Annotated in this window: 400 protein-coding genes, 3 tRNA genes, 5 pseudogenes and 1 riboswitch (2 of these 409 only partly in view); of the genes and pseudogenes, 183 read left to right on the forward strand and 225 right to left on the reverse strand. The window is 56.9% G+C overall.

The genetic code is table 11. The annotated features are described in order from the left end of the window. The 4 genes from RGU70_RS00485 to RGU70_RS00500 all read left to right on the forward strand — a co-directional run. Window positions 1-231, forward strand: partial view of a YheT family hydrolase gene (locus RGU70_RS00485; RefSeq protein WP_322207476.1) — the final stretch only. The gene continues 732 nt to the left of window position 1, outside the view; 231 of the gene's 963 nt are visible here — the last part of the coding sequence; its start codon lies beyond the left edge, outside the window; its stop codon occupies window positions 229-231. 2 nt (window positions 232-233) lie between these two features. Next, the gene (locus tag RGU70_RS00490; protein WP_322207477.1) at window positions 234-830 is read left to right on the forward strand and encodes a DUF2946 family protein; all 597 of its coding nucleotides are present in this window, start codon (window positions 234-236) and stop codon (window positions 828-830) included. Window positions 831-972: 142 nt separating this feature from the next. Further along, window positions 973-1,497 (forward strand): cyclic pyranopterin monophosphate synthase MoaC, encoded by a 525-nt coding sequence (gene moaC, locus RGU70_RS00495; protein ID WP_322207478.1) that lies wholly within the window; start codon window positions 973-975, stop codon window positions 1,495-1,497. Window positions 1,498-1,720: 223 nt separating this feature from the next. Then, on the forward strand, window positions 1,721-2,263 hold the full coding sequence (locus RGU70_RS00500; RefSeq protein ID WP_323505501.1) for an ABC transporter ATP-binding protein: 543 nt from the start codon (window positions 1,721-1,723) through the stop codon (window positions 2,261-2,263). Window positions 2,264-2,368: 105 nt separating this feature from the next. Here the strand turns inward: RGU70_RS00500 and RGU70_RS00505 are convergent, their stop codons facing one another. The 8 genes from RGU70_RS00505 to RGU70_RS00540 all read right to left on the reverse strand — a co-directional run bounded on the left by RGU70_RS00505 (window position 2,369) and on the right by RGU70_RS00540 (window position 10,415). Next, window positions 2,369-2,902, reverse strand: coding sequence for a pilin (locus RGU70_RS00505; protein WP_322207479.1), 534 nt, complete (start codon window positions 2,900-2,902; stop codon window positions 2,369-2,371). A gap of 334 nt (window positions 2,903-3,236) precedes the next feature. After that, complete coding sequence (sucD, locus tag RGU70_RS00510) at window positions 3,237-4,118, reverse strand: succinate--CoA ligase subunit alpha (RefSeq protein WP_322207480.1); 882 nt, start codon at window positions 4,116-4,118, stop codon at window positions 3,237-3,239. 17 nt (window positions 4,119-4,135) lie between these two features. Then, a complete protein-coding gene (gene sucC / locus RGU70_RS00515; protein WP_322207481.1) occupies window positions 4,136-5,302 on the reverse strand; it encodes an ADP-forming succinate--CoA ligase subunit beta in 1,167 nt (388 codons plus the stop codon). Between the two features lie 409 nt (window positions 5,303-5,711). Further along, the gene (recX, locus tag RGU70_RS00520) at window positions 5,712-6,173 is read right to left on the reverse strand and encodes a recombination regulator RecX (RefSeq protein WP_322210653.1); all 462 of its coding nucleotides are present in this window, start codon (window positions 6,171-6,173) and stop codon (window positions 5,712-5,714) included. Window positions 6,174-6,349: 176 nt separating this feature from the next. Next, a complete protein-coding gene (recA, locus tag RGU70_RS00525) occupies window positions 6,350-7,498 on the reverse strand; it encodes a recombinase RecA (RefSeq protein WP_322207482.1) in 1,149 nt (382 codons plus the stop codon). Between the two features lie 191 nt (window positions 7,499-7,689). After that, window positions 7,690-8,694 (reverse strand): aldo/keto reductase, encoded by a 1,005-nt coding sequence (locus RGU70_RS00530; protein ID WP_322207483.1) that lies wholly within the window; start codon window positions 8,692-8,694, stop codon window positions 7,690-7,692. Between the two features lie 276 nt (window positions 8,695-8,970). Continuing rightward, window positions 8,971-9,888 (reverse strand): Tim44-like domain-containing protein, encoded by a 918-nt coding sequence (locus tag RGU70_RS00535; protein ID WP_322207484.1) that lies wholly within the window; start codon window positions 9,886-9,888, stop codon window positions 8,971-8,973. A gap of 161 nt (window positions 9,889-10,049) precedes the next feature. Next, window positions 10,050-10,415: a hypothetical protein gene (locus RGU70_RS00540; RefSeq protein ID WP_322207485.1), complete on the reverse strand. Its 366-nt coding sequence runs from the start codon at window positions 10,413-10,415 to the stop codon at window positions 10,050-10,052. 532 nt (window positions 10,416-10,947) lie between these two features. On the opposite strand from RGU70_RS00540, the gene RGU70_RS00545 reads away from it, so the two are divergent. The 4 genes from RGU70_RS00545 to RGU70_RS00560 are packed head-to-tail and all read left to right on the forward strand — an operon-like array spanning window position 10,948 to window position 15,536. Further along, window positions 10,948-11,646 carry a response regulator transcription factor gene (locus RGU70_RS00545; protein ID WP_322207486.1) on the forward strand — a complete coding sequence of 233 codons (699 nt, stop codon included), beginning with the start codon at window positions 10,948-10,950 and terminating at the stop codon, window positions 11,644-11,646. Window positions 11,647-11,666: 20 nt separating this feature from the next. Next, complete coding sequence (locus tag RGU70_RS00550; protein ID WP_322207487.1) at window positions 11,667-13,151, forward strand: sensor histidine kinase; 1,485 nt, start codon at window positions 11,667-11,669, stop codon at window positions 13,149-13,151. 14 nt (window positions 13,152-13,165) lie between these two features. Then, complete coding sequence (locus tag RGU70_RS00555) at window positions 13,166-13,483, forward strand: DUF4212 domain-containing protein (protein ID WP_322207488.1); 318 nt, start codon at window positions 13,166-13,168, stop codon at window positions 13,481-13,483. Further along, window positions 13,473-15,536 (forward strand): sodium:solute symporter family protein, encoded by a 2,064-nt coding sequence (locus RGU70_RS00560; RefSeq protein ID WP_322207489.1) that lies wholly within the window; start codon window positions 13,473-13,475, stop codon window positions 15,534-15,536. Before RGU70_RS00555 ends, RGU70_RS00560 begins: the two co-directional genes overlap by 11 nt. Before the next feature lie 171 nt (window positions 15,537-15,707). Here the strand turns inward: RGU70_RS00560 and RGU70_RS00565 are convergent, their stop codons facing one another. The 6 genes from RGU70_RS00565 to RGU70_RS00590 all read right to left on the reverse strand — a co-directional run bounded on the left by RGU70_RS00565 (window position 15,708) and on the right by RGU70_RS00590 (window position 23,717). Beyond that, window positions 15,708-16,691: a T6SS immunity protein Tli4 family protein gene (locus tag RGU70_RS00565; RefSeq protein WP_322207490.1), complete on the reverse strand. Its 984-nt coding sequence runs from the start codon at window positions 16,689-16,691 to the stop codon at window positions 15,708-15,710. Beyond that, window positions 16,688-18,403 (reverse strand): hypothetical protein, encoded by a 1,716-nt coding sequence (locus RGU70_RS00570; RefSeq protein ID WP_322207491.1) that lies wholly within the window; start codon window positions 18,401-18,403, stop codon window positions 16,688-16,690. The genes RGU70_RS00565 and RGU70_RS00570 overlap by 4 nt, the downstream gene beginning before the upstream one ends. 362 nt (window positions 18,404-18,765) lie before the next feature. Next, window positions 18,766-19,446: a glutathione S-transferase family protein gene (locus tag RGU70_RS00575; RefSeq protein WP_322207492.1), complete on the reverse strand. Its 681-nt coding sequence runs from the start codon at window positions 19,444-19,446 to the stop codon at window positions 18,766-18,768. Beyond that, window positions 19,443-21,461, reverse strand: a complete 2,019-nt coding sequence (locus RGU70_RS00580) for an acetyl/propionyl/methylcrotonyl-CoA carboxylase subunit alpha (protein WP_322207493.1) — start codon at window positions 21,459-21,461, stop codon at window positions 19,443-19,445. Before RGU70_RS00580 ends, RGU70_RS00575 begins: the two co-directional genes overlap by 4 nt. Window positions 21,462-21,541: 80 nt before the next feature. Next, window positions 21,542-22,336 carry an enoyl-CoA hydratase/isomerase family protein gene (locus RGU70_RS00585; protein WP_322207494.1) on the reverse strand — a complete coding sequence of 265 codons (795 nt, stop codon included), beginning with the start codon at window positions 22,334-22,336 and terminating at the stop codon, window positions 21,542-21,544. Window positions 22,337-22,502: 166 nt separating this feature from the next. After that, a complete protein-coding gene (locus RGU70_RS00590; RefSeq protein ID WP_322207495.1) occupies window positions 22,503-23,717 on the reverse strand; it encodes an ABC transporter substrate-binding protein in 1,215 nt (404 codons plus the stop codon). Window positions 23,718-24,053: 336 nt separating this feature from the next. Here RGU70_RS00590 and RGU70_RS00595 point away from each other — a divergent pair, with 336 nt between their 5' ends. The 6 genes from RGU70_RS00595 to RGU70_RS00620 all read left to right on the forward strand — a co-directional run bounded on the left by RGU70_RS00595 (window position 24,054) and on the right by RGU70_RS00620 (window position 29,113). After that, complete coding sequence (locus tag RGU70_RS00595) at window positions 24,054-24,806, forward strand: TetR/AcrR family transcriptional regulator (protein ID WP_322207496.1); 753 nt, start codon at window positions 24,054-24,056, stop codon at window positions 24,804-24,806. Window positions 24,807-25,167: 361 nt separating this feature from the next. Continuing rightward, window positions 25,168-25,752, forward strand: coding sequence for a PAAR domain-containing protein (locus RGU70_RS00600; protein ID WP_322207497.1), 585 nt, complete (start codon window positions 25,168-25,170; stop codon window positions 25,750-25,752). 1 nt (window position 25,753) lies between these two features. Then, on the forward strand, window positions 25,754-26,467 hold the full coding sequence (locus RGU70_RS00605; protein ID WP_322207498.1) for a peptidoglycan recognition family protein: 714 nt from the start codon (window positions 25,754-25,756) through the stop codon (window positions 26,465-26,467). Beyond that, window positions 26,464-26,814, forward strand: coding sequence for a hypothetical protein (locus RGU70_RS00610; RefSeq protein WP_322207499.1), 351 nt, complete (start codon window positions 26,464-26,466; stop codon window positions 26,812-26,814). The genes RGU70_RS00605 and RGU70_RS00610 overlap by 4 nt, the downstream gene beginning before the upstream one ends. 3 nt (window positions 26,815-26,817) lie before the next feature. Next, on the forward strand, window positions 26,818-27,390 hold the full coding sequence (locus tag RGU70_RS00615; protein WP_322207500.1) for a YdcF family protein: 573 nt from the start codon (window positions 26,818-26,820) through the stop codon (window positions 27,388-27,390). A gap of 91 nt (window positions 27,391-27,481) precedes the next feature. Next, a complete protein-coding gene (locus tag RGU70_RS00620) occupies window positions 27,482-29,113 on the forward strand; it encodes an acyl-CoA synthetase (protein WP_322207501.1) in 1,632 nt (543 codons plus the stop codon). 126 nt (window positions 29,114-29,239) lie between these two features. Here RGU70_RS00620 and RGU70_RS00625 read toward each other — a convergent pair whose 3' ends face one another. From RGU70_RS00625 to RGU70_RS00640, 4 genes are all read right to left on the reverse strand, one after another. After that, window positions 29,240-30,205, reverse strand: coding sequence for a transglutaminase family protein (locus tag RGU70_RS00625; protein WP_322207502.1), 966 nt, complete (start codon window positions 30,203-30,205; stop codon window positions 29,240-29,242). A 10-nt stretch (window positions 30,206-30,215) separates the two neighbouring features. Further along, window positions 30,216-32,804 carry a circularly permuted type 2 ATP-grasp protein gene (locus RGU70_RS00630; protein WP_322207503.1) on the reverse strand — a complete coding sequence of 863 codons (2,589 nt, stop codon included), beginning with the start codon at window positions 32,802-32,804 and terminating at the stop codon, window positions 30,216-30,218. 40 nt (window positions 32,805-32,844) lie between these two features. After that, window positions 32,845-36,129 (reverse strand): transglutaminase family protein, encoded by a 3,285-nt coding sequence (locus tag RGU70_RS00635; RefSeq protein WP_322207504.1) that lies wholly within the window; start codon window positions 36,127-36,129, stop codon window positions 32,845-32,847. Window positions 36,130-36,293: 164 nt separating this feature from the next. After that, window positions 36,294-37,529, reverse strand: a complete 1,236-nt coding sequence (locus tag RGU70_RS00640; RefSeq protein ID WP_322207505.1) for a polyhydroxyalkanoate depolymerase — start codon at window positions 37,527-37,529, stop codon at window positions 36,294-36,296. A gap of 289 nt (window positions 37,530-37,818) precedes the next feature. Here RGU70_RS00640 and RGU70_RS00645 point away from each other — a divergent pair, with 289 nt between their 5' ends. From RGU70_RS00645 to RGU70_RS00665, 5 genes are all read left to right on the forward strand, one after another. Then, the gene (locus tag RGU70_RS00645) at window positions 37,819-38,472 is read left to right on the forward strand and encodes a glutathione S-transferase family protein (RefSeq protein WP_322207506.1); all 654 of its coding nucleotides are present in this window, start codon (window positions 37,819-37,821) and stop codon (window positions 38,470-38,472) included. 86 nt (window positions 38,473-38,558) lie between these two features. Further along, window positions 38,559-38,993, forward strand: a complete 435-nt coding sequence (locus RGU70_RS00650; RefSeq protein ID WP_322207507.1) for a cupin domain-containing protein — start codon at window positions 38,559-38,561, stop codon at window positions 38,991-38,993. A 185-nt stretch (window positions 38,994-39,178) separates the two neighbouring features. Beyond that, on the forward strand, window positions 39,179-40,594 hold the full coding sequence (locus RGU70_RS00655) for a circularly permuted type 2 ATP-grasp protein (RefSeq protein ID WP_322207508.1): 1,416 nt from the start codon (window positions 39,179-39,181) through the stop codon (window positions 40,592-40,594). A gap of 1 nt (window position 40,595) precedes the next feature. Next, window positions 40,596-41,564: an alpha-E domain-containing protein gene (locus tag RGU70_RS00660; protein ID WP_322207509.1), complete on the forward strand. Its 969-nt coding sequence runs from the start codon at window positions 40,596-40,598 to the stop codon at window positions 41,562-41,564. A gap of 175 nt (window positions 41,565-41,739) precedes the next feature. Continuing rightward, window positions 41,740-42,612 carry a proteasome-type protease gene (locus RGU70_RS00665; protein ID WP_322207510.1) on the forward strand — a complete coding sequence of 291 codons (873 nt, stop codon included), beginning with the start codon at window positions 41,740-41,742 and terminating at the stop codon, window positions 42,610-42,612. 151 nt (window positions 42,613-42,763) lie between these two features. Here RGU70_RS00665 and purM read toward each other — a convergent pair whose 3' ends face one another. After that, complete coding sequence (gene purM, locus RGU70_RS00670) at window positions 42,764-43,807, reverse strand: phosphoribosylformylglycinamidine cyclo-ligase (RefSeq protein ID WP_322207511.1); 1,044 nt, start codon at window positions 43,805-43,807, stop codon at window positions 42,764-42,766. A gap of 101 nt (window positions 43,808-43,908) precedes the next feature. On the opposite strand from purM, the gene RGU70_RS00675 reads away from it, so the two are divergent. From RGU70_RS00675 to panB, 6 genes are all read left to right on the forward strand, one after another. Continuing rightward, entirely contained in the window at window positions 43,909-44,991 is a 1,083-nt protein-coding gene (locus RGU70_RS00675; protein ID WP_322207512.1) for an AI-2E family transporter, read from the forward strand. 84 nt (window positions 44,992-45,075) lie between these two features. After that, window positions 45,076-45,762: a DnaA regulatory inactivator Hda gene (gene hda, locus RGU70_RS00680; protein WP_322210654.1), complete on the forward strand. Its 687-nt coding sequence runs from the start codon at window positions 45,076-45,078 to the stop codon at window positions 45,760-45,762. Window positions 45,763-45,775: 13 nt separating this feature from the next. Next, window positions 45,776-46,456 (forward strand): HAD family hydrolase, encoded by a 681-nt coding sequence (locus RGU70_RS00685; RefSeq protein ID WP_322207513.1) that lies wholly within the window; start codon window positions 45,776-45,778, stop codon window positions 46,454-46,456. After that, entirely contained in the window at window positions 46,453-47,847 is a 1,395-nt protein-coding gene (gene pcnB / locus RGU70_RS00690) for a polynucleotide adenylyltransferase PcnB (protein ID WP_322207514.1), read from the forward strand. The genes RGU70_RS00685 and pcnB overlap by 4 nt, the downstream gene beginning before the upstream one ends. A 1-nt stretch (window position 47,848) precedes the next feature. Continuing rightward, window positions 47,849-48,343, forward strand: a complete 495-nt coding sequence (folK, locus tag RGU70_RS00695) for a 2-amino-4-hydroxy-6-hydroxymethyldihydropteridine diphosphokinase (RefSeq protein ID WP_322207515.1) — start codon at window positions 47,849-47,851, stop codon at window positions 48,341-48,343. A 151-nt stretch (window positions 48,344-48,494) separates the two neighbouring features. Then, window positions 48,495-49,325: a 3-methyl-2-oxobutanoate hydroxymethyltransferase gene (panB, locus tag RGU70_RS00700; RefSeq protein WP_322207516.1), complete on the forward strand. Its 831-nt coding sequence runs from the start codon at window positions 48,495-48,497 to the stop codon at window positions 49,323-49,325. A 144-nt stretch (window positions 49,326-49,469) separates the two neighbouring features. Here the strand turns inward: panB and dnaJ are convergent, their stop codons facing one another. The 6 genes from dnaJ to RGU70_RS00730 all read right to left on the reverse strand — a co-directional run bounded on the left by dnaJ (window position 49,470) and on the right by RGU70_RS00730 (window position 57,521). Beyond that, window positions 49,470-50,606, reverse strand: a complete 1,137-nt coding sequence (dnaJ, locus tag RGU70_RS00705) for a molecular chaperone DnaJ (protein WP_322207517.1) — start codon at window positions 50,604-50,606, stop codon at window positions 49,470-49,472. A 227-nt stretch (window positions 50,607-50,833) separates the two neighbouring features. Beyond that, window positions 50,834-52,774 carry a molecular chaperone DnaK gene (gene dnaK / locus RGU70_RS00710; RefSeq protein ID WP_322207518.1) on the reverse strand — a complete coding sequence of 647 codons (1,941 nt, stop codon included), beginning with the start codon at window positions 52,772-52,774 and terminating at the stop codon, window positions 50,834-50,836. 178 nt (window positions 52,775-52,952) lie between these two features. Then, window positions 52,953-53,507: a nucleotide exchange factor GrpE gene (grpE, locus tag RGU70_RS00715; protein ID WP_322207519.1), complete on the reverse strand. Its 555-nt coding sequence runs from the start codon at window positions 53,505-53,507 to the stop codon at window positions 52,953-52,955. Between the two features lie 164 nt (window positions 53,508-53,671). Continuing rightward, a complete protein-coding gene (gene hemH, locus RGU70_RS00720; RefSeq protein WP_322207520.1) occupies window positions 53,672-54,778 on the reverse strand; it encodes a ferrochelatase in 1,107 nt (368 codons plus the stop codon). Between the two features lie 68 nt (window positions 54,779-54,846). Further along, the gene (gene recN, locus RGU70_RS00725) at window positions 54,847-56,493 is read right to left on the reverse strand and encodes a DNA repair protein RecN (protein ID WP_322207521.1); all 1,647 of its coding nucleotides are present in this window, start codon (window positions 56,491-56,493) and stop codon (window positions 54,847-54,849) included. Between the two features lie 110 nt (window positions 56,494-56,603). Next, entirely contained in the window at window positions 56,604-57,521 is a 918-nt protein-coding gene (locus RGU70_RS00730) for an NAD kinase (protein WP_322207522.1), read from the reverse strand. 282 nt (window positions 57,522-57,803) lie between these two features. On the opposite strand from RGU70_RS00730, the gene hrcA reads away from it, so the two are divergent. After that, window positions 57,804-58,826 (forward strand): heat-inducible transcriptional repressor HrcA, encoded by a 1,023-nt coding sequence (gene hrcA / locus RGU70_RS00735; protein WP_322207523.1) that lies wholly within the window; start codon window positions 57,804-57,806, stop codon window positions 58,824-58,826. 92 nt (window positions 58,827-58,918) lie between these two features. Here the strand turns inward: hrcA and fur are convergent, their stop codons facing one another. After that, the gene (gene fur / locus RGU70_RS00740) at window positions 58,919-59,344 is read right to left on the reverse strand and encodes a ferric iron uptake transcriptional regulator (RefSeq protein WP_322207524.1); all 426 of its coding nucleotides are present in this window, start codon (window positions 59,342-59,344) and stop codon (window positions 58,919-58,921) included. A gap of 72 nt (window positions 59,345-59,416) precedes the next feature. On the opposite strand from fur, the gene RGU70_RS00745 reads away from it, so the two are divergent. The 9 genes from RGU70_RS00745 to RGU70_RS00785 all read left to right on the forward strand — a co-directional run bounded on the left by RGU70_RS00745 (window position 59,417) and on the right by RGU70_RS00785 (window position 69,349). Continuing rightward, window positions 59,417-60,001, forward strand: coding sequence for an outer membrane protein assembly factor BamE (locus RGU70_RS00745; RefSeq protein ID WP_322207525.1), 585 nt, complete (start codon window positions 59,417-59,419; stop codon window positions 59,999-60,001). Window positions 60,002-60,005: 4 nt separating this feature from the next. Then, window positions 60,006-60,812 carry a 4-hydroxy-tetrahydrodipicolinate reductase gene (gene dapB / locus RGU70_RS00750; RefSeq protein WP_322207526.1) on the forward strand — a complete coding sequence of 269 codons (807 nt, stop codon included), beginning with the start codon at window positions 60,006-60,008 and terminating at the stop codon, window positions 60,810-60,812. A gap of 129 nt (window positions 60,813-60,941) precedes the next feature. Next, window positions 60,942-63,587: a leucine--tRNA ligase gene (leuS, locus tag RGU70_RS00755; RefSeq protein ID WP_322210655.1), complete on the forward strand. Its 2,646-nt coding sequence runs from the start codon at window positions 60,942-60,944 to the stop codon at window positions 63,585-63,587. Between the two features lie 20 nt (window positions 63,588-63,607). Continuing rightward, complete coding sequence (lptE, locus tag RGU70_RS00760; RefSeq protein WP_322207527.1) at window positions 63,608-64,159, forward strand: LPS assembly lipoprotein LptE; 552 nt, start codon at window positions 63,608-63,610, stop codon at window positions 64,157-64,159. Window position 64,160: 1 nt separating this feature from the next. Next, window positions 64,161-65,180: a DNA polymerase III subunit delta gene (gene holA / locus RGU70_RS00765; RefSeq protein WP_322207528.1), complete on the forward strand. Its 1,020-nt coding sequence runs from the start codon at window positions 64,161-64,163 to the stop codon at window positions 65,178-65,180. A 141-nt stretch (window positions 65,181-65,321) separates the two neighbouring features. Further along, complete coding sequence (locus RGU70_RS00770) at window positions 65,322-66,587, forward strand: glutamate-5-semialdehyde dehydrogenase (protein WP_322207529.1); 1,266 nt, start codon at window positions 65,322-65,324, stop codon at window positions 66,585-66,587. A gap of 72 nt (window positions 66,588-66,659) precedes the next feature. After that, the gene (locus RGU70_RS00775; protein WP_322207530.1) at window positions 66,660-67,082 is read left to right on the forward strand and encodes a CopD family protein; all 423 of its coding nucleotides are present in this window, start codon (window positions 66,660-66,662) and stop codon (window positions 67,080-67,082) included. Window positions 67,083-67,221: 139 nt separating this feature from the next. Further along, window positions 67,222-67,836 carry a 2-hydroxychromene-2-carboxylate isomerase gene (locus RGU70_RS00780; protein ID WP_322207531.1) on the forward strand — a complete coding sequence of 205 codons (615 nt, stop codon included), beginning with the start codon at window positions 67,222-67,224 and terminating at the stop codon, window positions 67,834-67,836. Between the two features lie 259 nt (window positions 67,837-68,095). After that, window positions 68,096-69,349 carry a class I SAM-dependent RNA methyltransferase gene (locus RGU70_RS00785; protein WP_322207532.1) on the forward strand — a complete coding sequence of 418 codons (1,254 nt, stop codon included), beginning with the start codon at window positions 68,096-68,098 and terminating at the stop codon, window positions 69,347-69,349. Between the two features lie 1,176 nt (window positions 69,350-70,525). Here RGU70_RS00785 and RGU70_RS00790 read toward each other — a convergent pair. Genes RGU70_RS00790 through RGU70_RS00810 form a run of 5 tightly spaced genes read right to left on the reverse strand, consistent with a single transcriptional unit; the run spans window position 70,526 to window position 75,156 of the window. Next, a complete protein-coding gene (locus RGU70_RS00790; RefSeq protein WP_322207533.1) occupies window positions 70,526-72,058 on the reverse strand; it encodes a sulfite reductase flavoprotein subunit alpha in 1,533 nt (510 codons plus the stop codon). Further along, on the reverse strand, window positions 72,055-73,104 hold the full coding sequence (locus RGU70_RS00795; RefSeq protein ID WP_322207534.1) for an FAD:protein FMN transferase: 1,050 nt from the start codon (window positions 73,102-73,104) through the stop codon (window positions 72,055-72,057). Before RGU70_RS00795 ends, RGU70_RS00790 begins: the two co-directional genes overlap by 4 nt. Before the next feature lie 12 nt (window positions 73,105-73,116). Then, entirely contained in the window at window positions 73,117-73,926 is an 810-nt protein-coding gene (locus tag RGU70_RS00800) for a DUF4198 domain-containing protein (protein ID WP_322207535.1), read from the reverse strand. A gap of 38 nt (window positions 73,927-73,964) precedes the next feature. Next, window positions 73,965-74,486: a DUF2271 domain-containing protein gene (locus RGU70_RS00805; protein WP_322207536.1), complete on the reverse strand. Its 522-nt coding sequence runs from the start codon at window positions 74,484-74,486 to the stop codon at window positions 73,965-73,967. A 25-nt stretch (window positions 74,487-74,511) separates the two neighbouring features. Beyond that, window positions 74,512-75,156 (reverse strand): PepSY-associated TM helix domain-containing protein, encoded by a 645-nt coding sequence (locus tag RGU70_RS00810; protein WP_322207537.1) that lies wholly within the window; start codon window positions 75,154-75,156, stop codon window positions 74,512-74,514. Window positions 75,157-75,489: 333 nt separating this feature from the next. On the opposite strand from RGU70_RS00810, the gene RGU70_RS00815 reads away from it, so the two are divergent. The 10 genes and pseudogenes from RGU70_RS00815 (at window position 75,490) to RGU70_RS00860 (ending at window position 87,065) form a co-directional block, all read left to right on the forward strand. Continuing rightward, window positions 75,490-77,697: a TonB-dependent siderophore receptor gene (locus tag RGU70_RS00815; protein ID WP_322207538.1), complete on the forward strand. Its 2,208-nt coding sequence runs from the start codon at window positions 75,490-75,492 to the stop codon at window positions 77,695-77,697. A 21-nt stretch (window positions 77,698-77,718) separates the two neighbouring features. Then, on the forward strand, window positions 77,719-78,405 hold the full coding sequence (locus tag RGU70_RS00820) for a Fe2+-dependent dioxygenase (RefSeq protein ID WP_322207539.1): 687 nt from the start codon (window positions 77,719-77,721) through the stop codon (window positions 78,403-78,405). Between the two features lie 158 nt (window positions 78,406-78,563). Continuing rightward, a complete protein-coding gene (gene pilM, locus RGU70_RS00825) occupies window positions 78,564-79,643 on the forward strand; it encodes a type IV pilus assembly protein PilM (RefSeq protein WP_322207540.1) in 1,080 nt (359 codons plus the stop codon). After that, entirely contained in the window at window positions 79,643-80,320 is a 678-nt protein-coding gene (locus RGU70_RS00830; RefSeq protein WP_322207541.1) for a PilN domain-containing protein, read from the forward strand. Before pilM ends, RGU70_RS00830 begins: the two co-directional genes overlap by 1 nt. Next, entirely contained in the window at window positions 80,317-80,961 is a 645-nt protein-coding gene (locus tag RGU70_RS00835; RefSeq protein WP_322207542.1) for a type 4a pilus biogenesis protein PilO, read from the forward strand. The genes RGU70_RS00830 and RGU70_RS00835 overlap by 4 nt, the downstream gene beginning before the upstream one ends. Further along, window positions 80,958-81,524 carry a pilus assembly protein PilP gene (locus tag RGU70_RS00840; protein ID WP_322207543.1) on the forward strand — a complete coding sequence of 189 codons (567 nt, stop codon included), beginning with the start codon at window positions 80,958-80,960 and terminating at the stop codon, window positions 81,522-81,524. The genes RGU70_RS00835 and RGU70_RS00840 overlap by 4 nt, the downstream gene beginning before the upstream one ends. A gap of 152 nt (window positions 81,525-81,676) precedes the next feature. After that, window positions 81,677-83,071, forward strand: a pseudogene (locus tag RGU70_RS00845) (type IV pilus secretin PilQ); the annotation flags it as partial. A 175-nt stretch (window positions 83,072-83,246) separates the two neighbouring features. Beyond that, the gene (gene aroKB / locus RGU70_RS00850; RefSeq protein ID WP_322207544.1) at window positions 83,247-84,905 is read left to right on the forward strand and encodes a bifunctional shikimate kinase/3-dehydroquinate synthase AroKB; all 1,659 of its coding nucleotides are present in this window, start codon (window positions 83,247-83,249) and stop codon (window positions 84,903-84,905) included. Next, window positions 84,902-86,074: a deoxyguanosinetriphosphate triphosphohydrolase gene (locus RGU70_RS00855; protein ID WP_322207545.1), complete on the forward strand. Its 1,173-nt coding sequence runs from the start codon at window positions 84,902-84,904 to the stop codon at window positions 86,072-86,074. The genes aroKB and RGU70_RS00855 overlap by 4 nt, the downstream gene beginning before the upstream one ends. A 199-nt stretch (window positions 86,075-86,273) precedes the next feature. After that, the gene (locus RGU70_RS00860) at window positions 86,274-87,065 is read left to right on the forward strand and encodes a DUF5610 domain-containing protein (protein ID WP_322207546.1); all 792 of its coding nucleotides are present in this window, start codon (window positions 86,274-86,276) and stop codon (window positions 87,063-87,065) included. Between the two features lie 40 nt (window positions 87,066-87,105). On the opposite strand, the gene RGU70_RS00865 is transcribed toward RGU70_RS00860, so the two are convergent. Further along, entirely contained in the window at window positions 87,106-89,460 is a 2,355-nt protein-coding gene (locus tag RGU70_RS00865) for a Tex family protein (RefSeq protein ID WP_322207547.1), read from the reverse strand. Between the two features lie 682 nt (window positions 89,461-90,142). Between RGU70_RS00865 and pth the strand changes: the two genes are divergently transcribed. Then, a complete protein-coding gene (gene pth / locus RGU70_RS00870) occupies window positions 90,143-90,721 on the forward strand; it encodes an aminoacyl-tRNA hydrolase (protein ID WP_322207548.1) in 579 nt (192 codons plus the stop codon). A gap of 87 nt (window positions 90,722-90,808) precedes the next feature. On the opposite strand, the gene RGU70_RS00875 is transcribed toward pth, so the two are convergent. Continuing rightward, window positions 90,809-91,525, reverse strand: coding sequence for a DsbC family protein (locus RGU70_RS00875; protein ID WP_322207549.1), 717 nt, complete (start codon window positions 91,523-91,525; stop codon window positions 90,809-90,811). A gap of 29 nt (window positions 91,526-91,554) precedes the next feature. After that, entirely contained in the window at window positions 91,555-92,796 is a 1,242-nt protein-coding gene (locus RGU70_RS00880) for an FAD-dependent monooxygenase (RefSeq protein WP_322207550.1), read from the reverse strand. 80 nt (window positions 92,797-92,876) lie between these two features. Between RGU70_RS00880 and RGU70_RS00885 the strand changes: the two genes are divergently transcribed. Beyond that, window positions 92,877-92,952, forward strand: a tRNA-Phe gene (locus RGU70_RS00885). Between the two features lie 174 nt (window positions 92,953-93,126). Here the strand turns inward: RGU70_RS00885 and RGU70_RS00890 are convergent. Together RGU70_RS00890 and RGU70_RS00895 are read right to left on the reverse strand one after the other, a co-directional pair. Next, window positions 93,127-93,996, reverse strand: a complete 870-nt coding sequence (locus RGU70_RS00890) for an HNH endonuclease (protein ID WP_322207551.1) — start codon at window positions 93,994-93,996, stop codon at window positions 93,127-93,129. A gap of 349 nt (window positions 93,997-94,345) precedes the next feature. Beyond that, window positions 94,346-94,669 carry a hypothetical protein gene (locus RGU70_RS00895; protein WP_322207552.1) on the reverse strand — a complete coding sequence of 108 codons (324 nt, stop codon included), beginning with the start codon at window positions 94,667-94,669 and terminating at the stop codon, window positions 94,346-94,348. A 219-nt stretch (window positions 94,670-94,888) separates the two neighbouring features. On the opposite strand from RGU70_RS00895, the gene RGU70_RS00900 reads away from it, so the two are divergent. Next, entirely contained in the window at window positions 94,889-96,271 is a 1,383-nt protein-coding gene (locus RGU70_RS00900) for a PLP-dependent aminotransferase family protein (RefSeq protein WP_322210656.1), read from the forward strand. A gap of 322 nt (window positions 96,272-96,593) precedes the next feature. Here RGU70_RS00900 and RGU70_RS00905 read toward each other — a convergent pair whose 3' ends face one another. Continuing rightward, window positions 96,594-96,971 carry a DUF779 domain-containing protein gene (locus RGU70_RS00905; protein WP_322207553.1) on the reverse strand — a complete coding sequence of 126 codons (378 nt, stop codon included), beginning with the start codon at window positions 96,969-96,971 and terminating at the stop codon, window positions 96,594-96,596. Window positions 96,972-97,098: 127 nt separating this feature from the next. After that, the gene (gene adh / locus RGU70_RS00910) at window positions 97,099-98,619 is read right to left on the reverse strand and encodes an aldehyde dehydrogenase (RefSeq protein ID WP_322207554.1); all 1,521 of its coding nucleotides are present in this window, start codon (window positions 98,617-98,619) and stop codon (window positions 97,099-97,101) included. Window positions 98,620-99,028: 409 nt separating this feature from the next. Between adh and RGU70_RS00915 the strand changes: the two genes are divergently transcribed. After that, window positions 99,029-100,930 carry a sigma-54-dependent Fis family transcriptional regulator gene (locus tag RGU70_RS00915; protein WP_322207555.1) on the forward strand — a complete coding sequence of 634 codons (1,902 nt, stop codon included), beginning with the start codon at window positions 99,029-99,031 and terminating at the stop codon, window positions 100,928-100,930. Between the two features lie 97 nt (window positions 100,931-101,027). Here the strand turns inward: RGU70_RS00915 and RGU70_RS00920 are convergent, their stop codons facing one another. Beyond that, entirely contained in the window at window positions 101,028-101,411 is a 384-nt protein-coding gene (locus RGU70_RS00920; RefSeq protein ID WP_322207556.1) for a hypothetical protein, read from the reverse strand. 122 nt (window positions 101,412-101,533) lie between these two features. Here RGU70_RS00920 and RGU70_RS00925 point away from each other — a divergent pair, with 122 nt between their 5' ends. The 4 genes from RGU70_RS00925 (at window position 101,534) to RGU70_RS00940 (ending at window position 104,408) form a co-directional block, all read left to right on the forward strand. Next, window positions 101,534-101,776, forward strand: a complete 243-nt coding sequence (locus RGU70_RS00925; RefSeq protein ID WP_322207557.1) for a hypothetical protein — start codon at window positions 101,534-101,536, stop codon at window positions 101,774-101,776. Window positions 101,777-101,786: 10 nt separating this feature from the next. Further along, complete coding sequence (locus RGU70_RS00930; protein WP_322207558.1) at window positions 101,787-102,128, forward strand: hypothetical protein; 342 nt, start codon at window positions 101,787-101,789, stop codon at window positions 102,126-102,128. 250 nt (window positions 102,129-102,378) lie between these two features. Further along, window positions 102,379-103,317: a 5'-nucleotidase gene (locus RGU70_RS00935; RefSeq protein WP_322207559.1), complete on the forward strand. Its 939-nt coding sequence runs from the start codon at window positions 102,379-102,381 to the stop codon at window positions 103,315-103,317. A 44-nt stretch (window positions 103,318-103,361) separates the two neighbouring features. Then, complete coding sequence (locus RGU70_RS00940) at window positions 103,362-104,408, forward strand: adenosine deaminase (protein WP_322207560.1); 1,047 nt, start codon at window positions 103,362-103,364, stop codon at window positions 104,406-104,408. A 95-nt stretch (window positions 104,409-104,503) separates the two neighbouring features. Here the strand turns inward: RGU70_RS00940 and RGU70_RS00945 are convergent, their stop codons facing one another. Then, window positions 104,504-105,754 carry an Hsp70 family protein gene (locus RGU70_RS00945; RefSeq protein WP_322207561.1) on the reverse strand — a complete coding sequence of 417 codons (1,251 nt, stop codon included), beginning with the start codon at window positions 105,752-105,754 and terminating at the stop codon, window positions 104,504-104,506. A 73-nt stretch (window positions 105,755-105,827) separates the two neighbouring features. Here RGU70_RS00945 and RGU70_RS00950 point away from each other — a divergent pair, with 73 nt between their 5' ends. Beyond that, window positions 105,828-106,601 (forward strand): hypothetical protein, encoded by a 774-nt coding sequence (locus RGU70_RS00950; RefSeq protein WP_322207562.1) that lies wholly within the window; start codon window positions 105,828-105,830, stop codon window positions 106,599-106,601. A gap of 257 nt (window positions 106,602-106,858) precedes the next feature. Here the strand turns inward: RGU70_RS00950 and RGU70_RS00955 are convergent, their stop codons facing one another. Then, a complete protein-coding gene (locus RGU70_RS00955; protein WP_322210657.1) occupies window positions 106,859-108,061 on the reverse strand; it encodes a urate hydroxylase PuuD in 1,203 nt (400 codons plus the stop codon). Window positions 108,062-108,267: 206 nt separating this feature from the next. On the opposite strand from RGU70_RS00955, the gene RGU70_RS00960 reads away from it, so the two are divergent. The 3 genes from RGU70_RS00960 to RGU70_RS00970 all read left to right on the forward strand — a co-directional run bounded on the left by RGU70_RS00960 (window position 108,268) and on the right by RGU70_RS00970 (window position 111,237). Then, complete coding sequence (locus RGU70_RS00960; RefSeq protein ID WP_322207563.1) at window positions 108,268-108,978, forward strand: GntR family transcriptional regulator; 711 nt, start codon at window positions 108,268-108,270, stop codon at window positions 108,976-108,978. Next, window positions 108,975-109,961, forward strand: coding sequence for an allantoinase PuuE (puuE, locus tag RGU70_RS00965; RefSeq protein WP_322207564.1), 987 nt, complete (start codon window positions 108,975-108,977; stop codon window positions 109,959-109,961). The genes RGU70_RS00960 and puuE overlap by 4 nt, the downstream gene beginning before the upstream one ends. 196 nt (window positions 109,962-110,157) lie before the next feature. Continuing rightward, complete coding sequence (locus tag RGU70_RS00970) at window positions 110,158-111,237, forward strand: isopenicillin N synthase family dioxygenase (protein WP_322207565.1); 1,080 nt, start codon at window positions 110,158-110,160, stop codon at window positions 111,235-111,237. Window positions 111,238-111,837: 600 nt separating this feature from the next. Here RGU70_RS00970 and RGU70_RS00975 read toward each other — a convergent pair. The 3 genes from RGU70_RS00975 to RGU70_RS00985 are packed head-to-tail and all read right to left on the reverse strand — an operon-like array spanning window position 111,838 to window position 115,455. Further along, window positions 111,838-112,758 (reverse strand): ABC transporter permease, encoded by a 921-nt coding sequence (locus RGU70_RS00975; RefSeq protein ID WP_322207566.1) that lies wholly within the window; start codon window positions 112,756-112,758, stop codon window positions 111,838-111,840. Beyond that, a complete protein-coding gene (locus tag RGU70_RS00980; RefSeq protein WP_322210658.1) occupies window positions 112,755-113,840 on the reverse strand; it encodes an ABC transporter permease in 1,086 nt (361 codons plus the stop codon). The genes RGU70_RS00975 and RGU70_RS00980 overlap by 4 nt, the downstream gene beginning before the upstream one ends. A gap of 31 nt (window positions 113,841-113,871) precedes the next feature. Then, on the reverse strand, window positions 113,872-115,455 hold the full coding sequence (locus RGU70_RS00985) for an ABC transporter ATP-binding protein (protein ID WP_322207567.1): 1,584 nt from the start codon (window positions 115,453-115,455) through the stop codon (window positions 113,872-113,874). A gap of 640 nt (window positions 115,456-116,095) precedes the next feature. Here RGU70_RS00985 and RGU70_RS00990 point away from each other — a divergent pair. The 11 genes from RGU70_RS00990 to RGU70_RS01040 all read left to right on the forward strand — a co-directional run bounded on the left by RGU70_RS00990 (window position 116,096) and on the right by RGU70_RS01040 (window position 127,803). Continuing rightward, window positions 116,096-116,947: an outer envelope protein gene (locus tag RGU70_RS00990; RefSeq protein ID WP_322207568.1), complete on the forward strand. Its 852-nt coding sequence runs from the start codon at window positions 116,096-116,098 to the stop codon at window positions 116,945-116,947. A 172-nt stretch (window positions 116,948-117,119) separates the two neighbouring features. Then, window positions 117,120-118,205: a BMP family ABC transporter substrate-binding protein gene (locus tag RGU70_RS00995; protein WP_416186461.1), complete on the forward strand. Its 1,086-nt coding sequence runs from the start codon at window positions 117,120-117,122 to the stop codon at window positions 118,203-118,205. 300 nt (window positions 118,206-118,505) lie between these two features. Continuing rightward, complete coding sequence (gene minC, locus RGU70_RS01000; protein ID WP_322207569.1) at window positions 118,506-119,231, forward strand: septum site-determining protein MinC; 726 nt, start codon at window positions 118,506-118,508, stop codon at window positions 119,229-119,231. 56 nt (window positions 119,232-119,287) lie between these two features. Continuing rightward, window positions 119,288-120,103 carry a septum site-determining protein MinD gene (minD, locus tag RGU70_RS01005; protein WP_322207570.1) on the forward strand — a complete coding sequence of 272 codons (816 nt, stop codon included), beginning with the start codon at window positions 119,288-119,290 and terminating at the stop codon, window positions 120,101-120,103. Between the two features lie 2 nt (window positions 120,104-120,105). Continuing rightward, window positions 120,106-120,366: a cell division topological specificity factor MinE gene (minE, locus tag RGU70_RS01010; RefSeq protein WP_322207571.1), complete on the forward strand. Its 261-nt coding sequence runs from the start codon at window positions 120,106-120,108 to the stop codon at window positions 120,364-120,366. Between the two features lie 139 nt (window positions 120,367-120,505). Beyond that, complete coding sequence (locus RGU70_RS01015; protein ID WP_322207572.1) at window positions 120,506-121,276, forward strand: response regulator transcription factor; 771 nt, start codon at window positions 120,506-120,508, stop codon at window positions 121,274-121,276. Between the two features lie 32 nt (window positions 121,277-121,308). After that, entirely contained in the window at window positions 121,309-122,589 is a 1,281-nt protein-coding gene (gene hemA, locus RGU70_RS01020; RefSeq protein ID WP_322210660.1) for a glutamyl-tRNA reductase, read from the forward strand. A gap of 109 nt (window positions 122,590-122,698) precedes the next feature. Beyond that, window positions 122,699-123,781, forward strand: coding sequence for a peptide chain release factor 1 (prfA, locus tag RGU70_RS01025; protein ID WP_322207573.1), 1,083 nt, complete (start codon window positions 122,699-122,701; stop codon window positions 123,779-123,781). Between the two features lie 992 nt (window positions 123,782-124,773). After that, on the forward strand, window positions 124,774-125,256 hold the full coding sequence (locus RGU70_RS01030) for a disulfide bond formation protein B (protein ID WP_322207574.1): 483 nt from the start codon (window positions 124,774-124,776) through the stop codon (window positions 125,254-125,256). A gap of 12 nt (window positions 125,257-125,268) precedes the next feature. Continuing rightward, on the forward strand, window positions 125,269-126,156 hold the full coding sequence (gene prmC, locus RGU70_RS01035) for a peptide chain release factor N(5)-glutamine methyltransferase (protein ID WP_322207575.1): 888 nt from the start codon (window positions 125,269-125,271) through the stop codon (window positions 126,154-126,156). Window positions 126,157-126,198: 42 nt separating this feature from the next. After that, the gene (locus RGU70_RS01040; protein ID WP_322207576.1) at window positions 126,199-127,803 is read left to right on the forward strand and encodes a tetratricopeptide repeat protein; all 1,605 of its coding nucleotides are present in this window, start codon (window positions 126,199-126,201) and stop codon (window positions 127,801-127,803) included. A gap of 84 nt (window positions 127,804-127,887) precedes the next feature. Here RGU70_RS01040 and RGU70_RS01045 read toward each other — a convergent pair whose 3' ends face one another. The 6 genes from RGU70_RS01045 to RGU70_RS01070 all read right to left on the reverse strand — a co-directional run bounded on the left by RGU70_RS01045 (window position 127,888) and on the right by RGU70_RS01070 (window position 137,568). Continuing rightward, window positions 127,888-131,487, reverse strand: coding sequence for an indolepyruvate ferredoxin oxidoreductase family protein (locus RGU70_RS01045; protein WP_322207577.1), 3,600 nt, complete (start codon window positions 131,485-131,487; stop codon window positions 127,888-127,890). Between the two features lie 465 nt (window positions 131,488-131,952). After that, the gene (phhA, locus tag RGU70_RS01050) at window positions 131,953-132,873 is read right to left on the reverse strand and encodes a phenylalanine 4-monooxygenase (RefSeq protein ID WP_322207578.1); all 921 of its coding nucleotides are present in this window, start codon (window positions 132,871-132,873) and stop codon (window positions 131,953-131,955) included. Between the two features lie 64 nt (window positions 132,874-132,937). Beyond that, window positions 132,938-133,612, reverse strand: a complete 675-nt coding sequence (locus RGU70_RS01055) for a GNAT family N-acetyltransferase (RefSeq protein ID WP_322210661.1) — start codon at window positions 133,610-133,612, stop codon at window positions 132,938-132,940. A 23-nt stretch (window positions 133,613-133,635) separates the two neighbouring features. Continuing rightward, entirely contained in the window at window positions 133,636-134,823 is a 1,188-nt protein-coding gene (locus RGU70_RS01060) for a multifunctional CCA addition/repair protein (RefSeq protein WP_322207579.1), read from the reverse strand. A 66-nt stretch (window positions 134,824-134,889) separates the two neighbouring features. Then, entirely contained in the window at window positions 134,890-135,588 is a 699-nt protein-coding gene (locus RGU70_RS01065) for a glutathione S-transferase family protein (RefSeq protein ID WP_322207580.1), read from the reverse strand. Window positions 135,589-135,606: 18 nt separating this feature from the next. After that, on the reverse strand, window positions 135,607-137,568 hold the full coding sequence (locus tag RGU70_RS01070; RefSeq protein WP_322207581.1) for a lytic transglycosylase domain-containing protein: 1,962 nt from the start codon (window positions 137,566-137,568) through the stop codon (window positions 135,607-135,609). Window positions 137,569-137,588: 20 nt separating this feature from the next. Between RGU70_RS01070 and RGU70_RS01075 the strand changes: the two genes are divergently transcribed. Next, window positions 137,589-138,194: a 5-formyltetrahydrofolate cyclo-ligase gene (locus RGU70_RS01075; RefSeq protein ID WP_322207582.1), complete on the forward strand. Its 606-nt coding sequence runs from the start codon at window positions 137,589-137,591 to the stop codon at window positions 138,192-138,194. Between the two features lie 13 nt (window positions 138,195-138,207). Here RGU70_RS01075 and metF read toward each other — a convergent pair whose 3' ends face one another. From metF to metK, 4 genes are all read right to left on the reverse strand, one after another. Beyond that, the gene (gene metF / locus RGU70_RS01080; protein ID WP_322207583.1) at window positions 138,208-139,053 is read right to left on the reverse strand and encodes a methylenetetrahydrofolate reductase [NAD(P)H]; all 846 of its coding nucleotides are present in this window, start codon (window positions 139,051-139,053) and stop codon (window positions 138,208-138,210) included. Next, window positions 139,050-139,394, reverse strand: a complete 345-nt coding sequence (locus RGU70_RS01085; protein WP_322207584.1) for a phage holin family protein — start codon at window positions 139,392-139,394, stop codon at window positions 139,050-139,052. The genes metF and RGU70_RS01085 overlap by 4 nt, the downstream gene beginning before the upstream one ends. 179 nt (window positions 139,395-139,573) lie before the next feature. Next, window positions 139,574-140,989 carry an adenosylhomocysteinase gene (gene ahcY / locus RGU70_RS01090; RefSeq protein WP_416186462.1) on the reverse strand — a complete coding sequence of 472 codons (1,416 nt, stop codon included), beginning with the start codon at window positions 140,987-140,989 and terminating at the stop codon, window positions 139,574-139,576. Between the two features lie 44 nt (window positions 140,990-141,033). Then, window positions 141,034-141,111, reverse strand: a riboswitch (S-adenosyl-L-homocysteine riboswitch). A 106-nt stretch (window positions 141,112-141,217) separates the two neighbouring features. Then, complete coding sequence (gene metK / locus RGU70_RS01095) at window positions 141,218-142,375, reverse strand: methionine adenosyltransferase (protein WP_322207585.1); 1,158 nt, start codon at window positions 142,373-142,375, stop codon at window positions 141,218-141,220. Between the two features lie 249 nt (window positions 142,376-142,624). Here metK and RGU70_RS01100 point away from each other — a divergent pair, with 249 nt between their 5' ends. Both RGU70_RS01100 and dapF read left to right on the forward strand, forming a co-directional pair. After that, complete coding sequence (locus RGU70_RS01100; RefSeq protein ID WP_322207586.1) at window positions 142,625-143,536, forward strand: lipid A biosynthesis acyltransferase; 912 nt, start codon at window positions 142,625-142,627, stop codon at window positions 143,534-143,536. Between the two features lie 8 nt (window positions 143,537-143,544). Beyond that, the gene (gene dapF / locus RGU70_RS01105; protein WP_322207587.1) at window positions 143,545-144,399 is read left to right on the forward strand and encodes a diaminopimelate epimerase; all 855 of its coding nucleotides are present in this window, start codon (window positions 143,545-143,547) and stop codon (window positions 144,397-144,399) included. A gap of 28 nt (window positions 144,400-144,427) precedes the next feature. Here the strand turns inward: dapF and RGU70_RS01110 are convergent, their stop codons facing one another. Beyond that, on the reverse strand, window positions 144,428-146,062 hold the full coding sequence (locus RGU70_RS01110; RefSeq protein ID WP_322207588.1) for a tetratricopeptide repeat protein: 1,635 nt from the start codon (window positions 146,060-146,062) through the stop codon (window positions 144,428-144,430). A gap of 156 nt (window positions 146,063-146,218) precedes the next feature. Here RGU70_RS01110 and RGU70_RS01115 point away from each other — a divergent pair, with 156 nt between their 5' ends. The 5 genes from RGU70_RS01115 (at window position 146,219) to RGU70_RS01135 (ending at window position 150,352) form a co-directional block, all read left to right on the forward strand. After that, window positions 146,219-146,353 carry a hypothetical protein gene (locus RGU70_RS01115; protein ID WP_322207589.1) on the forward strand — a complete coding sequence of 45 codons (135 nt, stop codon included), beginning with the start codon at window positions 146,219-146,221 and terminating at the stop codon, window positions 146,351-146,353. Window positions 146,354-146,569: 216 nt separating this feature from the next. After that, window positions 146,570-147,826 carry a porin gene (locus tag RGU70_RS01120; RefSeq protein ID WP_322207590.1) on the forward strand — a complete coding sequence of 419 codons (1,257 nt, stop codon included), beginning with the start codon at window positions 146,570-146,572 and terminating at the stop codon, window positions 147,824-147,826. Between the two features lie 241 nt (window positions 147,827-148,067). After that, the gene (locus tag RGU70_RS01125) at window positions 148,068-148,736 is read left to right on the forward strand and encodes a DUF484 family protein (protein WP_322207591.1); all 669 of its coding nucleotides are present in this window, start codon (window positions 148,068-148,070) and stop codon (window positions 148,734-148,736) included. A 25-nt stretch (window positions 148,737-148,761) separates the two neighbouring features. Continuing rightward, on the forward strand, window positions 148,762-149,736 hold the full coding sequence (xerC, locus tag RGU70_RS01130; protein WP_322207592.1) for a tyrosine recombinase XerC: 975 nt from the start codon (window positions 148,762-148,764) through the stop codon (window positions 149,734-149,736). A gap of 64 nt (window positions 149,737-149,800) precedes the next feature. Further along, a complete protein-coding gene (locus RGU70_RS01135; protein WP_322207593.1) occupies window positions 149,801-150,352 on the forward strand; it encodes a transcriptional repressor in 552 nt (183 codons plus the stop codon). A gap of 10 nt (window positions 150,353-150,362) precedes the next feature. Here the strand turns inward: RGU70_RS01135 and RGU70_RS01140 are convergent, their stop codons facing one another. Beyond that, window positions 150,363-151,064 (reverse strand): HAD-IA family hydrolase, encoded by a 702-nt coding sequence (locus RGU70_RS01140; protein ID WP_322207594.1) that lies wholly within the window; start codon window positions 151,062-151,064, stop codon window positions 150,363-150,365. Window positions 151,065-151,157: 93 nt separating this feature from the next. On the opposite strand from RGU70_RS01140, the gene RGU70_RS01145 reads away from it, so the two are divergent. Beyond that, the gene (locus tag RGU70_RS01145) at window positions 151,158-152,039 is read left to right on the forward strand and encodes a TraB/GumN family protein (protein ID WP_322207595.1); all 882 of its coding nucleotides are present in this window, start codon (window positions 151,158-151,160) and stop codon (window positions 152,037-152,039) included. A gap of 30 nt (window positions 152,040-152,069) precedes the next feature. Here the strand turns inward: RGU70_RS01145 and RGU70_RS01150 are convergent, their stop codons facing one another. The 9 genes from RGU70_RS01150 to RGU70_RS01190 form a co-directional block, all read right to left on the reverse strand. Further along, window positions 152,070-158,129, reverse strand: coding sequence for a filamentous hemagglutinin N-terminal domain-containing protein (locus RGU70_RS01150; protein ID WP_322207596.1), 6,060 nt, complete (start codon window positions 158,127-158,129; stop codon window positions 152,070-152,072). Window positions 158,130-158,301: 172 nt separating this feature from the next. Continuing rightward, window positions 158,302-159,930, reverse strand: a complete 1,629-nt coding sequence (locus RGU70_RS01155) for a ShlB/FhaC/HecB family hemolysin secretion/activation protein (protein ID WP_322207597.1) — start codon at window positions 159,928-159,930, stop codon at window positions 158,302-158,304. A 401-nt stretch (window positions 159,931-160,331) separates the two neighbouring features. Next, window positions 160,332-161,477: an IS30 family transposase gene (locus tag RGU70_RS01160; RefSeq protein WP_322207422.1), complete on the reverse strand. Its 1,146-nt coding sequence runs from the start codon at window positions 161,475-161,477 to the stop codon at window positions 160,332-160,334. Window positions 161,478-161,639: 162 nt separating this feature from the next. Continuing rightward, entirely contained in the window at window positions 161,640-163,403 is a 1,764-nt protein-coding gene (locus RGU70_RS01165) for a methyltransferase domain-containing protein (RefSeq protein WP_322207599.1), read from the reverse strand. Window positions 163,404-163,497: 94 nt separating this feature from the next. Next, entirely contained in the window at window positions 163,498-165,342 is a 1,845-nt protein-coding gene (locus tag RGU70_RS01170; RefSeq protein WP_322207600.1) for a peptide transporter, read from the reverse strand. 427 nt (window positions 165,343-165,769) lie between these two features. Then, window positions 165,770-166,660: an acetylglutamate kinase gene (argB, locus tag RGU70_RS01175; RefSeq protein ID WP_322207601.1), complete on the reverse strand. Its 891-nt coding sequence runs from the start codon at window positions 166,658-166,660 to the stop codon at window positions 165,770-165,772. A gap of 120 nt (window positions 166,661-166,780) precedes the next feature. Further along, window positions 166,781-167,677, reverse strand: a complete 897-nt coding sequence (locus RGU70_RS01180) for a hypothetical protein (RefSeq protein ID WP_322207602.1) — start codon at window positions 167,675-167,677, stop codon at window positions 166,781-166,783. Between the two features lie 88 nt (window positions 167,678-167,765). Next, window positions 167,766-168,545: a type III pantothenate kinase gene (locus tag RGU70_RS01185; RefSeq protein WP_322207603.1), complete on the reverse strand. Its 780-nt coding sequence runs from the start codon at window positions 168,543-168,545 to the stop codon at window positions 167,766-167,768. Between the two features lies 1 nt (window position 168,546). Then, entirely contained in the window at window positions 168,547-169,413 is an 867-nt protein-coding gene (locus tag RGU70_RS01190) for a biotin--[acetyl-CoA-carboxylase] ligase (protein ID WP_322207604.1), read from the reverse strand. Here RGU70_RS01190 and RGU70_RS01195 point away from each other — a divergent pair. The 5 genes from RGU70_RS01195 to RGU70_RS01215 all read left to right on the forward strand — a co-directional run bounded on the left by RGU70_RS01195 (window position 169,412) and on the right by RGU70_RS01215 (window position 173,198). Then, window positions 169,412-169,546, forward strand: coding sequence for a hypothetical protein (locus tag RGU70_RS01195; RefSeq protein WP_322207605.1), 135 nt, complete (start codon window positions 169,412-169,414; stop codon window positions 169,544-169,546). The two genes, RGU70_RS01190 and RGU70_RS01195, sit on opposite strands and share 2 nt — an antisense overlap. A 9-nt stretch (window positions 169,547-169,555) precedes the next feature. Next, window positions 169,556-170,719: a VanZ family protein gene (locus RGU70_RS01200; RefSeq protein ID WP_322207606.1), complete on the forward strand. Its 1,164-nt coding sequence runs from the start codon at window positions 169,556-169,558 to the stop codon at window positions 170,717-170,719. A 100-nt stretch (window positions 170,720-170,819) separates the two neighbouring features. Continuing rightward, window positions 170,820-171,140 carry a (2Fe-2S) ferredoxin domain-containing protein gene (locus RGU70_RS01205; RefSeq protein ID WP_322210663.1) on the forward strand — a complete coding sequence of 107 codons (321 nt, stop codon included), beginning with the start codon at window positions 170,820-170,822 and terminating at the stop codon, window positions 171,138-171,140. A gap of 28 nt (window positions 171,141-171,168) precedes the next feature. Beyond that, window positions 171,169-171,804, forward strand: a complete 636-nt coding sequence (locus RGU70_RS01210; protein ID WP_322207607.1) for an alpha/beta hydrolase — start codon at window positions 171,169-171,171, stop codon at window positions 171,802-171,804. A gap of 245 nt (window positions 171,805-172,049) precedes the next feature. Continuing rightward, window positions 172,050-173,198, forward strand: a complete 1,149-nt coding sequence (locus tag RGU70_RS01215) for a D-alanyl-D-alanine carboxypeptidase family protein (RefSeq protein ID WP_322207608.1) — start codon at window positions 172,050-172,052, stop codon at window positions 173,196-173,198. Window positions 173,199-173,329: 131 nt separating this feature from the next. Here the strand turns inward: RGU70_RS01215 and RGU70_RS01220 are convergent, their stop codons facing one another. Next, a complete protein-coding gene (locus RGU70_RS01220) occupies window positions 173,330-175,198 on the reverse strand; it encodes a phosphoenolpyruvate carboxykinase (GTP) (protein WP_322207609.1) in 1,869 nt (622 codons plus the stop codon). Between the two features lie 441 nt (window positions 175,199-175,639). On the opposite strand from RGU70_RS01220, the gene RGU70_RS01225 reads away from it, so the two are divergent. Further along, on the forward strand, window positions 175,640-176,626 hold the full coding sequence (locus tag RGU70_RS01225) for a D-2-hydroxyacid dehydrogenase family protein (RefSeq protein WP_322207610.1): 987 nt from the start codon (window positions 175,640-175,642) through the stop codon (window positions 176,624-176,626). A 167-nt stretch (window positions 176,627-176,793) separates the two neighbouring features. Here the strand turns inward: RGU70_RS01225 and RGU70_RS01230 are convergent, their stop codons facing one another. Beyond that, window positions 176,794-177,564, reverse strand: a complete 771-nt coding sequence (locus RGU70_RS01230; protein ID WP_322207611.1) for an L-asparaginase — start codon at window positions 177,562-177,564, stop codon at window positions 176,794-176,796. Between the two features lie 183 nt (window positions 177,565-177,747). Between RGU70_RS01230 and RGU70_RS01235 the strand changes: the two genes are divergently transcribed. Further along, window positions 177,748-180,339 (forward strand): chemotaxis protein CheW, encoded by a 2,592-nt coding sequence (locus RGU70_RS01235; RefSeq protein ID WP_322207612.1) that lies wholly within the window; start codon window positions 177,748-177,750, stop codon window positions 180,337-180,339. A gap of 72 nt (window positions 180,340-180,411) precedes the next feature. After that, window positions 180,412-180,909 (forward strand): asparaginase domain-containing protein, encoded by a 498-nt coding sequence (locus RGU70_RS01240; RefSeq protein WP_322210664.1) that lies wholly within the window; start codon window positions 180,412-180,414, stop codon window positions 180,907-180,909. Window positions 180,910-180,950: 41 nt separating this feature from the next. Here RGU70_RS01240 and RGU70_RS01245 read toward each other — a convergent pair whose 3' ends face one another. Continuing rightward, window positions 180,951-181,439: an SRPBCC family protein gene (locus tag RGU70_RS01245; RefSeq protein ID WP_322210665.1), complete on the reverse strand. Its 489-nt coding sequence runs from the start codon at window positions 181,437-181,439 to the stop codon at window positions 180,951-180,953. Between the two features lie 167 nt (window positions 181,440-181,606). Between RGU70_RS01245 and RGU70_RS01250 the strand changes: the two genes are divergently transcribed. The 7 genes from RGU70_RS01250 to RGU70_RS01280 all read left to right on the forward strand — a co-directional run bounded on the left by RGU70_RS01250 (window position 181,607) and on the right by RGU70_RS01280 (window position 189,367). Further along, complete coding sequence (locus RGU70_RS01250) at window positions 181,607-183,670, forward strand: UvrD-helicase domain-containing protein (protein WP_322207613.1); 2,064 nt, start codon at window positions 181,607-181,609, stop codon at window positions 183,668-183,670. Between the two features lie 333 nt (window positions 183,671-184,003). Beyond that, window positions 184,004-185,269 (forward strand): TIGR03862 family flavoprotein, encoded by a 1,266-nt coding sequence (locus RGU70_RS01255; RefSeq protein WP_322207614.1) that lies wholly within the window; start codon window positions 184,004-184,006, stop codon window positions 185,267-185,269. After that, the gene (locus RGU70_RS01260; RefSeq protein WP_322207615.1) at window positions 185,266-185,499 is read left to right on the forward strand and encodes a SlyX family protein; all 234 of its coding nucleotides are present in this window, start codon (window positions 185,266-185,268) and stop codon (window positions 185,497-185,499) included. The genes RGU70_RS01255 and RGU70_RS01260 overlap by 4 nt, the downstream gene beginning before the upstream one ends. Window positions 185,500-185,513: 14 nt before the next feature. After that, the gene (dinB, locus tag RGU70_RS01265; RefSeq protein ID WP_322207616.1) at window positions 185,514-186,716 is read left to right on the forward strand and encodes a DNA polymerase IV; all 1,203 of its coding nucleotides are present in this window, start codon (window positions 185,514-185,516) and stop codon (window positions 186,714-186,716) included. Between the two features lie 69 nt (window positions 186,717-186,785). Next, window positions 186,786-187,985, forward strand: coding sequence for a GTP-binding protein (locus RGU70_RS01270; protein WP_322207617.1), 1,200 nt, complete (start codon window positions 186,786-186,788; stop codon window positions 187,983-187,985). Window positions 187,986-188,030: 45 nt separating this feature from the next. After that, a complete protein-coding gene (locus RGU70_RS01275) occupies window positions 188,031-188,954 on the forward strand; it encodes a recombination-associated protein RdgC (RefSeq protein WP_322207618.1) in 924 nt (307 codons plus the stop codon). A gap of 128 nt (window positions 188,955-189,082) precedes the next feature. Beyond that, on the forward strand, window positions 189,083-189,367 hold the full coding sequence (locus RGU70_RS01280; RefSeq protein WP_322207619.1) for a toxin-antitoxin system HicB family antitoxin: 285 nt from the start codon (window positions 189,083-189,085) through the stop codon (window positions 189,365-189,367). 245 nt (window positions 189,368-189,612) lie between these two features. Here RGU70_RS01280 and RGU70_RS01285 read toward each other — a convergent pair. The 7 genes from RGU70_RS01285 to rpmH form a co-directional block, all read right to left on the reverse strand. Further along, window positions 189,613-189,689, reverse strand: a tRNA-Asp gene (locus RGU70_RS01285). Window positions 189,690-189,810: 121 nt separating this feature from the next. Further along, a complete protein-coding gene (locus tag RGU70_RS01290; RefSeq protein WP_322207620.1) occupies window positions 189,811-190,407 on the reverse strand; it encodes a nitroreductase family protein in 597 nt (198 codons plus the stop codon). A gap of 131 nt (window positions 190,408-190,538) precedes the next feature. Beyond that, window positions 190,539-191,957, reverse strand: a complete 1,419-nt coding sequence (gene mnmE, locus RGU70_RS01295) for a tRNA uridine-5-carboxymethylaminomethyl(34) synthesis GTPase MnmE (RefSeq protein ID WP_322210666.1) — start codon at window positions 191,955-191,957, stop codon at window positions 190,539-190,541. Window positions 191,958-192,131: 174 nt separating this feature from the next. Then, on the reverse strand, window positions 192,132-193,817 hold the full coding sequence (yidC, locus tag RGU70_RS01300) for a membrane protein insertase YidC (RefSeq protein ID WP_322207621.1): 1,686 nt from the start codon (window positions 193,815-193,817) through the stop codon (window positions 192,132-192,134). An 11-nt stretch (window positions 193,818-193,828) separates the two neighbouring features. Continuing rightward, a complete protein-coding gene (gene yidD, locus RGU70_RS01305) occupies window positions 193,829-194,122 on the reverse strand; it encodes a membrane protein insertion efficiency factor YidD (RefSeq protein WP_322207622.1) in 294 nt (97 codons plus the stop codon). 3 nt (window positions 194,123-194,125) lie between these two features. Then, a complete protein-coding gene (locus RGU70_RS01310) occupies window positions 194,126-194,557 on the reverse strand; it encodes a ribonuclease P protein component (protein ID WP_322207623.1) in 432 nt (143 codons plus the stop codon). A gap of 22 nt (window positions 194,558-194,579) precedes the next feature. Further along, window positions 194,580-194,714, reverse strand: coding sequence for a 50S ribosomal protein L34 (gene rpmH / locus RGU70_RS01315; RefSeq protein ID WP_061535510.1), 135 nt, complete (start codon window positions 194,712-194,714; stop codon window positions 194,580-194,582). Between the two features lie 664 nt (window positions 194,715-195,378). Between rpmH and RGU70_RS01320 the strand changes: the two genes are divergently transcribed. The 3 genes from RGU70_RS01320 to RGU70_RS01330 all read left to right on the forward strand — a co-directional run bounded on the left by RGU70_RS01320 (window position 195,379) and on the right by RGU70_RS01330 (window position 200,253). Further along, window positions 195,379-197,301 (forward strand): PrkA family serine protein kinase, encoded by a 1,923-nt coding sequence (locus RGU70_RS01320; RefSeq protein WP_322207624.1) that lies wholly within the window; start codon window positions 195,379-195,381, stop codon window positions 197,299-197,301. Window positions 197,302-197,458: 157 nt separating this feature from the next. Then, window positions 197,459-198,727, forward strand: a complete 1,269-nt coding sequence (locus RGU70_RS01325) for a YeaH/YhbH family protein (protein WP_322207625.1) — start codon at window positions 197,459-197,461, stop codon at window positions 198,725-198,727. Beyond that, on the forward strand, window positions 198,724-200,253 hold the full coding sequence (locus RGU70_RS01330) for a SpoVR family protein (RefSeq protein WP_322207626.1): 1,530 nt from the start codon (window positions 198,724-198,726) through the stop codon (window positions 200,251-200,253). Before RGU70_RS01325 ends, RGU70_RS01330 begins: the two co-directional genes overlap by 4 nt. 48 nt (window positions 200,254-200,301) lie before the next feature. On the opposite strand, the gene RGU70_RS01335 is transcribed toward RGU70_RS01330, so the two are convergent. The 21 genes and pseudogenes from RGU70_RS01335 to RGU70_RS01435 form a co-directional block, all read right to left on the reverse strand. Beyond that, complete coding sequence (locus RGU70_RS01335) at window positions 200,302-200,976, reverse strand: MarC family protein (RefSeq protein ID WP_322207627.1); 675 nt, start codon at window positions 200,974-200,976, stop codon at window positions 200,302-200,304. A gap of 22 nt (window positions 200,977-200,998) precedes the next feature. Beyond that, on the reverse strand, window positions 200,999-204,742 hold the full coding sequence (metH, locus tag RGU70_RS01340) for a methionine synthase (RefSeq protein WP_322207628.1): 3,744 nt from the start codon (window positions 204,740-204,742) through the stop codon (window positions 200,999-201,001). Between the two features lie 61 nt (window positions 204,743-204,803). After that, entirely contained in the window at window positions 204,804-205,766 is a 963-nt protein-coding gene (fmt, locus tag RGU70_RS01345) for a methionyl-tRNA formyltransferase (RefSeq protein ID WP_322207629.1), read from the reverse strand. Further along, window positions 205,763-206,587, reverse strand: coding sequence for an SDR family oxidoreductase (locus RGU70_RS01350; RefSeq protein WP_322210667.1), 825 nt, complete (start codon window positions 206,585-206,587; stop codon window positions 205,763-205,765). The genes fmt and RGU70_RS01350 overlap by 4 nt, the downstream gene beginning before the upstream one ends. A gap of 129 nt (window positions 206,588-206,716) precedes the next feature. Further along, entirely contained in the window at window positions 206,717-207,436 is a 720-nt protein-coding gene (locus tag RGU70_RS01355; RefSeq protein ID WP_322207630.1) for a thiol:disulfide interchange protein DsbA/DsbL, read from the reverse strand. Window positions 207,437-207,484: 48 nt separating this feature from the next. Beyond that, window positions 207,485-208,117, reverse strand: a complete 633-nt coding sequence (locus RGU70_RS01360) for an SPOR domain-containing protein (RefSeq protein ID WP_322207631.1) — start codon at window positions 208,115-208,117, stop codon at window positions 207,485-207,487. 5 nt (window positions 208,118-208,122) lie between these two features. Further along, window positions 208,123-209,871 (reverse strand): arginine--tRNA ligase, encoded by a 1,749-nt coding sequence (gene argS / locus RGU70_RS01365; protein WP_322207632.1) that lies wholly within the window; start codon window positions 209,869-209,871, stop codon window positions 208,123-208,125. An 86-nt stretch (window positions 209,872-209,957) separates the two neighbouring features. Continuing rightward, window positions 209,958-211,988, reverse strand: coding sequence for a primosomal protein N' (locus RGU70_RS01370; protein ID WP_322207633.1), 2,031 nt, complete (start codon window positions 211,986-211,988; stop codon window positions 209,958-209,960). A 697-nt stretch (window positions 211,989-212,685) separates the two neighbouring features. After that, window positions 212,686-213,764, reverse strand: a pseudogene (gene hemE, locus RGU70_RS01375) (uroporphyrinogen decarboxylase). A gap of 180 nt (window positions 213,765-213,944) precedes the next feature. Further along, window positions 213,945-214,382: a CoA-binding protein gene (locus RGU70_RS01380; protein ID WP_322207634.1), complete on the reverse strand. Its 438-nt coding sequence runs from the start codon at window positions 214,380-214,382 to the stop codon at window positions 213,945-213,947. Between the two features lie 119 nt (window positions 214,383-214,501). Then, window positions 214,502-214,924, reverse strand: a complete 423-nt coding sequence (locus RGU70_RS01385; RefSeq protein ID WP_322207635.1) for a F0F1 ATP synthase subunit epsilon — start codon at window positions 214,922-214,924, stop codon at window positions 214,502-214,504. 177 nt (window positions 214,925-215,101) lie between these two features. Then, the gene (gene atpD / locus RGU70_RS01390; protein WP_322207636.1) at window positions 215,102-216,502 is read right to left on the reverse strand and encodes a F0F1 ATP synthase subunit beta; all 1,401 of its coding nucleotides are present in this window, start codon (window positions 216,500-216,502) and stop codon (window positions 215,102-215,104) included. An 80-nt stretch (window positions 216,503-216,582) separates the two neighbouring features. Further along, window positions 216,583-217,455 carry a F0F1 ATP synthase subunit gamma gene (gene atpG / locus RGU70_RS01395; protein WP_322207637.1) on the reverse strand — a complete coding sequence of 291 codons (873 nt, stop codon included), beginning with the start codon at window positions 217,453-217,455 and terminating at the stop codon, window positions 216,583-216,585. A gap of 30 nt (window positions 217,456-217,485) precedes the next feature. After that, entirely contained in the window at window positions 217,486-219,027 is a 1,542-nt protein-coding gene (gene atpA / locus RGU70_RS01400; RefSeq protein WP_322207638.1) for a F0F1 ATP synthase subunit alpha, read from the reverse strand. Between the two features lie 70 nt (window positions 219,028-219,097). Further along, the gene (locus tag RGU70_RS01405) at window positions 219,098-219,631 is read right to left on the reverse strand and encodes a F0F1 ATP synthase subunit delta (protein ID WP_322207639.1); all 534 of its coding nucleotides are present in this window, start codon (window positions 219,629-219,631) and stop codon (window positions 219,098-219,100) included. Window position 219,632: 1 nt separating this feature from the next. Continuing rightward, window positions 219,633-220,103, reverse strand: a complete 471-nt coding sequence (locus tag RGU70_RS01410; RefSeq protein WP_322207640.1) for a F0F1 ATP synthase subunit B — start codon at window positions 220,101-220,103, stop codon at window positions 219,633-219,635. Between the two features lie 72 nt (window positions 220,104-220,175). Next, window positions 220,176-220,421, reverse strand: a complete 246-nt coding sequence (atpE, locus tag RGU70_RS01415) for a F0F1 ATP synthase subunit C (RefSeq protein WP_322207641.1) — start codon at window positions 220,419-220,421, stop codon at window positions 220,176-220,178. 82 nt (window positions 220,422-220,503) lie between these two features. Further along, a complete protein-coding gene (gene atpB / locus RGU70_RS01420) occupies window positions 220,504-221,319 on the reverse strand; it encodes a F0F1 ATP synthase subunit A (protein WP_322207642.1) in 816 nt (271 codons plus the stop codon). Further along, on the reverse strand, window positions 221,316-221,660 hold the full coding sequence (locus RGU70_RS01425) for an ATP synthase subunit I (protein ID WP_322207643.1): 345 nt from the start codon (window positions 221,658-221,660) through the stop codon (window positions 221,316-221,318). The genes atpB and RGU70_RS01425 overlap by 4 nt, the downstream gene beginning before the upstream one ends. A 254-nt stretch (window positions 221,661-221,914) precedes the next feature. Next, complete coding sequence (locus RGU70_RS01430; RefSeq protein WP_322207644.1) at window positions 221,915-222,844, reverse strand: electron transfer flavoprotein subunit alpha/FixB family protein; 930 nt, start codon at window positions 222,842-222,844, stop codon at window positions 221,915-221,917. Window positions 222,845-222,963: 119 nt separating this feature from the next. Then, window positions 222,964-223,719 carry an electron transfer flavoprotein subunit beta/FixA family protein gene (locus RGU70_RS01435; protein ID WP_322207645.1) on the reverse strand — a complete coding sequence of 252 codons (756 nt, stop codon included), beginning with the start codon at window positions 223,717-223,719 and terminating at the stop codon, window positions 222,964-222,966. 281 nt (window positions 223,720-224,000) lie between these two features. Here RGU70_RS01435 and RGU70_RS01440 point away from each other — a divergent pair, with 281 nt between their 5' ends. Beyond that, a complete protein-coding gene (locus RGU70_RS01440) occupies window positions 224,001-224,909 on the forward strand; it encodes a LysR family transcriptional regulator (protein ID WP_322207646.1) in 909 nt (302 codons plus the stop codon). Between the two features lie 23 nt (window positions 224,910-224,932). Here the strand turns inward: RGU70_RS01440 and RGU70_RS01445 are convergent, their stop codons facing one another. After that, a complete protein-coding gene (locus RGU70_RS01445; protein ID WP_416186463.1) occupies window positions 224,933-225,559 on the reverse strand; it encodes a hypothetical protein in 627 nt (208 codons plus the stop codon). Between the two features lie 273 nt (window positions 225,560-225,832). Here RGU70_RS01445 and RGU70_RS01450 point away from each other — a divergent pair, with 273 nt between their 5' ends. The 5 genes from RGU70_RS01450 (at window position 225,833) to RGU70_RS01470 (ending at window position 231,314) form a co-directional block, all read left to right on the forward strand. Continuing rightward, window positions 225,833-226,681, forward strand: coding sequence for an FAS1-like dehydratase domain-containing protein (locus RGU70_RS01450; RefSeq protein ID WP_322207647.1), 849 nt, complete (start codon window positions 225,833-225,835; stop codon window positions 226,679-226,681). A gap of 73 nt (window positions 226,682-226,754) precedes the next feature. Further along, window positions 226,755-227,915, forward strand: coding sequence for an acyl-CoA dehydrogenase family protein (locus RGU70_RS01455; RefSeq protein WP_322207648.1), 1,161 nt, complete (start codon window positions 226,755-226,757; stop codon window positions 227,913-227,915). Window positions 227,916-227,927: 12 nt separating this feature from the next. Further along, entirely contained in the window at window positions 227,928-229,106 is a 1,179-nt protein-coding gene (locus RGU70_RS01460; protein ID WP_322207649.1) for a CaiB/BaiF CoA-transferase family protein, read from the forward strand. A 37-nt stretch (window positions 229,107-229,143) separates the two neighbouring features. Next, the gene (locus tag RGU70_RS01465; RefSeq protein WP_322207650.1) at window positions 229,144-230,502 is read left to right on the forward strand and encodes an MmgE/PrpD family protein; all 1,359 of its coding nucleotides are present in this window, start codon (window positions 229,144-229,146) and stop codon (window positions 230,500-230,502) included. After that, a complete protein-coding gene (locus RGU70_RS01470) occupies window positions 230,499-231,314 on the forward strand; it encodes a CoA ester lyase (protein ID WP_322207651.1) in 816 nt (271 codons plus the stop codon). Before RGU70_RS01465 ends, RGU70_RS01470 begins: the two co-directional genes overlap by 4 nt. A 79-nt stretch (window positions 231,315-231,393) precedes the next feature. On the opposite strand, the gene RGU70_RS01475 is transcribed toward RGU70_RS01470, so the two are convergent. The 6 genes from RGU70_RS01475 to RGU70_RS01500 all read right to left on the reverse strand — a co-directional run bounded on the left by RGU70_RS01475 (window position 231,394) and on the right by RGU70_RS01500 (window position 236,050). Next, window positions 231,394-232,053, reverse strand: coding sequence for a thiopurine S-methyltransferase (locus RGU70_RS01475; RefSeq protein ID WP_322210669.1), 660 nt, complete (start codon window positions 232,051-232,053; stop codon window positions 231,394-231,396). Window positions 232,054-232,141: 88 nt separating this feature from the next. Beyond that, a complete protein-coding gene (locus RGU70_RS01480; RefSeq protein WP_322207652.1) occupies window positions 232,142-232,471 on the reverse strand; it encodes a DHCW motif cupin fold protein in 330 nt (109 codons plus the stop codon). A gap of 76 nt (window positions 232,472-232,547) precedes the next feature. Then, window positions 232,548-232,976 (reverse strand): STY0301 family protein, encoded by a 429-nt coding sequence (locus RGU70_RS01485; protein WP_322207653.1) that lies wholly within the window; start codon window positions 232,974-232,976, stop codon window positions 232,548-232,550. Between the two features lie 98 nt (window positions 232,977-233,074). Continuing rightward, window positions 233,075-233,902: an ABC transporter permease gene (locus tag RGU70_RS01490; RefSeq protein ID WP_322210670.1), complete on the reverse strand. Its 828-nt coding sequence runs from the start codon at window positions 233,900-233,902 to the stop codon at window positions 233,075-233,077. Between the two features lie 220 nt (window positions 233,903-234,122). Next, the gene (locus tag RGU70_RS01495) at window positions 234,123-234,926 is read right to left on the reverse strand and encodes an ABC transporter ATP-binding protein (protein ID WP_322207654.1); all 804 of its coding nucleotides are present in this window, start codon (window positions 234,924-234,926) and stop codon (window positions 234,123-234,125) included. A gap of 101 nt (window positions 234,927-235,027) precedes the next feature. Then, entirely contained in the window at window positions 235,028-236,050 is a 1,023-nt protein-coding gene (locus tag RGU70_RS01500) for an ABC transporter substrate-binding protein (protein WP_416186464.1), read from the reverse strand. Between the two features lie 308 nt (window positions 236,051-236,358). Between RGU70_RS01500 and RGU70_RS01505 the strand changes: the two genes are divergently transcribed. From RGU70_RS01505 to aroQ, 4 genes and pseudogenes are all read left to right on the forward strand, one after another. Continuing rightward, a complete protein-coding gene (locus RGU70_RS01505; RefSeq protein ID WP_322207655.1) occupies window positions 236,359-237,036 on the forward strand; it encodes a response regulator in 678 nt (225 codons plus the stop codon). Window positions 237,037-237,042: 6 nt separating this feature from the next. Beyond that, complete coding sequence (locus RGU70_RS01510; RefSeq protein ID WP_322207656.1) at window positions 237,043-238,503, forward strand: sensor histidine kinase; 1,461 nt, start codon at window positions 237,043-237,045, stop codon at window positions 238,501-238,503. Window positions 238,504-238,684: 181 nt separating this feature from the next. Continuing rightward, window positions 238,685-239,458 (forward strand): annotated as a pseudogene (locus tag RGU70_RS01515) (transporter substrate-binding domain-containing protein); the annotation flags it as partial. Next, window positions 239,432-239,944 (forward strand): gamma subclass chorismate mutase AroQ, encoded by a 513-nt coding sequence (gene aroQ, locus RGU70_RS01520; protein WP_416186541.1) that lies wholly within the window; start codon window positions 239,432-239,434, stop codon window positions 239,942-239,944. The pseudogene RGU70_RS01515 and the gene aroQ, both read left to right, overlap by 27 nt. Window positions 239,945-239,981: 37 nt before the next feature. On the opposite strand, the gene RGU70_RS01525 is transcribed toward aroQ, so the two are convergent. Continuing rightward, window positions 239,982-240,887 (reverse strand): DMT family transporter, encoded by a 906-nt coding sequence (locus tag RGU70_RS01525; RefSeq protein ID WP_322207657.1) that lies wholly within the window; start codon window positions 240,885-240,887, stop codon window positions 239,982-239,984. Between the two features lie 310 nt (window positions 240,888-241,197). On the opposite strand from RGU70_RS01525, the gene RGU70_RS01530 reads away from it, so the two are divergent. The 3 genes from RGU70_RS01530 to RGU70_RS01540 all read left to right on the forward strand — a co-directional run bounded on the left by RGU70_RS01530 (window position 241,198) and on the right by RGU70_RS01540 (window position 243,796). Continuing rightward, window positions 241,198-241,821 (forward strand): chalcone isomerase family protein, encoded by a 624-nt coding sequence (locus tag RGU70_RS01530; RefSeq protein WP_322207658.1) that lies wholly within the window; start codon window positions 241,198-241,200, stop codon window positions 241,819-241,821. After that, window positions 241,818-243,074, forward strand: a complete 1,257-nt coding sequence (locus RGU70_RS01535) for an MFS transporter (RefSeq protein WP_322207659.1) — start codon at window positions 241,818-241,820, stop codon at window positions 243,072-243,074. The genes RGU70_RS01530 and RGU70_RS01535 overlap by 4 nt, the downstream gene beginning before the upstream one ends. Window positions 243,075-243,232: 158 nt before the next feature. Next, on the forward strand, window positions 243,233-243,796 hold the full coding sequence (locus RGU70_RS01540) for a DUF3833 domain-containing protein (RefSeq protein ID WP_322207660.1): 564 nt from the start codon (window positions 243,233-243,235) through the stop codon (window positions 243,794-243,796). A 127-nt stretch (window positions 243,797-243,923) separates the two neighbouring features. Here the strand turns inward: RGU70_RS01540 and putP are convergent, their stop codons facing one another. From putP to RGU70_RS01555, 3 genes are all read right to left on the reverse strand, one after another. Further along, window positions 243,924-245,408, reverse strand: a complete 1,485-nt coding sequence (putP, locus tag RGU70_RS01545) for a sodium/proline symporter PutP (RefSeq protein WP_322207661.1) — start codon at window positions 245,406-245,408, stop codon at window positions 243,924-243,926. A gap of 189 nt (window positions 245,409-245,597) precedes the next feature. Further along, entirely contained in the window at window positions 245,598-249,671 is a 4,074-nt protein-coding gene (gene putA, locus RGU70_RS01550) for a trifunctional transcriptional regulator/proline dehydrogenase/L-glutamate gamma-semialdehyde dehydrogenase (protein WP_322207662.1), read from the reverse strand. A gap of 428 nt (window positions 249,672-250,099) precedes the next feature. Then, window positions 250,100-250,175, reverse strand: a tRNA-Arg gene (locus RGU70_RS01555). Window positions 250,176-250,445: 270 nt separating this feature from the next. Here RGU70_RS01555 and RGU70_RS01560 point away from each other — a divergent pair. Further along, entirely contained in the window at window positions 250,446-250,988 is a 543-nt protein-coding gene (locus RGU70_RS01560; RefSeq protein ID WP_322207663.1) for a c-type cytochrome, read from the forward strand. A gap of 121 nt (window positions 250,989-251,109) precedes the next feature. Here the strand turns inward: RGU70_RS01560 and RGU70_RS01565 are convergent, their stop codons facing one another. The 7 genes from RGU70_RS01565 to RGU70_RS01595 all read right to left on the reverse strand — a co-directional run bounded on the left by RGU70_RS01565 (window position 251,110) and on the right by RGU70_RS01595 (window position 255,816). Beyond that, window positions 251,110-251,763, reverse strand: a complete 654-nt coding sequence (locus RGU70_RS01565; RefSeq protein WP_322207664.1) for an OmpA family protein — start codon at window positions 251,761-251,763, stop codon at window positions 251,110-251,112. Between the two features lie 143 nt (window positions 251,764-251,906). Beyond that, on the reverse strand, window positions 251,907-252,350 hold the full coding sequence (locus tag RGU70_RS01570) for a hypothetical protein (RefSeq protein ID WP_322207665.1): 444 nt from the start codon (window positions 252,348-252,350) through the stop codon (window positions 251,907-251,909). A 15-nt stretch (window positions 252,351-252,365) separates the two neighbouring features. Continuing rightward, window positions 252,366-252,752: a phage holin family protein gene (locus RGU70_RS01575; protein ID WP_322207666.1), complete on the reverse strand. Its 387-nt coding sequence runs from the start codon at window positions 252,750-252,752 to the stop codon at window positions 252,366-252,368. 17 nt (window positions 252,753-252,769) lie between these two features. Further along, on the reverse strand, window positions 252,770-253,075 hold the full coding sequence (locus tag RGU70_RS01580; protein ID WP_322207667.1) for a DUF883 family protein: 306 nt from the start codon (window positions 253,073-253,075) through the stop codon (window positions 252,770-252,772). A 178-nt stretch (window positions 253,076-253,253) separates the two neighbouring features. After that, the gene (locus RGU70_RS01585) at window positions 253,254-254,243 is read right to left on the reverse strand and encodes a type 1 glutamine amidotransferase (RefSeq protein ID WP_322207668.1); all 990 of its coding nucleotides are present in this window, start codon (window positions 254,241-254,243) and stop codon (window positions 253,254-253,256) included. A gap of 195 nt (window positions 254,244-254,438) precedes the next feature. Beyond that, entirely contained in the window at window positions 254,439-254,636 is a 198-nt protein-coding gene (locus tag RGU70_RS01590; protein ID WP_322210673.1) for a DUF2905 domain-containing protein, read from the reverse strand. A 31-nt stretch (window positions 254,637-254,667) separates the two neighbouring features. Beyond that, complete coding sequence (locus tag RGU70_RS01595) at window positions 254,668-255,816, reverse strand: class I SAM-dependent methyltransferase (protein WP_322207669.1); 1,149 nt, start codon at window positions 255,814-255,816, stop codon at window positions 254,668-254,670. A 21-nt stretch (window positions 255,817-255,837) separates the two neighbouring features. Here RGU70_RS01595 and RGU70_RS01600 point away from each other — a divergent pair, with 21 nt between their 5' ends. The 19 genes from RGU70_RS01600 (at window position 255,838) to RGU70_RS01690 (ending at window position 275,166) form a co-directional block, all read left to right on the forward strand. Next, the gene (locus RGU70_RS01600) at window positions 255,838-256,602 is read left to right on the forward strand and encodes an SDR family oxidoreductase (protein ID WP_322207670.1); all 765 of its coding nucleotides are present in this window, start codon (window positions 255,838-255,840) and stop codon (window positions 256,600-256,602) included. 91 nt (window positions 256,603-256,693) lie between these two features. Continuing rightward, window positions 256,694-257,092, forward strand: coding sequence for a dihydroneopterin aldolase (locus RGU70_RS01605; RefSeq protein ID WP_416186465.1), 399 nt, complete (start codon window positions 256,694-256,696; stop codon window positions 257,090-257,092). After that, a complete protein-coding gene (gene ttcA / locus RGU70_RS01610) occupies window positions 257,092-258,066 on the forward strand; it encodes a tRNA 2-thiocytidine(32) synthetase TtcA (RefSeq protein WP_322207671.1) in 975 nt (324 codons plus the stop codon). Before RGU70_RS01605 ends, ttcA begins: the two co-directional genes overlap by 1 nt. Window positions 258,067-258,500: 434 nt before the next feature. Continuing rightward, a complete protein-coding gene (locus tag RGU70_RS01615) occupies window positions 258,501-259,079 on the forward strand; it encodes an SIS domain-containing protein (RefSeq protein WP_322207672.1) in 579 nt (192 codons plus the stop codon). A gap of 20 nt (window positions 259,080-259,099) precedes the next feature. Continuing rightward, on the forward strand, window positions 259,100-260,131 hold the full coding sequence (locus RGU70_RS01620; protein ID WP_322207673.1) for a GDP-mannose 4,6-dehydratase: 1,032 nt from the start codon (window positions 259,100-259,102) through the stop codon (window positions 260,129-260,131). Window positions 260,132-260,139: 8 nt separating this feature from the next. Further along, a complete protein-coding gene (locus RGU70_RS01625) occupies window positions 260,140-261,084 on the forward strand; it encodes an SDR family oxidoreductase (protein WP_322207674.1) in 945 nt (314 codons plus the stop codon). Window positions 261,085-261,126: 42 nt separating this feature from the next. Further along, window positions 261,127-261,786 carry a class I SAM-dependent methyltransferase gene (locus RGU70_RS01630; RefSeq protein ID WP_322207675.1) on the forward strand — a complete coding sequence of 220 codons (660 nt, stop codon included), beginning with the start codon at window positions 261,127-261,129 and terminating at the stop codon, window positions 261,784-261,786. Continuing rightward, window positions 261,783-262,748 carry a thiamine pyrophosphate-dependent dehydrogenase E1 component subunit alpha gene (locus tag RGU70_RS01635; RefSeq protein WP_322207676.1) on the forward strand — a complete coding sequence of 322 codons (966 nt, stop codon included), beginning with the start codon at window positions 261,783-261,785 and terminating at the stop codon, window positions 262,746-262,748. Before RGU70_RS01630 ends, RGU70_RS01635 begins: the two co-directional genes overlap by 4 nt. Continuing rightward, complete coding sequence (locus tag RGU70_RS01640; RefSeq protein WP_322207677.1) at window positions 262,741-263,820, forward strand: alpha-ketoacid dehydrogenase subunit beta; 1,080 nt, start codon at window positions 262,741-262,743, stop codon at window positions 263,818-263,820. The genes RGU70_RS01635 and RGU70_RS01640 overlap by 8 nt, the downstream gene beginning before the upstream one ends. Window positions 263,821-263,975: 155 nt before the next feature. After that, window positions 263,976-264,833 carry an FkbM family methyltransferase gene (locus RGU70_RS01645; RefSeq protein WP_322207678.1) on the forward strand — a complete coding sequence of 286 codons (858 nt, stop codon included), beginning with the start codon at window positions 263,976-263,978 and terminating at the stop codon, window positions 264,831-264,833. Then, entirely contained in the window at window positions 264,830-265,918 is a 1,089-nt protein-coding gene (locus tag RGU70_RS01650) for a zinc-binding dehydrogenase (RefSeq protein ID WP_322207679.1), read from the forward strand. Before RGU70_RS01645 ends, RGU70_RS01650 begins: the two co-directional genes overlap by 4 nt. An 8-nt stretch (window positions 265,919-265,926) precedes the next feature. Next, complete coding sequence (locus RGU70_RS01655; protein WP_322207680.1) at window positions 265,927-267,390, forward strand: PfkB family carbohydrate kinase; 1,464 nt, start codon at window positions 265,927-265,929, stop codon at window positions 267,388-267,390. Then, window positions 267,387-268,097 carry a nucleotidyltransferase family protein gene (locus RGU70_RS01660; RefSeq protein WP_322207681.1) on the forward strand — a complete coding sequence of 237 codons (711 nt, stop codon included), beginning with the start codon at window positions 267,387-267,389 and terminating at the stop codon, window positions 268,095-268,097. The genes RGU70_RS01655 and RGU70_RS01660 overlap by 4 nt, the downstream gene beginning before the upstream one ends. Before the next feature lie 204 nt (window positions 268,098-268,301). After that, a complete protein-coding gene (locus RGU70_RS01665) occupies window positions 268,302-269,354 on the forward strand; it encodes a class I SAM-dependent methyltransferase (RefSeq protein ID WP_323505571.1) in 1,053 nt (350 codons plus the stop codon). Continuing rightward, a complete protein-coding gene (locus tag RGU70_RS01670; RefSeq protein ID WP_322207683.1) occupies window positions 269,354-270,181 on the forward strand; it encodes an SDR family NAD(P)-dependent oxidoreductase in 828 nt (275 codons plus the stop codon). The genes RGU70_RS01665 and RGU70_RS01670 overlap by 1 nt, the downstream gene beginning before the upstream one ends. Further along, complete coding sequence (locus RGU70_RS01675) at window positions 270,178-270,984, forward strand: transketolase (RefSeq protein ID WP_322207684.1); 807 nt, start codon at window positions 270,178-270,180, stop codon at window positions 270,982-270,984. Before RGU70_RS01670 ends, RGU70_RS01675 begins: the two co-directional genes overlap by 4 nt. Then, complete coding sequence (locus RGU70_RS01680) at window positions 270,981-271,901, forward strand: transketolase family protein (RefSeq protein ID WP_322207685.1); 921 nt, start codon at window positions 270,981-270,983, stop codon at window positions 271,899-271,901. Before RGU70_RS01675 ends, RGU70_RS01680 begins: the two co-directional genes overlap by 4 nt. Before the next feature lie 109 nt (window positions 271,902-272,010). Continuing rightward, the gene (locus RGU70_RS01685; protein WP_322207686.1) at window positions 272,011-273,063 is read left to right on the forward strand and encodes a hypothetical protein; all 1,053 of its coding nucleotides are present in this window, start codon (window positions 272,011-272,013) and stop codon (window positions 273,061-273,063) included. Between the two features lie 876 nt (window positions 273,064-273,939). After that, a complete protein-coding gene (locus RGU70_RS01690) occupies window positions 273,940-275,166 on the forward strand; it encodes a methyltransferase domain-containing protein (RefSeq protein WP_322207687.1) in 1,227 nt (408 codons plus the stop codon). A 183-nt stretch (window positions 275,167-275,349) separates the two neighbouring features. On the opposite strand, the gene RGU70_RS01695 is transcribed toward RGU70_RS01690, so the two are convergent. Next, on the reverse strand, window positions 275,350-276,453 hold the full coding sequence (locus tag RGU70_RS01695) for a hypothetical protein (protein ID WP_322207688.1): 1,104 nt from the start codon (window positions 276,451-276,453) through the stop codon (window positions 275,350-275,352). Between the two features lie 490 nt (window positions 276,454-276,943). Here RGU70_RS01695 and rfbG point away from each other — a divergent pair, with 490 nt between their 5' ends. The 10 genes from rfbG to glmU all read left to right on the forward strand — a co-directional run bounded on the left by rfbG (window position 276,944) and on the right by glmU (window position 287,173). Then, on the forward strand, window positions 276,944-278,023 hold the full coding sequence (rfbG, locus tag RGU70_RS01700) for a CDP-glucose 4,6-dehydratase (RefSeq protein WP_322207689.1): 1,080 nt from the start codon (window positions 276,944-276,946) through the stop codon (window positions 278,021-278,023). 146 nt (window positions 278,024-278,169) lie between these two features. Beyond that, the gene (locus tag RGU70_RS01705; RefSeq protein WP_322207690.1) at window positions 278,170-278,400 is read left to right on the forward strand and encodes an acyl carrier protein; all 231 of its coding nucleotides are present in this window, start codon (window positions 278,170-278,172) and stop codon (window positions 278,398-278,400) included. Window positions 278,401-278,494: 94 nt separating this feature from the next. After that, on the forward strand, window positions 278,495-279,526 hold the full coding sequence (locus RGU70_RS01710) for an aromatic ring-hydroxylating oxygenase subunit alpha (RefSeq protein WP_322207691.1): 1,032 nt from the start codon (window positions 278,495-278,497) through the stop codon (window positions 279,524-279,526). Continuing rightward, the gene (locus RGU70_RS01715) at window positions 279,523-280,260 is read left to right on the forward strand and encodes an SDR family oxidoreductase (protein ID WP_322207692.1); all 738 of its coding nucleotides are present in this window, start codon (window positions 279,523-279,525) and stop codon (window positions 280,258-280,260) included. Before RGU70_RS01710 ends, RGU70_RS01715 begins: the two co-directional genes overlap by 4 nt. Before the next feature lie 24 nt (window positions 280,261-280,284). Beyond that, complete coding sequence (locus RGU70_RS01720; protein ID WP_322207693.1) at window positions 280,285-281,352, forward strand: ketoacyl-ACP synthase III; 1,068 nt, start codon at window positions 280,285-280,287, stop codon at window positions 281,350-281,352. A 47-nt stretch (window positions 281,353-281,399) separates the two neighbouring features. Next, on the forward strand, window positions 281,400-282,032 hold the full coding sequence (locus RGU70_RS01725; protein WP_322207694.1) for a NeuD/PglB/VioB family sugar acetyltransferase: 633 nt from the start codon (window positions 281,400-281,402) through the stop codon (window positions 282,030-282,032). After that, complete coding sequence (locus tag RGU70_RS01730) at window positions 282,029-282,997, forward strand: ketoacyl-ACP synthase III (protein ID WP_322207695.1); 969 nt, start codon at window positions 282,029-282,031, stop codon at window positions 282,995-282,997. Before RGU70_RS01725 ends, RGU70_RS01730 begins: the two co-directional genes overlap by 4 nt. 9 nt (window positions 282,998-283,006) lie before the next feature. Beyond that, window positions 283,007-284,119, forward strand: coding sequence for a DegT/DnrJ/EryC1/StrS family aminotransferase (locus RGU70_RS01735; RefSeq protein ID WP_322207696.1), 1,113 nt, complete (start codon window positions 283,007-283,009; stop codon window positions 284,117-284,119). A 101-nt stretch (window positions 284,120-284,220) separates the two neighbouring features. Continuing rightward, complete coding sequence (locus tag RGU70_RS01740; protein WP_322207697.1) at window positions 284,221-285,624, forward strand: hypothetical protein; 1,404 nt, start codon at window positions 284,221-284,223, stop codon at window positions 285,622-285,624. Between the two features lie 184 nt (window positions 285,625-285,808). After that, the gene (gene glmU, locus RGU70_RS01745) at window positions 285,809-287,173 is read left to right on the forward strand and encodes a bifunctional UDP-N-acetylglucosamine diphosphorylase/glucosamine-1-phosphate N-acetyltransferase GlmU (RefSeq protein WP_322207698.1); all 1,365 of its coding nucleotides are present in this window, start codon (window positions 285,809-285,811) and stop codon (window positions 287,171-287,173) included. Window positions 287,174-287,314: 141 nt separating this feature from the next. Here glmU and RGU70_RS01750 read toward each other — a convergent pair whose 3' ends face one another. Further along, window positions 287,315-287,779, reverse strand: a complete 465-nt coding sequence (locus RGU70_RS01750; RefSeq protein ID WP_322207699.1) for an Lrp/AsnC family transcriptional regulator — start codon at window positions 287,777-287,779, stop codon at window positions 287,315-287,317. 157 nt (window positions 287,780-287,936) lie between these two features. On the opposite strand from RGU70_RS01750, the gene glmS reads away from it, so the two are divergent. Beyond that, window positions 287,937-289,754, forward strand: coding sequence for a glutamine--fructose-6-phosphate transaminase (isomerizing) (gene glmS / locus RGU70_RS01755; protein ID WP_322207700.1), 1,818 nt, complete (start codon window positions 287,937-287,939; stop codon window positions 289,752-289,754). A 50-nt stretch (window positions 289,755-289,804) separates the two neighbouring features. Then, a complete protein-coding gene (locus RGU70_RS01760) occupies window positions 289,805-290,053 on the forward strand; it encodes a hypothetical protein (protein ID WP_322210675.1) in 249 nt (82 codons plus the stop codon). A 156-nt stretch (window positions 290,054-290,209) separates the two neighbouring features. Here RGU70_RS01760 and RGU70_RS01765 read toward each other — a convergent pair whose 3' ends face one another. The 26 genes from RGU70_RS01765 to RGU70_RS01890 all read right to left on the reverse strand — a co-directional run bounded on the left by RGU70_RS01765 (window position 290,210) and on the right by RGU70_RS01890 (window position 318,516). Next, window positions 290,210-291,583, reverse strand: a complete 1,374-nt coding sequence (locus RGU70_RS01765) for an ATP-binding protein (RefSeq protein WP_322207701.1) — start codon at window positions 291,581-291,583, stop codon at window positions 290,210-290,212. Between the two features lie 99 nt (window positions 291,584-291,682). Beyond that, entirely contained in the window at window positions 291,683-293,143 is a 1,461-nt protein-coding gene (locus RGU70_RS01770; protein WP_322207702.1) for a nickel-dependent hydrogenase large subunit, read from the reverse strand. Between the two features lie 7 nt (window positions 293,144-293,150). After that, window positions 293,151-294,182 carry a HupU protein gene (locus tag RGU70_RS01775; protein WP_322207703.1) on the reverse strand — a complete coding sequence of 344 codons (1,032 nt, stop codon included), beginning with the start codon at window positions 294,180-294,182 and terminating at the stop codon, window positions 293,151-293,153. Beyond that, a complete protein-coding gene (locus tag RGU70_RS01780; RefSeq protein ID WP_322207704.1) occupies window positions 294,182-295,657 on the reverse strand; it encodes a sigma-54 dependent transcriptional regulator in 1,476 nt (491 codons plus the stop codon). Before RGU70_RS01780 ends, RGU70_RS01775 begins: the two co-directional genes overlap by 1 nt. Window positions 295,658-295,826: 169 nt before the next feature. Next, window positions 295,827-296,879: a hydrogenase expression/formation protein HypE gene (hypE, locus tag RGU70_RS01785; protein ID WP_322207705.1), complete on the reverse strand. Its 1,053-nt coding sequence runs from the start codon at window positions 296,877-296,879 to the stop codon at window positions 295,827-295,829. Beyond that, complete coding sequence (hypD, locus tag RGU70_RS01790; RefSeq protein ID WP_322207706.1) at window positions 296,876-298,015, reverse strand: hydrogenase formation protein HypD; 1,140 nt, start codon at window positions 298,013-298,015, stop codon at window positions 296,876-296,878. The genes hypE and hypD overlap by 4 nt, the downstream gene beginning before the upstream one ends. Next, entirely contained in the window at window positions 298,015-298,260 is a 246-nt protein-coding gene (locus RGU70_RS01795; protein WP_322207707.1) for a HypC/HybG/HupF family hydrogenase formation chaperone, read from the reverse strand. Before RGU70_RS01795 ends, hypD begins: the two co-directional genes overlap by 1 nt. A gap of 78 nt (window positions 298,261-298,338) precedes the next feature. Further along, entirely contained in the window at window positions 298,339-299,532 is a 1,194-nt protein-coding gene (locus tag RGU70_RS01800) for a carbamoyltransferase HypF (protein WP_322207708.1), read from the reverse strand. After that, the gene (hypB, locus tag RGU70_RS01805) at window positions 299,529-300,608 is read right to left on the reverse strand and encodes a hydrogenase nickel incorporation protein HypB (RefSeq protein ID WP_416186466.1); all 1,080 of its coding nucleotides are present in this window, start codon (window positions 300,606-300,608) and stop codon (window positions 299,529-299,531) included. The genes RGU70_RS01800 and hypB overlap by 4 nt, the downstream gene beginning before the upstream one ends. Window positions 300,609-300,684: 76 nt before the next feature. Further along, window positions 300,685-301,029 carry a hydrogenase maturation nickel metallochaperone HypA gene (locus RGU70_RS01810; RefSeq protein WP_322207710.1) on the reverse strand — a complete coding sequence of 115 codons (345 nt, stop codon included), beginning with the start codon at window positions 301,027-301,029 and terminating at the stop codon, window positions 300,685-300,687. Window positions 301,030-301,067: 38 nt separating this feature from the next. Further along, entirely contained in the window at window positions 301,068-301,568 is a 501-nt protein-coding gene (locus RGU70_RS01815; protein WP_322207711.1) for a cyclic nucleotide-binding domain-containing protein, read from the reverse strand. A 37-nt stretch (window positions 301,569-301,605) separates the two neighbouring features. Next, on the reverse strand, window positions 301,606-302,133 hold the full coding sequence (locus tag RGU70_RS01820) for a hydrogenase maturation protease (RefSeq protein ID WP_322207712.1): 528 nt from the start codon (window positions 302,131-302,133) through the stop codon (window positions 301,606-301,608). Then, on the reverse strand, window positions 302,117-303,583 hold the full coding sequence (locus RGU70_RS01825) for a Ni/Fe hydrogenase subunit alpha (RefSeq protein WP_322207713.1): 1,467 nt from the start codon (window positions 303,581-303,583) through the stop codon (window positions 302,117-302,119). Before RGU70_RS01825 ends, RGU70_RS01820 begins: the two co-directional genes overlap by 17 nt. Window positions 303,584-303,594: 11 nt before the next feature. Further along, window positions 303,595-304,245, reverse strand: coding sequence for an NADP oxidoreductase (locus tag RGU70_RS01830; protein ID WP_322207714.1), 651 nt, complete (start codon window positions 304,243-304,245; stop codon window positions 303,595-303,597). Beyond that, entirely contained in the window at window positions 304,242-304,943 is a 702-nt protein-coding gene (locus tag RGU70_RS01835) for a 2Fe-2S iron-sulfur cluster-binding protein (protein ID WP_322207715.1), read from the reverse strand. Before RGU70_RS01835 ends, RGU70_RS01830 begins: the two co-directional genes overlap by 4 nt. Continuing rightward, entirely contained in the window at window positions 304,940-306,748 is a 1,809-nt protein-coding gene (locus RGU70_RS01840; RefSeq protein ID WP_322207716.1) for an NAD(P)H-dependent oxidoreductase subunit E, read from the reverse strand. The genes RGU70_RS01835 and RGU70_RS01840 overlap by 4 nt, the downstream gene beginning before the upstream one ends. A gap of 772 nt (window positions 306,749-307,520) precedes the next feature. Next, entirely contained in the window at window positions 307,521-308,357 is an 837-nt protein-coding gene (locus RGU70_RS01845) for a nickel transporter (protein ID WP_322207717.1), read from the reverse strand. A 452-nt stretch (window positions 308,358-308,809) separates the two neighbouring features. Continuing rightward, on the reverse strand, window positions 308,810-309,874 hold the full coding sequence (fba, locus tag RGU70_RS01850; RefSeq protein WP_322207718.1) for a class II fructose-bisphosphate aldolase: 1,065 nt from the start codon (window positions 309,872-309,874) through the stop codon (window positions 308,810-308,812). 127 nt (window positions 309,875-310,001) lie between these two features. Next, a complete protein-coding gene (gene tkt, locus RGU70_RS01855; RefSeq protein ID WP_322207719.1) occupies window positions 310,002-312,017 on the reverse strand; it encodes a transketolase in 2,016 nt (671 codons plus the stop codon). A gap of 12 nt (window positions 312,018-312,029) precedes the next feature. Continuing rightward, window positions 312,030-312,914, reverse strand: a complete 885-nt coding sequence (locus RGU70_RS01860; protein WP_322207720.1) for a phosphoribulokinase — start codon at window positions 312,912-312,914, stop codon at window positions 312,030-312,032. A gap of 24 nt (window positions 312,915-312,938) precedes the next feature. Then, window positions 312,939-314,018 (reverse strand): class 1 fructose-bisphosphatase, encoded by a 1,080-nt coding sequence (locus RGU70_RS01865; RefSeq protein ID WP_322207721.1) that lies wholly within the window; start codon window positions 314,016-314,018, stop codon window positions 312,939-312,941. Between the two features lie 83 nt (window positions 314,019-314,101). Beyond that, window positions 314,102-314,797: a ribulose-phosphate 3-epimerase gene (rpe, locus tag RGU70_RS01870; RefSeq protein WP_322207722.1), complete on the reverse strand. Its 696-nt coding sequence runs from the start codon at window positions 314,795-314,797 to the stop codon at window positions 314,102-314,104. A gap of 1 nt (window position 314,798) precedes the next feature. After that, window positions 314,799-315,563: an HAD family hydrolase gene (locus RGU70_RS01875; RefSeq protein ID WP_322210676.1), complete on the reverse strand. Its 765-nt coding sequence runs from the start codon at window positions 315,561-315,563 to the stop codon at window positions 314,799-314,801. 5 nt (window positions 315,564-315,568) lie between these two features. Beyond that, window positions 315,569-316,492: a CbbX protein gene (gene cbbX / locus RGU70_RS01880; protein ID WP_322207723.1), complete on the reverse strand. Its 924-nt coding sequence runs from the start codon at window positions 316,490-316,492 to the stop codon at window positions 315,569-315,571. 48 nt (window positions 316,493-316,540) lie between these two features. After that, entirely contained in the window at window positions 316,541-316,960 is a 420-nt protein-coding gene (locus tag RGU70_RS01885) for a ribulose bisphosphate carboxylase small subunit (protein WP_322207724.1), read from the reverse strand. Window positions 316,961-317,052: 92 nt separating this feature from the next. Next, window positions 317,053-318,516 carry a form I ribulose bisphosphate carboxylase large subunit gene (locus RGU70_RS01890; protein ID WP_322207725.1) on the reverse strand — a complete coding sequence of 488 codons (1,464 nt, stop codon included), beginning with the start codon at window positions 318,514-318,516 and terminating at the stop codon, window positions 317,053-317,055. Between the two features lie 126 nt (window positions 318,517-318,642). On the opposite strand from RGU70_RS01890, the gene RGU70_RS01895 reads away from it, so the two are divergent. Continuing rightward, a complete protein-coding gene (locus RGU70_RS01895) occupies window positions 318,643-319,554 on the forward strand; it encodes a LysR family transcriptional regulator (RefSeq protein ID WP_322207726.1) in 912 nt (303 codons plus the stop codon). Window positions 319,555-319,648: 94 nt separating this feature from the next. Here RGU70_RS01895 and RGU70_RS01900 read toward each other — a convergent pair whose 3' ends face one another. The 3 genes from RGU70_RS01900 to RGU70_RS01910 all read right to left on the reverse strand — a co-directional run bounded on the left by RGU70_RS01900 (window position 319,649) and on the right by RGU70_RS01910 (window position 325,358). Continuing rightward, the gene (locus RGU70_RS01900) at window positions 319,649-320,596 is read right to left on the reverse strand and encodes a cation diffusion facilitator family transporter (RefSeq protein ID WP_322210677.1); all 948 of its coding nucleotides are present in this window, start codon (window positions 320,594-320,596) and stop codon (window positions 319,649-319,651) included. A gap of 216 nt (window positions 320,597-320,812) precedes the next feature. Continuing rightward, window positions 320,813-323,170 carry an NADP-dependent isocitrate dehydrogenase gene (locus RGU70_RS01905; protein ID WP_416186467.1) on the reverse strand — a complete coding sequence of 786 codons (2,358 nt, stop codon included), beginning with the start codon at window positions 323,168-323,170 and terminating at the stop codon, window positions 320,813-320,815. 310 nt (window positions 323,171-323,480) lie between these two features. Then, on the reverse strand, window positions 323,481-325,358 hold the full coding sequence (locus RGU70_RS01910) for a methyl-accepting chemotaxis protein (RefSeq protein WP_322207727.1): 1,878 nt from the start codon (window positions 325,356-325,358) through the stop codon (window positions 323,481-323,483). A gap of 570 nt (window positions 325,359-325,928) precedes the next feature. Between RGU70_RS01910 and RGU70_RS01915 the strand changes: the two genes are divergently transcribed. After that, complete coding sequence (locus RGU70_RS01915) at window positions 325,929-327,578, forward strand: FMN-binding glutamate synthase family protein (protein WP_322207728.1); 1,650 nt, start codon at window positions 325,929-325,931, stop codon at window positions 327,576-327,578. A 66-nt stretch (window positions 327,579-327,644) separates the two neighbouring features. Here RGU70_RS01915 and RGU70_RS01920 read toward each other — a convergent pair whose 3' ends face one another. The 8 genes from RGU70_RS01920 to RGU70_RS01955 all read right to left on the reverse strand — a co-directional run bounded on the left by RGU70_RS01920 (window position 327,645) and on the right by RGU70_RS01955 (window position 335,216). Next, the gene (locus tag RGU70_RS01920) at window positions 327,645-328,070 is read right to left on the reverse strand and encodes a PaaI family thioesterase (RefSeq protein WP_322207729.1); all 426 of its coding nucleotides are present in this window, start codon (window positions 328,068-328,070) and stop codon (window positions 327,645-327,647) included. Beyond that, a complete protein-coding gene (locus tag RGU70_RS01925) occupies window positions 328,048-328,749 on the reverse strand; it encodes an ABC transporter ATP-binding protein (protein ID WP_322207730.1) in 702 nt (233 codons plus the stop codon). Before RGU70_RS01925 ends, RGU70_RS01920 begins: the two co-directional genes overlap by 23 nt. Beyond that, on the reverse strand, window positions 328,742-329,455 hold the full coding sequence (locus tag RGU70_RS01930) for an ABC transporter ATP-binding protein (RefSeq protein ID WP_322207731.1): 714 nt from the start codon (window positions 329,453-329,455) through the stop codon (window positions 328,742-328,744). Before RGU70_RS01930 ends, RGU70_RS01925 begins: the two co-directional genes overlap by 8 nt. Continuing rightward, a complete protein-coding gene (locus RGU70_RS01935; protein ID WP_322207732.1) occupies window positions 329,442-330,401 on the reverse strand; it encodes a branched-chain amino acid ABC transporter permease in 960 nt (319 codons plus the stop codon). The genes RGU70_RS01930 and RGU70_RS01935 overlap by 14 nt, the downstream gene beginning before the upstream one ends. Next, complete coding sequence (locus RGU70_RS01940; protein ID WP_322207733.1) at window positions 330,398-331,270, reverse strand: branched-chain amino acid ABC transporter permease; 873 nt, start codon at window positions 331,268-331,270, stop codon at window positions 330,398-330,400. Before RGU70_RS01940 ends, RGU70_RS01935 begins: the two co-directional genes overlap by 4 nt. Window positions 331,271-331,386: 116 nt before the next feature. After that, window positions 331,387-332,577 carry an ABC transporter substrate-binding protein gene (locus RGU70_RS01945; protein WP_322207734.1) on the reverse strand — a complete coding sequence of 397 codons (1,191 nt, stop codon included), beginning with the start codon at window positions 332,575-332,577 and terminating at the stop codon, window positions 331,387-331,389. Between the two features lie 127 nt (window positions 332,578-332,704). Then, complete coding sequence (locus tag RGU70_RS01950; RefSeq protein ID WP_322207735.1) at window positions 332,705-334,258, reverse strand: class I adenylate-forming enzyme family protein; 1,554 nt, start codon at window positions 334,256-334,258, stop codon at window positions 332,705-332,707. A 154-nt stretch (window positions 334,259-334,412) separates the two neighbouring features. Next, complete coding sequence (locus RGU70_RS01955) at window positions 334,413-335,216, reverse strand: IclR family transcriptional regulator (RefSeq protein WP_322207736.1); 804 nt, start codon at window positions 335,214-335,216, stop codon at window positions 334,413-334,415. Window positions 335,217-335,660: 444 nt separating this feature from the next. Here RGU70_RS01955 and RGU70_RS01960 point away from each other — a divergent pair, with 444 nt between their 5' ends. The 8 genes and pseudogenes from RGU70_RS01960 to RGU70_RS01995 form a co-directional block, all read left to right on the forward strand. Then, entirely contained in the window at window positions 335,661-337,781 is a 2,121-nt protein-coding gene (locus tag RGU70_RS01960) for a 3-hydroxyacyl-CoA dehydrogenase NAD-binding domain-containing protein (RefSeq protein WP_322207737.1), read from the forward strand. A 140-nt stretch (window positions 337,782-337,921) separates the two neighbouring features. Further along, window positions 337,922-339,109, forward strand: a complete 1,188-nt coding sequence (locus RGU70_RS01965; protein WP_322207738.1) for an acetyl-CoA C-acyltransferase — start codon at window positions 337,922-337,924, stop codon at window positions 339,107-339,109. A gap of 76 nt (window positions 339,110-339,185) precedes the next feature. Next, window positions 339,186-340,382, forward strand: coding sequence for an acyl-CoA dehydrogenase family protein (locus RGU70_RS01970; protein ID WP_322207739.1), 1,197 nt, complete (start codon window positions 339,186-339,188; stop codon window positions 340,380-340,382). Between the two features lie 10 nt (window positions 340,383-340,392). Then, the gene (locus tag RGU70_RS01975) at window positions 340,393-341,547 is read left to right on the forward strand and encodes an acyl-CoA dehydrogenase (RefSeq protein WP_322207740.1); all 1,155 of its coding nucleotides are present in this window, start codon (window positions 340,393-340,395) and stop codon (window positions 341,545-341,547) included. Continuing rightward, window positions 341,544-342,350 carry an oxepin-CoA hydrolase, alternative type gene (locus RGU70_RS01980; RefSeq protein WP_322207741.1) on the forward strand — a complete coding sequence of 269 codons (807 nt, stop codon included), beginning with the start codon at window positions 341,544-341,546 and terminating at the stop codon, window positions 342,348-342,350. The genes RGU70_RS01975 and RGU70_RS01980 overlap by 4 nt, the downstream gene beginning before the upstream one ends. An 80-nt stretch (window positions 342,351-342,430) precedes the next feature. Next, window positions 342,431-343,639: a CoA transferase gene (locus RGU70_RS01985; RefSeq protein ID WP_322207742.1), complete on the forward strand. Its 1,209-nt coding sequence runs from the start codon at window positions 342,431-342,433 to the stop codon at window positions 343,637-343,639. Between the two features lie 142 nt (window positions 343,640-343,781). Then, window positions 343,782-343,958: pseudogene (locus RGU70_RS01990) on the forward strand (CoA transferase); the annotation flags it as partial. Between the two features lie 142 nt (window positions 343,959-344,100). After that, window positions 344,101-344,277: pseudogene (locus RGU70_RS01995) on the forward strand (CoA transferase); the annotation flags it as partial. Window positions 344,278-344,692: 415 nt separating this feature from the next. Here RGU70_RS01995 and RGU70_RS02000 read toward each other — a convergent pair. Next, window positions 344,693-345,871: an acyl-CoA dehydrogenase gene (locus tag RGU70_RS02000; RefSeq protein ID WP_322207743.1), complete on the reverse strand. Its 1,179-nt coding sequence runs from the start codon at window positions 345,869-345,871 to the stop codon at window positions 344,693-344,695. Between the two features lie 204 nt (window positions 345,872-346,075). Between RGU70_RS02000 and RGU70_RS02005 the strand changes: the two genes are divergently transcribed. Continuing rightward, window positions 346,076-346,990 carry a LysR family transcriptional regulator gene (locus RGU70_RS02005; protein WP_322207744.1) on the forward strand — a complete coding sequence of 305 codons (915 nt, stop codon included), beginning with the start codon at window positions 346,076-346,078 and terminating at the stop codon, window positions 346,988-346,990. A 17-nt stretch (window positions 346,991-347,007) separates the two neighbouring features. Beyond that, window positions 347,008-347,172 (forward strand): DUF6726 family protein, encoded by a 165-nt coding sequence (locus RGU70_RS02010; protein ID WP_416186542.1) that lies wholly within the window; start codon window positions 347,008-347,010, stop codon window positions 347,170-347,172. 48 nt (window positions 347,173-347,220) lie between these two features. On the opposite strand, the gene RGU70_RS02015 is transcribed toward RGU70_RS02010, so the two are convergent. The 8 genes from RGU70_RS02015 to RGU70_RS02050 form a co-directional block, all read right to left on the reverse strand. Then, window positions 347,221-348,537 carry a DUF3422 domain-containing protein gene (locus RGU70_RS02015; protein ID WP_322207746.1) on the reverse strand — a complete coding sequence of 439 codons (1,317 nt, stop codon included), beginning with the start codon at window positions 348,535-348,537 and terminating at the stop codon, window positions 347,221-347,223. Continuing rightward, on the reverse strand, window positions 348,534-349,490 hold the full coding sequence (locus tag RGU70_RS02020) for a D-hexose-6-phosphate mutarotase (protein WP_322207747.1): 957 nt from the start codon (window positions 349,488-349,490) through the stop codon (window positions 348,534-348,536). Before RGU70_RS02020 ends, RGU70_RS02015 begins: the two co-directional genes overlap by 4 nt. An 82-nt stretch (window positions 349,491-349,572) precedes the next feature. Next, on the reverse strand, window positions 349,573-350,925 hold the full coding sequence (locus tag RGU70_RS02025) for a TRAP transporter large permease (RefSeq protein WP_322207748.1): 1,353 nt from the start codon (window positions 350,923-350,925) through the stop codon (window positions 349,573-349,575). Then, a complete protein-coding gene (locus RGU70_RS02030) occupies window positions 350,916-351,410 on the reverse strand; it encodes a TRAP transporter small permease (RefSeq protein ID WP_322207749.1) in 495 nt (164 codons plus the stop codon). The genes RGU70_RS02025 and RGU70_RS02030 overlap by 10 nt, the downstream gene beginning before the upstream one ends. 148 nt (window positions 351,411-351,558) lie before the next feature. Next, the gene (locus tag RGU70_RS02035) at window positions 351,559-352,545 is read right to left on the reverse strand and encodes a TRAP transporter substrate-binding protein (protein ID WP_416186468.1); all 987 of its coding nucleotides are present in this window, start codon (window positions 352,543-352,545) and stop codon (window positions 351,559-351,561) included. 8 nt (window positions 352,546-352,553) lie between these two features. Further along, window positions 352,554-353,432, reverse strand: coding sequence for an SMP-30/gluconolactonase/LRE family protein (locus tag RGU70_RS02040; RefSeq protein ID WP_322207750.1), 879 nt, complete (start codon window positions 353,430-353,432; stop codon window positions 352,554-352,556). Between the two features lie 18 nt (window positions 353,433-353,450). Further along, a complete protein-coding gene (locus RGU70_RS02045; RefSeq protein WP_322207751.1) occupies window positions 353,451-354,251 on the reverse strand; it encodes an NAD(P)-dependent oxidoreductase in 801 nt (266 codons plus the stop codon). A gap of 429 nt (window positions 354,252-354,680) precedes the next feature. Further along, entirely contained in the window at window positions 354,681-355,769 is a 1,089-nt protein-coding gene (locus RGU70_RS02050; protein WP_322207752.1) for a tartrate dehydrogenase, read from the reverse strand. 165 nt (window positions 355,770-355,934) lie between these two features. Between RGU70_RS02050 and RGU70_RS02055 the strand changes: the two genes are divergently transcribed. Then, window positions 355,935-356,873 (forward strand): LysR family transcriptional regulator, encoded by a 939-nt coding sequence (locus tag RGU70_RS02055; protein ID WP_322207753.1) that lies wholly within the window; start codon window positions 355,935-355,937, stop codon window positions 356,871-356,873. Window positions 356,874-356,884: 11 nt separating this feature from the next. On the opposite strand, the gene RGU70_RS02060 is transcribed toward RGU70_RS02055, so the two are convergent. Then, a complete protein-coding gene (locus tag RGU70_RS02060) occupies window positions 356,885-357,661 on the reverse strand; it encodes an ABC transporter ATP-binding protein (protein ID WP_322207754.1) in 777 nt (258 codons plus the stop codon). Between the two features lie 635 nt (window positions 357,662-358,296). Between RGU70_RS02060 and RGU70_RS02065 the strand changes: the two genes are divergently transcribed. Continuing rightward, the gene (locus RGU70_RS02065; protein WP_322207755.1) at window positions 358,297-359,010 is read left to right on the forward strand and encodes a response regulator transcription factor; all 714 of its coding nucleotides are present in this window, start codon (window positions 358,297-358,299) and stop codon (window positions 359,008-359,010) included. 136 nt (window positions 359,011-359,146) lie between these two features. Then, entirely contained in the window at window positions 359,147-362,608 is a 3,462-nt protein-coding gene (locus RGU70_RS02070) for a hybrid sensor histidine kinase/response regulator (RefSeq protein ID WP_322207756.1), read from the forward strand. A gap of 68 nt (window positions 362,609-362,676) precedes the next feature. Here the strand turns inward: RGU70_RS02070 and RGU70_RS02075 are convergent, their stop codons facing one another. The 15 genes from RGU70_RS02075 to RGU70_RS02145 all read right to left on the reverse strand — a co-directional run bounded on the left by RGU70_RS02075 (window position 362,677) and on the right by RGU70_RS02145 (window position 381,134). After that, window positions 362,677-364,293, reverse strand: coding sequence for an EAL domain-containing protein (locus RGU70_RS02075; RefSeq protein WP_322207757.1), 1,617 nt, complete (start codon window positions 364,291-364,293; stop codon window positions 362,677-362,679). Window positions 364,294-364,734: 441 nt separating this feature from the next. Then, window positions 364,735-366,105 carry a four-carbon acid sugar kinase family protein gene (locus RGU70_RS02080; protein WP_322207758.1) on the reverse strand — a complete coding sequence of 457 codons (1,371 nt, stop codon included), beginning with the start codon at window positions 366,103-366,105 and terminating at the stop codon, window positions 364,735-364,737. Between the two features lie 121 nt (window positions 366,106-366,226). Then, window positions 366,227-366,991, reverse strand: a complete 765-nt coding sequence (locus RGU70_RS02085) for an enoyl-CoA hydratase (protein WP_322207759.1) — start codon at window positions 366,989-366,991, stop codon at window positions 366,227-366,229. Window positions 366,992-367,093: 102 nt separating this feature from the next. Next, on the reverse strand, window positions 367,094-368,290 hold the full coding sequence (locus RGU70_RS02090; RefSeq protein WP_322207760.1) for an acetyl-CoA C-acyltransferase: 1,197 nt from the start codon (window positions 368,288-368,290) through the stop codon (window positions 367,094-367,096). 135 nt (window positions 368,291-368,425) lie between these two features. Continuing rightward, window positions 368,426-370,813: a 3-hydroxyacyl-CoA dehydrogenase/enoyl-CoA hydratase family protein gene (locus RGU70_RS02095; protein ID WP_322207761.1), complete on the reverse strand. Its 2,388-nt coding sequence runs from the start codon at window positions 370,811-370,813 to the stop codon at window positions 368,426-368,428. Window positions 370,814-371,208: 395 nt separating this feature from the next. After that, entirely contained in the window at window positions 371,209-372,999 is a 1,791-nt protein-coding gene (locus RGU70_RS02100) for an acyl-CoA dehydrogenase C-terminal domain-containing protein (RefSeq protein WP_322207762.1), read from the reverse strand. Window positions 373,000-373,025: 26 nt separating this feature from the next. Continuing rightward, window positions 373,026-373,721: a TetR/AcrR family transcriptional regulator gene (locus tag RGU70_RS02105; RefSeq protein ID WP_416186469.1), complete on the reverse strand. Its 696-nt coding sequence runs from the start codon at window positions 373,719-373,721 to the stop codon at window positions 373,026-373,028. 143 nt (window positions 373,722-373,864) lie between these two features. Continuing rightward, window positions 373,865-374,248, reverse strand: coding sequence for an RNA-binding S4 domain-containing protein (locus RGU70_RS02110; protein WP_322207763.1), 384 nt, complete (start codon window positions 374,246-374,248; stop codon window positions 373,865-373,867). 27 nt (window positions 374,249-374,275) lie between these two features. Then, entirely contained in the window at window positions 374,276-375,454 is a 1,179-nt protein-coding gene (locus tag RGU70_RS02115; protein WP_322207764.1) for an acetyl-CoA C-acetyltransferase, read from the reverse strand. Window positions 375,455-375,535: 81 nt separating this feature from the next. Then, window positions 375,536-376,702 (reverse strand): cardiolipin synthase ClsB, encoded by a 1,167-nt coding sequence (gene clsB / locus RGU70_RS02120; protein ID WP_322207765.1) that lies wholly within the window; start codon window positions 376,700-376,702, stop codon window positions 375,536-375,538. Window positions 376,703-376,803: 101 nt separating this feature from the next. Beyond that, on the reverse strand, window positions 376,804-377,598 hold the full coding sequence (locus RGU70_RS02125; protein WP_322207766.1) for an endonuclease/exonuclease/phosphatase family protein: 795 nt from the start codon (window positions 377,596-377,598) through the stop codon (window positions 376,804-376,806). 64 nt (window positions 377,599-377,662) lie between these two features. Next, window positions 377,663-378,136 carry a dihydroneopterin triphosphate diphosphatase gene (gene nudB / locus RGU70_RS02130; RefSeq protein ID WP_322207767.1) on the reverse strand — a complete coding sequence of 158 codons (474 nt, stop codon included), beginning with the start codon at window positions 378,134-378,136 and terminating at the stop codon, window positions 377,663-377,665. A 72-nt stretch (window positions 378,137-378,208) separates the two neighbouring features. Next, window positions 378,209-380,014: an aspartate--tRNA ligase gene (gene aspS / locus RGU70_RS02135; protein ID WP_322207768.1), complete on the reverse strand. Its 1,806-nt coding sequence runs from the start codon at window positions 380,012-380,014 to the stop codon at window positions 378,209-378,211. A gap of 77 nt (window positions 380,015-380,091) precedes the next feature. After that, window positions 380,092-380,733, reverse strand: a complete 642-nt coding sequence (locus RGU70_RS02140) for a DUF502 domain-containing protein (RefSeq protein WP_322210681.1) — start codon at window positions 380,731-380,733, stop codon at window positions 380,092-380,094. Window positions 380,734-380,759: 26 nt separating this feature from the next. Further along, entirely contained in the window at window positions 380,760-381,134 is a 375-nt protein-coding gene (locus RGU70_RS02145; protein ID WP_322207769.1) for an FmdB family zinc ribbon protein, read from the reverse strand. 607 nt (window positions 381,135-381,741) lie between these two features. Here RGU70_RS02145 and RGU70_RS02150 point away from each other — a divergent pair. Beyond that, on the forward strand, window positions 381,742-382,416 hold the full coding sequence (locus RGU70_RS02150; protein WP_322207770.1) for a hypothetical protein: 675 nt from the start codon (window positions 381,742-381,744) through the stop codon (window positions 382,414-382,416). Between the two features lie 48 nt (window positions 382,417-382,464). Here the strand turns inward: RGU70_RS02150 and RGU70_RS02155 are convergent, their stop codons facing one another. From RGU70_RS02155 to lptM, 3 genes are all read right to left on the reverse strand, one after another. Further along, window positions 382,465-383,895 carry a sodium:solute symporter family protein gene (locus RGU70_RS02155; RefSeq protein WP_322207771.1) on the reverse strand — a complete coding sequence of 477 codons (1,431 nt, stop codon included), beginning with the start codon at window positions 383,893-383,895 and terminating at the stop codon, window positions 382,465-382,467. A 435-nt stretch (window positions 383,896-384,330) separates the two neighbouring features. After that, window positions 384,331-385,614 (reverse strand): diaminopimelate decarboxylase, encoded by a 1,284-nt coding sequence (lysA, locus tag RGU70_RS02160; protein WP_322207772.1) that lies wholly within the window; start codon window positions 385,612-385,614, stop codon window positions 384,331-384,333. 4 nt (window positions 385,615-385,618) lie between these two features. After that, a complete protein-coding gene (gene lptM, locus RGU70_RS02165) occupies window positions 385,619-385,996 on the reverse strand; it encodes an LPS translocon maturation chaperone LptM (RefSeq protein WP_322207773.1) in 378 nt (125 codons plus the stop codon). Between lptM and cyaY the strand changes: the two genes are divergently transcribed. Both cyaY and gspG read left to right on the forward strand, forming a co-directional pair. Then, a complete protein-coding gene (cyaY, locus tag RGU70_RS02170) occupies window positions 385,995-386,336 on the forward strand; it encodes an iron donor protein CyaY (RefSeq protein ID WP_322207774.1) in 342 nt (113 codons plus the stop codon). The two genes, lptM and cyaY, sit on opposite strands and share 2 nt — an antisense overlap. A 236-nt stretch (window positions 386,337-386,572) precedes the next feature. Then, complete coding sequence (gene gspG, locus RGU70_RS02175; protein WP_322207775.1) at window positions 386,573-387,025, forward strand: type II secretion system major pseudopilin GspG; 453 nt, start codon at window positions 386,573-386,575, stop codon at window positions 387,023-387,025. Window positions 387,026-387,056: 31 nt separating this feature from the next. Here the strand turns inward: gspG and hslU are convergent, their stop codons facing one another. From hslU to RGU70_RS02195, 4 genes are all read right to left on the reverse strand, one after another. Beyond that, window positions 387,057-388,403 carry an ATP-dependent protease ATPase subunit HslU gene (gene hslU, locus RGU70_RS02180; protein ID WP_322210682.1) on the reverse strand — a complete coding sequence of 449 codons (1,347 nt, stop codon included), beginning with the start codon at window positions 388,401-388,403 and terminating at the stop codon, window positions 387,057-387,059. A gap of 11 nt (window positions 388,404-388,414) precedes the next feature. After that, window positions 388,415-388,951 carry an ATP-dependent protease subunit HslV gene (hslV, locus tag RGU70_RS02185; RefSeq protein WP_322207776.1) on the reverse strand — a complete coding sequence of 179 codons (537 nt, stop codon included), beginning with the start codon at window positions 388,949-388,951 and terminating at the stop codon, window positions 388,415-388,417. 199 nt (window positions 388,952-389,150) lie between these two features. Next, window positions 389,151-392,864, reverse strand: coding sequence for a bifunctional proline dehydrogenase/L-glutamate gamma-semialdehyde dehydrogenase PutA (gene putA / locus RGU70_RS02190; RefSeq protein ID WP_322207777.1), 3,714 nt, complete (start codon window positions 392,862-392,864; stop codon window positions 389,151-389,153). A 254-nt stretch (window positions 392,865-393,118) separates the two neighbouring features. Then, window positions 393,119-394,243 carry a branched-chain amino acid ABC transporter substrate-binding protein gene (locus tag RGU70_RS02195; protein ID WP_322207778.1) on the reverse strand — a complete coding sequence of 375 codons (1,125 nt, stop codon included), beginning with the start codon at window positions 394,241-394,243 and terminating at the stop codon, window positions 393,119-393,121. Window positions 394,244-394,433: 190 nt separating this feature from the next. On the opposite strand from RGU70_RS02195, the gene RGU70_RS02200 reads away from it, so the two are divergent. Then, on the forward strand, window positions 394,434-394,895 hold the full coding sequence (locus tag RGU70_RS02200; RefSeq protein WP_322207779.1) for an Lrp/AsnC ligand binding domain-containing protein: 462 nt from the start codon (window positions 394,434-394,436) through the stop codon (window positions 394,893-394,895). A 64-nt stretch (window positions 394,896-394,959) separates the two neighbouring features. Here the strand turns inward: RGU70_RS02200 and RGU70_RS02205 are convergent, their stop codons facing one another. Further along, window positions 394,960-396,006, reverse strand: coding sequence for a HoxN/HupN/NixA family nickel/cobalt transporter (locus RGU70_RS02205; protein WP_322207780.1), 1,047 nt, complete (start codon window positions 396,004-396,006; stop codon window positions 394,960-394,962). 256 nt (window positions 396,007-396,262) lie between these two features. On the opposite strand from RGU70_RS02205, the gene RGU70_RS02210 reads away from it, so the two are divergent. The 9 genes from RGU70_RS02210 (at window position 396,263) to RGU70_RS02255 (ending at window position 407,212) form a co-directional block, all read left to right on the forward strand. Then, a complete protein-coding gene (locus tag RGU70_RS02210) occupies window positions 396,263-397,519 on the forward strand; it encodes a voltage-gated chloride channel family protein (protein WP_322207781.1) in 1,257 nt (418 codons plus the stop codon). Window positions 397,520-397,646: 127 nt separating this feature from the next. After that, the gene (locus tag RGU70_RS02215) at window positions 397,647-397,811 is read left to right on the forward strand and encodes a hypothetical protein (protein WP_322207782.1); all 165 of its coding nucleotides are present in this window, start codon (window positions 397,647-397,649) and stop codon (window positions 397,809-397,811) included. 440 nt (window positions 397,812-398,251) lie between these two features. After that, entirely contained in the window at window positions 398,252-398,341 is a 90-nt protein-coding gene (gene kdpF, locus RGU70_RS02225) for a K(+)-transporting ATPase subunit F (protein WP_322207784.1), read from the forward strand. 1 nt (window position 398,342) lies between these two features. Then, window positions 398,343-400,148, forward strand: a complete 1,806-nt coding sequence (gene kdpA / locus RGU70_RS02230) for a potassium-transporting ATPase subunit KdpA (RefSeq protein WP_322207785.1) — start codon at window positions 398,343-398,345, stop codon at window positions 400,146-400,148. A gap of 13 nt (window positions 400,149-400,161) precedes the next feature. Further along, window positions 400,162-402,267: a potassium-transporting ATPase subunit KdpB gene (gene kdpB, locus RGU70_RS02235; protein ID WP_322207786.1), complete on the forward strand. Its 2,106-nt coding sequence runs from the start codon at window positions 400,162-400,164 to the stop codon at window positions 402,265-402,267. A 9-nt stretch (window positions 402,268-402,276) separates the two neighbouring features. Beyond that, entirely contained in the window at window positions 402,277-402,849 is a 573-nt protein-coding gene (gene kdpC, locus RGU70_RS02240; protein ID WP_322207787.1) for a potassium-transporting ATPase subunit KdpC, read from the forward strand. A 123-nt stretch (window positions 402,850-402,972) separates the two neighbouring features. Next, a complete protein-coding gene (locus RGU70_RS02245) occupies window positions 402,973-405,717 on the forward strand; it encodes a DUF4118 domain-containing protein (RefSeq protein ID WP_322207788.1) in 2,745 nt (914 codons plus the stop codon). Window positions 405,718-405,756: 39 nt separating this feature from the next. After that, window positions 405,757-406,458, forward strand: coding sequence for a two-component system response regulator KdpE (gene kdpE, locus RGU70_RS02250; RefSeq protein WP_322207789.1), 702 nt, complete (start codon window positions 405,757-405,759; stop codon window positions 406,456-406,458). A 64-nt stretch (window positions 406,459-406,522) separates the two neighbouring features. Continuing rightward, complete coding sequence (locus tag RGU70_RS02255) at window positions 406,523-407,212, forward strand: UPF0149 family protein (RefSeq protein ID WP_322207790.1); 690 nt, start codon at window positions 406,523-406,525, stop codon at window positions 407,210-407,212. Between the two features lie 23 nt (window positions 407,213-407,235). On the opposite strand, the gene RGU70_RS02260 is transcribed toward RGU70_RS02255, so the two are convergent. The 3 genes from RGU70_RS02260 to RGU70_RS02270 are packed head-to-tail and all read right to left on the reverse strand — an operon-like array spanning window position 407,236 to window position 409,933. Then, window positions 407,236-408,042 carry an ABC transporter ATP-binding protein gene (locus RGU70_RS02260; RefSeq protein WP_322207791.1) on the reverse strand — a complete coding sequence of 269 codons (807 nt, stop codon included), beginning with the start codon at window positions 408,040-408,042 and terminating at the stop codon, window positions 407,236-407,238. Continuing rightward, entirely contained in the window at window positions 408,039-408,911 is an 873-nt protein-coding gene (locus RGU70_RS02265) for an ABC transporter permease (protein WP_322207792.1), read from the reverse strand. Before RGU70_RS02265 ends, RGU70_RS02260 begins: the two co-directional genes overlap by 4 nt. After that, on the reverse strand, window positions 408,911-409,933 hold the full coding sequence (locus RGU70_RS02270; RefSeq protein WP_322207793.1) for a glycine betaine ABC transporter substrate-binding protein: 1,023 nt from the start codon (window positions 409,931-409,933) through the stop codon (window positions 408,911-408,913). Before RGU70_RS02270 ends, RGU70_RS02265 begins: the two co-directional genes overlap by 1 nt. Window positions 409,934-410,180: 247 nt before the next feature. On the opposite strand from RGU70_RS02270, the gene RGU70_RS02275 reads away from it, so the two are divergent. Then, a complete protein-coding gene (locus RGU70_RS02275) occupies window positions 410,181-410,879 on the forward strand; it encodes a type VI secretion system amidase effector protein Tae4 (RefSeq protein WP_322207794.1) in 699 nt (232 codons plus the stop codon). After that, window positions 410,876-411,304, forward strand: a complete 429-nt coding sequence (locus RGU70_RS02280; RefSeq protein WP_322207795.1) for a type VI secretion system amidase immunity protein Tai4 — start codon at window positions 410,876-410,878, stop codon at window positions 411,302-411,304. The genes RGU70_RS02275 and RGU70_RS02280 overlap by 4 nt, the downstream gene beginning before the upstream one ends. Window positions 411,305-411,377: 73 nt before the next feature. Here RGU70_RS02280 and nadC read toward each other — a convergent pair whose 3' ends face one another. The 13 genes from nadC to RGU70_RS02345 all read right to left on the reverse strand — a co-directional run bounded on the left by nadC (window position 411,378) and on the right by RGU70_RS02345 (window position 421,752). Next, on the reverse strand, window positions 411,378-412,214 hold the full coding sequence (nadC, locus tag RGU70_RS02285; protein WP_322207796.1) for a carboxylating nicotinate-nucleotide diphosphorylase: 837 nt from the start codon (window positions 412,212-412,214) through the stop codon (window positions 411,378-411,380). 120 nt (window positions 412,215-412,334) lie between these two features. Next, the gene (gene sctR / locus RGU70_RS02290; protein WP_322207797.1) at window positions 412,335-412,994 is read right to left on the reverse strand and encodes a type III secretion system export apparatus subunit SctR; all 660 of its coding nucleotides are present in this window, start codon (window positions 412,992-412,994) and stop codon (window positions 412,335-412,337) included. Next, a complete protein-coding gene (gene sctQ / locus RGU70_RS02295; RefSeq protein WP_322207798.1) occupies window positions 412,987-413,994 on the reverse strand; it encodes a type III secretion system cytoplasmic ring protein SctQ in 1,008 nt (335 codons plus the stop codon). Before sctQ ends, sctR begins: the two co-directional genes overlap by 8 nt. After that, window positions 413,991-415,031: an EscU/YscU/HrcU family type III secretion system export apparatus switch protein gene (locus RGU70_RS02300; protein ID WP_322207799.1), complete on the reverse strand. Its 1,041-nt coding sequence runs from the start codon at window positions 415,029-415,031 to the stop codon at window positions 413,991-413,993. The genes sctQ and RGU70_RS02300 overlap by 4 nt, the downstream gene beginning before the upstream one ends. Continuing rightward, window positions 415,024-415,848 (reverse strand): type III secretion system export apparatus subunit SctT, encoded by an 825-nt coding sequence (gene sctT, locus RGU70_RS02305; protein ID WP_322207800.1) that lies wholly within the window; start codon window positions 415,846-415,848, stop codon window positions 415,024-415,026. The genes RGU70_RS02300 and sctT overlap by 8 nt, the downstream gene beginning before the upstream one ends. Before the next feature lie 6 nt (window positions 415,849-415,854). After that, window positions 415,855-416,412 (reverse strand): hypothetical protein, encoded by a 558-nt coding sequence (locus RGU70_RS02310; RefSeq protein WP_322207801.1) that lies wholly within the window; start codon window positions 416,410-416,412, stop codon window positions 415,855-415,857. Then, window positions 416,409-417,800, reverse strand: coding sequence for a FliI/YscN family ATPase (locus tag RGU70_RS02315; RefSeq protein ID WP_322207802.1), 1,392 nt, complete (start codon window positions 417,798-417,800; stop codon window positions 416,409-416,411). Before RGU70_RS02315 ends, RGU70_RS02310 begins: the two co-directional genes overlap by 4 nt. Continuing rightward, window positions 417,791-418,441: a type III secretion system stator protein SctL gene (sctL, locus tag RGU70_RS02320; protein ID WP_322207803.1), complete on the reverse strand. Its 651-nt coding sequence runs from the start codon at window positions 418,439-418,441 to the stop codon at window positions 417,791-417,793. The genes RGU70_RS02315 and sctL overlap by 10 nt, the downstream gene beginning before the upstream one ends. After that, entirely contained in the window at window positions 418,420-419,076 is a 657-nt protein-coding gene (locus RGU70_RS02325; protein WP_322207804.1) for a SctK family type III secretion system sorting platform protein, read from the reverse strand. The genes sctL and RGU70_RS02325 overlap by 22 nt, the downstream gene beginning before the upstream one ends. After that, on the reverse strand, window positions 419,073-419,855 hold the full coding sequence (sctJ, locus tag RGU70_RS02330; RefSeq protein WP_322207805.1) for a type III secretion system inner membrane ring lipoprotein SctJ: 783 nt from the start codon (window positions 419,853-419,855) through the stop codon (window positions 419,073-419,075). Before sctJ ends, RGU70_RS02325 begins: the two co-directional genes overlap by 4 nt. A 4-nt stretch (window positions 419,856-419,859) precedes the next feature. Further along, window positions 419,860-420,288, reverse strand: coding sequence for a hypothetical protein (locus RGU70_RS02335; protein WP_322207806.1), 429 nt, complete (start codon window positions 420,286-420,288; stop codon window positions 419,860-419,862). Between the two features lie 117 nt (window positions 420,289-420,405). Beyond that, window positions 420,406-420,603 (reverse strand): hypothetical protein, encoded by a 198-nt coding sequence (locus RGU70_RS02340; protein ID WP_322207807.1) that lies wholly within the window; start codon window positions 420,601-420,603, stop codon window positions 420,406-420,408. A gap of 69 nt (window positions 420,604-420,672) precedes the next feature. Further along, complete coding sequence (locus RGU70_RS02345) at window positions 420,673-421,752, reverse strand: hypothetical protein (protein WP_322207808.1); 1,080 nt, start codon at window positions 421,750-421,752, stop codon at window positions 420,673-420,675. Window positions 421,753-422,212: 460 nt separating this feature from the next. On the opposite strand from RGU70_RS02345, the gene RGU70_RS02350 reads away from it, so the two are divergent. The 3 genes from RGU70_RS02350 to RGU70_RS02360 all read left to right on the forward strand — a co-directional run bounded on the left by RGU70_RS02350 (window position 422,213) and on the right by RGU70_RS02360 (window position 426,991). Further along, the gene (locus RGU70_RS02350; protein ID WP_322207809.1) at window positions 422,213-423,154 is read left to right on the forward strand and encodes a LysR family transcriptional regulator; all 942 of its coding nucleotides are present in this window, start codon (window positions 422,213-422,215) and stop codon (window positions 423,152-423,154) included. A gap of 66 nt (window positions 423,155-423,220) precedes the next feature. Further along, window positions 423,221-425,038 (forward strand): type III secretion system outer membrane ring subunit SctC, encoded by a 1,818-nt coding sequence (gene sctC / locus RGU70_RS02355; protein ID WP_322207810.1) that lies wholly within the window; start codon window positions 423,221-423,223, stop codon window positions 425,036-425,038. Between the two features lie 18 nt (window positions 425,039-425,056). After that, the gene (locus RGU70_RS02360) at window positions 425,057-426,991 is read left to right on the forward strand and encodes a flagellar biosynthesis protein FlhA (RefSeq protein WP_322207811.1); all 1,935 of its coding nucleotides are present in this window, start codon (window positions 425,057-425,059) and stop codon (window positions 426,989-426,991) included. Between the two features lie 71 nt (window positions 426,992-427,062). On the opposite strand, the gene RGU70_RS02365 is transcribed toward RGU70_RS02360, so the two are convergent. The 11 genes from RGU70_RS02365 to RGU70_RS02415 all read right to left on the reverse strand — a co-directional run bounded on the left by RGU70_RS02365 (window position 427,063) and on the right by RGU70_RS02415 (window position 437,278). After that, the gene (locus RGU70_RS02365; RefSeq protein ID WP_322207812.1) at window positions 427,063-427,335 is read right to left on the reverse strand and encodes a flagellar biosynthetic protein FliQ; all 273 of its coding nucleotides are present in this window, start codon (window positions 427,333-427,335) and stop codon (window positions 427,063-427,065) included. After that, window positions 427,332-427,853, reverse strand: coding sequence for a lytic transglycosylase domain-containing protein (locus RGU70_RS02370; RefSeq protein WP_322210683.1), 522 nt, complete (start codon window positions 427,851-427,853; stop codon window positions 427,332-427,334). Before RGU70_RS02370 ends, RGU70_RS02365 begins: the two co-directional genes overlap by 4 nt. Window positions 427,854-428,099: 246 nt before the next feature. Beyond that, a complete protein-coding gene (locus RGU70_RS02375) occupies window positions 428,100-429,230 on the reverse strand; it encodes a zinc-dependent alcohol dehydrogenase family protein (RefSeq protein ID WP_322207813.1) in 1,131 nt (376 codons plus the stop codon). 45 nt (window positions 429,231-429,275) lie between these two features. Then, window positions 429,276-430,196 (reverse strand): methylglyoxal synthase, encoded by a 921-nt coding sequence (locus RGU70_RS02380; RefSeq protein WP_322207814.1) that lies wholly within the window; start codon window positions 430,194-430,196, stop codon window positions 429,276-429,278. A gap of 167 nt (window positions 430,197-430,363) precedes the next feature. Then, window positions 430,364-430,945 (reverse strand): DJ-1/PfpI family protein, encoded by a 582-nt coding sequence (locus tag RGU70_RS02385; RefSeq protein ID WP_322207815.1) that lies wholly within the window; start codon window positions 430,943-430,945, stop codon window positions 430,364-430,366. A 77-nt stretch (window positions 430,946-431,022) separates the two neighbouring features. Beyond that, window positions 431,023-431,997: a D-erythronate dehydrogenase gene (gene denD, locus RGU70_RS02390; protein WP_322207816.1), complete on the reverse strand. Its 975-nt coding sequence runs from the start codon at window positions 431,995-431,997 to the stop codon at window positions 431,023-431,025. A 2-nt stretch (window positions 431,998-431,999) separates the two neighbouring features. After that, window positions 432,000-432,815: a 2-oxo-tetronate isomerase gene (gene otnI / locus RGU70_RS02395; protein WP_322207817.1), complete on the reverse strand. Its 816-nt coding sequence runs from the start codon at window positions 432,813-432,815 to the stop codon at window positions 432,000-432,002. A gap of 44 nt (window positions 432,816-432,859) precedes the next feature. Beyond that, window positions 432,860-433,522: a 3-oxo-tetronate 4-phosphate decarboxylase gene (gene otnC / locus RGU70_RS02400; RefSeq protein ID WP_322207818.1), complete on the reverse strand. Its 663-nt coding sequence runs from the start codon at window positions 433,520-433,522 to the stop codon at window positions 432,860-432,862. Beyond that, window positions 433,519-434,793: a 3-oxo-tetronate kinase gene (gene otnK / locus RGU70_RS02405; protein WP_322207819.1), complete on the reverse strand. Its 1,275-nt coding sequence runs from the start codon at window positions 434,791-434,793 to the stop codon at window positions 433,519-433,521. Before otnK ends, otnC begins: the two co-directional genes overlap by 4 nt. 10 nt (window positions 434,794-434,803) lie before the next feature. Further along, a complete protein-coding gene (gene ltnD, locus RGU70_RS02410; protein ID WP_322207820.1) occupies window positions 434,804-435,709 on the reverse strand; it encodes an L-threonate dehydrogenase in 906 nt (301 codons plus the stop codon). Window positions 435,710-435,946: 237 nt separating this feature from the next. After that, window positions 435,947-437,278 carry an MFS transporter gene (locus RGU70_RS02415; RefSeq protein WP_322207821.1) on the reverse strand — a complete coding sequence of 444 codons (1,332 nt, stop codon included), beginning with the start codon at window positions 437,276-437,278 and terminating at the stop codon, window positions 435,947-435,949. Between the two features lie 174 nt (window positions 437,279-437,452). On the opposite strand from RGU70_RS02415, the gene RGU70_RS02420 reads away from it, so the two are divergent. Further along, on the forward strand, window positions 437,453-438,301 hold the full coding sequence (locus RGU70_RS02420; protein WP_322207822.1) for a FadR/GntR family transcriptional regulator: 849 nt from the start codon (window positions 437,453-437,455) through the stop codon (window positions 438,299-438,301). Window positions 438,302-438,529: 228 nt separating this feature from the next. Next, window positions 438,530-440,098 carry a methyl-accepting chemotaxis protein gene (locus RGU70_RS02425; RefSeq protein WP_322207823.1) on the forward strand — a complete coding sequence of 523 codons (1,569 nt, stop codon included), beginning with the start codon at window positions 438,530-438,532 and terminating at the stop codon, window positions 440,096-440,098. 12 nt (window positions 440,099-440,110) lie between these two features. Here the strand turns inward: RGU70_RS02425 and RGU70_RS02430 are convergent, their stop codons facing one another. From RGU70_RS02430 to andAc, 9 genes are all read right to left on the reverse strand, one after another. Then, a complete protein-coding gene (locus RGU70_RS02430; RefSeq protein WP_322207824.1) occupies window positions 440,111-440,965 on the reverse strand; it encodes an alpha/beta hydrolase in 855 nt (284 codons plus the stop codon). A gap of 43 nt (window positions 440,966-441,008) precedes the next feature. Continuing rightward, window positions 441,009-441,719 (reverse strand): ABC transporter ATP-binding protein, encoded by a 711-nt coding sequence (locus RGU70_RS02435; protein WP_322207825.1) that lies wholly within the window; start codon window positions 441,717-441,719, stop codon window positions 441,009-441,011. Beyond that, window positions 441,716-442,471 carry an ABC transporter ATP-binding protein gene (locus tag RGU70_RS02440; protein WP_322207826.1) on the reverse strand — a complete coding sequence of 252 codons (756 nt, stop codon included), beginning with the start codon at window positions 442,469-442,471 and terminating at the stop codon, window positions 441,716-441,718. Before RGU70_RS02440 ends, RGU70_RS02435 begins: the two co-directional genes overlap by 4 nt. Next, a complete protein-coding gene (locus RGU70_RS02445; RefSeq protein ID WP_322207827.1) occupies window positions 442,461-443,441 on the reverse strand; it encodes a branched-chain amino acid ABC transporter permease in 981 nt (326 codons plus the stop codon). Before RGU70_RS02445 ends, RGU70_RS02440 begins: the two co-directional genes overlap by 11 nt. Window positions 443,442-443,449: 8 nt before the next feature. Continuing rightward, the gene (locus tag RGU70_RS02450; RefSeq protein WP_322207828.1) at window positions 443,450-444,364 is read right to left on the reverse strand and encodes a branched-chain amino acid ABC transporter permease; all 915 of its coding nucleotides are present in this window, start codon (window positions 444,362-444,364) and stop codon (window positions 443,450-443,452) included. 152 nt (window positions 444,365-444,516) lie between these two features. Next, a complete protein-coding gene (locus RGU70_RS02455; RefSeq protein WP_322207829.1) occupies window positions 444,517-445,701 on the reverse strand; it encodes an ABC transporter substrate-binding protein in 1,185 nt (394 codons plus the stop codon). Window positions 445,702-445,756: 55 nt separating this feature from the next. Continuing rightward, complete coding sequence (gene andAb / locus RGU70_RS02460) at window positions 445,757-446,845, reverse strand: anthranilate 1,2-dioxygenase ferredoxin subunit AndAb (protein ID WP_322207830.1); 1,089 nt, start codon at window positions 446,843-446,845, stop codon at window positions 445,757-445,759. 5 nt (window positions 446,846-446,850) lie between these two features. After that, window positions 446,851-447,324 carry an anthranilate 1,2-dioxygenase small subunit AndAd gene (gene andAd / locus RGU70_RS02465; RefSeq protein ID WP_322207831.1) on the reverse strand — a complete coding sequence of 158 codons (474 nt, stop codon included), beginning with the start codon at window positions 447,322-447,324 and terminating at the stop codon, window positions 446,851-446,853. 3 nt (window positions 447,325-447,327) lie between these two features. Continuing rightward, entirely contained in the window at window positions 447,328-448,605 is a 1,278-nt protein-coding gene (andAc, locus tag RGU70_RS02470) for an anthranilate 1,2-dioxygenase large subunit AndAc (protein WP_322207832.1), read from the reverse strand. 380 nt (window positions 448,606-448,985) lie between these two features. On the opposite strand from andAc, the gene RGU70_RS02475 reads away from it, so the two are divergent. The 4 genes from RGU70_RS02475 (at window position 448,986) to pcaD (ending at window position 452,312) form a co-directional block, all read left to right on the forward strand. After that, window positions 448,986-450,167, forward strand: a complete 1,182-nt coding sequence (locus RGU70_RS02475; protein ID WP_322207833.1) for a muconate/chloromuconate family cycloisomerase — start codon at window positions 448,986-448,988, stop codon at window positions 450,165-450,167. 28 nt (window positions 450,168-450,195) lie between these two features. After that, window positions 450,196-450,486 carry a muconolactone Delta-isomerase gene (catC, locus tag RGU70_RS02480; protein ID WP_322207834.1) on the forward strand — a complete coding sequence of 97 codons (291 nt, stop codon included), beginning with the start codon at window positions 450,196-450,198 and terminating at the stop codon, window positions 450,484-450,486. Between the two features lie 85 nt (window positions 450,487-450,571). After that, a complete protein-coding gene (gene catA / locus RGU70_RS02485; protein WP_322207835.1) occupies window positions 450,572-451,483 on the forward strand; it encodes a catechol 1,2-dioxygenase in 912 nt (303 codons plus the stop codon). 55 nt (window positions 451,484-451,538) lie between these two features. Next, complete coding sequence (gene pcaD, locus RGU70_RS02490; RefSeq protein ID WP_322207836.1) at window positions 451,539-452,312, forward strand: 3-oxoadipate enol-lactonase; 774 nt, start codon at window positions 451,539-451,541, stop codon at window positions 452,310-452,312. Between the two features lie 91 nt (window positions 452,313-452,403). On the opposite strand, the gene RGU70_RS02495 is transcribed toward pcaD, so the two are convergent. Continuing rightward, window positions 452,404-453,324, reverse strand: coding sequence for a LysR family transcriptional regulator (locus tag RGU70_RS02495; protein ID WP_322207837.1), 921 nt, complete (start codon window positions 453,322-453,324; stop codon window positions 452,404-452,406). A gap of 431 nt (window positions 453,325-453,755) precedes the next feature. Between RGU70_RS02495 and RGU70_RS02500 the strand changes: the two genes are divergently transcribed. Continuing rightward, window positions 453,756-454,766 (forward strand): AraC family transcriptional regulator, encoded by a 1,011-nt coding sequence (locus RGU70_RS02500; RefSeq protein WP_322207838.1) that lies wholly within the window; start codon window positions 453,756-453,758, stop codon window positions 454,764-454,766. Window positions 454,767-454,788: 22 nt separating this feature from the next. Here RGU70_RS02500 and RGU70_RS02505 read toward each other — a convergent pair whose 3' ends face one another. Together RGU70_RS02505 and RGU70_RS02510 are read right to left on the reverse strand one after the other, a co-directional pair. Continuing rightward, a complete protein-coding gene (locus tag RGU70_RS02505) occupies window positions 454,789-456,051 on the reverse strand; it encodes a Zn-dependent hydrolase (RefSeq protein ID WP_322207839.1) in 1,263 nt (420 codons plus the stop codon). 59 nt (window positions 456,052-456,110) lie between these two features. Continuing rightward, a complete protein-coding gene (locus RGU70_RS02510) occupies window positions 456,111-457,439 on the reverse strand; it encodes an aspartate aminotransferase family protein (RefSeq protein ID WP_322207840.1) in 1,329 nt (442 codons plus the stop codon). Between the two features lie 188 nt (window positions 457,440-457,627). Between RGU70_RS02510 and RGU70_RS02515 the strand changes: the two genes are divergently transcribed. The 3 genes from RGU70_RS02515 to RGU70_RS02525 form a co-directional block, all read left to right on the forward strand. Beyond that, window positions 457,628-459,046 (forward strand): PLP-dependent aminotransferase family protein, encoded by a 1,419-nt coding sequence (locus RGU70_RS02515; RefSeq protein ID WP_322207841.1) that lies wholly within the window; start codon window positions 457,628-457,630, stop codon window positions 459,044-459,046. 311 nt (window positions 459,047-459,357) lie between these two features. After that, a complete protein-coding gene (locus RGU70_RS02520) occupies window positions 459,358-460,059 on the forward strand; it encodes a FadR/GntR family transcriptional regulator (protein WP_322207842.1) in 702 nt (233 codons plus the stop codon). Between the two features lie 129 nt (window positions 460,060-460,188). After that, on the forward strand, window positions 460,189-461,373 hold the 5' portion of the coding sequence (locus RGU70_RS02525) for an ABC transporter substrate-binding protein (protein ID WP_416186543.1). 459 nt of this gene lie beyond the right edge of the window; 1,185 of the gene's 1,644 nt are visible here — the first part of the coding sequence; it begins with the start codon at window positions 460,189-460,191; its stop codon lies off the right edge, out of view.

A 461,373-nucleotide genomic window follows, 5' to 3' on the forward strand; every position in this document is an offset into this window, starting at 1 on the left:
GATCGCGCCAGCGCCTGTCATGTTCTCGGCGACATCACCGTCCCGACGCTGGTTCTGAATGCGCAGAACGATCCTTTCCTCCCGGCGCGCTATTTGCCGGCCACTGCCGCACCGGCTGTCACGCTGGAGTACCCAATGCAAGGCGGACATGTAGGCTTCCCGGTCGGTACCGCGCCGGGGCGCATCGACTGGCTTCCGCAGCGGCTATTGCAATTTCTGGAGACACACTGAGCATGGATGAACAAGTCAAACTGGCCATGCAAAAATGGCCCAACGTGCCGCACTGCTTTGGCTGGCTGGCGCTCGATGCACGCGGCGCTTTTCGCATGCGCGACGAACGGACGCAAGCGCTGAACCTGACCGGCGACCGTATCCAGCATGAAGCCTTGCTGGCGTTCATCCATCGCAATTACAACCACGACGCGCAAGGTCGCTGGTATTTTCAAAACGGTCCGCAGCGGGTTTTTGTGGATTTGCAACTGACGCCCTGGATTGCCCATACCGATGCCAGCGCCGGTTTTCTGCTGCACGATGGCAATAGCGTTGACGCGATTGCTGAAGTCTTGCTGAGCGATGCCGGGCAATTTTTCCTCACCGGCGATTTCGGTGTTGCCGCCATCGACGACCGTGACAGCGCCGAATGCCTTGCCCTGCTGCGCATGGATCAGTCCGAGCCATCGGAAGCGGCTTTGCTGGCGTGGCTGGAGGGCACTAGCGCCGCCGCGCTCTGCCTCCAATGGCGCGGGCAGTCTCTGCCAGTCCGTCGTATCGACACGGATGCATTATCACTGCCGCTTCAGTTCGGCTTCATTGCCAAACCTCGCGAGTGATTTTTTGGCGCGGCCTCTGCGCCATCGTCCCGAATGGCCGATGCTATGATGCAGACGGTTTTTCTTCTCGCAGGTAACGACGGCTATTGCGCGTCGTAATGCCTTCGGCCAACGCTTTTCTTTTGATTGTCGGTTCCCGCGCATGACTAAGCCATCCACGTCCTCCCCTTCTCCTGTATCTGCCACGCTGACGCATTTCGACAGCACCGGCTCCGCCCACATGGTCGACATTGGCGCGAAAGAGGATACGGCGCGGATTGCCCTTGCCGCTGGATCGATCCGCATGCAGCCCGCCACACTGGCGATCGTGCAGTCCGGCAGCGCAAAGAAAGGGGACGTGCTGGGCATTGCCCGTATCGCGGCCATCATGGCGACCAAGCGCACCTCCGATCTGATTCCCTTGTGTCATCCTCTGGCACTAACCCATGTCGCCGTCGCGTTTGATATCGACGCGGCGACATCGACTATCCATTGCACCGTGCGCGCGCAAACCACTGGCAAGACCGGGGTTGAAATGGAGGCGCTGACGGCCGTTCAGATTGGACTGCTGACGATCTACGATATGTGCAAGGCCGTAGATCGGGGGATGGTGATGGGCGATATCCGGGTGCTGGAAAAGCATGGCGGAAAATCGGGTGACTGGGTTGCACCCAACACTACTCCTTAAGCAGAATTAGGATGCTCTCGAGTGTGTCCGCAAGCAACTCAATTCCACTTCACTGATGATCGCAGAGGGACACTTATTTCTCTTGTTCAGTGTGCATTCTTAATACGACCCCACAGGCGGATCTATCGAAGCTCTCTCCACTCGCAAGCCCCTCGTTCTGCAAGCCAGCCAGCTTTGCTTCGCTTATCCCGATCATCCGCTGTTCGCAGACTGGTCTGCCGACATTCCCCCGGGGATTACCCTGGTTCTTGGCGGGGATGGCAGAGGAAAAACGACGCTGCTGCGTTTGCTGGCGGGGGAGTTGGCGGCACAATCCGGTCGTTTGCAACTGAATGATGCCTGCCTGAGCGACAATCCGGCTGCATACCGGCAGCAAGTGTTTGCCACCAATCCGCGTTCCGATGCGTTTGATCCGATGACGGCAATCGCTTATTTCAAATTGCAGCAAGGCCTGCACCCCGAATTTAACGAGCCGCTGTTGGCCACCTTGATTGACGGTTTGTCTCTGCAGCCGCATCTTGAAAAAGAGCTGTTCAGGTTATCGACCGGCTCAAAACGTAAAGTCTGGCTCGCTGCGGCCTTTGCTTCCGGCGCTGTCCTGACCTTGATTGATGAGCCCTTCGCCGCACTCGACCAGGCATCGATTGATTTTGTGCTGACGCATTTGAGGTCAGTAGCAGATCACCCTGCGCGCGCATGGGTGATCTCTCACTACGAACTGCCAGTGGACTTGCCTCTGGCGGCACGGATCGACCTGGGGGACTAGAGTCTGCAAATAACCGAACTGTTTTTGATCAGGCAGACAGTGTCAGATCAAATCTGGCTCGGTTCTCAGTCCCCGGTTCCGGTAAGTACGATTAATCCCTGAGGATCACGCTCCGCGGCAGTTTGCCGGTGCGAATTGCTTGGGCAAGGTACCTGCGGCGAAGAGGGTATTTGTTGTGCTGCCTGCCGGCGTTTCCTGCGCCACCCCTGCTGCGACACATTGCCAACTGATCGCGCCGGCACCAAATGTCGGTACCAGGGTCAGCGTAGGCGACGTGACATTGACATCGCCGATGCCGGCTTTATAGGTGATCGTCACAACACCACCCTCGCCAACAGCGATACTCTCGACATTCGGCGTCGACTCCGGCGAGGTGTACGCGACTTGCGCCGCCGTCAATGCCTTGCCCATCACCTGCGCCTGGGCAGCCTCGGCTACCGCCAGCTTGGCACCGGAGGCCAGATTGAGGCCTTCGACCACACGGGTCCGCACCATGTAATTACGGTATTGCGGTATCGCAAATGAGGCCAGCAAACCGATAATCCCCAGCACCACCATCAATTCGATCAACGTAAATCCCTTGATCCGACGTCCGGTTGGTGCTTCTTCTTTTTTATCTGCGCCATTAGTGCTGTCCATGCGATTCCGATCGAAAATGAAATAGGTATTGAGCGATCCTGTGCGTTTCCTTGCAGCAGGTTCCGTGAAACTTTTTTGCTACGACTTGACGGAATCAGATCTCGCCATGAAATCAATGAAATCCGAAACAAGTCTCAAATTTTTACTTTCTAAACGACGCTTGTCAAATGACGCTTGCAGATTGCCTAAGGATTTCGTTCGGGACTGGAGGATAAGAGACCCCATCCACGCCGTGGCGGACACACCATGAGCGCACTTCATCCGCACCACGCATAAGGGGAGCCGCAGCTCCCCTTATCGTTTTCAGCAAGCCGGTCTGATTAAACAGTCCGAATTACAGCATTGCCTTCAACAAACGCGCCATTTCGGACGGGTTGCGTGTGACCGTAATGCCGCAAGCTTCCATGATGGCCAGCTTGGCTTCTGCTGTGTCTGCACCACCAGAAATCAAGGCACCGGCATGACCCATGCGCTTGCCTGCTGGCGCAGTGACGCCAGCAATAAAGCCGACCACTGGTTTTTTCATGTTGTCTTTGATCCAGTAAGAAGCATTCGCTTCGTCAGGACCGCCGATTTCACCAATCATGATGACGGCGTCAGTATCAGGATCATCATTGAACATTCTCATGATGTCGATGTGCTTGAGACCGTTGATTGGGTCGCCGCCGATACCGACTGCCGACGATTGGCCAAGGCCAAGCGCGGTCAGTTGACCGACTGCTTCATACGTCAGCGTGCCGGAGCGCGAGACGACGCCGATGCGGCCCTTTTTGTGGATATGGCCTGGCATGATACCGATCTTGATTTCATCGGGCGTAATCAGACCTGGGCAGTTAGGGCCCAGCAGCAAAGTCTTGCTGCCTGACTTCGCCATGCGGTCTTTCAGTGCCAGCATGTCACGGACTGGAATACCTTCAGTGATACAGATGGCCAGATCGAGGTCGGCTTCGACCGCTTCCCAGATCGCCGCAGCAGCGCCGGCTGGCGGCACGTAAATGACGGAAACGTTGGCGCCGGTTTGTGCCTTCGCGTCAGCGACGGTAGCAAAAATCGGGATGCCTTCGAAATCTTCGCCGGCTTTTTTCGGGTTCACACCAGCAACGAATGCAGCCTTGCCGTTCGCATAATCGCGGCAGCCGCGGGTATGGTACTGGCCGGTCTTGCCGGTGATGCCTTGGGTGATAACTTTAGTATCTTTGTTGATCAGGATCGACATGTCTGTTCCTTGTCCTATTATTTACCGTTAGCTGCTGCGACTACCTTTTGCGCAGCTTCTTCCATACTGTCTGCCGCAATGATGGGCAAACCGGAGTCGGCCAGCAGTTTCTTGCCGATTTCCTCATTGGTTCCCTTCATGCGCACGACCAGTGGCACCTTCAGCGATACTGCTTTAGAAGCAGCGATCACGCCTTCAGCGATCACATCGCAGCGCATGATGCCGCCGAAAATGTTGACCAGAATGGCTTTCAGCTCAGGATTCTTGAGCATGATCTTGAAGGCTTCTGTGACTTTCTCTGTCGTTGCTCCGCCGCCCACGTCCAGGAAGTTGGCAGGTTCGCCGCCGAACAGCTTGATGGTGTCCATGGTGGCCATTGCCAGACCAGCGCCGTTGACCAGGCAGCCGATGTTACCGTCGAGCGAAATATAGGCCAGATCGAACTTGGATGCTTCGACTTCTGCCGGATCTTCTTCGTCCAGATCGCGGTAAGCGACGATTTCTGGATGACGGAACAGCGCGTTAGCGTCGAAATTGAACTTGGCGTCCAGCGCGATCACTTTGCCGTCGCCGGTCAGGATCAGCGGGTTGATTTCCGCCAGCGAGCAGTCGGTTTCCCAATAGGCCTTGTACAAACCCTGGAGTTGCTTGCGTGCATCGGCGATCGATGCAGGAGGCACGCCGATTTTGGCGGAGATGCTGTCTGCATCGGCATCGGTCAGGCCGGTAGCCGGATCGATGATGACGCGATGAAGCAATTCAGGATGGCTTTCTGCCACTTCTTCGATATCCATGCCGCCTTCGCTGGACGCCATCAGCACCACGCGCTGGCTGACACGGTCGGTGACCATGCTGACGTACAGTTCTTTCTTGATGTCCGCGCCTTCTTCAATCAGCAGGCGACGCACTTTTTGACCTTCCGGGCCGGTTTGATGCGTGATCAGCTGCATACCCAGAATTTGGGTCGCATATTCCTTGACCTGTTCCAGCGTTTTAGCAACTTTCACGCCGCCGCCTTTACCGCGGCCGCCTGCGTGAATCTGGGCTTTGACAACCCAGACTGGTCCGCCCAGCTTTTCCGCTGCCTTGACAGCTTCTTCCACTGTATTGCATGGAATACCGCGTGGCACTGTCACGCCGAATTGGCTGAGAATTTCTTTACCCTGATACTCGTGGATTTTCATGGGAGTTTCCCTTTAAACGCTAATTGAATAAAATTTACTGAACTGAAATCCTGCAACTACGCCGACCGCTACCAAGCCGACGGCAACTGAGCCGATAGTCCGTTCCGTAACGACGATAGCTTCACGGCAATACACACCACACCCATGCAACCAACGACCGAGGCAGTCTCGTGTGGACATTTTTTTTGGAATCGGTAGGAAATTCGACAAGAATGGGGACATGAAGGGTGATGCTATATCGTGCAATGGGAGACCAGGCTCAAATTCGCAGCAGCGACTTACGTCGGCTCAAAACCGGTGGCCGACCCGATTTCGCACAGAAAACGATACTTTCCTGCGGCGCAACAAAACCGAGCGAGTGTAGCACAGCTTGCACGCCCCCTACGCTCTTAGCCGCGCGCAGACAGGATCAATCCTCGCTGTAGGTATCGTCCTCGCCATCCTCGCGCTTCACCCGGATCGCGGCTTGTATCGCCGAGGAAGAAAACCCCCGTTGTTGCAAAAACCGCATTTGTTTTGCGCGTTGTTCGGCGTCGGCAGGAGGGGAGTCAAATTTTTTGCGCAGCACCTGACAGGCACGCTCAATCTCATCGCCGGCCAGTCGCACTTTGACATTGGCAGTAAGTTCATCACCAAGTGCATGGCCTTGAAGCTCGTACATAATGCGTAAATTGCCAAATCGGGCAGCGCGACGATTGACGAGCGACTCGGAAAAGCGCTCTTGAGAGAGAAAATTGGATTGCTGTAACCAGTCAAGAACGGCATCGATATCATCCGATTCTTCGGCGTAACGAGCGAGCTTGCGCTGCAACTCCAGCCGGCTATGCTCTCGCTGGGAGAGATATCGCAAGGCTCTGGTTTTGAGGCTGATTTTTGAGCTGCTTTTTGGGCTGCTTTTTGGGCTGCTTTTTGGGCCGTTTTTCTGGCTGATAGACGGTCTTGTCATAAGTAGTCAGTACCGTCCGTCAATACAGTGATTCCAACACCGGGGCAGGCAAACCGTGATTGATACCCGCCCCGGCACGACCCATACGGGCCGTCCGGCAATTATGCCGCGTCTTTATCCTTGTCTTTGTCTTTGTCCTTGGCAGTCGCGGCTTTCGGCGCAGCGGTCTTGACCTGGCCACCAGCCAATTCAGGAACACCCAGTGCAACGCGCACTTTGTTTTCAATTTCCCGCGCCAGTTCAGGACGTTCTTTCAGGTAATTGCGTGCATTGTCCTTACCCTGACCGATACGTTCGCCGTTATAGCTATACCAAGCCCCGGACTTTTCAACGATCTTGGCATCGGAACCCAGATCGAGGATTTCACCTTCGCGTGAGGTGCCTTCTCCGTACAAGATATCGAAGTGCGCTTCGCGGAACGGCGGCGCCACTTTGTTTTTGACGACTTTGACCTTGGTTTCGCTGCCAATCACTTCATCGCCGGACTTGATCGAACCGGTACGGCGGATATCCAGTCGCACGGAAGCGTAGAACTTCAAGGCATTACCGCCGGTCGTTGTTTCGGGATTACCGAACATGACGCCGATTTTCATCCGTATCTGATTGATGAAAATCACTGCGGTATTGGTGCGGTTGATACTGCCGGTCAGCTTGCGCAAGGCTTGCGACATCAAACGCGCTTGCAGGCCAGGGAGAGAATCGCCCATGTCGCCTTCGATTTCAGCACGCGGCGTCAAAGCGGCGACCGAGTCGACCACAATCAGATCGACCGCGCCGGAGCGGATCAGCGCATCGGCAATTTCCAGCGCCTGTTCGCCGGTGTCCGGCTGCGAAATCAGCAACTCCGACAGGTTGACGCCCAGCTTCTGTGCATAGGTGACATCCAGTGCATGTTCTGCATCAATGAAGGCGCAAGTGCCGCCCAGTTTTTGCATTTCAGCGATGGCTTGCAAAGTCAGCGTGGTCTTGCCCGATGATTCCGGGCCGTAGATTTCCACCACGCGTCCGCGTGGCAGGCCGCCAACGCCAAGAGCGATGTCGAGACCGAGCGAGCCGGTTGAAAATACCTGGATTTCTTCCATGACCGCGCCGTCTTCCATGCGCATCACCGAGCCCTTGCCGAATTGCTTTTCTATCTGCGCCAGCGCAGCGGCAAGCGCCTTACTTTTTTCAGAAGCGCCTTTGTCAGCCGCTTTATCGGCAGCTTTGTCGGCGGCTTTGTCAGAGCCAGCGTTCTTTTTGTCGTCCATATGAATCTTCTTTCAGCAAGAGGGGGCGTAAAAACCGGGTAATCAGGGGTATTGCGTCTGGCATTTTAACTGCACGGATAGTACTGTATAAAAAAACAGTGTATTACGCAAGTTCTTTTTACTATTTCCCTGGTGGAATGATAAATCTTGTATCCGGCCGGGTATCTGGCATCCGTCTGCAAGATGCCGCATCACATACTGCGACGGCCAAAAAACGGGTAGCTCGGATCGTTATAGCCGGGCGTTGAGGCATGCCCCGGTGCGACCAGTCCATCCACCAGCAGCTCTTCTTCAGGACTAACGATTAGGTCGAGCGCGGCGTAATAGTCTTCCATCTGCGCCAATGTGCGAGGGCCGACGATAACGCTGCTGATATGCGGGTTCGCCAGCACCCAGGCTGTTGCAAAGTTACCCAGCTTGACGCCACGTTCTTCGCAATAATTTTTCAGCGTTTGTGCGATTTCCAGCGATTCTTCGCGGAATTCAGTTTGCATCATGCGCTTATCGCCCCGTCCGGCGCGCGTATCTTCAGCCGGTTTGACGCCGGGAGCATATTTACCGGTCAATACGCCGCGTGCGATCGGGCTGTAGGGCACCACACCCAAACCGTAGTGGGCGCAGGCTGGCAAAATTTCCACTTCCGGTCCGCGGTTGAGCAGGTTGTAATAGGGCTGGCACACCACCGGTGCCGGCACGCCATTTTTTTCACACAGGCGAATGATTTCCGCAATGCGCCAGCCACGGAAATTGGAAACGCCAAAAGAACGGATTTTGCCCGTCCGGATCAGGTCTCCCAGCGCCTGTACTGCCTCTTCCAGATTCTGCTCTGGTTCGTCGCGATGCAAATAAAGGATGTCCAGATAATCCGTCGCCAGCCGTTGCAGGCTGTTTTCCGTTTCGCGGAGAATCCACTGGCGCGAGTAACCGGATTCGTTCGGCGCATCGCTCATGGGGTTGCCGAGTTTGCTGGCTAATATCCAGTGGTGCCGCTGACCCTGCAGCAAACGGCCCACCATTTCTTCCGACTTGCCTTTGGTGTACACATCGGCGGTATCAATGAAATTGACCCCATGCTCGCGGGCAGAGGCCAATATACGTCCGGCCTCTTCGTCCTCCGTCTGATCACCGAACATCATCGAACCGAGACATAACGCGGATACTTTTAGGTTGCTCTTGCCCAAACGCCGATATTGCATGATGGTCCTGACGCGGTAGTGATAAGTAGGAAAAATCGCTTGGCCTGCAACGAGGCCAGTGCTGATTATTGCACGCCTGTTTTTCCGGCGTACTTCATGACTCACGACGATTGACAAGGGCATACCCTTGCACCGTGACGCTTGACCTTGCTGACAGAGGCCAACTAACCGCGCGGCTTGCCTCCTCAGAAGTACCCCCATGCTGGGCGCACATAAAAAAACCGCCGACGAAGCCGCCGGCGGTTTTAAGCGATCGAAGCGAAACAATCCGCCTGATTAGCCCAGTTGTTGTATCCCGGCAAGAACCCAGCCGCCGTTGCCGCTTACCGGCTTCGACAAGTTCCAGATTTCCGCGAATGGCTCTGCCGACACGTTCAGATCTTCCTTGATCATGCCGGAAAATTTGACGCTGGCCAGATACTCGCCACCTATGGTTTCGATCCCCTGCAACTGCGCATCCAGCGTCATGACGTCGGTATGGTTGGACGTTGCACCGCGTTCCTGGATTTGCAATCTCAGCTCAGCAAACATTTCAGGCGAAGAAAACTCCCGGATGTCCTCGATGTCCGCCTTATCCCACGCCGCTTGCAGGCGGATGAAATAGGTTTTTGCATGACGCAGGAAACCCGTCGTATCGAAATCAGCAGGAGCGCCCAAGGTAGAAGCTCCGCCGATACCGGATGCGGCATCGGCACCTGCAATGCCTGAACCGATTTCAGGCGCTGCCTGACGAGCCATCGGCGTATTAGGGAAAGGTTCTGTATTGGCCAGAAAATCGCCCGGTGCGCGCGTGGCATAGGCCGGCTGCGCTTGCTCGCCTTCAGTTTTACGACGAAACATGCGATAGATGAACATCGCGGCGAAACCTAACAGCGCCACCATCAACAGGGTGCTGATCATGCTACCCAGTGCGCCGCCCATGCCGAAGTGCGACAGCATTGCGCCCAGACCAAGGCCCAGCAATGCGCCACCCAATATGCCCTTCCATGGGCTGGCTGGTTTTGGCGGCATGCCTTGCGGCGTTGCCGCCGGAGCAGCAGGCTTGGCGGCAGGAGCCGATGCAGGAGCAGAGCGCTGCATGCTCGACTGCTTACCGAAGGAACCTCCGCCACCGAGGCGTCTGGCCTCAGCGGAACCGATACCCGCAGTCAGCGTGAGCGCCGCGATAACGAATGCGACAAATACTTTTTTCATGACTATCTCCAATGGAAAATGAAAACTGGCTTTAATACAAATGAGCGCGCAAATGAGAGCAAATACGATTGAATAAAATCAATGTGTCAGGAGCCTGACCTGCGCGAAGGCGACTGCGAAACATCGCAGCAGGCCGGGGAATCCAGAGAACCCGGCCCCGATCAGGCGCGGGGCGGGCGAGCCGCAGGCGGCAAAAACGGCGGCTGCCGCGCCATATCGTCGAAAGAAGACGAAACCATCGTGACGACATGAGGGACGCCAAATACCATCGACGGCAACAAGGCGAATTCGTCCAGACCGGCGTGAGAGGCAGACATATCCGCCGACAAATCTTCGCCAGTGTCGTCCGGCATACCCCCCGGCGCATCCTGCTGATCACTCAAGGCCTGATCGGAGGGAGCCATGTCGGACATCTGCCTTGCAGATGCGGCGAGACTATTTTGCTGCTGCGCCTCGACTACGCGCGCAGCGCCGTTGGACGCACTACTGGCTACCACGGCAAATGCTTGCAGTGGTAACAGGGCCATCAACAGTAAAAAAAAGAATTGGCGCATTGAACAGAAAAGAGTGATGCGGCAATGAGACTACGACAGTAAGGTGTCAAATAAAGAGCAAACGGTACCGAGCCTGAACTTCCCGCAGTGGTCAGTTGCCCCTCCATTGCGCCTCAATTACCCCTCCTCAATTACCCCTCACTACACACAGCGTCGCAAATTATAACAAAGCCCGCATGGACAGCCTGGTGAGTTAGCTATATGGCGGCTGAGCGAATTTTTTCAATGGTAGAGAAACAATAGCCCTGAGGTAAGGGCGATTGAGTAGAATAGCAAGCAATTGTGCATAATAATTTAGAAAATAACTGACTTTCCACTGCATCAGCGCATTGCGCCAGCGCCATCCGGCAGGGTTCTTGTCCTAATGAGAAACACTGCCAGGCATCGCTGATGAGATCACTGCCTCACGATGTTGCCCCACCTTGTTGTCCCGCATTGCTGATCCACATTGTGGATGGATGATTAATTCAGCAAATGTCTTCACCACCTTCCAACCGGGGTCACCATGCGCATTTTACTGGCTGAAGACGATAGTGTGCTGGCCGATGGACTGACGCGTTCGCTGCGTCACTCCGGCTACGCAACCGACTGCGTCAAGACCGGCCTCGAAGCCGACTCGGCGCTGTCCACACAAGATTTCGATTTACTGATCCTCGATCTCGGCTTGCCCAAACTATCCGGCCTGGAAGTACTGCGCCGCTTGCGGGCGCGTAACTCACGCCTGCCCGTCCTCATCCTCACTGCGGCCGATTCAGTCGAACAGCGCGTGCAAGGCCTCGACCTCGGTGCCGACGACTACATGGCCAAACCATTCGCCCTATCGGAACTGGAAGCGCGGGTGCGGGCGCTGACGCGGCGCGGCGCCGGTGGCGGCCCGACGGTGATCCGGCACGGCCCGCTGAGCTACGACCAGGTCGGCCGCAGCGCCTATATCGGCGAACAAATGCTGGATCTGTCGGCGCGCGAACTGGGCTTGCTCGAAGTCCTGCTGCAACGTACCGGCCGGCTGGTTTCCAAAGAGCAACTGGTCGATCACCTGTGCGAATGGGGCGAAGAAGTCAGCAACAACGCCATTGAAGTCTACGTGCATCGTCTGCGCAAAAAAATTGAAACCGGCGGCATCCGCATCGCCACCGTTCGCGGCCTTGGCTACTGCCTGGAAAAATTACCGGAAATCCAACCCGCTACCAGTGCGGGCATCTAGGGCTTGCCCACTCCGCAAACATGATCGACACGCAGCCGCAAGAACGCATCCAGCGCTCACTATTCGGAGAAATTCTCGACTGGATGCTCGCGCCGCTGCTGCTGCTATGGCCAGTGAGCATTGCCATCACCTATCTGATCGCGCAATCGATCGCTAACCAGCCGTTCGACCGCGCGCTGGAAGACAGCGTCACCGTTCTGGCGCAACAGGTCAGCGAAGTCAGGGGCAAAATCAGCACGCATTTGCCTGCGTCGGCACGCGATCTGTTGCGCGCCGACGATATCGACAATATCTATTTCCAGGTCAGCGGCCCCAGCGGTGACATCGTGGAAGGCGACCACGACCTGACACTCCCTCCGCCAGACGAGGAAAAACTAACGCCGGGCGTCGTGCTATTTCGCAATGATATTTTTCATGGCACCGATATTCGTATCGCCTATACCCAGGTCGATCTGCGCAGCATTGTCGAACAACAGAATACCGCCAGCAAACCTCGCCTGGCGACCGTGCAAGTGGCCGAAACGCTGGACAAACGCGCCCAGTTGGCCAATGAAATCATCAAGGGCGTGATCCTGCCGCAGTTTGTGATTTTGCCGGTGGCGCTGGCACTGGTCTGGCTGGCCTTATCACGCGGTCTGTCGCCGCTGTCGGAATTGCAGAAACGCATACGCGCCCGCCGCCCCGACGACCTCAGCCCCATCGATTCACGTCAGGTCCCGGAAGAAATTTCACCGCTGGTACGCTCCCTCAACGACATGCTGGCGCGGCTTTCGCAAACCATAGAAACCCAGAAACGCTTCATCGCCGATGCCGCCCACCAGATGAAAACGCCACTGGCAGGCATGCGCATGCAATCCGAACTGGCACTGCGCCAGACCGATCAGGCCGACATCCACCGCTCGCTGGAACAACTGGCAAAAAGTTCAGAATCCGCCACCCGCCTGATCAACCAATTACTCTCCCTCGCCCGCGCCGAAAACCAGACGTCGGCAACCACCCCGTTCATCGCGCTCGAACTAGCCGACCTCGCCCGCAGCGTCGTGCAGGACTGGGTCCCGATGTCCTTTACGCAGCACATCGATCTCGGCTTTGAACAAGCAGAGCAAGTCATCACCGTGGCAGCTAACCCGATCATGCTGCGCGAACTGTTAAGTAATCTGCTCGACAACGCCTTGCGCTACACGCCCGCCAACGGCAGCGTCACGGTAAGGGTCAGCAGCAATCCCGAGGCGGGATTAGCGCTGCTGGAAGTCGAAGATACCGGCCCCGGCATTCCGGCCGCCGAACGCGGCCATGTGTTTGAACGCTTTTACCGCATCCTCGGCACGCAAACCGCCGGCAGCGGACTGGGTCTGGCCATCGTGCGCGAAATTGCCCAGCAGCACGGCGCTACGGTCAGCATCGCCACGAATCCGCGCACCCACGATCCGAAACTCCCCGGCTGTCTGTTGCGTGTGTCCCTTCCGCTCATGCCTGACCTGCCCGCTACCGACGAACCCGACTGACGGATGACCAAGCAATGACCGACACGCAGAAACCTCCTCACGATCAGCACGCACCTGCCCCGCTCAACCGGCAGGCTTGCTGGCAGGCGACGCGCAACCTCACACTGAGCCTGCTCGCCATCTGGTTCGCTGTTACTTTTTTAGTGATTTATTTTGCAAGCGAACTCAACACCATCGTGCTGTTCGGCTGGCCGCTCTCGTTTTACATGGCAGCGCAGGGCGTCGCGCTGATGTATCTGGCATTAGTCGCTTTTTATACCGTCGCCATGAAACGGCTCGACCAGCGCTACGCCTTGCAACAGACCGGGACGGATCGCGACAATGAACAATAAACTGTTTACCCGCCGGCTCAGCCGCTACTATGGCTGGTACACACTGGGTTTCATTGCCTTTCTGATGGTGCTGGCGATACTGGAACACGAAGGCATGCCGCGCGTCTGGATCGGCTATCTGTTCATGTTCGTGACTATTGCGCTGTACGCCGGCATCGGCGTTGTCTGCCGCACCTCCGATGTGCCCGAATACTATGTCGCCGGACGCCGCGTTCCCGCCCTGTTCAACGGCATGGCCACCGCCGCCGACTGGATCTCCGCGGCCACCTTCATCAGTCTTGCCGGCGGACTATATCTGCAAGGCTTCGACGGCCTCGCCTACATCATCGGCTGGACTGGCGGCTATTGTCTGGTCGCAGTACTGATCGCCCCTTATCTGCGCAAATTCGGCCAGTACACGATTGCCGACTTTCTGGCCGAACGCTATAGCGGCCGCTACGGTGGCACCCCCGTGCGGCTACTGGCGGTCATCGCCACCATCATCATTTCCTTCACCTATGTTGTCGCGCAAATTTACGGCGTCGGTCTGATTACTTCGCGGTTCACCGGCATCGATTTTTCAATCGGCATTTTCCTTGGTCTGGCCAGCATTCTGGTCTGCTCTTTCCTCGGTGGCATGCGGGCAATTACCTGGACCCAGGTTGCGCAATACATCATCATTTTGCTGGCCTACCTGATCCCCGTTATCTGGCTGTCCGCCAAACACACCAGCGTACCGGTGCCGCAAGTCGCCTACGGGGCCGTCCTGCCGACCTTGCATGAAATCGAAACCCGGCTCAAGGACGATCCTCGCGAAAAAGAAGTGCGCGCCATCTTCCAGCAACGCGCCGACGACTTCCAGCACAAGCTCGATGGCTTGCCTCAATCGTGGGAAAACGGCCGCCAGGCAGCGCAGCAGCACATCAACATCGTGCGCCACAACAGCAACGCCACACTGATAGAAATCAAGGCGGCCAACCGTGAGTTATCGAGCTATCCGAAAAGCGTGCAGGAGGCCGAGCGCAAATGGAGTGAAGCACGAACAGCCAACCTCGCACGCGCCGCCCCGCCGCTATCGCAGACGGAACCGTTTCCTGGAAAAGACAAGGAAATTGCCGACATCAAACGCAATAATTTTCTGGCACTGGTGTTTTGTCTGATGATGGGCACCGCCGCATTACCGCATGTGTTGATGCGCTATTACACGACGCCATCGGTGCAGCAGACCCGCAAATCAGTATTCTGGACGCTGTTTTTTATCCTGCTGATTTACATCACCGTACCGGCACTGGCGGTACTGGTGAAATACGATATTTACACCACGCTGGTCGGCAGCAGTTATGCGCACTTGCCGGACTGGGTGTATTACTGGGCCAATATCGACAAGGTCAATCCGCTGGTCAGCATCGCCGATCTGAACCACGACCATATCGTCCAGCTCAGCGAAATTTCGCTCGATGGCGATATCATCGTGCTGGCCACACCGGAAATTGCCGGTCTGCCGTATTTCATTTCCGGGCTGGTGGCTGCCGGCGGACTGGCTGCGGCGCTCTCGACTGCCGATGGTTTACTGCTGACCATTTCCAATGCTCTGTCGCACGATGTTTACTACAAGATCGTCGACCCCAGCGCCTCCACGCAGAAGCGCGTGACCATCTCGAAACTGCTGTTGCTGGTAGTGGCTTTGCTGGCGGCCTATGCCGCATCGCTCAAGCCTAGCGATATTCTGTCGATGGTCGGCGCCGCCTTTTCGCTGGCGGCCTCCACCCTGTTTCCGGTGCTGGTGCTGGGCGTCTTCTGGCGACGCGCCAATCAGGCGGGTGCCATTGCCGGGATGGTGATTGGCTTCATCGTCTGCGTCGGCTACATGATCCGCACCCATCCGGCCTTCGGCGGCATTCCCGACAATCAGTGGTTTCACATCACGGCGATTTCAGCCGGCGTCTTCGGCGTTCCGGCCGGTACGCTGGCCATCATTGTCGCCAGCCTGCTGACGCCGCCGCCGGATGCGCGCACGCAAGCGCTGATCGACCATATCCGCTCGCCGGATGGGAAGCTCGATTCCGCCCTCTAAAGATTTACAAATGAAGCCTGACGAATATCGCCGCCCTTTAGATTGTGACGTACAGTCTCCGAATCGTCATTTCTATAGGATTTTCTCCGCATCCTAGCTTCGTCAAACGTCACATTTGGCGAGGTGATTACGTCGCTTAGCTATATAAAAAGTTTCTCTTTTTTTGAAAAATTAAACCGCTCCGGTCCGCAAACGGATCGATCCCAATACCGCATCCCATAACCCCAGCAGTTCTTCGTCTGGGAGGAGTGCCGCAGCGACTTCGTGACCAATATTAAGGCGGGCATACATGCGGGGTGCCATGATTGAATTCGGTTTGCCTCTGAAGTCCCACTTGAATGCATGGGAAATAAGTCCGCTTCCTGGTTCGTTTTTAAATGCTAATTCCTCGCCATTTAATCGCGCTACTTCGCGTGCAGACTGGCGTAGTAGCGTGACTTCAGGGAACCTGTCGACAATGGTGCTGCGTTCCAGCAAGGTCGGGCCGGTGTCTACTGCGTCGATAACCTGTGTGGAAAAACTTAAATTAATGTCATTAAAGCTAACCATGACAGCGGCATTTTCGAAATTAGCAGGATCGACTCCGCTAACAAAGGCATGGTCGAAACAGGCACCACGGTCAGTGATATACGGATCAAATGAACGCGGTTGAATCAGGTTTAATATTTTATTTACAGATGCGCGGACACCGCCGACCCGTGCTCTATCAACAGCACTAGTCATGAAGAGATACCCGTTGAATTCCTCAGAATAACGGTATGCCTCAAATTGCAAAAAACCATCCCGATTGGTATCTTCTTCAAATAGAAGAATCCGACTTTGCGGTACGGTGCCTTCCTCAGCATTGAGCAACAACCGAGTAGCAGCATCCGATCCTTCTAATTCCTGTTCCCTCGCCGACAGCAAACCTAGATATTGCTCTTTTGTGGCAGGACGCCACGTGAAATCCGTTCCCTTGATGCGCTGCCCCCACGAGACCTCTGTGGCGGCTTCAGGAAGATCGACCAAGTAACGGCCGACGGCATAGGGTTTCAATGGATATTTCTGCATAGTTTTTTCTTTCGTGAGGCCTTTGACATGGGGATGACAGGCAGCCAGAGGCCATAAAGCGCCGATAGCGATGGCTGCTAGTAGTTGGCGACGTCGCGACCTCATGGATGGTCCTTCGTCATTTTGCAGATGCTGTAGGCAATGAAGCGCATCACCACGGCGTGACCCGTGTGGTAAGCGTTCTGATGGTCGATGCCGTTCACCGCCAACTGGGCGCGGACACAGGAAGGCGCGAAATACTGCGGCGCTGAACCAGAAAACGCCGGCACCGTGCCGTCGCCGGCTTCAACAGGTGGCGTCAGATATAAATACAATCGGTCGAGATTGCGTTTCGCACAAATTTCCCCTTTGGCATCGTCGCGCGTCTCATCGGCAATTCCGCGTTCCATGAGGTCGACGTTGATGCCGCGTCTGTTGGCGTCGAGGTGCGACACATATCCATTTGGGTCCCTCGCTGTATAGATGACTTTCCGCCATGTCACCGTGCCATAGGTCGGGTAGCGTTCAGCATCCTTGCCATAAAAGCTGTAGGTGTTTGGATGGTAGTGGTGTCCTAATTTGTCATGGAAGTTTTCTGCTTTCGTCAGCGCGGTATTAAAAGAACTCCATGCATTCTTGTTGTCATCCCCTCCAAATTTTTTCGCCGGGTCGAGCCACTCAGGATGAATCAAGCGCCACCATTTCTCTTTCTCACGATAAATGCTGGCATACGGATTGTCACCGATGGGTATGTGATGGTCCATTTCCTCTACCCGGGCCAGGGTCACCTTCAGCCATCTGGCCGGTTGGTAGACTTTGTTGGGCAGGAGCTGCAAGCCGCCGGGGGAATGCCCAAGTACGGCCGTGACTTCGCGACCATTGCTGCCGGCCACCTTCTGGGCTCCCACTGTGTTCTTGATGCTGCCCAGACTAAACCAGTCGATCTGCCCCATCTCGAAGCCGGTGCGCATGCGCTTGTATGCCGCTGCTGCGCCTAGGGCCGGCATGACGCCATGCAGTACCCCCAATACGTCGTCGGCAGCGCCTCCCATCGCCGGATGCACGGCGGCACGCGCCACCAGCCCACCCATGGAGTGCGTGACCAGAATTACTTTTTTGCAGCCTCCCGAGCCGCCTAGTTTTTTTTGATACAGGGCTTTGATGCGGCGGATTTCACTGGCCAGATATTTGCCGGAGTCTTCATTCGACTGCAACCAGTTGTAGCCGACGGCGTGCACCGGAAACCAGTATTCGCCCATGTGCTCGATGTCGGCGCGATCCAGTTTCAGCGTGTCATGGTAAGGCAGCGGTATGCCGGCATCCATCAACTCCTGGAACAGCGCGCCGATGAGGACCTTGTCGGCGTAGGGGTCATAAAAGCAGGGCTGGTTCAGGACCGAATTGAGATACGTGATTACTTTCCCATAGCTACCCCAATAGACACTGCCCCAGCCACGAAACTCGGCGGCCTTTGCGGGGAAATTGGCGGGAAGAAATGAGTCCTTCTTTTTGTCCACGATGAATCGCTTGTCAACTCGGGTATTTCCCGGATTCAGAAGTAGCTGTCGCGAGGCGGCATCTAATGCCGCCTCGTCATAGGCAGCAAAATCGGGACGCCAGGCAAAGTCCCCCGATTTTTTATCCAGAAGATCAATGCCGTTAAGTAACTTCAGATTCGACCCCATGACCCCCGGCACAAAAATCACCGGAATCGCCTGACTCGACGGCGCTAATACCAGCGCCTTTTTTTTGATTTCTGTGGGGGTTAACGGGGTGCTCCAGAAGGGAAAGCCTTCGTCGTCATAGGAGGTGGGAACTACATGAAAGGCGTCGTTCATCGCTGCTCCTCAGGGGGATATGAGGGAGCGAATTTTTACATGAGCGATGTGACTCTGGGCGAGATCAGGGAAGATAAAAGGAGTATCTCGGACGAGTCAACGCAGCAGACGCTAAAGAGGTGTTTTGTGATGCCTGAAAATGAATATGAGAGGGAGAAATAAGGTAACCGCTGCTGGTGCCGCATACCAAGAAAATTTTCGCAATCTTTTCCCAACCCGCTAGACACGACGCGCACGGCTCATTTCTGTTTAAGTAATATCTGGCCCATCTGGCGTGAGGTAAAAGATCAGGGTAAGCGGCGCAGTCCTCCTTGACTACGGTGAGAATCACAGTCCCGTGATATCCCTGCGCAGAAACTTAATCAGAGCTTCGCCGGAGGCAATGCATCAGGGGCATGCACGGCAGATACGTCCTGCTCCACCGCCGCTTTTTTCTGCGCCGACATCGCGCGGATAAATCCTTCGCGTAGCCGCATCCGTTGCCAGTACGCCGCCACAGCAGGAGTAAAGCGCGCATCAAGGCCAAGATGCTGCGCCAGCAACAAGGCATAAGACACCGACACATCGGCCGCAGTAAACCGGTCGGCGCACAAAAATTCCTGTGCTTCGAGCAAAGGTTCCAGCGAACGCAGGCGCGACAAAAACCATTTCGAATAATCTTCCGCCACTTGCGGAGAGCGCCGCGCTTCCGGCTCAAACCGGCCGTAACGCAAGACCAGCGTTTGCGGAAAAGTCAGCGTCGCTTCCCCGAAATGCAGAAAATTCAGATACGCGCCAAATGCGGGTTCATCCACCGCAACATCAAGACTGGTGCTCCCTGCCTTGGCTGCCAGATACTGGCACATGGCAGCCGACTCCGTCATGCGCGTGTCGCCATCCACCAGCAGCGGCACCGTGCCCAAGGGATTGAGCGCTAAATAATCGCGCTCCATGATGCGCGGTGGAAAAGGCAGCATCTTCAATGCATACGGCGTACTCAATTCTTCCAGCATCCACAAGGGACGAAATGAGCGCGCACTGAGGCAATGGTAAAGCGTGATCATGCGGCGGCTGCCGTTACTTCTGTTTCGAATTCCACCAGCTCAATACCATCAGTGACCTGCTCACCGGCCGCGCAACAAAAGGCCTTCACCACACCACGCGCAGGTGCCGTAATCGTGTGCTCCATTTTCATCGCTTCCATCACCAGCAAAGGTGTGCCTTCTTCCACCACACTACCGACGGCCACAAGCAAGGCGACAATCTTGCCCGGCATCGGTGAACGCAATCCACCGGCATGTTCGACTGCTCTACCACCTGTATCGAGCAAAGGCAGACACTGCAAGGCATACGAATGTCCCGCCAGAAAAACATGCCGCCGCTGTCCAGTGGCAACGACGCAAGCCTTCATGCTGCGATCGCCCAACTGCACTGCCAATTGCCCGTCGGCTTGCAAGCGAGCACTTGCCAACACTTGCTGTTCGCCTATCGCTAATTTCCAGCCGCCTGTGACCACCGTCGCGCCCACACGGTGTTGCGTTTCACCGTAAGCAAAATTAAAAAATCGCTGACTACTACCGTTGAGTCGCCAGCCGTCCAGCACCCGCCAAGGCGAGCCGCGTTCTGCGTTAACCAGTGTCGAAGCAAGTGCAAGGGCATTGGATTCACGCAACAATTCAGCTAATGCCGCCACCAGCGCCACCGTTTCCGGTAAGGCAGCAGCGGACAGAAACAAACTAGCGTGTTCGCGCTCGATCAGTCCCGTATCCAGATCAGCACCGGCGAACGAATCGCAACTCACAAGGCGGCCAAGAAATTCAATATTGTTTGCCACGCCGACGATGCGATATTCCGACAAAGCCTGACGCATGCGCGCCAACGCGCTGTCGCGGTCATGGTCCCAGACAATCAGCTTGGCGATCATCGGGTCGTAAAACGGAGTGATATCGTCACCCTGCTCCACACCGGTATCGATGCGCACATGCTCGGATGCCTGCGGTGGCGACAGATGATGCAAATGGCCAATCGACGGCAAAAATCCTTTGTCGGGATCTTCGGCATAAATGCGCGCCTCGATGGCGTGTCCGCTAATGCGTAATTGCTCTTGCGCCAGCGGCAGCGGCTCGCCGGAAGCGACGCGCAATTGCCACTCGACCAGATCCAGTCCCGTGATCATTTCCGTCACCGGATGCTCCACCTGCAAACGGGTATTCATTTCCATGAAATAAAAACTGCCGTCCTGATTGGCGATAAATTCCACCGTACCGGCACCGACATAGCCAACCGCACGCGCCGCATCAACCGCGGCTTTGCCCATCGCAGCGCGACGTTCCGGCTGCATGCCCGGCGCAGGCGCTTCTTCCACTACTTTCTGATGCCGACGCTGCACCGAACAGTCGCGCTCGAACAGGTAAACATAATTGCCCAGCGTATCGCCGAACACCTGGATTTCGATGTGGCGCGGCTTGAGTACATATTTTTCAACCAGCACATGATCGTTGCCGAAAGCATTGATCGCTTCGCGCTGGCAAGAGATCAGCGCCGCTTCAAAATCAGCGGCCGCATCAACCCGACGCATACCTTTACCGCCGCCACCTGCGCTGGCCTTGATCAATACCGGATAGCCAATGCGCCCTGCCTGTTCGGCGAGAAAAGCCGGCTCCTGCCGATCGCCGTGATAACCGGGCGTCAGCGGCACACCGGTTTTTTCCATCAAAGCCTTAGCAGCAGATTTGGAACCCATAGCGCGAATTGCCTCTGCTGGCGGCCCGATAAACACCACACCCGCTTGTGCGCAGGCATCGGCAAATGCTGCGTTCTCCGACAAAAAACCATAGCCCGGATGCACTGCTTGCGCACCAGTGGCAATGGCCGCTTGCAAAATCCGTTCGGCCACCAGATAGGATTCCCGCGCTTCCGCACCGCCGATCAGCACCGCTTCATCGGCCAGTCGGACATGACGCGCATTGGCGTCCGCTGCGGAATACACGGCAACAGTCGCAATACCCATGCGGCGTGCGGTTTTGATGATGCGGCAGGCGATTTCTCCGCGATTGGCGATCAGTATTTTTTGAAACATGGTGGCCTTTCAATTTTCTGTTGGTACTTAGTTGGTACTTAGTTGGTACTTAGTTGGTATTTGTATAGTCCGTGCAAATTTTATGAGGCATTCCAGCGCGGCTTGCGTTTATCGAGAAAAGCCGACAAGCCTTCCGCCGCTTCCGGCAAGGAACGCAGACGAGCGATTCTTTGCGCGGTATCGTCGATCAGTTCAGCGCTAACCGGCGCATTGGCCACGCGACGAATAAGCGCAGTAGAAGCCGCCTGCGCCTTCGGGCCACCGCTGAGCAAGGCATCGATAATCACCTCGACCTGTGCGTCGAGCTGCTCTGGCTCTGCCACTTCATGCGCCAGTCCGATCTCACGCGCACGCGCTGCGGAAATCCGTTCGGCCGTTTGGAAATAGCGGTACGACTGGCGTTCGCCGATGGCGCGCACCACATACGGGCTAATGACGGCCGGAATCAAGCCCAGTCTGACTTCCGAAGTGGCAAACGATGCCTGCGTCGAGGCGATGCAAATATCGCAAGCCGAGGCCAATCCCATGCCGCCGCCGATTGCAGCACCGTGAACTCTGGCCACCGTCGGCGTGGCGCATTCCGACAGCACTCTGAACAGTTCCGCCAATCGACGCGCATCGGCCACATTGTCTTCTTCGGCAGCCGCACCCTGACGTTTCATGGCGTTCAGATCGGCACCCGCCGAAAAGCTTTTTCCGCGCCCGGCCAATACGATCACGCGCACTGATGCATCTGCGTCGAGCGATCTCAGAGCCTGCGTCAGTTCAGCGATCAGCGTTTCGTCAAAAGCATTGTGCAGCGCCGGGCGGTCCATCCATACCCAGGCGGCGGCGCCGTCTTGCCGGGGTTCAATTTCAAGAGTGGTGTAATTCATGGCAAAAAAAGAAAAGTGGAAAAAGTCTTACTGTGAAAAATTGAGTAGTGATGATCGGGATCCGCAAATACCTACTCCCGGAGAAGCCGCTTGCGCGCCCTCCCTGAACAGATTAATGCTGCGCCTCCGGCAAAACAAACGCCCTGCCGGAGGGCATTTAAGCAATTTATTTCCACATCGTGCAGGCCGATTCGGCCTTGGTTGTGAACGCCTGATCCGCCGGAATTTTGGCCACGATTTTCACGTAATCCCAGGGATACTTGGATTCCGCCGGCGTCTTTACCTGCATCAGATACATGTCATACATGACACGGCCATCATCACGGATGTAGCCGTTTTTCAGGTACATGTCGTTGATTTTGGTTTTCTTCATTTGCGGGATGACACGATCAGCATCATCACTGCCGACTGCCTTGACTGCATTGAGATACTGCATGGTGGCGGAATAACCCGCCGCCTGATTGCCGGTAGGCATTTTTTTCATCACATCAAAATAGCGACGCGACCATGCGCGCGACGCCGCATCCTGATCCCAATACCAGTTGTCGCTGAGATACATGCCTTGCGTCAGATTCAATCCCAGCGAGTGGATGTCGGTAACAAACATCACCAGTCCCGCCAGTTTCATGGTCTTAGTCAGGCCAAATTCATTGGCCGCCTTGATCGCGTTGATGGTGTCCGCAGTTGCATTGGCAAGACCGAGAATTTGCGCTTTGGAAGCCTGTGCCTGCGTGACGAAGGAAGAGAAATCCGATGCGCCCAGCGGGTGTTTTACCGATCCCAGAACAGTGCCGCCAGCTGCCTTGATGACCTTGCTGGTGTCTTGTTCCAGCGACTGTCCGAAAGCATAGTCGGCCGTCAGAAAATACCAGGATTTTCCGCCTTGCTTGACCACTGCCGAGCCGGTCGATTTGGCCATCGCTACCGTGTCGTAACCGTAATGCATCGTATAAGGATTGCAGTCCTCATTAGTCAGACGCGCACTGCCGGTCGCGATGACGATGAACAGTTTTTTCTTTTCCTGCGCGACTTTGGCAATTGCGAGATCGGCGGCAGAACTGGCACCCGACATCAGAATATCGACCCCTTCGCGGTCTACCCACTCACGTGCTTTACTGGCAGCAACATCGGCCTTGTTGAAATGATCGCCAAAAACCAGTTCGATTTTTTTCCCGTTGAGCGTGCCGCCGAAATCAGCAATCGCCATCTTGATGGCTTCTACATGGCCTTTGCCGGAAATGTCGGAAAACACGCCGGACATGTCGGTAATCAAACCAATCTTGACCACACCGTCTGAAATCTGGGCGGAGGCCGGTGCGGCGAATGCCAAAACACCTAGGGTGATGAGTGCGCCGGTCAATTTTTTCAAGTGCAATGTCATTGTTGTCGTCTCCGTTATAGAGCTCCTGACGAAGTGTGCGGAACGACGCAAGCCCAGAACAAGAAACGCATTCGCACATGCATGCGGTGAGCCTGTCGGTCTGACATTGCAACGCGCAGTAACTTCGTCGAAGGCTCCTTATTATTGAATAATTCAAAAGCAGGCTGCTGCATTCTGACAATTCCCACTTCTTCATGTGAGCGCATGAAACTGATCGTTGAAACGACGTCTCATTTATTTAAGCAAGGCTCAACTTATAAGGAAGTTATTTTTATTATGCTTCAAATAGGTGCTAGGATTCGACTATATTTTTAAGTAACACTCAAATTTGCAAAAATGGCAAAACTTATCTCCTTTCAGGAACGCCGTGGCACACTCACACCGCGCTCGCAAAAACGTGTGGAAGCAGTACTGAGTACCGCCAGAACGGTGTTCTCCGAAAACGGTTACGAAAAAAGCACCACACTCGATATCGCCCAGCGCCTCGGCATTTCCGAAGCGACCGTGTTCACTTATTTCGGCAGCAAGCGCGAGCTATGCATGCAAGTCATCAGCGACTGGTACGCCGAACTCAGCGAAGAACTGGAACGCGAAGTGCCGCTGATACAGGGCACCCGACCGCAACTCGGCTATCTGATCAACAAACATCTGAATCTGCTGATACGCGACGGCAAGGGCATGTGCGCGCTGGTACTCAGCGAAGGCCGCAGCCCCGACACCGGTTTTGCCGAACTGATTGCCGATCTGAAACGACGCTACACCGCACCGCTGATGAACGTACTGGCACTGGCGCAAGAAGCAAAAGAAATCCGCCCGGACATGTCGCTGCGTTTGCTGCGCGACATGGTGTATGGCTCGATGGAACATATCCTGTGGGATTGCATCGTGACCGGCAACGACCCCGATCTCGACCATACTGCAAAACAGGTCACCGACCTGATCTGGTGCGCATTCGCACCGCCTGACGTAGAAATCAATACGCTGCGCCGCTTCCATGATGAAGTGACGGAGGCGGTGCGGCGTGCGGAGGTGGTGACGTTACCGCTTATGGCGATGGCATCGAAAAAACGTATAAAAACGTGCCCCTAATATTTCCCCTGGTACAGCATGAGGATGTGAATCGATTTAATCAACGACATCTGACAGCGTTAGACGTGAATAAATTTAAAACTATCGATTAGGACTGGACCTGCTACCGAGGTAGTTTTCTATACTGGATGTGCCATATTTTTTTACCACTAAAAAATCCTCGGCATAGATCTGGAAAGTATCGGCAACTTAACTAACACTCGGTTATCTGAAAATTTAGTGTTTGAAATTAAGGACCCAACTGATTTCCTTTTTTTACATTACTAAGAGCAAATCCCTTTTTTGATCAATCGTAAGCGCGAATTAGTGATGTTCTCGGCTTACGTAAAATACAACTCACCATTTGATGGAGCGAAAAAATATGTTTTGGCGTGCATTGATTCGTGATGGCGACACCACAACCGCTGGGGGAAAGGTGCAGGCAATACCGCAACAATGGCCTGTAATCTACGACGGAAAAAACGGATGCTTTGAGGGCGATCCCGTTTTTTGCCCCGCCTGCCAAAGTATGGGTATTACAAAATGCGTCAAGCCATATCGCCCACTCACCGCTCACGATGGCAGACAGGCAAATTTAGATGGCGATCTATGCATTTGCAAATGCACCAAGCCAAGTCGTTTAAAAGCATTATTTGACAATAGACGAATGGACTTTGGCGCTAATGAAATTGCAAATATGCCGGACTGTGATGATTGGCTTATTTATGCAGGATTTTCTCCGCAAAAAAATCCTACGGTGAAATATGGAAAAATATTTGAGTTTAAAGATAGTGAAACGGGAAAAGTGCTTGCTCATCGCCCGTTCGTCGTTTTTGATAACGGAAATATTCGACAAGCAAAAACTGATGCTTACGGACTGGCAATCATAGAATCCCCCGAAGGCCACTCCATAAAAATCCATTTGGTTTTTGAATCGCCGCAAGGCGCACTGAATTACGAGGCATGATATGGCGCGACCCTCTTATTCCATTGAACATTGGACTACCGCTTTAGCTGAACCAAACTATCAATCTCAACCATCACAAACCGTTACGGTCAATGATCGTGCTGCCACGAGGCAAGCCATTATTACTGCAGTACGGCGTGAAAACATGAACTTTATTGAGCGTTCCGATTGGGCTGCACATAAAAATAAATCTCAAAATATGGTGAATGACTGGAACTACACCAAGGTAGCCATTCACCATGCAGGTCGTAGTTTTAGCTGTGGGCCTGCGGCATTGCAAATGCAAGAAATTCAGAATATGCAGATGAATGCAAAGAAAGAACCCAAAGATGATTTTTCTTATCACTACGGAATCGACTGCTTCGGAAGTATCTACGAAGGAAGGGATATTCGATTTAAAGGTGAGCACCTGAATCGGTACAACACGGGAGCAATAGGAATTGTCATGTTAGAAAATTTGACAGATCCCGGCGAAGGAAGTGGGCTTGTTTCGTACCTAACAAAAGTACTATCCGACAAGCCTATTGTGACGAAGACTCAAGCGAAATCAGTAGAAAATCTTATTTTTATCCTGAAGATTTTTTTCAAAATAACGACTCTTGGAGGCCATCGTGAATTTCCATTTCAGCAAAGCGAAGGGAAAATTTGTCCAGGCAACGTAGGAATATCCCTTGTACGGAAACTTCGCGAGGCAACAGGTCTTTCCGCACCATGAAAAGCACGACTTACGTAATGATGTTGATTTTTTTTTCGTGGCTTTACATAGGTGTCGCTCAAGATGCTTTTTATGAAGAAAGCCATAATGTTTTTTTTATAAAAAAATACCCAACACTAAAAATTAATTTTTTAAATCCAACGCTTACCGAATCAGATGTTCCACCTATACAAGATTGGAATGAAAAAAATAAAAAATGGGATTTAAATACAAAAAAAGAATTGATAGATTATTGCAAATATAGATTCGGCATTGTTGATATAAGTCCGCAAAGTTTAGGGTCGTGCTCACAACGTCCCTATTTATCAGATTATGTTTTCTTGAACTGGCCAGCCAATTTCTTTTAGAAAATGCGTATCCCTAAAACGTCTGTCCTGATCCTGCTATTTTTCATTACCTTATTTGCACTCGCTTTCGCTATTAACATTGATGGACTGACAGACAACCCACAGCCAAGCGATGTAGCTATCGTGCCAGGATCACGCGTATTGCCAGATGGCACGCCATCAAGACGGCTGAAAGCAAGGCTGGATAAAGCCATCGAGCTTTACCGAAATGGAATGTACAAACATATTATTGTGAGCGGTGGCAAAGGGAAAGAAGGCTTTAGCGAAGGTATTGTCATGGCCAATTACATGCTCAATCAGGGTGCGGTACCGAGCCAGGTAATTATCATTGATGAGCGCGGCGACACAACGCAAAAAACGGCTCTTAATAGTGCGGCTATTATGAAGGCGCATGGATTTACAAGTGCTATCGTTGTAACGCAATACTTCCACATTTCACGCTGCAAATATGCCCTGCATCAGGCGGGTATAAAAACCGTTTATGCCGCGCATCCCCACTATATTGAATGGCGGGATATATTTTCAATCACACGCGAAGTGGTCGCCTTGCCATTTTATTATTTAAGGAGTCTCTGAGTAAGCGTAGCGCTATAGTTTCATCAGAATTTTCTAAGCACGTCAACAATCCGAAATAAAAACTGACCCGCAATTCGCGAGGAGACACAGCATGCTCAAGCAAGAAAATTCATACGCCGAACAACATGCCAATTTCGACTGGCAGATTCCAGCGCATTTCAACATTGCCGTGGCCTGCTGCGAAAGATGGGCTGACGGCACCGGTCGCCGCGCTATCATCAGCGAAGACAAATCCGGCGGCATCACCACTACCACCTTCGACGAACTGAAGGCCTTGTCCAATCAGGCCGCCAACATGATGCTGGCCGCAGGTGTAAAGCGCGGCGACCGGGTCGCCATCTTTTTGCCGCAATGTGTGGAAGTCGTCATTACCCATATGGCAGCCTATAAGATCGGTGCCATTACCGTTCCCTTGTTTTCACTGTTCGGCCCGGACGCGCTGCAATTCCGGCTTGGCGACAGCGGCGTCCGCTTGCTGGTAACGGATATGGAAGGAGAGCAAAAAATACGCGCACTGCGCGCCGGACTGCCCGCTCTGGAATCGGTGTATTGCATCGAAAAACGGGACGGTGTCTGCCCCGCTAACTGTCACGCATTCTGGGACAGCATCGCTCCGCACGCTGCCAGCTTTACGCCGGCCGATACACTGGCCGATGATCCGGCCGTCATCATTTACACCTCCGGCACGACCGGCAAACCCAAAGGTGCGTTGCACGCGCATCGCGTCTTACTCGGACATTTACCCGGCGTCGAGATGTCGCACGATTTTTTCCCGCAAGCAGATGATCTGATGTGGACTCCGGCCGACTGGGCGTGGATTGGCGGCCTGCTCGATGTGTTGATGCCTGCGCTGTATCACGGCGTGCCTGTGCTGGCGCGGCGTTTCGAGAAATTCGAACCGGCGGCGGTGTTTGATCTGATGGCCAGACATCAGGTCAGAAATGTTTTCTTTCCTCCGACCGCTCTCAAAATTTTGCGCGCCATCCCTGAACCGAAACAGCAATGGCCGTTCCGACTACGCTCGGTTGCCAGCGGCGGCGAAAGTCTGGGCGATGAACTGATTAATTGGGGTCGGCAAGCACTGGGCGTGACCATCAATGAGTTCTACGGTCAGACCGAATGCAATATGGTGGTCTCCAGTTGCGCCGTTCAATTCGAACGCAAAGCCGGCACCATGGGACGCGCCGCACCCGGTCATGATGTGAAGGTAGTCGATGAACAAGGCGTACCGGTCGCTTTCGGCGTCACCGGCAACATCGCCATCCACTCACCCGACCCGGTGATGTTCCTTGGTTACTGGAACAACCCCTCTGCCACCGCCGATAAATTTGCCGGCGGCTATCTGCTGACAGGCGATCTGGGGCAGCTTGATGAACAAGGCTACATCCGTTATATCGGTCGCGACGATGATGTCATCACCAGCGCCGGCTACCGCATCGGTCCCGGCCCGATCGAGGAATGCCTGCTCAAGCATCGTGCCGTCAGAATGGCGGCCGTGATCGGGAAAAAAGATGCGCAACGCACGGAAATCGTGAAGGCCTTCATCGTGCTCAACGATGGCTACGCCGCTTCGTCGGAACTGGTGGCCGAGATTCAGGACTATGTGCGCACACAACTGGCAGCGCATGAATATCCGCGTGAAATCAGTTTTCTCGACGCCCTGCCGGCAACGCCGACGGGGAAAATCATGCGCAAAGTTTTGCGGGATGGAGAGAATGGCTGAGCGGGCAGTGCTTTATAAATGCCGATTTGCTAGGACTTGAGCAGTAACGCTATCCCGCTGAGCCGTACCATGCAAAACGTAGAGCGCCAACAGCAAAGTCTTTCGTGAGGACGCAAATACGTGCAACTAAGTCGGCGTCACCGTCACGGCAACTTTCATGGTTTGCTGACCACCGCCGATGAGTACGCCGCGCAGCGGCGACACATCCAGAAAATCGCGCCCCCAGCCAAGAATGATGTGGCTGGTGCCGGCAAAGATGCCGTTGGTCGGATCGGCCTCGATCCAGAAACCGGGTTGGCCGTCGATGCCGGGACAGTACACCGCAACCCAGGCATGGGACGCATCGGCACCGACCAGACGCGGCTCTCCCGGCGGCGGTTCGGTCAGCAGATAGCCGCTGACGTAGCGTGCCGGCAATCCCATCGAGCGCAAACAGGACAGCATGAAATGCGCGAAATCCTGACATACGCCGCGCTTGTTGGCGAAAACTTCCGTGACCGGCGTCGAGACGGTAGTGGCATCCGGGTCGAAGGAAAATTCCGTGTAAATGCGCAGCATCAGCGCCTCCACCCCCTCCAGCAGCGAGCGGCCCGGCGTAAAACATTCCTGCGCATAGCGGGAAAATTCGCGCTTGTTTCTGACGTGCGTCGATTCAAACAGATAACGCGCCGCTTCCAGCTCCGCTTCCGACAAAGCGTATCCGGCGTGATACACGAAACGCTCGCCAACCGCTTCCCACTGCGGGGTTTCACCCATCTGTGGACGCGCCGAAAGCTCGACGCGGGACTCGGCAAACACATTGAGGCTGATGTGATCGCTATCGAGAGAAAACGCCTGCACCGAATTGCCGAAGCTATCCTCGAACAAGCGCACATGATGCGGTTCGGGCGCGATATGCATGTGATGCGCGGCGCAGATTTGCCACGGCAAGGAACGCGGCGTCAGTCGCAGGATCTGGTGCGACAGGCGCACCGGTGCCGAATAGGTGTAACTGGTTTCATGCAGGATGTGATACGAACACGCACCGTTCGTCTTCTCCTGCAATAGCAAGGATTGTGATTGCGACTGAGATTGCTGACCTGGCTGATTCATCGCGGCGGCCTCATCCTATTCCCTGCGTTACCGGGGCCGACAGCGGCGTGAAGAAGTGCCGCGTCAGGTCTTCCGACAAGGTGGCGGCAACCAGCATGGCGTCCTCCATCAATTGCAGCAGGCGTTCTCTGGCATCGTCGGCCGATGCCGATTCGCGGGCGAACTGCGCCAGATCGAAGGCTTCCAGCAACAGGGTCAGCTGACGCGGCATACCGATACTGAGCACATCCATGCGGGCGTCGATGTGTTCCAGATAACGCACCAGCATGTGGAACTGGAACGCCAGACCATGCGGGTTGCTGGCATCAAATACCAACAGATGCAGCACCGGCAGCCATTCAGGCAAGCGACGATAGCGAACCCGGTAAGTCACCACACTGCTGGTCGCGTCCAGTAACCAGCCCAGCGCGTCATCCTGTGCCGCCGACGGCAAGGCCAGAAAGCCGTGCATCAGTTTGGCCAGTTGCCCCATGCGTTCGATATGACGACCCAACATGAGGAAATGCCAGCCTTCGTCGCGCGTCATGTCGTCCAGCGCATGGCCGGCCAGCGCGGCGCAGGCATGCAATACCTTTTGCAATGCGCCGAGGGCGGCGTCGGGGGCGCTGGCATCCATTGGTGCAGGTGCCGGCGGCGGGCCCAGCATCGGCGGCATGGAGTGAATCAGCAGCCAGTTATCGAGCGACAGATGCTCCCTGACCTGATACGCGCAGCGGTGCAATTGCCGGATGTGACCAGCCACGCTGATTTCCGCCTTGGGGTCATGAATGGCCGCAATCAGACATTCGACGATGGCCGTCCGACTGTCGGCCTCCTCCAGATCAATGCCTAGCGTTTCGCACAACAGCGCGATGCTATCGAAAGGACTGGCCTCTTCTGCGTGCGTTTTTCCCACAACCTCGGCAAGCTCGGCATCGTCGGCGCTGCGGTAAAGCGTGGCGCGCAGTACGCGGGCCAGATTATCGCAACGCTCGGCATAACGGCCCATCCAGAACAGGCTTTCCCCGGCATGAGAGGACACATCGACCGTGCTGCGCAGCGCCTGCACCGCGAATTGCCGATGCTCCGCCGCCACACCGAATTCATCGGCATCAACGGCTGCCAGCCACGGGTCTGTGGCAGGAATCGCGTCGGCCGTTGCCAGCGGTTTGAGTACCCAGACATCCTTGCTGACGCCGCCTTGCTGCATCGACACCACGTCGCGCAGATACGGTGCGACACGCGCCAGTCCACCGGCCATCACTTCGTAACTGCCATCGGGCCGCGCCACGGCGAACATGCGCAAGCTGAGCGGACGACTAATGAGTCGGGCGGAATCGCCACGCGCCAGCACCGGTCCCTGCGACAAGCGCACCCATTCCTGCGCGACCCACGCATGCGGCTGCGCCTGCAAACTGTCGATCAATGCGGCGCGTTCGCTGGCGTTGAGCGTGTGGGCGTACACCGGTTGCCGGCGCATGGAGGGGAAGGTTGGCAGAATCACCAGTTCATCCAGATGCGCCAGCGTGTACTCAAGCGCCGGACGCTCGCCGCACCACCAGGAGGCCACGCTAGGCAGCGCCAGCGGTCGTCCCTGCAAGCGCTGGCTGATGGCGGGCAGGAAGCCGTGCATTGCGGTCGATTCCAGAATGCCGCTGCCGAGCGCATTGGCAATCAGCACATTGCCCAGCCGCGCCGCCTGCACCAGCCCGGGAACGCCGAGCGCCGATTCGGAGCGCAGTTCGAGCGGATCGCAGTAATCGTCATCGAGACGGCGCAGGATGGCATGCACCCGTCGCAAACCACTCAGGGTTTTGAGGAACACCATGTCGTCGCGCACCATCAGATCGGCGCCTTCGACCAGCTGAAAGCCCAGCGTATGGGCCAGGAATGCGTGTTCGGAGTAAGTCTCGTTGTAAGGCCCCGGCGTGAGCAGCACGATCAGCGGAGCGTCGCTGCCTTGCGGTGAAAACCGGATCAGACTTTCGCGCAGCGTCTGGAAATGCTGACGCAGCGATTGCACGCGCATTTCGCGCAGGGCGTCCGGCATGGCACGCGTCATGATTTGCCGGTTTTGCAAGGCATAGCCCGCGCCGGAAGGCACTTGCGTGCGGTCTGCCACCACCCACCAGCGACCGTCCGGCGAACGCGCCAGATCGACCGCGTAGACATGCAGATGCACCCCGCCGGGCGGAACGATGTGGTGGCAGGGCCAGACGTAATCGTGCTGCCCGAATACCAGCGCCGGTGGCAGCAGACCTTCGGACAGTAAATGCTGCGGCCCGTACAGATCGGCCAGCGTGGCGTTGAGCAGACTGGCGCGTTGCGCTACGCCCGTCGCCAGCGTCTGCCATTCGTCGGCGGCGATTAACTGCGGCAACAAATCCAGTTCCCAGGCGCGTGCTGCGCCTTGCGGATCGGCATAGACGTTGTAGGTGACGCCTTCGGCGGCGATGGCGTCGCGCACTTGTTGCGCGCGGCGCGTCAGAACGTCCGGCGGCAGCCCTTCCATTTGCTCGATCAGCGGCCGCCAGTGCGGGCGCAGCACTCCGTCTGCGCCCAGCATTTCATCGTAGCGGTTGGCTTCAGCCGAGTAGGTTTTGTGTAAACGCCGGTACATAGAGGTTCAAGCCGCAGGTTCAAGCCCCGTCAGACGCCAGTTAAAAGTGGCGTAAGTCTAACGTAAATGGAAACTCAAGCGACGGCGTGGCGGAATCCACCTTCATCGGCCCCGGCGTGTGGTTGAGCCGGAAATAGCGCGCCATGCGCCGACTTTCGGCCTCGAAAGCATTGACCGGGAAACTGTCGTAGCTGCGACCGCCCGGATGCACCACGTGATACTGACAGCCGCCCAGACTATGTTGATTCCAGGTATCAACCAGATCGAAGGTCAGAGGTGAATCGATGCCGATAGTCGGATGCAGCGCCGAAGGCGGTTGCCATGCGCGGTAGCGCACACCGCTGACGAATTCCCCGACGCGCCCGGTCGGTTGCAGTGGCACCGGTACTCCGTTGCAAGTGAGCACGTAACGATCCGGCGCCATGCCGCTGACCTTGACCTGCACCCGCTCCAGCGATGAATCGACATAACGGGCAGTGCCGCTGGAACTGCTTTCCTCTCCCAGCACATGCCAGGGTTCCAGCGCCGTGCGCAATTCCAGCGCGATGCCCTTGATCTCAAGATCGCCGATTTTGGGAAAGCGGAATTCAAAATGCGGCTTGAACCACTCGGCGCGCATCGGATAACCCGCGGCCTGCATGTCTTCCATCACTTCGCTGAAATCCTGCCAGATGAAATGCGGCAACATGAAGCGGTCATGCAGTTCAGTGCCCCAGCGCACCAGCCGCGGCGGCGCATACGGCGTTTTCCAGAATCGCGCCACCAGACTGCGCAACAGTAACTGCTGCGTCAGACTCATGCGTTCATGCGGCGGCATTTCAAAAGCGCGCATTTCGAGCAGACCGAGGCGGCCGGTGGTGCTGTCCGGGGAAAACATCTTGTCGATGCAAAACTCGGAACGGTGGGTGTTGCCGGTGACATCGGTGAGCAGATTGCGCAACAGTCGGTCGAGCAGCCACGGCGCGCATTCGCCTTCACTATCGAGCTTGCGCTGCATTTCAGTAAAGGCAAGTTCGATTTCTGCCACGGTGTCATTACGGGCTTCATCCAGACGCGGCGCCTGAGAAGTGGGGCCGATGAACATACCTGAAAACAGATAGGACAGCGAAGGATGGTTGTGCCAGTAACTGATTAAACTGCGCAGCAAATCAGGGCGACGCAGGAAAGGCGAATCGGTCGTCGTTGCCCCGCCCATCACGATATGGTTGCCGCCGCCGGTGCCGGAATGACGGCCATCGAGCATGAATTTCTCGGTGCTGAGACGGCCAATGCGTGCATCGGCGTACAGGTCGGTGGTAATGGCGACCATTTCGCGCCAGCTGCGGGCGGGATGGATATTGACTTCGATCACGCCGGGATCGGGCGTGACGCTGAACTTGCGCAGGCGAGGGTCGGCCGGCGGCTCGTAGCCTTCCAGCATGACCGGCTGTTTGAGTTCTTCGGCGGTCGCTTCGATGATGGCCGTCAGCGTCAGATACTCTTCCAGACGCGCCAGGGGCGGCATGAATAAATACAGGACGCCATTGCGCACTTCGGCGCACAGCGCGGTGCGGCTGATCCAGCCGGCCGATTCGCCGGAGACCGGTACGGCCTCTGCTGCTGTTTTTGCCTTCGCTGCGGGAACGCTGTCGGCCGTGGCCGTGGGCGGCAACGGAGGAAAGGTCTGCGTCGGGTCGGCGGGATGAATCACCGGCGTGTCGGTCTCGCTTGCCCACGGCTGCGAATCGAGCGGCAACCGGTAGCCCATGGCGGAATCGCCGGGAAACAGGTAGCAGCGTTCGCTGCGCAGAAACCAGCTGCCGGTTTTCCAGGCGGTATCGGCGTGTACCAGCGGCATCAGATGGCCGACGACAGTGCCAAGTCCGTCAGAGAATACTTGCGCCAGACGCGCACGCTCTTGCGCATCGTCCAGTTTGGTGTCGAGCGGATCGACGTTGACCGGCAAACGGCGCTCGCGCCAGAGGTAATAAAACACATCTTCGTAAGCGGGAATGATGAACTCGGTCGCCAGTGAAAGCCGCTGCGCCACGCGCTTGAGAAAAGCCGCGCCGACTTCCTGGCCGAACTTGCCCGGCTTGGTTTCGTCGGCAATCAGGGCGGGATTATTCCAGACCGGTTTGCCATCGGCGCGCCAGAAACAATTGAGCGCCCAGCGCGGCAGCTGTTCGCCGGGATACCACTTGCCTTGGCCGAAATGGGTCAGACCTTTCACGGCGTAACGCTCGCGCATGCGACGGTACAGAGCGGCGGCCAGCGGCTTCTTGGTCGCGCCCAGTGCGGCGGTGTTCCATTCGGCGTCTTCGGGATGATCGAGGGCGACAAAAGTCGGTTCGCCGCCCATGGTCAGGCGCACATCCTGTTTGGCCAGATCGAGGTCGATGGCGTCGCCCAATGCGTCGATGGCGGTCCATTGATCTTCGCTGTAGGGTTTGGTGACACGCGGCGATTCCCAGAAACGGCTGACGCTCATTTCATGTTCGAATTCCACTTCGCAGGGATCGACCAGCCCGCTGACCGGCGCTGCCGAGGACGGCTCCGGCGTACAGGACAGGGGGATGTGCCCTTCGCCGGCAAACAAGCCGGAGGTCGGGTCCAGTCCTACCCAGCCCGCGCCCGGCAAATACACTTCGCACCAGGCGTGCAGATCGGTGAAATCTTCGGTCGGGCCGGAGGGGCCATCGAGCGATTTTTGATCGGCGGTCAGTTGAATCAGATAGCCGGAGACGAAGCGCGCTGCCAGTCCCAGATGACGCATGATTTGCACCAGCAGCCAGGAAGAATCGCGGCACGATCCGGAACCGATTTTGAGTGTGTGCTCCGGCTCCTGCACGCCCGGTTCCATGCGCACGGTGTAGCCGATCAGATGAGAGAGCCGTTGATTGATGCCGACCAGAAAATCTTCGGTGCGCATTTTCCCGGACGGTACTTTGCTCAGAAATTCTTTCAGCAGCGGGGTCAGCTCTTGTTTGATGCGGTAAGGGGCAAGTTCGTTATGCAGCTCTTCGGCATAGGCGAACGGCATTTGTTCGGCATATGGCTCGAGGAAGAAATCGAAAGGATTGATGACCGCCATTTCGGCCACCAGATCGACTTCGATCGTAAATTCCGTCGTCTTCTCCGGGAACACCAGCCGCGCCAGGTAATTGGCTTCGGGGTCCTGCTGCCAGTTAATGAAATGCGGCTGCGGTGAAATGCGCAGCGAATAGCTCAGGATGCGCGTGCGGCAATGCGGCGCGGGTCGCAGGCGAATTATCTGGGGGCCGACCGTAATCGGCCGGTCGTAGTGATAGGAAGTGCGGTGATGGAGAGCGACGTGAATGGTCATGCATATCCTTTTCGATGCGGTGTGGAAATGCCCTGCATAAGGACGCGGGACAGGCAGCGCAAAAGTGGACGATACCCCGATACGGCAAAGATAGCTAACTCCTCTTTGCCGGACGGATTGCTATTGATGCTCAGAATACGTGTTGCGCCTGCGCCGGTATCGCTTCAATGCTGGTGCATCGTAATGAAATCGCGCAGGCGCGGGTAAATTTCCTTGTTCCAGCGGCTGCCGTTAAAGACGCCGTAATGCCCGACCGCAGTCTGTACGTGATGCAAGCGGCGCGAGGGGCGAATGCCGCTGCACAGTTCTTGTGCGGCGAGAGTCTGGCCGACGGCGCAGATGTCATCTTTTTCCCCTTCCACAGTGAATAAGGCGGTGTGGCGTATGGCGCTCAGGTCGATGGGCGCACCGCGATAGTGCAACTTGCCGAGCGGCAAGGCGTGTTCCTGAAAAACCAGACGCACCGTTTCCAGATAAAAATCGGCCGCCAGATCGGTCATGGCGAAATATTCTTTGTAGAACACCTTGACCGCCTCCGCTCTGGCGGTTTCTTCCTCGATCAGATCGTTGTACAAATTGCGAAAAGCGCCGACGTGCCGCTCCATGTTCATGCTCATGAAGGCCGCCAGTTGCAGAAAGCCGGGGTACACGCGCCGCCCGGCTCCGGCATAGCGCTCGGGGACGGTACAGACCAGATTTTTTTCAAACCAGTCTATGGGTTTGCTCTTGGCCAGGTCATTGACGCCGGTCGGGTTGATGCGGGTGTCGATCGGCCCGGCCATCAGCGTCATGCTGTCCGGCTGGCAGGCATCGCCGGCTTCGGCCATGACGGCAACGGCCGACAACGCCGCGACGGTAGGCTGACAAACGGCCAGCAGATGCGCGCCGGGGCCGATTTTTTGCAGGAAACGGATGACATGCCCGACGTAATCATCCATGTCGAAATTGCCTTCTTCCGGCGCAATATCGCGCACGTTATGCCAGTCGGTGAGATAGACGTCGTGATCGCGCATCAGCGTCTTGACGGTGCCGCGCAGCAGGGTGGCGAAATGGCCCGACATCGGGGCCACCACCAATACCCGTGGTTGCGGCGCAGTGCCGGCAGGCAATTCTTTGCGAAAGCGCAGCAAACTGCAAAACGGGGTGTGATCGGCGATCTCTTCGCGCACCACAACGGTGCGGCCGTTATCCAAAATCTGATCGAGTCCAAACGGCGGACGAACATGCGTTACCCGTGTATGGGCAAAGGTATCGAGCCCTGCTACGAATTGCTTCATCGCCAGCGGCTGCGGCATGCCCGGCCAGTTCCATTGGGATAGGGGCAAAACGGCGCTCGCCATGTCGCGCAGAGGGTCCGTCGCGTCTGCGTATGCTTGGTAGCGCTGATACATGTCGGCCATACGACTCCCTGTTCTTGTTGTGCCCGACGACCGTCGCCGTCTTATTGCGCGACTTCCGATGCAATATGTATGCCCGTGTCACATCGGGTTCGCATCGAGTTCACATCTGGCACGAGCCTTGCAAGGTGAGTACGGTCGGGAGACTGCGGCGAACAGTGAGAATCAAGCGCTGTTGCCGTCATGACAAAGTTGCAATATGAGAAGGTTTGCCCTAAGCACCACAGTCCCGGGATTGCGATGCGCAGCAGCTTGAAACGGGAGCTGCCAAGACTTCACTAATAGGATGAACATGCCAAAGACACTGTTGCGCATTACCAGTAAAAACTACTCCTCATGGTCGCTGCGCGGCTGGCTGATCGCCAAATTTTCAGGTTTGACGTTCAAGGAGGAAATCGTCTCGCCGGATGACCCGGCGGCACGCGCTGAAATACTACTGTTGTCTTCGTCGTTTCTGGTACCTTGCCTGACGCACGGCGAGATCGTCGTCTGGGACACACTGGCGATCAGCGAATACCTCAATGAAATCCGCCCCTCCGCCAAGCTGCTGCCGGCCGATCAGGCGGCGCGCGCGCATTGCCGGGCGGTGTGCGGCGAAATGCACTCCGGTTTCAGCGCCATGCGTTCGGCCTTGCCGATGAATCTGAAGGGGCATTTTCCGGGCTTCGCCATCTGGTCCCGGGCACAGGCCGATATCGACCGTATTACCGCCATCTGGAAGCAGTGTCTGGCCATGTACGGCGGCCCCTTCCTGTTTGGCGAACGTACCATTGCCGATGCCATGTATGCGCCGGTCGTGACGCGATTTCTGACGTATGACGTCACGCTTGATCCGGTCTGCGCGGCGTATTGCCAGCGCATCATGGCGCTACCGCCCATGCGGGAATGGGTGGCGGCGGCAAAAGAAGAGCCAGACGATATCGACGAACTCGATGTCGAGTTTTGAACAGCGAGCTTCAAAGACTGACGTAAGCGAGTAGCGCGACCACCGATTTTCATGCAATGCGAATTTCCACAGAAAGGACGGGCCCCATGAAACAGGCAAGTGTGGCAAATGTGCAAAATGTGTTTTCTCATGTCAGCGAAGGCGATACTGAATTCCTGCCCGGCGGGCTGCGTGATTTTTTCCTGTATCGCGATCTGGGGATTGCTGCCGCTACCGGCGGTCAGGTAATCGCGCAGCTGGTGAAAGCCAATATGGCACCGCAAACCGGCACCGGGTGGCATCGACATGAGGCGAAGTTCCATATCGTCATCATGCTCAAGGGATGGGCGCGCTTCATGTACGAAGATCAACCCACGCTGGTGAAGGCGGGCGACTGCGTGCATCAGCGACCGGGTATCGTCCATTTTCTATTTGATTACTCGGAAGATATGGAATATCTGGAGATTGTCAGTCCTGCCGATTTCAATACGATCAGTATGCCCGGCCCGGCAGAAGTGCCACCGCCGACGCCCTGGATCTGACTCTCATCGCCAACTGGCCCGGCAACCGACAAATACCTCTGCCAAAACGAGGGATTTGCGTGCTAACCTTTGAAGGACGGGGACAATGGACAGCCCGCCGGAGGTGTCCAGCGCTGATAAAACGTATTGGCGTACTTCTCCGCGCACTTCATCGATAAAAAGAACGAAAGAATAAAGAATAATTTATGGCTAATTTTTTCGACGAAATGTATTCCGACGGGTCGAACACCGTTCGCCCGCACTACGCTGAATTTGCCCGTTGGCTGCAAGCGCAATCCGCTGAAACCCTCGATCACAAGCGCGCCGAAGCGGATATGATCTTCCGCCGCGTCGGCATCACGTTTGCGGTGTATGGCAACGATGCCGGCACCGAACGCCTGATTCCTTTCGACCTGATCCCGCGCATCATCCATGCGGCGGAATGGGCCAAGCTGGAAGCGGGACTGAAACAGCGCGTGAAGGCGCTCAACATGTTTCTGCACGACATTTATCACGACCAGAATATCGTGCGTGCCGGGGTGATCCCGGCGGAACAGATTTTCGACAACGCCCAGTACCGGCCTGAAATGCAGGGCGTCAAGGTGGCTTCGGACATCTACGCCCACATCGCCGGCGTCGATATCGTGCGCGCCGGCGTGGGTGAGTTTTACGTACTGGAAGACAATCTGCGGGTACCGTCAGGCGTCTCGTACATGCTGGAAAACCGCAAGATGATGATGCGGCTGTTCCCCGAATTATTCCGCCAGCACAAGATCGCCCCGGTTGCGCATTATCCCGACATGCTGCTCGATAATCTGCGCTCGGTCGCGCCGGTTGGCGTGGTCGATCCGACCGTGGTGGTGATGACGCCCGGCATGTATAACTCGGCCTATTTCGAACATGCCTTCCTGGCGCAGCAAATGGGCGTGGAGCTGGTGGAAGGGCAGGATCTGTTCGTCGATGACGATGCGGTGTTCATGCGCACCACCCGCGGCCCGCAGCGGGTCGATGTGATCTATCGCCGCATTGACGACGATTATCTCGATCCGCGCGCCTTCCGCGCCGACTCCACGATCGGCGTTCCCGGTCTGCTCTCGGCCTACCGCGCCGGCAATGTGACGCTGGCCAACGCCATCGGCACCGGCGTGGCCGACGACAAGTCGATTTATCCCTTCGTGCCGGACATGATCAAGTTTTATCTGAGCGAAGAACCCATCCTCAACAACGTGCCGACTTACCAGTGCCGCCGCAAGGCCGATCTGGCCTACACGCTGGAGCATATGAAGGATCTGGTAGTCAAGGAAGTGCATGGGGCGGGCGGTTACGGCATGCTGGTCGGCCCGGCCTCGACACAGAAGGAAATCGAAGATTTCCGCCGCCGCGTGCTGGCCAATCCGGCGGGGTATATTTCCCAACCGACGCTGGCGCTATCGGCCTGCCCGACCTTCGTCGAAGCCGGCATCGCACCACGCCATATCGATTTGCGGCCTTTCGTGTTGTCCGGCAAGGATATCTCGATGGTCAAGGGTGGCCTGACACGGGTCGCGTTGCAAGATGGTTCGCTGGTGGTCAATTCGTCGCAAGGCGGCGGTACCAAAGACACCTGGATTCTGGAGAAATAATATGCTCAGCCGCACCGCCGACCACTTGTTCTGGATGTCCCGCTACACCGAACGCGCCGAAAATACTGCCCGCATGCTGGACGTGCATGTGCAGACTGCTTTACTCCCGCATACCGACAGCAGCGCCGAAGATGGCTGGCGCGCTCTGCTCGGCATTTCCGAATTGCAGGAAGCGTATGACGAGAAATACACGGCCATCACACAGCGCGACGTGCTCGATTTCATGGTCTGCGATCCGAACAATCCTTCGTCCATTTTTTGCTGTCTGAAGCAGGCCCGCGAAAACGCCCGCGCCGTACGCGGATCGCTAACCACCGAAGCCTGGGAAATTCAGAATGCAACCTGGCTGAAGCTGGAAGACCATCTCAAGAAGACCGACTTCCAGAACAGCCCGACCGATCTGTTCGACTGGGTCAAGCATCGCTCACACCTTTCGCGCGGCGTGACCATCGGCACCATGCTCAAAGACGAAGCCTTCCATTTCATCCGTCTCGGCACCTTCCTCGAACGGGCCGACAATACGGCGCGCATCATCGACGTCAAATTCCATCAGGCGCAGCAGCACCAGTCGCAGGAAAGGCTGAGCCAGCCAACTGCCGAGGCGCAGGTCGATTTCTATTACTGGGCGGCGATTTTGCGCTCGGTATCGGGGTTTGAAATCTACCGCAAGGTCTACCGCGACGTCATCACCCCGGCGCGGGTGGCGGAATTGCTGATCTTGCGTGGAGATATGCCGCGCTCGCTGATGGCGTGCATGGAGCAGGTGGTCAACAATCTCAAGCAGGTGAGCAATAGCGGTTCGGCCGATACCGAACGGTTTGCTGGCAAGTTGCACGCCGACCTGCAATTCCAGCGCATCGAAGAAGTGCTGGAAGCGGGTCTGCATGACTATCTGACGCGCTATCTGGAACGTATTTTTGAGCTGGGCAATCGCATCAGTCGCGATTTTCTGGTGCCGCTGGCGGCGTAATAGCGGGCGGGGTGGGCGGGACGATGCCCAGACCCCGTTTTTTGTCGCACTTTCACAACAGCAACAAAGCGCCATGCTGCCCCTGAGCGCTTGTCTAAGCCCCTTCACCCGTTCCGTTTTCTGCCCGTCTCCCGGCCTCCTGTAAAATTCAGGTTTTGCTTGTGACTTTGAAACTATGACTTATTGCGTTGCCATCCGCCTCGACGAAGGCTTGGTGTTCCTGTCCGATTCCCGCACCAATGCGGGGGTCGACCATATCAGCACCTTCCGCAAGATGAGCGTCTTTGAAATCCCCGGCGAACGGGTAATGGTCCTGATGACGGCCGGCAACTTGTCGATTTCGCAATCGGTGCGGCAGTTGCTATCCGACCGCACCAACGCGGCAGGACACACGATCTGGACCGCACCTTCGATGTATGAAGCTGCGCAGATACTGGGCGACGCCATTCGGGTGGTGCACGACCGCGAAGCCGAGGAGCTGAGCAAGTTCGGTATCGACTTCAACGTCAGCATCCTGTTCGGCGGCCAGATCAAGGGTGAGCATTGCCGCCTGTTCCAGATGTATTCCGCCGGCAACTTCATTGAATCGCGCGATGAAAACGCCTGCTTCCAGATCGGTGAATCGAAATACGGCAAACCTATCCTGGATCGCGTCGTGACACCGGCCACCACGCTGGACGAAGCGGCCAAATGCGCGCTGATTTCGATGGACTCGACGCTGCGTTCGAATATTTCAGTCGGACTGCCGCTGGATCTGATGCTGTATGAGAAGGACTCGCTGACGGTCAACCGCTTTGTGACCATCGATGAAAACAACCAGTATTTTCAAATGATCCGTTCAAGCTGGGGCGCGCAGCTCAAACGCGGCTTCGAGGAAATCGCTGATCCGGTCTGGAATGCCGCCGCCGGTGCGACCAGCAATGTCCTCTCGACACACGACACCTACAATCAGCCGGTGCGGGTTGCTCCGCCCGGTGCAACGCTGAATGACTCGCTGCCTCCGCGGCAGTCGCTGGCGCAGCAGGATGGTGGCAAGCAACCGTCTTAAAGAGCACTGACGGCAGGCCAGCGCCTGTCGACGATGGGATATAGCAGATAATAAAAAAACGGCGGGTGGATAATTTCTCCACCCGCCGTTTTTTTATTCTCGTTTTCCCATGAAGCACAGCCTGCGCCGCGCTGTTCCCTTCAAATAAAAATCAGATAACGATGGTTTGCGCTTCACCTTCGGCGCGGGCGCGGATTTGACCGATACGCCACACCGTTTCGCCAGCGGCTTGCAGTTGCGCCATGGCGGCGTCTGCGTTTTCCTTGCTGATAATCACCGTCATGCCGATACCGCAATTGAAAACCCGGTGCATTTCATCGTCGGCCACGCCGCCGTGGGTTTGCAGCCAGGAAAACAGCGGCGGCATAGTCCAGGCGCTGCTCTGCAATTCGGCGGTCAGATGGTCTTGCAAGACGCGCGGCACGTTTTCCAGCAAACCGCCGCCGGTGATATGCACCAGTCCCTTGACTTCCATCGAGGCCATCAGCGCCAGCAGGGGTTTGACGTAGATGCGGGTCGGCGTCATCAGGACGTCAGCCAGCGGACGGCCGTGGAAATCGGCGTTCAGATCAGGTTTGGCGACGTCGAGTATCTTGCGCACCAGCGAATAACCGTTAGAATGCGCGCCGGACGAGGCCAGACCGAGGACGACATCGCCGGGAGCGATTTTGGTGCCGTCGATCAGTTTCGATTTTTCCACTGCACCGACGGCAAAACCGGCGAGATCGTATTCGCCGTCCGGGTACATGCCGGGCATTTCAGCGGTTTCGCCGCCGATCAGAGCGCAACCGGCCTGTTCGCAGCCGGCGGCAATGCCCTTGATGACATCGGTGGCGCTAGGCACATCCAGCTTGCCGCAGGCGAAATAATCGAGGAAGAACAGCGGCTCGGCGCCCTGCACCAGGATGTCGTTGACGCTCATGGCGACCAGATCGATGCCGACCGTATCGTGACGTTGCAGGTGAAACGCCAGTTTGAGCTTGGTGCCGACGCCGTCGGTACCGGAGACCAGTACCGGCTCCTTGAATTTTTTGCTGATTTCAAAAAGAGCGCCGAAACCACCGATGCCGCCCAGTACGCCCTCCCGGGTGGTGCGCTTGGCAAAAGGCTTGATTGCCTCAACCAGAGCGTCGCCGGCGTCCATATCGACGCCCGCATCGCGGTAAGAGAGAGAAACTTTGGTAGATGAAGTCATGTGAGTGGCGGCAGAGGCGGTAAAATAGCAGGTTGGAGCGCTACCGTAACCGGCGGCGCAAAGCGTGATTTTATCAAACCGGGTTGCACTTATCTTATTTCATGGGTTTTTCTTTGTCAGATGATCAAAAACATACGCTGCCGTGGCTGATTGCCGCGCTGCTGCTGATCGGGCTTTTAGTACTGCTCGGCCCTATGCTCACGCCCTTTTTTACGGCCGGCATTCTGGCCTATGCGCTCAATCCCGGCGTGGATCGTCTGGCACGGCAGCGCATCGGCGGCTGGAAGCTGCCTCGCGTGGTGGCCGTAGCGATCGTCATGCTGGTGTTCATCCTGGCACTGCTAGCCATCGTCCTGGTGGTCGTACCTATCATCGGCCGCGAATTGCCGCTGCTCAGGGACCTGATTCCCAAATTATTAGACCGGCTCAATACGGTGCTGGCCCCGCGCCTGGAAGACTTCGGTATCCAGGTGCGACTCGATGGCAGCGGCGTAATGAAAATGCTGACCAGACAAATGGCGACCAGCAGCGAGGAAATCTGGTCCTCGGTATTCGCCTCGGTACGCACCGGCGGCACCGCCATCCTTGGCTGGCTAAGCACGCTGCTGTTCATCCCGATGGCGCTGTTTTATCTGCTGCTTGACTGGCATGTATTTTTGCAACGCATAGAGCGCCTGATTCCGCGCCGCTGGACCGCCAAGGTCAGGACGCTGGCCGTTGAAGTCGATCAGTTGCTGGCGCAGTATCTGCGCGGTCAATTGCTGGTGATGCTGATACTGGCGATTTATTATTCTGCCGCGCTGGCCGTTGCCGGTTTTGATATCGCGCTGCCAGTCGGTATCGTGACCGGCTTGCTGGTGTTCATTCCCTTCGTCGGCTACGGCCTCGGCCTGACGCTGGCGCTGGTCGCTGCGGTATTGCAATTCAGCGGCTGGTACGGCCTGATTGCGGTCGCGGTGATCTACGGCGTCGGTCAGGTGCTGGAAAGCTTCATCCTCACGCCGATGCTCGTCGGCGAACGTATCGGCCTGCACCCATTGGTGGTGATTTTTGCTTTGCTGGCGTTCGGACAACTGTTCGGCTTCACCGGCGTGCTGCTGGCGCTGCCGGCCTCGGCGGCCATGTCGGTCATGGTCAAGCATGTCAAGGCCAGTTATCTGAGCAGCCCCTTTTACAATGCCTAGGATCATGATCTCGCCCGGAATGCGCGCCCGGCTCACTGCCTGCAGAGCTCATCCATGAGCGTTCCACCCGTGAAAATTCAACCTATGCGGCAGCTCATCCTGGAACTACCGCAAGCGCAGCCATTTTCGCTGGAGGGATTCATCGCCGGCAGCAGCAATGCAGAACTGATGCAACGCCTGCAACTGTGGGCGGGTAGCGCCGAAACCACGGGCGACCGTTCCCTCTACCTCTGGGGCGAAGCCGGTTCCGGCAAAAGCCACTTGCTGCAAGCGCTGACCGCTGCGACTAACGGCCGCTATCTGTCTGCCGATTCGACGCCGGAATCATTCGATTACTCCCCCGACATCCGCTGCTATGTGCTGGACGATTGCGAACGCTTGTCGCCTGCGTCGCAAATCGCCGCATTCAATCTATTCAACCAGGTGCGCGAGCGCGGCGGGGTGCTGGCGGCAGCGGGGGCAGCTGCTCCGGCGCAGCTCGCTGTGCGTGAAGATTTGCGCACGCGTTTGGGCTGGGGTCTGATTTATCAGTTACACAGCCTGAGCGACGCAGAAAAAATTGCCGCGCTGGAAACCGCCGCCGCCGCACGCGGCGTGGGGATTGCCTCTGGCGTGCTACCCTATCTCATTACGCATTTTCAGCGCGATATGCGTTCGCTGTCGGCCATGCTGGATGCGCTGGACCGTTATTCGCTGGAAACCAAGCGTCCCATTACTCTGCCGCTGCTGCGCAGCCTGCTCCAGCTGGAATCGGAAGAAACCAGCTCATGACCACCCCTCCCCTATGAACCTCGCTCTCTTCGATCTCGACCATACCTTGTTGCCGCTGGACTCCGACCACGAGTGGGGCCAGTTTTTGTCTCGCACCGGCGCAGTCGATCCCGACGAGTTCCGCAAGCATAATAACGAGTGGTACGCCCAATACGAAGCCGGCACGCTCGATCCGGTCAAGTATCTGGAATTTGCCTTTTCTACGCTGGCGCGTTTTCCTCGTGCGCAACTCGACACATGGCATGCGCAATTCTTGCGCGAAGTCGTGCAACCGGTAGTGCTTCCCGTCGCCCTGGCGCTGGTCAAAAAACATCAGGAGGCGGGCGATCTGGTCGCCATCGTCACCGCCACCAACAGCTTTGTCACCGCGCCGATTGCGCGGCTGTTCGACGTCGAACATCTGGTCGCTGCCCATCCGGTTCTCAATGCCGACGGCAGCCTTACCGGCCAACTGGCCAATGGCCATTCCTACGGTGCCGGCAAGATCGTGCAAACCGAAGCCTGGCTGGCTGGCATGCAAAAAACGCTGGGCGACTTCGAACGCAGTTATTTTTATAGCGATTCGCAAAACGATATTCCGCTGATGTCGCTGGTCACCGATCCGGTGGCCACCAACCCCAATGCCAAGCTGAAAGCGCATGCACTCGCCCACGCCTGGCCGATCCTGAACCTTTTCGAAGCGCATCTGCAATGATAAAAAGACTGATCCGCTCCCTGCTGGGAAAAAGTAAAAAAGCCTTAAAACCGGGCCAGGCGCAGGTACTCGACCGCAAACAACACGGCATCGACCCGCAGCTGGTTTCGTCTAACGCCGTGCGCGTGACCAAAACCCTGCAAGACGCCGGCTTCAAGGCCTTTATCGTCGGCGGCGCGGTGCGCGATCTGCTATTGCACGTCAAGCCCAAGGATTTCGACATTGCGACCAACGCCACGCCGGAGCAGGTTAAAAAACTGTTCCGCCGCGCCTTCATCATCGGTCGCCGCTTTCAGATTGTGCATGTGATGTTCGGCCAGGATCTGCTCGAAGTGACGACCTTCCGTGGCTCCTCTGCCGACAGCGCACCGAAAGACGAACATGGTCGCGTGCTGCGCGACAATACCTTCGGCGAGCAGCATGAAGATGCGCAGCGTCGCGACTTCACCATCAACGCCATGTATTACGACCCGGCCACCGAGACCGTGCTCGATTACTACGGCGGCATTGCCGATATCCGCGCCAAAACGCTGCGCATCATCGGCCTGGCGGAAGTGCGTTTCCGCGAAGACCCGGTTCGGATGCTGCGCGCAGTGCGGTTTGCCGCCAGACTCAATTTCACGATTGATCCCGCCACCAGCGCACCAATCGCCTTGATGGCCTCATTGATCGACAACGTCCCGGCGGCGCGCGTCTTTGATGAAATGCTCAAGCTGCTCATGAGCGGTCAGGCGCTGGCCTGTCTGCAACAGCTGCGCAAAGAGGGCTTGCATCACGGCCTGCTGCCGCTGCTGGACGTGGTGCTGGAACAACCGCTGGGCGAGAAATTCGTTACGCTGGCGCTGGGCAATACGGATGAGCGGATTCGTCAGGGCAAGCCGGTTTCGCCCGGCTTCCTGTTCGCCTCGCTGCTGTGGCATCAGGTGCTGGAAAAGTGGCAGGCATATCAGGCGGCGGGCGAATACCCGATTCCGGCGCTGCATCTGGCGGCCGACGATGTGCTCGACGCCCAGACCGACAAGCTGGCGCTGCAACGCAAGATTGCCTCCGACATGCGCGATATCTGGGCCATGCAACCGCGCTTTGAACGACGCACCGGCAAGTCGCCCTACAAACTGCTGGAACACCCGCGTCTGCGCGCTGGTTACGACTTCCTGCTGCTGCGCTGTGCATCGGGTGAAATCCAGAGCGGCATCGGCGAATGGTGGACGGCGTTCATGGAAGCCGACGGTTCCGGCCGCGAAATTTTGCTGACGCAAAAGATCAATACCGCCGGTAGCGCATCAAACACCGGTCCTGCCCCTGCCAAAAAACGCAAACGCCGCAGTCCGGCCAGTCGCGCACGCAGCGATAGCGCGGCTCCCGCAACTGCACCAGTGTTACCCGATTAAGATGCCAGACGTTCGTCCCGGCGAATATCTCGCCTATCTCGGCATCGGCGCTAATCTGGGCGACGCGACAGTGACGGTGCGCGCGGCTGTCGAGGCGATTGCTGCGCTCGATGGCACCCGGCTACTGCGCGTCTCCAGCCTGTTTGGCAGCGCCCCGGTAGATGCCGACGGCGACGACTACATCAACGCCGTCGCCGCCATTGCCACCGTGCAGGAACCGCTGGCCTTGCTGACCCAACTGCAAGGCCTCGAACAGGATTTCGGACGCCAGCGCTCCTACCGCAATGCCCCCCGCACGCTGGATATTGACTTGTTGCTGTACGCGGATTGGCGCATAGACTCCACGCGACTGACCGTGCCGCACCCGCGTATGAGCGAACGCGCCTTCGTTCTGCTGCCCTTGCTGGAAATTGCGCCCGACATCGACATTCCCGGCCTCGGCGCGGCCAGTCAATTCATTGATACTGTCTCCGATCAGCGCATACAGCGCATGTAGCGACTCCAGGGCGTGTTGACCGTTCATTTGTAAGATGCGCTTTCGCACAAGAAAAAACGCGGGGCAGATCGATAAGATTACAGATCAGGCCGCAACCGCTCTCACCCTCGCGCCGCCGTCAGCGGCTCCACCTTTTTTATCAGGAAATGTCATGGCAAGTTATTTGCAAGACTCCCCCGCCACACCCGAGCGCAAACCCATCACGGCACCGGCCTTGCTGGCGATGCGTCAGCGCAATGAAAAAATAGCCATGCTGACCTGCTACGACGCCAGCTTTGCGACCCTGTTCGATCGTGCCGGTGTTGAGGTGCTGCTGATCGGCGATTCGCTCGGCATGGTCTGCCAGGGGCATTCCTCGACGCTGCCGGTATCGCTGCAAGAGATCGCCTACCACACCGCCTGCGTGGCGCGTGGCAACCGCAGCGCGCTGATTGTGGCTGACATGCCCTTCGGTACGTATCCGACACCCACCGCCAGTTATGACAATGCTGTCCGGCTGATGCAAAACGGGGCGCACATGATCAAGGTCGAAGGCGGAGCCTGGCTGGCCGAGACCGTCCGCTTTCTGACCGAGCGCGGTATTCCTGTATGCGCGCATCTTGGCCTGACGCCGCAATCGGTGCATCAGTTGGGCGGCTACAAGGTGCAAGGAAAAACGCTGGAGGGCGCCGAATTATTGCTGGCCGATGCGCTGGCACTGCAAGCGGCGGGTGTGTCGCTGCTGGTACTGGAAGCCATTCCCGCGACGCTCGGCAAGTCGGTCACTGAAAGTCTGTCGATTCCGACTATCGGTATCGGCGCTGGTCCGGATTGCTCCGGTCAGGTGCTGGTGATGCACGACATGCTCGGCGTATTTCCAGGCCATCAGGCGAAATTTGTGAAGAATTTCATGCAGGATGCCGGCAGTATCGATGCGGCAGTGCGCGCGTATGTCGCGGCCGTCCGGGATCAGAGTTTTCCTGATGCCAAGCATTGTTTTTAAGATAGCGAGGGGCTGAAACACCTACGCCAAAGAAAAAGAGGGCGCGGATCACATCGATTCGCGCCCTCTTTTTGTTTCAGTCAACAGACATAGGTCATCAGGACTGAGACACCATTAACTGTGCCGCCATTAACTGTGCCGCCATTAATCAAAAAACTCCTTGACCTTGTCTTTCCAGGTTTTGGTTTGCGGGCTGTGCTTGGCACCGCCTTCGTTAGTCAGATTTTCAAATTCGCGCAGCAGGTCTTTTTGCTTGTCGGTCAGCTTGATCGGCGTTTCGACAATGACATGACAGAACAAGTCACCGGCATAACCGGAACGGACACCCTTGATCCCCTTGCCGCGCAAACGGAAGGTTTTTTCGGACTGCGTGCCTTCAGGAATGACGAATGAGGCCTTGCCATTGAGCGTTGGCGCTTCGATTTCGCCACCCAACGCTGCCTTGGCAAAGGAGATCGGCATTTCGCAATGGAGATCGTCGCCCTCGCGCTTGAACACTTCATGCGGCTTGATGTGGATTTCCACGTACAGGTCGCCGGGAGGTCCGCCATTCATGCCCGGTTCGCCGTTGCCGGTCGAACGGATGCGCATGCTGTCGTCTATCCCTTCGGGGATCTTGACTTCCAGTGTCTTGTTGCGTTTCAGACGGCCTGCGCCGGCGCAGGTCGGGCATGGCTCAGGGACGATCTTGCCGCTGCCGTGACACTTGGGGCAGGTCTGCTGGATGCTGAAAAAACCTTGCTGCATGCGCACCTGCCCGTGTCCGGCGCAAGTGGTGCAAGTGACCGGCGCAGTGCCCGGCTTGGCACCGGAACCGTGGCAGGAGTTGCACTCGTCCCATGAAGGGACGCGAATCGTCGTGTCGTAACCGTGAGCGGCTTGTTCGAGAGTAATTTCGAGGTTGTAGCGTAAATCCGCACCGCGGTAGACTTGCGGTCCGGCACTGCGGCCGCGTCCTCCGCCGCCGCCTCCACCACCGCCGAAAATGTCGCCAAAAATGTCACCGAAAGCATCGGCGAAACCACCGGCTCCACCGCCGCCAGCACCCATATTGGGGTCCACGCCGGCGTGACCGTAACGGTCGTAGGCCTCGCGCTTCTGCGGATCGGACAGCATTTCGTAGGCTTCCTTGGCTTCCTTGAATTTTTCTTCGGCGCCCTTGCTGTCGGGATTGCGGTCGGGATGATGTTTCATCGCCATCTTGCGGTAGGATTTTTTGATTTCCTCATCGCTGGCGTTTTTTGCTACGCCCAGTATTTCGTAAAAATCGCGTTTTGCCATGGTTGTTGTACGTCGTGTTGTACGCCGTGTTGGAGTTCGTTAAGCGCGCTGTTGCAAGCGCACTATTGGTTTATCGAAATTATCATGCTGTCGCTGCACTTCGTTTGCCGTGATGCAATGCTTCGGCATCTCCACTCAAGCGACAAGGTAAAACGCCGAGGGCCAGCTTTTCGGCTGGCCACTCGGCGCGTCAAGCGACTGACGCCGCTGACGGAACTTGCTTTATCTTACTTGACTTCCTTGAAGTCGGCGTCGACTACATCGTCTTGCTTAGGATGGGCTTCGCCGCCAGCTGCTGCGGCATCGGCTCCGGCAGCACCAGGCGCACCGGCTGCTTGCTTGGCTTGCATGTCGGCATACATTTTTTCACCGAGCTTTTGTGCCGCAACCGACAACGACGCTGTTTTTGCATCGATGGAAGCCTTATCTTTGCCCTTCAAGGCTTCTTCCAGTTCCTTGATGGAGGCTTCAATCGCGTCTTTTTCACCTGCATCGAGCTTATCGCCGTATTCAGTCAGCGCCTTGCGAGTCGAATGGACCAGCGCGTCGCCCTGATTGTGCGTTTCAGCCATTTCACGCAAGCGCTTGTCTTCTTCGGCATTGGCTTCGGCATCACGCACCATTTTTTCAATTTCGGCTTCGTTCAAACCGGAATTGGCCTTGATCGTGACCTTGTTTTCCTTGCCGGTGGCCTTGTCCTTAGCGCCCACATGCAAGATACCGTTGGCATCAATGTCGAAAGTCACTTCGATTTGCGGTGTGCCGCGTGTCGATGGCGGGATGCCTTCCAGATTGAATTCGCCCAGGCCCTTGTTACCGGCAGCCATTTCGCGCTCACCCTGGAACACCTTGATGGTCACGGCAGGCTGATTGTCTTCTGCTGTCGAAAACACCTGGCTGAACTTGGTCGGGATGGTCGTATTCTTCTTGATCATCTTGGTCATGACGCCGCCCATGGTTTCGATACCCAGCGACAGTGGCGTCACGTCCAGCAGCAACAGATCCTTGCGGTCGCCCGACAAGACGGAACCCTGGATGGCCGCACCGACAGCGACTGCTTCATCGGGATTGACATCCTTGCGTGGATCTTTGCCGAAGAATTCCTTCACCTTTTCCTGCACCTTAGGCATGCGGGTCATGCCGCCGACCAGGATGATGTCGTCGATGTCGGAAACCTTGACGCCGGCGTCCTTGATCGCCATGCGGCATGGCTCGATGGTCTTGGCAATCAGTTCCTCGACCAGCGATTCCAGCTTGGCGCGGGTGATTTTCAAATTCAAATGGACCGGTGCGCCGTTGGCCATCGCGATGTACGGCTCATTGATTTCAGTTTGCTGCGACGACGACAGTTCGATCTTGGCGCGTTCGGCCGAAGCCTTGATGCGTTGCAGGGCAATGGCGTCCTTGCTCAGATCGAGGCCGTTGATCTTGTTGAACTCTTCGATGATGTAATCGATGATGCGTTGATCGAAATCCTCACCGCCGAGGAAGGTATCGCCGTTAGTGGACAACACTTCAAATTGCTTTTCGCCATCGACATCGGCAATTTCAATGATCGAGACGTCGAAGGTGCCGCCGCCCAGGTCATACACCGCAATCTTGCGATCGCCCTTGTCGGTCTTGTCCAGACCGAATGCCAGTGCGGCGGCAGTCGGTTCGTTGATGATGCGCTTGACGTCGAGTCCGGCGATACGGCCGGCATCCTTGGTCGCCTGACGCTGCGCGTCATTGAAGTAAGCCGGCACGGTGATGACCGCTTCAGTGACTTCTTCACCGAGGTAGTCTTCAGCGGTCTTTTTCATTTTGCGCAGCACTTCTGCCGCAATTTGTGGCGGCGCCAGTTTTTTGTCGCGCACGGCAATCCATGCATCGCCGTTGTCGGCCTTAGCGATCTGGTAAGGCATCAGCGAGATGTCTTTCTGGACTTCTTTTTCGTCGAACTTGCGACCGATCAGGCGCTTGGAAGCGTAAATCGTATTTTTTGGGTTGGTCACTGCCTGACGCTTGGCGGGTGCGCCGACCAGAACTTCGCCATCTTCCTGATAAGCGATGATCGAAGGGGTCGTACGTGCGCCTTCTGAATTTTCAATTACCTTAGGTTGTCCACCCTCCATGACTGCAACGCAAGAGTTGGTAGTACCCAGATCGATCCCGATGATTTTGCCCATGATTTTTTCCTTGAATGACTGTTAACGAGTTTTTGATGTTTTTAATATGTGTGGAAAACGGCCGTTTTCAAGCGATTCCTGCGTAAAATCTGGCAAAAATTACTATCTGCTCGATACCGCGGAACGCCCCAAACGTTCATGCGCTTTAGTCTTTACCCAGACCAAAGCGCTGATTGCTTTATTTGGCTTGCGCCACAGTAACCAGGGCCGGGCGCAACAGACGCTCGGAAATGGTGTAACCCTTTTGCAAGACGGCCACCACGGTATTGGCTTCCTGCTCGGCAGGAACTGCGGAAACGGCCTGATGCTTCATCGGATCGAGCTTGTCGCCGGGCTGCGGGCTGACTTCCAGCAATTTGTTCTTCTCGAACGCTGACACCAGCTGCTTGAGCGTCATTTCGACACCTTCCTTGAGCGATTCCACCGAAGGCGTTTCGACCTTCAGCGCCATTTCAAGGCTGTCCATGACCGACAGCAAGCTCTCGGCAAAACCTTCGACCGCAAATTTGTGGGCGCGGCTGATGTCTTCCTGAGCGCGTCGGCGGATATTTTCAGCTTCGGCCTTGGCGCGCAAATAGGCATCCTGCAATTCGGCGGCTTTCAGTTCAGCGGCACTCAACTGCTCCTGCAAGCCCGCCACGGAATGAGCGTCAGCAGCAACACCAGCATCCGCATCGGTGGCATTTTTTTGATTTTCCAATTCCTGCTCCATCTGTTTTCCTGGCTCTTGCATGCTGATTGATCTCCGAACTGTCAGTATTCATGGACATAAATGTCCGCTCAAGGCATCAACGTGAGGCTATCCCTTACGTTTTCAAGGGACATTCCCTTGAATATTCGCTGTTTCCCGCATTTCCGGCGGGAAATCCGGCTATTTTAGCAGCGCAGGTTGCGCCCCTACTCCGTTGCGCCATAGTGCCGCGCCTGTTGCAAGGAGATATCTGCCTGCTGTTGCCGCTGGTCGCTGGCAGCGGCGCTGTCGGCCAGCGGCCAGCCCTGCATGTGTTCCCCGGCAATCGTCAGCAGTCCGTCTATCCATTCCGGCGCATCGTTGAGGCAGGGGATAAAGTGAAATTCCTTGCCGCCCGCTTCCAGGAAGTCATGGCGGGCCTCGATAGAGATCTCTTCCAGCGTTTCCAGACAATCGCTGGTGAAACCGGGACACATCACATCAACACGGCCGATGCCCTCGCGCGCCAGTTTCATCAAACTGGGTGCGGTATAGGGTTGCAGCCATTCGGCTTTGCCGAAACGGGACTGGAAAGTCACCATATATTCTTGCGGCGTCAGTTCCAGCGCCTGGGCCAGCAGTCGCGCCGTCTTGTAGCATTCACAGTGATAAGGGTCTCCCAGCAAAAGCGTGCGCTTGGGCACGCCGTGGAAGCTCATGACCAGCTTGTCCGGCCGACCATGCTGCTCCCAGTGGGCCAGCACCGAATGGCGCAGCGCCTGAATATAGGCATCGCTATCGTGATAATGCTTGACCAGCCGCAGCTCCGGCATATTGCGCACGCTGGCGAAATGGGCGAATACGGCGTCGAAAATCGAGGCCGTCGTCGCAGCAGCGTATTGCGGATAGGCGGGCAGCACCAGAATGCGTTCGCAACCTTCTTCCTTGAGCTGCTGCAACACCGCTGGCACACCCGGATTGCCGTAACGCATCGCATAGGCCACCCGAACCCGGTACCCGCGCTCTTCGCACAAGCGTTGCAGCGCACTCGCCTGACGTTCGGTATGCACTTTCAGCGGCGAACCTTCGTTAGTCCAGATCGATGCGTACTTGGCAGCCGAGCGGGAAGAGCGGAACGGCAGGATGATGCCGTTCAGAATCAGCCACCAGAGCGCCCGGGGGATTTCCACCACCCGCGGATCGGACAGGAATTGTTTGAGATAACGCCGCACGTCACCGGTCGTCGGCGCGTCCGGCGTACCCAGATTCACCAGCAGGATGGCGGTTTGATCGATACGACCATGCACATGGGGGGGTTCTGCGCGAAAAGACATAATGTTCCTGGATTTGTGCGGGGATTGAATGAGTGCGACGCGCCTGCGTAGGGCGTTGTCAGGTGCGCTTAGGAGGCCAGCAATTCACGGGCGTGCTTGCGGGTGGTGGCGGTAATTTCCAGTCCGCCCAGCATGCGGGCAATTTCTTCCACCCGCGCTTTGGAATCGAGCGCATCGATATGCGATACCGTGCGTTCGCCCTCGCTGCGCTTGCTGACCTGAAAGTGGCGATTGGCCTGACTGGCGACTTGCGGCAAATGGGTCACGCACAAGACTTGCCGCTCCTGCCCCAGCCGTTTCAACAGCCGACCGACCACTTCCGCTACCGCTCCCCCGATGCCGCTATCGACTTCATCGAAAATCAGGGTCGGCGTGGCAGTAGCGCTGGAAGCGATGACGGAAATGGCCAAGGCAATCCGCGCCAGCTCACCGCCGGAGGCGACCTTGGCCAGCGGACGCGGGGCAACCCCGGCGTGACCGGCCACCAGAAATTCCACCTGATCGATGCCGTGGGCGCCCGGTTCGCCCGGCTCCAGCGAGATCGCGAATTTCCCGCCGACCATGCTCAGCTCCTGCATGGCCGCTGTCACGGCTGTGCCAAAAACCACTGCCGCCTTGGTACGCGCGACAGACAGCGTCTTCGCCAGCGCCAGATAGTTTTTCTTCAGTTGCGCTTCCTGCGCGCGCAGGGCTTCCAGATCGCTGGCGTCGGCCAGCGCCAGCCATTGCGCTTTCAATAGTTCGAATTGCTGCGCCAGTTGCTCGGGCTCGATACGCAAGCGACGCGCCGTAGCGTGCAGTACTTGCATCCGTCCTTCGACTGCCTGCAAGCGCTGCGGATCGAGTTCCACGCGGCCGAGGTAATCGTTGAGTGCATATACGGCTTCCTGCAATTGAATCCGCGCCGGTTCCAGTACTTCCAGCACCGGCTTGAGTCCGTCGTCGAGTTCGCTCAGCCGGCTCAGCTTCTGACTCAGCGCGGCGACGCGCGACAACAGCGGCGCTTCAGTCTCGGAAATTTCGTCCAGCGCCTGCTGCGCGCCCTCGATCAGACTAGCGGCGTGCGACAGGCGACTATGCTCGTTGCTGACCTCGACCCACTCGCCCGGTTGAGCGGCCAGCGTGCGCAATTCGCTCACTTGCCATTCCAGCCGTTCGCGCTCCAGCAGCATGCTTTTGGCGTCATTTTCGAATTCTTCGCGCTGCCGCGTCACGGTGCGCCAGGCTTTGTAGGAGGCCGCCAGGGTCCGGGTCTGTTCCAGCAAGCCCGCTTGACTATCGAGCAGCAAGCGTTGCGCATCCGTCTTGAGCAGCGACTGATGTGCGTGCTGACCGTGGATATCGACCAACAGCTCACCCAGTTCGCGCAATTGGGTTGCCGTAGCCGCCACGCCGTTAATGAAGGCACGGGAACGGCCGGCATTGTCGATCACTCGCCGCAGCAACACGCCGCCATCCTCATCGGCAAAATCATGGGCCTGCAACCAGTCGGCAGCGGCACCGGCAGCGCCGAAATCGGCAGTGATATCAGCGCGGGTCGCGCCTTCGCGCACCACGCTGGCGTCGCCGCGACCGCCCAGCGCCAGCGCCAAGGCATCGATCAGGATCGATTTACCGGCGCCGGTTTCGCCGGTCAGTACAGAAAAACCGGCGCTGAATTCCAGCTCAAGGGCATCGACGATGACGAAGTCACGAATGGCTAAGGTACGCAGCATGGGATCTACCATCACAAACAAAAATGAAAAAGGGGAGGCGGCGCAGGGGGCGTCGCCGATGACAGCGGCATAGTGTACGTCAGCGCTGCGTGCGCGTCAGGGACCGCCGCTTAGCGCAGATTCCCTTCGATGGAAGGGTATTCGTTCCAGTGTAGCTTCTGACGCAGGGTGTCGTAATAGCTCCAGCCTTGCGGATGCAGGAAAGTCACCGTGTGCGCCGAACGACGCACGGCAATCCGGTCGCCGAGTTGCAGGCTGGCAAACGATTGCATGTCGAAATTGACGCTGATGTCGCGGCCACCGGCAATTTCGATCACGATTTCGCTGCTGTCAGGCACGATGATCGGCCGGTTCGACAGTGAATGCGGCGCAATCGGCACCAGCGCGATGCCTTGCAGGCGCGGATGCAAAATCGGCCCGCCGCCCGATAAAGCATAGGCCGTGGAGCCGGTGGGCGTGGCCACAATCAAGCCATCGGAACGCTGGTTGTACATGAAGCGGCCATCGACGCTGACGGTCAGTTCGGCCATACCGGCTCCGCTGCCGCGCGACACGACAACATCGTTAAGCGCCAGCGCCTGGAAAATGCTGACACCGTCACGCAATACCGAGGCTTCCAGCAGCGTGCGGGATTCGGACTCGACCTTGCCTTCCAACATTTCGGCCAGCACCGGGATCATGCCTTCAAGGGGAATATCGGTCACGAAACCCAGCCGACCCAGGTTAATCCCGATCAGCGGTACCGAGTAAGGCGCAAGTTGGCGGGCAATACCGAGCATCGTACCGTCGCCGCCGACGACAATGGCAACATCCGCCAGATGGCCGATTTGCGCCGGAGTGGCGGCTTGAAGACCCGCACGCTGAACATGTTGCGCGGTATCGGTTTCAAATAAAACGGTATGGCCGCCTGCTTCCAGGAAATCGGCAATCTCGGTCAGCGATTGCCCGATACCAGCGGCAAGATATTTAGCAACGATGGCAACGGTTTGCGGCAACAGTGTCTCGGCGGGCAATTTAAGCGGCCACATGCGGACTCCATGAAAGAAGGTAGATGAAAGCGGTAGGTGAAATCAGATTGGAGGCAAGTACAACGGTGCGGCGATTAGACCATAGTTTGCGCGCTATCCCAACAGCGATATGCCGCCGCCTGCGATATGACCAGCCCGCCACGCAAAACTATTGCCGCCAGATAAAAATCTGGCATTGAAATGCCGCCGCCTGCGCGACGAATCGCGATTTATCCGCATTTGCTAACAGGCAATGCCATATTCCAGCTAGCACGGAACGCCCCTGATCGTTAGAATATGGCCATGCAACTTGATACCCGCGCACAAACCCTGCTCAAAGCTCTGATCGAGCGCTATATTGCCGATGGCCAACCCGTTGGATCGCGCGCGCTCTCCAAAATTTCGGGGCTGGAATTATCTCCGGCGACCATTCGCAACGTCATGGCCGATCTGGAGGACATGGGATTCGTCGCCAGCCCGCACACTTCGGCTGGGCGGGTACCCACACCGCGCGGCTACCGGATTTTTGTCGACACTTTGCTGACGGTGGGGGTCATCGATGAAAGCGCCCTCGAATCAAAGATGCAAACGCGCCCGGGCGACAACTCCCCGCAAAAGATCATTACCCATGCGGCTCAGGTGCTGTCGTCGCTGTCGCAATTCGCCGGCGTAGTGCTGACGCCGCGTCGCGAATCGGTATTTCGCCAGATCGAATTTCTGCGCCTCTCCGAAAAACGTATTTTGCTGGTCATCGTCAGTCCCAACGGCGATGTGCAAAACCGCCTGCTGCTGACCGACGCCGATTACACGCCCTCGCAGCTGGTACAGGCCGCCAATTACATCAATCAGCATTACGGCGGACTCAGCTTCGATGATGTCCGCGCTCGCCTGCAACATGAATTACGCCTGTTGCGCGACGATATGACGCGCCTGATGCAGGCAGCGGTCGAGGCCGGCAGCGATGCCATGATCGACGATGCCGACGACATGATCATTTCCGGCGAACGCAACCTGTTGAGCGTGGCCGACCTGTCGTCGAACATGACTTCGCTGCGCAAACTGTTTGATATGTTCGAACAGAAAACCGGTCTGATGCAGTTGCTTGACACTTCCAGCAAGGCCACCGGCGTGCAGATTTTCATCGGCGGCGATTCGCAACTGGTGCCGATGGACGACATGAGCATCGTCACCGCCGCCTATGAAGTCAACGGCAAGATCGTCGGAACGCTGGGAGTGATCGGGCCGACGCGCATGGCGTATGAGCGTGTGATTCCGATTGTGGAGATCACCGCCAAACTGCTATCGAATGCCTTGAGTCATCATTGAGTCATCACTGAGTCATCACTGAGGCGACTGCCTCTCTGTGCGGACTGCCGGTGCGCCTGTGCAAATCAAGGGGAGGGGGCGGGAGGGGATAACTACTTTTTCCGGCTCTTGCAATCGAGGCAATGCCCGTACAGCGCCAGCGCATGATCGACGATATCGAAGCCATGGTCCTGCGCAATCTGGATCTGGCGTTTTTCAATTTCTTCGTCATAAAATTCTTCGACCTTGCCGCATTCCAGGCACACCAGATGATCGTGGTGGCTGCCTTCGTTCAGTTCGAACACGGCCTTGCCGGTTTCGAAATGATTGCGCTGCAGGAGGCCTGCCTGCTCGAACTGCGTCAGTACCCGGTAGACAGTCGCCAGACCGACGTCAAGATTATCCCCCAGCAGAATTTTGTAGACGTCTTCGGCGCTCAGATGACGCACTTCGGTGTTTTGGAAAATTTCCAGGATTTTCAAGCGCGGCAGCGTCGCTTTGAGTCCGCTGGCCTTGAGTTCTGAGGGATTGTTAGGCATGTTTTGGTCGCGCTCCGGTTATCTGCTTTATGATATGTCTTTTACCCAAATTGCTCAATCACTGAGATTCTCATGCGCCTGCTGCCCTTCCCTCACGCCACCCGTACCGAAACCGTCCGCCGCACCTTGCGCCGCGCCGTCGCGCTGAGCGCGCTCTGCGCAGGCTTCGCCCTGCTCGCCGGCTGCGCATCGAAATCTGCCTCCGTGGCTGACGCCAGCAATGGCAACGGCGACGCCACCTCCAGCTTGCAAATCGTCAGAAACGGTAGCCTGTTCGGATTTCTGAAGCCGTATCGAGTCGATATTCAGCAAGGCAATTTCGTATCCCAAGAGATGGTCGCGCAGCTACGCCCTGGCATGTCGCGTGATCAGGTGCGCTTTGTAATGGGTACGCCCTTGCAGGTCGACCTGTTCCATGCCAACCGCTGGGATTACGATTTCCGGCTGGCCAAAGGCAATGGCGAACTGATCCAGAGCCGCATTACCGTTTTCTTTAAAGATGAATTGCTGGAACACTACGACGGCGGCACCAACCTGCCGACCGAAGCCGAATATCTGGCGCTGATCGCCGGCTCTCAGGCGGGTGCCGTACCAAGATCGCCTGAGCAACGGCCTGGATCCGGGCCCTCTTCCACGCCCGCACCGGTCGGGAAATAAAAGCATGAGTCAACTGAAAATCGCCGTGGCCGGCGCTTCCGGCCGCATGGGTCGCATGCTCATCGAAGCCATCCAGGAAGCCAGCGATACCGTGCTGACCGGCGCGCTGGACGTTCCCGGCTCATCAAGTCTGGGCAGCGATGCGGCCGCCTTTCTGGGCAGCCCGGCAGGCGTTCTCATCGAATCCGATCTGGCGCGTGGACTGCAAGGCGCGCAAATCCTGATCGACTTCACCCGTCCCGAAGGCACGCTGGAACACCTGCGCTACTGCGCCGAGCACGGCATCAAGATGGTCATCGGCACCACCGGTTTCGATCAGGCTGGCAAGGATGCCATCGCCGCTGCCGCACAAAAAACGGCCATCATGCTCTCGCCTAACATGAGCGTCGGCGTCAACGTCACGCTCAAGTTGCTGGAAATGGCCGCCAAAAGTTTCGCTGAAGGCTATGACATTGAAATCATCGAAGCCCATCATCGCCACAAGATTGATGCGCCCTCCGGCACAGCGCTGAAAATGGGCGAAGTAATTGCCGATGCGCTCGGCCGCAATCTTGACGACGTCGCCGTCTACGCCCGCGAAGGGATCACCGGCGCACGCGACCCCTCCTCCATCGGTTTCGCGGCCATCCGCGGCGGCGACATCGTGGGCGACCACACCGTGCTGTTTGCCGGCATCGGTGAACGCATAGAAATCTCGCACAAATCCTCCAGTCGGGTCACTTACGCACACGGCAGCCTGCGCGCCGCGCGTTTCCTGGCAGACAAATCCAGCGGCCTGTATGACATGCAGGACGTACTGAATCTGAAATAAGCGTCTAAATAACCGCCTGTCGCAGCACGGACAGCTCCTGACCGCCCGCGGCTTGCCCGGGCGTCGCCGTTTCATGGGCGACGAGCCAGTATAATGGCCGGTTTCCACACCACTTTCGCCTCATCCTCCATGCAAGATAAATATCTCCCCGCCGAAGTCGAACACCTCGCGCAGCAACACTGGACCGCCATCGACGCCTACAAGGCCGTCGAACACGCGCAAGACAAGAACGGCCAGCCGAAAAAGAAATTCTTCGCCTGCTCGATGCTGCCGTATCCGTCCGGCAAGCTGCACATGGGGCATGTGCGCAACTACACCATCAACGATGTGATGTATCGCTACATGCGCATGCGGGGTTATAACGTCCTCATGCCGATGGGCTGGGATGCCTTCGGCATGCCGGCGGAAAACGCCGCCATGGCCAACAACGTGCCACCCGCGCAATGGACCTACGCCAACATCGCGGCGATGAAAAAGCAAATGGAGTCCATGGGACTGGCCATCGACTGGTCGCGAGAAATGACCGCCTGCACGCCGGAATACTACCAATGGAACCAGTGGATGTTCCTGAAGATGCTCGAGCGCGGCATCATTTACAAAAAGACCGGCACCGTCAACTGGGATCCGATCGACAAGACCGTCCTGGCTAACGAACAAGTTATTGACGGTCGCGGCTGGCGCTCCGGCGCGCTGATCGAAAAGCGCGAAATCCCGATGTACTACGCCAAGATCACCGACTACGCCGAAGAATTGCTGGCGCACGTCGACAGCAAACTGCCCGGCTGGCCGGAGCGGGTACGTCTGATGCAAGCCAACTGGATCGGCAAATCGACCGGCGTGCGCTTCGCCTTCCCGCATGACATCCAAGAGGACGGCCAGGCCGTCGGCGACGGCAAATTGTGGGTATTCACCACCCGCGCCGATACCGTCATGGGCGTCACTTTTTGCGCCGTCGCACCAGAACATGCGCTGGCCACACTGGCCGCGCGCACCAATCCCGCACTGGCCGCCTTCATCGCCGAATGCAAAACCGGCAGCGTCATCGAAGCCGACATGGCGACGATGGAAAAGAAGGGTATGCCAACCGGTCTGTCCGTCACGCATCCACTGACCGGCCAGCAGGTCGCCGTCTGGGTCGGCAATTACGTCCTCATTACCTATGGCGACGGCGCAGTCATGGGCGTACCGGCGCACGACGAACGCGATTTCCTCTTCGCCAAGAAATACGACTTGCCGATCCGTCAGGTGGTCGATGTCCCCGGCAAAACCTATTCCACCGACGCCTGGCAGGAATGGTATGGCGACAAGGAAAACGGCCGCATCACCGCCTCCGGCAAATACGACGGCATGGATTATCCGACCGCCGTCGCTGCCATCGCCGCCGATCTGGCCGCGCTCAATCTCGGTGAAAAGAAGATTACCTACCGCCTGCGCGACTGGGGCATCTCGCGCCAGCGCTATTGGGGCACGCCTATCCCCATCATCCATTGCCAGGACTGCGGCGACGTCCCGGTGCCGGAAAAAGACCTGCCCGTGATTCTGCCGGAAGACTGCGTGCCTGATGGCAGCGGCAACCCGCTCAACAAGCATGAGCAATTCCTGCACGTCGACTGCCCACGCTGCGGCAAACCGGCGCGACGCGAAACCGACACCATGGACACCTTCGTCGATTCGTCCTGGTATTACATGCGCTACACCTCGCCCGGCAGCTCGCAGTCCATGGTCGATGCCCGCAACGATTACTGGATGCCGATGGATCAGTACATCGGCGGTATCGAACACGCCGTGCTGCATCTGCTGTACGCCCGCTTCTGGACCAAGGTCATGCGCGACTTCGGTCTGGTCAGTTTCGACGAGCCATTCACCAACCTGCTCACGCAAGGCATGGTGCTCAACGAAACCTATTACCGCGAAGAAAGCAACGGCAAAAAAATCTGGTTTAACCCGGCCGACATCGAACTGAGTTTCGACGACAAGGGCCGTCCGCTGACCGCGCTGCTGAAATCCGACGGCCAGCCAGTGCATATTGGCGGCACGGAGAAAATGTCGAAGTCGAAAAACAACGGCATCGACCCGCAAGCGCAAATCGACCAGTACGGTGCCGATACTGCCCGCCTGTTCACCATGTTTGCCTCGCCGCCGGAACAAACGCTGGAATGGTCGGGGGCCGGCGTCGAAGGCGCGCACCGCTTCCTGCGCCGGGTATGGGCGTTTTCCCACGCGCATGCCGCCCGCATCGCTGGCGCTGACGCGCTCGATCGCAGCAAACTGAACGACGCGCAAAAATCGCTGCGTCGCGACGTGCACCGCATCCTGCAACAAGCCGACCACGATTTGCAGCGCATCCAGTACAACACCGTGGTCTCCGCCACGATGAAAATGCTCAACACGCTGGAAGCCGCCAAACTGGACGACACCCCGGTATCGAACGCGTTGCTGGCGGAATCGCTGTCGATTTTCTTGCGCCTGCTCAATCCGATTGCGCCGCACATCACCCATGTGCTGTGGCAGGAACTCGGTTTCGGCCTGCGCTCCGGCGACCTGCTGGACGCCGACTGGCCGCAAGTTGACCCCTCCGCGCTGGAACAAAGCGAAATCGACATGATGATTCAGGTCAACGGTAAACTGCGCGGCAGCATCACCGTCGCCAGCAGCGCCGACAAAGCGGCCATTGAAGCAGCGGCGCTGGCCAGCGACTGCGTACTGAAATTTCTTAGCGGCCCGCCGAAGAAAGTCATCGTCGTCCCCGGCAAGCTGGTCAACATCGTCGTCTGAATCAGGAAAAGGCTGAACCCATGAAACACTGCTCATCACTCTTCGTAGCGCGGCGCTGGTGCCTGCTGCTGGTCGCTGCGCTCATGCTGAGCGCCTGTGGCTTCCACGTCCGCGGCAAAGCCAACCTGCCGTTCAAGTCGATCTACATGGGTTCGCCATTAACCTCCCCGCTGCTGGTGGAGCTCAAGCGCAACCTCGTTGCCAACGGCGTCGAAGTTGTTACTGAGCAAGCCGACGCCGAAGCCCGTCTGAGCGTCCTCTCCACCACCACCGAACAAAAAGTCCTGACGCTCAACTCGGATGGCCGTGTGCGCGAGTACGAACTGTTCCAGCGCTTCACCTTTACCGTCACGGAAAAATCAGGCGAGACCCTGCTCAAGCCGACGACCATCGTGCTCCGACGCACCATCACCTACGACCCGAATCAGGAACTGGCCAAACAGGCGGAAATCGTCCTGCTGTACCGCGACATGCAGTCCGACACCGTGCAACAGGTGCTGCGACGTCTGGCGAGCATCAAACCACCGGTCGAGGACGACACCCCGGCCGACAGCAGCATTCCGCACAACTGACATGCTACTGAAGCTGGACGCCCTGACCCCGCATCTGGCGAAAACGCTGGCGCCGCTGTACGTCATCGCCAGTGATGAGCATGTGCTGGCGATGGAAGCGGCCGACAAAATCCGTCAGCGCGCACGCGAAAGCGGATTTACCGAGCGCGAAGTGCTCACCGTGGACCGCAGCTTCAAATGGGGCGAACTGCTGGAAGCAAATCGCTCGCAATCCTTGTTCGGCGACAAGAAACTGATAGAACTGCGCATCCCCGGCGGCAAACCCGGCAAGGAAGGCGGCGCGGCTTTGCAGGACTATGCCGCCCATCTGAGCCCCGACAATCTGACCATCATTACCCTGCCCAAGCTCGACTGGGCCACGCAAAAAGCGGTCTGGGTCGCCAGCCTGCAACAGGCCAGCGTATTTCTCGACATCCCCATGGTCGAACGCGCCCAGTTACCGGCCTGGATAGGGGCGCGTATGGCGGCGCAGCAGCAAAGCGCCGAGCGCCAGTCACTCGACTTCATCGCAGACCGGGTCGAAGGCAATTTGCTGGCCGCGCATCAGGAAATCCAGAAACTGGGCTTGCTGCACGGGGCAGGAAAACTGAATTTCGAGCAAGTCCACGATGCCGTCCTCAACGTCGCCCGCTACGATGTCTTCAAGCTCAACGAAGCGATGCTGACCGGCGACATCCCCCGTCTGACCCGGATGATGGCCGGCCTCCAAGGCGAAGGCGAAGCACTGCCCCTGATCTTATGGGCGGTTGCTGAAGAAATCCGCACGCTGCTGAAGTTAAAATCCGGCATGGCGCAAGGCAAAGCCGTCGGCATCCTGCTCAAGGAATACCGGATCTGGGGCCCGCGAGAACGACTGATGGAACCGGCCTTGCGAAGGCTGACGCTGCCGGTCTTGCAACACGCCATGCAACAAGCGGCCCAGATAGACAAGATGATCAAGGGGCTGCGCGCCCCCGACTTTGCCGGTGACGCCTGGGATGCCCTGACCCAGTTAAGCCTGACCGTTGCCCGAGGAAAATAAGCGCGCCCGTCAAGCCCCTGCGCCGGATGGTACGATGCACCCTGTCCTTGCAGCGCGACCATACAGTACGACCATGCAGCACGACGATGCAGCACGACCTTAGGCAGCCCACCGCCAACCCTCGATAATGAAGAAACCCTGATGGACATCGAACACACCATGCTGGACATTGGCCGCCGCGCCCGCCTGGCCTCACGCGCCATGGCCAGGGCCGAGACCGCCACCAAGAACCATGCGCTGACGCTGCTCGCCGCCGCCATCCGGCTCAACGCCGATGCCCTGCGCGCCGCCAACCTGCAGGACATGAACGCCGCCCGCGCCGCCGGTCTGGCACCGGCGCTGCTCGACCGTCTGGCCCTGTCGGACGCCGCAATCGCCACCATGGCGCAAGGACTGGAACAAATCGTAGCCCTGCCCGATCCTATCGGCGAAATCTCGAACATGAAATACCGCCCGACCGGCATCCAGGTCGGCCAGATGCGGGTACCGCTGGGCGTCATCGGCATCATTTACGAAGCGCGTCCCAACGTCACGGTCGACGCCGCCGGCCTGTGCATCAAAAGCGGTAACGCCGCCATTCTGCGCGGCGGATCGGAAGCGCTGCATTGCAATCAGGCGCTGGCAAAACTGGTCAAGCAAGCGCTGGCCGACGCCGGCCTGCCGCAAGATGCGGTGCAAGTGATCGACACCACCGACCGCGCCGCCGTCGGTGCGCTCATCACCATGCCGCAGTACGTCGACATCATCGTGCCGCGCGGCGGCAAGGGCCTGATCGAACGCCTGATCCGGGAAGCCACGGTACCGATGATCAAGCATCTGGACGGTATCTGCCACGTCTACATCGACGACAAGGCCAACGCCGACCAGGCACTCGATATCGCCTTCAACGCCAAATGCCACCGCTACGGCACCTGCAACACCATGGAAACGCTGCTGATAGCGCGGGATATCGCTGCACGCATCCTGCCGCCGCTGGCAGCGCTGTACCAGACCAAGGAAGTCGAACTGCGCGGCGACGCCGAAGCCTGCGCCCTGCTGGCCGGCTACCCTTATCTGACAGCCGCCACCGACGCCGACTGGAGCACCGAATACCTGGCACCGATTCTGGCAATCAAGATCGTGGCCGATGTCAGCGAAGCGATTGAGCATATCAATACCTGGTCGTCACAGCATACCGATACCATCGTCACCGAAGATTATTCACGCGCCATGCGTTTCTTGCGCGAAGTGGACTCGGCATCGGTCATGGTCAACGCCTCGACCCGCTTCGCCGATGGCTTCGAATACGGACTGGGTGCCGAAGTCGGCATTTCGACCGACAAACTGCATGCGCGCGGACCGGTCGGACTGGAAGGACTGACTTCGCTCAAATACATCGTGCTTGGCCAGGGCCAAATTCGTCAGTAATTCGCCAGTAATTCACATCGCAACATGCTGCATCGGCACGGCAACCGCCGGCCGCACCTAGAAAGGAATCCCATGCTCTGGATTAAAGCGCTGCATATCGTATTCATCGTTTCCTGGTTCGCCGGTCTGTTTTACCTGCCGCGCATCTTCGTCAATCTGGCGCAGGAAAGCGAAGCCGTCGCCGCTGCCCGCCTGCTCGGCATGGCGCGCCGCTTATATCGATTCACCAGCATCCTGGCGGTGCCGGCCGTGCTGCTGGGTGTATGGCTGATGGTCGGCTACGGTATTGGCGTCGGCCCCGGTAACGGCTGGATGCACGCCAAGCTGGGACTGGTTGTGCTGACCATCGGTTATCACCACGCCTGCGGTTCGCTGCTGAAGAAATTTGAAATGGGCAAGAACCGTCGCAGTCATACCTGGTACCGCTGGTTCAATGAAGTCCCGGTCCTGCTGCTGCTCGCCATCGTGATTCTGGTCATCGTCAAACCTTTCTAAATTAATCAACATTCATAGGACTTCCGCAAAAAGTCGCTGGCTAGTCGCATTGCCGTAGACAGTGCAAAGGCACGGCAACAACGCCAGCGGCCTTTTGCGTCAGTCCTCGTTCAAATAAACTTGTTGTCCGGAGAGCACCATGAGCAAAATCTGTGAATATTATTTCGCGCCACACTCGCCTTTTGCCTATCTGGGCCATGCGCGTCTGGTCGAGATTGCCCGCGAAACCAACGCCAAAATCCAGCTCAAACCCTTCGATCTGAGCAAGGCTTTCGCCATCTCCGGCGGCCTGCCGCTAGCCAAGCGCGCTCCACAGCGGCAAGCCTACCGGCTCAAGGAACTGGCGCGCTGGAGTGCGTATCTGGGCCTGCCGCTGAATCTGCAACCGGCGTTTTTCCCGGTGCAAAGCGATCTGGCGGCGAAGCTGATTATCGCCACCCAACTCGCCCACGGCACCGACACCGCGCTGGCACTGACCGGCGCGATCATGGCCGGCATCTGGGCCGAAGAAAAGAATATTGCCGATCCCGATACCCTGGCCAGCTTCGCCAGCCGCTTCGATCTGGACGGCAAGAATCTGCTCAAGTCGGCCGAGACCGCCAGCGTGCAAACTGAATTTGATAGGTTCACCGATGAGGCGAATGCGGAAAATGTCTTCGGCGCGCCGTGGTATGTGGTCGATGGCGAAGGCTACTGGGGTCAGGACAGGCTCGATTTTGTTGCCCGCGCACTAGGTGCGACCGACAGCAAATAAGTAGAAACACAGCAGCGAATCAAGTAACAAGGGAATCTCTGGTTAAGCGCCGCGACATAGCTTAACCAGCGTTTCCTCAACAAGCAGGAACAAGCGCACCAAGTAAGTCAGGACTTACGCAACAGGCCCTTGGCTAGGCGCATTGCCGAAGTGGTACGGCAAGGCGATGCAACAATGCCAGCAGGCTTTTTCGTCAGTCCTATCAACAAACAAACCGCGCCATGAGGCGCGGCATCACTCACGGATAAAAGGTCCCCCGATGTCAGTCACTACACTCCCCTCTTCCACTACCAATTTTTCGTATTTCTGTCCCTGCCCGCGCGGACTGGAAATCGCCCTCGCCGAAGAAATCGCCGAGATCGCGCAACTGACCGCGCCGGCCGTCACCATCAAGGTGCATAACCAGGTACCGGGCGGCGTGCATTGCTCCGGCTTGCTCAGCGATAGCTATCGGATCAACCTTCACTCGCGCATCGCCAGCCGCGTCTTGCTGCGCATGGGCCACCGCGCCTACAAGAATGAAAACGACATCTACGATCTGGCGCTGGAACAGGAATGGGAAAACTGGTTCTCGGTCGAACATACCCTGCGGGTCGATGTCACGGCAGTCAAATCGCCGCTGCGCAGTCTGGAATTCACCACGCTGAAAATCAAGGATGCGATCTGCGACCGTTTCCGCGATCTGTTCCAGGTGCGGCCATCGGTCGATACCAAAAATCCCGACATGCGCGTCGTCGGTTTTCTCGACGCCCGCAACTTCACGCTCTACCTCGACACCTCAGGCGAAGCGCTGTTCAAACGTGGCTGGCGCGAAGAAACGGGCGAAGCGCCCTTGCGCGAGAATCTGGCCGCCGGTCTGCTGCGCACTTCCGGCTGGAAGCCCGGCATGGTGCTGTTCGACCCCATGTGCGGTTCCGGCACCATCCTGGCCGAAGCAGCGCAAATTCTGGCCGGCGTTCCACCCGGTGCGCGCCGCCATTTTGCGTTTGAGAAATTCCAGCAATTCCAGAGCGACGCCTGGGCCGCCATCAAGGGCAGCATCAAACCGCTGCCGATGTCGGACATCCCCACCATTTTCGGCAGCGATATTTCCGGCGACATGGTAGCCATGACGCGCCACAATCTGCGCTGCGCCGGCATCCTGTTCGACGTCCCGCTCAAGCAAATCGAAGCACAGGAAGTCAAGCCACCCAGCGATGTGCCGGGCATCATCCTGACCAACCCGCCTTACGGCGAGCGGATAGGCGTGCGCGGCGACGCAGCGCTGCCCAACGAAGAAGTATTCAATGCTTTTTTCAGCGCTTTCGGCGACACGCTCAAGCAACGTTTTTCAGGCTGGAACGTATTCCTGTTTTCCGGCGATCTGACGCTGCCCAAACTGCTGCGCCTGAAAGAAACCCGCAAAACCCCGTTTTTCAACGGCGCGCTGGAATGCCGTCTATTCCGCTTTGAAATGGTCGCCGGCTATAACCGTCGCGAAGCCGCAAAACCGAAAGAGTCTGCCGCTGAATAAGGGCGGATATAGAGTTTTTTAATGCAGTGGTAGAGAACGTCTCATCACTGCATCAAAGAATCTCAGAGCAAGCACAGCCCTGAGATTACTCAACACAGTGGTTTCCCCCTCCCCCAACGCACCGCACCGAAACCGCTGAGTAAGCGTAGCGAGCGGCGCAAGGTCAGGGTAAGAAGCGCAGCCGTACTTGGGTACGGTGAGCATCGCAGCCCTGAGATTCCACCGCGCAGTAGTTTCCCCTCCCCCAAACCTACCGCACCGAAACCGCTGAGTAAGCGTAGCGAGCGGCGCAAGGTCAGGGTAAGAAGCGCAGCCGTACTTGTTGAGTACGGTGAGCATCGCAGCCCTGAGATTGCGCCGCGCAGTAGTTTCCCCTCCCCCAAACCTACCTCACCGAAACCGCTGAGTAAGCGTAGCGAGCGGCGCAAGGTCAGGGTAAGAAGCGCAGCCGTACTTGAGTACGGTGAGCATCGCAGCCCTGAGATTGCGCCGCGCAGTAGTTTCCCTTCCCCCAACACACCGCACCGAAACCGCTGAGTAAGCGTAGCGAGCGACGCAAGGTCAGGGTAAGAAGCGCAGCCGTACTTGAGTACGGTGAGCATCGCAGCCCTGAGATTGCGCCGCGCAGTAGTTTCCTCTCCCCCAAACCTACCGCACCGAAACCGCTGAGTAAGCGTAGCGAGCGACGCAAGGTCAGGGCAAGAAGCGCAGCCGTACTTGAGTACGGTGAGCATCGCAGCCCTGAGATTGCGCCACGCAGTAGTTTCCCCTCCCCCAAACCTACCGCACCGAAACCGCTGAGTAAGCGTAGCGAGCGACGCAAGGTCAGGGCAAGAAGCGCAGCCGTACTTGTTGAGTACGGTGAGCATCGCAGCACTGAAATTCCACCGCGGAGCAGTTTTCTTCTTTCCCCACACACCGCACCGAAACCGCTGAGTAAGCGTAGCGAGCGACGCAAGGTCAGGGCAAGAAGCGCAGCCGTACTTGAGTACGGTGAGCATCGCAGCCCTGAGATTGCGCCGCGCAGTAGTTTCCCCTCCCCCAAACCTACCGCACCGAAACCGCTGAGTAAGCGTAGCGAGCGGCGCAAGGTCAGGGTAAGAAGCGCAGCCGTACTTGAGTACGGTGAGCATCGCAGCCCTGAGATTGCGCCGCGCAGTAGCTTAATCAGCGGTTTCAGTAGACGTCGCGACGGTAGCGCCCTACCTCGGTAAGGCGTTGCACTGTCTCCGCGCCCAGCACCTCGTCCATGACGTCGGCCACGCCGCTGGCCATGCCGGTGAGACTGCCGCAAATATAAATCGCTGCGCCCTCTGCCACCCAATGATGCAGTGTGGTCGCCGCCTGCCGCAGCTTGTCCTGGACATAGGCGGGATCTTCCGTGTGGCGCGAATACGCCAGATCCACGCGCTGCAACACGCCTTCGGCCTGCCAGCGTTCCAGCTCTTCGCGATAAAGTCCGTCATGCGCCTCGCTACGTTCACCGAATAGCAACCAGTTGCGATGATGACCGCGCCGCGCCCGCAATTTCAAATGGGCGCGCAAGCCTGCTATCCCTGTGCCGTTACCGATCAGGATCAAGGGTCTATCGTCCTCTGGCGGATGGAAGCTGCGATTGCGCCGGATGCTCAGGTCAATCGCTGCCCCGGGTGCATTCAAGGCTGTGAGCCAGCCGGAACCGACCGCATGTTTGCCATCGGCATTGCGCACCTGCCGTACAAGCAGCTCCAGCCGCCCGTCGGATGGCAACGAGGCAATTGAATAATCACGCGGTGCCAGCATCGGCAAGCGTTCTAGAAAATCCTGTGGGGTGATGCCGTTTAAGTCGCTGCGCTTGTTCTGTATTTGGTCTTGAATTTCACGCAGGCAGCGCGTTTCCAGCGCCTGCTGCAAACTGACTGGCTGCCCTTTGTCAGTCACTATGCTGTCGCCGTCCAGACCCAAACTATCCGCCACAGCGCGGCAAACTGCGGGATCATTGCGCACGGCAATTTGGGCAATATCGCCGGCCTCCCAGTCGGGAGCATTGACGGGGAGTTGCAGCCTCAGGTGGAATGCCGGTGCGCCGGGACTGCCGGGATTGAGATGATGCTGCTCCATCAGCCGCCACTGCGCGTATCGTGGCGCGCCCCAGCCGGCTGCTTCAACGCGTCCGCCAAGCACGGCCAGTTGCTGCTGCCAGTGCTGCAATGCGTGGGTATCGTAATTGTCGACTTCGATGCGTTCGAACAAAGCCTGCGCGCCCTGCTCCTTGAGCCATTGTTCCAGCGCATGACCGAAGGCGCAAAACTGCGGGTAGCTGCGGTCGCCCAGCGCCAGCACGGCATAGCGCAGATGCGACAGATCCGTTTGTTGGCGCAGCACGCCGCGCACAAATGCGGCTGCGCTATCGGGCGCATCGCCGTCGCCGGTGGTGCTGACGACAAACAGCATGCGCTGCGCGGCGCGCAGTTGCGACAGGTCGAGTGTCCCCAACGATACGACGCTGACGTCCAGATTCGCGCCGATCAGCGTTTCAGCCGATTGCCAGGCGAGCTGTTCGGCATAACCGGTTTGACTGGCAAAGACGATGACGGTCGCATCGGTCTTGCCTGCCGGTTTTTGTCTGTCGGGAAAATGATGCTGCGCACGTCGATGGCGTCGCCAGACCGTCAGGCAAAACAGGGCGTAGACCAGAACCACCGTTGATGCCGCCCATGTGTGACTCATTCCAGCATCGCCTGCATGGCCGGCGACAAACGCTCGGCAAACCCACTCTGCGCGCCCGGTTCTGTGAACACTGCTGCCAGTTGCAGACGTTGAGCCAGAACCATCCCGGCCTCAGTACCCAGCACCATCAAAGCGGTCGCCAGCGCGTCGGCCATCATGCATTCAGAATGCAGCACCGTCACCGCCGCCAGCCCGTGCGCAATCGGGTAACCGCTACGCGGATCAATGGTGTGTGAATAGCGTTTTCCATCAACTTCGAAATAGCGGAGGTAATCGCCCGAAGTCGCTATCGACAAACCATACAAAGCCGCGATGGCTGCGCCGGTCACCGAAGTATCGCTAGCCTGTATGTTTGCGGTATCCGGCGATGGTGGCTGCTCCAGCGCCACCCACCATGGCTGGCCGTCGGCTTTGAGACCTTGCCCGCGCAGCTCACCGCCGACCTCAACCAGATAACTCGCTATCTGCATGGACTGCAAATAACGGGCAACCTGATCGACGCCGTAACCCTTGGCAATGGACGATAAATCCAGCGCTATGCCGCCCGGCTGAAAAATGCGGCTTTGTGCGCGGTCGAGCTGGATGCGCTGCCATCCGGCGCGGCTGCGCAAGGCGGCAATTTCGTCGGCGTCCGGGACCTTGCTGCGGCTCGGCTCGGCCTGGCCGGGTGTGGATGGGCCAAACCCCCACCGATTGACCAAGGCGCCGATCGTGGGGTCGTATGCGCCGCCTGAGGCCTGCGCCACGCGCAGCGCGCAATCGACTACGGCGAACATGCCGGGCGGCGTTTGATGCCATTGCCCTGCCGTAGTCCGATTGAAGCAGCTCAGGTCGGAGTCCGGGTCCCAGTGACTCATTTGCGCGACGACTTCGTCGAGCTGTTGCTGTATGCCGGCATGGATGGTCTGTATGGCCAGCGCAGGGGGGAGCAGTAATTTGACCGACCAGCTCGTTCCCATCGTCAGGCCATGCAAATGCTGCAACACGCCGTGATCGGGCGCACGCGGTGGCGATGTCATTGCAGCAGGGATATACACTCGGTTCATCGTTATGGTCGCTTATTGCGGGAGTACTTCCAGTGTGACTGTATACGAAGCCCGACGCTCACTCGCGGGTTTGAAGGACGTTTTCTCATCCTTGACCGCCGCTTCCAGCGCATACATGCCGGCTTGCGGCCAGAGGAGACTGAATACGCCGTCCTGGCCGGTCACGGCACTGACGCTGATCGTCTTGTCACGATAGCGCTCTCCACCCAAGGTGGCAGTCACTGGTACCCCAGCGGCCGGTTTGCCGTCGAGCAGCAGGCGGAAGCTGGCTTTGTCGCCCGCCATCAGATCGTCAGGATGCGTGATGGCCGCCATTTCTAGTCCGGCGCCGGTCGTGGCGAGTACTTGTCGGCTGGGCTTGCCGGCGGTCACGAAAGTTTCCACCCGTCCCTGTAATTCAGTCACGACCAGCCCTTCGGCGTTGGCGGGAATCTCTTTGGCGAACGTGGCGGCATTGCCGCGCCAGTTTTTGGGCTGACCGTTGAGCTGGTAGCGTGCCCGCAGATCGTTGCTTGCCACTGCGATTTTATAGGTCCCCGGTTGCGCCAGCCGCACATCGAAACTGTTGCGATATTTGCTGCTGCTCCGGTTGTCCGGCTGGATGGCGGTACCGTCCGGTCCTTGTACCGTCAAGCCGTCAAGCCGCAAGGGGAAATGGTCAAAATCAAATAACTGGGTTGAGACTGCGGCATCGACGACAACCGACATATCCGCTCCGGAAAATACAGTTCCCGATGGCAGTAGCCAGCTGCGGTGCGCCTGCGCGGAAAACGGCAGACAGACGCTCAACATCAGCGCGGCACATTGCGCGATTAATTTCATGGTGTTTCCTTTTTTCAGATTGGATGGGCGCTGCACGCTCAGGGCTTGAGTTCCAGTGTGACCGCGCCCAATTCCAGGACGCCGCGTGCAGTCGTGCTTTGTGCGTTTTTCGGCGGCCATTGGAACGGCAATTTGACGATTTCATGCGTGCCGTTTTCGCGGGCGGATTCCACCAGTAACTGGTAATTCCCCGCAGGCAGTTTTTCCAGCGGCCCCTTGACTGAATTAAAGCTGAGCTGCTGCTCGCCTACCGTCCGCGTTGCGCCGCTGACGCCGTCAACCGGCATATGCACATCGCGCCCCGCCCGTCGCCACCATTGGCGCAGATCTTTCAGCCATTTTTCGCCGCCATTGTCTTTGTGTTTCACGTCATACCAGACCGCCAGCGTGGCAGGGACGGTCTGATCCGCCGCTTCGATCCAGACGGCGGTATAAGGACGGTGATATTCCGCCACATTGATTTTGGGTATGTCTATTTTTAAATTCAGTTCGCTGGCGGCAGCGCCGGTGACCATGCCGGTCAGCGCCAATGGCAGTAAACAATGGATGGAAATGCGCATGTTCTGTCCTCGCAATACAGATGGGTTAATGAATGAAGAGAATAACTAACAGCAGGGGTAGAACCAGTCCGAATGCCACCATGGGCCATGTTGCCGGCCGGTTGCCGCCGTGCAGTTGCAACAGGAATAATCCGGTTAGACAAAACACCAGACAAGCGCCGGCAAACAGGTCGATGAACCAGCTCCAGACGGAGCCGGTATTGCGCCCCTTGTGCAAGTCGTTGAAATAGGAAATCCAGCCGCGGTCGGTTGTTTCATATTCGACTTCACCGCTGGCTCTGTCTATGCGCAGCCAGGCGTCGCCGCCGGGACGCGGCAGTGCCAGATAAATTTCTTCAGGACTCCATTCGACGTTTTGACTATTCACGCGAATAGCGAAATCTTGCTCCAGCCAGACGCGCAAGTTGGCCGGCAGCGGGTCTTTATCAGCATGACCAGAGCGGGCGATTTCCTCGCGCAGTGGTGCAGGCAATTGCTCCTTGCGGTTTTCCACGCGCGCCTTTGATTCAATTTGCGTCGCATGATTCAGCGTGAAACCGGTGACTGCAAATAACAGCATCGCCAGCAGACACAGCGCGGAACTGATCCAGTGCCATTGATGCAAATGTCGAAGCCAAAAAGCGCGTCTTTGTTGTCCGCGAAGGTCGGGGGAAGTGGCGTGTGGCGTCATAAGAAATGGAATGGAATATCGCCAATATGCGACGGATGGGTGAAGACTATTCCACACTTGCCTCGCAAATGCAAATTATTCTCATTAAGATTTGTACCGTAGTTTATCTCACTGTATTCACCATATTTACCAAAATAGAGGCCGGAAATGTGGCAAATAGGAGACGCAACGGACAGACTCAATCAATTTCTATTTGATAATGATAATAGTTCTCATTATAATTAGTACAAATTCTATATCTATTTTTCAGTAGCCAGCATCACGGCAGATTCCGCCGTTCCAGCCAGCCAAATTTTCTGCCCGCTTCGGGCGGACTCACTTTTGGCGACTACCATGACCCGACTCACCCCTATTGCTGCTGCCCTCGTTACCCTGTTTGCCGCACCACTCCCGCTCTACGCACAAGTAGCTCCCCCCGCAACATCCGCCAACGGCAAACCCGTCGTGCTCGATGAAGTCGTGGTGCAGGGAAACCGCACTGACTTCAACAGCAACTCCGCCACCATCACCAAATTGCCAGCCGATCTGCATGACGTACCGCAATCGGTGGTCGTGATCAACAAAGCGCTGCTGCAATCGCAAGGAGCCACCTCGCTGGCCGATGCCCTGCGCAATGTTTCAGGCATCACGCTCGGTGGCGCAGAAGGCGGGCAAATCGGTAACAACATCAATCTGAACGGCTTCTCCGCCCGCACCGATATCTATATGGATGGTTTCCGCGATCGCGGCCAGTACTACCGCGACACCTTTGCCATCGACCAGGTGGAAGTATTGATGGGACCGTCATCGATGCTGTTCGGACGGGGATCAACCGGCGGCGTCATCAATCAGGTAACGAAAAAAGCCAACCTCAAGGAATCGGCAGAAGTCTCCACCTCAGCCACTACCAACAGCCTGTACCGCACCACGGCCGACTACAACCATGTGCTGTCCGACACCTCGGCAGTGCGGGTATCGGGCATGCTGCAAAGTGGCAATGCCAGCACCCGCGACCAGACCAAGGTGCAGGATGGCGGAATAGCGGCCTCCTACGCCTTCGGCATCGGCACCCCGACCGAAATCAACCTGTCCGCGCTGCTGCAACATAACCACGACATGCCCGACTACGGCCAGCCGCCGCTCAACGGCCATCCGGCCAATGTCGGCCGCGATACCGCCTACGGCCTCAACAGCGACCATACCGACCAGGACGTCGCCTCATTCAACGCCACCATCAAACACAAGATCACGCCCGATCTGATCGTGCGCAGCCAGACGCAGTTGAATTACGTCAAAACCAGCGCCGTCGAAACCGCGCCGCAAGGCATAGGCACGGTCTCCTCCAAAGGCTATACCGCCCTGGCCACTCCGGTCAGCAGCCTGCCGCTAAGCAGCCTCTCGGTACAAGCCCAGAGCCATGACCGCGACATCACCGATTACTCGATCTTCAACCAGACCGAGCTGGCCGCCAAATTCAACACCGGCAGCATCAAACATGATGTCATCCTCGGCGTAGAAGTTGGCCACGATGGCTACGACAATCAAAGTTATTACCGTAACGGCAGTTGTAACGGCGTACCTCTGAACGCCGCCGGCGCCACCACCGGCTATGTCGCTTGTACCTCGCTGTCGAATCCACAGTACAGCGCCGCCGACGCCAACGTGGCCAGCACCGCAGGCAACCGCGCCGGCGGTTCCGCCAACACATTGGCCGTCTATGCCAACGACACCGTGGCCCTGAACGATCAGTTTAAACTGGTCGGCGGTTTGCGCTATGACAAATACATCGCCAGCATCACCAACTCCATTGCCAGCAGCAGATCGCTCGGTTACGCCAATCAGACCGTCAACTTCACCAGCGTGCGGCTGGGCAGCATCTGGCAACCGACCGAAGCGCAGTCGTACTACCTTTCGTATGGCACCTCGTTCAATCCCTCCCTGGAACAACTGGTCGGCACCGTCGGCCAGCAGAATCTGGCGCCGGAAAAAAACCGTTCGTATGAATTAGGCGGGAAGTGGGATGTCGCGGAAAACCTGTCCCTGAACTCGGCAATATTCCAGATCCAGAAAGAAAACGCCCGCAGCCAGGTGGCCACCGGCGTATATGAAGTCAGCGGCGCGGTCAAGGTCAACGGCCTGCGTGGCGGCGCCACCGGACGCCTCACCAAGAACTGGCAAATTGCCTCCAGCTACACCTACCTCGATGCGCAGGTCACGGCTGCTTCCGCCACCGATGGCACGCTCGGCAAAGTCCCGGTCAACACGCCGAAACATACCCTGACCACCTGGAGTACCTACGACCTCACGCCAAACTGGCAAATTGGTGGCGGCCCCACTTATATGTCCGAACGGTTCGCTAACGCGACCAACACGGTACAGGTCGGCGGCTATACGCGCTGGGATGCCACCATCGCCTACCTGCAACCGAAATACGATATCCGCTTCAACCTGTTCAACCTGAGCAACAAAATGTATTACGACTCGCTGATCCAATCCGATGGCGGACGTTCAGTACCGGGCAGCGGACGCACGGCGATGCTCTCCCTCACCTACCGCATGTAAACCCGTACGAAAGAAACCGGCATGCTCGTTACCATCCCCAAAGTACTCGACACCCAGCAACTGCGCGCAATCCGGCAGTTGCTGGAGCATGCCGGCGAGGCCTGGATAGACGGCCGCATCACGGCCGGCTATCAAGGCGCGCCTGTCAAATGCAATCAACAGATTGATGAGTTTTCTGACCTGGCACTGCAATGCCAGCAGATCATCCTGACCGCGCTGGAACGCCACCCGCTATTCATCAGCGCCGCCCTGCCCAATATGGTCTATCCGCCGATGTTCAACCGCTACGGCGAACACATGTACTTCGGCGAACATGTCGACGGCAGCGTCCGCATCCACCCGCACGACGGCCGCAAACTCCGCACCGACATCTCCGCCACCCTCTTTCTGTCCGACCGCGACGCCTACGACGGCGGCGAGTTGGAAATCATCGACACCTACGGCACCCATTCCATCAAACTGGAAGCCGGCGATATGGTGGTCTACCCCGCCACCAGCCTGCATCAGGTAAGGCCCATCACACGCGGCGTGCGCACCGGTTGTTTTTTCTGGGTGCAAAGTCTGGTGCGCGACGATGCGCAACGCAGCATCTTGCACGAGATGGATACCGCAATCCAGACACTCAACCAGACGCAAGCCGACAGCCAGGCGCGCCGCAGTCTGATCGGCTGCTATCACAATCTGATGCGTCAATGGAGCGAAACCTGAAGTCCATCGAGACATCCATAGAAGCCTTTCTGACTAATCACAAATCGCCGATTTAAAAATCGGGGCGCATGACAAAACCCCACAAAAGTTGCCATTGGTAAATTATTATCATGCCAACTTTTTCTGTGTGGAACCCTCACGGGTCGCCTTCTTCCCTCATGTTTTACGTCCCACGATTTTTCCATTCGCAGCACGAGTCGCTTGCCGGACTGGACATTGAAGCGTCTGAAATCAGGATGGTGGAACTGTCGCGCAGCCATAACGGCATCGTGCATCTGGAATGCGCCGCCGCCGAACCGTTGCCACAGGGCGCCATCGTCGATCAGCGCATAAGCAATCCCGAACAAGTCGTCCTTGCACTCAAGCGGCTTTGGAAAACCAGCCGTACCCGCACCACTCGGGTCGCCATGGGACTACCGGCAAATGCCATCATCTCCCGCAAAATCCGATTGCCGGCAGGCCTCACAGAAGAGCATATGGAACTTCAGGTGGAAAACGAAGCGCATCGTTTTCTACCGTTCGGACCAGAAGAAATATGTCTGGACTTTGAGGTTTCCGCCGCGGCACCCGATGCGAACGGCGAATGCGAAATCAAACTGGCCGCAGCGCGCCGCGAACAGGTGGCCGAACGCACCGCACTCGCCCGGGCCGCCAACCTCGATGCCGTCATTGTCGATTGCGACTCCTACGCAGCACTCAACGCACTGATGCGTTTACCCGCCGCCATGCGGCAGCCCAAAGCAGAACGTCACCCAACAGTCCTACTGCAACTGGGATCACACAGCGCCCAGATACTGCTGCTGCAAGGGGAAAGCATCCTGCACGAACGCGAACTGGAAATCAGCAGCGCGCACTTAACCCGGCAGCTGATGGAACGCTACGGCTACCTGCACCACGAAGCCCGGCTGGGACAAACAACCAACGTACTGCCGGACGACTACGAAAATGCGCTGCTGCAACCCTTCATCGCACTGGCCGCACGCGAAGTCAGGCAAGCGCTGCAACTCTGCGAAAACGCCACCGGTAGCCAATCCATCCAGCGCATTTTTCTCGCCGGAGAAACAGCTACTCTGCCCGGGATGGCCACCGCCATGAGCGACAGCTGCGGCATCCCCGCCGCCCTCGTCGATCCCTTTGAAGGAATGCTCACCCGCTCTTCCACCGTCATCCCCGCAGCCCATGAGCAAGCCAGCGCTTATCTGGTAGCGTGCGGCCTGGCACTGCGTCGCTTCGACTGATGCGCCAGCTCAATCTCCTCCCGCATCGCGCCTGGCAGAGACAGCGGCGTACACGCGATTTTTATCGCCTGCTTATCGCCACACTGAGCATCGCACTATCGCTGGTATTGCTTGCGTACTTCCTGCATGCACAGCAGCAAGAAAAAATGAACGCACGCGCACAACTGCTGGGCCATCACACGCAAGCGCTGAAACAAAAAATTAAGGCCCTCACCGCACAGCAGACCGAACTCGAACGCATGGAGCTGCGCCTGACCGCGCTGGAACGCCTGCAACAGCAGCGCCAGCAGACAACAAGGCTGCTGCACGACATCGCCGCCCTGATCCCTCCGCGCATCGTGCTGCAATCGATACGGCAACAAGCGCAGCGTGTCACGCTGAACGGTTATGCCGACTCCAGCGAACCGGTTGCACGCCTGATGCAGCAATTGCGCGATGCGCCCAATCTGGGCCGCCCCGCATTGCAGGAATTACTCCACAACCCGGCACCGGGTGGTACAGCCTCAGGCAATACACCATCAAGCAGCACAGCATCAGACAGTACGACAGCCGAACAGACCGGCGTCGATTTCAGAATCGAACTCGAACTCACGCCCTTGTCAGAAACGTCGGCAGCGCCCCCTGCCGATCACTCCGTACGGACAACAAGGCATCTTCATCCGGCAAGAGGGACATGAATAAACTGATCAGCAGCCTTCCGGCCTTGAAAGAGCATTTCCTGGAATATGGCAGCACGCTCCGGCATCCTCCTGGACAGTGGCCACTGCGGTGGCGCGCTGCATGTCTGAGCGTGCTGTTCATCTTGTTGTTGGCTGGCGGCTGGGTACTGCTCATCCTGCCGCAAGGCGAAGCACTGCAAGCAGCCAGCATGCGTGAACTCGCCATGAAAGAAGACTACCGCAGCAAGTTGCAGCAAGCCGTCAATCTGAACGCCGCCACGACGCAACGCAAACTCAGCATCGGCACTCGCATGCAAACGCTGGACGCCCAGTTGCCGCAAGAGACCACAAGCGACACGCTGCTCTCCGAACTGACCCGGCTGGGAGCCACACATGGCTTGCGCTTCGAGAAATTCAAACCGGGCGCAACCGCCCTCCGTGAACACTATGCCGAATTGCCTCTCGCCATCGTCGCGTCCGGCAGCTATAAGGGCATCAGCGACTTCCTCGCCGATGTCGCCGCCATGTCTCACCTCGTCACGCTGTCCGAGCTGCATGTGCAGGCGCGACCACAAAACGGCGACCTTCTGCTAGAGGCAAACGCCACCGCCTATCGCCGCCTCGACTCCGAGATTACGCAAGCAAAAGGAAAGCAATGAAGCAAAGCAGGCTGCATTCAGGGGGGCAATACGGCGCATGGAGCGCGCTGTTACTAGTCGTACTGGGAGGTTGCCACAGCGGCACCGTAGAACCAGACACCATCGCGGATGTGCAGCAATGGATCAATACGGTACAAACATCGGTCAAGGCCGCACCAGTCGCCGTGCCAGCAAGGTCCTCGCCGGCATCACAAATTGCCTCCCTAGCCGGATCAACCGCAATGGGCATCGGCAATCCCGATCCCTTTAATCCCACCAACGTGTCACCCGCCTTCCGGCGCGGGGAAAGTACCGCACACGAACCTGCCCCCTCATCCGGCAACAATATCGCCGCCACGCCGACACAACGGATACGTATGGTCGGCACACTGGAACAAACCGGCGTTCGCTACGCATTACTGCAAATCGGCCCGCTGCTCCAGCGCGTGGCGGTGGGTGAAACCATCGCTGACGGGCGCTACCGGGTGCAACGCATCAGCGCGATAGCCGTTGAACTGGAAGAACCCGGCGAGACCGGACGACGCACTCGTCTGGAGCTGGCGGGTATGGGGACAACGCCATGAAAATGACTGCCCACTTCCGACGCGCCGCCCGCAAAACCAGCCGCAAGCTCCTTGCGCCGTCGCTCCTATTGACGATCTTGTTCAGCCCCTTGCCCGGCCAGACGACACCCACGCTGGCTCCCGACACCTCCTCCTCCCGGCAAGACAAGCGGCTATCCCTGAATTTCCAACATATCGAGGTGCGCGCCGTCCTGCAATTGCTCGCCGATTTCACCGGACTCAATATCGTCGCCAGCGACAGCGTCACCGGCAACCTGACACTCACTCTGCGCAACGTCACCTGGGAACAGGTGCTGGACGTGGTGCTGCAGGCCAAGGGACTCGACATGCGCCGCAGCGGAGAAGTCATCTGGGTGGCGTCAAAAGAAGAATTGCTGCGCAAGGAAAGACAACTACTGGAACAAGCGGTGCAGGCGGGCGATCTGGAACCGCTGCAATCCGAAGTATTTCAACTGAACTATCAAAAAGCAGAAACTTTCCGCAAGGTCTTCGCCACGTATGACGACAGCGGTGCCACTGCTCCGGGCGCAACTGGAACAACTGGCACAGCGAGCGCGACGAGTACCGCCTCTCCGGTGCGCGGTTTGCTGTCGCGGCGCGGCAGTGCGGTCGTCGACACCCGCACCAACCAGTTTTTCGTCACCGACACCGCCGCCGTACTGGCCCGCATCCGCAAGCTGCTGGCGCGGGTGGACGTCGCCTCGCGGCAAGTATTGATCGAAGCGCGGATCGTCGAAGCCGACGACACCTTCAGCCGCAACCTGGGAGTCAGAATCGGCTTTACCACCACCCATCCCGATGCACTGGCCGCCACACTCTCCGCCAGCGGAAATCCGGGAACAGGACACAAGGCCGCCGGTGCATCCCCGCAGTCGCCCTCCCCGTCACCAGCGATCGATTTTCCGGCAGCCGCCCTCGGCGGTTCCCGTCCAGCCCATTTTGCGGTCACCCTATTCAACGCCGCCGCCAACCGCTTCATCAACCTGGAACTATCGGCGCTGGAAGCCGACGGCAAGGGACGCATACTCTCCAGCCCGCGCGTGGTCACCGCCGACCAGCAAAGCGCGCTCATCGAACAAGGGGAAGAAATCCCTTACCAACAGGCAACCACCAGCGGCGCAACATCGGTGGCATTCAAACGCGCCAACCTGAAACTCGAAGTCACGCCGCAAATCACGCCGGACGGCAACGTCATCCTCAGCGTCGACGTCAACAAAGACAGCCGCGGTGCGATGACGCCGGGCGGTCTGGCGATCAATACCAAGCATGTCAAAACACTGGTGCAGGTAGAAAACGGCGGCACGCTGGTCATCGGCGGCATCTATACGCAAACCGAATCGGCACAGACCAATAAAGTCCCTTTACTGGGCGATATCCCCTTGCTGGGCGCGCTGTTCCGCAATAGCGCACGGGTCAATGACAAGACCGAGTTACTGATTTTCCTGACGCCCAGCATCGTGCCGGATCGCGCCGGCTTGCAACATAGCCAGGCAGCGCAGGAGCAGGCAGAACCTCCAACGCAAACCGGGCCAGAATCCAACCCCTAAGCGCGCCAGAGGAAAAAACCGGATATTTCTGCGATAGCCCCGCAACAAACGGTAAAATCGATCCTTCGGCTGGCATCGATTTACATTGCCCGTCATACCGGCTCCGCGCCGGACGGGAGAATGTCCTCTTTGCCGCACCCCTTTGACGCTTTGACGCTGCACACATTCTTCTCATATGAACGGAAACATTTTCCTGGTCGGTCTGATGGGCACCGGCAAGACCACTATTGGCCGCGCCCTGGCTCGCAAGCTGAACAAGCGCTTCATCGATACCGACCACGAAATCGAAGCGCGTACCGGTGCGTCGATTCCTGTCATTTTCGAAATCGAAGGCGAAGCCAGTTTTCGTCGGCGCGAAGCGGAAATCATCCGCGAACTCAGCGCTGAACACGACATCGTGCTGGCCACCGGCGGCGGCGCCATTTTGCTGCCGGAAAATCGCGCCTATCTGAAATCGCGTGGCACGGTGATTTACTTGCGCGCCAGCATCAATCAGATCCTGCAACGCACCTCACGCGATCAGAGCCGGCCGCTGCTGCAAACGGCCGATCCGCGCAAGAAACTGGAAGAACTGTCGCGTGAACGCGAACCCTATTACCGCGAAGTGGCAGACGTCGTCATCGAAACAGGACGCCCCAACCTGCACTTCCTGTTGCACTCCATCATCAACCAACTGCCTCCGGGCAGCGCGGCGCTCGCCGCCACAACCTATACTCCTTTCACCGCCATGGCCGACACCCCCTCTTTCATCACGCTACCGGTCAGTCTGGGCGAACGCAGCTATCCCATCTCCATCGGCCACGGACTGCTGGACGACCGCGAACTGTTCGCTGCCAGCATCGCCGGCACGCGCACCGTCATCGTCACCAACGACCTGGTCGCGCCGCTTTACCTGGAACGCCTGACTGCCACGCTGACCGCTGCCGGAAAGCAAGTCAGCGCCATCGTCCTGCCCGACGGTGAGGAATACAAGAACTGGTCCAGCCTGATGATCATTTTCGACCGTCTGCTGGCCGACAAATGCGACCGCAAGACCACCCTCATCGCCCTTGGCGGCGGCGTCATCGGCGACCTCACCGGCTATGCCGCCGCCTCCTATATGCGCGGCGTACCGTTCGTGCAAGTGCCAACCACGCTGCTGGCGCAAGTCGATTCCTCGGTGGGCGGCAAAACCGGCATCAACCATCCGCTGGGCAAAAACATGATTGGCGCGTTCTACCAGCCGCAAGCCGTCATCGCCGACACCGCCACCCTGCAAACACTGCCGGCGCGCGAACTGGCCGCCGGACTGGCCGAAGTTATCAAACACGGCGCGATCATCGACGCCCCCTTCTTCGACTGGATCGAAGCCCATATTGACCAACTCAATGCCAAAGACCCGGCAGCACTGGCGCAAGCCATCCGTCGCTCGTGCGAGATCAAGGCGGAAGTCGTGCGTCAGGACGAGCGCGAAGGCGGCTTGCGTGCCGTCCTCAACTTCGGCCACACCTTCGGCCACGCCATCGAATCGGGCCTCGGCTACGGCGTCTGGCTGCATGGCGAAGCGGTCGGTTGCGGCATGGTGATGGCAGCAGACATGTCACACCGGCTAGGCTATCTCTCCGAAGCGAGCAGCCTCCGCGTGCGCACACTGGTCGCAGCAGCCGGATTGCCAGTGACAGCACCCGACCTCGGCGCGACCACATGGCTGGAATGGATGCGGGTCGACAAGAAAAACGAGGATGGCAAAATCAAATTCATCCTGATCAAACCACTAGGCACGCCCCTGATCACGGACGTGCCGCAAGAAGTGCTGCTGGCGACCCTGGCGCACTGCACCGGGAAAACCCCATGAAAAACGAAGAAGCGCCGTCACCGCTGGCCCTCTACGCCGCACGCGCCGCGCATTCGCCGGGTCGCCGTTTCAGCGAAGCGCCACCCTCAACACGCAGCGAATTTCAGCGCGACCGCGACCGCATCATCCACTCGGCCGCCTTCCGTCGGCTCGAATACAAGACCCAGGTTTTCGTCAACCATGAAGGCGACCTGTTCCGCACCCGTCTTACGCACAGCATCGAAGTCGCGCAGATCGCCCGCTCCGCCGCGCGCAATCTGCATCTCAACGAAGATCTGGTGGAAGCCATTTCGCTGGCGCACGACCTCGGTCACACACCCTTCGGCCACGCCGGGCAAGACGCGCTCAATGACCGTATGCAGCCCTATGGCGGCTTCGAGCACAATCTGCAAAGCCTGCGTCTGGTCGATACGCTGGAACAGCACTACGGCGCTTTCGACGGTCTCAATCTGATGTTCGAAACCCGCGAAGGCATACTCAAGCATTGCTCGGCGGCCAACGCCCGCCAGCTCGGCGACATTGGCCAGCGCTTTCTCGACCGCCTGCAACCGTCGCTGGAAGCGCAGCTAGCCAATCTGTCCGATGAAATCGCCTATAACAACCACGATGTGGACGACGGTTTGCGCTCCGGCCTGCTGAGTACCGAGCAATTGATGGAGGTCGATTTCTACGCCCGTCATGCGCATCAGGTGGCCGCCGTCTATCCCGGCATCGGCGGCCGCCGCGCCATCAATGAAACCGTGCGCCGCATGATCAATGCGCTGGTGACCGACCTGATCGACACCTCGCAAGCACGTATCACCGACGCCGCGCCGCAATCGCTGGACGATGTGCGCCATGCGCCACCGCTGATCGCTTTTTCCGACGAGATGGCCACGCAGGCCGCGCTGCTCAAGCGTTTTCTGCACGAAAACCTGTACCGCCATTACCAGGTCAACCGCATGACCAGCAAGGCGCGGCGCATCGTGACCGACCTGTTCGATGCCTTCATGGCAGAACCACAACTGCTGCCGCCGGATTACCAGCTTGCCGCAGCAATCAGTGGCAGCAGCGACACAACCGCAAACAACTCACGGCAGGCACGCCATATCGCCGACTACATCGCCGGCATGACCGACCGCTACGCCATTCGCGAGCATCGTCGTCTGTTCCAGATCGACGAACTGTAAACAGGGGCGCGGCAAAGCTGCCGCCGGGCAATGTCGCGGACGGAACGGGAATCCGCTAAGCTAAGGCAATGTGAGCAGCATCCGCTTAGGGCGTGTTGACGACTAAAGCTTTGCCCACAGCAGCCGATAACAAGAAACGTAAAGAAAATGTAAAGAACTGCAGCCAACGTCCCCTCCCCCACTCCAGAAGGAGCACATCATGAGCATCGGCGCCATCACCACGCCCTCCACCACCGTCCCCGCCAATGCGGCCACGGCAACGACGGCATCAACGGACACGACTTCCGGCACAGCAACTACGACGGATGCTTCCGCCGCAGCAAATGGCACGAGCACCGCAACGGACGCCAGCACTGCCGGAACCGCCGCACCGCAGCCACTCACAGTCGCCTCGTCCAACGCCCAGCTGAACGCCTCCATCATTGTTGCCACACTGGATGTCAAACTCACCGCACAAAGCGAACCGCTGAATCTGCTCTACAAGACCGCCGTGGAAAATCTGAATGCGGTACTGAAGCCAACCCAAGGCGATCAGGCGATCCAGAAAGCATCGACCGATGACAACTCCCCTGCGGCCACCGCCGGTCGCATCGTCAGCTTCGTCACCAATGCCTTCGCGCAGTACAGCCAGATGCATCCGGATCAGACGTCAGCGGACTCGGCCCAAAAATTCATGGCCCTTATCCAGCCCGGTATCGAGGCAGGGTTCAAGGAAGGTCGGGATATTCTGAAGGGATTGAATGTGCTCAATGGCGACATCGCCAGCAATGTCGACAAGACTTACTCTCTGGTACAACAGGGCCTTGCCGCCTTTGTCGCCGCACAAAATGTGGCGGGTAGCGGAACGGCAACTGCTGGCAGCAGTACCGCAGATACCTCAGGAGCATCCGCAGCGTCGGCAGCGTCCGAGACGACGGTGACGACCAGCACCACGTCCATCTCACTGAGTACCAGTACGACCAGCACGACCAGCATCAACACCACCGCCTGAAGCCGTAAGCCCCAGGCGGCAGCACAGCATCAGCACAAAGTCAGGACTTGAGCTTGGCGAACGCCGCCGCCATCGCACTATTGCCATCCGACTGCGACTGGCGCGGCTGCTGCTGTTGATGCTGCGCCATGCGGCGTGAATCGTTGCGATCAGCGCGCTGCTCGGGCTTGGCCCCCGGCACCGGCGCGGAGTCGCTCAGACGCATGGTCAGCGCAATGCGCTTGCGCTTCTCATCGATTTCCAGCACTTTCACTTTGACCACCTGTCCGGCCTTGACCACGGAATGCGGGTCTTTGACGAAGGTATTCGACAAGGCCGAGATATGCACCAGTCCATCCTGATGCACGCCGATGTCAACAAACGCGCCGAAAGCGGCGACGTTAGTCACCACCCCTTCCAGAATCATGTCGGGACGCAGATCACGGATTTCCTCGACGCCTTCCTTGAACGTGGCAGTGCTGAATTCAGGACGCGGATCGCGCCCCGGTTTTTCCAGTTCTTTCAGAATGTCGGTGATGGTCGGCACACCGAAACGCTCATCCGCATATTTCGCTGGATTCAGCGCCTTGAGCAAACCGGCGTCGCCGATCACGCTTTTCACATCCTTCTTGATATCATCGAGAATCTTTTGCACCAGCGGATACGATTCGGGATGCACGGCGGAAGCGTCGAGCGGATTGTCGCCATTCATCACGCGCAAAAATCCGGCGGCTTGCTCAAAGGTTTTATCGCCCAGACGCGGCACGGCGCGCAACGCGGCGCGTGAGGCAAACATTCCCTGCATGTCGCGATACGTCACGATGCTTTGCGCCACACCCGCGCTCAAACCAGAAACCCGCGCCAGCAAAGGCGCAGAAGCCGTATTCACATCAACGCCGACAGCATTAACGCAATCCTCCACCACAGCGTCGAGCGAACGCGCCAGTTGCGACTGACCGACATCATGCTGATACTGGCCGACGCCAATCGACTTAGGGTCGATCTTCACCAGCTCCGCCAGCGGGTCTTGCAAACGACGTGCAATCGACACCGCACCGCGAATCGACACGTCCATGTCCGGCAATTCACGCGAAGCGAATTCGGAAGCCGAATACACCGAAGCACCGGCTTCAGACACAACGATCTTAATCAGCTTCAACTCAGGACGCATCTTGATCAAATCCAGCGCCAGCTTGTCGGTTTCACGCGAAGCCGTGCCATTGCCAATCGAAATCAGCGAGACCGCATGTTTCTGCGCCAGTTGCGCCAAGGTATGCAGTGAGCCATCCCAATCGTTACGCGGCTGATGCGGATAGATAGTGGCGGTATCGACCACCTTGCCGGTGGCATCCACAATCGCCACCTTGACGCCGGTGCGCAGTCCGGGATCGAGCCCCATGGTCGCGCGCGGACCGGCTGGCGCAGCCAGCAGCAGCGCTTTCAGATTCAAGGCAAACACATTGATTGCCTCGGCTTCGGAACGTTCGCGCAACGCGGTGGTGAGTTCGGTTTCCAGATGCATGAAAATTTTCACGCGCCACGACCAGCGCACTGTGTCGCTCAGCCACTTGTCAGCCGGACGACCCTGATTGACCACCTTGAAGCGCGATGCAATGCGCGCTTCGCAAGGATTGTGCGGCGCATCCCACTTCGGCTTTTCTTCTTCGGTGTCCAGACGCAAGACCACATTCAGCATTTCTTCACGGCGACCGCGAAACAGCGCCAGCGCACGGTGCGAAGGGATGGTGCCTATGGTTTCGGAGTAATCGAAATAATCGGCGAATTTCTCACCCGCATCTTCCTTGCCCGCTACCACTTTAGATTCGACCACCGCATGTTCCGTCAGGTAAGTACGCAGACTTTGCAGCAGCGCGGCGTCTTCAGCGAAACGCTCCATCAGAATCTGGCGTGCGCCATCGAGTGCGGCCTTGGTATCGGCCACGCCGGGATTATCGCCGCTGTCGGTGGTGAACGCTGGCTTCAAGTACAGCGCAGCTTCTTCTTCGGGATTTTTTTGCGGATCGTTGAGCAGCGCATCGGCCAGCTCGGTCAGCCCGGCTTCGGCGGCGATCTGGGCTTTGGTACGGCGCTTGAGTTTGTACGGCAGATACAAATCTTCAAGCCGGGTTTTGTCTTCGGCATGCACGATGGCATCGAGCAATACGGGGGTCATCTTGCCCTGTTCTTCGATGGCGGCGATGATCGCGCCACGTCGGTCTTCCAGTTCGCGCAGGTAGCGCAAACGCTCTTCCAGCAGGCGCAGCTGAATATCATCGAGACCGCCGGTGGCCTCTTTACGGTAACGGGCAATAAAAGGAACCGTTGCGCCCTCATCCAGCAAGGCAATGGCAGCAGCCACTTGCGCCGGTTTGGCGACCAGTTCCAGGGCGAGGCGTTGTTCTATCGAAGGCAGCATGGGAGAGTCTCATCCATTCAAAATCAAGCGTTGGATGATACGCAATTCAGCGGCCTAGCGCCAATCTTGAGGCGCAGGAAACGAAAATACCTGTTAATCCTCACTAAAAATGACTATCAGACCGGCGTGCCGCCGGATCCTTCGATACGCCCTGCGGGCGACTCAGGACGAACGGTTGGAGATCATTTGCACAGAGGGCAATTTATTCCGACCTGAAAAAATGTGCGTACCTACGGCCCAATACAAGCGGCGCATACCTCACTTGACCAACGGTTGGAGATCATTTGCACAGAGGACAATTTATTCCAACCCGAGAAAATGTGCGTACCTACGACTCAATACAAGCGGCGCATACCTCACTTGACCAACGGTTGGAGATCATTTGCACAGAGGACAATTTATTCCAACCTGAGAAAATGTGCGTACCTACGGCCCAATACAAGCGGCGCATACCTCACTTGTTACAACCGGCGAATGCACATACGTCAATTTATTACGATCAGAGAAATTACCCCACCACACCACACACCGTTCGTCCTGAGTAGGGGTGCAGCCCCGTATCGAAGGATCCGGCGGCACGCCGGTCCGCACTCACAAACCACTCCCATCCACAGCCAATCCCCTGCCAGCGGCAATATCCACGATAATCTTGCTTCCTTCTTTTTTCCTTCATGGTGTCCTGATGTCCATCCGCTTAATCGTCGGCCTCGGCAATCCCGGCCCCGACTACGAACAAACCCGCCACAACGCGGGTTTCTGGCTGGTCGATCAATTAACGCGCCAGGCTCTGGCGCGCGAAACCCGTTTCAATGGACTGGCGGGCAAGGTGCGCATTGCGGGAGAGGAAGTGTGGCTGCTACAGCCGCAGACCTTCATGAATCGTTCCGGACAATCCGTCGGCGCGCTGGCGCGGTTTTACAAGATCGCACCGGAAGAAGTGCTGGTCGTGCATGACGAACTGGATCTGGCTCCCGGCGTGGCGCGCCTCAAGCAAGGCGGTTCTTCGGGGGGACATAATGGCTTGAAAGACATCACCGCCGCGCTAGGCACGCAGGATTACTGGCGCTTGCGGATAGGCATCGGTCATCCGCGTGTGCTGGGATTGCAGCAGGATGTGGCCGATTTTGTGCTACACCGGCCGCGCAAAGAAGAACAGATAGCGATCGATGAAGCCATCGCCTGCGGCGTAGAGATCGTGCCGATGTTGTGCGAAGGGAAATTTGACGCCGCCGTGATGCGCCTGCATACAGCGGCAAAATAAAACCTGCGCGATTCGGCAGGTTTTATTTCCACAACTTATTTCAACCGCTGATTCTGACAACTCATTTCAGAAACTTAGTTCAGCAACTTATTTCACTGTAGACAATTTTTGCTCTAATCCCTTGGCATCAATCGCGCCGGGAATGCGTGTGCCGTCGGCAAAGAAGATCGTCGGCGTGCCGGTGATTTTCAGCTTCTGACCCAGCGCCAGCACTTTTTCGTGAGGCGCAACGCAGCCTGCTGCGGCAGCCGGCGGTGCCTTGCCGTCCGACATCACTTCCGACCATGCCTTGGCAGGATTGGACGAACACCAGACATTGCGCGATTTCTCAATCGAATCCGGCGACAGAATGTTGTACTGGAAACTATAGATCGTGATGTTATCGACGTCCTCCAGCGACTTGTGGAAGCGCTTGCAATACATGCAATTCGGATCTTCAAAAACCGCAATCACGCGCTTGCCGTTGCCCTTGACGATCTTGATCGCCTGATCCAGCGGCAGGTCGGAGAACTTGACCTTGGTAATAGCTTCCACCCGCTCCTTGGTGAAATCGCGGTAGCTCTGTGCATCGACCACGCGGCCGATAAACAGGTAGCGGGCGTTGACGTCGGTATAAATCACGTCGCCATCAATCTGCACTTCATACAGCCCGGAATACGGCGTTTTCAACACGGATTGCACCTGAGCGCCTTTGCCCAGGCGCGGTTCGATCAGTTTCTTGATATTGGCTTCTGTCGTCTGTGCCGCCGCCAACGTCGTTGCAAAAAAGCAAGCCAACCCGAACAGGGTGGAAATAATTTTCATGGAAAGTCCCTCAAAAGAATGCCGCTATTTTACCTGCCCAGCGCATGCGCCATCAGGCGCTGCTTTAAACCGGGCAAACGGTCGACCAGATGCATGCCGGCGTTGCGCAATAAGCGCAGAGGTTCGATATCGTTCTCGAACAAACGCGCCAGACCGTCGGTGGTCAGCTGCATCAGCAGAATTTCTTCCTTGCGTGCGCGAGCGTAGCGGCGCAGCAAACGGGCATCACCGCAATCGCGTGCGCCTTCACGCGCACCAAGAATGGCGATCAACGCCGCCGCATCGCCAAACCCCAGGTTCATGCCGTGGCCTGCCATCGGATGCACCACATGCGCGGCATCGCCGATCAGCGCCACGCGCGGCGCGACGATGGCGTGCGGCTTGATCAGCGTCAGCGGAAACGCCCGCGCTGTTTCTGGCGGCAGCGGTGTCAGCCGACCCAGTCTTTCACCCGCGAACGGAGCCAGCTGCTCCGCCAGTTCTTGCACCGTACCGGCCATCAGCGTCTCTGCCAGTGCCAGCGGCGCAGACCAGACCAGCGACACGCGCCGACCCGCCAGCGGCAACAAGGCCACAATCCCTTGCTCTGCCGTAAACCATTGCTGCGCCACGCCCTGATGCGCGTGTTCGCAGTCGAAATTGCAGACCACCGCACGCTGTCCGTACGAACGGTAATCGAGTCCGATATCGCACTGCCCGCGCACCCAGGACTGCCCGCCATCGGCACCGACGACCAGTTCCGCGGACAGCGTCACGCCACTATCGAGCTGCAATTGCGCGCCCGCATCGGTGACCGTCAGTTGCACGGCATTGCCGGCGATACGTTCTATATTAGGTGCGAACTGCAAGGCGGCATCGAGTGCGCGGTGCAGATTAGCATCCTCGACAATCCAGGCCAGCGCGCCGACCCGTGCCGTGTAGGCATCGAAAGACAGACGCGCGGCGGCAGGAGTGGTATCACCCTTGACCACCATTTCTTCGACGGCTGCCACGCGGCTGGCATCGAGCGCATCCCACACCTTGATGGAAGACAGCAAATCGCGCGCACCCTGATTGAGCGCATAGACCCGCGCATCCCACTCTTCAAGCTGCGCGGCGGGGCGATTGCGCTTGGGCGTGAGTAGTACCACCGGCACGCCAGCCTGCGCCAGCCCCAGCGCAGCCGTCTTACCGATCACACCGTCGCCGACGATCACGACTTGCTTGCGTTGTTGAGAAAGCGCCGATGCGGCGGAAAGAGACGAGGGGGAGGTAGAAATGGGCTGATTCATGGACTCATTATAGCGATTCATGAAAACAAATTAACGGAAGGCTTTGCCTATTGAAAATGTTTTGCTATAATTCGGCGCTTGGCCTGGTAGCTCAGTCGGTAGAGCAGAGGATTGAAAATCCTTGTGTCGGTGGTTCGATTCCGCCCCGGGCCACCAAGAATGCATGTAAGTTAAAAAAACGCCAGCCTCTTCAGGTTGGCGTTTTTTATTTTGTCAGTGCCTGTCAGTGCCAAATGAGCGCTATCAGACCACTACCAAGGGCACATCTGACTAGCTCTCAAAACGCGATCCTGGGGCTGCTTCCTGTGAGTTACATGGTCTTTCAGTTTTTTACAGCATCGCTTCTAATTTAAGAACGTGCTTTTGAAGCACTAAATTTTTAGCAGCACCATCCATCCCATAATGAATTTCCCGATGACATGCTGGACAAATAGCGCCTACATAGCGCGGGTGATCCGGTCCGCCATCCGAAATCCGGGTTGTGTGATGCGGTTCCAAATAAGGAGTCCCATTTGAACGTATGAATGGGGCCGGCTTCATACATGCTTCACAAATTCCTGCGGCTCGCATCAGTACATAATCTTTTACCGCTTTGCTTCGCTTGTAAAGCGTACGTAACGCTGATTGCGGCGTTGCTCCTTCTGACGCTGATGCCGCGTCAATCGCTAGATTTCTTGCTTCAGTGAGGTCCTTCGGAATTGGCGATTCAGCGACGCCATCTATAGATTCAGCTATTTCAATAAGTGCTGCATTTTCTACTGGAATTAGTTGAAATATTATTAACTGACGCTGCGCTCCGCTTTTATCATGGCCTTGCTCAAAGCGATGGCTGGCGTACACGAATTCACCCGCATATTTTTGCCCCTTACTTTTCCCCATTGATCGGAAAAGATGTAGCGCTCGCCCGCGCTGACTATGCTCAAGAATCGCGCGATTGCCCCGAGTAAAAACCATGTCACCGTCTTGCCCCTCTCCAGTATAAGAAAAGACGTTTCCTAAATACTCATCAAATTCATCGCCATCGTTATAGCCATATTTTTCACCGCTATCCCCGGAAAATAAAAAAATGGCATCAACTACATTAGACGGTGCTATCCCACTTTGTGAACTTCCGCCAAACTGATGATGGATATCTTTTTTTCGATCGTATCGCTTTCCAATTTGGAAACGCGCAATAACTTTTTCATTTGAAATTTGCACTGGGCCATTTTTTATTTGAGTATTATTCTGACCATGACTTTAATCATGATTTATTTTTTTATTGATAACTACAGATCAATTTATAACACGCGACCCACCCACTTTATCGCACTTTGACAAAACGTCTCTAATAACGGCAATGTATTGTCAGGAGCCGTTTGGACTTTGAGGCGAACGCCTATTCCCAGTACGTAGCGGTTATCTCAATTTGACGGCATATTAAACGGCAAGCGAGTGTCTAGCAGATTCGTGGCGAGTCACTCTGACCCGCCTGCCAACGCTGCCCAATAGCCGCATCGGTGAATTACTGCCGCATCACTGGATATCGGCCGACTTTTCTTTGCCATCATCAGTAGCTCAATTCCAAACCGAGCTTCTTGGCAAGGAGGAAGGTGACGAACAACAGGCCCAGGAGCAATAGCACGAAGACCGCGACCGCCTTGCCGCCCGCGAGTAGCAACGCACGCGGCCGCAGCTTCGCCCCCGTCTCCATCTTCTCTTTATCGTAATGCCACTTGATGGCAAAGAACATGCCCGTGCCGAACACGATAAGCTTGAACATAAGTAAAACTATAGGGATCCAATCGATCATTTTGCGTATTTCCAGGTTATTACTTTTGACACTATCTATCGTGAGGATCACGACCTCAAAACGCTGCTTCACCAGCTTCATTTTTTGTTAACACCATCCCCTCAGGCATCCTGCTTGAATCTTTCATTGCATCTGCCTATGAAATAACAATAGCATCCAGCGGGGTAATTTGCCGAATGCAGATGAGCGAGGAGCAAACGTCAGCGACTGCCATGCAAGGATGTTGTTGCTGCACGCCCTAAGGCATACTACTTAAAAGCAATTCCCATACATTAGGACAAAATGTCCCAGCCGAAAACCATGCAAGATGAAAATTTGCCAATCTGGTTGCCGCGATTGGCCGCGCACGGCGAGCCACGTTTTTTGCAGATTGCGGATGCATTGCAGAAGGCGGTCGTAGAAGGATCGCTGAAACCGGGTGACCGTCTACCACCGCAGCGCCAGTTGGCAGCACAGCTGGACGTCGACCTGACGACGATCACGCGCGCCTACGACGAAGCCAGACGCCGCAATTTGCTGGAGGGCCGTGGCGCTCGAGGCACTTATGTCGCGGCGCCGAAAGTCGAATTGACCTCGATCCTCGACCTGAGCATGAATACCCCGCCACCGCCGGATGGCGTGGACTTCGACGACATGTTGCAACAAGGTTTATCTCAAGTACTGATGAGGGCAGACAATGAATTGCTGATGACTTACCACTTGGCCGGGGGAAGCGACTCCGACCGCAAGGCTGGCGCCAAATGGCTAGAACCGATGTTTGGGTATGTGGATTTTCGCCAGCTTGTTGTCTGTCCCGGTGCGCAAGCGGCGATCGCCGCATTGATCCTTGCGCTGACGGAGCCTGGCGATGTCATTCTGGCAGAACCGATGAGTTATCCCGGCTTGCGTACCGCAGCGACCCAATTCGGCCGGCACATCATTGCGGTAGAAGCAGACGAGCACGGAATGGTGCCTGAGTTGCTTGAAGAAGCGTGCCGCCAGCACAAGCCTGTGCTGGTCTACCTCAATCCGACATTACAGAACCCGACCGCCATCACCATTCCAGAACACCGACGCAAGAAGCTCGCCAGCATCGCGAAGCGCTGCAATGTACGCATCGTCGAGGACGATCCCTACTGGCTCCTTGCCGATGCCCCGCCACCACCTATTGCCGCGTCTGCTCCAGAACAGGTGTACTACATCTCAACCCTGTCGAAATGCCTGACCCCCGGCCTGCGTATCGCCTTCGTGCTCATACGCGACCCGCGCGAACGCGAACGCTTCCTGGTCGCGCTAAGATCATTTGCGCTGATGGTCGCCCCTCTGACGGCCGCACTGGCCACTCAATGGATCCTCGATGGTTCAGCTGACAGATTGATGAAAGGCGTACGCAAGGAGGCGCGCCTGCGTCACTGGATGGCCAGGGATATTCTGGCAGGCCGCTACAGCGGCAGCGGAGACGGCCTGCATGTGTGGCTCGAGTTGCCGGCGTATTGGAACTCCGCACAGCTTGCGCGTGCAGCCGACAGCGAGGGCATCGCAGTCACGCCGGCGGCGGCATTCGCCACTGGCAGCGGATCAGTGAATGCAATTCGGATCTCTTTGGGTAGCATCAAGGACCGTGGACGCTTACATGCGGGTCTTCAACGGCTGTCTGATCTGCTTGCGCAGCGGCCCGAGTCGTTCAGCGCGGCTGTAGTTTAACCGTCAAGGAAACACGGTGCCTCATCCGGGCGTTATCTCAATGCGGTCGCACATTGGTTTGCTGCCTCGGTGTTGATTCTCAGTGTTTGTTTATCATGAGATCGCGTGCGAAAGTGAACCGACTGAAAGAAAGCTACCTTAGCGTCCACCCTTCGGACAGCAATGGCAGCGACACGCGAATTAAAGAAGCGACAATGCGCGAACTGCCGCTTCGTTAACAATCATCCTGCAGCACTTGAAAAATCCATTGTCGGATTGAGCCTTATGGGTTCTGACCACAGCTTGGTCGTCAGCCATGATGGCATTGCGAAAATCGAGATCGTTAGCTCCGAACCGCTTCCCCCTCCCGCAAAACCTCCACCATCTCCGCCTCCGTAAACACCCGCGAACGCGTATGGAAGGCCTTGCCTTCCGGCCCTTCCAGCGAGAAAGTACCACCGCTTCCTTCAATCACGTCGATGATCAGTTGCGTGTGCTTCCAGTATTCATACTGAGCGCGGCCGATGTAGAACGGGCAGCCGCCGATGTCGCCCAGATAGACGTCACCGGCGCCCATCGTGATCTCACCGGGCAAATAACAATTGGCGGCGCTGTTGTCGCAGCATCCGCCCGATTGATGGAACATCATGTCGCCGTGTTTTTGTTTCAGGAAGGCCACCAGTTCCAGCGCGGCCGGCGTGGCAATGACTTTATCGACCATGTTCATCTCCCTGTAATTATTAGGTCATTCTGCAAGCAGGCATTCAAGCAAGAAAGGGGACGGTTGCCCGTCCCCTCCCGGAGTTTGCTGCTACTTATTCTGCACTTGTTTCATAAAAACTGTCGACTTAGAAAAAGCCCAGTTTTTTCTCGCTGTAGCTGACCAGCAGATTTTTAGTTTGCTGATAATGATCGAGCATGACCTTGTGCGTTTCGCGGCCGATGCCGGATTCCTTGTAGCCGCCGAACGCTGCATGCGCCGGATAGGCGTGGTAGCAGTTAGTCCACACGCGCCCTGCCTTGATGGCGCGACCCATGCGATAAGCGACATTGCCGTTGCGGCTCCAGACGCCTGCGCCCAGTCCGTACAGCGTGTCGTTGGCGATGGCCAGCGCTTCTGCTTCATCCTTGAAGGTGGTGACGGCCAGCACGGGTCCAAAAATCTCTTCCTGGAAAATGCGCATCTTGTTGTGGCCCTTGAACAGGGTCGGTTGAACGTAATAGCCGCCTGCCAGCTCGCCTTCCAGATGCGCTTGTGCGCCGCCGATCAGCAGTTCTGCGCCTTCCTGCTTGCCCAGATCGAGGTAAGACAGAATCTTGGTCAGCTGTTCTTTGGAGGCCTGCGCGCCCATCATGGTGTCGGTATCCAGCGGGTTGCCTTGCTTGATGGCGGCAACGCGCTTGAGCACACGCTCCATGAACTTGTCGTAGATCGACTCCTGGATCAGCGCACGCGTCGGGCTGGTGCACACTTCGCCCTGATTGAAAGCAAACAACACCAGTCCTTCGATGGCTTTGTCGAGGAAGCTGTCGTCCTTGTCCATGATGTCGGCGAAGAACACGTTCGGCGATTTACCACCCAGTTCCAGCGTGGCCGGAATCAGGTTGTTGGCGGCAGCTTGTGCGATTACGCGGCCAGTGGTGGTCGATCCGGTGAAAGCAATCTTGGCGATACGCTTGCTGGTCGCCAGCGGCAAACCGGCTTCGCGACCGTAACCGTTGACGATGTTGATCAAGCCCGGCGGCAGCAGATCGGCAATCAGTTCCATCATGATCAGAATGCTGATCGGTGTCGATTCCGCTGGTTTGAGCACCACGCAATTACCCGCACCGATTGCGGGTGCCAGTTTCCAGGTCGCCATCAGGATAGGGAAATTCCAGGGAATGATCTGTCCGACCACGCCCAGCGGTTCATGAAAATGATAGGCCACGGTATCGCCGTCGATATCGCTGAGCGCACCTTCTTGCGCGCGCACGCAGCCGGCAAAGTAACGGAAGTGATCGATGGCCAGCGGGATATCGGCATTCAGTGTTTCGCGGATAGGCTTGCCGTTGTCCACGGTTTCGACATAAGCCAGTAATTCCAGATTGGCTTCGAGGCGATCTGCGATCTTGAGCAGCACGTTGGCGCGGTCGGCAGGAGAGGTGCGGCCCCATGCATCGGCAGCGGCATGAGCAGCGTCCAGCGCCAGCTCTACATCTTCCGCAGTCGAACGTGCGGCCTTGGTGAACACTTTGCCGCTGGTGGGCGTGATGACATCAAAGTATTGTCCCTTCACCGGAGCAACCCATGCGCCGCCGATGAAATTATTGTATTGCGCTTTAAAAACGATTTTGGCGCCAGCGGTGCCGGGGGATGCGTAGAGCATGTGTGTCTCCTTGGGTGCGGATTATTGGAATAGTTAGCTTGCGGACATAACTGCTATCAAATCTCATGCCAAACAGAGTGATTGTCGTCATGTCGTTGATTCCATGCATTATTTCCCGACACCAAGGCGTTGATGCGCGTCCATGCGGGAATGGTGGAACGATCCGGATTGCAACAACTGTCCCAAAAAGTGACAGTTGAACCGGTCTCGATGGCAAAGGCATTGCGCTGGCGCGCTAAGTCTTTCTATACTGGCCAGACACATGCAGGAAGCGCTGAGCCAAGGTCACGCACCGCCACCCTCAGGATTAAAGCAGAACAAAGCCCGCCCTGAAATTGCACCGCATCATCCCCTTGTCAGCGGCTCCTGTATAACAAATGGTAAAACCATGACCCGCCGAGGAGACACCGTGCGACATTCCAATTCTGCGCTGAGCTTACGCCATGCGCGGCAACATCTGATCGATCATGGCAACACACCCGCAGGAGCGATCAGCGACCGTCTGGCCCGTTCCTGGGAGCGCAGCGTAGCAGCAGGCGTGTTGCCGGTCGGACGCTTGCCTGCGGCCGAACATTCCAGCGACGGCGAACTGCGGCAGGTGCTGGCGCGTAATCACGAATTGCTAGCCCACTCACGGCCGGTAATGGAATATCTGTTCGAGCAAGTCCGGCATAGCGTGGTCGTACTGGCCGACAACCGCGGCACCCTCATGCATACGATGGGGGATGCTCACTTCCTGAATAAATCGGAACGCATCGCATTGACGACCGGCGCATCGTGGCACGAAGAGCGACGCGGCACCAATGCCATCGGCACCGCACTGGCCGAAGAATCTGCCATTGAAATCCACGGTTCCGAACACTTCCTGGAACGCAACGGCTTCCTGACCTGCGCCGCCGCACCCATCATGTCCTCCTGCGGCAAGCTGATCGGCATTCTGGATATTTCGGGCGAGCAGCACAGCGGGCATCCGCACACGCTGGGACTGGTCAATACCGCCGCGCGCATGATCGAAAACCGCTTGCTGATCGCCACTTGCCGCCGCCACATACGATTGCATTTGCACGCACACGCTGAAGGCATAGGCACCGTGGCCGAAGGCATCGTGGCGCTGTCGGACGATGGCTGGATCATCGGCGCTAACCGCATTGGCCTGTCGCTACTGCACCTGACTACACCGCAAATCGGCGCCGCGCAATTGACCAACATCATGGACCTGCGTCTGGACGACCTGCTGGCGCGACACCAACGCAGACCGAATCAGCCCATGCCGGTTCATCTGCATGACGGCACGCTGCTGTTCATCCAGGTTCAAACCGACAACACGGTGTCGGCACTGGCGGGTGCCAGATCAACACTGACCGAACCCTCGACCGATGCGCTGGCCGCGCTCGACAGCGGCGACCTGCGCTGGCGCGGTGCCACCGACAAAGCGCGGCGCATTCTGGATAAGGCTATCCCGTTGCTGATTCAGGGCGAATCCGGCGTTGGCAAAGAGTATTTTGCGCGCGCTTCACACGACAGCAGCCAACGACGCAATGGCCCGTTCGTGGCGATCAATTGCGCCGCCATTCCTGAAAATCTGATTGAAGCTGAACTGTTCGGCTATGCACCGGGTGCTTTCACCGGTGCAAAAAAAGAAGGCAGTCCCGGCCGCTTGCGGGAAGCGCATGGCGGCACGCTGTTTCTCGATGAAATCGGCGACATGCCGCTGCACATGCAAACGCGGCTATTGCGCGTATTACAGGAACGCAGCGTGACGCCGCTGGGCGGCAGTGGCAGTGTGCCGGTGGATTTTGCGCTGGTCTGCGCGACCCACTGCAAACTCAGGGAAGAAGCCGACAAAGGCACTTTCCGCAGCGATTTGTATTACCGCATCAATGGTCTGACGGTACACCTTCCAGCCTTGCGCGAGCGCAGCGATTTCCGTGAACTGACAGCAAAACTGCTCGCCAGCCTGCACCCTGATCGTGAGTTGCAACTTGCTCCTGCAGTTTTGGAAAAAATGCGCGCACATCCCTGGCCGGGCAACCTGCGCCAGTTATCCAGCGTGTTGCGCACCGCCTGCGCCATGCTCGACCCCGACGAAGATTGTATCGATTGGCGACATCTGCCGGATGACATTGCGGAAGAATTGACGGCCGTGCCAAGAGCCGCATCGGCAGCTACGCAAGATGCTCCGCAAAATCTGAAGGAGCTCTCGTACATCGCCATCCAGCAAGTATTGGAGAGCAGCCGTGGCAACATCTCACTGGCGGCGCGCACGCTGGGCATCAGCCGGCAAACGCTGTACCGAAAAATGCAGGCTTAAACAAAGGCGCTACTGATGTGCTACTGATGCACTACTGATGCACTACTGATGCACTACTGATGCGCGTCGCACAGACTGCCAGCGACGCGCATCAGCATCAGACTTGGCGCTCGACGTAAATCCCTTTTCGCTTTTGCAGCGCAATCAGCTCATGGACATTGAACTTCGGCGGACTCGATACGTGTCGTTCATAGATTGGCGGTATGGATTTTTTTACTGCTGCATAGATGCCACCGGACTGGTCGGAAAAACGCAATACGCGCGGCTCCGGCTCGACAAAAACTCCTCTCGATTTTTGCGCCGATTTCAATTCATCCAACAACGGCAGAGAAATGCTGCTGCCCTGCGCCGGATGCGCAACTTCCCACGCGCGCACCGCGACGACGGCCACAGTCAGCGGCAGGCACTTGGACGCACTGAAATCGACAGGCAACTCCAATGCGCTTTCTTGCGACTCTGCACGCTCACTCCGTTTTTTCAACACGGCCTCAAGCTCGGTCAGGTGATCGGACGCCAGCTTGCGTTCGGCTAATTTGGGACGGAGTCGCGTAGCCGTATCTGCGTGACATGCCGCCAGCGAAGGCTGACGTGACGCAGTCAGAGATGAAACAGGAATGGCAACAAAAGCCAGAACGGGGACTGGCAGAACAACCAGCGCAGGAAGCGGGCGCAAGGGAAGAAACCGGCGAGGCGGGGATGTTTTTTGTGCTGCCGGCGGAGGAGGAGGTGGTGGTGGCGGAGGTAATGGCGGTGAAGGTCGCCGTGGCTCCATCGATTTTGGTCGCAAGGGCGTTCGACTTTTCCCTGGCTGAACTGACGCACGCACGCCCGTCGCGCCGAGATTGACAGTGACACGATGGGCCGCAAGCGATCGCCTTGGCGCAATCCGCGCATCGTTGGCCACAGCGGTGAGAAGATCCAATGTCGTGCGCGAAGCGTGCGACGACGGCGAAGCGACATCACCATTGCGCGCTTCGTGGAATCGGGCGCGAAAACAACTGCCAGGCAAAACGCATTTCAATGTGCGTTGAATAAAATTTTTAAACGTAACGGAAGAACTTCCCGGATTACTGGTCGGGTGAAGTGGATTCATGATTTTGTCTCCTATTGCATGGGAATTGTGCTGATTGCTATTGAGTTATCACGCGTGTATCGATGCACCATTGATGGGTTCCGGCTGGTTGGGACGGATGACTGAGGCCAACAAATGACGCCAACGGATGAAGCCGGTAAATGATACCCGCTGACCACAACAAAGCAATCAGCATGTGACGCATTCGTCTATCATGCAGAACGGGCATGTGGCTCTTCACAACAGGACTTACGCAAAAAGCCGCTGGCTAGGCCGTGTTGCCGCAGGCAGTGCAATTAGCACGATCAGGCAATGCAACAACGCCAGCGGCCTTTTGCGTAAGTCCCATATAAAATTCTTAATGGAAGGACATGGCATGGCTTACGATTTGTCCGGCATGCTGGTGATCGGCATTTCCTCGCGCGCATTGTTCGATCTGGAACATGAGAATGCCATCTTCGACAACGAAGGCGTGGCGGCCTATGCGGCCTACCAGCGTGAACATGAAAACGTCGCCCTGAAACCGGGCACGGCCTTTCCGCTGGTCAAGGCGCTGCTCAAACTGAACACGCTGATCCCCGGCAGGCAACTAGTGGAAGTCGTGATTATTTCGCGCAATTCGCCCGACACCGGCTTGCGCGCCTTCAATTCCATCGAATCGTACAAGCTTGGCATCAGCCGCGCCGCGTTTACCGGCGGCGAAGCAATCGCCCGCTATTTGCAGGCGTTTAAAGTAGATCTGTTTCTGTCGCGTGATGAAAGCGACGTGCAGGACGCGGTCAATGGCGGCGTTGCTGCTGCACGACTTTACACCGCACCCACCAATTACATTGCGCCGGAAGACCAGATCCGCATTGCCTTCGATGGCGACGCGGTGCTGTTCTCAAAAGAGTCGGAAAATATCTACGTAGAAAAAGGACTGGATGCTTTTGAACGCCACGAAAATCGCCACCGCAACAAGGCAATGAAACAAGGTCCCTTTGCCAAACTGCTGCTGTCGTTATCAGCCATCCAAAAACAATTCACGCCGGAAAACTGCCCGGTGCGCATCGCCATCGTCACCGCCCGCAATAGCCCCTCCCATGCCCGCGTGATCAAAACCTTACGTACCTGGAACGTCACCGTCGATGAAGCATTTTTCCTCGGCGGCCTGACCAAATCGGATGTGCTGCATGCTTTCGGCGCGCACATGTTTTTCGACGATCAGGACGGCCATGTGCAACTGGCCTCGGCCTTAGTCCCCTCCGGTCGGGTACCGTACGAAGGCGGCGATCTGGCCGCTAAACCGGCACGCCGTAACGCGACCACAAAATAAAATTTATTCCCACTTCTATTACCTCAACGCCCGCAAGGAAACGCATGTCCACCACGCTCTCCCCCTCCCTGCAACGCTTCATCGAAGGCATGCCGAAAATCGAATTGCATCTGCATATCGAAGGCACGCTGGAGCCGGAATTGATGTTCGCGCTGGCTCAACGCAATCAAGTCGCCCTGCCTTACGCTTCGGTAGAAGCACTGCGCGCCGCCTACGCTTTCGACAGCCTGCAATCCTTCCTCGACCTGTATTACGCGGGTGCGGCCGTGCTGCTGACCGAACAGGATTTTTACGATATGACCGCTGCCTACATCGCCCGCGCCCGCGCCGACAAGGTGTGCCGCAGCGAAATTTTTTTCGATCCGCAAACCCATACCGAGCGCGGCGTTCCGATAGCAACGGTGTTTGCCGGCATCGCCCGCGCGCTGCGCGAAGCGCGTGAGCAACATGGTTTCGGCAGCGCGATGATCATGTCTTTCCTGCGCCATCTGCCCGAGGAAGACGCCTTCGCCACGCTGGAAGCGGCCTTGCCGCTGCGCGAGCAATACCGCGATCTGTGGACAGGCATAGGACTGGACTCGGCCGAACGCGGCAATCCCCCTGAGAAATTCGCCCGCGTGTTTGCGCGCTGCAAGGAGCTCGATTTCCGGCTGGTGGCGCACGCGGGTGAAGAGGGTCCGGCGCAATACGTCCGTGATGCGCTTGATCTGTTGCAGGTGGAACGTATCGACCACGGCGTGCGCAGCGAAGAAGATCCGGCACTGATGGCACGGCTGGCGCAGCATGCCATTCCGCTGACGGTCTGTCCTTTATCGAATCTGAAATTGTGCGTGGTGGCCGATATGCGCCAGCACAATCTGGCGCGCTTACTGGAAGCGGGTCTGGCAGTGACGGTCAACTCCGACGACCCGGCGTATTTTGGCGGCTACATGAATGCCAATTTTCTGGCAGTGGCCGAGGCACTGACGCTCAAGCGCGAACAGATCGTGACGCTGGCGCGCAATGCCATTGCGGCCAGTTTTGTTGATGCAGAAGAACGAGGGAAATTGTCGGCAGAACTGGATGCCTACTGCCTTGCGCAGACGGCGTAATTCATTTGCTTAAGTAGGAGGCGCAGTAGGAGGAGCGGTAGGTGGTGCGGCTGGGAGAGACCAGCACCACCATACTGCCCTTTATAACGGCAGCATCAGCTAAAACGCCGCACCGCATCCAGCGCCAGTCCGGCGCCGATGCTGCCAAACAGATCGCCTTCCACCTGCCGCGCCTGCGGCACCACGGCGGCAATGCGCTGCCGCAGCAAAGACACACCACTGGAACCACCAGTAAAAAACACAGAATCAATCTGATCGGCTGCTACACCGGCGTCGCTCAGCAAGCGCACGACGGTGTTTTCCACATTCGAAATCAGTGGCGCGATGCTGGTGTGAAACTGCTCTCGGCTCAGATGAATCATTTCCGGCGGCGTCAGGCGATCCAGCGATAGCTGAGCGGTCGGGGAATCGGAAAGCACAATCTTCCCGGCCTCCACCTGCAAGGCCAGCCAGTGACCGGCACGTTGTTCGACCAGATCAATCAGACGCGCAAACTTGTCGCGCTCGCGCACTTCGCGGTAGACGTCTTTTAACTGCTCCGCCGCTTTGCGGGTGTAGGCCAGATTGATCGTGTGCCAGGTGGCGAGATTAAAGTACGGCGCGGACGGTACTTCCGTGCCGTTGAGCAGCAAGCCGCCCAGTCCCAGTCCCGGCATGACAGCGGCCAGACTCAGGTATTTATCGAAATCAGTACCGCCGATATGCACCCCGCCGGTAGCCAGAATATCGCTGCGCCGATCGGCCTTGCGCGCGCGCGCGGGCGACAAACGCACCAGCGAAAAGTCGGAGGTGCCACCGCCGATATCGACGATCAGCGCCAGTTCTTCACGGTCAATGGTGGATTCGTAATCGAAGGCGGCGGCAATCGGTTCGTATTGGAAAGCAATGTCGGTGAAACCGGCCGACAGCGCGATTTCGGCCAGCGTGTCCTGCGCCTGTTTATCGGCAGCGGCGTTATCGTCGATAAAAAATACCGGGCGTCCGAACACGGCTTGCGTGAATTCGCGACCAGCAGCCTGTTCGGCACGGCGCTTGAGTTCGCCGATGAATTTTCCTAGCAAGTCGCGGAACGGCAGGGCTTGTCCGCCGACTTCGGTCTGGCCGTCGATGAGCCCCGAACCGAGCAGACTTTTCAGAGACCGCATGAGACGGCCTTCGTAGCCGGCGAGGTATTCGGTCAGCGCGGCGCGGCCGTAACTGAACTGCTCTTCGTCGGCGTTGTAAAACACCACGGAGGGAATCGTGGATTTGCCGTCTTCCAGCGGCAGCAGGGCGTGTTGCCCCGGCCGTTGCCAGCCGACGGTGGAATTGGAAGTGCCAAAATCGACGCCGCAAGCATGAGCCATTGCTATCTTTCAGACTGGACAACGCGCAATGATAACGGAACATCGTAGCGCACGGGTTTTCACCTGAAAACCGGTGTTGCAGCTTATACAAGTACCTTGCTGTGCCATCCTGAACACCACAGCGATTGTCGCGTGTCGCGGCAATAGTGTGTTTGCGCCAGACCGGCTTACAGCCGGATCCTTCGATACGGAGCGATGCTCCTACTCAGGACGAACGGTAGAAAATATGGTCGGGTGGCGGGTGGCGGGTGGCGGATGTCGGGTGTCGGGTGTCGGGTGGCGGGTGGCGGGTGGCGGGTGGCGGGTGGCGGGTGACGGGTGTCAGGTGTCAGGTGTCGGGTGGCGGGTGGCGGGTGGCGGGTATCGGGTATCGGGTATCGGGTATCGGGTATCGGGTATCGGGTATCGGGTATCGGGTATCGGGTATCGGGTATCGGGCATCGGGCATCGGGCATCGGGCATCGGGCATCGGGCATCGGGCATCGGGCATCGGGCATCGGGCATCGGGCATCGGGCATCGGGCATCGGGCATCGGGCATCGGGCATCGGGCATCGGGCATCGGGCATCGGGCATCGGGCATCGGGCATCGGGCATCGGGCATCGGGCATCGGGCATCGGGCATCGGGCATCGGGCATCGGGCATCGGGCATCGGGCATCGGGCATCGGGCATCGGGTGGCGGGTGGCGGGTGGCGGGTGTCGGGTGTCGGGTGTCGGGTGTCGGGTGTCGGGTGTCGGGTGTCGGGTGGCGGGTGGCGGGTGGCGGGTGGCGGGTGGCGGGTGGCGGGTGGCGGGTGGCGGGTGGCGGGTGGCGGGTGGCGGGTGGCGGGTGGCGGGTGTCGGGTGACGGGTGACGGGTGACGGGTGACGGGTGACGGGTGACGGGTGACGGGTGACGGGTGGCGGGTGGCGGGTGGCGGGTGGCGGGTGACGGGTGGTAGGTTGAGGCGGTAGATGGCAGCACTCATTTCCCGTTCGTCCTGAGTAGGGACGTAGTCCCGTATCGAAGGATCCGGCTGCAAGCCGGTCGGACAACACCCCCACCTGCCGGCCCGGGTTTAAAGCGACGCCCACAAGTATCACCTCCCCCGAAAAAAGCGCCCCTTACTCTCCTTTTGCCCCTGCCTCATACCACTCGCCCAGCACGCGTCGGTCTTCATCGCTAAGATGGGTCAGGTTGCCCAGCGGCATGCTTTTTTGCACCACCACCTGCTGATAAATCATTTGCGCATGCTGCAATATCGCCGCCTTGTCTTCCAGCACCACACCCTTGCCCGGCACCGGCATCATGCTCGGTTTGGCGGCATGGCATTGCAGGCAGTGACCGGCAATGATGGCTTGCACCGTGGCGAAGCTGACTTCCCCCTGCGCCGGAGCCGCCGTCGCAGCAGGTGGTTGCGGGGCAATCCAGACCGCTACCGCGACCAGCACCACCACGGCCGCAATCGGATACCCCGGTTTGAAGATGCCCTTATGGCGCAACACAAAAAACTGCCGCACCAGCACACCCGCCAGCATGATCGCCAGCAGCACCACCCAGTTATGCGGCGCGGCGTAAGTCATGCTGTAGTGGTTCGACAGCATCGCAAACAGCACCGGCAGGGTGAAATACGTGTTGTGCACACTGCGCTGCTTGCCGCGCTTGCCGTGGATAGGGTCGGGCGCATTGCCGGCACGCATGGAAGCCACCATTTTGCGTTGCCCGGGAATGATCCAGAAAAACACATTGCCGCTCATGATGGTGGCCAGCGTCGCGCCCATCAACAGGAATGCAGCGCGACCGGCGAACAGATGGCATGCCAGCCAGGCACCGGCCGCCACCAGCACTACCAGCAACACGCCGACGATCCTATCGCCGTGCCTGCGGTCGCCGAACACGCGGCATACGGCGTCATACAGCAGCCATCCGGCCGCCAGAAACCCCAGCGCAGCAGCAACTGCGGTCGAGGCCGCCATCGGCATGACGCCGGGATCGACCAGAAAGGTCTTGGCATTGAACAAATACAGCACGGAAAACAAGGCAAAGCCCGATAACCAGGTGCTATAGGCTTCCCAGAAAAACCAGTGCAGATGCGCCGGCAGCTTCTTCGGTGCCAGCAGATATTTCTGCGGATTGTAAAAACCGCCGCCATGCACCGCCCACAATTCACCGCCCACGCCCTTGGCTTTCAAGGCAGGGTCTTCCGGCGGCAGCAAACTATTGTCGAGCCAGACGAAGTAAAACGATGAGCCGATCCAGGCGATTGCCGTGATCACATGCAACCAGCGCAACAGCAAATTCAACCAATCGAAAATATAGGCTTCCAGCATTTCTTTCTCTCCCCAGCGTGGCGGCGCGTGCCGCTCAACAATTTTTGGTCAAAACCACAACAATAGTTAAGAACCTCTGACTAAATTACTGCGCAATGCAATCCCAGACATCCTTTAATAACAAATTTCCAGCATTATTGTCGACAATATTTTATTTTTAATTCACAATTTGCCATCCAATTCTTCTCACTCCTCTTATCTCTATGTCCCGCATCCCTGTCCCCGAAGAAAAATCACCTAAGTCCAGCGTCACGGAAGAGCACATGTATCAGGACGTCTACGACGCCATCATGGAACACCGTTTGCCGCCCGGGACCAAACTGACAGAGCAGGTCTTGTGCCAGATCTACAGTACCGCGCGCCACACGGTGCGCAAAGTGCTCACGCGCCTTTCCACCGAAGGTCTGGTCGACCTGGAAGCCAATCGCGGCGCGTTCATTGCCAGCCCTTCCAGCCAGGAAGCGAAAGACATGTTTGAGATGCGCAACATTCTGGAACATGCGGCGCTGGCCAAAGTCGCCAGCCATGCCGGCACCCGACAACTGGCGGCGCTGCGCAAGCTGGTCAACGAAGAACGCGCAGCGCATCAGCGCGGCGACCGCCCGACGTGGATACGACTGTCGGCGCGCTTCCATCTGGAACTGGCGATGCTGACCGACAACGCGCTGCTGGTCGACGCCCTGCATCGGCTGGTATCGCGCACCACCCTGCTGATCGCCAACATCGACGCGCCCGGACAAAACGCCTGCTCCTTCGACGAACACGACGACGTTCTCAGCGCGCTGGAAAAAGGCGACCTCGCACAAGCCCAGCATCACATGGCACACCATTTGCAGCATTGTGAAGAACGCGTACAGCCGGAAGCCAGCGAAGGCTTCGACCTGCGCAATGTCCTGGGGAAATCCATATCGTGAATGCCAAACTGCCTGAGCCTTATCCGCGTGAGCCTTATCCGCGTGACCCTTATCCGCGTGACCTGATCGGCTACGGTCGCCGTCCACCGCATGCGCGCTGGCCGCGCAGCGCCCGCATCGCGGTGCAGTTCGTCCTCAATTACGAAGAAGGCGGCGAAAGCAATGTGCTGCACGGCGACGCCGGTTCCGAACAGTTTTTGTCGGACATCATCGGCGCGGCCTCCTACCCGGCGCGGCACATGTCGCTGGAATCGCTGTACGAATACGGATCGCGGGCGGGCGTCTGGCGCATCCTGCGCGAATTTGAAAAACGCAACCTGCCGCTAACCGTCTTCGGCGTTGCCATGGCCTTGCAGCGTCATCCCGATTTAGCGCAAGCCTGCGGCGAACTCGGCCATGAAATCGCCTGCCACGGCTGGCGTTGGCTGCATTATCAGGAAGTCGATATCGACACCGAGCGCGAACACATGCGCATCGGCGTGGAAACTCTGCGCCAACTGACCGGCACCGCGCCGCTCGGCTGGTACACCGGACGCGATTCGCCGCACACCCGGCAGCTACTGGTCGAACACGGCGGCTTCATTTACGACTCCGATTATTACGGCGACGACCTGCCGCTCTGGACCGAAGTGCAGCTCAGTGATGGTAGCCGCCATCCGCATCTGATCGTGCCCTATGCGCTCGACAGCAACGACATGCGCTTCGCTTCACCGCAGGGCTTCAATACCGCCGACCATTTTTATGCGTATCTGAAAGACAGCTTTGATGTGCTGTACGAGGAAGGCGATCCGCAAGGTCTGAACGCGCCGAAGATGTTGTCGGTCGGCATGCATTGCCGCTTGCTGGGCCGGCCGGGACGCTTCCGTGCCTTGCAGCGCTTTCTGGATTATCTGGAAACCAAGGAGCATGTCTGGATTTGCCGCCGCATCGATATCGCCCGCCACTGGCATGCCTACCATCCCTATCGGCCGGACGGCATTTAGCGAGTTCTGATTCCATTACCGCTCGCCGCAAAACGGTGCAACTGCCCGATTGCGGTGAAGGCGCTCACCAACTTGTTGCGCATTGGCTGCCGCATTGTTGACGATCTGAGTATTTCTTCGCGCACAACGTAAGGCATGCCAAGTGGCATAGTGCTTGCGTCTATCCGACTTTCCCTCTCCGCCAAAAGGCAAGCAGATGAACGCCCCTATTGCTGACCAGCAAACGCCCGCCTTTACCGTTCCCCTGATCGATATCACCCCGTTCCAGCATGGCGACGCGGCACAAAAGCAAGCCGTCGCCGCGCAGATCGACTGCGCCGCACGCGAAGTCGGCTTCATGCAGATTACCGGCCACGGCATTCCAGATAGCGCAATCGTCGGCTTGCAGAGCGCCATTGATGGATTTTTCAGTTTGCCGGCGCAGCAAAAACTGGCCTGGCAACCGCCCTCGGTGGATATTAATCGCGGCTACAACGGCCCGCTCAGCGAACGTCTCAGCTACAGTCTGGGCGTCACCTCGCCGGCCGATCTGTTTGAAGCCTTCAACGTCGGCACTCAGGCATCCGCCTTTCCCGCATTGAAGCTGTCGGCGCGTGACTATCCCGCCAATATCTGGCCTGATCAGCCCCCCGCCTTCCAACAACAGGTACAGAACTGGTTCGACCATGCCGGCGCACTGGCGCACCGGCTCACACGGATTTTCGCGGTCGCGCTGGATTTGCCCGAAACCTACTTCATCGACTACACCGACCATTCCGTCGACATGCTGCGCATCAATCATTACCAGATGCCGGCGGCCGATCAGCGGCTGGAAGCGGGACAAATGGGCATGGGTGCGCATACCGATTACGGCATCGTGACCATCCTGTGGGCCGACAGGGTCACGCCCGGATTGCAGATTCTCGATAGCGGCGGCACATGGCACGACGTCACCCCCGCGCCCGGTGCATTGCTGATTAATCTGGGAGACATGCTGGCGCGCTGGACCAACGACCGCTGGCGCTCGACCATGCACCGCGTGCTGGCGCCGGTGGATGCCGCAGGCCGCATGGTGCGCCGCCGTTCAGCCGCCTACTTCCATGACGGCAACGCCGATGCGCTGATCTCCTGCCTGCCCGGTTGTACCGACGACACGCATCCGCCGCTGTATGCGCCGGTGACGGTGGCCGAACATCTGACGGCCAAGCTGGAAGGTTCGCGCGGACTGGCGCTTAACCCCGATGCGGTGCGTGAAGCCGCGCGGCTGAAGACTAGTCAGTCCGAACCTGAAGACTGAAAACCGCACCCTCGATTCGCCCATTTTCCGACCGGCTTGCAGCCGGATCCTTCGATACGCCCTGCGGGCTACTCAGGACGAACGGGAGGAGAGTCATAGCGAGCAGGAAAAGAATCATGGGCAGGTATTAATATCCCGCAAACAAGATTCCAACCTGCGTAGAAATACACAGACCCCTCGCCTTCTACTCGCGCACGGCACCACAACCCGCTCATCCTCTACTAGCGCACTACTACCCCACCCCAGACCGTTCATCCTCTACTAGCGCACTTACTACCCCACCCCAGACCGTTCGTCCCCTACTAGCGCACTACTACCCCGCCCCAAACCGTTCGTCCTCTACTAGCGCACTACTACCCCGCCCCAGACCGTTCATCCTCTACTTGCGCACTTCCTACGCCACCCCAGACCGTTCGTCCTCTACTAGCGCACTACTACCCCGCCCCAAACCGTTCATCCTCTACTAGCGCACTACTACCCCGCCCCAGACCGTTCGTCCCCTACTAGCGCACTACTACCCCGCCCCAGACCGTTCGTCCTGAGTAGCCCGCAGGGCGTATCGAAGGATCCGGCGATAGCCGGTCGAACCGCCCTCCTCACTCACGCATCAGGATGGAAACTCTTCCCTAACGACGCCGGTTGATTGAGCATGATGGTTTTCGGATCGCGGCAAATAATCACCAGCACCACAATCGTCGCCACATACGGCAGCATCGACAGCAATTCGGTCGGCACCGCCAACCCGAAACCCTGGGCATAAAGTTGCAGCACCGTCACGCCGCCGAACAGGTATGCCCCCATGACCACGCGCAAGGGTTTCCAGGTGCCGAACACCACCAGCGCCAGCGCGATCCAGCCTTTGCCGGCGGTCATGCCTTCGACCCACATCGGGGTTTGCACAATCGATAAATAAGCGCCGGCAACACCGGCCATGGCACCGCCGAACATCACGGCCAGATAACGAATCACAATAGGCGGATGACCAATCGCATGCGCCACTGCCGGCGACTCACCGACCGCGCGCAGCTTCAAACCGGCATGGCTTCTGTTAAGAAAATAGTGAATGCCGACAAACGCTGCCAGCGATAAATACACCATGATGTCGTAGCGAAACAGCAGCGGCCCCAGCACCGGAATATCAGACAACACCGGCAGATGAATGCCCTTCAGTCCCGACAAGGGCGTACCCGCCAGATCGTGTCCGACGAAGGCCGACAGGCCGATGCCGAACAGCGTCAGCGCCAGTCCGCTGGCGACCTGATTGGCTTGCAGCGTCAGCACCAGCACGCCGAAAATCAGCGACATCGCCATCCCGGCGAAAGCGGCCGCCACAAAACCGACGGCGGCATTGTCACTGGCCAGCGCAGCGGCGAATCCGGCCACGGCACCGATGAGCATCATGCCCTCAATGCCCAGATTGAGGACGCCGGCTTTTTCCACCACCGTTTCACCGAGCGCAGCGTAAATCAAGGGGGTGGCAGCCACGACGGTGCTGGCAATGACGGGCAGGAGGGCGCTCATACGCTTTCTTTCATGGCGGTGACTGGAGCAGCAAGCGGGGCATCCGGCGCAGTGGAACGCGTGGGCGGCGTGCTGCGCTTGAGACGGAAATGAATGAACAGGTCCGCTGCCAGCAAATAAAACAGCAGCAAGCCCTGAAACAAACCAGTGATCGCGGAAGGCAGCGCCAGCTGCATTTGCGCTGACTCGCCGCCCAGATACAACAAGGACATCAGCAAGCCGCCGAGGACAATGCCGACCGGATGCAGACGTCCCATCCAGGCCACGATAATCGCGGCGAAACCATAGCCGGGCGAAATCTGCGCCTGCAACTGCCCGATAGGCCCGGCCACTTCACAGATCCCGGCCAGACCGGCAGTCGCGCCGCTGATGAGCAGGGCGATCCAGATATTGCGCTTCTCGGAAAAACCGGCATAGGCCGCAGCGGCAGGAGCCAGTCCCGCCACCTGCATACGAAAACCGGCAAAGGTTTTACCCGAAAAAAACCAGGATGCCGCCGCCAACAGCAAGGCCAGCACAAAGCCCCAGGTGGTGCGGGTGCCTTCGATCAGAATCGGTATCAGCTGCGCATCACCGAAGGCCTTCGATTGCGGAAAATTAAAGCCCTGCGGATCGCGCCACGGCCCATGCACCAGCAGCGACAGCACCAGCTGCGCCACATAGACCAGCATCAGCGTCACCAGAATTTCACTGGTGTTGAAACGCGTGCGCAAGAACGCCGGAATCGCCGCCCACAACATGCCGCCCAGCACCGCCGCTAACAACATCAGTGGCAAGCCCCATGCGGCCGTCGAATCGCCCAGCCACAAAGCCACGCCGCCACCGGCCAAGGCACCCATCGTGAGCTGACCTTCCGCGCCGATATTCCAGACGTTGGCGCGAAAACCCAGCGCCAGCCCGAGCGCGCACAGAATCAGCGGCGTTGCCTTGAGCAGCAATTCGCCCATGCCGTACATGGTGGCAATGGGTTTGACGAAGAACACATAAAACGCCTGCGACGGGTCTTTGCCGAGGATAAGGAAAATGATAATGCCGGTGGCAAACATCGCTGCTGCGGCGATCAGCGGCGAGGTAATGCGCATGATGGCGGAGGGGACCGGGCGTCGTTCGAGCTTAGACAATTGGCTGCTCCTGATTCGTGGGGAGGGAGGCTGTGGGAGCGGTAGTTGCGTTTGGAGCGGCGTCGTCGAACTTGCCGCTCATCCAGATGCCGATCTGACTGATGCTGGTGTCGGCCAGTCGCACCGGCGGCGAGAGTCTGCCTTCGGCCAGCACGCAAATGCGGTCGCTGAGGATGAACAATTCATCCAGCTCTTCCGAAATCACCAGCAAGGCCACGCCCTGATCGCGCAAATCGATCAGGGCTTGCCGGATTAACTGCGCGGCACCAACATCGACCCCCCATGTTGGCTGGGCGACGATCATGACCTTGGGGTGCAGCATGGTTTCGCGGCCGACAATAAATTTTTGCAGATTACCGCCGGACAGGCTGGAGGCCAGCGCATCTTCGCCGCCGCACTTGACCTTGAAGCGACGAATCGCTTCGGCGGCAAAACTGCGCTTGACCGCACCGCGCACCAAACCATGCCGCACCATGCCTTCGTGCGAGCCGGTCAGCAGGGCATTGTCGGACAGGCTCATGGCCGGCACTGCGCCGCGTCCGAGCCGCTCTTCCGGCACAAAACTCAGGCCCAGCTTGCGGCGTTGTGCGGCCCCCAGCTTACCCGCTTGCTGCCCCATCAATTCCACCATCGCCAGCGACGGCGACAGCGTTTCGCCCGATAGCGCGGCGAGCAATTCTTTTTGTCCGTTGCCGGACACACCGGCGATGCCGACGATTTCGCCGCTGCGCACCGACAGGTGGATATCTTTGAGCGTCGTGCCGAAGGGGTCCGGCGTGACCAGCGATAAACCCTGCAAGGCCAGTCTGACTTCGGCCGGTTCGCGTGGCGTTAAATGACAGGCGCTCAGTTCGCCGCCGATCATCATTTCGGCCAGGCTGGCGTTGGTTTCGTTTTTCGGGATGGCGCTGCCGCTGACACGACCGCCGCGCAAGACTGTGGCGTTATCGCACAGGGCGCGGATTTCATCGAGCTTGTGACTGATATACAAAATGCTGCAACCTTCGCTGGCGAGCTGGCGCAGCGTCTCGAACAGTTGCAAGACTGCCGGCGGCGTCAGCACCGAGGTGGGTTCATCCATGATGAGCAGCTTGGGTTCCTGCAGCAGACAGCGCACGATTTCGACGCGCTGCCGTTCGCCCACCGACATGCTATGCACCAGCCGGGCGGGGTCGATCGGCAGGCCGTATTTTTCTGATACGGCGCGGATGCGTGCTGCCAGCGTGGCAGGCGGCATTTGCACGTCCAGCGCCAGCGCAATGTTTTCCGCCACGGTCAGCGTTTCGAACAGAGAGAAGTGCTGGAACACCATGCCTATGCCGAGTCGCCGCGCCTGCGCCGGGGTGCTGATGTTCTGGTAGCGCCCCTCCCACAGCACGCTGCCGGCATCGGGCCGGGTCACGCCGTAGATGATTTTCATCAGCGTGCTTTTGCCGGCGCCGTTTTCACCGAGCACGGCGTGGATTTCTCCGGCCCGCACTGTCAGGTCGATATGGTCGTTGGCAACGACCGTCGGGTAAGTCTTGGTAATGCCGGTCAGCGTGAGTCGCGCTGGGGCAAGGATAGTTTCAGTCATGCACGCACCTGTCTGGTTTGATTGTTCTGAAAACGCAATTGTTATGCCAGCAATCCGGTCGCACGCAAAACGAGTCTGCGCCGGCCAGTTGCTTATAGTACCTGCTGACTGTGTTTATTCACCCAGGAAAAAAGATGCTTCCAGCCCCTGATGGGACTCCCCCTGCCTCTTACTGCGGGAATGCCGCCAACATTTTGCGGCAATCACCAACAACATACGCAACAAAAAATACACGCATTTACAACAATAGTTAAATTAAATTGAAAACAATCTATCCAATCAGAATCATTTTTCCGCTCGGCAACACAAGATAATGCACCGATAAGGCGCAAATCCGGCTAACAGCATCCGTTTCAGCGCTTGACGCACCGCAAGCGACCATTTATTGTCGCTTCACCCACCCCGGCTACCCTGCCGCCAGTTGGCACAGCAATTGCTAACAATCCTTTTGCGGAATTGGAGGCAATTTTTCAGGACCCAGGTTCTGCCAAAGAAATCTCCAGGAAGCTTTTGGCAAGTGCAGCAAACGGGGCAGTGCAAGGTCAGCACTGACCGGAAGATGAATAAATTAATAAAAAATAGCCACAGGGAGCGGCGCTGTTGATGCCGTAAGTTGTACTTACTTAGATCGGGGAAAGTCATGAAGAAGAAGTTTTCGGCAAGTGCATTCAAATTCGGCGTGAGCCTGTTCGCCGCCGGTGTCATACTGGCTGCCGCCACACCTGCCAGCGCAGAGGAATGGAGCGACACCTCCATCGGCTATCGTTACGGCACCAAATTTGCAGAGCCGTTCAACGGGAACGACATCAGCAAGAACATCATCAATTTCACCCATGTCGGCGGCTATAAATACGGTACCAACTTCATCAACCTCGATCTGTTGCAGTCAGACAATAAAGACCCGGCTGCCAGCAGCGGCGGCGCGCAGGAAGCCTATCTGGTTTATCGCAACACGGTCGACTTTGGCAAAGTCTTTGGCACCGATCTGAAATACGGCTATATCCGCAGCTACGGCGCGACCGTCGGTTTCGACTGGAATACCAAAAACGATACCGGTTACTCATCTAAAAAACGGATGCTGGTTTTTGGCCCGACGCTGATGCTGGACGTCCCCGGCTTTCTCAATACCAGCCTGCTGATGCTCAGCGAAAGTAACCAGCCGGTCGGCGTCTCCAGCCGCTATACCTACCGTTTGCATCCTATGCTGGACGTGGCCTGGGGCATTCCTCTGGGTGACACCAAGTTTGCCTTTGAAGGTTATTTCGATTACATCGGCGCCAAAGGCCAGAATGAATTCGGCGGCGGCACAGCTCCTGAAACGCATTTCGACGGCAAGCTCATGTATGACCTGAGTTCGCTGGTCAACGCTGGCAAGAATACCTTCCGCCTTGGTGTTGAGTATGAATACTGGCGCAACAAGTTCGGCAATCTGGCCAGCGTCAAAGGCTCACTGGCAAAAACACCGATGGTTCGCGCCGAATACCACTTCTAAGCGCTATCATCGTCGTCTTCGCCCGGCACACCTGCGGGCATTGTTCCTCAAGTAATGCAAAGAACTGGTGAGCAAGTACGACGAGCGGCGCAATCTTCCCCACCCGGATTGCGCCGCCCGGCAACTTAATCAGTGCTTCCTTCTTCAATGTTTGGCATTTATCGGAGTCCCTATGTTGCGTCTACGTCCCACACTGGCAGCCCTGGCAGCAGGAGCCGGACTGATGTTCGCCGTCCTGCCTGTCGCGCAGGCCGCCGATCCTTTAAAAGTTGCGTTTGTCTATCTCGGCCCCATCGGCGATGGCGGCTGGACCTTCCAGCATGACCAGGGTCGTCTGGCCATCGAAAAAGAATTCGGCAGCAAGATCAAAGTGACCTATGTCGAAAACGTGCCTGAAACCGCCGATGCAGAACGCGTCATTCGTCAGCTCGCGGTCGATGGCAATCAACTGATTTTCACTACCTCGTTCGGCTACATGGATGCCACGGCCAAAGTCGCCAAGGCGTTCCCGAAGGTGCATTTTGAACACGCCACTGGTTACAAGACCGGTCCCAACATGGCGACTTATCAAACCCGTTTCTACGAAGGCGCTTATCTGCTGGGCGTCGTCGCCGGGAAGATGACCAAGAGCAACACACTGGGCTTCGTCGGTTCCTTCCCGATACCGGAAGTGGTGCGCAATCTGAATGCCTATACCTTGGGCGCGCAAAGCGTCAATCCCAAGATCAAGACCAAGGTCATCTGGGTTAACACCTGGTACGACCCGGGCAAGGAACGTCAGGCCGCTGAAACGCTGGTCGCGCAAGGTGCCGACATGCTGGCGCAAAATACCGACTCGCCCGCCGTCGTTCAGGTTGCTCAGGAAAAAGGCGTGTACGCCTTCGGCTGGGATACCGACATGGCGAAATACGGCCCTAAAGCGCATTTGACGGCCAATACCGAAAACTGGGGTGTGTATTACAGCCAGGAAGTCAAACGCGAACTGGCCGGCACCTGGAAATCCGGCGCAACGCTGTGGGGCATCAAGGAAAATCTGGTGACCTTGTCGGCGCTGAACCCGTCTGTTCCGGCCGATGTCGCCAAATTGTTCGCCGAGAAAAAGAAAGCCATCGTTGACGGTACGCTGATGCCTTTCGGTGGCCCGCTGAAAGACAATGCGGGCATCACCAAAGTCGTCGCCGGCAGTGTCTTGCCGATCGGCGAGATGATGAGTTTCAACTGGCTGGTGCAGGGCGTGGAAGGTAGCCTGCCGAAGTAAATCTGAAGCAAAGCGGCAGTGATTTCGTAGTAAATTCGCAGTCAGTTTTCGATCAGGGCCCGGCATGTTGTCGGGCCTTTTTTTGTCCGCGCGAAGCGGAGGCAAACAGGACGAAGCTCGCGAGCGGCGCAGATTAAGCGCCACTTGCGTACGCGTCAGACCTCACACTGCCGCCAACTCTCCTTCTTGCCCCTCGCCTGACGGTATAATGCAGCTTCAACAGCTGGCGCATTGTCTTCCGCGCCACTTCCCGAACTCTTGTAATGTCTGCCGGTCCATTCCGGCTTTTTTTCTGTGCCCATGCAAAAACACCGTTCCCCTATCGAAATTAAAATTGCAACTGTCGTTGCCGTTGCCGCGCTGCTGCACGCCACTGACCCGGCCGAGCTGAAACTGGCGCTCGACAAGCTGACCGGCGGCAGCGCCGATTTTTTCGAAGATGAATTTGCGATATTCGATATTGGCGCACTGGAATCCGACGCCGCTATTGACTGGGCGGAACTGACGGCCCTGTTCAAACGCTATCGTTTGCATGCCGTCGCCGTGCGCAACGCTGCGCCGCAACGGCATGCGGCCATCGTGGCCGCCGGACTGAGCATTGATACGGTTTCCACTCCAGCACCTGCCGCGCCTAAGGCCGCTGCCCCGGTAGCGGCACCCGTTGCTCCCGCAGCGGCTGCGCCCAGCGGCGCCGCCATGATCATCGACACCCCGGTGCGCGCCGGTACGCGCATCTACGCGCGCGGCGTCGACCTGATCGTTATGGCGGCCGTCAACAATGGCGCGGAAATCATTGCCGATGGCAACATTCACGTCTACGCGCCACTGCGCGGACGGGCATTAGCCGGTGCCAGCGGCAATACCGAAGCCCGCATTTTCTGTTCCCGCATGGAAGCCGAGCTGGTGTCCATCGCCGGCGTGTACCGCACCTTCGATAACGGCGTCCCGGCCGAACTGGCGGGGCAACGGGTGCAGGTGCGACTGGTTGGCGAACGCATAGACGTCTTACCGTTACCCGCAGCCTGACCGCAGCAACAATCTGACATAGCAACAATCTGAATTGATTTCTTAAGGAGTTTTTTGTGGCAAAAATTATTGTTGTGACATCAGGCAAAGGCGGCGTAGGCAAGACCACGTCCAGCGCCAGCTTTGCCAGCGGTCTGGCCATGCGCGGCCATAAAACCGTGGTTATCGACTTCGATGTCGGCCTGCGCAATCTGGATCTGATCATGGGCTGCGAACGCCGCGTCGTGTATGACCTGATCAATGTGGTCAACAAGGAAGCCACGCTGAATCAGGCGCTGATCAAAGACAAACACTGCGACAACCTGTTCATCCTGCCCGCCTCGCAAACACGCGACAAGGACGCTCTGTCCGAAGAAGGCGTCGAACGGGTGCTCGACGATCTGCGCGCCATGGACTTCGAATACATCATTTGCGATTCTCCCGCCGGCATCGAACACGGTGCAGTGATGGCACTGACCTTCGCCGACGAAGCCATCGTCGTGACCAATCCCGAAGTATCGTCGGTGCGCGATTCCGACCGCATCCTCGGCATCATTCAAGCCAAATCGCGACGCGCGCTCAACGGCGGCGAACCGGTCAAGGAACATTTGCTGATCACGCGCTACTCGCCAAAACGGGTCGAGGCCGGTGAAATGCTGTCTTATACCGACGTGCAGGAAATTCTGCGCATCCCGCTGATCGGCATCATCCCTGAATCGGAATCGGTGCTGCATGCCTCGAACCAAGGCAATCCGGCGATCCACATGAAGGACACCGATGTCTCGCTGGCCTATCAGGATCTGGTGTCGCGCTTTCTCGGTGAAGAAGTCGAACTGCGCTTTACCTCCTACGAAAAGCCGGGCTTGCTCCAACGCTTTTTTGGAGGGAAATAAGCATGGCCCTGCTCTCCTTCCTGTTCCCCCCAAAAACCAAAACTGCCAGCGCCGCCAAAGAGCGCCTGCAGATCATCATTGCCCGCGAACGCGGCGGTCGTCAGGGTCAGGGATATGATTTCCTGCCGGCACTGCACAAGGAACTGATCGAGGTGATTTCCAAATACACCAAGGTCAGCGCCGACGACATCAAGATTTCGCTGGACCGACAGGGCAACCTGGAAGTGCTCGACGTCAACGTGGTGCTGCCCGACGTCGATTGAATGTTCAATGGCGACTGCCGCTATACGCGGCAAGTGCCATCCATCTGCGACATGACTCTGCACGCATCATCGCGGCAAGCACCCGGGGCCATCTCTCCACGTCACGAATGCTGCCACAAACGCCGCTATGAACGTCGCCATGAATTCCCTCAGTAATTCTGTCAGTAATTCCGTCAGTAGTTTCGTCAGCAGTTTCGTCATTAATCTCGCGCTCCTTGATGACGACCCGCAACGCAGCGACCAGCTCCTGCACATGCTGGAAGGTCGCCGCTGTCGCCACTACACCAGCGGTGCGGGCTTGCTGCAACAACTGCAACAAGATGCGCCTTCGCTGCTGATCGTCGCCCTGCCCGCACTCACGGCACGACGCGACGCTCTGCTGCGCTGGAGTCGTGCGGCCTCGATTCCCGTCTTATTGATCGCCGAACGCGGGCATAGCGAAGCGTTGCTAGCGGCGCTGGAAGCCGGTGCCGACGATTTCGTGATCGCACCGTTGCGCCGCCATGCGCTGCTGCTGCGAATTGATATCCTGCTGCGCCGCGCCTATCCGCAGCAAAGCCTGCCGCAGCAGGAAAGTTTCGGCATCTTCCGTTTTATGTGGCCGGGCGCAAGCCTGACCCGTAACGGCGTGCCGGTAGTCGTGACGCAAAAAGAGTTCGATCTGGCGCTGCTGCTGTTTCGCCATCTGGACCGTCCTCTGTCACGCGCCTTCATTCTGGAAAACCTGTGGCCGGGTGAGGGTGAGGATCAACCCTCCTCACGCACGCTGGACACCCATATGTCGCGCGTGCGCACCAAACTGGAATTGCAGCCGCACCACGGTTTCCGCCTGATGCCGGTGTATGGCTACGGCTACCGCCTGGAGAGAATAGACCCCACAGAAACTGGGACAAGTACGTCGGCAGTATAATGAAGTCTGACTTTGCGCTGGATTTCCCTCACATGCACCTGCTTGCCGTTGGCCTCAACCACACTACCGCGCCTGTTTCTCTGCGCGAAAAAGTGGCGTTTCCGCTCGACTCTCTCGGTCAGGCGGTCGCGGCAGCGCGCTCCTGGTTCGGAGAAACCGAAGGCGCGCCCAGCGAAGCGGCCATCTTGTCCACCTGCAACCGTACCGAACTGTATGCCGCCGGTGCTTTGTCAGGAGTAGACGAAGCGATCGACAAGACCGCGCATTTCCTCGCCGATTACCACCGCCTTCCCTACGCCGAACTGCGTCCCTTCCTGTACGCCTTGCCGCAAGACAATGCCGTGCGTCATGCCTTCCGCGTCGCCTCCGGCCTCGATTCCATGGTGCTGGGCGAACCGCAAATACTGGGGCAGATGAAAGATGCCGTGCGCCATGCGGAAGCTGTCGGCGGACTCGGGACCTACCTGCATCAAATGTTCCAGCGCACGTTTGCCGTCGCCAAGGAAGTGCGCACCACGACCGACATCGGCGCGCACAGCGTATCGATGGCCGCCGCCGCCGTACGCTTGTCACAACGCATCTTCGATACCCTGACCGGACAGCATGTGCTGTTCATCGGCGCAGGGGAAATGATAGAACTGTGCGCCACCCATTTCGCCGCGCAAAACCCCAAATCACTGACCGTCGCCAACCGCACGCTGGCACGCGGCGAAACGCTGGCGCACCGTTTTAGCGGCACCGCCATCTGTCTGGCCGACCTGCCATCGCAACTGGCAAAATTCGATATCGTCATCTCCTGCACCGCTTCCTCACTGCCCATCATCGGTCTGGGACTGGTCGAACGGGCCGTGAAAGAACGCCGCCGCAAACCGATTTTCATGGTCGATCTGGCCGTACCGCGCGATATCGAAGAAGAAGTCGGTCGCCTTGACGACGTGTTTCTGTACACCGTCGACGATCTGGGCGCCGTGGTGCAAACCGGCATGGAAAACCGGCAGGCGGCCGTATCACAGGCAGAAACCATCATCGAAACCCGGGTGCAGTCCTTCATGCATTGGATCGACAATCGCGCTGTCGTGCCGGTGATTCAGGAACTGCATGAAACCGGCGAACATCTGCGTACTGCCGAGCTGGAACGCGCCCGAAAAATGCTGGCGCGCGGCGACGACGTGGATGCCGTGCTGGAAGCCCTGTCCAAGGGACTGACGGCCAAATTTCTGCATGGCTCGCAGCAAGCGCTGCACCATGCGCAAGGCGACGAACGCGCACGTCTGGCGACGCTGTTGCCGCAACTATTCCGCACCCGGCGTTAGCTCCCTGCTTCCCGCTCCTTACCCCGCCCGCTACTGACCGGGGCGGCGCTGCCGCAGTCCCTTCCGATTTCCCCGATTCCCCCGACTCCCCTTTTTCCAGAGATACCCCATGAAGCCTTCCATGCTTTCCAAACTCGACCAGCTCGCCCAGCGCCAGCAAGAGCTAGGCCAGTTACTGATGCAGGAAAACGCGACCGCCAACATGGACACCTACCGCAAGCAGACACGCGAACATGCCGAGCTGGAGCCGCTCGTCGTGCTATACGACAGCTACACTCAGGCCAGTGACGACGTTGACACCGCCCAGCAATTGCTGAGCGATCCCGAGATGAAAGAATTCGCGCTCGAAGAAATCGCCGAAGCCAAAGCACGCATGGAAGCGCTGGAAGGCGAACTGCAAACCATGCTGCTGCCGAAAGACCCCAACGACGAGCGCAATATTTTTCTGGAAATCCGTGCCGGCACCGGCGGCGACGAATCGGCACTGTTCGCCGGCGACCTGCTGCGCATGTACACCCGCTTCGCCGAACGCAATCGCTGGCAGGTCGAGATGGTCTCGGCCTCCGATTCCGATGTCGGCGGTTACAAGGAAGTGATCGTGCGCATTGCCGGTTTCGGCGCATATTCCCGACTCAAATTCGAATCCGGCGGACATCGCGTGCAGCGCGTCCCGGCCACCGAAACGCAGGGCCGCATTCACACCTCCGCTTGCACGGTAGCGGTCATGCCGGAAGCCGATGAAGTCGAAGACGTCAGCATCAATCCGGCCGATATCCGCATCGACACTTACCGTGCTTCAGGCGCGGGCGGGCAACATATCAACAAGACCGATTCCGCCGTGCGCATCACCCATCTGCCGACCGGCATCGTGGTGGAGTGCCAAGATGATCGCAGTCAGCACAAGAACAAGGCTTCCGCATTGAAGGTGCTGGCGGCGCGTATCAAAGATGTCCAGTTGCGCGAGCAACAATCGAAAGAAGCCGCCACCCGCAAGTCGCTGATCGGCTCGGGCGACCGCAGCGAACGCATCCGTACCTACAATTTCCCGCAGGGCCGGATGACCGACCATCGCATCAATCTGACGCTGTACAAGCTCGACTTCATCATGGATGGCGACCTGGCCGATCTGACCAATGCGCTCATCACCGAGCACCAGGCGGAACTGCTGGCTGCGTTGGGTGATGAGGGCTAATTCGGTTTTTTAGCGGGAGCAGCGAGTACTCACCACCAGACCGGCTTGCAGCCGGATCCTTCGATACGGAGCGATGCTCCTACTCAGGACGAACGGGAGTGAGGCAGTTAGGGAAAAGATGCAGACGCCATTTTGTCAGGTTGGAATACCCATATCCTGGCGTTCAGGTTGGAATATCCAGATACCGTTCGCTTCGATACGGAGCGATGCTCCTGCTCAGGACAAACGGGGAGTGGGACAGTTAGGGGGAAGATGCGGACGCCATTTTGTCGAGTTGGAATACCCATATCCTGGCGTTCAGGCTGGAATATCCAGATACCGTTCGCTTCGATACGGAGCGATGCCCCTGCTCAGGACGAACGGGGAGTGGGACAGTTAGGGGGACGATGCAGGCGCCATTTTGTCGGGTTGGAATACCCATATCCTGGCGTTCAGGTTGGAATATCCAGATACCGTTCGCTTCGATACGGAGCGATGCCCCTGCTCAGGACGAATGGGGAGTGGGACAGTTAGGGGGAAGATGCAGACGCCATTTTGTCGGGTTGGAATACCCATATCCTGGCGTTCAGGTTGGAATATCCAGATACCGTTCGCTTCGATACGGAGCGATGCCCTTGCTCAGGACGAATGGGGAGTGGGACAGTTAGGGGGAAGATGCAGACGCCATTTTGTCGGGTTGGAATACCCAGATCCTGGCGTTCAGGCTGGAATATCCAGATACCGTTCGCTTCGATACGGAGCGATGCCCCTGCTCAGGACGAATGGGGAGTGGGACAGTTAGGGGGAAGATGCAGACGCCATTTTGTCGGGTTGGAATACCCATATCCTGGCGTTCAGGTTGGAATATCCAGATACCGTTCGTCCTGAGTAGGGATGAAATCCCGTATCGAAGGATCCGGCTGCAAGCCGGTCAAACTGCGCAGCCTGCACCGCCTGACATACAATACGAGCCAGTCAATATTCCGTCGCATCACCATTGTCCAGGAGCATGCATGAAACCGAGAACAACCATGAAACCTGCCCTGCTACTGACCGCCCTGCTGTGCATCCTGTGCCTGTGCGCTGCGCTGTATTTGCAAATCGTTGAAGAAATGGCTCCCTGCCCGCTGTGCATTATCCAGCGCTATATTTACGCCCTGATCGCCATCCTCTGCCTGCTCGGCGCTTTTCTGCCGACGGGCGTTGCGCGCGTCGCTGGCAATCTGGCCGGGCTGCTGGCACTGGGCGGTGTCGGCGCGGCAGGCTGGCATATCTGGGTCAAGGCGCATCCGGGCACTACCTGCGGCGTCGATCCATTGGAAACACCGCTCAATCAATTGCCCACTGCCAAATTATTCCCGGCTCTGTTTCAGGTCGATGGCTTGTGCACGACCGACTATGGAACGACCCTGGGCTTGTCGGTGCCGCAATGGTCGCTGCTCGGTTTCGTTCTGGTCTCCATCGTCTTGCTGGTTGCGCTGGCGCGTCAGCGCTAAGTCGGCCGGGCCATGGCTGACGAATCCCTGCCGGATAATTTGAACAATGCGCGGGCAAACACGCCGATCAACAGCGGCGAACAAAGTCTCACCGCACTGCTGCAAGCTGTGCCACTCATACCGTTGGAAAAACGCATCCTGGCCAGCCATGTGCTGGGCTGGACGCGTATCCAACTCATCACCCGCTCGGAAGAGCTGATCGCCGCTGCCGATGCAGAACAGCTTTCTGCCCTCTTCCAGCGTCGCCTCGCAGGTGAACCCATCGCCTATCTGGTTGGTCAGCGTGAATTTTACGGACTCGATTTTGAAGTCACGCCAGCGGTGCTGATTCCGCGCCCCGATACCGAATTGCTGGTGGAACTGGCACTGACGCATCTGCCCCCTGCCGGCAAGTTGCTCGACATGGGTACCGGCTCCGGCGCGATTGCGGTGGCCATTGCGCATACCCGTCCCGATGCGCAAATCAGCGCGCTCGATGCCAGCGCAACGGCGCTGGAAGTGGCCGCCCGCAACGCCGCACGCCATTTAACTGCGCCCGCCAAGGGCATCGATTTCCTGCTCAGCAACTGGTACGACGCCTTAGGCGAGCGCTGCTTCGACATCATCGTTTCCAACCCGCCGTATATCGCCGCCGACGACCATCACCTGCAACAGGGCGATTTGCGATTCGAGCCGCTCACCGCGCTGACCGATCACGGCGACGGCTTGTCTGCCTTGCGCATCCTCATCGACGGCGCGCCAGCACATCTGGCCGCTCATGGCTGGCTGCTGCTGGAACATGGCTACGACCAGTCGGCTGCTGTGCGCGCCTTGCTCAGCGACGCCGCCTGGACCGAAGTGCAAAGCTGGTGCGATCTGGCCGGTATCGAACGCGTCACTGGTGGCCGACGGCCGACGTAAACATTTCTTCTTTTGACTCTCATCATGACGACGATTGCCAACATGCAACACCTCCTCGAATTCATGATGCAAAGCATCGTGCTGGAACAGCAAAGCGACATCGACGCTGCGCTGGCCTGCATGGACCGGGCGCTGATTCTCGACCCCGTATTTCTGCCGGCGCTCATGCGCCGCGGCACGCTGCTGCAAAACGCGCAGCGCCACGAAGAAGCCATCGATTGCTTTGATCTGGCCATGCGCTACAGCCCGCAACTGGAGCAAGCCCGGCAGCTGCGCGACGCCGCCCTCGATCTCGCGCTGGCGCACGCCGAACAACAACTTGCCGATACCCCCGACAGCATGGATGCCCGCGCCCATCGCGCCGCCATCCTGACAAGAATGGAACGCCACGCCGCTGCGCTGGCCGATTACGACGCCGTGCTGGCCGCGCTGCCGGAGAACGCCGAAGCACGCAACCGGCGCGCCAATCTGCTGCTGGCAATGGATCAACCTGAACGCGCCCTGGCCGAATACGACGCCGTTCTCGCCGCGCTGCCGGATCAGGTGGCAGTCATGTTCAACCGCGCCAATACCCTGCAAAAAATGCAAAGGCTGGACGAAGCAGTGGCCGCTTATCAGCAAGTGCTGGCCTTGCGTCCGCATTTTGCCGAAGCCAAACTGGAACAGGCACAGTGCCTGCTGCTCGCCGGCGATTACGCGCGTGGCTGGCAGCAGCACGAAGCCCGCTGGCAGACGGCACAACTGGAAGCGCACCACTTGCCGAGCAAAGCGCCGCAGTGGCTGGGCGACTACCCGCTCGCCGGCCAGCGTCTGCTGCTGTGGGCAGAACAAGGTCTCGGCGATACCCTGCAGTTCGTACGCTATGTCGCTCTGGCGGCGCAATTGGCGCAGCAAGCCAATCCGCCCGGGCAGGTGCTGCTGCGCGTGCCTGCGCCGCTGCTGACCTTGCTGCAACCGTTGCAGGCTGAATACGGGATCGTGGTCAGCGCCAATGCGGCCGTGCTGCCGGAACACGATCTGCATTGCTCGCTGATGAGCCTGCCCTTGGCGCTGGCCGACACGCAAAATACCATCCCTGCATCCTCCGCTTACCTGCACGCCGATACGATGCTGAGCGCCGCGTGGCGCGAGCGTTTGCCAATAGAAAATAGCAATAGTTTGCGCATCGGCCTGGCATGGGCCGGGAGGCAATACGGCCCGGTTAACCGCAGCCGCGATCTGCCGCTGGAGCGCTGGAACGCCATCGTGCCAGCGGCAATGCAAGCAATGACTGGCTCGGGGAATTCTTCGCTTCCGATTTTTTACAGCCTGCAAAAAGACATTCCGGCCAGCGAATTGGCATTAGCCGAAACCATGCCCGACTTTGCCTTACTGGGATCAGATTTACAGGATTTTGCAGATACCGCCGCACTGATCGACAACCTCGATCTGGTCATCAGCGTCGATACTGCCGTGGCGCATCTGGCGGCCGCGCTTGGCAAACCCGTATGGCTGCTGCTGCGTCATTCCAGCGAATGGCGCTGGCTGCTGGAACGCAATGATTCGCCGTGGTATCCGTCGATGCGCATTTTCCGGCAAGCGACGCCGGGCGACTGGGATAGTGTGTTGCGGGAAGTGGCGCGGGAGCTCTACACACTGCGCCGATAACGGCATCTCGCCACTGGACATTTTGACAAAAAAAACCGCGGCCCTTTTTTGAGGACAGCGGTTTTTTACATGACAGCAATTACTTTATGCCGCGTGCGAGATGCCATCGTCCGGCTGTGCCGCTGCCGGATTATCAAACCCCGCCAGCAAACGGGCCTGCTTTTCCAGAGCGGCTTCCAGATGGCGTTCCTTGACATGGCCGTAACCACGAATACCTTCCGGGATGCTGGCAATCTCCACTGCCTGCACCAGATTGAAGGCCGTCAGGCGCGGCAATAGTGCCGAGATTGTTTCACGGTACGCGTCGATCAGCGCCCGCTCCTGCTTGCGTTCCCGCGTATGGCCAAACGGATCGAACACACTGCCGCGTAAAAAGCGCAAGCGTGCCAACACGCGAAATGCCTGCATGGCCCAGGAACCGAATTCCTTCTTGATCAGATGGCCGTTGGCGTCATGCCGGGAAAACAGCGGTGGCGCGAGGTGGAAACGCAGTTTGTAATTGCCTTCAAACATGGCGGCTATCTTGCGCGTGAAAGCACCGTCGGTATAAAGACGCGCCACTTCATATTCATCTTTATAAGCCATCAGTTTGAAGAGGTAGGTGGCAACCGCCGTACTCAGCCTTGGCGGACGAATACCCGGCAAGACCGCTTCCGCTGCTTCTACGCTGGCAACAAAGCTGCGATATTGTTCGGCGTAAGCGGCGTTCTGATAAGCGCTGAGGAAGGCAACGCGGGTAGCGATTTGCTGCGCCAGCGGCGGCGTCCGTTTGAAGGCAATCACTTGTGCGCGGGCGCCATTGCGTTGCGCCAGTTGCGCCACGGAAGCGGGATCGTGCGCGGCGCTGCGGCCCCAGGCGAATGCCAACTGATTGAATTCGACCGACAAGGCATTCAATTCAATCGCTTTCAGAATGGCGCCTTCGGACAAGGGCACCCAGCCCTTTTGAAAGGCATAACCCAGCATGAACATATTGGTGGCAATGGCATCCCCCAATAGCGCACCGGCGATATGACCGGCGTCGATCAGCTCGACCCGTTCCGCACCGCAGGCAGCGCGGATGTCGCGTTCGGCGGCCTGACCGGGGAATTGCCAGTCGGGATTGCGCACGAAGGCGGCCGTCGGCGTGGCGGTGCTGTTGATGACGGCATGTGTGCGGCCTTCGCCCATGCGCGAGAGTGCGTCGCGGGCCGCGGTGACAATCACGTCGCAACCGATCACCAGATCGGCCGCACCAGTACCGACACGGGTGGAATGCAAGGCTTCCGCTTGTTCCGCTATTCGTACGTGGGACAAGACCGGACCGCCTTTTTGCGCCAGACCACTCATATCCAGCACGGAGCAGGCTTTGCCTTCCAGATGCGCGGCCATCGCCAGTATCTGCCCGATGGTGACGACGCCGGTGCCGCCGATGCCGGTCACAATAATGCCGTAAGGCGTATCAAGCGGAGGCAGTAGCGGCTGCGGCAATGCGCCGGGGCCTTCCGCTGTTGCTGCTGCGGCATTAGGCAAGGCAACGCGGGCGGGCTTTTTCAGCTTGCCGCCTTCGACCGTAACGAAGCTCGGGCAAAAACCGGTGACGCAGGAATAGTCCTTGTTGCAGGAGGATTGATTGATCTGGCGCTTGCGGCCGAATTCGGTTTCCAGCGGCTCCACCGACAAGCAGTTGGACTGCACGCTGCAATCGCCGCAGCCTTCGCACACGGCTTCATTGATCACGGCGCGCTTGGCCAGATCGGGATAGGTGCCACGTTTGCGGCGGCGACGTTTTTCCGAAGCGCAAGTCTGGTCGTAAATCATGGCGGAGGCACCGGTGAGGATGCGCAGTTCGCGCTGTACGGCGTCGAGTTCGCTGCGGTGCCGGATGGTCACGCCGGGTGCCCACGGCGTATCGGCAGCATATTTGTCCGGCTCATCGGTGACGACGATGATGGGCGTGACGCCCTCTGCCGCGAGTTGCCGCGAAATCATCGCCGGATCGAGCGGGCCGTCGACCGTCTGGCCGCCGGTCATGGCGACAGCATCGTTGTACAGAATTTTGTAGGTAATGTTGACCTTCGCCGCGACGGAGGCGCGAATCGCCAGCAAGCCGGAATGGAAGTAAGTGCCGTCGCCGAGATTGGCAAAGACATGCGCTTCGCTGGTGAACGGCGACTGGCCAACCCAAGTGACGCCTTCGCCGCCCATGTGGGTGAAGGTGGACGATTCACGGTCCATCCAGGTCACCATATAGTGACAGCCGATACCGGCCAGTCCGCGGCTGCCTTCCGGCAGTTTGGTCGAGGTATTGTGCGGACAGCCGGAACAGAAATGCGGAATCCTGTCCTTGGCGGGATCGGCCTTGGTGACGATGTTGAGCGTGGCTTCCTTCGCTTCCAGATAGGCAATACGGGCCTTGACGCGTTGCTCGATAGGATGACCGGCGAAGTAGCGCGAAATGCGCGCAGCGATAGCGCGAGCGATCTGCGCCGGATTCAGTTCGTAGGTGGCGGGCAGCAGCCAGTGACCGTGGCCTTCGCGGTGCGAACCGCTCCACTCGCCGGTGTCGTCGAACTTGCCGACCACACGCGGACGGGCTCCATCAGGCAGGTTGTAGAGTTCTTCCTTGATCTGGTATTCGAGAATCTGGCGCTTTTCTTCCACCACCAGAATTTCTTCCAGCCCTTCTGCAAAGCGATGCACGCCTTCGGCTTCCAGCGGCCAGGTCATGCCGATTTTGTAGAGCCGGATACCGATGTCGGCGGCGACGGTTTCATCAATACCGAGGTCTTCCAGCGCTTGCCGGGTGTCGAGATAGGACTTGCCGGCGGTCACGATGCCGATGCGCGCACGCGGACTGTCCCAGATTATCTGATTGAGGCCGTTGACGCGGGCGTAGGCGAGGGCGGCGTACCACTTGTACTGATTCATCCGTACTTCTTGTTCCAGCACGCTGTCGGGCAGGCGGATGTTGAGGCCGCTGGCGGGCAGTTCGAAATCGTCAGGCAGCACGATCTTGACGCGGTCGCGGTCGATGTCCACCGACATGCCCGATTCGACGATATCGGTCACGCATTTCATCGCCACCCACAAACCGGTATAGCGACTCATGGCCCAGCCATGCAGGCCGTAGTCGAGGTATTCCTGCACCGAAGAGGGATAAAGCACGGGAATGCCGCAGGCCTTGAGGATGTGTTCGCTCTGATGCGCCGTGGTCGAGGACTTGGCGGCATGGTCGTCGCCGGCCACCACCAGCACGCCGCCATGCTGCGAAGTGCCGACCATGTTGGCGTGTTTGAACACATCGCCGCAGCGATCAACGCCGGGGCCCTTGCCGTACCACAAGGAAAAAACGCCGTCGTATTGCGCACCGGGAAACAGATTGACTTGCTGCGTACCCCAGACGCTGGTGGCAGCAAGATCTTCATTGATGCCGGGGGTGAATTTGACGTGGTGGGCGTCGAGATATTTGCTGGCTTTTTCAGCCGTCATATCGACCGTGCCTAGCGGGGAACCGCGATAGCCAGTGATAAAGCCAGCGGTATTGAGGCCGGCGTGCTGGTCGCGCTTACGCTGCAACATGGTCAGGCGAATCAGTGCCTGAGTGCCGGTCATGAACACCCGGCCAGTTTGGCGTCGGTATTTATCGTCGAGGGTAATATCGTCCAGCAACTGTCGTTGACTGGAAGTCAGGGGTGCGTTCATGCGGTCTCCGTGCCAAAAAGGATGTTTTTGGTAATGCACTGTCGGGAGAGCCTGCGGAAATAGAAACCTGAACAGACTCCCAGTGCGTCGAAACGCTAGCGCCTCGTGAGCGCCGCGTTATCTACAATTTATGCGCCAGACACTATCACAAGCACCGTCTGCTTACTATGCGCGGCGCAATACATGACAGGATGGACAAAGCGGCAAGAGAGGGCCGAAAACACATTGTGTAAGCGCTGTAACAACGCGTAACTGCTTTAGGAAGGTAAGGGAAAAAGGCGCTTAATAGGCACATGCAGGCAGTTGTCACGGACACCACGTCCCCTGTGCGAGAGAACGCGCACAACGGCAATGGCCTCCACCTCTCTCCTCCCCTCTAGTGTTGAATTACATCACTAGCTTTGCGAATCCTGCGCTGCAGGGTTCGCTTTTTTTTGCGCGGAAATAAGGAATTGATAATGCAATCTATGCCGACTGAGCATCGTCAGATGATTGCCGAAGCGGCAGGTTGATTTCCTCTACCAGCAAGCTCGATGCCGCCAGCGGCGGCTGACTCTGCAAGGCCGCGTAGAGCGGAGTGAAATCGGACGCAGTGTCGTTAAATAACTGCTGGAAATCGCGAATCACGAAATAGGTTTCCTGATAGGCATCAATGCGATACAGGGTGCGCATGACGCGCTCGACATCGAAGGCAATGCGGCGCGGTTGCGGACTGTTCAGGCAATGGATAATTTCCCCGCCGGAAGACAGGATGCCGGCACCATAGGCGCGCAATCCCTGAGGACTGTCGATCAGGCCGAATTCGATGGTGTACCAATACAAGCGGGCCAGCATGCCGAGACCATCCAACTTCATCGCCTTCAGACCACCCTTGCCGTATTCCTGCAAATGGTCAGCAAAAATCGGATCGAACAATAAGGGGACATGCCCGAAAAAATCATGGAACACATCCGGCTCGACGATGTAATCGAATTCTTCCGGCTCGCGCAGCCAGACAGTGACCGGAAAACGGCGATGCGCAAGATGCTCAAAAAAAGTCTGATCCGGCACCAACCCCGGCACCGCGACCAGCCGCCAGCCGGTGGTTTTGAACAGCGTGTCGCTAATGCCTTCGAACTGCGGAATGCCCTGACTGACATCCAGACGGCCTAAGCTTTCCAGAAACACATCGCAGGCGCGTCCCGGAATCAGTTTGGCCTGACGTTCGTAAAGACGCCGCCACAGCGCGTGCTGTTCGGGCGTGTAAGCAGCCCAGTCCTGCGCGACTACGTAATCTTTGTCGGCCAGTCGATAATCTCCGCGCAGGCTGCCGCTGTCGGATTTGGCGGCGACACTGTCGAAAAAATCTTCAGTTGAAACGGAGTTATTTGAAACAGAATTAGTCATGAGAACCTATGAGCGCCTGAAAAAAAATAACGGGAATGCTTGCAGGTGCTTAACTTGCCGCTCGCTATTTGCGTCGGCCGGTACCAGTCAGCCGGGCAACGGCGCGCAACAACAACCTCAGGTTACTCTTGAACGTGTAATCGAGCATGGCGGCCTGCTCTGCCAGCGCTTCCTGCATGACGCTGCTGGCATCGGCCGGGAGAATTTTGAGATAGGCGTCGGACTCGCCGTAGTCGCGATGTATTTCCATCCCGGCTTTGCGGGCGATGTGCAGCATCACTTTGTTCGACGACAGGCAATGCATGTACAGCGTGTCGATATCGGCGTTACGGCAACGCATAGAGGCGCGCTGAAACAGGCGGCTGCCGACGCCGAGTCCGCGCGCAGAGGCGTCGACCGACACGCCGAATTCTGCCACCCGCGCCTTGAGCGTGGCCCCGGCAATCGCTGATTTTTCACTCGGCGCGAAGGTCAGATGGCCTACTCCCATCAGCCGCAAGCGGCTGTTATACACACCGAATACCGTATCGCGTTCGAAATTAATTCCTTCAACGTAACGCGTAATCGATTCATCCGACAAATGGCTGCCGAAGCGCAGCAAGCGGTCGCTCGGTTCCAGCGCGAGAAAATGCTTGAGCAGCCGACTGCGCGCGCCAGGAGACAATTCTTTGACCCAGATGCGTGGTTGACGCAACTCACGGATCAGCGCGACCGTGGTTTTTCGGATGCGTTGCGCCAGTGCGCGGACTCGACGAGGCAGTTTCACGCGGCGCCCCCGTTAGCAGAGTTAAGCAGCCATGCATCGACCGCATTAATGCGCGCCGCCTGTACAGCTTGGGCAATCTGCTGTGGCCGATCTTGCAAGGCGGCCGCTACCACACCGCTATCGACCTGCCGCGCCACCTGTAAAGCCTGCTCCAGATACCCTGCCGGTGGGAATGGCGCATCGTTGAGACAAGCTGCGGCGCGCAGCATGTCCAGAAATCGCTGCGACTTGCGAAAGGCGTCGCAGCGCATCAGCAGCGCGACGATGCCGGTTGCCGGCAAGTTCAGCGCCTGCGCAACCTGCTCCTGTTCTCGCATGAGCATGAGCGCCAGATCGCGGCTATCGTTAGGCACCTTGATGCGAGCGCATACGGCTTCCACTTGCTTTGTGCCGCTGACCAACTGTGGCCCATGCCGTCCTAGTCCACGCATCAGCGCAGCGAAACGGATCGACAAATCGCAGGCTTGCTGCGCCGTCCGATCGACGATTTGCATAGTGTGCTGACCAGCATTGATACAGTCAGCATGGGAGGCATTTTGTGTTGCGTGCCACAAAGTATCAAGCTCCGGCAAAATGCGCGCCAGCGCGCCGCAGGCGCGCAGCACCTCGAACATGCGCGATGGCTGCTGCTCCATTAATCCGCGCGCGAGTTCCTGCCAGACGCGCTCCGGCACCAGCGCATCGACTTCACCCGCTGCGACCATCTCTTGCATAAGCACATTGGTAGCGGGAAAGACCTTGAATGCGGGAAAGCGCGCGGCGAAACGGGCAACGCGCAAAATGCGCACCGGATCTTCTGCAAAAGAGGGAGAGACGTGACGAAACAGCTTGTCTTGCAAATCGCGCAGGCCGCCGTAAGGGTCGATCAGACTGCCGTCCGTAGCGCGGGCGATAGCATTGACGGTCAAATCGCGTCGGGCCAGATCCTGTTCCAGCGTGACGTCGGCGGCGGCATGGAAGGCGAAGCCTTTGTAACCGGGTGCCGTCTTGCGTTCGGTGCGCGCCAGCGCGTATTCCTCATGCGTGCGCGGGTGCAGAAACACAGGGAAGTCCTTGCCGACAGGTCGAAATCCCTGCGCCAGCATGACTTCCGGCGTGGCACCGACGACCACGTAATCGCGATCCTTGACCGGCAAGCCCAGCAATTCATCGCGCACCGCGCCGCCTACCGTGTAGATCTCCATGGCTTCCATTACGCTGCGCTGCTCAGATGCGCGGTTGATGTGGCATGGCGGTCTGCATGCAGACCGTCAGGCAGCATTGAGGGTTTCGGTCTCTGCCTGCGCATCGGCAATCCAGTGCGCCACTGCCGGATGGGCGGCAACGCGATCGGCATAGGCTTGCAGCGCCGGTGCCAGCGATACGCCGTAGGTGCGGAAGCGCATCACGACCGGCGCATAAAACGCATCGGCAATCGAAAAATCGCCAAACAAAAATTGATGATGGCCAAACTCGGCCAGGCAGTCTTCCCATATTTCGCAGATGCGGCCGATATCGCCCTGTGCTTCAGGTGTGCGGCCTTGTCCCGGATAACTGGCGCGGATATCCATCGGCATTGCGCTGCGCAGCCCGGTAAAACCGGAATGCATTTCGGCGCAGACGCTGCGTGCTACTGCCCGCGCTGTGCTGTCACGCGGCCACAGTCCCAGATCGGGAAACTGTTCGGCCAGATATTCGCAAATCGCCAGCGAATCGCCGATCGGTGCTTCCGCTGTCAGCAGGATGGGGACGCGACCGGCAGCCGAATAGCGGGCGATGTGTTCCGCCGTATCAGGCTGGCGCAACAGGATGCGGATTTCCTGAAAGGGGATGGCAAACGCATTGAGCAAGACCCAGGGCCGCATCGACCACGATGAGTAATTCTTGTTGCCGATGACCAGTTTAAAACCGGTTTTTTTGGCCTTGGCCCAGGTTTGCGATACCAGGGAATCGAGTTCAGTAGTTTGCATGGCAGGCCTGACGTAGGGTTATGGCAGATCGCTTTCAGCGAAATTTTTCGGCGTGATTTTACCGAGTCGGGCTTTGAGCGATTGGGGGCCATTGTCGAACAGCACCGAATAATAAATGGTGTTGGACATGACATTTTTCACATAGCCGCGGGTTTCGCTGAAAGGGATGGTCTCGGCGAAAATCGCGCCCTCGACCGGCCGCGTCAGGGAAGCGCGCCAGGTGCGCGAACGTCCGGGGCCAGCGTTGTAAGCGGCGGTGGCCAGCACTTCGGAACCGTCCAGATCGTTCTGCACCATGCTCAGGTAGCTGGTGCCGAGCAGCAGGTTGGTGTTGATGTCGTTGATCTGGCCTTGTCCGAACTCGGTCAGGCCGATCTTGCGGGCGACGAACTTGGCGGTAGCCGGCATGATTTGCATCAGACCCGAAGCACCTACCTGCGAGCGGGCGTTCTTAATAAACCGGGACTCCTGCCGGATCAGGCCATAGACCCAGGCGGTGTCGAGCGACAGCGGCCGCGTGTTGGCGTTCATCATTTCCAGATGCGGCGCAGGGAAGCGCTGGGTGAAATCGATTTCCTGTCGGGTGCGGTCGGAAGTGCTGACCATGCGGTCGAGCACATCGCTTTGACGCGCAAACTCTGCCGCTGCCAGCAACTGCCGGTCGTTCATTTTGCGCAATTCCCAGTTCCACTCGCGGATGCCTTCGTAGCGCAAATTGAGATCGTAGAATTTCAGCGCGCGCTTGAAGCCGGCGTTTTGCGCCATCAGTGCGATATCGCCCGGAGTCGATGGGGTCGGCCCTGCGGGCAAGGTGATTTTTTGCCCCAGTTCTTCGAGCGCCAGTTGGCCGTAAAAACCGTACCCGGAAGCGATCGACTGGAATTGCTGCTGCGCGGCTTCCTTCTTGCCTTCGTGGCGATAGGCGCGGCCCAGCCAGTATGTCCAGGCGCTATCGCTGCGCAAGGCCTGCGGCATGGCTTCGATGGTGGATCTGACCAGCGCCCAGTCACCGGCGCGCAAACTGCTGCGCACTTTCCATTGATACGCTTCGTAGGACAGGGGCGCGCTGTCAGTCTTGCGCCAGTAATCGATGACTTCCGGAGCCAGTTTGAATGCCGCCGGCATCGCTATCTGCGCCCAGCCTTGCGCCATTTCAGCAGGCGTCAGGCGAGCGCTGGCGCCGGTCAGAAAAGTGGCTGCCAGCGGCGCGCTGCTTTTGGCAGCCTGACCTAAAGCGATCAAAAATAATTCATGGCTGGCGCGATCCGCACCCGGGCCGCGTGCCAGCGTCAGCGCTGGCTTGTCGATGACTTGCTGAAATGCGGCCGCGCTTGTCTCGGTAGAAACCAACATGCGTTTGGCCACGGCGGCATTGCCGCTTTCGACGGCCTGTCGGATTTGCACCCACAAGTCGTTGTCGGTGAACTGGCGGTTTTGCATCAGCGCCGCAATCAGGCTGGTGCAACCCTGTCCGTAATCTTTGGGAGCAGTCAATAAGGCACGCGCTTCGTCGGCGACATTGGCGCCTTTCATGGCGCGCGAAGTCAGGGCAAAGCATTTGAGCTGGGTGTCGTCATTAAGTACGAACAAGGGATACTGCTCGTCAAATGTACTCCACATGCCGGCCTTGCCCAGCTCGATCAGCCAGTCGTTGCGCAGCCGGTCGGCGATGGCGCTGCCATCGTAGCGGGTCAGGTACTCGCGGATTTCGCTTTCGGGGGCGACCAGATTGCGGATGCGGGGCTTGATTTTGTAGTAAGCGACATAGGAAGGGATGACATAATCACCCAGACGCGCCGCCAGATTGGCCGCGCCGAGTTGGTCGTCGGAACGCGCTGCGGTGCGCAAGGCGAGAAACTGATCGTCCTGCGCGCTATTGGCTGGCAAGCTTTCCGCCTGTGCCAGTCCGGAAGCGAGCCATGCAGTGGCACCAAAACACGCCACACTGAGCAGACCCCTGATATATTTTTTGACACGCATTATTCGACAACCTTAGACATATGACGACACCAAGGATAGCACGCGAGGGCAGTGATCCGGCTACGGTCGGAACGTCCGATGTCGTGCAGCAAAAGTCGCTTGTGCGCGCTGCTTTGCTGGCGCATCGGCGTGCGCTTGGCGCGGAGGAAAAAGCCGAGGCGGCAGAGAGCATCGGCACGCAACTGCTGGAATGGCTGGAGACCCATCCAACCGCGCTGTTGGGCGTGTACTGGCCCATCCGGGGCGAGCCCGATCTGCGTCACACCTACGAGTTATTCGCCAGCCGCGGCATCGCGCTGGCGCTGCCGGTGGTCATCGCTAACGATCTACCGCTGGAGTTTCGCCGCTGGCAACCGGGGGATGCCTTGCTGAAAGATAGCTTCGGCGTGCCGGTACCCGCCCACACTGCGTTAGTGATGCCGACAACGCTGCTGATTCCCTGCGTCGGATTCAATGCGGCGCGCATCCGTATGGGCTATGGCGGCGGCTTTTACGACCGCACATTGGCGCAACCGCAAGCGCCGGAGAGCATAGGCGTTGCCTACGTCGATACGCTGGCCGATTTTCAGGGCGAAGCGCACGATGTCGCGCTGGATCGGATACTGACTGAAACCGGCTGGTACTAAGCCTGTTTCCTCTTTACGCCGAAACCAGCCGGTTCCAGATGGCCTGCGTGGCCGTGGGTTGGTTGAGCGTATAGAAATGCAGACCGGGTGCGCCGCCCTTTAAAAGACGCTCGCATAAGCCGGTCACCACATCGAGACCGAAAGCGCGAATCGAATCGGCGTCGTCTCCGTAGCTGGCCAGCTTCAGGCGGATCCAGCGTGGAATTTCCGTGCCGCACATGTCGGAAAAGCGCGTCAGCTGCGAGTAATTGGTGATCGGCATGATGCCGGCGATGATCGGCACATCCACACCCAGTTTGCGGGCATTGTCGACGAAGGCAAAATAGGCGTCGGCATTGTAGAAGTACTGGGTGATCGCGCCAGTCGCGCCGGCTTTGACCTTGCGCGCGAATTGCTGCACGTCGTCTTGCGGCGATTTGGCTTGCGGGTGCATTTCCGGATAGGCGCCGACTTCGATATGGAACCAGTCGCCGGTTTCGGCGCGGATGAATTCGACCAGTTCGTTGGCGTAATGGAATTCGCCGGAAGCCGGGTCCATCGCGCCGTAGCCGCTGGGCAAATCGCCGCGCAAAGCCACCAGACGCTTGATGCCGTGGTTTTTGTATTCTTGCAAAATGGTGCGCAGGGCTTCTCGCGACGAACCCAGACAAGACAGATGCGGCGCGGCGACATGACCTTCGCTCATGATATCGAGCACGGTGTCGAGCGTACCTTGCTGCGTCGAGCCGCCGGCACCGAACGTGACGGAAAAATACTTGGGCTGCAATTGCGCCAGTCGCGCCCGCGTTGCGCGCAGCTTCTCTGTACCTTCCGCCGTTTTGGGCGGGAAGAATTCGATACTGAAATTAGGGGAGGTCATTTGATTTTTAATAGCAAAGTGGAGAGCGCCCAGGAAATGATGCTGTACAGAATCGCACCGCCGAAAGCCGACCAGAATCCGGCAACGTGAAAGCCGCTGACCATTTGCGATGCCAGCCAGAATAACAAGCCATTGATGACCAGGATGAACAGCCCCAACGACAGCAGCGTCACGGGCAAGGTCAGCAGCACCAGCACCGGTCGCAGCAAGGTATTGATCAAACCGAGGATCAGGGCGGCAATCAGCGCCGTGCCAAAACTATCGATTCGCACCGATTGCATGAGGTAAGGAACCGCCAGCAAAGCCAGGGCATTAATGAGCCAGGTAACCAGTAACATCATGGGGGTTTCTCTTTGTAAAACGCGCCGCCGGACAGATGTTCGGCGGCGCGAGGGGAACGGCAGATAAGACTAGCAGATACAACGGCTATTGAGTAATGTCCGAGTAAGCCTCCTGGCAGGCGCACCCTCAGGGCCAGAACCCTGAGAGGCGGTACACAGCAACTTACATCAGATACTGCTTAATAGCGGTACTGTTCAGGCTTGTAAGGGCCGGACTTTGATACGCTGATGTAGTCAGCTTGTTCCTGGGTCAGTTCGGTCAGTTTTGCATTGAGTGTCTTCAATTGCAGACGGGCGACCTTCTCATCCAGATGCTTAGGCAAGGTGTACACGCCGATCGGGTAGTTCTTGGTGTTGGCGTACAGCTCGATTTGCGCAATTGTCTGATTGGCGAAGGAAGAACTCATCACATACGATGGGTGACCGGTACCGCAACCGAGGTTGACCAAACGGCCTTCCGCCAGCAGGATGATGCGCTTGCCGTCCGGGAAGATGATGTGATCGACTTGCGGCTTGATGTTTTCCCATGTGTACTGCTTGAGCGCGGCGACTTCGATTTCATTGTCGAAGTGGCCGATGTTGCACACAATGGCTTCGTTTTTCATCTGCTTCATGTGCTTTTCGGTGATCACATGATAGTTGCCGGTAGCGGTGACGAAGATGTCGCCATGTTCAGCGGCGTAATCCATCGTGACGACGCGGAAGCCTTCCATTGCTGCCTGCAACGCGCAGATAGGGTCGATTTCCGTGACCCAGACTTGTGCCGACAATGCGCGCATGGCTTGAGCCGAACCCTTGCCCACATCGCCATAACCGGCGATCACGGCAACTTTACCGGCGATCATCACATCGGTCGCGCGCTTGATGCCATCGACCAGCGATTCACGGCAACCGTACAGATTGTCGAACTTGGACTTGGTGACGGAATCGTTGACGTTGATGGCGGGAAACGCCAGCTTGCCTTCTTTGTGCATCTGATACAGGCGGTGAACGCCGGTAGTCGTTTCTTCGGTTACGCCCTTGATCTGCGCCAGACGTGAGGAATACCAGTTAGTGTGCGATGCCAGACGCTTCTTGATCGAGTTGTACAGGCAGATTTCTTCTTCCGATGTCGGATTGTTCAGCACCGATGCATCTTTTTCTGCGCGTGTGCCCAGATGCAGCAGCAGCGTGGCATCTCCGCCATCATCGAGAATCATGTTGGCTTGCTCTTCACCGGGCCATTCGAAAATGCGGTGCGTGAATTCCCAGTACTCATCCAGCGATTCGCCCTTGTAGGCAAACACTGGCGTACCGGCATCCGCGATAGCGGCGGCGGCGTGATCCTGGGTCGAGTAGATGTTGCAGGAAGCCCAACGGACTTTGGCGCCCAGCGCTTCCAGTGTGTGGATCAGGACAGCGGTCTGGATCGTCATGTGGATAGAACCAGTAATGCGTGCGCCCTTGAGTGGCTGGGAAGCGGAGAACTCTTCCTGAATGGCCATCAAGCCGGGCATTTCTGTTTCGGCGATACGGATTTCTTTATGGCCCCATGCTGCAAGGCTCATGTCGGCGACGACGTAGTCGGTGAAATCGGAGTTTTTAGTAGTAGTCATGGCTTGGGCGTGAATCACGCCTCCTTTCGAATAATCAGAAAAAAGAAACGTGAGCGCAGTTGCATGTGGACTGTACCAAGCCTGGCAGACACGAGTGGCCTGTCGCAACGCTCCTTGGTACGAACGGCATTGTAAAGCTAATTGCAAAACAGCGTGCGCAATGCCACGCACGCTGTCTTTTTTCTGCTATTTGCTACGAATTACACTTTAATTGCACTGAAATAATACTTAAGCGGAGGCTTTCAGGGCGGCAGCCTTGTCGGTGCGTTCCCAGGTAAATTCAGGTTCTTCACGGCCGAAATGCCCGTATGCTGCGGTTTTTTGATAAATAGGGCGCAGCAGGTCAAGCATTTGCACGATGCCTTTTGGACGCAGGTCGAAGTGTTCCAGCACCAGTTGCGCCAGTTTTTCATCGCTGATCTTGCCCGTGCCGAACGTGGTCACCATGACCGAGGTTGGCTTGGCAATCCCGATAGCGTAGGAAACCTGAATTTGGCAACGTGTCGCCAGACCGGCTGCCACGATGTTTTTGGCGACATAGCGGCCAGCGTAAGCGGCGGAACGGTCGACCTTGGAAGGATCCTTGCCGGAGAAAGCACCGCCGCCATGGGGCGCTGCTCCGCCGTAGGTGTCGACAATGATCTTGCGTCCGGTCAGGCCGCAATCGCCTTGCGGACCGCCGATAACAAAACGACCGGTCGGGTTGATCAGGTAGCGGACACCCTTGAGCCACGCTTCCGGCAAGACCGGACGGATGATTTCTTCGATCGCGGCTTCTTCGATGGCCTTGTGTTCCATTTCAGGCGCATGCTGGGTCGACAGGACGATGGTATCGATACCAACAGGGCGGCCATCGACATATTTCAACGTGACCTGGGATTTGGCGTCGGGACGCAGCCACGGCAGACGACCGTCTTTGCGCAATTGCGACTGGCGCTCGACAATCCGGTGCGCGTAATAGATAGCGGCGGGCATCAGTTCCGGCGTTTCATCGCAGGCATAACCGAACATCAGGCCCTGGTCGCCGGCGCCCTGGTCGAGATCCAGACCCTTGCCTTCATCGACGCCCTGGGCGATATCAGGCGACTGCTTGTCATACGCGACCAGCACGGCGCAGCTTTTGTAGTCAATACCGAAATCGGCATTGTCGTAACCGATGCGCTTGATGGTTTCGCGTGCGACTTCAATATAATCGACGTTAGCACGTGTAGTGATTTCACCGGCCAGCACGACCAGACCCGTGTTGCACAGCGTTTCAGCGGCGACACGGGATTGCGGATCTTGTGTGAGGATGGCGTCGAGAATCGCATCGGAAATCTGGTCGGCGACTTTGTCGGGATGACCTTCGGAAACGGATTCGGACGTGAAGAGATATTCGTTGGACATTGCAGGCCCTTGTAGGAAAAAGGATAAACCCGGATTAATTAAATAAATCGCGGCCGATCTCCCGAGCCTGCGACGCTTTAGCGAAATTTATATCCCGTCTCGCAAGTTGTCTTGTTAACTCGACGGCTCAAGCTGTGCTATTTTACCCCTCTCTTGAAAAACCGGCAACGTGTTGCCATTTGCCAACATCCCTATGCCTGACTTTCTGCCTAGTCCACCCTCCCGACTACCCCATTTCGGTCTCTGCCAATGAAAGCGCTGATCGCACTAATGTGGCTGCTGCACTGGCTACCGCTTCCCATACTGGGACGGCTGGGTGAGGCGCTGGGTTCGCTGCTCTATATTGTGATGAAGCCGCGTCGCCGCATTACCCTGATCAATTTGAAGCTGTGCTTCCCGGAGTGGAACGATCAGCAGAGAGAGACCGTCGCAAAACAGCACTTTCAAGCCTATGCCCGCAGCGCGCTGGAACGTGGCGTACTGTGGTGGGCCTCGGAAGCGCGACTCCGGCGTCTGATCCATGTCGAACCGAGAGTCCCTTTGGAAATACTGGAAGCGGGACCCACCATCCTGCTTTGCCCGCATTTTGTCTGCCTGGAAATTCCCGGCATCGCCGTCGTCCTCAATTCGGCCTTGTCGGTGTGTACTTTGTATTCGCGGCAAAACAACCAGACCGTTGACGCCGCGCTGCTCAAAGGACGTTCGCGCTTCCGTCCGGTAACGCTACTGAGCCGGGAGCGCGGCGTCAAACCCATCCTGCGCGCCATGCGCGAAGGTCTGCCCTTCATCATGCTGCCAGACATGGACTTCGGCACCCGCGATGCCGAATTCGTCCCGTTTTTCGGCATCCCAGCGGCAACGCTGACTGCCCCGGCGCGGATTGCCGCGGCAACCAAAGCCAACGTGGTGCCGGTCATCGCCACTTACCTGCCCGGCTATCGCGGCTGGAAAGTGACGTTCTACCCGCACTGGAGCAATTTCCCCGGCGACGACATTCTGCAAGCCACACGCGACATGAATACCTTCATCGAAGCACGGGTGCGCGAAACCCCGTCCGAATATTTCTGGGCCCACAAACGCTTCAAAAACCGTCCTGCCGGCATGCCAGATTTGTACGCTGACGCACCAGCCCCGGCTCCCGCCAACAACGACTCCTTATAATTAGAGCGATGAAAATCAAATTCACCAAGATGCACGGCGCGGGCAACGACTTTATCGTCATCGATGCCATCCATCAAAATATCGACCTCACGCCAGCCCAATGGGCGCACATGGCCGACCGCCGCTTCGGCATCGGCGCCGACCAAATCCTGCTGGTAGAAGCGGCACGCACCAGCGACGTCGATTTCCGCTACCGGATTTTCAATGCCGATGGCGGCGAAGTCGAGCAATGCGGCAATGGCGCACGCGCCTTCGCCCGCTTTGTCAGTGAAAAGGGATTGACCGACAAACGCACCATCCGCGTGGAAACCCTGTCCGGCATCATCGCTCCCAGACTGGAAGACGATGGCCGTATCACGGTCGACATGGGCGCACCCAAGCTGGTACCACAGCAAGTACCGTTCGACGCCACCGGCTTGCAAGGCAAGCCCGAACAGGACGATGTGCTCTGGCCGCTCGAGATTGACGCCGCCCTTCGCTGGATTTCAGTGGTGTCCATGGGCAATCCGCACGCCGTGCAAGTGGTAGTCGATGTCGAGGCAGCACCGGTACTAATAGAAGGGCCTCAAATCGAACACCATCCGCGCTTTCCCAAGCGCGTCAATGCCGGCTTCATGCAAATCATCGACCGCCAGAGGATCAAGCTGCGGGTGTATGAGCGTGGCACGGGCGAAACTTTAGCCTGCGGCACCGGTGCCTGCGCAGCGGTGGTGGCCGGCATCCGGCGCGGTTTGTTGACGTCACCCGTGGCGGTGCATACCCATGGCGGAGAATTATCGATTGCGTGGGACGGCGCAGATCAGCCGGTGCTATTGACCGGCCCTGCGGTAAGCGTATTCGAAGGCGAGTTCGAGCTGGCCTGAAGCAGCAAGACCCTCAGCGCTGTATATATTAGACGCGCTCATCCGCCAGGTCGGCGCTGCCGTCAATCTCGGCGCTGTCCGCCACATCAAGTTGCGGCAAGGCGATTTTCAAACGATACAAGCGTTGCCGGTAATTACCTTCCGGCCCTTCTGTCCCGCAATCGACATCCTCGAACAGCCGCCCGATACGATTCAATGCCTGCCGCTCATCACCGGTATCGATCAAAATCAGGCGGCGCTTGCTGCGGGCGTAGTCGGCACGGATATCGACCCTCAGGCAATGCCCGCAATCGGCTTTTTTCAAATCGATCCATAAGGCCTCCGCACGCGTCAGACCGAACAGCTCGGCCAGCTCAATACGGGCCGACAGAAACGGATGCGCATTACTCAGCTCACGCGTCCAATGGCGACGCGCATGCAGCGCCCAGGGAGCAGGACTGGCCGGCACCGCAATCTTGCTCAATAGCTGCGCCGCTTCGCCGTTCATGCGCTGCGGATCCAGCGCAATCGCTTTTTGCAACCAGTACACGGCGCGCACATCGTTATCGGCGGCATCGCGCCGGTTGCGCCAGGCGCTGACACCGCATTCAAGCTGCGCCGCCAGATGTCCCATTTCTCCGGCCCGTTCCAGATAATTCTGGGCATCGGCCAGATTGCGCTGGGAGAACTCCGGCTTCAGATAGATCCGCGACAAGGCGTACCAGGCACCAGCCACACCACGCTCACCAGCGAGCAGCAGCCAGCGAATGGCCTTCTTATAGTTAGCAGAGCCTATGCCTTTGGTCGCCCGATTGCCGTCTGCGCTCATACGAGCAAATAACAATCCCAACGCGAACTGCGCCTGCCGGTCATTGGCGTAAGCGGCCAGCTCAAGCCAATGTTGCACCTGCTCTATATTTGTATGTTCGTCGGCCAGCAATACTTCGGCGCTACGGCGGAGCAAGCGCACGTTATCACTACCCAAATCGCGCTCGAGCGCATCGGAAGGGGCTGAAAATTGTTCCGCGACTGCGCCGAAGCGCACTTGCAAGTCCGTCACCAGAGGCAAGGCCCGCCGCAAAAATCCCGCCCGGTCGCCCTGCTCCCATGCAGCATCCGCCAGCGACAGGCGCGCCTGAGCGACGCCAGAATCGGCGGCGCGCTCCGCCCACGCCAGCGCGGCCTTCTGCTCCACGCCCGTGCGCTCAGCAACAGGCGAATCAGGTGAAGTCATATTTGACTCTGCCGCCGCATCGCCGAAATTTTGTTGCGCCAGCAGCCACTGCGCGTCGGCGACACCGTCATTGGCCGCGCCTTCCAGAGCGCGCAAAGCTTTGGCGCGAATTTCAGGAGTGCATGCTAACGGCTCCCGCAGCAGCACCAGCTTGGCAAATACCAGACCGGCCTGCTTGTCACCCGCCTCAAAGGCGCGCTCATACCAGAGGCAGGTATGCGCAAAATCCGCGCTTTGCAGCGCCACCTCATAAGGAATGTGAGTTGCAATCTCCATCCAGGCCTGCGGCACATCCTGACGCGCGGCCCGATCCAGCCAGTGCAAGGCCGTCGTCAGGCTCTGCGGCAAACCCTGGCCGCCTGCAAGATAACGCAAACCCAACGTCACTTGCGCCGTGGCCTGACCGTTGCGCGCAGCGCGAATAATCGCCAGGTCTTCCCGATTTGCCATGAACCAAACTCCCTTAAAGCAAAAATTATCACCAAGATCGGCATAATTTTTTATAAATTAGATTTCTCATTGCGCGATGACGCTTTAATGCAACTTTTCCGCGCATGCACGGATGATAACGCAGCCGTTAACCATTGAACTAAATAAGGAGGGGGAATGAAAAACCGGCGTGCAAACAAAAAAGAAGAAGCAGACTTATGCAAAAAGCCGCTGGCCAGGCGCATTACTGCAGACAGTGCCGGTAGTGAGCCCGTGCAGGCGGTGCAACAACGCCAGTGGGCTTTGGCGTAAGTCCAAATAAAAATTGCGCAAAGCCATGACAGAAGCCGCCCGAAACAGGCAAAGTGTGTGAGAAACGCAACACTCTGCCCGCCGTTTTCCAATTTCAACCAAAATTCTCTCGATCAAACCACTAATCCCTCGGTCTTGCCGGGCAGAACCCGTATTGTCTGACCATCCGAACAGAAGTGCGGATCCTCTAGACTACATTTATTCCAAGGATTTCAAATGAAAAAATCTATGCTTGCACTGGCCGTACTCGGCGCGTTTGCAGGTGCTGCCCAAGCACAAAGCTCCGTTACTATCTACGGTATCGTCGATACCGGTGTTACATACACAAACCGTGCTGTTGACTCCACTGGCACCAACACTGGTAGCAAGTTCGGCGTGAACTCCGGCATCCTGTCCGGTTCGCGTATCGGTTTCAAGGGTAACGAAGATCTGGGCGGCGGTTTGAAGGCCGTGTTCCAATTGGAATCTGGTTTCAGCAACGACAACGGTCAATTGCAAGGTAACGATGCAGCAACTGCATCGAACCTGTTCCGCCGTAAATCAGTCGTCGGTCTGGCCGGCGACTTCGGTACTGTCTTGGTTGGTCGTCAAGCAGACTACGCATTTGAACAAGGCGCTATCACATCGGTCGGCGATTTCGGTGGTATCACCAGCAACGTCGGTACTGGTCTGTCCCGTCTGCAAGGTACACGTACCAACAATTCGGTTCGTTACGACACCAACGTGTACTCCGGTTTCATGGGTAGCGCAATCTACGGTTTCGGCGAACAAGCTGGTTCGAACGCAGCTGGTCAAGCTTTCGGTGCAGCACTGGCCTACGCTAACGGTCCTCTGAACCTGTCGGCTTCTTACTACCAATCGAAGAATGCTGCTGGTTCGACATCGAACTCTTCCGCATCTGACACAAGCCTGATTCAACAAGTGTCCGGCACTGGCGCATTGACATCGAACTCGGCTTACATCAACAGCAACGTCGGTACAGCTCTGCGTACCTTCACTCTGGCTGCTAAGTACAACCTCGGCAATGCTAACGTCTACGGTAACTGGTCCCGCGTCAAGCAACCAGGTGCAGTTGCTCAAGGTACTGCAGCGAACTTCTCCGCAACGACAGCATTCTCGTCGTCAACGACTGGCGCTACTGGTTTCGTTATCGGCGGCGGCAACAACAGCCAAGCTGACCTGTATGAAATCGGCGGTAACTACGCTCTGAGCCCATCCCTGAAACTGATGGCTGCTATCGAATACAGCAAGCTGACATTCGTTGGTGCTAACACTCAAGGTAAGCTGACTCAGTACAACATCGGCGCAGACTACATGCTGTCGAAGCGTACAGACGTCTACACAGCATTGTCGTTCCTGAATGCTAGCAACACATACAACCCAGGCATTGGCGCTGGCTCGATCGGCGCTTCGGCAGCCGGTCGTGACAATGGTCAAGCTGCTCTGTCGGTTGGCGTTCGTCACACATTCTAATCAACGTCTTGCGATTTCAGACGGTCAGCATCACCGCCTGAATAACAAAACCTGATTCGATGATTCGGGCTTACATGAGAAATCATGTAAGCCCGTTTTTATTGCCCGTCGCAAAATACCGGATACCTGTCATCGGCAACAAACAGCAGAAACGGTTGTCCCCTTCCGCCGAATCGCCGATACTGCCATGCTGCGCCAAGGCACACACCCGGCCACACACAATGAATTCTGAACCCCACAAATGATTGCTGAACTGAACTCCCAAATTGTCGCCACCTTCCTGAGCGAAAATCCGCAGTTTTTTGCGGAGCACGTCGAATTGCTGGCATCGGTCAAACTGACCAGCCCGGTCCTGGGACGCGCCATTTCGCTGCAAGAACGGCAGATGGAAATTCTGCGACAAAAACTCAGAGATCAGGACCTGCACCTCGCCGACCTGCTGCGCATCGCAGAGGAAAACGACAGCATCACCGATAAATTCCAGAACTGGACCCGCGCCCTGCTGCTGGCACGCAACGACGCCGACCTGCCGCGCCTGCTGCTGGATCAACTGGCGGAAATTTTCAATGTCCCACAAGTCGCCCTGCGCCTATGGAATGTCAGTGCCGGACACGCGGAAGAGTGGTTTTCCACCACCGTATCGGAAGATGCACGCATCTTCACCAATGGCTTGACTACCGCATTTTGCGGCCCGAATCAGGATTTCGAAGCCGTCACATGGCTGGCCGAACCGGCGCAAGTGCAATCGGTCGCGATGCTGCCCCTGCGCGGCGACACCGCGTCAGAAACTTTCGGCTTGCTAGTGCTTGGCTCATCCGACCCGGAACGCTTCAGCGCCGCCATGGCCACCGACTTCCTGGTCAAGATTGCCGCCACCGCCAGCGCCGCGCTGGCTTGCCTGCGCGCATAGCGCTTAAGTTCGCCACCCACCCGTCATGCCGAATCTCGCCAGCGACGCAGAGCAAATCCGACACTACCTCGGCTACCTGCGAGATCAGCGGCAACTGGCCTTGCACACCGTCAACAATTACGCCCGCGACCTGGCAGAATTAATGGCGCTGATCGCCGCCGACAACACGCCCCGCCTGGCCGAACTCACGCAGCACGATATCCGCAAATGCGCCGCCCGGCTGCACGCCAAAGGCCAGAATGCGCGCTCCATTGCACGCAAACTCTCGGCCTGGCGCGGCTTCTTCAACTGGCTGTCGGAGCAGACGAAACTCAAATCCAACCCGGTCGATGCAGTCAAAGCCCCTAAAAAAAGCAAACCGCTGCCCAAAGCCCTTGCGCAAGACGAAGCGATCCGACTGGTCTCGCAAGCCAGTCCGGCCAAAGATGCCGCCTCCACACTGCAAATGAGCAACCGCGCCATGTTCGAATTGCTGTACTCCAGCGGCCTGCGGGTCTCCGAGCTGTGCGGACTCGACATCCATTACGTCAAGCAAGCCGACCACATCTCCGCCGGCTGGATGGACATGGAAGGCAGCGACGTCACCGTCACCGGCAAAGGCGGCAAGATGCGCAGCGTGCCGGTCGGCAAACCCGCACTGGAAGCCATCCGCGCCTGGCTGGCGATACGCGACACCCTGAGCCGCGAAAGCCCCGCCAGCGACCACTTCGCCCTGTTCCTGAACGAACGCGGCAGCCGCATCAGCCCGCGTGTGGCGCATTTGCGACTCAAGGCGCATGCGCTGGCATTAGGCGTCACCAGCAATGTGCATCCCCATGTACTGCGCCACTCGTTTGCCTCGCACGTCCTGCAAGGCTCGGGGGATTTGCGCGCCGTACAGGAAATGCTGGGCCACGCCTCCATCGCCGCCACCCAGATTTACACCTCGCTCGACTTCCAGCGACTGGCGCAGGTCTACGATGCTGCCCATCCCCGCGCCAAGAAAATCGATACCAAATAAAGCCGCGTAAAATGGCTGCATCCCTCTCATCTCCCGATGAGTCGCAGACCCGAACCTGTTATCCATGAATAAAATTTCCCGTCCCGCCCCCTCACCCGAAGATGCGCAAACACTGGCGCAGGCGCAACTACGCGAAGCCGGCGTACGCGCCACGCCCGCCCGCATCAACGTCATGGCGAGTCTGCTTGGCGCACGCAGCGCGGTATCGCATCAGGATTTACAGGATTGTTTTGTCGGCATGGACCGGGTCACGCTCTATCGCGCGCTCGATTGCCTGACCGAAGCCGGTCTGGCGCATAAAATCGCCAGCGACGACCGGATCTTCCGCTACAGCGCCGGCGCCGAACACGGCGAAACGCCCCATCCGCAACATGCCGGCGAAGCGCTGCATCAGCATCAGCACGGCCACTTCAAATGCACCCGTTGCAGCCGCGTATTTTGTCTCGATGAAACCGGCGAAGCCGGATTTCTGGAAAGCGTCTTGCCCGCCTCCGGCCCGCATCAATCAGCCGCGCAGCACTTGCAGACCGCGCTGGAAAACACCCTGGGGCAGGGCTTTCGCAGCATGGAAGTCGAACTGACCATCAAAGGCTGGTGCGCCGACTGCGCCCGCTAATTCAGGAAATTCAGGGTAGCTGGCGCGCATACCGCAACAAATGCCGCACTGACCTGACCTTCACATCGACACAAGCCGGTCGTCCGGTGCGACGCCCTTCCTGAGCCGCACTCAGATATTGCGTCACCCAGGCAGTCCGCACACCCAGTTGCCGCGCCCCGCGCAAATTGGCCAGCGTATCCTCGACCAGAATGCAGCGCTGCGGCAAGGCCCGCTCCCGCGCCAGCAAACGGCGCAGCATCAGTGATGACGGCTTGGGACGCAACTGACGATGCACATGCATGCCCTCAATCGACACATGCCGCGCAAAATGCCGATGCAAGCCCAGATGCCGCAACACATCGCGCGAATAGCGCCACGGCGCATTGGTCAGTAAAATTTTCTTTCCCGGCAAACACTTGAGCAGATGAATCAAGCCGCGCTCGGCGCGCACCATTGCTGGCAAATCATCAAAGCGATGCGTGTCGCGCAAAAAATCCGTTGCGCTTACCTGATGATGACGCATCATCCCCAACAAAGTCGCCCCATATTGCCGCCAGTAACGCTGCCGCATCGTATTGACGGCCTCGGCATCGCACAGCGCACCGGAGCGCTCCAGCACGCCCTCAATGAAAGTATTCATGTTGGCATTGATCGCCGGAAAGATCGCGTGCGAGGCATCGTGCAGCGTGTTGTCGAGATCAAACAACCAGAGCGGTGTAGTATTTCGCAATCGGAAAACACCTAAAAGAAAAAAGTGCAAAAAAGACGAACAGCCGCATCGTGGGGACGCACCCTGTTAATCACGCTCAGCTGCCTCCTGGGAATGTCGCCGGCCCTCACGGCGCAAGCCGATCCCGCCACTGGCGCACCAGACCCGGCTATCCATCCACGCGGCGTCCTGTACAAAGTCAGCAGCGGCAGCCACGTACTTTACCTGTTCGGCACTATCCACGTCGGCAATAGCGACTTTTATCCACTGGAACCGCGCCTCATGGCGGTGCTGGATAAGGCCACGACGCTGGCGCTGGAACTCGATCCCTTCAACGCCGGCGCGATGCAAAGCGCACTACAGCGCTACGGCATGTATCCCGCCGGTCAAAGTTACGCCAACGATCTCGACCCGCGTACCCGCCAGCAATTGCAAAGCTTGCTCAAGCACTACGGCATTCCCGCCTCCAGCGTTGCCACCATGCGACCCTGGATGCTGGCAACCGTCGTCACGCTGGGTGAATCCGCCGCACAAGGCTATACCTCCGACTTCGCCGTCGATAGCTATCTGGCAAGCTGGAGCAAACAGCGCGGGAAAAAAATCATCGAACTGGAAAGCGCCGACCGCCAACTGGCACTGCTAGGCAATCTCAGCCCGGCGCAGCAACTGCGCTTTTTGCGCGACACGATGGATGAACTCAACAGTGCCGACGGACGCAGGCAAATCCGGGAGATAGTGCAAGCCTGGAACCTGTCGGACCGGCCCATGATGGAAAGACTGTTGCAGGAAATGACGCTCGACCCCGGCTACGCCAGCCAGTTCACGCGCAAAGTTTTGCTGGATCAGCGCAACCCCGGCCTGGCCGAAGGCATCGCCGCGCTGCTACGCAAGGAAAGCAACAGCGTCGCCGCCATCGGCGTCCTGCATTTGATTGGCGACGGCAACGTGGCGCTACGGCTGCAACAGCAGGGTTATGCGGTGGAACAAATTTACTGACAGGACTTGCGCAAAAGGCCTCTGACGGCATCACGGCAAGTTCAACCCGTTACCGACAACAGTAACCTCATCCTGCACAGAGAAATTGAGATTTCCGCCCGGACCAATCACTTGCGCTGCCGATCTTTTCACCAGTGAGGGGGACACTAAACCGTCGCTCATTTTCATGACCGACAAATCAAGCTCGCCAAACATTTTTGTCGGCAGCACCTCGGTATTGCCCCCCGTATTTTCGCCGACATTCCGCTGAACAACCTCCCCGATAATGTCTCCGATCACGCTGCGGGCAACCGCAGTGGCAGTATTGAACGCAGATGCAGGCGCAGGAGTAGGCATAAGCGAAGCACTCCGGATAACAGGGACGCCATTAACCACAAGATTATTTGCCCCATTCACAATCGCCGTACCGTTGGCGCTGACCGTGACCGACGTCAGCCCCGTCAGGTTGTTATTCACCCCCGGCAAATTAACCCCGCCTTGTGCCGCGCTAATGTTGCTGGTGCCGGGAACAATCAAACTACCGCTGGCCGGCCCTGCAATATTGCCGGCCATACTATTGAGCTGCAAATGCCCGGCGTTGAGGTTGCCATTGAGCGCAATGCTGCCGTTGGCAGTCAGGGTCGCATTGCCTGCCACCTGCGCATTACCGGCCACATTCACGCCGTTGCTCGACACGATGATGAGATCGTGGGTATTGACGTTGCCAATCGTCAGATTGCTACTCGCATTGAGCGTGGCCGAACCGCTGCTGCCGGTACCCAGATTGACTGCGCCATTAAGTACGTTGCTACCGAGCAGACTGATGCTGCCATTCGGTGCCGCCGCACCCAGCACACCAGCGACATTCAAGGAAGCATTCGCCAGCTGCGTGACATTCGCAAAAGTACTGAGCAGCGACATATTGCCCGCGCTGAGATTGCCCCCAAGGCTCAAATTACCGCCCGCAGTCAGACTGGTGTTGCCACTGGTCGTCAGATTCCCCGTCGCGATCAGCGTACCGTTGGAAGACACCGTCAGATTACCCACACTGAGATTGCCTATCGTCAGACTGGCATTGCTCGCCAGATTCAAATTATTCGACGCGCTGAAATTACCGCTTAAATTCAGCGATCCGTTACTCGAACTCAGGCTTAAATTCGGCGCAGTCACATTCCCTCCTGCCGTCAGATCCCCTGCCGCGAGAAGAACCGCGCTGCCGCTGGCCGTGACGTTACCGGACGTATTCAGGCTGCCATTGCTGGTTACCGACAGATTGCCGGTACTGATATTAGCGATCGTCAGACTGCCGTTACTCGCCAGATTCAAATTATTCGACGCGCTGAAATTACCGCTTAAATTCAACGATCCGTTACTCGAACTCAGGCTTAAATTCGGCGCAGTAACATTCCCTCCCACCGTAAGATTCCCTGCCGCGAGAAGAACCGCGCTGCCGCTGGCCGTGACGTTACCGGACGTATTCAGGCTGCCATTGCTTGTCACCGACAGATTGCCGGTACTGATATTCGCGATCGTCAGACTGCCATTACTAGCTAACGTCAAGCTAACCGGCGCGCTGAAATTCGTGCCCAGAATCAATGACCCGTTACCCGAACTGATGCTCAGATTCGGTGCGCTGACATTGCTCCCCAGCGTCACATTTCCGCTGGCAACCAGACTGGCGTTGCTACTGGCAGTGACATTCCCCGCCGTGCTCAGCGTGCCATTGCTGGCGATGCTCAGATTGCCGGCACTGATATTGCCGAGTGTCAGATTGCTGGCGCTAAGGAGGGTAACGCTACCGCTCGCGCTGGCATTCAGATTCACCGTGCCATTGAGCGTGTTATTGCCGAGTAAATTAACGCTGCCGTTGCTGGCCGTCGCATTGAGCGTACCGCCGACGTTCAACACTCCGCTCGCCAGCTGAGTCACATTAGCCGTGGTACTGGCCAGACTCAGATTCCCGGCAGCGAGTGTGCCGTTGAGCGTCAGATTGCCATTCGCGCTCAGGGCGGCACTGCCCGTCGCTGCGATGTTGCCATTGGTCGCCAAGGTGCCATTACTGGTGACGTTCAGATTGGCGGTGCTGATATTGCCGAGTGTCAGATTGCTGGCGCTAAGGAGGGTAACGCTGCCACTCGCACTGGTATTGAGATTGACCGTGCCGTTGAGCGTGTTGTTGCCGAGCAGATTGACGCTGCCATTGCTGGCCGTCGCATTGAGCGTACCGCCGATGTTCAGCACACCGGTTGCCAATTGCGTCACATTGGCCGTGGTACTGGCCAGACTCAGATTCCCGGCAGCGAGTGTGCCGTTGAGCGTCAGATTGCCATTCGCGCTCAGGGCGGCACTGCCCGTCGCTGCGATGTTGCCGTTGGCAGTCAGCGTGCCATTACTGGTGACATTCAGATTGCTCGCACTGACCGTACCCAAGCTCAGATTGCTGGCGTTGTTAAGCGCCACCAAGCCGCTACCGCTGGCGGCAATACTCACCGCGCCGTTGAGCGTATTGTTGCCGTTCAGTGTGATGTCGCCGTTACCTTCCACGATATTACTGGCGCCAGCGACATTGATTTTTCCGCTGCCGATCTCCCTGATGCCGAACAGACCACTGGTCAGACTCAGACTCCCGAGGCTCAGATTGCCCGAGACGTTGATGTAACCATTGCTGTTGGCGGTCAAGCTACCGGAGCCACCACTGAGACTGCCCCCCAAAGTAAGATTGCCGGTGTTGGTGATAGTGAGAGCCCCTGTCAGCGCCAGCACATTGTTGGTGTCCATGACCATGTTGCCTGTTGCCGATATGGTCGTCGTACCGGCCAGGGAAGACAGGTTACTGCTTGCCAGCATAATCGCGGGAGCGCTGATGCTGCCATTGGTATTCTGGCCCGTGAGGAACAAGGTGGTCGTCGCATCCTGCGTAATGCTCGCCGCCCCACTCAGTTGCAGCCCAATGCCGGCGGTGCTTGTCCCCGTCAGATCCATCTGGCTCGTAGTGCTTTGCGTGAGCGGTGCCGTGACGTTTAGACCTGTGCCATTCGTGCTGGTCCCGGCAAGATTTAACGTAGCGCCGCTGCTTACCGTGATGGGCGCGCCGATCACGGCACCGTCACCATTGGTACTGGTGCCGGCAATCTGGAAGAGACTGCCGGCCCCGCTGTTCGTCGTATTGGCCGTAATGGCCACGCCGCTTCCGTTGGTGCTGGTACCCGTGACGGATAAAGAGGCATCACTGCTTTGCGTCCATGCGCCCTCGATCCGCGCGCCTGTGCCGTTCGTGCTGGTGCCGGTAAGAATGGCAACCGCGTTAAAACCAAGCAGTGACGAGGTTCCTGCGAGATCAATCCCGGTACTGTTGGTGCTGGTTCCGCCAATGGTTGCGGTAGTGTTATTGAGCGTGAGGTTGGTGCCGCCGCCCATGACAAAGCCGGGGCCAGTCGATCCGTTGCCGTTGACATTGAGCGTGCCGGTGTTGTTCAGTGTGAGGTTGCTACTGCCTGCAAAATTGACGCCGCTCGGTCCTGCGCCGTTGATGGTCAGGGTGCCGGGATTGGTCTGCGTAAGACTGGTGTTGGAGAAGTACACCCCGGCCAGCGCCGAGGCATTCGAGGCCGTACCACTCAGCGTCAAGGAACCGGTGCTCGACTGAAGCAGGCTGGTACCGCTATCGAAATAGAGACCCGCCGTGCTGCTCGCATTGCTGCCGCTGGCGGTGCCCGTCAATCCCATGCTGCCAGTGCTGCTCTGGAGGATTTGACCTTGCACATACACGCCCTGATCAATACCGGTTCCAGTGAGCGTGAGCGCACCTGCGCCCGATTGGTTAACTACCCCGGAAAGGTTGATCCCCATGCCAGTGGTGGAGGTGCCGCTTACCGACATGCTGCCGGTACTCGCTTGCGTCAGATTACCGGCGAGATTCATTGCTGTGGAAACGCCGTTGGCAACAATATGAATGACGCCATTGTTGACTTGCTGCACATTGGTTCCGGCGGCAATCGTTACGCCATAAGCACCGCTCGCTGTGGCGCAACCGTTGAGATTGAGCGTGGATGCATTGTCTTGCACGATATTGCCGGAACCCAACAGAAGCGCATCATTAGTGCCGTTGCTGATGCCGGTGATATTCAATGTACCGATACCGGTCTCGGTAAAGGCCGTGCTGGCATTGCCACTAAAGGTAACGCCATTTCCCGCAGCGCTGCTGCCATTGATAAAGCCAACCACATTGCTAAAGGTATTGTTGCTGAAAAAATTCACTCCGTTACCACCACTGCTACCGTTGGCCGTCACCTGCAAATTACCGCCAGCGAGTTCGACCAGGGCATTGTTGAACGAGATGGTATTCCCCGCATTCATCGTCAGGTTCATCAGATTGAAGTCGGCCCGAATTTTTGCATTATCGAAGAGGATGTTACGGCCTGCGGTCAAGGTCAGGCTGGTATTCGCGCCGGATGATTTAATAATGTCGGCAACGATGGCAATGTCGCCGAAGGCTACAGCGCTGGAATTGGCGGTGCTGATGGTGACGCTGGTGCCTGCGCTAAGAACCGAATTGATCGTGGCATTACTGACCGTGGCGCTGCTATCAACGCCTGCCGTGAAGCCGGTATGGACGCCGCCGGTGTAATTGGAGTTGCTCGCCGAGCTGATGGTAATGTCGACCGGGTCCAGCAACCAGCTACCGGCATGGCCCGCTGTCGTACTCGCATCCACACTGCCGAAGGCTTGCAGGTTGTTGTGGCTAGAGGTTTCGACCGCACCGCCGTCACCGCCCTGCGCGCCGCCGCGCGCTGCAATGTTGCCGTAAAAGCCCGTGTAATTATCCGACCACAACACCACTCTGCCACCATTACCGGTACCGGTGACAGAAGCGTCGATGCTGGCGTTTTCCGACATCACGGTCGCCTGTGCATGCGCAACCGTGCCAGCGTTACTGCCCTGATAATCACCGCCGACCAGCACCGTGCCGCCGCCGGTGCTGCCGCTGGCATCGATGAAGGTCTGGCCGAACAGGCCTACCTGTTGCCCGGTCAGCGTGACGTTGCCGCCGATACCGTTGGGGTTGGCGACACTGATCGTGGCACCCGACAGGTTCACCGTCCCCGCCGCACCACCATTGACGATCACGCTGCCCTGACTGCCGGAGACATTAATCACGCCGGTCAGATTGATGACGTCGTTCAGTAGGGCATTGGCCGATTGCGCGCTAATTAATACCTGACCATTGGCGGCATTGATCGCGCCGCTTTGCTCTACCAGCGCGTTGGCAGTGACGTTGCTCAGCACGAAGTTGACCAGTTGCCCGTTCGACAAACTGATGGTGGCCTGATCACCCGCTGCCAACACCACGCGGCCAGCAGCGGCATTGATGACGCCGCTGTTTCTGACCTGATCGCCCATGAGGACAACGTAACCGCCCAAGGCAGTGAGACTACCGCTGTTCTGGATCAGGCCATTACTGGTGCCGGCACCGCCGAAAATCAGATCCTGATTGCCGCTCATGAATGCGGCATTGCCAATGTCCTTGGTAGACGCCATCAGCCCTGCGACATTGACCATCGCGCCATTGCCAAAGACGATGCCTTGCGGATTGACCAGGAATACCTGACCGTTGGCGGTGAGCGTGCCCATAATCTGGCTGCTGCCGGTCAGTCCGGTGACGCGATTGAGTACCGCTGCGCTGCTGCCCGGTTGCTGGAATTGCACGCTGTTGCCTGCGCCGATATTGAAACTGTTCCAGTTAAGGACGGCGCGGTTGCTGCTCTGATTGATGAGGAGGGAATTGGCATTGGTTTGCGCGATGCTGGCGGCACCGGCGGCTACCACGCCGCCTTGCGGCAAGGTCTGCGCCAATGCTTTTGGCGGCTCCGACAACAACAGCGCTGAACCGCTCAGTAGCGCGCTGGCAAGGGCAATGCTGCGCATGGGAACAAAGACGATGTCGCTTATCTTGCCGCGATGAGCGCAACTATGAGCACCACCATGAGCGCTGCCGGCACTGCCGGTGCCGCCATTGCCGCTCCCTTTATCGTGACTGGTGGCGGTTTCTGCCACCACCATCAGCATGCCGCGTTTTTTATTGAAAATAAGCCGATAAAGAAGCTGGTTCATGAGCGTCCTCAGATCTGAAAGTAGCTCGCCTGCTTTTTTAAAATCAACCAGGCGTAGTCCGACAAAATCAGTGGGGCTGGAGACTTACTCCGCCTGCTTAGTCCATTCCAGTCCGGTTCTTGATAAAAATAAAATCCGTTGCATTGATTCAGGAATTTCTGCTGGGTGCCGCTTAAAACCCATAGCCCAGGACCAGCCAGATACGCGACGTCGCACTGCCGGGATAGTTGATGGAGTCGGCGCTGCCAGGCATGCGTTTAGCCCAGACCAGCGTACCGCTGAGCCGAGTCGGGCTGAGCCAGTCCAGCGCCATGCCGAAGGCAGACAAGCTGCGATGATTGGAAATACTGCTACTGGAATAACCGCTCTGGATTTGCCAGTTGCTATAAGTCTGATGGTTGATGTTGCCGTTGGCATAATCGATAAATATTCCCGGCGCAAACATGTCACCGGAAGACAGTATCGTGCGGTGGCGCAATTCCATCGTCACAATCATGCCGTCATCCAAAGAGCCCTCATCATTGCGAAAGGCGCGGACCCCGGACAGGCCTCCCAGTGATATTTTTTCCGAAGGGTCCAGATTGCGGCTGGCAAGCTGACCGCGCAGACTGAGCAATCCATACGCATTGCCGCTGTTGTCGAAATTTTGTCGCCGCAGCAGATTAAAGCCGAGTTTTTGATAACTGCCCAACTGGTTCGCCGGATTGCCCGTCGCTGTGTGGTCGGCGACGCTACCGAGCGACAGCGCCATATTGCCGGACCAGAAGCTTTGACCCAGTTGCAGCGCACGATCCCCCGAATTGAAATCCAGCGACCCGCGTAGCGAATAGAGCTGTTTGTCGGACACCTTCACCCCCAGAGTATTGACCAGGGAATGCGTGGCAACGCCGTCGAGCGCCAGCATGGAGTTACGCTCCAGTCCGCGTAAAAGCGGGTAGGCCAGGCCCAGCGTTGCCGTATCGGCGCGTCCATCGGAGTTGACCGCTGAGACCGAAAACAAACTGCGCGAGAGGCTGCTGGTGCCACGCCAGCCGTCACTGCCCAGCGGCACTTTGAAACCGATCAGTCCGCTATTTTGCTGCCGGCTGGTGGTATTGAAACCGAGATTGAGCACATCCCCTTGCCCCAGCACATTGTTCATCGCACCGACGACGCCGAGCCGGTTTTTACCGGTGGAGCCAACGCCGTTGTTATCTGCGCTGACCGAGCCGGAATACCTCTCGATATTTTTTGCCACCGTGATTTCTACCCGCGTCTGTCCTACCGCCACGCCTTTTGGGGAGAGTTGCGGACGTTCCAGTTTGACGCCGGTAATGTCTTGCAAAAGCTGCGTGGCGCGTTCCATTTTTTGCGCAGTGAGGATGCAGTCGTTGCCAATTCCTTCAGGACACAAGGCTTTCTCAGAGACCTGTTGCAGTCGCGTGGTATCCACCAAGGAAGTATTGATGAGATCGATGGCGCCGATTTTTCCTTCAAATACGTTGAGATACAGCTCACCCGTGGAGAAAAAAGCGGTGCGGCTGGCGGGTGTCATGATGACTTGCGCAATCATTAAACCGCCATTACGCAACTCCATGGTGAGATCGGCCAGAATCTGTTCCAACTGGGCGCGGTCGAGCGTCTTGTGCAGTAAATTTTCTTTCAAGGCCGCCAGCCTCGCATTGGCCACCCTGGTGGAACTTCCCTCCCAGCTGACAGTGCGTACTTTGACGTGATCTGCGGCTTGAGCAGACTTCACTGGAGCCATTTCATCGGCAAAGGTGACGTGCATAAAGGCCAGAAGCAGGATGCCTGCTAGCAAGCCTGATAATGCGCCTGAAAGAAGGCCTGCGCGGAGGGCTTCCCGAGTCCGGGAATGGGCTTCCCAGGTGACGCACCGTATGTCATTTTTTGTTTTCATTTCGCGCATACACAGACTCCGTTTCTGATCGGCGGCTATCCTGGCACCTTTCATTCCGCTCTGAAGAGCAGACCAATGCAACACTTTCCTGAGATCGGATTGCCGGGCGCTACGGCGTGGCAATGGATCAATTACCCACCAGATTAATTTGAAAATAAATTAATTTTGGAAATTGTATTGAACGAAAATATTTAATATTAAAAACCATGCATTTAATTTTTTATTTATATCCGCTTATTTACACAATATCTTAAATAAATAAATTATTGAAATGTATTTTCAATACAGGCGGATTCAAGCGGTCACTGCAACGCGTTATTAAAAATTTCCGCCGGCGTTCTAAACCCGAGAGTTTTTCGTGGTCGGGCATTGAGCTCTGCTGCTATGTCATCTAATTCGTGTTGGGAATATTTGGCCAGTCCGCTTCCTTTTGGGAAATATTGCCTCAACAGACCATTGGTATTTTCATTAGTGCCACGTTGCCATGGACTACGAGGATCGCAAAAATAAACTTCCATATCTGTTGCGATAGTAAATTGTTTATGTGCTGAAAGCTCTTGTCCGCGATCCCAAGTTAAACTTTTGCAGATCTGATAGGGAAGTTTTTTCATCTGCTCCGTCAGTGAGTGCACCACACTTGGTGCTGTGCGGCCTTCACACTTACACAAGACGGTAAATCTAGACTGACGCTCAACTACGGTGGCTATGGCGCTGTTATTGGCACCGATAATCAGATCGCCCTCCCAGTGCCCAGGGATTGCTCGGTCTTCGATTTCAACGGGACGATCTCTGATCGAGATAGCATCCAAAATTTGCCCTCTACTACCGGCCTTATGATTTTTGGCATGGCGAAACATCCGTTTCGTTCTTAAATGTTTTTTCAGCTCTTCCCGAAATAAGGCCCGTGTCTGAATAAACAAAGATTTGTATATCGTTTCATGGGACACATACATCTCCTTGCTCGTGTCGGTCTGCCTGGTCTTTAGCCATCCAGCGATTTGCTCTGGAGACCAGTTTGAGGCGAGCCTTTCCTCTACAAGACATCTTAGGGCGGGACGTTCTGCCAGTAAGAATGATTTTGGTCGCTTCGCTCGTTTAAGAAAAGCTTGTTCAGCAATACTGGCACGATATTTAACGACGCCACCGTTCCGGGATATTTCCCTGGAAATTGTCGATGGTGAGCGATTAAGTTCTCTGGCAATACTGCGAATACTGCACTCTTTGGCTAGTGCCCTAGAAATGTCTTCGCGCTCTTCAAGAGTAAGGTAAGTCGCTCGACGCTGCCTCTTTCGTGGCGTGATGCCACCGTGATAGAGCAGGTAGGAGTATATGGTTGCCGCTGGCTTCTCAATGTCCCTGGCTATTTCGCTCATCGGATATCCTTGTTGCCACATTCGCCAGATGATGGCTTTGCGATCATCGGTCATTGCTCCGTAAATACTTGGCATCGCACACCTCATCGATTTTAATTTATGATGAAAATCAGGTGTTGCAGTGACCGCTTGAATCCGCCCATCTCACAATAATAATTATTAATGGAAATATTTCTTAATAATAATATTAATTTAATAATTGCAGTATCACCCTCTGATACTCCCGACCGGCACTATTTAACTGCGACGCAGAAACTCTTTCGCCAAAGTTCCTAACTCCTGCCGCACCAGTTCAATCACCGACGCCCATTCGCTCACGCGTTTTTGCCGGAATATTTTGACGGTGGGATACCAGGGACTGCTCTCTTTCCCCACTCCCCAGCGCCAGTCGGTATAGGCCGGCACCAACAGCCATGTGCGCTTTCCCATCGCCCCGGCCAAATGGACGACAGCGGTATCGACGGTAATCACCAGATCGAGCTGATCGATGACGGCGGCGGTATCTGAAAACGTGTCGAATTGATTGCCGACAGCGCGCAGGGAAAGTTTGCTTCGGTGCGCGAATTCCTGGCACTGATCCTCACCTGCTCCCTTCTGCAGGCTGATGAAATGAATTCCAGGTATATCGAACAGAGGCTCCAGCCAGACCAGACCGGGTAATGAGCGGAAGGCATCATTTTCATGCAGAGGACTTCCCTTCCAGACCAGACCGACCCGCAAACGAGCGTCTTTCTCAGGCAATTTCCCCTTCCATTTTTTGATCTGCTGCGGAGAGGCGCGAAGGTAGGGAAGCTTATCCGGCACGCCATGCGTTTGCAGCGAGTAATGCACCGGTATCGAATGCGGATAGACCCAATAATCATGCGGGGGCAAGTCCTCGACCGATTTCGCATCAACCACCCGATCCGCACCATTCAGTGATTGCATGATGTCCAGGATGGCCGTCTGGCAGACCACCGTGACCCGTAAGGCCCCCATGGCTTTGAAGGTGGCGGCAAAGCGGGCAAACATGAGTTCATCGCCAAATCCGAATTCGGTCCAGAAGACAATCGACTTACCCTCCAGCGATTGCCCTTCCCAGCGCGGATAGGCGGTCGGTGGCAACACCGCGCTGCGTCTTTCGTCGGAGATCAGGACATCCCGTCGTTTGAAACCTTCGTCGAATTGTCCCTGCGAGATCAGCGCCAGCGCCCGATACAGCTTGGGCAAATGTTGTTCCGGAAGCGCTTGTTCGCAGCGCTGCCACAGCGGATCAATGGCCTCGTATTGGCCGGCCTGAGTCAGCAGATGGGCAAGCTGGTTGTAGGCATCGAAGAGCCGCGGGTCTTCCTCTATTGCTGCCTGATAACAGAACATGGCGTCACGATCCTGAAACGATCGGTAATGCTGCATCCCTTGTTGCAAACAGGCGATGCCACGATTGGTTTTTTTGCGCCAGACAAACTCAATCGCGCATTCGGCCATGCCCTGGGTCTGGTCAGTCTCGGCGGCGTTTTCATTGTAAAAATCGCGTATCTGCCACAGGCGTTCGCACTCGACATCGGGGCCGAACTCGCGCACGAGGTCGATCAGATTGATCGAGCTGCCCATGGTCGGCCGCTGTTTGTAGAGCGTGAAGCTGGCTTTGTGGTCGGCATTGAAGTGGGACGGCCAGTATCCGTGTTCGTACAGGTCTTCGTCCGGCACCGTGACGATCAGGTAACCGCCTGGCTTCAGTATGCGCAACCAGTTCTTTAATGCCTGCCTCACATCCACCATGTGTTCGAGACAGTGACTGGAGTAAACGAAGTCCAGACTTTCGTCGGCAATGCCTTGCATGCCCTGCGCATCGCCGTCGGGCAAGTCCCAGGTTCTGACCTCGCCCATACGCGGAAATAAGCCGGCATGCTGCGCCAGCGGATCGGGCGCACCGCCGATGTCGATGCCCCTTCCCACAAAATAGCGCGACTGGAAGGCACCATCCATATAACGACGCCGGTTGGCTTTACTGGTCTCGAACATCCTTGTTTCCCCGGCAAGGCGGCGGCTCTGCCGGCCGCTCGTTTTTAGGAATAGCTGCGTCTTTTTTATACTGGCGTGAATTTCCTGAAGCGGATTAAGCGAGCTGCAAGAATCGGCTCGTTAATGCGTTGAGCAACATGCGCCCCATGATTTCGGGGCGACCATGGAAGAGTTTTTGTACTGCGGCAGGATTGGCGAGTTCCTTGCGCAAGGCCGTACGCTCAGCGTGCTGCGAGGCCATGCGCAGGGTCGCGGCGATGTATTCCTCGCGGGTATGCGCGACGGTCCAGGAAGGAAAACCGAGGCGGCCAAATAATCCTTCGTCGATGTGTTCATGCACTTCGCGTCCGGTCTTGCAGATGCCCACCAGACCGGCGGTCACGGTATCGATGATGCCGTTGGTGTTGCCGAAGGGGAAAGGATTGACGAACATGTCGCAGTCCGCCATGACCTTCAGATAATCCTTGTAGGACTGATGCGGATACACCGTGGCGCGGTCGCCAAGAAACTGACTGATGACGCGTTTGATCTGCGGCAGCATCAATCCCTGCGCTTGCCCGATCAGCAGGTGGTAGTGGATTTTTACCGGTGAGGCATGAAGGATCTCGGCCAGCGTGCTTAAAAACAGAGGGTTCAGTTTCATGGTCGTGGCGGCGATCACGATGCGCACCAGATCCGGCTTTTCCCGATAGACGGTGTCGACGACGAAGGCGGCTGCTTCGCTTGACGGTCGATAGGGCATGCCGTCGACGGGTAGTTGCAGCAAGGTTTCGCTGAAGCAGGCGGGGTCGCCGACGTAGTCTTCTTCCACCACTACATAGTCCATTTCGGGGGAGTGGGTGGTAGCCGGGTGCCCCAGCGCCATGGCTTGCAGAGGGGCAAGTCGCATATTGCTCAGATAGAGCGTGATGGGAAACATGCCGACACTGGGCATGTACATCACTTCTGCTTTTTTCTCTTTTGCCGTCGCCTGAATCTGCTGGAGCTGCGCCAGCATGTCGCCTTTTTCAATCGGGATGAATTCGTCGAAGATGGCCCGTCCTGCCTCATCCACGCTGTGCTCATAGCCCATCCCGATGACGTGGAATAAGTCCCTGGCCGATTCGATGGTGCGGGAGTGTGTCCGGTAGATGGAGTGGGTGGCAGTGAACCATTCCACGATGACCAGCATGACCGGTTTCGATCCGGCGGGCATGCCGTCCGTCGGCGGCAGCGCGAACAAGCCGGCTTCGTGCAGTTTGCGCCGGATCAGAATATTGATGGCGCGTTTGATATCGTGCTTTTCAGGCTGATCGGCGTAGCTGCAATGCATGTAGACGTCGTGCAGGATGCCGGCGGGCAAAACGGACAGATCATCGATTTCCGGTAACTTGCGTGACAGCCACGGCAATATTTTCTCGCGCTTGTCATGCGCCACCGGCGAACCGAGAAATCGTGGCGACATGAGTACCAGACATAAACCGGCGGTCAGCACTTTGTTGTGCTCCCACATGGCATCTAAATCCAGCGGGATTTCCGACTCAGGCGAAAACAGCATGCAAAACTTGATCAGGTCCTTGTCGGCAATTTCGACATTGCCCAGGTCCTCTTCGCCGCGCAAATTCAGGGCGCGGATAACGTGATCGGCGTTACGCAACTGGCTGGCGGAAAACAAGGACGATAGCCAGCGGTGCCAGTTCAGAATTTGCCCGTGACCTACCGGTGAAAACTGAAAAGAAGCATCTGAAAATAAACAGGATACCGCCGAGGAAATCCGCGCCAATACGTGTTCGCCTACTTCCTGCGGATGGACACTGGCGACGGGCTTGGCGATGAAGTCTTCTCCCATCAAGCCGTAATTGGCATCCAGCGCAGACAGCAGCACCATTAATTCCCGAGCAGCAATTTCGTGTTGACGGGTATACGCGAGATATTCAAATCGTTCTAGAGAAAATCCCATGGAGTATCCCTTTGAATAGAGAAAGAATGTAATGATTGAATCAGCGAAACACTAAAACATTCAAAGAATAAATACAATTATTTATTGAATATATAATTTCCAAATTGAAATGTTGATTAATTGAAATTAAGTTGAATTTCAAATTACAATAAAATAAAATAAATGAAATCGAACTAGATTGATATTATTTAATTAATAACTATTGAATTAATAACTATTGAATTAATAACTATTGAATTAATAACTATTGAATTAATAACTATTTAATTAATAACTATTGAATTAATATTTATTATCCAATGTTAATTAATTTTGATTGATTGATTAATTACTTCAACCATTTCTTCTGCAACACTATTCATTCGGAAATAAAAAAACCGCTCAGCTCCTTAGAACTGAACGGCTTTTTACTTCCCGGGGAAAAACCTCAGTGCGAGCGGATCATCGTCCCGAAGGCCTGCTCGGTCAGCACTTCCAGCAGCAGCGAATGTTCGATGCGGCCGTCGATGATATGCACCGTATTGACGCCCGACTTGGCCGCATCCAGCGCCGAAGCAATCTTCGGCAGCATGCCGCCGGAGATGGTGCCATCGGCGAACATTTCATCGATTTCGCGCGCCGACAAGTCGGTCAGCAGATTGCCCTGCTTGTCCTGCACGCCGGCAATATTGGTCATCAGGATCAGTTTTTCCGCATGCAGGATTTCTGCGATCTTGCCTGCCACCACATCGGCATTGATGTTGTAGGCCTGACCGTCGGCACCGAAACCGATAGGCGAGATGATGGGAATGAAAGCGTCGTCCTGCAAGGCCTTGACCACCGCCGGGTTGATCGCTTCAATTTCACCGACGAAGCCGATATCGAGGAATTCACCCGGATGCTCACGATCCGGCATTTTCATCTTGCGGGCGCGAATGAGGCCGCCGTCTTTGCCGGTCAGCCCGACTGCCTGACCGCCATAGTGATTAATCAGCATCACGATATCCTGCTGGACTTCGCCGCCAAGCACCCATTCCACCACTTCCATGGTTTCTTCGTCAGTAATCCGCATGCCTTGCACGAACTGGCCTTGCTTGCCGATTTTTTTCAAGGCGTTGTCAATTTGCGGACCACCGCCATGGACCACCACCGGATTCATGCCGACCAGCTTGAGCAAAATGACGTCGCGCGCAAAGCCGTGCTTTAAGCGCTCCTCGGTCATGGCGTTGCCGCCGTATTTGACCACAATGGTCTTGCCGTGAAACTGACGGATGTAGGGCAAGGCCTCAGCCAGAATTTCAGCTTTGATCTGAGGAGCGACTTCGGGTAGTACGGTCATGGCAACAATCCTGTGTGGGCAGTCGGGATACCGGATTCTACATGGAAAGTCCGGCGGCTTCGGAGACGTTTTATCCAGATCGGTTCAAGCGGGAGACGTCAACCGCCTGCATGAGTCCGCTCAGGCGGGGCTGACGGCCGGACGCGCAGGACAATCCCGCACTTCCTGCGTCGGAAAATACTTCTTCAGGCTGTCAACGCCGGCCCTGCTGCCGGGCTCGAAGTGCGGTAGTTGCAGTACCAATTTGCTGGTACTGGCGGTGCGGGCCATGATATTGGCACTGCGCACGCCTATTTGAATCAAGGACGCTATCCGCGACTTGGCGGCTTGCTCGGTCTTGAATACCCCTAATGAAATGGACCAGCGCAAAGCGGGCGGCTCGGTCAGGATTTGAAAATCATCGAGATGCAAACGGCGCAGCTCGCCAGCCTTGTGCTCAGCCGCCTCCTGGCTCCCCTGCGGAGGGATGTACAACATGTAGTTACTGATTTCCTGCACCATGCGGCGCGTCGGCACCAGCGGCGGTTTCAGCGTCAGCAGACGTGCGGCGAATTTATCGGCCTCGACCGGACTGAAATCGCCGATTTCTATGCAGGCCGTACTCAAAACCGGAGCGGGAGCGGACGCTTGCGGAGCGACAACGGAAGGAGGAGTTTTCGCGGCAGGCGGCAGAGGCACCGGAACCGCAGCAGGAGGGGCGACAGGCGGGGTGACAGCCGGGGTCACAGCTGGAATAACAGCCGGAACAACAGGCGAAGCAACAACTGCCGCAGGCGTGGGAGGCAATGCCACAGGAACCGGAGTGACTGCGGATACGGCCGGAAGAGGAGCGGGCGTCACCGGCAAAACAGGAGCCGGGTTCTCAACCGGCAGCGGACGTATCTGCTCAGGATGCAGTTGCAGCGCCAGCCGCAAGGGTTCGCGTTGCGGAACCGGCTGCACGCCGAACACGCCTTGCTGCAGCGCCAGCAGTACGCCATTGATGATCAACAACAACCAGAAGCTTAGTTTCAACATGCATTCAGCCTTTTTCCATTCTTTTTTTATGCCAATGTATTTTGTGTCGGTAGGGCTTATTGTGCTGCGGTAAAACAGGTCCTGGCGATCAGGAACACAAGGCCACCTCATGCAAACCGATCAGCACCAGCTGCTCGACGAACTCGGCATCAATGCGCAGATTCGGCAGCAGAGAAGCGGCGCTGCCGCCTGAAACCAGACAACGCACCTTGTCGCCACCAGTTGCAGCGTGCGTGGCCACGGCGGCCTCAATCGCTCCGGTCTGCGCCTGCAGGCAACCCGCGAGAATGGCCTGTCGGGTATTGTCGGCAAATATCGTGAGCGGACCAGTAGCGCCCGCATCCGACGCCACCTGCGGCAATTGCGCCGTGCCCTTCGCCAGCGAAGCGGTCATCAAATCCAGTCCGGGCAAAATCATCCCGCCCAGAAACCGCCCATCCGCCGTCAGTGCGTCGATGGTGGTAGCGGTACCGGCATTGACTACGATCATCGCTTCGCCGGGATACAAGGCATGCGCGCCGATCGCGCTGGCGAAACGGTCGCAGCCGAGCTGCAAGGGATCCCGATACCCATTACGCACGCCCGCCAGCGCCGCACTGGAGGCAAACCATTGCACCTCGACGACGCGACCGACCACCGCAGGCGTCAACAGCGCATCCAAAGCAGCGCGTACGGCATGACCGGCTACATTGGAAATCAGTACCCGCCGGATAGGATGCTGCTGCAACAAGGCTGGCATCTGCTCCATTGCGTGATGGGCCAGTGCGCCGCTGTGCAGCCAGCGCCGGCCATCGTCGCCGGTGGGTGAGGCCGATGGCGCAATCGCCCATTTCAGACGCGTATTGCCGATATCAATCAAGAGCAGCATGTCAGCTCGCCTCCTGCAAGCGCAAAGAGACATCGCCGGCAATAACCGCAATCTGTCCTTGCGCGGTGTTGAGCAACAAGCGCCCTGCACTATCGACGCCCTGCGCCAGTCCGCTGTACAGCGTCTTGCCGTTATCGATGATATCGACCGCCTGACCGGCATAGGCATGCAAATGATTCCAGCGTGCGGCGAAGCCGGCAAAACCTTCTGCCTCGAATTGCCGCAGATTCAGCACCAGACTATGGAGAATGGCCGCCATCAGCGCCTCCCGTTCCATGGACTGCAACGAAGCGGCTCCGGTGGCGGCGCGGCCGATGCGTAGCGTCTGCGCGTCGCTCAAGGTCAGGTTCAGTCCCACGCCGATCACTGCCCAGATCTGCCCGACAGCCGACTTGACCGACGCTGTTTCAATCAGCACACCGCCCAGTTTGGCACCGTCCAGCAAGATGTCGTTCGGCCATTTCAGACGCGCATGCACGCCTTGCAGCGCCAGCGTATCGGCCAACGCATCGACCAATGCCACGCCCACTGCCAGCGGCAAACCAGCCAGCGCCGACAACGGCAAAGCCAAGCGCCACGCCAAAGAAAACGTGAGCGCCGCACCAGACTCGGCGTGCCAGACGCGTCCGGCCCGACCGCGTCCGGCGGTCTGCGAATGCGCGAGCAGCAGGGTCGGCTGAAGCAAACCCGGAAGCGCGGTCATCAGGTCGACATTGGTGGAGCCTGTTTCCGCTACCGTCCGTATGTCTATGTCAATGTCAGGCAGCAGTCCGGCCTGCCGGGCAGACTGCGCCAGCAACGCATAATGCGCGGCAATGCGCGCAGCGGAATCGGTGGGAGTGACGGTGGGGGGGAGCGTGTCTGCCATGGCCGACATTGTAACGGCGATTGCAGCGCGATTGCCGTCCGTCGGCACAGCCAGTCTCGCACCCGGCAATTTCCCTCATGCGCGACGTCATGCACAACGACAACATGCTGCGCGGCGCAATGAAATCGGTTAACCTGAGCCGATGCCCGCACCTCATCGCTCCGTCCCTTCCCCCGCCCCTGATACGTCCGAGAACCTCGACGATGCGCCCTCATTCGCGCGCATCAGTCTGGTGGTCTATGCGCTATTGATTGTGTATGCGAGCTGGTTCCCCTTTTCCGGCTGGCGCGACATGGGTCTGTCGCCCTTTGCCTATCTGTTCGCCCGCTTTCCTTATTACTGGACCTTGTTCGATGTTCTGACCAACGTCGCCGGCTATGCGCCGCTCGGGTTGTTCGCCATTTACTCCCTCTATCCGCGTGTGCGTGGCATCCCGGCCTTGTTGCTGGTGGTGCTGGGCGGATTCGCCCTGTCCGCGATCATGGAGGCGGTGCAAACTTATCTGCCGACGCGCGTGTCGTCCAATCTGGACTTGCTCACCAATACCGCCGGCTGTCTGGTCGGCGCGCTCATTGGCGTGTGGTCTTGCCGTGCGGTGCGGGAAAGTCGCTTGCTGGCATTGCGACAGCGCTGGTTTCATCGGGATGCAAGTCCCGGACTGCTGATCATTGCGCTCTGGCCGCTGGCGCAGATTTATCCGCAAAGTCAGGTGTTTGGTCTGGGACAGATTGTGGGCGCATTGTCGGGTTTATTGTCATCGCTGCTCGATCAGCCCTTCGATCTGTCTTCGCTGTGGCTCAACGGCGTCCACCCGAGCGCGGAACAATACTGGCTGGCCGATCTCGTCGTGACCGCCTGCGGGATGATAGGCGGCGCGCTGATGTTTATGTTGCTGTTGCGTAAAAATGCGCCGCGCGCCGTCATGGCGATCGTATTGACGGTGAGTATGGTGGCCATGAAGTCGCTCGCCAATGCGCTCATTTTCACGCCGGAACAGGCTTTTTCCTGGCTCACTCCGGGGGCTGTCGGCGGCATATTGATCGCCTCACTGATGCTGCTCGCACTTGCGCTGGCACGCCACACGGCGCAGCGGCGAGTTGCGGTTCTGGCACTGATGATCAGCCTGATCGTCGCTAATCTGATGCCGGATAATCCTTACTTTGCCTCGACCCTGCAAACCTGGGTGCAAGGGAAATTTCTCAATTTCAATGGCGCAGCCCAATTTCTTTCCGTGTTGTGGCCCTTCCTGGCGTTCTGGTTTCTGCTGCGTTCGCCACGTCAGAAGCCGCACCCCGACACGGCCTGAAACATGCGCCATCGCAGTGTATGATGGCAACTCCTCGCCCGGATGCCCTTTGATCGACACTGGCGTCCTGGCATCGCTGGCATCACCGACTGGAGCCATGATGGCTGACACCCCTTTTTATCAGCACCACGTCTTTTTTTGCATTAACGAACGCCCTCCCGGCGAACGCACCTGCTGCGCGCATAAAGGTGCCGAACAGGCTTTGAGCCACGCCAAGAAACGCATCAAACAGCTGGAGCTGAACGGCGAAGGCAAAGTCCGCATTAACCGCGCCGGATGTCTGGAGCGCTGCGAAGAAGGCCCGGCCATCGTGATTTACCCGCAAGGCACCTGGTACACCTACGTCGATAACCAGGACATCGACGACATCATCGACACCCATATCGTCGGCGGCCAGATAGTCGAACGGCTCAAAATTTAAAGACCTCTCCGGGCAGTTGCCCGCACTCATGAATATTCACACACAAAACTTTACGCTCGCCGGCAACGCCGGTCTGATGCAATGCGCGCTGGACTTGCCCGATGCCGAACAGTTTCCGGCACCGGTAGGACTGGCCCTGATTGCGCATCCGCATCCGCTGTTCGGCGGCACGATGGACAACAAGGTAGTGCAGACGCTCACGCGCGCCTTCCAGGCACTGGGCTACGCTGCGGTGCGCATGAATTTTCGCGGCGTCGGTCAATCCGAGGGCGTGCATGACAACGGCGTCGGTGAAACCGCCGATATGGCCTTGCTGCTGCAACACATGCGTACGCACTATCCCGATGTGCCGCTGGCACTGGCCGGCTTTTCCTTTGGCACCTTCGTCCAGGCCTGCCTGAATCAGCAATTGCTGGCTGCGCAGACGCCTGTCGAACGGCTGGTTTTGGTCGGCAGCGCCGCCGGAAAATGGGCCATGCCGCCGGTACCGGCGAATACTATTCTGATCCACGGCGAGCAGGACGACACCATCCCGCTCACTGCCGTCTTCGATTGGGCGCGGCCGCTCGATATTCCGGTCATCGTCATTCCCGGCTCCGACCATTTTTTCCATCGCAAGCTGCAACACATCAAAAACCTGGTGGTCGAGATGTGGCTGCGCTGATCCGGCGCATTCGGTCAGGAAGCGTCTGATTTACCTTGATGAGCGTGTCCGGTCAACGCCATAAATACCGCCGCATTTGCCCCTTCGGCGCCGTGGCTAAATCAGCCGCTTCTTTACTATTGTTTATAATCATCCTTTCCGGTGGCCTGTTTTGTCTGCGTGCCAGCCGGGCATGAGCGCCTCGCCCTGTTATGTTTTCGTTTCCGAGCCTTCCGCCTCCATTTTTACTTTCTTTACAAGTCCCCATGAAAAAATTTCTCGCAGCTTTCGCTGCCATGGCACTGGCTTTTTCCGCCGCCAGCGCCCAAACCCTTTCGCCGCCGAGCATTGCTGCTAAAAGCTGGCTGCTGCTCGATGCCACCAGCAATCAGGTGGTTGCCTCCCAGGATGCGGATTTGCGCGTGGAACCTGCTTCGCTGACCAAGATCATGACCGCCTATCTGGCCTTTGCCGCCGTGCGCGATAAAAAGCTGAGTCTGACCCAGACCGTCAATGTGTCAGTGGACGCCTGGAAAGTCGATCCCAGCAGCTCCAAGATGTTCATTGAGCCCAACAAACCGGTCAGCATCGACAATCTGCTGTTCGGCCTGATTACCGTTTCCGGCAACGATGCAGCGGTCGCGGTCGCGGAAGCCGTCGCCGGTTCGGTCGATGCTTTTGTCAATCAGATGAATCAGGAAGGGCAACGTATGGGATTGCGCAACACCCATTACACCAATCCGCACGGCCTGCCTGACCCGGCCAATTACACCACTGCGCGCGATTTGTCGGTGCTGGCGAATCGTCTGATCAATGATTTCCCGCAGTTTTACAAAACGTATTACTCGGCCAAAAAATTCACCTACAACAACATCACTCAACCTAACCGCAACCGTTTGTTGTGGCTGGACCCGACCGTTGATGGCATGAAGACCGGCCACACCGAAAGCGCGGGTTATTCGATGATTACCTCGGCCCGACGCCAGGAAGGCAATGGCGAACGCCGTCTGATTTCCGTCATTGTCGGCACCACTTCGGATCAGGTGCGCACGCAGGAAAGCCAGAAGCTGCTGAACTGGGGCTTCCAGAATTTCGATGCGGTCAAGCTGTATGCCAAGGATCAGGCCATCGATACGCCCAAGGTGTGGAAAGGCGCGCAAAGTCAGGTCAAAATCGGTTTCCGGCACGATGTGTACGTGACCGTACCCAAAGGTTCTGCCACCAAGGTGAAACCTACCCTGACCCGCAACGATCCGCTGATGGCACCGCTGGCGGAAAATGCCAAGGTCGGCACCATGAAAGTCAGCCTCGACGGCAACGTCATCCTGGAAGTGCCGGTCGTAGCGCTGGAACAAGTTTCGCAAGCGAGCATTTTTGGCCGCGCCTGGGATTCGCTGCGGCTCTTGTTTAAGTAAAGCGCCGCCCCTCGCACGAGGGAGGAGCGGTGCGGTGCAGTTTTTTAACCGCTCCCGTTACTGCTCCCCCATGAAAAAAGCCACCGGATCAATCGGTGGCTTTTTTCATGCACAGGCGCTCTAGAGCAGAATTAGCTCATCAGACGTTTTTCCAGTTTCGCCCGCACTTCCAGCAACTCACGCGGCAAGCGCTGCTGCAATTTATCGAACAGCTCGTCATGCAGCTTCAGTTCGGCAATCCAGGCGTCGCGATCGATCGAAGTGATGGTCGTGAACTGCTCACGGCTGAACTCGATACCATCCCAGTTCACGTCTTCGTAGCGCGGCGTAATGCCGAACAGGTGATCGACGCCACCGACGCGTACGCCGGAAGGATCTTCGATCCGCTCCAGCATCCACTTCAGGACCCGCATGTTGTCGCCAAAACCGGGCCAGACGAACTTGCCCGCCGCATCGGTACGGAACCAGTTGACGCAGAATATCTTCGGCAACTCCGCGGGTGAAGCGGCAATCTTGCGTCCCATGTTGAGCCAGTGCTGGAAATAGTCGCTCATGTTGTAGCCGGCAAACGGCAGCATCGCAAACGGATCGCGTCGCACTACGCCCTGCTGGCCGACGGCGGCAGCGGTGGTTTCCGATCCCATGGTCGCGGCCATGTAGACGCCTTCGACCCAGTTACGCGCTTCGGTTACCAGCGGCACAGTGGTGGAGCGGCGTCCGCCGAAAATGAAGGCGGAAATCGGTACGCCGGCCGGATCATCCCAGGCCGAGTCGATCACCGGATTTTGCGTGGCCGCGACCGTGAAACGGGCGTTCGGATGCGCTGCCTTGCGGCCGCTTTCACGCGCGATGTCCGGCGTCCAGTCCTTGCCCTGCCAGTCGATCAGATGCGCCGGCGCTTCCTTGGTCATGCCTTCCCACCAGACATCGCCGTCGTCGGTCAGCGCGACGTTGGTGAAGATGGTGTCGGAGCGCATGGAGGCCATGCAGTTGAAGTTGGTTTTTTCGTTGGTGCCGGGGGCAACGCCGAAATAACCGGCTTCGGGATTGATCGCATACAGACGGCCATCGGCACCGGGTTTGATCCAGGCGATATCGTCACCGATGGTGGTGACTTTCCAGCCGTCAAAGCCTTGCGGCGGAATCAGCATGGCGAAATTGGTTTTGCCGCAGGCGGATGGGAATGCCGCCGCCACATAGTGTTTTTTACCGGCAGGCGATTCCACTCCCAGAATCAGCATGTGCTCTGCCAGCCAGCCTTCGTCGCGTCCCATGTTGGAGGCAATGCGCAGCGCGAAGCATTTTTTGCCGAGCAGCGCGTTGCCGCCGTAACCGGAACCGAAGGACCAGATTTCCCGCGTCTCGGGGTAATGCACGATGTACTTGGTCGGATTGCAAGGCCACGCCACGTCCTTCTGCCCCGCCTGTAACGGTGCGCCCACGCTGTGCACGCAAGGGACGAATTCGCCGTCACTGCCCAGTGCATCCAGTACCGGCTGGCCCATGCGCGTCATGATGCGCATATTGGCCGCCACATACGGCGAATCCGACAGTTCGACGCCGATGTGCGCAATCGGCGAACCCAGCGGCCCCATCGAAAACGGCACCACGTACAAAGTGCGGCCGCGCATGCAGCCATCGAACAGCCCGTGCAGGGTCGTGCGCATTTCGGTCGGATCGGTCCAGTTGTTGGTCGGGCCGGCCTGATCTTTGGCCGCCGAGCACATGAAGGTGCGGTCTTCCACCCGCGCCACATCGGAGGGATCGGAACAGGCCAGATAACTGTTGGGACGCTTCTCGGCATTGAGGCGTGTCATGGTGCCGGAGGCCACCATCTGCTGACACAAGCGGTCGTATTCTTCCTGCGACCCGTCACACCAGTAGATGCTTTGCGGCTTGGTCAGGGTAGCGATCTCAGCGACCCAATTGATTAATTTTTGATGTTTGACGCTGGCGGGCGCATTGACTGCGGCCACACCACCCATGACGGGTTGATTCATACCTTACCTCCGAAACAAATTAATCTCTGGCAATTTCACCACCGGCACCGGCTGATCCGGCAGAACCGGCACAACAACGCGACTGCGGCAAAACTGTCTCTCCTGAACGACTGACCGTCGCCTACCAGACCGGTGGCGCAAGCGCTCCGGCTATTTCCCAACGGCACCACAGCGGCGATTTTTTAATACCTTTTTATAGGGTGTGCTGACGTTTCATTTGCAAGTGCGAACGCCAACATGCCCTAGCCGGGGCGAAAATGGGGGATTGATTGTAACCCGCGCTTGTAAGTTTGTAGCGAAAAGTAGTTGAGCGATGTAGTAGGAGAAAAAGCTGCTTTGCCTAAGCCGTTGCTTTGCTACGCAAACGCCATCACGGCTGCTACCGCCCCGCGCCCGACAGGAGGGTTCCCTATATAATTTGCGCTTCCCACAGGAGACAACATGAAAATCGCCATACTCGATGACTATCAGGACTGCGTCCGCCAGCTCGATTGTTTCCGCCTGCTGCAAGGTCACGACGTCAAGGTATTCCACAACACCGTGCGCGGCACCGGTCAGCTGGCAGCGCGACTGGCGTCGTTTGATGCGCTGGTCCTGATCCGCGAACGTACCGTTCTGACGCGGGCTTTGCTGGAAAAACTGCCCGCGCTCAAACTAATTTCGCAAACCGGCAAAGTGAGCGGACACATCGATGTCGCCGCCGCAACCGAACAGGGGATTGCGATTGTCGAGGGCGTCGGCGATCCGACTGCCCCGGCGGAACTGACCTGGGCGCTGATCATGGCTGCCGCCCGTCATCTGCCGCAGTACACCGCCCACCTGAAAGCCGGCCGCTGGCAAACCGTTTCCGAAACGCCCCAATACAACCGCATCGGCACCGTCCTCAAAGGACGTACTCTCGGTATCTGGAGCTACGGCAAAATCGGCCGTCTGGTCGCTGGTTACGGCAAGGCCTTCGGCATGCGCGTTCTGGTGTGGGGTCGCGATGCCAGTTGCGCTGCGGCAGCGAACGATGGCGTCGAAGTGGCCGCGTCAAAACAAGCCTTCTTTGAGCAAGCCGATATTGTGTCGCTGCATTTGCGCCTGCTCGACGCCACGCGCGCAATCGTCACGGCGGAAGATCTGGCGCACATGAAGCCGACAGCGATGCTGGTCAACACCAGCCGCGCAGAACTGATCGGCGCAGGCGTATTGGAAGCCGCACTGAAACAGGGCCGGCCCGGAAGTGCCGCACTGGACGTCTTTGAGACCGAACCACTCACGCCCGACGCACCATTATTGGGCATGGATAACGTCGTCGCCACGCCCCATCTTGGTTATGTCGAAAAAGACGGGTATGAGTTGTATCTGACCGCTGCGTTTCAGAATATCGTCGATTTTGCCAATGGCACACCGCACAATGTGCTGAACCCGGAGGTATTGGTGTGAGGTAATGACGTTAAACCCACGCTATTAAAGGGCAAGAAGCAAAGGGGCGAGAAGCGAAGGGGCGATAAGCAAAGGAAGCGCAAGGCAAGTGGTCGAACGGCCTCTGACTTTGCGTTTTCTTTTGCGTTTTCTTTTGCGTTTTCTTTTGCGTTTTCTTTTGCGTTTTTTTATTCGTCGTCTGCACTGTCGCTTGCCAGCATGGGCAAAGACAAACGAACGGCATGGGTGAATTCGACCCGCTCCTGCCGTCCCGCGCTCCAGATCCGGGTAAACCCGGGCGGCCAGGGAAGCGGCGGTCCGGCGTAATCGGGAACGCCACGGCGCACCGCAATCACCGGCAAGTGTTCCGGCATCGGCCCCGACTGATCCCAGCCCAGACTGAACGCATAATCAGGTAGCAAGGCCGCGCAGACATCGGCAAACCAGGCCGTGTGATCCTCATCCCGCTCCAGCGCCCGGGCCAGTCCGTGCGGATCGAAACGCGCCAGCGTACTGGCCAGTTCCGCCGCCGACTCCCCCGGCGTATCGCCCCATCCCATCACCGGATTGAAATTGTAATCGGCGCCCGAACCGTACCAGCCCTCACGCCGGGGACGCTCCATCCAGTCGCGCGAACCGGTGAACAATTGCCAGCGCCAGTGCAGACCGGAGGGCTTGGGCCAGCTATACAAATACAAGCGCTGATAACCGGCCAGATGCAAATCGCGCACCATGGCCATCAGCCTGGCGTGCGGCATACGATCCGGGGGAGTGCCGCGAAACAGGATGGCTGTACCGTCCGCATAATGCACATCATCAGACAGCAGACTCAGATCCAGCGTGCGCATTTCGCTGCCAAAGCGCGCAGAAATCCACCCGGTCAGCAAATTGATGCCCGTCAGCACGCCATAACCACGATGGCGATGAAAAATAACAGTCCCGGGGGCGAGGATTTTCATACGAAGCACGAAAAGGAAAGCAGACAGTGTACTCAATACATCAACCGCAAGTCATGAGCTTAATTACCTGGCCCGCAACTTGCGTAACAGAAAGTGCCGGTCCCCGCTAGAATAGCGCGTTAAAAAATCGATAACGCAGTTGCTTCGCAGTTGCTTTTTAAGCAATACAAACAGGATCTGAAAATGAAAACAACGGAACAAGCATCCTCCCGCGACAGGCGACAAACAGAGACCTTCCTGCCCTACATGCGCGACGTCAGTCGCTGTGAGCAATCACTGCAGGAACTGAACATGATGTGGCGCGTCATCGAAGCCTCGGCCAAGATGAATTGCCCCACGGAAGCCCGAACCATCCTGCCTACCATGGCCGCGACCCGCACCGGATTCAGCCGACTGGAAAGCGAACTGGTGGCCAGTCTGGTGCAGGAAAAAGTCAGCACCGTCATACGGGCCATCGGTACCAAGGCGCAATACGTCATCGACATCGTGGTGCGCAATCTGTTTGAACGCACCGCCGATGTCGGCTTCCTCGCCACCGACCATGAACTGTGCGCCTTCGTCGCCGGCCTGAACGGCGATCAGAGCGCGGCCCATCATCGCTTGCGCGAGTACCGCAGCAAATATACGGTCTACGACGAAATCATCCTGCTCGACCTGGACGGCAACGTCCTGGCGCAAATCGATCCCGATACCCCGCTGGAACATAGCAAAGACCCCTTGCTGGCAGAAACCCTCGCCAGCGATACCTACGTCGAAACCTTTCGCGCCAGCGAGTTGCGCCCGCACAAAGATCGCGCCCTGATTTATTCGCGCCGCATGCACCACCCAGAGACCAACGCCGTCATCGGCGTGCTCTGTCTGTGCTTCAATTTTGAGCAGGAAATGGCCGGCATTTTCCATTCGCACCGGGATACGGAAAACCGCTCAGTCATGCTCCTGCTGGGCAGCGATAATCGCGTCATTGCCAGCGGCGATCCGCTATGGATCAACACCGGCACGCTGGTTCCTGTGAAGAAAAATACCGATGCAGAACTGATGCTGTTTTGCGGCCGCGAATATCTGGTGCGCACCTTCTCCTCGGACGGCTACCAAAATTATCCGGGGCCGACAGGATGGCAGGGGCAGGTCATGATCCCGGTTGAAATTGCGTTCAGCGGCATCGTCAACACCATGCTCAGCGAACTCGATCCCGGTGTCGCGGAAGGTTTGCTCTCGCACGCCAACACCTTCTGCACGCCGCTGTTCGACATCATGAATGCCGCCAAAACCATTCAACGCGTAGTGTGGAACGGCCAGGTCATGACGGCCGGCCAGAACGGCGAACTGGACAAACTGAAAACCATCCTCGACCAGATCAGCGAAACCGGCAACCGCACCAACGAACTGTTTGCGCAATCGATACGCGATCTGTATCAGACCGTCCTCTCGTCAGGCATGCGCGAAGCCGAATTCACTTCGCATTTACTGGTCGATCTGCTCGACCGCAATCTCTACGAACGCTCCGACGATTGCCGCTGGTGGGCGCTGACGCCGGAACTGCGCACCGCGCTGGCGTTGCCGGAGCAAGATGCGGCGTTGGCCGAAAAGCTCACCGGCATCCTGACTTACATCAACGATCTCTACACGGTCTACACCCGGATTTTTGTCTACGACCGGCACGGCGTCATCATCGCCAGCACCGGCCCGCAAGACGGCCCTATCGTCACCGGCGAGCGCATCGATCCCGACACCCTGAGCCGCGTACTGAAACTCGACACCACGCAGGACTATCACGTCAGCCCGTTTGCCGCGACCACGCTCTACGACAACGCCGACACCTACATCTATCACGCCGCAATCCGCGACATGGACAATGCCAGCCTCATCGTCGGTGGCATCGGCATCGTCTTCGATTCGACGCCGGAATTCGTCAACATGCTCAACAGCGGTCTGGGCGACAAAAAGAACATGGCCGCCTTCTTCATCGATCGCAACGGCAGGATTTTATCCAGCACCGACCCGACGCACGCAGTCGGCTCGCAACTGACCATCGATGCCGACCTGCTGCAAATCGCCAAAGGCGAAAGCGCTTCCAGGATCACTGTCCACAATGACCAATACGCCACCGTTGCCTGCACCGCCTCCAACGGTTACCGGGAATTCAAGGTCAGCGACGGCTATCAGGAAGACGTTATCGCCGTGGTATTCGAATCCTTCGGTGCCGTGCGCAACAGCGGAATGCAGTCTGCCGGCAGCGCCGGCTATGTACTGGAAGCCGATGTGCCACACACCGATGCCAGCGAATACGCGACCTTCTTCTCCGATCAACATCTGATGGCCATCGACGCCGCTCATATCCTGGAAGCCGTTCCCTTTTCAGAAGTACAGCCGACCTCAATGAGCGAACGGCCGGCGCAGATCGGGGTACTGAGTCTCAAGCACGACGACAACATCAAGGAATTCATCTGGGTCTTCGATCTGGGCCACCTGGTGCGCGGCACCCTGTCCACTATCAGCGCCAACAGTCAGGTGATGATTACGCGGCACGGCAAACACACCATCGGACTGATGGTCGACGAACTGCATGCGGTCACGCAATTCAGCCCCTTGCAAATCATCCCCACCCCCTTTGCCACGCCGGGCGTGCCAATGCTGGCGACCAAAGTCATCAAGGCCAACAAAGGCACTCTGTTGATTCAATCGATTGATGTGGAGCGGCTATTTACGCTGGTGCTGGACGGACAACTCCCGCCAGAACCGGAAGAGGAAATAACGCCCTTGCTGGCGGCGGCCTGAACCAGACAGCGCAGCACCGACCGGCAACGGCGCTGCGCTATGATGGAACCAACTCCCTTTCCCGGCTCCAACATGACACTGCACATCCTCGCCAGCGGCGGCACTTTCGACAAGCATTACGATCCGCTCAGCGGAAAACTCGGTTTTGGCGAAAGCCACTTGCCAGCGGCCTTGGCGCGCGCCCGCCTGACCGTTGAAACCACACTGGAACTCTTGCCGCCGCTCGATTCGCTGGACATGCAGCCCGCCGACCGTCAGCGCATCCTCGACGCCTGCCGCCGCTCGACGCACAGCGCCGTCGTCATCCTCCACGGCACCGACACCATGCCGGAAACCGCCGCCGTACTCGGCGCAGCCCATCTGCCGCGCACCATCGTGCTGACCGGCGCCATGATCCCGTATGAGATTGACGGCTCAGATGCCTTGTTTAATTTGGGATTTGCCTGCGGCGTCGCGCAAACCTTGCCGGCCGGCGTCTATATCGCCATGAATGGCCGGATTTTCGACTGGGACAAGGTGGTGAAAAATCGTGGTGAAGGGATCTTTGAAAGCGCTGCGGCGGCAAAGTAGAACGACAGCAAGCCGTCTATTTCGCCCCTATTTAAGCCTATTCACCCCAACTCCCCCGCCTCTGCCAGTTCCCGAATCACCCGCACCGTATCGATATCAGCCGCTTCCCAGGCCGAACGGCGATAGTTGTTGTAAAACGCCGCTTCGGTGCCGGGTTCGTCCGGCTGCGCGTCGCTATACTCAAAACGCACGAACAGCATGTCCGGTTCCGGCTCTTCAATCGTCATCCGCAAACTGGATGCGACGATCTCGCCCTGCGCCGGCACATCGTAATGCACATGCGTCAAGGGGATGAAATCGACCACATCCGTCACGGTCAGCTCACCGTAACGCAAGGTGCGCCGTATTTGCGTCGGAATAGCGGCGTCGATTTCCTCGCCCGCCAGCAACTGGCAGGCATCCAGATGCGGCACGAACATCCTCGGTGTTTCGGCACGCGCAATCAGGCCGCGCCACAACTGGGCGCGCGTCAGCGGCTCTGCCAAGGGCAGCAAGGGGTCGTTAATTTGAATCAGATGATTGAATTTCATGGCAGCAACAAAAAAGAAACGAAAAGAAACTGAAAAACCGACCTGCGCAGCCCACAAACGCCGTATCGCCCTCAGAATGCCAACTGTCGATTGTCCCATATTCAGCAATTCGCCACGCCCTGTACAATGACAGCCTTCCCCAGCCGCCGCCAAAGCCTATCCGCCGCATGTCCTCCGCCCCAGCCAATATGATGAACGCGCCGCAGCGCGAAGCGGTCAATTACATGGACGGCCCCTGCCTGGTGCTGGCCGGTGCAGGATCGGGTAAAACCCGCGTCATTACCCAGAAAATCGCCCGCCTGATCGAACATTGCGGCTACGAGCCGCGCCATATCGCCGCGCTGACCTTCACCAACAAGGCCGCGCTGGAAATGCAGGAGCGTATCGCCAAGCTGCTGAAAGAACCGAAGCAAGCCAAGCATCTGACGGTCTCCACCTTTCACTCGCTCGGCGTCAAAATTCTGCGTCAGGAAGCGCGCCATCTGGGGTTGAAAGACCGCTTTTCCATCATGGACAGCGACGACTGTTTTTCGCTGGTGCAGGATTTATCGGCCACTACCGACAAGCAAGTGATCCGCCGCATCCAGGGTGCCATGTCGCTCTGGAAAAACGGCCTGATCGACGCCGATACCGCGCTCAAGAACGCCGTCGATGAAGAAGAAGCGCAGGCTGCCCGCGTCTATCGCAGCTACGTCGCGACGCTGTCGGCGTATCAGGCGGTCGATTTCGACGATCTGATCCGCTTGCCGGTGGAATTATTCCGCAGCAACGAAGAAGCGCGCGACAAATGGCAGCGCCGCCTGCGCTATCTGCTGGTCGATGAATATCAGGACACCAATACCTGCCAGTACGAACTGGTCAAGCTGATGGTCACCGGCCTCGGCAAGAAGCCGATGTTTACCGCCGTCGGCGACGACGATCAGGCCATTTACGCCTGGCGTGGCGCGACGATTGAAAATCTGAAGACGCTGCAAGTCGATTTCCCCGACCTCAAAGTCATCAAGCTGGAACAGAACTACCGCTCCACCACGCGCATCCTGCACGCGGCCAACACCGTCATCGCCAACAACCCCAAGCTGTTCGACAAAGTGCTGTGGTCGGAACATGGTCAGGGCGATCCCATCACCGTCATGGCGATGGAAGACGACGAACAGGAAGCCGATCAGGTCGCCATCATGTTGTCGGCGCACCGCTTCGACCGCCGCGCCAAGTTCTCCGATTACGCCATCCTGTATCGCGGCAACCATCAGGCGCGCGTGATTGAAAAATCGCTGCGGCGCGAACGCATCCCCTACACCATCTCGGGCGGCCAGAGTTATTTCGACCGCGCCGAAATCAAGGACATCATCAGCTACCTGCGCCTGATCGCCAATCAGGACGATGACCCGGCCTTCATCCGCGCCGTCACCACCCCCAAACGCGGCGTCGGACAAGCCACGCTGGAAGCCTTAGGCACCGTCGCCGGTCAGTGGCAATGCTCGCTGTTTGAAGCGGTCTACAAAGGCGGCATCGAAGCCAAACTGGCCGACCGCCAGCTCCTGCCGCTGCGCCAGTTCTGCGATTTCATCAACCAGCTCGAATCACGCGCCAGTCGTCCCGGCCCCTCCGGCAGCGGCGACAATGCCGCCACCGTCCTCGACGACATGATGAAAGACATCAACTACGAAGCCTATCTCTACGACAGCTTCGACGATAGGCAGGCGCAGGGAAAATGGCAAAACGTGCTCGACTTCACGCAGTGGCTGAAAGAAAAAGGCCGCGGCGGAAAAGAGCGCGATGCGGAAGAAAAAAATCTGCTGGAACTGACGCAGATGGTGGCCCTGATGACCATGCTCGAAGGCAAAGACGAAGACCCCGATGCGGTGCGCATGTCGACCCTGCACGCCTCCAAGGGACTGGAGTTTCCGCATGTGTTTCTGGTCGGCGTGGAAGAAGGCATCCTGCCGCACAAGGGCGATCCCGACGCCCCCGCCGACACGCTGGGCGCCCGTATCGAAGAAGAGCGTCGCCTGATGTATGTCGGCATTACCCGCGCCCAGCGCAGCTTGCAAATCAGCTGGTGCAAAAAACGCAAACGGGCGCGGGAGCATGTGCATTGCGATATGTCGCGCTTCATCAAGGAAATGAAACTCAACGAAGGCGACGCCCTGCCCACCGAAGCCGAAACCATCACGCCGCAAGACCGGCTGGCCAATTTGAAAGCCTTGCTGCAAAAACCCAGGGCGAATTGAGTCCGACCGGCGTGCCGCCGGATCCTTCGATACGGCGCGATGCGCCTACTCAGGACGAACGGCATGTGATGTTGAAGCAGCAAATGCCGGATCCTTCGTTACGGTGCGATGCGCCTACTCAGGACGAACGGCATGTGATGTGAAAGCAGCAACCTCTGCCTGACAATGCGGGGGATTTTTCAGTTTCAACACCCACTCACCGTTCGTCCTGAGTAGGGATGAAATCCCTTATCGAAGGATCCGGCGGCACGCCGGTCTGAAGTCTACGTAGCTAAGCAGTCAAAGCAACACCTTTCCAGTCCTTGTTTTACCTTTTACGTAAAGTCCGAATCCATGTCTGAACTCTCCCCCATCCCCTCCGTTGCCATCATCGGCGGCGGCCCTGCCGGACTAATGGCGGCAGAACGTCTCGCCGCTGGTGGTGTGCAGGTCGATCTGTACGACGCCATGCCTTCGGTCGGTCGCAAATTTTTGCTGGCCGGAAAAGGGGGCCTCAACATCACCCACGCCGAAGCCTATCCGCAGTTCCTGCAACGCTATGCCGACCGCCAGACGCAACTGACGCCGCTGCTCGATGCCTTTAATCCCGACACGCTGCGCGCCTGGGTGCAGGAACTGGGCATTGATAGTTTCGTCGGCTCCTCGGGCCGGGTCTTCCCGACCGACATGAAAGCCGCGCCGCTGCTACGCGCCTGGTTGCATCGGCTGCGCGCCGCTGGCGTGCGTTTCCACATGCGCCATCGCTGGCTGGGATGGGACGCAGAAGGCGCGTTGCGCTTTGCCACGCCGGACGGAGAGATCAGCATCCCCGCCGCCGCGACCGTGCTGGCACTGGGCGGTGCGAGCTGGCCGCGTCTCGGCTCGGATGGTGCCTGGTGCGCGCTACTGCAACAACGCGAGGTCAGCGTCGCCCCCTTGCAAGCGGCCAATTGCGGTTTCGATGTGCATTGGAGCGAACACTTGCGCAGCCGCTTTGCCGGTCAGCCGCTCAAGTCAGTCGCCGCCTGGACCGCCGCTGACGGCAGCGACCGCAAGGCCGGTGAATTCATGCTGAGCGAACAGGGCGTCGAAGGCAGTCTGGTGTACAGCCTGTCCGCCTCCTTGCGCACTCAATTGCACGCGCAGGGCCGCGCCGATTTGCACCTTGATTTGCTGCCTGACCGCAGCCTCGAATTCGTTACCGATGAACTGCTGCGTCCCCGAGGCGCGCGCTCGCTTTCCAGCCACCTGCAAAGCCGGCTCGGATTGAAAGGCGTCAAAGCCAGCCTGCTGCGCGAACTGGCCAGCGCCGAAGATTTCGCCGACCCGGTGCAACTGGCGCAACGCATCAAGTCGCTCGCCATTCCCCTGATCTCGGCACGGCCTATCGCCGAAGCGATCAGCAGCGCCGGCGGCGTCAGTTTCGATGCGCTGGATGCGCAGCTCATGCTCAAGGCCATCCCCGGCCTGTTTTGCGCCGGCGAAATGCTGGACTGGGAAGCCCCCACCGGCGGCTATCTGCTGACCGCCTGCCTCGCCAGTGGCCGCGCTGCCGGCGATGGCGCGCTGACGTGGCTGACCGCGCAATCTGCCGACCAGCGTCAAGGAGAACCGGCATGACATCGCCCCTCCCCGCAGCCATTTCCGAAGAACGTCTGATCGACATCGAAATCAAGCTGGCGCGCCAGGAAGACCTGCTCGATTCACTGAGCCAGACCATCTACCAGCAGCAAAAGAAAATCACCGAGCTGGAATTGCTGTTGCAAGGAATGGCGCGGCGACTGCGACAAGGCGGCGACAGCGATAACGAACGCGCTGCTATCGAACATGAAAAACCGCCGCATTACTAAACAGGCGACCGGTCATGGCGATCGATGAATCCTCTGTCGGGAGCGCTGCCGGGAGTGCTGCGGCAAGCCCGCCAGTAAGGCGCATCGCCCACCTCGACATGGATGCCTTCTACGCTTCGGTCGAACTGCTTCGCTATCCCGAATTAGTTGGCCAGCCAGTCGTCATCGGCGGTCGTAGCGTCGATGCGCCTGCCGTGCTGGAAGACGGTACTCGCCAGTTCGCCCGCCTGCGCGATTATGTCGGGCGCGGCGTGGTCACTACCTCCACCTATGCAGCGCGGGCGCTGGGCGTCTTTTCCGCGATGGGAATCATGAAAGCGGCCAAGCTGGCACCGGACGCCATTTTGCTGCCGGTTAACTTCGACGCCTATCGCCACTATTCGCGGCTGTTCAAAGCGGCAGTGGCGAGTATCGCGCCGCAAATAGAAGACCGTGGCATCGACGAAATTTATATCGATCTGGACGGCCTGGAAGACGATACGCTGGCGCTGGCGCAAAGGATCAAACAAGCGGTGCGCGATGCCACAGGATTGTCGTGTTCGATCGGCGTGACACCCAATAAACTGCTCTCGAAAATCTGCTCCGATCTGGAAAAACCGGACGGCCTGACCCTGCTTGGCATGGCCGACATCCCCACCCGCATCTGGCCGCTGGCGGTGCGCAAAGTCAATGGCATCGGCCCCAAGGCCACGCTTAAACTGGCCGCACTCGGCATAGAAACCATCGGTCAGTTGGCGCAAGCTGAGCCTAGTCTGCTGCAAACCCACTTCGGATTGAGCACCGCCAGTTGGCTCATGCAAGTGGCGCAAGGAATCGATGAACGGCCCCTCTCCTTTGGCGGCGAACCGAAATCCATCAGCCGCGAAACCACCTTTGCCCGCGACCTGCACGCCCGTCAGGATCGCGAGGAATTGTCCGGCATCCTGATCGCCCTCTGCGAGCGGCTGGCCGACGATTTGCAACGCAAGGGCTATCTCAGCCGTACGATAGGCATCACTCTGCGCTACGACGATTTTCGCCGCGTGACGCGTGACCTGACTCTGCCCGTCGCTACTGCCGACAGCGCGGCGATTTTGCAGGCAGCGCGTGAATGCCTCAAACGCGCCCCGCTGCAACAACGTCTGCGACTGCTGGGCATACGCGCCGGTGCGCTGGTACATCGCGATGCCGCCGAAGCCAGCCAGCCACGGCCTATGCAACAGCAATTGCTGCTTTAGGGCCTGCCGGCGGGGGCTTGACGTCACGTATATACTGATCCATTGCCTTCTACCGCATCGAGCCTCCCCATGGACAACGCCCCGCTGATTCCTCTTTCCCTGCTGACCGGTTTTCTGGGCAGCGGCAAAACCACCCTGCTCAATCACCTGCTCGGCCAGTCCGCGCTCAGCGACACACTGGTCATCATCAACGAGTTCGGCGAAATCGCGCTCGACCATCTGCTGGTAGCGCACAGCGAAGAAAATACCGTGGTCGAAATGAGCAGCGGCTGCGTCTGCTGCACCATTCGCGGCGATCTGGTGCAGACCCTGCGTGACATTACCTGGCGCTTCGCCCGCGAAGGGCGTCGACAATTCAACCGCGTCATCATTGAAACCACCGGACTGGCCAATCCGGTGCCTATTCTGCATACGCTGATGACGGACAAGTACATCGTCGAACATTACCGGCTGGACGGCATCATCGTCACCGTCGATGCCGTCAACGGTATGGAGACGCTGGACATGCAGCAAGAAGCGGTGCGACAAGCCGCTGTTGCCGACCGCCTGCTGCTGACCAAGAGCGATCTGGCTGACCCGGCTCAACTGACGGCCTTGCAGGAACGGCTGACAGCCATCAATCCCGCCGCCCGGCAGATACTGGCGGTCAATGGCGAAGTGGAAGTGGCTGGCTTGATTGACCTCGGTTTTTTCAATACCGAGATGAAGATTCCCGATGTTGAGCGCTGGCTCAATGAAGCGGCGTTCGAAGCCTCACAACCGGCCTATCTGCCGGTTGCTGCGCCCGCTGCCGGCGCTTCCTTGATGAATGCCGGCAAGACGCGCAAATCGGTATCGCCCGCCGCGCAGGAACTGAATCGTCACGACGACCGGATTCACGCTTTCTGCTTCAGTTTCGATCAGCCGATTGACCCGCAGCAGTTTGAAGACTGGCTCAGTCTGGTGATCAGCCTGACAGGCAGCAATATTCTGCGCATCAAGGGCATTCTCAATCTGGCCGGTCAGCCAGGGCCGACCGTGATCCACGGCGTGCAGCATATTTTTCATCCCACCGTGATACTGCCGGAGTGGCCGTCGGAGGATCATCGCAGCCGTCTGGTGTTCATCACCCGCGATGTCACGCGTGACTATATCGAACGGTTTTTCATGGCTTTTCTGGGGCCGCGTACGCCCGTGTCCGGCAGTGCCAGCGGGATGGAGCAAGGCAGCGCAGATTCTCATGCCGATCCCCATCTGGCGGCGACGCAAACCCGTGGCGCGCTCCACTGAGCCGAGCAGCGGACGTGTAGAATACGGCCTTTTGTCGGGACCGCCATGTGGTTTAAGAATCTCCAGATTTATCGACTGCCCGCACCGTGGGCAGTCAACGCCGACCAACTCGAAACCTGGCTGGCGCCGCAAGCCTTCGCCGCCTGTTCCAGTCTCGACATGCAAAGCCAGGGCTGGCTGTCGCCGCGCGGCAATGAGCGCCTCACGCATGTGGTCAATCAACAAATCCTGCTGCAACTGAGCACCGAGAAAAAGCTGTTGCCGGCGACCGTCATCAATCAGGTTTCCAAAGCACGCGCCGTCGAAATGGAAGAGCAGCAAGGCTTCGCTCCCGGTCGCAAGCAGATGAAGGAACTGAAAGAGCAGGTCACGGATGAGTTGCTGCCGCGCGCTTTCAGTATTCAGCGCAGCACCTGGGCCTGGATCGATCCGGTCAATGGCTGGCTGGTAGTCGACGCCGGCAGTGCCTCGAAGGCCGAGGAAGTATTGAAGCTGCTGATTAAAGGCATTCCCAAATTTCCGCTGGAGACGTTGCGTACCGTCCGCTCGCCCCTGAGCGCCATGACCGAGTGGCTGGTGGCCGATGAAGCGCCGGGCGGCTTTGGCATCGATCAGGACACCGAATTACGCGCCAGCGGCGAAGGCAAAGCCACCGTGCGCTATACGCGCCACGCGCTGGAGGCGGAAGACGTGCGCCGCCACATCGAAGCGGGCAAGCAATGCACCCGACTGGCCATGACCTGGGACAGCCGGATTTCCTTCGTGCTGACCGAAACGATGACGCTCAAACGCATCGCGCCGCTGGACGTGCTCAAGGAAGATTCCGACAACATGACCAAGAACGATGACGAACGCTTCGATTCCGATTTCATGCTGATGACCGGGGAGCTGAACAAGCTGCTCAAGGATTTGGTCGAGGCGCTGGGCGGGCAGCTGACGGAGAATGACGGGAGTGGCAAGGCAGGGTAAATCGCGATAAGGAATGGCTGTTTTAATTGAAAAGCGCAGGGTGTCGGATTGACCGACAGTCTGCGTTTTTTTATGCCCCGGTTGCTCAAGCAAACAACCGACTCTTGGGGAATCTGGAGTGTTTAGAGGTGGGCGAACAAACCGCAAATTCGTCCTTGCCTCCAAGCCTGTCAAATTTATTGGATTATTGCAGTCGATACCCCATTGTCTTTGCGCATCACTGGATTGGTCGCCTGAATGCGATTCCGTCGCCAAACAGCGCTGGTATTGCGTCTGGAAAATTCGTCGCTCGCGTCCCCAAAACAATTCATGCTCAGCTCGCTACTCGGGCCAAAGCGGAAGGCGTTTCTCTGAATACCTTGGTGCTGGCATTTATTGCCGAAGGATTGGGGCGGCGCGATCATCTCGCTTGAGTCGACTACGCATTCTGCATCTACAAATAAAAACGCCCGCTTGCGCGGGCATTTGTATTCTGGCGGAGTGGACGGGACTCGCCTACACCTTGCAGGCCGCCAAGGCGCATGCATGCGCCTTCCTTCGATTCCCGCCGTGAGCCGCGCAGGCGGCTCACTCCCCTCCACAGAAGGCGAAGCCCGCACGCGGGCTTCGATACTGAATCTATAAATAAAAACGCCCGCTTGCGCGGGCATTTGTATTCTGGCGGAGTGGACGGGACTCGAACCCGCGACCCCCGGCGTGACAGGCCGGTATTCTAACCAACTGAACTACCACTCCTGGTAAGGCACAACTGCAATCCGGCGTTGTCGCTACCGCATTGCTGAAGGTTGGCTATTCTATAGAAGCTTGTATCGAAACTCCAGCCTTTTCGATAACAATCTACTATTTAATCCGAATATCAGGCCTTGAAGATACCTTCAAAAGCAAATGACGACACCGGCAGGCGCGGACTAGGCGATTCACGTCCCTGCAAACCCTCTGGCAGTGTCGTTTTGTCGCCCTCTTTGCCCACCACTACCGCCGCTTCCACTGTATAGCCATCAGGAATGCCCAGCACCGTGCGCGCCTTGTCCTTGTCGAAGCCAATCATGGCATGCGCCTGCCAGCCCGATAAGCTCGCTTGCAAGGCCAGATAAGACCAGGCCGAGCCTGCGTCGAAGGTATGCGCAACGGCAGGGACTTCATCTTTGCCACCGGGCGGTACAAAGTTGTCTTTCGAAATCACGACAAACAGAACCGATCCGCTCTTGGCCCAGCTTTGATTGAATTCATTAAGCAAACCCAACAGGCTGTCCCAATGCGCCGTGCCTTTGCGTGCGTAGACAAAACGCCATGGCTGCGAATTGTAGGAAGAAGGCGCCCAGCGCGCGGCTTCCAGGAAGGTGTTGACGGTTGCTTCGGAAATGTCTTCGCCGGTGAAGGCGCGTGGCGACCAGCGATTCAGAAATTGCGGGTCGACGGGGTAATCGGCAACACGGGGATTTGCTTGTGGCATGAGAGGGTCCATGTGAGTTATGAAAGTAGCAATACTAGCAGTTGCCGCCAGAATTTGCCGACGACTGCCAAGTGGCTTTCCGTGCCGGCATAGCCACTTCAACTACGAAAGAGTTATGCAATCCGCCCAGCCTATTTCCCTATGCAAAACCGCGAAAAAATCACCCCCAGTAAATCATCGGGCGTGAAACGTCCGGTAATACTGCTCAGACTTTCCTGCGCCAGCCGCAATTCTTCGGCAAATAAATCGAGGGCGCGGTCGCTGCTGCCTTGTTCGTCATCAGAGGAAAGTGTGGCGGCGTTTTGCAGGCTGTCGCGGGCGGCACGCAATGCCACCAGGTGCCGTTCTCGCGCCAGATAGGGCGATTCGCCGGTCTGCTGCCAGCCGGCTACGCGTAACAGCTCGCTGCGCAGCAGGTCGATACCGGCGTGATCGAGCGCGGAGAGGTAGATGTGGGTGGCGTCTTCCACCCTATCCAGCGCGGGCTGGTGGCCGGAGCGGTCGATCTTGTTCCATACGCGGATGACCGGGATGCCGGAAGGCAGACGTCCGGCAATGTCTTCATCGGCCTGCGTCGGGCCGCGGTCTGCGTCCAGCAGGTGCAGGATGACATCGGCTTTGGCGACTTCGAGCCAGGTGCGCGCAATGCCGATTCGTTCGACTTCGTCGGGGCCGCTGTCGTCGTCGCCGTTATCACCATTGTCGCGGATGCCGGCGGTGTCGATGATGTTGAGCGGGATGCCTTCGATCTGTATTGTTTCGCTGACCTTGTCGCGGGTGGTGCCGGCGATGGCTGTCACGATGGCGACCTCCGCACCAGCGAGCGCGTTAAGCAGCGAGGATTTACCGACATTCGGCTGACCCGCCAACACCACGTTGAGTCCGTTGCGCAGCAGTGCGCCTTGCGCGGCCTGGGTGAATACCTGCTCCAGCGTGGCGCGTATCGAGGCCAGTTGACCACGGGCGTCGGACTGCTCCAGGAAATCAATCTCCTCTTCGGGAAAATCGAGCGTGGCTTCGACCAGCATGCGCAGGCTGGTGACTTGTTCGACCAGCGCATGTACGACCTTGGAGAACGCACCCGAGAGCGAAGCAGAAGCTGAACGGGCGGCGGCGGCAGTCGAGGCGTCGATCAGATCGGCGACGGCTTCGGCTTGCGCCAGATCGAGCTTGTCGTTGAGGAAAGCGCGCTGGGTGAACTCGCCCGGCGCGGCCAGACGCAGTCCTATGCCGGCTCCGGCCTCCAGACAGCGCTCCAGCAGCATTTGCAGGACGACGGGGCCGCCATGCCCCTGCAATTCCAGCACGTCCTCTCCTGTGTACGAATGCGGGCCTTTGAAGAACAGCGCCAGCCCCTGATCGATCTCGCTGCCATCGGCGCGCAGGAACGGCAGGTAGCTGGCGTGGCGCGGTATGAGCTTGTCTTGCTGACGCCCGCATACAGCTTCGATAACCGGCCACAGCGCCGGACCTGACAGACGGACGACGCCGATGCCGCCGCGTCCGGGGGCAGTGGCGATGGCGATGATCGGGGTGGTGTCAGCTTGCATGGTCATTCCTGTTCATTCTTGAATCGTGAGAAGTGCTGGTGGGCTCTATTGTGCTGCGGTTCCACGCATTATTACGGCGCTCTGGCAGACGAAAAAAAACCCGTGCAATCGACACGGGTTTTTTTCGCATGGCAATGCAGGATCACATTGCCGGTGGCGCTTCTGTCGCTGCAATTACGCCTTGCTATTGCCTGCTTCCATTTTCTTCGTAATCACCCATTGCTGTGTGATCGACAGGACGTTGTTGACGACCCAGTACAGCACCAGACCCGAAGGGAAGAAGAAGAACATGACCGAGAAAATAATCGGCATGAACATCATCACCTTGGCTTGCATTGGATCTGGTGGTTTTGGATTGAGCTTGGTCTGGATGAACATCGAGACGGCCATCAATACCGGCAGAATGTAGAACGGATCGGGTGCGGCCAGATCGTGAATCCAGCCTATCCATGGGGCGTTGCGCATTTCAACACTGGCCAGCAGTACCCAGTACAGGGAAATGAACACCGGAATCTGCACCACGATAGGCAGACAACCGCCCAGTGGGTTGATCTTTTCGGTTTTGTACAGCGCCATCATTTCCTGATTCATCTTGGCTGGCTCACCCTTATTGCGCTCGCGGATCGCGGTCATCTTGGGTGTGACGGCCTTCATCTTGGCCATGCTGCGATAGCTGGCGGCCGACAGGGGAAAAAAGATCAGCTTGATGAGCATGGTCAGCAGGATGATGGTCCAGCCCCAGTTGCCGACGATGGCATGGATATGCACCATGAGCCAGAAAATCGGCTTGGCGATGATGGTCAGCCAGCCATAGTCCTTGACCAGTTCCAGGCCAGGGGACGTTTTTTCCAGAATGGTGGATTCCTGCGGGCCGGAATATAAACGGGCGTCCATCGTCACCGATGCACCCGGAGCGATAGCGCCCAGCGGGATGACGCTGGCAACTGCGTACAGATTAGGACCAACTTTTTCGGTGCGGATGTCGCGCTCGACCTTGTCGGCAGGGATGAAGGCGGAAACAAAGTAATGCTGTACCAGCGCCACCCACCCGTTGTCGGCTTTGTTGGCGTGCTCGGCTTTACCTTCTTCGATTTTTTCAAACGTCATCTTCTGGAATTTTTGCGCGTCGGTATAGACGGCAGGTCCGGTGAAGGTGCTGTAGAAATGCGATTCGCCGCCCGGCTTGTTACCGTCGCGCACCAGTTGCAGGTACAGCGAAGGAGTAATCGCAGCAGCACTGGCGTTGGTCACCGTGTGCTTGACGTCGATGGTGTAGTCGTCACGTTTGAAGGTGAAGGTCTTGGTCAGCTTGACGCCGTTTTGCTCGGCTTGCAGCACCAGTTGCACCTGGTTGCCGCCATCAAGTGTGCGTGTGCCGGGCAGAGCGACAAAGCCGGTTTTATGATTCGGATACGGACCGCCGATCAGGCCGGTCTCTGCCAGATAGGTATGGCCGGCGCTGGAATCGAACAACACGAGATTTTTAGTCGGGTCTACGGTATCGCGATGCTTGAGCAGTTCCAGCCGCTTCAGTTCGCCACCGACGGTGCTGATCTCGGCTTTCACCACATCGGTGGTGATGGTGATGGTTTCACTTTTGAAGGGTGCGTTGGCAGCAGCGACGCCAGCCAATGCAGTGCTGGCAGCGCCGGCGGGAGAGACTGAAGGCACGGCAGTTTGACCTGGCGCGGCCGGTGCGGCTGGCGCGGCCGGTGCGGCTGGCGCAGCGACTGGCTGGGTTTGCTCGGCTGCGCCGGGAAAGAACATCGAAGGCTTGCCGTTGTGACGCATCCAGCCATCCCACAACAGGAGCAACGAGAACGAAAACACAACCCACAGGACGGTACGTTTAATATCCATTTGTGTATTTTTCAATAGTCAGGAGTAGTTGCTACCGTCGATGATTTAACCTCGATGGGGGCAGAGTGAACAGGGGTTGTTGCAGCGGCACGCGGCGATGGTACAGTATCCACACCGCCTGCGTGCCAGGGATGGCATTTGCACAGCCGTTTGGCGGCAAGTACGCTGCCGTAGATCGCGCCGTGCAGCGTGATCGCTTCGGCGGCATAATCCGAGCAACTGGGATAAAAACGACAGTTCTGACCGAGGAAAGGACTGAGCCCCAGCTTGTAGCCACGCAACAATAACAGCAAGGGCGTTTTCATCGTTTATTTTCCGGCGGGCGTTACTGCGACAGAATCCGCAGCATGAACGATCGGAGTTGCCTTGAGATGTGCAAACAATTGCGTCAGTTCGGCTTGCAGTACTTTCTTCAGGCCGACCGTCGTTGCAGGTCCGGTTTTGCTGTTGACCGGGCGCGACAAGCGCACGATGCAGTCCATAGGGGGGAGTACCGTCTGCCGAAACAACTCACGCGTCATGCGTTTGACCGTATTGCGCGTCACAGCGCGAGGTGCCAGCCTTTTGGCGGCAACTACGCCGAGACGCGCGCAAGGACAAGCATTGGCGCTGGTGTACAACACGAAGTGTGCAGTTCGATAGACAGGGCGCAAACGAAAAACGGATGAAAACTCATCCGTCTTAACGATGCGCTGATCGCGCGTAAAGGAGCACGAGGAGTACGAAAGAACGTCGGACACGCAAACAGTCGCGTTATCCGGCTTAAGCAGCCAGACGCTTACGACCCTTGGCGCGACGCGCGTTGAGTACGGCGCGGCCGCCACGGGTTGCCATACGTGCGCGGAAACCGTGGGTGCGCTTGCGACGAACTACGGAAGGTTGGTAAGTACGTTTCATGATGGACTCGCTTAATCAGCAAAAAATTACAAAGATAAATCGGTGGAATGGCACGCTGCGCGTCTGGTTACGTGTATTAGTTGCGTATTGCTATCCGCCGTTAAGGATACTGGCCTCCTGAGCGTCTTTTAAGAACAGGTCTTAAAAGCTTGCCCGAAAGATTTTCCTTGGAGACTTGGCTGGATAACGTCCGCTTCCGATGACCCGTAACCCTGCTTTCGGATCAACCTGGGCTATGCGGAACCTGCGCCTGCGCACATCAACAGATGGTGAACCCTGAATTAGACCGCATTTTTTACTTGCTTGTCAATGACTTACGCACGAACACCTACTTATTCAAAACCCGAAAAGCGGCGTCATTCAGTCACTGTTGCCCCGAAGCAGGGTATCTTCGATGCTACAAAAATCGATATCAATCCAATGGTAATGCGTTGTGATTTGGAGATATATCGAATGCCCAGTAACAAAAAGATATAAAATAAAATCATCAATTTATCCTTCGGAAACTTTTTAAAAACAGGCTTATTTCCCTCGCACATCAGGCTTCGCCTATCCGAAGTTGCAACATGTAAAACCATTCACTCAATCAATCACTGGCGCGCATTTCAGCGATTGATCCAAAGTAAGTACGATCTGTTAACAACCATGTTGATACGGAGGGTATATGGATATCTACAGCAGCTTCGCGAGTCGTTTCGACAAGACAAGGGAAGAGGAACTTTCCCTTGAGGAATATCTGGCCCGTTGCAAGAGTGACCCGGCCGTCTACGCGAGCGCTTCCGAACGCATGCTGATGGCCATCGGCGAACCGGAAAAAATTGACACGCGCCAGGATCAGGTGCTGTCGCGCATATTCGCCAACAAAGTCATCAAGGTTTATCCGGCGTTCAAAGAGTTCTACGGCGCAGAAGAAGCGATCGAACAGGTGGTCTCGTATTTCCGCCACGCCGCGCAAGGACTGGAAGAAAAAAAACAAATCCTCTATTTGCTCGGCCCGGTCGGCGGCGGAAAATCTTCCATCGCAGAACGTCTCAAGCAACTGATGGAAACCGTACCCTTCTATTCGATCAAGGGCTCGCCGGTCAACGAATCGCCGCTCGGTCTGTTTGATCACGACGAAGACGGACCGATTCTGGAAGAGCAATTCGGCATCCCCCGCCGTTATCTGAAATCGATTCTCAGCCCCTGGGCAGTCAAGCGCCTGCACGAATTCAACGGCGACATCCGCCAGTTCCGCGTAGTCAAACGCTATCCGTCCATCCTGCGCCAAATCGCCATTTCCAAAACCGAACCGGGCGACGAAAACAATCAGGATATTTCCACACTGGTCGGCAAAGTCGACATCCGCAAGCTGGAACAATTTTCGCAGGACGACGCCGACGCCTACAGTTATTCAGGCGGTCTGTGCCTGTCAAATCAGGGCTTGCTGGAATTTGTCGAAATGTTCAAAGCGCCGATCAAGGTATTGCATCCCTTACTCACCGCCACACAGGAAGGCAACTTCAAGGGTACTGAGGGATTCGGCGCGATTCCTTTCGACGGCGTGATTCTGGCCCACTCCAACGAATCAGAATGGAAAACTTTCCGCAACAACAAGAACAATGAAGCGCTGCTGGATCGCATTTACATCGTCAAAGTGCCCTACTGCCTGCGGGTCACCGAAGAAATCAAGATTTACGAAAAACTGCTGCGCACCTCCTCACTCGCGCACGCCACCTGCGCGCCCGGCACATTAAAAATGATGGCGCAATTTGCCGTGCTGAGTCGTTTGGGCGAACCGGAAAATTCCAGCCTGTTTTCCAAGATGCAAATCTATGACGGCGAAAACCTGAAAGACAGCGACCCGCGCGCCAAGTCCTATCAGGAGTACCGCGACTATGCCGGCGTCGATGAAGGAATGACTGGCGTATCAACCCGGTTTGCCTTCAAGATTTTGTCACGCGTATTCAACTTCGATTCCACTGAAATCGCCGCCAATCCGGTGCATCTGATGCACATCCTGGAACAGCAAATCGAACGCGAACAATTCCCGCCCGAAACCGAGCAAAAATACCTCGCCTTCGTCAAAGACACGCTGGCCTCGCGCTACGCCGAATTCATCGGCAAGGAAATCCAGACCGCCTATCTGGAGTCGTATTCCGAGTACGGACAAAATGTATTCGATCGCTACGTCACCTATGCCGATTTCTGGATTCAGGACCAGGAATTCCGCGATCACGATACCGGCGAAAGTTTTGACCGTGCCGCGCTCAATGCGGAACTGGAAAAAATAGAGAAGCCCGCTGGCATCAGCAACCCCAAAGATTTCCGTAACGAAATCGTCAACTTTGTGTTGCGTGCGCGGGTCGCCAACGGTGGCAAAAATCCGCTCTGGACCAGCTATGAAAAACTGCGCGTGGTGATCGAAAAGAAAATGTTCTCCAACACCGAAGACCTGCTGCCGGTCATTTCCTTCAACGCCAAAGGCTCCACCGACGAACTGCGCAAGCATGAAGACTTCGTCAACCGCATGGTAAGCAAAGGCTACACACCCAAACAGGTACGACTGTTGTGCGAATGGTATTTGCGGGTACGCAAATCCTCTTGAGGCACAGACGTCCCTCGTATTGCACGCATCACTATATGCAAAATCACTGCATGCAATATCTCCGCATGCAATACGAGGAACGGGCAGGAAAGCGGGCGACGCCGGGAAGATAAAACGGCGACGGCAACATCCCCTCAATCCAGCGGGAGAACAGATAGTGTTGCATCAAATCATCGACCGCAGACTAGCGGGCAAGAACAAAAGCATTGCCAATCGCGAGCGTTTTTTACGCCGCTACCGTAACGATATCCGCCGTTCAGTAACAGAAGCCATCCGCGACCGCAGCATCACGGATATAGAAAACGGCAAGAGCATCAGCATCCCCAAAAAAGGCATCGCCGAACCCGCCTTCCGCCATGGTCCCGGCGGCAAACGGGAAATGGTCCATCCCGGCAATCAGGAATATCTGCAAGGCGATCGCATAGAACGCCCATCCAGCGGCAGTAGCGGTGGCGGCGGCAGCGCCGCCAGCAATCAGGGCGAAGGCCAGGACGATTTCGTCTTCCAGCTCACGCGCGAAGAATTCATGCAATATTTTTTCGAAGACCTGGAATTGCCGCGCCTGATACAAACCAGTCTGATGAGTACGCCCAGCTGGAAAAACACCCGCGCCGGTTACGCCACCGAAGGCTCGCCCAACAACATCGACATCGTGCGCTCGCTACGCAGTTCTCTAGGACGCCGCATCGCACTGGGTGCCCCGCTAAGAGCCAGATTGCGTGAACTGGAAGCCCTGCGTGAAACCCTGCTGGCCGGCACTCATAGAAACAAAAAAGAATTGCAACAGCTCGATGAAGAAATTCAGCTACTGAAAGGACGCCTTCTACGCATCCCCTTCATCGACCCCTTCGACCTGCGCTATGTCAACCGGGTCAGACAACCGCAACCCTCCACGCAGGCCGTCATGTTTTGCATCATGGACGTCTCTGGCTCGATGGATGAAGCGCGCAAAGATTTAGCGAAACGATTTTTCATCCTGCTCTACCTGTTCCTGAGCCGCAATTACGAACACATCGAAGTCGTCTTCATCCGCCACCACACCCGCGCCGATGAGGTCGATGAAGAAACTTTTTTCCGTTCACAAGAAAGCGGCGGCACCGTAGTCTCCAGCGCGCTGGAACTGATGCAAAATATCATCGAAACCCGCTACTCGCCCACAGAATGGAATATCTACGCCGCGCAAGCTTCAGATGGCGACAACTGGAATGACGACTCACCTAAATGCCGGCAAATTCTTGAGCAAAGCATCCTGCCATTAGTGCGCTATTTCTCCTACATCCAGGTAGTGGAAGCCGAGCAAAATTTGTGGACTGAATATGCGCAACTCGCCGCTTCAGAGCCGCACTTCGCAATGAAAAAAGTACGCTCCGCCAGCGACATCTACCCCGTCTTCCGCGAGCTTTTTGAAAAACAGGTGGTCGCATGAACCAGCCACAAGAACGTATCCCGCTGCCCTGCCCGTCCGACTGGTCGTTCGAGCTGATCGAACAATACAATGAAGAAATCGCGCGTGTAGCGGAACGCTACAAACTCGACATTTACCCCATCCAGCTCGAAATCATATCTGCCGAACAAATGATGGATGCCTACGCCTCCTCCGGTATGCCAGTCAATTACCGGCACTGGTCCTTCGGTAAACATTTCCTGATTACGGAGCGCGACTACAAACGCGGCCAGATGGGGCTGGCCTACGAGATCGTCATCAATTCCAATCCTTGCATCGCCTATCTGATGGAAGAAAACACGATGACCATGCAGGCGCTCGTGGTCGCGCATGCGGCCTATGGGCACAACTCGTTTTTCAAGGGCAACTACCTGTTCCAGTTATGGACCGACGCCAACGCCATCATCGACTACCTGGTCTACGCCAAGGCCTACATCGCCGAATGCGAACAGCAGCACGGCTTCGAGCGCGTCGAAGAAATCCTCGACTCCTGCCACGCACTGATGAACTACGGTGTCGACCGTTACAAACGTCCGCAACGCCTGTCACTGGCTAAAGAACAGCTGCGCCAGCAAGAAAGAGAGGAATACGCGCAATCACAAGTCAATGAATTGTGGCGCACGCTTCCGCAGAAAAAAGAAGCGGCATCAACCCAAACAGACGAGCGATTCCCTCCCGAGCCACAAGAAAATTTATTGTATTTCGCTGAAAAAAACGCCCCCCTGTTAGCGTCGTGGGAACGTGAAGTCATCCGCATTGTGCGCAAGGTCGCGCAGTATTTTTATCCGCAGCGACAAACGCAGGTAATGAATGAGGGATGGGCCACTTTCTGGCACTACACCCTGCTCAACACCCTGTACGACGAAGGAAAACTGAGCGACGGCTTCATGATCGAGTTCCTCCACTCGCACAGCAATGTGGTGTTTCAGCCTCCGGTCACGGCATCGTATTACAGCGGCATCAACCCCTATGCGCTGGGCTTTTCCATGATGAGCGACATCCGCCGCATCTGCGAATTTCCAACCGAAGAAGACTACCGCTGGTTTCCTGACATCGCCGGCACACCCTGGCTGGAAACACTCGATTACGCCATGCGCAATTTCAAGGATGAGAGTTTCATTGCGCAATACCTCTCCCCCAAACTCATCCGCGACATGCGGCTGTTCTCCGTACTCGACGACCCCACCCGCCGCGAGCTGGAAGTCTCCGCCATCCATAACGACGCGGGCTATCAGTCCGTGCGAGAGACGCTCTCGCGGCAATACGACATCAACCACCGCGAACCGAATATCCAGGTCTGGTCCGTCAACACCCGCGCCGACCGCAGCCTGACACTACGTCACTTCCGCAGCGATAGCCGGCCACTGGGCGACGATACCGAAGAAGTATTGCGGCACATGGCGCGACTATGGCAATTCGATGTCTATCTGGAAAGCGTCGATGAGAGCGACTATGTCGTGCAGCGTTACGAATGCAAGGGGAAGCATCCGAACGGATTTGTGCTCTGAGATAACGACGACGGAGGAGTCCCGCGCCTGAAAAAAGAGAGGGGCAATTTATACTGCGCGGCCCAGCTCAATGAGCAAACCGCTGAGTCCGGACCAGAAAATTTGTATACCGATGCACAATAAAATAAACGCTGACAAGCGCAGCACCACCATCGTGCCAAGACGCCCCATCAAGGTAATCAAATGCCGGGAATAGCGGTAGCACAGGTACACAATCGCTACCGTCAATCCCGCTCCCAGTGCGGCACTACCAATCGAGATGACACGATCTACCAGCCGCGCAGGTGCGTCGGCACCCAGGGTGATCGATGCCGCCAGCACCCCGGGACCGACGGTCAGCGGGAAACTGATCGGATAAAAACTGCGCAACTTTAACTCGTCGTTCGACATGTCGTCATACGCATCAGCGACCTGCGCAGCGACCGCATCGTAACCATTATCGTGGAGCAAACGCCAAGCTGAGATCGCCACCAGAATGCCACCACCCACCTGCACGATGGGCAGCGATACACCAAAAAATGCCAGTACATGTGAACCGATAAAGATCGCACCGACCAGCATGAACCAGCAATTAATCGCCACCTGCGCCGCGATTCGCCGCGTCACTTTGGGGCTGACACGTCCCAACAAATTGACAAAAATCGGCGCCACACCCAGCGGGTTAAGGATGGGCAACAGCGTTATCGGAATCAGCAATACCTGCTTCAAAAATATAATCAGCATCTTTATGTCCAAAAATAACTGCCTACAAATTCGGCGACATCCAGCGCTCGATCTCGGCCTTCGGCACGCCACGTCGTTGCGCCATGTCGTTCACCTGATCGTCGCCGATTTTTCCGACGACGAAATATTTTGACTCCGGGTGCGCAAAGTAAAATCCCGATACCGATGCGCCCGGGAACATTGCATACGATTCGGTTAGTGTCATGCCGATATCGTCGCATTGCAAGACACGGAACATGTCCTTCTTGACTGTATGTTCCGGGCAAGCAGGATAGCCCGGCGCAGGCCGGATGCCCTGGTAAGTTTCTTTGAGCAAAGCATCATTGTCGAGATTTTCCTCAGCGGCATAGCCCCACAAATCCTTGCGCACACGTTCATGCAGATATTCGGCAAAGGCTTCTGCCAGACGATCGGCCAGCGACTTGAGCATGATCGATGAATAATCATCGAGCGCATCTTCAAACCGCTTTTCGTATTTCTCGATACCCAGACCGGCGGTCACTGCGAACATGCCGATGTAGTCGGCAATGCCTGAATCTTTGGGCGCAATGAAATCCGACAGACACTGATTGGGGCGCGCCACGCCGTCAATGACCGGCTTTTCAGTTTGCTGACGCGCACCGTAATAAGTCAGTGCCACCTCAGTGCGGCTTTCATCGGTATAAATGACGATATCGTCATCATTGATGCTATTGGCCGGCAACAGTGCGATCACGCCATTGGCGCTGAGCCAGCGGCCATCGATCAGTTTCTTCAGCAAGGCCTGACCTTCAGCGAATAACTTGGTCGCTTCCACACCCACTACTTCATCGGTCAGGATCGCCGGATAGGGACCTGCCAGATCCCATGTCTGGAAGAACGGGCCCCAGTCGATGTAACGCGCAATCGTCGCCAGATCGATATTTTTGAACACGCGACGGCCAATGAATTTCGGTTTAACCGGCGCAAATTTCAGCGCCATCTTGTTGGCACGAGCCGCCGCCAGTTTCAACAGCGGCACCGCTTTTTTGTTGGCGTGCTGTTCGCGGATACGGACATAATCCGCCGCGATTTCCGCCACATAGTTGTCTTTCTGCTCCGGCGTCAGCAGCGATTGCGCCACCGCCACGGCACGCGATGCGTCCGGCACATACACCACCGGCCCGTCATAGTTGGGCGAAATTTTCACTGCCGTATGCGCCCGCGAGGTCGTCGCCCCACCGATCAGCAGCGGCATTTTGAGATCTCTGAAATACGGATCGCGCTGCATTTCCTTGGCGACGTAAGCCATTTCTTCCAACGATGGCGTAATCAATCCTGACAGACCGATCATGTCCGCGTTTTCTTCCTTTGCCTTGGCCAGAATTTGCGAACATGGCACCATCACGCCCATGTTGACGACTTCGAAGTTATTACATTGCAAGACCACCGACACAATGTTCTTGCCGATGTCGTGCACATCGCCCTTGACCGTTGCAATCACGATCTTGCCCTTGGGCTTGCTGATGACACCGGTCTGCTCTTGCAGCAGGCGCTTTTCTTCTTCGATGAAAGGAATCAGATGCGCTACCGCCTGCTTCATCACACGCGCCGATTTGACGACCTGCGGTAAAAACATTTTGCCCTGACCAAACAAGTCACCGACGATGTTCATGCCATCCATCAACGCGCCTTCGATCACATGAATAGGTCGGCCACCGCTCACCAGCAGTTGCTGACGCGCTTCTTCCGTGTCTTCGACAATCCATTGGGTAATGCCATGCACCAGCGCATGCGCCAGACGTTTTTGCACAGTGTCGCTGCGCCATTCCAGCGTGGCTTCTTCCTTCTTGTCACCCGCCTTGAGCGTAGCGGCAATTTCAATCATTCTTTCGGTCGCATCGGGACGTCGATTAAGCACCACGTCTTCCACCCGCTCGCGCAGCTCGGCTGACATATCGTCGTACACGCCCAGCATGCCGGCATTGACGATACCCATCGTCATGCCCGCTTTGATCGCGTGATACAGGAAGACCGTATGAATCGCTTCACGCGCCGGATCGTTGCCACGGAAACTGAAGCTGACGTTGGAAACGCCGCCGCTGATCTTGGCGTAAGGCAGGTTGTCGTGTATCCACTGCGTCGCCTCGATGAAATCGACCGCATAATTATTGTGCTCGTCGATACCGGTAGCGATCGCAAATACATTGGGATCGAAGATGATGTCTTCCGGTGGAAATCCGACTTCCTCGATCAGCAATTTGTAAGCACGCGCGCAGATTTCCGTTTTGCGGGCAAAGGTGTCGGCCTGACCAAGTTCATCGAAGGCCATCACGATCACGGCTGCGCCATAACGACGGCATAAGCGGGCTTCGTGCAGGAATTTTTCTTCGCCCTCTTTCATCGAAATCGAGTTAACGATGGACTTGCCCTGCACGCATTTCAGTCCGGCTTCGATGACCGACCATTTGGAAGAGTCGATCATGACCGGCACGCGGGCGATATCCGGTTCGGAGGCAATCAGATTGAGGAAACGCGTCATGGCGGCAACCGAATCGAGCATCGCTTCATCCATATTGATGTCGATGATCTGCGCCCCGTTTTCGACTTGCTGGCGCGCCACGGCCAGCGCTTCGTCGTACTGTTCGTTCAGAATCAGGCGCGCGAAGGCCTTGGAACCGGTGACGTTGGTACGTTCGCCCACGTTCACATACAAGGACTGTTCGTTGATGATGAACGGCTCCAGTCCCGACAGCCGCATCTCGTGCGTCGATTCAGGCACCTGGCGCGGGGCAATGGTCGACAGCGCTTTGGCAATCTCCGCAATATGCGGCGGCGTAGTGCCGCAGCAACCGCCGGCCACGTTGACGAAACCGCTTTCGGCGAAATCTTTCAGCAGCGACGAAGTGACATCCGGTGTTTCATCGAACCCGGTGTCGCTCATGGGATTGGGCAAACCAGCATTCGGGTAAATGCAGACGAAGGTGTCGGCAAGTTTCGACAGCTCTTCAGCATACGGCCGCATCAATGCCGCACCCAGTGCACAGTTCAGTCCGACGGTCAGCGGCTGCGCATGTCGGATCGAATTCCAGAAAGCCGGCACAGTCTGGCCGGACAAAATACGGCCGGAAGCATCGGTCACGGTGCCGGAAATCATCAACGGCAAACGCTGTCCCGATTCCTCGAAATAGGTATCGATGGCAAACAAGGCTGCTTTGCAATTGAGCGTGTCGAAAATGGTCTCGACCATCAAAACGTCAGCGCCACCTTCGACCAGCGCGCGGGTCTGCGACAGATACGTCGCTACCAGCTGATCGAAACTGACATTGCGGGCGGCAGGATCGTTGACGTCGGGAGAAATCGAAGCGGTCTTGGGCGTAGGCCCGAGCGCGCCGACGACGAAGCGCGGCTTGTCCGGCGTGGAATACTTGTCGCAGGCGCGACGCGCTAGTCGGGCCGACTCCACGTTCATCTCATACGCCAGATGCGCCATGTGGTAATCGTCCTGCGCTACTGTGGTGGCACCGAAAGTATTGGTTTCGATCAGGTCGGCGCCGGCAGCCAGATACTGCTCGTGGATTTCCTGAATGATGTGCGGCTGCGTCAGCGATAGCAATTCGTTATTACCCTTGACGAATAATTCCTTGCCCGGCACGCTGAAATCGGCGAAGCGCGTACCGCGATAATCTTCTTCCGTCAGCTTGTATTGCTGAATCATGGTTCCCATCGCGCCATCCAGAATCAGGATGCGCTTCTTCAGCAAGTCGCGTAATTGCACTTCAACGGCAGACATTTGATTTTTTTTCATGGATTTATTTTTCATCTGTTTCTAAGGAACCCGGGCAGCTCAAATTATACGGCAGCCGGGATTAATCAAATTGCCCACCCTCAAGCGGAAAACCCTGCAAAAATTCGGCCGCAGGCAAGCGTTTTCCTCCGGGTTTTTGCAGTGTGTTCAGACGCAATACGCCCTCACCACAAGCGACCAGCACGCCATCGTGCGCGTTAGCGCTGAGGATTTTTCCTGGCACGATTGCTTGTGGCGATGACGCGCCCGGTAGCGCCTCCGCTTGCCAGAGCTTGATGAGGACGCCACCAAACTGTGCCGTCGTTCCAGGGGCAGGATTGAACGCCTGTATTTTGCGCGCCAGTTGTACAGCCGATTGCTTAAAATCCAGCGCGGCTTCTTCCTTGCTGATCTTGGCGGCGTAGGTCATGCCCTCTGACGGTTGCGCCGTTGCGTTCAGCAGTCCCTGTTCCAGCGCAGAGAGCGCTTCGACAATCATGCTTCCTCCCAGTGTTGCCAGCTTGTCGTGCAGGCTGGCAGTGGTGTCGTCGGCTGCTATCGGCAAACGCTGACTCAGCAGCATGGCACCGGTATCCAATCCTTCATCCATCTGCATGATGGTAATGCCGGTCTCGGCATCGCCCGCTTCAATAGCGCGATGAATCGGTGCGGCACCGCGCCAGCGTGGCAGCAGCGAAGCGTGAATATTGAGACAACCGTATCGCGGCAGCGCCAGCACTTCGGACGGCAGTATCAAACCGTATGCGGCAACGACCATCACATCGTGCGGCGTGGCCGCCAGCAACTGATGCGCCTGCAAGGCCACTTCGGGATACTTGCCATTCAATCTGAGCGAGACGGGCTGCGCCACCGGCGTGCCATGTTTCAGCGCGCACTGCTTGACTGCCGAGGGCTGCAATTGCAAACCGCGACCGGCTGGCCGGTCTGGCTGCGTCAGCACCAATGTCACGGTGTGGCCAGCGTCATACAGCGCCTGCAAGGCAAGGGCGGCGAATTCGGGAGTTCCTGCAAAAATGATGTTCATTGCTTGTCCGTAGTGTCCGTGATGTCAGCGCTGGCAGTACCGGCGCGGGTCTTGTACGGCGCTTTGGAAAATGCGAAATCGTATAGCCAGTTCGGTAACAGTCGCAGTAATTTGGCAACCACACCCATCTGCCACGGCAATACGCGGTAACTCTCGCCGGCGGCAATGGCCGCTGCGGCCTTCTGCGCGAAACGATCGGCGGGCATCAGGAACGGCATGCGGTAATCGTTGATCTGCGTCATCGGGGTATCGATATAACCCGGCGCAATCGTCACCACACGAATGCCACTCGCGCGCAATTCGACGCGCAAGGATTCGCAATAACTGATGACGGCCGCTTTCGAGGCGCTATAAGCTTCCGCGCCGGGTAAGCCGCGTATCCCTGCAACGCTGGCAATACCGACCAATCGGCATTGATGCCGATCTGGCCGCGACAGCATGGCGTCGATGAAAGGCGCAAAGGTAGCGACTGTCGCCAATAAATTGGTGGCGATGATGCGTTCGAATACCGGCAGATCTTCGGCATGCTGGGTGAGTGTTCCGCTTGAAATACCGGCGCAGGCGATGACGATATCAATACCTCCATGCACGGAGATAAAGTCGACGGCAGCCGCTGCCAGCGCGGCATGGTCAGTCACATCGAGGGCATACAGGGAATGTTGCGCCGATGCGGGCTGTTGCACAGGCAGTTGCGCAGCCAATTGTTCCAGTAGAGGCTGCCGTCGCGCCACCAGCCCCATCACTGCACCTTGTGCTGCGTAATGCCTGGCCAAGGCCGCGCCAAGGCCACTGGAAGCGCCGGTAATAAAGATGCGTTGCATGGACATGGCTTGCTGCCTTAATAAAAACGGTCCGCGACTCATTCGAGGGCGGACCGTCGATTCGGGCTGGACATTGCGCCCGGGTCACTCAGGAACCCTGCACAACTCAGGCCACCGTATTTACTGCTGTTATTTTTTCTTCGCCTTCACGGGCGGTGTCGCTGCACTCGCCACGGGTGCGGCGTTACGCTCTGCTATCGATTTTGTCACCAGGAAATCCATCACTTGCAGCGTTGCGGCCTGTTGCATCGATTCCGGCTGATTGCTCAATGCTGCGCCAGCAATGGAGGGCGCAGTCATGAAGCGGCCTGCGATTGCTACCAGCGGCACACCGTCAACTTTGTAGGCTTCCTGCAATTGCGAGGCGCGTTTGGCCTTGGTCAAGGTGCCAAACGAGTTGTAAATGTCGAGGAATTTTTTCTCATCAATACCTTGCTTGACGATAAATTCAAGGATCGTTTTATCGGTGTCCACACGCTGGCGATCAACATGAATGGCGGTAAAAATCTTCTTGTCCAATTCTTCAGCCTTGCCCATTGCTTCCAGCGTGTAATACAGCTTTTGCTGCGGCAGGAAGGATTCGCGGAAGGCAATCGGGACTTTCTTGAAAATGATCTTGTCGCCCTGTTTCTTGACCCAGGCAGTCAGCGATGGATCGAAGAGTGCGCAATGCGGGCAGCTGTACCAAAAAAATTCTATCACTTCAATTTTGGCGCCAGGCTCGGTGGCTTGCGCTTGCGGCAGCGTCTGATAATCGACGCCATTCTGCGGATTGGAGGGTGAAGCATGAACCGCGAGCGCCAACAGCGCAAAGCTGAGGCCGGCAAGGGTACGTTGGTAAAAACGCATACTATTTCCTTTCAGGAATAACAATGTGGGTTGCGGTGGTTGGCCGCATTATTTGGCGAGTCGCACTACCGCTGCATCGACACCGTTATCGGATAATTTTCCACGATAGCGATTGGCAATTTCCTGTTGCGCATAGGGTCCCATCCGAACCCGGTACAGCAAGCCGGTATCGGATTTTTTCTCTGTGATTTTGGCTTCGAAACCAAGCAGGGCGAGTCTGGCCCGGGCGCTCTCTGCATCGGCCTGATCGCGGAAAGCACCGGCCTGCAGGAAGTACAGCCATTTCTCATCCTCAGCATCGCCCTTGACCACGGGTGCTGCCGGTTTGACATCCGGCACTGCTTTTTCGCCGGTCATCGGTTTGGGGTCGGGCTTGGGAATTGTCGTATCGGCTTTCTTCACTTCTTGCGGAGGCAATGGTGCGACCACTCCAGCGGAAGTAGCGGCACTTTCAGCTTCCCGGGATGCTCGGTTGCCGTACAGCGGGCGATTAGGATCGGCGACCTGATCCGGTGCCAACTCCGTCGATTTATCTTTGGCGGGACGATTGGTAAATGGCAGCGGCGATTTGGTAATCATCAGCGCCACCACGACGGCAATACCCAGTCCGACCACTAAACCGATAATCAGACCCAGCAGTGTGCCGCCAGCCTGTTTTGTACGTCGTTGCGATGTATTCATTGCTTTCACATTTTCTCCGGTGCGGATACGCCAATCAATGACAGCCCGTTGCGCAACACCTGACGCGTGGCCAGCATCAGAGCCAGTCGCGCCATTTTTGTAGCTGCATCGTCTACCAGAACCCGCTCCGCATTGTAGTAGCTATGCAATTCGCCAGCCAGATCGCGCAGATAAAAGGCAACCTGATGCGGACCCAGTTCTTCCAGCGCATGCGTCAGCATGTCCGGGTATTCCGCCAGCTTGGCCAGTAATGTTGCTTCGCGCGGCGCGATCAGCGGCGACAGGTCAGACACTTGCGGCAGCGTGCTGACGTCGCCACCCCATTGCGCCAACACGGAACAAATGCGGGCATGCGCATACTGCACGTAGTACACCGGATTTTCGTCTGATCGTGCCAGCGCCACATCGACATCGAAAACAAATTCGGTATCGGCCTTGCGGGAAATCAGGAAGAATCGTACGGCATCGCGGCCGCGCGTCAGGTCTGGCACTACGCCTGCGCTGGCATTTTCGGCAATGACGGTACCGTTCGACCAGTCGATCAGGTCGCGCAGCGTGACGTAAGAACCGGCGCGCTTGGAGATTTTGACTTCTTCGCCGTCCTTCATCACGGTGACCATCTTGTGCAAGATGTAATCGGGATAACCGGTAGGAATGCCGATAGCGAGCGCCTGCAGCCCGGCGCGCACACGAGCGATGGTGCCGTGATGGTCGCTGCCCTGGACGTTGATGACCTTGCGGAAACCGCGTTCCCACTTGACGACGTGATACGCAACATCGGGGACGAAGTAGGTGTAAGTCCCGTCGCCTTTTTTCATGACGCGGTCTTTGTCGTCGCCGTAGTCGGTGGTGCGCAACCAGAGCGCGCCGTCTTGCTCGTAGGTTTTGCCGGCCTTGGTCAGCGCCGCTACGGTTGATTCGACCCGGCCATCTTTGTACAGCGAGGATTCGAGATAGTAATTATCGAAACGCACGCCGAAAGCCTGCAAGTCCAGATCCTGTTCACGCCGCAAATAGGCAACGCCGAACTGACGAATCGATTCGATATCGTCGACGTCGCCGCTTGCGGTAACCGGTGCGCCATCACTGGCGGCTACCGTTTTACCTGCCATAAAGTCAGCAGCGATATCGGCAATGTAATCGCCGTTATAGGCGCTCTCCGGCCAGCCGGCTGTGCCGGGCTTGCTGCCTTTGGCGCGCGCTTGCACTGAGTTCGCCAGCGTGGCGATCTGGACTCCGGCGTCGTTGTAGTAAAACTCGCGGGTAACGGCGTAACCCTGAATTTCATGCAGCGCGGAAATGGCATCGCCCAGTGCGCCCTGCCGACCGTGGCCGACATGCAAGGGGCCGGTCGGATTGGCGGACACAAATTCGACCAGCACTTGCTGCCCGGTGCCGATACTGCCGCGTCCGTAGTTGCTGGTTTCGGACAAGATGGCTTTCACGACGGCCTGCTTGGCGGAAGCCGCCAATCGCAAGTTGATGAAGCCGGGCCCGGCGATTTCAGCCGCAGCAATCAGATCGCTGCCTTTAGCGTCTTCCAGCACGGCAGCGACCAGTGCCTGAGCCAGTTCACGCGGATTTTTCTTGAGTGCCTTGGCCAGTTGCATCGCAATGTTGCAGGCGATATCGCCATGCGACGGATCGCGCGGGCGTTCAAGCGTAATGACGGGGTTAAGGTCGGTGCCGGCAATCAGTGGCACCAGCGCATCATGGAAGAGCGCGGTAATGCGTTGTTTATGTTGTGCAAGCATGGAAATTTCGAGGAAAACTGCGGTGGGACGAATAGTCAGCGATTATACCGCTCCCGACATGCTGACGTCGTTTGCGGGCAGCGATCTTATATATCGACCGGATCGACCTCTACCGACCACTTGACGCGGCTTTTCATTTGCCGCAAGGCCGGTAGCCATTGCTTCAGAAAAGCCTGCAAGGCAGGGCGGGAGACGCATTCAATCAATAATTGCGCACGTTCCTGGTTGGCAACACGCACCATGGTCATTGGAATCGGGTCATGAATCGTGATGTCCGGTGCATTCAGGCACTCTGCGGCTTGTTGCAGGAATTGCAGTGCGGTCTCCAGCTCCTTTGCCTCGGCACGCAACAGGGCCTGATAAATAAACGGTGGCATGGCAGCCTGTTGGCGCTCCTCCAGCAAGGCATTGGCAAAGCCGTCGTAGTCGTAAGCGCCCAGCGCCGCAAACAGCGGGTGCTGGGGATAGCGCGTTTGTATCAGGACTTGCCCGGGGTTACCATCCGTCTTTTGTGCAGCACGACCGGCGCGACCAGCGACCTGCATCAGCTGCGCAAACAGGCGTTCGCTGGCGCGGTAGTCGTGCGAAAACAAGGCGGTGTCGGGATTGAGGATGCCGACCAGCGTCAGGTTTTTAAAATCATGTCCTTTCGACACCATCTGGGTACCGATCAGGATGTCGACGTCGCCACCATGCACGCTATCGAAAGCGGCTTGAGCGCTGCCTTTGCGCCGCGTTGAGTCGGCATCGATGCGCAAAATGCGGGCTTCCGGGAATTGCGCTTGCACATGCTCTTCGATGCGCTGCGTGCCACGTCCAAGCGGCTGCAAATCGACATTGCCACAGGTGGGACAGGATCTCGGGATGCGCAGCTCCAGGCTGCAATGGTGGCAACGCAAGCGGTGTTCGGGTTTGTGCAGCACCATCATGGCGGTACAACGCGTGCAATTGCTGATCCAGCCGCAGGCGTCGCACGACAGTACTGGCGCATATCCGCGCCGGTTCAGAAACAACAGCGATTGTTCTCCGCGCTCCAGTCGCAGTCGTAGTGCCGCTGCGAGAGTCGAGGTCAGGCCGCCACCGCCTTTATCGCGCTCCATGTCGATCAAGCCGACTTTGGGCAATACGGCGTCTGCCACCGCCCTCTGACGCAACACTAGTTTGCGATAGCGTCCCGATTGCGCATGCTGCCAGGTTTCCAGCGAAGGTGTGGCCGATCCCAGCACTACCGGTATGCCTAGCTGATGGGCGCGCCATACAGCAAGATCGCGTGCTGAATAGCGCAAGCCTTCCTGCTGCTTGTAGGAGGGGTCATGTTCTTCGTCGATGACGATCATTTTGAGGTGCGGCAGGGAGGACAGTACCGCCAGTCGCGTGCCTAGAACGATGCGCGCCTGACCGGTATGTGCCGCCAGCCAGTTGCGCATTCGTTCGCCCTCCGCCAACCCGCTATGCAGACTCACTACGGCCACGCCAGGAAAGCGCTGCCTGACGCTAGCTTCAAGCTGCGGTGTCAGGTTGATTTCCGGTATCAGGATTAACACTTGTGCTGCCGCGCCATCATCCCGCGCCAGGATGTGAGCGGCGGTTTGCAGATACACCTCGGTCTTGCCGCTTCCGGTGACACCATGCAGCAAGATCGGGGCAAACCCGCTTGCGCCGGCAATCGTATCCACGGCAATCTGCTGCTCACTATTTAACAGCGGCATGGCAACCGGCACTGGATCGTGTAGCGGGGCGATTTTGGCTTGTTTTTTCAGTGCGCTGTTTAAGGCGACGCTGGTCAGTGCCCGCAGATTCTTGGGCAGCGAAGGAAGTGCCACCTCGCCCAGCGGACGCTGATAGTAGTCGGCGGCAAAACGGCACAAGTCCAGCCATTCGGCTCCCAAGGGTGGCACTTGCTGCCGGATCGCAATGACATCTTTCAATTTATCATCAGGCAAATCACTCTGGGCCTGAATGGCGACAATCACCCCGGCGACAGTGCGCCGCCCAAACGGAACCAGCACAATCTGGCCGACCATGGGCAATGCCGCGCCCGGTTCGTTCCGCCACCGGTAATCGAACAGCATGTCAAGCGGTGTATCGAGGGCAATTTGGAGGATGCGAGGTTCCACGAACTTAATGTGCTTCCTCAAAAGTTAAGCTAACTATCGGTTTCATAAGCCCTTTTGGGTCTATCCACAGTTATTGTGGATAACTTTGTGGATAACTGGGGCTTGACAGCGCTTATGTCAGTAACGGCGCGGGTTTCGACAAAATGCCCAATTCAAATGCAAAAAAATTATTATTTAAAATCAATGACTTACAAAATCGATTCATCTAACGAAAATAATTTTTCAATATTTTATTTTTGCTGCGATGCAGATGGAATTTGTGCATAAGTCGGTGGGGGAAGCCAAAATGTGTCAAGCATTTTCCTTAAATTTCTGCTTTTATGCCGCTCTCTTGGGACAAGCAATTCTTGTAGTCCCTGGTAATCACTTAAGGTAATACATTAGAAAATTAGCTAAGTCCCGGTTTCATAAGGCATTTTTAAACTATCCACAAAACCTGTTGATAACTTTGTGAATAAGTCCCTTCCAATCTCCTGCAAAGCTAGCATCCACGCCATTTTTGATGTTTTTCTTCAAACCAGACAAAAAATTAATCCCATTAAAATCAGTAACTTATAAATAATTGCGCCAGACGAATCTTATTTATTCAAAAATAGTGATATCCCTATTTCAGCACCAACACATTGTGCATAAGTAAACATGACTAATTATCGAGTTCAGCCCGGCGCACGGGATTTATTACGATGCGCTGGGCCGCTTACTTACGCAATTCACGACTGATTTCATGCACTGCCGTTGTCATGATGCTAACGGCCTCTGGCGGCGTGAACTGGGAAATGCCATGCCCCAGATTGAAGATATGTCCTGCTCCGTCTGCCGGTGTGCCGAACGCTTCTAGCACCTTACGTACTTCTTTGCGGATTTGCTCAGGCCCGGCAAACAGGACGCTAGGATCGAGATTCCCTTGCAAGGCAACCCGGTCACCCACTTTACGGCGCGCATCGGACAAGTTGACCGTCCAGTCCAGACCTACTGCGTCGGCGCCGATTGACGCAATCTGCTCCAACCACAGACCCCCCCCTTGGTGAACACGATAGAAGGAATACGCTGGCCGTCTTTTTCCTTCTTTAATTGGCTGACTACCTGTTCCATGTAGCGCAGGGAAAACTCCTGGTACACACCGTCAGCCAAAGCGCCACCCCAGGTATCAAAAATCATCACGGCCTGAGCGCCGGCATCAATTTGCGCATTCAAATAAGCGGCTACCGCATCTGCATTGACCTTCAGGATGTGATGCATCAGGTCGGGTCGGCTGTACAACATGCTTTTGACCGTACGGAAATCATCCGAGCCACCACCTTCGACCATGTAACAAGCCAAGGTCCAGGGACTGCCGGAGAATCCGATTAATGGCACTCGCCCGTCCAGCGTCATCCTGATCTGCGTTACTGCATCGAAAACGTAGCGTAACTGCTCCAGGTCGGGTGCGCGCAAAGCGCGTACGGCGTCCTCGTCACGTAAGGGCTTTGCAAATTTAGGCCCTTCTCCGTCGACGAAATAGAGCTCCAATCCCATTGCGTCGGGCACAGTCAGAATATCGGAAAATAAAATAGCCGCATCGAGTGGATATCGATCGAGCGGCTGGAGAGTCACCTCTGTCGCGTAATCAGAGTTTTTCGCCAGGCCGAGGAATGATCCGGCTCGCGTACGAGTCGCTCGATATTCAGGCAGGTAACGCCCAGCCTGGCGCATCAGCCATAGTGGGGTGTAGTCTGTAGGCTGACGCAGGAGCGCGCGCAGAAATGTATCGTTCTTCAGTGGGGCGAATTGCGGCATAGGAATAATAGGGCTAAGGCAAAACGCTATTATCTCATTCAAAGACAGCGGGGCCTTTGGTACTTCAACCTGGACACCACTCTTTAGCCATTCCGAACTGATTTCGGTTACGTACGATTGATGACGGTGGCGTCAACATAGGGTATTTACTGCCAACTCAATGTTGCTGAATTAAGCATGTTAGAGAACCCCGTGCAAATGGCCGGCTGCGTGCTCGATCTTGATGCACTTATCCATCACGACAATAAGACCAGCTGCGCGAGCCCGCTCAGCAGCTTGTGCGTGCTCAATTCCCAATTGCATCCAGACACAGCTTGCACCAATGTTGATCGCGTCCTCAACTACAGGAGGGATATCCGCCGCTTTACGAAAACAATCGACAATGGAAATACACTCCCCGCTCACTAACAATGCCGCCGAGGCAGAGGCCAGCGAGTCATAACACTGTTCGCCCAAAATCAGCTTACCAGCGCACATGGGGTTGACGGGAACGATACGATAACCCTGCGCTTGCATATATCTACCCACATCGTAGCTGGGACGGTCAGCACGATCCGACATGCCAACAATGGCGATGATTGGCAATGCGCGCGCTGCAGGTGAACTCGAAATGGACATTACATTCCTCTCAATAAAAAAAGGCAGCCTAAGCTGCCTTGATTTTGCTACGTGGTGCTATTTTTCTGAATTCACACTGTGTTCAACGTAACGAATAACGAACATCCGTCATGCAAGAATCAGTGCTTTTGACGAAGACGGTGGATCGCGGCCAACTGCGCCACAGCAATCACCAGTTCAGCCTGAGCCGCTGCGTAGTCGATTTTAGATTCTTGGTTAGCCAGCACTTCTTCTGCCAGTTTTTTCGCTTCGATTGCTTTGGCTTCGTCGAGATCGGCACCGCGGATAGCCGTATCGGCAAGCACGGTTACTTTGTCGGGCTGCACTTCCAGCAAGCCGCCAGCCACGAATACCAGCTCATCGTTTGCCTGACCCGGGATGCGAATACGTACGGTACCGGGTTTGATGCGAGTGATCAGCGGAGTATGGCGAGGATAAATCCCCAGCTCGCCGGATTCACCCGGCAAAACGACAAATTCCGCTTCGCCTGAAAAAATTTGCTCTTCGGCGGAAACGACGTCCACGTGGATGGTATGTGCCATGTCAGATCCTTTTTTACTGTCCATCAATTGTCGAAAACCACAAGCCCGGGCTTACTACCGAGAACTCAGAATAAATTTAACAGGTGGGCGCACATAAATAAGCGTACCCAGCTGCATCTATCACCATCGCCAGGTGATTTACCTGGCGATGTATAAGCCCGTCAGCTCAGACTTCAATTAATTGATTTTTTTAGCTTTTTCGATTGCTTCTTCGATCGTGCCCACCATGTAGAACGCTTGCTCTGGCAGGTGATCAAGTTCGCCGCTAGCGATCATTTTAAAGCCCTTGATCGTGTCTTTCAGCGAGACATATTTACCTGGCGAACCGGTAAATACTTCAGCGACGTGAAACGGCTGCGACAAGAAGCGCTGCATCTTACGAGCACGCGACACGAGCAACTTATCTTCAGGTGCCAATTCGTCCATACCCAAAATAGCGATGATGTCGCGCAATTCTTTGTAGCGCTGCAAAATACCCTGAACGGCACGCGCTGTTTCATAGTGCTCTTGACCAACGACTTGCGGGTCAAGCTGACGCGAAGTCGAGTCCAGTGGATCGACGGCAGGGTAAATACCGAGCGAAGCAATGTCACGCGACAGCACGACAGTGGAGTCCAAATGGGCGAAAGTGGTGGCAGGCGATGGATCGGTCAAGTCATCCGCAGGAACATAGACGGCCTGAATCGACGTGATGGAACCAGTCTTGGTCGAAGTGATCCGCTCTTGCAAACGGCCCATTTCTTCTGCCAGCGTAGGTTGATAACCTACAGCCGACGGCATACGACCCAGCAGTGCAGAAACTTCCGTACCGGCCAATGTGTAGCGATAGATATTATCAACGAAGAACAGCACATCCTTGCCTTCATCGCGGAAACCTTCAGCGATCGTCAAACCGGTCAGCGCAACGCGCAAACGGTTTCCAGGAGGCTCATTCATTTGACCGTAGACCATCGCGACCTTGGACTTTTCTGGCTCTTCCAGATTCACCACTTTGGCGTCAGCCATTTCGTGATAAAAGTCATTACCCTCGCGGGTACGCTCACCGACACCGGCAAACACGGACAGACCGCTATGTGCCTTGGCGATGTTGTTGATCAGTTCCATCATGTTCACTGTCTTGCCAACACCCGCGCCGCCGAACAGACCGACTTTACCGCCCTTGGCGAACGGACAAACCAGATCGATGACCTTGATGCCGGTTTCCAACAATTCTTGCGATGGCGATAATTCATCGTAGGCAGGAGCCTTGCGGTGAATCTGAGCAGTATGTTCGTGGCTCACCGGACCGCATTCGTCGATCGGGTTGCCCAGAACGTCCATGATGCGACCAAGAGTAGCTTTACCGACTGGCACAGTAATACCCTTGCCGGTGTTGGTGATCATCATGCCGCGACGCAGACCGTCAGACGTTCCCAACGCAATAGTACGCACCACGCCGTCGCCCAATTGCTGCTGAACTTCCAGCGTCAGATCGGAACCTGCCATCTTCAACGCATCGTAAATCTTAGGCATTGCGTCACGGGGAAATTCAACGTCCACCACAGCGCCGATACACTGAACGATTTTGCCATCAGCCATTTTCGTTCCTTCAATATATAAAATTAAATTCTGCTTTAAATGTCGCAATGCACTGCTGCATCACATCTTTAGACTGCGCGTTAAACTGCTGCGGCACCCGCAACGATTTCAGACAATTCCTTGGTGATGGCTGCCTGACGGGTCTTGTTATAGACCAGCTTCAGTTCCCCGATCACACTGCCGGCGTTATCGCTGGCAGCCTTCATTGCCACCATACGCGCCGACTGCTCTGACGCCATATTCTCCGCCACAGCCTGATAAATCAGCGCCTCGACGTAACGCACCAGCAACTCATCAACCACGCTTTGCACATCTGGCTCGTAGATGTAATCCCAAGAATGCGCACTATCCTTGTCCGCTTCCAACCTGTCGCTGGTCAACGGCAACAACTGCTGTAGCATCGGCTCCTGCTTCATCGTGTTGATGAATCGGGTATAAACCAGATAAACCGCATCCAGCTTGCCTTCCTGGTAAGCATCGAGCAACAATTTGACCGGACCGATCATGCGTTCCAGATGTGGCGTATCTCCCAGATGGGTCGCATGCGCCACAACGCTGGCACCCATACGATTAAGAAACCCCAGTCCCTTGTTACCAATCGCCACTGTATCAATCTTGTTTCCAAGCGATTCCAGCTCACGCATTTTAGCCAATGCCAGTCGCAGCGAATTGGTGTTCATGCCGCCGCACAGACCTTTATCGGTCGTGACGATAATGATCCCTACCCGCTTGGCAGTATCCTGCTTCACCATGAACGGATGCGTGTACTCAGGATTAGCCCGCGACAGATTCGACGCAATATTGCGAATCTTGTCGCTGTACGGACGTGCCGCATGCATCCGGTCCTGCGCTCTGCGCATTTTGGATGCAGCGACCATCTCCATCGCCTTGGTGATCTTCTTCGTATTTTCTACGCTCTTGATCTTGCCGCGTATCTCTTTGCCTGTAGCCATGAGTGTGTGTCCTTATAGCTTCAGAGAGGATTAATACGCACCGGATTTTTTGAAATCGGCGACCGCAGCAGTCAAGGCAGCTTCAGCATCCTTGTCGAGTTGCTTGGTGTCTTCGATTTTTTTCAACAAATCGGCATGACTTGCCTTCATGAAGCCATGCAGACCCGCTTCAAATGCCAGCACTTTTTTGACTTCCACGTCGTCCAGGAAACCCTTGTTGACGGAGAACAAAGTCACCGCCATCAGGGAAACCGACAATGGCGCGTATTGTGCCTGCTTCAGCAATTCAGTCACGCGAGCACCGCGGTCCAGTTGCTTGCGGGTCGCTTCATCAAGGTCAGAAGCAAACTGAGCAAATGCGGCCAGTTCGCGATACTGTGCCAAGTCGGTACGGATACCGCCGGACAAGCTCTTGATAACCTTGGTCTGCGCAGCACCACCAACGCGGGATACCGAAATACCGGCATTGATCGCAGGACGGACACCAGCATTGAACAGGGAAGTTTCCAAAAAGATCTGACCGTCTGTGATTGAAATCACGTTGGTTGGAACGAATGCAGAAACGTCGCCGGCTTGGGTCTCGATGATAGGCAGTGCAGTCAAAGAACCTGTCTTGCCCTTGACTTCACCTTTGGTGAAATCTTCAACGTACTTAGGATTGACGCGTGCTGCGCGCTCCAGCAGTCGGCTGTGGAGATAGAACACATCGCCGGGATACGCTTCGCGTCCCGGTGGACGGCGCAGCAACAGGGACACCTGACGGTAGGCAACAGCTTGCTTGGACAAATCATCGTACACAATCAGTGCGTCCTGACCGCGATCACGGAAGTATTCACCCATTGCACAGCCGGAGTAGGCCGACACGTACTGCATCGCAGCCGATTCAGAAGCCGCAGCAGCGACAATGATCGTATATTCCAGTGCGCCATGCTGTTCCAGCGCACGCACGATGTTTTTGATCGACGAAGCTTTTTGACCGATCGCAACATAGATACAGGTAACGCCCTGACCCTTTTGATTGATGATGGCATCGATCGCAACCGCTGTTTTACCGGTCTGACGATCGCCAATGATCAATTCGCGTTGGCCGCGACCAATTGGCACCATGGCGTCAATCGACTTCAAACCGGTTTGCAGTGGCTCGGAAACCGATTGCCGTGCAATCACGCCTGGAGCGATTTTTTCGATTGGCGCTGTCAATTTCGCGTTGATCGGACCCTTGCCATCGATAGGCTGACCCAGCGCATTAACGACGCGGCCGCACAGCTCGGGGCCAATGGGCACTTCCAGAATACGACCGGTACACTTGACGATATCGCCTTCGGAAATATGTTCGTATTCGCCCAGAATCACGGCGCCCACAGAGTCACGTTCCAGATTCAGCGCCAGGCCGAAAGTATTGCCGGGAAATTCCAGCATCTCGCCTTGCATCGCGTCGGACAGACCATGAACGCGACAAATACCATCGGATACGGAAATAACCGTACCTTGATTGCGAATCTCAGCGGTATCGCCAAGGCCCTGGATCCGGCTCTTGATCAGCTCGCTGATTTCAGATGCGTTGAGTTGCATACAAACTCCTAAAAATTTTTCTCTGTCGCTTACGCTGAAGGCTCAAGCCGCTCAGCCTGGAACCTGGTCTTTATGCAGCCAAGGCAACATGTAACTGTTGCAGCTTTGCACGCACCGAGGTATCGAACACTTCGTCGCCCACTGTTACACGTACCCCACCGATCAACTCAGAATCAACCGTCACTGTCGGAGTCAGCTTGCGGCCGAATTTTTTCTCCAACAGAGCCATCAATTCCTGCAATTGCGGAGGCGTCAATTCGAACGCACTGGAAATTTCAGCATCTGCCGCACCTTCCTGCGCATTTTTCAATGTATGGAACTGGGCCGCAATCTCAGGCAACAAAGCCAGACGACCATTTGCGACCAATGCCGTGACGAAATTCTTCACTTCAGCAGTAACCGGTGATTTCAAAGCCGCCAGAAACACGTCAACCACTTTTTGATCTTCAATGACAGGGTTGTGTGCCAGCGCTATGACATCGGGATACGCAGCTAGCTGCGCCATTTCCGACACCATTTCCGACCATGCTGCGAGGTCGGCAGTTTTAGCGACGCGAAACAATGCTTCGGCGTAGGGGCGGGCAATCGTTGCAATTTCAGCCATGTTACAGCTCGGTCTTAAGTTGGTTCAGCAGATCGGCATGCGCTGCTGCATTGACTTCACGCTTCAGAATTTGCTCAGCGCCTTTAATGGCGAGTACGGCCACTTCAGCGCGCAAATGTTCGCGTGCCGAAGTTACCTGCTGTTCAGCTTCAGATTTGGCATTAGCGATGATACGAGCAGCTTCATTAGACGCGGTTTTCTTCGCCTCGTCAACGATCAGCTGGCCGCGCTTTTCAGCTTCGCCTATGCGTTTCTGGCCTTCATCACGCGCACTCGAAAGTTCGGCCTGGGCGCGCTTTTCAGCGGCAGCAAGGTCAGCCTTTCCACGATCGGCCGCAGCCAGACCATCCGCAATCTTCTTGGCGCGCTCATCGAGCGCGCTGATCAACGGTGGCCAGATGAATTTCATCGTAAAGCCAGCGAGGATGAAGAAGACCACGAACTGCGCAATCAAAGTTGCATTTAAGTTCACGGTAATTTCCTTCTCAGAATAACGGGCGCCGAATCAAGTCCGGCAGGATGAGAATCGGCTAAGCCGTTTGAATTACTTGGCAATGAACGGATTGGCGAACGCGAACAACATAGCGATACCAACACCGATCAGGAATGCAGCATCGATCAAACCAGCCAGCAAGAACATTTTAGTTTGCAGTGTGTTCATCAGTTCAGGCTGACGTGCGGATGCTTCGAGGTATTTACCACCCATGATTGCGATACCGAGGCAGGCGCCGATAGCACCCAGGCCAATGATCAAACCGCACGCCAAAGCAACGAAAGAGACATCAGTCATGATAATTCCTTAAAAGTTAAAAGTTGATACAAATTACGAAAACAGGAAACCAGCATTTACAGCGACGACAACGGCAGCCCGGTTAGTGCGACTCGTGCGCCTGACCCAGATACACCAGCGTGAGCATCATGAAAATGAATGCCTGCAGCAGGACGATCAGGATATGGAAAATTGCCCAGATAGTACCGGCAACAACGTGACCGAAGAAGCCAAACGCGGTCGCCGTCGAACCCAGCAGGGCAATCAACAGGAACAACAACTCACCGGCATACATATTGCCGAACAACCGCATGCCAAGCGATACAGTCTTGGCGGCGAATTCGATGACATTCAGCAGCAAATTGAAAGGGGCCATCCAGATGCCGAACGGCGCAGCGAACAATTCATGGATAAAACCGCCCAAACCCTTGATTTTTACGCTGTAGAACAACATCAGCGCCAGAACCCCAAGAGCAATGCCCAGCGTGCCGTTCAGGTCGGCGGTCGGCACAATGCGATGGTGCATCTCGCCCAGGCCAAAAGCGCGCAAAATTCCAGACGCCAGATCAACCGGCAGGAAATCGAGTGAATTCATCAAGGCTACCCAGACGAACACTGTCAGCGCCACAGGGGCAATGAAGCTGCGGTCGCCATGAACGATAGCCTTCGACTGGTCTTCGACCATTTCGACGATCATCTCAACGAATGCCTGGAAACGTCCCGGCACGCCAGCTGTCGCCCTGCGTGCGGCGATATACATGAAGAGGCAACCAATCACGCCGGCGAAAACCGACCAGAAAATCGTATCCATATTAATAATGGAAAAATCGACAATCTTTGTTTGATGGTGCGTGGAGAAGTGTCCTAAGTGATGGACGATGTATTCTGAGGCCGTTGGTGCTTGTGCATCTGCAGTCATGGTCGAAGTCTAAACAGTAAAATAAAATAACTTTTAAGCACCACGATGAAGCTGACGATAAAGACCAGCCAGTTAACATCACGATACAACCAAACTACCGCGCTCATGAGCGCCAGTGTCGCAGCAATCTTGATCATTTCCCCGAAGAGAAAAGTCAGCGGGTTCGCACCGCCGGGTTTCCGTGCGCTCACATATAAGCGCAAGGCGAACAATCCATTGGGGACAAAACAGCACATCCCCCCTAACAACGCGGAAACTAACGCGGGACGACCACTTAACAAACCTGCCACACAAGCGGCGATGATGGTAGCCGCGATCTGCAAAAGGACGATGCGAAACATGCTTGTCCAATACGGTGCGTGCCGCACTCAAAGTGAGTATCCGGCGCTTTCAGAAGCCCGGCGATTATAATTGCTAGACTCCGGCTTAGTCAAACGGTAACGAGACAGTTACCGTTAAATATCGACCGAATCGGTGTGGTAAGCGGCAATTGTTGTGCAATTACAAATCGCCACATCAACAGATGTCAGACATCCCTCCCCCGACGACCATCAAACCGAAAGCTGCCGCAAAATTGCGCATGACTTGCCAAGCCCTACCCCAACTGTTTAACCAGCTCCGGCACCGCCTCGAACAAATCCGCCACCAGCCCGTAATCGGCCACGCTAAAAATCGGCGCCTCTTCGTCCTTGTTGATGGCAACGATGACCTTCGAATCCTTCATCCCCGCCAAATGCTGGATCGCGCCCGAAATGCCGATAGCGACATACAGCTGCGGCGCGACGATCTTGCCGGTCTGTCCGACTTGCCAGTCGTTCGGCACATAGCCCGCATCGACTGCCGCCCTCGACGCCCCCATAGCCGCGCCCAGCTTGTCGGCCAGCGGTTCTAATATCTTGAAATTCTCCGCTGAGCCTAGTCCGCGTCCACCCGAAACGATGATCTTGGCTGCCGTCAGTTCCGGCCGGTCCGATTTGGCGACTTCGCGGCTGACGAATTGCGAGATACCGGCGTCGGCTACGGCGTCGATGTTGTCAATCGTGGCGCTGCCGCCGCTGCCGGCTGCATCGAAGCCGGTAGTGCGCACGGTAATGACCTTGATCGCGTCCCGGCTTTGCACGGTGGCGATGGCGTTACCGGCGTAGATCGGCCGCTCGAACGTGTCGGGGCTATCGACCTTGGTGATTTCCGAGATTTGCGCCATGTCCAGTGCGGCGGCGACGCGCGGCAGGATGTTTTTGCCGTAGGCGGTGGCCGGGGCGAGGATGTGGCTGTACTGAGTGGCAATAGCGAGTGCCTGAGCGGCGATGTTTTCCGCCAGTCCGTCGGCCAGTTGCGGGGCGTCTGCCAGTAGGACTTTGCTCACGCCGGCGATCTGGGCAGCCGCCGCAGCGACCGCCTGGACATGGTGGCCGGCGACCAGAATGTGGACCTCGCCACCGGCCTGGATTGCGGCGGTGACGGTGTTGAGGGTGCTGGCCTTGAGGCCGGTGCTGTCGTGTTCGGCAATGACGAGTGCGGTCATGGTGTGTCCTGTGTGTAGTCGGGTGCGGTGGCGCGGTATGAAAACCCGGCGCGGCAAACCGTTTTGATATCCGTTAGTAATATCCGTGAGCGATGCCCGCTCGTGAGCGGGTAAGGCACTTAGATGACTTTGGCTTCCGTTTTGAGCTTGGCGACCAGCGTGGCGACGTCAGGCACTTTCACGCCAGCGCTGCGCTTCGGTGGCTCACTAACCTTGAGCGTGGTCACGCGCGCTTCGACATCCACTCCCAGATCGGCCGGTTTGGCGATGTCCATCGTCTTTTTCTTGGCTTTCATGATATTGGGCAGCGTGACGTAGCGCGGTTCGTTGAGGCGCAAATCGGTGGTGATGATCGCAGGCAGCTTGAGCGAAAGCGTTTCCAGTCCGCCGTCGACCTCGCGGGTGACGCTGGCGCGGCCGTCGGCGACCACGACCTTGGAGGCGAAGGTAGCTTGTGGCCAGCCCAGCAGCGCGGCCAGCATTTGTCCGGTTTGATTGCTATCGTCGTCGATAGCTTGCTTGCCCAGGATGATCAGTTGCGGTTGTTCTTTGTCGGCAATGGCTTTGAGCAGCTTGGCTACGGCCAGCGGTTGCAGGTCGACGCCGGCGTCGACTTCGGCAAGAATCGCCCGGTCGGCACCGATGGCCAGCGCGGTGCGCAGCGTTTCCTGACATTGCGTCACGCCGCACGAGATGACGATGACTTCGGTCGCAATCCCCGCTTCGCGCAGACGCACCGCTTCTTCCACCGCGATTTCATCGAACGGGTTCATGGCCATCTTGACGTTGGCAATGTCGACACCGCTGCCGTCACTCTTGACTCTGACCTTGACGTTGTAATCCACCACGCGTTTGACAGGAACTAATATTTTCATTGCGCTATCCTCAAAATACGGTGCAAAAATCGTTCATCGATGATTCAAATGTGAAGCCGAAGTTTGCCTGATTCCTTAACATGGCACAATTCGGATATTCAGAAGCGGCAGTTTGCCAGTGGCTAACTCGCGTCGCGCAATCCGAACAAGCCCCACACAACAATAAGGCATCTCTGAATAAGCAGTACAAGTGACGCAAAGTCAGGACACGCAATGCCTCCCTGAGATTGCGCCGCGCAGTAGCTTAATCAGAGGCGCTATAAGACAAAAGAATAATCCCCATGGCTATACATTTTGATCTGGTCGATATGCGCCTCTTCGTCAATATCGCAGAAGAGAACAGTCTGACCCGCGGTGCCGAGCGCACCCACATGTCGGTGCCTTCTGCCAGCACTCGCATCAAGAATGTGGAAGAAAGCCTGGGCACCAAGCTGCTCTATCGCACCAATCAAGGCGTCACCCTGACTCCACCCGGCCAGGCCATGCTGCACCACGCCAAGGTCGTCTTGCAGCAACTGGAAAACATGCGCGGCGATTTGCAGGAATACACCCAAGGCATCAAAGGCCATGTGCGGATTTTCGCCAACACCACCTCGATCACCGAATCACTGCCGGAAGTACTGCGCATTTTTTTGAGCGAAAATCCCGACGTCAATGTTGATCTGAAAGAAAAATGGAGCCATGACAGCGTGCGCGCAGTGACCGAAGGTGCTGCCGATATCGGCATAATCGCCGGCGACGCCCGCACCGAAGGGCTGGAAGTCCTGCCTTACCGCAGCGAAGCACTGGTCCTGGCCGTCGCCGCCACCAATCCGCTGGCCGAGCGCAGCGGCATCGACTTCAACGATACGCTCGACCACAATTACATTTGCCTGCCGGAAGGCAGCGCCATCCATATCTTCCTGACCAAGGAAGCGCAAAAACTCAACAAGCAATTGAAAATCCGGATTCAGGTGGGCAGTGTGGAGGCCGTGTGTCGCATGATCGAAGCCAACATCGGCATCGGCGTGGTGCCGGAATTCGCCGCCCGTCGGCACGCCAGAAACATGGCGATTCGCATCATCCCATTGGACGATGAATGGGCCATGCGCCATTCCATGATTTGTGTGCGCAGTCTGGCGCTGCTACCCGCCTTCACCCGCAAACTGGTCGACATGCTGGTAAACGAAAAGAAAAATCTTCCGGCTTAATCCCGACAAACCAAGGAACCGGGCTACTCCGGCAAAGGAATGCGGCGCGACGCCACCGCCATCCCGACCGTCTTATAAGTACCGGCCTGCAAATCGAAACCAATGCGCTCTGTCAGCGTTTCCAGCGCGCGGCCATACATGTGCAAATGCCGGATCACCTGACCGCCCTTGATTTCCACCGCGTGGATATCGTCCGGCAACAGCGCAATGCCAGTCGTTCCATTGATGACGACAGTCTGCGTCAATTGCAAATTTGCCCGACCCGGAGCAGCATCAGCACCCGCCTCATCCGTACGCCTATATAAATAGTTATATTCCTCCCCCTCAACCGCCGCCACGCAAGCCCATGTGGTGTGGTTATGCGGCGGAATCAACTTGCCGGGCCGCAACACATTCAAATACAGCGCATATCCACGGTCTTCATCTTCACGGATCAGATAACGTACCTGGTCTTCATCAACAGTCGGATCGGGGAAATGCGTCGCCGACCACAAGTCCTTGCGCGCCGCCAGCGTCTGCAATTGCCGCAGCACCTCTGCCAGCGAAGTCCGATCCAGCCCCTGCTGCAATGCCGCCTTCATGCCATCAATCACCGTTTCAACCGTATGCGAAAAACTCCCGTTGCCAAACGAAGTGTTGACTGTACCCATCGCATTGTTCTCCTTATTTTTTCGCAGTTAAACCCAGACCACAGCGCACCGCCGCCCGCAAACAGAACAAAGTGTGCCGCAAGCGCTGCCACCTCACCATTCGGATCTGCCAAACAGCTTCTTAGCAAGACGCTAAGGGAGCCGCAGGCACGCCCGGGAACAGGCGCAAAGTTAGCAGCAGACTAAGGCCCTATTCCGAATATTCAAATGGCAAGCCCTATCGGTATCAGTCAGACTGTCGCCACTCCCCACAATAAAGATCCAGGACACTACATGGACATGTCACATTTACGCGAATGGCTAGGCCGTTCCGAACTGAACAACGACCTGATCACCGCCACGCCAGTCGCCGCGCTGGCCGCCACACTCGACCGCGACGACGCCCGCCCACAAAATGGCGATACGCTGCCACCGCTCTGGCACTGGCTGTACTTCCTGCCTATCCACAAGCAATCCGAACTAGGCCCGGACGGTCATCCGCGTCGTGGCGGCTTTCTGCCGCCCGTCCCGCTGCCACGCCGCATGTGGGCCGGCGGCCGTCTGCAATTCCATCAGCCGCTGCGCATCGGCGACACCGTGTCGCGCCTGTCGCACATCGTCGATGTCAGCCACAAGCAAGGCCGTACCGGCGCACTGGTGTTCGTGCTGGTACGCCATGAAATCAGCAATGCCGAAGGCGTCGCGCTGACCGAAGAACACGACATCGTTTACCGCGACAATCCGCAACCCGATGACGTCCCCGCCAAACCGGTCGCGGCACCAAAAGACGAGGACTTCAGCCGCACCATCACGCCCGACGACACCCTGCTGTTCCGCTATTCCGCACTGACCTTCAACGGCCACCGCATCCATTACGATCGCCGCTACGTCACCACAGTCGAAGGCTATCCCGGCCTGATCGTGCATGGTCCGCTGATTGCCACCTTGCTGATCGATCTGCTGCGTCGCAATTTACCGGACGCCCGCGTCGCTGCATTTTCCTTCAAGGCCATCCGTCCCACGTTCGACATCGCCACTTTTGAGGTCTGCGGCAAACTGCAAGACGACGGAAAAACCGTCCATTTATGGGCCAAAGACGCCGACGGCTGGCTCACCATGGATGCCACCGCCACGCTCGCCTGAGTCTGAGTCTGCACCAGCGGCACTACCGCACAAAACGATAACGTCCCACACAGTTCCAACAAGAAAGCACCCCATGCAACATGCTCCAGACCAGTTCCAAGACATCCGCGATGCCATCCGCGATTTATGCACAGGATTCCCTAACGAGTATTTCCGCAAGGTCGATGAAGAACGCGGCTATCCAGAAACCTTCGTCAATGCCCTGACCAGCGCTGGCTGGCTGGCAGCACTGATTCCGCAGGAATACGGCGGATCAGGACTGGGACTGACCGAAGCCTCGGTCATCATGGAAGAAATCAACCGCAACGGCGGCAACTCCGGCGCCTGCCACGGCCAGATGTACAACATGGGCACCATCCTGCGTCACGGCTCGGAAGCGCAAAAACAAAAATATCTGCCCAAGATTGCCAGCGGCGAATTGCGCCTGCAATCGATGGCCGTCACCGAACCGAGCACCGGCACCGACACCACCAAACTGAAAACTACCGCCGTCAAAAAAGACGGTCGCTACGTCATCAACGGTCAAAAAGTGTGGATCTCCCGCGTGCAGCATTCCGACCTGATGGTCTTGCTCGCGCGCACCACGCCGCTGGCCGACGTCAAGAAAAAATCGGAAGGCATGTCGATCTTCATGATCGATCTGAAAGAGGCCATCGGCAAGGGTCTGAGCGTGCAACCCATCCTCAACATGGTCAACCACGAGACCAATGAACTGTTTTTCGAGAACCTCGAAATTCCGGAAGAAAACCTGATCGGCGAAGAAGGCAAGGGCTTCAAATACATCCTCGACGGCCTCAATGCCGAACGCGCCCTGATCGCCGCCGAATGTATCGGCGACGGTTACTGGTTCATCGACAAGGTCACCAAATACGTCAACGAACGCGTGGTATTCGGCCGCCCTATCGGTCAGAACCAGGGAGTGCAATTTCCGATTGCGCGCGCTTACGTCAATCTGGAAGCCGCCAACCTGATGCGCTACAAGGCCTGCGAACTGTTCGACGCCAACCTGCCCTGCGGCACTCAGGCCAACATGGCCAAGCTGCTGGCCGCCGATGCCTCGTGGGAAGCCGCCAACGCCTGTCTGCAATATCACGGCGGCTTCGGCTTCGCCTGCGAATACGACGTCGAACGCAAATTCCGTGAAACCCGCTTGTATCAGGTCGCGCCGATTTCGACCAATCTGATCCTGTCGTATGTCGGCGAGCATGTGCTCGGCATGCCGCGTTCTTTCTGATTGGACTCTCTCATGCGCCCACTTGATGGCATCACCGTCGTTACCCTGGAACACGCGATTGCCGCACCGTTCTGCACCCGCCAGCTGGCCGATAACGGCGCGCGCGTCATCAAGATCGAACGCCCCGGCGTGGGCGATTTTGCCCGCGCCTACGACGAACGCGTTAACGGTCTGGCCTCGCATTTCGTCTGGACCAACCGCTCCAAAGAAAGCCTGACGCTGGACGTCAAGCACGAAGAAGCAGGTGAAGTTCTGCGCAAGCTGCTGCAAGACGCTGACGTGCTGGTACAGAATCTCGCGCCAGGTGCCGCCGCCCGCCTCGGGCTGTCGTACGAAGCGCTGAAAGAAAGTCATCCGCGCCTGATCGTCTGCGACATTTCCGGCTATGGCAACAACGGCCCCTACCGCGACAAAAAGGCCTATGACCTGCTCATTCAGAGCGAGTCCGGTTTCCTGTCCGTCACCGGCTCGCCTGACGAACCGGCCAAGGCCGGCTGCTCAATCGCCGACATCGCCTCCGGCATGTACGCCTACACCAATATCCTCAACGCGCTGATCCAGCGCGGCAAAACCGGACGCGGCTGCCACATCGACGTATCGATGCTGGAAAGCATGGTCGAATGGATGGGCTATCCGTTGTACTACGCGTTTGAAGGCGCAACACCACCGCCACGCGCCGGCGCCGCTCACGCCACGATTTACCCTTACGGCCCCTTCCTTGCAGGCGATGGAAAAATCGTCATGCTGGGCTTGCAGAACGAACGCGAATGGGCTGCCTTCTGCGAACAGGTTCTGCAACAACCGGCACTGGCAAGCGATGCCCGCTTCTCCTCCAATTCGAAACGCGCCGGCGCACGTGACGCCTTGCGCGACATCATCCTGCACACTTTTGCCACGCTGAGCGCGGAGCAAGTCATCGCCCGTCTGGATGCCGCGCAGATTGCCAACGCCCACATGAATGACATGCACGACCTGTGGCAGCATCCGCAACTCAAAGCGCGCCAGCGCTGGACCGAGGTCGCCACCTCCGCCGGCACCGTGCCGACACTGCTGCCGCCCGGCACGCCCAATACCTACGAAGCACGCATCGATGCCGTGCCCGCGCTGGGTCAGCATACCGACGTCATCCTGGCCGAACTCGGTTACGACAAGACCACGATTGCCGCGCTGCATGCGGCGCACGCCGTTTAACCAGGATCGTTGCCCTTCCATTTTTAGAAAGTCCGCCATGCCAGTCGAACACCCAAGTCAGGTCCTCGCCGAATTCGTCGCCACGCTGCAATTCGAAACCATTCCACCGGTCGTCCTGCGGCGCGCCGAAGACTTGTTCCTCGACTGGTTTGGTTCGGCGCTGGCCGGAAAAAATGCGCGTCCGGTCGAAACCATAGAACGCTTTGCACAAGCTATGGGGCCGGTCGGTGGCACGTCCGAAGTATTGATTTCCCGTCGCCAGACTTCGCCTCTGTTTGCCGCCATGGTCAATGCCGCCGCCTCGCATTTCGCCGAACAGGACGACCTGCACAATAGCTCAGTCTTCCATCCTGCCTGCGTGGTGTTTCCCGCTGCGCTGGCGGTCGCACAAGCGCTGGGCAGTTCCGGCAAGGAATTTCTGACGGCCTCGGTGGCCGGTTACGAAGCGGGTATCCGCATCGGCGAATTTCTCGGCCGTTCGCACTATAAAATTTTCCACACCACCGGCACCGTCGGCACGCTGGCGGCAGCAGTCGCCGTCGGTCGCTTGCTCAAACTGACGCCGGAACAAATGCTGCATGCGCTCGGTTCCGCCGGCACGCAAGCGGCTGGCCTGTGGGAGTTCCTGCGCGATGCCGCCGACTCCAAACAACTGCACACCGCCAAGGCTGCGGCCAACGGCTTGATGGCCGCCTATCTGGCGCAGGATGGCTTTACCGGCGCGCGCCACATACTGGAAGGCAAACAGGGCATGGCGGCGGGCATGTCGTCCGATGCCAATCCCGATTTCCTCACCGACCGTCTGGGCGAACGCTGGGCGCTGGTCGAAACCTCGTTCAAATTTCACGCCTCTTGCCGCCACACGCATCCCGCCGCCGACGCCTTGCTGCAAGTCATCAAGGACAACGACCTGCCGGTTTCGCAGATCGCCCAGATCACCGCGCATGTGCATCAGGGTGCGATAGATGTGCTGGGGCCGGTCGTCGATCCGCGCACCGTGCATCAGGCCAAATTTTCTATGGGTACCGTGCTCGGCATCGTCGCTTATTACCACTACGCTGGCGTGCAGGAATTCGAGCAGCATTTCCAGGACGCCGATATCGCCAGCCTGTGCAGCAAAGTGAGCATGGCGCTCGACCCCGAAGTGGATGCGGCTTACCCGGCGCGTTGGATCGGTAAAGTGACGGTGCGCACCACCGACGGTCGCACACTGTTCGGTCGCGCCGACGAACCCAAGGGCGACCCCGGCAACACCTTGTCGCGTCAGGAACTGGAAGAGAAAGCCATGCGCTTGTCGGTCTTCGGCCAATCCGCCAGCGAAGTGGAAATGCAGCACGCCTTCCAGCACATCTGGAATCTGACCGAGGTCGACACCATCGGCAAACTGCTGCCATGAGCGCATCCCGCCTGCCGCGTTCTTACTTGTTCGTTCCTGGCAACCGACCCGAGCGTTTCGCCAAAGCCTGCGCGACCGGTGCCGATGCCGTGATCTTCGATCTGGAAGATGCCGTTCCCACCGCAGAAAAAGAAGCGGCGCGCAGCGCAGTTGCCGACTGGCTCAACAGCGGGCCGCAAGTGGCTTGCCAATTGCTGATCCGCATCAACAGCGCCGATACCATCTGGTTCGGCAACGACCTGGCCTTGTGCGGCATCCCCGCCGTGGACGGCATCGTACTGCCCAAAGCGGAACGGGTGCAGGATCTGGAACGCCTCCGCAGCTCAGGCGCACGCGCCATCCTGCCACTGATCGAAACCGCCGTCGGCTTTCAACAAGCCGGGACGCTGGCGCAAGTCAGCGGCGTGCAGCGACTGGTGTTTGGCACCATCGATTTTCAGGTCGATCTGGGTATTGAGGGTGAGGACGATGAATTGCTCTATTTCCGTTCGCAACTGGTGCTGCTATCGCGACTGGCGGGGGTGCACGCGCCGGTCGATGGCGTCACCACCGCGTTGGACGATGATGCCGTGCTGAGTAGCGACACGCTGCGCGGAAAGCGCATCGGTTTTGGTGCCAAGCTGTGCATTCATCCGAAACAAGTGGCCGGCGTCAATCAGGGCTTTACGCCGACCAAAGAAGAAATCGAATGGGCGCAGCGGGTGCTGGCCGCCGCCGCCGCTGCGAACGGCGGCGCAGTGGCGCTGGATGGAAAAATGGTCGACAAGCCGGTGATCCTGAAAGCGCAGCGGATCGTGGCGCAAGCGGAGTAATTCTGCTCTGATGCCACTCTGGTGCCACTCTGGTGCCACTCTGCTGCCGCTCTTCTGATGCGACACAAAAGAAGAGTGCTTAACGCTTGCCTTGCAAGCGGTACACCACCGCATCTAGGCTCGTGATGCCGCGTTCGGCGAATTTGGGTTCTTTATCGAGCATGTCGCGACGGTCGATAATCGTCGCTTCGGAATGTTCCGCATAGAGCGCCTGAACCTCGTCGTCACGCACGGCAAAAGGCGGGCCCTCCATCTGCTCCTGCGCGTAATCCATCGTCATCAGTAAGCCACGGTAGTCAGCCGCCAGTTGTCCGTAGACGTGCTGCACATAGCGTTGCCGCATCTCCGGCGGCAGGGCGATCAGCGCCGCACGGTCATACACGCCGATGCATTCGGAGAGCGTTGCCGCATCGAGCTTAAAAATATCGCCGCAAATAATCTCGATATTACCGGCAACAAAATGTTGACCCTGCGCGGATTCATGCCGGATCGGATGCAATGCGTTTTCTGCAAAAAACTGCTCCACAGCCAGCGGCGACAATTCCACTCCCAGCACCCGCAAGCCTTGTTGCGCCAGCCACACCATGTCCAGCGATTTGCCGCATAAAGGCACCAGCACCCGGCCCCCCGTCGTCAGCGAAAGCGAGGGCCAGTATTTTTGCAGCAAAGGTGCTACCCGCGTTTGATGAAAATACGTGCGCCCGTCGCGCCACCGTTCCAGCCAGAAATCGGACTCCATGATGTGCCTTTGTTTGCTGATCGAAGGGCTATTGTAGCGGCTGTCCTCGCCGATCATGCGCATTCGTGGCTTTAATTAATCCACCGCCTTAATCAACAATAAACAGCTTCGCCCCCTGCACCGAAGAAGAGCGATGCGGTTCCGCATTGTCGGCCACTTGGTAACTCATCCCCGGCTGCAAGGTGAACTGCCGGCCATCTTCCAGCTCGGTGTGCAGCGTCCCTTCGAGGCAAAACAGGATGTGACCCTTGACGCACCAGTGATCGGCCAGATAACCCGCCGTGTACTCGACGCGCCGGACGCGAATGCCGCCGAAATGACATGTGCGCCAATACGCTATGCCGGTTTCGCCCTGATGTTCGGTTTGTTCCACTTGTTCCCAATCGGTAGTGCCGAAGGGGATATCGGTCATCTGCATAGTTGCCTCATTTCCGGAGTGATCGTTCTCGACGTACTTAATAACCTTAGCACTTCAGGCAGCGAGAGCGACGCGCTCATTTACACACCCACCCTGCCACGCCCAGTGTCTGCCCGGAGGGAAGCACCGCTTCGGTCACTTCGCATTGCCGGATATTTTCCGGCAATTCTCTGGCGAGCAGAGTGAGGCTGTTTGTGTACGAACAGGCAACCCAATAACGGTGCTCCGACGGCGTCAGCTTCCACAGGGATTTGCGCTGCTGTTTTTTTTGCAGGATTTTATCCGGCACGAGATTGGCCATCTCCTGCGGAGGTCCGCTATAGACCGACACCAAATTCAATCGATGTCCGCCGCGTCCGCGATCTTGCGCAACTTCCCAGGATGGTTCGGGGCTATTGACCACCTCGTTGACTTCTATGGCCGCAGGACAATTTATTTCTATGGCAGCGGCCAGCGCTTGCAGCGGGACAAGACATATAAATGGCAATACATAGCGATTGATCATGGCGCTTACTCAATGAGGAAGGAGGGGTTCGCCAAGTGTAGCCGTAACAAAGGGCCTGAATAAGGAAAAACACATCAGGCCCTTTGCTTGACGCAAGTTCAGAATGCCGCAGGTCGCCACTTCAGCAGGCGTTTTTCCAGCAGGTTCAGCAGGTAATCCGCCAGCAGCGCAACAACGGCCAGCACGATCATCGCGGCAAACACGCCGCTGGCATTGAAAGCGCCTTGCGCCGTCGAGATCAGCAAACCAATACCCTGTTTGGCACCGAGAAATTCACCGACCACCGCACCGACCAGCGCGAAGCCGAAACTCACGCGCAGACTGGCGAGAATCCAGCTCATGGCCGAAGGAATCACCACTGACATCGTGACCTGCCGCCGCGATGCGCCCAGAATCTGCGCGTTGGCGATCATGTAACGGTCGGCTTCCCGCACGCCCTGGAAGGCATTGCCGAAGACAACGAAGAACACCATCACCACCGCCAGTGCCACCTTCGACGCCATGCCCAGACCGAAGGCAATCACGAAGATCGAACCCAATACCACACGCGGAATGGAATTGGCGATCTGGATGTAAAGACTGAACACATCGGCCAGCAGCTTGTTGCGACCCAACACGATGCCGCAAAAAATACCGCCGACGGAGCCGATCAAAAATCCCAGCACGGTTTCTTCCAGCGTCACCAGAACTTGCGTGAACAGCGACCCCTGCGCCGTCCCCTCCGTCATCCAGACGAAGATTTGCTGAACGATCAGCGTCGGTTGCGAAAAGAAGAAAGGATCAATCCATTCCAGCCGCGCGCCGACTTCCCATCCGCCTAGCGTCACCACCAGCAGCGCCACGCGCAGAAAAATCACCAGCCAGTAACGTTGTTTGATCTTGCGCTGCGCCTGCCGCTCAACCTCGGCCAGACTGGCCGGACTCATGTGGTCGGAAATCGACGCCGCGTGCGCAGGCGCCCTATTGCTTGCCATCGTTGTTGCGTTTTGTTGTGTCATGTGATTACCCGTCAGGTTCGGATGTCGCTTATTGATGTCGCTTATTGATGTCGCTTATTGATATCGCTTATTGATGCCACTTAGTGATGTAGCTCAGTGATGTCGTTCAGTGTTTTTAATGAAAGGGATCGCTGAAACAAAGGCCCTCTTATTCGATATGCACTTCTTCCCGCAAATCGCTCCAGATCTTGCGCGAGGTGTCGATGAATCCCTGCTGGTATTTGACTTCTTCCATCTTGCGCGGACGCGGCAGGTCGATTTCGTAGACGCTCTTGAGCGTCGCCGGACGCGCCGTCAGGACATACACCTTGTCGGCCAGCGCAATCGCTTCTTCCAGATCATGCGTGACGAAGACCACCGAGCCCGATTGCGCCGACCACAGTTGCAGCAACTCATCCTGCATCAGGGTGCGGGTCTGCATGTCGAGCGCACTGAACGGCTCGTCCATCAGCAGAATTTCGGGTTTGTTAATGAAGGTTTGCGCCAGTGCCACACGCTTGCGCATGCCGCCCGACAATTGATGCGGATAGTGGTTACTGAATTTGCTGAGACCGACCCGGCGTATCCATTCTTCGGCCAGCGCATAGGCGGCATCTTTCGGCTTGCCGCGAAACAGTGGGCCAGCGGCGACGTTATCAATCACGGTGCGCCAGGGAAACACGGCATCGCTCTGAAACACGAATCCGATGCGCGGATCGATGCCGTCGACCGCTTCACCCATGATGAGCACTTCGCCCACCGTCGGCTTGAGCAGGCCGGTAATCAGACTCAGCGTGGTCGATTTACCGCAGCCGGTGGGGCCGACAATGGCGACGAATTCACCGCGTGCTACCGACATCGAAAAGTCGCGCAAGGCAACGGTCACCTTGCCGTCGCCGGTAATGAAGCGCAGCGAAACGTTGCGCAATTCGATGGCGGGCGAGGCGGCGGGGGAGATAAAGGGGGTAGTCATACGTATGCTTTCATCGGGAAAACTGCTCTCGGCAAACAGGTCCAAAGCACGCGGCGATCAGGCGGATAACGGGCTGTTAAGAGCGAACGCCGCGGCAGGATTTATTTGATCTGATTGACGTAGTCGTTGGTGTAGGTGCGCAGCAGGTCAATGTGCTTGCCCTTGATGTTCGGATTGAATCCGGTCATCACCTTCAGCACCGTTTCAGCACCATCGGCCGGCATTTTCCCGTCGGGCGAATACATGGGCATTGATGCTTTCAGCGCCTGCACGTAGAGCGCTTTGTTGCCGCCGTAATAATCGGCCGGCATTTTGTCGGCGATTTCTTCGGCGCTGTGGGTCTGAATGTATTTCAGGGTTTTCACGAAAGCGCGTGCCAGTTTCGCCGCCACCGGTTTATGCGTTTGCAACCAGCTGGTTTGCACATACAGGCTGGATGCCGGATACAAACCGCCTAGCGCAGCACGCGTACCGGCGAGGCTGCTCATGTCGACCAGCGGTTTGGCAAGTCCGGTACTGATCAGCAGCGAGGTGGTTGGTTCAGTGGTCCATGCCACCTCGATGCGCTTCTGTTTGAATGCGGCAATCAGCGTGGTGCCGGCACCGACTGGCAACATCGAGTACTCGCTACTCTTGAGGCCGTTGCGCGATGCCAGATATTGCGTGAGGAAACTGGAAGAAGAACCGAGGCCGGTAACGCCCACGGTGTAGCCCTTCAGGTCGCCCATTGATTTGATTTTATCGACCATATCGGTGCGTACCATTTCAGTACCGCCCGGCACCAGCAACAGTTGCACGATGGATTGCACTTCCTTGCCCTTGCTTTGCAGATCGATGGAATGATCGTAGTAGCCGACCACGGCTTGCACGGCACCGGCCAGCAATTCATTTTCCGCATCGACGCCGGCCTGCTGCGATTGCAGTTCTACATCCAGCCCCTCTTCCTTGAAATAACCCAGATTTTCCGCCAGCTTGGGCGGCAGATAAATCAGCTTGTTGATACCGCCGACCATGATGATGACCTTGGGTGCATCGGCGGCAACGGCATTGCTGCTCATGCCAAAGACGGCACTGGCAATTAACGCCGACAACAGGGTGGTGCGACATGGCGAACGGCTAAACATGGTGTCTCCTCTTTGAATTTATTACGCAAAGTCATGCTGCAAGGCTCCAATAGGAAGTCCGACAGAAGTACGTATTGCTTAAAGTCCCGCTACGGCGGGGGCTGATTATTGTTTTAATGAATAACAGCTATTCTAGGCAGTGTTATCCTTCATTGAGCTTTCAACATTGATGATTAATCATCATTTTCTGATAAAGCACCACGCGTGAACTTAACTCAGAGCAAGGCACCGACTCCTGAGCTGGCACTACTCAGTCGCTTTTACCACGCACCGCAGGGCGCTTTGAAATATGGCGCAGAGATAATTTAATGAAATTGCTGCTGATTGAAGACAACCCTGCACTGGCGCACTGGCTCACGCAAATCCTGCGTGAAAACCATTTCACCGTCGATCTGGCCAGCGATGGCGACGCTGCCGATCTGGTCTTGCGCAATGAAACATACGATGTGGTGCTGCTGGATCTGATGATTCCCAAACTCAGCGGCAAGCATGTGTTGCAGCGCTTGCGCCAGCGCCGCGACAACGTGCCGGTGATGATTCTGACGGCCAGCGGTTCGGTCGATGAAAAAGTGGAATGCCTGGGCGCGGGCGCGGATGACTATCTGGTCAAACCTTTCGAAGTGCGCGAACTGGTGGCGCGCATCAAGGTGCTGATCCGGCGCCAGATTCCCGACAAGGCCGCTGAAATCCATTGCGGCGATCTGATCTATGACAGCAACACGCGCCAGTTCGCCATCGGCGATCAGCCGCTGCCCTTACCGGCACGCGAACACGATGTGCTGGAAATTCTGATGCTGCAACAAGGCCGCACGGTCTCCAAGAATGCGCTGGTCAAAGGCATCTTCAGCCTGTCCGACGAACCCAGCGCCGACGCGATCGAAATTTATATTTCCCGCCTGCGCAAAAAACTGGAAACCTGTCAGGCCGCGATCATGACGCTGCGCGGCCTGGGCTATCTGCTCAAGCGCAAAGATGAGCAAAGATGAGAAAAGATGATTGATAGCCTGCGCCTGCGGCTGCTGTTGTGGCTGCTGATTCCGCTGACGATCTATGTCGCCATCTGCGGCGACTTCGCTTATAGCAGCGCGGAGGAAAGCGCGGATGTGGTGCAGGACCACGCACTGCTGGCATCGGCACGCATGATCTCCGGTCAGATCGACTGGCAGGACGGACTTCCGTTTGCTCATTTGCCGCCGGCGGCGCTGGAAATTTTTGCCGGTGCGGATGGCGACCAGGTCTACTACCGCGTGATTGCCGAGGATGGTCGGGTCATGGCCGGGCGACCGGATTTTCCGCTGGACCCGGTTTTTCACAGCGGCGCACCGCGCTATGTCAGCACTGTTTTCGATCATCAGCCGTTACGCACCGTGACGCTGGTGCGAACGCTGTACGACAGCGGCGCATCAAGCAAAGTAGTGGTGCAGGTCGGACAGACCATGCGCGGTCACGACCGCATGCGGGATGAGCTGTGGCAACCCGCGTTGCATCGCCAGATCATTACATTGGTGCTGGCGATCGTGCTGATGATTCTGGGTCTGACGATGGAGTTGCGTCCCGTGCTGCGTCTGACGGAAGAGCTGGCCGCGCGCGACTCCAGTTCCCTGACGCCGCTGCGACGCGGACGACTGCAACAGGAATTGCGACCGATCGTAGAAGCCATCAATCAATACATCCAGCGCCTGAACACGCAAATGCTGGTGCAGAAGCGGTTTGTCGCCGATGCCGCGCACCAGTTGCGCACGCCACTGACGGTACTCGATTCGCAAATCCAGTTCGCTCGTCAGCTGAGCGATCCGGCGCGTCAGCAGCAAGTTCTGCAAGCCTTGCAGGACAGCAGTCGCAGCATGACCGACATGATCAATCAGCTACTTCAGCTATCGCAAGCCGAAGCCTCCAGCAGCGCCGCGCTGATGCGTCAACCGGTGGAACTGACGGCATTGGCGGCAACGGTATTGGAAGAGCTGGTGGGACTGGCGCAGGGCAAGCATATCGACCTCGGTCTGGAAACCGGTACGGAATCGGGTATGGGACGCGCCTGGGTGTCCGGCAACGCAGCGCTGTTTGCCGCCATGCTGATGAATCTGGTCGACAATGCGATCCGCTACACGCCGCCATACGGCAAGGTGACGGTCGGTTTGCAGCAGACGCAGACGGCGGCCGGTGCGCAAGTTGAGCTCAGCGTTACCGACGACGGCCCCGGCATTCCTGCCGAAGTGAGGGAACGGGTGTTCGAACGGTTTTATCGCAATGCGCTGCCGGGGCAGCATGGCACGGGTCTGGGTCTGGCCATCGTGCGCGAAATTGCGCAAGCCGCGCAAGGCAGCGTCCTACTCGGCCTCCCTGCTAGCGGCAAGGGGCTGTGCGTGCGGGTGCAACTGCCCGCCTGTCCGCCACCGCCACCACCATCATCTACTTCTCAGGAAGGTTCTGGCACAGCTCCGGCACTACAGTGATGCATAAGTCCTATCAATACAAACGACAAAGGAGATTCATTTCGAATAATTGCCGCTTTCCATTACGATGGCTGAGTTTCTCATTTTTCTAATAACACTATCCAAAAAGGCAGTGCCGTACAGGCAAGCTTTTCTCAAGATATCCACATCACACCCTCCAGGGGAGACACTTTCCATGTTCATGTTCCGCACCTTTCTTCTTTTGCTGATCAGCTTTTGTCTGCAATTACCGGCCTCCGCGCAAAGCAACCGGCTTGACGACATCCTTACCCGCGGCGTGCTGCGCGTGGGAACCACCGGCGATTACAAACCCTTCACCTACCGCACCAATCCCGCCAGTCCTTTCATCGGACTCGATATCGAACTGGCAGGGCAACTGGCGAAGGCGCTGGGAGTGCGTCTGGAACTGGTACCGACCTCATGGCCTGCGCTCATGCGCGACCTGGGCGAAGATAAATTCGATATCGCCATGGGCGGCATTTCGGTCAGTCTGGAGCGGCAAAAGAAGGCGCTCTTTTCGCTGCCCTATTCAAGAGATGGCAAGACGCCCATCACACTGTGCAGCAATCAGGCGCGCTTTCAAACACTGGCGCAAATCGATCAGGCCGGCGTGCGGCTGATCGTCAATCCGGGCGGTACTAATGAGAGTTTTGCCCGCGCCCATATTCAGCACGCCAGCATCACGGTGTTCCCGGACAACATCACCATTTTCGACCAGATCATCGCGGGTAAGGCTGATCTGATGATGACTGACGCGATTGAAACGCAGCTGCAACAAAAACTCAAACCGCTCTTGTGTGCGGTCCACCCTGAAGCGCCCTTCGATTTTTCTGAAAAAGCCTATTTGCTGCCGCGTGATCTGATGTGGAAAACCTACGTGGATCAGTGGCTGCATCAAACCATAGAAAGCGGTGCTTTATCGAAGATGGTGGACAAATGGCTGGCCCATCCGTGGCCGCAAGCCGCACCGGCCAATATCAGCCTGGCCCCGCTGGAAAGGCTGATGAATGCGCGTCTGGCCTTGATGACCGACGTTGCCCGCGACAAATGGAATACCCGTGGCGCAATTGAAGATGTGCCGCGCGAACAAATTATTATCGACGGATTGAAGATGCAGGCGCAGGCGTTGGGAGTACCGGCTGCGTGGGCCGAACACTTTTTCCGCGCTCAGATCGAGACCGCCAAACTGATCCAGCGTGACTTGTTTGCGCATTGGGAGAAAACCGGTGCGGGACGTTTTGCCGATGCACCAGATCTGGCCAAGGTCATTCGTCCGCGTTTGGACGCTCTGACGCCTCAGCTTCTGAATGCATTGGCAGCCGCCTGGCCGGCCTTGGCTGATCCGACACAAGGCGCTCGCATTGCCGCCGCCATGCAGAAACTGCCGGCAATGGCGGCCTCGCCATTAATCGACGGCAGCGCAAGCAAGTTGGCGCCCTGAACATCACGGCATTGCACGCCCCGAAAATTTTTCGCGATTAGTAATTTCCGGGAGCCGCAGGTCGACGACCGAGCGGCTGTTTCAGGTACTGTGCCAGCACCACTCCCAATAGCGTGATGCCGCCACCAATCACATGGTAGCGATGCAAATGTTCACCGAGAAACAGCACCGCTACTATCACCGTAAATATCGGCAGCAGATTCATCAGTGCCGTGGCACGGCTTGGTCCCAATCGGGCCACGCCGTGCATCCAGAAAAAGGGCGCGAGGATGGAAGCGGGAATGCCGGCGTACAGCACCAGCGGCAATCCGGCGAGAGTCAGCGGCGGAGCGGCGTGCCACAGGTAATACACAAGCAGCACCGGCAACACGAGCCAGACCTGAATCAGCAGAGAATGCCAGATCGGCAACGGAATCGCCCAGCGCTTGAGCAGCACGCTGTAAGCAGCGTAAGAAAAACTGGCGATCAACATCAAGCCATCACCCAGAACAAGGCCATGCGATAGCAACAAGGCCGGTTCGCCCTGGCTAAGCAGATAAGCCAGCCCGGACAAGGACAGCACGCCACCGACTACTCCGCCGATGGTCGCCGGATTACCCAGCAAGGTCACCCCCAAACCAAGCGCAATCAAGGGCATCAGCGAAGCGATAACGCCCATGTTGGTAACACTGGTGCTTTGTGCCGCGACATACGCCAGACATTGGTACAGCACCATCCCCAGAATACCGAGGACGAACAATTTAGGAAGAAAGGGAATCGCCCGCTGACGATGCCGCCATACCGGTCTGGCAAAAAATATCGCCAATAGAAGGCCGGCCAGCAACCAACGGTAAAAAGAAATCGCGGCGGAATCGATGACATCGGCTGCCAGTTTGTTGACGCTGGTATTGATGGCCCAGATGAGCACGGCGAGGAGAGGGGAAAGAGCGTACTTGATATTCATGGCGTTGCACTATAGAGGAGTTTTGATTCGGCCGTGTAACAGCAGCGGATTGCCGGGGACGTATTGACGTTTTATTTGCGAGTGCGAACGTGCTGCAGACGAGGCATGAGAAGTACGCCATCCGAGAAGCGATCTGGCTCAAATGATCTATAAAAATAGCGCTTGGATGCAAAGCGACGTCGGGCAAACGCGCGCAGGCCTGAACTGTTATTCTGCTAGCTGCGCATGTTCATATCAGTCTATTGTGGCTGTCGATTTGCGCAAGTATTAAGGCGCTTCTGATCATGATAAAAATTTCTTTCGACATTGCATGTCGTTACGTCAGATGCTGACATTTTTGCCACTTAACAGCGCCTTGCTGCGCCGGATACTGGCCGGCTGGGTTCTGGCGCTGTGCGCTTCGGCCGCACTCACCGCCACAGCCGCACCGCTCGCCCCACCAGCCCCACCCGCCCCACCCACTTTTATCGCGCAGGAATTGCCGATGGCACGACTGGCGGGACAAGGTAATTTCACCTGGTTCACCCTCAGGATTTACCACATCCAGATGTGGGTAGGCGCGGCCGGTTACCGGCAGGACGCTCCCGACGCCGCGCCCTTCCTGCTTGACCTGCGTTACGCCCGCACTCTCGACGGACAAAAAATTGCCGAGGCCAGCGCCAGCCAGATGGAAAAAATCGGCGCAGGCAATTCAGCGCAACGTCAGGCGTGGCGACTAAAAATGATCTCTATTTTCCCGGATGTCGTCGAAGGCGATCATCTCAGCGGTCTGTTTCTTCCCGGCATCGGTGCGCGTTTTTATCTGAACGGGAAAGTGCTGGCAGAAGTGCCGGATCTGGAATTCGCCCGCGCGTTTTTCGGCATCTGGCTCGCGCCGACCAGCACCGCGCCTGACTTGCGCCATGCGCTGCTGCAAGACGCGGCGCGACCATGACAACTTCCCCGGCCTTGTCGCTGCGGGCTTTATTTAGCTATGGCTTGTTCGGCTTTCCGCTGGCGATGGTCGCACTGCCTATCTATATCTTCGTGCCGCAATTTTATGCCCAGCGCAGCGGCCTGACGCTGGCGACAATTGGTCTGGCGCTGCTGGTGACGCGTTTGTTCGCGGCGCTGACCGACCCTTTGCTAGGTTGGTGGGTGCAGCGCGGCGGCGGTGCTTACACTCCATATCTACTGCTGTCCCTGCCCTTGCTGCTGCTCGGATTCGGCGCACTGTTTCATCCGCCGGAACTAGCGAAAGGCGCGGTGTTGGCCTGGTTTATTGCGTCCTTGCTGCTGGTGTATCTGGGTTTCGGTCTGGCGATGATTACGCATCAAAGCTGGGGCGCGGCCTTGACGCAAGCGCCCTTGCAGCGCACCCGTGTGGCAGCGATACGCGAAGGCTGCGGGCTGGCGGGGGTGGTGATAACTGCGGGACTGAGCGGCTGGATGGGGTATGACGCGCTGTCGCTGGCTTTCGCCGTTTGCCTGCTGCTGTCGGCCATGTTGTTGCTGCGGCAAGCGCCGCGTCCGGCGGCGTCTGCAAACAGTGGAGCAAGCGCTGCTTTACCGCTGACGCGTGCCAGTCTGTTGACGCCGTTTGCCAGCAAGCCGTATCGCGCCCTGTTTGCAGTGCTGATCGTCAACGGCGTGGCGGCCGCCATTCCCGCCACGCTATTTTTGTTTTTTGCTGACGACAAGTTGCAGCTGGGGAAATATGCCGGCGCTTTTCTGGTGCTGTATTTCATCGCGGCGGCAGCGTCCATGCCTTTGTGGGTGGCGCTGGCGCGCTGTTGGGGTGAAGCCCGCGCCTGGGTCGCCGGGATGCTGTTGTCTGCGCTGGTGTTCGTCTGGGCGTTTGCGCTAGGTGCGGGCGCGCTGTACGGTTTCGGCGCTATCTGCCTGCTGTCCGGTATTGCGCTGGGTGCCGATCTGGCCTTGCCACCGGCGCTGCTGGCCGGGGTAATCTCACGCGCAGGTCATAGCGGTCAGCGCGAGGCGGCATATTTTGGCTGGTGGAACTGGGGCGTGCAAATGACGCTGGCACTGGCTGCCGGGATTTCTTTGCCACTGCTGGAGTGGCTCGGTTATGTGCCGGGACAGTCTGGCGGTGTGCCTGCGCTGTCGGTGGCTTACGCCTTGCTGCCTTGCGGTTTGAAACTGATCGCTGCCGCGATGTTGTGGCGTGCGCCTTTGCGTGATTGCTGAGTCGGAGAGCATCGAATCAGGCATTCCGAACAGCGCCAGACAGCTCTTGTTTTTCGGCTCGCCAAGACATGTGGCTGCATAGTAAGCCGTGAAAATTAAGTACTTTCCGGGATGAGCTTCATCCCATGTACCTCTAACTCAACCGAATGGATAGCCAGATGAAAATCAAAAATGTATGTGCGTATGTTGTAGTTGCCGCTGCGGCGACACTGCTATCGGCCTGCTCGACGCCGGCTCCTGTCGAACACTACGCGGCGGAACAGCCGACGCTGGACATGCAGCGCTATTTCAATGGCAAGCTGGAAGCTCACGGCATGTTTCAGGATCGTTCTGGCACCGTGATCAAGCGCTTTGTCGTGCAGATGATTTGCCATTGGGAGGGTGAAACCGGCACGCTCGATGAGGATTTCACTTATTCGGACGGCACTAAACAGAAGCGCGTCTGGACGCTGCGCAAGGTCGCGCCGGGACGCTTTATCGGCACAGCGCCGGACGTCGTCGGTGAAGCAATAGGCGTGGTGGCGGGCAATACGCTGCACTGGAGTTACGTGCTGGCCTTGCCGGTCGACGGCAAAATCATCAACGTCGATTTCGACGACTGGATGATTCTGATCGATCAGCGCGTAATGCTCAATCGTGCCACGATGAGCAAGTACGGATTTAATCTGGGCGCAGTGACGCTCTCGTTCGATAAGCAGGAACAAGCCGTGCTGCCGAAGTAAACAACGCGAGGGAGTGGGTGAGACAGGACGTGCGGGAGTGCTGGAGAGAGTGCTGCTGATGACAATCCGCCACAGGAACAACAATTCCTGTGGCGGGTTGCTTAAGCCGGATTACTGTTGAGCGCTGTCAGAGATGACTGACTTCCAGCTCCACTTCTGCATGTTTTGACAGCATGGTGGCCGATGGCTCACCTAGGCGACTCACGCCCACCGTAGCAAGCCAGGCAAAGAGAAAACCAGGAACGATTTCGTACAGGCCAAACCAGCCGAATTGCTTCCAGACCAGCACCGTGACAGCGCCGACAATAATGCCTGCCAGCGCGCCGTTACGCGTCATACGTGACCAGAACAGCGACAAGATAATGGCTGGCCCAAACGCCGCGCCAAATCCAGCCCAGGCGTAGCTCACCATGCCGAGGACCTTGGACTCCGGATCACCGGCAATGCCAATGGCAACTAACGCAATCGCCATCACCATGGAGCGACCCACCCAGACCAACTCTTTATGATTAGCGTTTTTGCGCACGAAGGTGTGATAAATGTCTTCGGTCAGCGCGCTGGAACATACCAGCAACTGGCACGACAAGGTACTCATGACGGCGGCCAGAATCGCTGCCAGCAGCAGACCGGCAATCCAGGGATTGAACAATTGCTTGGCTACTTCGATGAACACGGTTTCCGAGTTGGCATTGACCGCCTGAGCGCCCTCCGGGTGCATCAGAAAATAGGGAATCCCCACAAAACCAACCGCCACGGCACCAAGCAGACACAACACCATCCAGGTCATGCTGATCCGGCGCGCTGCCGGAATGGTCTTTGCCGATTGCGCGGCCATGAAGCGCACCAGAATGTGCGGTTGGCCAAAATAGCCCAAACCCCATGCCAGCAACGACAGAACGCTGACAAATGAAGCGCCCTTCATGATGTTCATTTTGGCGGGTTCCATTAAATCCGTCATCGATTGCGTCGGTTGCAGGCCATGAGTGATGGCGAAGTAAGCCACCACCGGAGCGACGATGAGCGCGGTGAAAATCAGCGATGCCTGAATGGTGTCGGTCCAGCTGACCGCCAGAAATCCCCCAATGAAAACATAGGCAATGGTGCAGGCTGCGCCGACCCACAACGCCGTCTGGTAAGGCAAGCCGAACATGTTCTCGAACAGGCGCGCCCCTGCCACCACGCCGGAGGCGCAATAGATGGTGAAGAACACCAGAATCACTAATGTTGTCAGGATGCGGAGCAGGTTTTGTTTGTCCTCAAACCGGTTGGAAAAATAGTCTGGCAGCGTGAGCGCATTGCCAGCCCGCTCGGTGTACAAGCGCAGCCGGGCCGCAACAAAGCGCCAATTGAGGTAAGCCCCCATGGCCAAGCCGACGGCAATCCAGGCCTCGCTCACACCTGAGAGATAAATAGCGCCCGGCAAGCCCATGAGCAGCCAGCCGCTCATGTCGGAGGCACCGGCTGACAGCGCAGTGACAAAGCTGCCCAGGCTGCGTCCGCCCAGGATGTAGTCGTCCAGATTATTGGTACTGCGGTAGCCCAGGATGCCGATAAACAGCATGGCGAACAGGTAAATGCTAAACATGATCACGGTGGGATCTGTAAAGTTCATGGAAGTCTCCTCAAGGTAGAACTGGTTATTTCAAAAATTGATGCGGGTGCGTGTGTCTTTGTTTGTATCTGTGCGTATGTCTTTGCGTATGTCTAAGGGATAAGCAGGGTGTGCCGGGCCTACCGGCTTGTGGGCTTAGCCGTGAATGGATGGAAATTTGACGGAGAAAGTGCGCCAGCGGCGCAGACTTCAGCCCATGGTCATGAGCTGGGCGTTACCGCCCGCAGCGGCGGTGTTGGTGCTGATACTTTGCTCGTGCATCAAGGCGCTTAGGTCGTAATGCGCCCCCTCGGCCAGTTGTACGGACGTCAGACTCTCGATACGCGCTATGGCCCCCGAGCGCTGGGCTATGCGCGGTGACAACTCCTGCAAGGCATCGCCATCGCCCTCAAACAGCACGGTACTGAGGGTGGGTTCGCTCATTAATTGTTCCTTGCTGCAGCGCTGAATCCACTGTTGCACTTCAGGCGGTAGTGCCGCCAGCACAGGCGACAAAACCTTGTCGGTATCCGACGCTTCGAGCCAGTACTTGTTACCGCTGGCCAGTGCTGCCGCAAGCTGATGAATCAGTCCGATCGGCGTACGGGGTACCGCACAGACCATGCCCCGTGGCAGTAACTGGTAGACGTTCGCCTCGCCCGTGGGGCCGGGCAAAGTAAAGAGTTGGCCCAGCACGCTGAGCGCACCGTAGTATTCGCAAGCGGCCACGGCTTGAGCAGTGTCGCGGGCTTGCCAGCCGGTGAGCGCGCTGAAAGCCGGCCCGGGCAAAGCCGTAGTCAGACTTTGCAGGGCGAGCAAGCCGGGCTGCGCGGCGGGGTCGATCTGCATGCGCGCTCCCAGCGCAGGATTAACCGGCATGGTTTGCAACGCGGCGAGTGCCTGGTTGCCTTGCGCCTTGCCCGCTTGCAGCAGGCGGTACAAATACAGCGGGCCACCTGCCTTGGGGCCGGTACCGGACAGTCCCATGCCGCCAAACGGCTGCACTCCGACCACCGCGCCGATGACGTTGCGGTTGACGTAGACATTCCCGGCCAATATTTTTTGCGTGACCTGAGCGATGGTTTCGTCAATACGGCTGTGCACGCCGAAGGTCAGGCCGTAGCCGGTGGCGTTAATCGCCTCCAGCAACTCACCCAGTTGTTCGCGGCGATAGCGCAGCACATGCAGAACCGGACCAAAAATTTCCTTTTGCAGACGATCAATGCGATCGATCTCAATCAGGGCAGGCATCACAAAATAGCCTTGGCCTGCGCTTTCGTCACGCCCCATCCGGCTGACGGGCTGACCCTGCGCCTGCATGCGCTCGATGTGCTGCTCGATCTGCACACGCGCCTCTTCATCTATCACCGGGCCGACATCGGTGTCCATGCGATCCGGATTACCCATGACCCATTCGCGCATGGCGTGTTTGATCATGTCCACCACGCGCTCGGCACCATCGTCCTGAATGCACAGCAAGCGTAGCGCCGAGCAGCGCTGACCGGCCGAGTCAAAGGCCGAGCCCAATACGTCGCCCACCAGTTGTTCGGCCAGCGCGGACGAGTCGGCCACCAGCGCGTTCTGGCCGCCGGTTTCGGCGATCAGTGGAATGCAGCGTCCCTGCCGGCTCAGCCGCGTGGACAGCGTTTGTGCAATCAGGCGCGCGACTTCAGTCGAGCCGGTGAATAACACACCCGACACCAGAGGATGCGCTACCAGCGCGGCACCGACGATCTCGCCGGTACCGGGAACCAGTTGCACGGCGTCTGTTGGTACGCCCGCTTCATGCAGAATTTTCACCATCACATCGGCGATCAGCGGGGTCTGCTCGGCAGGTTTGGCTAAGGCGCAATTGCCGCTCGCCAGAGCGGCCGCTACCTGGCCGGTAAAAATGGCGAGCGGGAAATTCCAGGGGCTGATGCACAACACGACCCCGAGTGGCCGGTTCAGATCGTTGTCGAAAGTGGCTTCTGTTTGCGCAGCGTAATAGCGTAAAAAGTCCACCGCTTCGCGCACTTCGGCAATCGCATTGGGCAGGGACTTGCCGGCTTCCCGCACGATCAGACCGAGCAGGCTTTGCATGCGCTGTTCCAGCATGTCGGCGGCGCGTTTGAGGCAGGCGGCGCGTTCCTGCGGCGGTGTGCCCTGCCAGATTTGCGCACCGCTATGGGCGCGCTGCACGGCCAGTTCTACCTCTTGCGATGTCGTCGGGAGCACCCAGCCCACGCGGTCGCGCGTGTCGGCCGGATTCAGAACAGCTTGCCAGGCGTCGTCGGCATACTCCGCTGGCATAGTGGTCACGACCGCCACGCTGGCAGTGGCGGTATGCAGACCTTGCGTGCTGCGCAGCAGACCGACGGCGAGCGATGCCAGTTGCTGCTCATGCGCCAGATTCATTCCCGACGAATTCAGCCGCGATTGGACTCCCAGGTCGGCAAACATCTGGCGCGGCAACGGGATTTTGGCATGCGGCGCACCCAGTTGGCCGGCCTCGGTTTCGATGCGATGCGCTTCCACTACCGGGTCGACGACCAGTTCGGAGACGGGCACGTTCGGGTCGCCAATGCGGTTGACGAACGAGGTGTTGGCGCCGTTCTCCAGCAGGCGACGCACCAGATAGGCCAGCAAGGTTTCATGCGAGCCGACGGGCGCGTAAATGCGGCAGGGGCGACCCAGCTTGCCGTCGGAGGCATTGCCGGTGATCTGGTTATAGAGGGGCTCGCCCATGCCGTGCAGGCACTGAAATTCATACTGGCCGCTGTAATAGTTGTGGCCTGCCATGTGGTAAATCGCGGAGACTGTTTGCGCGTTGTGGGTGGCAAACTGCGGGTAGACCGCGTCGGGCGCGGCCAGCAGCTTGCGGGCGCAGGCGAGGTAAGACACATCGGTGTGGGCCTTGCGCGTGAAGACCGGGTAGCCATCCAGTCCGTCGATCTGCGCTTTCTTGATCTCGCTGTCCCAGTACGCCCCTTTGACCAGACGCAGCATCACACGATGGCCGCTACGGCGGGCCAGATCAATGACATAGTCGATCACAAACGGGCAGCGCTTGAGATACGCCTGCACCACAAAGCCGATGCCGTTCCAGCCTTTGAGAGAAGGCTCGAAACACAGACTTTCCAGCAGATCGAGCGACAGTTCCAGCCGATCGGCTTCTTCGGCGTCGATGTTGAGTCCGATGTCGTACTGACGTGCCAACTGGGCGAGTTTCAGCAGTCGCGGCAGCAGCTCTTGCATCACGCGCTCGCGCTGCGCCCGGCTGTAACGCGGGTGCAAGGCCGACAGCTTGACGGAAATTCCAGGGCCTTCGTAGATGCCGCGTCCGTGCGAAGCCTTGCCAATAGCGTGGATGGCCTGCTCGTAAGACACCAGATAGCCTTGCGCATCGGCCTCGGTCATGGCGGCTTCGCCCAGCATGTCGTAGGAATAGCGAAAGCCTGCTTTTTCCATGGGGCGGCTATTGGCCAGCGCTTCGGAGATGGTCTGCCCGGTGACGAACTGCTCGCCCATAAGTTTCATGGCGCGGTGCACGCCTTGGCGGATCAGCGGCTCGCCCCCCTTGCCGATCAGGCGGGTCAGCGAGGTTGCCAGACTTTTTTCGCTGTTGGTGGCGGTCAGCTTACCGGTCAGCATCAAACCCCAGACGGCGGCATTGACGAACATGGAGGGGGACTTGCCCAAGTGGGCGTGCCAGTCGCCGCGACTGATTTTGTCGCGGATGAGCATGTCGCGCGTTGCGTTATCGGGGATGCGAAGCAAGGCCTCGGCCAGACACATCAAGGCGACCCCTTCCTGGCTGGAGAGCGAAAACTCCTGCACCAGCGCTTCTACGCCGCTGGCATCTTTGTTACTGCGCAGAACTTCCACCAGTTGAGCGGCCACTTTTTCGATGGAGGCACGTTGTGCGGCATCCGGCGTATAGGCCAATTGCGCCAGCATCGGCAGGCATTCCGCCTCGGGACGGTGCCAGGCGGCAGTAATGGCGGCGCGCAGATCGGTTTGCGGCTGGACATTTTGCGCCCAGTCCAGGAAAGGTTGCACCTGAGGTATAACCTCAGCGGACAAGGCTGACTCGTCGGCGTCGTCCACATCCGAGAATGCACTCACTCCAGCGGCAGCCGAAGGGGCGGCCCCTGCCGACTGACTTCGTTCAAGGCTCTCCACGTACTGCAAAACAGCCTGCTTACAAACCCAGTGCGCTGTTCGCCCTTGCAGGGCAGCCGCTTCTTTGATGCGGTTTCGCAGTGCTTCATCAACTTTGAGGCCGAGCGTGACGGTGGACATGGTTGTACCTTTAAGCGCTTAAGTTGCACTTATTATACTGAGCATCAAAAACCGACGACTTTTTCTCTATTTACGCGTCAGGGATGACGGGAAATGAGCGGTCTCAAAAAGTGAAATTGATTTCCGGCAAGATTGCGCGAAAGACGATTGTGTGGCGGATCAAAAAAAACATTTGCAGCGGCGTGTTTGGATATTGGCGTGGGAGACTTGAACAAGCAATCGAAACGTCAACAAACTCTGGCGTTCTTCGCAAGAGAGGCTCTTTTCAACCGCACTGTTTTTGCTTTTTCACCGGCAACTCATCTGGGAGGAGGAAGTGCGGTAGGGGAATGACGCTTTAGCTTGGTATGTATCCCGAGGTCAGGAGATTTTCTCCACCAACTTTTATTTTAAGGATTGCTAAGCACTTGATTGAATGATGCATTGATTGGTGCGGCTGGCTGGGATCGAACCAGCGACCCTTGGCTTCGGAGGCCAATACTCTATCCACTGAGCTACAGCCGCACGAGACTGCATAGACGGGCTGAAGGATACCGTTTTTATTCCGCGCCGTCCATGCATACCGCGATTTTCGATTCCACATGCATGGCATTACGTCTATAATCAAGGGTTGGGTGAGGTGCCATTCTCCGTAAAACGGCTTGGTGCCAGGTGTTTCCGTCTGGGGATAATGCATATATTTGCGATATCCTTGTATCTGCGCCTTGTGTCTGCGTACTGTGGAGCTGCCGGCAGCCGTCCCGCCCGGTTTATAAAATTGCACTTGAGGGAATTATGAGCGACGCACATAAAGAAGAACACCAATCCGCGATCAAAACGCCTAAACAGCTGATCTTAGCCATTGCAGCCGGCTTTTTAATTCCCATTATCTGCATCGTTTTGCTGGTCGAATATGTGACCACCGAGCAAAAAGCAGGCGCCGGTTCTGATGGACAAACTGCCACTGCCATCCTGGCTCGCATCAAGCCTGTAGCCGATGCCGGCTACACCTTCCACGATGCAGCCGCACCGAAACAATTGTTATCCGGCGAAGAAGTCTACAAATCCACCTGCATGGCCTGTCATTCTGCTGGTGTTGCCGGCGCGCCCAAGGTTGGTGACCTGGCAGCATGGAAAGCCCGTATCGGCCAGGGCTACGACACACTGGTTTCGCATGCGGTCAACGGCATACGCGCCATGCCTGCCAAAGGCGGCAATCCAGATCTGAGCGATATTGAAATCGCCCGCACCGTGGCCTACATGGCAAATCAGGCCGGTGCCAGCTTCAAGGCTCCAGAGCCAAAAGCGGAACCTGCCGCACCTGCTGAAAAGTCATAAGCATCCTGTTGCAAAGCGTTTGCTTTGCACGTAAAAACGCCCCGCACAGACGGGGCGTTTTTACATCTGAGCCACAACAACCTTACCCAGCCTAGACAGATACTCCGCAGATATCCGACGATCAGCGCTGTGGTTCTGCGACAAAAATTTCCACCCGACGATTGCGCGCGCGGTTAGCCTCGCTGTTATTGACGACCAGCGGCTCATGCGAACCGCGTCCGACAACATTGATGCGGTTTTGCGCGACGCCTCTGGTGGACAGATAATCGCGCGTGCGACCAGCGCGCTGCAACGACAGGGGATCGTTCTGCACATCGCTGCCGGTATTGTCGGTATGACCCACAATCGTGATCAGGGTAGCGGGATTTTCTGTCAATGTGGCGGCAAAGCGATCCAGCACAGGACGCAAATTCGGCTTGATATCGGCCCGGCCGGTATCGAATGAAATGTCACTTGGAATTTCAAGTTTGAGCCGGTTGTCTGCGGTCTGAGTAACTTGCACGCCCGTACCTTGAGTTGCCTGCTCCATCGTGCGCCGCTGGTTTTCCATTCTGGTCGACCAGACATTGCCGGCCACCGCACCAATGGCGCCACCTATCGCTGCACCACCCAATGCCCGGCCGCCGCCACCGTTGCCCGTTACCGCGCCGAGAAGCGCTCCCAACCCGGCACCGACGCCTGCACCCGTCGCCGTCCCCTGCTGCGTTGCCGACATGTCGGCACAGCCTGTTGCGGCCAGCGCCAAGGCCAGCGCACCGATCGTTAATTTACGCATGATGATTCCCCGCCGAAAGAGTGTATTGATTTATTGAAAGTAATTGGCCGACATGACGTTGCTGCGGCCAATAGATGAAAATCGCCCGGAAAGCGCCACGTAACGGCTTCAGGCGTCATCCGGGTCTTTTTACTTTTTAGAACTTACTGATAGTCCGAGGACATGTCCTCGTCCTCTTCAATGGGCCGTTTTTTCCGGAGCAGATAAACCACTCCGCCCACCACCGACAGCACACCAGCATACAACAAGGGCTTGCGCATCAGTTTGCTGGTCAGAGCCGCAGTCAGGAGAGTCGTCAGCACAGGGGACAAGCGCCCCGACGGCCCACCGGATGCTGCACCGCCAATCAGACTGCCGGCAGCGCCCACCAACCGGCTCAGGGCGCTTTTGGCGATTGCGCCGGGATTGAGATTTTCCCGAATCACCATGCGGGCGTCGACCATCTCCAGGCGCAACAGCGCGCCTTCGACCAGCAAGCGCCGCTTGCGTTCAGCAAACGGCATTGCCTGCCAGTCGATTTTGGCCGGCGGTTCCAGTCGGGACGAATGGAGCGGGGCAGAATATTCCCGATGTGAAGAGTCAGTCATGCGATTTCCTTCCGATCAAAGCAGTGCATCGCGGTCTTTGCGCAGCTCTGCCATCGTGGCAGGCAGGGCGAGACGACCGTTTTTCAGCATGGCGCGCGCATACACTGCGAGCGCTACCGTGCCGACCGAAAACAGAACAGCAAACAGCATCAGGATTTTCCAGCCCCACGCATCCCACGCCAACAGGACGATCATGATCGACCAAAAGGCAACCGCGAACCATAGCGCCGTGATCGCCAGCATGAACACGACCATGAACTTGAGCATATTGACACCAATGCCCGAGAGTTCCAATCCGGCCAGTTCAATGCGATTGATGATCAGACCGAGCATGTTTTTTGCCAGGCTCAGCAAGCCTGCGATCAGCCCGGGATGAGCGGTTGAGGATGTTTTGGTCTCCATGTCGGCGCTTTCCTTGGTTACTTGTTGCGGCCGATGATGAGTCCGACCAGCAAACCAACGCCAGCGGAAATCGCCACGGCGCGCCAAGGGTTGGCGTGAACGTAGTCATCGGTATCGGCGGCGACCTGCTTGCCTTTTTCCAGCGCCACTGTCTGGGCCGTCTGGGCGGTAACGATAGCGGCTTCCAGCAGTGTCAGTCCTTTGTCGCGCAGCGCTTCGGCCTTGTCGCCGGTAGCTTCTGCCGCTTCACGGAACAATTCCTGCGCATCCTTGACCAGGGCTTTCATATCATCTTTGACGTTTTTCAAATGGGAGGTGGTCATGTCTAATCCTTTCAGTGGGTGGCTATAGTAAGCCTCTAATATGGGGGACTGCCATCGCAATGACAATGGCAATTCAGAAGTAATACAGCGGCTATATCAAATATAAGCATCCGATAGGACGATGCACATCCGTTTTAGTTGCAAAGGACATGCGTTTGTGCAGCCCGGCGAGCAGCAATCAGAACCGCGTTTCGCGCGCTGCCCGCAGGAAACTATCGAGAATAGGGGTGCAATCGAGCAACTCGGGACCGCCTGCCCGATGGAACTCAGGATGCCACTGCAAACCCATCACGAAAGGTGCCTTGCGGTAACGGATTGCCTCGGTGATGTTGTCGTCGCAGGAAATCGCCTCAATCGACAAATCGCGCCCCAAATCCTTCACGGCCTGATGATGGATAGAGTTAACCACGAGCTTGCTGCCGCTTAACAACAGGCCCGACAGCGTCGATCCCGGCGGAAAATACAACTCGTGGTGATTTCTATCGTATTCGTTATTGACATGCACAATCGCCGATGGCACGTCGGACGCAATGTCCTGATATAGCGTGCCACCAAATGCCACGTTGATCAGCTGACAACCGCGGCAGATGCCCAGCACCGGCTTGCCGGCCTCGACGAATTCATGCAGCAATTCCAGCTCATACATATCGCGTACGCGGTCGCCGTTCCACTCCGGCCGCGTGGCTTCTTCCGAATAGCTTTGCGGCGAAACGTCCGCCCCGCCTTGCAGCACCAGCCCGTCCAGATGCTTGGCATAATCGCGCAAACGGATATGACTGGGATGCACCTTGCCGTTGGTATTGACCGTCGGGATCATGAACACCAGCACATCGCGCGACATCACCCACTGGGCAATCGACTCTTCCAGATATTGCAGGGTCCGGCCACGCAAACCTTGTCCGCCCGGCTCAGGATGAAAAATACGCGCCGAAATGCCGATCTTGAGCGTGCGGTGCAAGACCTTGCGCCCGGCCTTATCCGACAGAGCGCGCAAACGCCCCAACAGTAAACGCCAGTTTTGCGCCCACGGTTTTTCTACATTTTCCGTGCTGCGGATGTAAGGCATTTCTGGCGGAGTCCAGTCGACTTGCGGATTCCCGGCGGCCTTTTCGGGCGCGGGAGACGGTGCTTCGGGAGGGGGAGAATGAGGGTCTTTGGTATCGGGCATGATGGAGTAAAGAAAGAGGAACCGGAAGCCACGCTGCGTCAATGTCGAAACCCGCAGATCAGTCCGCAGGTTACGTCACCATCGCTAGAGTATAGGCCGATTGCCGGCATAAGTTCGCGGGGATCATGTCTGAGCGGCAATAAAGCAAGCGCAGTACCCCAGGAGAAGGATCAGCAATGCCGTGCTATTGACGTGCTATTTAAACAAGCGCGCCACCAGCAGCGCCGCCAGCGACAACAGAATTGTCGACGCGAAGGGCAGCGAAAAATTGCGTCCGAATAATCTGAAACGAAAATCGCCGGGCAAGCGCCCGATACCGAATTTTTCCAGCCACGGCAGAATCGACGCAAGCACGATCAGCATCAGGAAAATCACCAGAAACCAGCGTATCATCGCGCAACCTCGCCCATCAGAAGCGAGAAAATCACAAGCGATAGCTGCGGTCATGCGGCAGCAAGGCATCCGGCCAGTCGATGTTTTTCCCTAGCGCCAGCACTTTGAACAACTCTCCCATCTCGGCAGGGGAAATCAGCTTTTGCAGGGCGTTGGCCTGCGGCAAGTAGCGAGCGGCCTGCTCAGGGTCGGTACGCAGCAGCACATCCCCGGCTCCCGCAGCCAGCAAAAACGCCGCCTGACTGGTATAAGAAAGAACCTCCAGCCCGCGTTCGGCCGCGGCCAGCGCCATCGCCGTGAAATCGACATGCGCGGTCAGGTCCTGCAAACCGGGCCAGTAGAAAGGGTCGGGATGCGCATGGTGGCGGTAGTGGCACATCAGCGTGCCCTGATTGCGCTGGGCCAAATAATATTCCCGCGCGGGAAAACCGTAATCGAAGAAAATCGCGGCCGCCCGGTTATCGGGCGCGGCCAGCATATCGGCCAGCGACTGCATGAACCCGATCGCCAGCGGATGCACTTCGGTCAGATAACCGGGTGGCAAGTCATCGGCATCGGGAATTTGTGCGATCAGCGCCACGTCGGCAGGCCGGTCTTCGAAAACGAAGCCCTGTTCCGACCAGGCCACGCCGCGTTCCAGCCAACCTTCGGCAGTGCGCAGCACCAGATGCACCGGCATCGCGTCGAGTACCTCATTACCCAGCACCACCCCGGAAAAACGCGCTGGCAGACTATCAAGCCACTGCACCTGAGGGAAATCGCGCAGCGTTACCTGCTGCCGCGCGCGCAGCTGCGCCGACACCTCGACAATGAAATAAGTCACCGAGGGCGCGCCCGCCAAGCGCAGTTCGCTCAGGATATCGAAGGCCAGTTTGCCGGTCCCGGCACCGAACTCCATGATGGCCGGCGCCGTCTGCGCCAGTAGCCCGATGGAGAATTGCGCCAGGGTTGCGCCGAAAATAAGCGTAAGTTCCGGCGCGGTTGTAAAATCACCCTCTTTTCCGAGTTTCGCTGCGCCCCCGCTGTAATAGCCGAGATCCGGCGCATACAGCGCCAGCTCCATGTAACGGGCGAACGAAATCCATCCTTGCCGACGCGCAATATCGTCGGCAATCAGGGCCACCAGCGCCTGCGAGGCGTCCTGCGCGGCAGCGGAGGGTTGAGGTAATTGCAGTTGCATGGGCCGCATTGTATTGAATCTATGACACCACAGCCAGAAAAAATCGCACTCGTCACCGGCGCCGCCAAACGCATCGGTCGCGCTATTGCCCTCGAACTTGCCCGTCAGGGCTGGGATGTGGTCGTGCATTACCACCGCTCCGAGACCGACGCCAGAACACTGGTCGAAGAAATCGCCACGCTCGGCCGCCGCGCCATCCTGCTGCAATGCGACCTCAGCGACGCCGCCGCCGTCAACGGCCTGTTAGCGCACACCACGGCCTTCGGCCGCGTCAGCTGCCTGGTCAACAACGCCGCGCTGTTTGAACACGATACCGCCGACACACTCACCGCCGCCGGTCTGGACCGTCACCTGCAAGCCAATCTGACCGCGCCGCTGTTGCTGGCGCAGCAATTGCACGCCCTCACGCCGGAAGGCGAACAAGCCGTCGTCATCAATCTGCTCGATCAGAAGCTGTACAACCTCAACCCCGATTTCCTTTCCTACACGCTGTCCAAAGCCGCGCTGCACACCGCCACCACACTGCTGGCACAGGCGCTCGCCCCAAAACTGCGCGTAGTCGGCATCGCCCCCGGCATCACCATGACCTCGGGCGACCAGACCGACGCCCAGTTTGAACAGGCGCATCGCATCACCCCGCTAGGTAAATCAAGCACGCCGGAAGACATCGCTGCCGCTGTTTGCTACGTTGCAAGCGCGCGCGCCATTACCGGCACGACGCTGCTGGTCGATGGCGGCCAGCATCTGATCCCCTTGCAACGCGACGTCATGTTTCTCGCTAAATAAGCCCTACCCCAACACCACCCAAGAACACCGGAATCAAACGCCAGCACGGCCCCGGTACACCGCCTCAGTTTTTAAAGAATAGGATTTCCCCATGTTGACTTCCCTGTCCCACTCCGCCCTGCAAGATTGCCGTCGTCTGTTCCTGCGCAACTACGAAGTGCTGATCAATATCGGCGTGCATGAATTCGAAAAGAAAGGCGAGCAGCGCATCCTGATCAACGTCGACCTGTTCATTCCGCTCGCGCTATCGACCCCCAAGGGCGACCAGCTCGACGAAGTCGTCGATTACGACTTCATCCGCAGCACCATCGCCCGACGCATGGCGAAGGGACATATCCAGTTGCAGGAAACGCTGTGCGACGACGTCATCACCGCCATGCTGGAACACCCCAAGGTGCGCGCCGTACGCGTGTCGACCGAAAAACCGGATGTCTATGCTGACTGCGACGCCGTCGGCGTGGAAGTTTTCCGCATCAAGGGCGGCATGTAATGACAACGCAGATGGAAACGCTGACCATCCCTGCAGGGACGACCGCATCGGCCACCCCGGCCACCCCGGCCACCGGCCCGACTGCGCGGCAAGCGGAAAAATTCGCCTTTGAAAACAACAAGCTCAGCAAACGCTTGTGCCGTCTGGTCGGCCAGGCCATCGGCGATTTCAACATGATCGAAGACGGCGATAAAGTCATGGTTTGCCTGTCCGGCGGCAAGGACAGCTACGCCATGCTGGACATCCTGCTGATGCTGCGCGAACGCGCCCCCATCCATTTCGACATCGTCGCCGTCAATCTGGACCAGAAGCAGCCGAATTTCCCGGCGCACATCCTGCCAGAGTATCTGCGCGCGCTCGGCGTGCCGTTCCACATCGAAAATCAGGACACCTATAGCATCGTCAAACGCGTGGTGGAAGAAGGCAAAACCACCTGCGCGCTCTGCTCCCGCCTGCGACGCGGCATTCTGTACCGGGTAGCGACCGAACTGGGCGCCACCAAAATCGCACTGGGCCACCACCGCGACGACATCATGGAAACCTTCTTCCTCAACATGTTCTTCGGCGGCAAGCTCAAGAGCATGCCGGCCAAGCTGCAATCGGACGACGGCAAGCAGATCGTCATCCGCCCGCTGGCCTACGTCAAAGAAGCCGACCTGATCCGCTACGCCGAAATCAAGCAATTCCCCATCATTCCCTGCGACCTGTGCGGCAGCCAGGAAAACCTGCAACGCAAGCAAATCAAGGGCATGCTGCGCGAATGGGAAAAAACCCACGTCGGCCGGGTCGACAACATCTTCGCCTCGCTCTCCACAGTCGCCCCGTCGCACCTGATGGACCGCAAACTGTTCGACTTCACCGGACTGAAAGCCACCGGCGTTGCCGATGCCAACGGCGATATCGCCTTCGATGAAGAACCCTGCTCCGTGGGCGGCAGCGACGCCAAAGTAATTACCCTGCATCAAGACAATTAAGGAATGGGCGGACTGATCCCCGCCCCTCCTTAAAACGTCACTGCCTACGCACCCGCCCTCTCCCGAAAAATCCCACTTGCGTACCGCATCAGCCAGCCATCTTGGCAGGCTTCTAACAAGGGGAAAAATGTCCGAACAGAAACATTGGACACGTCTCCCCAAAGAACTCTGCCAGATCGAAGCACGCCCTTTCCCATCAACATGCTGAAATCCTATGCGGGATAGGAAGAATACCGGGACTTTCCCCCACCATTTGCTTGCTACGACATGCGCACGCCCGGGTTACCCTCGTAGGCTTACCAGTGGGAATTAAAGCAATCGGAATCAAAGCCGATAATACAGAGATCGCATCACCGCATAACGAGCGCCCGCCTGATGCCCGACAGATCGCGCTTTGAAACACCACGGCTGAATTTCAAGAAAGATTTCCCCGCATGCAACAGCTGATTAAAAATTATGCGGCCAAGTTATCGCATGCGCTGACGATGGATGCGATGCAGCAAGTCCCCGCGCTAGGCGCCGCCCTGCGGGAAGCCTGGGATCAAGGCCGCTCGATATTCCTGTGCGGCAATGGCGGCAGTGCCGGCAACGCCATCCATCTTGCCAACGACTTGCTCTACGGCGTCGGTGTCAACAGCACCCGCGGCGGCATGCGGATAGAAGCACTCAGCGCCAATGCGGCCGTCCTGACCTGTCTCGCCAACGACCTCGGCTACGACCGTATTTACAGCGAGCAACTACGCGTCAAGGCGCAAGCCGGTGACATACTGATCGTGCTATCGGGCAGCGGCAACTCCGCCAACGTAGTGCAAGCCATCGAAACCGGCAACAGCCTCGGCATGCAGACCTTCGCCATCGTCGCCTTCAGCGGCGGCCGCTGCAAAGAAATTGCCACACACGCCATCCACTTCCCGCTCGACGACATGCAAATTGCCGAAGACCTGCAACTGGTCATTGGGCATGTCTGCATGCAATGGCTGTGCGCCAACCCGGTCGGCGAACAAAAACAATGACAGCCCAACTACCTACCTCAATGACTGAAGCAATCAAAGACGTCGCCGCCATGCACCACGCCAGCCGGCGCTTCATGGTCATCGGCAGCAACTCCTTCTCTGGCGCGCAATTCATCAAATACCTGCTGCAAAACGGCCATCAGGTACTGGGCGTGAGTCGTTCCGCTGAATTGCACGACGTCTTTCTGCCTTACAAAGATCTCGCAGCTAGCGAGCGTTTCCGTTTCGCCCAGATCGACATCAACCATCAGCTCGACGAATTAATCGTCCTGAGCAAAGAATTTCAGCCCGAATACGTCGTCAATTTTGCGGCGCAAGGCATGGTCGCGCAAAGCTGGCAAACACCGGCAGACTGGTATCAAACCAACGTCGTCGGGCAGGTCAAACTGCACGACCAATTGCGCAAACTGCCTTTCCTCGAGCGCTACGTGCATGTATCGACACCAGAAGCCTATGGCAGCACCGACGGCTGGATCAAGGAACGCTTCGTGTTTGCCCCGAGCACGCCCTACGCCGTTTCACGCGCCGCCTGCGATTTGCATTTGATGAGTTTTTTCAAGGCCTACCAATTCCCGGTCGTCTTCACCCGCGCTGCCAATGTCTACGGCCCCGGCCAGCAGTTGTACCGCATCATCCCGCGCACACTTTTGTTTGCACGCCTGGGACGCAAACTGAAACTGGACGGCGGCGGACATTCGATACGCTCGTTCATCCACATCGACGATGTCGCGGATGCCACCTGCCGCATCGCCATCGCCGGCACAGCGGGCGACACTTACCATATCTCCACCAAAGAAACGATCTCGATACGCGGACTGGTGGAACAGATCTGCGCCGTCATGGGCATCGCCTTCGACGATCTGGCCGAAGTGGTTGGCGACCGACTCGGCAAAGATCAGGCCTATTTGCTCGACAGCGAAAAAATCCGCACCGAACTCGACTGGCAAGACCGCATCTCGCTGGAAACCGGCATACAACAAACGCTGGCGTGGGTCGACGACAACCTCGACACGCTCAAAGCTCTGCCGGCCGACTACATCCATAAACCTTGAGAATCTGAATGAAAATATTATTGACTGGCGGTTGCGGTTTTATCGGCACGGTACTCACCGGCCTGCTCCTGAAAGACGGACATGATGTCTGCGTGGTCGATAACCAATGGTTCGGCAACCACCTCGCCGCACACCCGCGCCTGACCGTCTTGCAACAAGACACGCGCGACGTTGATGCCATCCCGCTCGACGGCGTGGAAGTCGTACTGCATCTGGCCAATATCGCCAACGATCCCGGCGTCGAACTCAATCCGACCCTCTCGTGGGAAGTCAACGTCCTGGCCACGCAGCAACTGGCGGACCGCGCCGTGCGCGCCGGCGTCAAGCACTTCATGTTTGCCAGCTCCGGCAGCGTGTACGGCGTCAAGGACGAACCGCAAGTGACCGAAGACCTGTCGCTAGTACCAATCTCCGCCTATAACAAAACCAAGATGGTGGCCGAGCGCGTCGTCCTCAGCTACGCCGATCACATGCAGGTGCACTGCATCCGTCCGGCCACCGTGTGCGGTTTTTCGCCACGCATGCGACTCGATGTCAGCGTCAACATGTTCACCTGGCAAGCGCTGCAAAACGGCCGGATCACCGTGTTCGGCGGCACGCAGACGCGCCCCAACATCCACATCCAGGACATGGTCAACGTCTATCGCCACTTCATCACCCAACCGGACATTGCCTCCGGTTGCTACAACGCCGGCTTTGAAAACATTTCCATCCTCGATATCGCCGAACGCGTGCGCAGCAAAATCCCGGCCGAACTGGTGGTATCGGAATCCAACGACCCGCGCTCGTATCGCCAGAATTCAGACAAGCTGCTGGCCACCGGCTTCGTGCAAGGTCACACCGTCAACGACGCCATCGACGACATCATCGCCATGCACCGCAGCGGCGCGATCAAGGAAAGCGACCAGTGCTATACCGTGCGCTGGATGAAGCACCTGAATTTGCAAAGTTAACAACGAAAACCCGATTGGCCAAAGATTTGAATGGAGCGCACCGTGAAGCAAGAAATTGATTTATTGATCGACTACCCCAAAGCCAAGCGCAATGTCGAAGAACGCGGCGCAGGAAAAACCGAAGAAGATCGCGCCATTGCGCGTCAGTTCGGCAAAGAGTTTTTTGATGGCGACCGTCGCAACGGCTACGGCGGATTCAATTATTTCCCGCGCTTCTGGCAGCCAGTCATTCCGACGCTGCAACAGCATTTCGGGCTGACTGCCGCCAGTTCGGTCCTCGATGTCGGCTGCGCCAAAGGCTTCATGCTGCACGATCTGGCGGCGTTAATTCCTGGCATCACAGTCAAGGGTCTCGACGTCTCGGCCTACGCAATCGAACATGCCATCGATGACATGCAGCAGCATGTCCAAGTCGCCGATGCGCGTCACCTGCCCTTTGAAGACAAGTCGTTTGACGTCGTCATTTCCATCAACACCGTCCACAATCTGAATCGCGCAGACTGCGCCCAAGCGCTGCGGGAAATAGAAAGAGTAAGCAAGGGTAAGTCCTACATCACTGTCGACGCCTATCGCAGCGAAGAAGAAAAAATCCGCATGTTTGCCTGGAACCTGACGGCGCAAACGATTATGTCCGTCGATGAATGGAAAGCCTTTTTCGACGAAGTCGGTTACACCGGAGATTACTTCTGGTTTATTCCATGACACCCGCTATCGCCCAGCAACTGCTTTTTTCCATGAAGCGCATCCGCCATGTGGAAGAAGAAATCAGCCGCCGCTATGCAGAGCAGGCCATGCGCTGCCCGGTGCATCTATGCAGCGGACAAGAAGCGGTTTCGGCAGCCGCCGGACTGGCTCTGCGCAAAGATGACTTCGCCGTCAGCGGCCATCGCGCCCACGGCCATTATCTGGGCAAGGGCGGCGACCTGCGCAAAATGCTGGCGGAAATTTATGGCAAAAAAACCGGCTGTGCCGGTGGCCGTGGCGGTTCCATGCACTTGATCGATGAATCGGTCGGTTTCAAGGGCAGCACTGCAATTGTCGGCAATACGATTCCCGTCGGCGTCGGCCTGGGATATTCCATCAAGCTTTCGGGCACGGATCAGGTCAGCTGTATTTTTCTGGGCGATGGCGCAGTCGAGACCGGCGTGTTTTATGAGTCGCTCAATTTTGCTGCGGTGAAAAAACTCCCGGTCCTGTTCCTTTGTGAAAATAATTTGTATTCGGTCTATTCGCCGCTGAATGTGCGTCAGCCAGTCGGGCGGGACATATTCAAACTGGCGCAAGCCATCGGTGTTAATGCCACACAGGGCGATGGCAATGATGCGGCCGCCGTCTATCATCAGATCGCAGCCGCCGTTGCTGACATCCGCGCCGGCAACGGCCCGCAATTTATCGAGTTCAGCGTTTACCGCTGGCGCGAACACTGCGGCCCGGGATTCGACAACGACATCGGCTACCGAAGCGAGCAGGAATATTTGCATCACCGACAACTGGAGCCAGTCCAGCGACTGCAAGACAAACTGCGGCAAGAAAACATCCTCTTGCCGGCAGACATCGCCGCGTTCGACCTCGCTATCCAGGAAGAAACCGACGCCGCATTCCGCTTTGCCATCGACTCCCCCTTCCCTAGCCGTACGGATGCTTTTGCCAAAATATATGCGTGAACCAACTTCTTTAGCGGGCAGACAGCTCAGCTTTTCAAAAGCGATCAATGAAGCATTGACCGTGGCAATGGAAGCCGACCGCAACGTCATTTGCTACGGCCTCGGTACCGACGACCCCAAGGGCATCTTCGGCACCACGCTGGGCTTGCAGGAAAAATTCGGCGAAGCGCGCGTATTCGATATGCCACTCTCAGAAAATGCGATGACCGGCGTCGCCATCGGCTGCGCGCTCAACGGCGTGCTTCCCGTAATGTGTCACCAGCGGCTGGATTTTTTTCTGCTGGCAATGGATCAACTGGTTAACAATGCCGCCAAATGGTTTTATATGTTTGACGGCCAGTGCTCGGTACCGATCACCATCCGTCTGATTCTGGGACGCGGTTGGGGACAAGGGCCAACCCATTCGCAAAATCTGCAAGCCTGGTTTGCGCACATTCCAGGACTCAAGGTCGTGATGCCCTCCTCCCCGGAAGACGCCAAGGGCTTGCTGCTGGCCTCTATTTTCGACCCGAATCCAGTCCTCTTCATTGAACACCGCTGGCTGCACAACATGGTCGGCGACGTGCCAGAAGGCGACTTCCGCAGCCCTATCGGACCGCTGCGCGTGGCGCGCGAGGGAAGCGACATCACCATCGTCTCCATGTCGTATATGACGATAGAAGCGCTGCATGCAGCGACCTATTTGCAGACACGCGGCATTTCCTGCGAAGTGCTGGATTTGCGCTGCGTTAATCCAATCGACTGGCCGGCTATTTTTGCGTCCGTAGAAAAAACCGGAAAATTGCTCACGCTTGATACCGGCGCAGCAACTGGCTCCATCGCAGGTGAAGTTATCGCACGCGTCGCCATGGAACGCATGTCCAGCCTGCGCTGCGCACCGGCACGACTGGCCATGCCCGACGTACCGGAACCAACCAGCTTCGGCATGACGGAAGGTTTTTATGTCCGCGCCGGCGACATCGCAACCAAGATCCTGTGCATGATGGGCAAGGAGCAGGGTGATGTGATGGCGAGCTTGCCAGAACCAACGCCGCACGATGTGCCGGGTGCGTGGTTCACGGGGCCATTTTGATGAGGCAGTCATGAACAAGAAATGCCCTCTTTTCCTAATTAAGAAATTATCTCCATCATAAAAAAACGCGCATCGCTGGATCATCAGACGGTGTCATTACTCAGAGATGGCCTTACAGTCTTGCTGTCATTTCAACTTTAAAGAGGAACGATCCAATGTCACTTAACAGTTTCGATACGCTACTTGAATTCCTCGCAGCTTATCCCGATCAGCATGCAAGGGGAACGCCGTTTTATCGTTTTGTGGATAGTCTCGTGAAAGAGGCGTTTCATGAGGCACAACCGGCTTTTGCCGCAGGCCAGCCCGTTCCTATGGCGGAATTCGGCATGCTCACTTTACCGTATGAAAAGATGGGGGCTATCGACTCTATCGACTTGTTCGGTTTGGATGAGCTGTTGATGTTTGCGTTTTACTATCGCAACAAAGGCCGTTATGCACGTGCGGCCGATATCGGCGCTAATTTAGGCTTGCATACTATTTTGCTCTCCATGTCGGGATGCAAAGTAGAAGCATTCGAGCCAGATCCTGAGCACCATGAAAAATTGCTACGCAATCTCAAGCTCAACAACATCACTGATGCGATTGCCCATAAAGCAGCCGTCTCTGAACAAAATGGCCAAATGCAATTTGTGCGTGTGCTTGGCAATACCACTAGCAGCCACCTGGCCGGCGCTAAAGCCAACCCCTATGGTGAGTTAGATAAATTCGATGTCAATGTCATGGATATCCGCGAGATCGTTCAACGCGTCGACTTAATGAAAATTGACGCAGAAGGCCACGAAGCGGTGATTTTGCATGCTATTCCGATTGCAGACTGGAACCATGTCGATGCCTTTGTTGAAGTCGGCACTCCCGAAAATGCACTGGCGGTATTCAATACATTTGCCGGGACCCAAGTCAATATTTTTGCGCAGAAATCGGGCTGGAAGCGCGTAGAGAATCTGGCAGGAATGCCCATCAGTTACAAAGAAGGCGGCATTTTCATCAGCGCAAAGACGGAGATGCCCTGGTGACATCGCCTCTGCCACCATCCCACATGAAAGCAGCCGTGCTGAAGGCGCTGTCACAGCCACTCGACATGGTGTCTGATATTGCCATTCCCGCTCCGCAACGCGGCCAGGTATTGGTAAAACTGGCCTACAGCGGCGTGTGCCACAGCCAGCTGATGGAAGTTCGTGGCCTGCGCGGGCCGGATGCGTATCTGCCGCATCTGCTGGGCCACGAGGGTTCGGCAAAGGTCATTGCCATTGGTGAGGGTGTCACTAAAGTGATCCCTGGCGATCTGGTGATACTGGGATGGATCAAAGGCAGTGGCCTCGACGGTGGCGGAATCCGGTATGAATGCGGCCACTTGGATACGAGCATCAATGCAGGCGGTGTCACCACGTTCAACGAATATGCCCTCGTTTCTGAAAATCGCGTTGTGCCCTTACCTGCGGGCATTCCACTGGATGTGGCCGTGTTGTTCGGTTGTGCGTTACCGACCGGCGCAGGAATCGTCCTCAACGACATCCGGCCGCCGGCCGGTAGTACTGTCGCGGTATTCGGGCTTGGCGGGATCGGCATGAGCGCATTGATGGCGACGCAGCTGTTCGACTGCGCGCAGGTCATTGCGGTCGATGTGTCTGCCGACAAGCTGGAATTATCGCGCTCGTTTGGTGCCACTGCCGTTGTCGATGCAAAACAGTCTGATCCTGTCGCCGCGATTCGCGCGCTGACCAATGGCACAGGCGTCGATTACGCAATTGAAGCCTCGGGACAAGTATCCGTCATCGAGCAGGCATTCGCCTCCGTCAGACGCGGCGGCGGCACCTGTGTGTTCGCCTCGCATCCGGCGCACGGAGCGCGCATAAGCATCGATCCCTATGAGTTGATCTGCGGCAAGCAGATACGTGGAAGCTGGGGCGGCAGCAGCATGCCCGACCGCGACATTCCCTTGCTCGCTCAACTTTATCTGGACGGCAAACTGCCGCTTGAAAAATTGATAAGCCACAGGTATCGGCTCGATCAGATCAATGAGGCGCTAGATGATATGGAACAGCATCGGGTAGGTCGTCCTTTGATTGAAATAGATACGACTCTTGGCCAGGACCGCTAATTTTTAATATGGATAACAAAGCCACTTTGCATCCTCAACTTGTATTCGTATCGGGAAATTTCAACGTACTGCATCCGGGGCATGTTCGGTTGCTACGTTTTGCAAAAGAATGTGGCACGCGTTTGGTCGTTGCCGTTGAAAGCGACCGGATGGCCGGCAATGCCGCCCATGTTCCGGAACAATTACGGCTGGAGGGAATACAAAGCAATATCTGGGTGGATGAGGCGTTTTTGCTGGATGGCCCGGTAGCCGAAGCGCTGGCCCGTCTTAAACCGGATGTGGTCGTCAAAGGAAAAGAACACGAATCACTGTTTAATCCCGAGCTAGCGGCGGTGGAACAGTATGGCGGAAAACTATTGTTCAGTTCCGGTGAGACCTTGTTTTCATCGCTCGATCTTATCCGCAAAGCTTTTTACGAATCGGATCCACGGTCCATCTCAGCGCCCAAGGACTATCTCGGCCGCCATGCGATTAATTCAGCCAAGGCAGCCGACATATTGCGTCAATTTACCCGCCTCAGAGTATGCATTGTCGGCGACCTGATTATTGATGAGTACATTACCTGCCAGCCACTCGGCATGTCGCAGGAAGACCCCACCATCGTCGTGACACCGATCGACACCACTCAGTTTATCGGTGGCGCCGGAATTGTCGCCGCACATGCGGCAGGACTCGGTGCTTCTGTGCGGTTCTTGTCTGTCACCGGTGCCGATGCCGCGAGAGAATTTGCGCTGGAGCGTTTGGCTGCGGAAGGAATCGAAGCAGATCTGCTCGTTGATGAAAGCCGCCCCACTACACGCAAACAACGTTTTCGCAGCAAAGGGAAAACCTTGCTCCGCGTCAGTTACTTGCATCAGGCAGCGATCCCAATTGACCTGCAAAACCAGATACTGGAGCGACTAGAACAGTTTATGGATGAGATTGATGTTCTGGTCTTTTCCGATTTCAATTACGGCTGTTTGCCACAGTCGCTGGTCGATCAAATCATCGGCATGGCCAAGGCCCGCGGTGTTCTGCTGGCAGCCGACAGCCAGTCTTCTTCGCAGATCGGCGACATCAGCCGCTATCGTGGCATGGATTTGCTGACCCCGACCGAACACGAAGCACGTATCAGTACTCGCAATCATCAGGACGGACTGGTCATCCTTGCAGAGCAGTTACGACAACAGTCGGATGCGGCAAACATCCTTCTCAAACTAGGAGAGGAAGGTTTGCTGATTCATCCTGCTCACGATCCTGAGTGCGACTGGGTCACCGATCAACTAGGCGCGCTCAACATTGCTCCGCGCGATGTGGCCGGTGCCGGTGATAGTTTGCTAATTGCCAGCGCGCTCACGCTGGCCTGCGGCGGCACTATCTGGGAAGCGGGTTATCTGGGTTCACTCGCCGCAGCGGTCCAGGTCAGCCGCGTCGGTAATACGCCGATCCGCGCTAAAGAATTGCTGCAACTGTTGCAGGATCTCTCCGAATGAAAGCCCTTCTCCTGGCAGCCGGATTCGGCACGCGACTTCGGCCACTCACCAACACTATCCCTAAGTGCCTTGTCCCGATTCACGGCCAACCATTGCTGGATATGTGGCTAGAACGTTTGACCGCCGCTGGGATTGGCCCTTTCCTGATCAACACGCATTATTTAAGCGAACAGGTAAGTGCTTATGTTGAGGGCAGTCCTTATCGCGATCAAACGATTCTGGTGCATGAACCAGTTCTGCTCGGAACTGCCGCAACATTGATTGCTCATCTGGATTTTTTCGACGATGAAGATGGTTTGCTGATCCATGCGGACAACTATTGCCTTGCAGACTTCAAGGGCTTTCTTCAAGCACATCGCCAGCGCCCTAATGGATGCCTGATGAGCATGATGACGTTCCGTACTGACACACCCTCTTCGTGCGGCATCGTCACGCTGAACGAACAAAATGTCGTGATCGGATTTGAAGAAAAGTGTGAACATCCAAATGGAAATCTTGCCAATGGCGCAGTCTATCTTCTGTCGGGCGAACTCATAGCTTTGCTTAACAAGAGCTGCGGAAATATCACCGACTTTAGTAATCAGGTACTGCCGGGGCTACTAGGCAAAATATACGCATACGAAACTTTGGCTCCGTTGATCGATATCGGGACCCCTGAAAATTATGCAAAAGCAAACCAACTCGCGCGGGACCGTAGGCCTTATTAAGTTATGCAAGTGCTTCCTAAACGATATTTTTCACATTAAAAAATTATTCAACCCTCTATAAGTTTAATTATGCGCACATACGCCAAAGATATTGAGCATCGTCATCATTGTGTTATTTGCGAAGCGTTAATTTCTCCGATAATCAATCTTCCCAAATTACCGTTAACCGACTCGTTTAGTCGAGTCCCAGTTTCAGATCCATTAATGAGCGTCGACCAGCAGCTGCTTTTTTGTCCGGCATGCGGGCATGGGCAACTAGAGACTTTAATCGCTCCAAATGTTTTATACGGGTCTAACTATTGCTTCCGTACATCAACGAGCACAAGTGCCCGAAAAGGGACTGAGTTTTTTTTATCCGTCATCAATGAAGTTGCACCCGAGCGTCAATTTCGCTGCGTTCTGGATTTGGGCTGCAATGATCTTTTCTTGCTGGATTTACTGAAGGATAGAGCCGATTTTAGAGTTGGCATTGATCCTGTCTGGGAAAATCGCGAGAGCGATCGTGAGGATCAATCGATACAAATATTTGGCATGAATTTTGAAGACGTCGATTTACAGCAACTCCCGGCGAAACCCGACCTGATCGTTTGCCGCCACACCCTTGAACATATTATCGATCCTTGCCGTGTTGTGAAGGCATTGATGGATATTGCTGCTGATGATGCGGTATTTATTTTTGAAGTTCCTGGTTTCGACGGCCTAATTCAGCGATTCAGATTCGACCAAATTTTCCACCAGCACGCCCAGTATTTCACCTTGGCGTCCTTCCTCAAATTATTGGAAAAGACTGGCGGAAGACATTTACTGCATCGATATAACTTCCATGATTGGTGTGGGATGGCGGTGGCGTTTGTGAAGGGCCCGGCTGACATCTGCAAGGATGTGAAGCACTGGACGCAGACAGAAATCATTAGCCGTTATACGAACTTCCAAAAACAAATGTCTATCACGCGCGAGTTATTAGATTTCCACACGGGATTACCGTTATATGGATATGGTGCAGCCCAAACCCTGCCCATACTTGGTTATCACATGAATACCGATTTTGGTCAGTTAATTGCAGTAATTGATGATGATGATGAAAAAGATGGCATCGGTTATTGGAATCTCCCGGTGAAGGTTGTCCCAGCTCGTAAAGTAGGCGACCTCCATGATGCGGCGGTTCTTATTACCGCCATCGATAACGTGCAGCCAATCATGAAGAAATTACTTACGAACCGGCCACGGCATATCTTGGTGCCGCTCAATATCATCTGATGGTGCAGTCTGTATCAAGCAGGTTTGATCAATTTAATGAAAATTGGAATCTTATGGATTTGGGAATTGTGGGTCGGCGTGCACTTGTTACTGGAGCCGGACGCGGATTGGGACGCGCTATTGCGCAAGCTTTGGCGAGTGAGGGGGTAAAGGTAGCATGTGTCTCTCGCACTATCGCAGATATCGATGGTTTGATGGAGAGCATTGGCGGAGTTGCTGCGGGACATCTTGGCATTGCAATGGATTTGATGCCAGAAGGTGCGCCAGCAAACCTGCTGCTCAAGATGGCTGATTTTGGGCCGTTAGACATAGTGGTTCACAACGCAGGCGGCACGCTGGATATTTCAGATCCTTTTTGCTCGATTGAGGATTGGCGCAAAATATATCGCTTCAATTTTGAATTGGCCGTGGAGCTGAATTGCCTGATTATTCCTGGCATGCAACAACGCAAATGGGGGCGCATCTGCCACATCTCTTCCATCTCAGCGATGGAAAATCACGGTCCGGTTCCCTACTGCGCAATGAAGGCGGCATTAACGGCATACACCCGCAGTATGGGCGGCGTCGTGGCTCCGGATGGCGTGGTTCTGACTGCGGTATTACCTGGTGCCGTATTTACCGAAGGCGGGTACTGGGATCAGGCCTCGACGGAACGTCCGGAACACGTTAAGAAATATCTCGGCGAGCGACAGCGTATTGGTCGATTTGGTCGGCCCGAGGAGATAGGCAATTTTGTTACTTATTTGTGTTCTGAATTAGCATCATTCAATACGGGTAGCATCGTCCCGATCGACGGTGGTCAAGGCAGGGGGTATTTCGGACAATGAACAGTATTTCTCACTCAAATGACACAGTTCTGAATAAGGATTTGCGTCGAAAAATAATTGATATGGTCGTTGCCGGTGAAGACGGGCATATTCCAAGCGCTTTTTCTATTCTCGACATCATCACATTGCTCTATCGTGACATCTTGAAAATTGATGCAGTCAATCCTGAATGGGTGGATCGGGACTATTTCATCTTATCCAAAGGGCATGGATGCTTGGCCCAGTATGTCAATCTTCATCGTCACGGCTTTATTACGGATCATGACATTGCCATGTTTTGCAAGCGTGGAGGGATTCTTGGTGAGCACCCTGACCGCACAAAAATTCCAGGCATCGAGGCTTCCACTGGCTCCCTTGGCCACGGATTGAGCTTTACCGTCGGTATCGCATTGGGTTTGAAAATCCAGTCACTCAATAATCGTTTGTTTGTTTTGTTGGGGGATGGCGAATGTCAGGAGGGGACGGTGTGGGAGGCAGTCAATGTCGCGCGAAACCGTCAGCTAGGTAACCTGTGCGCTATTGTGGATTGGAATCAATCCGCGATGCAATTAATGCCCGTAGATGATATGCCTAAAAAATGGGCAGCCTTCGGCTGGAACGTGCAGGTTGTTGATGGGCATAGCGAAAGTGAAATTGCCGATGCGCTGCGGAATATTGAATTTAAGAAAGATGGAATTCCCTCCGTCATTATTGCAAAAACGATAAAGGGGAAAGGAGTATCTTTGCTGGAAGGCCATGGAATGTGGCACCACCGCATACCTAATCCCACTGAATATAAACAAATTATGGAAGCGCTATCGTGAGCAAATCACTCCGTCAACAATTTGCCGATACCCTGACGTCGATCGGGAAAGAAGATTCTCAGCTGGTAGTGATGGTGGGGGATATCAGCCATGGCATTCTCAAACCATTTGCCGAAGCATGCCCCGATAGGTTTTATAACATTGGAATATTAGAACCAACCATGGTGAGCATGGGGGCGGGTTTGGCTGCGGCGGGACTTTGCCCGGTCATTCATACAATTGCCCCCTTTTTGATAGAGCGGTCCTTTGAACAAATCAAGCTTGATTTTTGTTACCACAAATTACCTGGCAATATCGTCACCGTAGGCAGTGCTTTTGATTACTCAAATCTGGGATGCACGCATCATTGCTACGGAGATTTTGCGTTATTAAAAACACTGCAAAGAATTCAAATATGCTTCCCCGCAAGCGCCATTGAATTTGACCAATTATTCCGACAAGCTTATCGCAATGACTTATTGACGGTTTACCGGATGGCCGGACATCCACATCCGATTCAATTCAAAGCAGAAGACATTGTTTTTGGCAAGGCCATCAAAATCCATGATGGTTCTGATGTCACCCTCATTGCAACTGGCCCTCAGCTTAAAACCGCACTCGATGCACGTGAAAAACTTTCTGCGCGAGGCATCCTGGCAGAAGTTATCTATGTTCATACTATCCGTCCGCTTGACACAGAGATGATCCAAGCCAGTGTGGAAAAAACGAGGAAAGTGGTGGTCATTGAAGAGCACATGATGTCCGGAGGTTTGGGAGATGACGTTCTTCGCGCAACTTATCAGATTCCTGGAATGAAATTTCACTCAGTTTCTATTCCGGATGAATTTGTAACGGGTTACGGGACTTACGAGGAACTCTGCGAATCCTGTGGTTTAACGGCTGAAGCAGTGATAACGGCTATTGGCGCCTGGGAATAATTTCATCAGGAAAAACAAGTTACTTTAATTAAAATTAAATTCGTCGTTCGCTCAGGAGATCACCATTAACATTCAACGTAAAGCTCGGTATGACGCTGTTCTGAAGCGCATGCGTCATCCGGATAAACGGACTTGGATCATCATGCTTCCAACCTCGATAGGGGAAACGGCATTAGTCTGCTCATTTGCCGAGGCTTTCGTTAAAAAGCATGGTTATGGGATTACTCTTGTGGTGAAGCCTGAGCACTTTGCTTTAACACAAATGTATCCGGGCAGGTTTGAACAAGTGATCGTGATGGAGCTAGATGAGATGGCTCAGGCCATGCGGTATTTCCCCCCGCATCAATTCGAAGTCGATGTTCCATTTGCCGCATCATGCTGTCATCTTGGCGATGCGCGCATTGATTCAATCTGCTACCTGATGAAATTTCCTGGCCGCGGCGGCCTGAATTATCTTGATATGTTTCGCCATTTGCTCATGTTACCTTGGGATGCCCGCATAGAACGCCCCAAGGTTCCTGCGGACTGGCTTGTTAAAGCGCAAAATTACGCAAAAGAAATTGGATTGGTGCCAAACAAATCCATTATTTTATTTCCAGCCACCTCGTCAGATCCCCGAAAATGCCCAGATATTTTGTGGAATACACTCGTGGCGCGGTTAAAGACCAAGGGTTACAAAATTTTCTGCAACATGACTGGCGGAATACATAAACCTCAAACAATGCCGATAGAGGGAACTACCCCCATCGAAGTAAGCATGGAGATGGCGCTACCATTAGTCAGCTTGGCAGGCGGGTCTGTTTGTACCGGCCATGGAATGCAGTTTCTCATCACACTTGGCGGCCAATTTCAAAGGATGACCTCATTTTTCCCATTGACTGGAAATAGTAAAGATTATGAACAGGATGGCCATCTTTACGCATCGACGATGACTCAATCGCAATTGATGGCACCGGAAATGTACCTAAATATTCCATACATGGAATATGGCATTTCTACGGAAGCGTCCGATGAAGAAATAGAGCGTATCGCCATTGCGGCAGCAGACCAATCCGCCTTAGATCCAAATTGTTACCGTCATTTTTCCGCGCCAGGAGTTTTGTATGTGGATGCCCACGCCGATTGGCTAAGCAAATTGATCGAACCAATAAAGAGACAGTGACCAAGCAAGGCCGAAATAATTTCGGCCTTGCGTTTTTCGGCAAACATCTCGTTGATCCACCGACATCCGCCTCAAAAGAACATCCATGCCACCGTACTTACTACGTTATTCAAAGAATCAACAGAAATCATACTGGCCTAAAGACGCAGCCCCAGGGCTGCTTTACAGTTTTCAGTCCAAGCCACAAAACTGAAGACCCGGCTATACCGAAGGCATGATTTTCTGAAGTTAAACTGCCTGGAAATTTCATATGAGAAAACTCCACCCATGAGATTTATTTACATTCTTATAATATCTGATTATCTTATTAATCATCTATTGACGCATGCTGATTATTAATTATTAATCGCAAAAATTTCTTCGGCAGAAATTCCCAATCAAAAACCTTTACAAAATAATTTAATAAAAAAAACTACCTACATTCAAATTAAAAACTATTTCTTTGTGATAATATTTTACCGCCTATAGCTTATCGCTAACCAACTTAAGATATCAAAAAATGACCGTTAATAATGAAATAATACAAAATGCATTCGATGATCCACTGCAATTATTAATCAATTATTATTCCATTACTGAATCCATCTGCAGAAAAAACCTATTGACCAACAATATTACGATAGCGGATTTTATCTTTGGCCCATCCCAAGTGATTTAATTGGATCATTCGATGCTTTTTTTCTGGAGAGTCGAAAAATAGATTTTTCATCTCATGACGCATCTCCGGAATATTACAAATCACACTTTCAAAATAAGCAAGAAACAGAAGCAATCGTTAATTCACAAATTAATCACTATAAAAAGCCTATTGCAGGCGATTCTGCATACGAGTCATATAAGGCATTACTAAATTATATCTCCCCTGGAATTGAAGAATTGCTGGGCTACTCTTTTAAAGTAGTTAATGTGCGAGCGACGAAACTAAAAAAACAGTCTGGTTATGGACAGCCAGCGTGGCATAACGATGGACTGCATAATTGTATAAAAAAAATAATGATTTATCCGTCGCCCATGGATTCGGATAATGGAACATTCGAAATTATCGATCGCCAAGGAAAATACAATCTCATCGCCAATAGTCAACCGTCAATTATTTTGGCAGATGTAGCAGTCCTAGTACACAGAGGGATTCCACCGAAAGTTAGTGACTGTAGGCCAATGATTGAAATCACGATAATTCCATCATTAGTTACCACTACTGACTACGTTACTGCGGGACATAATGCAAGGGTGCCTCTTCCGTCAACGGCTCAATTTGAAGAATTTTTTGATTTGAAATACCGAAAAGTCAATGACTTCGAGTATTCAAGTAACTCTGAATTTATAAAACATGAAAATATCCGCAATATTAATTTAGGCGGAGGGTCTTGGTTTTCGGAAAATGGCTGGATAAATTATGATGAATTTAGTCGGGACATAAGAGGAAAAATAAAATTTCATTCTCATACTGAATTACCTTATCCTAGCTCATATGCAGATGTCGTTTACTCTTCTCACTGCTTAGAACATTTAAATGATTCTGTCGTAAATAAATTAATTCGGGAAGCGTATAGAGTATTAAATAATGGCGGCAAACTAGTAATTAAACTCCCTGACTTTGATGCAGTACTGGATGAGTTTAGACGGGGTGTTGACAATGAAATTTTAAGTGTCAATCCCGATCGTTGGAACATCGTTCCTTTGAAAAAAATGTGGGAAAATTCAGGCATACCATTTTCATATGAAAGACTTGCTGCAATGATTTTTTGCGGATATTGGAAAAGAAATGGATACCAGCATTTTTCTGACATCCAACAAGATAATTCCTACCATGGCCCATGCAAAATTTCAGATTCTGAAAATCGCCTTATCTTAGAAAAAGATATATCACCCCACTCCATAGCAATGACTTACGTTAATAAAGTTATTGAAATTGAAGGAGAGGAAAATATTGTTTTTAACCATCAAAATGCTTGGTCATATAAAGAATTTATAGCGCTGATTGAATCTATTGGTTTCGAATTTATCGAAACATCAACAAAAGTCACCAATAGTATTTCGCAGGTACCGTCCATACATGATGGGGAAAGCATTAGTCGATATTATGAATTTTTAAAACCTTAGCTTCTAACCTAAAAATACCGTGCTTTCAAACATCACAAACCAACATCGGCGGTGATAGCTCACTGAGATTCCGTTACAGTAACGATGTAGGGAATCTCAGTCGATTTAATTAGTCATCATTTTATAGAGCAGATCATTGAGGACTCGATCTTTAACCTCAAAAAGCGAAATACCAAGGGGGGTTTATGACTGCCTTATTGGAATCGGCGCAATGAGAGCACGAAGCCATTGAGCATTGCCACTAATGTAATCACTTCCATCGGCTGAATAGCGTTGAAAACGGTCTGGATTGCCTAATGACTGATCAGCAATGGATCTCGCCAGCCGAATCAGTTCCTTTTCGGAACCAGAAAACGGGACTCCAAATTCAGAAAATGGAATATCCACGCATACCTCTGGTGCCATAAATTGCATTTTAGAGAGATGTGCCGGATAGATCCGTTCATTGAGCAGAACATCTTCATCATTGGCGGTCATCGGAAACAAAACCGTCATCTCGTCAAACAGCCCACCCATCGCTTGCCAAAACAACATCCCATTAGCTCCCCCGATGACCTTCCCAATTAAACTGATTAATGGAAGGCCGAGCTGCATCGATACATCAATAGGAATTGTGCCCGCAATCGGCATGGTGTCGGGTTGAAATTGTCCCCCCTTCATGTTGCAAAGTACCTGGTAGCCGTTTTGATTGAGCCTTGCAGCAAGCGTTGTCCAAAAAATATCAGGGAATTGCGTTATCGCAGAATTATTTGCGGGGAAAAGGATGATCGCATGTTGAGTATCAATCCCAGCCATAGTTACAAAATTCTGCGCTTGATCCATCCACTCGACTGGCACAATAGGTCGCTCAAGGCGCGCATCCCATGGCAACTTGAAAATGTGGCGATAAGTATCAGTAAAAGTAAGGCCTCCGCGACCTGGATACTTGAACAGGTAAGAAATGGCATCTGCTCGGGCATCGCCAAGGTTGTAAAAAAACCCCGCAAGCGGGACGTCAATGTCAAATTGGTGAGGGGGGCAATGCCTCATGATTTCCAAAATGACATCACGATCCTCCACAAGAACCTGCTCAAAACGATTCGGATACATCTCCGTAATCGCCAGATGATGCGGTTGCACCACCATAGTAATGCTGTAGCCGTGCGCCTTAACGAAAGCGTCGGAGAGGGCGCACACAGTCACGGTTTCACCTATGGAGGCAGGATTTAAAATTATCCAAGTCCGTTTGTAAGGATGCCTCAGCTTTTTAAGCATTTCGTTAAACCAAGCCTGTCCTCGGACACTCATACGAATCGCACTCCTTCACTGCCAAAAAACCGTTTTTTGTACCTGAAAAAATAAATCTGCTCTTTTATCTAGCACACTGATTCTCTCACTATTAACAAGGAATTTTGATTTCATACCGGCAATCGTACCGCATGCAATCAAATGTCGATCCCTGGGGAAAAAACAGTCGCATTTATTACCCCTCCTGCAAAGGCTCCTCCCCAAGATCGCCCGCCTAGCCCTACCTTGAGTAATATTGGACGGAATGAGCATGAAACACCCCGCTGATCAGAGATTGAAGCAAGGAAGTTGCATGATTTAATCCAGATCGACAATATGCATTGTCTTTGCCTCATCTATTTGAACTATCGGACAGAATAAAAATTATGAAAGCCGTGACACTAACCGAAGCTGCGGACACCTGCACCATCGAAGAAATCGCATCACTCCCTCCGCAGAACTACCCGATAGATCGCCAGATTTTCTACCAAGTGTAGTGGAAAGCAATCCCATGATCCAAGAATTCTGGCAAGGCAAAAAAGTATTCATCACCGGCCACACCGGCTTCATGGGCAGTTGGCTTACGCTCTGGCTGAACCGGCTCGGTGCCGAAGTGCACGGTTACTCACTCCCGGCCCCCACCCAACCCAGCATGTTTCACCTGGCACGGCTGCAAAACTGCGCCACCACTACCACCGGCGACATCGGCGATCTGCAATACCTGCGCGATATCCTCGCCGCAGCCAAGCCAGACATCGTGTTCCATCTGGCAGCGCAAGCTATCGCGCTCGATTCCTATGCCGCGCCAATCGAAACATTCGCCACCAATGTGATGGGCACGGCACATTTGTTGGAAGCGGTACGACACACGCCCAGCGTGCGCTCGGTTGTCATCGTCAGCAGTGACAAATGCTATGAAAACCGCGAATGGGTCTGGGGCTATCGCGAAGAAGAAAAAATGGGGGGACATGACCCCTACAGCGGCAGTAAAGGTGCGGCAGAAATAGTCACCGCCTCCTACCGCAGCTCCTTTTTTGGCCCGAATAGCAGCTCACAGACCGCCATCGCCACTGCGCGCGCGGGCAACGTGATCGGCGGCGGCGATTTCGCCACGGATCGCTTGATCCCCGACCTCATCCGCGCGCTGGAAAAAAATCAGCCGATCATGATTCACAATCCGCACGCGATACGCCCATGGCAATTCGTGCTTGATCCCCTGGCTGGTTATATGCAACTGGCGCAGCGGCTCTACGAATCGGGCAGGAAATATGCCGAAGGATGGAACTTCGGCCCCGCCGATTCCGATTTGCAAACCGTCAGCCAACTGTGCGCCGCCTTCAACCATTCGCTGCAAAAAAACGAATGCCAAACGGCGGAAATTATCCTCGCCGCCCCCGCCGAAGCACCGCACGAAACCTCTTTTCTGCGGCTGGACATTTCCAAATCGCGACAACATCTCGACTGGATGCCCAAGCTGGAGCTGCATACCGCGCTCGAACTCACTGCTCAGTGGTATAGCGCATACCTGAACAATGAAGATCTGCGCGAACTCAGCGAACAGCAGATCGATTTTTTTCAGGGCTTTGGATAATTGCAGGTCTTTCCGGCTCAGGCTAAGCCACTCTCCGTCAGCGCTAAACTTATGGCGTAAAGTGTCGTTAACCTAATACACCTCCTCATTACTTCGTGGCGGTCGATCAGCGCGCCGCCATTCCCACATCATCGTCAGAGGTTTTTATGAGTATCGATAATTTTTCCGCCGAATTCGCCGACGCAATTGAAGTCCCACCAGAAACAGTCACTGGCAGCACCGTATTCAAAGATTTGGAAATTTGGGACTCGCTGGCGATACTGGTCGTCATCGCCATGGTCGACGCGACCTATGACGTCGCCATCACAGGCGACGATCTGAAAAACACCAGCACAGTGGCAGAGCTACATCAGATCGTCCTGAGCCGGAGCAAATAACACCGGCCGCATTGCCGGTGCAATGAGGGATACGGATGAACAGTTCCTTGCCCGATGTAGCGGAAAATATTTTCCCCGAATAAAGAATGCGCAGATGTCCATCCCGATTAACAATTACATTGATCCAGCCATATTCGACGAAGAACTGGAAAAAGTTTTTTCGAGACAGATGTTTATCGCTCATCAAAACGATATCCCGGCAGCCGACGACTATTACAGTTTCCGTGCAGGGAAACGCAGCTACACGCTGCGCAATATCGGCGCGCAAAATCGTTTGCTGGACAATGTCTGCCGACACCGATTCAATCTGATCGACCCGCCGGGATTCGGCAACCGGAAATTCCGCTGCGGCTACCACGGCTGGACTTACGATGCCGATGGTGGCGCATCGTTCATCCCTTTGCGCAACACCTTCAAGAATCTGCCCGACGATATCCGTCTCACATCTGCGCCGCACGAAGACATTCACGGCTTCCAGTTCCTCATGCAAGCCGATCCTGCTCGTCGTCAGACTGTCGCCAGACTGCTCACGCAAATGGGAACGCCCGCAGGCGGTCATTTTTTCCGTGGCGAAATCCGTCATCAATGCAACTGGAAACTGATCGTTGAAAACGTACTGGATTCCTATCATGTCTCCTTTGTGCATGCATCCACCTTCAGCAAGGCCGGTTACTCTTCCACCGGTCGCGTCGAACCAGTGCCGCTCAACAGTGAATACGACACTGCGGTAACCCACTATCCCGATGAAGCGAGCGCAAAGCAAATGCTGCGCATCGTTCGCAACATCACACCGGCATATCGGCATCTGCATATCTTTCCCAATTTATTTCTCAGCATCGGTAGCGAACTAGTGTATTACGTCGCCAACGTCATGCCGGTCAGCACAAACGAAAGTGTCCTGCATTACCGTCTTTACCCAACCGAAAAAATGCTGGCACTCACTCCCGGCCTGCGCGACTCGTTCATGCAAAGTGCCATTGATCTGACCGCACAAACACTGGAAGAAGACCGCCTGATGCTGGAATCCAATCAGATCGGCCTGCTCTCCGCGCAAGGTGCTTATACGCTTTGTGAAAACGAATTGCGCATCCGTCATTTTCACGACGCTTACCGGCGCTTTCTATGAACTGTCAAAATAAAACCGTACTGGTAACCGGTGCCACCTCCGGCATCGGCCATGCCTGCGTCGAGCGATTCATCGCTGCTGGTGCGCATGTTGTTGCCGTTGGCCGCAATCCAGAGCGTCTGGCCGAATTAAGTGCCTCCTACGGCGCGCAATGCACCGTCATTTCTTACGACCTCGGCGATCCAGACAAATTAACCGAGCTGGTGTCCCAACTGCCGGCATTGGACGGACTTGTCATGTCCGCCGGCATCACCAAAAGTAATCCCATCAAATTTTTTAACCGTAAAGTATTCGATGAAACGCTGGCGATTAATCTGATCACACCCGTCGTGTTGGCCGTGGAAATCACGAATGCGAAAAAATTAAGGAATAACGGTTCCATCGTTTTTCTTTCTTCAACGAACGGTACTGCCGGCGGCGTCAAAGGCAGTCTGGCTTACGCAACGACCAAGGCGGCGCTTGTCGGCGCATCAAAAGTATTGGCGGCAGAACTGAGCGGCAAGGGTATTCGGGTCAACTGCGTCGCACCGGCAACGATTTCGTCGGAGATGGTGCTGAATTATTTTTCCCAATTATCGGAAGAAGCCATGCAGGCCGACATGCAAAAATATCCTTTAGGTAAACGCTACGGAAAACCATCCGAAGTGGCCGACCTGATCGCCTATCTGATCTCTGACAGCAGTAGTTTCATTACCGGGCAAACGATCACCATCGATGGTGGTCGCAGCCTGTGACACGACAAACAAAGAAGGACTGATATGTACAGTATTGCGGGTGTAGCCATACGCGGCATCGCGGCAGTCGTCCCTAAAGGGATTGAGCGCACGGAGAATTACGAAATTCTGACCCCAGAGGAAAGAACGCGCTTTGCCAAAATTACCGGCATCGAAGAACGCCGCGTCGCCAATGCCGCGCAATGCGCGTCCGACTTGTGCGCCTTTGCGACTGAAGACCTGTTGAAGGGGCTTGAATGGCAAAAGCAGGATGTCGGAATGATGGTTCTGATTACGCAATCTCCCGACTATCCGGTGCCAGCCACCAGCATCGTGCTGCAAAATAAACTGGGCTTGAACCAGAGCTGCATTTGTTTCGACGTGAATCTGGGTTGCTCCGCCTATCCGTATGGATTGGCCATCGTGAGCGGCCTGATGAAGTCGCTCGGTATCAAACGCGCGCTGTTGCTCGTCGGTGATGTTTCCACCAAAAGCTGCGCGTATACCGACAAGGGGTCATGGCCGCTGTTCAGCGATGCCGGCACCGCCACTGCGCTGGAACTGAGCGACGCCGATGCGCCCATGCAATTCCACTTGATGAACGACGGTGCCGGTTATGGCGCGATCATTGTGCCGTCGGGCTATGGCGCCTCGCGTGTTCCTATCACCCAAGAACTGCTGGAGCCTGTGCCGCAAGCCGATGGCACGACACGCCATGCCATGCAACTGGTTTTGCAAGGCGCGGACATTTTTAATTTCGCCATTCGTGAAGCACCGCTGTCGATCAACACCTTGCTCACCACTGCCGGCGTGCCGATAGGGGATGTCGATTACGTCGTCCTGCATCAAGCGAACAAACTCATCAACGATACGGTCAGGATGAAGATAGGCGCACCGAAGGAACGTGCGCTATCGACACTGAAACAGTACGGCAACAGCAGCTCCGCATCGATTCCCTTGACGCTGTGCGCGCATGGCGGACAGTTGCAGGACGCGCCATTGGTCCTGTTGTCCGGCTTCGGCGTCGGCCTGTCCTGGGGTAGTGCGCTGGTAAAACTGCCGGAGAAATGTTTCTTTTCGCTGAACGAAACTGACCAGGCGTTTGGACAATGAGTCCCCTCCGATTTGATCATCCGGCCATTTGAATAGGAGCCGCTGCAATGACTAGCTCCACCTCCGCTCCACAGCTGATCATCATCGGTGCCGGCGGCTTCGGTTATGAATTACGTGGATTGATACGTCTGCACGGTATGCCATTCGAGGTCATTGGTTTTCTGGACAACGCCAAAACCGGACCAGACATTCTCGGCCCCATCGATGGCCACCAGCCACGTTCCGATGCTTTTTACATCGCAGCGATTGGCGATTCCACATTGCGCTTTTCTCTGAGCGACCCGCTAGAAAAAGCAGGCGCTCGCTTTGCCAATCTGATCTCTCCTTTAGCTGTTCTCGATTCGGCGCTATCGCCCGAAAGCGGTATCGCACTGATCGGCAACAGCGGCATTTCAAACAACGTCAGTATCGGCGCGCACACTCGAATCCACGGCATGAACGTGATTGGCCACGATACGCGCATAGGAAAATACTGCGCTATCAACGCTTTTGCTTTCGTTGGCGGCGAAGTGGAAATCGGTTCCTTTGTCACCATTCACCCGCATGCCACGATTTTGCCGCGCATCAAAATCGGCGATGGAGCGATCATCGGTGCTGGCAGCGTGGTCATCAAGGATGTCGAAGCCCACACCACCGTGTTTGGCAATCCGGCCAAGGTCATCGAACGGCGGCAAGCATGAATACGGCTTACCTCCGCGCCATCACAGTCTGTTTGCCCGCTGCAATAGAGAGCAACGACGATCTGGCACTGAAATATCCTGACTGGAATCCGCGCCGCATCGAAGCCAAAACCGGCATCTATCGTCGCCATATCGCCGCTGCGGACGAACTGACTTCGTCCCTGGCTATCGGCGCCGCACAGGCGCTGTTTGCGCAGCACGCCATTCGTCCCGAAGATATCGACCATCTGATCGTTTGCACGCAAACCCCTGATCACCTGATTCCGTCGACATCGTGCAAAGTGCAGCACGCGCTTGGATTGCCGACCAGCTGCGCAGCATTCGACATCAACATGGGCTGCTCCGGCTTTGTCTACGGTCTGCATGTCGCACGCGCACTGGTGGCCTCGCAAGTGGCGACCAATGTACTGCTGATTAATGCCGATACCTACTCCAAGCTGCTGCTGGAAGAGGATTTATCTACCCGCGCACTATTCGGTGATGGCGCGACCGCATCACTGATTTCAGCGCAACCCGGCGGCGCGGCCATCGGCGCAATCGAGTTAGGGACGGATGGTGCAGGCTATGCCGATTTCATCGCGCATAACTCGGCCATGGCACACGATGCCGACAAAGCGCGCCAGATTCATATGGACGGCCCGGCCATATTCAATTTCACAATCGAACGTATTCCGGCTGCGCTAGATGCCTTTCTGGCCGCACAGCAATTACAGAAATCGGATATTGCGTATTTTGTATTTCATCAGGCCAATGCATATATGTTGGAGCACTTGCGCAAAAAAATGGGCATCGATGCCGCGCGGTTTCCGGTTATTCTGGAAGATATCGGCAATACTGTCTCAGCTTCGATCCCAACGGTGCTGGCTGGCTTGATGCCGACGCTAAAACAGGGCGATCGTTTGTTACTTGTTGGTTTCGGTGTTGGCTTGTCGTGGGGCATTTCCCTTCTTACGTGGGATATTTAAAAAAAATTGATGATGAATACGCACCTGCCGATTTACCTTTACGAACAATTTTTCGATCAAGCAGAAACGGATGCGGTCGCTCTCTGTATGTCCAGAGAGCGGTTCAATGACAACATCGAAATCAATGAATTCCAGGCCGGCTTCTCCCAAAAAATTGGCGTGCCGCATTCCATCGCCGTTGCCAACGGCAGCTGTGCTTTGCATCTCACGATGCTCACTGCCGGCATCACCGCAGGGGATGAGGTCATTGTTCCCTCACTGACTTTTGTCGCCACCGCCAATGCCGTGAGCTATACCGGCGCGCAAGCAATTTTTGCCGACGTCAATCCTGACACCTGGCAAATGGGTGCCGCAGAAGTCGAGCCACTGATTACATCACGTACCAAAGCCATCATTGCCGTGCATTTATATGGGCATGCCTGCCCCCTGCGCGAGCTGCAGGAGTTGGCCGAACGCCACCATTTATTATTGATTGAAGATTGCGCGGAAGCACTTGGCACTACTTATGCAGGTGAGCAGGTTGGCATCCATGCCGATGCCGCCATTTTCAGTTTTTATAAAAACAAAACTATCACCACTGGCGAAGGCGGCATGGTCATCACCCGCCATGCCAATTGGCATGAACACATCGTCAAACTGAAAAGTCATGGCATGCCCTTGGATCGCCGCTTCTGGTATGAAATGGTCGGCTACAACTATCGGATGACCAATGTATCGGCCGCCATCGGTATCGCTCAGTTGGCAAAACTGGATCAATTCATTGCCCGCAAACGCAATATCCGAGATCAATATCAAAAGGAACTCCGTAATTTGCCGATTGTTTTCCAGGCCGAAGTTCCGGACAGCGCCAGCGCCTGCTGGCTGATCTCCATGACTTTATCCAGCGAATCGGTTCGTGATGCCTTGGCGCAATTTCTTCTCGACAGGCAGATCCAATCGCGGCCAGTCTTTTTGCCGGTGCAACGCTTCCCTATGTATGCGGATGCGACATGGCCTACTCCAGCCGCAGACCGCATCGCCGAGTGTGGATTGTCATTGCCCAGCTGGCCTGGCTTGAGTGATCCGCAAATCGACATCATCACCAATGCGATCCAGCTTTTTTTTGCTGAAACGCCTACCTGACGAATGCCGACCTTATTCATCATCGTTCGTCTTTGTGCCGCGGCATCTCCGCGTTCACGCACAGCACAGCTCCCTATTTTTTATTTTTACTGGATGCATCCATGAGTTCAAACGACGCGAAATCCTTGCAATACCTCGGCTTGCTTGATAAAAAACTGACCCAGACCAACTCCCGGCTCGACGCATTGGAAAATAGTCTGAAGCAGCTCGTTGAAGTCCTCAAGGAGCAAATCACCGGCGGCGATGCCAACCTGATTGACAATGCGGTTCAACGACATTTACAGCCGGTGCATACCTCGCTGTTCAAGCTCAAATCGACCACTTCCCTGATTGCCCGTGGTCTTCCGCGCCCCGGAAAAAAACTCATCCGCGTAGTGTTTTTGGTTCACAGCGTAGAAACCTGGGATGCCCTGCATGAGGTCTACACCCTGATGCTGCAACATGAGCGCTTCGACCCGATTATCATTACGCTCAATCGCGATTATTTGAATGCCGAACAATTTGCACAAGAGGAAATTAATCACCAGGGCCTGGTGCAACTCGGCATCCATCCCTACCGCTTCATGAATAGCGATGACCACGCGAATGATCTGGAAATGCTGAAACTGATGAATCCGGACATCATTTTCCGCCAGTCGCCATGGGATATCAGCATCCCTTCATCGTTCCATTTTCATGAACTCGACTTCGCCAAAATTTGCTACGTGTCATACGGCTTCGGTGTCGTTAATATGGGCGGAGTCGGCCAGTCCAACCTCTATTTCATGCGTAGTTGCTGGCGTGCTTACTGTGAAACAACCGCCCATTATGACGCCTGGAAATATTCAGTTTCAAAAGGAAATCTCGCCGTTTCCGGTTCGGCAAAACTGGATCGCATCGTCGAAGGCAAGGACAATGCCGCCTGGCCAATCGCAGAAGAAGCAGATTCGATCCGCATCATCTGGGCCCCGCATCACAGCCTGACAGATGACTGGTTGTTCTTTTCGACATTCATGAGCAACTACCTGCAGTTTCTGCAGCTTGCGCGTGAATGCCCCAACTTGCAGATCGTGCTGAAACCGCATCCTGCACTGTTTAACAAACTCGTCTCTTACGGATTACTGAAAGAACAAGAACTCCTTTCCTATCTCAAAGAATTCGTTGCGCTGCCTAATACAGCCCTCGTTACAGGCGCTAACTACATTCCAATGTTTTGGGGTTCAGACATCATGATCACCGATGGCATTGGTTTTTTTGCCGAATACATGGTGACCGAAAAACCGATTATCTGGACTGAGAATCCAGGGCATTTTCCACTGAATGAAATAGGTCTGATTTTGCAGAACGGCATGTATCGCGCCAATGTATTTGAAGATGTCGTCGCTTATCTGGAAATGCTGTGCGTCAACAAAGAAGACCCGCTCAAAGAGAAGCGGCTTGACATCATCAAGCAGATCGCCCCCCATTCGCATGGCAGCGCAAAATTCATTGTGGATGACATATTAAAAGGGATGGATGAGGAGTAATCGTTTGCGTTATTAATAGGAGGAGGCTTATGTGGCGGTACTCGCCATACAAGCCTCCTCGCTCACCAGAGCCCGCAGCGCAAGACGCGCCCACCCCGCATGCTAGACTTTCCTTTTGCAGTGGGCTCTTTTATTCCCCGCTTTAATCACGCATTCCATTGTCTCTCTACTTGCGCGCCAACTTATGAACATCGTCATCCTCGCCGCCGGCATGGGCAAACGCATGCAATCCGCGCTGCCCAAGGTTTTGCACCCTCTCGCAGGAAAGCCCCTGCTGGAGCACGTCATCGATACAGCACGCACACTTGCACCGACCTCATTGTGCGTAGTGTACGGCCATGGCGGCGACACAGTGCCGGCACGCTTCACCTCACCTGATCTGCAATTTGCGCTGCAAGAACCGCAACTAGGCACTGGCCACGCCGTTCTGCAAGCCATGCCACACGCAACCGATGATGTCCCGACGCTGATCCTGTACGGCGATGTTCCGCTCACCACCAGTGCCACATTGCAACGTCTGCTGGATTGCGCGGGCAAAGACAAGCTCGGCATCCTGACCGTCACACTCGATCAGCCCGACGGCTACGGCCGCATCGTACGGGAAGACGGCAAGATCGTCGCTATTGTGGAGCACAAGGATGCGACTGCAACGCAGCGATCCATTCACGAAGTCAACACCGGCATCATCGTTGCGCCCACCAGGCAACTCAAGCAATGGCTGGCAACGCTGTCGAACAACAATGTGCAAGGCGAATACTATTTAACTGACATCATCGCCAAAGCCGTTGCCGACGGCATGGAAATTGTTTCAGCGCAACCTGACACGGTCGCTGAAACTCTTGGCGTCAACAGCAAGGTACAACTAGCCGAGCTGGAGCGCGTGCACCAGCATCGTGTCGCTCATGCCCTGCTGGAACAAGGAGTAACGCTACTCGACCCGGCGCGACTGGATGTGCGCGGCACTTTGCGCTGCGGCAAGGATGTCAGCATTGATGTCAATTGCGTCTTTGAAGGGGAGGTCGAACTGGCGGATGGCGTTAGCATCGGCGCTCACTGCGTCATTGCCAACGCACGCATCGGACAAAACACCGTCATCAAGCCCTTCAGCCATATTCAGGATGCCAGCGTCGGCGCCTCTGCCCAGATCGGGCCGTATGCGCGCTTGCGTCCGGGTACCGTGCTGGAAGATGCTGTTCATATCGGCAACTTCGTCGAGATCAAAAATAGCCGGATCGCCGCTGGGAGCAAGGCTAATCACCTTGCCTATATCGGCGACGCGACTATCGGCGAGCGTGTCAATATCGGCGCGGGTGTCATCACCTGCAACTACGATGGCGTCAACAAATCGCGTACCGAAATCGAAGACGATGCCTTCATCGGCAGCGACACACAACTGATCGCACCGGTGCGTGTCGGCAAAGGGGCGACGATAGGCGCAGGAACGACCCTGACACGCGATGCGCCAGCCGGAACGCTGACACTTTCGCGCGCAAAACAAATGTCACTACCGAACTGGGTGCGGCCGGTGAAGATCAAGAAGCCGGAATAAAAGCGAATTGAAAAGGCCCGCCAGTATTGTTGCTCTGGCGGGCCTTCTCTTTTTTGCCGTCGCGACAGCCCTGACTCTTAGCAATTCGTCGTACGTTTTTAATGCACAGCATCCAAGACACCGCTCCCTGCCAACGCCCCTTTACACCGTAATGCGCGTTTCAAATTTGCTGCGATAAATGCTGAAATAGCTGCGCACATTGCGCACGTTTTTTTGCGTGGCAAACAATCGGTGTGCCAGCGCGTGATAAGCAGGCATGTCGGCCACCTGCACGATCACCACAAAGTCCGGTCCCGGCGATACGCGATAACACTGCAAGACCGCCGCTTCATGCGCGACCACCGCTTCAAACTCCTGCTGCCGCTCGGCACCCTGATGGTCCAGCGTAATTTCCACAATCGCGGTCAGTGCCGCACCGACCATTTCCGGCGTCACCAGCGCCACCTGCCGCGCGATGACCCCGGCATCGGTCAATCGCTTGACCCGCCGCAAACAGGTCGGTGGCGAGGCATGCACCTGCTCAGCCAGTTGCTGATTGGTCTGCCCGGCATTGTCTTGCAAGGCGTTCAGAATACGTCGATCCAAATCGTCCAGAGGGAATGTCATGTTAGAAATTATCAGCGAATTAATATAGATTGTTGAAATAATATTCCATACTGCTAGCTTTGTGAATTATTACCCCTAAAATGATACATATTAGACAGATTATTTCACCGTCGCCGCGCTAAGATTCGCCATTACCTCCATTTACACAAGGCATCTCATGTGCGGCATCGTCGGCGCAGTAGCGCAACAAAACGTCACTCCCATCCTGCTGGAAGGTCTCAAGCGGCTTGAATATCGCGGCTACGACTCTTGCGGCATTGCCCTGTATGTCGATGGAAAACTGGAACGCTCTCGCAGTACTTCGCGCGTGGCCGACCTGCAACAACAAGTAGCCAACTCCCATCTGGCTGGATTTACCGGCATCGGCCACACACGCTGGGCTACGCATGGCGCACCCGCCACCCACAACGCTCACCCGCATTTTTCACGCAACCGTATCGCTCTGGTGCATAACGGCATCATCGAAAACCACGAAGAATTGCGCGCCGAACTGCAAGCGGCTGGTTATGTGTTCGAAAGCCAGACCGATACCGAAGTCATCGCGCATCTGGTTAACCATCTCTATAACGGCGATCTGTTTGAAACCGTGCAACAAGCGCTCAAACGCCTCACCGGCGCGTATGCGATTGCCGTATTTTGTGTTGATGAACCGCACCGTGTCGTGGCGGCCCGCTTCGGCTCGCCCCTGATTGTCGGCGTCGGCGAAGGGCAGAATTTTGTCGCTTCCGATGCCATGGCACTGGCCGGCACCACCGACCGCATCATTTATCTGGAAGAAGGCGACGTCGTCGATTTGCAATTGCAGCGCTACTGGATCGTCGACATCAACGGCAAGCCGGTGGAACGCGAAGTCCGCACCGTGCAAGCCCACACTAACGCCGCCGAACTCGGCCCTTATCAGCACTACATGCAGAAAGAGATTTTCGAACAACCGCGCGCGATTGCCGATACGCTGGAAGGCGTGGCCGGCATCATGCCCGAACTATTCGGCGACCGTGCTGCCGGCGTATTCAAACAAATAGACTCGGTTCTGATCCTGGCTTGCGGCACCAGCTATTACGCCGGACTCACCGCCAAATACTGGCTGGAATCGATTGCCAAACTGCCAGTGAATGTCGAAATCGCCAGTGAATACCGCTATCGCGACAGTGTGCCCAATCCCGCGACACTGGTCGTCACCATTACGCAAAGCGGTGAAACCGCCGACACGCTCGCCGCGCTGAAACATGCACGATCGCTGGGAATGGAACACACGCTGACGGTCTGCAACGTCGCCTCCAGCGCCATGGTGCGCGAATGCGCGCTGGCTTACATCACGCGGGCGGGGGTTGAAATTGGCGTGGCCTCGACCAAAGCATTTACTACGCAACTGGTGGGCTTGTTTCTGCTCACGCTGGCATTAGCGCAAAGCAAAGGCCGTCTCAGCGATACCGAAGAAGCCGCGCATCTGAAAGCCTTGCGCCATTTACCGGCCGCACTGCAAAGCGTCCTCGCACTCGAACCACAGATCGCGGCATGGGCATCGGTCTTTGCGCGCAAGGAAAACGCACTCTTTCTAGGCCGCGGCCTGCATTACCCGATTGCATTGGAAGGCGCACTGAAGCTCAAGGAAATCACCTACATCCACGCCGAAGCCTACGCCGCAGGGGAACTGAAACACGGCCCTCTGGCGCTGGTAACGCATGAAATGCCGGTGGTAGTGATCGCCCCGAACGACGCCCTGATCGAAAAACTCAAATCGAACATGCAGGAAGTACGCGCACGCAGTGGCGAGCTGTATGTGTTTGCCGATGGCGATTCCTGCCTCGTTTCCAGCGAAGGTGTGCATGTAATCCGTTTGCCGGAACACTACGGCGTGCTGTCACCAATTCTGCATGTGGTCCCGCTGCAGTTGCTGGCGTACCATACTGCACTGGCGAGGGGAACGGATGTCGATAAGCCACGCAATCTGGCTAAATCTGTGACGGTGGAGTAATTCTTCTCCGTTTTTAATAAGTAACAACAAGGATTGAATTCATGACCGACATGACCTACGAAGTATTTCTTGATGAGGTAACCACCATCCTCACTGAACTCTATGAACTTGATGACGCTGCGGCAATCAAGCTGGTAGTGGATGCACAAGACGCGAACTTTTTTATCCGGCACGACTTGCGTCCTGAGTTACGCACTGCCGAGCAAGCGAAAAAAGACGCGATAACGCTGTTTGAAAATAAGCAGAACAGACAAAAAACGCAGGAAAAGCAGCAGCAGCGACTCCGCGAAAAAAAATGATGTGTCACAGCTCCAACTTGAGCGGCTGCAATCCGCTCATGCCGCCGTTGCGGAGAGCCGCACCTTAGTCAAACCACGACGGCAAGCAACTCCCACAGCAGCATCGCTCTAGCCTGGCGGAAAGATGAAGCGAATTGAATTGGCAGCGAGCCATTTTCAATTCGCCGTCACCAAAGGCAGTTCAATCACAAACTCTGCGCCACCCTCAGGATGATTGCGCGCATACAGTTTTCCAGCATGCTGCTCAATAATCCCGTAACTAATGGAAAGGCCCAGACCCGTGCCTTTGCCTACCGGCTTCGTCGTGAAGAACGGATCAAATATGCGCGACAGATGGTCCGGAAAAATGCCGCTGCCATTGTCATGCAGGAAGATAGAAACAAGCTGATCGTTCGTTTGCGCAGTAATCCATAACTGCGGCGCGGCGGTACGGGTATCTGATGCCGCATCGCAGGCATTCTGGATAAGATTCATCACCACTTGCAATAATTTCCCCGTATTTCCCATCACGAACAATTCTGCACCTGGCGTCCAGTGCACCGTAAAGGTAGGCGCAGCGCCCTTCCCTATCCAATGAATGGCTCGCTCAATGACTCCGTTCAGATCAAGCTTGCTTTGCTCGTCACGATCAACCGCAGAAAATCGCTTGAGACCATTAACGATATCCGTGGTGCGCTGAGCCCCTTCCAGAGTGCCTTCGATCAAGGAGGGCAGATCATTGAGGATGTGATCGATGCGCAACTTCTCACGCATCGGTGCCGCCACCGCATTGGGCGCACTCTCATGCAGTGTTGCCACGTACAAGGCCAGCCGTTCGCTATACCGCTTTAAGGCATGCACATTACCCAGCACGAAACTGATGGGATTATTCAACTCATGGGCGACGCCCGCCACCAGTCGACCGAGCGACGCCATTTTTTCTGAATGGAGTAATTGCTGCTGAGTGCGCTTGAGTTCCTCATGGGTTTCACTCAACTCTTGATAAGCACGCTTGATTTCCCCCATCGGGCGACCCACAAACACATAACCGGCATGTTTGCCCGCACCATCGAGTCGCTGCGTACAATTCACATCGACCTGCATCGGCCCGTGCAGCGGATGGATCAGATTAATCTCCACTACCTTGCTCATGCGCTGCGGCGTAGTTTGCTCAATCACCTGTCGAATGCAGTCAATGCTCGCAGAGTCCGCCAGCAACTTGTAGATCGACATCCCATGCAAAGCCGATTGGTCCAGCCCGGTCAGTTCGCGCAGGGCGGTATTGGTTTCTTCAATGTCGCCAATCCGATTACAGGCAACCAACACATCCGACATCGCCGACAGTACGCTCACAATAAATTGCTGTGAACTTTCCAGCTGCTCGTTTTTTTCCTCCAAAACGATTTCGTCATTGACCAGCTGCGAATACACCTCATCCATTTTCTGGATCACCTCCATCCACGTCGCCTCGTCGATACCTTCGACCTGTGATGGCCGAACATCGGGGCTTGGGGGGGGCGCTTCTGCAGAAATCAATTCAGTATGAGACATGCTTTTAATCCGGCAAGTAGATCAAGATTTAGTCGGCGGCGATACTTTCAGGTAGCACACTCAATTGGCTCACTCAGTTGCCACACTCAGTTGTCAAACTCAATGCACCGTGCACACCATGCACGGATCAAATGAACGCACGATATGCTGCACCGACACCGGCGTATCTTCACCCGGCAAAACCGCCGCACCGACCAATGCCGCTTCCAGTGCGCCGGGAACGCCTTGCGCATCTCGCGGTGAAAAATTCCAGGATGTCGGTGCAATGATTTGGTAATTGGAAATTTTTCCTTTACGAATCGCGATCCAGTGCCCCAGACTACCGCGCGCTGCTTCCGTCAAGCCCATACCGACCGCATCATCGGGTAGGGCATGCGCGACAAAGTAAGGCTCATCGGTACGCAGATTTTTTATCCACTCTTCCATGGCAGGCACAACCCGAGCCAACTCCAGCAAGCGTGCCAGCACTCGGGTGTACACCGTCCCGCCGCAACGCATCGCCGCATCGCGTATCAGTGGATGCGCATCCACCAGTTGCCTTGCCAAAGCCCCTGTTTCAATCACGCGACCATCCAGTCGCGGCGCCTTGTTCCAGGTATAGGCATCGGGCTTGTCGATATCCGGCACAGTCAGCCCATCAGCGGGATGACGCGCACCACCTGCATCAGAGAGCCAGGCATGCGTCGCATCTTCGCTAATACTATCGGTGTCGAGTGCCTGCACTTTATCGCTCACCTGGTCCCAGATTCCGCGTGCAAAAGTCAGGCCGCCATCCGGCGAGGGATACGAACCATTGGACATATACCGGCCCGGGCCCGGGCCCATCCGGTCTAATTCAAGTTGCCATGCCAGCGTCAGAAACAAGCGGAAATCGCCGCTGTCCGGTGCCGCCGTCGCATACCATTGTCGCAGTGCTGCTTCACTGTCGATGGCAGAGATCTGCTCCAGTGGCGCAGCAAACAGTGTCTGCTCCAGAAAGGCCCTGAATTCACGCACCCGCGCCAGCAGTCGCACCCGTTCTGCCGCTTCCACCGCGCGCGATGAACCCGTCGGCTGGATCGACTGCGTATGCGGCCATTTCCCGCCGAGTGTGCCGAGCAAGGTGAACAAACGCTGACGCGCTGCAAGCGCCAACCGTGCGTGACGTCCCTGCATCGCGGTGAATCGATCTTGCACTGCTGCATGCCACGGCTGTTGCGCGTAAACAGGGCGGGCAAAGTCAGGCATGAAAAAGAGATAGAAATGCGTCAGATGATCGGCCATGTTTTCCGTGGCCAACATCAGATTGGTCACACGCGCACCATTTGGCGGCGGCGTCACGCCCATAGCATCGGCGAGCGCGCGGGCCGATGCGACCGACTGCGATACGGAGCAAATGCCGCAAATGCGCGGCACATAAATCAGCGCATCCATCGCCGGCTTCTTCAACAAAATCTGCTCGAAGCCGCGATACATAGGCGAATTGATATGCGCGCTCTGAACCTGGCCATCGACCACTTCCAGACGCACTTCGAGATCACCCTCTACCCGATTAAACGGGCCGACAATCAATCGCGCCATAAGAACCTCATTTCAATCGGGTCTTGCGAATAGCCGGCAAAATTTTCAGATGATCCGCTGTCGCGTTTTCTCTCACGCGCTTGGGCGTTGCCGATTTTGAAAGCGAGGCCAGCGCGACAAACCAGGCCTTCGGCATATCGGTCGGCAGGCCGATGGGAATACCGGCAATTTTTGGCGTGACATGAAAAGAATGGCCCGGCTCTTCGAATCCCGGTTCGGTGCAACTGATGCAGGCGTAACCGCCACGGGTGCAGGAACCGTCTCCATTCCACAGGCGCGTGTTGCAGTCGGCATGCACTTGCGTACCCTTGCAGCCCATGTTTTCCATCATGCAGCCCAGATCGGATGGCTTTTCGGCGCTGGCCTTGAACTCATAATATTCATTACGGGTGCAGCCGTGGTGCACCAGATGATCGGCGTAAAAACGCGGTCGTCCAAGCGCGTCCATCTGGCTCGCATCGAACAGATCGGCCGCTAGCGCCATCAGCGTTTCCAGCACCCAGTTCGGATGGGTCGGACAACCCGCCACATTGATAACCGGCAAGCCGGTACCTGAGCGATAAGCTGCACCCAGCAAGCCACCGATCTGATCGCCTTCATATTGCAAACCGCAGGCATCGGTAGGATTGCCACCTGCCGCAGTAATCCCGCCATAAGCAGCACAGGTGCCGACCGCCACCGTGTAATGAGCGACAGCCGCCAGAGCCTGCACCCATTCAATCATCGGCTTGCCAGTACCTGCCAGTATATGAAACCGCCCGGTTCCATTGGGCCCGCGCAACATCGATCCTTCCACGCAAAGCGCGTGCAGGGGAATGCGTCCGTCTATGCAAGCCTGCATGATGCGCACGGCATCGGCACCGCTCTCGATCGACAGCGATGGATGCCACAGCATGTTGATGTCTGCATCACTCAACGCGCCGAAAAAATCCGGCGTGTCCGCGCACAACAAGGACATGCTGCAACCGCCACAGCCGCCAGACTGCAGCCATAGCACGTTGAAAGCGGGGGTCTTGCGGGAAAATGTTTCTGAAGCCATTATTTTTTCTCCAGTCCCAACCGTAGCATTTTATTTCTCAATCCAACCCGCGACAGGCCCAACTCCTTGGCCGAGTGTGTTTTATTCCAACGAAATCGCAGCAGGGTTTCTTTAAGAATGGCCGCCTCAACCACTTCCAGTCGCTCCTGCAAGGTGCCGGTTTGACGCATGCCGCTTATCCCTGCCGCCGCCTCTATGCCGGCTGTCATCGCAGGATGACCTTGCAGCACTTTGCTGGAAAATGCCTGCGCATCAATCTCTGCGTTTTCATTGAGCGTCAAAGTAAGCGCCCGATAAATTTCGTTGCGCAACTCACGGACATTGCCCGGCCAAGGGTAAGTGATCAGGCTCGCCATTGCATCCGGCGCAAAACGTCGCGCTGGCATTTTGAGTTCCTGTGAGGCCTGTGCCAGTAAGGCCTCAGCAATCGGTACGATATCGCCAGGACGTTCGCGCAGCGGTGGCATGGTCAGTGTCATGCCGGCCAGTCGATAATACAAATCTTGCCGGAAGCGGCCAGCATGCACTTCCTGCTCCAGATCCCTATGCGTGGCTGCAATCACGCGCACATTGATGGGAATCGTTCGCGTACCGCCAACCGGACGCACTTCCCCTTCCTGCAATACCCGTAACAACTTGACCTGAAACGCGTGAGAAGTGTCGCCGATTTCGTCCAGAAATACGGTGCCGCCATCGGCGCGCTGAAAAATGCCGATATGGTCCTCATACGCGCCGGTAAAGGAACCGCGCTTATGACCGAACAATTCGGACTCGAGCAGATTGTCCGCTATCGCACCACAGTTCTCGATGACGAACATCGCCTCCGCACGCGGACTTGCATAATGTATGGCCCGTGCCAGCAACTCTTTCCCCGTGCCCGATTCGCCCAGTACCACGACCGATAAATCATAACGGGCCACGCGCGCGGCCAATTCGCAAATGCCATCCATAGGACTGCCCGCCACACGGATAATGCGGTCGAAATCGAAAGTGGATTTTAAGAGCGTGCGTTTGCCTTCCGCACGCGCACGCAATACCGAGGTGCTGGTGCGCAGTTCCAGATCGAGGCGATGCATGTCGAGCTGCAAGATACGCGCTTCTACTGCGCCACGCACGGCGTCCAGCAGATGATCCGGCATCCAGGGTTTGAGAACGTATTGATAAATGCCCGCATCGTTGATGCCGGCAATAATGTCTTCGGTGTCGGTGTAGCCTGAGATGATGATACGCACCACATCCGGCCAGCGCTCGCGCACTTCCTTGAGAAGCTGCACGCCGGTCGTTCCCGGCATGCGCTGATCGCACAAAATCACTGCTATTTCATGCTGCGAGAGCAAGGCCCGCGCCTCCTCGGCAGAGCCCGCCATCAACACCGTGAAATCTTCTTCCAAGGTGCGCCGAATGGCGTCCTGCGAGCCTTTTTCATCGTCAACGACAAGAACCGTCGGCAGGCTGCTTCCCTCAGAATTATTCATATGTAGACGCCGGATTTCTTCAAAATAGCATTGCGATGTATCGCCAGATGGCGTGGCGTCCATGCATGCGGCGTCTTATGTACAAAATCATAACGCGCAATAGGCGCGCCGGGGTGAAATGAAAAAAATGGCGATACATTCAAAAGCATGAAAAACGCCAGACGCAGGTTTAGCAGATGCGTGGCAGCTGTTCGCCGGACAACCAGTCAACAACGCGGCGGCCGCCAAAACGCGTACGCATTTGCACGAAGCCATGCGGGTCATCGGTGACCGTGCCAATCCGAGCTGCTTGCGCGCCCAAGGGATGCGTGCGCATGGTCGCCAGCAGTAACCCGGCATCTTCAGGAGCGCAGATCGCAATCAGCTTGCCTTCATTAGCGACGTACAAGGGATCGAGTCCCAGAAATTCACAGGCCGCATCCACTTGCGCAGAAATCGGAATCGCTGCCTCGTCCAGCATCATGCCGACACCGGACTGCTTGGCGATTTCATTGAGCGTGGTAGCCAAACCGCCGCGTGTAGGATCGCGCAAAACATGTACTCCGCTCACGGCCGCCAACATATGCGCCACCAGTCCATGCAGAGCAGCGGTATCGGATTTAATTTCCGTTTCGAAATCGAGAGATTCGCGCTTGGACATGATGGCCACACCATGATCGCCCATCGTTCCTGAAACCAGAATCACATCACCGGGACGCGCTGCGGCACCGTCGATCACAATCCCCGACGGAATCACGCCCACACCGGTCGTCGTGATGAATACGCCATCACCTTTGCCGCGTTCCACTACCTTAGTATCACCGGTCACGATAGACACGCCGGCCTCCCGCGCCGCCTGTGCCATCGATTCGACAATGCGTTTCAAATCCGCCAGCGGAAAGCCTTCTTCAATAATAAAACTGGCGGCAAGATAAAGCGGCTTAGCGCCGGACATGGCGACATCATTGATGGTGCCATGCACCGAGAGACAACCAATATCGCCGCCCGGGAAAAATAAGGGCGACACTACATGCCCATCGGTTGCCATCACCATGCGGCCTACTGGCGCGGCAAAGCTGGCCTGATCGTTACCCTGACGCAGCCACTCATTGTCGAAGGCGACAAGAAACAACTCTTCGATGAGCTGGGCCGACGCACGACCACCCGCGCCATGCCCCATATCAATACAGCCTTTTTTGAAATCCAGCGATCTGACGTAGCTTTTTTTAACGATCGTGTTCATGCGGCTACCACGGCAATATCCTTGAAGCGGCCATACGAATAATGCGCCGCGCAGGCGCCTTCACTCGATACCATGCAGGAACCCATAGGATTTTCCGGCGTACACACCGTGCCGAATATTTTGCAATCGGCCGGTTCTTTCACCCCGCGCAAAATCGCACCACATTCACATGCCTTGTTGTCAGGCACAGGCTTGTAAGCCAGGTCATAACGGGTTTCGGCATCGAAACGCGCATACGTGGATCGGATGCGCAAGGCGCTGAACGGCACCTCGCCCAATCCACGCCACTCAAAAGAGGGACGCAGTTCAAACACCTCGGCCACCATTGCCTGCGCGCGAAGATTGCCATGCGACGTTACCGCGCGCGTAAATTCATTTTCCACTTCACTGCGACCTTCATTGACCTGCCTAACCAGCATCAGAATCGCCTGCATCACATCAAGCGGCTCGAAACCGGCGATCACTACCGGCTTTTTATACGCTTCTGCAAAATGCACATACGGTTCGGAACCGATCACGATGCTGACATGCGCAGGGCCGATGAAACCATCTATCGGTACGGTGCCGTAATCGCGCACTTCGGGCGATTCAAGAATATGCGTGATGGCAGACGGCGTCAGCACATGACAACAGAGAACGCTGAAATTATCGAGGCCGCGCGCGTATGCATCACGAATCACCAATGCCGTCGGCGGGGTGGTGGTTTCAAAACCGATCGCAAAAAAAACCACTTCGCGATCCGGATTTTCCATTGCGATGCGCACCGCATCCATCGCCGAATACACCATGCGAATATCGCCACCACGGGCCTTGGCCTTGGTCAGCGAGACCCCTCCGGAAGCCGGTACGCGCATGGTGTCGCCGTAAGTGCAGACGATTACATTGCGCTCCAGCGCGAGGGTAAGCGCATGATCGATGCGGCCAATCGGCAGTACGCAAACCGGACAACCGGGGCCGTGAATCATGCGCACATTCGCTGGCAATAAATCACTGATGCCGTAACGCGAAATGGCGTGAGTATGGCCACCGCAAAATTCCATGAAACTGTACTTGCGTGCCGGATCTACCTCAGCCGCAATACGGTCGGCGATTTTTTGAGCGATGTCGCCATCGCGAAATTCGTTGATATATTTCATTACAGAAAAACCTCCTCTGATCTGGCTTTGATCATTCCCAACTCACCAAATAAGGCCAGCGTACTCAGGGCTTCCTCCGCATCGAGTTTGCCAATCGCGTAGCCAACGTGCAGGATCACATAATCGCCTACTTCAACAGAATCGAGCAGTGCAATGGAAATTTCCTTGCGCACGCCATCGAGATCAATGACTGCCTGCTGATTCGGAAGTATTTCCACCACCAAAACCGGGATTGCTAAGCACATTGGATTACCTCATTTAAAAATTATGGAGAAGTCCCTGATGAAGAGTGTTGAGTACCGTCCTTCGATGGCGCCACCCAGTCACATCATCAGCGGTTCCTGGTTTGCCAGAGCGCAATCCGCCTGCAATTGCTGCCGTGCTACCCACGCCTGACCAAGCGCCGAGCCACTATCCCCGCAAGAAACTGTTTTCGGTAGCAATACCTTCAATCCGCGTCGGCTCAATCCTTTGACCAGGCGCTCAGTCAAAATGCGGTTGAAAAAACACCCTCCACCCAGTGCAATGATTTTTGCTCTGTGCAATCGAGCAGCCTGATCGGCCCACGCGATCAAGGCATCCGCCAATACCAGATGAAACAATACTGCGCCACGCGCTACGGTTTGCGGATCGCCACTATCCTCACAGGCAAACAAGTGCGCCAATAGCGGCAGCAAGTCGAGCTTGCCGTTAGCCTCCGGCACATAGCATCCGCTGTTCTCCGGCTCGCCATGCGCTACCAAATAGTCTGCGGCCATTTTTTCCAATGCCATGGCCGCTTCGGCTTCAACACTTTGCTTGACGCTAATGCCGAGCGCACCCGCTGCGGCATCGAACCAGCGGCCTGCACCGGTGGTCTGCGGACAATTGAATCCGCGTTGCAGCATGGTCTGCACCGTGCGTGCGGCCATGACTCCGACACTGGCTGAAAATCTGCTCGCAATTTCATCGCCGCGTCCCAATGCATGCAGCACTGCTGCCGCCATTCGCCACGGCTCACGCGCTGCCGCATCTCCCCCCGGCAATGCCAGCGCACCCAGATGGCCGATACGCCGCCATGAAGCTCCGTCTACCAATAACAGTTCCCCGCCCCAAGCCAGGCCATCCGTACCCAGCCCGACACCATCGAGCGCCAGACCGATTACCGGCTCCTGCAATCCATATTCGGCCATCAACACACCGATGTGCGCATGATGATGTTGAACCGCCATTGCCGGCACACCGAGCTCTCCGGCAATCCGCTGCGCCAATCGCGTGCTGAAAAAATCCGGATGCAAATCATGCGCGACTGCAACGATAGAACCATTTGCCTGCACCACCAGTTGCGCCACTGACTGCTCCAGGGCCAGTCGATTAGCGGGGTCCCCCAGATCCCCATGCACGGGAGACCAACACACGCCGTCGCTGCGCAACAGACAGGCGGTATTTTTGAGCCAGGCACCGCAGGCGAGTATCGTCCTCGAAGCTGCGATTGACGTCGTTGTAGTCGATGGCAGAGGCTGAAACAAGATGCTCAATCTCTTCCTGCTTGCGCTTTGAGTGCATGTAATTCGTTTTCAAGAGCGGCAATACGGTCCGCCAATACTGGCGAAGAGGACGCTTCCGAACCGATCAAACTGCGGTGTCCTTCCTCAATCCAGTCCAGCCATGCCGACATGCCCTGTCCGTTCGACGCGGATAACTGCAACACTTCAATTTGCGGATTAACACGCTTGGCATACTCAATGCAGCGCGCCACATCGAATTGCAGATAGGGCAATAAATCAGTCTTGTTGAGCACCATCAAACGGGCTGCGGCAAACATGTCGGGATACTTGAGCGGCTTGTCCTCGCCTTCCGTCACCGACAAAATCACGACTTTCGCCGACTCGCCCAAATCCCACATCGCCGGACAGACCAGGTTGCCCACATTTTCAATGAATAGAATGCCGCCCTGATGATTACCCTCATCAAGACCGCTTGTTTCCGCATGATCGTCGTGGTGGTGATGGTGATGATGCAAAGGCAGACGCGAGAATGCATCACTGACCATCAACGCATCCAGGTGACAACCTTTGCCGGTGTTGATCTGAATGGCCGGTGCGCCTGTTGCGCGTATGCGGTCTGCATCATGGCTAGTCTGTTGATCGCCTTCAATCACGGCAACCGGCAAATCGCCGGCGCGCAGTTTCAATGCTTCGATGGTGGCGCAGAGCAGCGTGGTTTTTCCCGATCCGGGGCTGGATACCAGATTGAGCGCAAGAATGCCGTGCCCGGAAAAATGCTCCCGGTTATGCGCTGCATGGCGATTGTTTTCACCCAGCACATCCTGCTCCAGACGAATCGCGCGCGACTGACTCATTCCCGGCACCGATACCTTCGCCAGTCCGGCACCGAAATGCAGATCGCCGCTCGCTGCATCGACCGCCACATGCTCATGTGAATGGCTGTGCTTCGCATGACGGGAAGCTTCATCATGCGCATGTCCATGTGCATGACTATGGATGTGACCATGCGCATGGTCGTGGTCATGCTCATGTACTGAGTCTTCATGCTGCATTAGTCCCGATTGGCCGGGGCCTTCTTCCTTACTGCATCCGCAAACAACACACATAATTTATCTCCTGTTTGATTGCGATGTGGCTTATGTAGCCATGCGGCTTATGCATTCCCTCATGTATCGTCCACCATCAATCGTCCACCATCATCTCGATCACCCGCAACTCAGTGCCGCCAGTTGGCCGCAGCTGATAATTGCCACACTGCCCGCAAGGGTCGCCGCGCGCCATGATATTGACGGTGGCGCTGCATTCACTACACCAGGCCTCACCGGGCGGTGTTTCGATTTCAATGAGCGCATCCTGGAGACAGGTATCGCGCGCCATCACTTCCAAAGCAAAACGCAATGCACGCTCCTCCACTCCCGCCAAGGCGCCCGCCTCGATGCGTAGCAAGCTCACGCGAGCGAACTGCTCGCGCAACGCTGCCGCTTCGACAATTTTCAAAATGCCGCTGGCAAGACTTACCTCGTGCATAAGGACACTCGCTCTTGAAATGAAGGGGAAATCAGTGTTTACAGCCGGCCTCTTCCGCCTGTCTGTATATAGCTGAACAGTTCGTTTTGCTGGCGGTTAATTGCGGTTAAGGTGCTATGGACACGCTTGATAATGGCGCGCATGAAATTGAAAATCAGCTCAGGATTGTCATTGATCAAGGGATCGATGTCCGCCTTGTTAAAGCTGATCACACAGGAACGACCTAAGGAACGAACCGTGTCCGGGTGCGCCGATCCGTCAATGAAACTAAGCTCTCCTACCAGATCGCCTTTTTCGAGGACATGCAAAATCGCAGGCGTCTGTTTATCTTTAACGTCGCTGGTAATGGCCAGCCGTCCTTTTGTCACGATATAAAAGCTGTTGGTGGAAATACCTTTTTCACACAGCACCTCATCATCGTCCAAATCGATCTTTTGTGCTGCTCGTTCGGCAAGTATCTTTGCGCCACTCTCGCCAATATATTTCCCGATAGGGGCGTTGTGGATCAATGCTGCGATTTCATCTATATTTGATTTCATTATTTTTCTCCTGGTAATGCATCAAGTACGTGAGGAATTACGCGCCGCCAATGACGTACTGCAAGCGATCGTCAGTTGTTGGTGCCGCGACGCTGGTACCGCGCTGCATATAACTGCTTGCCAGACGCAGGTTTTTTTTCGCCTCGTCCGTCAAACCAATCTGCAATTCCCATTCATAACCTTTAATAGCGAGCACATAGACTTCAGGCATCTTCGCAAAACACTGCCAGCAAGTGGCCATGATGGTCTCTATCGACATGTCGTGCGAGGTGAAACTGAAATCCATTTTTTGCTCCGCCTTATAAAAGCGAAAGCGCTCATCGCTCACCTCTTTTGACGCATCGACAAACAAGACGCGCTGTTGATGACTGATCAGATCGGCATCTTCCAGATTGAGTTGATAGAACTTGACTCTCTCGGCTTTGGTGCAGACAGAGGCCGTTTCCAACCAATCGATAAATTCCCATCCCAGTCCATCGTCCTGACGGCCAATATTGCCGATGCCATAAATCAGGGAGGCCTCATTATCGAAATAATCGAGCGTGAGTTTACTTCCGGCGTTCATCAATTTGATTTCCTTTCGCATCAAGAAGCGTGACCTCCAGTGGCATTTCTCCCAGCGCATGTGTGGCGCAACTGAGGCAGGGATCAAATGCGCGAATACCCACTTCAATGGCATTCATCATGCCTTCGGTGATTTCCGTCTCGCCTTCCAGATACTCCTCCGCCACACTACGCACGGTGCGATTCATCACCTGATTGTTTTGTGTCGTGGCAACGATCAGATTGGCGAAAGTGATATTGCCTTCCTGGTTTGCCCTGTAATGATGTAGCAGTGTGCCGCGCGGAGCCTCCACGACGCCGACGCCCTCGCCCGTCCACATCGACTCTGTTGCGGTAACGAGCAATTGATCTTTTTGCAGATCGGGGTCATTCAACAGTTCTTTAATCAGTTCGGCCGAATGCAATATTTCAATGGCTCTGGCCCAGTTGGTGTGCAGCGCCTTGTTGCTGGACTTGCCCTTGTTGTAGGCATGGAACTTCTCTAGCGCCACTTGCGCCAGTGGTGTCGAATACGACTTGGTGACGTTGACCCGCGCCAATGGCCCCACACGGACCGAACCTTTTTCGCGCCCGAGCTCCTTGAGGAAAGGGAACTTCATGTAACTCCATTCCTCCGTCGCTTCAGAGAAATGACCAAGATAATCGTGATAGTCGAGTTCTCGCACGATCTTCTTGTCGTTATCGATGATGCGCATTTTGCCGTGGTAATAATCGACGTCGCCATTGTCATCGACCAGGCACATATCCAATGCCGGCGCATCGCCAAAACCATCCACCATGGCGCGGTTTTTTTCATGGAAGTCATAGAACAACTCCAAACCATCCATCGCATATTCCAGCATTTGATCAATGCTCGGAATGCTGTTGTCGCCCTTGATAAACCGGTCTCGCGCCTCGGCCGTGAGATTGTTGTTGACCCCGCCCGGTATCGAACTGATGCCGTGCATTTTTTTACCCAATACCGCCTGAATCAGTTCCTGCCCCCACTTGCGAAGCATGACAACGCGCTTGATCAGTTCAGGATTGGCGGTTGCCAGTCCCAGCACATTGCGTTTCTCTGGCGCGGCATCCATCCCCAGCACCATTTCCGGCACGATGCAGTAAAAATAGGCGGTGGCATGCGACTGCAATTGCTGCGCGTAATGACCCAAGCGGCGCATCTTCTCCGCTGTTGGCGTAATCAGATTGTGGGTCGAGTAACCGACACCAATCATGTCATCGAGCACCTTGGCACCGCACAAATGATGGCTCACAAAACAGATGCCGCAAATGCGCTGCAACAGCATCGGCGCTTCCCAATACGGATGCCCCTGAATAAATTTTTCAAAACCGCGAAATTCAACCACCAGCAATTTTGCATCGACGACCTTATTGTCGTCATCGAGCTGGATGATGACTTTGCCGTGACCTTCGATGCGGGTGACCGGGTCAATAATCAATTTTCTGCTCATAATAATTTCTCTCAGTCGTAACGGTTCATTGAGGTAGGCAGATCCACTGGCCGGCCATTCACGAGATCGTCCAGCACCTTGTAAATTGCATCGCCATCAGGCGGGCATCCGGGAATGAAGTAGTCCATCTTGACCACTTCATGGCAGGGATACACTTTGGTCGTTACCTTAGTCAGATCAGGATGATTAGGAATGATGGGAATGACGCCGGGGACGGCGGTAATGGAATGGATATAGGCTTCATCCAGACATTCGCTCAGCGGCAGCATGTTGCGCATGGAAGGCACACCACCCCAGACGGCGCAAGCGCCGACCGAAATCAGAATGTCGCAGTTTTCGCGATAGTGTTCCAGTGTCTCGATATTTTCTTCGCTGGCAACGCCACCTTCCACAAAGCCGACCACGCAACGCTCGGGAATACGTTTGATGTCGGTCAGCGAAGAACGCAATATCGTGACCTTATCCAGCAGGGTAAATATGCGTTCATCCATGTCGAGAAACGACAGCGTGCAGCCCCAGCAACCGACAAGGGCAATCATCGACACCTTGATTTTCCCCTCCTGCGTTGCCAGAAATTCGGCATCCACCGGGGTCTTCGGCAAATCGTGACTGAACATGACGTTGTCAGCGGGATCAACATTTTTCAAAGAATGATTACTCATTTCATGGCTCCCTCTAAAGCGCGATCACGGATGGACTTGATATCGAATTTCCGTTTTCCTATCGGGTCGTTGAAACCGATTTTTTTCTCGACAATGGTGCCGACCGGACACAGATCAACCGCACGGGCAACCTGTTCTTCCGTCATCTTGTTGGCGAGTTCTTCATTGATTTCAATCCGTGAATTGGCACCTCGTCTACTGATGCTGAAGATTTTTTTACCGGTTTCCTCATCGCGCACAAATTCCACGCAGCGCTGGCAGAAAATGCAGCGGTCGCGTTCGAGCAGGATTTTTTCAGAGCCATAGTCTCTGACCCGCGGCGTAAAGCGATATTCGAAGCGCGATACCATCATCTCCACTTCATAACCCACCGCCTGCAAATCGCAACGTCCGCTTTTTTCACAACTCGGGCAGTTATGATTGCCCTCGGCAAACAGGCTTTCCACCAGCGCCTTGCGCATATCGGTGATTTCCGGCTCGTTGACCACGACTTCCATGCCGTGCGAAACAGGAACGGTGCAGGCCGCGGCGACAGTCCCGCCTACTTTCACCGAGCACACCCGGCAAGTACCCAGACATGGCTCACCTTTCATATAGCAAAGCGTAGGAATGTAGACGCCATTTGCCAGCGCAACATCGACCAGATTGTCGCCCTTGCGGGCGTTGATGTTTTTCCCATCTATGGTGATTTGAATCATGAAGTGCTCCTATCGCTGAGTGTAGAGATCGCTTCCAGATAGCCTCTGCGGCTTTCCTTCAAATCAAATGAAGGCAGTAAAGGACCTTCCTGCTTGACCAGTTTTTCCTGGTAGAGCTGCGGAAAATTTTCCAGCGTCGTCAGAATCGGTTTCGGCGAGGTTCCGCCAAGCCCGCAACGACTGGTCTTGCGCACCAGTTTTCCCCACACCACCACTTCATCGAGATCCTTTTGGCAGGCCTTGCCATCAATGACGCGATTGATTTTCTTGAACAGATCGACGTTACCGGAGCGGCAGGGAACGCAGATGCCGCATGACTCATTGACAAAGAATTGCGTGAATTGCCTGACGATCCCCAACAAGTCGCGCGAGCGGTTAAAGATCATGAAGGACCCGTTGCACGAGAGATCTTCCAGCGCGATTTTTCTGTCGCCGTCTTTCTCTACCGAGACGCATTCGCCTGAGGGGCCACTGACCTGCACTGCCCAGGCATCTTTGGCACCGGCTTTTTTCAGCACTTCATTGAGCGTGATGCCCCATTCAATTTCATAAATTCCCGGCGCATCACAATCACCGGAAATACTCAGAAGCCGGGTGCCGGCGGATTCAGCGGTACCCATCGCTTTGAACCAGGAAGCCCCTTTGTCGATGATGTGGGTCACGGCAACAAAAGTTTCTACATTGTTCGCGCTGGTCGGCTTGCCGAGATAACCCATGTTGACCGGATAAGGCGGTTTGACGCGCGGCGTACCGCGATTGCCTTCCAGCGATTCAATCAAGGCAGTTTCATCGCCGCAAATGTAAGCGCCTGCGCCCATCTGGATGCGAATCTCAAAATTGAACTCCGGCTTGCCACCAATGGCCTTGCCCAGCAGGCCTTCGGCACGAAACTCGGCCAGCTGCTTTTCCAGATAATTCTTAAGATAAAAATATTCGGAGCGCAGATAAATAATCCCTTCCTGCGCGCCAATGGCATATCCGGCGGTGATCATGCCAAAGATGACTTCCTGTGGCGACTCCATCAATAAAACGCGATCTTTGAAGGTGCCCGGCTCTCCCTCATCGGCATTACAGATAACGAAGCGGGTCTTTTCCTCATTGTCGGAACACAGACGCCATTTCAGGCCAGTTGAAAATCCAGCGCCTCCGCGCCCGCGCAATCCCGATTCGGAAACCGTTTTAGTCACCACATCCGGCGGGCTGCAAATGACTCTGTTGAGCAAGGATTTGAAATCAGTTTTCCCCTGAAAAAACAGCGGTCCTTTGCTGCGAATCCCGGATTCCACCATGGTGTGGACATACGCCAGCGTGTCAGTTGCCAGACCGTTAGGATTGACGATTTCCGCAGGTGTTTCACCATTTTTCAAACGATGAATAATCCGCGCAATTTTTTCAGGCGTTAAGCGGGTAAATACTTCTTTGCCAATCAACATGGCCGGTTCCTGGTCGCTTAGTCCGATGCAGGAAGTGGTTTCCAGGCAAAAGGGGCCGACCTCTTCATGTGCGCCAAAGACGCAGCCGGTCTCTTTTTCCAGCGCATCAAAAACAGCCTGATAGCCGTGCATCTTGGCGATGACCGTATCGCTGAGATAAATGTGATGCTTGGCTGCAGGCTTGCCGAGGAAGAAATGGTAAAAGGAATAAGTCTCCCTGATGTCCTGCTCGGTAGTGCCGAGTTTGTCCGCCATAGCAGGCAGCACTTTATCCGGGATGTAACCCCATTGATGCTGGACATCCCAGAGAATATCCATTAGACGGGTTCTGTCGGAATGGTAGCGATCGAGGATTTCATTGATCTTTTTCATATGCTTTTAATCCCATCAAAAGTTGGTCGAAAATAAACCGGCCTCAGGTGTGCCGATACTATTTTGAATGCCTAAAACAACCCACTATTTGATTGGAGCGCCTGAAAATTTCTGGCTTTGCATATCTTCATTCATGTTTTCATTCATTTCAAATCTCCTTCGGCTTTCACCGTATTTTTAAGTTATTGAATGCCGACCGAGTGAAACTGCGGATGCTGCAATCGCACAACGCTCTGGCTGGGTATTAGTTGATGAGCAGCTTTCATGCCATAACAATAAAAGACAAATAAGGGACAAATAAAGCGCGGGTAAAAAATCTGCGTTGTCGGGTTCAGGGCTGCCCATCCCTTTTCCGCATTGATAAAACGATCTGTCTAATCAGTACGTAGTGCAAAGTGGAAAGAAGTTGACCGGCTGCCGCCATGGTGCGGCGCAGGATAGAAGCGGGTAAAAAATGCAACCGAGTGACGTGATGAAATGAGGCTGAAATGAAGATTGCCTTTCACCGCAAAGAAAATACGGACTGAAAATCTGATTCCGGCATGTTCACGCCGTATATCTTGTTGGATACGGAAACAATGGGAAGTTCATCGTTAATGATGACGATGCGGCGCCATGATCGGTCGAACTCTGATGGCGTCTCTGAATAAGCGTAAGGACGATGCCAACTCAGGCCTGCTTCCAGAGGCCTTGTATCAATGGCAGGCTCAATGGCTACGTTCAATGGCTACGTTCAATGGCTGCGTTCAATGGACCCCTGCAATGGACCCCTTCAATGGCCGTCTTCAATGACCTGCACGCATTTTCTTGTGCCGACCTGATTCAGACTCCGTGCTGCAAAATACCCGATCAAGATAATCGCCAGCACCATCAAACCCACCATCAGCTCTTTGCCGTCGGCCCAGGAGTCCACCGCCTCTGAATAAAATTTCGCTGCGCCGAATCCCGCCACGATCAGCGCACTGCATGCGACCAGCAAGGAAAATAGCCGACCGGCCTGCTGCACAAAGTGCTCGCTGCGCTTGATGAGACTGGCAACAACCAATCCATTCACCGTATCCGTCGCCACCATTCCTAATACAAAACACAGGCCTAATATCAACGTCGCAGACATCCCGCCATGCAGACTTCCAGCCAAACCAAACCAGGCGGCAATCGTCATCGCATCCAGTGAAAGCGCAAATAAAGCCCCCACCATCAGACTCCCGCCCACACCATGCGGGACCGACAAACGCATAATCCAGTTTGCCATGGGCGACATCCGTGGTGCCGATGCAGCATCTTTCGGTTGCCATGCATTACGCAGATTAATCATGCCGATCGACAAAAGAAAAATAATGGAAATCCAAATGCCCAAAGAATCCAGCCAATACGGCAAGCGGCCGATGCCGTACCACGCAAACATCCACGCCGCACCCAGTACCACTACGCCATGCCCACCCGAAAACAGCAGTCCACACAGACGCGCCAGACGCGTTCGCCCATGACGCGACTGGAGTCGCGCTAGTCCATCAATACTGGCTAAATGATCGGCATCAAAGCCGTGCTTAATACCGAACAAAACGGCAAACGCCATTAAGCTGGTCAATGCCAGGGAAGATTCGGGCATGGTGGTCTCCGGTGATGGTGTAATTTTTTTACTATTGCATACAAGAATTGTGCCCATGCTGATTTGAGCGTCAATCCACTTCCTCAATGCGCAGCGCGCACCATGACTCTTCCCCTCGGCAAGGAGTAAAGCCGGGGTTTGAGGCACATTCAATACGTAATGGGAAGGGCGGTAGTGCGAGGAGTGATGAGTACTATGGGCCCGCCAAAGTGGAAGCCATCTTTGCTTTTTCTCGCCAAAAAGCAAAGAAGTCTCTCGCTTTCTAGCGGCGGAGGCATATCAAAATGATGATGCCCTTTGTGAAGTAAGTCGCATGCGCAGAGGCGTGAGTCAGAGCGATGTAGTCAGAGGAAAATTAATTCGCTATGGAGAACGTAAAACAGGCAAGACGTACCGCTTGGTCAGCCTTGCCTTGGAGTGTCACACTGCATTACGGTAGAGGATATGAATTCTCAACGGACAACGGCAAGCAGCTCACCTTTGGCATATCGTTGCGCCATTCGCTCCAATGGCGTCACCTGTATTTTCGATGCTTTCCCGGCAGAGCCAAACGCTTCAAAGCGCACCTGACAGATGTCCTTGGCTGCTGCCGTGGCATCTTTAAAAAATTTACGCGGATCGAATTCCGATGGATGCTGCGCCATCGTGCGCCGCATCGCCCCCGTCATTGCGAGCCGGATATCGGTGTCGATATTCACTTTGCGCACGCCGTATTTAATTCCTTGCAGAATTTCTTCCACCGGCACGCCATAGGTTTCCTTTATGTCGCCACCATACTGACGGATGATATCGAGCCACTCCTGTGGCACAGAAGATGAACCGTGCATCACCAGATGCGTATTGGGAATGCGCGCGTGAATTTCCTTGATGCGACTAATCGCCAGAATATCGCCGGTCGGCTTGCGGCTGAATTTGTAAGCGCCGTGACTGGTACCAATCGCAATCGCCAGCGCATCCACGCCGGTTTTTTGAACGAAGTCCGCCGCCTGCGCCGGATCGGTCAGCAATTGATCGTGGGACAAAATTCCTTCGGCCCCGGAGCCATCTTCCTCTCCCGCCTTACCCGATTCGAGCGAGCCAAGACAGCCCAGTTCGCCCTCGACCGACACACCAATGTAATGCGAAAAATCCACCACTTTGCGCGTGACGTCAACGTTGTAATCGTAGGAAGAAGGTGTTTTCATATCCTCCATCAAGGAGCCATCCATCATGACGCTGGAAAATCCTGAACGAATCGACGCCTGACAAACCGCCGGACTACCGCCATGATCCTGATGCATGCACAGTGGAATATGCGGATACGTTTCCACTGCCGCCTCTACCATTTTGCGCAAGAAAACTTCACCGGCATATTTTCTGGCCCCGGCAGAAGCCTGCAAAATGACAGGGCTATCGCAGGCATCCGCCGCCTGCATGATCGCCAGAATTTGTTCCAGATTATTCACATTGAACGCGGGCACCGCGTATTGATGATCGGCGGCATGGTCCAGCAATTGACGTAGTGATACGAGGGACATGTCATCTCCTTGATGTGTTGTTGTATGTGTTGTTGCAATCAGATATGAAAAGTGTGGCGACGCAGATGAAGCGACGATGCGCCAAGTTGGCCGATCTAGCCGCGCCCGGATCGCTTGAGATCGTTCATCACCAGGCTTTAAGTAAAGTCAGTGCGCATTCTGCCAAATGGGCAGGCGTGAGATTGAAATGTTCGTAGAGCTGCCCTGCCGGAGCCGATTCGCCAAACGTGTCGATACCGAGAGCAATGCCGTTTTCTCCGACGACCGCACGCCAGTACCACGTTACGCCGGCTTCGATGCTGACGCGTGGAATTCCGACGGGTAAAACATGATGGCGATAGTGGATATCCTGCGCATAAAACAGCTCGACGCAGGGCATCGACACGACACGTACCGCGACGCCCTCCTGCGCTAACTTCTCGGCGGCGGATGTCGCGATTTCCACTTCCGAACCGGTCGCAATCAACACTACCAGCGGCGAGGAACAATCCAGCAAGATATATCCGCCACGAGCGATAGCATCGATCTGTTCGGCAGTGCGTGAATAAGGAGTCAATGCCTGTCGCGACAACACAAGACAGGTCGGGCCATCAGTGCGTGTGATTGCGGCTTGCCACGCGATGGCCGTTTCCACCCCGTCACATGGTCGCCAGAGCCGGTTATTCGGAATCAGGCGCAGGCTGGCAGCATGCTCGATAGGTTGGTGCGTCGGCCCGTCTTCTCCCAATCCGATAGAGTCGTGCGTGAGCACATGAATCACGCGCTGCTTCATCAATGCGGCCATGCGGATTGCATTGCGTGAATAGTCGGAGAAGACCATGAAGGTGCCTCCATAAGGAATGAAACCGCCGTACAGCGCCATGCCGTTCATGATGCCCGCCATGCCGAATTCGCGTACGCCATAACTCAGGTAATTGCCGCTACCATGATGATTGACCCACACCGAGGCTTTGACATTGGTGAGATTGGAACCGCTCAAATCTGCCGATCCGCCAAAAAATTCGGGAAGCAGGGCCGTGATATGTTCGAGCACAATTTGCGAGGCTTTACGGGTGGCCACTTTTTTATGCAGCGCGCCATCGCTGTCGATGAGCTGTGAAAACGCAGCGGATAATCTGGCTGGTAAAATCCCTTCCTTGCGTCGCGTCAACTCCATTGCCAACTCAGGATAAGCCGCTTGATAAGCGGTGAATTCACTATCCCATTCCGTCTGACGCACCTTCCCGATTGCACGCGCATCCCATGCCTGCGCAAATTCGTCCGGGATATCAAATGGCGCGGCAGTCCAGCCTTTTTGCGCGCGCATGGCGGCGATTTCAACTGCGCCTAAAGGCGCACCGTGAACATCGTGACCGCCTGCCTTGTTAGGCGCGCCCTTCCCTATGACTGTTTTGCAGCAAATGAGACTTGGTCGACTGCTCTGTGATTTAGCCTGATGAATTGCGGCATCAAGCGCCTCCACATCATGTCCATCCACCGAAGCAATGACATTCCAGCCGTAGGCAGCAAAGCGCTTGGGGGTGTCATCGTTAAACCAGCCTTTGACATTGCCATCGATGGAAATGCCGTTGTCGTCATAAAAGCAAATCAACTTACCCAAACCCAGCGTGCCGGCCAGCGAACTGACTTCGTGACTGATGCCCTCCATCAGGCAGCCGTCACCGACAAATACATAGGTGTAGTGATCGATGATCTCGTGTCCCGGCCGGTTAAAACTGACGGCCAGCATTTTTTCTGCCAGCGCCATACCGACCGCATTTGCCAGACCCTGACCCAGCGGACCGGTACTTGTTTCCACTCCGGGCGTCACCCCGATTTCAGGATGCCCTGGCGTTTTTGAATGCATTTGCCGGAACTGTTTGAGTTCCTCTATCGGCAAATCGTAGCCAGTCAGATGTAATAAGCCGTAGAGCAACATGGAACCATGTCCGTTGGATAAAACGAATCTGTCGCGATTGAGCCATGTCGGATCGGAGGGGTTGTGTCGCATGTGCCGACGCCACAGCACGTCGGCAATATCGGCCATTCCCATTGGCGCACCGGGATGGCCGGATTGCGCTTTTTCGACCGCATCGGCAGCCAGGAAGCGCAAGGCATCGGCGGGAGTGGCCTGTGAAATACGGCCTATATCAGGAGCATTCATGATGAGTCTTTCTTAGAGTGAACCCAGAGCGCGTTTTTTGCGCTCCATCATCCGCCAGATAAACGGTGTGAAAATCAGTTGCATCGCCAGCTCCATTTTTCCGCCCGGCACCACAATGGTGTTGGCCCGCGACATGAATGAATCCGCCACCATGTTCAACAGATATTGGAAATCGATTCCCTTTGGATTGGCAAAGCGGATCACCACCAGACTTTCATCCGGCGCCGGAATTTCCCGCGCAATGAAGGGGTTGGAAGTGTCCACGCAAGGCACGCGCTGAAAATTGACATGCGTGTGTGAAAACTGCGGACAGATGTAATTGACGTAATCCGGCATGCGACGCAGGATGGTGTCGGTCACGGCTTCGGTCGAATAGCCGCGCTTGGACTTGTCACGCCAGAGTTTTTGAATCCACTCCAGATTGATGACCGGTACCACACCGATCAGCAGATCAGGATGCTTAGCGATATTGATCGTGTCGCTGACCACACCGCCATGCAGACCTTCGTAAAACAGCAAGTCGGTTTCTGGAGGTATGTCTTCCCACTCGGTAAAGGTACCGGGTTCTTGCTGGTAGGGCGCGGCTTCTTCACGATCGTGCAGATACTTGCGGCGCTTGGCGGTGCCTGTTTCGCCGTAAGTGCGGAACATGGTTTCGAGTTCTACGAATAAATTATTGTCTGGCCCGAAATGACTGAAGGTCATGTCGCCCGTCTTTTCAGCGGCAGCGAGCTTGAGCTTCATTTCATTGCGGTCGTAGCGGTGAAAACTATCGCCTTCCACCGTGACCGATTCTATTTTTTCGCGACGGAAAATATTTTCAAAAGTGCGAGTCACCGAGGTGGTGCCTGCGCCCGAAGAACCAGTAATTGCAATAATCGGATGACGTTCAGACATGGCTTGACCTTTCAAAAAGTGGAATCAGAGAGGTATCTGGAACAGGCTGCGTTCATTGAACAAGGGCGCGCACATTTCCACCTTCGCAGGTTCGTTGTGATAAGCCTCGATGCGGTCCACTTCATTCTTTGAACCGAACACCAAGCCAATGCGTTGATGCAGCGATGAAGGCTGCACTGTCAGCACGGGTTTGCGTCCGGTACTGGCGCGGCCACCCGCCTGCTCGATAATGAAACCGATAGGATTGGCTTCATACAACAAGCGCAAACGTCCCTGTCTGTCGGGGTCTTTGGTATCGCGCGGATAAAGAAATACGCCGCCACGCATTAGTATCCGATGCGCTTCCGCCACCATTGAGGCAATCCAGCGCATGTTGAAGTCTTTGCCCCGCGGCCCGGTACTGCCGGCCAGACATTCATCGACATAGCGTTTCACCGGAGCCTCCCAGAAGCGGCTGTTAGAGGCATTGATCGCGAATTCATTGGTGTCCGGCGGGATCTGCATGTCCGTATGCGTCAGAATGAATTCCCCCAGATTCGGGTCGAGAGTAAAGGCATTCACGCCTTTGCCCACGGTCAGTACCAGCATCGTGGTGGGCCCGTACACCGCATAGCCAGCAGCAACCTGCTCCATGCCCGGTTGAAAAAAATCCTCTTCGCTGACGGCCTTTGCGCCATGAGGCGCACGTACCACGGAAAAAATACTGCCCACCGAAACATTCACATCAATATTGGAAGAACCATCCAGCGGGTCAAACACCAGCAGGTATTTTCCCTTTGGATAACAGTCCGGGATTTGGTAAGGGTCTGCCATTTCTTCCGATGCCATACCAGCCAGATGTCCGCCCCATTCGTTGACCTGAATAAAAATATCGTTGCTCACAACATCCATTTTTTTCTGCGTTTCACCTTGCACATTGATCGCACCACCGGCATTGCCTTGCATATCGCCCAGCGCGCCGAAAGCCACCGAGTGCGCAATGCTTTTACAGGCCAGTGCCACGTTCAAAATGAGACTGTTGAAATCGCCGCTGGCTTCTGGATGATGACGCCGCTCTTCAATCAAAAACTGCGTCAGGGTAGTTCTATGTTCAATGATGGGCATGGCAAATGTCTCCGATAAAGATGGAAGCTCTGATGACGCGACTAGAAGATAGCTAGAAGACGCAATCTCAGAGAATGATTTTTTTATTTGACCGCAGCTTGTTCGCGCAGATGTTGCATGATGGTGATGTAAGCTTTATCCGCATCCGGTGCGCCAAATACCGCGCTGCCAGCGACAAAGGTATCGACGCCCGCACGTCTGATCGCCCCGATGTTGTCCGCTTTGACGCCACCGTCCACTTCCAGCCAGATGTCTTGTCCACCTTCCGCTTTATGCGCATCGATACGCGCACGCAGCATCTTGATCTTGTTGTACGTGGCCGTAATAAATTGTTGCCCGCCAAAGCCAGGATTGACGCTCATCAGCAGCACCATGTCGAGCTTGTCCATGACATGGTCCAGCAGATGGAGCGACGTGCCTGGATTGAGCGCCAGTCCGGCTTTGCAGCCGTGCTCGCGAATCAGGCTGAGTGTGCGATCAAGGTGACGGCTGGCCTCCGGATGGAAGCTGATGATATTGGCTCCTGCTTTTGCAAACAGAGGAATCAAGGCATCCACCGGCTCGGCCATCAGGTGCACATCGATAGGAATCGTCACATGCGGCCGTATCGCTTCGCACACTAAAGGCCCTATCGTGAGATTGGGAACGTAGTGGTTATCCATGACGTCGAAGTGCACCAGATCAGCGCCAGCGGCCTGAATGGCGCGCACTTCTTCGCCCAGTCGCGAAAAATCGGCAGACAGAATCGACGGTGCGATGCGGATATCTGAAATGTTCATATCATGCCGACTCAAACAGAGTGCCGTTGTGCCAGCGGCTCAGCGCAGCCAGATCGACCCAACGCTGATCGGCGCCAGGAACATGCTGATGCATGAGCTGGTCGGGATCGCCCAGATGCGGCAAGACGAGAAGGGCGTCATTGAACTGATGCCCGGCGGTATAGGCGCTCGGCGTGACCAGTGTTGGTATGCCTGCCGCACACGCAGCGCGCAAACCATTTTCCGAATCTTCAAAAGCGAGACAGTCACTTGCGGGAAAATCCAGTGCGGCGAGTGCAGCCAGATACACATCCGGTGCGGGCTTCTTATGGATGGCGACAGAGGCGTCGCACACGCCGACAAACAAGCTTCGCCAATCCCGTCCCAAGGTCGTGCGCAGCAAGGCATCAACATTGACTGGCGTGGTGGTGGTGGCAATGGCCATCGGCATCTGCGCGTCATGCGCTTCATTGATGAGACGCAACATGCCGGGTCGCAGAGCGAGTTTTCCGCCGCTGACTATCGCTTCGTAATGCCGCGTCTTGATCGCATGTACTTCGGCAATCGTTTCTCCGACCTTCATTCCATCGGCCTCTTCCGGGTCGATCATCTTCCAGTAGTAGAGAAGTCGCTCTTTGCCGCCGGCCACATCCAGCAGGCCGGCGTACAGCGATTCGCTCCAATACCAATCGAGTCCAACATCGATAAATGCAGCGTTAAAGGCATCGCGATGCGCAGTTTCGGTATCGGCCAGTGTGCCGTCCACATCAAAAATCAGGGCGCTCAGCATAGTTATATTTCCTTTGGTTCGATCTGCAGGGAAGTCGTTGCAAACACCCTGCTGGCCAACAGATCGGGGGCAGTAATTGTCGTCAATGTCGCATCGTCTGCTACCGCATTCACGTCAGTTAATAAGCGCGAGGCATGTCGCAGACGGGCGCGATCCAAGGCATTGCGCACGCTGCGAGCATTGGCGAAATGCGGCTGCTGCATGCGCCGTTCGAGATAATCGATGAAAACAATTTCCGCCTCACGGTCAAAGCGGTACTGCATCGTTTGCAGCATCAACTCGGCAATCTGTAACAGCTCAGCCCCGTTGTAATCGGGGAAGTCGATGTGATGCGCTATCCGTGAGGACATGCCGGGATTCGATTCAAAAAACTGATCCATCCGATCTTTGTATCCCGCGAGAATGACGACTAAGTCATCACGGTTGTTTTCCATTACCTGCAAAAGTATTTCAATGGCTTCCTGACCGTAATCGCGTTCGTTTTCAGGACGGTACAGGTAGTAGGCCTCATCGATGAACAGCACGCCACCCATCGCTTTTTTCAGCACTTCCTTTGTTTTAGGCGCAGTGTGGCCTATGTATTGGCCCACCAGATCGTCCCGCGTGACGGCAATCACATGCCCTTTGCGGACATAGCCAAGGCGATGCAACAGCGCTGCCATACGCATGGCAACCGTCGTTTTTCCCGTTCCGGGATTGCCATAAAAGCACATGTGCAAACTAGGCGCCACCGCCGAAAAGCCGCGTTCCGCACGCAATTTATCGACCAATAACAGCGCCGCAATATCGCGTATCCGTGCCTTGACGGGTGCCAGACCGATCAGTTCGCGGTCCAGCTCGGCGAGCAGTTCTGTGATGCCGGAACTGGCCAGCGCGGCGGCGAAGGGATTGGCTGGTTTATCGGTGGAAACTTCGCGTGTGGGCATGATGCGTCCGGTGATTGGTGCAGTTTCTGATCTGAAGAATTTTCCTGATTAATATCGCGCGCCTTCAGGATTGCTTTGCACCGCGTAACTCTCAATGCTGTAGCGCACGGTGCGTCCTTTATCCTCATGTCGCACCAGACGGAATCCCGGCTCCACTGCCGGACGATTGACGATAAAGGACATCACGATCGATTCCACCCCTTGGCTAGAGTCAAAGGCCGTCATGCGGATGTAATAGCGGGGAAATGTTGAGCGGCAGTTTGCCAATTCCTGCATGATCCCGGCGGGATCGCGCAGATCGAACATAGGCGGGCCGAACATTTCCCAGTAGGTGTTGCGCGGATGCGGGTCGTCGGTATATTCGATGGCAAGCGCCCATCCTTTGGCCAAACAATAATCAATCTGCTTCGTGATTTGCGCGTCGCTCAGTTCGGGCAAAAATGAAAATGTGCCTTGTGTAATTCGCATGATCTTCCTCTTCAATTCTGTAAGCTAATGCAGCGTGTGCATTAAGGTGGCTCTGGTGGCTGCTCTGGTGTCGGTTCTCTTGGTGCTTCTGATTAAGAGACCGATGCTGTCGGCGTGAAATCCGATGTATCGGTAGAGGCGTAGTTAAATGAAATCTCACCCCAGGTATCGAGCGCGGCTTTCAATGGCCCACACCATTTGGCTGCTTCGCGCAGAATGTCCGGTCCTTCGTTTTTGATATCCCGGCCTTCGTTGCGCGCCAGCACCATGGTTTCCAGCGCCACGCGGTTGGCAATAGCCCCCGCCTGTATGCCCTGCGGATGGCCGATGGTGCCGCCGCCAAACTGCAACACCACATCGTCACCAAACAGATCCAGCAACTGATGCATTTGTCCGGCATGAATGCCGCCCGAGGCCACTGGCATGACCTTGCGCAATGAGCCCCAGTCCTGATCGAAGAAGATACCGCGCTGCAAATCGACTTTGGTGTGCGTGTCGCGACAGATGTTGTAATAGCCCTGCACCGTCATCGGATCGCCCTCCAGTTTGCCGACGGCAGTGCCGGTGTGCAGATGATCGACACCGCACATGCGCAGCCATTTGGCAATCACGCGGAACGACACGCCATGATTTTTTTGCCGTGTGTAAGTGCCGTGTCCGGCGCGATGCATATGCAGCATCATGTCGTTCTGGCGGCACCAGTTGGACATCGATTGAATGGCCGTCCAGCCGACCACCAGATCCACCATGACCACGACTGAGCCCAGGTCTTTAGCGAACTCGGCGCGGCGATACATTTCCTCCATGTTGCCGGCAGTGATGTTCAGGTAATGACCTTTCACTTCGCCGGTGGCAGCGGAAGCGCGGTTGACGGCCTCCATCACGAACAGAAAACGGTCGCGCCAGTGCATGAAGGCTTGCGAATTGATGTTCTCGTCATCCTTCATGAAATCGAGGCCGCCTTTCAAGCCCTCATACACCACACGACCATAGTTGCGTCCTGACAGGCCCAGTTTGGGTTTGGTGGTCGCACCTAACAGAGGGCGTCCAAATTTATCCAGCCGCTCACGTTCGACGATGATGCCGGTTGGTGGCCCAGGAAAGGTCTTGATATAGGCGACAGGGAATTTCATGTCTTCCAGTCGCGCCGCTTTCAGCGGTTTGAAACTGAAGACATTGCCAATAATGGAGGCGGTCACGTTAGCGATCGAACCCTCTTCGAAAAGCGAGAGATCGTAGGCAACCCAGCAGAAATACTGACCAGGATTATTCGGCACCGGATCGACCCGATAGGCTTTGGCACGGTACATGTCGCACGCGGTCAGGCGATCAGTCCAGACGACGGTCCAGGTTGCCGTTGACGACTCACCCGCTACTGCTGCGGCAGCTTCGATGGCATCGACGCCATCTTGCGGCGTGATGCGGAAGACGGCCAGAATGTCGGTTTCCTTCGGTACGTAGTCGGCATCCCAATAACCCATCTGCGCGTATTTCAGAACGCCAGCGGCGTAGCGTTTTTTTGAATCGATGATTTGTACTGCGTCCTTACTGCCCATCGCATTCTCCTTGAAGGGCCGATGCCCGTTTGTTTAAACATGGACTTCACTATATAAAGCGACTAGCATCAGGTCTAATAAATAATTATTTACATCGAATCAGTTTTTCCTTATAGATGGGTTGCCATGCGCCGCTATACCCTTCGCCAGCTCGACACGTTTCTCGAGGTCGCCCGCCAGCTGTCGATTTCACTTGCGGCTGAAAAAATGCACGTCACGCAACCGGCGGTATCGATGCAGATGCGGCAACTGGAGGGGGCGATTGGTTTGCCGCTGTATGAGCAGAGGGGCCGCAAAATTCAGCTCACCGATGCGGGGCAGGACTTTCAGCAATATGCGATTGGCGCGGTGGCGCAGTTGAAGCAGCTGGAAGATGCGATGGCGGAACGTCGCGGTCTGAAGAAGGGGCGCGTGGAGCTGGCTATTGTCAGCACGGCCAAATATTTTGTGCCGATGCTGCTGGTACTTTTCCGCAAGAAATTTCCCGATATTGAAGTGGTGCTGCAAATACATAATCGCGAGAGCATCATGAATCTGCTCACGCGCAATGAAATCGATCTGGTCATCATGGGCCACACGCCCGACACCATCGATTGTGCGGCGACCGTCTTTGCCACCAATCCTATGGGGATTATCAGCGCGCCAGGACATCCCTTGTCACGCCGACGTCGTGCGCCCTTTTCGATTCTTCATCAACAGGATTTTGTGGTGCGGGAAATGGGCTCTGGCACGCGTCAATTAATGGAGCGCCTGTTTGCCGAACACGCGATTGATCCGCGCATCGTGATGGAAATGCCGAGCAATGAAACGATCAAACAAACCGTCATGGCCGGCATGGGATTGAGTTTTCTTTCCTTGCGCACCATCCGTCACGAACTGGCATCGGGCCATCTGGTGCTATTGGATATTGAGGGCATGCCGGTCATGCGCCACTGGCATGTGACGCATTTGAGCTCCAAGCGATTGTCGCCTGCCGCCAGCGTATTGAAAGACTTTCTGATTGAAGAAGCGGGGCCGTTGATCAACCTCTGGGCGTAAGCAGCGCGCGCTTTTGCTGCATATTTTTTGCTGCGTATTTTTTGCTGCGTATTCCTGCTGCATATTGCTGCGCTGACATGGACGATGATGCGGTTTATTTTTCGATAGACTGATGATCCAGATCGGGACGCCGCCACGGGTCTACGTGCGTCATCAAATTTAATACGCGATGCCGTTGCAGCACGCGCTGCCGGGCGACCACCGCGATGTCGTGTCCGGCTTCGACGGTGAGTGTCGCATCGACTTCAATGTGAGCATCGACCACGATCATGTCGCCCATCTTGCGCGTGCGAACATCATGAACCCCGCTCACACCGGGCGTTTCAATGAGTGTGTGCCGAATAGCCTCCACCTCTTGCTCGTTGACCGAGCGGTCCATCAGGTCATGCAGCGCATCCCAGCTAAAACCCCAGCCCATCTTGGCGACCATGAAACCGACGATCAGTGCGGCAATCGGATCGAGGAGAGGGTATCCGGCCAGATTGCCGATGATGCCTATCCCCACCACCAGCGAAGAGGCCGCGTCGGAGCGCGCATGCCAGGCGTTAGCCACCAGCATGCTGGATTTGACGCGTTTAGCGGCGGCAAGCATGTAGCGAAACAAGGTCTCTTTCGCAATGAGTGCGCCGCCTGCGGCCCAAAGGGCGATCACATGGACTTTTGGCACCGCATCGGGATTTTGCAGTTTGATAAAAGCAGACCACAACATGCCGATGCCTACCGCGAGCAACAGCAGTCCCAGCGCCAGGGACGCCGCTGTTTCAAAACGCTGATGGCCGTAGGGGTGGTCTTCGTCGGCATCTTTTTTCCCGTGATGGCTGGCGAACAGCACCACAAAGTCGCCCACCAGATCGGACAAGGAATGAATACCATCGGCAATCAGACCCTGTGATTTTGAAAAAATACCGACCAGTACTTGAGCAATGGTCAGTACCAGATTGACGCCCACGCTGACCCAGGTGCTGCGCGATGCTGCTGCCGCACGCTCGGCCTGACTGTGTGGCGTGTCTTCCGCATCATCGGCAATTTCATTGAGGTTCAGCAAAAGGGAATCCTAAAGAATTTGAAATTAAGAAACGGCAAAGCAATTCTGGTACTGGCCGCTTACTTACAACAAAGGCCGCACACATCAGCAAAAGATGTGTGCGGCCCGGGTTCCACGCAAACCTCCGGGAGAAGGTTTGGCGAGGCAATACAGCCCACTGTCCAGATCAAATGCACGGCAAACATGCGCCGTGTCAGATCAAATGGAGAACAATCAGGCAGCGCTCAATGCGGCATTGAAGGTCGCGCTTGGGCACATGACTGCTTTGAGCTTGGCCTGATCAACCAGATAGTAACCGCCGATATCAACTGAATGGCCCTGCACCGCCTTGAATTCTGCGGCAATGACTTGTTCATTCTCAGTCAGTTTTTTGGCCAGCGGTGCAAAATGCGCCTTCAGTTCTGCATCCTCGGTCTGCTCAGCCAGTGCCTGCGCCCAGTACATGGCCAGATAGAAATGGCTGCCGCGATTATCCAGCTCACCGGTGCGTGGCGATGGCGACTTGTTGTTTTCCAACAGCTTGCCGGTCGCATCATCGAGTGTTTTAGCCAGTATCGCGGCCTTGTTGTTGCCGGTCTTGATGCCGACATCTTCCAACGATACGGCCAGTGCCAGGAACTCGCCCAGCGAATCCCAGCGCAGGTGATTTTCTTCCACCAGTTGCTTGACGTGCTTAGGCGCCGAACCGCCAGCGCCGGTTTCAAACATGCCGCCACCGGCCATCAATGGAACGATGGACAGCATCTTGGCGCTGGTGCCGAGTTCCATGATCGGGAACAGGTCGGTCAGGTAATCGCGCAGAATATTGCCGGTGACCGAGATGGTGTCCTTGCCGCGGATGACGCGTTCCAGCGTGTAACGCATGGCGCGTACTTGCGACATGATCTGAATGTCGAGGCCGCTCAGATCGTATTCCTTCAGGTAGGTATGAACCTTCTTGATCAGCTCGGCTTCGTGCGGACGGTATTCGTCGAGCCAGAAGACGGTCGGCATGCCCGACAAACGCGCGCGGTTCACGGCCAGTTTGACCCAGTCGCGAATCGGTGCATCTTTGACCTGACACATGCGCCAGATATCGTCTTGCTCCACATTCTGCTCCAGCAGCACAGTGCCATTCAACTCAACAATGCGCGCTACGCCGTCGAAAGGGACTTCAAACGTCTTGTCATGCGAGCCGTACTCTTCGGCTTTTTGCGCCATCAGACCGACGTTCGGCACGGTACCCATGGTGGTCGGATCGAACGCGCCATTGGTTTTGCAGAAGTTGATGATTTCCTGATAGATGCGGGCGAAAGTGCTTTCCGGAATGACGGCCTTGGTGTCGCGTGGTTTGCCGTTGGCATCCCACATTTTTCCGCCCAGGCGGATCATGGCAGGCATCGAGGCATCGACGATCACGTCGTTCGGTGCGTGCAGATTAGAGATGCCCTTGGCCGAATCCACCATCGCCAGTTCAGGACGGTGTTCGTGGCAGGCGTGCAAGTCGCGCAGGACTTCTTCGCGCTTGGTTTCTGGCAGGGTCTGAATTTTTTCGTAGACGCTGCTCAAGCCGTTGTTGGCATTGACGCCCAGTTCTTCGAACAGTTTGCCGTGCTTGGCGAAGGCGTCCTTGTAGAAAATCTTCACTGCGTGACCGAAAACGATGGGGTGCGATACCTTCATCATCGTTGCCTTGACGTGCAAGGACAGCATCACGCCGGTTTCACGCGCATCTTCCATCTGCTCTTCGTAGAACTTGCACAGCGCCTTTTTGCTCATGAACATGCTGTCGATAATTTCACCGGCAAGCAAGGACACTTTTTCTTTGAGAACGACGACCTTGCCGTCTTTGCCCACCAGTTCCATGCGAACGTCGCAATCCTTGGTCAGGGTCAGACATTTTTCGCTGTGGTAGAAATCGCCGCTGTGCATGTGGGAAACATGGGTGCGCGAAGCAGGGCTCCACTTGGCCATCGAGTGCGGATTTTTACGGGCATAGCGTTTAACGGCGGCCGGCGCGCGGCGATCGGAATTGCCTTCGCGCAGAACAGGATTAACCGCGCTGCCGAGTGCTTTCGAATAGCGCTTCAGAATGGCTTTTTGCTCGTCTGTCTTCGGATCTTCAGGGAAATCAGGAATCTTGAACCCGGAAGTCTGCAATTCGCGAATGGCGGCGACCAGTTGCGGCACCGATGCGCTGATGTTCGGCAATTTGATGATATTGGTGTCGGGAAGCTGCGTCAGACGGCCCAGTTCGGCCAGGGTATCCGGCACCTTCTGTGCATCCGTCAGGAATTCCGAGAATTCGGCGAGGATGCGGGACGCCACGGAGATGTCGCTTTCGACGATATCGATACCGGCTTGTGCCGTAAATGCCCTGACGATAGGCAGTAAGGAACAAGTCGCCAGCAGCGGCGCTTCGTCAGTCAGTGTATAGATAATCGCTGATTTACCTGCAGTCACGATGAACTCCTTGGTGTGGTGTGTGGGAATAGTGTGCGGTTGTGTCGATGCGTTGAATACGCTGCCGCATTGATGTAGCTTGATCAGGTCGCTTTTTCTGTCGTTTGTGTTGCCCGCAAATGCCGTCATGCGCGAATTTAGCGAATTTATTGCGTCCGCAAAACAATCGCTGTTCAGAAACCAGTGTCTTACAGTGTCTTATCGCATCCCGCAGTGCGGAAGTGTATCAAATCTGGCGCAATAAATTGCAGATTGCCGTGGAAAGTCCCTGTAATAAGTCAGTTGAGGTAAGCGGAAGGTGTTGTTGGCGTGCACTTCGGTAGCGGCTCTGTTGAGATAAAGCCAGCACACGCCGGCATGACACCCGCGACATTGCGGAGTAAGCACACAGGAGACTACAAGCGCCTCAGGAGGTAATTAGAGCGTATTCACGTTTCATTTATGCGATGCGCGGCAGCGTTTTTTGGATGAATTGATGCAGAGATGAGGTACTTGCATTTTCCTGATCGTCGATAAAACGTAATCCAATCATGTAGCCATTACCCGCACTTTCGACGCAATACACTGATTCAGCAACAACGCTGACCCCGCTTTCAATCCCATTGAGGGGTACCTGGAAGCGGACCTCAATCTGCTGGCCAACCTTGATGACGGCCGATGTCACAACGCACATTCCCGAGGTCGAAACATCGACAATTCTGGACTCAACGGATGCCGACTCCGCAAAGAAAAGTTGTGCCGGAACCCGCAAGGTCACGCGTGGCGCTGCGCGCTTATTCAGTTTGAATACGTCGACCATCTGCACCAGCCCGGCGGTCTGCTCGCGCAATAAACCAGCGGCGGCAGCGGCCTGCTGCACCAGAGCGGCATTTTGTTGCGTCATTTCATCCAGATAATTAACCGACTGATTGATCTGCTCAATACCGACCGATTGCGCGCTGCTGGCAACAGTGATTTGCCCATTGATATCGGTCACTTTGCCAACACTGGCAACAATATCGTCCATGGCGATACCGGCCTGATCGACCAGCTTGGTGCCGGTTTCGACCTTTTCAACCGAATCAATAATCAGCACTTTGACTTCCCTTGCGGCTGCAGCCGAGCGCTGCGCCAGGCTGCGCACTTCGGCCGCCACCACCGCAAAACCACGGCCCTGCTCCCCGGCGCGTGCGGCCTCTACCGCCGCATTCAAGGCCAGAATATTGGTCTGAAAGGCGATACCGTCAATCACGCCGATAATATCGACGATTTTTTTGGCCGAATTGTTAATCGATCCCATGGTATCGACCACTTGCGACATCACGTGCCCCCCTTTGATTGCCACTTCCGAGGCCGATACTGCCAGCCGGTTGGCCTCTTGTGCATTGCCGGAGTTCTCTTTTACCGTCGCCGTCAGCTCTTCGATTGACGACGCCGTTTTTTCCAGAGACGCCGCCTGCTGTTCGGTACGCCTTGCCAGGTCAAGGTTGCCGATTGCAATCTCATGGGATGCGGTGGCAATGGAGCTGGAACTTGAGCGAACCTCATCAACAATTTTTACCAGGTTGATATTCATCGATTTGAGCGCACCCACAAGCTGGCTAACCTCGTCGCTTCCTTCGGGGTCAATGCGTGTAGTCAGATCCCCGCCGGCAACACTGAGCGCCATCGATATCGCCCGCTCCAGAGGCCGGGTTATGGAGCGGGCGATCCAATAAACAAGACTGATGCTGAGGAATAAAGCAAAGCCCGACAAACCAATAAAAATAATCAATCCTTTAGCGAAAGTTTCTCCTACATAAGAAGTGCTTTCGGTAATTTTTTCCACTTGCAAATCGGATAATTTCCGAATTGTGGAAAAATACGCGTCGAGTGCCGGCTCAAAGCGAGAATCGATCAGTTTTTTTAGCTCGCCATCATTACCGGTTTTTTTTGCCGTAAAAATGACCTCTCGCGCCGCGAGATAATTTTTTCGTTTATTCGCAATTTCCTCATACAAAGCTATTTCATCTGGACTTTTCGACATCTTCTCCAATTGCGCCTGTATTGCTGAAATGCGATCACTACTTTTTTTTATTTTTGATTCCGTTTCTTGCTGAGCGGAGGTGTCGGCATTATTGGCAATCGCCATGGTTCGGGTGCCATTCAAATATGATGCTCCGGCCCACTCATTGACCAGGCGCTCTTTTACAAATACCTCATTGACCATATTGTCAGTTGCTGCACCCGTCTTGCGGATAATGAAACTGCCGATCGTGCTTATCAACAAGGTCAGCAATACCAGCACCCCAAAACCAAATATAAGGCGCGTTCTGATTTTAAAATTAGCGGAATTCATAAACAGACCTTTGTGCGTGCGTGATGAATTCAAATTTTTCTAAAATAGATTTGAATCCTGACTCATACGGTTTTCAATCGTTCTGCCTTCAGCGCTTGCATTAAAAATGTTGCCCGTCATAAGCATTTTAATTTATTAATATTTGCAGGTTGCAATATTATTTAATTAACATTTATTGGCATTATGAAATATTTTCATTAATTTACTTTTATATTATTTTTAAAATATATCTTATTATTTAGTTTGTGAAATAGCGAGTTTTAAATTCCTTTTCATTTATGATTTCTTTTTAATAACAAACCTGATAATCCGATACGGCTGCACGACCTCACTGGCAAGTGCGATCAAAAACCGCCACTCACGATCAGGTGGGATATCGGAAATTACACAGCACGACATTCGGGTTCTGAACAAAACAGATATCTTCTTCAGGCAAGCGTAGTAGACTGAGCCGGCCCCTGATTAGAGCTGCCCTGGTCGCACCATGACCACAATGCCCTGCATATTTCATCAGAGATGCCCTCTTCTGCCCGGCAGTTGACCGGTGCCTCACACAAGAGGAATAGAACAATGCGCAAGCTGCGATTCCCTGTTTTTCCCCTGCGTTATTTGACGTTGGCAATAAGCTGTACCGTTTTTATTTTCGCGCTGGCTGCCGCGCTTCGGATCAATAGCAACTGGTGGTTATGGTCTCTGGCACTTGTTACCGGGGTGTTGACGGTCATCGGCATTGGCGATCTGCTACAAACCAAGCGCTCCATCCTGCGCAACTACCCCCTCCTCGCGCATTTCCGTTTCATACTCGAAGCGATACGTCCCGAGATACGCCAATATTTTCTGGAAGACGATACCGAGAGCAATCCCTTCTCGCGCAACCAGCGCTCCATCGTTTACCAACGCGCCAAGGAAGCGATCGACTTACGACCCTTCGGTACCCAGCTCGACGTGTATGCAAATGGCTACGAATGGATTAACCATTCGATCGTCCCGTCCAACATTGATCACCACGACTTCCGCATCACGATAGGCGCAGATCGCGCCCAGCCTTATTCCGCCAGCGTCTTCAATATTTCCGCGATGAGTTTCGGCGCGCTGTCGGCCAACGCCATTCGTGCGCTCAACAAGGGCGCGGAAATCGGCAAGTTCATGCACGACACCGGAGAGGGCAGCATCAGCCGCTATCACCGCCCGGAAGATCCGTCCATGCCCGGCGGCGATCTGGTGTGGGAAATCGGCTCCGGTTATTTCGGCTGTCGCAATCCGGACGGCAGTTTTTCAGCCGAACGTTTTGTTGCCAATGCCTGCGTGCCGCAAGTCAAAATGATAGAAATAAAACTTTCGCAGGGAGCAAAACCGGGTCATGGCGGCATGTTGCCCGGCTCCAAGGTCACCCCTGAAATTGCCGCTGCGCGCGGCGTCCCGATAGGATTCGATTGCATCTCGCCGGCCAGCCACTCCGCTTTTAATTCACCGATTGGTTTGCTGCAATTCGTTGAGCAATTACGCACCTTGTCCGGTGGCAAACCGACCGGCTTCAAACTGGCAGTCGGCCATCCGTGGGAATTTTTTGGAATTGTGAAAGCGATGCTGCAAACCGGCATCACGCCGGATTTCATCGTGGTCGATGGCAGTGAAGGCGGCACAGGTGCCGCACCGGTGGAATTTGCCGACCATGTCGGCGTGCCGCTGCAAGAAGCGCTACTGCTGGTACACAACACCCTGGTGGGGACCAATCTGCGCAGCAAGATCAAGATCGGCGCCTCGGGAAAAATCATTACTGCATTCGATATCGCACGTACGATTGCGCTCGGTGCTGACTGGTGCAATTCCGCACGCGGATTCATGTTTGCGCTCGGCTGCATCCAGTCCCAAACCTGCCATACCGGCACTTGTCCGACCGGCGTTGCCACGCAGGACCCCTTACGTCAGCGCGCGCTGGTAGTGCCGGACAAGGCGGAGCGCGTCGCGCATTTTCACAAGAACACGCTCAAGGCATTGGCCGACCTGATTGCCTCCGCTGGTCTGCATGGCCCGGCCGAACTCAAACCGCGCCATATCGTCAGGCGGCTCTCTCCGAACCGGGTGATGCTGATGTCGGCGCTCCTGCCTTATCTGGAAGCAGGACAGCTGCTCGACCCGGCGCAGGAACACACACTGTCAGAAGTATTTTCGATCTACTGGCCGATTTCACGCGCGGAGTCATTTCATCCTATCGCTTGAGCAACTGGATCAATGTGTGATGGGATGAGGAATGATCGCTGAGACCGGAAAGCACCGCACAGTGGCTTAATCAGCGGTTTTTCGGTAACGGTTGACGACTTCACCGATGGCGATAATTTGACCGGCATCATCACTGATTTCCACGCTGGAAAAATAGATGCTGGCTCCACCGGCGCGTTTATTGGCCACCGCCCTGATACGGCCCGATGAAGCCTGCCCGGTAAAGTTGGTAGTCAGGGACAAGGTGACGGCCCTGCGCATGTCGCTCTCGTTCGGGCTATACAGCCCGGACAGGGAACCGGCAACATCGATCAGCGAGGCCAGCACGCCACCATGCACCGTTCCCGCCAGATTCAAATGCTGCGGGCCGATGTCCAGCTCGACAACGACCTGATCCGGCCCCCACTCGGCAACACGATGGCCGAGCAAGTCCTTGAAACCGCTTTGCATCGGGTCCGCCTTCATCGCATCACCTGGCAAAATACAGCTCATGCAAATGATCGAGACTGACCGCCGCTGCGGGCTGAGACAACACCACTTTTCCGCTCTGCATCAGGTAGACATGGTCGGCCACGCCGACTGCGCGGTGCGTGTTCTGCTCCACCAGAACAATCGTCCGTCCGCCTTCTTTCAAGCGTTCCAGAATCTCGAACAACTCATTAACCACCACCGGCGCCAGACCGAGCGAAGGCTCATCGACAATCAACAATTTGGGATCGGACATCAGACCGCGCGCCATTGCCAGCATTTGCGCCTCGCCGCCGGACAAGGAACCGGCCAGCTGCTGACGACGCTCGCGCAAACGCGGAAACATCAGATAGGACTTCTCCAGATTGTCTTTGACGCTGGCACGATGCTGTTTGGCGAACGCGCCGACGATCAGATTTTCTTCCACGCTCATGTCGCGGAAGGTCATGCGCCCTTCGGGAATCATGGTCATGGATACATCGGCCATTTCCCAGGTCGGCGTGCCAGTCAGGCGGTTTCCGTTCAGCAGCACCTCGCCCTGCGAGACCGGAATCAGACCCATGATGGCGCGCAGTAAAGTCGTTTTTCCCGCGCCATTAGGACCGATGATGGTGGTCAGCTTTCCTTGCGCGACTGTCAGCGACACATCCCACAGCACATTGATCGCGCCATAGCCGGCGCGCAGATTCGATATCTCAAGCATGTTCGGTTCCCGTATAGCTTTTAATCACGGCCGGATCGCGGAACACGGCGTCCGGCGTGCCGTCTGCAATCAGTTGGCCGAAATTGAGCACCACCACGCGGCGGCACAAATTGCTGATGGTTTCAATATCGTGTTCGATGATGACAATGCCCACGGAAAATTTCTCGTGCAAATCCTTGAGCATGTTCATGAAACGTCGTTTGCCGGTGGTTTCAAGACCGGCCAGCACTTCATCGAGCAGCAATAAACGCGGATTGGTGGCGAGCGCCTTGGCCACTTCCAGCGCCTTCAATTCGGTCAGCGCCAGCTCGGTGGCGGCGTTGCGTTCGGCCTTGCCGTCGAGACTGGTGAAAGCCAGAATTTCATCGATCTTGTGCGGATCCACGCGACCGGTGCCAAAGCGCTGCGCCACGATCAGATTTTCCCGCACCGTCAATTCGTGCATAGGCTGCGGGATTTGAAAGGTGCGGCCAATGCCCATCTGCGCCCGCTTGTACATAGGCGCATTCATCATGTCTGCGCCGTCGAAAGCAATCTTGCCGCTGGTGGGGCGCACCAGCCCGGAGATAGCGTTGAACAGGGTGGTCTTGCCCGCGCCATTGGCACCGACCAGTCCCACCACATCCTCCGTGCCGACGCTCAGCGTCACGCCATCGACCGCAGTCAGACCGCCGAAACGCACCGATAAATTATCAAGTTGGAGCATGGTTTTTCCTCATGAACTTACGCAGCAGCGCGAGCAAACCATCGGGACTGAACACGATCATCGCCACCAGCAGCACGCCCAGCACCAGTTGATGGCCGGAAGGAATGATGCTCTTGAAAATCAGCTGATCCACCAGATACACCACCACCGCGCCGATGATAGGCCCGGTAATCGTGCGGTAACCGCCAAAGATCGCGGCGACAATCGGAATCGTCACCCACAGGCCGCTGAACGCGTAATCGGGTTCAAGAAAATTGATGTAATGCGCATTGAACGCGCCGACGATGCCGCACATGAAAGCCGACACCAGCAACATGAGTCCCTTGAGCAACGTGCTGTTGACGCCCACCACGCGGGTCGCATCTTCGCTTTCATGCATGGCACGCAAGGCCAGACCGTAATGACTCTGGCGGATCGCCTGATAGATCGCGGCGCAGGCCAGCACCAGGGTCAGTATCACCAGATAGCCACCGACCTTGCTGCTGAAATCGTAGCCAAAAATTTCCGGCAAGCGCGGGATATTTGAAAGGCCTCCCGAACCGCCAGTGACCGACGTCCACTCCGTCGCGAGGATGCGGAATATCTGCGCGTAGGCCAGAATCGCCAGCGCAAAATAAGGCCCTCTCAAGCGCAGCACCGGCAACATCGCCAGCGCCGCGACCACCGCACACACGCCACCGAGCAGTATCGCGCCCAATACCGGCACGCCATAGCGGATGCTCATGACCGCCGACGCATACGCGCCGACGCCAAAAAACGCCGCATGTCCGAAACTGACCATGCCGCCCAGATTCCCCAGCAAGGCCCACGATAGAGCGACACCGCCCACCACCAGCGAAGCAACGATCAGGCTCATCACATAATGGTTAGCGCCCAGTACCAGCGGCACGCCGACGTAGGCAGCCAGCAAGACCGCGATCAGTGTTTTATTGAAAAGAGGTTTCATCCGCGCCGCCCTTTCGCGCCAAACAAACCATTCGGCATGATGAACAGTACCAGCAAAAATAAGCCCATCCCTGCCAGTTCCTGTAAGGCTGAACTGGCCAGCGTCACGGTCAGCGCTTCCGCCACACCCAACAACAAGGCGGCGATCAGCACGCCGGGAATCGAACCAATCCCCGCCAGCACCGTGATGATGAAGGCCTTGACGGTCAGCACACCGCCAAATGCCGGACTGATCACGCCGTAGCTGAACAGCGCGACACCGGCAAATGCCGCCAGAATACCGGCGACGATAAACGCCACCAGCTCCGTGCGTCCGGGATCGATGCCCATCAATTTCGCTGCGTCGCGGTTGCTCGATACAGCGCGCACGGCGCGTCCGTACCAGCTACGCGTGAGCCACCACCACAAGCCGCCGATGATGACCAGACTGACGACGAAGAACAGGGCTTCGCTGCGCATGCTGTAAAAAGGGCCGAGTACAAAAGCATCCTGCATCCAGCTCGATCCGGTGGAGCGCACGTCCGCTTTCCAGATCAACAAAATCCCATTGGTGAGAATCACGCCTATCCCGTAAGTCAGAATCAGAGAATTAATTTCCCGATCTTTCTTGATGCGGCTAACCACCAGATACACCATCACCGACGCCAGACACACCACCACCAGCGCGACAGGTATCGACAACACCGGATTCCAGCCCAGCCCCGCTTCCAGCGAGTAAGCGACATAAGCCGACAGCAACACCAGCTCGCCATGCGCCAGATTAATCACCTTCATCGCGCCGAACACCAGCGCTAACCCGAGCGCAATCAGCGCGTACGAGCCGCCCTGTAGCAGCCCGGAATACAGCGCCTGCAATATCAATTCCGTCATGTCATCGTTCCAATGTGTTTGAGGGAAGCCCGGCGCAAGCAATAGCGTGGCACGCCACCTTGCCTCCGGGTTTCCTTATCCGTCATGCGCAAGCGATCAAGCTTGCTTGCCAATATTTACCAGGGAACGCCAGGGAAATTGATCTTGCCGGTCGCCGATTCTTTCGGCCAGACAATCACCACCTTGCCATTTTGATGCTGTCCCATGCGATGCGAAAAATTGAGGTTGTCGCCGTTGCTGCTGAAGCGCACCACACCAATGAGGGTCTCGCGATCGGTCTTGCGCATTTCTTCGGCCACGCCGTTTTTCTTCAGCGTGCCTTTGTCGGCAGCGCGGGCAATGGCTTCAAACAGCAGCAAGGACTGCACGTAGCCGAACTGGCCCAGATAGTCCGGCTCCTTTTTGTACAAGCGACGATAGGTATCGCTGAACAGTTTGCCGTCCGCCGTATCGAATTGCGCCGGGAATGGCAGTACGGCAGTGCCGTAGACATTCGGCATCAGATCAGGAAAATCAGCGGCCATTTTCGGCGTTGCCAGTGACCAGACTCCGACCATGGCCTTGACGTTCGGTTTGAGCACGCGTGCGGCGCGCAAGATGCCGACGTAATCGTTTTCATATCCGACCATCGCAATGGCTTCCGACTTGTCCTGCAATTTGATTTTGTTGATGATGGGCTTGAAATCGGTGATCGCCGGATCGAAGGCATGAGACACAACCACAACACCCTTGTCGCTCAGACTTTTCTGCAAGTCCTTGGCCAGTCCGGCAGTCGCTTCCTTGGTCGAATACACGATGGAGACTGACTTCACGCCCATGTCGCTCAACAGACCCATCATGGCCTTCTGATAGCCGGCCGTATTGTTGATGCGGAAGAAATTCTTGCGGCCGCTGGCGACCAGACTGTCATCGACGCCGCCTGAAGTCACATACACCAGACCGAGCTTGTTGGCCGCATCGGAAGCCGGGGCAATATTGTTGGAACCATAACCGCCGGTAATGGCGATTGCGCCATCGCTGGCCAGTTTTTCGACCGCGGCAATGGCCTTGGCCGGTGCCGATTCATCATCGACGGTAATCAGTTTGATCTTGTGCTTGCCGCTGCCCTTGTTAAAGACATCGGCGGCAACGGTGATGCCCTCCTGCATCCCGGTACCGACGCGCGCCAGTGTGCCGGTCAATGGCACTTCGACGCCCACGATCAGTTCGTCCGCCTGCGCTGCGGGCAGTGTCTGCGCGCATACTGCCAGCGCCATCATTGCCAGCAATCCGATACGCTTGCTGCCCTGTTTTTTAGTTGTCTTCATTGTCTCCGCCTCGTTCGTTTAATTTAATTTATAGAGGGAACTGCTGATTCAGTGTGGCTTGCGCCGCGCACTTGTGTCAGAGGCTCCCTGGTTGCGCCCGGTGAAAGGGCGCGCTTGCTGGTTGAATTCATTTGCCATACATTTGCTGCGCCAAATTTTTAAGTTCTCCCTTCAATATTTTGCCGGTGGCCGCTGCCGGCAATACTGGCAGGATGGTAATGATGGAGGGACATTTGTAGGGAGAAAGCAGAGTCGCCAGATACGCCTGCAATTCCGCCACCGTGACTGTGCGTGAAGGATGCACTTCAATGAAAGCCACGACTTCTTCATTGCCATCTGCCACCCGTCGCCCGACGACTGCCGATTGCGTCACAGCCGGATGCGCATTCAGCGCGGCCTCCACTTCCGCCGGATACACATTGAAACCGGAACGGATGATCAATTCCTTGGTACGGCCAACAATGAACAAAGCGCCGTCCGACTCCAGCCGCGCCACGTCGCCGGTATTGAGCCAGCCGCCTTCCCGCATCACGCCAGCAGTCAGCGCAGGTTCGCGGTAGTAGCCCTTCATCACATTCGGGCCACGCACCCAGAGTTCGCCCGGCTCTCCCGGCGACACTTCCTGGTCGTGACTATCGACCAGCCGAATCTCCACCCCCGGCGCCACCATTCCTGCCGACGCATCGGTGCGCGGCGCATCCATGCGCGTGCTGCTGATGGTGGGCGAACTTTCCGTCATGCCATATCCGTTATGCAGGGGCTTGCCAAACAACTGCTCCACCGCCGCCTTGAGCGCCGGATCGAGCGCCGATCCACCCGCATAAATAAAGCGCAAGGCGGGCGCTTTGATGCGCTCACCGGACTGGCGCGGCATCTCCAGCAAACGCGCATACATGGCGGGCACGCCCTGCAACATCGTGATACCGTCCTGTGCCAGCGCAGTCTGCAAGGCCTCGGCCGAATAGCGCGGCACCAGATACAGACAGGCACCGGCATACAGCGTGGCGAGCATGACCGAGGCCAGTCCGAACACATGAGAAATCGGCAGCACGCCGTACACCCGGTCTTGCTGCGTCAACTCGCGCAAACAGCCGGAACCGTCGGCTACAAACAGTAAATTGCGATGCGTCAGCATCACGCCTTTCGGATGGCCCGTCGTGCCAGTGGTGTAAATCAGCGCCGCGACCTGTTCAGCATTTGAGGTAGCCACCGGCTCGGCGGAACATGCCGTATTGAGTGGGCCAATGCTCAGTCCGCCAACTAATTCCACCTCCCGGCTGACTGCGGCGACGCGCGCGCCATGGGCGTGCGCTGCGGAGGCGGTCGGGCCGGTAAAAATCATGCGCCGCGCCTGACAGTGATCGCGGATCACCTCCATTTCCCGCGCAGAAAGCCGGGCGTTCACTACGACCACCCACGCATCGACCAGCGCGGCGGCAAAGATGAGCGCCACCTGGGCGGCACAATTTTCGCCAACGACCATGACGCGGTCGCCGGGACGCACGTCCAGTTCGCGCAGCAAGTCCGCGCCGGCTTCTACCGCAGCCCAAAGGCGGGCGTAACTCCAGACCACGCCGTTTTCGTGCAGCGCTGGCGCATCGGGAGTCTGTCCGTTCCAGCGGCGCGGAATATCGCTCAGTCGCGCGGGAAAATCGGCCAAAGGAGTCGCTGGCAACATCATCCCTGCATCCTGTTGTTCCGTTCGATCATGGCGCGCCTGAAATTAATTGAAGTAGTAAATTGAACTGCACAACAGAAGTGTCGGACGTGCTTGCCGTTCGCATGCAACCGACTGACATGGCGCTCATTGGCGCTCATTTGGCACTCATTGGCGCTCAATGACGGCCCATGCTCACCTCGACCTTGCGCACCAGCGCCACCAGTCGCGGCCCCAGATCGTTCATCAGCGCATCCAGCGTCAGCATAAAAGCCGGGCCGCCACAGTTGTACGCCATCATTTTTTCGCCATCCGGATCGATCAGCGGCACACCGACCGCATGGATGCTGGACTCCCATTCGCCGACCGACACGCAAAATCCGAAGTCCTGAAAATCCTTGTAACCCTGCTCAATACCGGCTTTGATTTTTGGCCATTTTTCTTCATCGCGCAAACGGATGTGATCCAGCAGAAAATCGCGCTCGGCCTGCGGCAGTCCACACAACAGAGCCTTGCCCATGGCCGTGGCCGCCAGCGGAATGCGCGAACCGACCTCGCGCCGCAAAGTGACGGCACCGCTGCCGCGACAAGCTTCGATGTACACCATGCTGAGACGGTCGCGTATGCCCAGCGCCACGTTGCATTGCGAATGCTCGGCCAGTTCCTGCATGCTCGGGCGCGACAGTTTGCGGATATCCAAATTCGACAACAATGAGTAACCCAGCGCCAGCACACCCGACCCGAGCTGGTACTTGCCCTGATCGGCGGCATAGTTCAGATAACCCAGCTTGGTCAGCGTATAGGTCAGGCGGGTGATGGTGGGCTTAGGCATTCCGGTGCGCCTGGCCAGCTCGGTGTTGGTCAGATACACCTCACCCGGCCGAAAACAACGCAAAATTTCCAAGCCTCGCGCCAGAGCATTGACGAATTGACGGTCCTTGCTGGCCGCGTCATCGCTAAACGTCAAAATTTCCTCTTGCATCTACCGCCTCCGGGTATTTCCGCCACACATAACGAACATTCAACGAACACTCAACAAACACTCAACTGACACGCTACTGACTAATAAACTGCGCTCAATCATTACCTGCATGACGCTTGTTCAGAGCCCCCGCAAGGCGCAAAAAACAGACCTCATACTTACATATCAAAAACCCAGCTGTCAATTCATTTGCGGAATAACGGTTCGTCTTGCGAAATAGAATGGGTGCAAAAGTAGTTACCAGACCAACAACCATATTCCTTTCCCCTCACCCTCAATCCATTTGCACCATCCTGATGCATCTCGTAACCCGGATGGGACTCCAGTAGAATTTCCCACCTTGCCCGACAAAATAAGGTATCGTTCCACATGGTTTTATTTTGCGAACCGCTGTTCCGCAGTGCGAACACACCCGATTCTATCTAATCCCGGAGACTGATTCCCATGACCCTGCCCCAAGCCAGCGACATTGTTACCCGCGAATTGCGCGGCGATATCCTCCTCGTCACGATCAACCAGCCGCCCGTCAATGCGCTTGGCGTCGATGTGCGTCGCGGTCTGCTCGTCGCCATCGAAGCCGCCGATGCCGACGCCGCCGTCCGCGCAGTCGTGATTGTGGGTGCAGGACGCAACTTTATCGCCGGTGCCGATATACGCGAATTCGGCAAACCACCGCAAGCGCCCTCGCTGCCGGATGTCTGCAACCGCATTGAAGCCTGTAGCAAACTGGTGATCGCCGCCATCCACGGCGCAGCGCTGGGCGGCGGACTGGAAGTCGCGCTCGCCGCGCACTACCGCCTGGCCATTGCGGGAGCCAAACTCGGACTGCCCGAAGTCCAGCTCGGCCTCTTGCCCGGCGCAGGCGGCACGCAACGCACACCGCGTCTGCTTGGTGCCAAGGCCGCGCTGGACCTGATCCTCAGCGGCCGTCACATCGGCGCGGAAGAAGCGCTGACGCTAGGACTGATCGACCGCATCGGCAATAGCACGGATATCGCCGCAGAAGGCCTGAGCTATGCGCAGGAATTGCTCACTAACCAAGCCCCGGTACGCCGCACCCGCGACGCCGCCGGACTGGCCGACAAAGACGCTGGCCGAATCGCCATCGATGCTGCGCGCAAGGAAACGGCCAAAAAATCCCGCGGTCTGTTTTCTCCATTAAAAATCGTCGATGCCGTCGAAGCCGCACAAGACCTCGTGTTTGATGCGGGCATGCAACTTGAACGCACCCTGTTCCTGCAATGCCTCGACAGCCCGCAACGCGCCGGTCTGATTCACGCCTTTTTCGCTGAACGCGAAGTGCTCAAAGCGCCCGAAACCCGCAGCGCCACACCGCGCGCCATTGCCAGTATCGGCGTGGTCGGCGGCGGCACCATGGGTGCCGGGATTACCGTCGCGGCGCTGGATGCTGGCTTGCCGGTGGTCATGATAGAACGCGACGAAGCCGCACTGACACGCGGCCGCGCCAACGTCGAGAAAGTCTACGATGGCCTGATCGCCAAAGGCCGTCTGAGTGCCGACGCCAAAGCCGCCACCCTGCTCCGCTTCAGCGGCAGCACCGACTACGCCGCACTGGCGCAAGCCGATCTGGTAGTCGAAGCGGTCTTTGAAGATATCGCCGTCAAGCAAGCACTGTTTAGCGAACTCGACCGGGTCTGCAAACCCGGCGCGGTGCTGGCCACCAATACCTCTTACCTCGATATCGACCTCATGGCCGCCGGTATTTCGCGTCCGGCAGATGTGATCGGCCTGCACTTTTTCTCGCCGGCCAACATCATGAAACTGCTGGAAATTGTGGTGCCGGCCAAGGTTTCGGCCGACGTCGTTGCCACCGCTTTCGAGTTTGCGAAAAAACTGCGCAAGGTGCCGGTGCGTGCCGGTGTCTGCGACGGCTTCATCGGCAATCGCGTGCTGGCGGTGTACCGTCAGGCGGTCGATGCCATGATGGAAGACGGTGCCTCTCCTTACCAGATCGATACGGCAATACGCAACTTCGGCTATCCGATGGGCCCGTTCCAGGTGGTCGATCTGGCCGGTGGCGATATCGGCTGGGCCGCGCGCAAGCGCCGCGCACCGACCCGCAATCCTGAAGCGCGCTACGTGCAGATTCCCGACCGCCTTTGCGAGCGCGGCTGGTTCGGTCAGAAAACCGGACGCGGCTATTACCTCTATCCAGACGGTGCGCGCACCGGTGTGGCCGATCCTGAAGTAGAAGCCATCATCGATGCCGAACGCCTGCGCGCCGGTATTGCCCCACGCAGTTTTACCGACGAAGAAATTCTTCGCCGTTACATGGCGGCCATGATTAACGAAGGCGCGAACGTAGTGCATCAGGGCATTGCCCTGCGCCCGCTCGATGTCGACATTACTTTCCTGCACGGCTACGGTTTCCCGCGCTATCGCGGCGGCCCGATGAAATATGCCGACACGGTCGGTCTGCCAACCATCCTGGCCGACATCCGCGCTTTCGCCAAGGAAGACCCCCTGTTCTGGCAAGCCTCGCCGCTGTTGATCGATCTGGTCGAGCGCGGCGCTAATTTCGACAGTCTTAATCAATCCAAATAATCAATACTACAAACCAGAACTTACGCAAAAGCCCTCTGGCTAGGCGCATTGCCGCAGACAGTGCAAGCAGCAGGGCAAGGCGATGCAACAACGCCAGCGCGCTGTTGCGTAAGTTCTAACAAACAAAGAAAGTCAACGTTATGCGTGAAGCCGTCATCGTTTCCACCGCCCGTACGCCAATGACCAAGGCGCACCGGGGCGAATTCAATATCACCTCCGGCGCGGCACTGGCCGCGTTTGCGGTACGCGCCGCCGTCGACCGTGCCGGCATCGACCCCGCGCAAATCGAAGACGCCCTTCTCGGCTGCGGCTATCCCGAAGGCACTACCGGCCGCAACATCGCTCGTCAGGCCATTATTCGCGCCGGTCTGCCGATTTCGATTGCGGGCGCCACCGTCAGCCGTTTCTGCGCTTCCGGCCTGCAAGCCATCGCCATGGCCGCCGGCCGCATCGTGGTTGATGGCGCTCCCGTCATGATCGCAGGTGGGCTGGAAAGCATCTCGCATCTGCGCACGCGGGAAACAGGCGACAGCGGCATCGATCCCTGGATCGCCACGCACAAACCGGCGCTATACATGTCGATGATCGACACCGCCGACATCGTGGCCGCACGCTATGGCATTAGCCGCGAAGCGCAAGACCGCTTCTCCGCCGAAAGCCAGCGCAAGACGGAAGCGGCGCAAATGGCCGGTCGCTATCGCGATGAAATTATTAGCTGCACCACCACCATGGCTGTCACCGACAAGGACACCGGCGTCGTGTCGCACCGCGAAGTCAGTGTCGATGCCGACACCTGCAACCGGCGCGGCACCACCTATGAAGGTCTGGCCAAACTGGCTCCGGTGATGGGCGCGGACAAATTCGTCACTGCCGGCAATGCCTCGCAACTTTCCGACGGCGCATCGGCCTGCGTGATGATGGAAGCCAAAGACGCCGAACGCGCCAACCTGCAACCGCTGGGCGTGTTTCGCGGACTGGCGCTGGCGGGCTGCGAGCCGGATGAAATGGGTATAGGCCCGGTGTATGCCGTGCCGAAACTGCTGGCGCGCCACGGCCTGACGGTCGATGACATCGACCTGTGGGAACTCAACGAAGCCTTCGCCTCGCAATCGATTTACTGCCAGCAACGACTGGGCATTCCCGATGAGCGACTCAACGTCAACGGCGGCGCGATTTCAATCGGCCATCCGTTCGGCATGACCGGTGCGCGACTGGTCGGCCATGTTTTGCTGGAAGGTCGTCGGCGTGGCGCGAAATACGCGGTCGTCACCATGTGTATCGCCGGCGGCATGGGTGCGGCAGGCTTGTTTGAAATTTATGGTGCATAAGCATAAGCATAAGCAGCATCCGAAACAGATACTGAAATAGCGGTTCCTTATTAAAGAAGAATGAAGGGAAATTGGCATGGATTTGAATTTCACCCCCGAAGAAGAAGCCTTTCGCAGCACAGTGCAAGCCTTTCTGGCCGAGCGCTTGCCTGCCCGTCTGTCCGACAAAGTGGCGCACGGCAAGCATCTGTCGAAAGCCGAGATGCAGGAATGGCACAACACACTGAACACCCAGGGCTGGCTCGCCAATCATTGGCCGGAGCAATACGGCGGTCCCGGCTGGAGCGCGACGCAGAAATTCATTTTCGAGCATGAGTGCTGCCTGGCCAATGCGCCACGCGTGGTGCCGTTCGGCGTCAATATGCTGGGGCCGGTGCTGATCAAATACGGTAACGAAGCGCAAAAAAATTACTGGCTGCCGCGCATTCTCAACGGTGACGACTGGTGGTGTCAGGGTTACTCCGAACCGGGTGCCGGTTCCGATCTGGCGGCTGTCAAGACCATGGCCGTGCGCGATGGCGACCACTATGTCGTCAACGGTCAGAAAACCTGGACTACGCTGGGCCAGCACGCCAACATGATTTTCTGTCTGGTGCGCACCGACCGCGAGGCCAAGAAGCAGGCCGGCATCAGCTTCCTGTTAATCGACATGAACACGCCCGGCGTGGATATCCGTCCCATTATCACGCTCGACGGCGAGCATGAAGTGAACGAAATCTTTTTCACCGATGTGCGGGTGCCACTGGCCAACCTGGTCGGCCAGGAAAACGATGGCTGGACCTGTGCCAAATTCTTGCTGACGTACGAACGCACCAATATTGCGGGCGTCGGTTTTTCAGTCGCGGCGCTGGCGCGGCTCAAGCGTATCGCCGCGCAGCAAAGACGCAACGGCAGGCCGCTGAGTGAAGACCCGACGTTTGCCGCGCGTATGGCGCGGGTGGAAATCGATCTGGAAAACATGAAGACCACCAATCTGCGCGTGATCGCTGCGGTCGCCGGTGGCGGCGCGCCGGGTGCGGAGAGTTCGATGCTGAAAATCTGCGGCACCGAAATCCGTCAGGAAATCAGCTCGCTCACGCGCCGTGCCATGGGCCCACATGCACGGCCGTTCATCATCGAGGCGCTGGAAAGCGATTACACCGGCCAGCACATCGGCCCCGAAGCAGCGGCCAGTGCAGCGGCGCAGTACTTCAATAATCGCAAACTCTCGATCTTCGGCGGCTCCAACGAAATCCAGAAAAATATTATTTCCAAGATGATTCTTGGCTTGTGAGGAGACGAACATGAATTTTGAACATACCGAAGAACGGCGCATGCTGGCCGATAGCCTCAATCGTTTCATTGCCGAGCAATACGACTTCGATACCCGCGACGGCATTGTCAAATCACCACAAGGTTTCAGCGCCTCGCTGTGGCAGCAGTTCGCCGAACTGGGCGTGCTGGGTGCTTTGTTCCGTGAATCCGATGGCGGCTTCGGCGGCGAAGGTTTCGATATTGCCGTGGTCTTTGAAGCATTGGGACGCGGGCTGGTGGTCGAGCCTCTGCTCGGCAGCGCGATACTGGCCGGCGAAGCGATTGCCGCTGCCGGCAATGTCGCACAGCAAGCGCTGCTGGCCGGGCTGATCGACGGCAGCCGCATCGCGGCTTTCGCGCATGACGAGCCGGAGAGTCATTACGAACTGGCGCGGATCAATACGCGTGCGCAATCAAGCACCGACGGCTGGATTCTCAACGGCGTGAAATGCGTGGTGCAGCAAGGCGAGCAGGCACAACTGTTCATCGTCTCGGCACGCACGGCGGGAGAAATCGATGACGAAGCCGGCATTTCTCTCTTCATCGTTGCCGCCGATACGCCGGGACTGACCGTGCGCGGCTGCCCCAGCATCGATGGCGGGCGCGTTGCCGAACTGACGTTCACCGATGCAAGACTGCCTGCCGATGCCTTGCTTGGTGTCGAACATCAAGGCTATGCCACACTGGAACGTGTCGTCGGCCGCGGCATTCTGGCGCTCTGCGCGGAAGCACTGGGGGCGATGGAAGCGGCCAAGGAAGCCACGCTCGACTATCTGCGCACGCGCAAACAATTCGGCATGCTGATCGGTAGTTTTCAGGCGCTGCAACACCGTATGGCCACGCTGCTGCTGGAAATCGAACAAGCGCGTTCCGCCGTCATCAATGCCGCCGCCGCGCTCAACGCAGACCGTTTCACGCGGGAACGCGCGCTGTCGGCCGCCAAGGTCAGCATCGGCCGCATCGGTACGCTGGTGGCGGAAGAAAGCATTCAGTTACACGGCGGCATCGGCATGACATGGGAATTGCCGCTGGCGCATTACGCCAAACGGCTGGTGATGATTGACCATCAACTGGGCGATGAAGACCACCATTTGCAGCGCTTCATTGCGCTTGGCCACCAACAGAAAAACCGGGACGCGGCATGAGCGATGCCGTTCTGATCGCTCAGCAAGGCGCGGTGCGCATTCTGACCAACAATAATCCGGCTGCGCGCAACGCGATTACGGCGGCGCTGTACACGGAATTGGCAGCCGCACTGAGCGCAGCGGAAAGCGATCCCGGCGTGGGAGCCATTGTATTGACTGGCGCAGGCGATTTTTTCTGTTCCGGCGGCGATCTGAAACAACTGGCGACGCGCCGCGAATTGCCGGTTCCACAACGGCGCGAAAAAATTGAGAATCTGCACAATCTGATTCGCGCTATCCGTCGCTGTAGCAAGCCGGTGGTGGCGGCGGTCGAAGGTGGTGCGGCCGGTGCGGGGCTGTCACTGGCGCTGTGCTGCGACATGCTGGTGTCGGCGCGCAATGCCCTGTTTTCAGCGGCTTATGTGAAAGTCGGATTAACGCCGGATGGCGGCGCGACAGCGTTTCTGGCCGAGTTTGTTTCACGCCAGATTCTGACCGAACTCTGTCTGACCGGCGAACGGATCAGCGGCGAGCGACTGCATGCGCTGGGCGCGGTCAATCGTCTGGCTGAACCGGGTGCGGCGCTGACCGACGCCATTGCGCTGGCGCAGCAAATTGCGACCGGGCCGCTGCGTGCGACGGCGCGTATCAAGCAGCTCTGTCAGCACGCTTACGGCGCCGATCTGGAAGCGCAGATGGAACTTGAAGCCACTTTGATGGCGGTCTCGCAAGGCGACGATGAAGCGGCGGAAGGCATCGCCTCTTTTTTTGCGAAGCGCCCGGCTGATTTCGTCACGCTGCGCGGGAAACCGAACGGGTCGTAATACCACAGGTCTTTTCCACGCCACCTCACACCTCTGTCCGTCTTTCTGGCGGCAGCTATTTTTGAATCTTTGGAGTTGGCATGTCCGATACACCTTCTTTGTTGCCCTTATCCGGCATTCGCGTGCTCGATCTTTCCCGCGTGCTGGCCGGGCCCTGGTGTGGCATGGTGCTGGGCGATTTCGGCGCCGAAGTGATCAAGGTCGAACATCCTGAGCGCGGCGACGATACCCGCGATTGGGGCTTGCGCATCGGCAACACCGAGACCGCTTATTTCAACAGCGTTAACCGTAACAAGCGCTCCATCTGCCTCGATCTGCAAACGCCGGAGGGTCAGCAGATTGCCCAGGATCTGGCGCAGCAATGCGATGTGGTGATCCACAACTTCAAGTTCGGCGGCATCGACAAACTCGGGCTTGGTTATGCGCAGTTGAGCAAAGACCATCCCGAGCTGATTTACTGCTCGATCACCGGCTACGACACCAGCGGCCCGGAAGCGGCGCGGCCGGGCTACGATCTGGTGGTGCAAGGCGAATCGGGACTGATGGCGATCAACGGCGAGGCGCACCAGCCGCCGCTGAAATTCGGCGTTGCTGCGGTCGATTTGTTTACTGGCATGTATTCGGCGCAAGCAATTCTGGCGGCGCTGTTTGAGCGTCAGCGCACCGGCAAAGGACGTCATATCGAAATGGCGCTCTACGATTGCGGGCTGATGATTACCTCGTATTACGGGCTGGAATCGCTGTTGCTGGGACAGGATGTGCCGCGCTACGGCAACGCCCACCCGTCCATCGTTCCCTACGGCGTGTTCGATGCGGAAGATGGCCCGCTGGTCATCACGGTCGGCAACAATAGCCAGTTCGCGCGCTTTTGCTGCGAAGTGATCGAACGCCCCGATCTGGCGGAGGACGAACGCTTCAAGAACAACATCGGCCGCTCTGCCAACCGCGCCATCCTGATGCCGGAACTCACTCGTGAGATTGGCTCCCGCAAACGCAAGCTCTTGCTGGAACGACTGACTGCCGCCAAGATTCCCTGCGGCGAAGTGCTGGGTCTGCATGAGGCATTGACCTCAAAGCGGACGAACGACGCTGGTTTGGTCACGACTCACGCCCATCCTGTCGCCGGCAGCGTCAAGGTGCTCGCGCCGCCTTATCGTTTCGACGGCGAGCGCCTACCGGTGCGCAGCGCGCCGCCGGAATTGGGCGAAGGGACTAAGCAGGTGCTGCAATCGATGTTGGGCTTGTCGGATGAAAAACTGGCGGCGCTGAAGGCGAATGGGGTGGTGTGACGGGGAACCCATTCATTCACCCGGCCTGCGCCCGGATCCTTCGATACGGGACTGCGTCCCTACTCAGGACGAACGGTAGGTGAGTTGGGACGCGCGGGTTTTATTCAGGATGAACGATAGGTGAGTTGGGACGCGCCAGTTTTATCCTGTCGCGGGCAGGGTCAAGGTGCTCGCGCCGCCTTATCGTTTTGACGGCGAGCGCCTACCGGTGCGCAGCGCGCCGCCGGAATTGGGCGAAGGGACTAAGCAGGTGCTGCAATCGATGTTGGGCTTGTCGGATGAAAAACTGGCGGCGCTGAAGGCGAGTGGGGTGGTGTGACGGGGAACCCATTCATTCGCCCGGCCTGCGGCCGGATCCTTCGATACGGGACTGCGTCCCTACTCAGGACGAACGGTAGGTGAATTGGGACGCGCCGGTTTTACTCAGGATGAACGGTAGGTGAGTTAGGACGCGCCGGTTTTATCCTGTCGCCGGCAGCGTCAAGGTGCTCGCGCCGCCTTATCGTTTCGACGGCGAGCGCCTACCGGTGCGCAGCGCGCCGCCGGAATTGGGCGAAGGGACTAAGCAGGTGCTGCAATCGATGTTGGGCTTGTCGGATGAAAAACTGGCGGCGCTGAAGGCGAGTGGGGTGGTGTGACGGGGAACCCATTCATTCGCCCGGCCTACGGCCGGATCCTTCGATACGGGACTGCGTCCCTACTCAGGACGAACGGTAGGTGAGTTGGGACGCGCCGGTTTTATTCAGGATGAACGATAGGTGAGTTGGGACGCGCGGGTTTTACTCAGGACGAACGATAGGCGGATTAATGGACTTTTCCCAAGCCAAACGGCAAGTGAATTAAGGGGATTTTTCAGGCCGAACGGGTGGTGGATTAGTTTATTTTTTCCAGAACTAACGGTCGAGAGGTAGTGAGCTTGTCAGGACGGCGTGCTGGAAAATTGCGGGACTGTTTGGCGCACAACAAACCGTTCGTCCTGAGTAGGCGCTACGCGCCGTATCGAAGGATCCGGCCGCAGGCCGGGCTGGCGCAAACTCATACGCCCGCCCCCACTCAGCTAAACGCCACAATCCCGGTAATGGCGCGACCGATGATCAACGCGTGCACATCATGCGTACCTTCGTAGGTATTGACCACTTCCAGATTCACCAGATGCCGGATCACGCCGTACTCGTCGCTGATGCCGTTGCCGCCCAGCATGTCACGCGCTAAGCGAGCGATGTCCAGCGCCTTGCCGCAACTGTTGCGCTTCATGATGGAGGTAATCTCCACCGCGTCCGTGCCTTCGTCCTTCATCCGTCCCAGTCGCAGACAGCCTTGCAGGCCGAGTGTGATTTCGGTCAGCATGTCGGCCAGTTTTTTCTGGATCAGTTGGTTCGCGGCCAGCGGCCGGCCGAACTGCTTGCGGTCCATCGTGTATTGCCGTGCCTTGAGGTAGCAATCTTCCGCTGCGCCTAGCGCGCCCCAGGCGATGCCGTAACGTGCGCTGTTGAGGCAGGTGAACGGGCCTTTCAATCCGCGCACTTCAGGAAAGGCGTTTTCTTCAGGACAGAACACGCCGTCCATGACGATTTCGCCAGTGATGCTGGTGCGCAAACCGACTTTGCCGTGAATCGCCGGCGTGGTCAGTCCCTTCCAGCCTTTTTCCAGCACGAAGCCGCGAATCGCACCTTCGTCGTCCTTGGCCCACACCACAAAAACATCGGCAATCGGGCTATTGGTGATCCACATTTTGGAACCGCTCAGCGAATAGCCGCCCGGCACCTTGGTGGCGCGCGTGATCATGCTGCCGGGGTCGGAGCCATGATCGGGTTCGGTCAGGCCGAAACAGCCTATCCATTCGCCGCTCGCCAGTTTCGGCAAGTATTTTTGCTTGGTGGCTTCGCTGCCGAATTCATTGATCGGCACCATGACCAGCGAGGACTGCACGCTCATCATCGAGCGGAATCCTGAATCGACGCGCTCGACTTCACGCGCTACCAGTCCGTAACAGACATAGTTCAGACCAGATCCGCCGTAGGCTTCAGGAATGGTGACGCCGAGCAAACCGAGTTCGCCCATTTCGCGGAAGATGCCCGCGTCGGTGCGCTCATGGCGGAAAGATTCCAGCACACGCGGCACCAGACGATCCTGGCAGTACGCTTGCGCGGCTTCGCGCACCGCCCGTTCTTCGCTAGTCAGTTGCTCATCGAGCAGCAGGGGGGAATTCCACTGAAATACATTCTTAGCCATCTGTTTGCCTAGTGTGTGGGCACCGACGATGGCATGGGCTGCCAGACGGACGGTGCGGGATTGTTATTGAGTCATGTTAGGTTGTCGTCGCCATTGGCGCAAACGATTTTTTTGCACGCAGACATGCGTATCATGCATATCTTTGCGTATGCTACTGATACAAATTTATCCAATCGCTTTCAATTCATTCTGATTGAGCATGTTATGTCCCGCACCATTCCGCTACTGCAATCACTGACCTGCTTTGAAGCCGCTGCGCGTCACAAGAGTTACACCCATGCGGCGCACGAACTGGCGCTGTCCCAAAGTGCGGTATCGCGGCAGATTGCTGCGCTGGAGGCTTTCCTCGGTATTGCGCTCTTCCGACGCACGCGACACGGCGTGGTGCTGACCCCGGCGGGCGCGGCCTATGCGCGGCAGGTCAGCGCCCGGCTGGAGGGTCTGGAACGCGATACGCTCGATACCATGGCGCATCAGGGCAGTGGCGGTGCGGTGCATCTGGCTGCCGTGCCGACTTTTGCCACGCGCTGGCTGTTGCCGCGCTTGCCGGAACTGGCGCGCCAGCATCCCGACATCACTATTCATATTGATGCCAGCACCCGCCCGTTCCTGTTCGCCGATAGCGAATACGATGCCGCGCTGTATGCCGGCACCAGCGAACAAGTGAGCAACTGGCCGGGAACGCAGGCGGCGCTGCTGATGCATGAGGATGTGGTGCCGGTAGCGAGTCCGCGTTTATTGGCAACGCGGAAAGTCTGGCAGCCGCAGGACATTACGCGCCTGCCCTTGTTGCAGCAAAGCACGCGTCCGAAAGCGTGGCGGCAGTGGTTCGATGAAATGGAAGTCAGTTCCGAACTGGCGCTGCACGGCCCTCGTTATGAATTGTTTTCGATGCTGGCGACGGCTGCCTCGCACGGACTGGGCGTCGCGCTGATGCCGAGTATGTTGGTGGAATCGGAGTTGGCGCGGGGAGAGTTACAAATTGTATGCAACCGGCCCTTGCGCGGAAAACGTGGGTATTATCTGGTCACGCCGGAAGCCGCACAGGAGAAAACTGCTCTGACGCAATTCCGGCAGTGGTTGCAGCAACATGCCGCCGGCGATCCTCTGAGGGAATAAGAACGATGAAGATAAAAATGATCCTGAGCTTGCTGTTGCTTGGCTGCGTGGGAGCGACCGTTTCCGGCTGCGGCGTGGTCGCCGCCCCCTGCCGTGTCGCCTCGGCGGTGATCAAAATGGTGCCGGTCGTAGGGGGCGTTGCGGCATTGCCTACCGATGGCTGCGCAGCAGTGATCGACTAAAACTGGCAAATGCACTGGCCGATCCACTGACAAATGTGCTGACAAACGCTAAGACTCCACCGCATCCTGATTTTTTAACCGATGATGCAAGCGCCGGATACCCATCCAGACCGCGCCGCACACCAGCGGCAATAACAGGCCAATGGTCTGATCGACCGGCACTGCCAGACCCCAGCCTTTGAGCGCCTTCAAGCCGTAACCGGCAAGACCCAGCCCGTAGTAAGAGATCGCCACCACCGATAGCCCCTCCACCGCTTGCTGCATTTGCAGTTGCAGTCGCGCACTGCGGCTGAGGCTGTGCAGCACGCGCTGACTTTGCCGCTCCTGCGCCAGATTGACATGGGTATGCAGCATGTCGTTGGCGCGGCTGATTTTCATCGCGATAGCTTCTTGCCGCGCTGCGACCGAGATACAGGTATCCATCGCCGGCGCCAGCCGCCGTTCCATGAATTCACCGATGGTCGGGATGCCTTCAATCCGGCGTTCGCGCAATTCACCGATGCGTGCGCCGACAATGCGGTAATACGCCTGCGCAGCGCTGAAGCGGTAGCCGGACTTGAAAGACATGCTGCGGATTTGCGCGTCGAGCCGGGAAATTTCTTGCAGCAAACTTTCGGCATCGCCATCGATCTCCAGGGTACTCATACGTACGCCAAGCGCCGTCAGGTCTTCTTCTACCCGTGCCAGCAGCGCCGTACCTTGGCGCGCATGCGGCAAAGCCAGCAGCGCCATCATCAGATAGGTTTCGATTTCGCAAATGCGCTGCACCAGCCGACCCATTTGGGATTCCTGCAAGCCGACATCGCGGATCAGGTAACGGGAAAAGCCATCCGGCCCGATCAGAAAGTCGCTCCAGATTTCGCCGTCAGACAGGACCTTGCTGCCCACCATGGGCAAGCTGGGAAAAATCGTTCTGAAGCTGTGATCATCGACACGGTCAAGACTGGTGCGGGCCGTCGCGATATGCGACGCAACGATGACGGCGGAGTCCAGTAGCGCCAGCCAGTCGGCGGGGACATGACGCATGGCTGTCAGGACGAAATCCGGTTGATCGTTTTCTGTGTTGTCTGCGACGACTGGCTCAACGAAGGTATAGGTCGAAAATTCGGCGTGCTTTTCCCACTTGATGCGGAAATGGCCAAAGTCATGAAAGAAATGCTGTGCGTCGGCATGCGGCACGGCGACGCCGAAGCGTGTGCATAGCGCATCGAGCAGCACGTGATGCGAGCGTTCGCGTTCTTCGTAATGAATGGCGAGATGGGAAATCCGGGCCGGTGCGTCAAACACCATGAAGGGGCGGGAATGGATTTCACTGGCCAGCGCCAGACGCAAGGGATGGTTCATGTGCGCGTTCAAATTGGTCATGTTTTTTCGCAAGAATGGAGAATCATCTTGCCTTGCCAGTCCTGTCCGGGAAGAAGCTGTGTCGTCCGCAGTATGTTGCCGGACTCGACACAAAGCATGGAGGCATATTCATCGTCGCCAAAATCGCTCATGGCAAGCGCTTTTTCCTGCCAGGGATTCCACACCACCACATCGTCCATGGCGGTCTTGCGAATCTGCATGGTTCGTTGCGCGACTTCGTCGTCGATGAAAATAGCATTCCCGGTGTGCGCGAAAATAGCGTCGATTTCCTGATCGAAACGGAGTGCTGCGGCATCGCTGATACGCGCCGGCAATTCTGGCTGCTGCAAGGACAGTTGGGAAGCCCCCTGCAGGCCTCTGACTTGCGCCTGCCGGATATCGGCAACAGAGAAATACGAATGCAAAGCGAGCTGAAAATCAAACGGCGCATCGCCGGTATTGAGAACAGAGAGGGTGAGCTGCAAGGAGGAGGAAGAAAGCGTGACGACCAGTGACAGCTCGAAATGACCGGGCCACAGATGCAGACTGAAATCGTTATGGCGCAGACGCAAAGTCACGCTGACATCGCCCTCACGCACTTCCGAGGCAACCCATTCCCACTCCAGCAAGCGTGCGAAGCCGTGTCGCGGCAAGGGTCCCTGCCCGCTGAACTGGGGCCAACAAATCGGGATGCCGCCCCGAATCGGCGCATGTTGCGCCCATGCGGACTGTCGGCTAAGGAACAGCAGCTCTTCGCCGGCAGCGTTACGCCATGCAGTGACGTGCCCGCCATGAAGGTAAATGTCGGCACTGGCACCGGTGCGATGCTGCAGCACGATTTTTTCCATGCCTGCATGACCGGAATGCAGTTCTGCCAATCCGAACATATTCAATCCGGATTTCAATGGCGCATTGTTCGCTGCATTGTTCGCTGCATTGTTCGCTGTATTCTTGGCTGCATCCATATCAGTCATTCCTCGGCCATTCACTCAATGTCAACTGGCCTGAGAATAACATCAGGGCCGGAGAAAACATCTCTCTACCAGCCCCGAATCATCAAAATACCGGATGGCCTGTAATTACCGATGGTAGCCAGGTTGAAAATGCCGGCACGTAGGTAACCAGATTAATGGCCGTCCATATCGCGAGGTAATAAGGCCAGGCCGTTTTGGTCGCTTCGCCGATGGAAATTTTACCGATGGCGCAACCGATGAACTGCACCGTACCGACCGGTGGATGCACCAGCCCGAGCGCGCAATTGAGCAACAACATCATGCCGAACTGCACCGGACCGACGCCCATGGCAATAGCCAGCGGCAAGAACAGCGGCGTTGTGATCAGGATGTGCGCGGCCATGTCCAGGAAGATGCCCAGGAAAATCTGAATGATGTTGATGTACAGCAGCATCAACCAAGGCGTGGTGGTGGCATGCAGCAAGGCGGCCTCGATCGCGTCGGGAATTTCCAGATACGCCAGTTGCCAGCGCAGCATGTTGGAAACACCGATCAGCAACAGGATCACGCCCGTGGTCTTGGAGGCCTTGATGAGCGCCTTGACCAGCGTCTTGCGGTTGATCGTCTTGTAGATAAAACCCGTCAGGCATAGCGAATACGCGACGGCAATTGCGGCCGCTTCGGTGGCGGTCGCCACGCCACCCATCACGCAGCCCAGAATCACGATGATCACCATCAGACCCGGCACGGCGGCCAGGAAGGAACGCAGTACCGCGTACCAGCCTGGGAAACGCTCCAGCATGGAGCTGCCATCGGCGCGCTTTGGAAAACCATTGCGCGCGGCTTGCCAGTAAGCGGCGATCAGCATGCAGACCATGATCCAGAAGACGGGGATCAATCCGGCAAACATCAGATCGCCAATCGATACGCCCTTGATCACATGCGTGCCTATCATGCCGGAAGCGGCTTGCGCGGCGAATGCGTAGATGATCATGTTGTGCGAGGTCGGCATCAGCGCGCCGGTCAGCGAGGCATGCGTGGTCACGTTGACGGCGTAGTCGGCGCTGTAACCTTCGCGCTTCATCAACGGAATCATGACCCCGCCCATGGCCGACGTGTCTGCCACCGGTGAGCCGGAAACGCCACCGAACAGGGTACTGGCCACGACATTGGCGAGCCCTAGTCCGCCCTTCCAGTGGCCGACCAGATTGCGGGCAAAGTCCATGATCTTGTCGGCGATGCCCCCGTGCAGCATCAGCTCGCCGGAAAAGATAAAGAAGGGAATGGCGAGGAAGGTAAAGACGTTCATGCCCGACACCATCATCTGGATGGCGGTAGCAATCGGCAATCCTTCAACGACGTAGGTAGCAAGGCAGCTCAGGCCAATCGCAAAAGCGACCGGCACACCCAGCACCAGCAACAGCACAAAGCTGAGGCAAAGGACGGTCAGTTCCATGAGGTTGTTCCAGATTCAGAAGTAAGTAAGCTCAGCAGATGTTCGATGGCAAACAGTGCGATAAGAACAGCGGCAACAATAGGTGGAAAGTAGCGCCAGGCTTCGGAAATTCCCAATGTCGGAATGGTCGACTCGTAGGTCGATATGGCCATTTCCAGACTGCCCCAAAACAGCATCATGGCGAACGTGAGAATCAGTATCTCGGCCAGAATCGTGCAGAACGCCTGCGCTTTCAGCGGCAATTTTTTGACGACGGAATCCAGTCCAATATGCCCGGACTCGCGCACACCCGCGGCAGCGCCGAACATGGCGACCGAGATCACCAGCAGCAAGGCCACTTGCTCGACATACGGCGGTGCATCGGAGAACGCATAGCGCAGCACCACGCCATAAATCACGATCAGTCCCAGTGCCGTCAGCGCCGTGCCGGCTACCGCCAGAATGCCTTGCGCAAGACGGATATTAATGGCCGTCAGCAAACGCATGATGGCTCCTTTCTTAGTAGCGGAAGGGCGCACTGGGTATCCCCCTGCGCCCTCCCTTATGTCCGCAGCAGCGGTATCCGTGTGCTGCGGGAGTTCTTTGTTCATGCTGACATCAGCATGATTGGGTTTTATTTGCCCTTACTTGACCTTACTTGGCATTCACGATTTCCTGCACCAGCGCTTTCAGTTCAGGGGTATTGGCAAACTTGTCCCAGACCGGTTTTTCAGCAGCAACGAAACCCTTGCGATCAATTTCAGAAGCAGGGATGACTTTGGCACCGTTCTTGACGACCGCTGCCTTGGCTTCTTTTTCTTGTGCGTCCCACAGCTTCACGTAGAAAGGAATCGAATCTTTTGCCGCTTTGCGCAAGGCTGCCTGCTCTTGAGGCGTCAGTGTCAGCCATACTTTTTTGGAGAACACCACGACTTCAGGCGACATGGCGTGCATCGTTTCCGAATACACCGGCGCCGATTCGTAATGCTTGGCTTCTTCATACGATGGATAGTTGTTTTCGGCCGCATCCAGCAGACCCGATTTGAGGCCGCTATACACTTCTGCGATTGGCATCGGTGTCGGCGAAGCGCCTGCTGCGCTGACCATGCTGACCATCAGGTCGGATGGCTGCACGCGGATTTTTACGCCCTTCATGTCGGCAACGGTGCGGATTGCTTTTTTGCCGTAGACCGAACGCGCGCCGCTTTCATACATGGCCAGGCCGATGAAACCGGCTTTATCAAACGCGGCCAGAATTTTGTCGCCTTGCGGGCCGTACATGGTGGTGCGGAAATGATCCATGTCGCGGAACAGGAATGGCAGCGAAGGGATCAGGGTATCGGGAATGATGCCGTGGAAGGCGGAGATGTTGACGCGCACCATATCGATGGCGCCGATTTTTACTTGCTCAACGGTGTCTTTTTCCGATCCCAGCGCACTGTCGCCAAAGACTTTGATATTGTCTTTTCCCTCTGTGTATTTGGAGAGTTGCTCACCCATATACTTGATCGCGAGATTGGTAGGAAATTCTTTGCCATGCACATCGGCAGAACGGAAATTGCGGGCCGATACCTGGCTGGCGGCGACGCAGAGTGCGACCGTCGCGATAACATTCATCAGATTGCGTGTAGTTGTTTTCATGTCTCTTCCTACGGATGAAATGGCGTTTCGGGAAGACCCCGTACGCCGGGTTGCATTACGAAAACCGCGCCGTCGAGCGCGGCATCCACACCTTCTGCCGGTTGCGCCGGCGTGATCGAAGTAATAAATAAATGGGCCAGTTCCGGGCCGCCGAAGGAACACATTGAGGGCTTGCTGACCGGTACCTTGATCGTCTTATCCAGCCTGCCATCCGGCATGAAGCGATGTATCTGACCAGCGTCGTTGCCGCAAATCCAATACGCCCCTTCTGCATCGACAGCCGCGCCGTCGGGACGTCCCGGGTAACTGAGCATGTCGACGAACAGACGGCGATTCGACGGCACACCATTGCTATCCAGATCCATCGCCCAGATTTTTTGCACGCTGGGATGCGAGTCGGAAAAATACATCGTGCGTCCATCGGGACTGAATGCGAGGCCGTTGCCGGTCACCAGATTGCTCACTAACGGCGCAGAAAAACCTGTCGGGCTCATCGAATACAGTGCGCCGTCGTCGGCTTTGAGGCGCATGTCCATCACCATGCTCGTCACCCAGAACCGGCCTGCGCGGTCGCATCGGCCATCGTTGAAGCGCATGCCTTGGCGGACAAATTGCACGCCATGAATTCGCTCTTGTGCGCACACACCATTCGCACCGGGTCGCAAATGGAAAATGCCGCTTTCCATTCCGGCGATCAATCCGCCATCGGCGTGCAGGGCAATGCAGGCCAGACGTTCTGCCAGATCCCACGTTTGCTCGACGCGACTAATCCAGTCGAAGCGGTGCAAGCGGCGCGCTTCGATATCGACCCAGTACAAGGCCTGTTCGGCGACCGACCACAGTGGACTTTCGCCGACTTGATTGCGTGTGGTGCTGAGTATGTGCATCGTGCTGCCTTTAGTCGCTTAGCCGAATGGTCCGGCAGCGACGAAGCCGCCGCCCTGAAATTGGGCCACCGGGTCGTTCAGATCAGGCGCGCTGGTTTTTGCATAGACGGCGTCGCGAAATACATCCGAACTGTCTTGCGGCACGTAGCCGATATGCCGCGCCAGGCGGTTGTCCCACCAGGTGACGGCGTTATCCGACATGCCGAAAATGATGCTGTGACCCACAACCGGCGTGGTCAGGCAGGCGGCAATGAGGCGGTGCAAGTCGTCGAAACTGAGCCAGGTGGCCAGCATGCGGCGGTCCTTTGGCTCAGGGAACGAGGAGCCGATACGGATGCAGGCGGTTTCTATGCCGTAGCGATCAAAGTAGAAGCGCGACAAATCTTCACCGAAGGCCTTGCTCAGTCCGTACATGCCGTCCGGCCTTGGTGCTGCGCTGGCGTCGATGGTTTCCGACTGGCGGTAAAACCCGGTGACATGGTTGGAGCTGGCGAACACCACGCGCTTGACACCGTGTTTGCGCGCTGCTTCATAGAGGTTGTAGGCGCCGAGGATGTTGGCCTGCATGATCGGCTCGAATGCGGCCTCGACCGACACCCCGCCCAGATGGACAATCGCCTGCACGCCAGCAACCATGGCATCGACTTCGGCAGCATTGGCCAGATCGCACAGCACGACTTCTTCGCCTGCCTGGGCTGGGCCGATTTCGGCGCGGTCGCTCAAACGCAGCACGTCGCAGTTTGCCTTCAGGCGATGCCTGAGTTGTTTGCCTAATGCTCCCGCTGCGCCGGTAAGCAGCAATGTCCCGTGTGATTTCATTTTTATCCGTTATTGTACGTCGTCGTACGACTTGCGCCATTTTGCCCCATTCAGTTTCCTTGTCAAGCCCCCACTAAAGGAAATTGCTGACTTTGTTCCCATTTGGGAAAAACTCTTTACCTGCGCTCTATAGAAAATCCTGTGGTTGGACAGCGAACTGACTCATTCCGACCACCCTCATTTTCCTACCGTCGATACGCGCCCGAATAATCGTGCCGCCTCGCCATGTCGTACGATGTCCCGCTGACAATCAGCTGCTCTGGATACACTCGCAATGGATTTTGTGACCTAAGAAGCGCTGCGTGAGGCTCGCGCTTTGCGCAAACACCACCACAGGCTGGATTGATTTTGCTGGCAGACGAAGCTCGAAGACAACGCGCACCGGCAGCACCTTGGGGGAGGGTCGCCGGTGAAAAAATCCGTGCGGAATCAGCCGCGTCGGTTTTGCCCGTTCGCTTCCAGATAACTGCATACAGCGCGGGTCACTTCGACCGTGGTCGCCTTCCCGCCCAGATCGCGGGTGTGCAGCGCCGGATTGGCCGTCACATGCTCCACCGCCTGCATCACGCTGTGCGCGGCAGCATGTTCTCCCAGATGCTCCAGCAACATGACCACCGACCAGAAGGTGCCCACCGGATTGGCAAGCCCCTTGCCCATAATGTCAAACGCCGAGCCGTGGATAGGCTCGAACATCGAGGGATAGCGTCGTTCGGGGTCGATATTACCGGTCGGGGCAATCCCCAGGCTACCCGCCAGCGCGGCGGCCAGATCGCTCAGAATGTCGGCGTGCAGATTCGTGGCGACAATGGTATCGAGCGTGGCGGGACGGTTGACCATGCGCGCCGTGGCGGCATCGACCAGTTCCTTGTCCCAGGTAACATCAGGAAATTCACGCGAGATTTGCAGTGCGATTTCGTCCCACATCACCATCGCATGACGCTGCGCGTTGGACTTGGTCACTACAGTAAGCAGCTTGCGCGGGCGCGATTGCGCCAACTTGAATGCGTAGCGCAAAATACGTTCGACGCCCACGCGCGTCATGATCGAAACGTCGGTCGCCGCCTCGATAGGATGGCCTTGATGCACCCGCCCGCCGACGCCGGAGTATTCGCCTTCGGAATTTTCGCGCACGATGATCCAGTTCAGATCTTCCACGGCGCAGCGCTTGAGCGGTCCGTCAATGCCGGGCAGGATGCGGGTCGGACGCACGTTGGCGTACTGGTCGAAGCCCTGACATATTTTCAGTCGCAAGCCCCAGAGCGTGATGTGGTCGGGAATATCCGGGTCGCCGGCCGAGCCGAACAGGATGGCGTCCTTGCCGCGCAACGCATCCAGACCGTCCTCGGGCATCATGACGCCGTGCTGGCGGTAGTAATCACCACCCCAGCCGAAGTTTTCAAATGCAAAAGCGAAGCTGCCGTTTGCCGCCGCCAGCGCTTCCAGTACTTCTCGTCCTGCCGGGATAACTTCCTTGCCGATGCCGTCGCCGGGGATGGTTGCGATTTGATATGTGTTCATGATGTCGTCCTTGTTGAGATGCGATGTAGAGGGATATTGATTTCAATACGCCAGCAATCCGGTGTGGAATCCAGCCACCATTCTGAACCATGAAGCGCTGCGCAATACAGGGCAAAAGTGCATCCATTGTTAACCTGAATTTAATAATCGCTTTATCATGACGGGATGACGACAGGCATTCAAGCAGCAGAACTGGGCTTTTTTACTACCCTCGCGACCTCGGGCAGCCTGAGTGCGGCCGCGCGTGAGCTGGGCGTCACGACGCCTGCCGTGAGCAAACGATTGGCGCTGATGGAGGCGCGTCTGGGTCTGCCGCTACTCAACCGCACCACGCGCCGCATGAGCCTGACGCCGGAAGGGGAAGTGTTTCTGGAGCATGCCCGACGCATACTCGGCGACATAGACGATCTGGATCAATTGCTGGCAGGCTCCGCCGGTCAACCTAAAGGTTTACTGCGCATCAATGCCACGCTGGGATTCGGCCGCCACCATGTCGCGCCGGTTATTGCGCGCTACGTCAGACAATATCCGGAGGTCGACGTCCAGTTGCAGCTCTCTGCCGATCCGCCGCCGCTGAGCGACGATGCCTTTGATATTTGCATACGCTTCGGCGAACCGCCCGACGCTCGCGTGATCGCCCGCCATCTGGCACCGAACCGCCGCTTGCTGTGCGCCTCACCTTCGTATCTGATGGAGTACGGCACGCCGCTCGCGCCGCTCGATTTGATTTACCATAATTGCATCGGCATCCGGCAGGGTGACGATGCCTATGGCGTCTGGCGCTTATCGACGGGCAAGGGTGCGCGGCAGAAAACGGAAACGGTGAAGGTGCGCGGCAATCTGACCACCAATGACGGCGAGATTGCCGTCAATTGGGCTATTGCCGGGATGGGTATTGTCATGCGCGCCGCATGGGACGTTGAGCGCCATCTGGAAAGCGGCCAGCTGGTGCAGGTTCTGGAGCCTTATCACACCCCGGGCGCAGATATTTATGCGGTCTATCCGCAACGGCACCGGCTGTCATCGCGAATCCGCTTGTTTCTGGATTTTCTGGCGCAGTCCTTTTCCAGTGCCGACGATGTGCAAGCGCGCCAACAAAGCTGAATCGCAGGCGCCTAATCTGACGGCAACCAGGTGCGTCTTATCTCATCGGCCAGACCGAACTGAACAACACTGCCATCGAATACCAGCGCGCCGCGGCCAAGGATCAGCACGCGGTCGGCACTACGCAATGCCAGCGCCTGTTTTTGTTCCATCAATAAAACGGCCAGGCCACGTCGCTTCATTTCTGCGATGACATCGACAAGCACTTCCAGCAACTGCGGCGCCAGCCCTTCACTTGGCTCATCGATCACAATCGCCAAGGGATTACCGATCAGGCTGCGGAACAAGGCCAGCAATTGCTGCTCTCCACCGGACAGCAGGCCAGCACGCACCGAACGTCTCTCGTATAAACGGGGATAGAAGTGATACATCTCCTCCATGCTCCATTGAGACACATGCAGGGCATGCGGCACATTGCGGGGTTTCTTTCCGAGCAAGAGATTTTCTTCGACCGTCAAATGGTCAAAAATCATGCGCTGTTCCGGCACATAAGCGATACCCGCAAGCGCCACCTCATGGGCAGCGCAAGCAATGAGTTCCTTTCCATCCAGCTGCACGCTGCCGCGCCGCTGTTCCAGCAAACCGGTGATCGCCTGACACAGTGTTGAGCGGCCGGAGCCATTGCGCCCCAGCATCGCGACCACTTCGCCCGCCCGCACTGAAACGCTTACGCCGCGCACCACCTGCGTCGCGCCATAGCCGGCGCACAAATTGCGAATTTCCAGGCGTACTGGCGGCAGCACGGACGCGGTGGAGAATGTCGGGGCGACCTCAGTTACGGGAATCATGCGCTTGCTCTCTTGAGATACGGACAAATGAAACGTCAACGCGCCCTAGTATACCTCCTGCATTTCACTCGGCACTGACCTGCGCCGTGGCAAGATCGCTGAAATAACTTGGCATATCGTGCAAATTAAAACGAGCTTGAATCGACCGTTTTACGATACCGTTATGGCAGGCATTCGGTCATCATGAGCGACCGTGCGACCCCCCTTAGAAAATAGGCGACCTCCCCGTTTAAATTTGACGGAACAAGTTTCTTGAATTTTTCGGGTTGCGAATACGGCAGAAAAAAGTAACAGCGCTATATTGTCGGCAAAAATGGAAAGACTGCCCTTGCTTACGGGTGTCGTCCATCCAGCAGTATCAAGCCGACCGGGAGCGGCATAAGCATCGACAGAAAAATATTAATTTAAGATTTATCCTAGTTGGTTTTACAGATTTGTCTTATGTATCGATATTGCAATTATCGTCATCATAAAATCCCTTTTGCGATTTCTATCGGCTACGACAAAGGAACCGAGATGCCTGCGACCGAACGTCTGATTATTTCTACAAGCTTTCCACAAGAAAGCCCGTTTTTTTCGAACCAAATACAGCGGCACACCCGCGCTTATCCGACAAACCACAGCGTGCGTCGCCCATGACAATGCCACCAGACAATATTCCAGCGCACCCTGTCGGCCATGCCAATCCGCCCATCCGGGTTCTGATCGCCGACGACCATCAGGTCGTGTTGCTTGGCATCAGCAAGTCGCTGGAAAAACATGGCGATATTGATGTCGTCGCCACCGTGCAAATGGTGTCCGAACTGATGGCAGCGCTGGAGGCATCCACTTATAACGTCTTGCTGTGCGACTACTCGTTTTGCGGCAGCGACCAGCCGGATGGATTGCCCATGTTGCAACGCATCCGCAAACATTATCCTGACATGAAAATCATCCTGCTGACTTCGCATGACGACATGACCGTCGTCGAGCATGTCATGAAGCTGGGCGTGACAGGATTCCTCAGCAAACGCAGCGGCGATTTTTCGGAATTGCCAAACATCGTTCGCAAGGCAATGCAAGGTGAGCGCTACATCGACCCGCAAACCTCGCAGGCAATGTCCGCCCACTTCCGCGCCTCATCGACCGAAAAAGCTGGAGATGGCGGCAACACCGGACTATCCTTGCATGAACTAGAGATCGTCCGTTTTTTCACCGGCGGCATGACGCTGAGTGAAATTGCGCAGATGACGCAACATAGTCTGAAGACCGTGATTGCCGGCAAGCAATCGGCCATGCAAAAGCTCGGCGCCAGAAGCGATATCGAATTGCTTTCAAGCTTCAAACTATTGACCCAAAACCAACACTAAGGCTTTCTGCAGGCGCACAGCGCCCAGTTCCCAGGTGTGAAAACTTACCGCTCCGAATTGCCGCCCCTCACCAGGAAACGCACACGCACGCCGAAACAATCGGCCACCAGAAAACCATCTTTCAATGTGGAAAAACATGAAGCATCACATCATCGAGATGCCCAATCGCTACGACCGCAAAGTGCTCTATGTAGGCGCACTGATACTGACACTGGCCATTCTTTTGCTGGGCTTCCTCGATGGCAGGGTGCGGATCGAATCCCAACTGGATGAGCAACGCGATATTTTCATTGCCCAACGCGAACGCGTCAAAAACGAAACCGACCGCATCATTATTGAAATGACGCAATTAGTGGAGTTTTACGAACACACCTGGGACCTGCATGAGCTGGACGATGTCCCTGTCAGCAAATATCAACAGGCCTTGCTTGCCGACCCATCAGGACTAGAAACGGAGCCCGATCTCACCGTCGTCCCTTACTCGCTGGTCAGCTCACTCACCCGCCCGGAAGACAAGCCGCGGCTCGCCACCTATCTGCGTATCCTGCGCGCCTATTCCCCCGCCCCCGCGGTACGCATGCGTGACAAGGGCACCGTCTTCGGCGGATTTTTCTACACGACCGAAGGCGATTTCCTGGCGACGATTCCGCCGCTCGGCGAGCAAGCACGCAAGATCATTCGCGCCGACAACAACATCAAGGCCTTTATTGCCGACCACATTTCGGCCATAGACGCTTACCTGTCGACTATTTCGCCGGACGTCCTGAAGGTACATCGCGTTGTTTCCATTCCGGTTTTATTTGACCCTGAAACAGGCGAAAAAGCCTCCTATCTGGCCGCGCCTATATTCCATAATAAAGTCAGGGTTGGGGCGATCGTCGTACGCACTTCAGATCACAAAATCGCGGAATTATTTTCCACAAAAAACATGCAGGAAGGTTTTTTCATCGTCCGGGCAGAGGGAGAGCACTGGACACCAGTCGATGCCGCCAATAACAACATCGAGCGATGGAGCGATGTGCTGAAAAATGCCGATGATGTTTTCAGGCAGACCGGTACCCAGCTTCAGTTCACCCATCGCGGATCGAACACGCTGATTACGCAAAGACTTCCCGATCTGAACTGGATTGCCGTTTATATTTTCAACTGGAAATCAGCGCTGCTTTCCCCTCACAGCGCCTTGCTACCCACACTGATCGGCACGCTGTTACTGCTGCTGCTGGTCTGGGCTGCGGTCCTGTTTTTCGATCGCCACACGCTCAAACCAATGACCTTGAAATCCAAACTCTTGGCCGAGAGTGAGGCTTTCAATCGTATCGTGGTGGCGTCCGCCCCGGTCGGGCTGAGCGTCGTCGACCCTATCGATTTCTCTATCGTCGTGCAAAACAGCATCGCCCGGGATTTGCTTGAATCCCAACCGGAAAATGGCAGCGCCTTCTATCGGGAACTGATATACCGCGATACCCGGGCCGGCATGATCCCGGTCGCTGACAGCGGGACGCAAGAGAATGTCATTATCGGTCCGAACGGCGAACGCATTGAAATCGAAACGGTGATGTCCTGGACCCGCTTGCGCAACCGTAATGTGATCCTGTTTTCACTCACCAACATTAGCCAGCGCAAACAAACCGAACGCTTGCTGGAAAATGCGAAAAAAACTTCCGACCAGGCCAGCCAGGCAAAATCGCTCTTCCTCGCGGCAATGAGTCATGAAATCCGCACGCCACTCCACGGCGCATTAGGCAATCTGGAACTGCTGGCGCGGGATCGTGAACTGCTTCCTGGTCAAAGGATGCGGGTGGACATCATCCGTCACTCCTTCGATGCGCTGCTCAATCTGATCAACGATATTCTCGATTTATCGAAGGTAGAAGCGCATGAGCTGAAACTAGCCGCCCGGCCGTTCCACATCGTCGAGCTACTGGAAAATTGCACGCAGACTTTTGCAGCCCTCATCAACGACAAAAACATCCGGCTCTATTGTGTGTTTCTCTCGCCATTCCCGCAGGCGCTGATTGGCGATAGCCATAGAATCACGCAAATTCTGATGAATCTGCTGAGTAACGCCGCCAAATTTACCGCTGCAGGCTCGATCACCATCAGCGCTCAGAGCATCAGCGAAAATGGCCAGAACTGGTTACGCTTGCAAATCTCGGACTCCGGCTGCGGCATGTCAGCAGAAGACATAAAACGGATTTTTCAACCGTTCACCCAGGTAGGCCAGTCGGCACACAGCAACAAGGGTACCGGCCTTGGACTGGCCTTATGCAAAAGCCTCACGGAGTTAATGCATGGCCACATCAGAGTCGAAAGTGAAACCTCCATCGGCAGCATCTTCACCATCGATCTCCCGCTGCTCATTGATCTTGAAGCCGTCGCCTCACCTCCGCTGCCAATGCGTCCCAACCTGCGCATCGTCGTGGTTTGCGAACATATTTTCTGGCGCAGGTCGCTCGTGCTCCAGCTTGGCCAGTGGGGCTTGCATGCGGTCGGCATCAACACCTTGCAACAGCTCGACAACGAGGCGCTGGAAACGCCGACTCTCCTGTTATTCGCCGCCTATACCAGCATCACCGATGTGCAAGAAGCCGCATTGGCACCCACGTTGGAACCCTCGTCGGAACTCTCGCTGGAACTCTCCTCAAGCGATCCCCGTTTGATCGGACAGATGCTCATCTCGCCGCGGGGTCCGCTGTACCCTGAAACGATAAACGGCGTGACCTATATCAGCGCCTTCGCCTCAAAAACATTCCAGGCGGCGATCTTTGCCATGATCGATGGCAAATCGATGGCACCACAATTGCCGCCTCCTGAACAGGACGATCTCGACGCCGAGCGCGCGCAGTTCTCCATCCTGGTTGCTGAAGACGATGTGGTCAATAGCAAGCTGATCCACAATCAACTCAATGCCTGCGGCTATACCAACTCGATTCTGGCAAAGGACGGCGTAATAGCAGTCGCTATCTGGGAACGGCAACCGGTTGATCTGGTCATCACGGATCTGGGCATGCCCAATATGGATGGCATCGAATTACTGTTCGCTTTGCGCGCACGGGGAGCAACGATACCCATTCTGGCGATGACGGCATCGGCCCAGCAAGATCTGGGCGCAGGATTAAGCGCCTTTACGCAGTCGATGCATAAGCCAGTGACGATTGACCAGCTTCGCGCCACACTGGACCGCTATCTGTTGAAAATAGAACCGGCGGCATCTGCCGTGAACGTGACTACCGTCAGCCATGCACCACGCATCATTCATCAGGATTTGAAAGATGCCTTTACCGAATGCTGGCAACAGGATCGCGCCGGCTTGGTACAGGCTCTGGAAGCGCAAGATGCCGACAGCTTCGACAATCGGCTGCACAAGGTCTACGGCGCGCTCTGCATTCTCAACGAAACACAAGCTGCCGATACTTGCCAGACGCTGAAAAACCGATGCGCTGAAAAAGGCATTGTGGCGTGCGAAAGTGCCTGCCACCATTTCCTTGAAATTATCGACACTATTTTCAAACGCTATCAGGCCTCTGCCGCGTCACCCGATCAGTCCGGTTCTGGCGACGCATCAGCGACACCCGATAACGCGCCTACCGTCTTTTAATTTAGGGCGCTGTGAATCATCAGCTTCGAATCTGCTGCCCGGCACACGCACACTCCGGGCGACGCCTCTTACGCTGCACTTGTGTCGCGCCCACCACTACCCGGCGACGCCTTTGATTGACCAGAACCGCTCGCTGACGGCAACCATGCCGAAAGCGCCAGCAAAGACATGGGCTCGGCAAATAAAGAACCCTGCCCGAATTTCACCCCTCTGCTACGCAGGTAGCCGGCCTGGCATTCGTTTTCCACGCCCTCTGTCACCAGTTTCAGATTCAGCTGCCGACCAAGGCTAATGATGGCGTTGAGTACGGGCATCTCGGTCGTCTCATCGGCAATCATGGATAAAAACCGCTTGTTGATTTTCAGCACATCCACGCGATACTTCTCCAGATAATCGAGTGTGCTGTGACCGGTTCCAAAATCATCGATGGCAATTTTCATCCCCATCGACTGCAAGACCCGCATATTCATCAGCAACAATTTGCTTTCCAATAAAGGCTTGCGCTCTGTCATTTCGAGACAAAAATGCAACTTCTTCGTCTCCAGTCCCGCCATGAAACTTTCCATATCCGTGATGATGACGTTGTCGCAAATATGTTCTGCCATCACATTCAAATGGAGTGTAAATCCAACCGGCAATTTCACCTCAAGCAAGTCGCGCCGTACCAGCGTGAGCATGTGCTGAATCAGCTTGACGGCTAATTGATTATTCTCCGCAACGCGCATGAACACATCCTGCGTCACCGTCTTGTAAACCGGATGATTCCAGCACATCAAGGCTTCCGCCCCGGCGCAACGGCTGGTCTCCAGATCAATCACCGGTTGGTACACCATATGGAATTGACCGAGCGCCATGCCGCGTCGGATCTCCGCAGCCATGGAAGTGCGCTGCCGGTAAAAACGGTGCGCAAGATACGCTGCCAGCAAGCTTAACAACAGCATGTAAGGCGCATAGTGCGGCAACAGCTCTTTCTGATAACGATTGGCCAGACCCCGCTGAACTCTGGTCTCAATGGCGACCGGATAGGAAGAGGATTGCGACACGTCGTATAGCTCTGAATAACTGGCGGATTCTGTCAGACTGCTGTCACTCACGATATGCGCCGGACTACCCTCTATCTTCAGCGCCGTCAGATAACTCCCACCCTGCCCGGCCGCACTCATCGCATCCAGCAGGTACTGCCCATCCACCACGACCAGCACGCCCCTGCCCTTGCTCAATCCTAGCGAAACCACGATGGCCGGCCGGTCAGGCACCAGAGGCGTTCCTTTGACCATATAAAAATTTCTGCCAACGGGCAAGTCAGTAACCCAAGGCAAAATTTCTTTCAATGGCTGATCGATGACAGCGACTGCCGACGAGCAATACACGCGATTATCTTTGACCAGCCACAGTGTGCGGTAGTAAGGCTGCAAGGTTCCTTCTGGCTGCAACCGCTGCTGTGCATAGGAGCAACTGGTGCCAACAAGCGACGCCAGGGAGTTCGACATCGTCACCGCTTTGTCGAGAATCGCATCAGACTGTCTAAGCACAAACCGGCTGGAACTGGAAACCTCGGTTGCTATATGACGGTCTGCGTCGGCGATCAATAATTGCCAGAGGATCAGCAACGGCGCAAAGGCAAACGCCAGCATCAGCAATACACGTTTTGCCTGCTCTTGATGAGTATGAATTAGCTTAAACATGGATATTTTGTTTCATTAAAAGACAAGCACCGATCATCCGCCTTGGTACCTATGCCGGGTAACTCCAGTTATTCATCGACAATTTCACCGTCGGAAATCCATATAAAACACCGCTGTTCCGGGAGTCTGCCGAAACTATTTTTAGGGTTTTACAATTTCTATTTGTATCGCAGAATGCACTCGCAATTTATAGCATGCGAGTAGCCTCTGCGCAGTAGAAAAACAGGGGGGTTCACCATTTTTTAAGTGGAATAGAGGAGATTTTTCTAGTCGAAATACGCCTCGCACACCTGTCTTGCGACAACATTTCTGAAATACCAACAGAGAATCGCACAGCGCTTTTCTTTCGCACTGGACTGAAAAACAAGGAGATACAAAACCCCGCATCAGACGTCGGCAAGCGGCTTCGCTCAGAGAACCGTTTTTATCAGCACGTTCAGATCAAGCGCCCAAAGTAAAACCGTCCCGCGCCAGACCGTACAGCGCATCGCTGCCGACCTGTCCGCCCTTGAGCAAAACTTGCACGCCATCGACCACGGCATCGTCCGCCAGAATGCGGCAGAAATGGGCGTTTTGCGCATAATGGCTGGCATGTACCGCCAGCGCGCGCGCGCCCAGATGACGCATCGTGAAACTGGAAGAGTCGCCCCCGGCAACCACCAATCGGCGCACACCGGCACGCTCTATCGCCGCACGCAACAGCCGGGCATACAGTGCCCCGAACCGGTTCGCCAATTCCGCTGCGCCTATGCCCAGTCGCTCCAGCTTGATGCGGCTTGGTTCCAGAGAAGGATCGTCCAGTCCCCGCGCCGTATACACCACCACGCTGCGGCCACGCTGCAATGCCGCGACGACCTGATTTTCGATGGCGGACAACGCACTCCCATCCGACTCCTGCCTCAGCACCACATCAACGGAAATACGCAGGCATTCGAATCCGGCTTGCTCGGCCCAGTCGATCTGTGCGGCCGATTGCGGCGAGCAACTGCCCGATACCACGAGTATTTTTTCACAAGCCGCCAAATGCTGAGGCGCACTAGCGGCCTGTTGGCCCACTTTATTTTTCAGATAATTGCCGACGCCGAAAGCAAAGCCTTGCGCGGCCACCGCCGTTACCTGCCTTTGCTGCGCCAGCTCCCAAATGCTGCCGGCAGCCGTCGTCAATTGCTGTTCCGAATAGGTATCGAACACCGCGGTGTCCGACTCTTGCGCCAGCTGACGCCCCAATCCGGCGGGATCGGACTGCCACTGATCCAGCTCCGGCAAATCGACCAGCCGCGCCACATCGAAACCTTGCGACTGAAGCAGCAAGCGGATATCCGCTTGACTCATCGGCGTAACCGGATGGCGCGACATGGTCGGATGGCGATCCAGGCGATAAATGCCGTCTTTGGCCCGTGCAAAATGATTGCCGAACAAAGTGTAGCGGCCGAATTCCGGCGCAGCGGCAAGCACAGGTACATGGCTGTCCGGCCATACCGACCGCATGAGCCGCGCCGCTTCGCCCAGACTGCCAATGGACGGCGTGGAATCGAGCGTGGAGCAGCATTTGTATTGAATTAACGGTAACTGCAGTTGCTGAAAACTGCGCAACACGGGCAGCACTTCCGCCGCCATGTCCACCACATTCATCGAACGTGCGGTACCCGCCACGCCGATGACGTCATATTCCGCAGCGGCTTGGCGCAAGGCCGCCGGTTCAGGATTGGAAAAATACAGCAACGTACGCAAGCCGTGACGATGATATTGCGCCGCATTGTCCGACGCGCCGGTAAAGTCGTCGCCGTAAAATCCTATTTTTGTTTTGATCATTCTTATTTTTGCAGCCGCCGCGTGGGCGGCGTGCGTGTCTCCTGCGAGGTGGGTGGATTCCTTGGTTTCCAAGGGAAAAATATCATACCCTATCCCCGCCCGAGAACGGCAACCCCTACTGCTAAGACAGTTGCGAGAAGTCCGGCTTGCGCTTTTCCAGGAATGCACCAAAAGCTTCCCGCGCCGCCGGTTGACTCAGCATCGCGCCGAACTGCTCTACCTCAGCCGCAATGCGCGTATCGACCGATGCCGTGTGCGCCTGCTTCATCAGTTGCTTGGTGATGCGGATCGACGCCGGTGGCAATGCCGCCAATTTGGCCGCCTGCGCCAGCGCCAGTGGCAGCAGTTCAGCGACCGGCACGATCTTGTTGACCAAGCCCATCTGCAAAGCTTCATTGGCCGAGAACGCCTCGCCCAATAATAATTTTTCAGCGGCACGCTGGTAGCCGCACAACATCGGCAACAAGAGCGACGACCCCGCTTCCGGGCACAGGCCGAGCTGCGTGAATGGCAAAGCAAAGCGGGCGTTGTCGGCGGCGTAGACCAGATCGCAATGCAATAGCATCGTGGTGCCGACCCCCACCGCATTACCGGCAACAGCCGCCACAATCGGCTTGGCGGCGTGGGTGATGCTGCGCAAAAACCGGAATACCGGCGCATCTGACTGCACCGGCGGATTTTTCAAAAACTCTTCCAGATCGTTCCCCGCAGTGAATACTGTGGCGGTGCCTGTAATCAAAATGACGCGTACCGCCGGATTGGTCTCGGCATCGTCCAGCGCATCGGCGATAGTGCTATACATGGGCGCTGTCAGCGCATTCTTTTTCTCTTCACGATTAAAGGTGATGGTGAGAATGCCATGTTCGATCTTGGTCAGAATTTCCATTGTTTTACTGTCTCCGTCGATCGCCACTGTCGGGCGAATTTTGCACAAATAAAAGGCCGCATGGCGTATCGCGATGCGGCCCAGACTGTTGCCAGCGGCAATTTACATCCGCTCGAAAATACCGGCTGCGCCCATGCCCGTACCGACGCACATGGTCACCATACCGTACTTGAGATTGTTACGGCGCAGCGCATGAATAGTGGTGGCGGCACGAATCGCACCGGTTGCGCCCAGCGGATGACCCAGCGCAATTGCGCCCCCCATAGGATTAACTTTAGACGGATCAAGACCGAGATCCTGAATCACTGCCAATGCCTGTGCGGCAAATGCCTCGTTAAGTTCGATCCAGTCCATCTGGTCTTGCGTCAGACCAGCGGCGCGCAACGCGGCCGGAATCGCTTCCTTAGGGCCGATTCCCATGATTTCCGGTGGCACGCCGCGCACGGCAAACGACACAAACCGCGCCAGCGGCTTGAGGTTGAATTGCTTGAGGATTTTTTCGCTGACTAAAATCAGCGCGCCGGCACCGTCGGAAGTCTGCGAACTATTGCCCGCCGTCACACTGCCCTTGGCCGCGAATACCGGCTTGAGCTTGGCCAACGCCGCCAGCGTGGATTCCGCACGCGGCCCCTCATCCAGATGGACGCTGCGGGTCTGGATGTCGATCTGACCGCTGGCCAGATTCGGAAAGCGTTCGATGATCTCGACCGAGGTCATTTCATCGCTGAACTGCCCCGCCAGTTGCGCGGCAATCGCTTTCTGGTGTGACGCCAACGCAAACGCGTCCTGCGCGTCCCGCGACACTTTCCATTGCTGCGCGACTTTTTCCGCCGTCAGACCCATGCCATAGGCCATGCCGATGTTTTCATCCTTGAAGCTATCCATGTTGATGGACGGATGGAAACCCATCATCGGCACCATCGACATCGACTCCGCACCGGCCGCGATCATGACATCCGACTCACCGACACGAATACGGTCGGCAGCCATGGCGATGGCCGTCAGGCCGGAAGCGCAGAAACGGTTGACAGTCACGCCGCCCACGGTATTGGGCAAACCGGCCAGCAGCACCGCGTTGCGCGCCATGTTCAGGCCCTGCGCACCCTCGGGGAAGGAACAGCCGACGATGGCGTCCTCGATCAATGCCCGATCCAGCTCCGGCACCTGTGACAGCGCCGATTGGATAGCGCGTACCAACAGATCGTCGGGACGCATATTTTTGTACATGCCGCGCGGTGCCTTGCCGATCGGTGTGCGGGTCGCTGCAACGATATAGGCTTCTTGAAGTTGTTTGCTCATGGTCAATCCTCGAATAATTGGCGTACTTGCTTAGGGTGAAGAAAACGTCCGATGAAGCGTTCGATTAAGTGTGGCGTCCAGTGTGGAATCAAGCGGCGCGAACACTGCCCGCGCCGTCACTTCATCAGCGTCTCTTTAATTACGTACCGGCTTGCCGGTTTGCATCATGCCCATGATGCGTTCCTGCGTTTTCGGATGGTTGAGCAACTCCATGAAGGCCTTGCGTTCCAGATCAAGCAGCCACTGTTCTGTGACCAGACTGCCCGCTTCGACTTGCCCGCCGCTGACAATCTCGGCAATCATCTGGCCGAGCTTGAAATCATGCGCTGAAATAAATCCGCCATCGCGCATATTGACCAGCTGCGCAGTAATGGTGGCGACGCCATGCCGACCGACCACCGGTATCTGCGGTGCCAGCGCAGGACGATAACCCGCATCGAACATGGCGCGTGCCTGCACCTTGGCAACATGTAGCAATTCGTAAGCATTGAAGACGATGACGTCATCGGCTTTCAGATAGCCCAACTGACGCGCTTCATGCGCCGACTTGGACACACTGGCGGTCGCGGCGGCCAGGAAGTAGTCCTTCAGAAATTGCAGTATGTCGTTGCCTTTCGCTTGCGTTGCTGCGCGCAGCGCCGCCTCCTTCAAGCCGCCACCCGCCGGAATCAAACCGACGCCGACCTCGACCAGACCGATATACGATTCCAGCGCCACCACCCGCTTCGACGCATGCAACAACAATTCGCAACCGCCGCCCAGCGCCAGCCCGGCCACCGCGGCGACCACCGGAATGTTGGCGTACTTGAGCGCCTGATGCGCCTGCTGCAATTGCGCCACGGCCGGTTCGATGGCCTTGACGCCGCCGGACATGAACAGCGGCAACATCGATTGCAAATCGGCACCGGCGGAAAAAGCACCGCCTTCCGCCGCATCGGTTTGCCAGATCACCAGTCCCTTGAAATTGCGTTCCGCTTCCGCCAGCGCCTTGCTCAAACCGTTGACCACTTCCTGCCCGATCACATGCATCTTGGTCTTGAACGACAGAATCAGCACATCATCGTTCTGATGCCAGATACGCACGGCTTCGTCTTCAAAGAAGGTGACGCCGGCCGTTTTGCCATCGGCAGCATTTTCTCCGATCAGCGTGGAGCGGAATATCTGCCGCTCATACACCGGCAGAGTCGAACGCGGCGCGTTGCTCTTGGTTGCCGGCGACCATGAACCTTCCACGCCATGCACCCCGGTGCGACCGTCAAAGACCCAGTCAGGCAAGGGTGCCGTCGACAAGGCCTTGCCGGCGTCGATATCTTCCTTGACCCAGGTCGCGATCTGCTGCCAGCCGGCCGCTTGCCAGGTTTCAAACGGCCCGACATTCCAGCCGAAACCCCAGCGAATGGCGAAATCGATATCGCGCGCATTGTCGGCAATCGATTCCAGATGGACGGCAATATAGTGGAAGGCATCGCGGTAAATGGCCCACAGGAACTGGCCTTGCGGATTAGTCGATTCGCGCAGCGCTTTCATGCGCTTGACCGGGTCCTTGTCTTTCAGGATGCGGGCGATGATGTCATCGGCCTTGCCGCCGCCGGCAACGTAGTCGCCCTTGGCAGCGTCAATCCGCAAAATATCCTTGCCCACTTTTTTGTAATACCCTGCGCCGCTTTTTTGACCCAACGCACCTTGCGCGACCAGCTTGGCGAGCAGCGGCGGCGTGGCGTAGCTGCTGAAAAACGGATCGTCTTGCAGCGTGTCTTGCATGGTTTTAATCACATGCCCCATGGTGTCCAGCCCGACCACATCGGCAGTGCGGAATGTGCCTGACTTGGAGCGGCCCAGCTTGGCACCCGTCAGGTCATCGACCACATCGACCGACAAGCCGTATTTATCCGCCTCAATGACGGTGGCCAGAATACTGAATACCCCGACGCGATTGGCGATGAAGTTCGGTGTGTCCTTAGCCCGCACCACGCCCTTGCCAAGCGTGGTGGTGATGAAGGCTTCGAGCTTGTCAAGAATATCGGCTTGGGTGGAGGCGGTCGGGATCAACTCGACCAGATGCATGTAGCGCGGCGGATTGAAGAAATGAATGCCGCAGAAATGCGTTTTCAGTTCCGCATTGAATCCTTCCGACAATGCCGTGATCGACAACCCGGAGGTATTGGAAGCGAAAATCGTCCCGGGGGCAATATGCGGTGCGACTTTCTTGTACAGATCGTGTTTCCAGTCCATGCGCTCGGCAATGGCTTCGATGATGAGATCGCAACCGGCCAGCAGACCCAGATCATCTTCGTAGTTGGCAATCTGTATCAGCGCGGCATCGTCCTTATCGGCCAGCGGCGCGGGGCTGAGTTTTTTAAGGTTGTCGATAGCGCGCTGAACGATCCCGTTCTTGGAACCTTCTTTAGCGGGCAAATCGAACAACACGACGGGTACTTTAGCGTTAATGCAATGCGCAGCAATTTGCGCACCCATCACACCCGCACCCAGCACGGCAACTTTTTTAACAATGAAATTGGACACAAGCATCTCCTGGAAAACGATATGAACGGATAGAGCGAATCGTGTAGTGCTGCCTGCCAGTACTGTAACGTACCGCAGGCGCGTCAGACCTTACTTTCTAAGATCGGCGCAAGGAGCTTTGAGATTGCGCCACACAGTTTCTTTGGCTCAACATCAGAACCACTGAAAAAGTAGCGGCAGCGCAAGGCCAGAGTAAGAAGCGCAGTCGTACTTAAAGTACGCTGAGCATCGCAGCCCTAATCCACGTCGCACAACAACTCCCCCACCTCAGCGTCAGAACCTCTGAGTAAGCGTAGCGAGCGGCGCAAGGTCAGGGTAAGAAGCGCAGTCGTACTTGAGTACGACGAGCATCGCAGCCCTGAGATTGCGCCGCGCAGTAGCTTAATCAGAGGTTATTAGAAGAGGTCGGCGTCGGGGGCCATAAGACTTGAGGCGCCGGAACGCGCTTGCCGGATCAGCATGGCGGTTTCCGGTTGCAGGCGGGCAAAATAGAATCGTGCGGTGGCGAGTTTGGATTGGTAAAAGCGGTCGCCGCCGTCCTGTTTTTCGAGTGCAATTTTTGCCATGCGGGCGAAGAAGTAGGAGTACACCAGATGCCCGACGACACGCAGGTAGGGCACGGCGGCAGCACCGACTTCATCTTTGTTCTGAAATGCTTTCATGCCGATTTCCATTGTCAGCTTGCTGACTTTGTCGCCCAGATCGGCGAGCGGCGTGACGAATTCGGACAGCGCTTCGTCGGCACCATTGTCTTCGACGAAAGCTTGCACCAGCGCACCAAATTTTTTCAGTTTGGCACCGTTGTCCATCAGGATTTTGCGACCGAGCAAATCCAGAGACTGAATGGTGTTGGTACCTTCGTAGATCATGTTGATGCGGGCGTCGCGCACGTATTGCTCCATGCCCCATTCGGCGATGTAGCCGTGGCCGCCATACACTTGCATGGCTTCCGAGGTGGCGATCCAGGCATTGTCGGTGACGAAGGCTTTGCACAAGGGGGTGAGCAGGGCGACCAGATCGGCGGCTTCCTTGCGGACTTCTTCGTCGGGATGATTGAGTTCAATGTCGATTTGCAGCGCGACGTAATAGGACATGGCGCGCCCACCTTCGGCAAAAGCCTTGGCAGTGAGCAACATGCGGCGCACGTCGGGATGCACGATGATGGGGTCGGCGGCTTTCTCTGGCTCCTTGACGCCGGTCAGACTGCGCATCTGCAAGCGGTCTTTGGCGTAGATCAGGGCGTTCTGGTAAGCCACTTCGGTCAGGCCCAGCGACTGGATGCCGACGCCGAGACGCGCGGCATTCATCATGACGAACATGGCGTTGAGGCCCTTGTTCGGTTCGCCCAGCAGCCAGCCGCTGGCACCGTCCAGATTCATCTGACAGGTGGAATTGCCGTGGATGCCCATTTTGTGTTCGATCGCGCCGCAGACGATAGCGTTGCGTGCGCCGAGCGTGCCGTCAGGGTTGGGGATGTTTTTAGGCACGACGAAGAGGGAAATGCCCTTGGTGCCTTGTGGCGCATCGGGCAGTCGCGCTAACACCAGATGGATGATGTTCTGGCTCATGTCGTGTTCGCCGGACGAGATGAAAATCTTGCCGCCGGTGATCTTGTAAGTGCCATCGGCTTGCGGCTCGGCTTTGGCGCGCAGCATGCCGAGGTCGGTGCCGCAGTGCGGTTCGGTCAGGCACATGGTGCCGGTCCATTCGCCGCTGACCAGTTTGGGCAGGTAGATATTTTTCAATTCCTCGCTGCCGTGTTCGTGCAGACATTCGTAGGCACCATGCGTGAGGCCGGGATACATGGTCCAGGCTTGATTGGCGGAATTGAGCATTTCATACAATGCGTTGTTGACGATCATCGGCAAGCCTTGCCCGCCGTATTCCGGATCGCAGGACAGTGCCGGCCAGCCGGCATCAACGAATTGCTTGTAGGCTTCTTTGAAGCCTTTGGGCGTGGTCACGGCGTGGGTGACTTTGTCGTGGTGACAGCCTTCCTGATCGCCCGAATGATTGAGCGGAAACAGTACTTCGGAGGTGAACTTGCCCCCTTCTTCGAGCACCTGATCGATCAGTTCGCGGTTGGTGTCCGCGTGGTCCGGCAGGGCTTTGAGGTGGTCTTCTGCTTGCAGCAATTCATGTAGTACGAATTGCATGTCACGCAAAGGGGCGATGTATTGGGGCATGTTGATCTCCTGAATTCGTTATAGGGTCAGATTGCCGCTCTGGCGGCGGTTGGTGTGACGATGACTGCAGGTTGCTTAGATGGCTTGGGCTGCGTGCGGTAACTGGCGATCAGCCGGTTGAATCCTGCCTGAGCGCGATCCACACTGCCCGGTATTTTTAAAAATCGTGCGTCGTGATGCAGCGACAGGATCAGACCGTACAACTCGTACACCAGTTGCCCGATATCGATGTCGCGGCTCACTTCGCCGGTGTCAATCGCTTGCTGGATGCAGCGGTGCAAGGCGGTGCGCCAGGCCTGCACCATGGCGACTAGCTGATCGCGTATTTCTCCCGGACGGTCGTCGTATTCCACAGCGCCGCTGATGTAGATACAGCCCAGCGCAATTTCGACGGTAACCAGTTTGACCCAGCGGGTAAACATGCTTTCCAGCCGGGGCAAACCGCGCGCTTCTGCCAGACTGGGGTAAAACACTTCTTGCTCAAAACGCTGGTGATACAGTCTGACGACTTCGATTTGCAAGTCCTCACGCGAACCGAAGTGGGCGAATACGCCGGATTTGCTCATCTTCATTTTCTCGGCCAGCACGCCGATAGTCAGGCCTTCCAAGCCGTCACGACTGGATAACTCTAGCGCGACATCGAGAATCGCCGCGCGCGTGAGCTCCCCTTTGCGCATCAATTGTTTAGGGTGGTCGAGTAAGTGGCTAGGCAAGGCAATCATCTGAACATATCAAAAAAAGTAAGCGACCCGAATTAATTCGCACGGTCGTACTATTATTCATTGCTCGATAAATGTCAAATAATAAAATCGGAATATTTCGGAAGGAAGTGCGAAATCTATTACAAGGCAAGCTGGTATTGCGACTATTCAGGCAGGCTTTTATCCAGCAAACGACGGTCGCGCTTGGTCGGACGACCTTTCAGTGCAGCGGCCGGCTCAGGAAACCAGCGTCGCTGCTCGGCCAGTTTTTCGCGCCGGGCAATGCTGGCGGCGCTTTCCGCATACAGGGTCTGGGCAATACTGGCGGCACCGCGCTGATCGGACAAGCCCAGCACCAGCACTTCGCGCAGGCCATTGCCGTCATTGTCGATCTGCAACTTATCGTCGATACGCAGCTTGTGCGCCGGTTTGATGCGTTCCTCGTGCAAACGCACCTTGCCGTCGTCGATGGCGGCCGCAGCCAGCGAACGCGTTTTGAAAAAGCGCGCTGCCCACAGCCATTTATCAATGCGTACCGAATCGCTCATGGCGTCGAACGTGCCTGCGTGTGGGTGTTAAGCGCGTTCAACGGCCAGCGCCACACCCATGCCGCCACCGATGCACAGGCTGGCCAGCCCACGTTTAGCGTCGCGGCGGGCCATTTCGTGCAGCAGTGTCACGAGAATACGGCATCCTGACGCTCCGATAGGATGGCCGATTGCAATCGCGCCGCCATTGACGTTGATCTTGGACGTATCCCAACCCATTTGCAGATTGACCGCCAGCGCTTGTGCCGCAAACGCTTCGTTGATTTCCATCAGGTCCAGGTCTTGCGCAGTCCATCCGGCTTTTTTCAGACACAACTGGGACGCTGGCACGGGACCCATGCCCATTACGCTAGGATCAACGCCTGCCGATGAATACGCGGCGATACGCGCCAGCACAGGCAAGCCCAGCTCCGCTGCCAGTCGCGCCGACATCAGCACGACGGCTGCTGCGCCATCATTGATACCGGAGGCGTTACCGGCAGTGACCGTGCCGTCCTTGGCAAAGGCCGGACGCAAGCTCGCCAGCGCATCAAGGGTCACGCCATGCTTGATGAACTCATCGCTATCGACCACGGTCGTGCCTTTTTTGCCAACGATTTCGTAGGGCAGGATTTCATCCTTGAACTTGCCGGCTTTTTGCGCCGCTTCCGCCTTGTTTTGAGAAGCGACTGAAAATTCATCCTGCTGTGCGCGCGAGATATCGTATTTCTTGGCGACGTTCTCGGCGGTAATACCCATGTGGTACTGATTGAACGAGTCCCACAGGCCGTCAACAATCATCGTATCGGTCAGTTTGGCATCGCCCATGCGGAAGCCGTCGCGGGAATTGTTGAGCACATGCGGCGAGGCGCTCATGTTTTCTTGTCCGCCGGCAATGACGATTTGGGCATCGCCGCATTTGATCGCCTGCGCTGCCAGATGGATCGCCTTGAGGCCGCTACCGCAAACCTTGCCAACGACGAACGCAGGCACCGTGTCAGGCAAACCTGCGCGCAGCGTTGCCTGACGCGCCGGATTCTGACCAAGGCCAGCAGTCAGCACCTGTCCCAGAATCACTTCGCTGATTTGTTCCGGCTTGATACCAGTCTTGGCCAGCAAACCCCGAATCACATGCGCGCCGAGATCAGCGGCAGCGATTTTCGAGAAGGCACCACCAAATTTACCAACGGCGGTGCGCTGTGCTGCGACGATAACGACTTCTTCCATGACCGGCTCCTGATCTCAAAATAGGGGGAGCGTCGATCTTATCACTTCACGCCTGTCCGCTGCGAATGCCCCTCCCGCCTTTCACCCGAGATCCTGATTGAGCGTAATGATCCGCAAGGCAAAGCGGTACATGAGGAAGGCCGCGCCATGCCACAGACGCTGGTGCCAGGGGATATTGCGGAACGCCTCGAGATTGATGGCGTTGCTGTCGGCAAGGCCCTCTTCGATTTTTTCGCGCAGGCTGCGGGCGAAATCGTCTGCCTCAACCACGATATTGGCTTCCTGATTGACGAACAGGCTGAGGCCATCGAAATTGCTGGAGCCGACCGTCGCCCAATGATCGTCGATCACCGCCACCTTCCCGTGCAACTGGGTCTGGGTATATTCGAAAATGCGCACGCCGCTGCGCATCAGCTTGGGATAAAACGACTGCGCCACCGCATCCTGCATGGCGAACTGCCCCACGCCGAGCAGCAAGGTGACTGCCACGCCGCGCCGGGCAGTCGTTTCCAGCGCCCGGCGCAATCTGCGGCCGGGCGCAAAGTAGGGCGTGACCAGAAATACCGACTCCCGCGACTGGCCCAGCGCTTGCAAATAAGCGCGCTCTATCGTGCGTCGGTGATGCAAATTGCCGCGCACCACCAGCGCCGCCTTGCTGTCCCCCTCCACCGACAAGGGCAGCGCCGAGCGAATCCTTTGATAATTCTTCCAGCGCGTGCGCCATTTCATCGGGCCCAGACTTTGCCAGTGCACCTGCATTTCTTCGTGCATGCCCATCACCAGCGGCCCGATAATCTGCACCGCGAAGTCCCAGCGAGGGGAGCTCAAACGGGTGTGATTACTATCGTCCATAAAATAATCGTCGTTGATATTGATGCCCCCCGCAAAGCCGATCGCCCTATCCACCACGCACAGTTTTCTGTGCATGCGCGTCACACCGCGCCGGAACCAGGGATTGAAGTTGCGGTGGAACACGCCGGCGCTCTGCAATTGCTGCTTGAGCAGCACACTTTGCAGCCGCCCGGTGCCGAGCCAGTCGGTCACCACATGCACTGCGACGCCGCGGCGGGCGGCTCTCTGCAAGGCGTCACGCACCTGTGTGCCGGTATCGTCCAGATCGAAGATATAGGTTTCAAGGAAAACTTCAGCCTGCGCAGCATCGATGGCCGCGATCAGTGCAGGGAAAAATTCCACCCCGCAGGTCAGCAGAGCAATATCGTTATCGGAGGTAAAGAGAAGGTGGCGCATGACGATGTGTGAGTGTCCTGTCGGTTGCGGCACAAAGGAAGACCGTACGGCATTACGGAAAGCCCGTACAAGGACGGTATGTATCCCGCCGCAGCGTGCCTTTATTCGATATGCAAGGTGGCGACGATCGGGACGTGGTCGGAGAGTGTAGACCAGACCGGCCCGCGCATGACTTCGGCGCTTTCTATACGAAACCCCCGCAGATAGATCCGATCCAGCCGCAGATAGGGCAAGGCTGCGGGGAAGGTGCGCGCCGGCGTCGGTCTGGGCACCATCCCTCCCAGTTTGCGCAGGAAGGCCATCACGCCGGTATTGACATGCTGCTCGTCAAAGACTTCGCGCAACTGCAAGCGCTGGCACAATTGGTCCCCGAGCGCATTGCCCCAGTCGTTGAAATCGCCGGCGATGATCACTGGAGCATCGGGTGGCGTAGCGTTCTGCACCGCATCGATCAGCGCCGCCACCTGGCGCCGCCGACCGCTGCCGAACAGGCCCAGATGCACCACATAGCAATGCACTTCGCGCTGGTCCAGCGTAATCACGCAATGCAGAATGCCACGCGATTCATAGGCATGGTCGGACACATCGTGGTTGAGCGACGAGGCAATCGGGAAGCGGGATAACAAGGCGTTGCCGTGGTGGCCGTGGTCGTAGACCGCATTCATGCCATAGGCCGAGAAGTGCGACTGCCCGGCCAGGAATTCATGCTGGCTCTCCTGCGGCCAGTTCAGCGCATGACGCACGGCATGAAGATCGTGACGGCCTTGCACTTCTTGCAGAAAAACCATGTCCGCATCGAGCTGCACCAGTGCCGTCCTGAGCGCGTGAATGCGCGGACGGCCACGGAAGGTGGTGACGCCTTTGTGGATGTTGTAGGTAGCAATGCGCAGCTTCATGACTTACCTTGCTCAGCGTTCATTGAACAGCAGATGACACGACGCAAACCCAACCGTGGCGGGCTCAGAGATGCATAGGCAGTTGCAGGATCGCTTCTGCATTGGACGGCGAAAAGCACAGGTCGGCAGCGTCCTTATAGGGCAGCCAGCGGTACTGCACATGCTCGCGCGGCGCGAGAATGACGGGAATGTCGCGCGGCACCAGCAAACTGAATACGTGTTCGGTATTGCGCGTAACGCCCGGCGCATAGCGGTGACGCCAGACCGGATAGATCTCGTACACATTGGCCAGCTGCCAGTCGCGCAGATGACTGGGCGGCAGGCCCGGCGCGCCCTCTTCGGCGGCCACCAGCAGGCCGGTTTCTTCCCCTACTTCGCGTAGGGCGGTAGCGCGCAGAGGCTCGTCGATAAAATCTTTCGAGCCGGTCACCGATTGCCAGAAACCGCGCTCGCCGGCGCGTTCTATCATTAACACCTCAAGGGCGGCGGTATGAATCACGACCAGCACCGATTCGGGAATTTTGAATTGCACGTCCATGGGGTGTGACCAGGCTAGAGGCCGGAACCATTGATCGGAGAAGCAGCGCCAGCGCCGCCTCCCCGGTCAGGCTCAGGCCTTGATGGAGGCTTCGGTATTGCGCAGGCGGATATGCAATTCGCGCAATTGCTTTTCGTCGACTTCAGACGGGGCCTGTGTCAGCAGACACTGGGCGCGCTGGGTCTTGGGGAAGGCGATCACGTCGCGGATCGAATCGGCGCCGGCCATCATGGTGACCAGACGATCCAGACCAAACGCGATACCACCGTGCGGCGGCGCGCCGTATTGCAGCGCGTCGAGCAGGAAGCCGAATTTCAGTTGCGCTTCTTCGTCGCCGATATTGAGGGCGCGGAAGACTTTGCTCTGCACATCGGCGCGATGGATACGGACTGAACCGCCGCCCATTTCCCAACCGTTGAGAACCAGATCGTAGGCTTTGGCAATGGCTTTTCCAGGATCGGTGGAAATGAAATCTTCGTGCCCATCTTTAGGCGAAGTGAACGGATGATGCAGCGCGACCCAGCGGCCATTGTCTTCGTCGTATTCAAACATCGGGAAGTCGACAATCCACAGTGGACGCCAGGCGTCGTCGAGCAAGTCGTTTTTCTTGCCGAAGTCGCTATGACCGATCTTTACGCGCAGCGCACCGATGGCATCGTTGACGACCTTGATCTTGTCGGCGCCGAAGAAAATCAGATCGCCGTCCTGTGCGCCGGTGCGGGCGAGGATTTCTGCCAGCGCCGCATCGTGCAAATTTTTGACGATAGGCGATTGCAGACCGTCGCGCCCCTTGGCGACTTCATTGACCTTGATGTATGCCAGACCCTTCGCGCCGTAGATGGCGACGAACTGGGTGTAGGCGTCGATCTCGGAACGCGGCATGGCCGCACCACCGGGAATACGCAAGCCGACAACGCGGCCGCCTTCCATGGTGGCGGCACCGGAAAAGACTTTGAAATCGACATCCGCCATGACATCCGTCAGTTCGGTGAATTCCAGCTTGACGCGCATGTCTGGTTTGTCGGAACCGTACAGCGCTGCCGCCGTAGCGAAGTCCATGACAGGGAATGGATCGGGCAGATCGATGTTGAGCGTGTTCTTGAATACCAGACGGATCATGCCTTCGAACAGATCGCGGATTTCCTGTTCGTTCATGAAGGAGGTTTCGCAATCGATCTGCGTGAATTCAGGCTGCCGGTCGGCGCGCAAGTCTTCGTCGCGGAAGCATTTGGTGATTTGGTAATAGCGGTCGAAGTTGGCCACCATCAGCAATTGCTTGAACAACTGCGGCGATTGCGGCAAGGCGAAAAATGCGCCGGCGTTCACGCGGGACGGCACCAGATAATCGCGCGCGCCTTCGGGCGTCGACTTGGTCAGCATCGGCGTTTCGATATCGATGAAGCCTTGGTTGTCGAGGAACTTGCGCACTTCCATCGCCACCTTGTAGCGCAGGCGCAGATTGTTTTGCATTTGCGGACGGCGCAGGTCGAGCACGCGGTGCGTCAGACGGGTGGTTTCCGACAGGTTGTCGTCGTCCAGCTGGAACGGCGGCGTCACGGAAGGATTGAGTACCTTGAGCTGTTGACACAGCACTTCGATCTTGCCGGAGCTCAGGCCGGTATTGACCGTGCCTTCGGGACGCAAGCGCACCACGCCGACGATTTGCAGACAAAACTCGTTGCGCACGGCTTCGGCCTCCTTGAATACCTCGACCTGATCCGGGTCGCAGACCACTTGCACCAGACCTTCGCGATCGCGCAGGTCGATGAAAATGACGCCGCCGTGGTCGCGCCGGCGATGCACCCAGCCGCACAGGCTGACGGTTTGACCCAGAAGTGCCTCAGTGGTGAGGCCGCAGTAATGAGAACGCATGGACATAATGATTTTCCGGTAACAGGTTATTCGATGATTCGCTAATTCGGTAATGCGGCAGGGCAGTGTCGGCAGCGCGAAGATTACGGCGCCCGACCGTCCGCACTGACGATAATTTTTTTGTCGAGGCTGATGCTGTCTTCTGGCGCGACCACGCCCATCGATACAATGTATTTCAAGGCCGCATCGACGCTCATGTTGAGTTCGATGGTGTCGGCCCGCGGCACCATCAGGAAAAATCCCGAGGTCGGATTCGGCGTCGTCGGCACGTAGACGCTGATGTAGTCGCCATGCAGATGATTCTTGACGTCGCCGCCCGGCACGCCGGTCAGAAAGGCGATGGTCCAGGAACCTTCGCGCGGGTACTGCACCAGGACCGCCTTACGGAAGGCATTGCCGGACGAGGAAAACAGCGTGTCGGAGACTTGCTTGACGCTGGAGTAAATCGATTTGACGACCGGGATGCGATTCAGTATCCCCTCCCACAACATCAGAACCTGGCGGCCAATGATGTTGCGGGCCAGCAAACCGGTCAGGAAAATGATCAGCAGCGTCAGAATGCTGCCCAGACCCGGAATGCGGAAGCCGATCAGCGCTTCCGGCCGCCAGGCTACCGGCAGCAACAGTAGCGACTGGTCCATGGTGCTGATAATCAGATTGAGTACCCAGAGGGTGATCGACAGCGGCACCAGAATCAGCAGGCCGGTAATGAAATATTTACGCATCATGAAAGGGCTTTGGGAAAAGTCGCTCAGGCAGCGCCGGATTGAGGTGGCGTGCCGGTGGCCGGGGAAGAACCGGAGGTGGCGGGAGTCGATGCCGGGGGCGTACTTGCTACCGGAGTGGCTGCCGCAGAGGCCTTGTCTGCTGCGGGCGCACTCTCGGCTTTGCCGGCGGGCGCATCGGCACCCTCTGCCGGTTTGGTTGCTGAGCCGCCGCTGTCGCCGCCACGGAAATCGGTGACATACCAGCCGCTGCCCTTGAGCTGGAAGCCGGCGGCCGTCAGCTGTTTCTTGAAACTAGGCTGGTGGCAGCTCGGGCAAACCGTCAATGGCGCGTCCGACATTTTCTGCAAGGCATCCTTGGCAAAACCGCAAGCTTCACAACGATAAGCATAGATAGGCATCAAACAGCTCCGCAAAAAAGCATACAAAACCCTGAATTATAAAGGGTTTTTATCTTTCCTCAGAGAGACGAGGAGCCCGGCCGCCCGAGTGCCATAGGAAAACACATGAGGGGGCTTTCCATTTTTACCAAATCAATGGACTAAAACCACGCAGCAATCACCAGCCCAGCCCCGAAGATGCCTGCGCTTTGCGTCTGCCGGCAATGGTCTCACATAAAATTTTTGCAGCCATTTCCGATACAAAAACGAAGCCTAAAAAAACATATCTTCTTTTAATATCCGCTAATTTTCAGCATGTTCTGGAAAACCGTTTCATGAAATTAGAAATATATCTTCGCAAATACAATGTTTTTCCTATATTTTATTCTTGGAGTTTTTGACGATGATTCTTCCTGGCGTACTCCGCTCTTCAAATAAATTCGGCCATACCTCTTCCTGCTGGCCCGCTACGGTCGTACCGAAGGCTGCGTCATCCATGCGGCCAGCCTCGCAGCTAGCCCATTCTTTGCGCGCAGTGCCGAACCGGAATATGCTGCCGCTTCACCTCTGCGCGTCCATTACCCCCGCAGCCGAAACCAGGCCAAAGCGCAGCTTTGCCGCGCGACTCATGCACAAATTCAGAAAAGCTTTTGGCCTGGATGCCGCTTCACAAGCCCAGAAAAAAAGGGATAACGAAGAATTTGAAATGAAAGTGTATTCGCTGGTTTTCCTGGGCGACCGTCCGGCAAAGAAGTCGGAAGCACGTCCGCTCCTTTACCAATCCACCTTCATCAGCCGGGCGAAAATCAAAGCGACTGCGACTGCGCCGCGCAGTGAGGCTGACTCGTTCGCATCCCGGTTCACGGCGCAACTGGCGGAGGAATTCCCGGAAAGACTGCACAGGCGTTGTGCTGCGATGGCCCCGCTGACCGGTGCCGATCTGGCAAACAAACACGCCCTGCTGGCGCAAATGAAAGGCGATGGTGCGTGGCGTAATTTAATACTCACGTTCATTGACGTGCAAAAGATAGACGCGCATCAGCTTTCCCTGCCTGGGAACCCCGCTGTCCGGGCACTCGCTGCGGCGAACGCTTTCACGCGGATGAAAGACATCGGCAATACGCCGATCGAAGGCATTCCCTTTGCCAATTGGGGCGATGCAAAAAACATCACTGGCTTACTCACTCTTCTGGAACACTGCCCGGAAGAAATTCGCAACAACGTGGCGCAAAAGCTCAATGCCCAGGTGGAAAAATGCCGCGCCCTGCATACCGATATCCTGCGACACCTTCCCGCCGCTTAACCACTCCACAACGAAAGCAACACACGCAGACTACTGCCGACGGCAGCCTTATTCCGCGGCAACCGACGGCAGTGTGCGCCATTGGGGCAACAAACTGCCGACAATCATGCCGCCCAGGCTGCATGCCAGCCCGACCAGTTGCGGCGGCCATATCCCGTCCGGCACAAGGATTTCGCAGAAAATCCAGGAAGACAAACCCAAGCCCATCGACAGCAAAGCCCCTTGCCGACTGGCCCGCTTCCAGTACAAGCCGCAGACCAGCGGCACGAACGCCGCTACCAGCGTGATCTTGTACGCGTTTTCCACCATTTGATAAATGCTGGAATGGCTATGCAAGGCCAGTGCCGTCACGATCAGGGTGAATAGCAGCACCACCACCCGCATCGCGAACAGAAATTCTTTATCCGTTTTCCAGGGGCGAATTTCCTTCAGGATGTTTTCAGTAAACGTGACCGACGGTGCCAGCAAGGTCGCACTGGCGCAGCTTTTAATCGCCGACAGCAGTGCGCCGAAAAACATCACCTGCGCAAACACCGGCACCTTGGTCATGATCAGCGTCGGCAGGATCATTTGCGGATCGGTGTCGATCAGACCAGCCACCATAGCGGGATCGATCAGCGTCGCCGAATAGGCCAGAAAAATAGGGATGAACACAAAACAGAAATAAATCACACCACCCAGCACTGCCGCACGCGCAGCAATTTTTTCAGTTTTGGACGACATCACGCGCTGAAAGACGTCTTGCTGCGGAATCGATCCCAGCATCATGGTGACCCAGGCCCCAAAAAACCAGAATATTTCTTTCGGCGTGGGCGCAGGCCAGAGGGCAAATTTTCCCGCTTTCCTGGCATGGTCGATCACTACCCCGGCACCACCGACCATGCCGGATACTTCCCAGCCGATGTACAGCATGCCGATCACGATGATGATCATTTGCAAGAAATCGGTAACGGCAATCGCCCACATGCCGCCCATCAAGGTGTACACCAGCACGCTGGCAGCGCCGATCATCATCCCGGCCGGCATGCTGATGTAGCCGCCGGACACCACATTGAACACTAGCCCCAGCGCCTTGATCTGTGCCGCCACCCAGCCCAGATAAGAAATCACGATGCAGAGAGTGACCAGCATTTCAACGGTACGACCATAGCGTTTCTTGTAGTAATCACCGATGGTCAGCAAATTCATCCGGTACAGTTTTTTGGCGAAAAACAGGCCGACCAATACCAGACAGAGCGATGCGCCGAAGGGATCGGCCACAATGCCGCTCAAGCCCTCCTTGAGGAAAGTCGAAGAAATGCCGAGTACGGCTTCGGAACCAAACCAGGTCGCGAAGACGGTCGCGGTCACCACCGACATCGGCAAAGACCGGCCGGCGACAGCGTAATCACGCGAATTTTTGACATACCTGGCGGCATACAAGCCAATGCCTACTGAAATTACCCAGTAAAGAATGACGAACCAGAGCAGTGCGTTCATGTAATTTCCTTGCGCAAAATAGGATGGCTGGGCCGATATGGGACAAATCAGAAAAACTGGGTGCGCAATTATAGCGGCCGCTATGCCGCCATAGGCAATCCTCGAAAGGCAATGTCGCCGTACCGTGCAGATTCGCGACATTGTGTTTCGGCGCGGCAAAACTGAAGCAAGCGATATGCCATGCCTCCCGGAAAAACAGCGGCGCAGGCGATCAAACGAGCGGCGTTGTCCGTGATCTGGTCAGCAAGGAAGGGGCGAACGACCTGCCTCGAATGGGCAGGTCTTGTGGATTCAACTTTTCTTATTGCGGCGTCTGTGTATTACAGCGTCCATGTATTACAGCGGTCACTTATTACAGCGGTCACTTATTACAGCGTTCACTTATTACAGCGCCCACTTATTACCGCGCCGATTGCCCGCGCAGGGCGAATACGATCAAGCGATCAGAGATTCCAGCGCAAACAGATCGGCAGGAACTTCACGACGGCGAATCAAATGCACCCGATCACCATCGACCATCACTTCGGCTGCGCGGCCGCGGGTATTGTAGTTGGAGGCCATTGTCATGCCATAGGCTCCGGCAGACATCAGTGCCAGCAAATCGCCCGGCTCAAGATTGAGCGCACGACCACGCGCCAGCCAATCGCCGGACTCGCAGACCGGCCCCACCACATCGTAGACCGCCGTCGCGCCGGGGCGCTGCTGCACGGCTTGCACGCCATGCCAGGCTTCATACATGGCAGGGCGCATCAGGTCATTCATGGCCGCATCGACGATGGCGAAATTCTTCGATTCGCCATGCTTGAGATACTGCACCTCGGTCAGTAACACGCCGGCATTGCCGACGATGGAACGACCCGGCTCAAACATCACCTTGATCGGCGCACCGGCATGCCGCTGGCTGCGCCAGGCATCCACCCGCGCAAACACCCGCGCCAGATAATCACCGACGGCAACCGGCTGCTCATCGTTATAAGTAATGCCAATGCCGCCGCCGATGTCCAGATGGCGCAGCACGATCCCTTCGTCGGCCAGACGGTCGATCAGTTCAATGACCTTGTCCAGCGCTTCCAGTAAGGGTGCGTCATCCAGCAATTGCGAGCCGATATGGCAATCGATGCCTACGACGTCGATATGCGGCAAGGTAGCCGCCGTGCGGTAACAGGCCAGCGCATCGTCGTAGGCGACGCCGAATTTATTGTCCTTGAGGCCGGTAGAAATATACGGATGGGTATTCGCATCCACATCCGGGTTGACGCGCAAGGAGATGCGGGCGCGACGTCCCAACTCTCCAGCCACTTCGTTAAGACGATGCAACTCGGGAATCGATTCGACGTTGAAGCACAGAATGTCGTGCGTCAGCGCCAGCCGCATTTCATCGCGCCCTTTGCCCACGCCGGAAAAAATCACCTTGCGCGGGTCACCGCCGGCGGCAATCACGCGCAGCAATTCACCGCCCGAGACAATATCGAAACCGGAACCGAGTTTGCCCAGCAGGTTCAGCACGGCAAGATTGGAATTCGATTTCACCGAATAGCAGACCAGCGCCTGATCGTCGCCACGCCCGGCCAGACGGCAGGCATCGGCGTAAGCGGAGAAATTATCGGCCAGCGCCGCTTGTGAATACACATACAAGGGCGTGCCGAATTGACGCGCCAGGGCGTCGAGAGGCAGGCTTTCGACGTGCAAAGCACCGTCGAGATAGGAAAAATGCGACATCGTTTTACTTTTCTGGAGTGAGGGTGATCGCGGGCGAACGCAGCGCCGGCGCATCATAGGGCAAGGCGGCTCCGGTTTCGCCGGTGGCAGCATCCGTTGTCGCACCCGACATGGTGTCGCTCTGTGGCGCTGCTTTCGTACCCGATGCGCTTCTCGCCGGTTTGGCGGAAGAACTGGCGGGAGCGGGGACACTGGCAACAGGGCGCGGCAACAAGGGGTCGGGCGGAATAATGGGCATGAACAAAGGCCCTTTCTGTCCGCAACCGGCGCTCAGAAGCATTACCGTCAGCGCAGCGCCGAGCAGGGGTGTACGCAAGGAAACAAAACGGCTAGTCAGGATCACGATAAAATCACGGTTTAGATCAACATCGGAGTGTAGCATGAGCGAAACCGAATTCCTGGCGCTGGCCGAGGCGGCCCTGACCGGAATAGAAAATGCCCTGGAGCAGGCATGCAACCGTAGCGATCTCGACGTGGAGTGCAGCCGCAGCGGCAATGTGCTTGAAATCGAATGTATAGAAAACGGTTCCAAGATCATCGTCAATAGTCAGGCGCCGATGCAGGAGTTGTGGCTGGCCGCCAAATCTGGCGGCTTCCATTACCGTTACGATGGCGCGCAATGGCGCAGCTCCCGCGATGAAGGCGAACTACTGGCGACACTGTCGGAAGTGATCAGCGCTCAGGCGGGCGAACCGGTCAACCTGCAGGATTACTGGGGGTAATCCGCGTCGATACGAGCGTGGCGCGGCGTGGGCTGGACTGGGCTGGGGCGATGAACGGCATCAGCTTGGCATAGGAAAGCGCCGACAAGGAAACAGGACCGCGCGAGATGAGGGCAAAAACGCCGTCCTGAAATCGCGCCGCCCGACAGCTTAATCAGCGCTGACATAGCTTTGTTTTTAGTACTTGCCTTATACTCGCGGATTAGATCACTTTCGCCCTTCGACGCCGGGACTTCATGTTTAGAGCACCCCCACCCCCTCCCCGCCGACGCCTCACACTGATTGCTGCCGTACTGATCATTGCCATCGCCACGGCAGTATTCGGCTATCCGAAGCTGATGGCGAAACTGGACCGTGGGCACGAACCGAAAATTATTGCCGCCAAGGCCGACATCATTCTGATCATGCAGGGTTTGTCGCGCTACAAGAGGCGGGTAGGCCGCTATCCCACGACGGGACAGGGTTTGCTGGCGATGGTCATCCGTCCCACCATCGCGCCTATCCCCAAACGCTGGGAAATGGGTGGCTATGTGGACCGACTGCCACGCGATCCGTGGGGCAACTCTTACCAATACCGCACGCCGGGCATCCATCAGGACGCGGAAGTATTCTCCTATGGACCGGATGGCCCCGTCGGTGGCGAGGACGGACCCGGCGTTATTGGCTCGTGGCAATTAAAGTGGCAATAAGGCTCTTCGCGTTCGCTTTTTACAAGACTCCTTACAAGACGTAACGCGACAGGTCTTCATTCACCGCCAGCTCTCCCAGCCGCTCATCGACATAGGCGGCGCTCACTTTCAGCACGACCGATCCGGTATCGCTGGCAGTGAAAGAAATTTCCTCCAGCAACTTTTCCATCACCGTATATAGGCGGCGAGCGCCGATATTTTCGGTTTTTTCATTTACTGAAAAAGCGATTTCAGCCAGCCGCCGGATGCCATCCGGTTCAAATTCCACCTGCACACCTTCGGTCGCCAGCAAGGCTTCGTACTGCCGCGTCAGGCAGGCATCGGTGCTGGTCAGGATGCGTTCAAAATCAGAGATCGACAAGGAATCGAGTTCCACCCGTATCGGAAAACGCCCCTGTAATTCAGGAATCAGATCGGACGGTCGGGCCAGATGAAAAGCGCCGGAGGCAATGAACAAAATATGGTCGGTCTTGATCATGCCGTACTTGGTATTGACGGTCGTACCCTCGACCAGCGGCAGCAAGTCGCGCTGCACCCCGGCGCGTGACACATCGGCACCGCCGTTTTGCGAGCGCGTGGCGATTTTGTCGATTTCATCCAGAAACACGATGCCGTTCTGCTCGACATTGGTAATGGCCGCCTGCTTAACTTCATCTTCGTTGAGTAACTTGCCGGCTTCTTCTTCGATCAGTATTTTCATAGCATCGGCCACCTTGATCTTGCGCAATTTCTTGCGACCGCCATTGACACCGGAAAACATGCCCTTGATTTGCTCGGTCATTTCTTCCATGCCGGGTGGGGCCATGATTTCCATGCGCGGCGCGGCATCGGCCAGTTCCAGCTCGATTTCGTGGTCGTTCAGCAAGCCTTCGCGCAAACGCTTGCGAAAAGTCTGCCGCGCTCCACCGGCGGATTCAGCGCCTTTATTGACGTCCTCTCCTTCCGGCTTGAAACCAAAGTCCCGCGCCGGTGGCACCAGAATATCAATCACCCTGTCTTCCGCCGCATCTTCCGCGCGCGTGCGCACCTTGCGCATTTCGGTTTCACGCGTTTGCTTGATACCGATGTCGATCAGGTCGCGGATGATGGTGTCCACATCGCGTCCGACGTAACCGACTTCCGTAAATTTGGTCGCCTCGATCTTGATGAAGGGCGCATCGGCCAGCTTGGCCAGTCGGCGCGCTATTTCGGTTTTGCCGACACCGGTAGGCCCGATCATCAAAATGTTTTTCGGTGTAATTTCATGCCGCAGCGGCTCGGCGATTTGCTGTCGCCGCCAGCGGTTGCGCAGCGCAATGGCAACAGCGCGCTTGGCGCGATCCTGGCCGACCACATGCTTATCCAGTTCGGAAACGATTTCTTGCGGGGTCATGTTCATCATATTCATAGTCAGTCCAGAGTTTCGATGATGTGCGACTGGTTGGTGTAAATGCACAGCTCGCCGGCGATCACCAGTGATTTTTTAACAATGTCGGCAGGGGACAGATCGGTATTGCCCTGCAAAGCCATCGCTGCCGATTGCGCGAAATTGCCGCCCGATCCGATGGCACCGATACCGTCGGTCGGCTCCAGCACGTCGCCGTTGCCGGTGATGATCAGGGTCGTGTCGCGATCGGCGGCCAGCAGCATGGCTTCCAGCCGGCGCAACATGCGGTCGGTACGCCAGTCCTTGGCCAGCTCGACGGAAGCGCGCATCAGATTGCCCTGGTGTTTTTCCAGCTTGGCCTCGAACAGATCGAGCAGAGTGAAGGCATCGGCGGTGCCGCCGGCAAATCCCACCAGTACCTTGCCGTGATGCAACTTGCGCACTTTGCGCGCCGTGCCTTTCATGACCACATTGCCCAGCGTCACCTGGCCGTCGCCGCCCAGCGCCACCACCGATCCGCGCCGTACCGACAGGATGGTGGTTCCGTGAAATTGCTCCATGTTGTAATCCTCAGTGAAATTGTTGCAATGTGCCGCGCAGGGAGCGCGCATGGCATCCGAATGTACAGGATGCGAATCGACCTGATCGAGTACAACACGTTGGGGTTGGCAGCGCTTATTGCAAGTCGCCGCCTGCGTTTTCAGCGCAGGCGGCGACATCGTGCGGGGGAGGAAGGGGGTCCGCGATCTGATCAGGCGATCAGACGGACAGGCTCATCAGACTGGCATTGCCACCGGCGGCGGCGGTATTGGTGCAGAGCGCCCGTTCTGCCACCAGTCGCCATAGAGGGATAGGGATCTCGGCCGCAACAGCAATCAGCGGCACCAAGGCACCGTCGCGCTGCGCCAGCTTCTTCCGCCACTCAACAGCCAGCGGCGCTTCCACCAGCGCCAGCTGCAACTCGGTATGCGCCTCAATGGACGGTACGATGTGCAAGGCTTTGTTCAGCAACGTGAGCAGATCTGTCGGCAGCAATGCTGCGCTGCGCTCGTCGAGCACAGGCAGGTTGTCGCAGGCCAGCGCTGCGGCAATCTGATTGAGCAACACACCCGGCGTGACGGCAATGCACGCGAGCTTGCCGCGTGGCGCAAACGAGAGCGTATTGGTTTCGCCGGTCGGGCCGCGCAAGGAAATCGATGCGTGGCACACACTCAGCATCTGATAATGCCGGAGCAATGCAAGCAGACTCTCCCGCCCGGCTTGACTGGCCCACTCATACAATCCGTCCCGCTCTGCTGACGGCGCGGTTTCCCGCCGCTCATAGCCAAGGCTGTCGTGGGCAAGATTGCCCAGCGCCACCGCCGACTGTCTCTGTAAGCGGGACAAATACAAAGGTCCGCCGGCTTTTGGCCCGGTGCCAGAGCGCCCCTCGCCGCCGAACGGCTGAACGCCCACCGTCGCGCCCACCATGTTGCGGTTGATATAAATATTGCCGACATGCGCAGCATCGCTGATCTCTGCGGCATTGCGGGCGATACGGGTATGAATCCCTAATGTCAGGCCATAGCCGCTGGCGTTGATCTGTCGCACCAGGTCCATTTGCTCACCGGCTCTGTACCGCAGAACGTGCAAAACCGGCCCAAACACCTCTTCTTGCAACTGCGCCAGATTGTCGATTTCGATCAGCGTCGGCGCGACGAAACACCCGTCGGCGTGATGCTCATTGAGCGCAAGCTGATAAATGTCTGCGCCACCTGCACGCATGCGTTCGATATGCGCCAATAATCCGGCGCGCGCCTCTTCATCGATCACCGGCCCGACATCGGTCGCCAGACGGTTGGGATTGCCGATGCAAAGTTGCTGCATCGCGCCTTTGAGCATGGTCAGTATGCGTTCGGCGCTTTCCTCCTGCAGACACAGCACGCGCAAGGCCGAGCAGCGCTGCCCGGCACTGTCGAAGGCCGATTGCAAGACATCCTGCACCACCTGTTCCGGCAAGGCGCTGGAATCGACAATCATGACGTTCTGACCACCGGTTTCAGCGATCAATACCGGCTCGTCCCCGCTCACAGCGCTCACTGAGCGCTCTGCCAGAGTGCGCTCAATGCTGCGCGCCACGGCACCGGAACCGGTAAAAATCACGCCCTGCACCCGGGCATCGGCGACCAGTGCCGCGCCTATGGTTTCACCGGGCCCCGGCAAAAATTGCAAGGCGCTGCGCGGCACGCCAGCCTGATGCAGCAATGCCACTGCTCGCTGGGCGATCAGCGGCGTTTGTTCTGCCGGTTTGGCCAGCACGGCATTGCCGGCGGCCAGCGCGGCGCTGACTTGCCCCACAAAAATCGCCAGCGGGAAATTCCAGGGGCTGATGCACACCACGATGCCGAGCGGCTGGGCGGGCGGCTGCACCAGAATCCGGGCTGCGTAGTAACGCAGAAAGTCCACTGCCTCGCGCACTTCGGCAATGGCGTTGGGCAAAGATTTCCCGGCTTCGCGCACGGCCAGCGCCAGCAATTCGCTGGTGTGTTGCTCGAACAAATCGGCGGCGGCATCGAGCTGCCGGGCGCGTTCCGCAACGCTCGTTTCGGGCCAGGCGGCATAGCGCAGCGCAAGCGCTACGTCTTCGTCGCTGGCGTCGATCGCGTGGCCCACCGTATCGTATTTATCGGCCGGATTGAGGATCTTGCGAATGCTGCCGCCCACGTTCACTGCCTCGGCAAGCAGCGGCTCCGCATGCCAGCGCTGCGGGCCGATGGCAAATTCGCGGGAAAGTTTTCGCAGGCTGGCTTCGCTGCTCAGATCGAGGCCCGCCGAGTTCTTGCGCGATTCGCCATACAGCGCAGACGGCAAAGGGATCTGCGAATGCGCTATGCCGTCCAGCTCTGCGGCCACCTGACGCGGATCGGCGATCAGCGTGTCGATATCGACCTTGGGATCGACGATCTGATTGACGAATGAAGAATTGGCACCGTTTTCCAGCAAGCGCCGCACCAGATACGGCAGCAGCGTCTGGTGTGACCCGACCGGTGCGTAAATACGGCAAGGCTTGTTCAGCGCATCGGCCCCCACTACCTGGTCGTACAGCGTTTCGCCCATGCCATGCAGACATTGGAATTCGTAATCGTTGACGCCCAGCTTTTTCGCATGCGTGTGGATGGCGGCGACCGTATGCGCGTTATGGGTGGCGAATTGCGGATAAACCAGCCCGCCCGAGGCCAGCAGTTTTTGTGCGCACACCAGATAGGAAACATCGGTATAGACCTTGCGCGTGTAGACCGGGTAAGCGTTCATGCCGTCCATCTGCGCACGCTTGATTTCACTGTCCCAATAAGCGCCCTTGACCAGCCGCACCATGAATTTCCGGCCGCTGCGGCGCGCCAGATCGAGCAGGTAATCGATGACGAAAGGACAGCGCTTCTGATAGGCCTGCACCACGATACCGAGTCCGTCGTAGACCGCCAGATCGGCGTCGTGCGCCAGCGCTTCGATCAGGTCGAGCGAGAGTTCCAGCCGGTCGGCTTCTTCGGCGTCGATATTGAGTCCGATGTCGTACTGCTTGGCCAGCACCAGCAAGGCCTTCAAGCGCGGCAGCAGCTCCTCCATCACACGCGCCCGTTGCGCGCGGGCATAGCGCGGATGCAAGGCCGACAATTTGACCGAAATGCCCGGCCCCTGACGAATGCCGCGCCCGGCCGAGGCCTGACCGATGGCGTGGATCGCCTGTTCGTATGAGTCGAAATAATCGTCGGCATCCTGCGCCGTCAGCGCCGCTTCGCCCAGCATGTCATAGGAGTAGCGATAACCACGCTGCTCCTGATGAAGGCTATTGGCCAGCGCCTCTTCAATGGTCTGGCCGGTGACGAATTGCCGTCCCAGCAGGCGCATGGCGAAGTCGACGCCTTTGCGAATCACGAGCGCGCCACCGCGTCCGATCAGACTGGTCGCTGCTGCCGCCAGCCGGTTGTCGCTCGGCGGCGCGACCAGCTTGCCGCTGATCAGCAAGCCCCAGGAAGCGGCATTGACAAACAAGGAGGGAGAGGCGCCCAGATGCTTGCGCCAGTCGCCCTTGCCAAGCTGGTCGGCAATCAGGCGATCGGCCGTCTTGCGGTCAGGAATGCGTAACAAGGCTTCGGCCAGACACATGAGCGCCACGCCCTCTTCGGAGGACAGAGAAAATTCCTGCATCAGCGCATCCACGCCGGAGGCCCCGACGCGCCGCGCCCGCACTGCCTGCACCAGTCGGCGGGCGAGGTCGGTGCTACTGCGCTGCTGTGCGGCGTCGCTCTCCGTTTGCGTCAGCAGCCAGCGCACCGCCTCTTGCTCGGAACACCGGTATGCGGCGCTGATCGCCGCACGCACTGGCGTCGGCGCATGTTCTATTTCTGCATGAAATTCAGAGAAAGGGGGAGAGCCACCGACAAATTCGGCAGCGGTATCAGACGGGGAAGGAGAAGAAAGAGTAGGCAGTGACATGGCGGATTTGACCGAAGTAAATGGAGAAGGATTTAAGTCCATGAGCGGACAATGGATTCTTCGATTTTATTCGGCAATACGGAATATTAATTCCGTATTTTTATTCAAAATGCCATATTTAATTCTTCCTATTGGAAATATTAAATATAAAATTCAGGCGCAAGCACTGCGCCATTCATCCTGGCTACAGCACACCCGAAAGGGAAATCCGCAACATGACCGGCAGCCAGAAAAACGGCCGCCGGCACCTTGGATCAGTAGCTGGTCAGCGGGACAGGCAAGCTGTCCTTGAAACGGAAGATCGTGACAGGCGATTGCTTGAGATCGTGTTTGTTGTCGAATTCATAATTGCCCGACACGCCCTTGTACTTGATGGCGGCCAGCGCCGGGCCGTAGGTTTTCGGCTCGACCGAATTGGCGGCTTTCATGGCTTTCGCAATCAGCATCATGCCGTCGTAAAACGAAGCGGCATAGGTTTCTGCAGGACGCTTGAATTTTGTCTGATAGTCGGCAGCAAAGCGCCGCCCGTCTGCCAGCTTGTCCAGCAAAGCGCCGCCCTGGGTGCAATACACCCGCTCACCGATGCTATCGCCGCCCAGACGGCCCATTTCCGGCGAGCAGATACCGTCACCGCCCATCAGCGGCACATCAATACCCAGCTGCACCATCTGACGCTTGATAGGACCACCCTGTGGCGCGTAGCCGCCCAGGAATACGCCGTCCGGCTTGCGGCCTTTGATGGAGGTCAGGATGGCGCTGAAATCGCTCGCTTTGTCGTTGGTGAAGTCGCGGCTGACGATATCGATGCCGTTGGCCTTGGCGACCTTGACGAACTCATCGGCCAGTCCCTGTCCGTAGGCGGTGCGATCGTCGATTACGGCGACCTTCTTGAGCTTCAGTTCCTTGGCGGCGTACAGCGCCATTCTGCCGCCCAACTGGCTGTCGCTGGCGGCAACACGGTACAGATACTGGAAGCCTTGTTGTGTAATTTTCGGATTGGAAGCGACGGTGGCGATGACGATCCCGGCTTCGTTGTACACCCGCGATGCCGGGATGGTGACGCCCGAGTTATATGGTCCGACAATCGCCTTGATGCCCTGATCCACCAGCTTTTGCGCCACGCTGACACCGGTGCGTGGATCGGCCTGATCGTCCTCAGACAACAATTCAAATTTCACTTTTTTGCCGCCGACGACGAGACCTTGCGCATTCAAGCGCTCGATCGCCAGTTGCACGCCGCCCTGGTTATCCTTGCCGGCAGATGCCTGCGGGCCGGTCAGCGGGCTGCTGAAACCAATTTTTACTGTCTGCATTTCCTGCGCCGAAGCAAGTACCGGCAACAAGGCGGACACAAGCATGAAACCTAGATGTTTCGTCATGGCATTTCCTCTAAAAATAGCGTGATTATGGGGAGTGAAACGAAGTCGTTTCGTGAGATTTTTTAATTCTGATTTTTGTCCATTCTATTTCCTATTCAAGGATATTTGGCGCGATGTTTTCCCCTGCAATCAGAATTTGCACGATAAAATTTAACTTTTACCAAATTAAATTCAGTTTCCGAGAAAAATTATGGGCCTCGACAAGATCAGCAAGAAAATCCTCTTCGAATTACAAAAGGACGGCCGCATCAGCAATGTCGATCTGTCGGCGCTGGTGAGTCTGTCACCGGCAGCCTGTCTGGAGCGCGTGCGCAAACTACAGGAAGCGGGCTACATCCTCGGCTATGCCGCGCAATTGAACCCCCAGTTGCTGGATGTCTCGCTGCTGGTGTTTATTGAAGTGGTGTTGGACCGGACGACACCCGAAGTCTTCGAGGCCTTCAAGCAAAGCGTGCAGAACATCCCTGAAATCATGGAATGCCACATGGTCGCCGGCGGCTTCGATTACCTGATTAAATCGCGCGTCAGGGATATGGACGCCTACCGGGAATTTCTGGGCAAATCGCTGCTGCAGCTCAAAGGCGTGCGCGAAACGCATACCTATGCCGTCATGGAAGAGGTCAAGTCAACGGTGTGTCTGCCGATTAAATAGACTGCTTAAATAGACTGCTTAAATAGACTACTTAAACAGGCCCGCCAAATAGGCCGCACCAGTGTCAGGCGGCGGTCTCCAGACGGTCGTAACGCTTCATCCGGTAGAACAGCACCGACAGCAACCAGCTAGCGACGAAGATGCCAATAATCGCGTAGCCCAGCATGCCGAAATGGGAATTGAGCATCGCCACCGTATCCCACGGCTGGCCGCTCAGTCCGATCCGATCTGCCAGCAGTCCGAGCGCTTCGACACCGCCGACCAGAATGGCGATCACCACCGAAATCAGCGTAATGGTCATGTTGTAGTAGAGCTTGCGAATCGGTTTGACATACGCCCAGCCATACGCGCCCAGCATCAGCGTGCTGTCGAGCGTATCGACCAGCGACATGCCCGCCGTAAACAGCACCGGAAACACCATGATCGACCAGACCGGCAGCCCCTGTGAGGCCTGGGTCGCCGAAATGCCGAGCACCGCGATTTCCGTCGCCGTGTCGAACCCCAGACCAAACAGAAAGCCCAGCGGATACATATGCCAGCTGCGCGTGACCAGTCGGAATAAAGGACGCAACATGCGCGCCAGAAAACCGCGTCCGGCCAGCAGGGTATTGAGATCGCCTTCGACGTACGCGCCGCCATTGCGCACGCGACAAAACACCCGGTACACCGAGCGCAGGATGACGATATTGAGGATGGCAATGGCGAACAGGAAAAAGACCGACACCAGCGTGCCGACGATACCGACGACTTCCCGGACCTGATCGAGCGGCCCCTGGACCGCAATCGCCGCTACCGCGATGGCGACCGACGCCAGCACCACGACCGACGAATGGCCCAGCGAAAAAAAGAAACCCACGGCTACCGGTCGCTGCCCGGCCTGCATCAGCTTGCGCGTTGCATTGTCGATGGCCGCCAGATGATCGGCATCCACCGCGTGCCGCAAACCAAAACTGTAGGCCAGAAAAGCCGTTCCCAGCAGCAGCGGATGTCCGCGAAAGGCCAGTACCGCCCAGACCCACGCCAACACATTGAATGCCAGCAGGAAGCCATAAATACCGAAGAGTTTGCGCTTCAAATGACCGGGGGCAGGGGGCAGCAGAGGATCGGACATGCGCAGACTCTTTCTCAATATGGGCCAAGTAACAAAGGCGCATGTTCTCACGAATCGCCCTACTTTCCGCCCTACGCTTTTTTCCCCGCCTGATTTGCGCTCCTCGTGCTGCGCGCCATTGACCCGTCTCAGGACCACCAACACGGCCAAGGCAGCCCAAAACCCGCTGATCGCGCCACGTTTTAAACGTGACAGCCCCCCGGCTCGATGTCATCATCGCTGCACTGTTGAATTTTCAGATTTTTTCGGGAAAACCATGCTGCATTTCACTATTTTTCCCAAGAGCCTGCCCCTGCTCCGTCATGTCGGCAAATGGTGCGCCGCCGCCTGCCTCATTGCGCTGCTGTCCGGCACCGCATCGGCGTTCTTCCTGTTCGCGCTGGAATGGGCCACCGGCTGGCGGCTCACCCATGCCTGGATCATCTGGCTCTTGCCGCTGGCCGGCTTCGTGGTCGGCTGGATTTATCTGCATTTCGGCAAGGGCAGCGAGGCCGGTAATAATCTGCTGATCGACGCCATCCACGATCCGAACAAAATCGTCCCCTTGCGCATGGCGCCGCTGGTTTTTCTCGGCACCGTGGTGTCGCATTTATTCGGCGCCTCGGTGGGACGCGAAGGAACCGCCGTACAAATGGGCGGCGCGCTGGCCGAACGTCTGGCGCAGGCATTGCGCTTCGCCCCGCAAGACAAACGCATCCTGCTGATGGCCGGCATCAGCGCCGGTTTCGCCTCGGTATTCGGTACGCCGCTGGCGGGCGCGATGTTCGGACTGGAAGTGCTGGCCATCGGTCGCCTGCGCTACGACGCGATCCTGCCCTGCTTTCTCGCTGCGATTGTTGCCGATCAGGTCGGTCTGGCCTGGGGCGTGCAGCACACTCACTATGCCGCACCAGCCATCATCCCTATCGCTATCTGGAGCCTGCTGGCGGTGTTGATCGCCGGCGCAGTATTCGGGCTGACCGGCCGACTGTTCGCCACTGCCACGCATGCGCTGGCGGCGGCGTTCAAACGGCATGTCCGCTATGCCCCGCTGCGGCCGCTGATCGGCGGACTCTGCATCGCGCTGGCAGTCTGGGCGCTGGGCAGTCAGCGTTATATTGGTCTGGGCATCCCGGTGCTGGTCGAATCGCTGCAACATCCGCTGCCGTATTGGGACGCCCTGGCGAAAATGGCCTTTACCGTGGTTTCGCTGGGCAGCGGCTTCAAGGGCGGCGAAGTCACTCCGCTGTTTTATATAGGCGCAACGCTGGGCAATGCGCTGGCACCGCTGCTGCATCTGCCGTTTTCCTTGCTGGCCGGGATAGGCTTTGTCGCCGTTTTTGCCGGCGCTGCCAATACGCCGCTGGCGTCCACACTGATGGCCATCGAATTGTTCGGCCCTGAAATCGGCCCGTTCGCGGCGCTCGCTTGCGTGGTCAGCTATCTGTTTTCCGGCCATGCCGGGATTTATCATGCCCAACGTGTCGGCAGGGGAAAACGGGGCGATATAGAAACGCCCGACAAGGAAAAATAAGCGCCTCCGTGATGAGGAAGCCGAAAGTCATTCACCATCCAGATATCTCTTATCAGAACTTGTCATTGGGAAGACAAGGCGTTCTCTTGCATACTGCGACGCAACATAACTGTATTCAGAGATCACCATGTCCACGCAAACACTTCCGTTGTCCGCACCACATTTCGACAGCAAGACTGCAGCCAATCCAGAAAAAATCGCCGACAAGGCGCCAAAGAGCCTGCTGCAAAGAGCCTTTGAAGCCTGGGTCCGTCCTTACGAAAACGTGACGGACTTTTTGCCACTGGCCTAAATCCACGTCTGTTCGAGCGGCGCACTGAGGTGTGCCGCTTACTGCTCTCTCCTCCCCCGCTACGCCTGAACTTCCCCTGTCATCGCCCACCAGCGATGCCTGTCTTTATCTACCTCTGTCAGTGCCACTGACGGTGCCACTGACAGCATCCCCGTCTGTCAATCGCCTCACGCCCTCCCTCGTATTTCACCCCGCTCGCCCACCCGTTTTCCCGGCGCGACATCCCCTCCTCGCCTGCCCTCCACCGCACTGCATTTTTACGTCCCGTTTACCTTCGCACCTCATTTCTTTACAAAATTTTTAGCCCCTGCTCGCTACACTTTCCTCATTCAAACCCTCGTCGAGGAAAACATGGACATGCTTTTTATGGGCGCTATCGGCGTCTTTCTGTTGTTGGTCTGGCTGCTCGCTGCCGGCTGCGAAAAATTGGGGAAACGACCATGAACGCTTTTTACTTGCTCGGCGCACTCGTTGCTGCCGGGCTGCTGGTGTATCTGATCGTCGCGTTACTGAACGCAGAGGAGCTCTGACATGAATTCGCAATCCATCATGCTACTGGTCGCATTCCTGGCCGTTTTGCTGGTACTGGCCTACCCGCTCGGGCTGTATCTGGCAAAGCTCGGTGAAAGCGGCGCGCTGCCCGGCTTGCGCTGGATGAACAAAATCGAAAACGGCATCTACCGCCTCTGCGGCATCGATCCGCAGGCGGCCATGTCGTGGAAAACCTACGCTATCGCTTTACTGGTCTTCAATACGCTGGGCGCACTCACCGTCTACGCCATGCAGCGGATGCAGCAATGGCTGCCGCTCAATCCGCAAGGATTTCCCAACATCAGTCCCGATTCGTCCTTCAACACCGCCGTCAGCTTCGTCAGCAACACCAACTGGCAAGGCTATAGCGGCGAAGCGGCGATGAGCTATCTGACGCAAATGCTGGCGCTGACCGGACAAAATTTCTTTTCCGCCGCCACCGGTATCGCGGTGGCTTTTGCGCTGATTCGCGGGTTTACTTCGCGCTCGGCGCGCACCATCGGTAATTTCTGGGTCGATATCACGCGCTCCACGATCTACCTGCTGCTGCCGCTGTCGGTACTGTTCGCCATCGTCCTGATGGGACAGGGCGTGATCCAGAATTTCTCGGCTTACAAGGAGGTCAGCCTGATCGACGCGGTCACTTACCAGCAGCCTAAAAACGGTCCCGACGGTCAGCCATTGCTCGACGCCAAAGGCGCGCCGGTTCTGGAAACACTGACCACGAAAACGCAAACCATCGCCATGGGCCCGGTCGCCTCGCAGGAAGCGATCAAAATGCTGGGGACCAATGGCGGCGGATTTTTCAACGCCAATTCCGCCCATCCCTTCGAAAACCCCACGCCGCTGTCGAACTTCCTGCAAATGCTGGCTATCTTCCTGATTCCGGCCGGACTCTGTTTTGCCTTCGGCAAAATGGTCGGCGACATGCGACAAGGCTGGGCCGTCATCGGCGCCATGACGGTGATCTTCGTCCTCGCCACCGCACTGGTCATGATCGCTGAACAGCAAAGCCATCCCGGCCTTGCCGCGCTGGGCGTCGATCAGTCAAACAGCCTCTTGCAAGCCGGCGGCAACATGGAAGGCAAGGAAACCCGCTTCGGCATCAGCGCCTCCGCCCTGTTTGCTGCCGTCACTACCGCGGCGTCCTGCGGCGCAGTCAACGCCATGCATGATTCCTTCATGCCGCTCGGCGGCATGGTGCCGCTAGTGTTGATGCAATTCGGCGAAGTGATTTTCGGCGGCGTCGGTTCGGGTCTGTACGGCATGCTGGTCTTCGCCATTCTCGCCGTCTTCATTGCCGGCCTGATGATCGGTCGCACGCCCGAATATCTGGGTAAAAAAATCCAGTCCTTCGACATGAAAATGGTCTCCATCGCCATCCTGGTCACGCCGGTGCTGGTACTGACCGGCACCGCCATCGCGGTGATGCTGGAGCCGGGCAAAGCCGGTATCGCCAATCCGGGTGCGCATGGTTTCTCGGAAATTCTGTACGCCTTCAGCTCGGCCGCCAACAATAACGGCAGCGCTTTCGGTGGGCTGTCGGCCAACACTCCGTTCTACAACATCGCCCTCGCCATTGCCATGTGGTTTGGCCGCTTTGCGCTGATCGTGCCTATCCTGGCCGTGGCCGGATCGCTGGCCGCCAAGCAAAGACTGGAACCCACCGCCGGCACCATGCCGACTCACGGCCCCATGTTCGTGGCGCTGCTGATCGGTACCGTAGTGCTGGTCGGCGTTCTTAACTATGTTCCCGCTCTGGCGCTTGGCCCGGTGGTCGAACATCTGCAACTCTTTACCCGCTAACAGGGAGCCCCTCATGTCTATCGAATCCCCTTCCGGCGTTCCCGGTCTCGCCGTCACGCGCAAAAACAAGTCGCTGTTCGACGCCAGCTTGTTATGGCCCGCCATCATCGATGCCTTCAAAAAACTCGACCCGCGCATTCAATGGCGCAGCCCGGTGATGTTCGTGGTGTACGTCGGCAGCATCCTCACCACGCTGCTGTTCATTCAATCCGTCGTGGGCAAAGGCGAAACCAGCTCCGGCTTCATTTTCGCCACCTCGCTCTGGCTCTGGTTCACGGTGCTGTTTGCCAACTTTGCCGAAGCCGTGGCGGAAGGCCGCAGCAAGGCGCAAGCGGCTTCCCTGCGCGGACTCAAACAAAGCTCGCAAGCGAAGAAACTGGCCTCGCCCCAAGACCGTACTCAATGGACATCCGTCCCCGCCACTGCGCTGCTCAAAGGCGATTGCTACCTGGTGCAAAGCGGTGACGTGATCCCCGCCGACGGCGACGTCATCGAAGGCGTGGCCTCGGTCGATGAAAGCGCGATTACTGGCGAATCCGCACCGGTCATCCGCGAATCGGGGGGCGATTTCAGTTCCGTCACCGGCGGTACCCGCGTGCTGTCGGACTGGCTGGTGGTACGGGTTGCCGTCAATCCGGGCGAAGCCTTTATCGACCGCATGATCGCCATGGTCGAAAGCGCCAAGCGCAAGAAAACGCCGAACGAAGTGGCGCTGACGATTCTGCTGGTGGCGCTGACCATCGTATTCCTGATCGTCACCGTCACGCTGCTGCCGTTTTCCCTGTTCAGCGTGGCAGCGGCCAAAAGCGGCTCGCCGGTCACCATTACCGTCCTGATCGCCTTATTGGTATGTCTGATTCCGACCACCATCGGCGGCCTGCTGTCAGCCATCGGCGTGGCCGGCATGAGCCGCATGATGCGCGCCAATGTGATCGCCACTTCCGGCCGCGCAGTGGAAGCCGCCGGCGATGTCGACGTGCTGCTGCTCGACAAAACCGGCACCATCACGCTCGGCAATCGTCAGGCATCGGCCTTCGTCCCGGCCTCCGGCGTGACCGAAGCGCAACTGGCTGACGTGGCGCAACTGGCCTCGCTGTCCGATGAAACACCGGAAGGTCGCAGCATCGTGGTACTGGCCAAGCAGTTATTCAATCTGCGCGAACGCGACCTGGCCGGCATGCAGGCCAGCTTCGTCCCCTTCACCGCACAGACCCGCATGAGCGGCGTTGACCTCGACGGTCGTGAAATCCGCAAAGGCTCGTCCGAAGCGATCAAGACCTACGTGCAGACGCTGGGCAAAACCTTCCCGCCCGACATCCTCAGAGCGGTGGACGATGTAGCCCGCCGCGGCAGTACACCGCTGGTGGTGGTGGACGATGGCCGCGTCATGGGTGTGGTCGAACTGAAAGATATCGTCAAGGGCGGCATCAAGGAACGCTTCGCCGAATTGCGCCGCATGGGCATCAAGACCGTGATGATCACCGGCGACAACAAGCTGACTGCCGCTGCCATTGCCGCCGAAGCCGGGGTCGACGATTTTCTGGCCGAAGCCACACCGGAGCAAAAACTCAAGCTGATCCGCGAATATCAGGCGCAAGGCCGCTTGGTCGCCATGACCGGCGACGGCACCAACGATGCGCCGGCGCTGGCGCAGGCCGATGTTGCCGTGGCGATGAACTCCGGCACGCAAGCGGCCAAAGAAGCCGGCAATATGGTCGATCTCGATTCCAACCCGACCAAGCTGCTGGAGATCGTCGAAATCGGCAAACAGATGCTGATGACACGCGGCTCGCTGACCACGTTTTCGATCGCCAACGACATCGCCAAATACTTCGCCATCATCCCGGCCGCCTTCGTCAGCACCTATCCGCAACTGAAGGCGCTCGACATCATGCACCTCACCAGTCCGGCCTCGGCCATCATGTCGGCCGTTATTTTTAACGCGCTGATTATCGTGGTGCTGATTCCGCTGGCGCTGAAAGGCGTGCCTTACCGTGCCGTTGGCGCTGCCCGCCTGCTGCGTCGCAATCTGCTGATTTACGGCCTGGGCGGCATCATCGTTCCCTTCGTCGGCATCAAGCTGATCGACATGCTGCTCGCCACCCTGAACCTGATCTAGGAGATCGCCATGAAATCCATACTGCGTCCCGCCCTTGCCCTGTTTATTCTGCTCAGTCTGATCTGCGGCGTCCTGTATCCGTATGCCGTGGCAGGCATAGGCCGTCTCGCCTTCCCGCAACAAGCCGATGGCAGCATGCTGTCGCACGACGGCAAAGTGCTGGGTTCGCGACTGATCGGCCAATCGTTTTCCTCACCCCAGTATTTCTGGGGCCGGCCATCAGCTACCAGCCCGATGCCCAATAACGCGGCCAGTTCCGGCGGGTCCAATCTGGGTCCGCTGAATCCGGCGCAGATCGATGCCGTCAAGGGTCGCATCGAAGCACTGAAAGCGGCCGATCCTGACAACACCGCCGCCATCCCGGTCGATCTGGTCACGACCTCCGCCAGCGGCCTCGATCCCGACATCAGCCTTGCTGCCGCCTACTATCAGGTGCCGCGCATCGCCCGCGAACGCAAGCTGTCGCCGCAACAAGTGCGGAGCCTGATCGACGCCACCACGCAATCCATGCAGTTCGGCTTTTTCGGCGAAACACGGGTCAATGTGCTGGCCCTCAATCTGGCGCTGGATCGCTTGCTCTGATTGCCCTGATTACTCTGCCTGCCCGCAATCCAGCGCGCAGGCAGACTGCTTCGGCGGGACGAGTGGCAGTGCTACACTCGTCTCGCCACGTCCACCCACCACCGTCCTTCTGATCGGGCATCCATGTCCACCCCCAGCGATCAACGTCCCGATCCCGATAAACTGCTTGCCGACATGCAAGCACGCGAGCGCCGCGCCGCACGCGGCAAGCTGCGCATTTATTTCGGCGCGTCGGCCGGCGTCGGCAAAACCTACGCCATGCTCAGCGCCGGACGCAAGCTGCAAGACGAAGGCACCGAGGTGCTGGTCGGCCTGATTGAAACTCACGGCCGCGTCGAAACGCAGGCATTGGTCGATGGCCTGACCGTCCTGCCGCGCAAGGAAATCGCCTATCGCGGCCAGACCCTCACCGAATTCGATATCGACACCGCCCTGCAACGGCACCCGGCGCTGATCCTGGTCGATGAACTGGCGCATTCCAACGCCCCCGGCTCGCGCCATCCCAAACGCTGGCGCGACATCGAGGAATTGCTGGAAGCCGGCATCGATGTATTCACCACGGTCAACGTGCAGCATCTGGAAAGTCTCAGCGATGTGGTCGGCGGCATTACCGGCATCCGCGTCACCGAGACCGTCCCCGACACCCTGTTCGACGCGGCCGACGAAGTCGTGCTGGTCGATCTGCCCGCCGATGAATTACTCAACCGCCTCAAGGCCGGCAAGGTTTATCAAGCACAGCAGGCACAACGCGCTTCACTGCATTTTTTCCGCAAAGGCAATCTGATTGCCCTGCGCGAACTGGCCTTGCGCCGCACCGCCGACCGCATTGCCGACGACGTGCAGGCTTACCGCGTCGAAAAATCGATTCACGGCGTCTGGAAAACCGACGCCACGCTGCTGGCCTGCATCGGCGCACGCCCCGGCGCAGAACAACTGGTGCGCAGCACAGCGCGTCTGGCCAGTCAGTTGAATGCCTCCTGGCATGCGATTTATATCGAAACGCCGCAACTGCAAAAGCTGTCTTCCGCACGACGCGAACGCATCCTCAAAACACTGAAACTGGCCAGCGACCTCGGCGCGACGACCGCCGTGCTGGCCGATAACGACATTGCGCAGGCCAGCGTGGACTATGCGCGCAGCCAGAATATTTCCCGCGTGGTGGTAGGGCGACCTGCGACCGGCTGGGACTGGCGTGCCACATTGCGCCCTTCGCTGATTAAACGTATCGCTGCCCTCGCACCCGACGTTGACCTGATCGAGCTGGGCCGGATGAGCACCACGGACAAAGAGCCGACGCCACCGGCCGAAAGTCTCATACCGCATACCGCGCATACCCTGCCTTACGCGATACCGCTCCAACGCCGAAGCTCCATGCGCTGCGCCATGGCAGTGGGCGCCAGTCTGCTGACGGCCTTACTGGCAACGCCGCTGTTGCCCTATCTGGATCTGGCCAACATCGTCATGCTGTTCCTGCTCACCGTGGTGCTGGTGGCAGTGCAACTGGGACGCGGCCCGGCCATGATCTCCACCGTCGTGAGCGTAGCCGCCTTCGATTATTTTTTCGTCCCGCCGCGCTTTTCGTTTGCCATTAGCGACCTGCAGTATCTCGTCACATTCGGCGTCATGCTGGCAGTCGGCCTGCTGACCAGCCACCTGACCTCCAACCTGCGTTATCAAGCGCGGGTAGCCTCGCACCGGGAAGCACGTTCACGCGCGCTCTACGAATTCGCCCGCGCCTTGTCGGGCGCACTGCAAACGGATCAAGTGTTCGAACTGACCTGCGCCGTCATCCAGCGCACGGTGCATGCCAAAGCCACGCTGCTACTGCCCGACGCCGACGACCGGCTGCATCCGCCCCCCACAGATGATCACATCGGCGACCTCGATCTCGGCATTGCCCAATGGGCCTTCGACCATGCGCTGCCGGCCGGCATGGGTACCGATACGCTGCCCGGCAGCCGCTTCTTCTATCTGCCGCTGGTCGCCCCGATGCGCACCCGCGGCGTACTGGCGATCGCCCCGGAAAGCCGGCGCTGGATACTGATTCCCGAACAGCGCCAGCAACTCGATACCTTCGCCACGCTGGCGGCGATTGCGCTGGAGCGCGTGCATTACATCGAAGTGGCGCAAGATGCCCTGCTGCGGATGGAGACCGAACGTCTGCGCAATTCGCTGCTGTCGGCGCTGTCGCACGATTTGCGCACGCCGCTGACCTCGCTGGTGGGACTATCGGAATCGCTGGTTCGCGCCAAACCGCCGCTGGCCCCGGCTCAGAGAGAACAGGCGCAGGCCCTGCACGACGAATCGCTGCGCATGAGCAAACTGGTCGGCAATTTACTGGAAATGGCGCGCATCGAAAGCGGCGAAGTCAAACTGAAACTGGAATGGCAACCGTTCGAAGAGGTCGTCGGCAGTGCCTTGCGTGCCAGTAGCTTGCCGCTGGCCGCGCATAAAGTGACGACTCGCTTGCCGCCCGATTTGCCGCTCACCCGTTTCGACGCGATGCTGATCGAACGCGTACTGTGCAATCTGGTCGAAAATGCGGCGAAATACACGCCGCCCGGTTCGCACATCGAGATCGCCGCTGCCGTTGCCGCCCCCGACCTGCTGGTGACGGTCAGCGACGACGGCCCCGGATTACCGAGCGGCCGCGAAGATCGCCTGTTTGAAAAATTCGTGCGCGGCGAGCGCGAATCGGCCACGCCGGGCGTCGGTCTCGGGCTGGCGATCTGCCGCGCTATCGTCGAAGCGCACGGCGGCCACATCCGCGCCGACAATACCGCCGACGGTGGCGCCCGCTTCTGCTTTACACTACCGCTTGGCACACCGCCCGCCTTGCCTGAACCGGAAGACGATACTCTCCCGTAGCAATACAAGAAAATCAAAAAAAGGATTCGCAGCAACACCATGACAGAATCCACACCGATTGCCTTGCTGGTCGAGGACGACCCCCAAATCCGCCGCTTCGTGCGCGCCTCGCTGGAGGAGGACGGCTGGCAGGTATTTGAAGCAGGTACCCTGCACCGCGCCTCCATCGACGCCGCCTCGCGCAAACCGGATCTGATCATTCTCGATCTCGGCCTGCCCGATGGCGACGGAGTGGATTTCATCGTGTCCATACGGCAATGGTCGGCCATGCCGATTATCGTGTTGTCGGCACGCATCACGGAAGAAGACAAGATTCGCGCGCTCGACGCCGGTGCCGACGATTACCTGACCAAGCCCTTCGGCGTCGGCGAATTGCTGGCCCGCGTGCGCGCAGCGCGCCGTCGCCGTTACGAACTCAACATCGCCGTTGACGGCAATATCCACTTCGGCCGCATCAGGATAGACCTGACCATGCGCCGCGTGACCAAAGACGAGGTACTGGTCCATCTCACCCCCACCGAATACCGACTGCTGGCCGTACTGGTAGGCAACGCCGGACGCGTGGTCACGACGCGCCAGCTCATGTTGCAAGTGTGGGGGCCCGGACAGGTGGATAATGCACACTATCTGCGGATTTACATGGGGCATCTGCGGCAGAAACTGGAAGACGATCCCGCGCAGCCGCGCTATCTGCTGACCGAAACTGCCGTGGGCTATCGACTCTATTTGCCCGGCGAATAAGCAATAGGTAATAAGCTGCCTGTTCCGCCATCTCATTACCCATAAAACAAAACACCCTCACTACATGAGCTATTCAAACACCCCACAAGCACTAAGCAACGACGAATTTACACAACTGGCCGAATTTCTCGACGACATCGGCCCGCCAGCGCTGAATCTGGAATCGCTGGACGGCTACTTTGCCGCCCTGATCTGCGGCCCGGAAACAGTGCCACCCAGCGAATATCTGACCGGCGTATGGGGGCCGGACTTCGCTTTTTCGAGCAATGAACAGGCGTCAACAATTCAGGACTTGCTGCTGCGCCACTGGAGCGCCATTGAAAGCGCCTTGCACAGCGCCCGGGACGGTGCCGACGTCCCTTACTCGCCGGTGCTGCTGGTCGCGGCCGACGGCGTCATCCACGGCAACGACTGGGCCAGCGGCTTCATGCGCGGCACGCGCACCCGCCCGGCCAGCTGGCGGCCCTTGTTCGAGATCGATGAATTCGGCGGGCCGCTGCTGCCGATGCTGATATTGATGCACGAACACAATCCCGATCCGGCACTGCGCCCCAATCCGATTGCACCGGACAAGCGCGACAAGCTCCTGCAAACAATGGTCACCGGCCTCGTCCGTGCCTACCGTTACTTTGCGCCGCAACGCCAGCGCGGCAATCACGTCCTGCCAAAAGTCGGCCGCAATGATGTCTGCCCTTGCGGCAGCGGGAAAAAATCCAAGCACTGCTGCGGCGCGCCGATGCAAACGCTGCATTAGGAACGGTCCAGTGGATGAGGGGATCAGGCCGGCTCAGCAACAAGAGACTTGGCCGCCTCCTCGCGCACCACGTGCAAAATATTGCTCTTGAGTCGGCCATAGGCAGGATCAGCAACCAGGTCTTCCACACTGCGTGGACGCTCAAAGGGCACCTGCAATTCTTCGCGAATGCGGCCCGGTTTCGCCGACATGATCAAGACGCGGTCGGCCAGAAACAGCGCCTCATCAATATCGTGGGTCACGAAAAGAATCGTCGTTCGTGTGGTCTGCCAGAGAGAAATCAGCAACTCCTGCATCGCCAAACGCGTCTGCGCATCCAACGCGCCGAATGGCTCATCCATCAACAGAATTTCCGGATTCGGCAACCAGGCCCGCGCCAGAGCAACACGTTGCCGCATCCCGCCCGACAACTGCCAAGGTAAATGATCGGCAAAATCTTGCAGGCCAACTAAACTCAAAAAACGGTCGGCGGCGGACTGATAGAGCGCGGCGGACTGACCCGCCATGCGCGGACCAAACGTGACGTTGTCACGGACAGAAAGCCAGGGGAAAAGCGCGGGCTGTTGAAAAACCATTCCTCGCTGAGGACCGGTTCCGCGAACCGGCACGCCATCGACCAGTACCTCCCCCTGATCCGGCTGATCGAATCCCGCCAGCAGGTTCAGAATGGTTGACTTGCCGCAGCCCGAGGAACCGAGTAAACAAACAAATTCACTTTCTCCCAACGCCAGCGATACATCACTCAACACCTGATTGCCGACGCTATCGGGATTGGGTCCGGGGAAACGCATGTGAACATGGTTCAGTGCAATGCGGGCAGAGGCGCTCATGCATCCTTCCCGGTCCAAGGCACAAATCGTTTTTGCAGCTTCACCAGAATCCAGTCAAAGAAATAGCCGGTCAAACCCAGCAGAACAATCCCCAGCAAAACAATATCGGTGCGAAGATAGCTTCCCGCATTGATCACCATCCACCCCAAGCCTGAAGTCGCCGCCACCATTTCAGCGGCGATGAGTGAAGTCCAGCCAATGCCGATCGACAAACGGACACTGGTGAACAACTCTGGCAAGGCATTGGGAAAGACGACATAGGCGAATTGCTGAAACGGCGTCGCGCCCAATGTCTGCGCCGCCCGAAGCCGGGCCTGACTGACACTCAACACCGCCGCTGCGGCACCGACAACGATGCTGAGGAAGCAGGAAATAAAAATCAGAAAAAACTTCGCGCCCTCCCCGATTCCAAACCAGACAATCACCAGCGGAATCAAGGCAATCTTAGGCAAGGGCCGAAGAAACTGGACGAAAGGATTGAGTACGGCCGCCAAGGTCGGCGACAGCCCGATACCAAGCCCCAGCGGAATGCCGCTCAGGATCGCGGCAACAAACGCGGCCAGAGCGCGCCCGGTGCTGATTAAGAGGTGCTCCCACAGCGGCGTCTGCCGGTATCCCGAAGAGATCAAGTCATTGGCCGTCGCCAGAATGTCGCTAGGCGGCGGCAATAACAAAGGGTCAACCCAGGACAGCGTCCCTGAGAGCTGCCAGATCACCCCGAACAGGGCAACAGAAAAAATACTGATGGAGGGAAACTTCCAACGCCGCCAGTAATTGCTGACGAGCGTTGGTTTTTTTATTTCTGCGGCCTTATTCCCGATCAGTGGCGCTGCAAGGTTTAATTCAGGTTGAACAGACAAAATTGGCATCACTTTCCCGATAAAGCGCGCTGCAAGAAGCCAGTATTAATCGATGCTGCATACGAATCCGGGATGTCGGATTTTCTGATATCGCCGATCTCTGCCAGGAAGTTAGCCGTGTCCTTATACGCCTTTGTGATGCGCGATCCCGATTTGGTTTTTTCATCGCCGATATACGCCACCGTCAATTGCTCCGCGATAGACGGATACTGCAGACCGGACAGTGTGCTGCGGGCTGTTTCAACCGGAATATCCAGATGCTTGGCAATCAATTGCGCCGAAGCTTCCGGGTCCTTTTTATACTGATTCACTTTTTCCTGCGCAACGCGCAAGAACTTGACGACCAGTTCCGGATATTTCTGAGCGAACTCTTTGCGCACGACATAATTGTTAAAGATCAGCACGCCGTCTTTTTGCAGATCGCGTGTGGCAAAAATTTCCTTACCGCCATCGGCCTCCAATTGCTGCGTGAATGGACCCCAGACATAGGCCGCATCAATATCATTGCGCTTCCATGCCGCGACAATCTCCGCCGGCTTCAGCGCCAGCGCCTTGATCTTGCTGCGATCCACTTTTGCCAATTTGATGGCCACTTCAAAAGCATATTGAGAGGTCGAGTTAGCAGGAAAGGCCACCGTTTTTCCTTCTAAATCCTTGAGACTAGCGATTCCTTTACGGGCAATGAGGCGTTCGCTAGTAGCAATAATTTCCGGCACGCCGATCACCTCGACCTGCAAATTACGCGCGATACCGGCAGCGGCAGGACTGGAACCGAAACGCGCAATATCGATCTCTTTTGCCGCAAACAAGGTCAATACATCGCCGCCCGAGGCAAACGGAATCCACTTCACCTTGGCACCAAATGCCTGGTCAAAAGAACCGTCAATCTTGCCGAGTATCCAGACGCGCGGACCGCCTGCGTAAGCAAAGCGAACTTCCGCAGGGACCGCCTCCGCGCGAGCAAAGGAGGACAGGCCGGAAGCAGCCATCAAGGTAACGAGCACCAGTTTTTTTGACCATTTTATAAACATGCGGGTTATCTCTTAAAGTTGAACAATGTGTCCAGCTTAAGGAGGCGCTAGTCACACATCAACGAATATAAAAGTGCTTCCTTATGCGCAGATCAACTTTGCGCATAAAGATTGGGGAGGAATTCAAATGCGGGTGTGATGCGGGTGTAATGCGGCGGGACCGGCTCGGTACGGATAGAGATGGGAGGGACTAAGTGAGAATCGAGAATCCGACCGGCTGGAGCCTGTCTGGTCATCCTCTGCATTTTTGACGCATCCGAAATTTCCGTTTTATCTTTTTCCTCCGCTACCCACGCAGCCCACCGCCCATGCAAAAATCTGCACCCCCTATTTACTTGCGAGGTGGCAAGCGTATACCGGCAGGCGTAGACCGTTCGCCGAAAATGAAGGCGCGGAAAACACCTGCTTTTCAATCGCCTGTAAGCAAGTTTTTACATTGGAGGATATCCATTTGACCAAACCAGCATTCGTGATGGCATGGGCGGCATCACAAAAGATTTACAGCCCGTCTAATCCGGGTGAAAAAGTGGCACAAATCGTCGGTGGCGAAGTTGCTGCCAATATTCAAGACAAGAAAAATCCCTGGAGAAATACTTGCGCCGTTCGCATGAGCTACATCCTGAACCAGTCCGGTGTGATTATTCCGGCCACACCGGGAAAAACCAAAAAAGGCAGCGACCATCGGCACTATTTTTACCGGGTAAGAGACGTCATCGCCTTCCTGAAATTCCGCTGGGGAGCACCGCAAGTCCTTGCCTATCCACCGGCCGGTGGCCGCTCCTTCGCGGGCAAGAAAGGCGTTATCTTATTTGAAGTGCATGGCTGGACCGATGCCAGCGGCCATGCCACCCTCTTCAACGGAACAAGCTGTTATGACCACTGCTATTTCAACGAGCCGGGCGTGACCTATCGCACAAGTCAGGCGCACTTTTGGCCGCTCAAATGAAAATCTCCCGCACATTGACGGCCTTGGTGCTGTGCTCAACGCTCACCGCCGTTGCCGCCGACACCATGACGGCCGCGCGTCGCACTAACGCAGTGAATTACAAAGACAGGGCGCTGGCCAGCTGCCTGTCTGCGGCCTACAAAGGATCGTCAGCAGGTGAGGATGCGGAGATAAGCAAGAGCGGATTCCTGGAGTGGACCTACTACGATGAGGACAAAGGCAACCCGGCGACCGACCAATTGGTGGAGAGCTATTTGCGCCGGGATTACCGCAATCCGGTAGAAGGCTACGCCCATGCCCAGTTCAATTTACTCAAGTGCCTGGACATGTACCACAGCCAGGAACTCGCTGAGCAGGTGCGCAAGTACGTCCCTCATCCGGACTGGGTAGGTGACACGCCGGTTAAGAAAAAACAGATTCCGTGACTCAAAAAAAATATCCTCCAGCTTTCACCTGAGGATATTTTCCAAACACCAACGCAGTGTGCAAAAAGCCCGCTTACACCGCCTCATCCAAACCAATATCCACGCACACCGCCGCCTGATTAATCTTGCTGGTGGAAATGTAATCCACCCCCGTTGCCGCCACCTCACCGATAGTGCGCAGATCAATCCCGCCCGAGGCTTCCAGCTTGATGCTTCCGCCAACCACAGCGACCGCTTCACGCATGGCCGTGGTCGACATATTGTCCAGCATGATCACGTCCACCTGCGCCGCCAGCGCTTCACGCACCTGCTCCAGCGTTTCGCATTCGACTTCCAGCTTGGTCAGCACCGGCATCTGCCGGCGTGCGCGCTGCACGGCCAACGCGATACTGCCGCAGACGGCAATATGGTTGTCCTTGATCATCACCCCGTTATCCAGCCCGAGCCGGTGATTCAATCCACCGCCGCAAGCGACTGCATGTTTTTCCAGCATACGCAGACCCGGCGTGGTTTTGCGGGTATCGATCAGTCGCGCCTTGGTACCGGCCACAGCCGCCACGTATTTCGCCGTTTCATTCGCGATACCCGACAAGCGCTGCACGATATTGAGCGCGGTGCGCTCCACGGTCAGAATGCTGCGCGCACTGCCACGCACGGTGAGCATGAGCGCGCCCTTTTCCAGCGTCTGCCCGTCGCTCACCAGCACCGCGACTTCCAGCAAGGGGTCGTAACGCTTGAAAATGCGTGCCGCGATATCAATGCCCGCCACAATCAGCGGCTCGCGGGCATGCATGTTGAACGCCCCGGTTTCGCCTGCTTCAATCATCAGCTGCGCGGTCAGATCGCAGTGACCGATATCCTCCGTCAACCACAAGTCGATCAGGCGGTCGGTCTGAAATACGTCGTACATGGTGCCTTACCTTTCATTCGGTGGAAAACCTTGCCTAGGCGACTGCATCAATGCGGCCCCAATAAGCGCATTTGGCAAGGTAACACATGGCTGCGCATGGCACACCAGCATCTGCCCCGATCAAACCCGGTAAGAAAGCACCAGCGCATGAATCAACCGCGACCAGCCATCCAGCGATACGAACAACAGCAACTTGAACGGCACCGATACCGTAGTCGGTGAAATCATTGACATCCCCAGCATCAACAGCACAGTGCCGACGATCAGATCGACCACCACAAACATCATATACAGCACGAAGCCGATCTGAAATGCCTTGGTGATTTCACTCACCGTAAACGCCGGTACGACGACGATGAAATCGTCCTGACTCAACTGCGCCGCCTGCGCCTTGGGCCACAGACTTTGCGCCGACTTGAGAAAAAACTGACGCTCATGTTGCGTGGTGTGATGCATCAGAAACTCATGCATGGGATTTTTTACTGCATCGGCCACAGCCAGCAAATCACGCGTCGTCAGACTGCGGTTAAGCATGCCGCTTTGCTGCAAAACCTGATTGGCCGACATGCCTATCGGTGCCATGACGTACACCGACAAAATAATGGCAATCGCATTGAGCACCATGTTAGGCGGCACCTGCGGCACGCCAAGCGCCGAACGCAGCAAACCGAACACGATCACCAGCTTGGTATAACTGGTCACCATGATGGCCGCAAACGGCGCCAGACCGAGGAGCAGAACAATCCCCAGCAGCGCAATCGGATCGGGCAAATTAGGCATCGCCGTTGCCTTTGAGGCGGGCGATACGCACGGCCAACTGGTCTCCAACCGCGACTAAATCGCCATCGCCAAGACAAGCATCGTTGACATAAATTCTGACCGTGCTGCCGCTGAGGGCCTGACCGACTTCCACGATCTGTCCCGGCGACAGACTTTTGAGCTGACCAAAATTCATCCTCATCTCGGCAATTTCGAAGCGCAGACTGATTTCAAGATCGTCAAAGCTGTCAACGCTACCCATCTCATTGAATGAAGTGCTGTCGTGTGTCATGCGGGTCTCCCTTATATCGAGAATTTCTATCTGATCGTGATGATCTGCCGCTTGCACAGCCCAATTGTTGAGTCCGGCAATTTTTCCGATCAGGATGCGACGGCCATCGATCACCGGATGCGCGTCAATGCGAATCACATCGCCCGGACGCAATGTCCGCGCTTCGCCTATGGCAAGAATCGTATGGCCCAATTCAAAGCGTACGCAAAAAGGAACCGCATCCCAATCCCCGCTGACCCGCCTGGACGGCAGCAAGGCCAGCGCCCGATCCAGGCCGGGCGTGGTATCGAACAGCACCTGCAAGGGCCACGTTTTTTCATTGCGTCGCAAGCGAAGGTGAAGAACGGCCGGATCAGCAAAGGAAGGCCCGCCGCCGGTCGGTGAATCCAGCAATGAAAACGCGGCGCCGTATTGCACCTCAAGGCGAACGACCAAGGCCTCGCAAGCATCGAGCAACAAAATCTGACGCAATGCCTCGGGCATGCACGCCGCCTCCGCTCCCAGGCAATCCGCCTCGAATGCCGGATCAATCGCCAGCCAGCCTTCCTCGCTTCCCAGTCGAAAGCGATAACACAGCGCATTGGCCGACACGTCACCGTCATCGCCCAGCGACAAGCCAAACAGATCGATTACCGCTTCCTGCGCCGACAAGCGCGCCTGACTGATTTTATTTACCGCATTGACCCGATCTGGCGCAATCATGGGCAGCACATGCAGAAGCGTTCTCATGATCGTCCCCCGGCCCAGTCGAACAAGGCCTGCACTTGCGTGAAATGCGGCTCCCCAAGCGGCTGATCAAGCATCACGGCGCGCATGATAGCGTCGGTCAGATAGGCATCTTCACGCATCGGCACCAGCCGCGCTTTGGCTTCCTCTCGGAGGCGCGCGCCAGCCTCGCCCACGCCTTTTGCAATCACCTTGGCGTGAACCCCGCCATCGAAGGCCAGCGCGATGGCGGTATTGCCGCTATGCACTACCGCCGTCGCGAATTGCATACGCTCACGCAAACCGAACAGCAGCGCCTCTCTGGATGCCGCACGGCGCTTGCCCCGGATCAGCGGATCGCCCTGATTTTCCTTCTGTTCCTTGCGCAGTTCGGCGCTGCTCATGCGCTGCTGTTTCATGAACTCGTAGCGCTCGTACAGATAATCGACAAGCGCCATCAGCAGATACACTACTGCCGCCACGGCCAGCAGCGGCGTCAGCCATTGTCCGGCGACATACAACACCGTCCACGGTGAGGCGTAGACCGACCGCACCGGAATGGCCAGTGAATGCGCAAGATAAAAATAACCCGCCGCACCCAACATCACGACCTTAATCAGCATCTTCATGGTATTGACGCCGTTTTTAGCACTGAACAGTTTTTTCATTCCGGCCGCCGGGTTGAGCCGGCTCACATCCGGCTTGATCCGTGAAAAAACCAGCAGACCTCCGACCTGGCACAAAGACCCCACCAGCGCCGCGCATAATGCAACGCCAACAAATGGCAAGACCGATAGCAGCCACACCTGCACTACCTGCTGCACAATTTTTCCCGCATGAAATTCCTGAGCCTGCATCAGCGGCGCTTGCAGTTGCGCCATCCATAAGCTGGCGATACGCGCCACCAGCAAGCCCATCGACAACACCAGCAAGGCCGTCGCACCCACAAATACGACAGCACTTGTCACTTCCGCACTGCGCACCACTTCGCCGCGCTGACGTGCGTCGCGCAAGCGTTTGGCGCTGGGTTTATGCGGTTTATCGCTGGAGGAATCAGCCATGACGAGCTCCGGCATATTGCTGCAACAAGGGCATAAAACCATCTGCACCCGGCAGCAGTGAAGCGAGCATGCCGGTCACCGCTTGCAGCACCGCCTGCAACAGCAGACTCAGCATGAATACCGCCAGCAATGCCTTGAGCGGTTGCGACAGACTGAATACATTCAACTGCTGTGCGAAGCGACCAAGCAAGCCCAGCAACAATTCGGCACCGAGCAACACCAGAATGACGGGGGCAACAAGTCGCACCGTCCAATCGAACATGTTGCCGGTGGCCCCGCCGACCAGGGTCAGCAAAGTTTCATTGCCATTCGGCAGCAAGGCATGCACCGGCCACAGCCGGTAGCTCTCGAAAATGAACCCCAGCAGCAAAGGCAGACCGCCGGCCCCCATGAATCCTGCAATCGCCAGCTGACGCAGAAAATTGCCGGTCGGTCCGCTTTCGTGACCTGACATCGGATCGTAGACTTGCGCATTCGATGCGCCGGTTTGCAGATCGATCAGGAAGCCCACGTTTTCGATCGCCCAAAATATCGTGGAACAGGCGAAGGCAATCGCAATACCGATCACGGCCTCCTTCGCCGCCAGCAACCACCAGCCGATAGTGCCGAACGCCGGCAATCCTTCTGCCATCAGACGCGGAGCGACGAACACGGCGCACATCGCAATCAGTCCGGCCCGCAAAGCACCGCCAAAGATGGCCGGCACAAAGAAAGGCAGCACCACAAACAGCGACAACAAGCGCGGCAAGGCAGAAACAAGCGCACTTAATTGCGCTTGCAATACGACCACTTCGCTGACAGGGGCGGTGGAGAGCATCTGGATTCAGCCGAAGTCCGGCTTCCGATCGGCATCACGATGCGGAAAAATATCTTGTCCCATCACCGCAGAACCATCGCGTGCCTCGACACCCGCCTGATAAGCCTCTTCTCGACCATCCTCCTCACGCGCTTCGGCCAAGGCAAAATCGCTGGCCCGGACCGAGTTCAGCAAGCGTTCTATATTTTCCACGGCGGCATTGAGCTGCGCCCACCGCGCCGCCGCCTCCGACGCAATAGCCTGCGCCTGGCGCAATACTTCCCTTGCCTTTTTTAAGCGATGCTCACCGACCCGCTCCCGTTCCGCATGGACACTGCGCGTCTGCGCAAACAATTCAGCGTCGATACCGGCCCAGCTTTCGCTGCGCTGGCGCGTAAAAAATAACTGTGCTGCGGCCTGACTGTGCGCAGCGATTTCACGGCAAGCGATTTCAGCCGTCTCCAGCGCCTGTTCGGCATACATCACTTGCAAACGACAGGCATTAGCATGCGCACGGGCAACCCGCTCCTTGGATTGGCGCACTCGCCTGAGTTCGCATAAGGTGCGATACATGGCGGTACTCATGCGGCCCCCCGATTCATGGCGGCAGTCGCACGGACAAAGGGAATCGCCGACGAGGTCGCCGCGACATCTCCCGCAGCAAGCGCCAACAACTGCTGTTGCGACCAATCAAAAGCATCCGACTCCTCACTGCGCTGCGCGGCAAACTCCATGATGCGGCTGCGTAACCGGAGCGCCTCGTCGGCCACCGGGTCGGCTCCCTGCTGGTACTCGCCGATTTGCACCAGCAGCTCTATTTCTTCATATTTGGCCAGCAGTTTCCGGACATAAGCGGCCGCATCGACATGCTCACGCGTGACGACATGCTCCATGACCCGACTCAGGCTTGCCAACAGATCGATCGCCGGATAATGCGCGCCAGCAGCCACTTTGCGCGACAAAATGATATGTCCGTCGAGCAAGGAGCGCACCTCTTCGGCCACCGGGTCCTGCTCCAGATCGGCTTCCGAAAGCACCGTATAAAAAGCCGTCATCGCGCCCTGATCGGAACACCCAGCGCGTTCCAGCAACAGCGGCAAAAGAGCAAACAGCGACGGCGGATAAGCGCGTCGGGTCGGCGGTTCACCGGCGGCTAAGCCGATCTCTCTTTGCGCACGCGCGAACCGCGTCAGCGAATCGACCAGCAACAACACACTCCGTCCCTGATCGCGGAAATATTCAGCAATCGTAGTCGCCACGAAACTACACCGCACCCGCTCCAGCGCTGGCCGATCCGAAGTAGCGACCACCAGTACCGTCTTGCGGCGCGTTTCCGGCGACAAGCCATGTTCCAGAAATTCCCGCACTTCACGGCCGCGCTCACCCACCAGCGCGACCACCACGATGTCGGCTTGCGCGCCTTGCGCCAGCATGCCCAACAGCGTGCTCTTGCCGGTTCCGGCTGGCGCAAAAATGCCGATGCGCTGACCGCGCCCGACCGTCATCAGCCCGTCGATAGCGCGCACGCCGGTCGGGAACACAGTGCGAATCATCTCGCGGCGCAGTGGATTGGGCGGCTGGCGCAAGACCGGCAACAAACGCTCGACGCGTATCGGCCCGCCGCCATCCATAGGCTGACCGAAACCATCGATAACCCGCCCCAGCAGCGCCTGTCCCACCGCACAGGTCGGCAACCGGCCGAGCGGCACTACTTCGGTCAGGCAGCACAAACCCTGCGTCGAGCCATAGGCCGACAGCATCGCGGTCTGCCGGACAAAGCCCACCGTCTCCGCCAACAACACCGGCCGACCGGGCGTATGCAGTTCGCATAGTTCGCCGATCTCGGCATGCACGCCGCTGGCATGAATCATCAGGCCGGTCACGCGACTGACCCGACCTCGCGTCTGAAACGAACGGCCTTGCCGCCGCCCTTCCAGTTCCACTTCCAGCTGCTGTGCCGTCGTCATGGGCATGGTGTCCCTCCATTGTCGGGTTGGTGGGAAGATGCATTCGGATCAAGACTGGCGCGCAAGGCAGCGAGCTGCTGGTCTATCCCTACTTCGATCAAACCGATAGAGCTGCGGATACGGCAGGTTTCTTGCGATATGTCGGGATCGGCTTCGACATGCATCCTGACGTCGCGATGCTGTCTGGCGCACCACGCGTCGGCAGCCAGCTGCGCTTCGTTCAGGCGCGTGGGAGCCACCAACAGTGATAGCAGCGGCTCTTCCGCAATCAGATGCGCTATTTTTTCCAGCGCGGTGTTCAACAACTGCACCGGATCGGCGCTGTGCAACATTTCCCTGACGGCATCCACCACAATGTTGGCCACTGTCGTGTGCAAGCCTAATAACTGCGCATGCGAATCAAGCGCGAGAGCGTTCAATCGTGCGCAGTAATCGCGCTCAGCTCGCGCCAGTCCTTCCTGATAGGCCTGCGCCACGCGACGCGCATATTCCTCGCTGGCAGCCTGCGCCAGACGACGCGCCTGCGCCTGCGCTTCGTTCAGAATATCGCCGGCGTCAAGAATCGCGCCATAGTCGCCGGGCCGCAGAACCTTGCGGTCACTGACAATTTTGCCGTGGTCGGTACTTAATAAAATAGCCAGTCCCATGCGGGAATCTCCTCGGGAATCAGACACATCAGACACAACTCGGTCGCCAGACTTTGTTCTTCCGCAGAAAAAGACACGCGCGTATCGACCGGGACACTGCGCGCATATTTCAGGCGCGTGCGCGTGACGACAGGAATGCCCTCGCCTTCGGCAAGCGTCAGCAACATGCGCCTACCCAGCGCGGCGCACAGCAAGCGCAATGAGGGCAGCGATAAAAATGGCACCTCTTCCGCTAGCGTCGCCACGGCCGCAAACGCCACGGACGGACAACGCACCGCAACCAGTGTCGTCAGGCGACGACCAAAGCCATCGTGCAAAAAAGCGAGTCGCCCGGCTCCTGCCAGATCGAGCACATACGACTGAAAAAACAATAATCCGAGCGCCGTTGCCAGCACCTCCAGCACGTCTCCCGGCAAGAGAAAAAGCCGTCGCGCAGGGGAGGAAAAATTAAACTCATAACAATGACTCAATCCGTGCTGCGCGTTCAACATCGCCGCCAGACGTTTCACACCAGCAGTGCGAAAGGCTGTCGGTTGCCGATACATGGCGGGCCAGTCATCGGCGTACCAGCTTTCATGCACATAGGTTTCCGGCCGGAAGTTGAACTGATGCACCAGTGTTTCGAGTTGGCTCATGGCGTGTCCTGCATGTGTTTTTTAGAGACGCGGGCATGCCACGCCAGTCGCAAATCGGCCAGCCCATCACGCAAGCCACCTGCGTGGCGCAAGAACAAGAGCGCCGCGCCGACCAACATGCCGAGCAGAAAGGCACCGCCGGCCCACGCCAGCCGACTTCTGGTGGCAATGCCGGTCCCGCTACTCAGTGCGACCGCGCCCTGCGGGCGCAGCGCAGGCACCAGCGTGAGCGAGACATTGTTTTCCGTGAGTCCTTCGATGCTGTGCGCGACCAGCTCCTTGATCATTGGCGACAGAGGTGCGAGATCGACTTCCGGATTGAATTTGATGAAGACGCCGGCACTCGCTGCTTTCTTGACATCGCTCAGCGGATCGTTTGCCGGCAAGGCGACATGCACGTCGGCAGCGATCACACCGTCGATGGCACGCAGGGAGCGCGCCAGTTCTTGCGAGAGACCATAGATGTAACGCATGCGCTCTTCGGCCGGTGTGGCGATCATGCCCTGCGTTTTGAACAACTCACCCAAATTGGAAAATTGTTCCCCCGGCAAACCGTTATTGCGCAATATGCCGAGCGCTTGCAAGGCCTGTCCATCATCCACGCTGACCGACCAGCTTTTGCCGTCAGTGATTTTTTCTGCATTGATGCCCTCCTGCCCGAGATGAACTACGGCGGCATTTGCATCGCGCTCACTGAGGCCGGTGTAGATATCCTCCTTGCATCCCATCAATAGCAGGGGCAAGGACAAAAGCAAAGCGGGACGGAAGAGGGATGACATAGCATCAGCCTTGATTTTTGAGCAAAGCGCCGAAGAAATTATTCGCCGCTCCCACCACGCCGTTAGCGATGCTGATCTCGGCAGAGATCTGCTGCATCTGCGCATTGACGTCCGTGATTTTCCACATGGCCATCAAAGGATCATTGAAATCGATGCTCTGTATCATGGTCTGCGCACGATCAATCGCAGCATGCAAATCCTCACTCAGTTTGACGCCCTGCTCCGCCAGATGCGCCGAAAGATCAACATGCGGCTGCGCCACCGGGAAACCTGTGTTGCCGCTTTCCTGGGCCGTCTGTTGCGGCGGTGCGCTCAAAGTTAACGTCGACGTTGATGTCAGCGTTGATGCCGACAATTCTGACGCTGCCATATCGGCCATGTCGGCCATCTCCGTCATCGCCACCTTGCCCACTGCTTGCGTAGCCTCAATCATGTGCCACCTCGCTCAAGAACAATTCATCAAAAAATATTGCCGCTGTTATTCACTTGCTTGCTGCTGTTGCCGGTCCATCTTGCGACCGACAACAGCAAGGACATTACCGACAAGGACTTAGGCCGGATTAAGGCGTCCCATTTTTTTACCGATGCTGGACGCCATTTCGCTCATCATGTCGTCGACACCTTGCTTGAGCTGATTTTTGGCTTTTGCCTCACCCCACTTTCGATTGATCTCCGTAAGTTGATCCAGGTTTTGTATGCCCTGATCCACGCTGGCAGCGGCGTCTGCTGTTGAAGAAGATATGGCCATTTGTCTCTCCTGATTAAATACACGCAACATAAAAACGGCGTCGGGACTGTCCCGGGCCGACCCTGCGCGCTACAAGCGCGAAGCTGAAACAGGGGATGCGGCGACACCCATCGGTAGTCGCAAAATTTCATCGGCACGATGAAATTCAATCTCGTTGGGCTGGATGCGCACGACCAGCGTTCCGTCTGCAAATCGCCCCCCCTCATAATATTTATCGCCCGCAGCGCTGAGCAGATACTTGTCGCCGCCGGCACCGAAATACACCGATTGCAGCGCCGGAATATCACGCCCTGCCACAATCATGCGATCGCGCGGCAAGCGTAATTCGGGCGGTGGATATGCGACCTGCACCGCCATATCGAACCCCGACGTGCTGCGATAAGTTTTGATGCGCGACTCGACCGCTCTATCCACCGCCATCCCGCTCAACACCAAGCGGCCGTGACCGGCGTACTGCACGATCACACCCGATCCGCGAAAATAATTTCTGGCGTGTTCCAGCACATCCTCCACCGAGTGCACCGCACCGATGCTCAGCTTGCGATAAGCGTGCGGCAACTCCTGGAGCTCGCGCATTTCAGCGTTGGTATGAACGAATCCTTCGATCACATGATCGTCATCGCGCTGCACTACGTGGACATCAGGAAAGCGGCTCCTGATCGCCGCTTCATCGACATCTTGCCGGCGGTCGTACCATTGATAGGCCGTCAACGACAACAGTGTCAGCAGGAAAGCGGCGACCACTACGGCCAGCATCGGCGCAGACGGCAGACCATCGATCCAGCGCCTGCTGCTACGGTTTCTGACCGGAAAATCCATGAACCGGAATTCATAGTCCCCCACCGCAATGCGGTCGGCATCGGCCAGCATGCGGCGTCCGGCACTTAATTTTTCGCCATTCAACATCACCTCAACGCCCTCGCTCGCGAGCACGGTTGCCGCCGTTTCTGCGCAGACCAGTGTGAATCCCTGCTCTGGAAATTTCTCGTCGCGAATCATCAGGCCGCACTGTTGCGCACTGCCGATTTGCGTGCTGCCCAAGCCCAGCCAGACCGAACGCACGGTCCGCTCACGCCAGCGAATCCGCAGCGCACGGCGACGGCCTACTGCGCTTGTCATGCCGGTCTCGGTTGCAGAAACAGCGTTCATGTGATTTCCGATCTGGTAGTGCGGTGGAAGCGCGGACAAGGAAATAGGCGCACACCTCAATCGCGCTTTGTTGGAATAAAGATTAGCAACAATGAATCGACTGTCGATGGAATTAAATTCCACACCACCGCGACATTTCCGGGCGACATCACGGCAGATTGGCACAAAAGAAAAACGATTCGCCGCCAATAATTCAAGTACGAGTTTTGGGATTTTTGTTCATGCGGGGTGATCAATGCGACATCACTTGTGCCTAGAATGTATTCGAGATTATTTCAATAAAAATTCTGTATTACGGCATTTGCCCGGGCGGGATTTTGCGAAATAAGCAGTCTGCTCATCACAGGCAATCCGTCCTGATTTATGCCATGCAGAAGCTCGGATGGCATGTGGCGAGCAAGGCCCGCTCAAGACAAGAAGCACCGTAGCCCAAGCAGATGTTCTCTCGATAAAAGGACGCATGATGACCTTGCAACAATTACGCGCGCTGGTGGCTATCAACGACGAAGGCTCGCTCAACCATGCAGCGGAACGTGTGTTTCTCACCCGCTCGGCAATCAGCAAGTGCGTGAAAGAGCTGGAGAGAAGCGTGGGCATCGAACTGTTCGACCGCACGCCCAAGGGGCTGCTGCCCAATTGCTATGGCAAGACGCTGCTCACGTTTGCCTACGGCATTCTGGAAAATGTGGCCGCTGCCCGTCATAGCATCGACGCACTGCGCAAGCAGCAAGTGTGGGAACTCAACGTCGGCGTTACTCCATTGACCAGCCTGCTGCCGCTACTGGCAGAAAGTTGCGGTCGTGTCTCCGAAACCAGCAACGGTTCACATCTGGTGCTGCATGAAATTTCCGCCGACGAAGCCGCGCGCAAAGTGTCGCAGGGGCTACTCGATTTCGCCCTGACCGGTGCGGTTCCGCAGGCGTTTCCCGATCTGGAAATCCATCCCATCTGCGATCTCAAGTGCGTCGTCGTGGTGCATGCGTCCCAACAGACCGTCCTCGCCGATCACTCCGCATCCCGGGCCGGATCAGGCTCGCTGTCGCGCTGGGTCATGGTCGATGAATGCGTGAGCGATCCATCGATTTACATGCGCTATGCGGGCTGCGCTACCGCTGCCCCCAATATCGTCAATTGCGCATCGATGGGATTGGCGCTGAATCTGGCGCAGACCTCGCATGCGGCGATGATCGTTCCGGAACGTCTGCTTGCCGAGCATCCGCTGCGCGAACAATTCACCGTTGCTGTCAGCGGCGCCGAAGTGCCGTCCACGCCAATCAATATGCTGGTAAAAAAACGCAGCGCGCTCAATCCTGCCGCCACCCGACTGTATGAAGACATCATGCGCAGTTTTAGCGCATGGAGCGGAATCGGACACGCTAAAACCTGCGCTGCTGCTCATTAAATAACATCCGCCAACACCAGCCAGCACGATTGAGCACAAGGAACGAATAAAAATACGGAGGCCTATATGTCTACGCAAGCGGTGTCAGAAAAATCCACGGTAAAGAAAATCACGCTCAAAAAGATACATGCGCTTGCATGGGGAATCGGATTCACCGTCTGGATTGGCATGGCCTCCTCTCAGGCAGAAACGCTGAAATGGGATGGTCGCCCTTTCGATATCGTCGCGCAGCAGGAATCGGTAGCGACGTTTCTGCGACAGCTGGCTTCGGCGCAAAATACCGTCGCCATTATCAGCAGCAAAGCGGGCGGCACGGTCAGCGGCCGTTTCCACGAATCCGCCCGTACCATCCTCGAACGCACCTGCGCAGCCAATAATCTGGTCTGGTTTTACGACGGCACCTATCTTTACATCGATGCCGCAGAAGAAGTACGCAGCGAAGTCCTCAACCTCTTCCCCGGCAGCGATGCGCAAGTACTGACTGCGCTCGGCAAGCTGGGGCTGCGCGATAACCGGTTTGCATTACGACTCGATGCGCACACCGGCAGTCTGTATGTAGCCGGACCGCCGCACTATATTGAAACCGTCAAGCAGGTAGTAACCAGCGCTTCGCGTCCCGGCTCGCCGGACGATCTGGACGTCGCCGTGATACCGCTGCGCTATGCCAATGCGGCCGACATCAAGATCAATCGCAACGGACAGGAAATCGTCTTGCCCGGCATGGCCGCCAACCTGCGAAAAATTTTCCGCGGCGGCAGCGATAGTCCACCCGGTGCCGCCTCAAGTTACGACCGACGCACCGACTTCGCACCCTTGCCGCCCTTTCCGCGTCTGGGTCATAACCGGCGGCTGCAAATGCACTCGGGCGAAACGGTGGATGTGCCCAAGATTGACATCGGTAACGGGCCGCTACCTTCCGCGCCGGAACCACGCACTGGCGACGCCGAAGTGATTGCCGACAGTCGCACCAACTCGGTGATCGTGCGCGATACCGGCCGTCGCATGCCGCTGTACCGCAGCCTCATCAAACAGCTCGACGTGCGACAGCGGCTGGTCGAACTGGAATTGTCGATCGTCGATATTTCTTCCAACGATCTCGACATGCTGGGCATAGACTGGCAAGGCGCACGCGGCGCGGTGGCGGGCGGGTTTAATAATGGCGACGCGGGAGCAACGCTGACGCAAAATGTTCTCACGGTGCAAATCGGCAGTTCGCTGCGCAATTTTTTCCTCGCCCGCATCAAGGCGCTGGAAGGTGCAGGCAAAGCCAGCTTCGTGGCCTATCCGAAAGTGCTGACCTTCGACAAATCGGAAGCCTATCTCGACAGCAGTCAGGATATGTTTGTCAAAGTGAGCGGCTTTCAGGACGCCTCTCTGTACCGCATCAATGCCGGCACCAGCGTGCGCATCACGCCGCAATTAGTGGAAGAAGCCGGGCTTAGCAGCGATGGACGCGACCGCACTGCGGTGCAGGTGGCGCTCACCATCGGCGACGACAGCGTGAGTAACGATGGCGATCCCGAACTCACGCCTTCGGTTCGCCGACGCACCATCGCCACGCAGGCGCGCATCGATGAAGGCAAGAGCTTGCTGATCGCCGGTTTCAAAACGGATGAATCGAATAACACCCGTTCCGGCGTGCCATATCTTTCCAAAATTCCGCTGCTGGGTGGGCTGTTCCGTTACAGCAACCGCTCGCATGCGGCAATGGAACGCTTCTATCTGCTTACGCCACGACTGGTCGACATGCCGCCGTCCGACCCGCGCGCCGCCGGCGGCATTCCTGGTCCGATGTCGGTGCCGTCGGCGGTCCCCTTGCCGCGAGAGATGCTCGCACCAGTCTTCAGGCCAGTGGAGATAACGCTGCCGCAAAACGCCTCTTAATCTCCGAAGGAGAACCCCATGCCATCGGTCAAACTCGGCCCATCCAGACCGCGCATGAATGCGGCCGGCTACCTGTCGCTGATGGTCAATAATTTCGACGTCGCGCTCGGTGTCTTTGTGGCCGTCGTAGTCACGCTGTTCGTGCTGCCGATGCCCACGTTCATGCTCGACGGCATGATCGTGGCGAATCTGGCGGCCAGTCTTACTCTATTGACACTCACGCTGTATGTGCCGCGAGCGCTGGATCTGGCGACGCTGCCGGCGCTGCTGCTGTTGACCACCTTGTTTCGTCTCGCGCTCAACATCGCCTCCTGCAAACTCATCTTGCTCAATGGTGAAGCAGGTCGCGTGATTCAAACTTTCGGGCATCTGGTCGTGGCCGACAACGTGGTGGTCGGCGGCGTGGTGTTTACGGTGATTGCGATTGTCCAGTTTGTGGTGATTGCCAAAGGCGCGGAACGCGTGGCTGAAGTCGGTGCGCGCTTTTCGCTGGACGCCATGCCAGGCAAACAAATGAGCATCGATGCCGACCTGCGCGCCGGCATCCTCTCCACCGACGAGGCCCGCGCAAAACGCCGCGCACTGGAAGAAGAATCGCATCTGCACGGCGCGATGGACGGCGCCATGAAATTCGTCAAAGGCGACGCCATCGCCGGCATCATCATCGCGCTCATCAATATTCTTGCCGGTGTGGCAGTGGGCGCGATCACGCGTGGCATGTCGGTCAGCGATGCCTTGCAGCACTACGCCATCCTCACCGTCGGCGATGGCATGGCGTCGCAGATACCGTCGCTGCTGGTGTCGATCGCGGCCGGCATCATCATCACGCGCAGTGCGGCACCAGCGGGAGACACCAGCAACCTGGGCCAGCAAATCGGCCGCGAACTGCTGTCGCAACCACGAGCGCTGTTGGCGGCGGGCGGTGTGGTGTTGTCGTTCGCATTGATACCGGGCTTTCCGCACTGGGCATTTGTATTGTTTGGCGGCAGCCTGCTGACTTGCGGACTGGTGTTGCTGCGACAACCGCCGCGCCAACCGGATGCCACCGTGTTGTTTGAAAGCGATCTCCTCCGGCAGTCCGAGAGCGGACTGCTCGAACCGGTGTGCCTCATCGTGGAGGCAAGCCGGAAAACAGAATTTCCCGCAGAGTCGCTCAACAGTGCCTTGCTCGTAGCGAAGCAGCAGGTCATGCAGCGTCTGGGACCGGTCTTCCCACGCATCGGTCTGTCTTATCGCGCCCTGCCGGAGGGCATCACTTACCAGTTGCGTGTGCAGGATGTGGTGCAAGCGCAGGGTCGTCTGGCAGCGGAACCATCGCCCGCGCATACCGATGCCATTGGCGCGCAGGTAGTGCAACTGATTGGCGAACACGCCGCTGCCTTCATCGGCATTCAGGAAGTGCAGGCGCTGGTGCATCGCTGCCAGCGCGACTATCCTGAACTGGCAGCGGAAGTAAGCCGGGTCGTACCCGCAACACGCATGGCCGAAGTGCTGCAACGACTATTGCGCGAAGGCATTCCGATTCGTGATCTGAAAACCATTTTCGACAGCCTGGCTGTCTGGGCGCCAGTGGAGCAGGACATCATCATGCTGACCGAGTTTGTGCGCATGGACATGAAGCGCTATATCAGCGCCGCCTGCACCGGAGCCGACCGCACACTGGCGGCGATCGTGCTTTCTCCTGCGCTCGAAGACCTGATACTGCATTCAATAGAACGCACGCCACACGGCAATATTGCGCGCCTCGATGAAGAGACCACACAGCGTATCCGCGATAGCATCGCCGGCATCCTCGCCGCACCGGACAACGCGCACGCGACGGTCATCGTACCGGCAGAAATACGACGCTACGTGCGCAAACTGCTCGAAGGATCGACGGCAGAGACGATGGTGGTGTCGTATCAGGAACTGGAGTCGGATGTCCGCCTGAGAACTGTCGGCGTAGTAGAGTAATCCCTTGTGGAAGCGGCCGTGTGCGGCCTAGTGCAGCATTAGTGCAGCATTAGTGCAGCATTAGTGCAGTATTAGTGCAGCATCAGCGCAGGCAAGGAATCCAGTATCAGCATGCCGTAATTCAAGACTTTGGTCGCCGCCCAGCCGCCCGCCACACCCAGCGCAATCATGACCGCCAGCAGCCGCGCCGACTGGCCGATAGCCTGATCCTGGATTTGCGTCACTGCCTGCGCAATCGCCACCAGCAAGCCCACCACCGTGCCGGCGATCACAAACGGCATGGCCACGCTCATCACCACCAGCAAGCCCTGCCGGGCGATATCGATCACGGAAAGGGGATTCATGGATGCTCTCCTGCTATGGCCAACGTCGGTGCAGCGGCTGGCGGCATCAAGGATTGTTGAGGGCGCATCGCATAACTCTCATAACTCTCATTACTCGCATAGCGCATGGCGAGAATATCCATGATGCGTTGCGCATAGCGATCGCGCAGCAGCGGCGTTTCGGAGTGATACGCGCCGATGGCACGCCAGGTGTTGCCGTATTTATTCATCATCCGGCGCACGCGCCATGCCGCAATGAACACATTGCTGCATGCCTGTTTGACGTTCTCCTGCGTAATGCCATAGCGCTCGAGTTCGGCAAAATGCACGGAGTTGATCTGCATGAGTCCATAGTCGGTGGTGCCGTTGGCATTGCGATGCATGGCCACAGGATTGCCGCCCGATTCCACCCGGGCAATGGCGCGTAACACCTCAGCATTGACCTGATGATAACGAGCGGCAGCATCGAAGCAATCGGCCTGCGCTGTTTGCGGCCACCAGACCCCCGCCAGCAAAGCGGTCTGAATAGCCACCGCCATGACAGGCTTGCGGATACTGAAGATCGTCATATTGCCTCGCCTTCCCTTGCCTTGCTTCACGTCCCTATGCGCTGCTTTTCACTCACGTGCTACCTTTCACGCACTTATGCAGCCATTATAAAAATACCGTCCCGCGTGCGGAGTGAATAAAATTCCCCACGCAGAACGACCAACAGCAGGTATAAAAAATGACGCAGCCCTACGGCCGCGCCATTCACAGAAATCACACCGGTAATTACACCAGACTCAATCGAATATGATGACCTGCCGTACCGCTTCGCCGGAATGCAAACGGTCGAAGCCTTCGTTGATGTCTTCGAGTCGCAGACGGTGCGACAGCAACTGATTGATCGGTAGCCAGCCATGCTGAAACAATCGCACATAGCGCGGCAGATCGCGTGAAGGAACGCAGGTGCCGATATAACTCCCTTTGACGGTCCGTTCTTCAGCCACCAGATTGACCATGGGCAGAGGGAAGGTGGCATCCGGCGGCGGCAAACCGCCGGTAATCGTGGTGCCGCCGCGCCGCGTGACGCGGTAGGCCGTATCGAAGGCGCGCACCGAACCGGCAAATTCGAAGACATGATCCAGCCCCCCTTCGGTGGCCTTGCGCACCGCCTCGACGCAAGCAGGGTCGCCGCCATCAAACGCTTGCGTCGCGCCCAGCTTCAAGGCCAGTTCACGTTTTTCGGCAGACAAGTCGATAGCCACCACTTCACGCGCACCGGCAGCGATCGCACCGATCACCGCCGCCAGCCCGACGCCACCCAGGCCGACCACCGCGACCGATTGGCCGGCCCGTACCTGCGCGGTATTGACCACTGCGCCAACACCGGTCAACACGGCGCAACCGAACAGGGCCGCATGTTCAAAAGAAACCGTCGGGTCCAGCCGGACTAAGGAGCGTCGCGAGACCACGGCATATTCGGCAAAAGCAGAACAGCCGACATGATGGTTAATCGGCTCGCCGCCAAGACTGCTGAGCAAGCGCGAACCGGACAACAGCGTTCCGTTGCCATTGGCAAGCGCGCCGGGTTCGCATAAGGCCGGCCGTCCTTCGCAACAAGGGCCACAGTGGCCGCAACTAGGCACGAACACCAGCGCCACATGATCGCCGGGCTGCAAGTCGGTCACACCGCCACCGACCTGTACGACTTCTCCCGCGGCCTCATGGCCCAGCGCCATCGGCAAAGGTCGCGGCCGATCGCCGTTGATTACCGATAAATCCGAATGGCATAAGCCCGCCGCCCGTATTCGCACCAGCACTTCATCGCGTCCCGGCGGTGCAAGTTCAATTTCCTCGATTTTCAGCGGGCGCGAATCTTTATAAGGGTAGGGCAAACCCATGTGACGCAGTACGGCGGCGCGAATTTTCATGACGGGCAGTTCCTTATCGGAAAAAGCAAAGTAAAAACCACAGAATTAGCCGAGAGCCATACCTGCTGCCCGCCGACCGCGCAAAGCCATCAAACTCAACCAGCGTTCTACCCCCTTGGCTTCGCTACTGCACGAAGCATAGTCGGTAACGGTGCGGGCGGCGCGTTCCAGCAATTGAATATCTGCTTCATGCTGGCGCGCCACATGCGGATCTTCCAAAAACAGGACGCGGCGGCATTGTCGGTCCAGAATCAGCTCGGCAATTTGCGCATCGCCGCCCAAAGGGCCGCTGAGGAAAGGTTTTACCCAGTGGCGTCCGGCGTCTTCGCCTTTGATTTTTTGCGCCAGCTTGTTGAGTAGGCCGCCGGTAGTGCCGGTCGCGTAGCGCATGGCGAACTGATCGAGCAAATCGAAATGTTTTTCTGCCAGCGCCAGCATGCTGGTTTTCATCGCGTCATGCGCAATCAGGGCAATGCTTTCATTGGCGAAATCGAAGCTAGCGTCGAGTGTGGGGTCGGGCAGGGCGCCGGCGGCGATGGCTTCCAGTTCCAACCACTCGCGCGCGCCAGCGAGAGTAGACAGAAAGGGCTTGCCATGCACCACGCATTGACGTTTAAGCGCCAGCGCTTCGGGAAAATTGGAGGAGGGGTCAACCGGGTCCATCAGGTAAATCATGGCGTCCAGCGAGCGGGCGGGGTCGGTATCGACGATGCGCGAGACCAGACGCATCAGGCCGCCTTCGCGCCCATAGGGGAAGCGTTCGATGGCGGCATAGTCTTGCAGCAAGCCGTGGTTGCGCATCGCATCCAGGGTCCTGCCAACGACAATTAATTCCGGTTGGAGCCAGGTTTCGATGGCCGCCTGACCACCGCCATGAAACAGGCGCACCAGCGCGGAATTAGTGTCATCCTGATGAGCCCGGTTGGCCGCCAGGCCGATCCGGTAACGGGGAGGATTCGAGAGCATGCGCGGTCCACTTTCGAGAGAAAAGAAGTAGGGCTGCGTGACGGGATGATCCGCGCACTTTCATGTTGCCACTGCCAGACCGACTTGCTGCCGGTCTGTTTGCGCAATCAATGACTCACGACACGCGCTGAGTAATACAAGATCCACTTACAAAATCCGCTTCCCGATTAAAGCGTAATTTTGGTCCCGAGCACGACCAGGAATTGCGCCAGCCATTTCGGATGCGCAGGCCAGGCAGGCGAAGTGACGAAGTTGCCGTCGGTGACGGAGTCGGTCACGGTGATGTCGGCGTATACCGCGCCGGCCAACTGCACCTCAGGAGCGCAAGCAGGGTAAGCGGCGATGCGTTTGCCGCGAATCACATCGGCAGCGGCCAGCAGTTGCGCGCCGTGGCAGACAGCGGCGATCGGTTTTCCTGCGGCAGCGAACTCACGCACGATTTCAATCACACGCGGGTTCAGTCGCAGATATTCCGGTGCGCGCCCGCCGGCAATCATCAGGGCATCGTAATGGGCGACGTTGATCGCGTCGAAGTCGGCATTGAGCGCAAACAGATGGCCCGGCTTTTCGGTATAAGTCTGATCGCCTTCAAAATCATGGATCGCCGTCTTGATCTTGTCGCCGCTTTTCTTGCCGGGACAGACGGCATGCACGGTGTGGCCAACCATCTGCAAGGCCTGAAACGGCACCATGGTTTCATAGTCTTCTGCAAAATCGCCCGTCAGAAATACGATCTTTTTAGCTGTCATGTTAGCTCCTGTTTTCCTGCACATTGAACTGCATCGGTGCTGCGCGTCTACATTTGTTCGCAAATAAGATCCGCCATTTAGCGCGGCAGTTCTTCTTCCACGTAAGCCCGGACAATCGCCTCGAAACTGGCGTCGGCCGACAATCCCAGCGCCTTCGCCCGCGTGACGTCCCATGCGCCGGGCCAGCTCTTGACGATCCGTTCTACCGCCGGGTCAGGCGCAAAGCGGATGCGTGCGGCGACTTCTGCACCGGCCACTTTTTCCAGCGCGGCAACCATCTCGCCCACACTGACCGAGACGCCGGGCAAATTAATAGTACGCGATGCGCCCAGCGATTGCGCTGATAAGGCATGGCCGGCAATCAGCGATTCGATGGCGCAGCGCGGCGACAAGAGCCACAAACGCAATTCCGGCGACACCGGACAGACGGCGTTTTCGCCATTGAGTGGTTCGCGGATAATGCCGCTGGCAAAGGACGAAGCGGCCTTGTTCGGTTTGCCGGGACGCACGCTGATGGTCGGCAGACGCAGCACGCGACCATCGACAAAACCGCGTCGGCTGTAATCGTTGAGCAGCAATTCGCCGATGGCTTTTTGCGCGCCGTAAGACGATTGCGGACTGAGCGCGGTATGGTCTTGCACCACGTCCGGCAAGGCACCGCCGTACACCGCGACCGAACTGGTGAACACCACTTTAGGGACATGCCCCCGCTCGCGACACACGTCCAGCAGCAAGCGCGAGGCATCCAGGTTGATGCGCATGCCAAGGTCGAAATCGGCTTCTGCCTGACCGCTGACGATGGCGGCCAAATGGAAGATCGACGTGGTTTCTGCATCGATGACTTGCCGCATTAATGCGCCATCGGCGATATCGCCGGTGACCACGCGCACGCGGGCATCGCCGAAATCATGCGCCGGGACGACATCGAGCAATATCAACTGAGAGATGGTTTCCTGCACGCCGAGAGAATTCGGCAAACTGCCGCGTGACAGTAATTGCCTGGCTAAACGCTGCCCCAGAAATCCGGCACCGCCGGTAACGAGTACTTTCATGTTCATGCTCCTGAGGTGCGGGTCGATGCTGGGATAGACGCGGTTTCAGCGGCCTTGAGCCAGCCGAGACCGTCTTCGGTACGTCCGCGTGGGCGGTATTCACAGCCGATCCAGCCCTCGTATCCCATCTCGTCGAGCAAGCGGAACAGGTAGGCGTAATTGACTTCGCCATCGTCCGGTTCATTGCGACTGGGTACGCTGGCAATCTGGACGTGGCCGATGCCATCAAAGTGTTTCTTGAAGGTCGTGGCCAGATCGCCTTCCACGATTTGCGCATGGTAAAAATCCATTTGCACCAGGACGTTGGCTTCGCCGCCTTCTTCGCGCAAGGCATGTGCCTGCGCTTGTGAATTGAGGAAATAGCCGGGCATGTCACGTCCATTGATGGGCTCCAGCAGCAGCTTTAAGCCATGCTTGCCGACTTCCTGCGCCGCATAGCGCATGTTGCGCAGATACACCTCGCGATAGACGGAGACCTCTGCACCGGCGGGAATCAGCCCGGCCATCATGTGCACGCGCGGCGTACCCATTGCCAGCGCGTAAGTAATGCCTTTAGCGACACCGGCGCGGAATTCTTCTTCGCGACCTGGCAAGGCGGCAATGCCGCGTTCGCCGGCATCCCAATCGCCGGGCGGCAAATTGAACAGCACGTTTTGCAGCTGGTTTTCCTTCAACCAGCCGGCGACTTCTTGTGGCGAATGTGCGTAGGGAAACAGAAATTCAACGGCTTTGAAACCGGCCGCAGCGGCGGCAGCAAAGCGTTGCGGAAAGGCGACCTCGTTGAACATCATGCTCAGATTGGCAGCAAATTGTGGCATGCAGTGTCTCCGTTTTTTATAAGGGGAAATGTGGAATAGGGCGGCTACAGGTCGAGGCCGAAGGTCGATTTGAGTTCATCGATCTGCGCCGCATCGAGCGGGCGGGTCGGCACATCGCGCAGCAGCAAAAATAGTTTGGCGGTTTCTTCCAGTTCTTCGGCGGCATACACGGCGGCTTCCAGCGTACTGCCCGAGACCACCGGGCCGTGATTGGCCAACAGTACCGCTGAGTGCTTACCGACCAACGCACCGATGGCGCCCGCCAGCGCCGGATCGCCCGGACGGTGGTAAGGCACCAGCGGCAGGCGTCCGATTTTCATGACGAAGTAGGGCGTCAGCGGCGGGATGCAATCCTCATGATTGAGTCCGCACATGCAGGAAACGGCAGCCGAATGGGTGGAATGCAAATGCACAATCGCTCCCGCGCCGCTACGCTGCTGATACATGGCGTGGTGCAGGAAGGCTTCTTTCGACGGCGCTTCACCGCTGAGTAAACGACCTTCCCAATCCAGTTTGGACAAACGCGCCGGATCGAGTCGGCCCAGACTGGCGTTGGTCGGCGTGAGCAACCAGCCGTCATCGAGTCGCACGCTGAGATTGCCGCTGCTACCGGCCGTCAAGCCGCGTGCGAACAGGGAACTGCCGAATTCGACGATCTGCTCGCGCTGCCGCGCTTCTTCCGGATTGGCGTGGATGGCGGCGCTCATGACAGGCGGCTCCAGGCTTTGAGGAAGAAATCCTCGCTACCGAAATTGCCTGACTTCAGCGCCAACGCCAGCGGTGATGTGCCGCCGGCCTGCAAGCCCACTGTCCAAGGCACGCCGGGATCGATTTCCGGCCCGATATGCAAACCGGTCACGCCTAGCGCCTTGACCACCGCGCCGGAAGTTTCGCCACCGGCCACAATCAATTGACCGACGCCCATGCGCACCAAGCCCTGCGCAATTGCTGCCAGTGCTTCTTCCACCAGCAAACCAGCGCGCTCGACGCCCAGTTGCGTTTGTACGGCACGCACGGTTTCCGGTGTGGACGTGGCGTAGACCAGCACCGGCCCTTGTTCAATATGCTCTCTGGCCCAGTCAAGTGCGGCGGCGACGACTTCCACACCGCGTGCCAGTTCCAGCGCATCGACATGGAAGGAGGGCGCTTGCTCGCGCATGACGGCGACTTGTCTTTGCGTGGCAACCGAACAACTGCCGGCAATCACGGCACGCAAGCCGCCGGTGGCGGGCAATCGATCTGCCGCATCGTCGCGCTTGAGCAAGCCGCGACGACGGAAGTTTTCCGGTAATCCCAAGGCAATGCCCGAGCCGCCGGTAATCAGCGGCAAGTCGGCGCAGGCTTCGCCGATGGCTTCCAGATCCTGATTCGATACCGCATCCACGATGGCGAAGCGGCAACCCTGTGCGCGCAAGGCAGCGAAGCGTTCGCTGATGGCGGCGGCGCCTTGTTCGACCACGGTGTAATCGGCCAGGCCGACCGGGCTGCTGACTTGTTGCTGCAAGACGCGCACCAGACTGGCATCGGTCATCGGCGTGAGCGGATGATTGCGCATACCGGATTCGCTGAGCAATTCATTGCCGACAAACAGATAGCCCTTGTAAATGGTGCGGCCGTTGGCAGGGAAGGCGGGACAGGCAATGGTGAAATCGGTCTCCAGCGCCTGCATCAAAGCCTCTGCCACAGGGCCGATGTTGCCGGTCGGTGTGGAGTCGAAGGTGGAGCAGTATTTGAAATAGAACTGCTTGCAACCGGCTTCTTGCAGATAGCGCAGTGCGGCCAGCGATTCGGCCACGGCGTCGGCGGCCGGATTGGTGCGCGACTTGAGGGCGATCACGACCGCGTCGATATCGTCAGGCAGCGGCTCGGTGGGGACACCGATCAATTGCACCGTGCGCATCCCGGCCTTGACCAGCATGCCGGCCAGATCGGTGCCGCCGGTGAAGTCGTCGGCAATGCATCCCAGTAATACTGTCATGCGGCTCTCCTCAATCTGCTTTAGCGGCGGGCAATGTGATGCCGGGGAATACTTTTACCACAGCCGAGTCGTCCTCGCCGCCATGTCCGGCAGCGGAAGCCTGCATGAACATCTGATGCGCGGTCGACGACAGCGGCAGGGGAAACACGCTTTTCTTGGCGTAATCGAGCACGATGCCCAGATCCTTGACGAAAATATTGACCGCCGACAAGGGGGTGTAATCGCCCTTGAGGATATGCGGCACGCGGTTCTGGAACATCCACGAACTTCCGGCGCTGTTGGAAATGACTTCATACAGCGCATCGGGATCGCAACCGGCCCGCAGACCGAGCGCCATCGCTTCTGCCGCTGCGGCGATATGCACGCCGGCCAGCAACTGATTAATCATTTTGACTTTCGAGCCTTGCCCCGGCGCATCGCCCAGACGATAGAGATTGGCGCAAATGGCGTCGAACAGTTTTTCGCACACGGCGAAGGTAGCCGGATCGCCCGAAGCCATAACCGACATCTCGCCCGAAGCGGCCTTGGCCGCGCCACCTGAAATCGGCGCATCAAGAAAACGCAGTCCCAGCGCCAGCAAACGCGCGCCCAGCGCTTCGGCAAATTCAGGTGCGACGGTGGCGCTGGCAATCACGACGGAACCCGGCTTGAGGTGCGCCGCTGCGCCGTTTTCGCCGAACAGCACTTGCTCGGTCTGAACCGCATTGACGACCACGATCAGCAAGGCATCGACTTTGGTCGCCAGATCTGCCGGCGAGGTGGCGGCGTGTCCGCCGGCATCGACCAGGGCCTGCACCGCTTCTGGTCGCACGTCGCAGACATGCACTTCCAGACCGGCGCGCACCAGCGATCGCGCCATCCCCATGCCCATTGCGCCCAGGCCAACTACGCCGATCTTATTGATTTGTTGCGTCATTTTTTACTCCTGCAGATGTTATTGAGAAAAATGTTATTGAGGAAAATGTTATTGAGACGGCAGACTGGCTCTGCCCGACATCGAAATAGGTGAATCAGCATAGGCGAATCAGCACAGCCCCTGAGCCTGTTACATAAAACCAACTCAGGGCAAAATTGAGGGCGGCGTGTTCACCGTCTATCTTTGGTGAGCATCGCCGCCCCGATCTTACGTCGCTTCTTAGCTTACTCTGTGGTTTTAGCGATTGACCAGCTTGGCCGGTACGCGCAGCACGACGATGGAACCCAGCACCAGCACCGCTGCCAGCACATACATGGCGATGTCGGTCGATTGCGTCATGTCCTTGATCGTCCCGATCAGATAAGGGCTGGCAAAACCGGCCAGGTTACCCACCGAATTAATCGCGGCGATCCCGGCAGCGGCAGCAACGCCGTTGAGGAAGGCCGTTGGCAAACTCCAGAACAGCGGTGCGGAAGCCAATACGCCTGCGGCGGCAATGGTCAGGCACAGGATGGCTACCTCGGTGTTGCTGGTGCCGGCCAGCGCGCTGCCAATCAATCCGGCTGCGCCCAACAGCATCGGCACGACCAGATGCCAGCGGCGTTCACGATGCTTGTCCGAACTGCGACCCAGCACCAACATGGCGATTACCGCAGCCGAGTAGGGGATGGCGGTGAACAGGCCGATGTTGAACAAGCCCTTGACGCCAGCCGTCTTGATCAGTGTTGGCATCCAGAACGTCAGGCCGTACTGGCCCATCACGCAGCAAAAATAGATGAAGGCCATGACCCATACGCGGCGATCGGCAAATACGGCACGCAAGGAAGGATGCGCAACCTTGGCCTTGTCGTCGCTTTCAATGCGTTCTTCCAGGAAGCGTTTTTCCGATTCCTTGAGCCATTTTGCCGAACGGATACCGTCATCCAGATACACCAGCACGATGAGGCCGAGCACAATTGCCGGCACCGCTTCGAGAATGAACATCCATTGCCAGCCAGTCCAGCCGTGTACGCCGGAAAAGGTTTCCATGATCCAGCCGGACAAGGGGCCGCCGATCACGCCCGCCAGAGGAATGGCCGTCATGAAAGTACACACCATGCGTGCGCGACGGGCGGCAGGGTACCAGTAGGTCAGATACAGAATGATGCCGGGAAAGAAACCCGCTTCGGCCAGACCCAGCAGGAATCGCATGACGTAGAAAGTGGTCGGTGTGCTGACAAACATGAAGGCACCCGACAAAACGGCCCAGGTCAGCATGATGCGGGCAATCCAGATCCGCGCGCCTACCCGGTGCAGGATGACGTTGCTTGGCACTTCAAACAGGAAATAACCGAGGAAAAACACCCCTGCGCCCAGTCCGAAGACGGTTTCGCTGAACTTCAGGTCGTTGAGCATTTGCAACTTGGCAAAGCCGACGTTGACGCGGTCCAGATAAGCGACGATGTAACACAGCATCAAAAATGGCACGATGCGCCAGCTGACTTTCTTGTAAAGCGCCGCTTCGTCCACTTTCGCGAAACTCGCTGCAGCGCGGTCCGATCCGGCGGACGGATGCTGGGAAGTCGACATGATTTGTCTCCTGATAAGTTGTTTATAATTTGTCTGGCTGTATGTTATGTGTCCGAAATAAGCCTGTCAAGATGTATATCTGTCTACTTGCTGTCGTAAGATGTATCGTATTTATAAGCAATCTGGTGACATGCACATCACAAGCACACGCCTCTGTACGATAGAATCCCCCCTATGAAACAAGCCGCGATGAAGTTTTCTCTCCCCGACCTTGATACCGCTCCCGGCAGCTTTGCCAGCGGCACGCTGGCTTCGCGCGTCGCTGACAAGCTGTTGCGCCAAATCCGCAGCGACGGACTCAAGCCGGGTACGCGGCTGCCTTCGGAACAATCGATGGCGTCGCACTTCGGCGTCAGCCGCACTGTGGTGAGAGAAGCGATTGCCTTGCTCAAGGCCGACGGCATCCTCAGCGCGCGCAAGGGCAGTGGCACATTCTTTTGTCAGACGGAAAGCAATGCTGCCGATAGGGAAAATTCAGGCGATGCGCTGACTGAACAATCGGTGCAGTCGCTGCTCAATCTGATTGAAGTGCGACGCGGGCTGGAATCCGAAACCGCCGCGCTGGCCGCAGTACGACGTACTCCCGGACAACTGGCCGAAATCGAACACGCGCTGCGCCGCATCGAAGAAGCCGTCGCTACGGGTGTGAGCGGGGTCGAAGAAGACGTGCATTTCCATCTCAGCATTGCCGAAGCGACTGGCAATCCTTACTGGGTCAAATTCCTCGGCATGTTCGGGCACGCAACCCGCTCGGCCATCAAGGTGACTCGCGCCAATGAAGCACGACGCGAAGATTTCTCGCGTCAGGTGCGGTCAGAGCATGAAAAAATCGTCAGCGCCATTGCCGCCGGCGATCCCGAACAGGCGCGTCTGGCCGCCGCTGAACACATGCTGCAAGCGGCCGCCCGCGTGCGTCAGGCCGACCACGAATTCTGGCGCGGCGACGGCGGCGAGCTGGCGCGCAAGCTGGTGCAAGATTCCCTCATCTCGTCGGCCGGAAAAGTTTCGCCAGAAAAACCCTAAAAATAATTATATAAATGGAATAATTTCTGCTTTGCAAGGCTGGTGTAAATAACCCCGTATAAGCTTCAAGCTAAGATAGAATAAAGCTGTCGCTCATGAAGTATCCCGCGTATCGTACTCATTGCACTCTTCGAATAACGCGGCCTCTCCATCTGTGATCCAGAAAAAATAATCGTGCCGTCTCACGCATGGCACCAGAGACAAGATGGGTCCTGAAAGGGAATTTTTATGCAAAAGACTGCATTCCGCACCCTGTTGTCAGGCCTTCTCGCACTCGCCATCAGCGTGGCATTGGCCGCACTGATTCACCGCCTGGCAGAACATCCCCTCGCCCCCCTCCTTGTAACTGCCCTCTCTTCCGCCACCGGCCTGCTCGTGCTGACGCTGCTGCTGCGACCACGCGGCAAAGGTTCCGAAGCCCGACTTGCCGACATCGTCAGCCGACAACTCGACAGCGTCATGATCGGCTCGGCCGAGACAGCCTATTTCGTCGATTCGGTGAAGAAAAAAATCGACAAGGATGTCGAAACCACGAATGAAATCGCGATCAGTTCCGGTCATAGCGCCACTATGACCGCGCAAATCGCCGGCAATGCCGAGCAAGCCTCCCAGGTGGCCTCCGATGTACGCGACCACAGCGTGGAAGGCCGCGCCGCAGTCGATGAGGGTCTGACGCAAATCAACGATGCGCGCCAGGAAGCCCAGACGGCACTGACAATGATGAAAACGCTGCAAGAAAAATCGCGCAGCATCCACGGCTTTACCGAAGAAATCAATCAGATTTCTTCGCAAACTAATCTGCTGGCTCTGAATGCGGCGATTGAAGCGGCACGCGCGGGTGAATCGGGACGCGGTTTTGCCGTGGTGGCGCTGGAAGTGCGGCTACTGGCACAACGTACCAAGGAATCGTCCGACAATATCGGTGCCATGGTGCGCGAAATCAACGATCAGGCCGCACGCGCCGCTGCCGGCATGAGCGCCCTGAGCGGCAAGGTGACGGACGCCGCCCAGAATGTAAAGCAGGTCCATGGGATTTTGAGTGACATCGAACGCAGCGCGACAGAATCCCAAACAGATATTCAGCAAATCGCCACCATCTCGCGCGAGCATGTGCAGACGACCCAACAAATCGCAGACGCCATTGCCCGTATCCGCGACGGCATGCTCTCCACCGCAGCCGCGTTGCCGCTGGCCGCCAGCGCAGCAATGGCGCTGACCGAACGGGCCGAAGCACTGTTCGACGCCACCGTTCAGTTCAATGCCGCCTCATCGCACGATGCCATCCATGCGGTTGCCAAAGCTGCCGCACTGGCCGTGGGCAAATTATTTACCGAGGCCGTCGCACGCGGACAAATCAGCGAACAAGACCTGTTCGACAAGACTTACACGCCGATTCCACATACCAATCCACCCAAGCACAGCACCAGGTTCGACCAATTTACCGACCGCGTACTGCCCGACGTGCAAGAACAAGTTCTCGCGGACATGCCGCAGCTTGCCTATGCCGGCGCAGTAGATTTGAGGGGGTATTTTCCGACGCACAACGATAAATTCTGTCAGCCGCTCACCGGCGACTATGCGACCGATCTGGTCAACAATCGCACCAAGCGCATCTTCGACGACCGCACCGGTTCACGCTGCGGTTCCAACACCAAACCCTTCCTGCTGCAAACCTACAAACGCGACACCGGCGAAGTCATGCATGACTTATCGGTACCGATCATGGTCTGCGGCAAGCACTGGGGTGGATTCCGTATCGGCTACCGGTCGAGCGCGCCCGCGCATGCAGGCGAGTAAGCCGCTTATCTTTTACGCTAACAGGGCGCCAATGACGGTCTGACACACCGGACTGGCCTCATCTGCCAGCGGCCACAGCACCGTGTAATGGTGAGTCGCCGGCACCACATGATGCGCAACGACTTGCGGCCAGCATTGGGCCATCACCGCAGCCTGCAAATGGAACTGCGCCGTTTCTTGTTCACCGATGATGGTGTGAACTGGCGTCGTTCCCGGCCCGTCCAGAAGCACCGGGCTCAGATTGTCGGCACGCCGCGTATCCAGCGTCAAGGCCTTGTTCAGTGAAGTCGGAATCAAGGGCGCGAGATCGAACACGCCGCTGACGGCGAATACGGCATGCACTGGATTTTCCACACGTTGCGCGGCCACGAGTGCGGCCAGATGACCGCCCGCAGAATGTCCCATCAAGGAAATCCGCGCCGGATCGATATCAAGCTCGCCGGCCATCCGCTCCACATACGCAAGAAAAGCATGCACCTCATCGACCATCTGCTCCATCGGCGCCACCGGCGCAAGTGAATAATTCATGACCGCCACATGGATGCCGGCCCTGACATACGGCGCAGCAATAAATCCGATGTCGCTCTTGTCCCCGCCCTGCCAATAGCCGCCGTGAATGAACACCAGCAAAGGTCGGCCGTGGCCTGCGGCGCGATAAAAATCAAACCGCTGAAGATCGGCGGAACCGTAGGCCACATCGGCGTCCGTCAGCATAGAACCGCGCAGCGCAGCCGACGCCTGCTGCCACTGCTGCAAAACCTGTGGAAAATCGGGGAAGGCCGCTTTCAGGTTGTAGCCGGCTTCACTTTCCTCCAGCGCACAAACCACACGGCAGGGTGAGGCGCTACGGTTCATTTCTTGTTTCATTGTCAGTCCTTGTGGTGGCGATGCGCCCCGGTTTGATATGGCGTCAGACACTCAGATAACGATCCCACAAATCCGGCTGCGCCGACAGTTGCGCCGAATCGCCGCGCCAGACCACCACGCCTTTTTCCAGGATCGTATGACGGTCCGCAAAACCAATCAGGCGCTTGATGTATTTGTCGATCACGATAATGGTCAGGCCATATTCGCGCAGCGCTTTCAGGCAAGACCAGATTTCTTCCCGCACCAGTGGCGCCAGCCCCTCGGTCGCTTCATCGAGAATCAGTAAATGCGGATTGGTCATCAGCGCCCGTCCGATGGCCAGCATCTGTTGTTCGCCGCCAGACAATTGACCGCCGCCATTACGCCGACGTTCTTGCAAGCGCGGAAATTGGCGGTAGATTTTTTCCAGCGTCCAGGGATTGTCCCGCCCGTTACGGCGCGCCGCAAAAGCGCTGAGATTCTCTTCCACCGACAGGTTCTTGAAAATCTGACGCCCCTCCGGCACGATGGCAATCCCGCGCCGGGCAATCTGATCGGCGGTCTGACCGGCCAGCGGCTGGCCGCGAAACCGCACCTCGCCGCCGGTGGTCTTGTTCAGGCCAAGGATAGTGCGCAAGGTGGTGGTTTTGCCCATCCCGTTGCGTCCCAGCAAAGTCACCACCTCACCTTCGCTGACCGTCATGTCGATGCCAAACAAGACCTGACTGGAACCATAGCCACCGGTCAGCCCGGCCACTTCCAAAAGTGCTGTCATTGCTCGTCCTCTTCGCCCAGATAAGCCAGCCTGACCTCGGCATTGGCGCGGATCTCATCGACCGTCCCGGTGGCCAGTACCGCGCCTTGCACCAGTACCGTAATCCTGTCGGCCAGGGCAAACACGGCGTCCATATCATGCTCAACCAGCACCACCGTCAACTCTTGCTTGAGCGACTGAATCAGCACAATCATCTCTTCCGACTCTTCATGCCCCATGCCGGCCATAGGTTCATCGAGCAACAGCACGCGCGGATTGCACGCTATCGCCAGACCGATATCCAAACGCCGCCGCGCACCATGCGAAAGCTGCGCCGCATTGCTCCCAGCATCGTCCCCCAAACCCACGCGTTGCGCGATAGCGTGAGCGGCAGCGCGGGCTTCCCGGTCGCGGCGACTGGGGGATAGCAACCCGTAGCCGGAATAGCGCTGACGTTGCACGGCCACCAAAAAATTTTCCATCACACTCAATTCATCGAACACGCTGGTGATCTGAAACGAGCGCCCCATACCCGCCGCTACCCGATCCTGCTCGCTGCGATGATGCAAGGCTTCGCCGAACAGAAAAATCTCTCCGGCATCCGCTGTCAGCGCGCCCGACAACAAGGACAGCAAGGTCGTCTTACCCGCCCCGTTCGGGCCGATAATCGCATGCACATGACCCGCCTGCACAGTGAGCTGCACATCCCTGGTAGCGGATAAACCGCCGTAGCTTTTCTGCAAGCCACGCACATTCAAGGCATCAGGCGCCATGCTGCTCTCCCTGCGGCAATGTTTTTCCTTTGAGCGCTTTCGCCATCGTCGCCAGCGAACCAAGCCCTTGCGGCGCGACCATGACCATCAGCAACAACACCAGCCCCACATAAATTTGCCAATATTCGAAATGGGTGGACAGCACTTCTTCCAGCGATAAAAACACCAGCGCGCCGAGTATCCCGCCGTAAAAATAACCGACCCCGCCCAGCGCCACCATCACCAGCAATATTCCCGATTGCGACCAGTGCAGCAACTTGGGACTGACAAATAAATTGTGCATGCCCATCAGCGACCCCGCCACACCGGCCAACATGGCAGCAATCACAAAGGCCACTAGCTTGTACTGCCGCACTGAATAGCCGATCGCTTGCGCCCGGCGTTCATTTTCGCGGATGGCATTGAGCGCCAGACAGAAACGTGATGTCTTTAGCCGCGCCAGCAGCACATGCACCGCAACCAGCCACGCCAGCACGACCAGATAGAAGCCCTTGTCGCTACTGATATCAAGACCCAAGCCGATGACAGGTCGCGCAGTGATCTGAAGGCCATCATCCCCGCCGTAATAACGGAACCCGACGAAGAAGTAATAGAACAGCTGCGCCAAGGCCATGGTGATCATGATGAAATACACCGCCCGCGTACGCAGGGCAATCGCGCCCATGGCCCAGCCGCACAGGCCACTCACGGCGGCGGCAAGCAGCCAGATCAGCCAGGCGTTGGTGATGCCATGAAAACTGGCGATAGCCGTGGTGTAAGCGCCCAGACCGAAAAATACAGCATGACCGAAACTGACCATGCCGCCATAGCCCAGAATAAAATTCAGACTCGATGCAACGACTCCGAAAATCATGATCCGGGTAAGCACACCGATGTAATAGTCCAGCCCTGCCGCCTGCGCCAGCAGCGGCGCGAAAGCAAACAAGGCAATGACTATCCCCACGGTAAAAACTGATAACAATCGTTGCATGAAAATCCTCAGGTACGTGCGGGAAACAAACCGCTGGGCCGCCAAAACAGCACCACGATCATGACCAGATAAATCAGCATCGACCCAACCGCCGGGCCGACTGACGCCGCCGCATCGGCATCGAGAAAAAGAGCGAACAGCTGCGGCAGCAGACCGCGCCCCAGCGTATCGACCACCCCGACAATCAGCGCGCCGATCGCCGCCCCGGCGACCGAACCGATGCCACCGATGACCACCACCACAAACGCCAGAATCAGGACATCGTCGCCCATGCCGGCCTGTACCGCTACCAACGGTCCCAGCATGATTCCCGCCAGCGCCGCCAGCACCAGCCCGGCGCTGAACACCAGCCGGAACAGCAAACGGATGTTGATCCCCATCGCGGTGACCATTTCAAGATTATGCGAACCGGCTCTGACCCACATGCCGATCCGTGTCTTGTTAATCGCCAGGTACAGCCCGACTGCCACGGCAATACCGACAACCATGATCAGCAAACGGAAACTCGAATAGGGCAAACCGAAAAGGATGACCGGTCCGGCAAACATGGCGGGCATGTTCAGCGGCAAGGGCTGCGCACCCCAAAGCATGCGCACCGCATCGTTGAAAATCAGGATGAAGGCGAAGGTCGCCAGCACATGCACCATGTGACTTTTTTTATACAGATGGCGGAATATCAGCCACTCCAGCGCGCATCCGAGCAGCGCCGTCAGCGGCAGCGCCCCTGCCAGTCCGAGCCAGAACGAGCCAGTCGCACCGGCAATCCAGGCGGCCAGATACGCGCCTATCATGAAGAAACTGCCATGCGCCAGATTGACGAAATTCATCACCCCGAAAATCAGCGTCAGACCCGAGGCAATCAGGAACAGCATGATGCCGAATTGCAGGCTGTTGAGGAGCTGCTCAAAAATTAGATTATTCAAGGTCGTCTCTTGGAGCCTGTTTCAATAAGAAATAAATAAGAAATAAATAAGAAATACTTACGAAATCAATACGAAATCAATAGAAAATCAATGGCGATGGAGGCAGCGCCAGACCCGGCTGCCTCCATTCGCACTTAACAATGCCGCTCCGCTTATGGCATTTTGCATTCGGCAACGTAGGCATCCACATGCGCCGTCATCACTGTTTGCGTCATGTTGTTGACGTACTTGCCATCGGCCCCCTTCACCACTACCCGCGCGTACTGATTCTGAATCGGATAGTGATTAGCAGCGAATTTGAAATTGCCGCGTATCGACTTGAAGTTCGCCGACTTCATGGCGGCAATCAGCGCCTCCTTGTTGTCCATTTTCCCGCCGACGGCCTTGACTGCACTGTCGATCAGCATGGCGGCGTCATACGCCTGCGCGGAAAACATGGAGGGCTGGTGGCCGTATTCCTTGACGAAGGAAGAAACAAATACGCGGTTCTGCTCATTGGGCAAATCCGACGACCATTGGCCGGTATTGGCCACGCCGGCAATCAGGTCGCCATTCGAAATCATTTGCTGGTCGGCGTCATAGGCGGGCATCACGCGCACAATCTTGGCATCCATGCCGGCCGCCGCATATTGCTTGACGAAATTGATCCCCATGCCCCCCGGTAAAAAGTAGTAAACCGCATCGACACCGGCTGCGCGCAATTGCGCAATTTCGGTGGCGAAATCGAGCTGACCGAGTTTAGGAAACAATTCCAGCGCGGGCGCATTTTTGAAGTAGCGTTTGAAACCGGCCGACGCATCCTTGCCCGCCGGATAATTCGGCGCAATCACTGCCACGCGTTTGTATCCCTTGTCCGCCATCAGTTTTCCGGCTGCTTCATGGGCGGCATCGTTCTGATAACTGGCGCTGAAAAAGTAGGGTGAGCATCCGCTGCCAGCCAGCTGCGCCGGTCCGGCATTCGCGCTGACGATCACGGTCTTGCTGGCAAACGCAGCAGGGGCCACGGCAAGCAAAATGTTCGAATAGACGAAGCCACTCAGAATATCGACCTTTTCCTTTTTAATCAGACGGTCCGCGCCCTGTTTGGCGGCGTCAGGACTGAACTGATCGTCGACGAGGATGACTTCCGCCGGAAAGCCGCCCAATTTTCCGCCCAGTTGTTTCATGGCCAGCATGAAGCCATCGCGCTCATCGACGCCTGGCGCGCTGGCAGGGCCGCTCAGCGTGGTCAGAAAGCCAACCTTCACGGGTTCCGCTGCCTGCACGCAGGTCGCCATGGCCAGCACCGCCGCACTCACCGTCGTGGCAATCGTTGCCATTGTTGCGATTCGATTCATCACTACACTCCCGTTGGATTTACAGACAAGGTGAAAACTACGACAACGGCAGCACTTACTTCCGCGCATCCGCTTTGGAAAGAAAGGCATCCGCAAAAAAACAATGCTCCGGCAAGCCGCAGCCGGCAATAAATTCACGACGTGCGGTCTCGACGACAATCGGCGCGCCGCAGGCATAGGCTTCGTACTGCGTCATGTCGGTGCAGTCCTGCATGACCGCGAGATGCACATAACCTGTGCGACCGCTCCATTGCGCGCCGACTTCAGGCTCCGACAGCACCGGCACATACTCAAACCAGGGCAGCGTCGCGGCCCACTGACGACACAAGGCATCCATATACAAGTCAGCCTGCTTGCGGCCGCCCCAGTAGAGGCGCATGGGTCGCTGATTTTTGGCGGCGATCGCCTCTTCGACCAAGGCTTTAATGGGAGCAAAACCCGTGCCACTGGCCAGCAAAATCACGGGCTTCGCGGTTTCTCTTAAATAAAAATTGCCGCCCGGGCCTTCCAGCGACAAGCTTTCGCCCGCCTGCAAGCTGCCGAAAACGCGATCCGTAAACACGCCGCCCGGCAAATGGCGCACATGCAACTCCAACAGACTGCCGCCCGGCGCGGCCATCGAATAGCTACGCCGCTGGCCATCGGCAAGCAGCACATCCACATACTGACCCGCGCGATAGGCGAAGCCGGCACTGGCGTCGGCGTCGGCATCAACATCGATGCGCAAGTGCAATACCGCCACATCGCCTGCCGCACGGGTAATCGTTTCCACCACGGCGGAAAGCTGGCGCACTGCCGCTTGCGGCTTCTCCGCAACCTCAGCGGCAGGCGCAGCAACATCCACCTCGACCCGACCCGCCACCACTCTGACCGGAAAACTGCGCACCGCATCCGTCACCGGCGCGCAACGCGGTGCGCCGCTGCGAATGTCGAACAAGCCCTGATGCAGCGGGCATTCGATACAACCATTCTCGACATAACCATCGGACAGTTTTGCGTTGCCGTGGGTACACAGATCTTTCAGCGCAAACACATCGTCGCCCAAGCGGAATACGGCCAGTGCCTGACCCCCTGCATGCGCCGGTGCGACTTCGCCGTCGGCAAAATCATCGGCACTCCCGATATCGAACCAATCCTTGTTCATGGCGATTAAATCGGCGTAGCGAGCAGAGTTGCCACGCGGGAGGTGTCGTAAATGACCCGCCGTTTGGCGTAGCGCCAGCCGGCATCGGTTTTCACCACACGGTCGATGTAGCGGCCAGCCTGATAGACAAACGATTCTCCGTTTTGCAAGGTCTGTATCACCACGTAGCTTGATTCGGTTTCAACAGTCTGCGCATCGACCGGCCGTATCATCAGGCCCGATGTCATGTGCCGATAGCTGTGCGCCTCAAAAATATTGGCGTGACGCAGCGACAGAACCCGATCGCGCAACATGCGTTTGCTATCGCAATAAATGATGCCTATCGGCAGACCGGCGTCTGCATTTTCACGCGGGATAATTTCATACAGACAGTCTTCGGTAAAAAACTCGGGCCAGTCTTCAAGCCGGTCGTTGTCCAGTGCATTGACATACGCCTCTTGCAGCTGGTGCAGTTCAAACCATAATTTCATCTTTTCCATCGCTCAGGCCCTTCCAAAATCCATCAGTTTTTGATAACCCATCCAGAACTTGCGGATCAGGCTTTCGGTAATCAGCGTGTCTTCCTGATCGGGATTGTCTTTGCCCATATCCATTACGGAACAATCGTCCGGGTCACGCGCCGTACCGCGCTGCACCAGCTCCGTCGCTTCGGTGTCTTCCATCGAGATATAACCGGCCGGACCGACCAGATTGGCTTGCTTGATGCGCAATGCACGCATTTCCGGGGTGTCGTCTTCGTAACCGAAAAAATGGAAAATCAGTTCAAAATTATCCGGCCCCTTGGCCAGCAATTGACGCGCCACCAGCGTGTTGTGAATCTGCTGCACCACCAGCTGCGGAAAAATCGGCTGGATATGGTTGGTGGTCATTTCTTCGAATTCCTTGATCTGCCCCAACACGGAAGGGTCTTCCAGCACAAAGCCATCGTCGAAGGAACGGATGGCCTGCTCTTTGTAAGCATCCGATGTTTCTTCTTCGTTTTTGGTGGCCGTGATGATGCTGTGCAAACCATGCCGCTTGTCGGCCACTGAACGCGCCTTCATGCCGACCCGGAAAATATTGAACGTGGTGTGGAACAAGTGCAGCAGGCTGGCGTGGTAAGGGTCTTTCACGTTTTCCAGATACAGCTTCCAGTTCGATTTGGAGTACTGCCGCGTGCAGCCGAGATACACGATAGGTTTATGGAAAATGCGATCCAGCCAGGGCCGCATTTCGGCACCGATGTAATCGGCCAGCGGCTCTACCGTTTCGCTGAAGGTGGCAAATACCAGGCCACGGTAGCTTTCCACGCGCAGCTGGCGCAGACCATGACATTTCGGATCGAAGTCCTTGGCCATGCCGGCGCTGCCTTTTTGGCCGCGACGGAAAGGCACGCCCAGCAAATTGCCGCGCAGGTCGAAGCTCCATTGATGATAGGCGCAGCTGTGCGACGCGGCATTGCCGCGCGGCGTGCGACAGACCATCGCGCCACGGTGCGAGCATTTGTTGACCCATGCCGCCAGGCCGCCGTCTTCGGTGCGCGTCACCACTACCGGTGTATCGCCGACAAAAGTGCTTTTGAAATCGCCGCTGGCGGGAATTTCCGCTTCCAGACCCAGAAAACTCCAGACCGGCCCGCGGAAAATCCGCTCCTGCTCCAGTTCATAGACTTCCTGCGAGCTGAATGCCTTGTACGGTGTGCGCGATCCATCCGTGCGCGGAAACTGAACCAGCGGCACGAAACCGGCTTGTTCGCCCTGAGTAGTGGTATTGCTCATCATGCATTTCCTCACATGTTCAGTCTGAAAATGACCGTAAAAAATGAACGTAATAAATGAACGTAATAAATGACCGCAATTAATGACCGCAATTAATGACCGTAATTAATGACCGTAATAAATGTCTGCCATTTCAGCAGGTACGATTCAAATAGTAGAGAAGACATGACGCCAAATCTATCCGCCGATTGCACACCGGTGCCAGCTCACTATCCGTTTTTTGCAGTAAGCCGGGACTCTGCGCGCAGCCACTCCGCAGCGATCCGCTCGCAAAGCTGCGTTATACCCAACAGGTATGCAGCCTGCCAAAAACGGTCTTGGACAGATGCTCGCTTTTGTTCCTAAGATAGGGCAAATAATCTGAGATCACGACACCCATCACGATGCCCATTTCCCCCATCAAAATTACCGCAGTAGAAGTGCTGCTGCTGGACGTGCCGACTATCCGTCCCCACCTGCTGTCGGTGGCCACCATGCGCCAGCAAACGCTGGTTCTGGTGTTCATCCGCAGTGACGACGGCATACTCGGATATGGCGAAGCGACCACCATAGGCGGGCTGGCCTACGGCGAAGAAAGCCCGGAAAGCATCAAAACCAATATCGATACCTATATGGCGCCGCTGCTCATCGGCGGCGACGCGACCAATATTGCGGCCAGGATGCAATCGCTACGCAAACCTGTGCAAGGCAACCGGTTTGCCAAGTGCGCCATCGAAACCGCGCTGTTCGACGCCCACGCCAAGCGTCTCGGCGTTCCTCTCAGCACCCTGTTCGGCGGGCGCATCGTCGACAGTCTGCCGGTGGCATGGACACTGGCCAGCGGCAATACCGAACGCGATATCGCCGAAGCTGAAACCATGCTGGACCTGAAACGCCACCGGATTTTCAAACTGAAGATAGGCTTGCGTGAGGTGCGCGAGGATGTCGCGCATGTGGCCGCCATCAAGCGCGTGATCGGCGAGCGCGGCAGCGTGCGGGTGGATGTTAATCAGGCATGGACCGAAACCGAGGCCATGCTGGGCATGCACATGCTGCATGACGCCGGGATTGATCTGGTGGAGCAACCTATCGCCGCCGGCAATCACGAAGGCTTGCGCCGACTCAGGAATCAGAACCGCATCCCGCTGATGGCGGATGAATCGCTGCACGGCCCAAGCGACGCTTACCAGCTGGCGAAGCACCACGCGGTCGATGTGTTCGCCATCAAAATCACGCAGTCCGGCGGACTCACCGGCGCGCGGGATGTGGCCTCCATTGCCGAAGCTGCGCACGTAGAACTGTATGGTGGCACCATGCTGGAAGGTGCCATCGGCACGATAGCCTCGGCGCAGTTATTTTCAACATTCCCTGCGCTGGCCTGGGGCACTGAATTGTTCGGCCCCTTGCTGCTGACCGAAGAAATTCTGCGTACGCCGCTCACGTATAAAGATTTTTCCCTGCAACTGCCAACCGGCCCGGGACTGGGAATTGAACTGGACGAAGACCGCATCCATTTCCTGCGCCGGGATAAAGCCAGTATCAAAGAGAAAAACAAAGATAAAAACGCGCTGTTTGCCACGCGATAAATTAATCACCCTTTCTGAAGGAGACACCATGTTATTCAAAGTCACGATGGACGTGAAACTCCCGGCGACCATGCCGGAAGCGACCGCAGATGCATTGAAGAAAAAGGAAAAAGAACTGGCCCACGCACTGCAAAGTTCAGGCAAGTGGCGTCATCTGTGGCGGGTGGTCGGGCAATACGCCAACGTCAGCATTTTTGACGTCGCCAGCTCAACTGAATTGCACGATCTGCTGCTGAGTCTGCCGCTGTTCCCCTACATGCAAATTGAAGTGGAGGCCCTGTGCCGGCACCCTTCATCGATACACCAAGACGATCGTTAAGCTTTCGTCCTTAGCCTTTGCTGACAGAGAAAATACGCAAGTACCCGATTCGACGCACCATAAAGAAAGATAAACGGAGACCACCATGGATAAAAATCAAATAGCCGCGCTGCTGCAAAAAATCGAAAGCACGGAAACGGCCAGCGGCAGCGCGCGCGTCAAAACAATCGTCAACCGCATCGTGAAAGATTTGTTTCACACCATTGAGGATCTGGACATCCAGCCCGATGAGTTCTGGGTAGCCATCAATTATTTGACCGAAGCCGGCCGCTCCGGGGAATACGGCCTGATTGCCGCCGGTCTGGGATTCGAGCACTTCCTCGATCTGCGTATGGATGAAGACGATGCAAAGCATGGCGTGACCGGCGGCACACCGCGCACGATCGAAGGGCCGCTGTATGTGGCAGGCGCGCCAGAAACCAAGGGGATGGCGCGACTCGATCAGGATGTCGCACCGGGCGAAGTCTTATTCATGCAAGGCCAGGTGCGCGACAGCGCCGGGAAAGTCCTGCCGAACGCGCTGGTGGAAGTCTGGCACGCCAATCATCTGGGCAATTATTCTTTTTTTGATTCCAGCCAAAGCCCGTTCAATTTGCGCGCCAGCATCCGCACCGATGCGCAAGGACGTTATCGTTTCCGCAGTCTGGTTCCAGTGGGTTATAGCGTGCCGCCCAAGGGTGCAACAGACCAGTTGCTCACGCAGCTCGGACGGCATGGAACGCGTCCGGCGCATATCCATTTCTTTGTTTCCGCGCCAGGCTTCCGCAAGCTCACCACGCAGATCAATATCGACGGCGACCCCTTCCTGTGGGACGACTTTGCCTTTGCTACTCGCGAAGGTCTGGTCCCGCCCATCGTGCGTATCACCGATGCCGCAGCGCTGCGCAGCAACGAAGTCGATGCGCCGTTTTACTCCATCGATTTCGACCTGACCCTGCATGCCGAGCAGCAAGGTTTGCCCTCCGGTGAAATTAAACGCCCCCGCATGAGCGTTTAAGGTGATCATGCGCACACGCCCTGCGCATGTCTCCCTCAATCAACCGGAATTTCTCATGTCGACACTCCTTCTGAACGGCGAAACCGTTTCCTATTCGCTGCACGGACCGGCCGGCGCGCCCGTCCTCCTGTTTGCCAATTCGCTCGGCACCGATTACTCGCTTTGGGATTACCAGGCGTCGCGCTTGCTGTCGCAATACCGGGTCTTGCGCTACGATGCGCGCGGCCACGGCGGCAGCAGCGTTTCCACCACGTTCGTCACGCTCGCGCAACTGGGCGGTGATGTGATCGGCCTGCTCGATGCGCTGGAAGTGGAGCAAGTCCATTTCTGCGGCATTTCTATGGGCGGCATGATTGGTTTGTGGCTGGCCATTCACGCCGGCGAGCGTTTGAACACGCTGGTCGTTGCCAATAGCGCCGCACGCATCGGTACGGCAGAAGGCTGGCGTACCCGCGCCGAACTGACGGCCACCGGCATGGATGCCATTGCCGACGGTGCGGCTTCGCGCTGGTTCACGGCAGATTTCATCGCCCGCTCGCCGGAGCTGGTGCAGCGGTATGTAGAAGGTTTGCGGAAGTGCTCGCCGGCCGGTTACGCCAGCGGTTGTCAGGCCCTGGCCGAAGCCGATTTGCGGGATGCCATTTCGACTATCAAGACCCCGACACTGATCATCGCCGGCAGCCACGATCCGGTCACCACGGTGGACGACGCTCTGTTCATGCAGTCCAACATACCGGATGCGGTGCTGGAACAACTGGACGCGTCGCATTTATCCAATCTGGAAGCACCGGTGGAATTCACCCATCTTTTGCAGGAGTTTTTACGCTGAAGAGGGTATGCGACTGAGGTGCGAGACTGAGGTGCGCAACTGAGGCGCGTAACTAAGACACACAACTAAGGCACTCAACTAAGGCACTCAACTAAGGCACACAACCAAGCGCTTCAGATGCAGCGGCCTGCTGCAATGCAATTTCCGATGCCAGCGCACGCAAATGCTGCAACAAGGCAGATTGATCGTTGGCCCGGAAATTCATGATGACCGGTGAAAAAACATCCTTGGTCGACAACGCCCGGTACACCACATCGCTACGGTGCAGGCCCTGCACCGACTGTGGTACCAGCACCACGCCGACACCGGCAGCGACCAGACCGATGGCGGTCTGCATTTCATTGGCTTCTTTAACGATTGTCGGTTTCAGGCCACGGCTGGCGAACAGTTCCAGTACCTGATCGGCATAACTGGGGCGCGGTCTGGCGGGGTACAAGATGAAATTTTCGTTTGCCAGCATCTCCAAGCCGATTCTGGATTTTTTCAGCAAGCGATGTCCGACCGGGAATACCGCCACCAGAGGCTCCTGAAGGATGGTTTCGCAAATGATGTCGGGATCGCTCATCGGCAGGCGGCCGAAACCGACGTCGATGCGTCCCGATTTCAAGGCCTCGACTTGCTCCATCGTCATCAGCTCCGTAAAGCCGACTTCAATGTCGGGCATGTCCGCCCGGAAGCGCTTGATCAGTTCGGGCAGCAAGCCATACAGCACGGAAGGAACGAAGCCAATGCCAAACCACTGCTGCTGGCTGCGCGCAATGCGGCGCGTGCTTTCAGCAATTTCATCGACGCGTGCAAGAACTTGCAGCGTTTGCTCATAGAAAAATTTGCCGGCCATGGTCAGCGCAATCGGGCGGGATTTCCGGTCGATCAGTTCAGCGCCGACAAGGTCTTCCAGCTGGCGGATTTGCCGGCTCAGCGGCGGCTGCGCGATATGTAGCAGTTCGGCGGCGCGGCTGAAACTCAGCGTGCTGGCAACGGCATTGAAATATTTGAGATGTCGCAGTTCCACACTACCTCCATACCTTCAGGAGCATACAAGGATGCAAGAGCAGGTATTGTACTGAGGAAGTTCGGGCGCAGTGGCGCGAACGATGCAAGGACAGGGCACGAGGCGGTGGCGGAGATTGCATCGTGCAGCCGTCACTGCATCGCAGATAATCACAGAGAACCGCAGAGGCATCCGCATCAACTGGCAATCGCTTCTCATGCTATTGTCAGCGACAGCACAAAACTAAATAGAACGACACAGAGACCGCAGCATAGAGCAGCACAGAGACCGATAAAAAATAAGTATTACTTACGCCCCCCCGGGCATGAATATTGCACCTGTTTTTCACATGGCCTGAAGCGTAGAACGCGACAGGCCGGCATCCATTCTGACTTCTACCGCCGTCACGCCAGGTACTGGCTCGCGCGGCACTACACCGTCGTGAGGTAAGCATGCACACCATCAGTCACTCGCTCAGCCTGGCGCCCCTTTACCGGCGATGCGTTTTCCAATCGAACAAGAAAGTGGACTCGCACGCCCAGATTGCCAGAGAACTCTCCGAGCATGACCTGCAATGGAAGGGCGACGATGTGAATACGGTGCTGTTCAAAGCGGCGATTCACAAAATGCAGATTTTCATGCTGAAGTACGGCGCGGAAGTCATCGTCAAACCCAGGCTGTTCGATGGCTTTGTGCTGGTGCACATGACGCTGAGCGGCCATGCCGAAATCGAATCCGATGGTCAGAAAGTGTGCATTCCGCAAGGCTCCACCGCCCTCATTGCACCAAAGAAGAATCTGCGATTGTGGTGGCAGGCAGGATCGGAGCAATTAATCTTGAAAGTACCGCTGGCCCTGTTTGACGACATCGGCGTGCCCGATGCCAGCCACCCGTTGACCATGCCTTCACTGTTCCTGCTACCGGAACACTCCGCGCCGCACTGGGATCTGCTGGTGCAGTCGCTGCTGCGGGTGCTCGCCCTGCCAAGTCTGGACGATGGCCATGATATGTGGATAGACCACTTTGAACGCAGCGCCGCGCAATTCCTCTGGTCGCAGCTTTCCGCCGCCCCTTTGATCCGTCCGACTGAAGCCGGCGTGGCCGCCGAAGAATCGGCCGACAGTCTGGTTGGCTGCGCCAAAGTGCAACGGCTGGATGCGCTTGAAAAATATATCAGGACGCGACTGTGCGCACCACTCTCGCTGGCCGATCTGGCACATGCGGCAGGGGTCAGCGTGCGTGCGGTCAATGTGCTGTGCCATCAGCATCACGGCGTAGCGCCAATGGATCTGTTGCGCAATATCCGGCTCGATGCCGCCCGTGACCGTTTGCTGTCACAACCGGACACCAACATTTCCGACACCGCATTTGAATTCGGCTTTGGCCATCTGGGCCGCTTCTCGTCCTACTACCGCGAACGCTTCGGCGAGCTACCTAACCAGACGCGCGCCTGCGCCCGCTAAGGGCAGGGCGCGCCTTTCTGACTCAGACCCGCACCGCGCTCGCCAGTATGGCGTGCAGCAATACATTAGCGCCCGCTTCCAGATGCTCGGGTTTGGCATCTTCGATTTCATTGTGGCTCACGCCATCCTTGCACGGCACGAAGATCATGCCGGCCGGCGCCAGACGCGCGGCATAGATCGCGTCATGCCCCGCGCCCGACACCACGTCCATCGTCGGATAGCCGAGCAGTTCCGCCGCAGCACGCACGTTCGAGACGCAAGCGGGATGGAAAGGGCAGGGAGGGAAATCCGATACGCGCTGCAACTCAATGCCGAGGCCGGTATCGCTGCGCATTTTTGCCAGGAAATTTTCCAGATCGCGGTTCATGCTGACCAGTAATTCAGGGCTGACGTTACGCAAGTCGATAGAGAATTTGACCTGCCCCGGAATCACATTGCGACTGTTCGGCATCACCTGCACCATGCCGACCGTGCCGCGCCCGTAAGGCGGATAGCGCAGCGCAATGGCTACCACTTCCTGCATGATGTAAGTGGCGACCTGTAAGGCATCCTTGCGGATTTCCATCGGCGTCGGACCGGCGTGCGATTCAAAACCGGTAACGGTGCAGTCGTACCAGGTCAGTCCCAGCACAGCCGGTACCACGCCGATGACAATGTCGGCGTTTTCCAGCACCGGCCCCTGTTCGATATGCGCTTCGTAATACGCGCCAATCGGATGATCGCCGCATTGTTGCTCGCCGATATAACCAATGCGCGCCAGTTCGTCCCGTACATTCAGACCCGCCGTATCGGTGGCGGCATAGGCATGTTCCAGTGAAAACGCGCCGCAAAAAACGCCCGATCCCATCATCACCGGCACGAAGCGCGAACCTTCTTCATTGGTCCAGACCGCCACTTCAATCGGCGCTTCAGTTTCGATCTGGTGCTGATTAAGCGTGCGAATCACTTCCAATCCGGCCAGCACGCCATAGTTGCCGTCGAACTTTCCACCGGTCGGCTGGGTATCGATATGCGAACCGGTAACGACCGGCGCCAGCGCATTATTGCGCCCGGAACGGCGCATGAAAACATTGCCGATCTGATCGACGGTCACGCTCATGCCCTCGCTGACGGCCCAGGCGCAGACCAGATCGCGGCCCTGCTTGTCGAGGTCGCTCAACGCCAGCCGGCACACGCCGCCCTTGGGCGTGGCACCTATTGCGCCGAGTTCCATCAGCGAATTCCAGAGCCGTTCGCCGTCAACGCGCAGTGTGATGTTCGTCGTAGGGGGAGTGCGTGCATTCATGTTGTTGTCCGTTTTCTATGCCATGGTTTCATCGTGCTTCGTGCTTCGTGCGTCCTACATCAAGCCAGCGTTTGCAAAATTTTCGTCAGCTTGCCGAACAATTCATCGATATGTTTTTTCTCGATGATCAGCGGTGGCGACAAGGCAATGATGTCGCCGGTAGTGCGGATCAGCAGACCGTCGTCGAAGGCGCGACGGAAGGCATCGAAAGCGCGCGCGCCGGCCTTACCGGGAATCGGTTCCAACTCAATGCCGACAATCATGCCGATGGTGCGGATATCAATCACATGCGGCAAACCGCGCAGCGCATGCGCGGCATCCTGCCAGTATTCGCACACGCTTTGCGCATGCTCAAGAATGCCGTCCTGCTCGAAAATATCGAGCGACGCCAGACCGGCGGCACAGGCCAGCGGATGACCGGAATAGGTATAGCCGTGAAACAGCTCGATACCGTCCGCGCCATGCATAAAGGCATCGTGGATATGCGGCTTGACGAACACCGCACCCATAGGCACCACGCCGTTGGTGAGTCCCTTGGCGGTTGTCATCAGATCGGGCTGCACCCCGAAATAGTCGGAAGCGAAGGGCGTGCCGAGACGGCCAAAGCCGGTAATGACTTCATCGAAAATCAACAGAATGCCGTGCTTGGTGCAAATGTCGCGCAAGCGCTGTAAATAGCCTTTCGGTGGAATCAACACGCCGGTCGAACCCGACACCGGCTCGACGATCACGGCGGCGATGTTGGAGGCATCGTGCAGCGTCACCAAACGTTCGAGTTCATCAGCAAGATGCGTGCCGTATTCCGGCTCGCCGCGTGTGAAGGCATTCTTTTCAAGATTATGGGTATGCGGTAAATGATCGACGCCGGGAATCAGCGCCGAGTTGAAGGTCTTGCGGTTACCGCCGATACCGCCGACCGACATGCCACCAAAACCGACGCCGTGATAGCCACGTTCGCGCCCGATGAAGCGGGTGCGGGTACTGTCGCCGCGCACGCGATGGTAGGCCAGTGCAATTTTAAGCGCCGTATCCACCGCTTCCGAACCGGAGCCGGTATAAAACACTTGGCTGAATTGATTGCCAGTGTATTGCCTGAGGCGCTCCGCCAGCCGGAAAGCATCCGGGTGGCCCATCTGAAAAGTCGGCGCAAAATCGAGCGTGGCAACGGCCTTTTGCACCGCCGACACAATCCGCGGCTGCGCATGGCCGAGCGGCACGCACCACAGACCGGCAGTACCGTCCAGCACCGCGTTGCCGGCATCATCCTGGTAGTACATGCCGGAAGCCGACACCAGCAGGCGCGGATGGGCCTTGAAATTCCGGTTGGCCGTATAGGGCATCCAGAAAGCGGACATATCAAGGGAAGCGGCAGGTGTGGCGGTAGTCATTAGGGGCGGTCCTTGCGTGGGGTCTCGGTATGGTTGATCGGTTTGCGAACAGGATAGGTACGCTGTTGGCACCTTGATTATTGCGAGACATCGTCAGTATTGTTAGATACACTTTGAAGATTGACGCAAAACAGTATTCCACTTTCCGCAAAACTGTATTGCTCACACTTACGCAAAGGACCGGGGCAATGGCGAAGACACAGCAGAATCCGATTCATCTTGCGCTCGACCGAAACACCGCAGTGCGGCTGGTAGAACAAGTCGCCAGCGGCCTGACAGCACTGATTGAACAAGGCCAGCTGCGCGCCGGCGATCGCCTGCCCTCGGTACGCTTGTTTGCCGAAACGCACAGCATCGGCACCTCGACGGTAGTGGAAGCCTACGAGCAACTGGTGGCGCGCGGCCTGCTATTAGTCCGGCGCGGCGCGGGATTTTTTATCGCTGTCAGGGGCGTCCCCGCCAGCCCCCTGCTCAGTTTTTTGCCGCCGGAACCGGTGATCGACTCGGCCTGGCTGCTGGGCGAAATGTTTGCCGACGAGCGCGTGCCGATCAAAGCCGGCTGCGGCTGGCTGCCCGGCAAGTGGCTGGACGGCGAAGGACTGCATCAGGCCGAACGGCGCATTTCCCGCGCCCCCGGCACGCAGCAAGTCGGCTACGGCCATCCCTATGGCTACGTCCAGCTGCGCCAACTGATTTCTCAATTCCTCGCCAACTGGTCGCTGGACGTGCCGGTGGAACAGATCCTCACCACCCACGGCGCAACGCAGGGACTGGACCTCATCATCCGCACCATGCTCAAGCGCGGCGACACGGTCCTGATCGACGACCCCGCCTACTGCAACCTGATCCCCATGCTGCGACTGGCCGACCTGAACGTGATCGGCGTACCGCGCACGCCAACCGGCGTCGATACCGAGGCACTGGACACGCTGGCGCGTCTGCACAAGCCAAAAATGTTGTTCACCACCAGCGTCCTGCACAACCCGACCGGCACTTCCTACACGCCGGCGTGCGCCATGCGCGTGCTGCAAGCGGCCGAACGGCACGGCTTCTGGGTGGTAGAAGACGACATTTTCCGCGAACTCGGTCAGGCCACCGACCCGATGCTGGCCGCGCTCGATGGCCTGCAGCGCGTCATTTACGTCGGCAGTTATTCCAAGACGATTGCGCCGTCACTGCGACTCGGCTTCATCGCTTGTCACCGCGATATTGCGCGGCAGTTGGTGCATACCAAGATGGTGCTGACGCTGACCAATTCCGAAATCACCGAACGACTGGTGCATGGCGTATTGACCGAAGGCCATCACCGTCGTCATGTGGAAACGCTGGCCGCCTCGTTGCTGGGCGCGCAGGCGCGAGTCAACGCCCGGCTGAGTGAAGTCGGCCTCACCCCGTTCACCACGCCGCGCGGCGGCATGTTTTCATGGGCGCGTCTGGATGGCTGTGCCTTGAGCGCGCGCGACATCGCCGACCGTGCGCGACAAAAAGGCATCTGGCTGGCACCCGGCGATTTTTTCCATCTGTCGCCATCTCAGGAAACCTGGTTCCGTTTTAATGTCGCCTATTCGGATGCACCGGAATTATTTGCCTTCTTCCGGCAGCTTTGATGCACTAAAAAATACACAATACAGCGCTGATGCCCGCTGATACCTTTCAGCAATCTACGCAATCGCAGGACAAGACGCGCCACGCTAAAAGCACACCGTACCGTTGCTTATTCCGCTGACGCGATTCACTACCGCCGTGCAGCGCCGATCAGTATTGGTGCAAACAGTCCCCTTCCTCGCCCGACTTTTTCTTCTCCATTTTTTCGCTCCGCTCTCCGTACTCTCTGTGCGGAGAGCGAAAACGCATGTGGCATACAAGTTGCTCATACGGCTGCTGTGGTCAGACCAGTCAGACCGATCAGGGGCTTTCGATGAGCATGTCCAATACCGCCGCGCAACACCTGCAACGCCAGATACTGTCCGGCGTCTATCAGACGGGCCACATGCTGCCCGGTCAGCGCGATCTGGCCGAAACGATGGGCATTAGCCGCGCCTCTTTGCGGGAGGCGCTGTCCATGCTCGAAGCGCTCGGCTTCATCCGCACCGTACCGGGCAAAGGCACGCTCGTCACTTCCGGCAAAGGCCCGGGGAAAAGCGGCAAGGCCAGCAAAGTCAGCACCAAGCGCGGCGCGATCACCTCCAGCACTTCCGATATACCGGCCACGCTGCAATTGCGTTTCGTCATCGAACCCGCTGCCGCCGCACTGGCCGCACGCGGCGTCAACGTCCATGCCACTGCGCGACTGTGGAACATACAAGCGCGGCTGGAGAACGCACTCAAGAATCTGGATCTGATCGAAGCCTCGCAAGCCGATCTGGAATTCCATCAGCTCATCGCTGAATTGTCCGGCAATCCCGACCTGCAACGCGTGCTGCGCGATTTCAGCGAGCGCATCAGTCACAGCCTGCGTCTGCCGTTTGCCGACCATGCCCGAATTTGGGAGCCGTGCGAAGAACACCGCCTGATTGCCGCCGCCATTTCCCTCGGCGATGCCGACGGCGCGCGCGCGGCCATGCAAACCCATTTGCGCAATTCCGCTGCACGCGCAGAAATCCCTCTGATTGAGCCATGAACATTTTTTCAATCGGTTTGTAACGCGAGGAATGTTGTTGATTTACTCCTCATTTGTCTTTGTCGTAGTTGTTGACAGTTGCCACCCTCACCCATCAAGGAAAGCATGAATATGAATATCAACATAAGCATGAGCAAGAAAAGCGCACTCGTCATTGCCTGTAGTCTGGCGCTCGGTATTTTTGCCGGCAATGCCGCCGCCGAAAAAGTACTGCGTATCGGCATGACCGCCGGCGACATTCCTCGCACATCAGGGCAGCCCGATCAGGGCTTTGAAGGCAACCGCTTTACCGGCATTCCTATGTACGACAGTCTGACCCAGTGGGACCTGAGCAAGGCCGATCAGGCCAGCGTGCTGATTCCCGATCTGGCACTGTCGTGGACCGTCAATCCCAAGGACAAGACCAAGTGGATTTTCAAGCTGCGCCCGAATGTGAAGTTCCATGACGGCTCTTCTTTCAATGCCGATGCGGTGGTGTGGAATGTCGAGAAAGTACTCGACAAAGATGCGCCGAATTTCGACCCCAGCCAGGTCGGCACCACCGCTTCGCGCATGCCAACGCTGCGCTCAGCCAAAAAAATCGACGACCTGACCGTCGAATTCACCACCTCCGAGCCGGACTCCTTTTTGCCGATCAACCTGACCAATCTGTTCATGGCCTCGCCCATTCATTGGGCCAAAAAACTGGCAGCCGTACCGGCGTCGGTCTCCGGCAAAGCCGAGCGCTCGAAGCAGGCATGGAATGCCTTTGCGGCCGATGCTTCCGGCACCGGACCATTCAAGATGAGCAAATTCATTTCGCGCGAACGCCTGGAGTTAGTCAAGAATCCAGAGTACTGGGACGCCAAGCGCCGCCCTAAAATCGACAAGGTGGTGATGTTGCCGCTGCCGGAAGCCAACTCCCGCACAGCCGCCTTGCTGTCGGGTCAGGTCGACTGGATTGAAGCGCCCGCACCGGATGCACTGGATACCCTCAAAGGCCGCGGCTTCAAGATCTATTCCAATCCGCAACCGCATGTGTGGCCGTGGCAATTATCGTTCGTGCCAGGCTCGCCGTGGCTGGACAAGCGCGTGCGTTACGCGGCCAATCTCTGCGTCAATCGTCCGGCGATGAAGCAATTGCTCGGTGGCTTGATGGGCGAAGCCACCGGCACAGTGGAACCGGGCCATCCGTGGCGCGGCAAACCGCAGTTCAATATCAAGTACGACCCGGATGCCGCACGCAAGCTGATGCAGGAAGCCGGCTATTCCGCTGCCAAACCAATCAAGGTCAAGGTGCAGATTTCCGCCTCCGGCTCAGGTCAGATGCAACCG

It is taken from the genome of Herbaspirillum sp. RTI4 (assembly GCF_034313965.1).
Lineage (GTDB): Bacteria > Pseudomonadota > Gammaproteobacteria > Burkholderiales > Burkholderiaceae_D > Herbaspirillum.

Coding starts and splice junctions, on each gene's coding strand:
- RGU70_RS00490 (WP_322207477.1), top strand. CDS start 234: ATGGATGAACAAGTCAAACTGGCCATGCAAAAATGGCCCAACGTGCCG.
- moaC (WP_322207478.1), top strand. CDS start 973: ATGACTAAGCCATCCACGTCCTCCCCTTCTCCTGTATCTGCCACGCTG.
- RGU70_RS00505 (WP_322207479.1), bottom strand. CDS start 2,902: ATGGACAGCACTAATGGCGCAGATAAAAAAGAAGAAGCACCAACCGGA.
- sucD (WP_322207480.1), bottom strand. CDS start 4,118: ATGTCGATCCTGATCAACAAAGATACTAAAGTTATCACCCAAGGCATC.
- sucC (WP_322207481.1), bottom strand. CDS start 5,302: ATGAAAATCCACGAGTATCAGGGTAAAGAAATTCTCAGCCAATTCGGC.
- recA (WP_322207482.1), bottom strand. CDS start 7,498: ATGGACGACAAAAAGAACGCTGGCTCTGACAAAGCCGCCGACAAAGCT.
- RGU70_RS00530 (WP_322207483.1), bottom strand. CDS start 8,694: ATGCAATATCGGCGTTTGGGCAAGAGCAACCTAAAAGTATCCGCGTTA.
- RGU70_RS00535 (WP_322207484.1), bottom strand. CDS start 9,888: ATGAAAAAAGTATTTGTCGCATTCGTTATCGCGGCGCTCACGCTGACT.
- RGU70_RS00540 (WP_322207485.1), bottom strand. CDS start 10,415: ATGGCCCTGTTACCACTGCAAGCATTTGCCGTGGTAGCCAGTAGTGCG.
- RGU70_RS00545 (WP_322207486.1), top strand. CDS start 10,948: ATGCGCATTTTACTGGCTGAAGACGATAGTGTGCTGGCCGATGGACTG.
- RGU70_RS00550 (WP_322207487.1), top strand. CDS start 11,667: ATGATCGACACGCAGCCGCAAGAACGCATCCAGCGCTCACTATTCGGA.
- RGU70_RS00555 (WP_322207488.1), top strand. CDS start 13,166: ATGACCGACACGCAGAAACCTCCTCACGATCAGCACGCACCTGCCCCG.
- RGU70_RS00560 (WP_322207489.1), top strand. CDS start 13,473: ATGAACAATAAACTGTTTACCCGCCGGCTCAGCCGCTACTATGGCTGG.
- RGU70_RS00565 (WP_322207490.1), bottom strand. CDS start 16,691: ATGAGGTCGCGACGTCGCCAACTACTAGCAGCCATCGCTATCGGCGCT.
- RGU70_RS00570 (WP_322207491.1), bottom strand. CDS start 18,403: ATGAACGACGCCTTTCATGTAGTTCCCACCTCCTATGACGACGAAGGC.
- RGU70_RS00575 (WP_322207492.1), bottom strand. CDS start 19,446: ATGATCACGCTTTACCATTGCCTCAGTGCGCGCTCATTTCGTCCCTTG.
- RGU70_RS00580 (WP_322207493.1), bottom strand. CDS start 21,461: ATGTTTCAAAAAATACTGATCGCCAATCGCGGAGAAATCGCCTGCCGC.
- RGU70_RS00585 (WP_322207494.1), bottom strand. CDS start 22,336: ATGAATTACACCACTCTTGAAATTGAACCCCGGCAAGACGGCGCCGCC.
- RGU70_RS00590 (WP_322207495.1), bottom strand. CDS start 23,717: ATGACATTGCACTTGAAAAAATTGACCGGCGCACTCATCACCCTAGGT.
- RGU70_RS00595 (WP_322207496.1), top strand. CDS start 24,054: ATGGCAAAACTTATCTCCTTTCAGGAACGCCGTGGCACACTCACACCG.
- RGU70_RS00600 (WP_322207497.1), top strand. CDS start 25,168: ATGTTTTGGCGTGCATTGATTCGTGATGGCGACACCACAACCGCTGGG.
- RGU70_RS00605 (WP_322207498.1), top strand. CDS start 25,754: ATGGCGCGACCCTCTTATTCCATTGAACATTGGACTACCGCTTTAGCT.
- RGU70_RS00610 (WP_322207499.1), top strand. CDS start 26,464: ATGAAAAGCACGACTTACGTAATGATGTTGATTTTTTTTTCGTGGCTT.
- RGU70_RS00615 (WP_322207500.1), top strand. CDS start 26,818: ATGCGTATCCCTAAAACGTCTGTCCTGATCCTGCTATTTTTCATTACC.
- RGU70_RS00620 (WP_322207501.1), top strand. CDS start 27,482: ATGCTCAAGCAAGAAAATTCATACGCCGAACAACATGCCAATTTCGAC.
- RGU70_RS00625 (WP_322207502.1), bottom strand. CDS start 30,205: ATGAATCAGCCAGGTCAGCAATCTCAGTCGCAATCACAATCCTTGCTA.
- RGU70_RS00630 (WP_322207503.1), bottom strand. CDS start 32,804: ATGTACCGGCGTTTACACAAAACCTACTCGGCTGAAGCCAACCGCTAC.
- RGU70_RS00635 (WP_322207504.1), bottom strand. CDS start 36,129: ATGACCATTCACGTCGCTCTCCATCACCGCACTTCCTATCACTACGAC.
- RGU70_RS00640 (WP_322207505.1), bottom strand. CDS start 37,529: ATGGCCGACATGTATCAGCGCTACCAAGCATACGCAGACGCGACGGAC.
- RGU70_RS00645 (WP_322207506.1), top strand. CDS start 37,819: ATGCCAAAGACACTGTTGCGCATTACCAGTAAAAACTACTCCTCATGG.
- RGU70_RS00650 (WP_322207507.1), top strand. CDS start 38,559: ATGAAACAGGCAAGTGTGGCAAATGTGCAAAATGTGTTTTCTCATGTC.
- RGU70_RS00655 (WP_322207508.1), top strand. CDS start 39,179: ATGGCTAATTTTTTCGACGAAATGTATTCCGACGGGTCGAACACCGTT.
- RGU70_RS00660 (WP_322207509.1), top strand. CDS start 40,596: ATGCTCAGCCGCACCGCCGACCACTTGTTCTGGATGTCCCGCTACACC.
- RGU70_RS00665 (WP_322207510.1), top strand. CDS start 41,740: ATGACTTATTGCGTTGCCATCCGCCTCGACGAAGGCTTGGTGTTCCTG.
- purM (WP_322207511.1), bottom strand. CDS start 43,807: ATGACTTCATCTACCAAAGTTTCTCTCTCTTACCGCGATGCGGGCGTC.
- RGU70_RS00675 (WP_322207512.1), top strand. CDS start 43,909: ATGGGTTTTTCTTTGTCAGATGATCAAAAACATACGCTGCCGTGGCTG.
- hda (WP_322210654.1), top strand. CDS start 45,076: ATGCGGCAGCTCATCCTGGAACTACCGCAAGCGCAGCCATTTTCGCTG.
- RGU70_RS00685 (WP_322207513.1), top strand. CDS start 45,776: ATGAACCTCGCTCTCTTCGATCTCGACCATACCTTGTTGCCGCTGGAC.
- pcnB (WP_322207514.1), top strand. CDS start 46,453: ATGATAAAAAGACTGATCCGCTCCCTGCTGGGAAAAAGTAAAAAAGCC.
- folK (WP_322207515.1), top strand. CDS start 47,849: ATGCCAGACGTTCGTCCCGGCGAATATCTCGCCTATCTCGGCATCGGC.
- panB (WP_322207516.1), top strand. CDS start 48,495: ATGGCAAGTTATTTGCAAGACTCCCCCGCCACACCCGAGCGCAAACCC.
- dnaJ (WP_322207517.1), bottom strand. CDS start 50,606: ATGGCAAAACGCGATTTTTACGAAATACTGGGCGTAGCAAAAAACGCC.
- dnaK (WP_322207518.1), bottom strand. CDS start 52,774: ATGGGCAAAATCATCGGGATCGATCTGGGTACTACCAACTCTTGCGTT.
- grpE (WP_322207519.1), bottom strand. CDS start 53,507: ATGCAAGAGCCAGGAAAACAGATGGAGCAGGAATTGGAAAATCAAAAA.
- hemH (WP_322207520.1), bottom strand. CDS start 54,778: ATGTCTTTTCGCGCAGAACCCCCCCATGTGCATGGTCGTATCGATCAA.
- recN (WP_322207521.1), bottom strand. CDS start 56,493: ATGCTGCGTACCTTAGCCATTCGTGACTTCGTCATCGTCGATGCCCTT.
- RGU70_RS00730 (WP_322207522.1), bottom strand. CDS start 57,521: ATGTGGCCGCTTAAATTGCCCGCCGAGACACTGTTGCCGCAAACCGTT.
- hrcA (WP_322207523.1), top strand. CDS start 57,804: ATGCAACTTGATACCCGCGCACAAACCCTGCTCAAAGCTCTGATCGAG.
- fur (WP_322207524.1), bottom strand. CDS start 59,344: ATGCCTAACAATCCCTCAGAACTCAAGGCCAGCGGACTCAAAGCGACG.
- RGU70_RS00745 (WP_322207525.1), top strand. CDS start 59,417: ATGCGCCTGCTGCCCTTCCCTCACGCCACCCGTACCGAAACCGTCCGC.
- dapB (WP_322207526.1), top strand. CDS start 60,006: ATGAGTCAACTGAAAATCGCCGTGGCCGGCGCTTCCGGCCGCATGGGT.
- leuS (WP_322210655.1), top strand. CDS start 60,942: ATGCAAGATAAATATCTCCCCGCCGAAGTCGAACACCTCGCGCAGCAA.
- lptE (WP_322207527.1), top strand. CDS start 63,608: ATGAAACACTGCTCATCACTCTTCGTAGCGCGGCGCTGGTGCCTGCTG.
- holA (WP_322207528.1), top strand. CDS start 64,161: ATGCTACTGAAGCTGGACGCCCTGACCCCGCATCTGGCGAAAACGCTG.
- RGU70_RS00770 (WP_322207529.1), top strand. CDS start 65,322: ATGGACATCGAACACACCATGCTGGACATTGGCCGCCGCGCCCGCCTG.
- RGU70_RS00775 (WP_322207530.1), top strand. CDS start 66,660: ATGCTCTGGATTAAAGCGCTGCATATCGTATTCATCGTTTCCTGGTTC.
- RGU70_RS00780 (WP_322207531.1), top strand. CDS start 67,222: ATGAGCAAAATCTGTGAATATTATTTCGCGCCACACTCGCCTTTTGCC.
- RGU70_RS00785 (WP_322207532.1), top strand. CDS start 68,096: ATGTCAGTCACTACACTCCCCTCTTCCACTACCAATTTTTCGTATTTC.
- RGU70_RS00790 (WP_322207533.1), bottom strand. CDS start 72,058: ATGAGTCACACATGGGCGGCATCAACGGTGGTTCTGGTCTACGCCCTG.
- RGU70_RS00795 (WP_322207534.1), bottom strand. CDS start 73,104: ATGAACCGAGTGTATATCCCTGCTGCAATGACATCGCCACCGCGTGCG.
- RGU70_RS00800 (WP_322207535.1), bottom strand. CDS start 73,926: ATGAAATTAATCGCGCAATGTGCCGCGCTGATGTTGAGCGTCTGTCTG.
- RGU70_RS00805 (WP_322207536.1), bottom strand. CDS start 74,486: ATGCGCATTTCCATCCATTGTTTACTGCCATTGGCGCTGACCGGCATG.
- RGU70_RS00810 (WP_322207537.1), bottom strand. CDS start 75,156: ATGACGCCACACGCCACTTCCCCCGACCTTCGCGGACAACAAAGACGC.
- RGU70_RS00815 (WP_322207538.1), top strand. CDS start 75,490: ATGACCCGACTCACCCCTATTGCTGCTGCCCTCGTTACCCTGTTTGCC.
- RGU70_RS00820 (WP_322207539.1), top strand. CDS start 77,719: ATGCTCGTTACCATCCCCAAAGTACTCGACACCCAGCAACTGCGCGCA.
- pilM (WP_322207540.1), top strand. CDS start 78,564: ATGTTTTACGTCCCACGATTTTTCCATTCGCAGCACGAGTCGCTTGCC.
- RGU70_RS00830 (WP_322207541.1), top strand. CDS start 79,643: ATGCGCCAGCTCAATCTCCTCCCGCATCGCGCCTGGCAGAGACAGCGG.
- RGU70_RS00835 (WP_322207542.1), top strand. CDS start 80,317: ATGAATAAACTGATCAGCAGCCTTCCGGCCTTGAAAGAGCATTTCCTG.
- RGU70_RS00840 (WP_322207543.1), top strand. CDS start 80,958: ATGAAGCAAAGCAGGCTGCATTCAGGGGGGCAATACGGCGCATGGAGC.
- aroKB (WP_322207544.1), top strand. CDS start 83,247: ATGAACGGAAACATTTTCCTGGTCGGTCTGATGGGCACCGGCAAGACC.
- RGU70_RS00855 (WP_322207545.1), top strand. CDS start 84,902: ATGAAAAACGAAGAAGCGCCGTCACCGCTGGCCCTCTACGCCGCACGC.
- RGU70_RS00860 (WP_322207546.1), top strand. CDS start 86,274: ATGAGCATCGGCGCCATCACCACGCCCTCCACCACCGTCCCCGCCAAT.
- RGU70_RS00865 (WP_322207547.1), bottom strand. CDS start 89,460: ATGCTGCCTTCGATAGAACAACGCCTCGCCCTGGAACTGGTCGCCAAA.
- pth (WP_322207548.1), top strand. CDS start 90,143: ATGTCCATCCGCTTAATCGTCGGCCTCGGCAATCCCGGCCCCGACTAC.
- RGU70_RS00875 (WP_322207549.1), bottom strand. CDS start 91,525: ATGAAAATTATTTCCACCCTGTTCGGGTTGGCTTGCTTTTTTGCAACG.
- RGU70_RS00880 (WP_322207550.1), bottom strand. CDS start 92,796: ATGAATCAGCCCATTTCTACCTCCCCCTCGTCTCTTTCCGCCGCATCG.
- RGU70_RS00895 (WP_322207552.1), bottom strand. CDS start 94,669: ATGAAGCTGGTGAAGCAGCGTTTTGAGGTCGTGATCCTCACGATAGAT.
- RGU70_RS00900 (WP_322210656.1), top strand. CDS start 94,889: ATGCAAGATGAAAATTTGCCAATCTGGTTGCCGCGATTGGCCGCGCAC.
- RGU70_RS00905 (WP_322207553.1), bottom strand. CDS start 96,971: ATGGTCGATAAAGTCATTGCCACGCCGGCCGCGCTGGAACTGGTGGCC.
- adh (WP_322207554.1), bottom strand. CDS start 98,619: ATGCTCTACGCATCCCCCGGCACCGCTGGCGCCAAAATCGTTTTTAAA.
- RGU70_RS00925 (WP_322207557.1), top strand. CDS start 101,534: ATGAAACAGGAATGGCAACAAAAGCCAGAACGGGGACTGGCAGAACAA.
- RGU70_RS00930 (WP_322207558.1), top strand. CDS start 101,787: ATGGGCCGCAAGCGATCGCCTTGGCGCAATCCGCGCATCGTTGGCCAC.
- RGU70_RS00935 (WP_322207559.1), top strand. CDS start 102,379: ATGGCTTACGATTTGTCCGGCATGCTGGTGATCGGCATTTCCTCGCGC.
- RGU70_RS00940 (WP_322207560.1), top strand. CDS start 103,362: ATGTCCACCACGCTCTCCCCCTCCCTGCAACGCTTCATCGAAGGCATG.
- RGU70_RS00945 (WP_322207561.1), bottom strand. CDS start 105,754: ATGGCTCATGCTTGCGGCGTCGATTTTGGCACTTCCAATTCCACCGTC.
- RGU70_RS00960 (WP_322207563.1), top strand. CDS start 108,268: ATGTCCCGCATCCCTGTCCCCGAAGAAAAATCACCTAAGTCCAGCGTC.
- RGU70_RS00970 (WP_322207565.1), top strand. CDS start 110,158: ATGAACGCCCCTATTGCTGACCAGCAAACGCCCGCCTTTACCGTTCCC.
- RGU70_RS00975 (WP_322207566.1), bottom strand. CDS start 112,758: ATGAGCGCCCTCCTGCCCGTCATTGCCAGCACCGTCGTGGCTGCCACC.
- RGU70_RS00980 (WP_322210658.1), bottom strand. CDS start 113,840: ATGCGCATTACCTCGCCGCTGATCGCCGCAGCAGCGATGTTTGCCACC.
- RGU70_RS00985 (WP_322207567.1), bottom strand. CDS start 115,455: ATGACTGAAACTATCCTTGCCCCAGCGCGACTCACGCTGACCGGCATT.
- RGU70_RS00990 (WP_322207568.1), top strand. CDS start 116,096: ATGAAGAAGAAGTTTTCGGCAAGTGCATTCAAATTCGGCGTGAGCCTG.
- RGU70_RS00995 (WP_416186461.1), top strand. CDS start 117,120: ATGTTGCGTCTACGTCCCACACTGGCAGCCCTGGCAGCAGGAGCCGGA.
- minC (WP_322207569.1), top strand. CDS start 118,506: ATGCAAAAACACCGTTCCCCTATCGAAATTAAAATTGCAACTGTCGTT.
- minE (WP_322207571.1), top strand. CDS start 120,106: ATGGCCCTGCTCTCCTTCCTGTTCCCCCCAAAAACCAAAACTGCCAGC.
- RGU70_RS01015 (WP_322207572.1), top strand. CDS start 120,506: ATGAATTCCCTCAGTAATTCTGTCAGTAATTCCGTCAGTAGTTTCGTC.
- hemA (WP_322210660.1), top strand. CDS start 121,309: ATGCACCTGCTTGCCGTTGGCCTCAACCACACTACCGCGCCTGTTTCT.
- prfA (WP_322207573.1), top strand. CDS start 122,699: ATGAAGCCTTCCATGCTTTCCAAACTCGACCAGCTCGCCCAGCGCCAG.
- RGU70_RS01030 (WP_322207574.1), top strand. CDS start 124,774: ATGAAACCGAGAACAACCATGAAACCTGCCCTGCTACTGACCGCCCTG.
- prmC (WP_322207575.1), top strand. CDS start 125,269: ATGGCTGACGAATCCCTGCCGGATAATTTGAACAATGCGCGGGCAAAC.
- RGU70_RS01040 (WP_322207576.1), top strand. CDS start 126,199: ATGCAACACCTCCTCGAATTCATGATGCAAAGCATCGTGCTGGAACAG.
- RGU70_RS01045 (WP_322207577.1), bottom strand. CDS start 131,487: ATGAACGCACCCCTGACTTCCAGTCAACGACAGTTGCTGGACGATATT.
- phhA (WP_322207578.1), bottom strand. CDS start 132,873: ATGACTAATTCTGTTTCAAATAACTCCGTTTCAACTGAAGATTTTTTC.
- RGU70_RS01060 (WP_322207579.1), bottom strand. CDS start 134,823: ATGGAGATCTACACGGTAGGCGGCGCGGTGCGCGATGAATTGCTGGGC.
- RGU70_RS01065 (WP_322207580.1), bottom strand. CDS start 135,588: ATGCAAACTACTGAACTCGATTCCCTGGTATCGCAAACCTGGGCCAAG.
- RGU70_RS01070 (WP_322207581.1), bottom strand. CDS start 137,568: ATGCGTGTCAAAAAATATATCAGGGGTCTGCTCAGTGTGGCGTGTTTT.
- RGU70_RS01075 (WP_322207582.1), top strand. CDS start 137,589: ATGACGACACCAAGGATAGCACGCGAGGGCAGTGATCCGGCTACGGTC.
- metF (WP_322207583.1), bottom strand. CDS start 139,053: ATGACCTCCCCTAATTTCAGTATCGAATTCTTCCCGCCCAAAACGGCG.
- RGU70_RS01085 (WP_322207584.1), bottom strand. CDS start 139,394: ATGATGTTACTGGTTACCTGGCTCATTAATGCCCTGGCTTTGCTGGCG.
- ahcY (WP_416186462.1), bottom strand. CDS start 140,989: ATGACTACTACTAAAAACTCCGATTTCACCGACTACGTCGTCGCCGAC.
- metK (WP_322207585.1), bottom strand. CDS start 142,375: ATGTCCAACGAATATCTCTTCACGTCCGAATCCGTTTCCGAAGGTCAT.
- RGU70_RS01100 (WP_322207586.1), top strand. CDS start 142,625: ATGAAAGCGCTGATCGCACTAATGTGGCTGCTGCACTGGCTACCGCTT.
- dapF (WP_322207587.1), top strand. CDS start 143,545: ATGAAAATCAAATTCACCAAGATGCACGGCGCGGGCAACGACTTTATC.
- RGU70_RS01110 (WP_322207588.1), bottom strand. CDS start 146,062: ATGGCAAATCGGGAAGACCTGGCGATTATTCGCGCTGCGCGCAACGGT.
- RGU70_RS01115 (WP_322207589.1), top strand. CDS start 146,219: ATGAAAAACCGGCGTGCAAACAAAAAAGAAGAAGCAGACTTATGCAAA.
- RGU70_RS01120 (WP_322207590.1), top strand. CDS start 146,570: ATGAAAAAATCTATGCTTGCACTGGCCGTACTCGGCGCGTTTGCAGGT.
- RGU70_RS01125 (WP_322207591.1), top strand. CDS start 148,068: ATGATTGCTGAACTGAACTCCCAAATTGTCGCCACCTTCCTGAGCGAA.
- xerC (WP_322207592.1), top strand. CDS start 148,762: ATGCCGAATCTCGCCAGCGACGCAGAGCAAATCCGACACTACCTCGGC.
- RGU70_RS01135 (WP_322207593.1), top strand. CDS start 149,801: ATGAATAAAATTTCCCGTCCCGCCCCCTCACCCGAAGATGCGCAAACA.
- RGU70_RS01145 (WP_322207595.1), top strand. CDS start 151,158: ATGTCGCCGGCCCTCACGGCGCAAGCCGATCCCGCCACTGGCGCACCA.
- RGU70_RS01150 (WP_322207596.1), bottom strand. CDS start 158,129: ATGAACCAGCTTCTTTATCGGCTTATTTTCAATAAAAAACGCGGCATG.
- RGU70_RS01160 (WP_322207422.1), bottom strand. CDS start 161,477: ATGCCAAGTATTTACGGAGCAATGACCGATGATCGCAAAGCCATCATC.
- RGU70_RS01165 (WP_322207599.1), bottom strand. CDS start 163,403: ATGTTCGAGACCAGTAAAGCCAACCGGCGTCGTTATATGGATGGTGCC.
- RGU70_RS01170 (WP_322207600.1), bottom strand. CDS start 165,342: ATGGGATTTTCTCTAGAACGATTTGAATATCTCGCGTATACCCGTCAA.
- argB (WP_322207601.1), bottom strand. CDS start 166,660: ATGACCGTACTACCCGAAGTCGCTCCTCAGATCAAAGCTGAAATTCTG.
- RGU70_RS01180 (WP_322207602.1), bottom strand. CDS start 167,677: ATGTTGAAACTAAGCTTCTGGTTGTTGTTGATCATCAATGGCGTACTG.
- RGU70_RS01185 (WP_322207603.1), bottom strand. CDS start 168,545: ATGCTGCTCTTGATTGATATCGGCAATACGCGTCTGAAATGGGCGATT.
- RGU70_RS01195 (WP_322207605.1), top strand. CDS start 169,412: ATGGCCGACATTGTAACGGCGATTGCAGCGCGATTGCCGTCCGTCGGC.
- RGU70_RS01190 (WP_322207604.1), bottom strand. CDS start 169,413: ATGGCAGACACGCTCCCCCCCACCGTCACTCCCACCGATTCCGCTGCG.
- RGU70_RS01200 (WP_322207606.1), top strand. CDS start 169,556: ATGCCCGCACCTCATCGCTCCGTCCCTTCCCCCGCCCCTGATACGTCC.
- RGU70_RS01205 (WP_322210663.1), top strand. CDS start 170,820: ATGGCTGACACCCCTTTTTATCAGCACCACGTCTTTTTTTGCATTAAC.
- RGU70_RS01210 (WP_322207607.1), top strand. CDS start 171,169: ATGAATATTCACACACAAAACTTTACGCTCGCCGGCAACGCCGGTCTG.
- RGU70_RS01215 (WP_322207608.1), top strand. CDS start 172,050: ATGAAAAAATTTCTCGCAGCTTTCGCTGCCATGGCACTGGCTTTTTCC.
- RGU70_RS01220 (WP_322207609.1), bottom strand. CDS start 175,198: ATGAATCAACCCGTCATGGGTGGTGTGGCCGCAGTCAATGCGCCCGCC.
- RGU70_RS01225 (WP_322207610.1), top strand. CDS start 175,640: ATGAAAATCGCCATACTCGATGACTATCAGGACTGCGTCCGCCAGCTC.
- RGU70_RS01230 (WP_322207611.1), bottom strand. CDS start 177,564: ATGAAAATCCTCGCCCCCGGGACTGTTATTTTTCATCGCCATCGTGGT.
- RGU70_RS01235 (WP_322207612.1), top strand. CDS start 177,748: ATGAAAACAACGGAACAAGCATCCTCCCGCGACAGGCGACAAACAGAG.
- RGU70_RS01240 (WP_322210664.1), top strand. CDS start 180,412: ATGACACTGCACATCCTCGCCAGCGGCGGCACTTTCGACAAGCATTAC.
- RGU70_RS01245 (WP_322210665.1), bottom strand. CDS start 181,439: ATGAAATTCAATCATCTGATTCAAATTAACGACCCCTTGCTGCCCTTG.
- RGU70_RS01250 (WP_322207613.1), top strand. CDS start 181,607: ATGTCCTCCGCCCCAGCCAATATGATGAACGCGCCGCAGCGCGAAGCG.
- RGU70_RS01255 (WP_322207614.1), top strand. CDS start 184,004: ATGTCTGAACTCTCCCCCATCCCCTCCGTTGCCATCATCGGCGGCGGC.
- RGU70_RS01260 (WP_322207615.1), top strand. CDS start 185,266: ATGACATCGCCCCTCCCCGCAGCCATTTCCGAAGAACGTCTGATCGAC.
- dinB (WP_322207616.1), top strand. CDS start 185,514: ATGGCGATCGATGAATCCTCTGTCGGGAGCGCTGCCGGGAGTGCTGCG.
- RGU70_RS01270 (WP_322207617.1), top strand. CDS start 186,786: ATGGACAACGCCCCGCTGATTCCTCTTTCCCTGCTGACCGGTTTTCTG.
- RGU70_RS01275 (WP_322207618.1), top strand. CDS start 188,031: ATGTGGTTTAAGAATCTCCAGATTTATCGACTGCCCGCACCGTGGGCA.
- RGU70_RS01290 (WP_322207620.1), bottom strand. CDS start 190,407: ATGCCACAAGCAAATCCCCGTGTTGCCGATTACCCCGTCGACCCGCAA.
- mnmE (WP_322210666.1), bottom strand. CDS start 191,957: ATGCAAGCTGACACCACCCCGATCATCGCCATCGCCACTGCCCCCGGA.
- yidC (WP_322207621.1), bottom strand. CDS start 193,817: ATGGATATTAAACGTACCGTCCTGTGGGTTGTGTTTTCGTTCTCGTTG.
- yidD (WP_322207622.1), bottom strand. CDS start 194,122: ATGAAAACGCCCTTGCTGTTATTGTTGCGTGGCTACAAGCTGGGGCTC.
- rpmH (WP_061535510.1), bottom strand. CDS start 194,714: ATGAAACGTACTTACCAACCTTCCGTAGTTCGTCGCAAGCGCACCCAC.
- RGU70_RS01320 (WP_322207624.1), top strand. CDS start 195,379: ATGGATATCTACAGCAGCTTCGCGAGTCGTTTCGACAAGACAAGGGAA.
- RGU70_RS01330 (WP_322207626.1), top strand. CDS start 198,724: ATGAACCAGCCACAAGAACGTATCCCGCTGCCCTGCCCGTCCGACTGG.
- RGU70_RS01335 (WP_322207627.1), bottom strand. CDS start 200,976: ATGCTGATTATATTTTTGAAGCAGGTATTGCTGATTCCGATAACGCTG.
- metH (WP_322207628.1), bottom strand. CDS start 204,742: ATGAAAAAAAATCAAATGTCTGCCGTTGAAGTGCAATTACGCGACTTG.
- fmt (WP_322207629.1), bottom strand. CDS start 205,766: ATGAACATCATTTTTGCAGGAACTCCCGAATTCGCCGCCCTTGCCTTG.
- RGU70_RS01350 (WP_322210667.1), bottom strand. CDS start 206,587: ATGCAACGCATCTTTATTACCGGCGCTTCCAGTGGCCTTGGCGCGGCC.
- RGU70_RS01355 (WP_322207630.1), bottom strand. CDS start 207,436: ATGCGTTTTTACCAACGTACCCTTGCCGGCCTCAGCTTTGCGCTGTTG.
- RGU70_RS01360 (WP_322207631.1), bottom strand. CDS start 208,117: ATGAATACATCGCAACGACGTACAAAACAGGCTGGCGGCACACTGCTG.
- argS (WP_322207632.1), bottom strand. CDS start 209,871: ATGCTTGCACAACATAAACAACGCATTACCGCGCTCTTCCATGATGCG.
- RGU70_RS01380 (WP_322207634.1), bottom strand. CDS start 214,382: ATGTCCATTTCGAGTTCACCTGCAGCGCGCGCATTGCCAATCATCGCC.
- RGU70_RS01385 (WP_322207635.1), bottom strand. CDS start 214,924: ATGGCACATACCATCCACGTGGACGTCGTTTCCGCCGAAGAGCAAATT.
- atpD (WP_322207636.1), bottom strand. CDS start 216,502: ATGGCTGATGGCAAAATCGTTCAGTGTATCGGCGCTGTGGTGGACGTT.
- atpG (WP_322207637.1), bottom strand. CDS start 217,455: ATGGCTACAGGCAAAGAGATACGCGGCAAGATCAAGAGCGTAGAAAAT.
- atpA (WP_322207638.1), bottom strand. CDS start 219,027: ATGCAACTCAACGCATCTGAAATCAGCGAGCTGATCAAGAGCCGGATC.
- RGU70_RS01405 (WP_322207639.1), bottom strand. CDS start 219,631: ATGGCTGAAATTGCAACGATTGCCCGCCCCTACGCCGAAGCATTGTTT.
- atpE (WP_322207641.1), bottom strand. CDS start 220,421: ATGACTGATGTCTCTTTCGTTGCTTTGGCGTGCGGTTTGATCATTGGC.
- atpB (WP_322207642.1), bottom strand. CDS start 221,319: ATGACTGCAGATGCACAAGCACCAACGGCCTCAGAATACATCGTCCAT.
- RGU70_RS01425 (WP_322207643.1), bottom strand. CDS start 221,660: ATGTTTCGCATCGTCCTTTTGCAGATCGCGGCTACCATCATCGCCGCT.
- RGU70_RS01430 (WP_322207644.1), bottom strand. CDS start 222,844: ATGACCGCACTCGTCATTGCCGAACACGACAGCACCGGCCTCAAGGCC.
- RGU70_RS01435 (WP_322207645.1), bottom strand. CDS start 223,719: ATGAAAATATTAGTTCCTGTCAAACGCGTGGTGGATTACAACGTCAAG.
- RGU70_RS01440 (WP_322207646.1), top strand. CDS start 224,001: ATGGCTATACATTTTGATCTGGTCGATATGCGCCTCTTCGTCAATATC.
- RGU70_RS01445 (WP_416186463.1), bottom strand. CDS start 225,559: ATGGGTACAGTCAACACTTCGTTTGGCAACGGGAGTTTTTCGCATACG.
- RGU70_RS01450 (WP_322207647.1), top strand. CDS start 225,833: ATGGACATGTCACATTTACGCGAATGGCTAGGCCGTTCCGAACTGAAC.
- RGU70_RS01455 (WP_322207648.1), top strand. CDS start 226,755: ATGCAACATGCTCCAGACCAGTTCCAAGACATCCGCGATGCCATCCGC.
- RGU70_RS01460 (WP_322207649.1), top strand. CDS start 227,928: ATGCGCCCACTTGATGGCATCACCGTCGTTACCCTGGAACACGCGATT.
- RGU70_RS01465 (WP_322207650.1), top strand. CDS start 229,144: ATGCCAGTCGAACACCCAAGTCAGGTCCTCGCCGAATTCGTCGCCACG.
- RGU70_RS01470 (WP_322207651.1), top strand. CDS start 230,499: ATGAGCGCATCCCGCCTGCCGCGTTCTTACTTGTTCGTTCCTGGCAAC.
- RGU70_RS01475 (WP_322210669.1), bottom strand. CDS start 232,053: ATGGAGTCCGATTTCTGGCTGGAACGGTGGCGCGACGGGCGCACGTAT.
- RGU70_RS01480 (WP_322207652.1), bottom strand. CDS start 232,471: ATGCAGATGACCGATATCCCCTTCGGCACTACCGATTGGGAACAAGTG.
- RGU70_RS01485 (WP_322207653.1), bottom strand. CDS start 232,976: ATGATCAATCGCTATGTATTGCCATTTATATGTCTTGTCCCGCTGCAA.
- RGU70_RS01490 (WP_322210670.1), bottom strand. CDS start 233,902: ATGAGTCCGGCCAGTCTGGCCGAGGTTGAGCGGCAGGCGCAGCGCAAG.
- RGU70_RS01495 (WP_322207654.1), bottom strand. CDS start 234,926: ATGACTACCCCCTTTATCTCCCCCGCCGCCTCGCCCGCCATCGAATTG.
- RGU70_RS01500 (WP_416186464.1), bottom strand. CDS start 236,050: ATGTTTAGCCGTTCGCCATGTCGCACCACCCTGTTGTCGGCGTTAATT.
- RGU70_RS01505 (WP_322207655.1), top strand. CDS start 236,359: ATGAAATTGCTGCTGATTGAAGACAACCCTGCACTGGCGCACTGGCTC.
- RGU70_RS01510 (WP_322207656.1), top strand. CDS start 237,043: ATGATTGATAGCCTGCGCCTGCGGCTGCTGTTGTGGCTGCTGATTCCG.
- RGU70_RS01525 (WP_322207657.1), bottom strand. CDS start 240,887: ATGAATATCAAGTACGCTCTTTCCCCTCTCCTCGCCGTGCTCATCTGG.
- RGU70_RS01530 (WP_322207658.1), top strand. CDS start 241,198: ATGTCGTTACGTCAGATGCTGACATTTTTGCCACTTAACAGCGCCTTG.
- RGU70_RS01535 (WP_322207659.1), top strand. CDS start 241,818: ATGACAACTTCCCCGGCCTTGTCGCTGCGGGCTTTATTTAGCTATGGC.
- RGU70_RS01540 (WP_322207660.1), top strand. CDS start 243,233: ATGAAAATCAAAAATGTATGTGCGTATGTTGTAGTTGCCGCTGCGGCG.
- putP (WP_322207661.1), bottom strand. CDS start 245,408: ATGAACTTTACAGATCCCACCGTGATCATGTTTAGCATTTACCTGTTC.
- putA (WP_322207662.1), bottom strand. CDS start 249,671: ATGTCCACCGTCACGCTCGGCCTCAAAGTTGATGAAGCACTGCGAAAC.
- RGU70_RS01560 (WP_322207663.1), top strand. CDS start 250,446: ATGAGCGACGCACATAAAGAAGAACACCAATCCGCGATCAAAACGCCT.
- RGU70_RS01565 (WP_322207664.1), bottom strand. CDS start 251,763: ATGCGTAAATTAACGATCGGTGCGCTGGCCTTGGCGCTGGCCGCAACA.
- RGU70_RS01570 (WP_322207665.1), bottom strand. CDS start 252,350: ATGACTGACTCTTCACATCGGGAATATTCTGCCCCGCTCCATTCGTCC.
- RGU70_RS01575 (WP_322207666.1), bottom strand. CDS start 252,752: ATGGAGACCAAAACATCCTCAACCGCTCATCCCGGGCTGATCGCAGGC.
- RGU70_RS01580 (WP_322207667.1), bottom strand. CDS start 253,075: ATGACCACCTCCCATTTGAAAAACGTCAAAGATGATATGAAAGCCCTG.
- RGU70_RS01585 (WP_322207668.1), bottom strand. CDS start 254,243: ATGCCCGATACCAAAGACCCTCATTCTCCCCCTCCCGAAGCACCGTCT.
- RGU70_RS01590 (WP_322210673.1), bottom strand. CDS start 254,636: ATGATACGCTGGTTTCTGGTGATTTTCCTGATGCTGATCGTGCTTGCG.
- RGU70_RS01595 (WP_322207669.1), bottom strand. CDS start 255,816: ATGCAACTGCAATTACCTCAACCCTCCGCTGCCGCGCAGGACGCCTCG.
- RGU70_RS01600 (WP_322207670.1), top strand. CDS start 255,838: ATGACACCACAGCCAGAAAAAATCGCACTCGTCACCGGCGCCGCCAAA.
- RGU70_RS01605 (WP_416186465.1), top strand. CDS start 256,694: ATGTTGACTTCCCTGTCCCACTCCGCCCTGCAAGATTGCCGTCGTCTG.
- ttcA (WP_322207671.1), top strand. CDS start 257,092: ATGACAACGCAGATGGAAACGCTGACCATCCCTGCAGGGACGACCGCA.
- RGU70_RS01615 (WP_322207672.1), top strand. CDS start 258,501: ATGCAACAGCTGATTAAAAATTATGCGGCCAAGTTATCGCATGCGCTG.
- RGU70_RS01620 (WP_322207673.1), top strand. CDS start 259,100: ATGACTGAAGCAATCAAAGACGTCGCCGCCATGCACCACGCCAGCCGG.
- RGU70_RS01625 (WP_322207674.1), top strand. CDS start 260,140: ATGAAAATATTATTGACTGGCGGTTGCGGTTTTATCGGCACGGTACTC.
- RGU70_RS01635 (WP_322207676.1), top strand. CDS start 261,783: ATGACACCCGCTATCGCCCAGCAACTGCTTTTTTCCATGAAGCGCATC.
- RGU70_RS01640 (WP_322207677.1), top strand. CDS start 262,741: ATGCGTGAACCAACTTCTTTAGCGGGCAGACAGCTCAGCTTTTCAAAA.
- RGU70_RS01645 (WP_322207678.1), top strand. CDS start 263,976: ATGTCACTTAACAGTTTCGATACGCTACTTGAATTCCTCGCAGCTTAT.
- RGU70_RS01655 (WP_322207680.1), top strand. CDS start 265,927: ATGGATAACAAAGCCACTTTGCATCCTCAACTTGTATTCGTATCGGGA.
- RGU70_RS01660 (WP_322207681.1), top strand. CDS start 267,387: ATGAAAGCCCTTCTCCTGGCAGCCGGATTCGGCACGCGACTTCGGCCA.
- RGU70_RS01665 (WP_323505571.1), top strand. CDS start 268,302: ATGAGCGTCGACCAGCAGCTGCTTTTTTGTCCGGCATGCGGGCATGGG.
- RGU70_RS01670 (WP_322207683.1), top strand. CDS start 269,354: ATGGTGCAGTCTGTATCAAGCAGGTTTGATCAATTTAATGAAAATTGG.
- RGU70_RS01675 (WP_322207684.1), top strand. CDS start 270,178: ATGAACAGTATTTCTCACTCAAATGACACAGTTCTGAATAAGGATTTG.
- RGU70_RS01685 (WP_322207686.1), top strand. CDS start 272,011: ATGCGTCATCCGGATAAACGGACTTGGATCATCATGCTTCCAACCTCG.
- RGU70_RS01695 (WP_322207688.1), bottom strand. CDS start 276,453: ATGAGTGTCCGAGGACAGGCTTGGTTTAACGAAATGCTTAAAAAGCTG.
- rfbG (WP_322207689.1), top strand. CDS start 276,944: ATGATCCAAGAATTCTGGCAAGGCAAAAAAGTATTCATCACCGGCCAC.
- RGU70_RS01705 (WP_322207690.1), top strand. CDS start 278,170: ATGAGTATCGATAATTTTTCCGCCGAATTCGCCGACGCAATTGAAGTC.
- RGU70_RS01710 (WP_322207691.1), top strand. CDS start 278,495: ATGTCCATCCCGATTAACAATTACATTGATCCAGCCATATTCGACGAA.
- RGU70_RS01715 (WP_322207692.1), top strand. CDS start 279,523: ATGAACTGTCAAAATAAAACCGTACTGGTAACCGGTGCCACCTCCGGC.
- RGU70_RS01720 (WP_322207693.1), top strand. CDS start 280,285: ATGTACAGTATTGCGGGTGTAGCCATACGCGGCATCGCGGCAGTCGTC.
- RGU70_RS01725 (WP_322207694.1), top strand. CDS start 281,400: ATGACTAGCTCCACCTCCGCTCCACAGCTGATCATCATCGGTGCCGGC.
- RGU70_RS01730 (WP_322207695.1), top strand. CDS start 282,029: ATGAATACGGCTTACCTCCGCGCCATCACAGTCTGTTTGCCCGCTGCA.
- RGU70_RS01735 (WP_322207696.1), top strand. CDS start 283,007: ATGATGAATACGCACCTGCCGATTTACCTTTACGAACAATTTTTCGAT.
- RGU70_RS01740 (WP_322207697.1), top strand. CDS start 284,221: ATGAGTTCAAACGACGCGAAATCCTTGCAATACCTCGGCTTGCTTGAT.
- glmU (WP_322207698.1), top strand. CDS start 285,809: ATGAACATCGTCATCCTCGCCGCCGGCATGGGCAAACGCATGCAATCC.
- RGU70_RS01750 (WP_322207699.1), bottom strand. CDS start 287,779: ATGACATTCCCTCTGGACGATTTGGATCGACGTATTCTGAACGCCTTG.
- glmS (WP_322207700.1), top strand. CDS start 287,937: ATGTGCGGCATCGTCGGCGCAGTAGCGCAACAAAACGTCACTCCCATC.
- RGU70_RS01760 (WP_322210675.1), top strand. CDS start 289,805: ATGACCTACGAAGTATTTCTTGATGAGGTAACCACCATCCTCACTGAA.
- RGU70_RS01765 (WP_322207701.1), bottom strand. CDS start 291,583: ATGTCTCATACTGAATTGATTTCTGCAGAAGCGCCCCCCCCAAGCCCC.
- RGU70_RS01770 (WP_322207702.1), bottom strand. CDS start 293,143: ATGGCGCGATTGATTGTCGGCCCGTTTAATCGGGTAGAGGGTGATCTC.
- RGU70_RS01775 (WP_322207703.1), bottom strand. CDS start 294,182: ATGGCTTCAGAAACATTTTCCCGCAAGACCCCCGCTTTCAACGTGCTA.
- RGU70_RS01780 (WP_322207704.1), bottom strand. CDS start 295,657: ATGAATAATTCTGAGGGAAGCAGCCTGCCGACGGTTCTTGTCGTTGAC.
- hypE (WP_322207705.1), bottom strand. CDS start 296,879: ATGAACACGATCGTTAAAAAAAGCTACGTCAGATCGCTGGATTTCAAA.
- hypD (WP_322207706.1), bottom strand. CDS start 298,015: ATGAAATATATCAACGAATTTCGCGATGGCGACATCGCTCAAAAAATC.
- RGU70_RS01795 (WP_322207707.1), bottom strand. CDS start 298,260: ATGTGCTTAGCAATCCCGGTTTTGGTGGTGGAAATACTTCCGAATCAG.
- hypB (WP_416186466.1), bottom strand. CDS start 300,608: ATGTGTGTTGTTTGCGGATGCAGTAAGGAAGAAGGCCCCGGCCAATCG.
- RGU70_RS01810 (WP_322207710.1), bottom strand. CDS start 301,029: ATGCACGAGGTAAGTCTTGCCAGCGGCATTTTGAAAATTGTCGAAGCG.
- RGU70_RS01815 (WP_322207711.1), bottom strand. CDS start 301,568: ATGAAATCAAATATAGATGAAATCGCAGCATTGATCCACAACGCCCCT.
- RGU70_RS01820 (WP_322207712.1), bottom strand. CDS start 302,133: ATGAACGCCGGAAGTAAACTCACGCTCGATTATTTCGATAATGAGGCC.
- RGU70_RS01825 (WP_322207713.1), bottom strand. CDS start 303,583: ATGAGCAGAAAATTGATTATTGACCCGGTCACCCGCATCGAAGGTCAC.
- RGU70_RS01830 (WP_322207714.1), bottom strand. CDS start 304,245: ATGAGTAATCATTCTTTGAAAAATGTTGATCCCGCTGACAACGTCATG.
- RGU70_RS01835 (WP_322207715.1), bottom strand. CDS start 304,943: ATGATTCAAATCACCATAGATGGGAAAAACATCAACGCCCGCAAGGGC.
- RGU70_RS01840 (WP_322207716.1), bottom strand. CDS start 306,748: ATGAAAAAGATCAATGAAATCCTCGATCGCTACCATTCCGACAGAACC.
- RGU70_RS01845 (WP_322207717.1), bottom strand. CDS start 308,357: ATGCCCGAATCTTCCCTGGCATTGACCAGCTTAATGGCGTTTGCCGTT.
- fba (WP_322207718.1), bottom strand. CDS start 309,874: ATGTCCCTCGTATCACTACGTCAATTGCTGGACCATGCCGCCGATCAT.
- tkt (WP_322207719.1), bottom strand. CDS start 312,017: ATGAATGCTCCTGATATAGGCCGTATTTCACAGGCCACTCCCGCCGAT.
- RGU70_RS01860 (WP_322207720.1), bottom strand. CDS start 312,914: ATGTCTGAACGTCATCCGATTATTGCAATTACTGGTTCTTCGGGCGCA.
- RGU70_RS01865 (WP_322207721.1), bottom strand. CDS start 314,018: ATGCCCATCATTGAACATAGAACTACCCTGACGCAGTTTTTGATTGAA.
- rpe (WP_322207722.1), bottom strand. CDS start 314,797: ATGAACATTTCAGATATCCGCATCGCACCGTCGATTCTGTCTGCCGAT.
- cbbX (WP_322207723.1), bottom strand. CDS start 316,492: ATGCCCACACGCGAAGTTTCCACCGATAAACCAGCCAATCCCTTCGCC.
- RGU70_RS01885 (WP_322207724.1), bottom strand. CDS start 316,960: ATGCGAATTACACAAGGCACATTTTCATTTTTGCCCGAACTGAGCGAC.
- RGU70_RS01890 (WP_322207725.1), bottom strand. CDS start 318,516: ATGGGCAGTAAGGACGCAGTACAAATCATCGATTCAAAAAAACGCTAC.
- RGU70_RS01895 (WP_322207726.1), top strand. CDS start 318,643: ATGCGCCGCTATACCCTTCGCCAGCTCGACACGTTTCTCGAGGTCGCC.
- RGU70_RS01905 (WP_416186467.1), bottom strand. CDS start 323,170: ATGACGGCATTTGCGGGCAACACAAACGACAGAAAAAGCGACCTGATC.
- RGU70_RS01910 (WP_322207727.1), bottom strand. CDS start 325,358: ATGAATTCCGCTAATTTTAAAATCAGAACGCGCCTTATATTTGGTTTT.
- RGU70_RS01915 (WP_322207728.1), top strand. CDS start 325,929: ATGCGCAAGCTGCGATTCCCTGTTTTTCCCCTGCGTTATTTGACGTTG.
- RGU70_RS01920 (WP_322207729.1), bottom strand. CDS start 328,070: ATGAGCTGTATTTTGCCAGGTGATGCGATGAAGGCGGACCCGATGCAA.
- RGU70_RS01925 (WP_322207730.1), bottom strand. CDS start 328,749: ATGCTTGAGATATCGAATCTGCGCGCCGGCTATGGCGCGATCAATGTG.
- RGU70_RS01930 (WP_322207731.1), bottom strand. CDS start 329,455: ATGCTCCAACTTGATAATTTATCGGTGCGTTTCGGCGGTCTGACTGCG.
- RGU70_RS01935 (WP_322207732.1), bottom strand. CDS start 330,401: ATGAAACCTCTTTTCAATAAAACACTGATCGCGGTCTTGCTGGCTGCC.
- RGU70_RS01940 (WP_322207733.1), bottom strand. CDS start 331,270: ATGACGGAATTGATATTGCAGGCGCTGTATTCCGGGCTGCTACAGGGC.
- RGU70_RS01945 (WP_322207734.1), bottom strand. CDS start 332,577: ATGAAGACAACTAAAAAACAGGGCAGCAAGCGTATCGGATTGCTGGCA.
- RGU70_RS01950 (WP_322207735.1), bottom strand. CDS start 334,258: ATGATGTTGCCAGCGACTCCTTTGGCCGATTTTCCCGCGCGACTGAGC.
- RGU70_RS01955 (WP_322207736.1), bottom strand. CDS start 335,216: ATGCAAGAGGAAATTTTGACGTTTAGCGATGACGCGGCCAGCAAGGAC.
- RGU70_RS01960 (WP_322207737.1), top strand. CDS start 335,661: ATGACCCTGCCCCAAGCCAGCGACATTGTTACCCGCGAATTGCGCGGC.
- RGU70_RS01965 (WP_322207738.1), top strand. CDS start 337,922: ATGCGTGAAGCCGTCATCGTTTCCACCGCCCGTACGCCAATGACCAAG.
- RGU70_RS01970 (WP_322207739.1), top strand. CDS start 339,186: ATGGATTTGAATTTCACCCCCGAAGAAGAAGCCTTTCGCAGCACAGTG.
- RGU70_RS01975 (WP_322207740.1), top strand. CDS start 340,393: ATGAATTTTGAACATACCGAAGAACGGCGCATGCTGGCCGATAGCCTC.
- RGU70_RS01980 (WP_322207741.1), top strand. CDS start 341,544: ATGAGCGATGCCGTTCTGATCGCTCAGCAAGGCGCGGTGCGCATTCTG.
- RGU70_RS01985 (WP_322207742.1), top strand. CDS start 342,431: ATGTCCGATACACCTTCTTTGTTGCCCTTATCCGGCATTCGCGTGCTC.
- RGU70_RS02000 (WP_322207743.1), bottom strand. CDS start 345,871: ATGGCTAAGAATGTATTTCAGTGGAATTCCCCCCTGCTGCTCGATGAG.
- RGU70_RS02005 (WP_322207744.1), top strand. CDS start 346,076: ATGTCCCGCACCATTCCGCTACTGCAATCACTGACCTGCTTTGAAGCC.
- RGU70_RS02010 (WP_416186542.1), top strand. CDS start 347,008: ATGATCCTGAGCTTGCTGTTGCTTGGCTGCGTGGGAGCGACCGTTTCC.
- RGU70_RS02015 (WP_322207746.1), bottom strand. CDS start 348,537: ATGACCAATTTGAACGCGCACATGAACCATCCCTTGCGTCTGGCGCTG.
- RGU70_RS02020 (WP_322207747.1), bottom strand. CDS start 349,490: ATGACTGATATGGATGCAGCCAAGAATACAGCGAACAATGCAGCGAAC.
- RGU70_RS02025 (WP_322207748.1), bottom strand. CDS start 350,925: ATGGAACTGACCGTCCTTTGCCTCAGCTTTGTGCTGTTGCTGGTGCTG.
- RGU70_RS02030 (WP_322207749.1), bottom strand. CDS start 351,410: ATGCGTTTGCTGACGGCCATTAATATCCGTCTTGCGCAAGGCATTCTG.
- RGU70_RS02035 (WP_416186468.1), bottom strand. CDS start 352,545: ATGAAAACAACTACACGCAATCTGATGAATGTTATCGCGACGGTCGCA.
- RGU70_RS02040 (WP_322207750.1), bottom strand. CDS start 353,432: ATGCACATACTCAGCACCACACGCAATCAAGTCGGCGAAAGTCCACTG.
- RGU70_RS02045 (WP_322207751.1), bottom strand. CDS start 354,251: ATGAAATCACACGGGACATTGCTGCTTACCGGCGCAGCGGGAGCATTA.
- RGU70_RS02050 (WP_322207752.1), bottom strand. CDS start 355,769: ATGAACACATATCAAATCGCAACCATCCCCGGCGACGGCATCGGCAAG.
- RGU70_RS02055 (WP_322207753.1), top strand. CDS start 355,935: ATGACGACAGGCATTCAAGCAGCAGAACTGGGCTTTTTTACTACCCTC.
- RGU70_RS02060 (WP_322207754.1), bottom strand. CDS start 357,661: ATGATTCCCGTAACTGAGGTCGCCCCGACATTCTCCACCGCGTCCGTG.
- RGU70_RS02065 (WP_322207755.1), top strand. CDS start 358,297: ATGACAATGCCACCAGACAATATTCCAGCGCACCCTGTCGGCCATGCC.
- RGU70_RS02070 (WP_322207756.1), top strand. CDS start 359,147: ATGAAGCATCACATCATCGAGATGCCCAATCGCTACGACCGCAAAGTG.
- RGU70_RS02075 (WP_322207757.1), bottom strand. CDS start 364,293: ATGTTTAAGCTAATTCATACTCATCAAGAGCAGGCAAAACGTGTATTG.
- RGU70_RS02080 (WP_322207758.1), bottom strand. CDS start 366,105: ATGATCAAAACAAAAATAGGATTTTACGGCGACGACTTTACCGGCGCG.
- RGU70_RS02085 (WP_322207759.1), bottom strand. CDS start 366,991: ATGGAAATTCTGACCAAGATCGAACATGGCATTCTCACCATCACCTTT.
- RGU70_RS02090 (WP_322207760.1), bottom strand. CDS start 368,290: ATGAGCAAACAACTTCAAGAAGCCTATATCGTTGCAGCGACCCGCACA.
- RGU70_RS02100 (WP_322207762.1), bottom strand. CDS start 372,999: ATGCCCCAATACATCGCCCCTTTGCGTGACATGCAATTCGTACTACAT.
- RGU70_RS02105 (WP_416186469.1), bottom strand. CDS start 373,721: ATGATTGCCTTGCCTAGCCACTTACTCGACCACCCTAAACAATTGATG.
- RGU70_RS02110 (WP_322207763.1), bottom strand. CDS start 374,248: ATGAGCGATTCGGTACGCATTGATAAATGGCTGTGGGCAGCGCGCTTT.
- RGU70_RS02115 (WP_322207764.1), bottom strand. CDS start 375,454: ATGGAAGAAGTCGTTATCGTCGCAGCACAGCGCACCGCCGTTGGTAAA.
- clsB (WP_322207765.1), bottom strand. CDS start 376,702: ATGCGCCACCTTCTCTTTACCTCCGATAACGATATTGCTCTGCTGACC.
- RGU70_RS02125 (WP_322207766.1), bottom strand. CDS start 377,598: ATGAAGCTGCGCATTGCTACCTACAACATCCACAAAGGCGTCACCACC.
- nudB (WP_322207767.1), bottom strand. CDS start 378,136: ATGGACGTGCAATTCAAAATTCCCGAATCGGTGCTGGTCGTGATTCAT.
- aspS (WP_322207768.1), bottom strand. CDS start 380,014: ATGTCCATGCGTTCTCATTACTGCGGCCTCACCACTGAGGCACTTCTG.
- RGU70_RS02140 (WP_322210681.1), bottom strand. CDS start 380,733: ATGCGTAAATATTTCATTACCGGCCTGCTGATTCTGGTGCCGCTGTCG.
- RGU70_RS02145 (WP_322207769.1), bottom strand. CDS start 381,134: ATGCCTATCTATGCTTATCGTTGTGAAGCTTGCGGTTTTGCCAAGGAT.
- RGU70_RS02150 (WP_322207770.1), top strand. CDS start 381,742: ATGCACAAATTCAGAAAAGCTTTTGGCCTGGATGCCGCTTCACAAGCC.
- RGU70_RS02155 (WP_322207771.1), bottom strand. CDS start 383,895: ATGAACGCACTGCTCTGGTTCGTCATTCTTTACTGGGTAATTTCAGTA.
- lysA (WP_322207772.1), bottom strand. CDS start 385,614: ATGTCGCATTTTTCCTATCTCGACGGTGCTTTGCACGTCGAAAGCCTG.
- cyaY (WP_322207774.1), top strand. CDS start 385,995: ATGAGCGAAACCGAATTCCTGGCGCTGGCCGAGGCGGCCCTGACCGGA.
- lptM (WP_322207773.1), bottom strand. CDS start 385,996: ATGCTACACTCCGATGTTGATCTAAACCGTGATTTTATCGTGATCCTG.
- gspG (WP_322207775.1), top strand. CDS start 386,573: ATGTTTAGAGCACCCCCACCCCCTCCCCGCCGACGCCTCACACTGATT.
- hslU (WP_322210682.1), bottom strand. CDS start 388,403: ATGAACATGACCCCGCAAGAAATCGTTTCCGAACTGGATAAGCATGTG.
- hslV (WP_322207776.1), bottom strand. CDS start 388,951: ATGGAGCAATTTCACGGAACCACCATCCTGTCGGTACGGCGCGGATCG.
- putA (WP_322207777.1), bottom strand. CDS start 392,864: ATGTCACTGCCTACTCTTTCTTCTCCTTCCCCGTCTGATACCGCTGCC.
- RGU70_RS02195 (WP_322207778.1), bottom strand. CDS start 394,243: ATGACGAAACATCTAGGTTTCATGCTTGTGTCCGCCTTGTTGCCGGTA.
- RGU70_RS02200 (WP_322207779.1), top strand. CDS start 394,434: ATGGGCCTCGACAAGATCAGCAAGAAAATCCTCTTCGAATTACAAAAG.
- RGU70_RS02205 (WP_322207780.1), bottom strand. CDS start 396,006: ATGTCCGATCCTCTGCTGCCCCCTGCCCCCGGTCATTTGAAGCGCAAA.
- RGU70_RS02210 (WP_322207781.1), top strand. CDS start 396,263: ATGCTGCATTTCACTATTTTTCCCAAGAGCCTGCCCCTGCTCCGTCAT.
- RGU70_RS02215 (WP_322207782.1), top strand. CDS start 397,647: ATGTCCACGCAAACACTTCCGTTGTCCGCACCACATTTCGACAGCAAG.
- kdpF (WP_322207784.1), top strand. CDS start 398,252: ATGAACGCTTTTTACTTGCTCGGCGCACTCGTTGCTGCCGGGCTGCTG.
- kdpA (WP_322207785.1), top strand. CDS start 398,343: ATGAATTCGCAATCCATCATGCTACTGGTCGCATTCCTGGCCGTTTTG.
- kdpB (WP_322207786.1), top strand. CDS start 400,162: ATGTCTATCGAATCCCCTTCCGGCGTTCCCGGTCTCGCCGTCACGCGC.
- kdpC (WP_322207787.1), top strand. CDS start 402,277: ATGAAATCCATACTGCGTCCCGCCCTTGCCCTGTTTATTCTGCTCAGT.
- RGU70_RS02245 (WP_322207788.1), top strand. CDS start 402,973: ATGTCCACCCCCAGCGATCAACGTCCCGATCCCGATAAACTGCTTGCC.
- kdpE (WP_322207789.1), top strand. CDS start 405,757: ATGACAGAATCCACACCGATTGCCTTGCTGGTCGAGGACGACCCCCAA.
- RGU70_RS02255 (WP_322207790.1), top strand. CDS start 406,523: ATGAGCTATTCAAACACCCCACAAGCACTAAGCAACGACGAATTTACA.
- RGU70_RS02260 (WP_322207791.1), bottom strand. CDS start 408,042: ATGAGCGCCTCTGCCCGCATTGCACTGAACCATGTTCACATGCGTTTC.
- RGU70_RS02265 (WP_322207792.1), bottom strand. CDS start 408,911: ATGCCAATTTTGTCTGTTCAACCTGAATTAAACCTTGCAGCGCCACTG.
- RGU70_RS02270 (WP_322207793.1), bottom strand. CDS start 409,933: ATGTTTATAAAATGGTCAAAAAAACTGGTGCTCGTTACCTTGATGGCT.
- RGU70_RS02280 (WP_322207795.1), top strand. CDS start 410,876: ATGAAAATCTCCCGCACATTGACGGCCTTGGTGCTGTGCTCAACGCTC.
- nadC (WP_322207796.1), bottom strand. CDS start 412,214: ATGTACGACGTATTTCAGACCGACCGCCTGATCGACTTGTGGTTGACG.
- sctR (WP_322207797.1), bottom strand. CDS start 412,994: ATGCCTAATTTGCCCGATCCGATTGCGCTGCTGGGGATTGTTCTGCTC.
- sctQ (WP_322207798.1), bottom strand. CDS start 413,994: ATGAGAACGCTTCTGCATGTGCTGCCCATGATTGCGCCAGATCGGGTC.
- RGU70_RS02300 (WP_322207799.1), bottom strand. CDS start 415,031: ATGGCTGATTCCTCCAGCGATAAACCGCATAAACCCAGCGCCAAACGC.
- sctT (WP_322207800.1), bottom strand. CDS start 415,848: ATGCTCTCCACCGCCCCTGTCAGCGAAGTGGTCGTATTGCAAGCGCAA.
- RGU70_RS02310 (WP_322207801.1), bottom strand. CDS start 416,412: ATGAGTACCGCCATGTATCGCACCTTATGCGAACTCAGGCGAGTGCGC.
- RGU70_RS02315 (WP_322207802.1), bottom strand. CDS start 417,800: ATGCCCATGACGACGGCACAGCAGCTGGAAGTGGAACTGGAAGGGCGG.
- sctL (WP_322207803.1), bottom strand. CDS start 418,441: ATGGGACTGGCTATTTTATTAAGTACCGACCACGGCAAAATTGTCAGT.
- RGU70_RS02325 (WP_322207804.1), bottom strand. CDS start 419,076: ATGAGCCAACTCGAAACACTGGTGCATCAGTTCAACTTCCGGCCGGAA.
- sctJ (WP_322207805.1), bottom strand. CDS start 419,855: ATGTCATCCCTCTTCCGTCCCGCTTTGCTTTTGTCCTTGCCCCTGCTA.
- RGU70_RS02335 (WP_322207806.1), bottom strand. CDS start 420,288: ATGATTGAGGCTACGCAAGCAGTGGGCAAGGTGGCGATGACGGAGATG.
- RGU70_RS02340 (WP_322207807.1), bottom strand. CDS start 420,603: ATGGCCATATCTTCTTCAACAGCAGACGCCGCTGCCAGCGTGGATCAG.
- RGU70_RS02345 (WP_322207808.1), bottom strand. CDS start 421,752: ATGAACGCTGTTTCTGCAACCGAGACCGGCATGACAAGCGCAGTAGGC.
- RGU70_RS02350 (WP_322207809.1), top strand. CDS start 422,213: ATGATGACCTTGCAACAATTACGCGCGCTGGTGGCTATCAACGACGAA.
- sctC (WP_322207810.1), top strand. CDS start 423,221: ATGTCTACGCAAGCGGTGTCAGAAAAATCCACGGTAAAGAAAATCACG.
- RGU70_RS02360 (WP_322207811.1), top strand. CDS start 425,057: ATGCCATCGGTCAAACTCGGCCCATCCAGACCGCGCATGAATGCGGCC.
- RGU70_RS02365 (WP_322207812.1), bottom strand. CDS start 427,335: ATGAATCCCCTTTCCGTGATCGATATCGCCCGGCAGGGCTTGCTGGTG.
- RGU70_RS02370 (WP_322210683.1), bottom strand. CDS start 427,853: ATGGCGGTGGCTATTCAGACCGCTTTGCTGGCGGGGGTCTGGTGGCCG.
- RGU70_RS02375 (WP_322207813.1), bottom strand. CDS start 429,230: ATGAAAATTCGCGCCGCCGTACTGCGTCACATGGGTTTGCCCTACCCT.
- RGU70_RS02380 (WP_322207814.1), bottom strand. CDS start 430,196: ATGCTCTCGAATCCTCCCCGTTACCGGATCGGCCTGGCGGCCAACCGG.
- RGU70_RS02385 (WP_322207815.1), bottom strand. CDS start 430,945: ATGACAGCTAAAAAGATCGTATTTCTGACGGGCGATTTTGCAGAAGAC.
- denD (WP_322207816.1), bottom strand. CDS start 431,997: ATGAAAGTACTCGTTACCGGCGGTGCCGGATTTCTGGGGCAGCGTTTA.
- otnI (WP_322207817.1), bottom strand. CDS start 432,815: ATGCCACAATTTGCTGCCAATCTGAGCATGATGTTCAACGAGGTCGCC.
- otnC (WP_322207818.1), bottom strand. CDS start 433,522: ATGAGCGCCGCCATCCACGCCAATCCGGAAGAAGCGCGGCAGCGCGAG.
- otnK (WP_322207819.1), bottom strand. CDS start 434,793: ATGACAGTATTACTGGGATGCATTGCCGACGACTTCACCGGCGGCACC.
- ltnD (WP_322207820.1), bottom strand. CDS start 435,709: ATGACGCAACAAATCAATAAGATCGGCGTAGTTGGCCTGGGCGCAATG.
- RGU70_RS02415 (WP_322207821.1), bottom strand. CDS start 437,278: ATGTCGACTTCCCAGCATCCGTCCGCCGGATCGGACCGCGCTGCAGCG.
- RGU70_RS02420 (WP_322207822.1), top strand. CDS start 437,453: ATGAAACAAGCCGCGATGAAGTTTTCTCTCCCCGACCTTGATACCGCT.
- RGU70_RS02425 (WP_322207823.1), top strand. CDS start 438,530: ATGCAAAAGACTGCATTCCGCACCCTGTTGTCAGGCCTTCTCGCACTC.
- RGU70_RS02430 (WP_322207824.1), bottom strand. CDS start 440,965: ATGAAACAAGAAATGAACCGTAGCGCCTCACCCTGCCGTGTGGTTTGT.
- RGU70_RS02435 (WP_322207825.1), bottom strand. CDS start 441,719: ATGACAGCACTTTTGGAAGTGGCCGGGCTGACCGGTGGCTATGGTTCC.
- RGU70_RS02440 (WP_322207826.1), bottom strand. CDS start 442,471: ATGGCGCCTGATGCCTTGAATGTGCGTGGCTTGCAGAAAAGCTACGGC.
- RGU70_RS02445 (WP_322207827.1), bottom strand. CDS start 443,441: ATGCAACGATTGTTATCAGTTTTTACCGTGGGGATAGTCATTGCCTTG.
- RGU70_RS02455 (WP_322207829.1), bottom strand. CDS start 445,701: ATGAATCGAATCGCAACAATGGCAACGATTGCCACGACGGTGAGTGCG.
- andAb (WP_322207830.1), bottom strand. CDS start 446,845: ATGAACAAGGATTGGTTCGATATCGGGAGTGCCGATGATTTTGCCGAC.
- andAd (WP_322207831.1), bottom strand. CDS start 447,324: ATGGAAAAGATGAAATTATGGTTTGAACTGCACCAGCTGCAAGAGGCG.
- andAc (WP_322207832.1), bottom strand. CDS start 448,605: ATGATGAGCAATACCACTACTCAGGGCGAACAAGCCGGTTTCGTGCCG.
- RGU70_RS02475 (WP_322207833.1), top strand. CDS start 448,986: ATGCCCATTTCCCCCATCAAAATTACCGCAGTAGAAGTGCTGCTGCTG.
- catC (WP_322207834.1), top strand. CDS start 450,196: ATGTTATTCAAAGTCACGATGGACGTGAAACTCCCGGCGACCATGCCG.
- catA (WP_322207835.1), top strand. CDS start 450,572: ATGGATAAAAATCAAATAGCCGCGCTGCTGCAAAAAATCGAAAGCACG.
- pcaD (WP_322207836.1), top strand. CDS start 451,539: ATGTCGACACTCCTTCTGAACGGCGAAACCGTTTCCTATTCGCTGCAC.
- RGU70_RS02500 (WP_322207838.1), top strand. CDS start 453,756: ATGCACACCATCAGTCACTCGCTCAGCCTGGCGCCCCTTTACCGGCGA.
- RGU70_RS02505 (WP_322207839.1), bottom strand. CDS start 456,051: ATGAATGCACGCACTCCCCCTACGACGAACATCACACTGCGCGTTGAC.
- RGU70_RS02510 (WP_322207840.1), bottom strand. CDS start 457,439: ATGACTACCGCCACACCTGCCGCTTCCCTTGATATGTCCGCTTTCTGG.
- RGU70_RS02515 (WP_322207841.1), top strand. CDS start 457,628: ATGGCGAAGACACAGCAGAATCCGATTCATCTTGCGCTCGACCGAAAC.
- RGU70_RS02520 (WP_322207842.1), top strand. CDS start 459,358: ATGAGCATGTCCAATACCGCCGCGCAACACCTGCAACGCCAGATACTG.